The 450,714-nt window shown below is 57.9% G+C and carries 446 protein-coding genes, 6 tRNA genes, 1 other RNA gene, 6 pseudogenes and 2 riboswitches (2 of these 461 only partly in view); of the genes and pseudogenes, 264 read left to right on the top strand and 195 right to left on the bottom strand.

Going from position 1 to position 450,714, the window contains the following annotated elements; translation table 11 throughout:
* Positions 1-37, bottom strand: the 5' portion of a protein-coding gene (locus LGM20_RS03055) for a helix-turn-helix domain-containing protein (protein WP_043520967.1). Its footprint begins 566 nt before the window's first position; the window shows 37 of its 603 coding nt (coding positions 1-37); the start codon lies at positions 35-37; its stop codon lies off the left edge, out of view.
* Positions 38-80: 43 nt separating this feature from the next.
* Here LGM20_RS03055 and LGM20_RS03060 point away from each other — a divergent pair, with 43 nt between their 5' ends.
* Positions 81-788, top strand: a complete 708-nt coding sequence (locus tag LGM20_RS03060) for a B3/B4 domain-containing protein (RefSeq protein WP_044524821.1) — start codon at positions 81-83, stop codon at positions 786-788.
* Positions 789-873: 85 nt separating this feature from the next.
* Positions 874-2,004 (top strand): 23S rRNA (guanine(1835)-N(2))-methyltransferase RlmG, encoded by a 1,131-nt coding sequence (gene rlmG / locus LGM20_RS03065; protein WP_044524820.1) that lies wholly within the window; start codon positions 874-876, stop codon positions 2,002-2,004.
* Between the two features lie 274 nt (positions 2,005-2,278).
* On the opposite strand, the gene LGM20_RS03070 is transcribed toward rlmG, so the two are convergent.
* The 3 genes from LGM20_RS03070 to lsrR form a co-directional block, all read right to left on the bottom strand.
* Positions 2,279-4,300 carry an NADPH-dependent 2,4-dienoyl-CoA reductase gene (locus tag LGM20_RS03070; RefSeq protein ID WP_044524818.1) on the bottom strand — a complete coding sequence of 674 codons (2,022 nt, stop codon included), beginning with the start codon at positions 4,298-4,300 and terminating at the stop codon, positions 2,279-2,281.
* Positions 4,301-4,520: 220 nt separating this feature from the next.
* Positions 4,521-6,119, bottom strand: a complete 1,599-nt coding sequence (gene lsrK / locus LGM20_RS03075; protein ID WP_044524817.1) for an autoinducer-2 kinase — start codon at positions 6,117-6,119, stop codon at positions 4,521-4,523.
* Positions 6,120-6,156: 37 nt separating this feature from the next.
* Positions 6,157-7,128: a transcriptional regulator LsrR gene (gene lsrR / locus LGM20_RS03080; RefSeq protein ID WP_004206105.1), complete on the bottom strand. Its 972-nt coding sequence runs from the start codon at positions 7,126-7,128 to the stop codon at positions 6,157-6,159.
* 218 nt (positions 7,129-7,346) lie between these two features.
* Between lsrR and lsrA the strand changes: the two genes are divergently transcribed.
* From lsrA to lsrG, 6 genes are read left to right on the top strand one after another with little or no spacing between them, the layout of a single operon-like run.
* Positions 7,347-8,834 (top strand): autoinducer 2 ABC transporter ATP-binding protein LsrA, encoded by a 1,488-nt coding sequence (gene lsrA, locus LGM20_RS03085; RefSeq protein WP_044524816.1) that lies wholly within the window; start codon positions 7,347-7,349, stop codon positions 8,832-8,834.
* Entirely contained in the window at positions 8,831-9,865 is a 1,035-nt protein-coding gene (gene lsrC / locus LGM20_RS03090) for an autoinducer 2 ABC transporter permease LsrC (RefSeq protein ID WP_023291075.1), read from the top strand. Before lsrA ends, lsrC begins: the two co-directional genes overlap by 4 nt.
* On the top strand, positions 9,866-10,870 hold the full coding sequence (gene lsrD, locus LGM20_RS03095) for an autoinducer 2 ABC transporter permease LsrD (protein ID WP_044524815.1): 1,005 nt from the start codon (positions 9,866-9,868) through the stop codon (positions 10,868-10,870).
* On the top strand, positions 10,867-11,880 hold the full coding sequence (gene lsrB / locus LGM20_RS03100; protein ID WP_004206101.1) for an autoinducer 2 ABC transporter substrate-binding protein LsrB: 1,014 nt from the start codon (positions 10,867-10,869) through the stop codon (positions 11,878-11,880). Before lsrD ends, lsrB begins: the two co-directional genes overlap by 4 nt.
* Positions 11,881-11,891: 11 nt before the next feature.
* Positions 11,892-12,779, top strand: coding sequence for a 3-hydroxy-5-phosphonooxypentane-2,4-dione thiolase (lsrF, locus tag LGM20_RS03105; RefSeq protein ID WP_023291072.1), 888 nt, complete (start codon positions 11,892-11,894; stop codon positions 12,777-12,779).
* Entirely contained in the window at positions 12,776-13,072 is a 297-nt protein-coding gene (gene lsrG / locus LGM20_RS03110) for a (4S)-4-hydroxy-5-phosphonooxypentane-2,3-dione isomerase (RefSeq protein WP_004181386.1), read from the top strand. Before lsrF ends, lsrG begins: the two co-directional genes overlap by 4 nt.
* A gap of 70 nt (positions 13,073-13,142) precedes the next feature.
* Here lsrG and ygjG read toward each other — a convergent pair whose 3' ends face one another.
* The gene (gene ygjG, locus LGM20_RS03115) at positions 13,143-14,522 is read right to left on the bottom strand and encodes a putrescine aminotransferase (RefSeq protein ID WP_023291071.1); all 1,380 of its coding nucleotides are present in this window, start codon (positions 14,520-14,522) and stop codon (positions 13,143-13,145) included.
* Positions 14,523-14,779: 257 nt separating this feature from the next.
* A complete protein-coding gene (locus LGM20_RS03120) occupies positions 14,780-15,334 on the bottom strand; it encodes a PadR family transcriptional regulator (protein WP_023291070.1) in 555 nt (184 codons plus the stop codon).
* Between the two features lie 238 nt (positions 15,335-15,572).
* Here LGM20_RS03120 and LGM20_RS03125 point away from each other — a divergent pair, with 238 nt between their 5' ends.
* The gene (locus tag LGM20_RS03125; RefSeq protein ID WP_162823504.1) at positions 15,573-16,349 is read left to right on the top strand and encodes a siderophore-interacting protein; all 777 of its coding nucleotides are present in this window, start codon (positions 15,573-15,575) and stop codon (positions 16,347-16,349) included.
* A 104-nt stretch (positions 16,350-16,453) separates the two neighbouring features.
* On the opposite strand, the gene LGM20_RS03130 is transcribed toward LGM20_RS03125, so the two are convergent.
* The 5 genes from LGM20_RS03130 to LGM20_RS26520 all read right to left on the bottom strand — a co-directional run bounded on the left by LGM20_RS03130 (position 16,454) and on the right by LGM20_RS26520 (position 21,682).
* A complete protein-coding gene (locus LGM20_RS03130; protein ID WP_044524810.1) occupies positions 16,454-18,103 on the bottom strand; it encodes a glycerone kinase in 1,650 nt (549 codons plus the stop codon).
* A gap of 74 nt (positions 18,104-18,177) precedes the next feature.
* Positions 18,178-19,599 (bottom strand): dihydroxyacetone kinase phosphoryl donor subunit DhaM, encoded by a 1,422-nt coding sequence (dhaM, locus tag LGM20_RS03135; RefSeq protein WP_044524809.1) that lies wholly within the window; start codon positions 19,597-19,599, stop codon positions 18,178-18,180.
* Positions 19,600-19,609: 10 nt separating this feature from the next.
* Positions 19,610-20,242: a dihydroxyacetone kinase subunit DhaL gene (gene dhaL / locus LGM20_RS03140; protein WP_017899726.1), complete on the bottom strand. Its 633-nt coding sequence runs from the start codon at positions 20,240-20,242 to the stop codon at positions 19,610-19,612.
* Positions 20,243-20,252: 10 nt separating this feature from the next.
* Positions 20,253-21,323: a dihydroxyacetone kinase subunit DhaK gene (gene dhaK, locus LGM20_RS03145; protein WP_032454135.1), complete on the bottom strand. Its 1,071-nt coding sequence runs from the start codon at positions 21,321-21,323 to the stop codon at positions 20,253-20,255.
* A gap of 155 nt (positions 21,324-21,478) precedes the next feature.
* On the bottom strand, positions 21,479-21,682 hold the full coding sequence (locus LGM20_RS26520) for a hypothetical protein (protein WP_032429218.1): 204 nt from the start codon (positions 21,680-21,682) through the stop codon (positions 21,479-21,481).
* A gap of 251 nt (positions 21,683-21,933) precedes the next feature.
* Between LGM20_RS26520 and LGM20_RS03150 the strand changes: the two genes are divergently transcribed.
* Together LGM20_RS03150 and dhaR are read left to right on the top strand one after the other, a co-directional pair.
* Positions 21,934-23,031, top strand: a complete 1,098-nt coding sequence (locus LGM20_RS03150) for a glycerol dehydrogenase (protein ID WP_044524807.1) — start codon at positions 21,934-21,936, stop codon at positions 23,029-23,031.
* Between the two features lie 101 nt (positions 23,032-23,132).
* Positions 23,133-25,058: a dihydroxyacetone kinase operon transcriptional regulator DhaR gene (gene dhaR / locus LGM20_RS03155; protein ID WP_044524806.1), complete on the top strand. Its 1,926-nt coding sequence runs from the start codon at positions 23,133-23,135 to the stop codon at positions 25,056-25,058.
* Here the strand turns inward: dhaR and LGM20_RS03160 are convergent.
* Genes LGM20_RS03160 through LGM20_RS03175 form a run of 4 tightly spaced genes read right to left on the bottom strand, consistent with a single transcriptional unit; the run spans position 25,036 to position 27,554 of the window.
* Complete coding sequence (locus LGM20_RS03160; RefSeq protein ID WP_044524805.1) at positions 25,036-25,566, bottom strand: cob(I)yrinic acid a,c-diamide adenosyltransferase; 531 nt, start codon at positions 25,564-25,566, stop codon at positions 25,036-25,038. The two genes, dhaR and LGM20_RS03160, sit on opposite strands and share 23 nt — an antisense overlap.
* Positions 25,567-25,920 (bottom strand): glycerol dehydratase reactivase beta/small subunit family protein, encoded by a 354-nt coding sequence (locus LGM20_RS03165; RefSeq protein WP_023291062.1) that lies wholly within the window; start codon positions 25,918-25,920, stop codon positions 25,567-25,569.
* A 20-nt stretch (positions 25,921-25,940) separates the two neighbouring features.
* Positions 25,941-27,104 (bottom strand): 1,3-propanediol dehydrogenase, encoded by a 1,164-nt coding sequence (dhaT, locus tag LGM20_RS03170; protein WP_044524803.1) that lies wholly within the window; start codon positions 27,102-27,104, stop codon positions 25,941-25,943.
* Positions 27,105-27,125: 21 nt separating this feature from the next.
* Positions 27,126-27,554, bottom strand: coding sequence for a GlcG/HbpS family heme-binding protein (locus LGM20_RS03175; RefSeq protein ID WP_032454130.1), 429 nt, complete (start codon positions 27,552-27,554; stop codon positions 27,126-27,128).
* Between the two features lie 415 nt (positions 27,555-27,969).
* Between LGM20_RS03175 and LGM20_RS03180 the strand changes: the two genes are divergently transcribed.
* Genes LGM20_RS03180 through LGM20_RS03200 form a run of 5 tightly spaced genes read left to right on the top strand, consistent with a single transcriptional unit; the run spans position 27,970 to position 33,355 of the window.
* Positions 27,970-29,637, top strand: a complete 1,668-nt coding sequence (locus LGM20_RS03180; RefSeq protein WP_023291059.1) for a propanediol/glycerol family dehydratase large subunit — start codon at positions 27,970-27,972, stop codon at positions 29,635-29,637.
* Between the two features lie 12 nt (positions 29,638-29,649).
* Positions 29,650-30,234, top strand: coding sequence for a propanediol/glycerol family dehydratase medium subunit (locus tag LGM20_RS03185; RefSeq protein WP_023291058.1), 585 nt, complete (start codon positions 29,650-29,652; stop codon positions 30,232-30,234).
* A gap of 2 nt (positions 30,235-30,236) precedes the next feature.
* A complete protein-coding gene (locus LGM20_RS03190; RefSeq protein WP_044524802.1) occupies positions 30,237-30,662 on the top strand; it encodes a glycerol dehydratase small subunit DhaB3 in 426 nt (141 codons plus the stop codon).
* A 12-nt stretch (positions 30,663-30,674) separates the two neighbouring features.
* Positions 30,675-32,498: a diol dehydratase reactivase subunit alpha gene (locus LGM20_RS03195; RefSeq protein WP_044524801.1), complete on the top strand. Its 1,824-nt coding sequence runs from the start codon at positions 30,675-30,677 to the stop codon at positions 32,496-32,498.
* 53 nt (positions 32,499-32,551) lie between these two features.
* Complete coding sequence (locus LGM20_RS03200) at positions 32,552-33,355, top strand: MIP/aquaporin family protein (protein ID WP_044524799.1); 804 nt, start codon at positions 32,552-32,554, stop codon at positions 33,353-33,355.
* A gap of 68 nt (positions 33,356-33,423) precedes the next feature.
* On the opposite strand, the gene hdeB is transcribed toward LGM20_RS03200, so the two are convergent.
* Both hdeB and LGM20_RS03210 read right to left on the bottom strand, forming a co-directional pair.
* Positions 33,424-33,729, bottom strand: a complete 306-nt coding sequence (hdeB, locus tag LGM20_RS03205; RefSeq protein ID WP_044524798.1) for an acid-activated periplasmic chaperone HdeB — start codon at positions 33,727-33,729, stop codon at positions 33,424-33,426.
* Positions 33,730-33,755: 26 nt separating this feature from the next.
* A complete protein-coding gene (locus tag LGM20_RS03210; RefSeq protein ID WP_044524797.1) occupies positions 33,756-34,331 on the bottom strand; it encodes an HdeD family acid-resistance protein in 576 nt (191 codons plus the stop codon).
* Positions 34,332-34,571: 240 nt separating this feature from the next.
* Here LGM20_RS03210 and LGM20_RS03215 point away from each other — a divergent pair, with 240 nt between their 5' ends.
* A complete protein-coding gene (locus LGM20_RS03215; RefSeq protein WP_072096602.1) occupies positions 34,572-35,234 on the top strand; it encodes a YfdX family protein in 663 nt (220 codons plus the stop codon).
* 90 nt (positions 35,235-35,324) lie between these two features.
* On the opposite strand, the pseudogene LGM20_RS03220 reads toward LGM20_RS03215, so the two are convergent.
* Positions 35,325-38,567 (bottom strand): annotated as a pseudogene (locus LGM20_RS03220) (ATP-binding protein).
* Between the two features lie 4 nt (positions 38,568-38,571).
* Positions 38,572-39,186 (bottom strand): acid-sensing system DNA-binding response regulator EvgA, encoded by a 615-nt coding sequence (evgA, locus tag LGM20_RS03225; protein ID WP_023291050.1) that lies wholly within the window; start codon positions 39,184-39,186, stop codon positions 38,572-38,574.
* Between the two features lie 302 nt (positions 39,187-39,488).
* Between evgA and LGM20_RS03230 the strand changes: the two genes are divergently transcribed.
* Positions 39,489-39,854 carry an HdeA/HdeB family chaperone gene (locus tag LGM20_RS03230; protein ID WP_072096603.1) on the top strand — a complete coding sequence of 122 codons (366 nt, stop codon included), beginning with the start codon at positions 39,489-39,491 and terminating at the stop codon, positions 39,852-39,854.
* Between the two features lie 179 nt (positions 39,855-40,033).
* Here the strand turns inward: LGM20_RS03230 and LGM20_RS03240 are convergent, their stop codons facing one another.
* Complete coding sequence (locus tag LGM20_RS03240) at positions 40,034-40,879, bottom strand: MBL fold metallo-hydrolase (RefSeq protein ID WP_044524796.1); 846 nt, start codon at positions 40,877-40,879, stop codon at positions 40,034-40,036.
* Between the two features lie 749 nt (positions 40,880-41,628).
* Here LGM20_RS03240 and LGM20_RS03245 point away from each other — a divergent pair.
* The 4 genes from LGM20_RS03245 (at position 41,629) to LGM20_RS03260 (ending at position 45,824) form a co-directional block, all read left to right on the top strand.
* On the top strand, positions 41,629-42,549 hold the full coding sequence (locus LGM20_RS03245; protein WP_050533727.1) for a Fe(II)-2OG oxygenase family protein: 921 nt from the start codon (positions 41,629-41,631) through the stop codon (positions 42,547-42,549).
* 11 nt (positions 42,550-42,560) lie between these two features.
* Positions 42,561-43,373 carry a sulfite exporter TauE/SafE family protein gene (locus LGM20_RS03250; protein ID WP_224222703.1) on the top strand — a complete coding sequence of 271 codons (813 nt, stop codon included), beginning with the start codon at positions 42,561-42,563 and terminating at the stop codon, positions 43,371-43,373.
* Position 43,374: 1 nt separating this feature from the next.
* Entirely contained in the window at positions 43,375-43,947 is a 573-nt protein-coding gene (locus LGM20_RS03255; protein ID WP_044524795.1) for a GNAT family N-acetyltransferase, read from the top strand.
* A gap of 413 nt (positions 43,948-44,360) precedes the next feature.
* Positions 44,361-45,824 carry a PDDEXK family nuclease gene (locus LGM20_RS03260; RefSeq protein WP_148673950.1) on the top strand — a complete coding sequence of 488 codons (1,464 nt, stop codon included), beginning with the start codon at positions 44,361-44,363 and terminating at the stop codon, positions 45,822-45,824.
* Between the two features lie 2 nt (positions 45,825-45,826).
* On the opposite strand, the gene LGM20_RS03265 is transcribed toward LGM20_RS03260, so the two are convergent.
* Both LGM20_RS03265 and LGM20_RS03270 read right to left on the bottom strand, forming a co-directional pair.
* Entirely contained in the window at positions 45,827-46,828 is a 1,002-nt protein-coding gene (locus tag LGM20_RS03265; protein WP_044524794.1) for a phage integrase, read from the bottom strand.
* Positions 46,828-47,403: a phage repressor protein CI gene (locus LGM20_RS03270; protein WP_044524792.1), complete on the bottom strand. Its 576-nt coding sequence runs from the start codon at positions 47,401-47,403 to the stop codon at positions 46,828-46,830. The genes LGM20_RS03265 and LGM20_RS03270 overlap by 1 nt, the downstream gene beginning before the upstream one ends.
* Positions 47,404-47,532: 129 nt before the next feature.
* Between LGM20_RS03270 and LGM20_RS03275 the strand changes: the two genes are divergently transcribed.
* From LGM20_RS03275 to LGM20_RS03325, 11 genes are all read left to right on the top strand, one after another.
* Entirely contained in the window at positions 47,533-47,796 is a 264-nt protein-coding gene (locus LGM20_RS03275; RefSeq protein ID WP_010835444.1) for a hypothetical protein, read from the top strand.
* A gap of 30 nt (positions 47,797-47,826) precedes the next feature.
* Positions 47,827-48,336, top strand: coding sequence for a phage regulatory CII family protein (locus LGM20_RS03280; protein WP_039818858.1), 510 nt, complete (start codon positions 47,827-47,829; stop codon positions 48,334-48,336).
* Positions 48,337-48,343: 7 nt separating this feature from the next.
* Positions 48,344-48,544 (top strand): phage filamentation protein Fil family protein, encoded by a 201-nt coding sequence (locus LGM20_RS03285; protein WP_023343330.1) that lies wholly within the window; start codon positions 48,344-48,346, stop codon positions 48,542-48,544.
* Complete coding sequence (locus LGM20_RS03290; RefSeq protein WP_000963463.1) at positions 48,508-48,846, top strand: DUF5347 domain-containing protein; 339 nt, start codon at positions 48,508-48,510, stop codon at positions 48,844-48,846. Before LGM20_RS03285 ends, LGM20_RS03290 begins: the two co-directional genes overlap by 37 nt.
* Before the next feature lie 67 nt (positions 48,847-48,913).
* On the top strand, positions 48,914-49,141 hold the full coding sequence (locus tag LGM20_RS03295; protein WP_044524787.1) for a DUF2732 domain-containing protein: 228 nt from the start codon (positions 48,914-48,916) through the stop codon (positions 49,139-49,141).
* Positions 49,141-49,362, top strand: a complete 222-nt coding sequence (locus LGM20_RS03300; RefSeq protein ID WP_044524785.1) for a TraR/DksA family transcriptional regulator — start codon at positions 49,141-49,143, stop codon at positions 49,360-49,362. The genes LGM20_RS03295 and LGM20_RS03300 overlap by 1 nt, the downstream gene beginning before the upstream one ends.
* 148 nt (positions 49,363-49,510) lie before the next feature.
* Positions 49,511-51,583, top strand: a complete 2,073-nt coding sequence (locus tag LGM20_RS03305) for a replication endonuclease (RefSeq protein WP_165818802.1) — start codon at positions 49,511-49,513, stop codon at positions 51,581-51,583.
* A 114-nt stretch (positions 51,584-51,697) separates the two neighbouring features.
* On the top strand, positions 51,698-52,138 hold the full coding sequence (locus LGM20_RS03310; protein WP_052542046.1) for a DinI-like family protein: 441 nt from the start codon (positions 51,698-51,700) through the stop codon (positions 52,136-52,138).
* An 82-nt stretch (positions 52,139-52,220) separates the two neighbouring features.
* On the top strand, positions 52,221-52,952 hold the full coding sequence (locus LGM20_RS03315; RefSeq protein WP_044524783.1) for a hypothetical protein: 732 nt from the start codon (positions 52,221-52,223) through the stop codon (positions 52,950-52,952).
* A gap of 170 nt (positions 52,953-53,122) precedes the next feature.
* Complete coding sequence (locus LGM20_RS03320; RefSeq protein ID WP_044524781.1) at positions 53,123-53,650, top strand: hypothetical protein; 528 nt, start codon at positions 53,123-53,125, stop codon at positions 53,648-53,650.
* Entirely contained in the window at positions 53,647-54,000 is a 354-nt protein-coding gene (locus LGM20_RS03325) for a hypothetical protein (protein ID WP_044524779.1), read from the top strand. Before LGM20_RS03320 ends, LGM20_RS03325 begins: the two co-directional genes overlap by 4 nt.
* 371 nt (positions 54,001-54,371) lie before the next feature.
* Here the strand turns inward: LGM20_RS03325 and LGM20_RS03330 are convergent, their stop codons facing one another.
* A complete protein-coding gene (locus tag LGM20_RS03330; RefSeq protein ID WP_044524778.1) occupies positions 54,372-55,415 on the bottom strand; it encodes a phage portal protein in 1,044 nt (347 codons plus the stop codon).
* Positions 55,415-57,184, bottom strand: a complete 1,770-nt coding sequence (locus tag LGM20_RS03335) for a terminase ATPase subunit family protein (protein WP_015959022.1) — start codon at positions 57,182-57,184, stop codon at positions 55,415-55,417. The genes LGM20_RS03330 and LGM20_RS03335 overlap by 1 nt, the downstream gene beginning before the upstream one ends.
* Positions 57,185-57,349: 165 nt before the next feature.
* Here LGM20_RS03335 and LGM20_RS03340 point away from each other — a divergent pair, with 165 nt between their 5' ends.
* The 27 genes from LGM20_RS03340 to LGM20_RS03470 all read left to right on the top strand — a co-directional run bounded on the left by LGM20_RS03340 (position 57,350) and on the right by LGM20_RS03470 (position 77,416).
* Positions 57,350-58,204 (top strand): GPO family capsid scaffolding protein, encoded by an 855-nt coding sequence (locus LGM20_RS03340; protein WP_032440341.1) that lies wholly within the window; start codon positions 57,350-57,352, stop codon positions 58,202-58,204.
* Positions 58,205-58,277: 73 nt separating this feature from the next.
* Positions 58,278-59,336 carry a phage major capsid protein, P2 family gene (locus LGM20_RS03345; RefSeq protein WP_044524775.1) on the top strand — a complete coding sequence of 353 codons (1,059 nt, stop codon included), beginning with the start codon at positions 58,278-58,280 and terminating at the stop codon, positions 59,334-59,336.
* Positions 59,337-59,339: 3 nt separating this feature from the next.
* Positions 59,340-60,083, top strand: a complete 744-nt coding sequence (locus tag LGM20_RS03350; protein ID WP_044524773.1) for a phage terminase small subunit — start codon at positions 59,340-59,342, stop codon at positions 60,081-60,083.
* 96 nt (positions 60,084-60,179) lie between these two features.
* Positions 60,180-60,686, top strand: a complete 507-nt coding sequence (locus tag LGM20_RS03355; protein ID WP_044524772.1) for a head completion/stabilization protein — start codon at positions 60,180-60,182, stop codon at positions 60,684-60,686.
* On the top strand, positions 60,686-60,889 hold the full coding sequence (locus tag LGM20_RS03360) for a tail protein X (RefSeq protein ID WP_019725382.1): 204 nt from the start codon (positions 60,686-60,688) through the stop codon (positions 60,887-60,889). The genes LGM20_RS03355 and LGM20_RS03360 overlap by 1 nt, the downstream gene beginning before the upstream one ends.
* 4 nt (positions 60,890-60,893) lie before the next feature.
* Positions 60,894-61,184, top strand: a complete 291-nt coding sequence (locus LGM20_RS03365; RefSeq protein WP_019725381.1) for a phage holin family protein — start codon at positions 60,894-60,896, stop codon at positions 61,182-61,184.
* Positions 61,171-61,668 (top strand): glycoside hydrolase family 24 protein, encoded by a 498-nt coding sequence (locus LGM20_RS03370; RefSeq protein ID WP_004195882.1) that lies wholly within the window; start codon positions 61,171-61,173, stop codon positions 61,666-61,668. Before LGM20_RS03365 ends, LGM20_RS03370 begins: the two co-directional genes overlap by 14 nt.
* Positions 61,665-62,096 carry an Rz-like lysis system protein LysB gene (gene lysB, locus LGM20_RS03375; protein ID WP_032435914.1) on the top strand — a complete coding sequence of 144 codons (432 nt, stop codon included), beginning with the start codon at positions 61,665-61,667 and terminating at the stop codon, positions 62,094-62,096. The genes LGM20_RS03370 and lysB overlap by 4 nt, the downstream gene beginning before the upstream one ends.
* On the top strand, positions 61,978-62,229 hold the full coding sequence (gene lysC / locus LGM20_RS03380) for an Rz1-like lysis system protein LysC (RefSeq protein WP_224222702.1): 252 nt from the start codon (positions 61,978-61,980) through the stop codon (positions 62,227-62,229). Before lysB ends, lysC begins: the two co-directional genes overlap by 119 nt.
* Entirely contained in the window at positions 62,192-62,659 is a 468-nt protein-coding gene (locus LGM20_RS03385) for a phage tail protein (RefSeq protein WP_023323002.1), read from the top strand. Before lysC ends, LGM20_RS03385 begins: the two co-directional genes overlap by 38 nt.
* On the top strand, positions 62,652-63,107 hold the full coding sequence (locus tag LGM20_RS03390) for a phage virion morphogenesis protein (protein ID WP_044524766.1): 456 nt from the start codon (positions 62,652-62,654) through the stop codon (positions 63,105-63,107). The genes LGM20_RS03385 and LGM20_RS03390 overlap by 8 nt, the downstream gene beginning before the upstream one ends.
* A 15-nt stretch (positions 63,108-63,122) precedes the next feature.
* Complete coding sequence (locus LGM20_RS03395) at positions 63,123-63,866, top strand: hypothetical protein (RefSeq protein ID WP_044524765.1); 744 nt, start codon at positions 63,123-63,125, stop codon at positions 63,864-63,866.
* A gap of 123 nt (positions 63,867-63,989) precedes the next feature.
* A complete protein-coding gene (locus LGM20_RS03400; protein ID WP_243414574.1) occupies positions 63,990-64,583 on the top strand; it encodes a phage baseplate assembly protein V in 594 nt (197 codons plus the stop codon).
* Complete coding sequence (locus tag LGM20_RS03405) at positions 64,580-64,927, top strand: GPW/gp25 family protein (protein ID WP_044524762.1); 348 nt, start codon at positions 64,580-64,582, stop codon at positions 64,925-64,927. The genes LGM20_RS03400 and LGM20_RS03405 overlap by 4 nt, the downstream gene beginning before the upstream one ends.
* Before the next feature lie 4 nt (positions 64,928-64,931).
* Positions 64,932-65,840 carry a baseplate assembly protein gene (locus LGM20_RS03410; protein WP_044524761.1) on the top strand — a complete coding sequence of 303 codons (909 nt, stop codon included), beginning with the start codon at positions 64,932-64,934 and terminating at the stop codon, positions 65,838-65,840.
* 7 nt (positions 65,841-65,847) lie between these two features.
* Positions 65,848-66,435: a phage tail protein I gene (locus LGM20_RS03415; protein ID WP_165818801.1), complete on the top strand. Its 588-nt coding sequence runs from the start codon at positions 65,848-65,850 to the stop codon at positions 66,433-66,435.
* Positions 66,436-66,437: 2 nt separating this feature from the next.
* Positions 66,438-68,774 (top strand): TolB-like translocation protein, encoded by a 2,337-nt coding sequence (locus tag LGM20_RS03420; RefSeq protein WP_044524758.1) that lies wholly within the window; start codon positions 66,438-66,440, stop codon positions 68,772-68,774.
* Positions 68,774-69,589 carry a hypothetical protein gene (locus LGM20_RS03425; protein WP_044524756.1) on the top strand — a complete coding sequence of 272 codons (816 nt, stop codon included), beginning with the start codon at positions 68,774-68,776 and terminating at the stop codon, positions 69,587-69,589. Before LGM20_RS03420 ends, LGM20_RS03425 begins: the two co-directional genes overlap by 1 nt.
* Positions 69,590-69,658: 69 nt before the next feature.
* Positions 69,659-70,732 (top strand): phage tail protein, encoded by a 1,074-nt coding sequence (locus tag LGM20_RS03430; protein ID WP_044524753.1) that lies wholly within the window; start codon positions 69,659-69,661, stop codon positions 70,730-70,732.
* A 109-nt stretch (positions 70,733-70,841) separates the two neighbouring features.
* Positions 70,842-72,023, top strand: a complete 1,182-nt coding sequence (locus LGM20_RS03435) for a phage tail sheath protein (protein WP_044524750.1) — start codon at positions 70,842-70,844, stop codon at positions 72,021-72,023.
* A 13-nt stretch (positions 72,024-72,036) separates the two neighbouring features.
* Positions 72,037-72,552, top strand: coding sequence for a phage major tail tube protein (locus LGM20_RS03440; RefSeq protein WP_044524748.1), 516 nt, complete (start codon positions 72,037-72,039; stop codon positions 72,550-72,552).
* A 60-nt stretch (positions 72,553-72,612) separates the two neighbouring features.
* Positions 72,613-72,888 carry a phage tail assembly protein gene (locus LGM20_RS03445; protein ID WP_004195711.1) on the top strand — a complete coding sequence of 92 codons (276 nt, stop codon included), beginning with the start codon at positions 72,613-72,615 and terminating at the stop codon, positions 72,886-72,888.
* Positions 72,889-72,920: 32 nt separating this feature from the next.
* Positions 72,921-73,040: a GpE family phage tail protein gene (locus tag LGM20_RS03450; protein WP_014343413.1), complete on the top strand. Its 120-nt coding sequence runs from the start codon at positions 72,921-72,923 to the stop codon at positions 73,038-73,040.
* Positions 73,033-75,474 (top strand): phage tail tape measure protein, encoded by a 2,442-nt coding sequence (locus LGM20_RS03455; RefSeq protein ID WP_044524746.1) that lies wholly within the window; start codon positions 73,033-73,035, stop codon positions 75,472-75,474. Before LGM20_RS03450 ends, LGM20_RS03455 begins: the two co-directional genes overlap by 8 nt.
* A 13-nt stretch (positions 75,475-75,487) precedes the next feature.
* A complete protein-coding gene (locus tag LGM20_RS03460; RefSeq protein ID WP_032420037.1) occupies positions 75,488-75,967 on the top strand; it encodes a phage tail protein in 480 nt (159 codons plus the stop codon).
* Positions 75,967-77,130, top strand: coding sequence for a phage late control D family protein (locus LGM20_RS03465; RefSeq protein WP_044524743.1), 1,164 nt, complete (start codon positions 75,967-75,969; stop codon positions 77,128-77,130). Before LGM20_RS03460 ends, LGM20_RS03465 begins: the two co-directional genes overlap by 1 nt.
* A 67-nt stretch (positions 77,131-77,197) precedes the next feature.
* A complete protein-coding gene (locus LGM20_RS03470) occupies positions 77,198-77,416 on the top strand; it encodes a DNA-binding transcriptional regulator (RefSeq protein WP_023343301.1) in 219 nt (72 codons plus the stop codon).
* A 157-nt stretch (positions 77,417-77,573) separates the two neighbouring features.
* Here LGM20_RS03470 and LGM20_RS03475 read toward each other — a convergent pair.
* A tRNA-Ile gene (locus LGM20_RS03475) sits at positions 77,574-77,649 on the bottom strand.
* Positions 77,650-77,773: 124 nt separating this feature from the next.
* Between LGM20_RS03475 and mug the strand changes: the two genes are divergently transcribed.
* Positions 77,774-78,280 carry a G/U mismatch-specific DNA glycosylase gene (mug, locus tag LGM20_RS03480; protein WP_002917636.1) on the top strand — a complete coding sequence of 169 codons (507 nt, stop codon included), beginning with the start codon at positions 77,774-77,776 and terminating at the stop codon, positions 78,278-78,280.
* Positions 78,281-78,366: 86 nt separating this feature from the next.
* Here the strand turns inward: mug and rpoD are convergent, their stop codons facing one another.
* The 3 genes from rpoD to rpsU all read right to left on the bottom strand — a co-directional run bounded on the left by rpoD (position 78,367) and on the right by rpsU (position 82,500).
* Entirely contained in the window at positions 78,367-80,208 is a 1,842-nt protein-coding gene (gene rpoD / locus LGM20_RS03485) for an RNA polymerase sigma factor RpoD (RefSeq protein WP_004174339.1), read from the bottom strand.
* A gap of 219 nt (positions 80,209-80,427) precedes the next feature.
* On the bottom strand, positions 80,428-82,173 hold the full coding sequence (gene dnaG / locus LGM20_RS03490; RefSeq protein WP_017899733.1) for a DNA primase: 1,746 nt from the start codon (positions 82,171-82,173) through the stop codon (positions 80,428-80,430).
* Positions 82,174-82,284: 111 nt separating this feature from the next.
* Positions 82,285-82,500: a 30S ribosomal protein S21 gene (gene rpsU, locus LGM20_RS03495; protein ID WP_001144069.1), complete on the bottom strand. Its 216-nt coding sequence runs from the start codon at positions 82,498-82,500 to the stop codon at positions 82,285-82,287.
* A gap of 237 nt (positions 82,501-82,737) precedes the next feature.
* Between rpsU and tsaD the strand changes: the two genes are divergently transcribed.
* On the top strand, positions 82,738-83,751 hold the full coding sequence (tsaD, locus tag LGM20_RS03500) for a tRNA (adenosine(37)-N6)-threonylcarbamoyltransferase complex transferase subunit TsaD (RefSeq protein ID WP_002916879.1): 1,014 nt from the start codon (positions 82,738-82,740) through the stop codon (positions 83,749-83,751).
* 44 nt (positions 83,752-83,795) lie between these two features.
* Here tsaD and LGM20_RS03505 read toward each other — a convergent pair whose 3' ends face one another.
* The 8 genes from LGM20_RS03505 to LGM20_RS03540 form a co-directional block, all read right to left on the bottom strand.
* The gene (locus LGM20_RS03505) at positions 83,796-85,403 is read right to left on the bottom strand and encodes a purine-cytosine permease family protein (protein WP_044524742.1); all 1,608 of its coding nucleotides are present in this window, start codon (positions 85,401-85,403) and stop codon (positions 83,796-83,798) included.
* Positions 85,404-85,555: 152 nt separating this feature from the next.
* Positions 85,556-86,173, bottom strand: coding sequence for an urease accessory protein UreG (ureG, locus tag LGM20_RS03510; protein ID WP_023291043.1), 618 nt, complete (start codon positions 86,171-86,173; stop codon positions 85,556-85,558).
* A gap of 8 nt (positions 86,174-86,181) precedes the next feature.
* Positions 86,182-86,856, bottom strand: a complete 675-nt coding sequence (locus LGM20_RS03515; protein ID WP_032428994.1) for an urease accessory protein UreF — start codon at positions 86,854-86,856, stop codon at positions 86,182-86,184.
* A 1-nt stretch (position 86,857) separates the two neighbouring features.
* Positions 86,858-87,334, bottom strand: a complete 477-nt coding sequence (gene ureE / locus LGM20_RS03520) for an urease accessory protein UreE (protein WP_044524740.1) — start codon at positions 87,332-87,334, stop codon at positions 86,858-86,860.
* Positions 87,335-87,343: 9 nt separating this feature from the next.
* Positions 87,344-89,047 (bottom strand): urease subunit alpha, encoded by a 1,704-nt coding sequence (gene ureC, locus LGM20_RS03525; RefSeq protein ID WP_023291041.1) that lies wholly within the window; start codon positions 89,045-89,047, stop codon positions 87,344-87,346.
* Positions 89,040-89,360, bottom strand: a complete 321-nt coding sequence (locus LGM20_RS03530; protein WP_023291040.1) for an urease subunit beta — start codon at positions 89,358-89,360, stop codon at positions 89,040-89,042. Before LGM20_RS03530 ends, ureC begins: the two co-directional genes overlap by 8 nt.
* Before the next feature lie 9 nt (positions 89,361-89,369).
* A complete protein-coding gene (locus LGM20_RS03535) occupies positions 89,370-89,672 on the bottom strand; it encodes an urease subunit gamma (protein WP_002916871.1) in 303 nt (100 codons plus the stop codon).
* 9 nt (positions 89,673-89,681) lie between these two features.
* Entirely contained in the window at positions 89,682-90,506 is an 825-nt protein-coding gene (locus LGM20_RS03540) for an urease accessory protein UreD (protein ID WP_032454085.1), read from the bottom strand.
* Between LGM20_RS03540 and LGM20_RS03545 the strand changes: the two genes are divergently transcribed.
* Positions 90,496-90,642: a hypothetical protein gene (locus tag LGM20_RS03545; protein WP_032428993.1), complete on the top strand. Its 147-nt coding sequence runs from the start codon at positions 90,496-90,498 to the stop codon at positions 90,640-90,642. The two genes, LGM20_RS03540 and LGM20_RS03545, sit on opposite strands and share 11 nt — an antisense overlap.
* A gap of 10 nt (positions 90,643-90,652) precedes the next feature.
* Here LGM20_RS03545 and LGM20_RS26525 read toward each other — a convergent pair.
* Together LGM20_RS26525 and plsY are read right to left on the bottom strand one after the other, a co-directional pair.
* A pseudogene (locus tag LGM20_RS26525) lies at positions 90,653-90,781 on the bottom strand (hypothetical protein).
* 122 nt (positions 90,782-90,903) lie between these two features.
* Positions 90,904-91,521 carry a glycerol-3-phosphate 1-O-acyltransferase PlsY gene (gene plsY / locus LGM20_RS03555; protein ID WP_004205257.1) on the bottom strand — a complete coding sequence of 206 codons (618 nt, stop codon included), beginning with the start codon at positions 91,519-91,521 and terminating at the stop codon, positions 90,904-90,906.
* 107 nt (positions 91,522-91,628) lie between these two features.
* Between plsY and folB the strand changes: the two genes are divergently transcribed.
* Both folB and bacA read left to right on the top strand, forming a co-directional pair.
* Complete coding sequence (gene folB / locus LGM20_RS03560) at positions 91,629-92,012, top strand: bifunctional dihydroneopterin aldolase/7,8-dihydroneopterin epimerase (RefSeq protein WP_004150923.1); 384 nt, start codon at positions 91,629-91,631, stop codon at positions 92,010-92,012.
* Between the two features lie 198 nt (positions 92,013-92,210).
* A complete protein-coding gene (bacA, locus tag LGM20_RS03565; RefSeq protein ID WP_023291038.1) occupies positions 92,211-93,032 on the top strand; it encodes an undecaprenyl-diphosphate phosphatase in 822 nt (273 codons plus the stop codon).
* 11 nt (positions 93,033-93,043) lie between these two features.
* Here bacA and LGM20_RS03570 read toward each other — a convergent pair whose 3' ends face one another.
* Both LGM20_RS03570 and LGM20_RS03575 read right to left on the bottom strand, forming a co-directional pair.
* A complete protein-coding gene (locus LGM20_RS03570; RefSeq protein WP_023291037.1) occupies positions 93,044-94,285 on the bottom strand; it encodes a multifunctional CCA addition/repair protein in 1,242 nt (413 codons plus the stop codon).
* Between the two features lie 61 nt (positions 94,286-94,346).
* Positions 94,347-94,967: a TIGR04211 family SH3 domain-containing protein gene (locus LGM20_RS03575; protein WP_044524738.1), complete on the bottom strand. Its 621-nt coding sequence runs from the start codon at positions 94,965-94,967 to the stop codon at positions 94,347-94,349.
* 214 nt (positions 94,968-95,181) lie between these two features.
* Here LGM20_RS03575 and LGM20_RS03580 point away from each other — a divergent pair, with 214 nt between their 5' ends.
* Genes LGM20_RS03580 through hldE form a run of 3 tightly spaced genes read left to right on the top strand, consistent with a single transcriptional unit; the run spans position 95,182 to position 100,830 of the window.
* A complete protein-coding gene (locus LGM20_RS03580) occupies positions 95,182-96,480 on the top strand; it encodes a CYTH domain-containing protein (protein ID WP_044524736.1) in 1,299 nt (432 codons plus the stop codon).
* 20 nt (positions 96,481-96,500) lie between these two features.
* Positions 96,501-99,338, top strand: coding sequence for a bifunctional [glutamate--ammonia ligase]-adenylyl-L-tyrosine phosphorylase/[glutamate--ammonia-ligase] adenylyltransferase (glnE, locus tag LGM20_RS03585; RefSeq protein ID WP_077255386.1), 2,838 nt, complete (start codon positions 96,501-96,503; stop codon positions 99,336-99,338).
* Between the two features lie 58 nt (positions 99,339-99,396).
* Positions 99,397-100,830 (top strand): bifunctional D-glycero-beta-D-manno-heptose-7-phosphate kinase/D-glycero-beta-D-manno-heptose 1-phosphate adenylyltransferase HldE, encoded by a 1,434-nt coding sequence (gene hldE / locus LGM20_RS03590; RefSeq protein WP_023291033.1) that lies wholly within the window; start codon positions 99,397-99,399, stop codon positions 100,828-100,830.
* Positions 100,831-100,910: 80 nt separating this feature from the next.
* On the opposite strand, the pseudogene LGM20_RS03595 reads toward hldE, so the two are convergent.
* Positions 100,911-101,057, bottom strand: a pseudogene (locus LGM20_RS03595) (hypothetical protein); the annotation flags it as partial.
* On the opposite strand from LGM20_RS03595, the gene glgS reads away from it, so the two are divergent.
* Positions 101,049-101,246: a cell surface composition regulator GlgS gene (gene glgS / locus LGM20_RS03600; protein WP_004205248.1), complete on the top strand. Its 198-nt coding sequence runs from the start codon at positions 101,049-101,051 to the stop codon at positions 101,244-101,246. The pseudogene LGM20_RS03595 and the gene glgS sit on opposite strands and share 9 nt — an antisense overlap.
* Positions 101,247-101,280: 34 nt before the next feature.
* On the opposite strand, the gene ubiK is transcribed toward glgS, so the two are convergent.
* Positions 101,281-101,553: a ubiquinone biosynthesis accessory factor UbiK gene (gene ubiK, locus LGM20_RS03605; protein ID WP_004174355.1), complete on the bottom strand. Its 273-nt coding sequence runs from the start codon at positions 101,551-101,553 to the stop codon at positions 101,281-101,283.
* A 120-nt stretch (positions 101,554-101,673) separates the two neighbouring features.
* A riboswitch (FMN riboswitch) is annotated at positions 101,674-101,825 on the top strand.
* Positions 101,826-101,930: 105 nt separating this feature from the next.
* On the opposite strand from ubiK, the gene ribB reads away from it, so the two are divergent.
* Entirely contained in the window at positions 101,931-102,584 is a 654-nt protein-coding gene (gene ribB / locus LGM20_RS03610) for a 3,4-dihydroxy-2-butanone-4-phosphate synthase (RefSeq protein WP_023159075.1), read from the top strand.
* Between the two features lie 63 nt (positions 102,585-102,647).
* On the opposite strand, the gene zupT is transcribed toward ribB, so the two are convergent.
* Positions 102,648-103,418, bottom strand: a complete 771-nt coding sequence (zupT, locus tag LGM20_RS03615) for a zinc transporter ZupT (RefSeq protein ID WP_044524730.1) — start codon at positions 103,416-103,418, stop codon at positions 102,648-102,650.
* A gap of 186 nt (positions 103,419-103,604) precedes the next feature.
* On the opposite strand from zupT, the gene ygiD reads away from it, so the two are divergent.
* Positions 103,605-104,396: a 4,5-DOPA-extradiol-dioxygenase gene (ygiD, locus tag LGM20_RS03620; RefSeq protein WP_044524729.1), complete on the top strand. Its 792-nt coding sequence runs from the start codon at positions 103,605-103,607 to the stop codon at positions 104,394-104,396.
* A 42-nt stretch (positions 104,397-104,438) separates the two neighbouring features.
* Here the strand turns inward: ygiD and LGM20_RS03625 are convergent, their stop codons facing one another.
* The 3 genes from LGM20_RS03625 to tolC all read right to left on the bottom strand — a co-directional run bounded on the left by LGM20_RS03625 (position 104,439) and on the right by tolC (position 107,904).
* Entirely contained in the window at positions 104,439-105,599 is a 1,161-nt protein-coding gene (locus tag LGM20_RS03625) for a glutathionylspermidine synthase family protein (protein WP_023291031.1), read from the bottom strand.
* Between the two features lie 5 nt (positions 105,600-105,604).
* Complete coding sequence (locus LGM20_RS03630) at positions 105,605-106,276, bottom strand: DUF1190 family protein (protein ID WP_002916849.1); 672 nt, start codon at positions 106,274-106,276, stop codon at positions 105,605-105,607.
* Between the two features lie 167 nt (positions 106,277-106,443).
* The gene (tolC, locus tag LGM20_RS03635; protein ID WP_023291030.1) at positions 106,444-107,904 is read right to left on the bottom strand and encodes an outer membrane channel protein TolC; all 1,461 of its coding nucleotides are present in this window, start codon (positions 107,902-107,904) and stop codon (positions 106,444-106,446) included.
* A gap of 196 nt (positions 107,905-108,100) precedes the next feature.
* Here tolC and nudF point away from each other — a divergent pair, with 196 nt between their 5' ends.
* From nudF to parE, 5 genes are read left to right on the top strand one after another with little or no spacing between them, the layout of a single operon-like run.
* Entirely contained in the window at positions 108,101-108,733 is a 633-nt protein-coding gene (gene nudF / locus LGM20_RS03640) for an ADP-ribose diphosphatase (protein ID WP_004205241.1), read from the top strand.
* Positions 108,730-109,152, top strand: coding sequence for a DUF1249 family protein (locus tag LGM20_RS03645; protein WP_004205239.1), 423 nt, complete (start codon positions 108,730-108,732; stop codon positions 109,150-109,152). The genes nudF and LGM20_RS03645 overlap by 4 nt, the downstream gene beginning before the upstream one ends.
* Before the next feature lie 24 nt (positions 109,153-109,176).
* On the top strand, positions 109,177-110,004 hold the full coding sequence (gene cpdA / locus LGM20_RS03650) for a 3',5'-cyclic-AMP phosphodiesterase (RefSeq protein WP_004205237.1): 828 nt from the start codon (positions 109,177-109,179) through the stop codon (positions 110,002-110,004).
* Positions 110,004-110,579 (top strand): esterase YqiA, encoded by a 576-nt coding sequence (yqiA, locus tag LGM20_RS03655; protein WP_004205236.1) that lies wholly within the window; start codon positions 110,004-110,006, stop codon positions 110,577-110,579. The genes cpdA and yqiA overlap by 1 nt, the downstream gene beginning before the upstream one ends.
* A gap of 30 nt (positions 110,580-110,609) precedes the next feature.
* Positions 110,610-112,505 carry a DNA topoisomerase IV subunit B gene (gene parE / locus LGM20_RS03660; protein ID WP_004205235.1) on the top strand — a complete coding sequence of 632 codons (1,896 nt, stop codon included), beginning with the start codon at positions 110,610-110,612 and terminating at the stop codon, positions 112,503-112,505.
* Positions 112,506-112,578: 73 nt separating this feature from the next.
* Here the strand turns inward: parE and LGM20_RS03665 are convergent, their stop codons facing one another.
* The 4 genes from LGM20_RS03665 to qseB all read right to left on the bottom strand — a co-directional run bounded on the left by LGM20_RS03665 (position 112,579) and on the right by qseB (position 115,668).
* Positions 112,579-112,893, bottom strand: a complete 315-nt coding sequence (locus LGM20_RS03665; RefSeq protein ID WP_023291029.1) for a putative quinol monooxygenase — start codon at positions 112,891-112,893, stop codon at positions 112,579-112,581.
* A gap of 81 nt (positions 112,894-112,974) precedes the next feature.
* Positions 112,975-113,556, bottom strand: coding sequence for an NAD(P)H-dependent oxidoreductase (locus LGM20_RS03670; protein WP_023291028.1), 582 nt, complete (start codon positions 113,554-113,556; stop codon positions 112,975-112,977).
* 106 nt (positions 113,557-113,662) lie between these two features.
* On the bottom strand, positions 113,663-115,012 hold the full coding sequence (gene qseC / locus LGM20_RS03675; RefSeq protein WP_044524728.1) for a quorum sensing histidine kinase QseC: 1,350 nt from the start codon (positions 115,010-115,012) through the stop codon (positions 113,663-113,665).
* Positions 115,009-115,668, bottom strand: coding sequence for a quorum sensing response regulator transcription factor QseB (gene qseB / locus LGM20_RS03680; RefSeq protein WP_044524726.1), 660 nt, complete (start codon positions 115,666-115,668; stop codon positions 115,009-115,011). The genes qseC and qseB overlap by 4 nt, the downstream gene beginning before the upstream one ends.
* 149 nt (positions 115,669-115,817) lie before the next feature.
* Between qseB and LGM20_RS03685 the strand changes: the two genes are divergently transcribed.
* The 6 genes and pseudogenes from LGM20_RS03685 to LGM20_RS03710 all read left to right on the top strand — a co-directional run.
* Complete coding sequence (locus tag LGM20_RS03685; RefSeq protein ID WP_023291025.1) at positions 115,818-116,225, top strand: YgiW/YdeI family stress tolerance OB fold protein; 408 nt, start codon at positions 115,818-115,820, stop codon at positions 116,223-116,225.
* A 77-nt stretch (positions 116,226-116,302) separates the two neighbouring features.
* Entirely contained in the window at positions 116,303-117,172 is an 870-nt protein-coding gene (locus LGM20_RS03690; RefSeq protein ID WP_044524725.1) for an AraC family transcriptional regulator, read from the top strand.
* 120 nt (positions 117,173-117,292) lie between these two features.
* Complete coding sequence (gene parC, locus LGM20_RS03695) at positions 117,293-119,551, top strand: DNA topoisomerase IV subunit A (RefSeq protein WP_004205224.1); 2,259 nt, start codon at positions 117,293-117,295, stop codon at positions 119,549-119,551.
* A gap of 191 nt (positions 119,552-119,742) precedes the next feature.
* Complete coding sequence (gene plsC / locus LGM20_RS03700) at positions 119,743-120,480, top strand: 1-acylglycerol-3-phosphate O-acyltransferase (RefSeq protein WP_004205223.1); 738 nt, start codon at positions 119,743-119,745, stop codon at positions 120,478-120,480.
* Positions 120,481-120,563: 83 nt separating this feature from the next.
* Positions 120,564-121,976 (top strand): cell division protein FtsP, encoded by a 1,413-nt coding sequence (ftsP, locus tag LGM20_RS03705; protein WP_044524723.1) that lies wholly within the window; start codon positions 120,564-120,566, stop codon positions 121,974-121,976.
* A 33-nt stretch (positions 121,977-122,009) separates the two neighbouring features.
* Positions 122,010-124,249, top strand: a pseudogene (locus LGM20_RS03710) (YgiQ family radical SAM protein); the annotation flags it as partial.
* 119 nt (positions 124,250-124,368) lie between these two features.
* Here the strand turns inward: LGM20_RS03710 and dkgA are convergent.
* A complete protein-coding gene (dkgA, locus tag LGM20_RS03715) occupies positions 124,369-125,196 on the bottom strand; it encodes a 2,5-didehydrogluconate reductase DkgA (protein ID WP_044524722.1) in 828 nt (275 codons plus the stop codon).
* A gap of 144 nt (positions 125,197-125,340) precedes the next feature.
* Positions 125,341-126,504 carry an alcohol dehydrogenase gene (gene yqhD / locus LGM20_RS03720; RefSeq protein WP_044524721.1) on the bottom strand — a complete coding sequence of 388 codons (1,164 nt, stop codon included), beginning with the start codon at positions 126,502-126,504 and terminating at the stop codon, positions 125,341-125,343.
* Positions 126,505-126,700: 196 nt separating this feature from the next.
* Here yqhD and LGM20_RS03725 point away from each other — a divergent pair, with 196 nt between their 5' ends.
* Positions 126,701-127,600: an AraC family transcriptional regulator gene (locus tag LGM20_RS03725; protein ID WP_032454066.1), complete on the top strand. Its 900-nt coding sequence runs from the start codon at positions 126,701-126,703 to the stop codon at positions 127,598-127,600.
* 49 nt (positions 127,601-127,649) lie between these two features.
* Here the strand turns inward: LGM20_RS03725 and yghB are convergent, their stop codons facing one another.
* Positions 127,650-128,309 (bottom strand): DedA family general envelope maintenance protein YghB, encoded by a 660-nt coding sequence (gene yghB / locus LGM20_RS03730; protein ID WP_004205217.1) that lies wholly within the window; start codon positions 128,307-128,309, stop codon positions 127,650-127,652.
* Between the two features lie 131 nt (positions 128,310-128,440).
* Entirely contained in the window at positions 128,441-129,628 is a 1,188-nt protein-coding gene (gene metC, locus LGM20_RS03735) for a cystathionine beta-lyase (protein WP_032454065.1), read from the bottom strand.
* Positions 129,629-129,878: 250 nt separating this feature from the next.
* Here metC and exbB point away from each other — a divergent pair, with 250 nt between their 5' ends.
* The 5 genes from exbB to LGM20_RS03760 all read left to right on the top strand — a co-directional run bounded on the left by exbB (position 129,879) and on the right by LGM20_RS03760 (position 133,051).
* Positions 129,879-130,610 carry a tol-pal system-associated acyl-CoA thioesterase gene (gene exbB / locus LGM20_RS03740; protein ID WP_004174395.1) on the top strand — a complete coding sequence of 244 codons (732 nt, stop codon included), beginning with the start codon at positions 129,879-129,881 and terminating at the stop codon, positions 130,608-130,610.
* Positions 130,611-130,616: 6 nt separating this feature from the next.
* On the top strand, positions 130,617-131,042 hold the full coding sequence (gene exbD, locus LGM20_RS03745) for a TonB system transport protein ExbD (RefSeq protein WP_002916785.1): 426 nt from the start codon (positions 130,617-130,619) through the stop codon (positions 131,040-131,042).
* A 140-nt stretch (positions 131,043-131,182) separates the two neighbouring features.
* Complete coding sequence (locus tag LGM20_RS03750) at positions 131,183-131,677, top strand: TIGR00645 family protein (RefSeq protein WP_004105804.1); 495 nt, start codon at positions 131,183-131,185, stop codon at positions 131,675-131,677.
* Positions 131,678-131,797: 120 nt separating this feature from the next.
* The gene (yghX, locus tag LGM20_RS03755; protein ID WP_044524719.1) at positions 131,798-132,685 is read left to right on the top strand and encodes a YghX family hydrolase; all 888 of its coding nucleotides are present in this window, start codon (positions 131,798-131,800) and stop codon (positions 132,683-132,685) included.
* 78 nt (positions 132,686-132,763) lie between these two features.
* Positions 132,764-133,051 carry a DUF2623 family protein gene (locus LGM20_RS03760; protein WP_004205207.1) on the top strand — a complete coding sequence of 96 codons (288 nt, stop codon included), beginning with the start codon at positions 132,764-132,766 and terminating at the stop codon, positions 133,049-133,051.
* 35 nt (positions 133,052-133,086) lie between these two features.
* Here LGM20_RS03760 and yghU read toward each other — a convergent pair whose 3' ends face one another.
* Positions 133,087-133,953 (bottom strand): glutathione-dependent disulfide-bond oxidoreductase, encoded by an 867-nt coding sequence (gene yghU / locus LGM20_RS03765; protein ID WP_044524717.1) that lies wholly within the window; start codon positions 133,951-133,953, stop codon positions 133,087-133,089.
* A 47-nt stretch (positions 133,954-134,000) separates the two neighbouring features.
* Positions 134,001-134,561, bottom strand: coding sequence for a DsbA family protein (locus LGM20_RS03770; protein ID WP_004150918.1), 561 nt, complete (start codon positions 134,559-134,561; stop codon positions 134,001-134,003).
* Positions 134,562-134,581: 20 nt separating this feature from the next.
* On the opposite strand from LGM20_RS03770, the gene LGM20_RS03775 reads away from it, so the two are divergent.
* The 3 genes from LGM20_RS03775 to LGM20_RS03785 all read left to right on the top strand — a co-directional run bounded on the left by LGM20_RS03775 (position 134,582) and on the right by LGM20_RS03785 (position 137,978).
* On the top strand, positions 134,582-134,704 hold the full coding sequence (locus LGM20_RS03775) for a hypothetical protein (protein ID WP_032454061.1): 123 nt from the start codon (positions 134,582-134,584) through the stop codon (positions 134,702-134,704).
* Between the two features lie 76 nt (positions 134,705-134,780).
* On the top strand, positions 134,781-136,646 hold the full coding sequence (gene gss, locus LGM20_RS03780) for a bifunctional glutathionylspermidine amidase/synthase (RefSeq protein WP_044524715.1): 1,866 nt from the start codon (positions 134,781-134,783) through the stop codon (positions 136,644-136,646).
* Positions 136,647-136,796: 150 nt separating this feature from the next.
* A complete protein-coding gene (locus LGM20_RS03785; protein ID WP_023291014.1) occupies positions 136,797-137,978 on the top strand; it encodes an aminotransferase-like domain-containing protein in 1,182 nt (393 codons plus the stop codon).
* A gap of 195 nt (positions 137,979-138,173) precedes the next feature.
* Here the strand turns inward: LGM20_RS03785 and LGM20_RS03790 are convergent, their stop codons facing one another.
* From LGM20_RS03790 to LGM20_RS03800, 3 genes are all read right to left on the bottom strand, one after another.
* A complete protein-coding gene (locus tag LGM20_RS03790; protein WP_004205204.1) occupies positions 138,174-138,362 on the bottom strand; it encodes a hypothetical protein in 189 nt (62 codons plus the stop codon).
* Between the two features lie 205 nt (positions 138,363-138,567).
* The gene (locus tag LGM20_RS03795) at positions 138,568-138,906 is read right to left on the bottom strand and encodes a hypothetical protein (protein WP_023291012.1); all 339 of its coding nucleotides are present in this window, start codon (positions 138,904-138,906) and stop codon (positions 138,568-138,570) included.
* Positions 138,907-138,992: 86 nt separating this feature from the next.
* Positions 138,993-139,595, bottom strand: a complete 603-nt coding sequence (locus LGM20_RS03800) for a short chain dehydrogenase (RefSeq protein WP_044524713.1) — start codon at positions 139,593-139,595, stop codon at positions 138,993-138,995.
* 97 nt (positions 139,596-139,692) lie between these two features.
* Between LGM20_RS03800 and LGM20_RS03805 the strand changes: the two genes are divergently transcribed.
* The gene (locus tag LGM20_RS03805) at positions 139,693-140,604 is read left to right on the top strand and encodes a LysR family transcriptional regulator (protein ID WP_044524712.1); all 912 of its coding nucleotides are present in this window, start codon (positions 139,693-139,695) and stop codon (positions 140,602-140,604) included.
* On the opposite strand, the gene LGM20_RS03810 is transcribed toward LGM20_RS03805, so the two are convergent.
* The 5 genes from LGM20_RS03810 to LGM20_RS03830 form a co-directional block, all read right to left on the bottom strand.
* Positions 140,605-141,753, bottom strand: coding sequence for a trans-sulfuration enzyme family protein (locus LGM20_RS03810; RefSeq protein ID WP_044524710.1), 1,149 nt, complete (start codon positions 141,751-141,753; stop codon positions 140,605-140,607). It lies immediately after the preceding gene.
* Positions 141,754-141,763: 10 nt separating this feature from the next.
* On the bottom strand, positions 141,764-143,140 hold the full coding sequence (locus tag LGM20_RS03815; protein ID WP_075206860.1) for a pyridoxal-phosphate dependent enzyme: 1,377 nt from the start codon (positions 143,138-143,140) through the stop codon (positions 141,764-141,766).
* A 390-nt stretch (positions 143,141-143,530) separates the two neighbouring features.
* Positions 143,531-144,232 carry an oligogalacturonate-specific porin KdgM family protein gene (locus LGM20_RS03820; RefSeq protein WP_077255385.1) on the bottom strand — a complete coding sequence of 234 codons (702 nt, stop codon included), beginning with the start codon at positions 144,230-144,232 and terminating at the stop codon, positions 143,531-143,533.
* Between the two features lie 144 nt (positions 144,233-144,376).
* Positions 144,377-146,434 carry a glycoside hydrolase family 36 protein gene (locus tag LGM20_RS03825; RefSeq protein ID WP_077255384.1) on the bottom strand — a complete coding sequence of 686 codons (2,058 nt, stop codon included), beginning with the start codon at positions 146,432-146,434 and terminating at the stop codon, positions 144,377-144,379.
* Between the two features lie 18 nt (positions 146,435-146,452).
* The gene (locus LGM20_RS03830) at positions 146,453-147,838 is read right to left on the bottom strand and encodes a sugar porter family MFS transporter (protein ID WP_032454077.1); all 1,386 of its coding nucleotides are present in this window, start codon (positions 147,836-147,838) and stop codon (positions 146,453-146,455) included.
* A 259-nt stretch (positions 147,839-148,097) separates the two neighbouring features.
* On the opposite strand from LGM20_RS03830, the gene LGM20_RS03835 reads away from it, so the two are divergent.
* Positions 148,098-149,099: a LacI family DNA-binding transcriptional regulator gene (locus LGM20_RS03835; RefSeq protein WP_044524709.1), complete on the top strand. Its 1,002-nt coding sequence runs from the start codon at positions 148,098-148,100 to the stop codon at positions 149,097-149,099.
* A 500-nt stretch (positions 149,100-149,599) separates the two neighbouring features.
* Here LGM20_RS03835 and LGM20_RS03840 read toward each other — a convergent pair.
* Positions 149,600-149,675, bottom strand: a tRNA-Phe gene (locus LGM20_RS03840).
* A gap of 105 nt (positions 149,676-149,780) precedes the next feature.
* Positions 149,781-150,494, bottom strand: a complete 714-nt coding sequence (locus LGM20_RS03845; RefSeq protein WP_023291007.1) for a DUF554 domain-containing protein — start codon at positions 150,492-150,494, stop codon at positions 149,781-149,783.
* A gap of 419 nt (positions 150,495-150,913) precedes the next feature.
* On the opposite strand from LGM20_RS03845, the gene LGM20_RS03850 reads away from it, so the two are divergent.
* Positions 150,914-153,052: an ornithine decarboxylase gene (locus tag LGM20_RS03850; RefSeq protein WP_023291006.1), complete on the top strand. Its 2,139-nt coding sequence runs from the start codon at positions 150,914-150,916 to the stop codon at positions 153,050-153,052.
* A gap of 43 nt (positions 153,053-153,095) precedes the next feature.
* Here the strand turns inward: LGM20_RS03850 and LGM20_RS03855 are convergent, their stop codons facing one another.
* The 4 genes from LGM20_RS03855 to mutY all read right to left on the bottom strand — a co-directional run bounded on the left by LGM20_RS03855 (position 153,096) and on the right by mutY (position 157,032).
* Positions 153,096-154,349 (bottom strand): nucleoside permease, encoded by a 1,254-nt coding sequence (locus LGM20_RS03855; protein ID WP_023291005.1) that lies wholly within the window; start codon positions 154,347-154,349, stop codon positions 153,096-153,098.
* Positions 154,350-154,539: 190 nt separating this feature from the next.
* Positions 154,540-155,622 (bottom strand): membrane-bound lytic murein transglycosylase MltC, encoded by a 1,083-nt coding sequence (gene mltC, locus LGM20_RS03860; RefSeq protein WP_002916629.1) that lies wholly within the window; start codon positions 155,620-155,622, stop codon positions 154,540-154,542.
* Positions 155,623-155,670: 48 nt separating this feature from the next.
* Entirely contained in the window at positions 155,671-155,946 is a 276-nt protein-coding gene (locus LGM20_RS03865; RefSeq protein WP_004105744.1) for an oxidative damage protection protein, read from the bottom strand.
* A gap of 27 nt (positions 155,947-155,973) precedes the next feature.
* Entirely contained in the window at positions 155,974-157,032 is a 1,059-nt protein-coding gene (gene mutY, locus LGM20_RS03870; RefSeq protein WP_044524708.1) for an A/G-specific adenine glycosylase, read from the bottom strand.
* Between the two features lie 136 nt (positions 157,033-157,168).
* Between mutY and trmB the strand changes: the two genes are divergently transcribed.
* The 4 genes from trmB (at position 157,169) to LGM20_RS03890 (ending at position 160,102) form a co-directional block, all read left to right on the top strand.
* On the top strand, positions 157,169-157,888 hold the full coding sequence (gene trmB / locus LGM20_RS03875; RefSeq protein WP_004205192.1) for a tRNA (guanosine(46)-N7)-methyltransferase TrmB: 720 nt from the start codon (positions 157,169-157,171) through the stop codon (positions 157,886-157,888).
* The gene (locus LGM20_RS03880; RefSeq protein WP_002916620.1) at positions 157,888-158,214 is read left to right on the top strand and encodes a YggL family protein; all 327 of its coding nucleotides are present in this window, start codon (positions 157,888-157,890) and stop codon (positions 158,212-158,214) included. The genes trmB and LGM20_RS03880 overlap by 1 nt, the downstream gene beginning before the upstream one ends.
* A gap of 50 nt (positions 158,215-158,264) precedes the next feature.
* Positions 158,265-158,984, top strand: coding sequence for a YggN family protein (locus LGM20_RS03885; RefSeq protein WP_044524707.1), 720 nt, complete (start codon positions 158,265-158,267; stop codon positions 158,982-158,984).
* Positions 158,985-159,094: 110 nt separating this feature from the next.
* Positions 159,095-160,102, top strand: a complete 1,008-nt coding sequence (locus LGM20_RS03890; RefSeq protein WP_044524706.1) for a DUF1202 family protein — start codon at positions 159,095-159,097, stop codon at positions 160,100-160,102.
* Between the two features lie 188 nt (positions 160,103-160,290).
* Here LGM20_RS03890 and LGM20_RS03895 read toward each other — a convergent pair whose 3' ends face one another.
* The 8 genes from LGM20_RS03895 to LGM20_RS03930 form a co-directional block, all read right to left on the bottom strand.
* Positions 160,291-161,592: a TRAP transporter large permease gene (locus LGM20_RS03895; RefSeq protein ID WP_044524704.1), complete on the bottom strand. Its 1,302-nt coding sequence runs from the start codon at positions 161,590-161,592 to the stop codon at positions 160,291-160,293.
* A 10-nt stretch (positions 161,593-161,602) separates the two neighbouring features.
* On the bottom strand, positions 161,603-162,094 hold the full coding sequence (locus tag LGM20_RS03900) for a TRAP transporter small permease (protein ID WP_044524703.1): 492 nt from the start codon (positions 162,092-162,094) through the stop codon (positions 161,603-161,605).
* A gap of 46 nt (positions 162,095-162,140) precedes the next feature.
* Positions 162,141-163,127, bottom strand: a complete 987-nt coding sequence (locus LGM20_RS03905; RefSeq protein ID WP_023290997.1) for a TRAP transporter substrate-binding protein — start codon at positions 163,125-163,127, stop codon at positions 162,141-162,143.
* A 304-nt stretch (positions 163,128-163,431) separates the two neighbouring features.
* Complete coding sequence (gene hemW / locus LGM20_RS03910; RefSeq protein ID WP_023319135.1) at positions 163,432-164,568, bottom strand: radical SAM family heme chaperone HemW; 1,137 nt, start codon at positions 164,566-164,568, stop codon at positions 163,432-163,434.
* Entirely contained in the window at positions 164,561-165,154 is a 594-nt protein-coding gene (locus tag LGM20_RS03915) for an XTP/dITP diphosphatase (RefSeq protein ID WP_023290995.1), read from the bottom strand. Before LGM20_RS03915 ends, hemW begins: the two co-directional genes overlap by 8 nt.
* A 12-nt stretch (positions 165,155-165,166) precedes the next feature.
* Entirely contained in the window at positions 165,167-165,457 is a 291-nt protein-coding gene (yggU, locus tag LGM20_RS03920; protein ID WP_004205183.1) for a DUF167 family protein YggU, read from the bottom strand.
* Positions 165,454-166,020, bottom strand: coding sequence for a YggT family protein (locus tag LGM20_RS03925; RefSeq protein ID WP_002916613.1), 567 nt, complete (start codon positions 166,018-166,020; stop codon positions 165,454-165,456). The genes yggU and LGM20_RS03925 overlap by 4 nt, the downstream gene beginning before the upstream one ends.
* Before the next feature lie 20 nt (positions 166,021-166,040).
* Positions 166,041-166,742 carry a YggS family pyridoxal phosphate-dependent enzyme gene (locus LGM20_RS03930; RefSeq protein WP_004205181.1) on the bottom strand — a complete coding sequence of 234 codons (702 nt, stop codon included), beginning with the start codon at positions 166,740-166,742 and terminating at the stop codon, positions 166,041-166,043.
* Between the two features lie 16 nt (positions 166,743-166,758).
* Between LGM20_RS03930 and LGM20_RS03935 the strand changes: the two genes are divergently transcribed.
* Positions 166,759-167,739: a type IV pilus twitching motility protein PilT gene (locus LGM20_RS03935; protein ID WP_044524702.1), complete on the top strand. Its 981-nt coding sequence runs from the start codon at positions 166,759-166,761 to the stop codon at positions 167,737-167,739.
* A 348-nt stretch (positions 167,740-168,087) separates the two neighbouring features.
* Positions 168,088-168,741: a LuxR C-terminal-related transcriptional regulator gene (locus tag LGM20_RS03940; protein WP_044524701.1), complete on the top strand. Its 654-nt coding sequence runs from the start codon at positions 168,088-168,090 to the stop codon at positions 168,739-168,741.
* A 51-nt stretch (positions 168,742-168,792) separates the two neighbouring features.
* On the opposite strand, the gene ruvX is transcribed toward LGM20_RS03940, so the two are convergent.
* The 9 genes from ruvX to LGM20_RS03985 all read right to left on the bottom strand — a co-directional run bounded on the left by ruvX (position 168,793) and on the right by LGM20_RS03985 (position 176,369).
* Positions 168,793-169,209 (bottom strand): Holliday junction resolvase RuvX, encoded by a 417-nt coding sequence (gene ruvX, locus LGM20_RS03945; protein ID WP_004205178.1) that lies wholly within the window; start codon positions 169,207-169,209, stop codon positions 168,793-168,795.
* Positions 169,209-169,772 (bottom strand): YqgE/AlgH family protein, encoded by a 564-nt coding sequence (locus LGM20_RS03950; protein ID WP_002916603.1) that lies wholly within the window; start codon positions 169,770-169,772, stop codon positions 169,209-169,211. Before LGM20_RS03950 ends, ruvX begins: the two co-directional genes overlap by 1 nt.
* 174 nt (positions 169,773-169,946) lie before the next feature.
* Positions 169,947-170,897 (bottom strand): glutathione synthase, encoded by a 951-nt coding sequence (gene gshB, locus LGM20_RS03955; protein ID WP_044524700.1) that lies wholly within the window; start codon positions 170,895-170,897, stop codon positions 169,947-169,949.
* Positions 170,898-170,917: 20 nt separating this feature from the next.
* Positions 170,918-171,649, bottom strand: a complete 732-nt coding sequence (gene rsmE / locus LGM20_RS03960; RefSeq protein WP_023290991.1) for a 16S rRNA (uracil(1498)-N(3))-methyltransferase — start codon at positions 171,647-171,649, stop codon at positions 170,918-170,920.
* Positions 171,650-171,740: 91 nt separating this feature from the next.
* Positions 171,741-172,448 carry a deoxyribonuclease I gene (endA, locus tag LGM20_RS03965; protein ID WP_032454045.1) on the bottom strand — a complete coding sequence of 236 codons (708 nt, stop codon included), beginning with the start codon at positions 172,446-172,448 and terminating at the stop codon, positions 171,741-171,743.
* Between the two features lie 94 nt (positions 172,449-172,542).
* Positions 172,543-173,043, bottom strand: coding sequence for a SprT family zinc-dependent metalloprotease (locus tag LGM20_RS03970; RefSeq protein ID WP_044524699.1), 501 nt, complete (start codon positions 173,041-173,043; stop codon positions 172,543-172,545).
* Positions 173,044-173,120: 77 nt separating this feature from the next.
* A complete protein-coding gene (locus LGM20_RS03975) occupies positions 173,121-174,515 on the bottom strand; it encodes a sugar porter family MFS transporter (protein WP_004205171.1) in 1,395 nt (464 codons plus the stop codon).
* A 381-nt stretch (positions 174,516-174,896) separates the two neighbouring features.
* Positions 174,897-176,051: a methionine adenosyltransferase gene (metK, locus tag LGM20_RS03980; protein ID WP_004205170.1), complete on the bottom strand. Its 1,155-nt coding sequence runs from the start codon at positions 176,049-176,051 to the stop codon at positions 174,897-174,899.
* Between the two features lie 159 nt (positions 176,052-176,210).
* Positions 176,211-176,369 (bottom strand): hypothetical protein, encoded by a 159-nt coding sequence (locus LGM20_RS03985; RefSeq protein WP_032428987.1) that lies wholly within the window; start codon positions 176,367-176,369, stop codon positions 176,211-176,213.
* Positions 176,370-176,517: 148 nt separating this feature from the next.
* Here LGM20_RS03985 and LGM20_RS26685 point away from each other — a divergent pair, with 148 nt between their 5' ends.
* The 4 genes from LGM20_RS26685 (at position 176,518) to speB (ending at position 180,022) form a co-directional block, all read left to right on the top strand.
* Positions 176,518-176,667 (top strand): hypothetical protein, encoded by a 150-nt coding sequence (locus LGM20_RS26685; RefSeq protein ID WP_418272254.1) that lies wholly within the window; start codon positions 176,518-176,520, stop codon positions 176,665-176,667.
* Positions 176,668-176,751: 84 nt separating this feature from the next.
* Positions 176,752-176,883, top strand: coding sequence for an acid stress response protein YqgB (gene yqgB, locus LGM20_RS03995; RefSeq protein WP_002916578.1), 132 nt, complete (start codon positions 176,752-176,754; stop codon positions 176,881-176,883).
* Positions 176,884-176,891: 8 nt separating this feature from the next.
* Positions 176,892-178,868, top strand: a complete 1,977-nt coding sequence (gene speA, locus LGM20_RS04000; RefSeq protein WP_004205167.1) for a biosynthetic arginine decarboxylase — start codon at positions 176,892-176,894, stop codon at positions 178,866-178,868.
* A gap of 233 nt (positions 178,869-179,101) precedes the next feature.
* Positions 179,102-180,022, top strand: coding sequence for an agmatinase (speB, locus tag LGM20_RS04005; protein WP_004205166.1), 921 nt, complete (start codon positions 179,102-179,104; stop codon positions 180,020-180,022).
* Positions 180,023-180,154: 132 nt separating this feature from the next.
* Here speB and LGM20_RS04010 read toward each other — a convergent pair whose 3' ends face one another.
* The gene (locus LGM20_RS04010; RefSeq protein WP_023290988.1) at positions 180,155-181,423 is read right to left on the bottom strand and encodes an OprD family outer membrane porin; all 1,269 of its coding nucleotides are present in this window, start codon (positions 181,421-181,423) and stop codon (positions 180,155-180,157) included.
* 377 nt (positions 181,424-181,800) lie between these two features.
* The gene (gene loiP, locus LGM20_RS04015) at positions 181,801-182,559 is read right to left on the bottom strand and encodes a metalloprotease LoiP (protein WP_017899781.1); all 759 of its coding nucleotides are present in this window, start codon (positions 182,557-182,559) and stop codon (positions 181,801-181,803) included.
* A gap of 279 nt (positions 182,560-182,838) precedes the next feature.
* Here loiP and tkt point away from each other — a divergent pair, with 279 nt between their 5' ends.
* From tkt to LGM20_RS04050, 7 genes are all read left to right on the top strand, one after another.
* Positions 182,839-184,830: a transketolase gene (gene tkt, locus LGM20_RS04020; RefSeq protein ID WP_044524697.1), complete on the top strand. Its 1,992-nt coding sequence runs from the start codon at positions 182,839-182,841 to the stop codon at positions 184,828-184,830.
* Positions 184,831-185,215: 385 nt separating this feature from the next.
* The gene (gene epd / locus LGM20_RS04025) at positions 185,216-186,244 is read left to right on the top strand and encodes an erythrose-4-phosphate dehydrogenase (RefSeq protein WP_004205289.1); all 1,029 of its coding nucleotides are present in this window, start codon (positions 185,216-185,218) and stop codon (positions 186,242-186,244) included.
* A gap of 39 nt (positions 186,245-186,283) precedes the next feature.
* Positions 186,284-187,447, top strand: coding sequence for a phosphoglycerate kinase (gene pgk, locus LGM20_RS04030; protein WP_023290986.1), 1,164 nt, complete (start codon positions 186,284-186,286; stop codon positions 187,445-187,447).
* 97 nt (positions 187,448-187,544) lie between these two features.
* Positions 187,545-188,624, top strand: coding sequence for a class II fructose-bisphosphate aldolase (gene fbaA / locus LGM20_RS04035; RefSeq protein WP_008806452.1), 1,080 nt, complete (start codon positions 187,545-187,547; stop codon positions 188,622-188,624).
* Positions 188,625-188,814: 190 nt separating this feature from the next.
* The gene (locus LGM20_RS04040; RefSeq protein WP_044524696.1) at positions 188,815-189,672 is read left to right on the top strand and encodes a small-conductance mechanosensitive channel MscS; all 858 of its coding nucleotides are present in this window, start codon (positions 188,815-188,817) and stop codon (positions 189,670-189,672) included.
* Between the two features lie 151 nt (positions 189,673-189,823).
* Positions 189,824-190,459, top strand: a complete 636-nt coding sequence (gene argO / locus LGM20_RS04045; RefSeq protein WP_044524694.1) for an arginine exporter ArgO — start codon at positions 189,824-189,826, stop codon at positions 190,457-190,459.
* A gap of 89 nt (positions 190,460-190,548) precedes the next feature.
* Positions 190,549-191,307 (top strand): oxidative stress defense protein, encoded by a 759-nt coding sequence (locus LGM20_RS04050; protein ID WP_023290983.1) that lies wholly within the window; start codon positions 190,549-190,551, stop codon positions 191,305-191,307.
* Between the two features lie 54 nt (positions 191,308-191,361).
* Here the strand turns inward: LGM20_RS04050 and argP are convergent, their stop codons facing one another.
* A complete protein-coding gene (gene argP / locus LGM20_RS04055; RefSeq protein ID WP_002916497.1) occupies positions 191,362-192,255 on the bottom strand; it encodes a DNA-binding transcriptional regulator ArgP in 894 nt (297 codons plus the stop codon).
* Between the two features lie 167 nt (positions 192,256-192,422).
* On the opposite strand from argP, the gene rpiA reads away from it, so the two are divergent.
* Both rpiA and serA read left to right on the top strand, forming a co-directional pair.
* Positions 192,423-193,082: a ribose-5-phosphate isomerase RpiA gene (gene rpiA / locus LGM20_RS04060; protein WP_002916495.1), complete on the top strand. Its 660-nt coding sequence runs from the start codon at positions 192,423-192,425 to the stop codon at positions 193,080-193,082.
* Positions 193,083-193,351: 269 nt separating this feature from the next.
* Positions 193,352-194,584, top strand: a complete 1,233-nt coding sequence (serA, locus tag LGM20_RS04065; RefSeq protein WP_044524693.1) for a phosphoglycerate dehydrogenase — start codon at positions 193,352-193,354, stop codon at positions 194,582-194,584.
* A gap of 83 nt (positions 194,585-194,667) precedes the next feature.
* Here serA and LGM20_RS04070 read toward each other — a convergent pair whose 3' ends face one another.
* The 3 genes from LGM20_RS04070 to zapA form a co-directional block, all read right to left on the bottom strand.
* On the bottom strand, positions 194,668-195,264 hold the full coding sequence (locus tag LGM20_RS04070) for a 5-formyltetrahydrofolate cyclo-ligase (protein WP_044524691.1): 597 nt from the start codon (positions 195,262-195,264) through the stop codon (positions 194,668-194,670).
* Between the two features lie 99 nt (positions 195,265-195,363).
* Positions 195,364-195,547, bottom strand: a non-coding RNA gene (ssrS, locus tag LGM20_RS04075) — 6S RNA.
* Positions 195,548-195,588: 41 nt separating this feature from the next.
* The gene (zapA, locus tag LGM20_RS04080; protein ID WP_004205298.1) at positions 195,589-195,918 is read right to left on the bottom strand and encodes a cell division protein ZapA; all 330 of its coding nucleotides are present in this window, start codon (positions 195,916-195,918) and stop codon (positions 195,589-195,591) included.
* A gap of 166 nt (positions 195,919-196,084) precedes the next feature.
* Between zapA and LGM20_RS04085 the strand changes: the two genes are divergently transcribed.
* The 8 genes from LGM20_RS04085 (at position 196,085) to LGM20_RS04120 (ending at position 206,146) form a co-directional block, all read left to right on the top strand.
* Positions 196,085-196,663, top strand: a complete 579-nt coding sequence (locus LGM20_RS04085; protein WP_002916486.1) for a YecA/YgfB family protein — start codon at positions 196,085-196,087, stop codon at positions 196,661-196,663.
* A 23-nt stretch (positions 196,664-196,686) separates the two neighbouring features.
* The gene (gene pepP / locus LGM20_RS04090; protein WP_004205299.1) at positions 196,687-198,003 is read left to right on the top strand and encodes a Xaa-Pro aminopeptidase; all 1,317 of its coding nucleotides are present in this window, start codon (positions 196,687-196,689) and stop codon (positions 198,001-198,003) included.
* Positions 198,000-199,178 (top strand): 2-octaprenyl-6-methoxyphenyl hydroxylase, encoded by a 1,179-nt coding sequence (gene ubiH / locus LGM20_RS04095; protein ID WP_023290982.1) that lies wholly within the window; start codon positions 198,000-198,002, stop codon positions 199,176-199,178. The genes pepP and ubiH overlap by 4 nt, the downstream gene beginning before the upstream one ends.
* A gap of 10 nt (positions 199,179-199,188) precedes the next feature.
* Positions 199,189-200,391 (top strand): FAD-dependent 2-octaprenylphenol hydroxylase, encoded by a 1,203-nt coding sequence (gene ubiI, locus LGM20_RS04100; protein WP_032454040.1) that lies wholly within the window; start codon positions 199,189-199,191, stop codon positions 200,389-200,391.
* A gap of 422 nt (positions 200,392-200,813) precedes the next feature.
* On the top strand, positions 200,814-201,908 hold the full coding sequence (gcvT, locus tag LGM20_RS04105) for a glycine cleavage system aminomethyltransferase GcvT (protein WP_044524690.1): 1,095 nt from the start codon (positions 200,814-200,816) through the stop codon (positions 201,906-201,908).
* 24 nt (positions 201,909-201,932) lie between these two features.
* Positions 201,933-202,322 carry a glycine cleavage system protein GcvH gene (gene gcvH / locus LGM20_RS04110; protein WP_023290979.1) on the top strand — a complete coding sequence of 130 codons (390 nt, stop codon included), beginning with the start codon at positions 201,933-201,935 and terminating at the stop codon, positions 202,320-202,322.
* A gap of 145 nt (positions 202,323-202,467) precedes the next feature.
* Positions 202,468-205,341 carry an aminomethyl-transferring glycine dehydrogenase gene (gene gcvP / locus LGM20_RS04115; protein WP_044524689.1) on the top strand — a complete coding sequence of 958 codons (2,874 nt, stop codon included), beginning with the start codon at positions 202,468-202,470 and terminating at the stop codon, positions 205,339-205,341.
* 61 nt (positions 205,342-205,402) lie between these two features.
* Complete coding sequence (locus LGM20_RS04120) at positions 205,403-206,146, top strand: SDR family oxidoreductase (protein WP_023290977.1); 744 nt, start codon at positions 205,403-205,405, stop codon at positions 206,144-206,146.
* A gap of 116 nt (positions 206,147-206,262) precedes the next feature.
* Here the strand turns inward: LGM20_RS04120 and LGM20_RS04125 are convergent, their stop codons facing one another.
* The 6 genes from LGM20_RS04125 to LGM20_RS04150 form a co-directional block, all read right to left on the bottom strand.
* Positions 206,263-206,766 (bottom strand): protein disulfide oxidoreductase, encoded by a 504-nt coding sequence (locus LGM20_RS04125; protein ID WP_044524688.1) that lies wholly within the window; start codon positions 206,764-206,766, stop codon positions 206,263-206,265.
* Entirely contained in the window at positions 206,756-207,367 is a 612-nt protein-coding gene (locus LGM20_RS04130) for a DsbA family protein (RefSeq protein ID WP_023290975.1), read from the bottom strand. The genes LGM20_RS04125 and LGM20_RS04130 overlap by 11 nt, the downstream gene beginning before the upstream one ends.
* Position 207,368: 1 nt before the next feature.
* Complete coding sequence (locus LGM20_RS04135) at positions 207,369-209,378, bottom strand: protein-disulfide reductase DsbD family protein (RefSeq protein WP_044524686.1); 2,010 nt, start codon at positions 209,376-209,378, stop codon at positions 207,369-207,371.
* A 49-nt stretch (positions 209,379-209,427) separates the two neighbouring features.
* Positions 209,428-209,787, bottom strand: coding sequence for a hypothetical protein (locus LGM20_RS04140; protein ID WP_044524685.1), 360 nt, complete (start codon positions 209,785-209,787; stop codon positions 209,428-209,430).
* A gap of 124 nt (positions 209,788-209,911) precedes the next feature.
* Positions 209,912-211,345 (bottom strand): 6-phospho-beta-glucosidase, encoded by a 1,434-nt coding sequence (locus tag LGM20_RS04145; protein WP_044524684.1) that lies wholly within the window; start codon positions 211,343-211,345, stop codon positions 209,912-209,914.
* A 118-nt stretch (positions 211,346-211,463) separates the two neighbouring features.
* Positions 211,464-212,192, bottom strand: coding sequence for a MurR/RpiR family transcriptional regulator (locus LGM20_RS04150; RefSeq protein WP_032454033.1), 729 nt, complete (start codon positions 212,190-212,192; stop codon positions 211,464-211,466).
* Between the two features lie 50 nt (positions 212,193-212,242).
* On the opposite strand from LGM20_RS04150, the gene yqfB reads away from it, so the two are divergent.
* Together yqfB and trhA are read left to right on the top strand one after the other, a co-directional pair.
* A complete protein-coding gene (gene yqfB, locus LGM20_RS04155) occupies positions 212,243-212,554 on the top strand; it encodes a N(4)-acetylcytidine aminohydrolase (RefSeq protein WP_023290970.1) in 312 nt (103 codons plus the stop codon).
* Between the two features lie 163 nt (positions 212,555-212,717).
* Positions 212,718-213,377, top strand: coding sequence for a PAQR family membrane homeostasis protein TrhA (gene trhA, locus LGM20_RS04160; protein WP_008806429.1), 660 nt, complete (start codon positions 212,718-212,720; stop codon positions 213,375-213,377).
* Between the two features lie 146 nt (positions 213,378-213,523).
* Here the strand turns inward: trhA and ygfZ are convergent, their stop codons facing one another.
* Positions 213,524-214,507 carry a tRNA-modifying protein YgfZ gene (gene ygfZ, locus LGM20_RS04165; RefSeq protein WP_044524683.1) on the bottom strand — a complete coding sequence of 328 codons (984 nt, stop codon included), beginning with the start codon at positions 214,505-214,507 and terminating at the stop codon, positions 213,524-213,526.
* A gap of 245 nt (positions 214,508-214,752) precedes the next feature.
* On the opposite strand from ygfZ, the gene sdhE reads away from it, so the two are divergent.
* Complete coding sequence (gene sdhE, locus LGM20_RS04170) at positions 214,753-215,019, top strand: FAD assembly factor SdhE (protein WP_002916312.1); 267 nt, start codon at positions 214,753-214,755, stop codon at positions 215,017-215,019.
* Entirely contained in the window at positions 215,000-215,410 is a 411-nt protein-coding gene (locus LGM20_RS04175; RefSeq protein WP_023290968.1) for a protein YgfX, read from the top strand. The genes sdhE and LGM20_RS04175 overlap by 20 nt, the downstream gene beginning before the upstream one ends.
* Positions 215,411-215,416: 6 nt before the next feature.
* Here LGM20_RS04175 and fldB read toward each other — a convergent pair whose 3' ends face one another.
* Positions 215,417-215,938 carry a flavodoxin FldB gene (gene fldB / locus LGM20_RS04180; protein ID WP_004205324.1) on the bottom strand — a complete coding sequence of 174 codons (522 nt, stop codon included), beginning with the start codon at positions 215,936-215,938 and terminating at the stop codon, positions 215,417-215,419.
* Between the two features lie 100 nt (positions 215,939-216,038).
* On the opposite strand from fldB, the gene xerD reads away from it, so the two are divergent.
* The 5 genes from xerD to lysS all read left to right on the top strand — a co-directional run bounded on the left by xerD (position 216,039) and on the right by lysS (position 222,121).
* Entirely contained in the window at positions 216,039-216,935 is an 897-nt protein-coding gene (xerD, locus tag LGM20_RS04185) for a site-specific tyrosine recombinase XerD (RefSeq protein ID WP_044524682.1), read from the top strand.
* Between the two features lie 22 nt (positions 216,936-216,957).
* A complete protein-coding gene (gene dsbC, locus LGM20_RS04190) occupies positions 216,958-217,671 on the top strand; it encodes a bifunctional protein-disulfide isomerase/oxidoreductase DsbC (RefSeq protein WP_002916301.1) in 714 nt (237 codons plus the stop codon).
* Between the two features lie 5 nt (positions 217,672-217,676).
* A complete protein-coding gene (recJ, locus tag LGM20_RS04195; RefSeq protein WP_044524681.1) occupies positions 217,677-219,410 on the top strand; it encodes a single-stranded-DNA-specific exonuclease RecJ in 1,734 nt (577 codons plus the stop codon).
* An 85-nt stretch (positions 219,411-219,495) separates the two neighbouring features.
* A protein-coding gene (gene prfB, locus LGM20_RS04200) for a peptide chain release factor 2 (protein WP_101862173.1) occupies positions 219,496-220,594 on the top strand; the annotation gives its coding sequence in 2 pieces (ribosomal slippage) (positions 219,496-219,570 and positions 219,572-220,594; 1,098 coding nt in all).
* Positions 220,595-220,603: 9 nt separating this feature from the next.
* Positions 220,604-222,121, top strand: a complete 1,518-nt coding sequence (gene lysS / locus LGM20_RS04205) for a lysine--tRNA ligase (protein WP_008806422.1) — start codon at positions 220,604-220,606, stop codon at positions 222,119-222,121.
* Positions 222,122-222,338: 217 nt separating this feature from the next.
* Here the strand turns inward: lysS and idi are convergent, their stop codons facing one another.
* The gene (gene idi / locus LGM20_RS04210) at positions 222,339-222,893 is read right to left on the bottom strand and encodes an isopentenyl-diphosphate Delta-isomerase (protein WP_032454025.1); all 555 of its coding nucleotides are present in this window, start codon (positions 222,891-222,893) and stop codon (positions 222,339-222,341) included.
* Between the two features lie 315 nt (positions 222,894-223,208).
* Between idi and actS the strand changes: the two genes are divergently transcribed.
* Both actS and LGM20_RS04220 read left to right on the top strand, forming a co-directional pair.
* A complete protein-coding gene (gene actS, locus LGM20_RS04215; protein WP_044524679.1) occupies positions 223,209-223,922 on the top strand; it encodes an amidase activator ActS in 714 nt (237 codons plus the stop codon).
* An 80-nt stretch (positions 223,923-224,002) separates the two neighbouring features.
* A tRNA-Gly gene (locus LGM20_RS04220) sits at positions 224,003-224,076 on the top strand.
* A 760-nt stretch (positions 224,077-224,836) separates the two neighbouring features.
* On the opposite strand, the gene LGM20_RS04225 is transcribed toward LGM20_RS04220, so the two are convergent.
* Both LGM20_RS04225 and LGM20_RS04230 read right to left on the bottom strand, forming a co-directional pair.
* The gene (locus LGM20_RS04225) at positions 224,837-225,982 is read right to left on the bottom strand and encodes a TIR domain-containing protein (RefSeq protein ID WP_044524678.1); all 1,146 of its coding nucleotides are present in this window, start codon (positions 225,980-225,982) and stop codon (positions 224,837-224,839) included.
* A gap of 215 nt (positions 225,983-226,197) precedes the next feature.
* On the bottom strand, positions 226,198-226,407 hold the full coding sequence (locus LGM20_RS04230; protein WP_044524677.1) for a hypothetical protein: 210 nt from the start codon (positions 226,405-226,407) through the stop codon (positions 226,198-226,200).
* A gap of 246 nt (positions 226,408-226,653) precedes the next feature.
* Here LGM20_RS04230 and LGM20_RS04235 point away from each other — a divergent pair, with 246 nt between their 5' ends.
* The 12 genes from LGM20_RS04235 (at position 226,654) to LGM20_RS04290 (ending at position 235,018) form a co-directional block, all read left to right on the top strand.
* Positions 226,654-227,223 carry a recombinase family protein gene (locus tag LGM20_RS04235; RefSeq protein WP_022615653.1) on the top strand — a complete coding sequence of 190 codons (570 nt, stop codon included), beginning with the start codon at positions 226,654-226,656 and terminating at the stop codon, positions 227,221-227,223.
* 477 nt (positions 227,224-227,700) lie between these two features.
* A complete protein-coding gene (locus tag LGM20_RS04240; RefSeq protein WP_135723342.1) occupies positions 227,701-228,039 on the top strand; it encodes a hypothetical protein in 339 nt (112 codons plus the stop codon).
* A gap of 1,108 nt (positions 228,040-229,147) precedes the next feature.
* Entirely contained in the window at positions 229,148-229,345 is a 198-nt protein-coding gene (locus LGM20_RS04245; protein ID WP_135723343.1) for a hypothetical protein, read from the top strand.
* Positions 229,342-229,494 carry a hypothetical protein gene (locus LGM20_RS04250; RefSeq protein WP_199912733.1) on the top strand — a complete coding sequence of 51 codons (153 nt, stop codon included), beginning with the start codon at positions 229,342-229,344 and terminating at the stop codon, positions 229,492-229,494. The genes LGM20_RS04245 and LGM20_RS04250 overlap by 4 nt, the downstream gene beginning before the upstream one ends.
* Positions 229,466-229,897, top strand: coding sequence for a helix-turn-helix domain-containing protein (locus tag LGM20_RS04255; RefSeq protein WP_022615651.1), 432 nt, complete (start codon positions 229,466-229,468; stop codon positions 229,895-229,897). Before LGM20_RS04250 ends, LGM20_RS04255 begins: the two co-directional genes overlap by 29 nt.
* A gap of 15 nt (positions 229,898-229,912) precedes the next feature.
* On the top strand, positions 229,913-230,272 hold the full coding sequence (locus LGM20_RS04260) for a hypothetical protein (protein WP_032427813.1): 360 nt from the start codon (positions 229,913-229,915) through the stop codon (positions 230,270-230,272).
* 23 nt (positions 230,273-230,295) lie between these two features.
* Positions 230,296-230,571, top strand: a complete 276-nt coding sequence (locus LGM20_RS04265; protein WP_044524675.1) for a hypothetical protein — start codon at positions 230,296-230,298, stop codon at positions 230,569-230,571.
* Between the two features lie 549 nt (positions 230,572-231,120).
* The gene (locus tag LGM20_RS04270) at positions 231,121-231,408 is read left to right on the top strand and encodes a hypothetical protein (protein WP_044524674.1); all 288 of its coding nucleotides are present in this window, start codon (positions 231,121-231,123) and stop codon (positions 231,406-231,408) included.
* On the top strand, positions 231,405-231,770 hold the full coding sequence (locus tag LGM20_RS04275) for a hypothetical protein (RefSeq protein WP_022615648.1): 366 nt from the start codon (positions 231,405-231,407) through the stop codon (positions 231,768-231,770). Before LGM20_RS04270 ends, LGM20_RS04275 begins: the two co-directional genes overlap by 4 nt.
* Positions 231,771-231,790: 20 nt before the next feature.
* The gene (locus LGM20_RS04280; protein ID WP_044524673.1) at positions 231,791-232,831 is read left to right on the top strand and encodes a major capsid protein; all 1,041 of its coding nucleotides are present in this window, start codon (positions 231,791-231,793) and stop codon (positions 232,829-232,831) included.
* Between the two features lie 102 nt (positions 232,832-232,933).
* Positions 232,934-233,137, top strand: a complete 204-nt coding sequence (locus LGM20_RS04285) for a hypothetical protein (RefSeq protein ID WP_138983665.1) — start codon at positions 232,934-232,936, stop codon at positions 233,135-233,137.
* A 66-nt stretch (positions 233,138-233,203) separates the two neighbouring features.
* Entirely contained in the window at positions 233,204-235,018 is a 1,815-nt protein-coding gene (locus LGM20_RS04290; protein ID WP_044524672.1) for a hypothetical protein, read from the top strand.
* Between the two features lie 59 nt (positions 235,019-235,077).
* On the opposite strand, the gene LGM20_RS04295 is transcribed toward LGM20_RS04290, so the two are convergent.
* Positions 235,078-236,274: a tyrosine-type recombinase/integrase gene (locus LGM20_RS04295; protein WP_032427811.1), complete on the bottom strand. Its 1,197-nt coding sequence runs from the start codon at positions 236,272-236,274 to the stop codon at positions 235,078-235,080.
* Positions 236,275-236,536: 262 nt separating this feature from the next.
* A complete protein-coding gene (locus LGM20_RS04300; RefSeq protein ID WP_044524670.1) occupies positions 236,537-237,925 on the bottom strand; it encodes an MFS transporter in 1,389 nt (462 codons plus the stop codon).
* Between the two features lie 129 nt (positions 237,926-238,054).
* Here LGM20_RS04300 and LGM20_RS04305 point away from each other — a divergent pair, with 129 nt between their 5' ends.
* Positions 238,055-238,972 carry a LysR family transcriptional regulator gene (locus tag LGM20_RS04305; protein WP_044524669.1) on the top strand — a complete coding sequence of 306 codons (918 nt, stop codon included), beginning with the start codon at positions 238,055-238,057 and terminating at the stop codon, positions 238,970-238,972.
* Between the two features lie 247 nt (positions 238,973-239,219).
* On the opposite strand, the gene LGM20_RS04310 is transcribed toward LGM20_RS04305, so the two are convergent.
* Genes LGM20_RS04310 through LGM20_RS04325 form a run of 4 tightly spaced genes read right to left on the bottom strand, consistent with a single transcriptional unit; the run spans position 239,220 to position 241,970 of the window.
* Positions 239,220-240,023 (bottom strand): carboxymuconolactone decarboxylase family protein, encoded by an 804-nt coding sequence (locus LGM20_RS04310; RefSeq protein WP_044524853.1) that lies wholly within the window; start codon positions 240,021-240,023, stop codon positions 239,220-239,222.
* Positions 240,024-240,055: 32 nt separating this feature from the next.
* Entirely contained in the window at positions 240,056-241,075 is a 1,020-nt protein-coding gene (locus tag LGM20_RS04315) for an aldo/keto reductase (protein ID WP_044524667.1), read from the bottom strand.
* A 20-nt stretch (positions 241,076-241,095) separates the two neighbouring features.
* Complete coding sequence (locus LGM20_RS04320; RefSeq protein WP_044524665.1) at positions 241,096-241,659, bottom strand: NAD(P)H-dependent oxidoreductase; 564 nt, start codon at positions 241,657-241,659, stop codon at positions 241,096-241,098.
* 2 nt (positions 241,660-241,661) lie between these two features.
* Entirely contained in the window at positions 241,662-241,970 is a 309-nt protein-coding gene (locus LGM20_RS04325) for a hypothetical protein (protein WP_004205336.1), read from the bottom strand.
* A gap of 138 nt (positions 241,971-242,108) precedes the next feature.
* Here LGM20_RS04325 and LGM20_RS04330 point away from each other — a divergent pair, with 138 nt between their 5' ends.
* A complete protein-coding gene (locus tag LGM20_RS04330) occupies positions 242,109-243,008 on the top strand; it encodes a LysR family transcriptional regulator (protein WP_044524664.1) in 900 nt (299 codons plus the stop codon).
* A gap of 160 nt (positions 243,009-243,168) precedes the next feature.
* Entirely contained in the window at positions 243,169-243,432 is a 264-nt protein-coding gene (locus LGM20_RS04335) for a hypothetical protein (RefSeq protein WP_044524663.1), read from the top strand.
* 3 nt (positions 243,433-243,435) lie between these two features.
* On the opposite strand, the gene LGM20_RS04340 is transcribed toward LGM20_RS04335, so the two are convergent.
* Both LGM20_RS04340 and LGM20_RS04345 read right to left on the bottom strand, forming a co-directional pair.
* The gene (locus LGM20_RS04340; RefSeq protein ID WP_044524661.1) at positions 243,436-244,008 is read right to left on the bottom strand and encodes a DUF1349 domain-containing protein; all 573 of its coding nucleotides are present in this window, start codon (positions 244,006-244,008) and stop codon (positions 243,436-243,438) included.
* Between the two features lie 18 nt (positions 244,009-244,026).
* Positions 244,027-244,320, bottom strand: a complete 294-nt coding sequence (locus LGM20_RS04345; protein ID WP_044524660.1) for a YciI family protein — start codon at positions 244,318-244,320, stop codon at positions 244,027-244,029.
* A 216-nt stretch (positions 244,321-244,536) separates the two neighbouring features.
* Here LGM20_RS04345 and LGM20_RS04350 point away from each other — a divergent pair, with 216 nt between their 5' ends.
* The 6 genes and pseudogenes from LGM20_RS04350 (at position 244,537) to LGM20_RS04375 (ending at position 248,372) form a co-directional block, all read left to right on the top strand.
* Positions 244,537-244,866: a metalloregulator ArsR/SmtB family transcription factor gene (locus LGM20_RS04350; protein ID WP_044524659.1), complete on the top strand. Its 330-nt coding sequence runs from the start codon at positions 244,537-244,539 to the stop codon at positions 244,864-244,866.
* A gap of 51 nt (positions 244,867-244,917) precedes the next feature.
* Positions 244,918-245,061, top strand: coding sequence for an ArsB/NhaD family transporter (locus LGM20_RS26600; RefSeq protein ID WP_115660593.1), 144 nt, complete (start codon positions 244,918-244,920; stop codon positions 245,059-245,061).
* A pseudogene (locus tag LGM20_RS04360) lies at positions 244,995-245,429 on the top strand (ArsB/NhaD family transporter); the annotation flags it as partial. The gene LGM20_RS26600 and the pseudogene LGM20_RS04360, both read left to right, overlap by 67 nt.
* A gap of 9 nt (positions 245,430-245,438) precedes the next feature.
* A complete protein-coding gene (arsC, locus tag LGM20_RS04365) occupies positions 245,439-245,861 on the top strand; it encodes a glutaredoxin-dependent arsenate reductase (protein ID WP_044524656.1) in 423 nt (140 codons plus the stop codon).
* A 473-nt stretch (positions 245,862-246,334) separates the two neighbouring features.
* Positions 246,335-247,888, top strand: a complete 1,554-nt coding sequence (locus LGM20_RS04370) for a peptide MFS transporter (RefSeq protein ID WP_044524655.1) — start codon at positions 246,335-246,337, stop codon at positions 247,886-247,888.
* Between the two features lie 184 nt (positions 247,889-248,072).
* The gene (locus tag LGM20_RS04375) at positions 248,073-248,372 is read left to right on the top strand and encodes a DUF1889 family protein (protein WP_004205347.1); all 300 of its coding nucleotides are present in this window, start codon (positions 248,073-248,075) and stop codon (positions 248,370-248,372) included.
* A 626-nt stretch (positions 248,373-248,998) separates the two neighbouring features.
* On the opposite strand, the gene LGM20_RS04380 is transcribed toward LGM20_RS04375, so the two are convergent.
* From LGM20_RS04380 to LGM20_RS04395, 4 genes are read right to left on the bottom strand one after another with little or no spacing between them, the layout of a single operon-like run.
* A complete protein-coding gene (locus LGM20_RS04380; RefSeq protein WP_044524654.1) occupies positions 248,999-250,447 on the bottom strand; it encodes an MdtP family multidrug efflux transporter outer membrane subunit in 1,449 nt (482 codons plus the stop codon).
* A complete protein-coding gene (gene mdtO / locus LGM20_RS04385) occupies positions 250,444-252,381 on the bottom strand; it encodes a multidrug efflux transporter permease subunit MdtO (RefSeq protein ID WP_044524652.1) in 1,938 nt (645 codons plus the stop codon). The genes LGM20_RS04380 and mdtO overlap by 4 nt, the downstream gene beginning before the upstream one ends.
* Before the next feature lie 12 nt (positions 252,382-252,393).
* Positions 252,394-253,419 carry a multidrug transporter subunit MdtN gene (gene mdtN, locus LGM20_RS04390; RefSeq protein ID WP_044524651.1) on the bottom strand — a complete coding sequence of 342 codons (1,026 nt, stop codon included), beginning with the start codon at positions 253,417-253,419 and terminating at the stop codon, positions 252,394-252,396.
* Positions 253,420-253,425: 6 nt separating this feature from the next.
* On the bottom strand, positions 253,426-253,698 hold the full coding sequence (locus LGM20_RS04395) for a YtcA family lipoprotein (RefSeq protein ID WP_032454006.1): 273 nt from the start codon (positions 253,696-253,698) through the stop codon (positions 253,426-253,428).
* A gap of 224 nt (positions 253,699-253,922) precedes the next feature.
* Here LGM20_RS04395 and yjdI point away from each other — a divergent pair, with 224 nt between their 5' ends.
* Together yjdI and LGM20_RS04405 are read left to right on the top strand one after the other, a co-directional pair.
* Positions 253,923-254,153, top strand: coding sequence for a 4Fe-4S mono-cluster protein YjdI (gene yjdI / locus LGM20_RS04400; RefSeq protein ID WP_004205354.1), 231 nt, complete (start codon positions 253,923-253,925; stop codon positions 254,151-254,153).
* An 11-nt stretch (positions 254,154-254,164) separates the two neighbouring features.
* Positions 254,165-254,437, top strand: coding sequence for a GNAT family N-acetyltransferase (locus LGM20_RS04405; RefSeq protein ID WP_002916201.1), 273 nt, complete (start codon positions 254,165-254,167; stop codon positions 254,435-254,437).
* A gap of 267 nt (positions 254,438-254,704) precedes the next feature.
* Here the strand turns inward: LGM20_RS04405 and LGM20_RS04410 are convergent, their stop codons facing one another.
* From LGM20_RS04410 to fimB, 9 genes are all read right to left on the bottom strand, one after another.
* Positions 254,705-255,610 (bottom strand): fimbrial protein, encoded by a 906-nt coding sequence (locus tag LGM20_RS04410; RefSeq protein WP_032429212.1) that lies wholly within the window; start codon positions 255,608-255,610, stop codon positions 254,705-254,707.
* A 17-nt stretch (positions 255,611-255,627) separates the two neighbouring features.
* On the bottom strand, positions 255,628-256,113 hold the full coding sequence (gene fimG / locus LGM20_RS04415; RefSeq protein ID WP_072199039.1) for a type 1 fimbrial minor subunit FimG: 486 nt from the start codon (positions 256,111-256,113) through the stop codon (positions 255,628-255,630).
* 27 nt (positions 256,114-256,140) lie between these two features.
* Positions 256,141-256,668 carry a type 1 fimbrial adaptor subunit FimF gene (gene fimF, locus LGM20_RS04420; protein ID WP_023290941.1) on the bottom strand — a complete coding sequence of 176 codons (528 nt, stop codon included), beginning with the start codon at positions 256,666-256,668 and terminating at the stop codon, positions 256,141-256,143.
* Between the two features lie 10 nt (positions 256,669-256,678).
* Positions 256,679-259,291 (bottom strand): fimbrial biogenesis usher protein, encoded by a 2,613-nt coding sequence (locus LGM20_RS04425; protein ID WP_044524649.1) that lies wholly within the window; start codon positions 259,289-259,291, stop codon positions 256,679-256,681.
* A gap of 81 nt (positions 259,292-259,372) precedes the next feature.
* Entirely contained in the window at positions 259,373-260,056 is a 684-nt protein-coding gene (locus LGM20_RS04430; protein ID WP_369821209.1) for a fimbria/pilus periplasmic chaperone, read from the bottom strand.
* A 70-nt stretch (positions 260,057-260,126) separates the two neighbouring features.
* A complete protein-coding gene (gene fimI / locus LGM20_RS04435) occupies positions 260,127-260,663 on the bottom strand; it encodes a type 1 fimbrial minor subunit FimI (protein ID WP_012967260.1) in 537 nt (178 codons plus the stop codon).
* Positions 260,664-260,734: 71 nt separating this feature from the next.
* The gene (fimA, locus tag LGM20_RS04440; RefSeq protein WP_004205364.1) at positions 260,735-261,283 is read right to left on the bottom strand and encodes a type 1 fimbrial major subunit FimA; all 549 of its coding nucleotides are present in this window, start codon (positions 261,281-261,283) and stop codon (positions 260,735-260,737) included.
* Between the two features lie 479 nt (positions 261,284-261,762).
* Positions 261,763-262,371: a type 1 fimbria switch DNA invertase FimE gene (gene fimE / locus LGM20_RS04445; protein WP_044524645.1), complete on the bottom strand. Its 609-nt coding sequence runs from the start codon at positions 262,369-262,371 to the stop codon at positions 261,763-261,765.
* Positions 262,372-262,823: 452 nt separating this feature from the next.
* Positions 262,824-263,429 (bottom strand): type 1 fimbria switch DNA invertase FimB, encoded by a 606-nt coding sequence (gene fimB / locus LGM20_RS04450; protein WP_023290937.1) that lies wholly within the window; start codon positions 263,427-263,429, stop codon positions 262,824-262,826.
* Between the two features lie 168 nt (positions 263,430-263,597).
* Between fimB and LGM20_RS04455 the strand changes: the two genes are divergently transcribed.
* Entirely contained in the window at positions 263,598-263,858 is a 261-nt protein-coding gene (locus LGM20_RS04455) for a hypothetical protein (RefSeq protein WP_032428979.1), read from the top strand.
* A 348-nt stretch (positions 263,859-264,206) separates the two neighbouring features.
* Here LGM20_RS04455 and LGM20_RS04460 read toward each other — a convergent pair whose 3' ends face one another.
* Complete coding sequence (locus tag LGM20_RS04460) at positions 264,207-264,452, bottom strand: hypothetical protein (protein WP_023290936.1); 246 nt, start codon at positions 264,450-264,452, stop codon at positions 264,207-264,209.
* 399 nt (positions 264,453-264,851) lie between these two features.
* On the opposite strand from LGM20_RS04460, the gene LGM20_RS04465 reads away from it, so the two are divergent.
* The gene (locus LGM20_RS04465) at positions 264,852-265,808 is read left to right on the top strand and encodes a nickel/cobalt transporter (protein WP_044524643.1); all 957 of its coding nucleotides are present in this window, start codon (positions 264,852-264,854) and stop codon (positions 265,806-265,808) included.
* Here LGM20_RS04465 and LGM20_RS04470 read toward each other — a convergent pair.
* Positions 265,805-266,311 carry a MarR family winged helix-turn-helix transcriptional regulator gene (locus LGM20_RS04470; RefSeq protein ID WP_023290934.1) on the bottom strand — a complete coding sequence of 169 codons (507 nt, stop codon included), beginning with the start codon at positions 266,309-266,311 and terminating at the stop codon, positions 265,805-265,807. The genes LGM20_RS04465 and LGM20_RS04470 overlap by 4 nt on opposite strands.
* 81 nt (positions 266,312-266,392) lie before the next feature.
* On the opposite strand from LGM20_RS04470, the gene LGM20_RS04475 reads away from it, so the two are divergent.
* Positions 266,393-267,289: an EamA family transporter gene (locus LGM20_RS04475; RefSeq protein ID WP_023290933.1), complete on the top strand. Its 897-nt coding sequence runs from the start codon at positions 266,393-266,395 to the stop codon at positions 267,287-267,289.
* Positions 267,290-267,384: 95 nt separating this feature from the next.
* On the opposite strand, the gene LGM20_RS04480 is transcribed toward LGM20_RS04475, so the two are convergent.
* Positions 267,385-267,594: a YdgH/BhsA/McbA family protein gene (locus tag LGM20_RS04480; protein ID WP_002916131.1), complete on the bottom strand. Its 210-nt coding sequence runs from the start codon at positions 267,592-267,594 to the stop codon at positions 267,385-267,387.
* A 705-nt stretch (positions 267,595-268,299) separates the two neighbouring features.
* On the opposite strand from LGM20_RS04480, the gene mrkA reads away from it, so the two are divergent.
* From mrkA to mrkF, 5 genes are all read left to right on the top strand, one after another.
* Positions 268,300-268,908: a type 3 fimbria major subunit MrkA gene (mrkA, locus tag LGM20_RS04485; RefSeq protein WP_000756959.1), complete on the top strand. Its 609-nt coding sequence runs from the start codon at positions 268,300-268,302 to the stop codon at positions 268,906-268,908.
* A gap of 95 nt (positions 268,909-269,003) precedes the next feature.
* A complete protein-coding gene (mrkB, locus tag LGM20_RS04490; RefSeq protein WP_044524641.1) occupies positions 269,004-269,705 on the top strand; it encodes a type 3 fimbria chaperone MrkB in 702 nt (233 codons plus the stop codon).
* Between the two features lie 11 nt (positions 269,706-269,716).
* Positions 269,717-272,203, top strand: coding sequence for a type 3 fimbria usher protein MrkC (gene mrkC, locus LGM20_RS04495; RefSeq protein ID WP_044524639.1), 2,487 nt, complete (start codon positions 269,717-269,719; stop codon positions 272,201-272,203).
* Entirely contained in the window at positions 272,194-273,189 is a 996-nt protein-coding gene (gene mrkD, locus LGM20_RS04500) for a type 3 fimbria adhesin subunit MrkD (RefSeq protein WP_023290930.1), read from the top strand. Before mrkC ends, mrkD begins: the two co-directional genes overlap by 10 nt.
* 13 nt (positions 273,190-273,202) lie before the next feature.
* On the top strand, positions 273,203-273,838 hold the full coding sequence (gene mrkF, locus LGM20_RS04505) for a type 3 fimbria minor subunit MrkF (RefSeq protein WP_044524636.1): 636 nt from the start codon (positions 273,203-273,205) through the stop codon (positions 273,836-273,838).
* A 33-nt stretch (positions 273,839-273,871) separates the two neighbouring features.
* Here the strand turns inward: mrkF and mrkJ are convergent, their stop codons facing one another.
* The 6 genes from mrkJ to LGM20_RS04535 all read right to left on the bottom strand — a co-directional run bounded on the left by mrkJ (position 273,872) and on the right by LGM20_RS04535 (position 279,221).
* Positions 273,872-274,588: a cyclic-di-GMP phosphodiesterase MrkJ gene (mrkJ, locus tag LGM20_RS04510; RefSeq protein ID WP_044524635.1), complete on the bottom strand. Its 717-nt coding sequence runs from the start codon at positions 274,586-274,588 to the stop codon at positions 273,872-273,874.
* 143 nt (positions 274,589-274,731) lie between these two features.
* Positions 274,732-275,316 carry a transcriptional regulator MrkI gene (gene mrkI / locus LGM20_RS04515; RefSeq protein ID WP_032428976.1) on the bottom strand — a complete coding sequence of 195 codons (585 nt, stop codon included), beginning with the start codon at positions 275,314-275,316 and terminating at the stop codon, positions 274,732-274,734.
* A 5-nt stretch (positions 275,317-275,321) separates the two neighbouring features.
* A complete protein-coding gene (gene mrkH / locus LGM20_RS04520) occupies positions 275,322-276,026 on the bottom strand; it encodes a transcriptional activator MrkH (protein WP_044524634.1) in 705 nt (234 codons plus the stop codon).
* Between the two features lie 381 nt (positions 276,027-276,407).
* Positions 276,408-277,286 (bottom strand): aldo/keto reductase family oxidoreductase, encoded by an 879-nt coding sequence (locus tag LGM20_RS04525; protein ID WP_044524633.1) that lies wholly within the window; start codon positions 277,284-277,286, stop codon positions 276,408-276,410.
* A 120-nt stretch (positions 277,287-277,406) separates the two neighbouring features.
* Complete coding sequence (locus LGM20_RS04530; protein ID WP_023290924.1) at positions 277,407-278,636, bottom strand: amino acid permease; 1,230 nt, start codon at positions 278,634-278,636, stop codon at positions 277,407-277,409.
* A 123-nt stretch (positions 278,637-278,759) separates the two neighbouring features.
* On the bottom strand, positions 278,760-279,221 hold the full coding sequence (locus tag LGM20_RS04535) for a multidrug/biocide efflux PACE transporter (RefSeq protein ID WP_017899256.1): 462 nt from the start codon (positions 279,219-279,221) through the stop codon (positions 278,760-278,762).
* A gap of 102 nt (positions 279,222-279,323) precedes the next feature.
* Here LGM20_RS04535 and LGM20_RS04540 point away from each other — a divergent pair, with 102 nt between their 5' ends.
* The 3 genes from LGM20_RS04540 to ompK26 all read left to right on the top strand — a co-directional run bounded on the left by LGM20_RS04540 (position 279,324) and on the right by ompK26 (position 282,435).
* Positions 279,324-280,193: a LysR family transcriptional regulator gene (locus LGM20_RS04540; RefSeq protein ID WP_032453992.1), complete on the top strand. Its 870-nt coding sequence runs from the start codon at positions 279,324-279,326 to the stop codon at positions 280,191-280,193.
* 118 nt (positions 280,194-280,311) lie between these two features.
* Positions 280,312-281,490 (top strand): acetyl-CoA C-acetyltransferase, encoded by a 1,179-nt coding sequence (locus LGM20_RS04545; protein WP_044524632.1) that lies wholly within the window; start codon positions 280,312-280,314, stop codon positions 281,488-281,490.
* 249 nt (positions 281,491-281,739) lie between these two features.
* Positions 281,740-282,435, top strand: a complete 696-nt coding sequence (gene ompK26 / locus LGM20_RS04550) for a KdgM family porin OmpK26 (RefSeq protein ID WP_004205398.1) — start codon at positions 281,740-281,742, stop codon at positions 282,433-282,435.
* A gap of 132 nt (positions 282,436-282,567) precedes the next feature.
* Here the strand turns inward: ompK26 and LGM20_RS04555 are convergent, their stop codons facing one another.
* On the bottom strand, positions 282,568-283,743 hold the full coding sequence (locus LGM20_RS04555; RefSeq protein ID WP_032453989.1) for an oligogalacturonate lyase family protein: 1,176 nt from the start codon (positions 283,741-283,743) through the stop codon (positions 282,568-282,570).
* A gap of 483 nt (positions 283,744-284,226) precedes the next feature.
* Here LGM20_RS04555 and kduD point away from each other — a divergent pair, with 483 nt between their 5' ends.
* Positions 284,227-284,988, top strand: a complete 762-nt coding sequence (kduD, locus tag LGM20_RS04560; protein ID WP_023290920.1) for a 2-dehydro-3-deoxy-D-gluconate 5-dehydrogenase KduD — start codon at positions 284,227-284,229, stop codon at positions 284,986-284,988.
* 296 nt (positions 284,989-285,284) lie between these two features.
* Complete coding sequence (gene araE / locus LGM20_RS04565; RefSeq protein WP_004205402.1) at positions 285,285-286,706, top strand: arabinose-proton symporter AraE; 1,422 nt, start codon at positions 285,285-285,287, stop codon at positions 286,704-286,706.
* Here the strand turns inward: araE and LGM20_RS04570 are convergent.
* The gene (locus LGM20_RS04570; protein WP_023290919.1) at positions 286,703-287,698 is read right to left on the bottom strand and encodes a LacI family DNA-binding transcriptional regulator; all 996 of its coding nucleotides are present in this window, start codon (positions 287,696-287,698) and stop codon (positions 286,703-286,705) included. The two genes, araE and LGM20_RS04570, sit on opposite strands and share 4 nt — an antisense overlap.
* A 94-nt stretch (positions 287,699-287,792) precedes the next feature.
* On the opposite strand from LGM20_RS04570, the gene LGM20_RS04575 reads away from it, so the two are divergent.
* The 4 genes from LGM20_RS04575 (at position 287,793) to LGM20_RS04590 (ending at position 292,099) form a co-directional block, all read left to right on the top strand.
* The gene (locus LGM20_RS04575) at positions 287,793-287,927 is read left to right on the top strand and encodes a hypothetical protein (RefSeq protein ID WP_032429210.1); all 135 of its coding nucleotides are present in this window, start codon (positions 287,793-287,795) and stop codon (positions 287,925-287,927) included.
* A 12-nt stretch (positions 287,928-287,939) separates the two neighbouring features.
* On the top strand, positions 287,940-289,181 hold the full coding sequence (locus tag LGM20_RS04580; protein WP_023290917.1) for an MFS transporter: 1,242 nt from the start codon (positions 287,940-287,942) through the stop codon (positions 289,179-289,181).
* A 19-nt stretch (positions 289,182-289,200) separates the two neighbouring features.
* Positions 289,201-290,634, top strand: a complete 1,434-nt coding sequence (locus LGM20_RS04585; RefSeq protein WP_032429209.1) for a glycoside hydrolase family 32 protein — start codon at positions 289,201-289,203, stop codon at positions 290,632-290,634.
* A 121-nt stretch (positions 290,635-290,755) separates the two neighbouring features.
* On the top strand, positions 290,756-292,099 hold the full coding sequence (locus tag LGM20_RS04590; RefSeq protein WP_023290915.1) for a carbohydrate porin: 1,344 nt from the start codon (positions 290,756-290,758) through the stop codon (positions 292,097-292,099).
* 59 nt (positions 292,100-292,158) lie between these two features.
* Here LGM20_RS04590 and LGM20_RS04595 read toward each other — a convergent pair whose 3' ends face one another.
* The 5 genes from LGM20_RS04595 to LGM20_RS04615 form a co-directional block, all read right to left on the bottom strand.
* Positions 292,159-293,445: an ABC transporter substrate-binding protein gene (locus tag LGM20_RS04595; RefSeq protein WP_032453986.1), complete on the bottom strand. Its 1,287-nt coding sequence runs from the start codon at positions 293,443-293,445 to the stop codon at positions 292,159-292,161.
* A gap of 16 nt (positions 293,446-293,461) precedes the next feature.
* Positions 293,462-294,589, bottom strand: a complete 1,128-nt coding sequence (locus tag LGM20_RS04600) for an ABC transporter ATP-binding protein (protein WP_017899248.1) — start codon at positions 294,587-294,589, stop codon at positions 293,462-293,464.
* A 12-nt stretch (positions 294,590-294,601) separates the two neighbouring features.
* Positions 294,602-295,504, bottom strand: a complete 903-nt coding sequence (locus LGM20_RS04605) for a carbohydrate ABC transporter permease (RefSeq protein WP_023290913.1) — start codon at positions 295,502-295,504, stop codon at positions 294,602-294,604.
* Positions 295,497-296,387, bottom strand: coding sequence for a carbohydrate ABC transporter permease (locus tag LGM20_RS04610; protein ID WP_002915995.1), 891 nt, complete (start codon positions 296,385-296,387; stop codon positions 295,497-295,499). The genes LGM20_RS04605 and LGM20_RS04610 overlap by 8 nt, the downstream gene beginning before the upstream one ends.
* 452 nt (positions 296,388-296,839) lie before the next feature.
* Entirely contained in the window at positions 296,840-297,166 is a 327-nt protein-coding gene (locus LGM20_RS04615) for a cupin domain-containing protein (protein ID WP_023290912.1), read from the bottom strand.
* Positions 297,167-297,305: 139 nt separating this feature from the next.
* Here LGM20_RS04615 and LGM20_RS04620 point away from each other — a divergent pair, with 139 nt between their 5' ends.
* The gene (locus tag LGM20_RS04620; protein ID WP_023290911.1) at positions 297,306-298,019 is read left to right on the top strand and encodes an aspartate/glutamate racemase; all 714 of its coding nucleotides are present in this window, start codon (positions 297,306-297,308) and stop codon (positions 298,017-298,019) included.
* Here LGM20_RS04620 and LGM20_RS04625 read toward each other — a convergent pair.
* Positions 297,985-298,911, bottom strand: coding sequence for a LysR family transcriptional regulator (locus LGM20_RS04625; protein WP_023319085.1), 927 nt, complete (start codon positions 298,909-298,911; stop codon positions 297,985-297,987). The genes LGM20_RS04620 and LGM20_RS04625 overlap by 35 nt on opposite strands.
* Positions 298,912-299,047: 136 nt before the next feature.
* Here LGM20_RS04625 and lysA point away from each other — a divergent pair, with 136 nt between their 5' ends.
* Positions 299,048-300,310, top strand: a complete 1,263-nt coding sequence (gene lysA / locus LGM20_RS04630) for a diaminopimelate decarboxylase (RefSeq protein ID WP_023290909.1) — start codon at positions 299,048-299,050, stop codon at positions 300,308-300,310.
* Here the strand turns inward: lysA and LGM20_RS04635 are convergent.
* Positions 300,303-301,304 carry a LacI family DNA-binding transcriptional regulator gene (locus tag LGM20_RS04635; protein WP_004229436.1) on the bottom strand — a complete coding sequence of 334 codons (1,002 nt, stop codon included), beginning with the start codon at positions 301,302-301,304 and terminating at the stop codon, positions 300,303-300,305. The two genes, lysA and LGM20_RS04635, sit on opposite strands and share 8 nt — an antisense overlap.
* Positions 301,305-301,603: 299 nt before the next feature.
* Here LGM20_RS04635 and LGM20_RS04640 point away from each other — a divergent pair, with 299 nt between their 5' ends.
* From LGM20_RS04640 to LGM20_RS04655, 4 genes are all read left to right on the top strand, one after another.
* Entirely contained in the window at positions 301,604-302,941 is a 1,338-nt protein-coding gene (locus tag LGM20_RS04640) for a PTS sugar transporter subunit IIC (RefSeq protein ID WP_044524628.1), read from the top strand.
* 7 nt (positions 302,942-302,948) lie between these two features.
* Positions 302,949-304,376 (top strand): glycoside hydrolase family 1 protein, encoded by a 1,428-nt coding sequence (locus LGM20_RS04645; protein WP_044524627.1) that lies wholly within the window; start codon positions 302,949-302,951, stop codon positions 304,374-304,376.
* A 67-nt stretch (positions 304,377-304,443) separates the two neighbouring features.
* The gene (locus tag LGM20_RS04650) at positions 304,444-305,217 is read left to right on the top strand and encodes a GntR family transcriptional regulator (RefSeq protein ID WP_004205433.1); all 774 of its coding nucleotides are present in this window, start codon (positions 304,444-304,446) and stop codon (positions 305,215-305,217) included.
* The gene (locus LGM20_RS04655; protein ID WP_023290906.1) at positions 305,214-305,693 is read left to right on the top strand and encodes a GNAT family N-acetyltransferase; all 480 of its coding nucleotides are present in this window, start codon (positions 305,214-305,216) and stop codon (positions 305,691-305,693) included. The genes LGM20_RS04650 and LGM20_RS04655 overlap by 4 nt, the downstream gene beginning before the upstream one ends.
* On the opposite strand, the gene galR is transcribed toward LGM20_RS04655, so the two are convergent.
* A complete protein-coding gene (gene galR, locus LGM20_RS04660) occupies positions 305,654-306,670 on the bottom strand; it encodes an HTH-type transcriptional regulator GalR (RefSeq protein ID WP_002915981.1) in 1,017 nt (338 codons plus the stop codon). The two genes, LGM20_RS04655 and galR, sit on opposite strands and share 40 nt — an antisense overlap.
* Before the next feature lie 415 nt (positions 306,671-307,085).
* Here galR and aas point away from each other — a divergent pair, with 415 nt between their 5' ends.
* On the top strand, positions 307,086-309,245 hold the full coding sequence (gene aas / locus LGM20_RS04670; RefSeq protein ID WP_032453978.1) for a bifunctional acyl-ACP--phospholipid O-acyltransferase/long-chain-fatty-acid--ACP ligase: 2,160 nt from the start codon (positions 307,086-307,088) through the stop codon (positions 309,243-309,245).
* Positions 309,238-310,431, top strand: a complete 1,194-nt coding sequence (lplT, locus tag LGM20_RS04675; protein ID WP_023290904.1) for a lysophospholipid transporter LplT — start codon at positions 309,238-309,240, stop codon at positions 310,429-310,431. The genes aas and lplT overlap by 8 nt, the downstream gene beginning before the upstream one ends.
* A 198-nt stretch (positions 310,432-310,629) precedes the next feature.
* Here the strand turns inward: lplT and LGM20_RS04680 are convergent, their stop codons facing one another.
* From LGM20_RS04680 to LGM20_RS04700, 5 genes and pseudogenes are all read right to left on the bottom strand, one after another.
* A complete protein-coding gene (locus LGM20_RS04680) occupies positions 310,630-311,670 on the bottom strand; it encodes an NADP(H)-dependent aldo-keto reductase (protein WP_008806332.1) in 1,041 nt (346 codons plus the stop codon).
* A 221-nt stretch (positions 311,671-311,891) separates the two neighbouring features.
* Positions 311,892-312,110 carry a YgdI/YgdR family lipoprotein gene (locus LGM20_RS04685; RefSeq protein ID WP_002915974.1) on the bottom strand — a complete coding sequence of 73 codons (219 nt, stop codon included), beginning with the start codon at positions 312,108-312,110 and terminating at the stop codon, positions 311,892-311,894.
* Positions 312,111-312,233: 123 nt separating this feature from the next.
* Entirely contained in the window at positions 312,234-312,947 is a 714-nt protein-coding gene (locus LGM20_RS04690; protein WP_023290903.1) for a TerC family protein, read from the bottom strand.
* Between the two features lie 63 nt (positions 312,948-313,010).
* Positions 313,011-313,706, bottom strand: a complete 696-nt coding sequence (mutH, locus tag LGM20_RS04695) for a DNA mismatch repair endonuclease MutH (protein WP_032453976.1) — start codon at positions 313,704-313,706, stop codon at positions 313,011-313,013.
* A gap of 88 nt (positions 313,707-313,794) precedes the next feature.
* Positions 313,795-313,935, bottom strand: a pseudogene (locus LGM20_RS04700) (hypothetical protein); the annotation flags it as partial.
* Positions 313,936-314,388: 453 nt separating this feature from the next.
* On the opposite strand from LGM20_RS04700, the gene rppH reads away from it, so the two are divergent.
* The 12 genes from rppH to recD all read left to right on the top strand — a co-directional run bounded on the left by rppH (position 314,389) and on the right by recD (position 332,877).
* The gene (gene rppH / locus LGM20_RS04705) at positions 314,389-314,919 is read left to right on the top strand and encodes an RNA pyrophosphohydrolase (protein ID WP_004205443.1); all 531 of its coding nucleotides are present in this window, start codon (positions 314,389-314,391) and stop codon (positions 314,917-314,919) included.
* A gap of 12 nt (positions 314,920-314,931) precedes the next feature.
* A complete protein-coding gene (ptsP, locus tag LGM20_RS04710) occupies positions 314,932-317,178 on the top strand; it encodes a phosphoenolpyruvate--protein phosphotransferase (protein ID WP_023290901.1) in 2,247 nt (748 codons plus the stop codon).
* A 245-nt stretch (positions 317,179-317,423) separates the two neighbouring features.
* Positions 317,424-318,299: a prolipoprotein diacylglyceryl transferase gene (lgt, locus tag LGM20_RS04715; RefSeq protein WP_004205445.1), complete on the top strand. Its 876-nt coding sequence runs from the start codon at positions 317,424-317,426 to the stop codon at positions 318,297-318,299.
* A 6-nt stretch (positions 318,300-318,305) separates the two neighbouring features.
* A complete protein-coding gene (gene thyA, locus LGM20_RS04720; RefSeq protein WP_044524624.1) occupies positions 318,306-319,100 on the top strand; it encodes a thymidylate synthase in 795 nt (264 codons plus the stop codon).
* 189 nt (positions 319,101-319,289) lie between these two features.
* On the top strand, positions 319,290-319,841 hold the full coding sequence (locus LGM20_RS04725; RefSeq protein ID WP_044524852.1) for a prepilin peptidase-dependent protein: 552 nt from the start codon (positions 319,290-319,292) through the stop codon (positions 319,839-319,841).
* Positions 319,838-320,395 (top strand): prepilin peptidase-dependent protein, encoded by a 558-nt coding sequence (locus LGM20_RS04730; RefSeq protein WP_032453975.1) that lies wholly within the window; start codon positions 319,838-319,840, stop codon positions 320,393-320,395. The genes LGM20_RS04725 and LGM20_RS04730 overlap by 4 nt, the downstream gene beginning before the upstream one ends.
* Entirely contained in the window at positions 320,392-320,799 is a 408-nt protein-coding gene (locus LGM20_RS04735; RefSeq protein ID WP_044524622.1) for a DUF2509 family protein, read from the top strand. Before LGM20_RS04730 ends, LGM20_RS04735 begins: the two co-directional genes overlap by 4 nt.
* Entirely contained in the window at positions 320,784-321,107 is a 324-nt protein-coding gene (locus LGM20_RS04740) for a prepilin-type N-terminal cleavage/methylation domain-containing protein (protein ID WP_023290895.1), read from the top strand. The genes LGM20_RS04735 and LGM20_RS04740 overlap by 16 nt, the downstream gene beginning before the upstream one ends.
* 12 nt (positions 321,108-321,119) lie before the next feature.
* Entirely contained in the window at positions 321,120-324,497 is a 3,378-nt protein-coding gene (recC, locus tag LGM20_RS04745) for an exodeoxyribonuclease V subunit gamma (RefSeq protein WP_044524619.1), read from the top strand.
* 120 nt (positions 324,498-324,617) lie between these two features.
* Entirely contained in the window at positions 324,618-327,503 is a 2,886-nt protein-coding gene (gene ptrA, locus LGM20_RS04750; RefSeq protein ID WP_032453972.1) for a pitrilysin, read from the top strand.
* Positions 327,500-331,036 carry an exodeoxyribonuclease V subunit beta gene (recB, locus tag LGM20_RS04755; protein ID WP_032453971.1) on the top strand — a complete coding sequence of 1,179 codons (3,537 nt, stop codon included), beginning with the start codon at positions 327,500-327,502 and terminating at the stop codon, positions 331,034-331,036. The genes ptrA and recB overlap by 4 nt, the downstream gene beginning before the upstream one ends.
* Positions 331,033-332,877, top strand: a complete 1,845-nt coding sequence (recD, locus tag LGM20_RS04760) for an exodeoxyribonuclease V subunit alpha (protein WP_044524618.1) — start codon at positions 331,033-331,035, stop codon at positions 332,875-332,877. Before recB ends, recD begins: the two co-directional genes overlap by 4 nt.
* 208 nt (positions 332,878-333,085) lie before the next feature.
* On the opposite strand, the gene argA is transcribed toward recD, so the two are convergent.
* Entirely contained in the window at positions 333,086-334,417 is a 1,332-nt protein-coding gene (gene argA, locus LGM20_RS04765; protein ID WP_044524617.1) for an amino-acid N-acetyltransferase, read from the bottom strand.
* 226 nt (positions 334,418-334,643) lie between these two features.
* Between argA and amiC the strand changes: the two genes are divergently transcribed.
* Positions 334,644-335,897: an N-acetylmuramoyl-L-alanine amidase AmiC gene (gene amiC, locus LGM20_RS04770; RefSeq protein ID WP_023290890.1), complete on the top strand. Its 1,254-nt coding sequence runs from the start codon at positions 334,644-334,646 to the stop codon at positions 335,895-335,897.
* Positions 335,898-335,914: 17 nt separating this feature from the next.
* A complete protein-coding gene (gene cobD, locus LGM20_RS04775; protein WP_044524615.1) occupies positions 335,915-336,991 on the top strand; it encodes a threonine-phosphate decarboxylase CobD in 1,077 nt (358 codons plus the stop codon).
* Positions 336,992-336,994: 3 nt separating this feature from the next.
* On the opposite strand, the gene LGM20_RS04780 is transcribed toward cobD, so the two are convergent.
* From LGM20_RS04780 to pduA, 21 genes are all read right to left on the bottom strand, one after another.
* The gene (locus LGM20_RS04780) at positions 336,995-337,861 is read right to left on the bottom strand and encodes a GHMP family kinase ATP-binding protein (RefSeq protein ID WP_032426138.1); all 867 of its coding nucleotides are present in this window, start codon (positions 337,859-337,861) and stop codon (positions 336,995-336,997) included.
* A 92-nt stretch (positions 337,862-337,953) separates the two neighbouring features.
* Positions 337,954-339,168 (bottom strand): acetate/propionate family kinase, encoded by a 1,215-nt coding sequence (locus LGM20_RS04785; protein ID WP_044524614.1) that lies wholly within the window; start codon positions 339,166-339,168, stop codon positions 337,954-337,956.
* Positions 339,153-339,605, bottom strand: a complete 453-nt coding sequence (pduV, locus tag LGM20_RS04790) for a propanediol utilization protein PduV (protein WP_004105216.1) — start codon at positions 339,603-339,605, stop codon at positions 339,153-339,155. Before pduV ends, LGM20_RS04785 begins: the two co-directional genes overlap by 16 nt.
* A gap of 4 nt (positions 339,606-339,609) precedes the next feature.
* On the bottom strand, positions 339,610-339,960 hold the full coding sequence (gene pduU, locus LGM20_RS04795) for a propanediol utilization microcompartment protein PduU (protein WP_032453966.1): 351 nt from the start codon (positions 339,958-339,960) through the stop codon (positions 339,610-339,612).
* Positions 339,960-340,514 carry a propanediol utilization microcompartment protein PduT gene (gene pduT, locus LGM20_RS04800; protein ID WP_000075777.1) on the bottom strand — a complete coding sequence of 185 codons (555 nt, stop codon included), beginning with the start codon at positions 340,512-340,514 and terminating at the stop codon, positions 339,960-339,962. Before pduT ends, pduU begins: the two co-directional genes overlap by 1 nt.
* A 2-nt stretch (positions 340,515-340,516) precedes the next feature.
* Complete coding sequence (gene pduS / locus LGM20_RS04805) at positions 340,517-341,872, bottom strand: cobalamin reductase PduS (RefSeq protein WP_004105191.1); 1,356 nt, start codon at positions 341,870-341,872, stop codon at positions 340,517-340,519.
* Entirely contained in the window at positions 341,869-342,981 is a 1,113-nt protein-coding gene (gene pduQ / locus LGM20_RS04810) for a 1-propanol dehydrogenase PduQ (RefSeq protein ID WP_044524611.1), read from the bottom strand. The genes pduS and pduQ overlap by 4 nt, the downstream gene beginning before the upstream one ends.
* Before the next feature lie 11 nt (positions 342,982-342,992).
* Entirely contained in the window at positions 342,993-344,384 is a 1,392-nt protein-coding gene (pduP, locus tag LGM20_RS04815; RefSeq protein WP_044524610.1) for a CoA-acylating propionaldehyde dehydrogenase PduP, read from the bottom strand.
* Positions 344,381-345,391, bottom strand: coding sequence for a two-domain cob(I)yrinic acid a,c-diamide adenosyltransferase PduO (gene pduO, locus LGM20_RS04820; protein ID WP_004115028.1), 1,011 nt, complete (start codon positions 345,389-345,391; stop codon positions 344,381-344,383). The genes pduP and pduO overlap by 4 nt, the downstream gene beginning before the upstream one ends.
* 9 nt (positions 345,392-345,400) lie before the next feature.
* Positions 345,401-345,676 (bottom strand): propanediol utilization microcompartment protein PduN, encoded by a 276-nt coding sequence (gene pduN / locus LGM20_RS04825; protein ID WP_000549823.1) that lies wholly within the window; start codon positions 345,674-345,676, stop codon positions 345,401-345,403.
* Between the two features lie 3 nt (positions 345,677-345,679).
* On the bottom strand, positions 345,680-346,171 hold the full coding sequence (pduM, locus tag LGM20_RS04830) for a microcompartment protein PduM (protein WP_044524607.1): 492 nt from the start codon (positions 346,169-346,171) through the stop codon (positions 345,680-345,682).
* Complete coding sequence (locus tag LGM20_RS04835) at positions 346,168-346,800, bottom strand: phosphate propanoyltransferase (RefSeq protein WP_044524606.1); 633 nt, start codon at positions 346,798-346,800, stop codon at positions 346,168-346,170. The genes pduM and LGM20_RS04835 overlap by 4 nt, the downstream gene beginning before the upstream one ends.
* Positions 346,800-347,282, bottom strand: coding sequence for a BMC domain-containing protein (locus LGM20_RS04840; protein ID WP_087849666.1), 483 nt, complete (start codon positions 347,280-347,282; stop codon positions 346,800-346,802). The genes LGM20_RS04835 and LGM20_RS04840 overlap by 1 nt, the downstream gene beginning before the upstream one ends.
* A gap of 3 nt (positions 347,283-347,285) precedes the next feature.
* On the bottom strand, positions 347,286-347,561 hold the full coding sequence (pduJ, locus tag LGM20_RS04845) for a propanediol utilization microcompartment protein PduJ (RefSeq protein WP_001057755.1): 276 nt from the start codon (positions 347,559-347,561) through the stop codon (positions 347,286-347,288).
* On the bottom strand, positions 347,554-347,931 hold the full coding sequence (gene pduH, locus LGM20_RS04850; protein ID WP_032453958.1) for a propanediol dehydratase reactivase beta subunit PduH: 378 nt from the start codon (positions 347,929-347,931) through the stop codon (positions 347,554-347,556). Before pduH ends, pduJ begins: the two co-directional genes overlap by 8 nt.
* Positions 347,921-349,753, bottom strand: coding sequence for a propanediol dehydratase reactivase alpha subunit PduG (gene pduG, locus LGM20_RS04855; protein ID WP_044524602.1), 1,833 nt, complete (start codon positions 349,751-349,753; stop codon positions 347,921-347,923). Before pduG ends, pduH begins: the two co-directional genes overlap by 11 nt.
* 9 nt (positions 349,754-349,762) lie before the next feature.
* Positions 349,763-350,284 (bottom strand): propanediol dehydratase small subunit PduE, encoded by a 522-nt coding sequence (gene pduE, locus LGM20_RS04860; protein ID WP_044524600.1) that lies wholly within the window; start codon positions 350,282-350,284, stop codon positions 349,763-349,765.
* A 14-nt stretch (positions 350,285-350,298) separates the two neighbouring features.
* Positions 350,299-350,973: a propanediol dehydratase medium subunit PduD gene (gene pduD, locus LGM20_RS04865; protein WP_023290878.1), complete on the bottom strand. Its 675-nt coding sequence runs from the start codon at positions 350,971-350,973 to the stop codon at positions 350,299-350,301.
* Between the two features lie 10 nt (positions 350,974-350,983).
* Positions 350,984-352,648 (bottom strand): propanediol dehydratase large subunit PduC, encoded by a 1,665-nt coding sequence (pduC, locus tag LGM20_RS04870; protein ID WP_004105132.1) that lies wholly within the window; start codon positions 352,646-352,648, stop codon positions 350,984-350,986.
* Between the two features lie 18 nt (positions 352,649-352,666).
* Positions 352,667-353,479, bottom strand: a complete 813-nt coding sequence (gene pduB, locus LGM20_RS04875; RefSeq protein ID WP_004105122.1) for a propanediol utilization microcompartment protein PduB — start codon at positions 353,477-353,479, stop codon at positions 352,667-352,669.
* A complete protein-coding gene (pduA, locus tag LGM20_RS04880) occupies positions 353,476-353,760 on the bottom strand; it encodes a propanediol utilization microcompartment protein PduA (RefSeq protein ID WP_001183618.1) in 285 nt (94 codons plus the stop codon). Before pduA ends, pduB begins: the two co-directional genes overlap by 4 nt.
* A gap of 525 nt (positions 353,761-354,285) precedes the next feature.
* Here pduA and pduF point away from each other — a divergent pair.
* The 21 genes from pduF (at position 354,286) to cobT (ending at position 372,534) form a co-directional block, all read left to right on the top strand.
* The gene (pduF, locus tag LGM20_RS04885; protein WP_004105118.1) at positions 354,286-355,086 is read left to right on the top strand and encodes a propanediol diffusion facilitator PduF; all 801 of its coding nucleotides are present in this window, start codon (positions 354,286-354,288) and stop codon (positions 355,084-355,086) included.
* 188 nt (positions 355,087-355,274) lie between these two features.
* Positions 355,275-356,186, top strand: coding sequence for a transcriptional regulator PocR (gene pocR / locus LGM20_RS04890; RefSeq protein WP_023290877.1), 912 nt, complete (start codon positions 355,275-355,277; stop codon positions 356,184-356,186).
* Between the two features lie 301 nt (positions 356,187-356,487).
* Positions 356,488-356,655, top strand: a riboswitch (cobalamin riboswitch).
* Positions 356,656-356,743: 88 nt separating this feature from the next.
* Complete coding sequence (locus LGM20_RS04895; protein ID WP_044524595.1) at positions 356,744-358,123, top strand: cobyrinate a,c-diamide synthase; 1,380 nt, start codon at positions 356,744-356,746, stop codon at positions 358,121-358,123.
* Positions 358,120-359,079, top strand: a complete 960-nt coding sequence (cbiB, locus tag LGM20_RS04900) for an adenosylcobinamide-phosphate synthase CbiB (RefSeq protein ID WP_044524594.1) — start codon at positions 358,120-358,122, stop codon at positions 359,077-359,079. Before LGM20_RS04895 ends, cbiB begins: the two co-directional genes overlap by 4 nt.
* A gap of 10 nt (positions 359,080-359,089) precedes the next feature.
* Entirely contained in the window at positions 359,090-359,722 is a 633-nt protein-coding gene (locus LGM20_RS04905) for a cobalt-precorrin-8 methylmutase (protein ID WP_004133657.1), read from the top strand.
* The gene (cbiD, locus tag LGM20_RS04910) at positions 359,719-360,858 is read left to right on the top strand and encodes a cobalt-precorrin-5B (C(1))-methyltransferase CbiD (RefSeq protein ID WP_044524592.1); all 1,140 of its coding nucleotides are present in this window, start codon (positions 359,719-359,721) and stop codon (positions 360,856-360,858) included. The genes LGM20_RS04905 and cbiD overlap by 4 nt, the downstream gene beginning before the upstream one ends.
* The gene (locus tag LGM20_RS04915; protein WP_044524590.1) at positions 360,852-361,457 is read left to right on the top strand and encodes a cobalt-precorrin-7 (C(5))-methyltransferase; all 606 of its coding nucleotides are present in this window, start codon (positions 360,852-360,854) and stop codon (positions 361,455-361,457) included. The genes cbiD and LGM20_RS04915 overlap by 7 nt, the downstream gene beginning before the upstream one ends.
* Positions 361,447-362,016 (top strand): decarboxylating cobalt-precorrin-6B (C(15))-methyltransferase, encoded by a 570-nt coding sequence (locus LGM20_RS04920; RefSeq protein WP_032453946.1) that lies wholly within the window; start codon positions 361,447-361,449, stop codon positions 362,014-362,016. The genes LGM20_RS04915 and LGM20_RS04920 overlap by 11 nt, the downstream gene beginning before the upstream one ends.
* On the top strand, positions 362,009-362,782 hold the full coding sequence (locus LGM20_RS04925; protein ID WP_044524589.1) for a cobalt-precorrin-4 methyltransferase: 774 nt from the start codon (positions 362,009-362,011) through the stop codon (positions 362,780-362,782). Before LGM20_RS04920 ends, LGM20_RS04925 begins: the two co-directional genes overlap by 8 nt.
* Positions 362,763-363,818 carry a cobalt-precorrin 5A hydrolase gene (gene cbiG / locus LGM20_RS04930; protein WP_044524588.1) on the top strand — a complete coding sequence of 352 codons (1,056 nt, stop codon included), beginning with the start codon at positions 362,763-362,765 and terminating at the stop codon, positions 363,816-363,818. Before LGM20_RS04925 ends, cbiG begins: the two co-directional genes overlap by 20 nt.
* Entirely contained in the window at positions 363,818-364,543 is a 726-nt protein-coding gene (locus LGM20_RS04935; RefSeq protein ID WP_004105101.1) for a precorrin-3B C(17)-methyltransferase, read from the top strand. Before cbiG ends, LGM20_RS04935 begins: the two co-directional genes overlap by 1 nt.
* Positions 364,540-365,325: a cobalt-precorrin-6A reductase gene (locus tag LGM20_RS04940; RefSeq protein WP_044524586.1), complete on the top strand. Its 786-nt coding sequence runs from the start codon at positions 364,540-364,542 to the stop codon at positions 365,323-365,325. The genes LGM20_RS04935 and LGM20_RS04940 overlap by 4 nt, the downstream gene beginning before the upstream one ends.
* 10 nt (positions 365,326-365,335) lie before the next feature.
* Positions 365,336-366,130, top strand: coding sequence for a sirohydrochlorin cobaltochelatase (cbiK, locus tag LGM20_RS04945; protein WP_044524585.1), 795 nt, complete (start codon positions 365,336-365,338; stop codon positions 366,128-366,130).
* Positions 366,127-366,840: a cobalt-factor II C(20)-methyltransferase gene (locus LGM20_RS04950; RefSeq protein WP_044524583.1), complete on the top strand. Its 714-nt coding sequence runs from the start codon at positions 366,127-366,129 to the stop codon at positions 366,838-366,840. The genes cbiK and LGM20_RS04950 overlap by 4 nt, the downstream gene beginning before the upstream one ends.
* The gene (gene cbiM / locus LGM20_RS04955) at positions 366,837-367,574 is read left to right on the top strand and encodes a cobalt ECF transporter S component CbiM (protein WP_023290867.1); all 738 of its coding nucleotides are present in this window, start codon (positions 366,837-366,839) and stop codon (positions 367,572-367,574) included. Before LGM20_RS04950 ends, cbiM begins: the two co-directional genes overlap by 4 nt.
* A 1-nt stretch (position 367,575) precedes the next feature.
* Positions 367,576-367,857, top strand: a complete 282-nt coding sequence (locus LGM20_RS04960; RefSeq protein ID WP_004105092.1) for an energy-coupling factor ABC transporter substrate-binding protein — start codon at positions 367,576-367,578, stop codon at positions 367,855-367,857.
* Positions 367,844-368,521 carry an energy-coupling factor ABC transporter transmembrane protein gene (locus tag LGM20_RS04965; RefSeq protein WP_044524581.1) on the top strand — a complete coding sequence of 226 codons (678 nt, stop codon included), beginning with the start codon at positions 367,844-367,846 and terminating at the stop codon, positions 368,519-368,521. The genes LGM20_RS04960 and LGM20_RS04965 overlap by 14 nt, the downstream gene beginning before the upstream one ends.
* An 8-nt stretch (positions 368,522-368,529) precedes the next feature.
* The gene (locus tag LGM20_RS04970) at positions 368,530-369,345 is read left to right on the top strand and encodes an energy-coupling factor ABC transporter ATP-binding protein (RefSeq protein WP_044524580.1); all 816 of its coding nucleotides are present in this window, start codon (positions 368,530-368,532) and stop codon (positions 369,343-369,345) included.
* A complete protein-coding gene (locus tag LGM20_RS04975; protein ID WP_044524578.1) occupies positions 369,342-370,865 on the top strand; it encodes a cobyric acid synthase in 1,524 nt (507 codons plus the stop codon). The genes LGM20_RS04970 and LGM20_RS04975 overlap by 4 nt, the downstream gene beginning before the upstream one ends.
* A complete protein-coding gene (gene cobU / locus LGM20_RS04980; protein ID WP_044524577.1) occupies positions 370,859-371,404 on the top strand; it encodes a bifunctional adenosylcobinamide kinase/adenosylcobinamide-phosphate guanylyltransferase in 546 nt (181 codons plus the stop codon). The genes LGM20_RS04975 and cobU overlap by 7 nt, the downstream gene beginning before the upstream one ends.
* A 74-nt stretch (positions 371,405-371,478) precedes the next feature.
* On the top strand, positions 371,479-372,534 hold the full coding sequence (gene cobT, locus LGM20_RS04985) for a nicotinate-nucleotide--dimethylbenzimidazole phosphoribosyltransferase (protein ID WP_044524576.1): 1,056 nt from the start codon (positions 371,479-371,481) through the stop codon (positions 372,532-372,534).
* Positions 372,535-372,630: 96 nt separating this feature from the next.
* On the opposite strand, the gene LGM20_RS04990 is transcribed toward cobT, so the two are convergent.
* The 3 genes from LGM20_RS04990 to LGM20_RS05000 form a co-directional block, all read right to left on the bottom strand.
* Positions 372,631-372,707, bottom strand: a tRNA-Met gene (locus LGM20_RS04990).
* A 32-nt stretch (positions 372,708-372,739) separates the two neighbouring features.
* Positions 372,740-372,816, bottom strand: a tRNA-Met gene (locus LGM20_RS04995).
* Between the two features lie 33 nt (positions 372,817-372,849).
* Positions 372,850-372,926: transfer RNA gene (locus LGM20_RS05000), tRNA-Met, on the bottom strand.
* A 210-nt stretch (positions 372,927-373,136) separates the two neighbouring features.
* Here LGM20_RS05000 and mltA point away from each other — a divergent pair.
* A complete protein-coding gene (gene mltA / locus LGM20_RS05005; RefSeq protein WP_008806279.1) occupies positions 373,137-374,234 on the top strand; it encodes a murein transglycosylase A in 1,098 nt (365 codons plus the stop codon).
* Positions 374,235-374,339: 105 nt separating this feature from the next.
* Positions 374,340-375,149, top strand: a complete 810-nt coding sequence (gene tcdA / locus LGM20_RS05010) for a tRNA cyclic N6-threonylcarbamoyladenosine(37) synthase TcdA (protein WP_044524565.1) — start codon at positions 374,340-374,342, stop codon at positions 375,147-375,149.
* Between the two features lie 130 nt (positions 375,150-375,279).
* Here the strand turns inward: tcdA and csdE are convergent, their stop codons facing one another.
* Together csdE and csdA are read right to left on the bottom strand one after the other, a co-directional pair.
* Entirely contained in the window at positions 375,280-375,717 is a 438-nt protein-coding gene (gene csdE / locus LGM20_RS05015) for a cysteine desulfurase sulfur acceptor subunit CsdE (RefSeq protein ID WP_023290863.1), read from the bottom strand.
* Entirely contained in the window at positions 375,717-376,922 is a 1,206-nt protein-coding gene (gene csdA / locus LGM20_RS05020) for a cysteine desulfurase CsdA (protein ID WP_023290862.1), read from the bottom strand. Before csdA ends, csdE begins: the two co-directional genes overlap by 1 nt.
* A 197-nt stretch (positions 376,923-377,119) precedes the next feature.
* Here csdA and LGM20_RS05025 point away from each other — a divergent pair, with 197 nt between their 5' ends.
* The 4 genes from LGM20_RS05025 to rlmM all read left to right on the top strand — a co-directional run bounded on the left by LGM20_RS05025 (position 377,120) and on the right by rlmM (position 380,121).
* The gene (locus LGM20_RS05025; RefSeq protein ID WP_002915549.1) at positions 377,120-377,344 is read left to right on the top strand and encodes a YgdI/YgdR family lipoprotein; all 225 of its coding nucleotides are present in this window, start codon (positions 377,120-377,122) and stop codon (positions 377,342-377,344) included.
* Between the two features lie 351 nt (positions 377,345-377,695).
* Positions 377,696-378,613, top strand: coding sequence for a glycine cleavage system transcriptional regulator GcvA (gene gcvA, locus LGM20_RS05030; protein ID WP_002915545.1), 918 nt, complete (start codon positions 377,696-377,698; stop codon positions 378,611-378,613).
* Between the two features lie 19 nt (positions 378,614-378,632).
* Complete coding sequence (locus tag LGM20_RS05035; RefSeq protein WP_002915543.1) at positions 378,633-379,028, top strand: DUF423 domain-containing protein; 396 nt, start codon at positions 378,633-378,635, stop codon at positions 379,026-379,028.
* Positions 379,021-380,121 carry a 23S rRNA (cytidine(2498)-2'-O)-methyltransferase RlmM gene (gene rlmM, locus LGM20_RS05040; protein WP_023290861.1) on the top strand — a complete coding sequence of 367 codons (1,101 nt, stop codon included), beginning with the start codon at positions 379,021-379,023 and terminating at the stop codon, positions 380,119-380,121. Before LGM20_RS05035 ends, rlmM begins: the two co-directional genes overlap by 8 nt.
* Before the next feature lie 54 nt (positions 380,122-380,175).
* Here the strand turns inward: rlmM and fucR are convergent, their stop codons facing one another.
* The 5 genes from fucR to fucP all read right to left on the bottom strand — a co-directional run bounded on the left by fucR (position 380,176) and on the right by fucP (position 386,012).
* Positions 380,176-380,886, bottom strand: coding sequence for an L-fucose operon activator (fucR, locus tag LGM20_RS05045; protein ID WP_044524562.1), 711 nt, complete (start codon positions 380,884-380,886; stop codon positions 380,176-380,178).
* A 58-nt stretch (positions 380,887-380,944) separates the two neighbouring features.
* Positions 380,945-381,367, bottom strand: coding sequence for an L-fucose mutarotase (fucU, locus tag LGM20_RS05050; RefSeq protein ID WP_017899197.1), 423 nt, complete (start codon positions 381,365-381,367; stop codon positions 380,945-380,947).
* Between the two features lies 1 nt (position 381,368).
* The gene (gene fucK / locus LGM20_RS05055; protein WP_044524560.1) at positions 381,369-382,787 is read right to left on the bottom strand and encodes an L-fuculokinase; all 1,419 of its coding nucleotides are present in this window, start codon (positions 382,785-382,787) and stop codon (positions 381,369-381,371) included.
* A gap of 106 nt (positions 382,788-382,893) precedes the next feature.
* A complete protein-coding gene (gene fucI / locus LGM20_RS05060; protein WP_023290857.1) occupies positions 382,894-384,669 on the bottom strand; it encodes an L-fucose isomerase in 1,776 nt (591 codons plus the stop codon).
* 32 nt (positions 384,670-384,701) lie between these two features.
* Positions 384,702-386,012, bottom strand: coding sequence for an L-fucose:H+ symporter permease (gene fucP / locus LGM20_RS05065; protein WP_044524559.1), 1,311 nt, complete (start codon positions 386,010-386,012; stop codon positions 384,702-384,704).
* A 566-nt stretch (positions 386,013-386,578) separates the two neighbouring features.
* Here fucP and fucA point away from each other — a divergent pair.
* Positions 386,579-387,226 carry an L-fuculose-phosphate aldolase gene (gene fucA, locus LGM20_RS05070; protein ID WP_044524558.1) on the top strand — a complete coding sequence of 216 codons (648 nt, stop codon included), beginning with the start codon at positions 386,579-386,581 and terminating at the stop codon, positions 387,224-387,226.
* A gap of 27 nt (positions 387,227-387,253) precedes the next feature.
* Positions 387,254-388,402, top strand: coding sequence for a lactaldehyde reductase (gene fucO, locus LGM20_RS05075; protein WP_044524556.1), 1,149 nt, complete (start codon positions 387,254-387,256; stop codon positions 388,400-388,402).
* 58 nt (positions 388,403-388,460) lie between these two features.
* Here the strand turns inward: fucO and xni are convergent, their stop codons facing one another.
* Positions 388,461-389,216: a flap endonuclease Xni gene (gene xni / locus LGM20_RS05080; RefSeq protein ID WP_044524555.1), complete on the bottom strand. Its 756-nt coding sequence runs from the start codon at positions 389,214-389,216 to the stop codon at positions 388,461-388,463.
* 96 nt (positions 389,217-389,312) lie between these two features.
* Entirely contained in the window at positions 389,313-391,256 is a 1,944-nt protein-coding gene (locus LGM20_RS05085; protein WP_044524554.1) for a sigma-54-dependent Fis family transcriptional regulator, read from the bottom strand.
* Between the two features lie 78 nt (positions 391,257-391,334).
* On the opposite strand from LGM20_RS05085, the gene LGM20_RS05090 reads away from it, so the two are divergent.
* The 9 genes from LGM20_RS05090 (at position 391,335) to LGM20_RS05130 (ending at position 401,063) form a co-directional block, all read left to right on the top strand.
* Positions 391,335-391,451: a hypothetical protein gene (locus LGM20_RS05090; RefSeq protein WP_032428970.1), complete on the top strand. Its 117-nt coding sequence runs from the start codon at positions 391,335-391,337 to the stop codon at positions 391,449-391,451.
* Between the two features lie 77 nt (positions 391,452-391,528).
* Positions 391,529-392,701: an FMNH2-dependent alkanesulfonate monooxygenase gene (ssuD, locus tag LGM20_RS05095; RefSeq protein ID WP_023290851.1), complete on the top strand. Its 1,173-nt coding sequence runs from the start codon at positions 391,529-391,531 to the stop codon at positions 392,699-392,701.
* A 46-nt stretch (positions 392,702-392,747) separates the two neighbouring features.
* Complete coding sequence (locus tag LGM20_RS05100) at positions 392,748-394,145, top strand: FAD/NAD(P)-binding protein (RefSeq protein WP_044524553.1); 1,398 nt, start codon at positions 392,748-392,750, stop codon at positions 394,143-394,145.
* Positions 394,146-394,218: 73 nt separating this feature from the next.
* On the top strand, positions 394,219-395,625 hold the full coding sequence (locus LGM20_RS05105) for an LLM class flavin-dependent oxidoreductase (protein WP_023290849.1): 1,407 nt from the start codon (positions 394,219-394,221) through the stop codon (positions 395,623-395,625).
* Entirely contained in the window at positions 395,622-396,644 is a 1,023-nt protein-coding gene (locus LGM20_RS05110) for a methionine ABC transporter ATP-binding protein (protein WP_044524550.1), read from the top strand. Before LGM20_RS05105 ends, LGM20_RS05110 begins: the two co-directional genes overlap by 4 nt.
* A complete protein-coding gene (locus tag LGM20_RS05115; protein ID WP_008806263.1) occupies positions 396,641-397,339 on the top strand; it encodes a methionine ABC transporter permease in 699 nt (232 codons plus the stop codon). The genes LGM20_RS05110 and LGM20_RS05115 overlap by 4 nt, the downstream gene beginning before the upstream one ends.
* Complete coding sequence (locus LGM20_RS05120; protein WP_023290846.1) at positions 397,336-398,214, top strand: MetQ/NlpA family ABC transporter substrate-binding protein; 879 nt, start codon at positions 397,336-397,338, stop codon at positions 398,212-398,214. The genes LGM20_RS05115 and LGM20_RS05120 overlap by 4 nt, the downstream gene beginning before the upstream one ends.
* Before the next feature lie 193 nt (positions 398,215-398,407).
* A complete protein-coding gene (locus LGM20_RS05125) occupies positions 398,408-399,829 on the top strand; it encodes an MFS transporter (RefSeq protein ID WP_044524547.1) in 1,422 nt (473 codons plus the stop codon).
* 10 nt (positions 399,830-399,839) lie between these two features.
* The gene (locus LGM20_RS05130; protein ID WP_044524546.1) at positions 399,840-401,063 is read left to right on the top strand and encodes an acyl-CoA dehydrogenase family protein; all 1,224 of its coding nucleotides are present in this window, start codon (positions 399,840-399,842) and stop codon (positions 401,061-401,063) included.
* Between the two features lie 43 nt (positions 401,064-401,106).
* Here the strand turns inward: LGM20_RS05130 and LGM20_RS05135 are convergent, their stop codons facing one another.
* From LGM20_RS05135 to queF, 5 genes are all read right to left on the bottom strand, one after another.
* On the bottom strand, positions 401,107-402,048 hold the full coding sequence (locus LGM20_RS05135) for an aliphatic sulfonate ABC transporter substrate-binding protein (protein ID WP_044524545.1): 942 nt from the start codon (positions 402,046-402,048) through the stop codon (positions 401,107-401,109).
* Between the two features lie 130 nt (positions 402,049-402,178).
* Positions 402,179-403,546 (bottom strand): L-serine ammonia-lyase, encoded by a 1,368-nt coding sequence (locus LGM20_RS05140; protein WP_044524543.1) that lies wholly within the window; start codon positions 403,544-403,546, stop codon positions 402,179-402,181.
* A 65-nt stretch (positions 403,547-403,611) separates the two neighbouring features.
* Positions 403,612-404,901: an HAAAP family serine/threonine permease gene (locus LGM20_RS05145; protein ID WP_023290841.1), complete on the bottom strand. Its 1,290-nt coding sequence runs from the start codon at positions 404,899-404,901 to the stop codon at positions 403,612-403,614.
* Between the two features lie 500 nt (positions 404,902-405,401).
* On the bottom strand, positions 405,402-406,769 hold the full coding sequence (gene ppnN / locus LGM20_RS05150) for a nucleotide 5'-monophosphate nucleosidase PpnN (protein WP_023290840.1): 1,368 nt from the start codon (positions 406,767-406,769) through the stop codon (positions 405,402-405,404).
* A gap of 111 nt (positions 406,770-406,880) precedes the next feature.
* Positions 406,881-407,726, bottom strand: a complete 846-nt coding sequence (queF, locus tag LGM20_RS05155; protein ID WP_044524542.1) for an NADPH-dependent 7-cyano-7-deazaguanine reductase QueF — start codon at positions 407,724-407,726, stop codon at positions 406,881-406,883.
* A gap of 68 nt (positions 407,727-407,794) precedes the next feature.
* Here queF and syd point away from each other — a divergent pair, with 68 nt between their 5' ends.
* From syd to LGM20_RS05195, 8 genes are all read left to right on the top strand, one after another.
* Entirely contained in the window at positions 407,795-408,340 is a 546-nt protein-coding gene (syd, locus tag LGM20_RS05160) for a SecY-interacting protein (protein WP_044524541.1), read from the top strand.
* A gap of 632 nt (positions 408,341-408,972) precedes the next feature.
* Positions 408,973-409,302, top strand: a complete 330-nt coding sequence (locus LGM20_RS05165; protein WP_044524539.1) for a YqcC family protein — start codon at positions 408,973-408,975, stop codon at positions 409,300-409,302.
* On the top strand, positions 409,302-410,096 hold the full coding sequence (gene truC / locus LGM20_RS05170; protein WP_044524537.1) for a tRNA pseudouridine(65) synthase TruC: 795 nt from the start codon (positions 409,302-409,304) through the stop codon (positions 410,094-410,096). Before LGM20_RS05165 ends, truC begins: the two co-directional genes overlap by 1 nt.
* Before the next feature lie 4 nt (positions 410,097-410,100).
* Positions 410,101-410,544 carry a flavodoxin gene (locus tag LGM20_RS05175; RefSeq protein WP_004205560.1) on the top strand — a complete coding sequence of 148 codons (444 nt, stop codon included), beginning with the start codon at positions 410,101-410,103 and terminating at the stop codon, positions 410,542-410,544.
* 470 nt (positions 410,545-411,014) lie between these two features.
* Positions 411,015-412,367, top strand: coding sequence for an MFS transporter (locus tag LGM20_RS05180; RefSeq protein ID WP_044524535.1), 1,353 nt, complete (start codon positions 411,015-411,017; stop codon positions 412,365-412,367).
* A gap of 2 nt (positions 412,368-412,369) precedes the next feature.
* Positions 412,370-413,710 (top strand): enolase C-terminal domain-like protein, encoded by a 1,341-nt coding sequence (locus tag LGM20_RS05185; RefSeq protein ID WP_023290834.1) that lies wholly within the window; start codon positions 412,370-412,372, stop codon positions 413,708-413,710.
* An 18-nt stretch (positions 413,711-413,728) separates the two neighbouring features.
* Positions 413,729-415,069, top strand: a complete 1,341-nt coding sequence (gudD, locus tag LGM20_RS05190) for a glucarate dehydratase (protein WP_044524533.1) — start codon at positions 413,729-413,731, stop codon at positions 415,067-415,069.
* Between the two features lie 72 nt (positions 415,070-415,141).
* Complete coding sequence (locus LGM20_RS05195; RefSeq protein WP_044524531.1) at positions 415,142-416,281, top strand: glycerate kinase; 1,140 nt, start codon at positions 415,142-415,144, stop codon at positions 416,279-416,281.
* 229 nt (positions 416,282-416,510) lie between these two features.
* On the opposite strand, the gene barA is transcribed toward LGM20_RS05195, so the two are convergent.
* Positions 416,511-419,261 (bottom strand): two-component sensor histidine kinase BarA, encoded by a 2,751-nt coding sequence (barA, locus tag LGM20_RS05200; RefSeq protein WP_023290831.1) that lies wholly within the window; start codon positions 419,259-419,261, stop codon positions 416,511-416,513.
* Between the two features lie 112 nt (positions 419,262-419,373).
* Here barA and rlmD point away from each other — a divergent pair, with 112 nt between their 5' ends.
* The 5 genes from rlmD to eno all read left to right on the top strand — a co-directional run bounded on the left by rlmD (position 419,374) and on the right by eno (position 427,238).
* Complete coding sequence (gene rlmD, locus LGM20_RS05205; protein ID WP_044524528.1) at positions 419,374-420,678, top strand: 23S rRNA (uracil(1939)-C(5))-methyltransferase RlmD; 1,305 nt, start codon at positions 419,374-419,376, stop codon at positions 420,676-420,678.
* 121 nt (positions 420,679-420,799) lie between these two features.
* Positions 420,800-423,037, top strand: a complete 2,238-nt coding sequence (gene relA / locus LGM20_RS05210; RefSeq protein WP_023290829.1) for a GTP diphosphokinase — start codon at positions 420,800-420,802, stop codon at positions 423,035-423,037.
* A gap of 111 nt (positions 423,038-423,148) precedes the next feature.
* Entirely contained in the window at positions 423,149-423,940 is a 792-nt protein-coding gene (gene mazG / locus LGM20_RS05215) for a nucleoside triphosphate pyrophosphohydrolase (protein ID WP_044524526.1), read from the top strand.
* Between the two features lie 280 nt (positions 423,941-424,220).
* Positions 424,221-425,858 carry a glutamine hydrolyzing CTP synthase gene (gene pyrG / locus LGM20_RS05220; protein ID WP_023290827.1) on the top strand — a complete coding sequence of 546 codons (1,638 nt, stop codon included), beginning with the start codon at positions 424,221-424,223 and terminating at the stop codon, positions 425,856-425,858.
* Between the two features lie 81 nt (positions 425,859-425,939).
* A complete protein-coding gene (gene eno, locus LGM20_RS05225; RefSeq protein ID WP_002915213.1) occupies positions 425,940-427,238 on the top strand; it encodes a phosphopyruvate hydratase in 1,299 nt (432 codons plus the stop codon).
* Between the two features lie 63 nt (positions 427,239-427,301).
* Here eno and LGM20_RS05230 read toward each other — a convergent pair whose 3' ends face one another.
* Positions 427,302-428,411: an SDR family oxidoreductase gene (locus LGM20_RS05230; protein WP_023290826.1), complete on the bottom strand. Its 1,110-nt coding sequence runs from the start codon at positions 428,409-428,411 to the stop codon at positions 427,302-427,304.
* Between the two features lie 478 nt (positions 428,412-428,889).
* Here LGM20_RS05230 and queE point away from each other — a divergent pair, with 478 nt between their 5' ends.
* Positions 428,890-429,561 (top strand): 7-carboxy-7-deazaguanine synthase QueE, encoded by a 672-nt coding sequence (queE, locus tag LGM20_RS05235; RefSeq protein ID WP_023290825.1) that lies wholly within the window; start codon positions 428,890-428,892, stop codon positions 429,559-429,561.
* Between the two features lie 40 nt (positions 429,562-429,601).
* Here queE and queD read toward each other — a convergent pair whose 3' ends face one another.
* On the bottom strand, positions 429,602-429,967 hold the full coding sequence (gene queD, locus LGM20_RS05240) for a 6-carboxytetrahydropterin synthase QueD (protein WP_004174641.1): 366 nt from the start codon (positions 429,965-429,967) through the stop codon (positions 429,602-429,604).
* Positions 429,968-430,283: 316 nt separating this feature from the next.
* Between queD and cysJ the strand changes: the two genes are divergently transcribed.
* The 3 genes from cysJ to cysH all read left to right on the top strand — a co-directional run bounded on the left by cysJ (position 430,284) and on the right by cysH (position 434,628).
* A complete protein-coding gene (gene cysJ, locus LGM20_RS05245) occupies positions 430,284-432,083 on the top strand; it encodes an NADPH-dependent assimilatory sulfite reductase flavoprotein subunit (protein WP_023290824.1) in 1,800 nt (599 codons plus the stop codon).
* Complete coding sequence (gene cysI / locus LGM20_RS05250) at positions 432,083-433,795, top strand: assimilatory sulfite reductase (NADPH) hemoprotein subunit (protein WP_004205585.1); 1,713 nt, start codon at positions 432,083-432,085, stop codon at positions 433,793-433,795. Before cysJ ends, cysI begins: the two co-directional genes overlap by 1 nt.
* 98 nt (positions 433,796-433,893) lie before the next feature.
* A complete protein-coding gene (gene cysH / locus LGM20_RS05255; RefSeq protein ID WP_004205586.1) occupies positions 433,894-434,628 on the top strand; it encodes a phosphoadenosine phosphosulfate reductase in 735 nt (244 codons plus the stop codon).
* Between the two features lie 68 nt (positions 434,629-434,696).
* On the opposite strand, the gene LGM20_RS05260 is transcribed toward cysH, so the two are convergent.
* Complete coding sequence (locus tag LGM20_RS05260) at positions 434,697-435,743, bottom strand: aminopeptidase (RefSeq protein ID WP_032453906.1); 1,047 nt, start codon at positions 435,741-435,743, stop codon at positions 434,697-434,699.
* Between the two features lie 246 nt (positions 435,744-435,989).
* On the opposite strand from LGM20_RS05260, the gene cysG reads away from it, so the two are divergent.
* From cysG to rpoS, 13 genes are all read left to right on the top strand, one after another.
* The gene (cysG, locus tag LGM20_RS05265) at positions 435,990-437,396 is read left to right on the top strand and encodes a siroheme synthase CysG (protein ID WP_162823505.1); all 1,407 of its coding nucleotides are present in this window, start codon (positions 435,990-435,992) and stop codon (positions 437,394-437,396) included.
* 9 nt (positions 437,397-437,405) lie between these two features.
* Entirely contained in the window at positions 437,406-438,314 is a 909-nt protein-coding gene (gene cysD, locus LGM20_RS05270) for a sulfate adenylyltransferase subunit CysD (RefSeq protein WP_002915160.1), read from the top strand.
* Between the two features lie 9 nt (positions 438,315-438,323).
* The gene (cysN, locus tag LGM20_RS05275; RefSeq protein ID WP_023290822.1) at positions 438,324-439,751 is read left to right on the top strand and encodes a sulfate adenylyltransferase subunit CysN; all 1,428 of its coding nucleotides are present in this window, start codon (positions 438,324-438,326) and stop codon (positions 439,749-439,751) included.
* Entirely contained in the window at positions 439,751-440,356 is a 606-nt protein-coding gene (cysC, locus tag LGM20_RS05280; protein WP_002915158.1) for an adenylyl-sulfate kinase, read from the top strand. The genes cysN and cysC overlap by 1 nt, the downstream gene beginning before the upstream one ends.
* 50 nt (positions 440,357-440,406) lie before the next feature.
* Positions 440,407-440,733, top strand: a complete 327-nt coding sequence (locus LGM20_RS05285) for a DUF3561 family protein (protein WP_004205590.1) — start codon at positions 440,407-440,409, stop codon at positions 440,731-440,733.
* Between the two features lie 140 nt (positions 440,734-440,873).
* On the top strand, positions 440,874-441,191 hold the full coding sequence (ftsB, locus tag LGM20_RS05290; protein WP_002915156.1) for a cell division protein FtsB: 318 nt from the start codon (positions 440,874-440,876) through the stop codon (positions 441,189-441,191).
* Positions 441,192-441,210: 19 nt separating this feature from the next.
* Complete coding sequence (gene ispD, locus LGM20_RS05295; RefSeq protein ID WP_017899180.1) at positions 441,211-441,921, top strand: 2-C-methyl-D-erythritol 4-phosphate cytidylyltransferase; 711 nt, start codon at positions 441,211-441,213, stop codon at positions 441,919-441,921.
* Positions 441,921-442,400: a 2-C-methyl-D-erythritol 2,4-cyclodiphosphate synthase gene (gene ispF, locus LGM20_RS05300; protein ID WP_044524521.1), complete on the top strand. Its 480-nt coding sequence runs from the start codon at positions 441,921-441,923 to the stop codon at positions 442,398-442,400. The genes ispD and ispF overlap by 1 nt, the downstream gene beginning before the upstream one ends.
* Positions 442,397-443,446: a tRNA pseudouridine(13) synthase TruD gene (gene truD / locus LGM20_RS05305; RefSeq protein WP_032453903.1), complete on the top strand. Its 1,050-nt coding sequence runs from the start codon at positions 442,397-442,399 to the stop codon at positions 443,444-443,446. The genes ispF and truD overlap by 4 nt, the downstream gene beginning before the upstream one ends.
* Positions 443,427-444,188, top strand: a complete 762-nt coding sequence (surE, locus tag LGM20_RS05310) for a 5'/3'-nucleotidase SurE (RefSeq protein WP_004205600.1) — start codon at positions 443,427-443,429, stop codon at positions 444,186-444,188. The genes truD and surE overlap by 20 nt, the downstream gene beginning before the upstream one ends.
* Positions 444,182-444,808: a protein-L-isoaspartate(D-aspartate) O-methyltransferase gene (locus tag LGM20_RS05315; protein WP_023290820.1), complete on the top strand. Its 627-nt coding sequence runs from the start codon at positions 444,182-444,184 to the stop codon at positions 444,806-444,808. Before surE ends, LGM20_RS05315 begins: the two co-directional genes overlap by 7 nt.
* A gap of 125 nt (positions 444,809-444,933) precedes the next feature.
* Positions 444,934-446,064, top strand: coding sequence for a murein hydrolase activator NlpD (nlpD, locus tag LGM20_RS05320; protein ID WP_023290819.1), 1,131 nt, complete (start codon positions 444,934-444,936; stop codon positions 446,062-446,064).
* Between the two features lie 158 nt (positions 446,065-446,222).
* Positions 446,223-447,215 carry an RNA polymerase sigma factor RpoS gene (gene rpoS, locus LGM20_RS05325; protein ID WP_002915106.1) on the top strand — a complete coding sequence of 331 codons (993 nt, stop codon included), beginning with the start codon at positions 446,223-446,225 and terminating at the stop codon, positions 447,213-447,215.
* 52 nt (positions 447,216-447,267) lie between these two features.
* Here rpoS and LGM20_RS05330 read toward each other — a convergent pair whose 3' ends face one another.
* Both LGM20_RS05330 and LGM20_RS05335 read right to left on the bottom strand, forming a co-directional pair.
* Positions 447,268-447,645, bottom strand: coding sequence for a hypothetical protein (locus LGM20_RS05330; RefSeq protein ID WP_044524519.1), 378 nt, complete (start codon positions 447,643-447,645; stop codon positions 447,268-447,270).
* A complete protein-coding gene (locus LGM20_RS05335; RefSeq protein ID WP_023290817.1) occupies positions 447,642-448,844 on the bottom strand; it encodes an MFS transporter in 1,203 nt (400 codons plus the stop codon). Before LGM20_RS05335 ends, LGM20_RS05330 begins: the two co-directional genes overlap by 4 nt.
* A gap of 108 nt (positions 448,845-448,952) precedes the next feature.
* On the opposite strand from LGM20_RS05335, the gene LGM20_RS05340 reads away from it, so the two are divergent.
* The gene (locus LGM20_RS05340; RefSeq protein ID WP_032453901.1) at positions 448,953-449,840 is read left to right on the top strand and encodes a LysR family transcriptional regulator; all 888 of its coding nucleotides are present in this window, start codon (positions 448,953-448,955) and stop codon (positions 449,838-449,840) included.
* Between the two features lie 8 nt (positions 449,841-449,848).
* On the opposite strand, the gene LGM20_RS05345 is transcribed toward LGM20_RS05340, so the two are convergent.
* Positions 449,849-450,256, bottom strand: coding sequence for a MarR family winged helix-turn-helix transcriptional regulator (locus LGM20_RS05345; RefSeq protein ID WP_023290815.1), 408 nt, complete (start codon positions 450,254-450,256; stop codon positions 449,849-449,851).
* Between the two features lie 172 nt (positions 450,257-450,428).
* Between LGM20_RS05345 and LGM20_RS05350 the strand changes: the two genes are divergently transcribed.
* A protein-coding gene (locus tag LGM20_RS05350) for a non-oxidative hydroxyarylic acid decarboxylases subunit B (RefSeq protein ID WP_023290814.1) crosses the window boundary here: on the top strand, positions 450,429-450,714 show its 5' end (the start). The gene runs 308 nt beyond the window's last position; only the first 286 of its 594 coding nucleotides appear in the window; its start codon is at positions 450,429-450,431; its stop codon lies off the right edge, out of view.

The following is a 450,714-nucleotide window of genomic DNA, read 5'->3' on the forward strand; positions in this document are numbered from 1 at the left end:
ATCCTGAATCGGTCGTTATATTGACTTTTACGTTCATTGGTCACTATGATGAAACAAATTGGTCATTACAGGATTATCGAATGCGTAGCGTAACGCCGTCAATCGAATCTGCGGTCAGCCGCCTGGCGCCGGGCTTTCGGGCATTAAGTATTGTGGTGGAGAGCGCGCCGGTGGCCAATCCCGCCGTCGCGGAACAGGCGCTGGCCGAGGCCTGCCTGGCGGTGCAGCAGGATGATGTGCCCTGGGCGCAAGCGCACCTGGCGGCATGGGATGAAGCGTTCAGCGCCTTCGGCGCGAAGGCGAAACGTACCCCCTGTTCGGCGCAGGCGCTGCGCAAGCGGGTGCTGAAAGAGGGGAGCCTGCCGGCCATCGATCCGGTGGTGGATATCTACAACGCGATCAGCATTCGCTATGCCATCCCGGTCGGTGGGGAAAATCTGGCCGCCTACCGTGGCGAACCGCGGCTGGCCATTGCCCGCGGCGATGAGCCATTCGATACGCTGAAATCGGCAGAGCCGGTGGTGGAATATCCGGAGCCGGGCGAAGTCATCTGGCGGGATGATATAGGCGTAACCTGCCGACGCTGGAACTGGCGGCAGGGCGTACGCACCCGGCTGGACAGCGGCGCGCAGACGATGTGGTTTATTCTCGAAAGCCTGCCGGCGATGCCGTTGTCGGCCCTGCATGAGGCGGGAGAGCAGCTGGTAGGCTATCTGCAGCAGCTGATGCCCGGCGCCCGCGCCTCGATAACGCTGCTGCGAGCCGATGACGAGGGCGATCTACGCTGAGCGGCGATGATCAGCGATCTCTCTTCAACTGGACAGGATTTGCGTATAAACTCGCGGGTTTTACTATTCCGGAGGCGGAGAGGCGATGAGCCAGGCAGAGTTAAACGGTGAGTTATTCACATTAGAGCGGTTCCCACCTAACGCTGAAGAAGAAGCGCTTCAGGCGTGGGAAGCGGCGGATGAATATCTGCTGCAACAGGTGAATGACGTCGACGGCCTGACGCTCATCTTCAACGACGGCTTCGGCGCGCTCGCCTGCGCGCTGGCGGAACGCAACCCGGTGAGCATCAACGACTCCTTTATCTCCGAGCTGGCGACCCGCCACAACCTGCGGATGAACGGCATTGATGAAGAGAGTGTGCGTTTTCAGGATAGCCTGAGCCCGCTGCCGGCCGCGCCGGCGCTGGTGCTGATTAAGGTGCCAAAGCAGCTGGCGCTGCTGGAACAGCAGCTGCGCGCCCTGCGCGAAGTGGTGACGCCGGAAACCCGCATTATCGCCGCGGCGAAAGCGCGCGATGTGCATAACTCGACGCTGGCGCTGTTTGAAAAAATCCTCGGCACCACCACCACCTCGCTGGCGTGGAAAAAAGCGCGTCTGATCCACTGCGTTTTCACCGCCCCTGAGCTTGCCGATGCGCCGCAAACCTACAGCTGGAAGCTGGACGGCACGCCGTGGACCATCCACAACCATGCCAACGTCTTTGCCCGCAGCGGTCTGGATATCGGCGCGCGCTTCTTCCTGCAGCATTTACCGTCTGATTTAGAAGGCGAGATCGCCGATCTCGGCTGCGGCAACGGGGTAATAGGCCTGCAGGCGCTGGCGCAGAACCCCCATGCCCGCGTGATGTTCACCGATGAGTCGCACATGGCGGTGGCTTCCAGCCGGTTGAACGTTGAGCACAACCTGCCGGACGATATTGACCGTTGTGAATTTATGGTCAACAACTCGCTCTCCGGCATTGAGCCGGACCGCTTTACGGCGATCCTGTGCAATCCGCCGTTCCACCAGCAGCACGCCATTACCGACCATATCGCCTGGCAGATGTTTAACGACGCCCGCCGCAGCCTGAAATACGGCGGTGAGCTGTACGTCGTCGGCAACCGTCATCTCGACTACTTCCGTAAGCTGAAGCGCGCTTTTGGTAACTGCACGACGATTGCGACGAACAATAAGTTTGTCATTTTGAAAGCAACGAAGGTGCGTAAACAGCGCTGATCCGTGTGGCTATTTCCCCGGCTTGCGGCTGTCGCCTTAGCCGGGCTACCGACTGTCGCCTTAGCCGGGCTACCGACTGTCGCCTTAGCCGGGCTACCGACTGTCGCCTTAGCCGGGCTACCGACTGTCGCCTTAGCCGGGCTACCGACTGTCGCCTTAGCCGGGCTACCGACTGTCGCCTTAGCCGGGCTACCGACTGTCGCTTTAGCCGGGCTACCGTTCGGGATTATCGTGGTAGCCCGGGGAAGGCGCATCGCGCCGCCCCCGGGACACGCTAAATCGCCAGGGCCAGCTTCGTGCCCTGGGCAATCGCCCGGCGCGCATCCAGCTCCGCCGCCACGTCGCAGCCGCCGATCAAATGCACCGTTTTCCCCGCCGCGCGCAGCGGATCCGCCAGCTCGCGGCGCGGCTCCTGACCGGCGCAGATCACGACATGATCCACCGCCAGCAGCTGGCGCTCGCCGCCGATCGTCACGTGTAATCCCTCATCATCGATCTTCTCATAGCTGACCGCCGGGATCATTTTCACGCCGCGCGCCAGCAGCGTGGCGCGGTGGATCCAGCCGGTGGTTTTGCCGAGCCCGTCGCCCGGTTTGCTCGCCTTGCGCTGCAGCATCACAATCTGTCGCGGGCTTTGACTCAGCTGCGGGCCTTCAGGACGCAGCCCGCCCGCCGTCCGCAGGCTGGTATCGATACCCCATTCGCGACAGAACTCGCCGATATCCTGGCTGGTGGCCCCCCCCGACTGGCTTAAATACATCGCGGTGTCGAAGCCGATGCCGCCGCAGCCGATAATCGCCACCTTCGCGCCAACCGGCGCTTTATCGCGTAAGACATCCAGGTAGCTGAGCACCTTGGGATGATCGATCCCGACGATCGCCGGCAGGCGCGGGGCAATGCCGGTGGCGAGGATCGTCTCATCGAACGCCAGCAGATCGTCTGCCGTGACGCGGGTGTTCAGACGTAGATCGACGCCGTTAAGATCGAGCATTCTACGGTAGTAGCGCAGGGTTTCATGAAACTCCTCTTTGCCGGGGATCTGTTTGGCGATATTAAACTGGCCGCCGATCTCCGGGAGGGCATCGAACAACGTGACGTGATGACCGCGGGCGGCGGCGTTAACCGCGAAGGCCAGACCGGCAGGCCCGGCGCCGACCACCGCCAGCCGCTTAGGGGCGTTGGCAGGCAGGACCGGCATCAAGGTTTCATGGCAGGCGCGCGGGTTGACCAGACAGGAGGTGACTTTGCCGACGAAGATCCGATCGAGACACGCCTGGTTGCAGCCGATGCAGGTGTTGATCTCATCGGCGCGATCGCTCTGCGCTTTCGACATAAATTCGGCATCGGCAAGGAACGGGCGGGCCATTGAGACCATGTCGGCATCGCCGCGGGCGAGGATCGCCTCCGCGACCTGCGGATCGTTGATGCGGTTGGTGGTGATCAGCGGGATCGACACCGCGCCCTTCAGTTTGCGGGTGACCCAGCTAAAGGCGCCGCGCGGTACCGGAGTGGCGATGGTCGGAATGCGCGCTTCGTGCCAGCCGATGCCGGTGTTGATGATCGTCGCCCCCGCCGCCTCGATGGCTTTGGCCAGCGCGGTGACTTCCGCCAGCGTGCTGCCGTCGTTAACCAGATCGAGCATCGACAGACGGTAGATGATAATGAAATCGTGTCCGGCGCGCTGGCGCACGGCCTTGACTACTTCAACGGCGAAACGCATCCGGCGCGCGTAATCGCCGCCCCATTGATCGTTGCGCTGGTTAGTGCGCGCGGCGAGGAATTCGTTAATCAGATAGCCCTCAGAGCCCATCACCTCCACGCCGTCATAGCCTGCTTCCCGCGCCAGCTGGGCGCAGTGGGCAAAATCATCGATCAGCGTGAGGATCTCATCGTGGCTCAGCTCATGAGGGGTGAACCGGTTAATCGGCGCCTGCAGAGAAGAGGGGGCGACCAGCGCGGGCTGGTAGCTGTAGCGCCCGGTGTGCAGGATCTGCAGGGCGATTTTACCGCCTTCCTGATGTACCGCGTCGGTGATCTGGCGATGATGCGCCAGATGGCTGGCATCGTTGAGTACTGCGCCGCCGGCCATGGTCACCCCGGACGGGGCGGGCGCGATGCCGCCGGTGACGATCAGCGCCACGCCGTGCCGCGCGCGCTCGGCGTAAAAGGCCGCTAACCGTTGCGCGCCGTCGGGCAGTTCTTCCAGACCAGTATGCATGGAGCCCATCAACACGCGGTTTTTGAGGGTGGTGAAGCCCAGCTCAAGCGGGGCGAAAAGCGACGGATAGCGGCTCATAATGGCTTCCAATGTAAAATTATTGTTATGTGGTCGGATGAGTTACTAATTTAGCCGTCGTGGAGAAAAAGGGAAAAGGGGAGTGCGGTGATTGTGATGGGATTCAAAGAACGGCGAAGCGTTGCCCCTCACCCCGGTCCTCTCCCAAAGGGAGAGGGGGAAAGCGGGCACTGAAAGTCAGGCTTCGCGCTGAACGGTTCCCTCTCCCGCCGGGAGAGGATTAGGGTGAGGGGGAAGACACAGCGCGCGGGCGGCGTTCGAGGCCCGGCGCCTGCCACATCGACGTTGTCAGCCCGCTATCGACAAGACCAAGCTGATCGGCATATACCGACTGCCATTTACTCATCATCTCCTGATACAGCTCGCGATGCTGCGGATTAGGGGTGAACTCGCGGTGCCAGCTCACTAACTTTTCTCCGGCGCTGGCCATGTCGCCGTACAGCCCGGCGCCAGCGCCGGCGGCGATGGCGCAGCCGAGGGCGGTGGCTTCGCGGACCACCGGCACCCGCACCGGCAGGCCGGTGACGTCGCTGAGGATCTGGCTCCACAGCGCTCCCTTCGAGCCGCCGCCGGCAAACACCAGGCTATCGAAAGTCACCCCGGAAAACTGCGATATCTGCGCCAGGTTGCAGGCGGAGACAATCGCCGCGTTCTCCTCCAGGGCGCGGAACAGAGTGGCTTTATTGCACTTCTCCGGATCGATGGAGAGGTTAATAAACGACGGCGCGGCGTGGTACCACTGCTTAAAGTGCATGGCGTCGGAAAAAATAGGCATCACGCCGTGGGAACCGGCGGGTACGCGGCTGGCCATCTCCTCCAGCAGCGAATAGGCATCGACGCCGAGGCGCTCGGCAATCAGCTTTTCTTCAGCGCAGAAGGCGTCGCGGAACCAGCGCATGGTCAGGCCGGTAAAAAAGCTGATGGACTCCGCCTGCGCCATGCCGGGAATGACGTGAGGATTAACGCGAATATTCATCTGCGGGTCGGTGCGCACCTGCGGCAGATTCACCACCTGCTGCCAGAAGGTGCCGCCGAGCACTGCGCTTTGTCCGGCGCGCACCACCCCGAGCCCCAGGCAGCCGAGCTGCACGTCGCCGCCGCCCATCACCACCGGCGTCCCGGCGCGCAGGCCGCTCTGCTGGGCTGCCGCTTCGGTGACGGCGCCCAGCAGCGTGCCGGTCTCTTTCACCGGCGACAGCATATCGGCGCGCAGCCCGGCCATATCCAGCAGCGCCGGACGCCAGTCGCGGCTGAACAGATCGAGCATGCCGGTGGTGCCCGCGTTTGACGGGTCGACCGCCAGCTCGCCGGAAAGCTTCGCCGCCAGCCAGTCGCTGATCATGGTGATGGTCGCCGCCTTGCGGTAGATATCGGGCCGATGGTGCGCCAGCCACAGCAGGCGCGGCATCGCGCTGAGCGCCAGCGTTTGCCCGGAGACCTCGTACACCTCGGATTCAAAACGATAGTCGTGGATCTCTTTAAGCTCCGCGACTTCGCGGCTGGCGCGGGCATCAACGTTGGCGCAGGCCCAGATGGCCTCGCCGTTGCGGTCATAGAGGACGATCCCTTCGCGCATCGAACAGCAGGCGACGGACTGAATATCGGCGGGAGAGAGCCGGGCGGCGTCGAGCGCCTGGCGAAAGCACTGGCAGGCCAGCTGCCAGTTGGTGGTAAGGTCGAACTCCATCGAGCCGGGGACGTTATCGACGCTCAGGTGTTTCCATTCGGCCTGGCCCACCGCCAGCTGGCGGCCATTGAGATCGAAAATGACCGCCCGAATGCTGCCGGTCCCGGCATCTAACGCTAACAGGTAACTCATGACATGCGCCTCGCTGTTGTCGCGCGGCGCCGGGCCTTCAGGAGGCCAGTGCGAGCACCGCGCGTGCTGTTGTCTCTTCCGTTACCAGGCCATTAATCCGCTTGCCAATCAGAGCGGCATGAATCGCCTGCGCTTTTTGTTCTCCTCCGGCGACGCCGACGATGGTCGGCAGCTGCGCCAGCTCATCCAGGGTCACGCCGAGCAGTTCCCGATGGATCTCCAGCCCCTCTACCGGCCGGCCGTCGGCCTGCAGGAAATAACCTAAAATGTCGCCGACCGCCCCTTTGCGGGCGTACATCAGCTGTTCGCCCTCGCTGATATAGCCGGAGCGCAGAATGGTCGCGTCGCGCCGCTGATCGATAGCGCCAATGCCAACCACCGCCGCGTCCGCCGCCGTCGCCGCCAGCATCACATCGCGCACGCTGGATTCGCGGCGCAGGATTTCGGCGACCTCCGCCGACGAGACCCGCAGCGGCGCCGGAATAATGCTCACGCTGCAGGCGGCATCCAGCTGACCGATGCCGGTCATATAGGGGCCGACGCCGCCGGAGAGGGTCACCAGCCGCACCTGCTGCGAGCCGATAAAGCCGCTGAGATGCTGCAGGCAGCTCATGGTGGCTTCGCCGAAGCCGACCGCCAGCAGCTGTCCCGGTTGCAGAATCCCCATCAGCGACTGCGCCGCGCCTATCCCCAGCCGGGTATTCATCGGCGGGGTGTTGAGCGCCGGCAGCACGCGAGCAATCTTGAGGCCAAAGCGCTGCTGGAGTTCGCTTTCCAGCGCCAGACACCCTTCATAGCGCGAGTTGATCTGCACGCGGATCACCCCGGACTGGCGACCTTTCTCCAGCAGGCGGGAAATCTTCAGCCGCGGCAGCCCCAAACGCTCGCCGATGTCGTTTTGCGTCAGGCCGTCGTGGTAGTAACACCACGCCACCCGCGCCACCAGCTCTTCCTCGGCTAACGCCAGCCCGGCGTAGCGATGGTCTTCCGTAATGCGTTTTTCGCTCATAAATTGAACTCTTATAAAAATTTAGATCATATGTTCGCTATTGCGCGGCCGGAAAGTGTGAGCCGACTGGCAAAACGGATCTTTCCTCTCTGGCCCCTTTTTTCCGGACGATCTAAAGCGCCAAACTGTGATCTTCGCACGGTTGTAAATATAGTTCACCGTCTACGCTTTTGAACATTATTAAATTTAAAAATCATTTGTTCAAACGAGGCGCGACGATGAAGCCACTGCTTGAAGCTCGCCAGATCCGCAAACAGTTCTCCGGCGTTGCCGTGCTGAAGGGCATCGACTTTACGCTATGCGCGGGCCAGGTGCATGCGCTGATGGGGGGCAACGGCGCGGGTAAATCGACGCTGATGAAGATCATCGCCGGCGTCGAAACCCCGGATAGCGGTGAACTGACGATCGGCGAACGCGCGTTTGCGCGCCTTAACCCGGCGCTGGCCCACCAGCTGGGCATCTATCTGGTGCCGCAGGAGCCGATGCTGTTTCCCAACCTCAGCGTGCGCGAGAACATTCTCTTTCGTCTGCCGAAGCGGGCGGATACCGCCGCGCGGCTGCAGGAAAAACTGCAGCAGCTGAACTGCCAGATCAACCTGGACGCCAGCGCCAGCACGCTTGAGGTAGCCGATCAACAGATGGTCGAGATCCTGCGCGGCCTGATGCGCGAGGCGCGGATCCTGATCCTTGATGAACCCACCGCCTCTTTAACGCCGGGCGAAACGGAAAGGTTGTTTCAGCAGATCCGGGCATTGCAGGGGCTCGGCGTGGGGATCGTCTTTATCTCGCACAAACTGCCGGAAATCCGCCAGCTTGCCAGCCATGTGTCGGTGATGCGCGATGGGGCGGTAGTGCTCAGCGGCGAAACGGCGGGCTACGGCGACCAACAGCTTATCAGCGCCATGACGCCGGCCAGCCGCGACCATGCGCTGAGCGACACGCAAAAGCTGTGGCTGGCGCTGCCGGGCAACCGCCGCACCCAGGCGCAGGATTTTCCCGTTTTGCGGGTGGAGGATCTCACCGGCGAAGGTTTTATCGATCTCAGTCTGGAGATCCGCGCCGGGGAGATCGTCGGCCTCGCCGGGCTGGTGGGATCCGGGCGCACCGAATTTGCCGAAACCTTATACGGCCTGCGTCCGCCGCGCGCCGGGCGGATCTGGCTGGAGAACCGCGAGATTAGTCAGGAGAGCACCCACGCCAGGCTGGCCAGCGGGCTGGTCTATCTACCCGAAGACCGCCAGGTCTCCGGGCTGTTTCTCGATGCGCCGGTGCGCTGGAACACGGTGATGTTCAATCAGCCGTCGTGGTGGCAGCAGGGGAAACGGGAGGCGGCGGTGGTCGAACGCTATCACCGGGCGCTGGGGATCAAGCTGGCCGATGGCGATCAGCCGGTGCGTACCCTCTCCGGCGGCAACCAGCAGAAGGTGCTGCTGGCGCGCTGTCTGGAGGCTAACCCGCTGCTGTTGATCGTCGATGAACCGACGCGCGGCGTGGATGTCTCCGCCCGCGCCGATATCTATCAGTTGCTGAAAAGCGTTGCCGCGCAAAATGTGGCGGTGCTGATGATCTCCAGCGATCTGGATGAGTTCGTTGGCCTGGCCGACCGGGTGTTGGTGATGCATCAGGGCCGCTACAGCGGCGAACTGGCGCGGCAGGCGTTGACCGTCGATCGCATGATGACCCTGGCCTTTGGAGGGCAGGCATGAAAACGTTACTCAAGAATCGCGAACTGAGCGCCTTCTTCGCCATCGTGGCGCTGTTTGCCGTGCTGGTGGCGCTCAATCCGGCCTATTTCAGCCTGCAGACGCTGGCGATGATTTTCGCCAGCTCGCAAATCCTGTGCCTGCTGGCGCTGGGGGCAACGCTGGTGATGCTGACTCGCAATATCGACGTGTCGGTGGGCTCCACCGTTGGCCTGAGCGCCATCGCCGTTGGGGTGGCGCTGAACAACGGCTACGGGCTGGCGACGGCGATCGCCTTCGCGCTGGCGATTGGCGCGCTGGCCGGGGCTTTTAACGGCCTGCTGGTGGTGGGGCTGCGCATTCCGGCGATCGTCGCCACCCTCGGCACGCTGGGGTTGTATCGCGGGGTGATGTTGCTGTGGACCGGCGGGAAATGGATCGAAGGCTTGCCCGATAGCCTGAAATCGCTCTCGGAGCCGCTGTTTATCGGCGTCTCGCCGCTGGGCTGGCTGGTGCTGGCGCTGCTGCTGGCGGGCGCATGGCTGCTGTCGCGCACCGCCTCTGGGCGTGATTTCTATGCCGTTGGCGATAACCTCGCCGCTGCCCGCCAGCTGGGCGTGGCGGTCAACCGCACGCGGATGCTGGCCTTTACCCTCAACGGTATGCTGGCGGCCTGCGCCGGGATCGTCTTCGCCGCGCAGATTGGCTTTGTGCCCAATCAGACCGGCAGCGGCCTGGAGATGAAAGCCATCGCCGCCTGCGTGCTGGGCGGGATTTCGCTGCTCGGCGGCACCGGCACCCTGCTCGGCGCGTTTCTCGGCGCCTTCTTCCTCACCCAAATCGACACCGTGCTGGTGCTGTTCCGCCTTCCCGCCTGGTGGAATGATTTTATCGCCGGCCTGGTCCTGCTCGGGGTGCTGGTCCTTGATGGCCGCCTGCGCCAGGCGCTGACCCGCCATCAGCGGGCGCTGAAGTACAGCCGTTTCCAGCCCGGCAACAAAGGGGGCAAACAGGTTGCCCGCTTTCCCGAACGCAAAAGCAAAGAGGTGGCGTAAATGAAGCTGAAGCTTAACTGGGAAAGCGCGCTGCTGGCGTTGTTAGTCGTGGAAATCCTGCTGTTCGGCGCGCTGAATCCGCGCATGCTGGATCTCAATATGCTGCTCTTTAGCACCAGCGACTTTATCTGCATCGGCATCGTCGCGCTGCCGCTGACGCTGGTGATCATCAGCGGCGGGATCGATATTTCGCTGGGCTCGACCATCGGCCTGTGCGCCATCGCCCTCGGGGTGATGACCCAGGCGGGCTGGCCGCTGTGGCTGGCGGTGTCGCTGACGTTGCTGCTGGGGCTGCTGTGCGGGTTAATCAACGCCGCGCTGATCCACTACACCGGCATCAGCCCGCTGGTGATCACCCTCGGGACGCTGTATCTGTACGGCGGCGGCGCGCTGCTGCTTTCCGGCATGGCCGGCGCCACCGGCTATGAAGGGATCGGCGGCTTTCCCGACAGCTTCACCGCCTTCGCCAATTTAACCCTGGGCGGGCTGCCGCTGCCGCTGGTGCTGTTCGCGTTCATCACCTTTCTCTTCTGGCTGCTGGCCCATCGCGGGCGCTTTGGCCGCCATCTTTTTTTACTCGGGCAAAACCCGCGCGCCGCCCGCTATGCGGCGCTGTCGGTCAACGGCATCCCGTATGTGCTGTATGGCCTGGTCGGTATTGCCTCGGCGGTCGCGGCGCTGGTGATGGTCTCCTATTTCGGCTCTGCGCGTTCGGATTTAGGCCGTGACCTGCTGATGCCGGCGCTGACCGCGGCGGTGCTCGGTGGGGCCAATATTTACGGCGGCTCGGGATCGATACTGGGTACCGCGCTGGCGGCATTGCTGGTGGGGTATCTGCAACAGGGTTTACAGATGGTCGGCATCCCCAACCAGGTGTCGAGCGCGCTGTCAGGGGCGCTGTTGGTTGTGGTGGTGATGGGGCGTTCGCTGAGCCTGCACCGTGAATGGGTGCGCGCGACCTGGCGGCGTCTTTTCTCGCGTAAAACAATCGGAGCACAACAATGAAAACAAAACGTATCCTGCAGGTCAGCGCGCTGGCGCTGGCGATGAGCGTGGCAACCGCGCAAGCGGCGGACCGCATCGCCTTTATACCTAAGCTGGTCGGCGTGGGCTTCTTTACCAGCGGCGGCAACGGCGCGAAAGAGGCGGGGAAAGCGCTGGGCGTGGATGTCACCTATGACGGCCCCACCGAGCCCAGCGTCTCCGGCCAGGTGCAGCTTATCAACAACTTCGTCAACCAGGGCTACAACGCGATTATCGTCTCAGCCGTCTCACCGGACGGCCTGTGTCCGGCGCTGAAGCGGGCGATGCAGCGCGGGGTGAAAGTCCTGACCTGGGATTCCGATACCAAGCCGGAGTGCCGCAGCATCTATATCAATCAGGGCACGCCGCAGCAGCTCGGCGGCCTGCTGGTGGAGATGGCGGAAAAGCAGGTGACGAAGCCCGCTGCCAAAGTGGCGTTTTTCTACTCCAGCCCGACGGTGACCGACCAGAACCAGTGGGTGAAGGAAGCCAAAGCCAAAATCGAAAAAGAACATCCGCAGTGGCAAATCGTCACCACCCAGTTTGGCTATAACGATGCCACCAAATCGTTGCAAACCGCCGAGGGGATCTTAAAAGCGTATCCCGATCTTGACGCCATTATCGCGCCGGATGCCAATGCCCTGCCGGCGGCGGCGCAGGCGGCGGAAAACCTCAAGCGCCAGGGCGTGGCGATCGTCGGCTTTAGTACCCCCAACGTGATGCGCCCGTACGTGGAGCGCGGCACGGTGAAAGCCTTTGGCCTGTGGGATGTGGTTCAGCAGGGCAAAATTGCGGTTAACGTCGCCGATCGTCTGCTGAAAAAGGGCGATCTTAACGTCGGCGACAGCGTTGAGGTGAAAGATATCGGCTCGCTGAAGGTCGAACCGAACAGCGTGCAGGGCTACCAGTATGAGGCGAAGGGCAACGGTATCGTGCTGCTGCCGGAGCGCGTGGTGTTCAGCAAAGAGAACATCAATAACTACGACTTCTGACGGAGGATGAGATGGCTGATTTAGACGATATCAAAGAGGGCAAGGACTTCGGCCTCGACCGCCCGCAGCAGAACACGCTGTATACCCTGAAAGGCTGCGGCTCGCTGGACTGGGGCATGCAGTCGCGGCTGGCGCGCATTTTTAATCCGCACAGCAACCGCACGGTCATGCTGGCCTTCGATCATGGTTACTTCCAGGGACCCACCACCGGGCTGGAGCGCATCGATCTCTCTATCGCGCCGCTGTTCGAGGAAACCGACGTGCTGATGTGCACCCGCGGCGTACTGCGCAGTCAGGTGCCGGCCGCGACCAACAAACCGGTGGTGCTGCGCGCCTCCGGCGGCAACTCGATCCTCAGCGAACTTTCCAACGAGTGCGTGGCGGTGGCGATGGAAGATGCGCTGCGCCTGAACGTCTGCGCAGTGGCGGCGCAGGTCTATATCGGCAGCCAATACGAACATCAGTCGATCAACAACATCATCAAACTGGTGGACGCCGGCAACCGCTACGGTATGCCGGTACTGGCGGTGACCGGCGTCGGCAAAGAGATGACCCGCGATGCGCGCTACTTCTCGCTGGCCAGCCGGATTGCCGCCGAAATGGGGGCGCAGTTTGTGAAGACCTATTTCGTTGAGGAAGGCTTTGAAAAAGTGACCGCCAGCTGCCCGGTGCCGATCGTCATCGCCGGGGGCAAAAAGCTGCCGGAGCATGAGGCGCTGGAGATGTGCTGGCGGGCGATCGACCAGGGGGCGTCCGGGGTGGATATGGGGCGCAATATCTTCCAGTCCAGCGCCCCGCGCGCAATGCTGAAGGCGGTGAAAAAGGTGGTGCATGAGAATCTGAACGCGCGCGAAGCGTACCAGTTCTGGCAGGAAGAGAAACAGGGAGAGCGGAAATGAATGTGACGCTGGTGGAGATCAATATCAAACCCGAGCGGGTGGATGAGTTTCTCGAGGTGTTCCGCGCCAACCACGAAGGGGCGCTGCGGGAGCCGGGCAACCTGCGCTTTGATGTTCTGCAGGATCCGGAGGTGAAGACCCGCTTTTTTATCTACGAAGCCTATAAAGACGATGAAGCGGTGCTGGCGCACAAGAAGACCCCGCACTATTTAGCCTGCGTCGAAAAGCTGGAAGAGATGATGTCGCAGCCGCGGCAGAAGCGCAGCTTTATCGGCCTGCTACCGCAGGTGTGAGGGAAATCCAGAGCAGAAGATAATCCCGGTCCTCTTCCATTGGGAGAGGACCGGGGGGAGGGGCAGTTTATTACGCCTCTTCAACCGAGACGCGCAGGGCCGCCAGCGCCTTACGCGCCGCCTTCAGCACCTGCTCGCACTGCTCAAGGGTGAGGGTCAGCGGCGGTTCAACGCGGATCGTCTTGGCGTTGTTTAACGTCCCGGCGACCAGCACCCGCTGTCTGAACATCTCGCTGGCAAAGTCGTAGCCAATCTCGTTATCGACAAACTCGATGGCCATCAGCATGCCTTTCCCGCGCACTTCATTCACCAGGTCCGGATACTCCTGCGCCAGCAGGCGGAAACCGTCCAGCAGCATATCGCCTTTCTGCGCCGCCTGCGCCGGCAGGTTTTGCGTCAACAGCACGTTGATGGTCGCCAGCGCCGCCGCACAGGCCAGCGGGTTGCCGCCGAAGGTCGTGGTGTGCAGGAACGGGTTGTCGAACAGCACCGAGAAGACCTCTTCCGTCGCCACCGTCGCGCCGATCGGCATCACGCCGCCGCCGAGCGCTTTCGCCAGACACAGAATGTCGGGCTGAACGTTCTCATGCTCGCAGGCGAACATCTTGCCAGTGCGGCCCATGCCGGTCTGCACTTCGTCGAGGATCAGCAGGGCGCCAAACTCGTCGCACAGCTTACGCACCGCCGGCAAATACCCCGTCGGCGGCAGGATCACGCCCCCTTCGCCCTGAATCGGCTCAAGGATCACCGCCGCGACGTCGTCGCCGGTTTTCTTGCACTCGCTCAGCATGGTGCGCATGGCGTTGATATCGCCGAACGGCACATGGCGGAAGCCCGGCAGCAGCGGCATAAACGGTTTGCGGAAAGTCGACTTGGCGGTGGCCGACAGCGCGCCCAGCGATTTGCCGTGGAAGGCGCCGCTGGTGGCGATGAAGGTGAATTTACCGCGCGGCGACTGATAGGCTTTCGCCAGCTTGATGGCCGCCTCTACCGATTCGGTACCGCTGTTGCAGAAGAAGCTGTACTTCAGTTTGCCGGGCGTTAAGGCCGCCAGGGTTTTCGCCAGCATCGCGCGTAGCGGATCCAGCAGTTCCTGACTGTGAAGCGGTTGTTTCGCGAGTTGATTCTCGACGGCGGATACCACAACTGGATTACGGTGCCCTACATTGAAGATGCCAAACCCGCCAAGGCAGTCGATAAACTCCTGTCCCTGGGTGTCGACAAGCGTATTTAACCCTCCCGCTTGCCACTCTACGGCTCCGTAATCCCCGCCGGCTGTGACCGATTTTCGATACTCTAAAAACCCCGGATTCACATGCTCTTTAAAGTATTCTCTGACCTCCTGGTTAAGTGCTTTCATTTCCTCATGGTCAAGCGTGCGCTTTTCAATGAGATTCAGTGCGTGTGCGCTGCAGGCCAGAGCCGATGCGCTGGAAGGTAACCTGTTCAAAATGTGCTCCTGGGGCGGACGTATCACACGATACTGGATTAAGTATTGCAGGGATTACGCCAGTTCGGCAGAAGCGGTGAAAATCGGGATAAATGCAAAGTAAAAGACGAAATGTGTAAAATTTAATCTCATGGCGCCATTATTGGCACGTTTTATTCCTGAGCTGACGAGATTTTCTGCCTTGCGGCGTTGAGCGGCACGATCCGTCGTGGTGCGGGCTGCCCCAGCGCGGGGCAGCCGATGGTGAGAAAGGAGGCTTAGTCGAGCTGGGAGATCTCCATCGCCGCCCGGTCGATAATGCCGATGATCTGCTTGAGCTGGGCGGCGCTGCTGGCCTGCTGGTTCACTTTCAGGTCGAGGACCGCTTTGAAATTCTCCAGCGCGCGCTTCATCTGCGGATCGCGGCGCAGCTCGCAGCCGACCATCCGCGCCTGCAGACGCTCCTGGATATGGGCCAGATGCTCCTGGTTCTCCGCGTGCAGCTGTTTCCCCTCTTCGCTGATGACGATTTTTTTGCGTCCGTTGTCGTCTTCCACGCTGATGAGACCCTGGTCCTGGAGCAGATCCAGCGTCGGGTAGATCACCCCCGGGCTGGGACTGTAGTTCCCCTGGGTGAGGGTTTCGATCTCTTTGATCAGCTCATAGCCGTGGCTGGCGCTGCGGCTGAGGATGTCCAGAATAATCAGCCGCAGTTCGCCGTGGCCAAAGAAACGCTGGCGACGTCCGCCGCCGCGACGGCCATGGTCGCCGTGTTCGCTGGGGTCACCGTGGCGCCCGCGCGGCCCACGCCCGTCTTCATGATGATGTCGCATGGTTACCTCCTGCTATGTTTTGATATATCTAATTTATATCTAAAAAATGAATTCTCGCAATGCTGGTTGTGATTTATTTTTTAATTTGTTGATATTTATCTGTTTATTTCTGATGCTGGTATTTTAATGCGGTTTGTTTTGACTATATCAAAAAAAGACTTGCATTCTTTTTAGATGGCAATCATTATCATTTGCATCGAGTTTAGATATATCTATTTACTGTTCACGAAGGCGATCGATGATGACAAAAACCAAAGCAGACAAGTACCCGCAGCGTGTCCGCAATGAGCTGCGTTTCCGTGAGCTGACGGTGCTGCGCGTGGAGCGCGCAGGCGCGGCTTTCCAGCGCATCGTGCTGGGAGGCGAGGCGCTGGAAGGTTTCGTTTCCCGCGGCTTTGACGACCACACCAAGCTTTTCTTCCCGGAGCCGGGCGCGGCGTTTGCCCCGCCGCAGGTGACCGAGGAGGGGATTGACTGGGGCGAGGGCGTGCGGCCTGCTACCCGCGACTATACGCCGCTGTACGATGCCGAACGCCATGAGCTGGCGTACGACTTCTTTATCCACGACGGCGGAATCGCCAGCCGCTGGGCGCTGGAGGCAAAAGCGGGCGATAAGCTGGTGATCGGTGGTCCGCGCGGCTCGCTGGTGGTGCCGGAGGATTACGCCTGGCAACTGTATGTCTGCGATGAGTCCGGTATGCCGGCGCTGCGTCGTCGTCTGCTGGGTTTGCGTCAGCTGGCGGTGACGCCGCAGGTGACGGCCATCGTCACTATCGCCGATGCGTCATATAAAGATTATCTGGCGGATCTCGACGGCTTTAACATCGAGTGGGTGGTGGGCCACCATCCGGCGTTCGTCGCCGAGCGTCTGGCGCAGGTGAGGGTGCCGGCGGAGGATTATTTCATCTGGCTGACCGGCGAAGGCGCGGTGGTGAAATCGCTGCTGGCGCGCTTTGAGGATGAGAGCATCGATCAGCAGCTGGTGCGCTCGCAGGCGTACTGGCACAGCAAGTAAAAAGCCATCGTGGTCAAACCCGGATAGCGGCGCGTAGCGCCTTATCCGGGCTACGGTTGGCGCCGATTTGTAGCCCCGGTAAGCACAGCGCCACCGGGGAAGGCTTATCGTTCCGCCAGCGCTTTAAACACCATCGCTACCGCGTGGGCGCCGGGGTCCATGTTGCCGAGCAGGCTGTCGCTGTTGAGATAGGACGCTCGTCCGGCGCCGGCTTTGCCCGACTGGCAAGTGCGATCCGCGCCGGCCTGCGCCGCGGCAAAAGCGGCCTGCAGGTTCTCCGGTTCGGCGAGCAGCGCCGCCAGCGCTGGCTGCAGCGCGTCGATCATTGTCCGGTCGCCTTCCTCGGCGCCGCCGTAAAATTTCATCTGCTCCAGACCGGCGTTCAGCGCCTCGGCCACGCTGGCGCCGTGCCCCAGCTTCTGCCCGGCAGCGGTGAAGAAAATCGACATCAATACCCCGCTGGAGCCGCCCATCACCACCGTCAGGCGTTCGCCCGTGAGCGCGAACAGCGTGGGCAGATCGTTCAGCGGCAGCTGCTGGCGCTGCAGCAGGTCGGCAATCTCACGCGCCCCGGCGGCGAAGGTGGAGCCGGTATCGCCATCGCCCACTTTGGCATCCAGCGCGTTGAGATGGTCTTCAAGCCCGACGAGGGTGCCGGTCACCTGGGCCACGTAATCACCCACCTGCGGGTTGGCCGAAGGCGTAAAGTCGACGCGCGGGCTGGCGAGAGTGGACGGCATGATGTTAACCGTCCGCGGCTGCACCGGCCGCGGCCAGCCGGCGGTTTCCACATCCGCCAGCAGCGCTTTCTCAATACTCTCTTCCAACACGATGGCGCTCAGCGAGAAACCCTTCATATCCAGGGCCGTCACCAGCGAGGCCGGGCCAATCAACCAGTCAACGCGCGCCTGCAGCGGCGTGTTGGCCAGTTCGCGGGTCAGGATCGCCATTTCGGCCACCGACACGCCGCCGAGATTATTGAGCATCACCGCCAGACGGCCGGTTTCCGGCAGGGCAGCGGTCAGTTTTTCCACCATCAGGTTGACGATTTCCGCACTGTTTTGCGTGGCGATGGTGGAGGCGCCAGGTTCGCCGTGGATGCCCATTCCCAGCTCGGCGTGGCCGGCCTGATGGCGCGGCGCGCTGTCCGCCTCCTGCGGCAGATGGCAGCTGGCCAGCGCCACCCCGATGCTGGCGGTGTGGTTGGCGGCGTACTGCGCTTCGCGCAGTACGGTGGCGAGATTGTAGCCGCGCTCGGCAAAATAGCCCGCCACCTTATGGACGAACAGCGTACCGGCGATGCCGCGCGGCTGTTTGTTTTCCGGCAGCGAAATGTCGTCGCCGACGATCAGCATTTCCACGTTGTAGCCGAGACGGCGCGCTTTCTCCGCCGCGAGGCCGAAGTTCAGCCGGTCGCCGGTATAGTTTTTTACGATCAGCAGGCAGCCCGCCTCGCCGGTCACCGCCTGAATGGCGGTAAGCACCGCGTCGACGCTCGGCGAGGCGAACAGATCGCCACAAACCGCGGCGGTCAGCATGCCTTTACCAATAAAGCCGACGTGCGCCGGTTCGTGGCCGGCGCCGCCGCCGGCGATCACCGCCACGTTGTTTTTATTCAGGTCGCGACGGACCACCACCCGGATCGCCGGGTCGCTCTCCAGCCGGGCGAGGTTGTTCCACGGACTGGCGATGATGGTTCCCTCAATCACATCGTTGACGAGGCTGGCGCGCTGGTTAAAAAAGAATTGAGACATAGTGGTTCCTGAAGAGTAAGCGAAAACTCACCCTCCGGAGGCAGGCCTCCGGAGCGGTAACGGACAAAGTGGATTTAGTAACGGATAAGGCGCTGGCGGCGCATATCGAGCGCGATGGGCTCGCCGGGCTGCACGCTGTTCAGCGCCTCGCCCTGCTGACATAGCCAGGCGATCCCCGCCGCGCGGGCGATAATCGCGCCGTGGGCCTGTTCGCTGCCGTCGCGCAGGCACAGGCCTTTCACGCGGCTGGCATCCAGTTGCAGGACGGCCGACGGGAACATGTTGTCAGCGATAATAATGGTCGGCTCGCCGGGCGTCGGCAGCGTTTCCTGCACGTCCTGCAGATGGCGCAGGGTGCGCTGCAGAATATCTTCGATATCGATATAGCGCGCCTGGAGATAGGGGTCATCCAGCTGGCGATACTGCTGGCTGAGCTCCATCAGCACCTGATGCCACGCCCATTCCGCCGAGCACGGCTCGGTGAGCAGACGATCGTTGGCGGCATCAAACAGATCCTCATCGTCGAGCAGGGTGTGGTGCCCGGCGAAAATCGCCGCGATATCGGCGTTAAATTTATTCTCCGCCAGCTCGGTCAGGGCAGTGAGATCCGCCAGCGTCTGGTCGATAGCCCGGCGCAGCCGCTGCTGCTCGCGGGCGACATCGGCGGCGGCCGGGCGGACCGGCTGGATCAGGGCCAGCGGATAGCGCAGCGCGATGCCTTCGACGCGCTCGGGGGCGGCCTGGGCCGCTGCCGGTTGCGCCGCAGGCGATTCGCCGAAGTTATCGGCGGCCAGCGCCTGAAACGCCGCCAGCGCCGCATCGGCCTCTGGCCCGCGGGCCAGCAGGCGCAGCTTATCGTTGCGCCGCACCTGCAGCAGGGCGATTTGGTTGAGGCTGTCCGGTTTGACGCACTTCCCGTTTTTCTCCAGCAGCAGATCGGCGTTAAAGCCCGCCAGCGCGGCGACCAGCTTCGACGCCGGACGCACGTGCAGGCCGTTGTGGTTCTGTATGACGACCGCAAGCGACTTGCTGTCGCCATCGTCGGCAAGCGTCGGCGCCGGGGCGGCGTCAGGGGTTGGCGAAGGTAAACCCAGCTGGATCCGTTTGGCCTCCAGGGCGTTCATGGCGTCGGCGATCACTTTGTCGATCCCGGCGCCGGAGGCGGCGCTGACGGTGGCCGCCAGCGTCCCCTCCACCAGCGGCGCGGCGCACAGCCGCACCTTCGCGGCAATCGCCGGATCGAGCAGGTCGAGGGCGGTCTCGGCGCTGAGCAACGCGCTGCCGATATCCATCATCACCAGCACGTGGTCGGTATCGGCGACGGATTCGATCGCTTCCATGACCTTGATCGGATCGGTGCCGATCGGGCTGTCTGGATCGTCGATCCCGGCGGCGATCGCCAGCTTGCAGCCGTCGTTGATTAACATCTGCCGGGCCAGTTCTCCGACACCTTCGCCCAGCCGGGCGCTATGAGAAACAATAACCAGGTTTACCATCGCGATTTCCTTACTCTTTGGCCGCGGCGGCCAGCATCTGCATCATAAACATCACTGACGTGGCGCCCGGATCCTGATGGCCGATGCTGCGTTCGCCAAGGTAGCTGGCGCGGCCTTTGCGCGCCTGCATGGTGATGGTGCTGTGGGCGCCGGCCTCCGCTGCTTTGCAGGCGGCATCCAGCGCGGCGGCGATCGACAGATGCTGCTCGCTGGACTGGCGCAGGGAGTCCACCACCGGCAGCCAGACGTCGCACATGGTTTTATCCCCTGGCTCCGCTTTACCGCGGTTGACGACGCCGTCCGCGCCTTCGCGGATCATCAGGTACAGTTCGTCGAGGGTCAGGCTCTGGTGGGCCTGAGTGACCTGCGCGGCGCGAATGAAGAAGGTGCCGAACAGCGGGCCGCTGGCGCCGCCGACGTTGGAGAGCAGCGTCATGCCGGTGTTTTTGAGGATAAAGCCAATATCTTTATCGGCAATCGACGGCAGCTTTTCCACCACCTTGCTGAACCCGCGGTGCATATTCAGGCCGTGGTCGGCATCGCCGATCTCTTTATCGAGGCCGGTGAGAAAATCGCTCTCTTTGGTGAAGATATCGCCGCAGCGGTACAGCCAGTCGACGATTTGCGTTCTGTTCAGTGACATGTCGTGCTCCTTAGTTTCCCCAGTTCAGCGCCGGGGTATGAACCGGGGCGTCCCATAGCGCCAGCGTCTCATCATCCGCTTTCAGCAGGGTGATGGAGAAGCCCGCCATATCCAGCGAGGTGCAGTAGCTGCCGACGAGGTTGCGTTCGATGATGATGCCGGACGCTTCACAGCGCTGGGCGAGCCGGTGATAGACGCCGTACAGTTCGGACAGCGGCGTGGCGCCGAGGTTATTGACCATGGCGATGACCCGGTCGCCGTTTTGTAGCGCGGTTTTGCTCTGCTTCACTTCCTGCCACGCGCCCTTAACGGTATCCCACTGGCGCAGCGTGCGGCTGTAGGCGCCATTCTCCAGCAGGGTATCGAACATCTCATCGACGGTTTGGTCCAGCGAGCTGAAGCGACGGCGGTCGATGCCCGGCTCGCCGTGAATGCCGACGCCGAACTCCATTTCATCGTCCTGCAGGGTAAAGGAGGGTTGTCCGGCGGCCGGTACGGTGCAGGCGCCGAGGGCGATGCCAATGGAGTGGCCGAGATTATTCAGGCGGCGCCCCAGTTCAGCGCAGGCCTCCAGCGAATCGCCGCGCTCGGCGGCGGCGCCGACCAGTTTTTCGATCAGAACGGTATTGGCGACGCCGCGGCGGCCTGCGGTATAGAGACTGTCTTTCACCGCCACGTCGTCGTCGACCACCACGGTGGTGACTTTTATGCCGCTCTCATGCAGCAGCTCGGTGGCGGTTTCGAAGTTCAGGATGTCGCCGGTGTAGTTTTTGATAATCAGCAGGACGCCTTCGCCGCCGTCAATCTGCATCGCGCATTCGAACATTTTATCCGGCGTCGGCGAGGTGAAGATTTCCCCCGGGCAGGCGCCAGAGAGCATCCCCTGGCCGATATAGCCGCAGTGCATTGGCTCATGGCCGCTGCCGCCGCCGGAGAGGAGGGCGACCTTGCCGGCCACCGGCGCGTCGGCGCGGGTGACGTACAGCGGGTCCTGGTGCAGGGTCAGCTGCGGGTGGGCTTTAGCCAGCCCCTGTAATTGTTCATTCAGTACATCTTCAACACGGTTAATCAGCTTTTTCATTATTCAGTGCTCCGTTGGAGAAGGTTCGATGCGGCCTCTCTGCTGGCGGAGGCGGTCATCGCGTAGGGGTATCGTCTGACGGTGCAGCGTGCCTGGCGATATGATGATTCTGGCTGAGCGGACGAAAAAAAGAATGCCCCGGCGATCGGGTTTCATTACGAAACATCACCTGCTGATTTTGTTTCTTTATGGAACGTTTTTGCTGAGGAAACGGTGAAAATGCGAGCTGGCGCGCTTTTTTTCCTCTGCCTTAAGCGCCGGTCATCGCGGCTGGCGCAGCGGGCTGAAAAAAATTTTTTGCTAAATTTCCCCCGGCTGTGGGGAAAAAGCCTGCCGCTAAAGGGGGATAGTAAGGGAATTATGCGGCAGAGGAGCGGATCGGGATCGCAATCCTGACGAAGAGTAGGGTTTTTTGTTCCAATATGGAACGTAAAAATTTAACCTGTGTTTCATATCAGAACAAAAAGGCGAAAGATTTTTTTGTTCCGTGCCGGCCCTACAGTGATCGCACTGCTCCGGTACATTCCGTTGAGGCCGCGCTTTACCGGCCGGCGCGGATAACGCCAGGGCTCATCATGTCTACATGCGCACTTATTTGAGGGTGAAAGGAATGCTAAAAGTTATTCAATCTCCAGCCAAATATCTTCAGGGTCCTGATGCTGCTGTCCTGTTCGGTCAATATGCCAAAAACCTGGCGGAGAGCTTCTTCGTCATCGCTGACGACTTCGTGATGAAGCTGGCGGGGGAGAAAGTGGTGAATGGCCTGCAGAGTCACGATATTCGCTGCCATGCGGAACGGTTTAATGGCGAATGCAGCCATGCGGAAATTAACCGCCTGATGGCGATTTTGCAAAAACAGGGCTGCCGCGGCGTGGTTGGCATCGGCGGCGGTAAAACCCTCGATACCGCGAAGGCGATCGGTTACTACCAGAAGCTGCCGGTGGTGGTGATCCCGACCATCGCTTCGACCGATGCGCCGACCAGCGCGCTGTCGGTGATCTACACCGAAGCGGGCGAGTTTGAAGAGTATCTGATCTATCCGAAAAACCCGGATATGGTGGTGATGGACACGGCGATTATCGCCAAAGCGCCGGTACGCCTGCTGGTCTCCGGCATGGGCGATGCGCTCTCCACCTGGTTTGAGGCCAAAGCCTGCTACGATGCGCGCGCCACCAGCATGGCCGGGGGGCAGTCCACCGAGGCGGCGCTGAGCCTGGCCCGCCTGTGCTATGATACGCTGCTGGCGGAGGGCGAAAAGGCCCGTCTGGCGGCGCAGGCCGGGGTGGTGACCGAAGCGCTGGAGCGCATCATCGAAGCGAACACCTACCTCAGCGGCATTGGCTTTGAAAGCAGCGGCCTGGCCGCCGCCCACGCGATCCACAACGGTTTCACCATTCTGGAAGAGTGCCATCACCTGTATCACGGCGAGAAAGTGGCCTTCGGCACCCTGGCGCAGCTGGTGCTGCAGAACAGCCCGATGGACGAGATTGAAACCGTGCTGAGCTTCTGCCAGCGCGTCGGCCTGCCGGTGACCCTCGCGCAGATGGGCGTCAAAGAGGGGATCGACGCGAAAATCGCCGCGGTGGCGAAAGCCACCTGCGCGGAAGGGGAAACCATCCACAATATGCCGTTTGCGGTGACCCCGGAGAGCGTGCACGCCGCTATCCTCACCGCCGATCTGTTAGGCCAGCAGTGGCTGGCGCGTTAATTCGCGGTGGCTAAACCGCTGGCGCCGGTCGGCGGTCTTTCTTTCTCCCCTCTGGCAGCGGCTGCCGGAGGGGTTCTCTATGGTAAAACGCGGAAAACAGTATGACTGTTCAGACTCAGGATACCGGGAAGGCGGTCTCTTCCGTCATCGCCCAGTCATGGCATCGCTGCAGCAAGTTTATGCAGCGCGAAACCTGGCAAAAACCGCACCAGGCCCAGGGCCTGACCTTTGACTCGATCTGTCGGCGTAAAACCGCGCTGCTGACCATCGGTCAGGCGGCGCTGGAGGACGCCTGGGAGTTTATGGACGGTCGCCCCTGCGCGCTGTTTATCCTTGATGAGACCGCCTGTATTCTGAGCCGCTGCGGCGAACCGCAAACGCTGGCGCAGCTGGCTGACCTGGGGTTTCGCGACGGCAGCTACTGCGCGGAGAGCATTATCGGCACCTGCGCGCTGTCGCTGGCCGCGATGCAGGGGCAGCCGATCAACACCGCCGGCGATCGGCATTTTAAGCAGGCCCTGCAGCCATGGAGCTTTTGTTCGACGCCGGTGTTCGATAACCACGGGCGGCTGTTCGGCTCTATCTCGCTTTGCTGTCTGGTGGAGCACCAGTCCAGCGCCGACCTCTCCCTGACGCTGGCCATCGCCCGCGAGGTGGGCAATTCCCTGCTCACCGACAGCCTGCTGGCGGAATCCAACCGCCACCTCAATCAGATGTACGGCCTGCTGGAGAGCATGGACGACGGGGTGATGGCGTGGAACGAACAGGGGGTACTGCAATTTCTCAATGTTCAGGCGGCGAGACTGCTGCATCTTGATGCCCAGGCCAGCCAGGGAAAAAATATCGCCGATCTGGTGACCCTGCCGGCGCTGCTGCGCCGCGCCATCAAACACGCCCGCGGCCTGAATCACGTTGAAGTCACCTTTGAAAGCCAGCACCAGTTTATCGACGCGGTGATCACCTTAAAACCGATTGTCGAGTCGCAAGGCAACAGCTTTATTCTGCTGCTGCACCCGGTGGAGCAGATGCGGCAGCTGATGACCAGCCAGCTGGGCAAAGTCAGCCACACCTTTGAGCAGATGTCAGCCGACGATCCGGAAACCCGGCGGCTGATCCACTTTGGCCGCCAGGCGGCGCGCGGCGGCTTTCCGGTACTGCTGTGCGGTGAAGAGGGGGTGGGGAAAGAGCTGCTGAGCCAGGCCATCCACAATGAAAGCGAGCGGGCGGGCGGCCCCTACATCGCCGTCAACTGCCAGCTGTATGCCGACAGCGTGCTGGGCCAGGACTTTATGGGGAGCGCCCCCACCGATGATGAAAATGGCCGCCTGAGCCGCCTTGAGCTGGCCAACGGCGGCACCCTGTTTCTGGAAAAAATTGAGTATCTGGCGCCGGAGCTACAGTCCGCCCTGCTGCAGGTGATTAAGCAGGGAGTGCTTACCCGGCTCGACGCCCGCCGCCTGATCCCGGTGGATGTGAAGGTGATCGCCACCACCACCGTCGATCTGGCCAACCTGGTGGAACAGAACCGCTTTAGCCGCCAGCTGTACTATGCGCTGCACTCATTCGAGATCGTCATTCCGCCGCTGCGCGCCCGGCGCAACAGTATCCCGTCGCTGGTGCATAACCGGCTGAAAAGCCTGGAGAAGCGTTTCTCTTCCCGGCTGAAAGTGGACGATGACGCGCTGGCCCAGCTGGTGGCCTACTCGTGGCCGGGAAATGATTTTGAGCTTAACAGCGTGATAGAGAACATCGCTATCAGCAGCGATAACGGCCACATTCGCCTGAGCAACCTGCCGGAATATCTCTTTTCCGATCGACCGGGGGCCGATAGCGGCTCATCGCTGCTGCCGGCCAGCCTGACCTTTAGCGCCATCGAAAAAGAGGCCATTATCCACGCCGCCCGGGTGACCAGCGGGCGGGTGCAGGAGATGTCGCAACTGCTGAATATCGGCCGCACCACCCTGTGGCGCAAAATGAAGCAGTACGATATCGACGCCAGCCAGTTCAAGCGCAAGCATCAGGCCTAGTCTCCTCGATACGCGCCATGGAGAACAGGGCGTCCGACAGACGATTGCTGTAGCGTTTGAGCGCGTCGCGCAGAGGGTGCGAGCGGTCCATGGCCGTCAGCAGACGTTCCAGCCGACGGGCCAGGGTGCGCGCCACGTGCAGCTGGGCGGAGGCGAGATTCTTCCCCGGGATCACAAACTGTTTCAGGGGGCCGCTTTCGGCCATATTGCGGTCGATAAGTCGCTCCAGGGCGGTGATCTCCTCCTCGCCGATCGTCTGGCTCAGGCGGACCAGGCCCCGCGCATCGCTGGCCAGTTCCGCCCCCAGCGCGAACAGCGTCTCCTGAATCTGATGCAGACTTGCCCGCAGCCCGGCGTCGCGGGTGGTGGCGTAGCAGACGCCCAGCTGGGATATCAGTTCATCGACGGTGCCGTAGGCCTCGACGCGAATATGGTCTTTCTCGATGCGGCTGCCGCCGTACAGGGCGGTGGTGCCTTTATCTCCGGTGCGGGTATAGATACGGTACATTCAGCTTCTCTCACTTAACGGCAGGACTTTCACCAGCTGCCCGGCGTTGGCGCCGAGCGTACGCAGATGATCGCGGCTATCGGTGACGTGCCCGGTCGCCAGCGGCGCGTCCGCCGGCAGCTGGGCATGGGTTAGCGCGATCTCGCCGGCTGCGCTGAGCCCAATGCCCACCCGCAGCGTCGAGCTTCTGGCCGCCAGGGCGCTCAGCGTATCGGCGTCACCGCCTTCGTCGCAGGATACGGTCTGGCAGGGGACCCCCTGCTCCTCCAGCCCCCAGCACAGCTCATTGATGGCGCAGGCATGGTGCCCGCGCGGATCGTAAAACAGGCGTACGCCCGGCGGTGAAAGCGACATGACGGTCCCCTCGTTAACACTCAGAATGCCTGGCGGAAAATCGCGGCAATCTCCTGCTCGTTGCCCTTACGCGGGTTCGAGAACGCGTTGCCGTCTTTCAGGGCCATCTCCGCCATGTAAGGGAAGTCGGCCTCTTTCACCCCCAGATCGCGCAGATGCTGCGGAATCCCGATATCCATCGACAGACGCGCGATGGCGGCGATAGCTTTTTCCGCCGCGTCGAGGGTCGACAGTCCGGCGATATTTTCGCCCATCAGTTCGGCGATATCGGCGAATTTTTCCGGGTTGGCGATCAGGTTATAGCGAGCCACGTGCGGCAGCAGGACGGCGTTGGCCACGCCGTGCGGCATGTCGTACAGCCCGCCCAGCTGATGCGCCATGGCGTGCACATAACCGAGGTTGGCGTTATTGAAGGCCATCCCGGCCAGCAGAGAGGCGTAGGCCATGTTTTCCCGCGCCTGAAGATTGCTGCCGAGGGCGACGGCCTGGCGCAGGTTGCGGGCGATGAGGCGGATCGCCTGCATGGCGGCGGCGTCAGTCACCGGGTTGGCGTCTTTAGAGATATAGGCCTCTACGGCGTGGGTCAGGGCATCCATCCCGGTCGCCGCGGTCAGGGCGGCCGGTTTGCCGATCATCAGCAGCGGATCGTTGATGGAGACCGACGGCAGGTTGCGCCAGCTGACGATCACAAACTTCACTTTGGTTTGGGTGTTGGTCAGGACGCAGTGGCGGGTGACCTCGCTGGCGGTGCCGGCGGTGGTGTTGACCGCGACGATGGGCGGCAGCGGGTTGGTCAGGGTCTCAATCCCGGCATACTGATAAAGATCGCCCTCATGGGTGGCGGCGATGCCGATGCCTTTGCCGCAGTCGTGCGGGCTGCCGCCGCCCACGGTGACGATAAGGTCGCACTGCTCGCGGCGAAACACGGCGAGACCGTCGCGCACGTTGGTGTCTTTCGGGTTCGGCTCGACGCCGTCAAAGATCGCCACCTCGATACCGGCCTCTCGCAGATAATGCAGAGTTTTATCCACCGCGCCATCTTTTATCGCCCGCAGGCCTTTGTCGGTAACCAGCAGGGCTTTTTTACCCCCCAGCAGCTTGCAGCGGTCACCGACCACGGAAATAGCGTTGGGACCAAAAAAGTTAACGTTTGGCACCAGATAATCAAACATACGATAGCTCATAATATACCTTCTCGCTTCAGGTTATAATGCGGAAAAACAATCCAGGGCGCACTGGGCTAATAATTGATCCTGTTCGACCGTACCGCCGCTAACGCCGACGGCACCAATTATCTGCTGGTTTAAAATAACCGGCAGGCCGCCGCCAAAAATAATGATTCGCTGTTGATTGGTCAGCTGCAGACCATACAGAGATTGTCCGGGCTGAACCGCTGGCGTAATTTCATGGGTGCCTTGTTTCAGGCTGCAGGCGCTCCAGGCTTTATTCAGCGAAATATCGCAGCTGGAGACAAAGGCTTCGTCCATCCGCTGGACAAGCAGCGTATTGCCGCCGCGGTCAACCACGGAAAATACCACCGCTACGTTGATCTCATTAGCTTTTTTCTCCACTGCCGCCGCCATTTTCTGGGCGGCGGCCAGGGTGATAGTCTGAATGTGTTGGCTCTTGTTCATGATTATCTCCCGCGCCAGGGTAATGCTGACGCGAATAGTCAGTAGGGGGCGAAAGTAAAAAAACTATCGCCACGCGGTTGGCTTAATTTATTTTTCTCAGCGTTATTTTGTCGCCCGCCATGATTTAGTCAACAGGTCTAAAAAGGCTTCGGAAAAACGCGGTGGCGGGCTTTTTTTATTAATTGATTTATATCAATGCTGGCGATCACATTTTTTATTTTAGCCGTTGCGGCGGGGTTTCATAGTGAAACTGTTTGCCGATTTAACGTGCCAGATTGAAACAAAATTAATTTTATTTTTTTCACCAGTGGCTCCTTTAAAGTTCCGCTATTGCCGGTAATGGCCGGGCGGGCAGCGACGCTGGCCCGGCGTGTTCGCTACCGTCTGCGGATTTCACCTTTTGAGCCCATGAACAATGAAAAGATCAAAACGATTTGCAGTACTGGCCCAGCGCCCCGTCAATCAGGACGGGCTGATTGGCGAGTGGCCTGAAGAGGGACTGATCGCCATGGAAAGCCCCTTTGACCCGGTCTCGTCGGTCAAAGTGGAAAACGGTCGGATCGTCGAGCTGGACGGCAAGCGCCGGGACCAGTTTGATATGATCGACCGGTTTATCGCCGACTACGCGATCAACATTGAGCGCACGGAGCAGGCGATGCGTCTGGAGGCGCTGGAGATAGCCCGCATGCTGGTGGATATCCACGTCAGCCGGGAGGAGATCATCGCCATCACCACCGCCATCACGCCGGCCAAAGCGGTTGAAGTCATGGCGCAGATGAACGTGGTGGAGATGATGATGGCGCTGCAAAAGATGCGCGCCCGCCGAACGCCCTCCAACCAGTGCCATGTCACCAACCTGAAGGATAATCCGGTGCAGATTGCCGCCGACGCCGCCGAGGCCGGGATCCGCGGCTTCTCCGAGCAGGAGACCACGGTCGGTATTGCGCGCTATGCCCCGTTTAACGCCCTGGCGCTGCTGGTCGGCTCGCAGTGCGGCCGCCCCGGCGTGTTGACGCAATGCTCGGTGGAAGAGGCCACCGAGCTGGAGCTGGGCATGCGTGGCTTAACCAGTTACGCCGAGACGGTGTCAGTCTACGGCACCGAGGCGGTATTTACCGACGGCGATGACACCCCATGGTCAAAGGCGTTCCTCGCCTCGGCCTACGCCTCCCGGGGGCTGAAAATGCGCTACACCTCCGGCACCGGCTCCGAAGCGCTGATGGGCTATTCGGAGAGCAAGTCGATGCTCTACCTCGAATCGCGTTGCATCTTCATTACCAAAGGCGCCGGGGTGCAGGGTCTACAGAACGGGGCGGTGAGCTGCATCGGCATGACCGGCGCCGTGCCCTCGGGCATTCGGGCGGTGCTGGCGGAAAATCTGATCGCCTCCATGCTCGACCTCGAAGTGGCCTCGGCCAACGACCAGACCTTCTCCCACTCGGATATCCGCCGCACCGCGCGCACCCTGATGCAGATGCTGCCGGGCACCGACTTTATTTTCTCCGGCTACAGCGCGGTGCCGAACTACGACAACATGTTCGCCGGCTCGAACTTCGATGCGGAAGATTTTGATGATTACAACATCCTGCAGCGCGACCTGATGGTTGACGGTGGACTGCGTCCAGTGACCGAGGCGGAAACCATCGCCATTCGCCAGAAAGCGGCGCGGGCGATCCAGGCGGTCTTTCGCGAGCTGGGGCTGCCGCCGATCGCCGACGAGGAGGTGGAGGCCGCCACCTACGCGCACGGCAGCAACGAGATGCCGCCGCGTAACGTGGTGGAGGACCTGAGCGCGGTGGAAGAGATGATGAAGCGCAATATTACCGGCCTCGATATTGTCGGCGCGCTGAGCCGCAGCGGCTTTGAGGATATCGCCAGCAATATTCTCAATATGCTGCGCCAGCGGGTCACCGGCGATTACCTGCAGACCTCGGCCATTCTCGATCGACAGTTCGAGGTGGTGAGCGCGGTCAACGACATCAATGACTATCAGGGGCCGGGCACCGGCTATCGCATCTCCGCCGAACGCTGGGCGGAGATCAAAAATATTCCGGGCGTGGTCCAGCCCGACACCATTGAATAAGGCGGTATTCCTGTGCAACAGACAACCCAAATTCAGCCCTCTTTTACCCTGAAAACCCGCGAGGGCGGGGCGGCTTCTGCCGATGAACGCGCCGATGAAGTGGTGATCGGCGTCGGCCCCGCCTTCGATAAACACCAGCATCACACCCTGATCGATATGCCCCATGGCGCGATCCTTAAAGAGCTGATTGCCGGGGTGGAGGAAGAGGGACTTCACGCCCGAGTGGTGCGCATTTTGCGCACGTCCGACGTCTCCTTTATGGCCTGGGATGCGGCGAACCTGAGCGGCTCGGGGATCGGCATCGGTATCCAGTCGAAGGGGACCACGGTCATCCATCAGCGCGATCTGCTGCCGCTCAGCAACCTGGAGCTGTTCTCCCAGGCGCCGCTGCTGACGCTGGAGACCTACCGGCAGATTGGCAAAAACGCCGCGCGCTATGCGCGCAACGAGTCACCTTCGCCGGTGCCGGTGGTGAACGACCAGATGGTGCGGCCGAAATTTATGGCCAAAGCCGCCCTGTTTCATATCAAAGAGACCAAACATGTGGTGCAGGACGCCGAGCCCGTCACCCTGCACGTCGACTTAGTAAGGGAGTGACCATGAGCGAGAAAACCATGCGCGTGCAGGATTATCCGTTAGCCACCCGCTGCCCGGAGCATATCCTGACGCCCACCGGCAAACCATTGACCGACATCACCCTCGAGAAAGTGCTCTCTGGCGAGGTGGGCCCGCAGGATGTGCGGATCTCCCGGCAAACCCTTGAGTACCAGGCGCAGATTGCCGAGCAGATGCAGCGCCATGCGGTGGCGCGCAATTTTCGCCGCGCGGCGGAGCTTATCGCCATCCCTGACGAGCGCATTCTGGCTATCTATAACGCGCTGCGCCCGTTCCGCTCCTCGCAGGCGGAGCTGCTGGCGATCGCCGACGAGCTTGAGCACACCTGGCGTGCGACGGTGAATGCCGCCTTTGTCCGGGAGGCGGCGGAAGTGTATCAGCAGCGGCATAAGCTGCGTAAAGGAAGCTAAGCGGAGGTCAGCATGCCGTTAATAGCCGGGATTGATATCGGCAACGCCACCACCGAGGTGGCGCTGGCGTCCGACGACCCGCAGGCGAGGACGTTTGTTGCCAGCGGGATCGTCGCGACGACGGGCATGAAAGGGACGCGGGACAATATCGCCGGGACCCTCGCCGCGCTGGAGCAGGCTCTGGCGAAAACGCCATGGTCAATGCGCGATGTGTCTCGCATCAATCTTAACGAAGCCGCGCCGGTCATTGGCGATGTGGCGATGGAGACCATCACCGAGACCATTATCACCGAGTCAACCATGATCGGTCATAACCCGCAGACCCCGGGCGGGGTGGGCGTCGGCGTGGGGACGACCATCGCCCTCGGCCGGCTGGCGACGCTGCCGGCGGCGCAGTATGCCGAGGGGTGGATCGCGCTGATTGACGACGCTGTCGATTTCCTTGACGCCGTGTGGTGGCTCAATGAGGCGATCGACCGCGGGATCAACGTGGTGGCGGCGATCCTCAAAAAGGACGACGGCGTGCTGGTGAACAACCGCCTGCGCAAAACCCTGCCGGTGGTGGATGAAGTGACGCTCCTGGAGCACGTGCCCGAGGGGGTGATGGCGGCGGTGGAGGTAGCCGCGCCGGGGCAGGTGGTGCGGATCCTGTCGAATCCCTACGGCATCGCCACCTTCTTTGGGCTGAGCCCGGAGGAGACCCAGGCCATCGTCCCCATCGCCCGCGCGCTGATTGGCAACCGCTCAGCGGTGGTGCTCAAGACCCCCCAGGGCGACGTGCAGTCGCGGGTGATCCCGGCGGGCAAGATCTACATCAGCGGCGAAAAGCGCCGTGGAGAAGCCGATGTCGCCGAGGGCGCGGAGGCGATCATGCAGGCGATAAGCGCCTGCGCTCCGGTACGCGACATCCGCGGCGAACCGGGCACCCACGCCGGCGGCATGCTCGAGCGGGTGCGCAAGGTGATGGCGTCCCTGACCGGCCATGAGATGAGCGCGATCTACATCCAGGATCTGCTGGCGGTGGATACATTTGTTCCGCGCAAGGTGCAGGGCGGGATGGCTGGGGAGTGCGCCATGGAGAATGCCGTCGGGATAGCGGCGATGGTGAAATCGGATCGTCTGCAGATGCAGGTTATCGCCCGTGAGCTGAGCGCCCGACTCCAGACTGAGGTGGTCGTGGGCGGCGTGGAAGCCAACATGGCCATCGCCGGGGCGTTAACCACGCCGGGCTGTGCGGCGCCGCTGGCGATCCTCGACCTCGGCGCCGGTTCGACGGATGCGGCGATCGTCAGCGCGGAGGGGCAGATCGCCGCGGTGCATCTCGCCGGGGCGGGAAATATGGTCAGCCTGCTGATTAAAACCGAGCTGGGTCTCGAGGATCTTTCGCAGGCGGAAGCGATAAAAAAATACCCGCTGGCCAAAGTGGAAAGCCTGTTCAGTATCCGCCACGAGAATGGCGCAGTGGAGTTCTTCCGGGAAGCCCTCAGCCCGGCGGTGTTCGCCAAAGTGGTGTACATCAAGGAGGGCGAACTAGTGCCGATCGATAACGCCAGCCCGCTGGAAAAAATTCGTCTTGTGCGCCGCCAGGCGAAGGAGAAAGTGTTTGTTACCAACTGTCTGCGCGCGCTGCGCCAGGTCTCCCCCGGCGGTTCCATTCGCGATATCGCCTTTGTGGTGCTGGTGGGCGGCTCATCGCTGGATTTTGAAATCCCGCAGCTGATCACCGACGCCCTGTCGCACTACGGCGTGGTCGCCGGGCAGGGCAACATTCGGGGAACAGAAGGGCCGCGCAATGCGGTCGCCACCGGGCTGGTGCTGGCCGGACATGCCGATTAAGCCGGCGCTCGCGCCAGCCTCTCTCTATAACGTGCTATTTCAGGATGCCAATGATGAACCAGACTTCTAGCTTAACCGGGCAGTGCGTGGCCGAGTTTCTTGGCACCGGACTGCTCATTTTCTTCGGCGCGGGCTGTGTCGCTGCGCTGCGGGTCGCCGGAGCCAGCTTTGGCCAGTGGGAAATCAGTATTATCTGGGGCCTCGGCGTCGCCATGGCCATCTATCTGACGGCCGGCGTCTCCGGCGCGCACCTTAATCCGGCCGTCACCATTGCCCTGTGGTTGTTCGCCTGTTTTGAACGCCGTAAAGTACTGCCGTTTATTGTCGCCCAGACGGCCGGGGCATTCTGCGCCGCCGCCCTGGTGTACGGGCTCTATCGTCAGCTGTTTCTCGATCTTGAACAGAGCCAGCATATCGTTCGCGGTACCGTCGCCAGCCTTAACCTGGCCGGGGTTTTTTCCACCTACCCGCATCCGCATATCACCTTTTGGCAGGCGTTTGCCGTAGAGACCACCATCACGGCGATCCTGATGGCGATGATCATGGCTCTGACCGACGACGGCAATGGCATCCCGCGCGGGCCGCTGGCACCGTTGCTGATTGGCTTGCTGATCGCCGTGATCGGCGCGTCGATGGGGCCGCTAACCGGCTTTGCGCTGAATCCGGCGCGTGATTTTGGCCCTAAACTGTTTACCAGTCTGGCCGGCTGGGGCGCGATGGCCTTTACCGGCGGGCAGTCGATACCCTACTTTTGGGTGCCGCTGCTGGCGCCGGTGGTGGGGGCGATTATGGGAGCGTTTTTATACCGCAAGCTTATCGGCCACCATCTGCCGTGCGAATGCGCTAGCGATGAGTGAGACGGGGCCCGCCGCATCACGGCGGGCAACGAGGTTAACTTCCCCCGGCGAGTCGCCGGGGATCAGGGTTATTTCTTGATGACCGCATTGAGCTCGCCGAGTTTGGCGGCGGGGTTCTTGTGGCACTGCTGCAACATTTTCGGCACCGAAACGGTCTCGAATTCATGCCAGTCGACGTAGTCCCCGCCGCTGAAGTCGGTGTTGCGGTTCACCACCCAGAAGGCCACCGGGGTCATGCTTTTTGGGTTCATATCCATAAACTCCTGACAGGTCATATTCTGCGGTGTGGTTTCCAGAACCGCGAACGCCGGGCTGGTCATCAGACAGAATGTGGTGGCCGCTACGGTCAGTACGAGTGCTTTAGGCAAATTCATTTTCTTCTCCAGTGACAAAATAGGGCTTAAGCCTGGGCGTGCTTCATTTTATTGCGCAGGACCAGCAAGCCGATGGCGCTAAATATCATTTCAACGCCGATAAAGGCGGTAATAAATATCCAGCTTTGCTGCGGATTCATGACCAGCCACAGGCAGGCGATAAGTAAATCCAACAGGCCGATAAAAATATTCCAGCCGGCGCCGCTTTGTTTTCGGGTTTGACATCCGTTGACGATGCGGGAAATACCGCCGAGAACAAATAAAAAGCCGAATAAGAGGGCCAGGCTGCTCATGCCGTTAAGAGGATTAACGACAAAGCTCAGACCGAGCACGATCCAGGCGATGGCGAAGATCAGCGCCACCAGGCGTGATTTCCAGTGCTGCTGGCGGAAGACGATCAGGCTGTACAGTGAGTAGAAGCCGCAGATCATCAACAACATGCCGGTCACCGTGGCGAGATACCAGCCGGCGACCAGCGGCCAGGCCAGGCAACAGGCCCCGCAGATAAACAGCAGCGCGGCCATCAAGCCGGCATGCCGTTTATATCGAATCAAGACGCGTGGGTTAAACGCATTTAAGGTGTAATGGCTAAACATAAACATAATTGCTCCGCAGATCCCGGTTGCCGGCCTGACGCTGAATATAATGCGTCATGCTTTATTCAGCGGGCCAAAAGAAAGGTCTGAGGAAAATAGTAGGCCGCTCTATCGGTAGGCGTAAATAAGAGCGCTGAGGTGACTTTATACGCCTTGTCTGACAGCTGTCAGACAAGGCCCGCAATATTCCTTCCGGGCTCTGATTCTCAATGCCCAAGATATTTTTTAAGCTGGCTGCGTTTGGTGATGCTTACCGATTTTAATCAGGAGTTAACGATGAAAAAAGTCATTCTGGCGAGCCTGCTGGCAACCATGATGGGTACCTCTCCGGTGTGGGCAGCAGATAGCGCGACGGCAGCGCCAGCCGCGGCAGCCACAGCGCAGGTGCAGAAAGAAGCCGCCGATGTGCTGCAGGTGGCGGTGCAGGGTGCGAACGCGATGCGCGACGTCCAGTTCGCCCGTCTGGCGCTGTTCCATGGCCAGCCGGATAGCGCGAAAAAACTGACTGACGACGCCGCCGCGCTGCTGGCCGCCGATGACGCCAGCTGGGCGAAGTTTGTGAAAACCGATGCTAAAGCCAAAATGATCGCCGATCGCTATGTGGTCATTAACGCCTCTATCGCTCTGTCTGAAGACTATGTAGCCACGCCGGAAAAAGAGAGTGCCATTAAATCCGCTAACGAAAAACTGGCGAAAGGCGATCAGAAAGGGGCTATCGATACCCTCCGTCTGGCCGGTATTGGCGTAATTGAGAACCAGTATCTGATGCCGCTCAACCAGACCCGTAAGGCGGTGGCGCAGGCGCAAGACCTGCTGAAAGCTGGAAAATATTACGAAGCGAATCTGGTGCTGAAAGGCGCTGAAGAGGGCATCGTGGTGGACAGCGAGATGCTGGTGGCAGGCAACTGATACCTGTTCCACCCTGAGAGAGCGCAGAGGGAGAAACTGACAAGGATGTCCCCTTAACGGTCGGGCAGGCGGACTGCCCGACCGGAACGGCTAGCGGCCGATCAGGGCGTCGATTTCGCCATCGATCTCGCGCATGACGCCGGTGATGCGCTGTACCACCTCCAGACAGCTTGCCGGCGTTAGCGAGTCAGGCCGCTTCGCCTCAAAAGGGGCGCACAGCGCTTGCAGCGCAGTAATCCCCAGAATTTGCGCTGAACCGTGCAGACGGTGCAGCGCTCGCAGAAAGATCTGCGGCTCATGCCGGGCGATTGCCTGTCCGGCAGCCTGTAAATCCGCGGCCGACGCATCGCGGAACGTCTCCAGCATCTCAGTCATCAGCGCCTGGTCTCCCCCGGTATTTTCGGTCAGCACGCTGAGCCGCAGGTGTCGGGCGACGTTTGGCGATGCGTGGCCCACCGCTAAACGGCTCAGCTCGTGGCTCAGCGTCTGAACCGACACCGGCTTAAACAGACACATATTCATGCCGCTGGCCAGACAGGCCTCCCGCGACTGCGGCAGCGCGCTGGCGGTCACCCCCCAAATCATCAGGTCCGGGTAGCGCCGACGTAGCGACGCCGCCAGCGCCAGGCCATCTTTCTTCGGCATATTGAGGTCCGTGATCAGCAGATCGTAATGTTTGCCAGCGAGCTTATTCTCCGCCTCTTCACCGTCGCAGGCTTCATCGACGCTATAGCCGATAGTGCTGAGCTGGCGCTTGAGCAGCAGCCGGTTGGTGGGATGGTCGTCGGCTATCAATATCGACAGCCCGGGCAAGACCTGCTGCCTGGCCGGCAACGCCTTCGGCGCGCGAACGGCGCAGCGACTCACCTTGACTGGCAGGATGATGGTGAAGGTGGTCCCCACGCCAGGATGGCTAACCATCTCCAGTCGGCCCTGCATGAGTGCGACCAGCTCCTGGCAAATGACCAGACCCAGGCCGGAACCGGTCTGTTTGCGCCCCTGGCGCGCCTGGGCATAACGGTGAAAGAGAGTGGTCTGCTCTTCTTCGCCGATCCCGCAGCCGCTGTCGCTAATGATGAGGGTCAGCTCCCCCTGCGTCTCATCCGCTTGCGTCAGCTGGCAGTCGACCTGAATCGCGCCCTCGGTGGTAAACTTCAGCGCATTGCCGATGAGATTATTGAGGATTTGCCGCAGCGCCTGCGGGTCGATCCACAGCATGGTCCCCTCCTGTAGCGCGTTATGGTCGTGGAGCGCGATCCCCTTTTGCTGCGCCAGCGCGCCGAAGGTGTGACACTGCTGCGACACGACCTGTGCGACCTCGCTCTACTGCGGGGTGATCTGGTATTTTCCCGACTCAATCTTGTCGATATCGAGAATATTACCGATCAGCCCCAGCAGGGTTTGCGCCGTCGACCCCGCCAGCTCGATCGCCTCTTTACGCTGACCGACGTTCAGCTCCGGTTTCGCCAGCAGTTCCAGAAAGCCGACGATGGCGCTCACCGGCGTGCGCAGCTCGTGGCTCATGCTGGCCAGAAAGCGACTCTTGGCTTTTGTCGCCTGAATTGCTTTGTCTTTTTCCCGCTCCAGGGCGCAGGAGAGGGCCTCCTTCTGCGCCAGCTCCTCCTCCAGCCGCTGCTGAGAGTCTTTACGTTTGCGCACTTCCCGGCACAGGGAGAGTCCCCACCCGAGGCTGATGGCGATCAGCACCAGCGCGAAGGCGATCAGCTGGTAAAACTGGCGGCTGTACTGGCTCCAGTTCTCTATTTGCTGGCTGGAAATTTTCGACCACTTCTCGGTCATCTGCAGAATATCCCGCGGCGGAATGGCCTGCAGCGCTTTGCTGAGGATGGCGGCCAGCACCGGCTCATCGCGCGGGATCGCCAGCCGAATGGCGGCGACCGGGAGTCCGTCGATGCGGGCGTAGTGCAGACCCTGTGGATAATAGTGGTCGATCATATAGCGGGCGGAAAGCTCCGACGCTACCGCGGCATCCACCTCGCCTTCCTCCACCATCTTCATCGCGACGCCAACATTATCCGTCTCCACCCAGTCAACCTGCGGAAAGCGCGCTTTCAGGTCGTGGGCGGCGATTGGCCCCACTGGCAGGGCGATCCGCGCCGGGCGGGCCAGCAGATGTGGGTCGGGGGCGCTGCCGCGGGCGACCAGCACAAAAGCCACGTTAATCAGCGGGTCGCTGAGGGTGACGTAGGCCTGCGGCTGTGGGGTCAGAGTCGCGGCGGGCATGATCGCCCAGTCCTCTTTTTCCATCCGCTTTGCCAGATCCTGACGGTTGCGCACCAGGATGGGGTCAAACTGCAGCCCGGTCTGTAGCGAGAAAATATTCAGCATATCGGCCATAATGCCGCGCAGCTCGTCCTCGTCATCCACCAGAGTAAAAGGCGGAAAGTAGGGGTTGACCAGCAGGCGGACGCGACGATGCTTCTGTAGCCAGCGCTGCTCTTCGGCGCTAAAGGATAGCGGCGTATTGAGAAATGACAGATCGCCGCGGTTGAGCCAGTTTTGCATGATCCGCATCGCGGTATCGCTGTCGATAGCGTGGATAAAACGGTCAAGGAGCAGGTGCAGCGCCGGTCGATCCTCGCGGGTGACAAAGCGGTTGTGCTGCTCCTGCTGACGAAAATAGTGCGCGATGACCAGCGATTGCGAGAAATATTTCGAGATGCAGTGGCCGGTGGTGATGTTGTTGCCGATGAAATACTGATTCTCGCCGCTGACCACCGAGGCGAGAGCCTGATAGTCGCTATCGTAAAGGGTGATTTTGGCGTTGGGAAACGCCTGCTGAATGATATCGAAAAAGGCGCAATCGCGGGTGCAGGCCAGCGTGACGCGGCGGTCGGTGGTCAGCGGCGGCAGGGGGGATTTTAGCGAGGTGACCAGCGTCGGCCAGGTTTTGATCAGCGGTGCGGTGTGCGTCAGTCCCGGCGCGAGCGCATCCCGATGCGCCACCTGAGTGAGCAGGGTATCCACCTGGCGGTCGGCCAGGGCGGCCAGCGCCTGCTGCTCGGTGTCATATTGGCGGATAACCACCTTCAACCCGAGGCTGTGCGCCATTAGCGCCAGATAGTCGGCGTTAATCCCCTGATAGCTCTCCTCGTCGCTGTCGTAGACGATAGGCGTCATCTCAGGCAGCCAGGTGCCGACGGTCAGCGACGGCCGGGCGGCCAGCCAGACCTTTTCCGTATCGTTAAGCGGAATGTCGATTGCCGCAATGTGGGCATGGCTTTTCAGCTCCAGTTGCTTCATGGCAAACGCGGCGGGGGAGTGGCTTAGCGCCAGTCCGACAATCAGGGATAAAATAAGACGAACGACCATGGCATCACCCTATTTTATTGCGTTGCGCAAAGTCATAAAGCTCAAGCAGGGAGCTGCAGCCTAATTTATCCATCAGACGGACCTTATAGGTGCTGACCGTCTTATTGCTGATATTCATTTTGCTGCCGATGGTGGTGTAGTCGACGCCGCTGAGGATATAGCGGAAGACTTTCATCTCCTGCGTTGACAGCGTATCCAGCCGGTCCTGATCGGTGATGCCGTGGGTGCAGAAGCGCTCCAGTGAAAAGGGGAAATAGCTGTAGCCATTATTGGCCGCCTCGATCGCGGCGAGGATATTATTCATTCCCTCTTTTTTACTCACAAAACCATTGGCCCCGCAGTCGGCGCTGCGTTTGCCGTAGAACCGTTCATTTTTGGCGGAAATGACGATAATTTTTCCCTGGTAGCGGCGTTTGCGCAGCTGCTCAAGAACGTCGATGCCGCTGAGCTCCGGAATATCGACGTCAACGATCAGCAGGTCAGGCTGCATCGTTTCGGCGGCCTGCACCGCATGAGCGCCGCTGTCGAGCTCTGCCGCGACGGTAATACCGTTGGTATCGAGTAGGTTGCGAATGGCGATACGTGCCAATGGATGATCGTCAATGATTATCGCATTCATGGGGGCGTAAATCCTGATATGAAAAAGAAGGGCGATGTCTGGTGCAGGTGCGGCGGGGGTTATTTTTATCGATGCCGTAATAAGGCGCAATTGTAACACAAATCGTTTTCGCCCGGGGAAGATATTCTGGGCGAACCCTTCGCTGAATATATTTGCATATCTGGATGACAGCTGTAGGAACAGGCGTTCGCTTACTTCAGCGCTGTCTGGTATTAAAAAAAATGCAAACGATTAATCTGCTCTTTTTAAGGTGAGTTGCCGGGAATATCGTCCGGTGACAACTGGCAGGTAAAATAATAACAATGGCAAAAGTGAAGCTCGCCCTTTGGCAAAAATGGGTTTGGAAACGTCTAATGGCAGGAATAATACTCGTGGCAATGAGTAGCGCCGCGGTGGGAAAGGACGCCTCGCCCGCTGAGGCGCGGACGCGCGATATGATGCGCTGTCAGGATTATCTGCAGCTGGATCCGCGCACCTGGACGCCGATGGTGATCTGGCTGATGAACGATCCTTTTTCCCTGCAGCCGCCGGAGTGGACCGACTTCCATGAAGCCGAGCTGGTGCTGACGCCGATCCTCACCGAAATCTGCCGTCAGGAGCCAGATGCCTGGCTGACTTCGCTGCGTGAACGGCTCAATTCCTACCAGCAGGTGCGGTCGCTAAATTAAGCGACCGCGATAAAGCGGCAGAAAAAGTGATTAAATGTGCAGTTAGAAGCCCATTCCTGCGCCGGGGATCGGCAGCGGTCCGCTTTTTGCGACAGGGCGTCGCAGGCCTTGCTCGCTGGCGTCGGGTTGGCGCCGGCGCAAATGGCATCCAGAGGCGCTGTCATCTGCGCGCTTCACATTTATTTCCCGGCGGCAGAAAAATTCAGCGTTAATCCAACGCCGACCTCGTTAATTTTGATAAAACGCGCCAGGCTAACCTTCGCCGCAAGATCGGTACAATGGCATGGATAGACGGAGCCCGGGGACAATGCTTTAAGGTAATCCCCTGTCTGCGTGAGGCGATCTTCATCAGCATTTTGCAAATGGAACCCGCCAATGACCGAAACAATGTGATGTTCTCCGGTAACCTGTTTCGCATATTCAATAATGTTAGCTATTCCCGCGTGAGAACAGCCTGTGACTACCACCAGTCCATCTTCTGTCTTTATTGCCAGCGCAGAATCATCCATAACGTAATCATCAGTCATTTCGCCTTTCTCATCCACCGTTTGGCCTACAGGTGTCAGCATCTCGAATTTATTGTCCCTTGGTATTTGACCAAGGAAGATGATGTTTTCAGTGAGTGGATAAGGTTTTTGGCTGCAAATTTTGTTGAAGAAGAGATCATTTTTATCGAATCTGTAGTTTATCCCTATAGATTTTTCATCAAAATACTTTGGGCTTAATGCATCTGGATGGCAGATTAAGTTTATCTTTTTCTCGGGAGTGAAGTTGAGTCGATCATAATATTGGATTAAATGATTGAGTCCCCAGGTATGATCGTTATGGCCATGGGATAACACGATACTATCGATACTGGTCAAATCTATTTTCAACGTTTGCGCATTTTGCAGGAAAACATCTGAATATCCCGTATCGAAAAGGATTTTTTGATCATCATACTCAATCAGATAAGACACACCAGGTTCACCGATAAGGTACCTGTCAATGAATGTATTATTATCAACCAGAACCGTTAATTGCATCAATAAATCCTCGATGTGGCGCCTACAATATAAAAAACGACATCTTTCTATTCTGGGCTGGTGTATGCCACACTCATTGCGGATAAGCAATTCACCAACATTTGTCATGCATGCCAGGGCTGACCAGATGCCGCCGGGAAAAAGGATGAGCTTAACTAAAAAATTTGCATAGTGCCGTTTCTCGCTTGCGTTAGCCATTTATGCAATCGCGGCCATGCTCATCGCAAGGGAGACGGTAGTTATGCAATCGCTGTTTTTTATCCCTGACAACACAACCGGTCTATGGGGATACCGATATCGCGCCACGCCCTGATGGTCGACCAATCGAACGCTACCGTAAAGTCGGGCCGTTCGACATGAACGATCCTGAGGGCTGCAGGGATAGGAATGCGCAGTTGCCCACATCGCTGACCTGACTTGAGAAACGTCGTATCCAGTAGCGTTGCTAATATTGATATATCTTATTTCTATTTGTTATTAATGAATCATTGACAGTGTTTAGCTGAACTGATTCAGCTAATGGTTCACAGGATAATGTTTTGTAAAAATTATGTGATTAAAATTTAAAGGTTTGTAGTCAGCGCTAAAGATAGAAAGATCGTCTGGATTTTATCCGCTACCTTGAAGGGATTAATAAATCTGCGTTATAAATTAACCGCACTATTTAGAATGAAATGGAAATATCTGAATGAACAACTCAGAGAAATAGTGAAATAAATCTTATTATACTGGTAGCTTCAGGACAGGGTATGTTTATGAAGAATGGAATTATTCTATCAATCGCCGACCGTATCAAAGACGCGCTTCCCATACCAACAGACGAATTCAGGAAAAGGCTTGAAGAGGACTGTTATGTAATATGGAAATTGCCACACTTTGATGCACAAGAAATCACTCAAACCCCCGTTGTTCCCTCTTATGCTGATTATGTCGAGTCAAAAAATGCAGCGTTACATGGCGCTTATCTTTCTGCACATTTTCAGGCCGGCCTATGGCCCGTCGTCTATCAGGGCGAAAATAACGGACATCTTATAAGGCATGTCTGCCCGATGCTTCAGGCAGAAGAGAAAATAAGTTCTCAGGGGGCTAAGTATGACTTTTACCCGCATGTCGATAATCCCGATCTGTACATTACCGGCGAGACGCCGTCTAACCGACTTGGCGGCTGTCCTGACACTCTGAGTTTGTTGTGTCTCAGGAAAGAGGAAGGCGTTCACACCAGTCTGTTAAAACTGGATCAGATTCTGAAGAGACTTTCTGATAAGGATATCGCTATTCTTGCCAGCCCCGCCTTCAGGATTAAACGGCCAGCCAGCTTTACAGAGGGATCCAGTATTGAGAAGGTGCCGATTATTGTGAGCGACAACGGTGTCTGGTATTCACGATTTGACTGGCACAATACTCAAGGTATGACTCTCGAAGCCGAAGCCGCGCTGGAAAAAATGCGATTTATCACCCTGGAACATGACCTGTGGTTCAATGTTCCGCTGGAGCCAGGCTATGCAGTGACTTTTTTAAACCAAAGAACAATGCATACCAGAAATGCTTTTGAACCTCGTTTTGATGGCACGGACAGGTGGTTATTGCGGGTTTTTGCTATGAAACACAGACCAACTGATACGCAGCTTGTCGATTCTTCACTTTGTCTCCACCACCTGCGCACACTATAACGGAACAAAAAATGTCAGATTTAGTTAATCACTCAATGTTCATTGAGGGAAGCGTTATTGCTCATTACCTTATTCTCGGGGTGATCCTGCTGGTTATTGCCTCATTTATCGCGGGCTATATTGATGCGATTGCGGGCGGTGCTGGACTCGTGTTAATTCCAGCCTTTATCCTGACAGGGCTACCACCTCAGCTTGCGCTGGGACAGGAAAAACTGGTCAGTACTATAGGCACCATCGCTGCCATTAAGAACTTTGTTAAAAATAAGTCTGTTATCTGGCGCGTTATCCCTGCGGGATTAATTTCTGCCCTGGCGGGAGCCTATGTGGGCGCGAAGGTGATATTACTTTTGCCTGTGGAGACCTTATCGATCGTCATTGTGGTGCTATTACCCGTTGGTTTACTCGCAGCAACGATTAAGGGAAAAATTAAAGAGTCCGCAGACGACTCTGCCAGGACTAACTTTCTGGCAATCTTTGTAGTGTGTTTTATCGTGGGTTTTTATGATGGTTTTTTTGGCCCTGGGACCGGTAGCCTTTTCATCATTGCATTAACGGTTATTAATAAGTTTGGACTGCTGCAGGCATCCGCGACCAGCAAAATCTTTAATTTTGCATCCAATATAGGGGCGTTTGTTGCCTTTGCGATTGCCGGTAAGATGGCCTATTTAATCGGCATTCCGATGATTATTGCCAGCCTGGCTGGTAATCACATTGGCAGTCTGCATGCCATTAAAACCAATGGTGAAATTATCCGCAAAGTTCTCTTTGTCACCGTGGGTGCGATGATGGTGACGCTTTCAGTAAAATATTTTACAGGAGTGTGAAATGGCAATGGGCAATGAAAATATCGTCGTGCGGCTGGCGCAAGACTCTGACATTCCAGAGGTGAAACAACTGCTGGAGCGCTATCACGCAAAAAATCTTGCGGGAGAGCAACGGGCGAATGGATTTGTCACCACCGATATGACGGAGCAGCAGTTAAATGAACTGCGTTCAGTCGAAAGTGGTGTGGTGATTGCGGTTGATAGTACATGCGACAAGGTCATTGGCCTGTTGCTTGGTGGATCGTGGGAATTTCTCAGCCCCTGGCCCATGTTTAAATACATGGCAAGTATTCTCAATGAATATCACTACCAGGGAAAAAATCTGGATGCGGTTAGCTCATACCAGTATGGCCCCATCTGTGTCGCAGAAGAGTATCGTGGCCAGGGCGTAGGCGAGATGCTGCTTGAGTATCAACGCAAGGTGTTTGCACCGCGTTATCCCGTCATCGTTACCTTTGTCAATGTGCTGAACCCGCGCTCGTATGCATTTCATACCCGCAACCAGTTTGAGGACGTCGGTTTCTTTCACTTCAATGGCAATAAGTACCACATGATGGCGTTACCGACCTCCTGAGAGGTGGGCTGATACATTGCGGCAGACCCGGCGGGCGTCTTCGGCGCCTGCCGGCATAAGCGTAGGTCCAGGTTTGGCCGGTGGCTGACCGGATTCTGCTCTTTTCAGGGGCGTCTGGAAAAGGAAAAGGGCCTACGTTTTCACGTAAGCCCTTGATATCTGGTGGCCCCTGTTGGGTTTGAACCAACGACCAAGCGATTATGAGTTCCTACCTGAACAACCGAAAATCAATGGTTTGCGTTATTTATCATTGACATAGATTGCCATCATTTGCCAATGATTACCCATTATCAGCCATTTCTACCGCCACTTTATCGCCACTAAAATGCGCTATGTTTGTGAATGCAGTTACATACATATGGGTTAAAAAATAGTAAATTGGACATATCTTTTTTTCCACCCGAGGACATAAAGTGAACGAAAATAGCCATGATAAAAATGTTACTGAAGATGAGTACGCTGAATTTTGGAAGCATTTTAATGCGAGATATGACGATCCACTCGTGAAAGATGTAAAGAAAACATATCGATGGTTTGTTGAGGTTATGGGGGAAGAAAAATGGTTTGAGCGAAGAGATAATGTTCTGCGGTATTTTCGTACCCTCACTGAAAGGTTATATAGCAGTCAAACAGATGTTTCTTTACATGAAAAAGATTCGCGTATGGCCTTTTATGATGATTGGATCGCTTGGTATTTGTACCTTGCAGAATCACTTGCCGATCGCCCAACAGTTGATGAACCTGCACAATCCTCTAGAATTTTGCCGTTCTTTGCCACCATCGGAGAATTTAGCGAAGAGTTAAAGCGTACAAAAGGCATTGAAAATAAACTTAAAGATTTACTTATTAAACCTGAGAATCAACCAGACTCTGTCTTATTTGAATTAGTAGTTGCTGCCTGTTATATAAAAAATGGTTGGGAAGTAGAGTTTATACCTGAGTCAGGTGCAGGTAAAACACCAGACCTTCTGGTGAAGAAAGGAAATGATAAACTATATGTAGAATGTAAAAGGCTTGCAAAGGTAACTCAATATTCAGAAAATGAACGTATGGAATGGGTTAAAAGATGGCAGAAAGCTCTACCTTACATAATTTCTTACCCATATCCTGTTTTTTTTAATGTAAAGTTCAAATGTGAGGTCAATAGCACCAACCCTGATATTTTTTTGAATGTTGTTAGGCATTTATACGCCTCAAGAGATTTGATGCAATGCGGTGTTGTATGTTGTGAAAATGATGAAATATCAGTAGTTGCAAATTTAATTGATATGGACCGAGTAAATGAACACTTTGCCAAATGGATAGTAAAGTATCCTTCGCCACAACTTAACTATCTTTTAGATGATAACTATGAACCCCATGGTAGTTATACGATGGCATTACAGGCTAAACTTTGCACTTATAGCGAAGATGAATATAGTACAATTAATGTTTTTGCCGATGAGATAAGGAGACCTTTCTGTGCTAAATGGGAATGTATAGCAGATGAGTCGATTTCCAAAAAAGCTAAAGATGTTAAGGGGTTACTTGTGAAAGCTGTAAAGCAAGCCCCAAGTGATGGTAAAACAGTTATCCATATTGGATATGAAACATTACATGGCCCTCATGTCGAGGTGCTTCGTGATAAAAAAATTACTAATATGTTAGCTAATTTTGATTGCGAGGGTAAGGATATTGAGATTATATATTGCCACTCTTTCCAACCAAGGCTATTTTCAGATAACAATTGGGATTTTGCCGAAACTGTTAGGTATTATACAAGAGGTGTTAGCAAAAAGTATCTTTTGAAGAGAATGATGCTTTTGGAAAGAGAGGGTATTGTTGAGTCCAACGATACCCATTGGGAGCAAGATCTACGAGAAATGAATAATAAATAAGCCTAACTAAATGTATTTAATGGATTAAGCTTAACAGCGTCTTCTAGGTGGTCTGGAGCAAAATGTGCATACCGCATTGTCATTTTGATATCGGTATGCCCCAAAACGCGTTGTAAAACTAAAATATTACCACCATTCATCATAAAGTGACTGGCGAAGGTGTGGCGCAAAACGTGGGTAAGCTGCCCTGCCGGTAGTTCGATGCCTGTTCTTTCCAGAGCTGAGCGGAATGCGCCATAACAATCACTAAACAACCGGCCTTTTTTATCATCAGGCAGAGACTCATAGAGTTCTTTGCTGATTGGGACGGTGCGGTTTTTTCTGCCTTTCGTGTTGGTGTATGTGATTTTGTATTTCGCGAGTTGGCTTTTTCTCAGACTCTCGGCCTCTGACCACCGTGCGCCAGTGGCGAGACAAATTCTTACCACTGTTTCTAAATCAGGGTGGTCGTGCCGTTTACACTCTCCAAGTAGTTGCGAAATTTGGTCGTGAGTTAGCCAGGCCATTTCCATTTCTTCAATGCGGAATGGGCGCATATTTTTCAGTGGGTTTTCACCTTTCCATTCTCCGAGGCGGTTTAGCTCATTGAACACTGCCCGGAAGTAGGCCAGCTCAAGATTAAGCGTGCGAGGCGATACCTCTTTCACTCTGTTTGAACGGGCATGCTCACCTTTCAACCGTTTTTCTCGGTAGCGGGAAAACATCTGTGCATCGAAATCGCGTGCGAGTGGCTCGCCCATACACTCAAAAGCATGGTGCATGGCTAACTGACGTTTCAAGCCATCTTTCAGTGTAATGCCATGAGCGCTATACCATGAGTCAACCAGCTCTTTTAACGTGCGCCTGTCTTCCTTTTCTTCCTGCCACGGGTTTTGAACGGTGTACTGTTCAAACGCCAGAGCCTCGCCCTTGGTAGCGAATTTCTTTCTGATGCGTTTGCCTTTTGCACCGTTTGGGTAGAGCTCACAAATCCAACCGCCAGCTGGATTTTTACGCACAGTCATTAGTTAACCTCGCTGTATACACCCATCACGCGACCTAATGCTTTAATGTCATCAAATCCACATTCGAAGGGAACCTTGCCCCCTGCTACATGTAGTCTTCTGCCTGGCAATTTTGTTAATTCTCGAATGCTAATAGCACCTTCAATATCGACGAGCCATTCTCCGTCTGATAGGGATGCGTCTCGCTCGATGAAATGGAGTTTTCCGTCAGCGTAGACGGCAATTGGATTCGTAAGCGGCTTGCTAAAGAACTTGCCAGCAATACTCAAATCGCCATCACTAACCAGAGTCTCTTCACTTAATGTGAATTTCTCCACATTTTGGGTATCGGTATTCATGTTTCCGGTTGTAGGTGACCCTTTGCCGGTGAGCAGCCAAGCGAGATTTACGCCAGTTTCTAGGGCGCAATGCACAATAAAGTCATAAGAAATGGAATCGCGACTGTACCTGTTAGCAAGAGAGCTTGATGCAATTTCAAAGTGTCTAGCTAATTGAATTTTCTGAGAAAATCCGTAAGCCTCGCAAATCCTATCCAGCACTTCTTCATTGTTAAAACCAAGACCTTCAATTCTCATGTAGCTTTAACCTATTTACAAACTCCATTTTGGGAGCTATGTTAAGCCTAAACCTAGGCAATTAATGGCGAACGTTGGCAAACAGATGGCTATTAATTGCAATCTTTAGTAAAAGGGGAATCATGCAACATGGCTTCTGAAATCGCAATCATCAAAGTTCCTGCACCAATCGTTACTCTGCAACAATTCGCAGAGCTTGAGGGTGTTTCTGAACGCACCGCCTACCGCTGGACAACCGGCGACAACCCTTGTGTACCAATCGAACCACGCACCATCCGTAAAGGCTGCAAGAAAGCAGGTGGTCCGATTCGTATTTATTACGCACGCTGGAAAGAAGATCAGTTGCGTAAGGCGTTGGGCCATTCCCGTTTTCAACTCGTCATCGGCGCTTAATTCACTTTATGTGAATTGTAAGGATGAGACATGTTTGATTTTCAGGTTTCCAAACATCCCCATTATGACGAAGCGTGCAGGGCTTTTGCGCAGCGTCACAACATGGCGAAGCTGGCCGAGCGCGCTGGTATGAACGTTCAGACGTTACGTAACAAGCTCAACCCGGAACAGCCTCACCAGTTCACGCCGCCTGAATTGTGGCTGCTGACTGACCTGACCGAAGACTCAACCCTCGTTGATGGTTTTCTGGCGCAGATTCATTGTCTACCGTGCGTGCCGGTAAATGAGCTGGCTAAAGACAAATTGCAGTCTTATGTCATGCGAGCAATGAGTGAACTCGGCGAGCTGGCAAGCGGTGCGGTCTCTGATGAGCGCCTGACCTCTGCACGTAAGCACAACATGATTGAAAGCGTAAATGCTGGAATTCGCATGTTGTCATTGTCGGCTCTGGCGCTGCATGCGCGGCTTCAGGCTAACCCGGCAATGACAAGCGTTGTAGACACCATGAGCGGTCTCGGTGCCTCATTCGGTCTGATGTGAGGTGCTTATGTTGAATACTGAACCGTCATTCGCGTCTTTGCTTAAAAAGCAAAGTCCCGGCATGCACTATGGCCACGGCTGGATCGCAGGTAAGGATGGCAAGCGCTGGCACCCGAGCAGCTCACAGGCTGATTTACTGGCTGGTCTCTCCACTCAAAAGCAGGGGGAATCATGGCTATCGAAGCTGTTTCTGCGACTGTTCCGCTAAAAGCGGGTGAACGTCTGGCCGGTCTCAATCATGTGGCTGAATTGCGCGCGAGATATTGGGGCGATAGCTGGAAAGAGGTTGAACGTTTTGTCGATGATATGCGCGATAAACGTGACCCACAATTTGAAGAAAATAATCGGGCGCTGGCCGCTATTTTCTTTCTGGCAAAAATCCCGGCGGCTCGTCATGAGCTCGAATTAAGTGAGCTGACTACTGACGAGAAAAAGGCGCTTATTACAGCGATGAATCATTTTCGTGCAGTTGTGAGTTTATTTCCCAAACGGCTAACCATGCCGAATTAATCCAAACAGAAATTTAATGGCGTAAACCCGCCGGGCTTCTTATTGCCCGAAATCAGGAGAATAAATTATGCGTAATACCATAACCCGTAGTTTTAATACAGATAGCGATGCGCTGGCCGTATTGCTGACCGATGCCAAAAAAGAAGAACGTAAAGACCGCGCGCTCGCTGTTTCAATCCGTCTTGAGGCACTGGCGATACATATCACCAAAGAGGGGATGAGCGGTACCGAAGCCGCCGAACTGCTGCGCCGTGAAGCCACTCGCTTTGAGAATGAATCACAGGAGCTGCACTAATGGCCGACGCAATGGATTTAGCACAACTGCGCGAGCAGGAAGACCGCGAACGCCACATCAGCAACGCGCGTAGCCGTATCGCTGCACCTTCCCGTTTTCTCTGCGAAGAATGTGACGCACCAATCCCGGAAGCTCGCCGCATTGCGATTCCGGGGGGGGCCTTTTGCGTGACCTGTCAGGAGGTCACCGAATTGAAATCTAAACATTATCGGGGGGTATGACTTGGCGGTTCAATTCGCTTACCCGTGGAATGCTCCACGGTCGGCAATAGCCAGCCCATATCTTACCTATGACCAACAGCATCGCCGCGACCGTATGTTCGCGGCTTTGCTGCATGCGAGAAAAGTGCTTTCTCTCCAGCCTGAGTGTGTGCGTTTTGATGTTTATCGAACCGCTACGGTGCTGGAGCAAAATCAGGGCAGTCAACGAGCCAATGCCTTTTTAATCAGCTTCTGCAAAAAGGCATTGCCGCGTCTTGAACTGGTCGCAAAAAAATATGAGTGTGTAGGTATCAACAGCAACGTATCAGCCGCTGTTTTTGGCGGTCTTTTTGATACCCAGCTTATGCAATATCTTGCGTCACGCATGGTTAATATGGTTGCCAGATATAACCGCCTCCCGGATATGTCGCGCGCCGATATTGACCTGCTGGCCTCTGATATCGCTAATTTCATTCGCGCTGAACTGGCTGACATTGATGACACCGGATTTAGCGAGCTTAAAACGCTGTACACCTGGTACATGCGAGCCGGTTTCATTTCCCTGCAATTCAACGTTACCCCGCCGCATTGGGAGAGGGTGACAAAGAAATATGTTGGTGAGGATGAAATAGCCCCTGCTATCACTCGCATGTTTAATGAGGTTTGGTGGCGTGGCCGATTACGACGCATTGCGGCTGCATGGCGCGAACACCTGCACATTGCCGTTGGCAACGTCAGCAAGAAAAAGCATGCTTACGCGAGTAAAAACTGCGTGACCGACTGGCGCGAGCAGAAGCGCCGCACGCGTGAATTTCTCAAGGGGCTGGATCTCGAAGACGAAGACGGCAACCGCATCAGCCTGATTGAAAAATACGATGGATCGGTCGCTAACCCTGCGATACGTCGCTGCGAGCTGATGACCCGCATCCGTGGGTTTGAAAATATCTGCAATGAGCTCGGTTATGTCGGTGAGTTTTATACCCTGACCGCGCCGTCAAAATATCACGCCACAACTAAGGCGGGTTACCGTAACACCAAATGGAAAGGAGCCAGCCCGTCGGACACGCAAAGTTATCTCACCGGCCTTTGGGCGCGTATTCGTGCCAAACTACATCGGGAAGAAATCCGCATTTTCGGCATCCGTGTTGCCGAACCTCATCACGACGGAACGCCACACTGGCACATGCTTATGTTCATGTTGCCGGAAGACGTCGAGCGCGTGCGCCTCATCATCCGTGATTATGTGTGGGAGGAAGACCGCCACGAACTGAGAAGCGATAAAGCCAAAAAAGCGCGCTTTCATGCCGAGGCCATTGACCCGGAAAAAGGCAGCGCTACCGGCTATGTTGCTAAATACATTTCGAAAAATATCGACGGCTATGCTCTTGATGGTGAAACCGATGGCGAAAGCGGTGAGCTGCTGAAAGAGACAGCCCCCGCTGTATCAGCATGGGCGGCGCGCTGGCACATCCGTCAATTCCAGTTTATCGGCGGTGCGCCGGTGACGGTCTACCGTGAATTGCGTCGTCTCGCCGATACCGAGACCGCGCACGCTCTGAGCGTTGAATTTGCCGCCGTCCATGATGCCGCTGACGCCGGTGACTGGGCTGGTTACGTTAATGCGCAGGGTGGCCCGTTTGTCCGTCGCGATGATTTGCAGGTGCGCACGCTTTATGAACCGCGCGCCGAGTTTAACCAGTATGGTGAGGAAACCGTCTGCATCCGTGGCGTGTACGATTCTGCTGTCGGTGCTGGTACCCCGATTTTAACCCGGCTAACGCAGTGGAAAATTGTACCGAAGCGTGCCGTTGATTTGGCCGTTGACGTTAAGGGCGCTCCTGCGCCCTCTCGGAGTTCTGTCAATAACTGTACGGGAAGCGAAAGCGATCTGCCGGAGCTGGATTTATCCAAACCGTTGAGTCGAAGTGAAAGGCGGAAGCTAACAACCAGACTCAGGGACAAAAAACGGGTCACCAGGCGTGATTTTATCCACGGAACGGATAAACAAAGTGCAGCCATTGACAGAACAATAGACGAGATTCAGCTCACGACCGGCGAAACTATCAGCCGGGGTGAGGCTCTGCACCTGATGGCTGGTGGCAAAAGTTGCATAAACGGCAAATGGTGCCGTGGTTCATCAACCGGTGAGATTTTCCCGGCAGCACCGTCACACCGGGCGCAGGCCAGACAAATCCTAAATCGAGTCGCGGGGTTAGCGTCAGTTACTAAGTTGAGGCTGTGACTAATTCATAGCCATATCATGCACATACGTCCTTTTGTAGCGTAACTTTTTCTTTCATCTTTTTATCGATACGTGATACTGTGTATTTATACAGTATCCCGTATTGGAGGTTGTGTGGATAGAGAGTTAAACGAGCAAGTCATGATTGAACGGGTCGAAATGATTGCGCGTCTGACGACAGAGGGTGTTTGTCAGGAAAGAGATCGTGAAATTGCTTTGAATTTAATTGCGGAAATTGCGAGAGGGAACTTGATGAAAAATAACTCTTTTTCAGTTGTTTTCGCTCCCGCTCCTGTTGAACAAAGATTAAAAAAAGGGGGCGAAGTGAGGGTTAACATCACGTTGGATAAAGACCAAAAAATCGGGCAGCAAGTTGTCGATGCTTTTCAGTGCGAGTTGACCCGACGCGTACAATCAATTTTCCCATCAACGAGAGTAACGGTAAAAAAAGGGTCAATGACAGGAGTCGAACTGGTTGGGTTCGACCAGGCGTCAGACCGAGAAGCGTTGGACGGTATTCTTCAGGAAGTATGGGAAGATGAGAGCTGGCGTTAGTTCCTGAAAAATGTATAACCATCGACCCCGTGTTTGATAGCATGGGGTTGTTTTGTATGGGGATTACACATAAAGGAAAATCATGGATACCGTAATAGCATTTTTATCTTTGGCACTCTTTATTGCTTTTATCGTGGGTTTACTCAAGCCGTCTCTGGTTCGGATGCCGAACCGTAAGCGCTCCAGTGCGGTTTACCTTGGTGGCTGTCTCGCGTTGGGCGTTATTGGCTCAATTTTATGGCCGCCTGAAAAGAGTCAGCCTGTTGCAAAAACTGATGCACTGGAGGTTAAAGCGGAACCGGCTACGCCAACGTTTGAGTATGCAGATAAAACCCTCAAAGAATATCGCAATGAGCCAAAAGAAACCCGACACGATATCGTTAAAAACTATGTTGATTTCAAAAGTGTACCGGCCAGCTCTACTGATGTTTTTTATGCTTGTATGAGTGAGTACACTTTTACTAAAGATGATGTATTAAAGCTTGGTGATGTGTTGGGGTGGTGTTTCAATGACTTTGAGAAAGAGCCGCAATCTCTGAATAATAAAATCAACCTTGACGCATTTCAAAGTAATTTCAGCGGTTGGGATGGCTCTTATCGCCCGTTAGAAAAACTAATAAAATCGAACATGAATAATGATTCATCTTATAAACATGTTTCAACGGTCTATCATTTGATTTTAAATAAAGACCCGCATGCAGTTGTAAAAACGACGTTTCGTGGTACAAACTCATACGGTGCAATTGTAAAAGAGACTATCGCCGCTCGTGTAGATGTCAGAACAGGTGAAATTGAATCAGTAATCGATAATTAATCATAACGCCGCCAGCCCTGAAAGTGCCTTTCTGGTCTGGCGGCGTTGAACAACGAGCTAAGCGAGGCGTTAGAATTTTCTCTAATGAAGAGTGTTATGATAACCGCAAACTTGCTAAGCTCATCCTATGGTACGCATGTGAGTTTATATCAAGATTTGGAGAGGATTAGATGAAGGTTTCAAAAGAGCAGTTCTTATCAGTTATGTCATCAGTTGAGGATTTTGAAATCATCAAAAGCAAAAGTAAAAAAAATGATGATGATGGACTCACTATGGTTAAGTGGAAAGGACAAGTGTTATTTGTTTTATTCAATGATGGAAAATTGCCGTCTGAAATAAAAGATGATGATGATGTTAATTCAACGGTGTCTTATGATTATGCGATTTCATTGTTGGTTATGGCTAAGAAAATCCTTATTGATGTTGAGCCTTTGGTGAAGTACAAGATAGCAAACTATGTAAATATGAAATCTGATTTTAGTTCCATTGTAATTTATCGAGAAGACTTGGATTTATTTACAATCGATGTTAGACATAACGCATTCATGTCATCTAATAGTTCGCATGATATTAAGCTATCATTCATTTCAATGGTTTTAACCGGGGCTGTCACCTCACGAGAGTTACACAATCAGATTGAGGCCTATAAAAATTCGCCTGAAAAATTTTTAGAAGAATGCATAGGGTTACACGAATGAAAAATGCGACGCTGACAGTTTTTTTGCTTACACTGCTTGTGAATATGGTGATTTCTTTTTTTATTGGCTATAAGTACAAAGATTTTCTTAGTAGTTTTCTATCGCCGGCGATCTATTATCAAGCCGTTGTTTTCATTTCACTTACTGTTCCTCTGGTAATCTCATTCCTATACGGTGTTGTTTGTCGTAAAATTGTTATGTGGAGGCTTGATAAGTTTAAGAAAAAACAGATAGATGTATCCAGACTCGATAGTGTCACTAAGGAAATGTATCAAGAGATAGTGGAGCAGGATTTACCAACTAAAGCACAAATAAAAGAAATGCATGAAGCATTGAAGAAACAATTTTAGAGGGGTAAATAAGTTTTTCAATCAAGTTGCTAAACGTCGTACTTCATTTACATTGTTGGCGCATGCAGTTGTTGCATTTTTTTGCATGCGCCGTAATACACACAATCATCTGTCCTAATACAGAACTGGCGCGGATCCGATGACCTGTTGCATCTGCATTAATTCCGACCCACGAAGCGGGCAGGCGAGGCGGGGAAAGCACTGCGCGCCAGCGTACTTTTGCGCATTTATTTTCGCAACCTGAGCGCGTCGCTGCGCCGCGCGGATTCGCGAGGGTGTCGGTGGGCGATGCGGAGGCGTTTGAGGGCGTGGCGGGCTTTTGAGGCGGTCAGGCGTGGGGGTAAGAAAAAGCCGCCCGGAGGCGGCGGAAATCAGTCACTTTCGGTGTCGAGGGTGTAACTTTTGAACCGGATCACCTCCTGACCGACCCACTCGTTGACCTCTCGCATTCTGTCCTGTAACGGGATGAGCTCGTTACGAACAAACACTTTTGCCACCTTTTCGATGTCACCGAGCGAGCCGACGTTTTCCGGCTTGCCGCCCATCAGCTGGAACGGGATGCGGTGAGCGTCGAGCAGGTCAGCGGCGCTGACTTTTTTGATATTGAAGAAATCGTCTTTCGTTGCCACCTCACTGAGCGGCACAATTTTAATGCCGTCTGGTTTTCCGTGCGGTGCGTAGAAAAACAGATTTTTGAAGTTGCCGAGCCCCTTCGAACTGCGCATCGCATCGCGCAACGCCTCAACATCGGTACCGCTTTGCGCGGCGTCCGTCACATACATGATGTAACCCGCATGCGCTCCGTTCTGGTAATACTTGCGACGGAACAGCGTCGCCGCTTCATTCAGCCAGGCGGAGTTTAGCGCGCTGAGATATTCCGGCATGCCGTACAACTCCTGGTTGATGTCTGGCTCCAGCAGGTGGAATACGGATCCCGGCGCGAACGGGTGCGGCTGGTCAAATGACGGCACCCACCAGTAGACATCATCTTCAATACCACGCCGCGTGTATTTAGCCGGTGACGCTTCCAGCTTCAGCGGGCGACCGGTGACACTCTTTCGGAGCTCTAAAAACGCGTTGCCAAACACCAGAAAATCAAGCGCGAAGCGGCTGAAGTCCTGTTGTGACAGTAGCGGGTGCGGAATAAACGTTGAGGCCAGAATGTTGCGCTTAACGTAAATCGGCGAGCTGTGATGAACGGCGGCGCGCAGGCTTTTCGCCAGCCCGTTAAAGCTGACCGGCGGTTCGAACCAGCGGCCATTATTGACGCATTCCACGTAATCCAGAATATCGCGGCGGTCGAGCACGGCGCTCGGTTCACCAAAGGTAAACGCCTCCATTTTTTGGGGCGCGCTGTCTTTCATGTTGCGCGGGCGCTTTTGTGGCTGTGGCTTGCGGCCTTTGTATTTACTCATCAGTTGAACTCCAGAATGGATGATGTTACCTGGCCGCTGCCAGCGGTAAGCGGTTCGTTTAACAGCGCGTGCATGGTCGCCCAGGCGACGTCCGCGTGACTGGCTTCCTCGGTGCGGCTGGCCTCATAGGTGGCGCTGCGCCCGCTGCTGGTCATGGTCTTACGGATTGCCATAAACGAGGTGGTGATGTCGGTGGCGCTGACGTCATATTCGAGACAGCCACGGCGGATAACGTCTTTTGCTTTCAGCACCATTGCGGTTTTCATTTCCGGCGTGTAGCGGATATCGCGGGCGGCGGGATAAAACGAGCGAACCAGCTGGAAGACGCCAATACCGAGGCCGGTCGCATCGATACCGATGTACTCGACGTTGTATTTTTCGGTGAGCTGGCGGATGGATTCGGCCTGAGTCGCGAAGTCCATGCCTTTCCACTGATGGCGCTCCAGGATGCGAAACTTGCCCCCGGCGACAACCGGCGGTGCGAGCACCACACACCCGGCGCTGTCGCCGCTGTGCGACGGGTCGTATCCCACCCAGACCGGGCGGGAGCCGAACGGGTTGTCGGCGAACGGGGCAAAGTCTTCCCACTCTTCCAGACTGTCGACCATGCAGCGCTGCAAATCCTCGAACGGGAACACCGACGCCTTGTCGTCAACGAACTCGCACATAAACAGATTGCGGAAGTCGTCGACGCTGTTTTCGCGCTTGAGTTGCTCCAGATTGAACAGCGTACAGCCCCCGGCGAGCGCATCCTCAATGGTGACAATCTGCCGCCACTGACCGTCAGGACACGCCACGCCAGCGGCGAGCGCGTCATGACTGATATCGATGTCAACCCGCTCGCTGGCGCTGGCGCGGCCCCGGTTGAATAATTCCCCCGACCAGAACGGGTAAGCGCCGTGTGCCAGGGTGGAAGGTGTCGAAAAGTAGGTGCTGCGCAGGTGGCTTTGTGAGGCCATGCCCGACGACACTTTACGCAGTTTCTGGAAGTTGGGGATCCAGAAAATTTCGTCGACATAAAGGTCGCCGTTGTGGCTCTGCGCGGTGTTTGAGTTGGTGCCGAGAAAAATCAGCTTTGCGCCGTTATTGCCGATGACAATCGGGTCGCCGGTCAGGTCGACATCGACCCGGCGGGCAAACTGAATGATGTACTCGCGGAATACATACGCCTGCGTCTTACTCGCTGACAGGAAAATCTGGTTATGGCCGGTTTTCAGCGCATGCAGCAGCGCCTCGCGGGAAAAGTAGAACGTCGCCCCAATCTGGCGCGATTTCAGAATGTCGCGAATACGGTGCTCAAGCCCGGCGCGGTGCCAGCGGAGCTGATACTCGAAAGACTCCGCGAAAAAAATCTCCTCCAGTTTCTCGATAGCCTCGTCGCTGAAAAAGTTCTTTGTCGGCTTTTTGCGGTCGCCTTTGTTGCGGTTGGCCACATTGGGATTAAGGTCAACCTCATTTCCGGTCTGGCCATAGCGATTAATGCGCGCAAAGCGCTCCATCTGTCGGGCCAGAAAATCAGCCACCTTGAAATCGTGGGGCGTCAGGTTGGGCTTTGCGTAGAGCTGAATCAGCCGGGCCTCTAAGGTGCTTTCGACCCGGTTCAGCGGTGCGGTTTCCTCCCACTGGTCGCGCTGTTTCCAGCTCTGCACCGTCGGGCGTTTGGTCTGCAACATTTCGGCAATCTGCGGCACGGAAAACCCCTGCCAGTACAGTAAAGCCGCCTGGCGTCGCGGGTCGTTTAATAAAGTGGTGTCGGTGGTGATGGTCATGGATGCCTCGCCGTGATTGATACAGGGCAAGGCTAAAGAAACGGGTGATGCGAATCGCTAAGGTGCTGTTGTGTGAGGGATAAGCCATCCGGGACAGATGGCGGGTGGGCGGCGACGTCGGGAAACTAACTCCGACCCGTTAACCCGATATCAGGACTCCTGACAATGGCAAAAAAAGTTTCAAAATGGTTTCGCATCGGCGTCGAAGGCGATACCTGTGACGGCCGCGTTATCAGCGCGACGGATATTCAGGAAATGGCAGAGACCTTTGACCCCCGCGTCTATGGTTGCCGCATTAACCTCGAACACCTGAAAGGCATCCTGCCGGATGGCCCGTTCAGTCGTTACGGCGATGTGGTTGAGCTGAAGTCTGAAAAGATTGACGATGATTCGGTACTGAAAGGCAAGCTGGCGCTGTTCGCCAAAATCACCCCGACCGATGACCTGATCGCAATGAATAAAAAATTGCAGAAGGTCTACACCTCAATGGAAATTCAGCCGAATTTCGCCAATAGCGGTAAATGCTACCTGGTCGGCCTCGCCGTGACCGATGACCCGGCCAGCCTAGGCACCGAATACCTCGAATTTTGCCGGGGTGCCAAATTTAACCCCCTCAACCGCTTCAAAGCCGAGCCGGGCAACCTGATTTCCGTCGCCACTCTCGCCGAGCTGGAGTTTGAAGACCAGGCGGAAAATGTCTTTACAGCCCTGAGCGACAAAGTGAAAGCGATCTTCAGCCGCAAACAGGCCAGCGATGACGCCCGTTTTCAGGATGTGCATGAAGCCGTGACGACCGTCAGTGAACATGTGCAGGAAAACCTCACTGCCACTGAACAGCGTCTTGCCACGCTGGAAAATGCCTTTGCGACCCTGAAAAAGGACGTCACCACGAAGGCTGACCAGACCAGCCAGGCATTCAGCCAGTTAAAAACGTCGCTGGATAACACCGAAAGCACCACGCAGCCACGCCGCAAGCTCTCCACCGGTGGCGGTGGCGATGAGCTGCTGACCGACTGCTAAACGGTCGTGATTTTATCGCCGGGCGACAGGCTTGCCCGGTCAGACAACCCGATTTAACCCAACAGGAAAGACTATGCGTCAGGAAACCCGTTTTAAATTTAATGCCTACCTGTCCCGCGTTGCCGAGCTGAACGGCATCGACCCGGACGACGTGAGTAAAAAATTCTCCGTCGAGCCGTCCGTCACGCAAACCATGATGAACACCGTGCAGATGTCCTCGGCCTTTTTGCAGAAAATTAATATCGTGCCGGTGGATGAGCTGAAGGGTGAAAAAATTGGCGTCGGCGTCAATGGCACCATCGCCAGCACCACGGACACCAACAGCGGCAAGGAGCGTAAAACCGCCGACTTTACCGCGCTGGAGTCCAAAAAATACGAGTGCGATCAGGTCAACTTTGACTTCCACTTCAAATATAAAAAGCTGGATTTGTGGGCGCGCTTCCAGGACTTCCAGCGCCGTATTCGCGATGCCATCATCCAGCGGCAGGCGCTCGATTTCATCATGGCCGGGTTCAACGGCGTTGAGCGCGCCGAAACCTCTGACCGTGCCACTCATCCGATGTTGCAGGATGTCGCCGTCGGCTGGCCGCAGAAATACCGCAATGAAGCGCCGACCCGCGTGATGAGCAAAATCGTCGACGAGGAAGGAAACGTCGTTTCCGCTGTTATCCGCGTGGGTAAAAACGGCGATTACGTTAACCTCGATGCGCTGGTCATGGATGCCACCGACAACCTGATTGACGAGATTTATCAGGAAGATTCGGAGCTCGTCGCAATTGTGGGCCGTAAGCTGCTGGCCGACAAATATTTCCCGATCGTTAACAAAGACCAGCCCAACAGCGAAGCGCTCGCGGCTGACATCATTATCAGCCAGAAACGCATCGGCAACCTGCCCGCCGTCCGTGTGCCGTACTTCCCGGCGAACGCGATTATGGTGACGCGTCTCGATAACCTGTCCATCTATTTCATGGATGAAAGTCATCGCCGCTCCATTATCGAAAACCCGAAACTCGACCAGGTGGAAAACTACGAATCGATGAACATCGATTACGTGGTCGAAACCTACGCCGCCGGGTGCTTCATTGAAAATATCAAGCTGGGCGATTTCTCTGCCGCACAACCGGAGGGCTAACCGATGACGAGCCCCGCACGGCGTCACATGATGCGGGTCTCGGCCATTGAAACCGCGCAGCGGGAAAACAACCCGCTGCGGCATGCCACTGCCTACGAGCAGATGCTGGTTAAGCTGGCCGCAGACCAACGCACGTTAAAAGCCATCTTTGGTAAAGAGCTGAAAGCCACGAAAAAGCGCGAGCTGCTGCCGTTCTATCTGCCGTGGGTCAGTGGCGTGCTGGAACAGGGCAAAGGCGCACAGGATGACATCGTGATGACCGTCATGCTGTGGCGTCTCGATGTCGGCGATATCGGCGGCGCGATGGATATTGCCCGCTACGCGTTTAAGTACGGTCTGACCATGCCAGGCAAACATCGCCGCCCGCCGCAATACATGTTTACCGAAGAGGTGGCGCTCGCCGCCATGCGCGCCCATGCCGCCGGTGAACCGGTCGTCGTCAGCCAACTGCTCGACACGCTGGCGCTGACCGCCGCCGCCGATATGCCTGATGAAGTGCGCGCAAAGCTGCACAAAATCACCGGTCAGGTGTTACGGGATAACAAACAGCCCGCCGACGCGCTGGCCCACCTCAAGCGAGCGATGCAGCTCGATTGTCAGGCAGGCGTAAAAAAAGACATTGAACGGCTTGAGCGTGAGCTGAAGCCCAAACCGGCAACAGTCGTTAAAGCCCCGGTAAGAGCGCCGCGCGCCGTGAAAACCACGGCACCGGCTAAACGTGGCCGACCGAAAAAGACCGCCGGTTAACAGAATGCGCCCCGCGCCAGGGCGGCACGCCGGTCGATGAGGGTGTTTTACCTGACCTGAGACCGGCGTCCACCGCCCACCTATTCAGAGGTAGTCATGACGACGCTGATTATTAAAAAGAACGATGAGCCGCAGCCGGGTGGCGTGGTGGTCATCCCGCCACCTGCCAGCGATGAGCCGGTGATAAAAAATACGTTTTTCTTTCCTGACATCGACCCGAAACGCGTGCGTGAAGGGATGCGACTTGAGCAGACCGTCGCCCCGGCCCGGCTTCGTGAGGCCATCAAAACCGGCATCGCCGAAACCAATGCCGAGCTGTTTTTGTGGCGGGAGCAGCAGATTGCCGGGGGTTTTAGCAAGCTTGCCGACGTGCCGGCTGACGATCTCGACGGAGAGAGTGTGCGCGTTTTCTATTACCTGCGCGCCGTCACCTCAATGGCGACCGCCACGCTCTATGAGCGTTATCGCGGTGTGGATGCCAGCGCCAGAGGTGACAAGAAAGCTGACAGCATCGATACCACTGTCGACGAGCTGTGGCGGGACATGCGCTGGGCCGTATCACGCGTCCAGGACAAACCCCGCTGCATCGTGAGCCAAATCTGATGCAGGCCATCGCGCAACAGGGCGACACGCTCGACATGATTTGCGCCCGGTATTACGGGCGCACTGAGGGGGTCTTCGAGTCGGTGCTCGCCGCAAATCCGGGGTTAGCCGAGCTCGGCGCAGTATTGCCGCATGGCACTGTGATCGAGCTGCCTGATGTGAAGTCATCCCCCGTAACAGAAACCATAAACCTCTGGGAGTAACCACATGACGGAAGGGGAAAAAAGCGTCATTTCGCTTTTTATCATCGGCGCGCTGATTGTCGTCGGTAAAGTGCTGGCCGGTGGTGAACCGATCACCGCACGTCTTTTTATTGGTCGCACGTTGCTGGGTGGCTTTGTTTCGATGGTGGCCGGTGTTGCCCTGGTACAGTTTCCAGACCTGCCAACCGCGGCCGTGTGCGGATTTGGCTCCATGCTGGGTATCGCCGGTTATCAGGCGGTAGAGCTTGCTATCCAGCGCAAGATTAAAAAAGGGGAAAACGATGGCAGTCATTAAGACACATCCCAACGTTGCGGCATTCCTCGACACGCTGGCGTTTTCGGAAGGGACAGCAACGCATCCGCTGACCCGAAACAACGGTTACGACGTTATCGTCACGGGTATCGATGGCAAGCCGGAGATTTTTACCGATTATCGCGATCACCCGTTCGCGGGTGGACGCCCGGCGAAGGTCTTCAATCGTCGCGGGGAAAAATCCACGGCATCCGGGCGTTACCAGCAGCTTTATCTGTTCTGGCCGCATTATCAGAAACAGCTCGCTTTGCCAGATTTCAGCCCGGTATCACAGGACAGGCTCGCCATTCAGCTTATCCGCGAGCGTGGTGCGCTGGAAGATTTGCAGCAGGGGCGCATTGAGCGCGCGATTTCCCGCTGTCGCAATATCTGGGCTTCATTGCCGGGTGCCGGATACGGTCAGCGTGAGCATAGCCTCGACAAGCTGGTCGCAGTGTGGCGCAAGGCCGGAGGGGGAACTGCATGAAGATAGTGATTCTCCTGCTGGCGCTGGCCTGTGCGGGTCTGCTGTGGATGAGACACGATAACAGCAATTTGCGCGCCTCATTTGAACGTGCGAACCGGGTCGCCGGTACGCAGAAAACCACGATCACCATGCTGAAAAATCAGCTCAACGTTGCCGCAGAGCAGTCGCAGCGCAAAGAGCTGGCACAGGTTGCCATGAGGGATAAGCTCACGGCGGCTAACCTGCTGGCCTTTCGGCGTGAACAAACTATCACGAGGTTACTCAATGAAAATGACGCGTTTCGCCGCTGGTATCGCGCTGATTTACCTGATGCTGTGCGCCGGTTGCACCAGCGCGCCGCCTGTACCAACGCCGCCGCCGGTGATTGTTTACAACGCCTGCCCGAAGGTCAGTCCCTGCCCGATGCCGGGCAGCGACCCGCTGACTAATGGCGACCTGAGTGCGGATATACGCCAGCTCGAAAACGCCCTGAAAAGCTGCGCAATCCAGGTCGATACGGTTAAACAATGCCAGGATGAAATCGATGTTAAAGCCCAACAGTCTGCGAAAAGCCTTAACTGATGCGGTGCCGGTACTGCGTACCAACCCCGATATGCTTCACCTTCGCCTGGACGATGGCAACAATACGGCGACGCTGGCGCGCTCCCTGTCGTTTGAAAAGCGGTACACGCTTAACATCGTGGTCACGGATTTTACCGACGATATTGACCTGCTGTTTGTGCCGATTATGGCCTGGTTGCGCGTCAATCAGCCGGACATCATGACAACCGACGAGGGGCGAAAAAAAGGATTTGCCTGGTTCGCTGACATTAATAACGACAGCAGCCTCGATGTCAGCATCAGCCTGTTGCTGACCGAGCGCACGCTGGTCAATGAGGTCGACGGCGCAATGTACGTTGAGAACATCCCGGAGCCGCCACCGCCGGAGCCGGTGACGAGCCCTGTCGAAATGTGGAGTAATGGCGAACTGGTGAGTAAATGGGATGAATGACTTCAAACCCTTTGAGGACAAGCTCGCCGGATTGATAGCGGCCCTTTCCCCCGCCGGGCGCCGTCGGATGACAGCCGATATTGCGAAGAAACTGCGCCAGCGGCAACAACAGCGCATTAAATCGCAAAAAGCGCCGGACGGTTCGCCATTTGCCCCGCGTAAGCGCCCGCCTGTCAGGGCAAAGCAAGGCCGGATTAAGCGCGAGATGTTTGCGAAGCTGCGCACCAATCGCTATATGAAAGCGAGCGGTAACGACAGCGCGGCGGTGGTGGAATTTACCGGGAAAGTGCAGCGCATCGCCCGCGTGCATCAACTCGGGCTTAAAGATAAACCATCCCCCAAAAGCGCCACCGTAGAGTACCCGCAGCGCCAGCTACTGGGTTTTGATGATGACTCTATACAATTGATTGAAAAGGAGTTATTAATATTTTTGTCTAAAAACAAATAATGTGGTGAGTTCGCAATGGATAAGAAATTTAGTTTGCTGAGGCATAAAATAAAAGAATCACAAAGTGCGGTAATGAATAAGGTTATTAGCAACCATAAAACTGAAATATGTATTCTTTGTGGTAGCGATAATGAAATTACAAAGGAACACGTGTTGCCTCAATGGTCATTTGAGGGAAGGCCAGAGAAATTCCTGATAAATACTAAAAACAATCAGTCGTCTAATTACATAAAGATGACTGTTCCGGCATGCAAGACATGCAACTCTGATTTGCTTGGTGCTTTTGAAGATTATCTTAAGCGATTTTTATTGGAAAAGGACGGTTCGGAATTAAATAATTATGAAGTGGATTGTATAATATGGTGGTTGCAATATATTGCGTTTAAATTACAGATAATGGATTTGCGTTCTCAATTCTTGCGATACAAAGGAGGTGAGTATATCCCTTTTTTATCTAATATCCCTGTGGCAATGTTCTGGGGAGAGATTGATACGACCCCAAATGATGTGTTCAATACCATAAGAAGAAGTCGCAGGGTGCTAACTAAGAAAAGAAAGGCAAATAAGTACAATTCATTATTGGTTTTTAACACCACAAATAAAAGCTTTCACTTTTTTCACAAGGTAGATGATTTTATTTTTATTGAAATGCCTCAAGTGGGGAAAGCATTCTTTTTATTTTTGAATAAAGAATTTGCTGAACATAAAGATGCACATGCAGAATGCATGGAGATAATAAAAAAGGTATATAACGACTGATAATGTCTGTTGTGCTGTAGCTAGACAAACTGCCTTACATTGCCGTCGGAACACCCAGACGGCATCCTTTCCCCTATGAATACTCTCGCATCTATCCAGGAACTCGCCCGCGCGATACGCAACATGATACGCACCGGCGTCGTTGTCGAAACTGACCTCGATGCCGGGCGCTGTCGTGTGCAGACGGGGGGAATATTTACCGACTGGCTTCAGTGGCTGACGCACCGGGCCGGGCGCTCGCGCACCTGGTGGGCTCCCTCCGTTGGTGAGCAGGTGATGATTCTGGCCGTGGGCGGTGAGCTCGATACCGCTTTTGTGCTGCCGGGTATTTATTCCGACGACAACCCCGCGCCGTCGGCCTCGGCGGACGCCTGGCTCGTTGAGTTTCCCGACGGTGCCGTTATGAGTTATGAGCCGGAAACCGGCGCGCTGACCGTCTCCGGCATTAAAACTGCCGATGTGACCGCATCCGATACGATTGCCGTCAGCGTGCCGGTGGTGCTGGTAAAAGCCTCGACCCGCGTCACCCTCGATACGCCGGAGGTGGTCTGTACCAACAAGCTCACGACCGGCACGCTGGAGGTGAAAAAAGGCGGGAAGATGTCCGGCAACATCGATCACAGCGGCGGCGCTTTCACATCCAACGGTGTCCAGGTGGATAAACACGGGCACGGTGGCATCAAACGCGGCGATGAATGGACGGAGGGCACCCAATGACAGCCCGTTATCTCGGCATGAACCGCACGACCGGTGGAAGCATTTCAGACGTTGACCATATCAGCCAGAGCATTGGGGATATTCTGCGCACGCCCGCCGGCTCCCGCGTCATGCGTCGTGAATACGGCTCGCTGTTGTCGCAGATGATTGACCAGCCTCAGACCCCGGCGCTTGAGCTGCAAATTATGGCCGCGTGCTACATGGCGATCCTGAAGTGGGAGCCGCGCGTCAGACTGACCAGCATCACCACAGCGCGGCAGTTTAACGGGCAGATGGTCGTCGACGTGACCGGCCAAATCACCGACACCGGCGAGAGCCTTTCCTTAACCATCCCTGTGAGTTGAACCTATGGCAGTTATCGACCTGAGCCAGCTCCCCGCGCCTGATGTGGTGGAAACGCTGGATTTTGAAACCATCCTCGCCGAGCGCAAAGCGACGCTGATTTCACTGTACCCGGAAGATGAGCAGGAAGCGATCGCAAGGACATTGACGCTGGAGTCAGAGCCACTGGTGAAATATCTCGAAGAGAATGCCTATCGCGAGGTGATTTTACGCCAGCGCATTAACGAGGCGGCGAAAGCCGGGATGGTGGCCTATGCCATCAAAAACGACCTCGACCAGCTCGCGGCAAATAATAACGTTGAACGCCTGGTCATCACCCCCGGAGACGAGACCCAAATCCCGCCGGTGGCGGCGGTCATGGAATCTGACAGCGATTTACGTCAGCGCGTACCTGCTGCTTTTGAGGGGATGAGTGTTGCCGGGCCAACCGGTGCCTATGAATTTCACGCCCTGAGTGCCGACGGACGTGTCGCGGATGCTTCGGCGAACAGCCCGGCTCCAGCAGAGGTCACTATCGCGGTACTGTCGCGGGAAGGTGACGGCACGGCGTCGGACGATTTATTGCTGGCCGTCAGTACCGCGCTGAATGATGAGAGTGTACGACCGGTCGCTGACCGCCTGACAGTCGTCTCGGCTGAAATCGTCAATTATGCGATCGACGCGGTGCTGTATGTGTACCCCGGCCCGGCGACCGAGCCGATTCTTGCTGCCGCAAAAGCGCAGTTAACTGCCTATATCACGGAGCAGCGCCGCCTTGGTCGTGACATCCGAATGTCGGCGATTTACGCCGCGCTGCATGTGCAGGGGGTCCAGCGCGTCGAACTTCGCGAACCGCTGGCCGATGTGGTGCTGGATAAAACCCAGGCCGCTTATTGCACCGATGCCCGCGTCATTATCGGGGGATCGGATGAATAATTCGCTGATGGCGAACGGGTCATCTCTGCTGGAACAGCGAGCCGCAGCAGCATGCGCCTCTATCAGCGATTTATCTGTGCCGCTGCGAGATTTGTGGAATCCGTGGAAATGTCCGGTGAAATTCCTGCCCTATCTGGCGTGGGCGTTTTCTGTCGACCGCTGGGAGGAAACCTGGTCAGAAACGGAAAAGCGCCAGGCTGTCAGTGATGCGTTTTGGATCCACCAACGCAAGGGAACCGTCGCCGCCGTTCGTCGGGTGATTGAAACGCTGGGCTACAGCATGACGCTCCAGGAGTGGTGGAAGGTTGCCGACCCTGCCGGGACTTTCCGCCTTGAGATTGACCTCAATGATATCGGCATCACTGAGCCAATGATCAAAGAACTGGAGCGGATTATCGGGGATGCAAAGCCGGTCAGTCGCCACATATCACAGCTGACGTTATCAACCCGCGTAAATGGTATCGCGTTTATTGGTGCAGCAATAACGGATGGAGAGGTTATTACTGTATATCCACAAGGTTATCAGCCTGATGACAGTATTTTTTACGATGAATTCGCGAATTATGACGGCAATTATCACTATTCCGGGAATTAACTATGCCAACGATTAATGAAACTTCACTATGGGAAACTGACATTCCTTTAATTGCCCGGCTGGATAAGGTTGAAGGGGGAAAAGCGGGGCTGGTTAATATCCAGACCAGTAAACTGGCGAACCGGACAGCGTACCTGAAGGGGGAGCTGGAGGCTTACAACGCCCTGATTAAATCAGGCGAACTCCCCTTTACTTCTGAGGCAGAAGCGCAGGCCGCGATTGTCCAGGGGCGCATCCCTGAGGGGGCGCTTTTTTCCGTCAGGTCGGAAGATGCCCGGGTGTGGGCGGAGGAGTTCACAAATGCAGGCGGTCAGGCCGTCGCAACGGGTAAAAAAATACTCGACGGTCAGTCTTTTACGGTGACGATTTTTCCGACGGAAAACGACCCTGACGGAACGGTAACAGGCATTAGCGCGACCTTTACCGGTCAGACTTTCCGCGTGGTATTTCATGATGACGGCGGGCGCGAGGTGCTTTATCGAAATGATAACGGTACACCTACCCCTTTATCCGAGACAGTAGGCAAAGCGGCCGTGGATGCCGTTGCACAGTCAGTTAAAAATATCACCCCGCTGAATAATACTTCACGTTTCTATGAAACCGGGGTTGAAGGGACCGAATATGAAAGGGTCAAAGATGAAGATATTAAAGTAGACAAGGAGAAAAACATGACCGAGTGCCTGCGGGAAGGTGTGAGGATGTTTTTTGTCCCGGTCTGGTCAGAAAAGTTAACCGGCGAAGAGCTGGAAATCAGCGGCGTGAAGATAGATCCGAATGGTATTCCTCCTGCCATCCTCGCCGAAAACTTAACCGGTCTGGCAAAGGCGAGTCGGTTTTTAGACCCTGATGTTTTCCGGGAAGGTGGTGAATTTGCATCAGTCAAAGATGAAGATATTAAATTAGATAAAGATAATAATATCCTTGAGTGCATTCGTGATGGTCGTCGGGTTTTCTTTATCCCGGTTGCAGCTGACGATATGGTCACAAAAACATTTACTCTTGACGGAGCCAGCCGGTTAATCAACCCTGATCTTTTCAGTCCCGGCGGAGAAATGGAAGCGTGGGCCGCTTACGATGATATCAGATATGATAAAGACGGAAATATTCTCTCTTATATTCTGGCCGGGAAGCAGCATCATCTTATTCCACATCATTTTGATGAAATTAACGCTGATGCCATCACTGTGGACGGCGTAAACCTGAATCTGCTGCTGGCAAACAAGGGAGATTCACGTATCCCTTACGCTCAGGTAAAAGACGGGAAAAGCCAGATTTTTATACTGGATACGGTCTCCGGTGAACAGGTGCAGGTTACGGACGGGACAGCCAGCGAATACGCGCCGGTGGTGGATGGAAGCGGACTGATAAGCTGGCAGTCTGACCGTGATATGACTGTGCCGGGAGGCCGTTTTTTTCTGGATGAAAATGACACTATCCGGCCGCTTATCTCCCGTGATGTTCTGTGCGGGTGGGGTGATTCGTTCATGGAAAATCCGGTCTTCATGAGCACGATTCATCAACTAACGGGATTAACGGCGTACAATTTCGGGAAGTCAGGTATCCGCAGTACCGCTGTCTCTGCGCGACAAGGCGGATCGCCATTTTTATGTGCCCCGGTAAACGGCATTATTCCGTCAGGCGGTTCAGTAAATCTGATCCCCAATTTACCCGGTCCGGCGGCATCAGCATCAAACGGTACCATGTCAGGGATAAAATGCCGTCTGGCTGGGGTAGACGGGGTTTTTAACTGGACAGGAACGCAGGCTATTTTTGTTCGTGATGGCGAGGGTGCACCCGTTGAAGTCAGTGATCTGTCACCACTTTATGTTTATCCCGTGACGACATCCACTGTCAAAAACTCTGTTGCGGCGGGAACGTTATACGAACAGCATAATGAGGCTATCCAGATATTAACATTTGGCAGGAATAACACGGCGTCATGGCAGGAAGTATTACGGGATGCACAAAAAATAGTAGCCAGCCTGAAACCAAAGGGAAAACGCTTTGTTATTTGCCCACAGTTTACGCGTGGGGATGAAATTAAAGGAACAGAGGGCTGGCAGCGTATTCATGCCATTAATGCCGCTTTCAAAAACTACTGGCCGGGTAACTATTGTGAAATTGACGGAGTGGATTTACTCCAGAACTTTAAAAATCATTTCAACCCGGAAAATGAAACGGATGTAAAAAATATCGCCGATGACACCACGCCGTCATCACTGAAATATGACACATTGCACCCGTCACAGGTGTTAATGAATGGCGCACTCTATATCGGGGCAGAAGTGAATGCCCGGTTTGTATATCAGTTTATGAAAATGAAAGGATGGGTGAAATAATGGCCGGTAAAGCTGAACAGTTTATGGGACTCTCCATTAAGACCCGGGCAAAGATGTACCGTGATCCCGCCATTAACGCCGGGACTCTGGGGCTGGTTGATGTTAAGCATGGATGGGCGGGCGGTGGGAAAAACCTTGCGTCAGGGGAAGAATTACAGAACCTGTGCTGGGTTGAAGACCCCGCGACTGTGGGATCGGTATCCCTGAATTATGATGCCGCGCACGGCGGTGTGATTTTTACCAGGGCCTCGCGTCAGTATTTCAGGATGCCAGCGGCATTTATCCCGACGGCCGCTATGCGGGATTACATGCATACGTTCTGGCTGAAAATTGATCCTGCCAATGCCGGTAATGAAGGGTTTGGCAACGCGATAATTGGCATCGCGGCAACCAGTTATGCCACGACGGTAAACAGGCTCCTACAGGTCTACCCGACCATTACCGAGGGAGTGGTAAAAGCACTGACAGTGAGTGTGCGTGGCATCAATTACAGCGTTATTGATCGCCTGGGGGCATTGACTGACGGTTCTCTGCATTGCCTGAGCGTACGTTATGTGGAGTCCGGGGACGGCACACAGCAAAAGGGGATGATATATCTCGATGGAGAACTGGTTTATGAGGGGGTCTTTGTAGCGAAGGTGCCTTACCCGTCATCCGCGATTACCTACAACGGTGTGGGATCTGATCGGGCGGATACCGGCGCTTTTGCCGGTCTGTTTTACCGGGCGCGAATGGATGACCTGACGATTTCCGGGAAAACTGTACAGGAAGTTATCGCTGACGAAATGGCCGCTGTGAATGGTCTGTTCAGCTGATATAAAAAGCAGCATCGCCGGGCTGATCCGGCGTGCAGCATCGAAACAGAATTAATGACCGGGGGATGAATGGCCGGACAATTTTACTCTGTGCTGACGGAGGCCGGGCGAAATCGCCTTGCGGCCGCGGCAGTCACCGGAGAGCCGGTGAACTTTTCTCAAATGGGCGTCGGTGATGGCGGCGGGGAGAATCACACGCCTGATCCGGAATCGGGACTGGTTAATGAGCTATACCGAGCGCCAGTTAATCGCGTGGTCGTTGCGGATCAGGCTGCAAATGTAATCAGGGCAGAAATGATTATGTTGCCGCAGGTCGGTGGTTTCTGGTTAAGGGAGGCGGCGCTGTTTGATAACGAGGGAGTTTGTCTTGCCGTCGCCAGTCTGCCGCCATCCTATAAACCCTTACTCAAGGAAGGATCGGGCCGTTTGCAGGCGCTTAACATGTGGATATCGGTCAGCAGTACAGCCGATGTCCAGCTGATGACAGACCCGACGGTTGTTCTTGCTTCGGTTGATGAGGTAAACCGGGCGAAAAATGAGGCAAAGGATTATGCCGACAAGATTGCGGGCCAGCTGGATACGGATATACAGCAGGTGATTGCCGATGCGATAACGGCGGCTAAGCGAGATTTCTGGGAAGATGATAACCCGGTTGGAACCACCCGCTTTTTTAACCAGAACCTCAATCCCAATGAGCGCTGGCCGTGGTCGCAATGGGTGTACACCGGCGAAAACAAGACGATCCGCGTCGGAAAGGCTGATGGTTCGAATGTCGGGCAGATCGGTGGCAGCGATACCGTTACACTTCAGCAGGCCAACCTGCCCGCCGTTCAGATTGACGTGACCGGCGAAACCAGCGAACAGGAGCAGCAGGAGCTGACGACATCGGGCAACGGAAGGCACCGGCACAGGGCAGGGGATGGGGCGCCGGGGGATACCTGGCAGGATGCCACACACGGGACGGATAACCAGAAATATACGGGGTGGAACTATACCGACTATGCAGAAGACCATCAGCATGGCGTCACGATCCCGCCGCACAAACACTCGACCAGCGGCAAAACAGCCAGCCTCGGTGAGGGCAAACCGTTCAGTGTGGTGGAATCCCACACGCTGCTGATGTGCTGGAGTCGTGTTGCCTGACCTGTGACGGTCATTCCTGTTGTTCTGTCCCTGTTACAGCGGGGATGACTCGTCACCCTTTCCACCACGATTGAAAATAATGCTCACCCTTAACCACGGAGTTAAACGGATGAGCGATTTTCATCACGGCGTCCAGGTTGTCGAGATTAACGACGGCACCCGCGTCATTTCCACCGTATCAACGGCTATTATCGGCATGGTCTGCACGGCCAGCGATGCTGATGCTGCCACCTTCCCACTCAATAAGCCCGTACTGATTACCAGCGTGCAAAGCGCCATCGCCAAAGCGGGTACAAAAGGCACACTGGCCGCATCCCTCCAGGCGATTGCCGACCAGTCGAAGCCGGTAATTGTCGTTGTGCGCGTAGCCGAAGGTAGCGGCGATGATGCCGAAGCGCAGACTATCTCTAATATCATCGGCGGCACCGACGAAAACGGCAATTACACCGGGCTGAAAGCACTGCTCACGGCGGAGGCCGTCACCGGCGTTAAACCGCGCATCCTCGGTATTCCGGGGCTCGACTCCCTTGAGGTTGCAACTGCTCTCGCGCCGATTTGCCAGAAGCTGCGCGCCTTTGGCTATATCAGCGCATGGGATTGTAAGAACATTTCCGAGGCGATGCTCTATCGCGAGAATTTCAGCCAGCGTGAGCTGATGGTTATCTGGCCGGATTTTCTGGCATGGGATACCACGGCGAACGCGACCGAGACCGCCTGGGCGACCGCCCGCGCGCTGGGCCTGCGCGCCAAAATCGACCAGGACACCGGCTGGCACAAAACTCTGTCAAACGTTGGCGTGAATGGCGTCACTGGCATCAGCGCGTCGGTCTTCTGGGATTTGCAGGAATCCGGCACCGATGCCGACCTGCTTAACGAGGCTGGCGTCACCACGCTCATTCGTAAAGACGGTTTCCGCTTCTGGGGCAACCGCTGCTGCTCAGATGACCCGCTGTTCTTGTTCGAGAACTACACCCGCACCGCGCAGGTTATCGCTGACACAATGGCCGCTGGTCACATGTGGGCGGTCGACAAGCCGATCACTGCCACGCTGATTAAGGACATCGTTGCGGGTATCAATGCGAAATTCCGCGAGATGAAAACGGCGGGCTATATCGTCGATGCGACCTGCTGGTTTGATGAATCGGCCAACGACGCGGCGACCCTCAAAGCCGGGAAACTGTATATCGATTACGACTATACGCCGGTTCCCCCTCTCGAAAACCTGACGCTACGCCAGCGAATTACCGATAAATACCTGGCGAATCTGGTGTCATCGGTTAACAGCAATTAAGGAGCCCTGACCAATGGCAATGCCGCGCAAGCTCAAATACCTGAATACGTTTCTGGATGGCGTCAGCTATCTCGGCGTTATCGAGTCCGTCACCCTGCCAAAGCTGACCCGTAAGCTGGAAAATTACCGGGGCGGCGGGATGTCAGGCTCGGCCCCTGTCGATTTCGGCCTCGACGATGACGCGCTGGCGATGGAAATTTCCCTCGGCGGCTTCCCTGATGATGCGATCTGGTCACTTTATGGTGCCGTCGGTACCGGGACGCTACTGCGCTATGCAGGCTCTTACCAGCGGGACGATACCGGCGAAACCGTGGCGGTGGAAGTTGAGACCCGTTTCAAGGTGAAGGAAGTCGATAACGGCGAGAGCAAACAGGGCGAGGATACCAGCAGCAAATTATCGCTGGTTTGCACGTACTACAAGCTGAGCATGAACGGTAAAGAGCTGGTAGAAATCGACGTCCTCAACATGATTGAGAAGGTGAACGGCGTCGACCGACTCGACCAGCACCGCCGCAATATCGGCCTGTAATTTTTCCCCGGCCAGCATGTCTGGCCGGTTAACCCGGAATCCGTAAATAGTGAGAAACTCATGAGCAAAGAAAACATAGTCACCCTGGAAAACCCGATCAAACGCGGCGAGCAGGTCATCGAAAAAATCACCCTGATGAAACCCAACGCCGGAACCCTGCGCGGCGTTAGCCTGGCGGACGTCGCTCGCTCTGAAGTGGATGCCCTGATTAAAGTGCTGCCGCGTATGACCAGTCCGTCTCTTACCGAATCGGATGTCGTCATGATGGATTTACCCGACCTGATGGCGCTGGCAACAAAGGTGATCGGTTTTTTGTCGCCGAATTTGGCGGATTAAATTTCCCGAAAGACATGTCGGTCGATGACCTGATGGCGGATATCGCGGTGATTTTTCACTGGCCGCCATCAGAATTATATCCCATGAGCCTGACCGAGCTCACCACCTGGCGCGAAAAGGCGCTACAGCGAAGCGGAAACACGAATGAGTAACGACGTTAAATTGCAGGTTTTACTCAAGGCTGTTGACCAGGCGACCCGCCCGTTTAAAACCATCCAGACAGCGAGTAAAACGCTGTCTGGTGATATCCGGGACACTCAAAAATTACTGCGTGAGCTTAACGGTCAGGCATCCCGTATTGACGGATTTCGCAAGGCCAGCGCGCAACTCGCCGTTACCGGTCAGGAGCTGAAGAAAGCTAAACAGGAAGCCGCCGCGCTGGCGATCCAGTTCAAAAATACGGAGCAGCCTACCCGCGCACAGGCGCAGGCGATGGACGCTGCACGAAAAAGCGCCGCCGCGCTACAGCTTAAACACAACAGCTTACGGCAGGCTGTACAGCGCCAGCGGCAGGAACTCAGCCAGGCGGGAATTAATACCCGTACCTTGGCCGCGGATGAACGCCGGTTAAAAACCAACATTAGCGAAACGACAGCACAGCTCAATCGTCAGCGTGAAGCGCTGGCGCGGGTCAGCGCGCAACAGGCAAAGCTCAATGCGGTTAAGCAGAGATATCAGGCCGGTAAAGAGTTGGCCGGAAATGCGGCCGCAATGGGTGCCGCCGGTGTAGGTATGGCGACGACAGGCACGCTGGCCGGTGTTGCACTAATGAAACCGGGTTATGATTTTGCGCAGAAAAACTCCGAGTTACAGGCTGTACTCGGCGTGGCGAAAGACTCCGCAGAAATGACTGCGTTGCGAAAGCAGGCCCGACTGCTGGGCGACAATACTGCCGCCTCTGCCGATGATGCGGCCGGTGCTCAGATTATCATTGCGAAAGCAGGCGGAGACGCGGCAGCGATTCAGGCGGCGACGCCCGTCACACTTAATATGGCGCTTGCTAACCGTCGGACGATGGAAGAGAACGCGCAGCTTTTGCTCGGTACCAAAAACGCTTTCCAGCTTTCAAATGACCGGGTAGCCCATATCGGCGATGTGCTTTCAGCAACGATGAATAAATCAGCGGCCGATTTTCAGGGATTAAGCGACGCCTTAACCTATCTGGCACCAGTTGCCAAAGCTGCGGGAGTAAGCCTCGAAGAAGCCGCCGCCATGACGGGTGTGCTTCATGATAACAATATCACGGGATCGATGGCCGGTACCGGGAGCAGCGCTGTCGTTAGCCGGTTACAGGCCCCAACAGGTAAGGCATGGGCGGCATTAAAAGAGCTGGGGGTTAAGACGGCAGACAGCAAGGGCAACATGCGGCCCGTATTTACCATTCTGAAAGAAATCCAAGCCAGTTTTAAAAAGAATAAGCTCGGAACAAGTCAGACAGGCGAATACCTGAAAACGATATTCGGCGAGGAAGCGCTGAAATCGTCTAATGCCCTGTTAGACGCTGCGGCCAGCGGGAAACTCGATAAGCTGACAGTGGCATTTAAAGCCTCGGACGGCAAGACCGAGGAGCTGGTTAAAGTCATGCAGGATAACCTCGGTGGTGACTTCAAAGAGTTTCAGTCTGCGTATGAGGCTGTTGGCACCGACCTGTTTGACCAACAGGAATCCTCATTACGCAAACTGGTGCAGACTGCGACCGGCTACGTGCTCAAACTTGATAAGTGGATCCAGCGAAATAAAGAGCTCGCGCAGACGCTTGGGATGATTACCGCCGTGGCGCTTGGTGTGGTGGGTATGATTGGGATCATTGGGCTGATTGCCTGGCCGGTTATAACAGGAGTTAATGCCATCATCGCCGCTGCGACGGTGCTCGGTACCGTATTTACAACGGTGGCCGGAGGCATCATTACCGCTATTGGTGCGATTTCCTGGCCGGTTGTCGCTGTTGTGGCTGCGATTGTCGCCGGGGCATTGCTCATCCGTAAATATTGGGAGCCCATCAGCGCATTTTTCGGCGGAGTGATTGACGGGATGCGGGCCGCATTTGCGCCAGTAGCTGAGCTGTTTGCGCCGCTTAAACCGATGTTTGACTGGCTGGGCGGAAAACTGAAAGCCGCATGGGACTGGTTTAACAACCTGATTGCGCCGGTAAAATCATCGCAGGAAACCTTAAACAGTTTTCGTGATGCCGGTGTGTTGTTTGGTCAGCGCCTGGCTGACGCTCTTACGTTACCGCTTACAGCATTCAATAAGCTGCGCAGCGGTATTGATTGGGTGCTAGAGAAACTCGGCATTATCAACAAAGAGTCCATCACGCTTGACCAGACTGCCGCAAAAGCGAACGCAGCCACACAGGGTAACTCTTATATTCCGGCAACCGGCACTTACGGTGGCTATCAGGCATATCAACCCGTCACCGCACCGGCGGGGCGTTCTTATATAGACCAAAGTAAAAACGAATATCACATCGACGTTCAGGGGGGCGGCAGCGGTACGCAGCTCGATCGCCAGTTACAGGATGCGCTCGAAAAGTTTGAGCGTGAAAAACGCGCCCGCCAGCGTGCCAGCATGAACCACGACGGATAGGAGGTGACAAAAAATGATGCTCGCACTCGGTATGTTTGTTTTTATGCGTCAGACATTGCCACACCAGACGATGCAACGCGACGCCGAATATCGGTGGCCGTCAAACTCCCGCGTTGGTAAGCGGGACTCTTTCCAGTATCTGGGGCCGGGGGATGAAAAAATTACCCTGGCCGGTGTGCTTTACCCGGAGCTCACCGGCGGAAAGTTGACGATGACGGCCATTCGTTTAATGGCTGACGAGGGGCGCGCCTGGCCGTTACTGGATGGCACTGGCACGATTTACGGTATGTACGTCATCAATAATATCAGCGAGACGGGAAGCCTGTTTTTTGCTGACGGAACGGCGAGAAAAATTGATTTTACGCTGACGCTTACCCGCGTGGATGAATCTCTCGCTGCGCTGTATGGTGATATTGGTGAACAGGCCAAATCACTTATTGGAAAGGCGGGTAATATGGCCTCGTCAGTGGCTGGCATGGTGGGGATTAGCTGATGCTGGATATGCTGAATTTGAATGCGGGTGGCGTACTGACGCCCGATTTTATGCTGATGCTCGACAGCAAAGATATTACCGGCAACATCAGTAATCGGTTGATGAGTCTGACCATGACAGACAATCGCGGATTCGAGGCCGACCAGCTCGACATTGAGCTTGATGATGCTGACGGGCTGGTCGAGCTTCCGTTACGTGGTGCGGTACTGACGCTTTACCTCGGGTGGAAAGGCTTTGCGTTGATTGGTAAGGGAAGTTTTACCGTCGATGAGGTTGAACATCACGGCGCGCCAGATACGGTGACAATCCGCGCCCGTAGCGCCGATTTTCGGGGGACGCTTAACTCACGTCGGGAAGAGTCCTGGCATGACAAGACGCTCGGCGAGATCGTGGCAGCGATAGCGACACGTAACAAACTGACGGCGAGCGTTATACCGGAGCTGGCCGGAATAAAAATTCCGCATATCGACCAGTCACAGGAATCAGATGCCAAATTTTTAACACGGCTCGCCGAGCGAAACGGCGGTGAGGTTTCGGTAAAAGCGGGAAAGTTGCTTTTTCTGAAAGCCGGGCGTGGGTTAACAGCCAGTGGAAAGGCTATTCCACAAGTCACTATCACCCGCAGCGATGGCGACAGGCATCAGTTTTCGATTGCCGACCGTGGGGCATATACCGGTGTCACGGCAAAATGGTTACACACCAAAGACCCGAAACCACAAAAGCAAAAGGTGACGTTAAAGCGGAAACCGAAAGAGCAACATTTACGTGCACTACAGCACCCAAAAGCCAAACCGGTAACGAAGAAAAAAGCGGTGAAGACGCCGGAAGCCAGGGAAGGTGAATACATGGTCGGCGAGGATGACAACGTGTTCGCCCTGACGACAATTTTTTCAACCAAAGCGCAGGCGATGCGAGCTGCCCAGGCAAAATGGGACAAACTGCAACGTGGTGTTGCTGAGTTTTCTATCAGGCTGGCGACAGGGCGCGCCGATCTCTACCCGGAGACACCCGTGCAGGTTTCGGGCTTTAAGCGCGTCATAGACGATCAATCATGGACAATCACGAAGGTTATGCACTCTCTGAATAATAGCGGCTTTACGACGAGTCTAGAGCTTGAGGTTAGATTGTTGGATGTAGAGTACGGGACTGAAGGGGAAGAATAAAGCTATTCTCAAATAGTGAAAAAATGAGTATCATAAATTCACTTTATGTGAATTTTTGGGGTGTGAAATGTTCCATTGTCCAAAATGCCAGCACGCGGCACATGCGCGCACCAGTCGCTATCTAAGTGAGAATACCAAAGAGCGTTACCACCAATGTACTAACATAAATTGCAGTTGTACGTTCGTAACGATGGAATCGGTGGAACGTTTTATTGTTACGCCAGGAACGATAATCCCGGCCCCGCCTCATCCGACAGTTGGTGGTCAGCGCCCGCTATGGCTCTGAAAAAATTTCATAAAATGCCCGCCGCGAGCGGGTTTTTTTATGTGATCTGAAAAGTGGCGGTAAAAAATGCACCGCCATTTTATCGCCACTCAATAGCGATATAAGAAAAAAGCCACTCACGTGAGTGGCTTAATTATATGATTTTAAAGCTAAAATTTGGTGGCCCCTGTTGGGTTTGAACCAACGACCAAGCGATTATGAGTCGCCTGCTCTAACCACTGAGCTAAGGGGCCGTGGCGAGGGATTATAAAGTAACTGACGGTTGCAATCCAGCGTAAAGCGCGCAGCTGCTGTTTTTATAAACAATGCATTTTCAATCCTTTATAATCATGTTTTAGCCATACAGCCGGAGAAAACATGATTAGCGATATCCTTGCGCCGGGCCTGCGCGTTGTCTTTTGCGGTATCAACCCGGGGAAGTCCTCCGCCCATACCGGCTTTCATTTTGCCCATCCTGGCAATCGCTTCTGGAAGGTCATCCATCAGGCCGGGTTTACCGACCGACAGCTCAGGCCGGAAGAGGAGCTGCAGCTGCTGGATACGCGCTGCGGCATCACCATGCTGGTTGAGCGTCCGACGGTGCAGGCCAGCGAGGTCGCCCTGCAGGAGCTGCGCAGCGGCGGCCGTGAGCTGGTGAGGAAGATTGAGGAGTATCAGCCGCAGGCGCTGGCGGTGCTCGGCAAGCAGGCCTTCGAGCTGGCCTTTAACCAGCGCGGCGCGAAGTGGGGGAAACAGGCCATGACCATCGGCACGACCCAGGTGTGGGTGCTGCCCAATCCCAGCGGCTTAAATCGGGCGACGCTCGACAAGCTGGTGGCGGCCTATCGTGAACTGGATGATGCCCTGGCGACCCGCGGCCAGTAGCGGAGAGGGGCGACTTTCCCCGGATGGCCACCTGAACGCCATAAAAAAAGCTCCCCGCAGGGAGCTTTTTAACAGGCTGGCGACGATTAATCGTCGAGGAAGCTACGCAGCACTTCAGAACGGCTCGGGTGGCGCAGTTTACGCAGCGCCTTCGCTTCGATCTGACGGATACGTTCGCGAGTAACGTCGAACTGTTTACCCACTTCTTCCAGCGTGTGGTCGGTATTCATGTCGATACCGAAACGCATACGCAGGACTTTCGCTTCACGAGCGGTAAGGCCGGCCAGCACGTCGTGCGTTGCCGCGCGCAGGCTCTCGGTGGTCGCGGAATCCAGCGGCAGCTCGAGGGTGGTATCCTCGATGAAATCCCCCAGATGCGAATCTTCATCGTCGCCGATCGGCGTTTCCATGGAGATAGGCTCTTTGGCGATCTTCAGCACTTTACGGATCTTGTCTTCCGGCATCAGCATGCGCTCAGCCAGCTCTTCCGGGGTCGGTTCACGGCCCATCTCCTGCAGCATCTGGCGGGAGATACGGTTGAGCTTGTTGATGGTCTCAATCATATGCACCGGAATACGGATGGTGCGCGCCTGATCCGCGATGGAGCGGGTAATGGCCTGACGGATCCACCAGGTGGCGTAGGTCGAGAACTTATAGCCGCGACGGTATTCGAACTTATCAACCGCTTTCATCAGACCGATGTTGCCTTCCTGAATCAGGTCGAGGAACTGCAGACCGCGGTTGGTGTATTTCTTGGCGATCGAGATAACCAGACGCAGGTTCGCTTCCACCATCTCTTTCTTCGCCCGGCGGGCTTTCGCTTCACCGATGGACATGCGACGGTTGATATCCTTCACCTGCTCGATGGTCAGGCCGGTCTCTTCTTCGATCTGCTGCAGCTTCTGCAGGCCGCGCTGCACGTCTTCTTTCACTTCCAGCAGCTTCTCGGACCACGGCTTGTTCATCGCCACCGCGGCGTTGAACCAGGTTTCGCTGGTTTCGTTGCCGGTGAACAGGGTGATGAAGTTTTTCTTCGGCATTTTGCACTGCTCAACGCACAGCTTCATGATGATACGTTCCTGAGTACGAACGCGATCCATCATGCTGCGCATGCTGTTGACCAGGTAATCGAACTGCTTCGGCACCAGGCGGAACTGCTTGAAGACTTCAGACAGCTTCAGGATCTCTTCCTGGGCGGCGGCATGGCTACGACCTTTGGCTTTGATGGTGTCGCGCGTCAGCTCGTACTGGGTACGCAGCTCGGCGAACTTCTCACGGGCCAGCTCAGGGTCGATGCTGTTGTCGTCATCGCTGTTGTCGTCGGCGTCTTCATCTTCGTCTTCGTCTTCGTCGTCATCCATCTCTTCCTGAGACAGCTCGGAGCCAACGTGGGTGGCGGTCGGCGCCATATCTTCTTCGGCGTTCGGATCGACGAAACCGGTGATCAGATCGGACAGACGGGCTTCTTCCGCTTCAACGCGGTCGTACTGCTCAAGCAGGTAGGTGATCGCTTCCGGGTATTCGGCAACGGAGCACTGCACCTGGTTGATGCCGTCTTCGATGCGTTTGGCGATGTCGATTTCGCCTTCACGGGTCAGCAGCTCTACGGTACCCATTTCACGCATGTACATGCGCACCGGGTCGGTCGTGCGCCCGATTTCGGATTCCACGCTGGAGAGCACCTGCGCGGCGGCTTCGGCAGCATCTTCATCCGCGGTGTTTTCGGCAAGCATCAGATCATCGGCATCCGGTGCTTCTTCCATCACCTGAATGCCCATGTCGTTGATCATTTGGATGATGTCTTCGATCTGATCGGAATCGACGATATCTTCCGGCAGATGGTCATTGACCTCGGCATAGGTCAGATAGCCTTGCTCCTTACCACGTTGGACAAGAAGCTTCAGCTGTGACTGCGGGTTTTGCTCCATAAGACGGTATCCACACTTAATTCGTTTGATTGGTGTCGGCAGGCGGGCTGTCGACATTTAAAGCGAGGGCGTACTTATATTATTGCCGCTGCGCCTCTGCGCGGCTGTCGGGGGCTTCCCGATCGATACTCGGCACTTAAGCCGTTAAATACGGTGTCCTTCACGTTGCTCTGCGTTCTGCTGCTGCATCAATGCAACGTGAATGACTGAGTCTGTCATTTATTTCTTCGCCAGCTCCTGGCTGATGGTCCAGAGCTCCCGGCGTTCCTCACTGCTTAAACCGTGTGTGCGATCGCGAGCTATCAACTCTTCCTGTCGCAGTTCCAGCAGTGAATCAAACATATGGTTGAGCGAGTCGGTGAAGGTTTGTTCAGCGATATCTTTATCTGCTATATCGTCCCACATCGACAGTTTTTCAAGGGTTGCGGCCTCTTTTGTGCCGCGATATTGCTCTAAAAGTTGCCCGGTTGTCAGACCAGGCTGCGCCAGACAGCTTTTCACCAGCTCGCCGAACAGGCTCAGCCCCGGCATTTTGCGCGAGTCCAGCCCCTCCAGCGGTGGGACTAACGGCGCCAGATCCGGGTTTTGCACCAGCAGTCCTATCAGTATACGCATGGTCGTGCGTTTTAGCTGTGGTGCGGGGCGCGGCGCGCCATTTTCCGCCTGTTTTGGCATTAAACGTTCAAGCTGGGCGTCATCTAAAATGCCCAGCTTGTTGCCCAGCTCCTGACGCAAATAGATGCGCAGGGTTTCGCCCGGCACCTGGGTTATCAGCGGCAGCGCCAGCGTGCTCAGCTGCGCGCGCCCGTCCGGCGTGCTGAGGTCGACCTGCGGCAGCAGGCTGTTAAACAAGAACGTGGAGAGCGGCTGAGCCTGCTCCATCCGCGCCTCGAACGCCGCTTTGCCCTCTTTACGCACCAGCGTATCCGGGTCTTCGCCGTCAGGCAGAAACATAAAGCGCAGCTGGCGACCATCGGTCATGTACGGCAGCGCCGTCTCCAGCGCGCGCCAGGCGGCATCGCGGCCGGCCCGGTCGCCGTCGTAGCAGCAGATGACGTTATTGGTCACCCGGAACAGCAGCTGGATATGGTCGGCCGTGGTCGAGGTACCCAGCGAGGCGACAGCATAGTTGATGTCGTACTGCGCCAGCGCCACGACGTCCATATAGCCTTCGACAACCAGCAACCGCGGTGGTTCGGGGTTGTCCTGCTGCGCTTCATACAGGCCATACAGCTGACGGCCTTTATGGAATATGTCGGTTTCCGGGGAGTTGAGATACTTCGGCAGGGCATCGCCCAGCACCCGTCCGCCAAACCCAATCACCCGGCCTCGCTTATCGCGGATGGGAAACATTACCCGTTCGCGGAAGCGATCGTAACTGCGTCCCTGATCGTTGGTGACCAGCATGCCGGCATCAATAAGCGACTGGCGGTTTTCCTGATTGCCGCCAAAACGTTTTAAAACGTTATCCCAACCTGGGGGAGCATAGCCGATGGCAAAGCGCGTAATCACCTCGCTGCTTAACCCCCGTTTTGCCAGGTACTGGCGCGCAGGGTCGGCGGCGGGCTGCATCAGAGACTGTTGATAAAACGTATTCAGACCATCCAGTAACTGGTAGAGGTTCTGCCGTTGATGGCGCTCTATCTGGCTGGGTCCGTTGCCTGCTTCATAAGGCACTTCGAGGTTGTGCATGGCGGCCAGCTCTTCGACCGTTTCCACGAACTCGAGCTTGTCGTAGTTCATCAGGAAATCGATAGCATTGCCGTGCGCCCCGCAGCCGAAGCAGTGGTAAAACTGTTTTTCACCGTTGACGGTGAAAGAGGGGGTTTTTTCGTTATGGAACGGACAGCACGCGTGAAAATTTTTGCCCTGCTTTTTCAGCTTTACCCGCGCATCGATCAGATCGACGATGTCGGTTCTGGCAAGCAGATCGCTAATAAATACACGTGGAATTCGTCCAGCCATAAGCCCCGTTATTTCTGATGACTATAAACGAAAATAAGCCGCGCATTCCTTTCGGAAGCACGGCCTTACAACTACAACTCGGTCTGAATTGAGAGCGTCGCTCTCAACAGATTAGTACAGACGAGTACGGCGTGCGTTTTCGCGAGCCAGTTTCTTCGCGTGACGTTTCACTGCAGAAGCTTTAGCGCGCTTACGTTCGGTAGTCGGTTTTTCATAGAACTCACGACGACGAACTTCCGCCAGAACACCTGCTTTTTCGCAGGAACGCTTGAAGCGACGCAGAGCTACGTCGAACGGCTCGTTTTCACGTACTTTAATTACCGGCATGTGCCTCTCACCTTTGATTAATTCGGTTTGCCGCTGGCCGCAATGCCAGCTTATTTCAAAATGGTGCGGAATTTTACTGCAACTACTGCTGCTTTGTAAAGCACCGGCGCCTTTTTTGAAAGGGACTTTTATAAGGGTGAGGAGTATACACGAAGAGAGCACCAGGGGTGAGCAAAGTTTTACATCGCCGGTCATTGGACCTAAACTGCGCGGTATTGAAGCGAGGTAAAACAACTCATGCGTGTACTGGGCATTGAAACATCCTGCGATGAAACCGGCATCGCGATTTATGACGACCAGCAAGGTCTGTTAGCCAACCAACTGTATAGTCAGGTGAAACTGCATGCGGACTACGGCGGCGTGGTGCCGGAGCTGGCATCGCGCGACCACGTGCGCAAAACGGTGCCGCTTATCCAGGCGGCGCTGAAAGAGGCCGGTCTGACGGCGAAAGATATCGATGCCGTCGCCTATACGGCGGGTCCTGGCCTGGTGGGGGCGCTGCTGGTCGGCGCCACCGTGGGCCGGTCGCTGGCCTTCGCCTGGAACGTGCCGGCGATTCCGGTACACCATATGGAAGGGCACCTGCTGGCGCCGATGCTGGAAGATAACCCGCCAGCGTTCCCGTTCGTCGCGCTGCTGGTCTCCGGCGGTCATACTCAGCTGATCAGCGTCACCGGCATCGGCCAGTACGAGCTTCTGGGCGAGTCGATTGACGATGCGGCGGGCGAAGCCTTTGATAAAACCGCGAAACTGCTGGGGCTGGATTATCCCGGCGGGCCGATGCTGTCGAAAATGGCGTCCCAGGGTACTGAAGGCCGCTTCGTCTTCCCGCGTCCGATGACCGACCGTCCGGGGCTGGACTTCAGCTTCTCCGGTCTGAAAACCTTCGCCGCCAATACCATTCGCAGCAACGGCGACGATGAGCAAACCCGCGCCGACATCGCCCGCGCGTTTGAGGATGCGGTCGTCGATACGCTAATGATTAAATGTCGCCGCGCGCTGGAGCAAACCGGCTTTAAGCGTCTGGTGATGGCGGGAGGCGTGAGCGCCAACCGCACCCTGCGGGCGAAGCTGGCGGAGATGATGCAAAAACGCGGCGGCGAGGTGTTCTACGCCCGCCCTGAGTTCTGTACCGATAACGGCGCGATGATCGCCTACGCCGGCATGGTGCGTCTGCAAACCGGCGCCAAAGCCGAGCTCGGCGTGACGGTCCGCCCGCGCTGGCCGCTGGCCGAGCTGCCTGCCGCCTAAAGCGTCCTGACACAGGCCGACGTCACGTCGGCCTGCCTTCCTGACTACTCCATACTTTTACACAGCGAGCAGATGGCGCCCTTATGCTTATGCGAGTGCATCACGTCCGGGCGCTCGTACTCTTCCTCACAGCTAACGCATTGATATACGGTGGTCGAGGCGTTCCCCGCCGCGTCATAGCGCGGTTCGGCGATCCCGTCATCTCTCTGCTTAATGTAGTAGCGCCCGCGGGTGAGGATCCCCATCAGCGGGGTCATGACAAAGGCGACGACCAGCGCAATCAGCGGCGAGAAGGGCGCCAGCGTCGCCCCCAGCAGGCCGAAGAAGGCGCAGATCGACAGCCCGGCGGCCAGGCCAAAGGAGACTACGCCCACCGGGTTCACGTTGTAGATCATGCCGCGACGATACTCCGGCTGCGCCGGCGCCAGCTTGAGCAAGCCTTTATTAAAGGTGATGTCGGTCGCCACCACCACGACCCAGGCGATGGCGAAGTTGGAGTAAAAGCCGAGGATCCACGACAGGGCGCTGAACATATCGCCTTCCATCAGCGCCAGGGCAATCGCCAGGTTGACCACCACAAAAATAATCCGCCCCGGATAGCGTTTGGTGGTGCGGGTCCAGGCGCTGGTCCACGCCAGCGAGCCGGAATAGGCATTGGTGACGTTAATTTTGATCTGCGAGATCACCACCAGCACCACCGCCAGCGTCAGAGCCAGCCAGCCGGGCACCAGGTTATCGAAGACGCTGACGAACTGCTGCACCGGTTCGGTATTGTGTACCGTCGGGAAACGGGTCAACAGATAGAAGCCGAGGAAAGCGCCGATAATCTGTTTGATCGCGCCTAGCACCACCCAGCCCGGGCCGGCGGAAAAGACCGCCAGCCACCAGGCTTTACGGTTCTCAGCGGTTTTAGGCGGCATAAAGCGCAGGTAATCAATTTGCTCGCCAATCTGCATGATCAGCGACAGGCATACCCCGGCGCCGAGCATGATGGCGGTGATATCCACCGTCGACGCGCTGTTTTTACCGGCGAAATGCAGGAAGCCGTCCACCAGCTGCGGATCTTTGACAATCAGCCACACCACCGGCACCACCATCAGCACCAGCCACAGCGGAGTGGTCCACACCTGCAGGCGGGTCAGGGCTTTCATGCCATAGACCACCAGCGGGAGCACCATCAGGGTGGCGATCAGATACCCCATCCACAGTGGGATCCCGAGGCCCACCAGCAGCCCCTGGGCCATGATCGAGCCTTCGAGGGCGAAGAAGATAAAGGTGAAGCCAGCAAAAATAATGCTGGTGATCACCGAGCCGAAATAGCCGAAGCCGGCGCTGCGGGTGATCAGGTCAAGGTCAATGTTGTAGCGCGCGGCGGTGATCGCCAACGGAATGCCGGTGAGGAAGATCACCAGCGCCGCCACCAGGATCGAATAGATGGCGTTGCTGGTGCCCCAGGCCATACCGATGCTGGCGCCGATGGAAAAGTCCGCCAGATAGGCGATGCCGCCCAGCGCCGTGACCGCGACGACGCCCGGTCCCCAGCGGCGGAAGCTCAGCGGGGCGTAACGTAAGGTGTAATCTTCTAAGGTTTCCCGGGAGCCGGAAGTCCGCGCGGTCGCGGGTAATTCAGGGTTGAGATCCAGTGATGACATAGTCATTCCTTAATGGTTAGGCATGACTTGAATTAGCAAACCTTATGCCATATTGCAGGGCAGGCGTGGCGGGGAGGGTGGTGCAGGGTGATAGAAGAGAGGGCAGGGGCTGCACCATCCGGACGCGCTTGCGCCCGGCTGGTGCAAAAGGCCTATTTGCCGAGCATGCCTTTGTCTTCGAGGAAGGCAATAATGGTGCTCAGGCCGTCGCCACGCTTCAGGTTGGTGAAGGTCCATGGGCGATCGCCGCGCATACGCTGGGTATCGCTCGCCATCACCTCCAGTGAAGCGCCCACATAGGGGGCAAGGTCGGTTTTATTGATCACCAGAAAATCGGATTTGGTGATCCCCGGCCCGCCTTTGCGCGGGATCTTCTCCCCTTCGGCCACGTCGATAACATAGATGGTCAGATCCGCCAGCTCCGGGCTGAAGGTGGCGCTCAGGTTATCGCCGCCGCTTTCCACGAAGATAAGGTCGAGGTTACCGAACTTTTCACTCAGCGCTTCCACCGCGGCGAGGTTCATCGAGGCATCTTCACGGATCGCCGTGTGCGGGCAGCCGCCGGTTTCCACCCCGACAATGCGTTCAGGCGCCAGCGCGCCCGCTTCAGTGAGGATGCGCTGATCTTCTTTGGTGTAGATGTCGTTGGTGACCACCGCCAGCTGCCAGGTATCGCGCATCGCTTTGCACAGCGCTTCCAGCAGGGCGGTTTTACCGGAGCCGACCGGGCCGCCAACGCCGACGCGCAGCGGGTGTTTATAAGAATTCATGGCTTCTCCTAGGAACGGAATAATCGGGAGTATTGGGTTTCATGCCGGGCAGAGGCGATGGCGGCGAGCGGCGTGGCCGATCCGATATCGCCGTCCGGCGCGGCCAGCGCGCGGGGCATCGCCGCCGCGTAGTGGTCGCAAAGACGTAAAATCAGCTGTTGAGCGGCCTGCTGGCCGAAGGGCACCAGCTTAACGCCGGCCATCACGGCGCTCTCAATCCAGCTGTAGCCCAGGCTTAGGGCCATCTCGGGCAGCGCGATGCGCCAGCGCACGCCGAGCCAGGCCATCCCGGCGAGCTGGCTTTGCTGGCACAGCGTGCGCCACGGCGGTGGACAGTCCGGCTGCCAGTCGCCAAGCAGGCGGGCAAACGCCGCGCCGCGGTTGCGCTCTTCCTCCCGCAGTTCACGGGTCTCCCGGCAGGCCAGCAGATAAGCCGTCCAGCGCCGGGCCGCGGCGATATCGCCTTGTTCGCAGGCGCGGTACAGGCGGGCGAACAGCGGCAGGTCGACGGTAAAAAAGCCTTCCGTCATCTGCCGTCGCTGCCAGCGCTCGAAGGCCGCGACGTCCGGCACCCATCCGGCTTCCACAGCCCACTCCAGCCCCTGGGACCAGCTGTAACCCCCTACCGGCAGGTTGCTGCTGGCCAGCTGCATCAGCCGCAGGCGTTGTTCCGCTGTCGACATGCTAGTGGCTGTGAGCGTGGTGGTCATGATGAGCATGATGATGACCGTGGCTTTCGCTGGCGTAAGCGCCGGCTTCCGGCTCGAACGGCAGCTGGCCAAAGGTCACCGTCAGGCCGAACTGGCGCAGCATATCGTCCAGCACGTGATCGTGATGGTAGCGCAGCTCGCCCGGCATAATCTGCAGCGGTACGTGACGATTGCCGAGGTGGTAGCAGGCCTTCGCCAGCATAAACGGATCGTCGCAGCGCACCACCGACACTCCTTCATCAGCGGCAATCACCTGCACAAATTCGGTGCCGTTTTCGTTGCTGAGCACATCGCCGCCGCGCAGCAGCAGCCCGCGGGGCAGCAGCAGGCCGGCTTCCCGGCCATCGTTGAGGGTGACTTTTACCCGGCTTTTGACGCGAACATCAATCGGCAGCGTAACGCTGGCGGTCGCGGCGGCGGGGGTCTCCAGACGTTGAGTTAAATAAAGCATCCGCTCTCCTTAAAACAGAAAATAACGTTGCGCCATCGGCAGAACCTCTGCCGGCTCGCTGGTGATGAGTTCGCCATCCACCCGCACCTCATAAGTCTGCGCGTCGACGGTGATGTTAGGCTGCAGGCTGTTGTGCACCATGTCGGCTTTCTGCACCGTACGGCAGCCTTTCACCACGGCGATCGCGCTGCGCAGGTTCAGCCGCTCGGCAACGCCGTTGTCCGCCGCCGCCTGCGACAGGAAGGTGAGGCGGCAGTGATGGCGGGCGCTGCCCAGCGCGCCAAACATCGGACGGTAGTGCACCGGCTGCGGGGTTGGAATAGAGGCATTGATATCGCCCATCGGCGCGATGGCGATCATGCCGCCTTTGATCACGGTGGCCGGTTTCACGCCGAAGAAGGCAGGCGACCAGACCACAAGGTCCGCCAGCTTACCCACCTCAATGGAGCCGACTTCGTGTGCGATGCCGTGGGTCAGCGCCGGGTTGATGGTGTATTTGGCGATGTAGCGCTTCACGCGGAAGTTGTCGTTATCCCCGGTCTCCTCCGCCAGCGCTCCGCGCTGCACCTTCATGCGGTGCGCCACCTGCCAGGTGCGGAGAACCACTTCCCCGACGCGGCCCATGGCCTGCGAATCCGAGGAGGTGAGCGAGAAGGCGCCAAGGTCGTGCAGCACGTCTTCCGCAGCGATGGTTTCCCGGCGAATGCGCGACTCGGCAAAGGCCACGTCCTCGGCGATGTCCGGGTCCAGATGGTGGCAGACCATCAGCATATCGAGATGTTCATCGATGGTGTTAAGGGTGTAGGGCAGCGTTGGGTTGGTGGAGGACGGCAAAATGTTCGGGTGGGCGCAGGCGGTGATGATATCCGGCGCATGGCCTCCGCCGGCCCCTTCGGTATGGAAGGTGTGAATGGTGCGCCCGCCGATGGCGGCGAGGGTATCTTCCACAAAACCGGACTCATTGAGCGTGTCGCTGTGCAGCGCGACCTGAATATCCATCTCATCGGCGACGGTTAACGCGCAGTCGATCGCCGCCGGGGTGGCGCCCCAGTCCTCATGGATCTTCAGGCCAATAACGCCCGCCGCCACCTGCTCGCGCAGAGCGTCCGGCTGAGAAACGTTGCCCTTGCCCAGCAGGCCGATATTGACCGGCAGGCTGTCGGCCGCCTGCAGCATGCGTGAGATATACCATGGCCCCGGGGTGCAGGTGGTGGCATGGGTACCCGCCGCCGGGCCGGTGCCGCCGCCGACCATGGTGGTCACGCCGGAGACCAGCGCCTCTTCCGCCTGCTGCGGACAGATCCAGTGAATATGGGTATCGATCCCGCCGGCGGTGACGATTTTTCCTTCGGCGGCAATGACTTCCGTCGCGGCGCCGATGGGGATGGTGACGTTGGGCTGAATGTCGGGGTTGCCGGCTTTGCCGATGGCGAAGATCCGACCGTCCTTCACACCGATATCGGCCTTAACGATCCCCCAGTGATCGACGATCAGCGCATTGGTGAGCACCAGGTCGACACAGTCGGCGGCCAGCATCTGTCCCTGACCCATCCCGTCGCGGATCACTTTGCCGCCGCCGAATTTGACCTCTTCCCCGTAGGTGGTCAAATCGTCCTCCACCTCTATCCACAGCTCGGTATCGGCCAGGCGCACCTTGTCGCCGATGGTGGGGCCGAACATGTCGGCATAGGCCTGGCGTGAAATATTACTCATCGTTTGCCTCCAGAGGGCCCATGACCTCGCCGCGGAAGCCGAAAACGGCGCGGTGACCGGCGAAGGCCACCAGCTCAACCTCGCGTTTCTGGCCAGGTTCAAAGCGTACCGCCGTGCCGGCCGGGATATTCAGGCGATAGCCGGTGGCCTGCTGACGGTTGAACTTCAGCGCCGGGTTGACCTCGGCGAAATGGTAGTGCGAACCGACCTGAATCGGCCGATCGCCGTGGTTTTCAACGACCACGCGACAGGTCGCCCGGCCGGTGTTGAGGGCTATCTGGCCGGGCTTAACGTGATATTCACCGGGGATCATGGCGCTACCTCAGATAATCGGGTTGTGAACGGTGACCAGCTTCGAGCCGTCCGGGAAGGTGGCTTCGACCTGGATATCCGGGATCATTTCCGGGACGCCCTCCATCACCTGCTCGCGGGTCAGGACGTGACGGCCTTCCTCCATCAGCGAGGCCACGCTTTTGCCGTCGCGGGCGCCTTCCATAATAAAGGCGCTGATCAGGGCCACGGACTCCGGATAGTTGAGCTTCAGGCCGCGGGCCAGGCGGCGTTCCGCCACCAGCGCGGCGGTAAACAGCAACAGCTTGTCTTTTTCTCGGGGGGTCAGTTCCATAACGTTCTCTTAAGTCAGCCAGATTCGGGGAAGTACGGGGGATTTGCCGGTGAGATGAGGGCGCAGAAACTGCCAGACGTCGCGCATCACCTGCTGGCAAACCAGATTATCGTCACTGAGGAAGCGCACCGTCAGCAGGCGGTCGGTCAGGCTGGCGCCGGCGTAGAGGCCGAGCGGCGCCAGCGCGTCGCGCACCCCGTCGAGCAGGGCATCGGTTGCCGGATAGCACAGCAGCGTGCCGACCCAGGGGCGTCCGGCGACGCTGGACAGCTCTCCCTCCTGCAGGTGCAGGCGCTCGACCAGCAGCGGCTCATCGTCCACCCATACCTCCAGCCGGTTGCTGAGGGTGCCGTGGCTGAAGGTTTCGCCAATCACCGGGCGGCCAAGGCAGAGCAGATCCCAGGCCAGCAGCGTGCTGGAGGCACAAAGGTGAAAGGTGGTGGACAGCCGGGCGTTCGCCCCGGGAAAGAAGATGGCATCCTGCGGGAGCCACTCCAGGGTCGCCTGCGGGGCGAGGGTCAACTGCTGGCGCAAAAGCGCTTGCGCGCCGCTGCTGCGGTAAAACTTGCTGGCGCCAGGCATGGTTATCAGGGTATGGCAGCCGGGATCAAGGTGGGCGCTAATCGTCAGCTCATCACCGCCGACGATGCCGCCGGGGGGATGAAGCAGATAGAGATGACAGGTCTCTTCTTCCGGGTAAAACGGGCGCTGGACGGTCAGCGGGCCGACGTGTTGGGCGCTGGCGAGAACGGTCTTGCCGCCGGCCTGCTGAAAGCGCAGATCCAGCGTGGCCTGCCAGCCTTTTTTGAGTGGTGGTAACACGGTGCCGTGCAATGTTGCGCCCCTGCAAAATCAAGATAAAACAGCAGCAATGAGTATTGATCGGCGGGAGATTATCCCGGTCATACGAAACGCTTATGTCATCTGTTACCCGGAGCGTCGCATCGGGCGCGAGGGGAAAGCGGCATAACCGCTCCGGATTATTCACCCGGATAATCATTGCCGTCAATATCCTGAACCGTTGCCTGGCCGCGGCGGAAAAGGCGTCAGCGCGGTTCACGCCGCGCCGCCGGTCGCTGGCGGGAATTTTGCTGTGGGTCGCCGCTAATGCATTGTTACAAAAGGGGGATGTGGCGATGATCGCCAATCATGATGACGTAAGGCGAAAGAGCGGGTGAGACCGCTAAATAGAACCGGGGATCCCTCCGGCTGGGGTGGCCGGGAGGGGAGATTACTTCTCTTCTGGCGTTTTTTTCTTCTTCACCCGCGTCCAGATTTTGCTCTCCTGGCGGCGCCACAGACGCTGAATGTTGTCGTGATGGCGCAGCAGGATCAGGCAGGAGAGCATCGACACCGGGAAGGTGTACTGCGGTTTGAACCACCAGACGTAGAACGGAGCGATCAGCGCGCTGACGATAGCGCCAAGGGAAGAGTAACCGCTGAGCAGGATGGTCAGCAGCCAGGTCCCGGCCATCACGCCGGTCAGGTCGAGGCCGATGGGGGCGATAGCGCCGAAGGCCGTGGCGACGCCTTTACCGCCGCGGAAATGAAAGAAGACTGGCCAGATGTGGCCCACGCAGGCGGCAATCGCCACTAAACCCAGCCAGAACGGCGTCAGGCCCAGCGCCCAAGCGCCCCATACCGGCAGCATGCCCTTCAGCACATCAAAAATAAGTACCGCTACGGCCGCCCCTTTTCCGCCGATTCGTAGTACGTTAGTGGCCCCGGGGTTGCCTGAGCCGCTGTCGCGTGGGTCGGGCAGGCCAGCAAGGCGACATACCAGAATGGCGCTGGAAATGGAGCCGCAGAGGTAGGCGAGGAGTACCAGTCCAGGCGCGATTGCACTCATAACGCTGTTCCGTTTTGAAAATGTCGTTGTATTCTCTGCATCTGTGGATAATACGCATAATTCGCCGGAAGTGGTATCCGGTTTAGCTAAAAAGCAGGCAGGGCGTGATGGATATTGTATTTATAGAGCAACTTTCGGTAATCACCACCATTGGTGTTTATGACTGGGAACAAACCATTGAACAGAAGCTGGTGTTCGATATCGAAATTGCATGGGATAACCGCAAGGCGGCCGCCAGCGATGATGTCAGCGATTGCCTTAGCTATGCTGATATCAGCGAGCGCGTCATCGCGCATGTTGAGGGGGGAAAATTCGCGTTAGTGGAGCGGGTGGCGGAAGAGGTGGCCGACCTGCTGCTGGAGACATTCCAGTCGCCATGGGTGCGCATTAAAGTCAGCAAACCTGGCGCCGTGGCTCGCGCGGCAAACGTCGGGGTGATTATTGAACGTGGCCTTAATCTGAAACAAAACTTTTCAGGTCATACTTGTTAAACAAATTGCGTTTATACCGGTCATAGCATCCGGTCATCAGGCAATTTTACTGGCGATCTCCTACCAGAACGGCAGGTGAATCCTTGTGTACGCCGTGTATGCTGCGGATTGCGCGCCCTCTGGCAGCCGGGTTATGCCTGTTGAACGATACCGTGTTCCTGGTTTTTTTCATTTTACTTTTTTAAAGGGTTTAATTGGATGAGCGATATACACTCGCTGCTGGTGGCGGCAATATTGGGTGTGGTTGAGGGGTTAACAGAATTTTTACCTGTTTCCAGTACCGGTCATATGATTATTGTTGGTCACCTGCTGGGGTTTGAAGGTGATACGGCAAATACCTTTGAAGTGGTTATTCAGCTAGGCTCGATACTCGCCGTGGTGGTGATGTTCTGGCGTCGCCTGTTCGGCCTGATCGGCATCCATTTCGGCAAGCCGCCGGCGCATGAAGGCAAGGGCAGCGGTCGCTTATCGCTTATCCATATCCTTCTCGGCATGATCCCCGCGGTGGTGATGGGGCTTATTTTCCACGACACCATTAAGTCCTTGTTTAACCCGGTAAACGTGATGTACGCCCTGATTGTCGGCGGTGTGCTGTTAATTGCGGCGGAAGTGCTGAAGCCGAAACAGCCGCGCGCGGTCGGGATTGACGATATGACCTATCGTCAGGCATTCGTTATCGGCTGCTTCCAGTGCCTGGCGCTGTGGCCGGGCTTCTCCCGCTCAGGGGCGACCATCTCCGGCGGCATGCTGATGGGCGTCAGCCGCTACGCGGCGTCGGAGTTCTCATTCCTGCTGGCGGTACCGATGATGATGGGCGCCACGGTGCTGGACGTCTACAAGAGCATCGGCTTCCTCAACATGGGCGATGTTCCGATGTTTGCCGTCGGCTTCGTGATGGCGTTTATCGTGGCGCTGATTGCGATTAAAACCTTCCTGCAGCTGATCAAACGGATCTCGTTCATTCCGTTCGCTATCTACCGCTTTATCGTCGCGGCAGCGGTTTACGTGGTCTTTTTCTAAGGCCTGCGCCCTCAGCCTTGCGGCTGGGGGCAACGCTGTTCCTTCCACTGCGCCACCGCCGCAATTCTCCGCCGCGTCAGCTCCTCGCGAATTTCCGCCCCTTTAAAGCCCGCCGCTACCACCTCTTTGGTGGAGACCGACTGCGCCACTTCCCAGGCCTCCAGCAGCAGGCGCCCCTGCGGATAATCGCTGGCCTCAAAGCCGGTGCGCCCGCGGACGTCGGCTTCGCTGGTGAGGGCGATCTGTTGCACGCGCTGCGGTTTACGCCAGGCGTCAATGCTGTCGAAAAGTTTGACGAGGGTTTTTGGCTGCAGGATCGGCAGGGTGTGGATCAGATCATGGTACTCCGCCACCAGTTTCGCGAGATCGCGGATATCGTTCGGCACCCGCAGACGTGCGCAGAGCTGCTCCACCAGCTTGACTCCCGCCGGGCCATGGCCGTGGTGACGCGGCCAGAGCGCTTTCGGCGTCAGCCCTTTGCCGAGGTCATGGCACAGGGTGGCGAAGCGCACCTCGACGTCCGGCGATAGCATCGCGGCCATCGTGACGGTCATCAGGGTGTGCAGGCCGGTATCGATTTCCGGGTGCCATTTGGCCGGGGCCGGCACGCCGTACAGGGCGTCAATCTCCGGGAACAGCACCTTGAGGGCCTGGCAGTCGCGCAGCGTCTGGAAAAAGACCTGCGGGTTGCGGGTGGTCAACGCGCTTTCCGTCTCTTTCCACACCCGCTCCGGCGTTAAATGGGCCAGTTCGCCGGCCTCAACCATGGCGGCCATCAGGGTCTGGGTCTCTTCGGCGATGCGAAAACCGAGATGGGCATAGCGGGCGGCAAAACGCGCCACGCGCAGCACGCGCAGCGGGTCTTCGCTAAAGGCGGGAGAGACATGGCGCAGCAGGCGCTGGCGGAGATCGTTTTGTCCGCCGTAGGGGTCGATAATCGTGCCGTCGGCATCCTGGGCGAGGGCGTTGACCGTCAGGTCGCGGCGCAGCAGATCCGCCTCAAGAGTGACGTCCGGGGCGGCATAGCAGGTAAAACCGGTATAGCCTGCGCCGGATTTGCGCTCGGTGCGAGCCAGGGCATACTCTTCCCGGCTTTGCGGATGAAGGAACACGGGAAAGTCGCGGCCTACCTGCTGATAGCCCGCGTCAAGCATCTGTTGCGGGGTGGCGCCCACCACCACCCAGTCTCGGTCTTTGACCGGCAGTCCTAACAGCGCGTCGCGCACCGCACCACCGACCAGATAACTCTTCACGCCTGATTCTCCCGTATCTGTTTTTCGCAAGATGATACGTAAGTCTGGCAGAGAAGACGAATTAGTTCATCCACCGGTCTTTACGTTTGCGGCTTGGCACCAGATGCGGCAGCACCAGACCCAGCAGCAAACCGACGCCCAGCACGCCGCCGCCGTACATAAACCACTGCATGATAATGGTGCGCTGTTTATCATCAAGCTGCAGATTCGCCGCATTCACCTTCTTCTGCGCGACAACCAGCTCGTTTTTCAACTTTTGGTTCTCGTCTTTCAACGCGTTGATCACGCTGTCGCTGCCGGCGACTTTCTTCTGCATATCCGCCGTGCGCTGGTTCCAGGTGGCGTCGATATTATTCAGCTTATCGGTCAGCGTTTTGACCTGGTTTTCCAGATCCGGGACGCGGGTGCGCAGGCTGGGCTCGTTGCTCAGCTCTTTCAGCGGGATCCAGGCGGTACGCCCATTCGCGTCGCGGATCTGCGCGTAACTGGTGCTGTCGTTGGTTTGCAGCACCGACACTTCTTCCCCGGCGTTGATGGTGCCGACCAGACGATAATTATCGCCCGGGCCGCTGCGAACCCAGGTGTTCAGCTTATCGGAAACGTAGCGCTTTTCTTCTGCGTGAACCGCCGTGGCGGCGCTAAGCGCGAGCAAAGTAAAAGTAATCAGGCGTAATTTTGGCATCAGGTCATCGTTTGGTCATAAAAAGTGGAACGATAGTAGAGGCATCGCCAGAGCGACGCAAAGTTTTCCACCACAATCGGAATCATCCAGGAGGTGGCCCGGCAAAAAGCGCGTTGCATGGCGATTCGCCGCAAAATACTATCTACTGACAAAAAATATCGTCGTAAGTTCGCCGCAATTTGTCGGCGCAGCACAGAAGCGGAAGAATTCAGTCATGGCTCAAGAAATCGAACTTAAGTTTATCGTCGCTCAGGATGGGGTAGAGACGCTGCGCGAGCAGCTCAATGCGCTCGAGGCGAAACATACGCCCGCGGGCCAGTTGCTGAACATTTACTATGAAACCGCCGATAACTGGCTGCGTCGTCACGACATGGGGCTGCGCATCCGCGGCGACCAGGGGCGTTATGAGATGACGCTGAAAATCGCCGGTCGGGTGGTGGGCGGCCTGCACCAGCGCCCGGAATACAATATTCCACTGGATAAACCGGAGCTGGCGCTTGAGCGCCTGCCGGCGGAGGTCTGGCCGCAAGGGGAACTTCCAGCCGCGCTGGCGGAGCATGTGCAACCGCTGTTCAGCACCGACTTTGCCCGTGAACGCTGGGTGATCCAGGAAGGAAAGAGTGAAATTGAGATTGCCCTCGATCGCGGCGAAGTGAAGGCGGGCGAGCATCAGGAGCCGATCTGCGAGCTGGAGCTGGAGCTGCTCGCCGGGGAGACCGCCGATCTGCTGCGCCTCGCGCAGCGTTTGCTGGAGAGCGGCGTCCTGCGTCAGGGGAGCCTGAGCAAAGCCGCGCGCGGGTATCATCTGGCGCAAGGCAACGACGAGCGCCCGGTAACCCGGCTGGCGGTGCTGCCGGTGGCGGCGAAGGCCAGCGTGGAGCAGGGGCTGGAGGCGGCGCTGGAGAGCGCCCTGGCGCACTGGCTGTATCACGATGAGGTCTGGCTGCGCGGCAACGCGAAAGCCAAAGCGGAAATCCTGCTGGCGATAGCCCGCGTGCGCCATGCGCTGGTGCTGTTCGGCGGCATCGTGCCGCGGAAGGCGACCACCCACCTCCGCGCGTTGCTGAACGACGCCGAAGCGGCGCTGCTGGCCGCGGACACCGCCGATGAGACGTTATTCCGCACCGAGGTCGTCGCCGCCAAACTGGCGCTGACCGAATGGCTGGTCCAGCGCGGCTGGCGTCCGTTCCTCAACGAGGCGGGAGAGAAAAAAATAGCCGGATCGTTCAAACGGTTTGCCGATATTCACCTTTCCCGGGCGGCGGCTGAGCTGCGCGGCGCCGTGCAGCACCTGGCGGTGGAGGATGCCGCCGACCAGCTGCCGAAGCTGGCGCGCGACATCGACAGCGTCCAGTTGCTGGCGGGCGCCTATGGCGACGCCGTCGCGCCGTGGCTGGAGAACTGGCAGGAACTACAGCGTGCGATAGAGCATGACGACCGCAGCGTCTTTGAATATTTCCGTCGCCAGGCGCTGGCTGCCGAGCCGTTCTGGCTGCATAGTGGAAAACGATAATTACAGGCTAGGGAGCCCCTATGATGCCGCTTTCTTCGCAGTTACAGCAGCACTGGCAGACGGTCGCTGACCGCCTGCCAGCGGATTTCCCCGTCGCCGAACTGAGCCCGCAGGCCAGGTCGGTGATGGCGTTCAGTGATTTTGTCGAACAGAGTGTGATCGCCCAGCCAGGCTGGCTGAACGAGCTTGCCCAGTCTTCACCGGAGGCGGAAGAGTGGCGGCATTATGAGATCTGGCTGCAGGAACGCCTGCAGGCGGTGGCTGACGAAGCGGGGTTGATGCGAGAGCTGCGTCTTTTCCGCCGTCATATGATGGTCCGCATCGCCTGGGCGCAGGCGCTGTCGCTGGTAAGCGAAGAAGAGACGCTGCAGCAGTTGAGCGTCCTGGCGGAGACCCTGATTGTCGCCGCCCGCGACTGGCTGTACGCCGCCTGCTGTAAAGAGTGGGGAACGCCCTGCAATGCCGAGGGCCAGCCGCAGCCGCTGCTGATCCTCGGGATGGGAAAGCTGGGCGGCGGCGAGCTGAACTTCTCTTCCGATATCGATCTGATTTTTGCCTGGCCCGAGCATGGCGCCACCCGCGGCGGCCGCCGCGAGCTGGATAACGCCCAGTTCTTTACCCGCCTGGGGCAGCGGCTTATCAAGGCGCTCGACCAGCCGACGCAGGACGGCTTTGTTTATCGGGTGGACATGCGCCTGCGGCCGTTTGGCGACAGCGGGCCGCTGGTGCTCAGCTTTGCGGCGCTGGAGGATTATTACCAGGAGCAGGGCCGGGACTGGGAACGCTACGCGATGGTGAAAGCGCGGATCATGGGCGATAACGACGACGCCTACGCCAGCGAGCTGCGCGCGATGCTTCGCCCCTTCGTCTTCCGCCGCTATATCGACTTCAGCGTGATCCAGTCGCTGCGTAACATGAAAGGCATGATCGCTCGCGAAGTACGGCGTCGCGGGCTGAAAGACAACATCAAGCTCGGCGCCGGCGGGATCCGTGAAATTGAGTTTATCGTGCAGGTCTTTCAGCTGATCCGCGGCGGTCGCGAACCTGCGCTGCAGCAGCGGGCGCTGCTGCCGACGCTGGCGGCGATTGATGAGCTGCATCTGCTGCCGGAAGGCGACGCGACGCTGCTGCGCGCGGCCTATCTGTTCCTGCGCCGGCTGGAAAATCTGCTGCAGAGCATCAACGATGAGCAGACTCAGACTCTGCCGCAGGATGAACTGAACCGCGCCAGGCTGGCGTGGGGGATGCATACCGACGACTGGGAGACGCTGAGCGCGCAGCTGGCGAGCCATATGGCCAGCGTGCGGCGGGTGTTTAATGAGCTGATCGGCGATGATGAGGCCCAGTCGCCGGATGAGCAGTTGGCGGAGTACTGGCGCGAACTGTGGCAGGATGCGCTGGAAGAAGATGACGCCAGCCCGGCGCTGGCGCATTTAAACGACGCCGACCGCCGCAGCGTTTTGGCGCTAATTGCTGATTTCCGTAAAGAGCTGGATCGGCGCACCATCGGCCCGCGAGGCCGCCAGGTGCTGGATCAACTGATGCCGCATCTGCTGAGCGAAATCTGCTCGCGCGCCGATGCGCCTCTGCCTCTGGCGCGGATCACGCCGCTGTTGACCGGGATCGTCACTCGCACCACCTATCTTGAGCTACTGAGCGAATTCCCCGGCGCGCTGAAGCACCTGATTACGCTCTGCGCGGCGTCGCCGATGGTCGCCAGCCAGCTGGCGCGCCACCCGCTGCTGCTTGATGAACTGCTGGATCCCAACACCCTCTATCAGCCGACGGCGACCGATGCCTATCGCGACGAGCTGCGCCAGTATCTGCTGCGCGTGCCGGAAGAGGATGAAGAGCAGCAGCTGGAGGCACTGCGCCAGTTCAAGCAGGCGCAGCAGCTGCATATCGCCGCGGCGGATATCGCCGGCACGCTGCCGGTGATGAAGGTCAGCGATCACTTAACCTGGCTTGCCGAAGCGATCCTCGACGCGGTGGTGCAGCAGGCATGGGGACAGATGGTGGCCCGCTACGGCCAGCCGACCCACCTGCACGATCGCCAGGGGCGCGGCTTCGCCGTCGTCGGCTACGGCAAGCTCGGCGGCTGGGAGCTGGGCTACAGTTCCGATCTCGACCTGGTGTTCCTCCATGACTGCCCGGCGGAGGTGATGACCGACGGCGAGCGGGAGATCGACGGCCGTCAGTTCTACCTGCGGCTGGCTCAGCGGATCATGCACCTGTTCAGCACCCGCACCTCGTCCGGTATTCTCTACGAAGTTGACGCCCGGCTGCGCCCTTCCGGCGCGGCGGGGATGCTGGTCACCACCGCCGACGCGTTTGCCGACTATCAGCAGAACGAAGCCTGGACATGGGAGCATCAGGCGCTGGTGCGCGCTCGCGTGGTCTATGGCGACCCGGCGCTGCAGGCGCGATTTGACGCCATTCGTCGCGATATCCTGACCACCGCGCGGGATGGCGCGACCCTGCAGACCGAAGTTCGCGAGATGCGTGAGAAGATGCGCGCCCACCTCGGCAATAAACATGCCGATCGTTTTGATATCAAAGCCGATGCCGGTGGGATCACGGATATTGAATTTATTACCCAGTATCTGGTCCTACGCTATGCCAGCGACAAGCCGAAGTTGACCCGCTGGTCTGATAACGTGCGTATTCTCGAGCTGCTGGCGCAGAACGACATCATGGACGAGGAGGAAGCGCGAGCCTTAACGCACGCGTACACCACCTTGCGTGATGCGCTCCATCACCTGGCCCTGCAGGAGCTGCCGGGACACGTGGCGCCAGAGGCATTCAGCCGGGAGCGTGAGCAGGTCAGCGCCAGCTGGCAGAAGTGGCTGATGGCTTAACTATAAAATCGGGTGTGCTATTATCGCGCGCAAAGTTTGCGTCTCGCAGGAGAGAGTCATGAAAGTAACGCTGCCGGAGTTTGAACGTGCAGGAGTGTTGGTGGTGGGTGATGTGATGCTGGACCGCTACTGGTACGGCCCCACCAGTCGTATTTCCCCGGAAGCCCCGGTGCCGGTGGTGAAGGTGGAAAATATCGAAGAACGTCCCGGCGGCGCGGCAAACGTAGCGATGAACATCGCCTCCCTGGGGGCGACGTCGCGCCTGGTGGGATTGACCGGGATTGATGACGCCGCCCGCGCGCTGAGCCAGGCGCTGGCCAACGTCAATGTGAAGTGCGACTTTGTCTCCGTCCCGACTCACCCGACCATCACCAAGCTGCGGGTGCTGTCGCGCAACCAGCAGCTGATCCGCCTCGACTTTGAAGAGGGCTTTTCCGGCGTTGATCCGCAGCCGATGCACGAGCGCATTCAGCAGGCGCTGGGCTCGATTGGCGCGCTGGTTCTCTCGGACTACGCTAAAGGGGCGCTGACCAGCGTCCAGACGATGATCAAGCTCGCCCGTGAAGCAGGCGTGCCGGTGCTGATCGATCCGAAAGGTACCGATTTCGAACGCTATCGCGGCGCAACGCTGCTCACGCCGAACCTCTCTGAGTTTGAAGCGGTGGTGGGCAAGTGCCAGAATGAAGCGGAGATCGTTGAGCGCGGCATGAAGCTCATCGCCGAATTCGAACTGTCAGCGCTGCTGGTGACGCGCTCTGAGCAGGGGATGACGCTGCTGCAGCCGGGGCGTCCGCCGCTGCATATGCCGACCCAGGCCCAGGAAGTGTACGATGTCACCGGCGCCGGCGACACGGTGATTGGCGTGTTGGCGGCGACCCTGGCCTCCGGCAATACCCTGGAAGAGGCCTGCTATTTCGCCAACGCCGCGGCGGGCGTGGTGGTTGGCAAGCTGGGGACCTCCACCGTTTCTCCTGTCGAGCTGGAAAATGCGGTTCGCGGCCGGGCTGAGACTGGCTTCGGCGTGATGAGCGAAGAGGAACTCAAACAGGCGGTTGCGGCAGCGCGCAAGCGCGGCGAGAAAGTGGTTATGACCAACGGCGTCTTCGACATTCTGCACGCCGGCCATGTCTCCTATCTGGCGAATGCGCGCAAACTGGGCGACCGTCTGATCGTGGCGGTCAACAGCGATGCCTCCACCAAACGTCTGAAAGGCGAAACCCGCCCGGTTAACCCGCTGGAGCAGCGGATGATCGTGCTGGGGGCGCTGGAGGCGGTCGACTGGGTGGTCTCCTTCGAAGAAGATACACCGCAGCGCCTGATTGCCGGGATCCTGCCGGATCTGCTGGTCAAAGGCGGCGACTACAAACCGGAACAGATCGCCGGCAGTGAAGAGGTCTGGGCGAACGGTGGCGAAGTGCTGGTGCTCAACTTTGAAGATGGGTGCTCAACCACCAACATTATTAAGAAAATACAGAAAGATAGCGAAAAATAACCGTTTCGCTATTCACCCACCAGAACGGTGCGGCATCACGGCCTGCGATAGCGATATCGCGGGCCGTTTTTATTTAATGATGTGGAAAATGATATGGCGCAATAAATAATCACATTAAGCGCATTTTTCGTACAAATAGCGTTAAGGTAAGCGTAAATACTGAAGTGAGTAAAAGGCATATGACTGATCAGAACATCCACCGCTGAAGGAGTATGCGCATGAACCATAACGATATGTATTCAATGAAGAATTTTGATTTTTTGGCGCGGAGTTTCGCCAGAATGCACGCCCAGGGCCAGCCAGTTGATCTTCAGGCCATCGTCGGCAATATGGATGAAGAACATCGTGAATGGTTTTGCCAGCGCTATGAACTGTACTGTCGTCAGGTGAACAGCCCGGCGGAAGCCGCACACTAAGCCAACGCAAACGGGCCCCTGAGGGCCCGTTTTTTTACTGCTGCTCTTCGCTGCCAGGCGTCGTCGCCGGGCGGTTTTCAAGGTCATTCAGGCGCTGTTCCAGCAGCGCCAGTTTTTCGCGGGTCCGCAGCAGAACCTGAGTCTGCACGTCAAACTCTTCGCGGCTAACCAGATCCAGACGGGTCAGCTGCGACTGCAGCGCCTGGCGGATTTTCTTCTCAACATCCTCACCCAGATCGCGAAGTCCTTTTGGCATCGACTCATGGACCTGGCGGGCGATTTGTTCAATTTTTTTCGGGTCAATCATGGTGGTTTCCTGCTCGGGTCGGATGATTGATCATTGTAGTGCGAACCAGGCCGCCTATAAACCAGAAATGTTTGAAGCTTATGCATTGCCGAGGATAGTCAATAGCGTTATAGTTATCTCGCTTATTCTCAGGGCGGGGCGAAATTCCCCACCGGCGGTAAATCAACCATGGCGTTGAAAGCCCGCGAGCGCTTCCCGTGACTACGGGAAGGTCAGCAGATCCGGTGTAATTCCGGGGCCGACGGTTAAAGTCCGGATGGGAGAGAGTAACGGCACAGTCGGGCCCAGGCCCGCTCGCGTTGACTTTTGCCGCTAAACCGGCGCTCCTAAGACTGCCCTGATTCTGGTAACCATAATTTTAATGAGGTTTTTTTACCATGAATCAGACGCTCCTTTCTTCTTTTGGTACCGCTTTTGAACGTGTGGAACACGCTTTAAACGCCCTGCGCGAAGGCCGCGGCGTGATGGTGCTTGACGATGAAGACCGTGAAAACGAAGGCGATATGATTTTCGCCGCCGAAACCATGACCGTAGAGCAGATGGCGCTGACCATTCGTCACGGCAGCGGCATAGTGTGCCTGTGCCTGACCGAAGATCGCCGTAAACAGCTGGATCTGCCGATGATGGTGGAGAACAACACCAGCGCCTACGGCACCGGCTTTACCGTCACCATCGAAGCGGCCGAAGGCGTGACCACCGGCGTTTCCGCTGCCGACCGCGTGACCACCGTCCGCGCGGCGATTGCCGACGGCGCGAAACCTTCCGATCTCAACCGTCCTGGCCACGTTTTCCCGCTGCGGGCGCAGCCGGGCGGCGTACTGACCCGCGGCGGCCACACCGAAGCCACTATCGATCTCGTGACCCTCGCCGGCTTCAAACCGGCAGGCGTGCTGTGCGAGCTGACCAATGACGATGGCACTATGGCCCGCGCGCCGGAGTGCATCAAGTTCGCTCAGCAGCATAATATGGCAGTGGTCACGATTGAAGATCTGGTGGCCTATCGTCGCGAACATGAGCGTAAAGCCAGCTAATCAGCGGCTGACAACGCCAGTGAAAACAGCCCACTTTTTAGTGGGCTGTATTGTTTCTGCGCCTTAACCGATACCCATCGTCTGGAGCACCACCAGGCTCAGCCCCATCACCGACATCCCGCACAGGACGCCATAGCTCGGGTTGCTTTGCGGATCGATCTCTTTTGCCAGCGGCATCAGTTCATCGACCGACAGCGCCACCATAATCCCGGCGACGGCGGCCATGATCGCGCCCATGACCAGCGGCGAGACCAGACTGCCCAGAATCAGCCACGCCAGCACGCCGCCTAAAATCTCCGCCATGCCGGAAAGACCGGCCCAGAGCACCGCCTTGCTGCGCGATCCGGTAGCGGCATATACCGGCCCGGCAACCGCCAAACCTTCAGGAATATTGTGCAGGGCAACGGCAAGCGCCACTCCCATGCCAAGCTCGAGGTTGTTGCTGGCCGTGACATAGGTGGCGATGCCTTCCGGAAAATTATGCAGGCTGATACCCAGCGTCAGCAAAATGGCGGTGCGGCGTAAATTGCGCGGCCGCGGCGCGGCGGGGGTCATCAGATCCTGCGGGTGGGCGTGCGGCAGCAGGCGATCGAGACCAAAGTAGCCCAGCAGGCCGACAACAAACATTCCGTAGCCGAGCAGCGGCGACATGCCCTCGGCGGCCAGCGCGGCAGGCAGCATTTCCATCAACGAAATCAACAGCATGATCCAGGCGGCAAAGCCGAGGGAGAAGCCAAGCAGGCGGTTAGAGGGTTTCTGGCCAATCACGCCGAATATGGCGCCAATAAAGGTTGCGCTACCGGCTAACAGCGTCAATATTAAGGGTGATGACATCGCTTCTCTCCCTGCGAAAATAAGTGCATACGAGTATATTGCCTGAGGATGCGCGTACGGGACAGCTCCCTTTACCGCGAATTACATTCAAATTTTCTGACGATCATCATCATGGTTATCTGAGTTTATCCTGGCGCAAAAGCGCGTAATGTGAGCACATCACATTGACACCCTAAGGATATCATCATGTCCCGTACCCGAATGCCCGCGTTGTTCCTCGGCCATGGCAGCCCAATGAACGTGCTGGAAGACAATCGCTATACCCGCGCCTGGGCTCACCTGGGCGAAACCCTGCCGCGTCCGAAAGCGATCGTGGTGGTCTCTGCGCACTGGTTCACGCGCGGTACGGGCGTGACGGCGATGGAGGCCCCGAAGACCATTCACGACTTCGGCGGCTTCCCGCAGGCGCTGTATGACACCCATTACCCGGCTCCGGGTTCCCCGGCGCTGGCGCAACGACTGGTGGAGTTGCTCTCGCCGGTGCCGGTCACCCTCGATAAAGAAGCCTGGGGATTTGACCATGGTTCATGGGGCGTGCTGATTAAGATGTATCCGCAGGCGGATATCCCGATGGTTCAGCTGAGCATCGACAGCACCAAACCGCCGGCCTGGCATCTTGAAATGGGGCGGAAGCTGGCCTCGCTGCGTGATGAAGGCATTATGCTGGTGGCCAGCGGCAACGTGGTGCATAACCTGCGTACCGCCCGCTGGCATGGCGAGAACACGCCGTATCCGTGGGCGGAGTCCTTCAACAACTACGTGAAGGCGAATCTGCAGTGGCAGGGCCCGGACGATCAGCACCCGCTGGTTAACTACCTGGCACATGAAGGGGGTTCGCTCTCCAACCCAACGGCGGAGCATTTCCTGCCGCTGTTATACGTCCTGGGGGCGTGGGATGGCGTTGAGGCGACTTCGACCCCGGTCGATGGCATCGAGATGGGCTCGTTGAGTATGCTGTCGGTGGTGGTTGGCGCCTGATAGGTTGTGCTCCGGCGGCGGTATCGTCGCCGGAGCGCGACATTATTCGACGAAAATGTGCGGATAGAAGCGCGACAGATCTTGGGTAATCAGCGCCCGGTCTTCACGAATGCCGATCCCGGCGGGCTGATCGTTGATGAGCCAGCTGCCAATCAGCGTGTAGCTGTCACCAAACTTCGGCAGCGGGTAAAATTCCTGCACGATTGTGCCTTCTTCTCCGTACGGGCCTTCCACGGCTTCCAAAACTTTGCCATTCTCAACGATCGACACGTTGGCGCCTTCGCGGGAGAAGATTGGCTTAATGACGTACTTCTCCATCTCCGGATGGGCATCTTCGCTGAAGTAAGCCGCCAGCAGATTCGGATGATTAGGGAACATTTCCCACAGCATCGGCAGCAGCGCTTTGTTGGAGATGATGCTCTTCCACGCCGGCTCCAGCCAGCGGACGCCGGCGTCTTCCAGCTTGGTGGAAAACATCTCCCGCAGCATAAACTCCCACGGATAGAGCTTGAACAGGTTGCCAATCACCTGATCCTGGAGATCGGTAAACTGGCCTTTTTCACCCAGACCAATATCTTCGATGTAGAGGAATTCCGTCGCCAGCCCCGCCTCGGCGGCGCAGTCCTGCAGATATTGCACGGTGCCGCGATCTTCAACGGTATCGCGGCAGCAGGCCATATGCAGCAGCTGGAAGCCAAACTGCTCGCGCAGCTCACCGAAGCGATCGATTAGCTTTTCCTGCAGGCTGTTGAACTGATCGCTGCCCGCCGGCAGCTTGCCGGCATTGAGCTGGTCTTCCAGCCAGATCCACTGGAAGAAGGCCGCTTCATACAGCGAGGTCGGCGTGTCGGCATTGTTCTCCAGCAGCTTCGGCTCGCCGACGCCATCCCAGGCCAGGTCGAGACGTGAGTAGAGTGACGGCTGGTTGGTTTTCCACGACTGGCGCACAAAGCCCCAGGTGTGTTTAGGGATGCGGAATTTGGCCATCAGCTCATCGCTGGCGATCACTTTTTCCACCACCTGAAGACACATCTGATGCAGCTCGGCGGTGACCTCCTCCAGCTTTTCCACCTGGGCGAGGGTCAGCTTGTAATAAGCCTCTTCGCTCCAGTAGGGCTCGCCGTACATGGTGTGGAAGTTGAAGCCGTATTCGGTCGCTTTCTCGCGCCAGTCCGGGCGCTCGGTAATGCTGACTCTTTCCATGTTGCTTAGCCGCCCATTGAGCGAGAAGAGGAGGTGGAGCCTGCGGCGCTACGCTGCATGGTCGACTGCTTCGCCACCGACTCGCCGAAGCCCCCGCGGGTGACGGTGGTGGTGGTCGCTGGCTTCGGCGCCATCGCGGTTTTCGGCACGTTCATGGTGCGGCCCGGCTGGGCGGCGCCATAGCTCTTGCCGCTGGCGTCAGTGTACTGACCGTAGGCCGGGCTGGCCGGGTTTTTGGAGCTGAACAGCGGCTGCTGTTGCGCCATGCCGCCGCCCATCAGGCGGCCCATCATGTAGCCGGCCATCAGCGGCATCCAGAAGCTGCCGCTGCTTTGCGCCTGCGCCTGGTTTTCCGGGGCGACGCCCGCCTGGGCAGGCGTTTGCTGGCACTGGCCTTCGCCAAACTCGGCGACGCAGTCTTCGCGGGTGGCATATTTCGGCGCGGTGCGCTCTGCTTCTTTCACCGCGTTGGTGTAGGCCGTGGTGCATTCGGCTGCTTTGCCCGGGTTGGCGGCGGAGCAGTCATCGGCGTTCTGGTACAGCGAGACCGTTTCGTCGCTTTTTTCACAACCGGCAAGCATAAAGACCGCGGTGACGGCCAGGGCGACTGGCGTCAGGTGGCGTGCGCTCCAGCTTTTGCGGAACGACGAATGATTAATATTTTTTGTCCGTTTCATATTTGTCTTCCAGGACCCAGTGGTATGGCGTGTGTTAACGCTCAGGATAGAGGATGAGTGGTGGAAAATGAAGCGAAGAGGGGCGCTAAGCGGGGGATCTTTACGTTGCCTTACGTTTAACGCATCGCCTGTCCGACGGACAGGCGATGCGCGTCACAGTATGAGAATTACTGACGGAACGGATTGCTGCCGCTGCTTTGGGTCGTCGTCCGTGCAGACGCCGGCTTCACGGCCGCGGTCGTGTTGCCGTAACCATCGGCAGTGGCATCCTGCTGCGGATTTTCCGGCGCGACGCTGTCTGCGGAGGTGGAGATCGGTTTGCCCAGGGTGTTGTTCAGGGCGACCAGATCCTGCTCGTTCAGCGTACCTAACGCCGACTTGATGTTCAGCTCGTTGATCAGGTAGTTGTAGCGCGCATTCGAGAGCTGCTGTTTGGCGTTGTACAGCGTGGTGGTGGCGTCGAGGACGTCAACGATAGTACGGGTACCCACCGAGTAGCCAGCTTCCATCGCATCCAGGGAGCTTTGCGCAGAGACCACCGCCTGTTTGTAGGCGTTGATGCTGCTGATAGAGGCATTCACGTTGTTAAACGAAGAACGCACGGTCTGGACCACGCTGCGGTGAGCGCTTTCCAGCTGCTCGCTGGCGCCGACGAAGTTGTACTGCGCCTGTTTAACCTGCGAGTTAACCATCCCGCCCTGATACAGCGGCATGGAGAAGCTCAGGCCGATTTTGTTCTGACCGATATCAGCATCTTGCGTGATGCTGTTTGAGCCGCTGTAGCGGTTGTTGGAAACGCCCGACGAGGCGTTCAAATCCAGGGTCGGCAAATGGCCGTCCTGCGCCTGGCGAATCTGCTCGCGGGCCAGATCCTGGCTCAGACGCGCCTGCAGCAGCGACAGGTTGCGGTTCTCCGCTTCCTTCAGCAGGGCGTTCACCGCCTGCGGTTTGCTGGTTTTGAAGCCGTCTACGTTCAGGGAGGCCAGCTCCGGGTAGTAGTTGCCGGTAACCTGGCGCAGCTCTTCCACGGCGTTGTCGAGATCGTTACGCGCGGTCACTTCGTTCGCCAGCACGGCGTCGTATTGTGAACGGGCGTTCTGCACGTCGGTGATCGCCACCAGACCGACGTTAAAGCGCTGGGTGGTTTGATCCAACTGGCGGTAAATTGCCTGTTTCTGCGCTTCGGTATAAGAGAGCGTGTCGATGGCGGCCAGCACTTTGAAGTAGGCCGTCGCGGTATTCAGAATCAGCGTTTGCTGATCGGTCTGATACGTGACATCCTGAATGCCTGCCGTTTTTTCCTGCAGCGTCAGGGCGCGCCATTTCGACATATCAAACAGAACCTGCGTTAACTGCAGCGAGCCGCTGGTGACGTTAGAATTCTGGTCTTTATAATCACGGAAGCCGCTGGTATAGGTATAATCCGCTCCCAGCCCGAGCTGAGGCAGTAAAGGACTGCGCGCTTCGTTGATCTTTTCGAACGCGGCGTCACGATCGGCTGCCGATTTACGCAGATCGGGGTTGCTGATGCGCGCCTGCTGGTAAACCTGAAGCAGGTTTTCCGCCTGGCTCATGGCGCTGAACCCGGTCAGGCTCAGGCCGATAAGAATGGGGAGCAATTTCTTCATTTGCATTCCTTGTTGTGAAGCATTTAGCGCTGGTCTAATTCTAAGAAAAATTCCGCTGATTGTATCGATTCTGCCGCCGTAAAAAGTTGGCGTTACGTGCCATCCGGCGGTAATTTGCACCAATCTAACATACGGACCGTAAAACGGTAGCCAAACGGTCTGGAAATCCCTCATTTCGGATTAGCAGGACATGACAATGAGCAAACCCATTCACCAGGGAATTACCTTCTCCAAAAATGATGTAGAAATTATTGCACGCGAAACGCTGTATCGTGGTTTTTTTTCGCTCGATTTATACCGTTTTCGCCACCGTCTGTTTAACGGCGGCATGAGCGGCGAAGTCACCCGTGAAATTTTTGAGCGCGGGCATGCCGCCGTCTTGCTACCCTTTGACCCGGTGCGGGACGAAGTGGTGCTGGTCGAACAAATCCGTATCGCCGCCTATGATACCAGCGAGAGCCCTTGGCTGCTGGAAATGGTCGCCGGCATGATCGAGGCGGGTGAGACGGTAGAAGATGTCGCCCGTCGGGAAGCGCTGGAGGAGGCCGGCCTTGAAGTTGGGCGGACGAAACCAATATTAAGCTATCTGGCCAGTCCTGGCGGCACCAGCGAACGGTTATCGATCCTGGTGGGCGAAGTTGATGCATCGACGGCAAAAGGCATTCACGGCCTGGCCGAGGAAAATGAGGATATTCGGGTGCATGTGGTGAGCCGGGAGCAGGCTTACCAGTGGGTAGAAGAGGGGAAAATCGACAACGCAGCCTCTGTCATCGCCTTGCAATGGCTGCAATTGCATTATCACAATTTACGAAACGAGTGGACAAAATGAAGCGTTATACACCTGACTTCCCTGAGATGATGCGCCTGTGCGAGACCAATTTCGCCCAGTTGCGCCGCCTGTTGCCGCGAACGGATGCAGCGGGTGAGAAGGTGAGCTATCAGGTGGGAAGCGCGCAATATCGGTTAACGATAACGGAATCAACCCGCTACACTACTCTGGTGGCGATAGAGCAGACTCTGCCAGCGGTGAGCTACTGGAGTCTGCCGTCGATGACCGTTCGCCTCTACCATGACGCCATGGTGGCCGAAGTGTGTTCGAGTCAGCAGATCTTTCGCTTCAAAGCGCGATATGATTATCCTAATAAAAAGTTGCATCAACGCGACGAAAAGCATCAAATTAACCAGTTTCTGGCCGACTGGCTGCGTTACTGTTTAGCACATGGAGCGATGGCGATTCCGGTTTGTTAGCGTCGTTAAACCTAAGGACACCATTTGGAAAGCCTGTTAAACCTACCTCTGGCTGGTGAGGCCAGAGTCAGGATCTTACAAATTACTGATACTCACCTGTTTGCTGAAAAACATGAAACGTTGTTAGGCATCAATACCTGGGAAAGCTATCAGGCCGTACTGTCGGCCATTCATGCCTCACAGCGTCCATGCGATTTGATTGTCGCAACAGGCGATTTGGCGCAGGATCACTCCTCCGCGGCCTACCAGCATTTTGCTGAGGGCATCGCGAGTTTCGCTGCACCCTGCGTCTGGCTACCGGGCAACCATGATTTCCAGCCGGCGATGTACAGCACCCTGCAGGAGTCGGGCATTTCCCCCGCCAAGCGCGTGTTTCTCGGCGACCACTGGCAGATCCTGCTGCTGGACAGCCAGGTGTTTGGCGTTCCCCATGGCGAGCTGAGCGACTTCCAGCTGGAATGGCTCGAACATAAGCTGGCGGAGGCGCCGGAGCGTTATACCTTACTCCTGCTGCATCATCATCCGCTGCCGGCCGGCTGCAGCTGGCTGGATCAACACAGTCTGCGCAACGCCGGCGCGCTGGACAGCGCGCTGAGCGCCTGGCCGCGGGTGAAGCATCTGCTGTGCGGCCATATTCATCAGGAGCTGGATCTCGACTGGAATGGCCGACGTATGATGGCGACGCCGTCGACCTGCGTTCAGTTCAAACCGCACTGCGCCAATTTCACCCTCGATACGGTGTCGCCGGGCTGGCGCTGGCTGGAGCTTCACCCTGACGGAACGCTGACCACCGAAGTGTGCCGCCTGGAAGGCGCGGCCTTTCATCCGGATATTGCTTCAGAAGGCTACTGATGGCGACGCTCCTTTATCTGCACGGCTTTAACAGTTCTCCGCGCTCGGCGAAGGCGACGGCGTTAAAGACCTGGCTGGCGCAGCACTATCCTGAGATCGCCATGGTGGTGCCGGAGCTGCCGCCTTACCCGGCGGAAACGGCGGAGCTGCTGGAGTCCATCGTGCTGGAGCACGGCGGCGAGCCGCTGGGGGTCGTAGGGTCATCGCTGGGCGGCTACTACGCGACCTGGCTGTCGCAGTGCTTTATGCTGCCAGCGGTAGTGGTTAACCCGGCGGTGCGGCCGTTTGAGCTGCTGAACAATTTTCTCGGCCACAATGAGAATCCGTACACCGGGCAGCAATATGTGCTAGAGTCTCGCCATATTTACGATCTCAAAGTCATGCAAATCGACCCGCTCGAAGCGCCGGATTTACTCTGGCTGCTGCAGCAGACCGGGGATGAAGTGCTTGATTACCGCCAGGCCGTTCATTACTACGCCTCCTGCCGGCAGACGGTGGAGGAGGGCGGTAATCACGCATTTGTCGGCTTTGACGATCATTTCACTCAGATTATCGAATTTCTCGGCCTGCGCTAAACGGCCCTGAACGACCTACGAATACACACCATGACGCAATCTTCATATAACGCTGATGCCATTGAGGTACTCACCGGGCTAGAGCCGGTGCGCCGCCGTCCGGGCATGTATACCGACACCACCCGTCCTAACCATCTTGGTCAGGAAGTGATTGATAACAGTGTGGACGAAGCGCTGGCAGGCCATGCCAAACGCGTGGAAGTGATCCTGCACGCCGACCAGTCCCTCGAGGTGATTGACGACGGGCGCGGGATGCCGGTCGACATTCACCCGGAAGAGGGGGTGCCGGCGGTTGAACTGATCCTCTGCCGGCTGCACGCGGGCGGTAAGTTTTCCAACAAAAATTACCAGTTTTCCGGCGGTCTGCACGGGGTGGGAATTTCGGTGGTCAACGCCCTGTCAAAACGCGTGGAGGTCAACGTGCGTCGCGACGGTCAGGTCTACAGCATCGCCTTTGAGAATGGTGAGAAAGTAGAGGACCTGCACGTCACCGGCACCTGCGGTAAACGCAACACCGGGACCAGCGTCCATTTCTGGCCGGACGAAAGCTTCTTCGATAGCCCGCGCTTCTCCGTTTCGCGTTTGACCCACTTGTTAAAAGCGAAAGCGGTGCTGTGCCCGGGCGTGGAAATTGTTTTCCGCGACCAGGTCAACAACAGCGAGCAGAGCTGGTGCTATGCCGATGGCCTTAACGACTACCTGAGCGAAGCGGTGAACGGCCTGCCGCTGCTGCCGGAAAAACCTTTCGTCGGCACCTTCTCCGGCGAGACGGAAGCGGTGGACTGGGCGCTGCTGTGGCTGCCGGAAGGCGGCGAGCTGCTGACCGAGAGCTACGTCAACCTGATCCCGACCATGCAGGGCGGGACGCACGTCAACGGCCTGCGTCAGGGGCTGCTGGACGCGATGCGTGAGTTCTGCGAGTACCGTAATATCCTGCCGCGCGGGGTGAAACTGTCGGCGGAAGATATCTGGGATCGCTGCGCCTACGTGCTGTCGGTGAAGATGCAGGATCCGCAGTTCGCCGGGCAAACTAAAGAGCGCCTGTCGTCGCGCCAGTGCGCGGCGTTCGTCTCCGGCGTGGTGAAAGACGCCTTCAGCCTGTGGCTGAACCAGAACGTGCAGGCCGCGGAGCTGCTGGCGGAGATGGCTATTTCCAGCGCCCAGCGCCGTCTGCGCGCCGCCAAGAAAGTGGTGCGCAAAAAGCTGACCAGCGGTCCGGCGCTGCCGGGTAAGCTGGCCGACTGCACCGCCCAGGATCTGAACCGTACCGAGCTGTTCCTCGTCGAAGGGGATTCGGCGGGCGGTTCAGCCAAGCAGGCGCGCGATCGTGAATATCAGGCGATCATGCCGCTGAAAGGCAAGATCCTGAATACCTGGGAAGTCTCTTCCGATGAAGTGTTAGCTTCGCAAGAAGTACACGACATTTCGGTGGCGATTGGGATTGACCCGGATAGCGATGATTTAAGCCAGCTGCGCTACGGCAAAATTTGTATTCTGGCGGATGCGGACTCCGATGGTCTGCACATCGCCACGCTGCTGTGCGCGCTGTTTGTGAGACATTTCCGTACCCTGGTGAAAGAGGGGCACGTCTACGTGGCGCTGCCGCCGCTGTACCGTATCGACCTCGGCAAAGAGGTCTACTACGCGCTGACGGAAGAAGAAAAAACCGGCGTGCTGGAGCAGCTGAAGCGTAAGAAGGGCAAGCCAAACGTCCAGCGCTTTAAAGGTCTCGGCGAGATGAACCCGATGCAGCTGCGGGAAACCACCCTCGACCCGAATACCCGCCGCCTGGTGCAGCTGGTGATCAGCGATGAGGATGAGCAGCAGACCACGGCGATGATGGATATGCTGCTGGCCAAGAAGCGTTCCGAAGATCGTCGCAACTGGCTGCAGGAGAAGGGCGATATGGCGGACCTGGAAGTGTAAGACCGCGCGCTGCGCCAGACGTAAAAGGGAGCCTCAGGCTCCCTTTTCTTATTTCGTTTCTGCGTCAGCGGGCTTAGACGCCGGCCTGCAGGATACGGATGTTGGTCTCCAGCACATCGCCTTTGACCGCTTCCGACCAGGCTTTCATGTGCGGGGTCTGCAGGTGCGCCTCAAGATGCGCGACGCTTTCCCACTGTTCCACCATGACGATAGAGTCAGGAGCGGTGGTCTGGAAGCTGACGCCAGCGGCATGATCCACCATGGGCGCATAGCCGTGGCAGCCGGCTTCCTGCAAAACGGTCGGAATAATTTTCGCGAACTGATCGAGAACCGCCTGGCGGTGGTGCTGGCCCGGGCGGGTACGGATTTCTGCAATCACTGTTAACATGGTTAACTCAACTCCTTCTGTGTGGATCTTGTCATACTCCAGGTTCGAATAACTCGAAATATGTAGAGCATAGACCCCTAGTTAACCAAAAATTTCCGCCAGATGCTTGCGATATTCTGCGATATACCGTGGGACATCAGGCATTTTAATCACGTCGTTGGCGATAAAGGTTGGCAGCGCCTCCATACCCAGGAACTGGTTGGCTTTATGGAACGGCAGGTAAACGCCGTCAACGCCGACGCCGTGGAAGAACTGTTCTTCGTCGGTGAAGGCTTCCATCGGCGCGTTCCAGGTCAGGGAGAGCATATATTTTTTCCCTTGCACCAGGCCGCCGGAGCCATATTTTTTGCTGGCATCGGAGCGGGTACGGCCATCGCTGGCGTACAGCGAGCCGTGGCCTTCGGTAAAGACGTCATCCATATATTTTTTCACCGTCCACGGGGCGCCCATCCACCAGCCCGGCATCTGCCAGATCACCACATCGGCCCAGAGGAAATTCTGCACTTCGGCTTTTACGTCGTACTCGCTGTCGGCGCGAACGCTTTTAACATCGTGTCCGGCGTCGCGCAGATAACTCTCCGCGACCTCGGTCAGGGTGTCGTTCAGCTGGCCATTCGAGTGCGCGAATTTTTTTGCGCCATTGATAATCAGGATGTTGCTCATCATTTGTCCTCAATCTTGAAAATTTGCCGACGATCTTACCCCGCGAAGCGGGGCAGTAAAATGAGCAAAATGTGCAAAGTCTTTTGCTAAATGAGCAATAATATCGCTACCAGTCAACGCGGGCTTCGAAGCCGCCGTCGCGGGCATTGGCAAACTCGACGCGCATGCCGTGCAGCGAGGCGATGCGCCGGACGATCGACAAGCCCAGGCCGCTGCCCGTAGCATCCTGACCCGGCGGGCGGTAGAAACGCTCGCCGATGCGCGCCAGCGCCTGCGGGCTGATGCCGGGGCCGTTATCGCGTACCCGAAACTCGCGGGCGTTGAGGGTGATATCGACCTGGCTGCCGCGCGGGCTGTAGCGCACCGCGTTATCCAGCAGATTGCGCACCAGCAGGCTGAGGAGCAGCGGCTGGCCGGTGCGGGAGATGCCAGAGACATTAAGATGCAGGCGCAGCTCAATCCCGGCCTGCTGCGCCGGGTGGTACATCTCCATTACCGCCGACTGCAGCAGATCGTCGATGGCGACCGGCTGCACATCGTCCAGCTGGGCGAGCGAGTCCAGCCGCGACAGCGTCAGCAGCTGATCCACCAGACGGGTGGCGCGATCGATCCCCTGATGGAGCTGAGCCAGGGCTTTCTCACGCCCTTGTGGATCGTCCAGAGAGAGCTGGGCGACTTCAGTCTGCACCTTCAGCGCCGCCAGCGGGCTGCGCAGCTCGTGGGCGGCATCAGAGGTAAACCGACGCTCGCGCAGCATGACGTCGTGGGTGCGCTGGAACAGCTGATTCAGCGACTCGACCAGCGGGCGGACTTCAGTGGGGATCTTCTCCACGCTGAGCGATTCCGCCGAGTCCGGCGCGCGCAGGCGCAGCGTGCGCGCCAGATGTTTCAACGGCGCCAGTTCGCGGCTTAACAGCACGATGAGCAGCACGAACATCAGCGGCAGGGCGATCATCCACGGCGTTAGCTGCGAGGTAACAATGTCCATCGCCATTTCGCGGCGATAATCCCACTCCTGGCCGACGGCGATACGGTGGCGGCCATCGGCGGTGGTTAACCACAGGAAGCGCCACTCGTCATCATCGCCGCGCAGGTAGCCATTGCTGAAGCCCTCGCGCTGCGAGTGCCATTGAATATCCTCCCCGTTTTCGCCGTCGTTAAGCACCATTTTGCCGTCGCGGGTGAAGATGGCGAACGCCAGCGCATCGTCGTCGATATGCCCGTGGCGCACCTTTTTCTTTTCCCCGAGCGATGTCGGCGGGGCGCGGAGCTCTTCGAAATTCATGACGCTCAGGCGGCGGGCGAACAGCAGCTGCTGGGTATCAAACAGCTTATCCAGCTTTTTACTGGTCTGCTGCCAGGCGATCACGCTGGCCACCCCCCAGGCGGCGGCGGTCAGCACGGCAAACAGCAGCGTCAGACGCAGGCGCAGGCTCAGGCGGGCAAGTCGTTTCATGCGTCACCCAGGGTATAGCCGATGCCGTGGACGGTGCGGATAAATTCACTGCCGAGTTTGCGGCGCAGATGATGGACGTGAACTTCCACGGCGTTGCTGGAGACCTCGTCGTCCCAGGTGTAGAGCTTTTCTTCAATAAGCTTACGCGGCAGTACGCGCCCGGCGTTACGCAGCAGCAGTTCCAGCAGGGCGAACTCCTTCGGCTTCAGCGTCAGGCTTTCGCCGTCGAGGCTGGCGGTTAAGCGGTTCGGGTCAAGGCTCACCTTGCCGTGGCGCAGCTCGCTGCTGCTCTGGCCGTGGGCGCGGCGGATCAATGCTTCGAGGCGGGCCGCTACCTCAATCAGGGCGAAAGGTTTGCACAGATAATCATCGGCGCCCAGGCGCAGCCCCTCCACCCGCTGGCTGAGCGCATCGCGGGCGGTGAGGATCAGCACCGGCTCATGGCGGCCTTTGTCGCGCCACTCGCGCAGAATATCGAGGCCATCGATGCCGGGAAGGGTGAGATCAAGAATTGCCGCGTCGTAGGGGGCGCTGTATAAGGCGTTTTTGCCCTCCAGCCCGGCGGTAAACCAGTCGATGCTGAAGCCCATTTTGCTCAGCCCGGCCTTGATGCCATCGCCGATTAACTTGTCATCTTCCACCAATAATATGCGCATTTTCCCTCCTGCCAACCCGGCTGCTCTGCGCAGTAAACCGCGTTGCGACCGGGGTTGTACAGCATTAAAATTTCTTTTTTCCCCTTAAGAAGTCGTTAAGTTTTGTCGGGCGTAATAGGAGCCATATCAACACGAAGGGAGAACACATCATGAAGAAAATTGCTGCGATGACCGCGATCGTTGCCCTGGTTTCCATGCCGGTGCTGGCTGCCGGACAGGGCGGGTATACCGGTCCTTCTGCGACCACACCGGCAAGTTCGACCACCCAGGGCGGCGGATTTACCGGCCCGAGCGGCGCGGTCACCACCGTCACCAATGTCAAATCGCTGCGGGACGATACCTGGGTGACCCTGCGGGGCAAAATTACCGAGCGCGTGTCCGACGATCTGTATAAGTTCCAGGATGCTACCGGGGTGATCAATGTCGATATCGACCACAAACGCTGGAACGGCGTCACCGTCGGCCCGCAGGACACGGTAGAAATTCAGGGGGAAGTCGATAAGGACTGGAACTCGGTGGAGATCGACGTTAAACAGATCCGTAAAATCACGCCATAAGTCTCCGGCGGATAAGCGCAAGATCGGTCAGGAATCGCTATCCTCGCTCTGTCAGAGTATGTCGCGAGGAGGAGACGATGAACGATATTAAGGCCAGCCCGGCGTATGTCGGGCGCTTCCAGCGCGTCTGTAGATACATTGCGCGTCATCTTGATGAGCCGCTGTCGCTGGAGGCGCTGAGCGCGATAGCGCACAGTTCGCCTTACCATTTTCACCGGCAATTTAGCGCGTATACCGGCATTCCCTTGTACCGGTATATTCAGTGGTTGCGTCTGCGACGCGCCTGTTGGCGCCTGGCGTTCAACCCCCGCGATAAAATCATCGACATTGCCCTTGATGCCGGATTTCAGAATGCGGAGTCGTTCAGTCGTGCCTTCCGTACCGCGTTTGACCAAAGCCCGACCCAGTTCCGTCAGCAACCGGACTGGGCCGAGTGGCATCGACGCGTACCGAAACATACGCTACAGGAGCAAACGTCGATGGACGTCAATATCATTTCGTTCCCCACCACCCGGGTAGCCGTCCTGCAACATCGTGGCAGCCCGGACCTTGTCAACGCCACCGCCGCGCGTTTTATCGCCTGGCGTAAGACGAGCGGATTATCGCCCGTTGCCACCAGCGAAACCTGGGGGATCGCCTGGGACGATCCGCAGACTACCCCGCAGGAGGCATTTCGTTTTGATCTCTGCGGTACGGTCGAACGGCCGGTTGGTGAAAACGCCTTTGGCGTGATTAACGGCGAAATCCCCGGCGGACGCTGCGCCCTCGTGCGCCATCACGGCTCGCTGGACACCCTGGCGAACAGCGTTTGGTATCTCTATCGCGACTGGTTACCCGCTTCAGGCGAGACGTTACGGGATTTTCCGGTCTACTTCCGTTACCACAATTTTGTCCACCAAGTGGCTGAGCATGAGCTGCAAACCGATATTTATCTGCCGCTGGCCTGATTAAGGTGACGGAATCCTCAACCGATCTCACGGCCTGTGACTCAGGGCGTGAGATCGGGTATTATCGCGGGTAGTTTTGCCGTCCGAACGGTCGGTACCCAGATTGAGGATCCACGATTAATGAGCGATATGGCAGAGCGCCTTGCGCTGCATGAATTTACGGAAAATGCTTACCTGAACTACTCCATGTACGTGATCATGGACAGGGCATTACCGTTTATTGGCGATGGCTTAAAACCGGTCCAGCGTCGCATCGTCTATGCGATGTCCGAACTGGGGTTGAACGCCAGCGCCAAATTCAAAAAGTCCGCCCGCACCGTCGGCGACGTGCTGGGTAAATATCACCCACACGGCGACAGCGCCTGCTATGAAGCGATGGTGCTGATGGCGCAACCCTTCTCCTATCGCTATCCGCTGGTGGATGGCCAGGGGAACTGGGGGGCGCCGGACGATCCGAAATCCTTCGCCGCCATGCGTTACACCGAATCCCGCCTGTCGAAGTATGCCGAGCTGCTGCTCAGCGAGCTGGGGCAGGGGACGGTCGACTGGGTGCCAAACTTTGACGGTACGCTGCAGGAGCCGAAAATGCTGCCGGCGCGCCTGCCAAACATCCTGCTCAACGGCACCACCGGCATCGCGGTGGGCATGGCGACCGATATTCCACCTCACAACCTGCGTGAAGTGGCGAAAGCGGCGATTACGCTGATTGAGCAGCCGAAAACGACCCTCGACGAACTGCTGGATATCGTGCAGGGACCGGATTTCCCGACCGAGGCGGAGATCATCACTTCGCGGGCGGAAATTCGCAAAATCTACCAGAACGGACGCGGCTCAGTGCGCATGCGCGCGGTATGGAGCAAAGAGGACGGCGCGGTAGTGATCAGCGCGCTGCCGCACCAGGTCTCCGGCGCCAAAGTACTGGAGCAGATTGCCGCGCAGATGCGCAATAAAAAGCTGCCGATGGTGGACGACCTGCGCGACGAATCGGACCACGAAAATCCGACCCGCCTGGTGATCGTCCCGCGCTCCAACCGGGTGGATATGGAGCAGGTGATGAACCACCTGTTCGCCACCACCGATCTGGAGAAGAGCTACCGCATCAACCTCAATATGATCGGTCTCGACGGCCGCCCGGCGGTAAAAAACCTGCTGGAGATCCTCAGCGAATGGCTGGTGTTCCGTCGCGATACCGTACGTCGCCGTCTGAACCACCGGTTAGAGAAGGTCCTTAAGCGCCTGCATATCCTTGAAGGTTTGCTGGTGGCGTTCCTCAATATTGATGAAGTCATCGAGATCATCCGCACGGAAGATGAGCCGAAGCCAGCCCTGATGTCGCGCTTTGCCATCAGCGAAACCCAGGCGGAAGCGATTCTGGAACTGAAACTGCGCCATCTCGCCAAACTGGAAGAGATGAAGATCCGCGGCGAGCAGAACGAGCTGGAAAAAGAGCGCGATCAGCTGCAGGCGATTCTGGCCTCTGAACGTAAGATGAACAACCTGCTGAAGAAAGAGCTGCAGGCCGATGCCGATGCTTTCGGCGACGATCGCCGCTCGCCGCTTCACGAGCGTGAAGAAGCGAAAGCGATGAGCGAGCATGATATGCTGCCGTCTGAGCCGGTCACCATCGTTCTGTCGCAGATGGGCTGGGTGCGCAGCGCCAAAGGGCACGACATCGACGCCCAGGGGCTGAGCTATAAAGCGGGCGACAGCTGGAAAGCCTCGGCGAAGGGCAAGAGCAACCAGCCGGTGGTGTTTATCGATACCACCGGGCGCAGCTATGCCATCGATCCGATTACCCTGCCCTCGGCGCGTGGCCAGGGTGAGCCGCTGACTGGCAAGTTGACGCTGCCGCCGGGCGCGACCGTGGAACATATGCTGATGGAAGGCGACGATCAGAAACTGCTGATGGCCTCCGACGCCGGCTACGGTTTTGTCTGCACCTTCAACGATCTGGTGGCGCGCAACCGCGCCGGCAAAGCGTTGATCACCCTGCCTGACAACGCGCATGTGATGCCGCCGCTGGTCATTGAGGACGAGTCCGATATGCTGCTGGCCATCACCGCCGCCGGGCGAATGCTGATGTTCCCGGTCAGCGATCTGCCGCAGCTGTCGAAAGGCAAGGGCAACAAAATCATCAACATTCCTGCGGCGGAAGCCGCCGCCGGCCAGGACGGCCTCGCACATCTGTTTGTCCTGCCGCCGCAGAGTACGCTGACCATTCATGTCGGCAAACGGAAGATCAAACTGCGTCCGGAAGAGCTGCAAAAAGTCACCGGCGAGCGCGGCCGCCGCGGTTCGCTGATGCGCGGTCTGCAGAAGATTGACCGTGTTGAAATTGACTCGCCGCGCCGCGCCGCGGCAGGCGATAGCGAAGAGTAAGCGCTTCTCCTCCCGTCTTTGACGGGAGGAGGCGAAAAAAAGCCGCAAAATCGTTGTTTATTCAGGCGTTGCGATTAACAATGTCCATCATCAGGGGCCCAGGAAGAACGGTCCCGGCCTGCGCAGAACTTGTGAGCCTGCCTTCTGCCAGCAGCGAATAATTCTAAGCGGTTTGGGTTTTAGAGGTAGCTATGCTATTCATTTTTCGAGTAATTTTCGTGGTCATTTATTGCATCGTAGTGTGCATACTTGGCTGTCTGTACTGCTTGTTCAGCCCGCGTAATCCAAAACATGTTGCCACTTTCGGCCATCTGTTTGGCCGCTTATCCCCGGTGTTTGGTCTGAAGGTGGAGCTGCGCAAACCTGCCGATGCGGAAAGCTATGGCAACGCGATCTACATCGCTAACCACCAAAACAACTATGATATGGTGACGGCATCTAACATCGTGCAGGCCCCGACGGTCACCGTGGGGAAAAAGAGCCTGTTGTGGATCCCGTTCTTTGGCCAGCTGTACTGGCTGACCGGTAATCTGCTGATTGACCGCAATAACCGAACCAAAGCGCACGGCACCATTGCCGAGGTCGTCAACGCCTTTAAAAAGCGTAAAATTTCGTTCTGGATGTTCCCGGAAGGGACCCGCAGCCGCGGTCGCGGTCTGCTGCCGTTTAAAACCGGCGCCTTCCACGCGGCTATTGCCGCCGGCGTGCCGATTATTCCGGTGTGTGTCTCGAATACATCGAATAAAATAAAGCTCAATCGCTGGAACAACGGTCTGGTGATTGTGGAAATGCTGCCGCCGGTGGATACCAGCCAGTTCGGTAAAGACAACGTGCGCGCGCTGGCGACGCATTGCCGCGAGCTGATGGCCGCCAAAATCGCTGAGCTGGACAACGAAGTGGCCGAGCGCGAAGCGGCCGGTAAGCAATAAGACAGGAAACGCCGCCAACGCGCGCGTATTGCTGGCGGGAAACGAATTCCCTTTTTCATTTGTCAGTATGTCATGGAGTTAATATGTCACTCAGTCGGCGTCAGTTTATTAAGGCTTCCGGCGTAGCGCTGTGCGCTGGCGCCGCGCCGCTGAAGGCCCATGCCGCCGGCCAGCAGCCTGCGCTGCCGGTTCCGCCGCTGCTGGAGTCCCGTCGCGGTCAGCCGCTGTTTCTGACGCTGCAGCGTTCGCACTGGTCGTTTACGCCAGGCACCCGCGCCCCCGTCTGGGGGATCAATGGCCGCTATATGGGGCCGACGATCCGCGTCTGGAGCGGGGACGACGTCAAGCTTATCTACAGCAACCGTCTGACGGAGAACGTCGCGATGACCATCCGCGGCCTGCAGGTGCCTGGCCCGCTAATCGGCGGCGCGGCGCGCATGATGTCGCCGAACGCCGACTGGGCGCCGGTGCTGCCGATCCGTCAGAGTGCGGCGACGCTGTGGTACCAGGCCAATACGCCGAACCGGATGGCGAAGCAGGTCTATAACGGTCTGGCCGGCATGTGGCTGGTGGAGGATGAGGTGAGCAAGAACCTGCCGATCCCTAACCACTATGGCGTCGATGACTTCCCGGTGATAATTCAGGACAAACGGCTGGATAACTTCGGCACGCCGGAATATAGCGAACCGGGCAGCGGCGGCTTCGTCGGCGATACGCTGCTGGTCAATGGCGCGCAGAGCCCCTATGTCGAAGTGTCCCGCGGCTGGGTGCGTCTGCGCCTACTGAACGCTTCCAACTCCCGGCGCTATCAGCTACAGATGAGCGATGGCCGACTGCTGCATGTCATTTCCGGCGACCAGGGGTTCCTGCCGGCGCCGGTTTCGCTCAAGCAGCTGTCGCTGGCGCCGGGGGAACGGCGTGAAATTCTGGTCGATATGACCAACGGCGATGAAGTGTCCATTACCTGCGGCGAAGCGGCGAGCATCGTCGACCGTATCCGCGGCTTTTTTGAACCGTCCAGCATTCTGGTCTCCACGCTGGTGCTGACCCTGCGCCCGACCGGGCTGCTGCCGCTAGTCACCGACAGCCTGCCGGCGCGTCTGCTGCCGACTGAGCTGCTCTCCGGCACGCCGATCCGCAGCCGGGATATCACGCTCGGCGACGATCCGGGGATTAATGGCCAGCTGTGGGATCCGCAGCGTATCGATATCACGGCGCAGCAGGGGACCTGGGAGCGCTGGACGGTGCGCGCCGACCGCCCGCAGTCGTTCCATATTGAAGGGGTAATGTTCCAGATCCGTAACGTCAACGGCTCGACCCCTTTCCCGGAAGACCGCGGCTGGAAGGACACCGTGTGGGTCGACGGGCAGGTCGAACTGCTGGTCTACTACGCCCAGCCGTCGTGGCCGCACTTCCCGTTCCAGTATCTGAGCCAGACGCTGGAGCTGGCCGACCGCGGTTCGATTGGCCAGATGCTGGTGAATCCCGCACCGTAAACTCTTCGACCCTGGCCGGCATACGGTCAGGGTTTGAGAAAATCCTCCTTCATTTCCACTATCATTCCGGCTTATAATCCACGCCCTTTTGGTTATTTTTTTATCATTTCCCCGGAAGCAATATGAGCGCAATATCCCTGATCCAACCGGATCGTGACCTTTTTTCCTGGCCGCAATACTGGGCTGCCTGTTTTGGCCCTGCGCCATTTTTACCGATGTCGCGTGAAGAGATGGATCAACTTGGCTGGGATAGCTGCGACATTATTCTGGTAACCGGCGACGCCTACGTCGACCACCCGAGCTTCGGGATGGCTATCTGCGGCCGCATGCTGGAAGCGCAGGGGTTCCGCGTGGGGATCATCTCCCAACCGGACTGGAACACCAAAGACGACTTCATGCGTCTGGGCAAACCGAACCTGTTCTTCGGGGTGACCGCCGGCAACATGGACTCGATGATCAACCGCTACACCGCCGACCGTAAGCTGCGCCATGACGACGCTTACACCGCCGGCAACGTGGCGGGCAAGCGCCCGGACCGCGCCACCCTGGTGTATACCCAGCGCTGTAAAGAGGCGTGGAAAGATGTGCCCGTGATCCTCGGCGGCATCGAAGCCAGCCTGCGCCGTACCGCGCATTATGATTATTGGTCCGATACCGTGCGCCGCTCGGTGCTGGTGGACTCCAAGGCCGATATGCTGATGTTCGGCAACGGCGAGCGTCCGCTAGTGGAAGTGGCCCATCGCCTGGCGATGGGCGAAACCATCGACCAGATCCGCGATGTGCGCAATACCGCCATCATGGTGAAAGAGGCTCTCCCGGGCTGGAGCGGCGTAGACTCCACCCGTCTGGATACCCCGGGCAAAATCGACCCCATCCCGCACCCGTATGGTGAAGATCTGCCGTGCGCCGATAACAAACCGGTCGCGCCGAAGAAACAGGAAGCGAAAAGCATCACTGTGCAGCCGCCGCGGCCAAAACCGTGGGAAAAAACCTATGTGCTGCTGCCTTCTTTCGAGAAGGTGAAAGGCGATAAGGTCCTGTACGCTCACGCCTCGCGCATTCTGCACCATGAAACCAACCCCGGCTGCGCCCGGGCGCTGATGCAAAAGCACGGCGAGCGCTACATCTGGATCAACCCGCCGGCAATCCCGCTCTCCACCGAAGAGATGGACAGCGTTTTCGCGCTGCCCTACAAGCGCGTGCCGCATCCTTCCTATGGCGATGCGCGCATCCCGGCGTATGAGATGATCCGCTTCTCGATCAACATCATGCGCGGCTGCTTCGGCGGCTGTTCGTTCTGCTCGATCACCGAGCACGAAGGACGCATTATCCAGAGCCGTTCTGAGGATTCGATCATCAATGAGATCGAAGCCATTCGCGACACGGTGCCGGGCTTTACCGGCGTGATCTCCGATCTCGGCGGACCCACCGCCAACATGTATATGCTGCGCTGCAAATCGCCACGCGCCGAGCAGACCTGTCGCCGTCTCTCCTGCGTCTACCCGGATATCTGCCCGCACATGGATACCAACCATGAGCCGACGATCAACCTTTACCGTCGCGCCCGCGAGCTGAAGGGCATCAAGAAGATCCTTATCGCCTCCGGGGTACGCTATGACATCGCGGTCGAAGATCCGCGCTATATCAAAGAGCTGGCGACCCACCACGTCGGCGGCTATCTGAAGATCGCGCCGGAGCATACCGAAGAGGGCCCGCTGTCGAAGATGATGAAGCCGGGAATGGGCAGCTACGACCGCTTTAAAGAGCTGTTCGACACCTATTCGAAGCAGGCGGGTAAAGAGCAGTATCTGATCCCGTACTTTATCTCCGCCCACCCGGGGACCCGTGATGAAGACATGGTGAACCTGGCGCTGTGGCTGAAGAAGCACCGCTTCCGTCTCGACCAGGTGCAGAACTTCTATCCGTCGCCGCTGGCGAACTCGACCACCATGTATTACACCGGCAAAAACCCGCTGGGCAAGATCGGCTATAAGAGTGAAGAGGTGGTGGTGCCGAAGGGCGATAAACAGCGCCGTCTGCACAAAGCGCTGCTGCGCTATCACGATCCGGCCAACTGGCCGCTGATCCGTCAGGCGCTGGAGGCGATGGGCAAGAAACACCTGATTGGCTCACGTCGCGACTGCCTGGTGCCGGCGCCGACTCTCGATGAGATGCGCGAAGCGCGTCGCCAGAACCGTCATACCCGCCCGGCGCTGACCAAGCACACGCCGATTGTGCATCAGCGTTCTAACGGTGGCGCAACGGCGAAAAAGCCCGTTAAACGGGGTAAAGTCGCCGGGCGTTAAGCCTGACTTTGCGCCCGGCAGCGTTTCGCTGGCCGTGCGGTTTCTCAAGCCGGACACGCGTCAGCGCTGCCCGGCTTTTTTACCTGTTATCCGCCGAACTGATCCGGGTCGGGCCCCAGACGCTTGCCCTGATCCAGCCTGGCAATCTCCCCCAATTCTTCTTTATCCAGGCGGAAATCCCAGACGTTAAAGTTTTCGGCGATGCGCGACGGCGTGACGGATTTGGGGATCACCACCAGACCGCTGTCGAGATGCCAGCGGATGACAATTTGCGCCGGCGTTTTGCCATATTTATCAGCCAGCTGATGGATAACTTTCTGATCGAAGACGCCCTTACCGCCCTGGGCCAGCGGGCTCCAGGATTCGGTCTGGATCTTGTGGGTGGCGTTCCAGGCGTGCAGCTGCCGCTGCTGAAGCAGCGGATGCAGCTCTATCTGGTTGATCACCGGCGCGACGCCGGTTTCATCAATCAGCTTCTGCAGATGCGGCACCTGGAAATTACACACGCCGATGCTCTTCGCCAGCCCCTGCTGCTGCAGCTCAATCAGCGCCTGCCAGGCCTCGACGTAATGACCGATAGCCGGCACCGGCCAGTGGATTAAATAGAGATCCACATAGTCCAGTTTCAGCTTGCTGAGACTCTCTTTCAGCGCCTCGTGCGGCCGTTTTTGATCGTCGTTCCATAGCTTGGTGGTGATGAACAGCTCATTGCGATTGACGCCAGCGCTTTGCAGCGCGTTGCCGACGCCAGCCTCATTTTGGTACGCGGCGGCGGTGTCAAAAGAGCGATAACCGACTTCCAGCGCCTTATGAATGGCGGAGACGACTTCCTCGTTGCCAGCTTTCCACACGCCGAGACCCAGCTGCGGCATCAGGTTGCCGTCGTGTAGTTTTATAACGGTTGGATGTGTCATGCCTTCCTCCTGTTAATGAACTCGGCGAAGCAGGATCCGCCGAGGGGTAGCATTAAGTCTGGACGAAATAGCTAAAAACGGTAGTAAAAACACCCCTCCCCGACGTTTGTTTAACGTAAGGAGAGGTGAATCAGGCGGGGTAACTTAGCGGGCAGCCTCGTAGATACGGCGGCTGACGTCAAGGGTGATATCCTGATGCTCGCCCAGTTTGGTCATGCCGTGCTCTTCCAGTTTCGCCAGCAGCGCCGGGATGGAGCTCCCGTCGAGACCGTAATCGGAAAGGCGGGTCGGCACCCCCATCTGCTCGAAGAACTGGCGCGTCGCAGCGATGGCGGCATCGATGCGCTGGTCGTCGGAGCCCTCGGTGATATGCCACACGCGCTCAGCATATTGCAGCAGCTTCTCGCGCTTGGTATCGCGCTTCTCATTCCACAGCGCCGGCAGAACGATAGCCAGCGTCTGGGCGTGATCGAGACCATGCATCGCCGTCAGTTCGTGACCAAGCATATGCGTTGCCCAGTCCTGCGGCACGCCAGCGCCGATCAGGCCGTTCAGCGCCTGGGTCGCGGCCCACATAATGTTGGCGCGCACGTTATAGTTTTCCGGCTCCTGCAGCGCTTTCGGGCCATCCTCGATCAGGGTCAGGAGAATGCCTTCGGCGAAGCGGTCCTGAATTTTGCCGTCAACCGGGTAGGTGACGTACTGTTCGACGGTATGGACGAAGGCGTCAACCACGCCGTTGGCGACCTGGCGCGGCGGCAGGGTATAGGTGTAGACCGGATCGAGGATCGCGAACTGCGGCTGAACATGGGAAGACATAAACGCGCGTTTGTCGCCGGTGGTTTTCCGCGAAATCACCGCCCCTTTGTTTGATTCAGAACCGGTCGCCGGCAGAGTGAGAACCGAGCCCATTGGAATGGCGCTGGCGATCTTACTGCCATAGGTTTCCAGAATTTCCCACGGATCGATATTGGCGTCATAGTGGGCTGCTGCCGCGATAAATTTGGTGCCATCCAGCACCGAACCGCCGCCGACCGCCAGCAGGAAGGTGACCTTCTCTTCGCGGGCGAGCTTCACCGCATTCATCAGGGTTTCGTAAGACGGGTTCGGCTCGATGCCGCCAAATTCAAGGACGTCCAGGCCATTCAGGGCGGTCAGTACCTGATCCAGGACGCCCGTTTTTTTCACGCTGCCGCCGCCGTAGGTGATCAGTACGCGAGCTTCCGCCGGGATCTGTTCACGCAGTTTTTCAATCGCGCCTTTGCCAAACAGAATGCGGGTTGGGGTATGCAGGTCAAAATTATTCATTGCTTGAATCCTCAAAAGAGTAAAACCGCCGACAGGGACGATACCGCTGCCCGATGACGGTTATTGTGGTCCTGGCGCCGTTGCCCCTCAATGCACATTTCTGCCTATGTCTTGCCTATTTCTCCATATGGCTGGAGAATTCGCGGCGGCCTGCGCACAATGTACGGGTGAAGAAACATCGGGAGAGACGGTGGTAATGCAACACGCAGAGATATGTCAGACACTGACAGAGAAGGTTAACCAGCTGAAAGATAAGCACGAAATGTTAAGTTCGCTGCTACCCGACGTCCGCCTGCTGTACGGGACGCAGCCGGGACCGCGGATGCCGGTGATGTACCAGCCGGGGATCGTTTTTCTCTTTTCTGGCCATAAAATTGGTTATATCAATGAGCGGACGTTTCGCTACGATACAAACGAATATCTGCTGCTGACCGTACCGCTGCCTTTCGAATGCGAAACCTTTGCCACCCCGGAGGTGCCCCTGGCCGGCATGCGCCTGAACGTCGATATCCTGCAGCTGCAGGAGCTGCTGATGGATATTGGCGAGGATCCGCTGTTTCAGCCCGCCGTCGCCTCCAGCGGGATAAACTCCGCAGTGCTCTCGGAGGATATCTTGTGCGCTGCTGAACGGCTGCTCGACGTGATGGAGCGGCCGCTGGACGCGCGGATCCTTGGCAAGCAGATCGTCCGCGAAATTCTCTACTATGTGCTGACGGGACCCTGCGGCGGCGCGCTGCTGGCGCTGGTCAGCCGGCAGACCCACTTCAGCCTGATTAGCCGCGTACTCAAGCATATCGAGAGTCAATACACCGAAAACCTCAGCGTCGATCGGCTGGCGGCGGAAGCGAATATGAGCGTATCGGCGTTTCACCATAATTTTAAATCGGTGACCAGCACTTCGCCGCTGCAGTATCTGAAAACCTACCGTCTGCACAAGGCGCGCATGCTGATGATCCATGACGGGATGAAGGCCAGCGCGGCAGCGATACAGGTGGGCTATGAAAGCCCTTCCCAGTTCAGTCGCGAGTTTAAGCGCTACTTCGGGATGACGCCCGGGGAAGACGCCGCGCGTATTCGTACGATGCAGGGAATGTAATACCGGGGAGGGAGCAGGCCGGGCGGGCGCAGCCCCCCGGCAGTCGACGTCAGGCGCTGCAGTATTTCTTTTTGATCACCACGAACAGCGTGCCGAGCAGGCCAGCCAGCAGCAGGGCAATTGGCAGGATCATCAGGCAGGTCATCACCTGATCTTCATGACGCTTCACGAACGGGATCATGCTCAGCGCATAGCCGAGGCCCGTGACCACGCCGACCCACAGCAGGGCGCTCAGCCAGTTGAAGAACTGGAAGCGGCGGTTCGGCAGACCGGAAATCCCCGCCATGGTTGGCAACAGGGTACGGACAAATGCCAGAAAGCGGCCCGCGAGCAGCGCCAGCAGACCGTGGCGGTCAAACATGCAGGTGGCGCGCTGATGGTACTTATGCGGCAGGTGCGCCAGCCAGCCTTTCACCGTTTGCGTATTGCCCAGCCAGCGCCCCTGTACATAGCTCAACCAGCAGCCGAGGCTGGCGGCGGCGGTCAGAATGGCGATAGTGGGCACAAAGTCCATGACGCCTTTAGCAATCAGCGCGCCGGCGAGCAGCAGCAGGCTGTCTCCAGGTAAAAAGGAGGCAGGCAGCAGCCCGTTTTCCAGAAACAGGGTCGCGAACATAACCAGATATACAACGCCCACAACATGAGGGTTCGCCAGTGCGGCAAAATCATGTTGCCACAGCGCGGCGACAATCTCTTGAATGACAACCATGGACTTTCCTAAGTGGTACCGTATTGTTGACTAGTGTACTCCTGAAGAGACCCGAGCACCTTGATCCCGGGCGCAACAAAAGCGGCCGCTCCGATAAAAAGCGTCCGCTATTGTTGCCACTGACTGTCACTTTACACGATACGCGCGAAGCCCGCTGCTAAATCCGCCTGCAGATCGTCAACATTTTCGAGACCAATGTGCAAACGGATCAGCGTGCCGCTGAAGTCGACTTCCGCATCCGGTCGGATGTGAGCGATTTGCTCCGGCTGATTGGCCAGAATCAGCGATTCAAAGCCGCCCCACGAGTAGGCCATGCTGAAGAGGCTGAAGTTGTCGAGATACGCTGCCAGTTCAGCGTCGTTGAGACGCTTGTTGAGCACAAACGAGAACAGCCCGCTGCTGCCGGTAAAATCGCGCTTCCAGAACTCATGGCCTTTACTGCCGGGCAGAGCGGGGTGGTTGACCCGCGCCACCTGCGGATGCTGCGCCAGCCACTCGGCGATGCGCAGGCTGCTTTCATGATGCTGACGCAGGCGGACGCCCAGCGTGCGCAGGCCGCGGCTGGTCATATAGGCGGTATCGGCGTCCAACATTTGCCCCATCAGATAGGCATTCTCACGCAGCTGCGGCCAGCAGCGCGCGTTCGCCACCGCGGTGCCGACCATGGCGTCGGAGTGGCCGATCAGGTATTTGGTGCCTGCCTGAATAGAAATATCAATGCCAAAATCCAGCGCTTTGAACAGGATCCCCGCCGCCCAGGTGTTATCGATCATGATAATCGCTTCCGGGGCGACCTGACGCACGGCGGCGACAATCGCCGGCACATCGTGCACTTCCATAGTGATGGAGCCGGGCGATTCCAGGAACACCACGCGGGTCTCAGGGCGAACCAGACGGGCAATATCGGCGCCGATTAAGGGATCGAACCAGCTGGTGGTCACGCCGAGTTTGGCGAGAATTTTGGTACAAAAATCCTGGCTTGGCTCATAGGCGGTATTGGTCATCAGCACATGGTCGCCCTGCTCGACAAACGCCAGGATAGTGTTGGCCACCGCGGCCGCGCCGCAGGGGAAGAGGGCGCAGCCGGCGCCGCCCTCCAGCTCGCACATCGCTTCCTGCAGCGAGAAGTGGGTCAGGGTGCCGCGACGCCCGTAGAACAGCTCGCCGTTGGCCCGATTGCGGGTGGCGTGCTTTTTGGCCTCTACGGTGTCGAAAACCAGCGATGACGCGCGCTGGATCACGCTGTTCACTGAGCCCTGGGTATATTTTTTGCTCCGCCCGGCGTTGACCAGCGCGGTATCAAGATGTTTATCAGCCATGTTGATGAACCTGTTTTTATACGTCTGGACGTCTAAACTAGCATGAATCTTCTTTTCTGTACCAGCGCGCTGCCGATACAGGCGAAAATTTTACCAGGCCCGCGGTTAGCCACTTTTTTACTGCGTAAGCGCAAGGAAAATAAACGTGATTTGCTGCACAGTGTAAATACTAATGAGAACCACTATCAATTCGATGTCGTTTTGATATTATTGTGGGCAGATTTTGTGATTATCGTCGTGGAGATAGAGCGTGGGTAATAATTTGATGCAGGCGGATCTCTCCGTTTGGGGTATGTATCATCATGCCGATATTGTCGTTAAGGTGGTGATGATTGGCCTGATTCTGGCGTCGGTCGTCACCTGGGCCATCTTCTTCGGTAAAGGGGCGGAAATCCTCGCCAGCAAGCGTCGCCTCAAACGTGAACAGCAGCAGCTGGCGGAAGCCCGCTCTCTCGATCAGGCCAGCGATATCGCCAGCGCCTTTGAGGCGAAAAGCCTCACCACCCAGCTTATCAATGAAGCGCAGAACGAACTCGAACTCTCCGCCGGTGCCGAAGACAATGAAGGCATCAAGGAACGAACCGGTTTCCGCCTTGAGCGCCGCGTCGCGGCCGTCGGTCGCCATATGGGGCGCGGCAACGGCTATCTGGCCACCATCGGCGCCATTTCGCCGTTCGTGGGCCTGTTCGGCACCGTCTGGGGCATCATGAACAGCTTTATCGGCATCGCCCAGACCCAGACCACCAACCTTGCGGTGGTGGCGCCGGGCATCGCGGAAGCGCTGCTGGCGACAGCTATCGGTCTGTTCGCCGCCATCCCGGCGGTGGTCATCTATAACATCTTCGCCCGCATGATCGGCAGCTATAAGGCCTCGCTCGGCGACGTCGCCGCTCAGGTCCTCCTGCTGCAAAGCCGCGACCTGGACCTCAGCGCCAGCGGCGTGAAGCCGGTGCGCAGCGCGCAGAAATTACGGGTAGGTTGATCGGCTATGGCGATGCGTCTTAATGAAAATCTGGACGATAACGGCGAAATGCATGAGATCAACGTGACGCCGTTTATCGACGTCATGCTGGTTCTGCTGATTATCTTCATGGTAGCCGCGCCGCTGGCGACGGTCGACGTGAAGGTCAATCTGCCGGCCTCCTCCAGCCAGCCGCAACCGCGACCGGAAAAACCTATCTACCTGTCGGTGAAGGCGGATAAGAGCATGTTCCTCGGCAACGACCCGGTGACCGAAGCGAATATGATTAACGCCCTGGATAGCCTGACCGCCGGCAAAAAAGATACCACCGTCTTCTTCCGCGCGGATAAAACCGTCGATTACGAGACGATGATGAAAGTGATGGATACCCTGCATCAGGCGGGCTATCTCAAGATCGGGCTGGTGGGCGAAGAGACCGTCAAAGCCAAATAACCCGATGCTTTTCCTGAAAAGGCTGGCCGCGCGCCGGCCTTTTTTATTGTCCTCTGCCAGCGAAGTGTTGGCCTGGCGTTGCCATCACGTTATCTGTCTGAGATATAATGTCGCTTCTTTTTGTTAACTGACAGGATCTTATGGAACGCTTTCTGGAAAATGCTATGTACGCCTCGCGCTGGCTGCTGGCGCCGGTTTATTTTGGCCTCTCGCTCGGTCTGATTGCGCTGACCATCAAATTTTTTCAGGAGATCTTCCACATACTGCCGCATATTTTTAGCGTCAGTGAGTCGGATATGATTCTGACCCTGCTGTCGCTGGTGGATATGACCCTGGTGGGCGGTTTGCTGGTGATGGTGATGTTCTCCGGGTATGAAAATTTTGTCTCGCAGCTGGATATTAACGAGGGTAAAGAAAAACTCAGCTGGCTGGGCAAAATGGACGCGACGTCGCTGAAAAATAAGGTTGCCGCCTCCATCGTGGCGATCTCCTCTATTCACCTGCTGCGGGTGTTTATGGATGCGAAAAACGTCCCGGACAATAAGCTGATGTGGTATGTCATCATCCATCTGACCTTTGTGCTGTCGGCCTTTGTGATGGGCTACCTCGATCGTCTGACCAAAGTGAAACACTGATCCTTTCTCTCCCGGCGGCGTTAGCCGCTGGGCTGTTTCTCCCCGTTTCTGCTGTTCTGCGCTGGCGTATGTCCGGGCTTCTGCTTTGCTTAAAGGGCGCTTAACAACGGAGGCAGGGTGATGACGCGATTAACGGCCAAAGATTTCCCGCAGCAGCTGCTCGAGTATTATGACTACTATGCCCACGGCAAAATCAGCAAACGCGAGTTTCTCCAGCTGGCGGGGAAATATACCGTCGGCGGGATGACCGCGCTGGCGCTGTTTAATCTGCTGAAGCCCGACTATGCCCTGGCAGAGCAGGTACCGTTCACCGACCCGGATATCCGCCCGGAGTATATTCATTATCCCTCTCCTGACGGCCACGGCGAAGTGCGGGCTTACCTGGTGACGCCGACGAAAATAGCCGACAAAGCGCCCGCCGTGGTGGTGGTGCATGAGAACCGCGGCCTGAATCCCTATATTGAAGACGTCGCCCGGCGGGTGGCGAAAGCGGGGTATATCGCGCTGGCGCCGGATGGCCTGAGCTCCGTTGGCGGCTATCCGGGGAATGATGATGAAGGCCGTGCGCTGCAGCAGAAAGTCGATCCCGTGAAGCTGATGAATGACTTTTTTGCCGCGGTCGCGTTTATGGCGAAGCATCCGCAGGCGACGGGGAAGGTCGGTATCACCGGGTTTTGTTACGGCGGCGGCGTCAGCAACGCGGCGGCGGTGGCGATCCCGGAGCTAGCCTGCGCGGTGCCGTTTTACGGCCGCCAGCCGCCGCTGAAGGAGGTCGATAAAATTAAAGCGCCGCTGCTGCTGCATTACGCCGGACTCGATAGCGGCATTAATGAAGGTTGGCCCGCCTATCAACAGGCGTTGAAGGAACACCATAAAGTCTATGAGGCCTATCTCTACCAGGGCGTGAATCACGGCTTTCATAATGATTCTACGCCGCGCTACGATCGGGCTGCGGCGGACCTGGCCTGGCAACGCACGCTGGCATGGTTTGATAAGTATTTACGCTAGCGCAAACGTCATAAATAGCGCTACCGCTCGCTCAAAAAAACGCTATATAATTTATTATATAACGATTGGGAGAGCTTGATGGAAAATCATTTTGGCAAAGGCTTAATGGCGGGGCTACAGGCATCCTATGCTGATACCGCCGCGCATGCGGCGAATTTTTGCGCCGACTATAAACGCGGGTTTGTGCTTGGTTACTCGCACCGCATGTTTGAAAAAACCGGCGACCGCCAGCTCAGCGCGTGGGAGGCGGGGATCCTGACCCGTCGCTATGGCCTTGACAGAGATATGGTGATGGACTTCTTCAAAGAGAGTGGTTCCTCGACCGCGATGCGCTACTTTATGGCGGGCTATCGGCTGGAAAGCTAACAACCGGAGGCGGGCGCCTCCGGTGGGTCAGCGCGCTACGCCTGGCGCTTATCTTCCGTTTGGGTGTCAAAGTCGCGGGCGTCGTGGCGCTCATGCAGCTGCTCATTGAGCGGGCCGTTGGTGCGGTTAACGATGCGTCCGCGCTTGACGGCGGGGCGGTTGCCGACATCCTGCGCCCAGCGCAGCACGTTGGTGTAGCTCCCGGCGTCGAGGAACTCCGCCGCGTTATAGACATTGCCCAGCACCACGTTGCCATACCATGGCCAGACCGCCATATCGGCGATGGTATACTCCTCGCCGGCCACATAGCGACCGCGGGCGAGCTGTTTGTCCAGCACGTCGAGCTGGCGTTTGGCTTCCATGGTAAAGCGATCGATCGCGTACTCGATCTTCACCGGCGCATAGTTATAGAAGTGGCCGAAGCCGCCGCCGAGGAAGGGCGCGGCGCCCTGCAGCCAGAACAGCCAGTTAAGGGTTTCAGTGCGGCCGGCGGGATCCTTCGGCAGGAAGAAGCCAAATTTTTCCGCCAGATAGAGAAGAATGTTGCCGGATTCGAATACTCGGGTGGGCGGCGTGGTGGAGTGATCGCTCAGCGCCGGGATCTTCGAGTTCGGGTTGATGCCGACAAAGCCGCTGGAAAACTGATCGCCTTCGCCAATGCGTATCAGCCAGGCGTCGTACTCCGCGCCGCTGACGCCCAGCGCCAGCAGCTCCTCCAGCATGATCGTCACCTTCTGGCCGTTGGGCGTGCCAAGTGAGTATAGCTGGAGCGGATGGGTTCCCACCGGCAGGACGCGTTCATGAGTCGCGCCGGAAACGGGACGGTTGATGTTGGCGAACGCGCCGCCGCTGTTTTGCTTCCATTCCCACACCTTTGGTGGCTGGTAGTTTTGCTCTGACATGCTGGTTTGCCTTTTTCGTGGATGTACAAAAAGTGTAGCAGGTGACCTCAGGCCATAATCCGCGCGGCCCACACGCTGACATCATCGCCGCTGCCCAGATCCGGCTGCACCAGACCATTGACCATAAAGGTCGGCGAGACATGGATGCCGTTCTGGCGGGCATATTTGCTGTGCCACTTGATCACGTCCTGCAGCTCCGGGCGGGCAAAGGCGGCTCCCAGCAGGACGTGACTGTAGCGCTCAATGCGTTCAATGATTTGCTGCGGCGTGGCGTTCATGTTCGGCCCGCTGCAGTGATCGGTAAATTCAAACTCTTCCCGATGGTCTGCCACGGCCTGCATCACCTTATGCGCCTGCTCTCTGCCATGCGGCAGGGTGGACGCGGCGAGGATGCAGCGGACAATCACCCCGGAGAACAGATGCCACGGCTGCGACTGCAGCCGTATCTTGATGGTTACGTTATCGGCGCCGACCTCATCGAGCAGATCGTCGAGTTTATTAAACGCGCGGACAGAGTAGGGGCAGGTGGGCTCAAGGAACACCTCAAACGTCCGCGGGCCGTGTCCCCAGACCAGCGGTTGGGCATTCAGATGCGAGGGTGTGCTCATTGTCGACTCCTGATGTTGCGTTGTTTTTTTGTTATATCACCGATAACGATATCACTTCTGCTTTCGGCTGCAGGGTTATTTTCCTTAACGGCACGATTAGCGAAACGAATGAGTGGTATCATCGTTACACCTCTGTCTGGTAAGTGCCTGCGGCAGGATAAGAAGAGGGAGTTTTGTTTCGCCAACTGCCCGGGCTGCATTTATTTGAGGTCAGGCTAAATGAGCAAAGGATCGACAAGCAGTGACGCCCCGTTTGGGACATTGTTAGGCTACGCGCCCGGCGGCGTGGCAATTTATTCATCGAATTACAGTAGCTTAAATCCGCAGGACTATCCGGATGACGCGACGTTTCGCAGCTACATCGGCAATGAGTATATGGGGCATAAATGGCAGTGCGTTGAATTTGCGCGCCGCTTTCTGTTCCTGACCTACGGGTTTGTCTTTACCGATGTGGGGATGGCCTATGAAATCTTCTCCCTGCGCTTTCTGCGCGAAGTGGTCAATGACAATATTCTCCCGCTGCAGGCCTTCGCCAACGGCGCCCGTCGTCCGCCGATCGCCGGTTCGCTGCTGATCTGGCAGAAGGGCGGCGAGTTTAAGCACACCGGCCACGTCGCGGTGATCACCCAGCTTGTCGGCAATAAGGTGCGTATCGCCGAGCAGAACGTCATTCACTCGCCGCTGCCGCAGGGCCAGCAGTGGACCCGCGAGCTGACCCTCGAGGTCAACGCCGGCCGGTACACCATCAAAGATACCTTTGCCGATACCGAAATTTTAGGCTGGATGATCCAGACCGACGATACCGAACACAGCCTGCCGCAGCCGGTGCTGCCGGGCGAGGCGATGGCGATCAAGGGCGCGCGGCTGCCGAACAACGGCCAGTTCCGCGGCAAATGGCTGAACGAGAAAGATCCGCTGCAGAAAGCCTACGTGGCGGCCAACGGCCATTTTATCAATCAGGATCCCTATCAGTATTTCACCATCAGCGAAAGCGCCGAACAGGAGCTGATTAAAGCCACCAACGAGCTGCACCTGATGTATCTGCACGCCACCGATAAGGTAATGAAGGATGATAACCTGCTGGCGCTGTTTGATATCCCGAAAATCCTCTGGCCGCGTCTGCGTCTCTCGTGGCAGCGCCGGCGTCATCATATGATCACCGGGCGCATGGATTTTTGCATGGACGAGCGCGGGCTGAAGGTGTACGAGTACAATGCCGACTCCGCCTCCTGCCATACCGAAGGCGGGCTGATCCTCGAGCAGTGGCTGAAGCAGGGCTACTACGGCACGGGTCACAATCCGGCTGAAGGTCTGCTCGATGAGCTGGCGGGGGCGTGGAAACACAGCCGGGCGCGGCCTTTCGTGCACATCATGCAGGACAAGGATCTGGAAGAGAATTACCACGCGAAGTTTATCCAGCGTTCGCTGACCCAGGCCGGTTTCGAGAGCAAAATTCTCTTTGGCCTCGATGAACTGCGCTGGGATGCCGCCGGCCAGCTGATCGACGCCGACGGGCGGCTGGTGAACTGCGTCTGGAAAACCTGGGCATGGGAAACCGCCATTGAGCAGGTGCGCGAAGTCAGCGCCGATGAGTACGCGGCGGTGCCGATTCGTACCGGACATCCGCAGAATGAGGTGCGACTGATTGACGTCCTGCTGCGTCCTGAAGTATTGGTATTCGAACCCCTGTGGACGGTGATCCCGGGCAACAAAGCGATCCTGCCGGTGCTGTGGTCGCTGTTCCCGCATCATCGCTATCTGCTGGATACCGATTTTGTGGTTAACGACGAGCTGGCGAAAACCGGTTATGCCGTGAAGCCCATTTCCGGACGCTGCGGGAACAATATCGACCTGATCGGGCCGCAGGATGAGGTTCTGGATCAGACCAGCGGCCAGTTTGTCGATCGTAAGAATATCTACCAGCAGCTGTGGTGCCTGCCGAAAGTGGATGGCAAGTATATCCAGGTGTGCACCTTTACCGTCGGCGGTAACTACGGCGGTACCTGCCTGCGCGGCGATTCGTCGCTGGTGGTGAAAAAAGAGAGCGACATAGAGCCGCTGATCGTATTGAAAGATAAAGCGTGATGTGCTGACCCCGGATAGCGGCTCGCGCCCTGTCCGGGGAGAGCGCAGAGACACGAGCCAGGATAGCCCGGTCTGGTAAGCGCCGCCGGGGAACACCTGCAATAAAGCCAAGATAATTAACACAACAACAAGACAGAAAAGGAAAATAGTATGCACGATCGGCGTCTCGCCGCCCGCGCGGGTGAACTCAAGCCCTCCGCCGTCCGCGAACTTCTCAAGCACAGTAAACTGCCGGGCGTGATCTCGCTTGGTGGCGGCATTCCGGCCCCGGAACTGTTTGATACCGAAGGCCTGGAGCTGGCGGTGCAGAAGGTGATGAGCGAGCGTTTTCATGACGCATTTCAGTACGGTCTGACCGAGGGCTACCCGCCGCTGCGTCAGGCGGTGAGTGAAATCTGCCACGCCCGTGGCGTGACCTGTTCAGCCGCTCAGGTCTATATCACCTCCGGCTCCCAGCAATCGCTGGATATCGTTGCCCGCACGCTGCTCGATCCAGGCGATACTATCGTCGTTGAGCGACCCACCTATCTGGCGGCGCTGCAGGTGTTTCAGCTGGCGCAGGCCAATATCCTCAGCGTCGATACCGATGATGACGGGATGCTGGTGGAGCAACTGGCCGACCTGCTGGAGACCACCCGCGTCAAAGCCGTCTACCTGGTGCCGACGTTCGGCAACCCCGGCGGTAAAACGCTGAGCGAGGCGCGTCGTCGCCGGCTGGTCGAGCTGGCGAAAAAATATGACTTCGTCATTCTGGAAGACGATCCCTACGGTGAAATTAGCTTTACTGACGCCGTGCGACGTCCGCTCTATCAGCACGCCGTTGAGCTGGGCTGTGAAGATCAGGTGGTTTACACCTCGACGTTTTCAAAGATCCTCGCGCCGGGGATGCGTATCGGCTGGATCGTCATGCCGGACTGGCTGGCGCAGCAGACGGTGATCGTTAAGCAGGCGGCGGATCTGCATACCAATATGCTGTCGCAGGTGATCACCGCGGAATACCTCAGCCTGAACCGGCTGCAAAATCAGATTGCGTTGATTCGCGAAGACTATCGCAAGAAGTGCGTGGCGCTGGCCGACGCGCTGGAGAGTCGCCTTGGCGAGCATCTGGAATTCAGCCGCCCACAGGGTGGGATGTTCCTGTGGGCGCGTTTCCGCTATCCGTTCGATACCATGGCATGGATGAAGAAAACGCTGGAAAACGGCGTTGTGTACGTCCCGGGGGAAGCGTTCTATCACGATAATCCGGATACCCGTACCCTGCGCCTTTCCTACTCCACGGTGTCGGAAGCGGGGCTGCTGACCGCCGTTGAGCGGCTGGCGGCCTCCCTGTAACGACCCTGCAGTGTGCCGCTTAGCGGCGGCGCACCCTCTTCGCCTCAGTAGCGAGAGGGGGTGACGCTAGCGTTCAGCGCTGGGGTCACTCCGTATCGGCGATGCGATCATCCAGCCAGACCAACATCAGCGCTGCGAGAAAAGCCACCGCAAAGGTACCAATAAACAACCACATAGATGTCCCTCACGGGTTAATTATTTTGCTGATTTTACCGGAGAGCGATCGTTTCGGTCGGAGATGGAGATTTTTGTCCCAGCCGAATGGCTGGCGAGAGAGAAAAAGTCATCGGCATCAATATCGAAGTTAAGAATAATTTCCCTGTATTCCCCACCGTTAATTAACGCTTTGGCTTCTTTAACACTACTGGCAATAATGACAGGCATCAGTTTTATCTCATTTTGAAAACTGAGAAGCAAAATAAGAGTTAGTTCGTACCAGATCAACTACTTTTTATCGTATGCGACCGCAGAAAAAAACGACATCCCGTGGCTCGGCGATAGAGGAGGATTTTGTGACAGCGATCGGCTCATCAACAGCGGGATCTTATCGGACGCTGGGACGGGCTGCTGTTTCGCCAGCCCGCCGGGATTATTCACCCTGCTGTTTTGCCCGTAATATCTCGCCGCAGCGCTGCCGGTCCTGACGCAGCGTCTGCTGTTCCTGCGGGCTGAGCTGATGCCAGGTGTCCAGCATCCGCTGCCCCAGCGCCGGCAGGTAATGCGCTTTATGCAGCGCGTAGTCAGAATTCCCCCCCTCGACGATGTTTTGCATATCGTCGAGGAACTGGCGGCTGTCGTCATGATCGATCACGCAAAATACCGCCCGGTAGTAAGCTTCGTCTTCCTCGGTGTAATGGGGGGTGAACCACCAGACCAGCAGCGCGGTAAGCGCCAGCAGCGGGATAATAAAGGGTAATTTTTTCAACATCAGTTTTTCGGCCGGAGACAATCAGCCGTCAGTGTACCTGCAACGACGTCAGGATGTAAGCGCCGGCCCCGGCGGGCCGGCACGGGCTAGTAGCCGACCGGGTAGATGCGGCCGGTCTGCACCCCTTCAATGCTGCGGCGATAGGCCTGCGCCACGGCGGCGGCGGGGACGCTGGCAAAGCCCGGGAAAAAGTCGCCGTAGGCCGCCAGCGACTCGCTGAGCACGGTGGGACTGATGAGATTAATGCGGATCCCGCGCGGTAGTTCGCAGGCGGCGGCGCGCACAAAGCCTTCCAGACCGGCGTTAACCGTCGTGGCATTGACGCCCTGAGCAATCGGCTCCTGCACGACAATGCCGCTGACCAGAGTAATCGACCCGCCGTCGCGCAGGAAATGCTGGCCTATCAGCGCCAGGCGAATTTGCCCCAGCAGCTTGTCCTGCAGACCGAGGTTGAACTGGCTATCGGTCATGGTGCTTAACGGCCCAAAGTGCAGATTGCCGGTGGTGGAGACGATGGCGTCTACTTCGCCGGTCTGCGCAAACAGCGCCTCGACGCTCCCCTGGGAGGTAATATCCACCTGATAATCCCCCCGGGTGCGGCCGACGCGGATAACGTCATGTCTCTGGCCCAGTTCTTCGCTGACCGCGCGACCAATGGTGCCGCTGGCACCGATAACGATAATTTTCATGGCTGACTCCTGGTGAGGTGAAAGCCTATTCTTTAATAAAATGGATATCGGATAAACTGGCTAAAAGTTAGAACATTACTAACCAGAGGTTAGCAATATGGATAAGCTGCGAGGGATGGAGACGTTTATTGCCGTGGTGGAGTGCGGCAGCTTTACCGGGGCGGCGTCGCGCCTGGGGCTGTCGGCGGTAATGGTCGGGAAATACATCGCCCATCTGGAAGCCCAGCTGGCGACGCGTCTGCTGGAGCGTAACACCCGACGCCAGAGCCTCACCGACGCCGGGCGGGTCTATTTTGACGAAGCGAAACGGGTGATGGAGCAGGTCTCCATCGCCGAAAGCGCCGTTGAGCGGCTGCGGCTGGCGCCCGCCGGCACCCTGCGGGTGAGCGCGCCCACCTCGTTCGGCGCCAGCGTGATCGCCCCCCTGACCGCCACCTTTCTGCAGGCCTGGCCAGCGGTCCGGGTGGAACTGGATCTGACCAACCGGATGGTCGATCTGGTGGATGAAGGTTTCGATCTGGCGATCCGCATTGGCGAGATCCATCAGGAGGATCTGGTGGCCCGCTATCTGGCGCCCTATCGGATGGTGATCTGCGCCGCGCCGGCTTATCTGGCGCGTTACGGAACGCCAGGGACGCCGGAAGATCTCGCCGATCATCTCTGCCTGTCCCATACGGTCTGGACCGCCCGCAACGAGTGGCGGCTGCCGGGCATGGAGGGGGAAGTGCGCTGGAAGCGCGATGCGGTTTTGCGCTGCAACGATGGCTATGCGCTGCGCCAGGCGGCGATCGCCGGGGCCGGGCTGCTGATGCAGCCGGAGGTGCTGCTGGCCGATGCGCTGGCCAGCGGCAGCCTGATGCGGGTGCTGGAGGCGTGGACCCCACAGCCGAGGCCCGTGCATCTGCTCTGGCGCCAGGATCGCCGGCCCCTGCCGAAGCTGACGCAGTTTATCGCCCACCTTCAGGAGGGAATGGCCGACGCGCTGGCGACGACCCGCGCGTCGGAATAATTACTCCTCCCGTAGCGCCTGCTGCCAGTCGGCAATCAGATCGTGAGGATCTTCGATCCCGACCGACAGGCGGATCAGCTGCGGCGTGATGCCGTTCGCCAGGCGCTTCTCCAGCGGGATCGAGGCATGGGTCATGCTGAAGGGCTGGCTCACCAGGCTCTCCACGCCGCCCAGACTCTCCGCAAGGGTGAACCAGCGCAACTTGCTGATAATGCGTTCGGCGTAACCGTCATCGCCCTTCACCACGACGGAAATCATGCCGCCGGGCAGGGCCATTTGCTGGCGCGCCAGCTGATGGTGCGGGTGCGAGGCCAGCCAGGGGAACCAGACTCGCTCCACCTCCGGCTGCTGTTCCAGCCATTCGGCGAGCTGCAGCGCGTTCGCACTGTGGCGCTCCATCCGCAGCGCCAGGGTGCGGATGCCGCGTAGCGTCAGGAAGCTGCTGAACGGGTCGAGTACACCGCCTACCGCATTCTGCAGGTAGCCAAGCTTCTCCGCGAGCTCAGCGTTATCGCCAACCACCGCCAGGCCGGCGACGACATCGGAATGGCCGTTGAGGTACTTGGTCGCGGAGTGGACCACAATATCAAACCCATGCTCCAGCGGGCGATGGATCGCCGGCGAGGCGAAAGTGTTATCGGCGACGCTGATCAGGTTATGGCGGCGCGCGATAGCGGCGATGGCGCTGAGATCCGCCAGCTTCAGCAGCGGGTTGGTGGGCGTCTCCACCCAGATCATGCGCGTATCGGGGCGGATCGCCGCTTCAATCCCCGCCAGGTCGTCGGGTTTCACCCAGCTCACCTGCAGACCAGCGCTACGGCGGCGAACGTTTTCCAGCAGGCGATAAGTACCGCCATACACATCATCGACCGCCACCAGGTGGCTGTCCTTATCCAGCAGCTCCAGCACGGTGGAGATAGCGGCCAGCCCGGAGGCGAACGCGTAGCCGCGCGTGCCGTTTTCCAGGTCGGCGATCGCCGTCTCCAGCGCGTGGCGGGTAGGGTTCCCGCTACGGGAATATTCATAGCCGGTATGCTGCCCCGGCGCCGGCTGAGCAAAAGTGGAGGTGGCGTAAATCGGCGGCATCACTGCGCCGTGGCTGTCGGTGAAGGTTCCGCTATGTACGCTCAGGGTGTGGATGGATGACATAAAAAATTCCTTATTGTGCGACTCGGTTACGCCAGGCGGTCAGTACATCGCTGCGGGTGACCAGGCCAAGAAAACGCGCGTTGTCAGCGATCACCGCCACCAGACCGCGATCGAGAATGGCCTGCAGTTCGCTCTCTGGCGCACGCTTATCGAGAGTTTCAACATGGCGGCTCATCGCTTCGCTGACCGGCAGAGAGAAGCGTTGGCGATCGCCCCTTACGTGGCGGATCAAATCCCACTCATCGACGATGCCGACCACGCGGCCATCCTCCAGCACCGGCAGCTGGGAGATGTCATACAGCCGCATGCGGGTAAATACTGCGGCCAGGGTGTCGTCCGGCGCGGCCGTGACGGTGGCGCCTTCGTCATGGCGCAGGGCGATAAAATCACTGAGATCGCCCTGTTCGGGGCGGGCGATCAGCCCCTGCTGGCGCATCCAGTCGTCGTTGAACATTTTTGACAGGTATTTATTGCCGCTGTCGCAGGCGAAGGTCACTACCCGCTTCGGACGGCTTTGCGCCCGGCAGTAGCGCAGCGCGGCGCTGAGCAGGGTACCGGTGGAGGAGCCGGCCAGCACCCCCTCGACCTGCAGCAGCTGGCGCGCGGTGAGGAACGCTTCGCGGTCGCTGACGCGATAGGCGGTATGCACCCCTTCCAGCCTGGCCAGCGGCGGGATGAAATCTTCTCCAATCCCTTCGACCAGCCAGGATCCCGTTTCGCCGTAGCGTCCGGTATCAACCTGATCGGCAAGGATCGAGCCCGCCGGATCGGCGAGGATAAATTCCGTTTTCGGCGAATGTTCTGCAAACCAGGCCTGAAGCCCGCCCAGCGTGCCGCCGGAGCCAACGCCGACGACGATGGCGTCTATGTCGCCCTCCAGCTGCTGGAAAAGTTCTGGCGCGGTGGAGGTAGCGTGCGCCAGCGGATTAGCGTCGTTGTTAAACTGGTCGATGTAAAAAGCCCCCGGCGTTTCATCGGCAAGGCGGCGGGCATAATCCTGGTAATAGGCCGGGTGGCCTTTATTGACGTCGGAGCGGGTGAGCAGCACCGTCGCGCCCAGCGCCCGCAGGTGAAAGATTTTCTCGCGGCTCATTTTGTCCGGCACCACCAGGATCAGGCGGTAATTTTTCTGCGCCGCAATTAGCGCCAGGCCGAGGCCGGTATTGCCGGCGGTGGCTTCGATAATTGTCCCGCCGGGCGCCAGTTTGCCCTGGCGCTCGGCTTCGTTAATCATCGACAGCGCAACCCGATCTTTAATTGAGCCGCCCGGATTCTGATTTTCCAGTTTTAAAAACAGACTGCAGGGGCCGGTATCCAGTTTGTGCAACTGGAGCAGGGGAGTATGACCGATCAGGTCGCTCACGGAATGAAACAGTGACATAACCATTTACCCACTCGTTTAAGATATTTTTGCATGGTAGGTCTGTGAAATCGGTTATTTAAAGAATATTTCTCTGTCATTTAGCGCAAAATGGAATATAAGATGCTATTCAGCCATCCGGAGGGAAAGCAGGGTAGCCGCCTGGGCGGATCGATTGCCAGAAAAGGGCGTTTTTAGCCGCTTTTGGCGACAAAAAGACGATTTTAATCAGCGTGTTATATTATATCTGGCAATGTATTTGCGAAAAGATTCTATGGGAGACGGAGCTTAAAGATACAGAGGATACGGGGTGGTAGACCATGTGTGAAGTACGATTCACCACACAACCGATCATATTGAACAGTGGTAGTCACGGTATCCTGAATTCCTCGTAGAGGAAATTCAGGATGTTTTCGTTCAGAAATTATAGCGTAAACCAATTCGAATTCGATAGTTATCGTCATGCTTCGCCGTTACGCGATCCATATAGGCTGCCGAAAAATATGGCTGTGCATGCTTGAACCCCGTGTATGTAAAAACATTATCAACTTCCCAGTGATAGTTTTTATCATTGCTGGCATGAAAGTCATTAAAATGACTATAATAAGCAGGCTCCAGGTAATAATTCCATTCATTGTTAATTACATAATTCATTCCTATATGAGTTTCCATGTTATTATCGGAATCTTTTTTCCCAAGGTAATTTACAGAATCATAATTACGATAATTATAACGAGTTCGTAGCGTAAAGCTTAGAGAAGGGGCAACTGTATATCTGAAGTCAAAATATCCTGCCCCACCTGAACCCTCTGTATTTTCATTGACAATAGCACCAACATAAATTGTCAATTCAGAAAGAGATAAAAATGGATACCAACCTTCAAGTTCATTCCAGCTATGTTTGAGTTGTTCATATGCCTCTAAATTATAGGCATTGGTTAACATGACACCTGCACCATTATTGAAATCATATCCTCCCCGAAAGGCTAGTTCATGACGATTATAGGCTGTTTCGTATCCATCACGCGCTTCGATCCAGGGGCCGGCACTCAATGCCGGAATGGAGAATGCCATACAAAACAATGCTGCAATGTAGAACGTTTTTTTTAGGAAATTCATTTTAACCTCTTAAAGATAAGATGTAAGATTAAGATAAAAGTAATTGACAGCTTTTAATTAAGGGTTGTGGCAGTGGTAACATTCTTTTGTGACATGTAAGTCACAAAAGAATATATTTCTTATGTTAATTTTTTCTGTGGTTTTTTAATGGTGGCAGTGTAATAGCCTCGCCATGAACTTTTTATGAAGTGTTATTTCCATTCTGTTATTTTCCCGAATGGAAGCGTATTCACTTTTATCAAAATGAGGGTAAGCGTAATTCACTTTTAAGTATTCTGCTTCAGGAATGGGGAGAGGGAGTGAAATAGTATCTTCAGTGCTGTCCATTCGCCAAACCGCAAGCCATATATCATTATCATCGTAAAGCCCGAAGGCAAGCCATGGCGATGACATTGATGGCATTCCCAACGGCCAGAAAGGTGTCATGTGGGGGATCTTTTCGCGGAAGGTTTTATATAGTGCGATACCTTCTTTAACCAGTAAAAAGCGTTCCTCGCTAAGCTCCGCAAGATGGCCACTTTGGTGTATGCGTAATAACATCGAATTAATCATATTCATCACTACTTCTTCCCGGTCACCCTCACGCAGCGGATAAGACCAGATAGCAGCCTGTTCCGGCGTAACAGCAGAAGCAGCAGACGATGCGATAACAGCCATTAAACGATAGTCTGTTTGATCGGTAACAGACTGGATGCTGTGATGTTGCAGCAAAGCATAATCCATCCTGAGTCCACCGCTTCCGCAGTTTTCTATCACCAGGTGTGGATAACGATTCATTGTTTTAATCAGCCAGGAAAGGTAGGCGCGGTTATGCTGCAACAGTCCGTCACCTGTGCTGTCGGCCTGATAGTCGGTACCACTACCGGCATTAATGTTGTAATCCATTTTAATATAACTAATACCGTATTCATCAACCAACCGGGCAATAACCCGATCGGCGTGTTCCTGAACCAGGGGATGGCGGAAATCAAGCTGATAACGCTGATGGTCAATAACTCGTTTACCATGGCGCTGGAAAAAGCATTCATCAGGAAGTTTCTGTGCCAGAGTGCACGTAATACCTATGACCTCAAGCTCCAGCCACAGGCCTGGTTTCATGCCTTTTGCAGCAATATAATCGATGGGCTCTCTTATCCCGCGTGGAAAGCGCGTAACTGAAGGTTGCCATTCTCCGACACCATCCCACCATTCACCGTCTGAATACCAGCCGCAGTCGATACAGAAGTATTCGCAACCTGCAACTGCTGCAATATCGATGAGCGGCAACAGTTTTTCTGTCGTAGGATCACCAAAGAGACAGTTCATATAATCATTAAAAATGACCGGTAAAACAATATTATCCTGAGAAGGCCGGAGGATCCGGCGGCGGTAACGGGTGATTTCCTGTAGCGCTTCTTGCAGTCCACCCTGAACCAGCGATACGGCTACCGGGACAGAGGTGAACGTTTCACCAGGCATGAGCTGTTTCCACCAGTGATTTTCGTTTTCAGTAGGACCGCTGATTTGTAAGTAAAGATGCTCACGGAAGTCGCCAATCTCCCACTGCCATGAGCCATTATGCTCAATCTGCCATAACAAAGTGGTACCTGCGGCTAAATCTTCAAAAGCAGCGCAAGGCAGGTAGCCGATGCTTGACCAGGTCCCGGTATTTTCTATGGAAAATCTATCCAAAGAGAAGCGGTTTACCTTATCAAGCCCAAGCTCAGGAAGTGTCGCCCTCTTCCATTGCGCTTCGCCATACCAGTTATTATGTGGAAGATGAAGAACGCTGTTCTTTTCCCACGGAAGGCTACTAATGGCAAACAGTGTCAGGGAACTGACATATTCAAGCCCAATAGACTCCTGGCTGTGATTATGAATTTCACACCATATTCTGGCTGTTTTCAGGTGTTGAAAATGCTGGAGATGCCAATATGCAGATATGACGTCCCCGGTTAGCGCGACTTCAAGTTTCTTTCCAAGGTCATTATCGTAACACCGGTGCGTCTTATAGCGTAAAGATGACCCTGGTTCGCAGCCAGTATGTTTACGTGCATGATGATCATTTTGATTATATCCGCTGGCATGAACCTGAATCAATGGAAACTCACCGTGTGACTCACCATGCTCCGTAGTGGAAAATTGGTCAATATAGATAACTCCTTCTTCATTCAGCGAAAAGGAAATATAAAAACCTTCTTCTTTAAACTCTAAAAAACCCATGTGCGATACCTCTGTCTATCATCGTCCAATATTGCGTAATTTATTACCAGCCATCAGATTCTGTTCAATCTGTTCCAGAGATATGTTTTTCGTTTCAGGAACGAAGCGATTAATAATAACAATGGCTACGACGTTCAGTAACGCATATAAATAAAATGTGTGAGCGCTTCCTAATGAGTTCAGAAGTGACAGGAACGTCGCACTGACAATCATTCCGGCTATATGGCAGGTAAAAGTCGAGCAGGTGATACCAAACTCACGCCCTTTAAGTGGTTGAATTTCAGAACACAACAGCCAGATGAGCGGACCGGCGGACATTGAAAAACCAACGATAAATATCAGCAGCATGGCAACAGTGACAATTTTTCCTGGCACGGATAATACTTCGCCACCGAGTAGTGCCCCGACCACCCCCATTGCGAGACTCATGGTAAGAAAACCTATATACAGCATGGGCTTGCGACCCCATCTGTCCACGAAACCAACGGCAATAAATGTCGCAATGGTCATAACAACACCTACGATGACAGTGCCCCACATTTGGTCTGATGTGGAAGTAAAACCTATTTCATGGAAAATACGTGGGGCGTAATACATCATAACGTTGACGCCAGAGAATTGTTGCATGATTTGCAAAACAATGCCTAAACCAACAGTGCGGCGAAAATTTTTGTTTTCCAGGAATAAATGCCATCCCTGTTGCTTTATCCTGAGTTGTTCTTTTATTTCCCGTAATTCACTTTCTACCTCTGCATGACTACTGCGTAATCGCATGAGCACTTCATAAGCTGCTTCTTCCCGACCATGCATCATGAGCCAGCGTGGGCTGCGAGGCAAAAACAATGCGCCAAACAGAAAAATCAGGGAAGGTATTGCCACGACGAGCAGCATTCCTCGCCAGTTGCCGCTATAGCTGAAAGCAGTATTGGTGAGGAATACGATTAAAATTCCCAGGGCAATCATCAACTGATAGGCAGAAATCATTGCTCCCCGAATACTCTTGGGCGTAATTTCAGAGAGATAAAGCGGTGTGGCGTAGGAAGCGACGCCGAGTCCGACACCGAGAATAAGCCGACCAATAATCAACATCTCGACGTTAGTAGCAAACGTGCAAAATATTGCTCCCAGGCTAAAGGAGGCTGCGGCAATCAGTAACGCATATTTGCGGCCCAGACGATATGCCAGAACGCCGCTGCACAATGTGGCTGCAGCAGCACCTACCATCATTGAACTGACAATCCATTCCTGCTGACTATCGATAAGATTGTATTCTTTGGCGATAAGGGGTAATGCGCCTGAGATGACACCGATATCTAACCCAAATAGTAAACCTGCAAGTGCTGCCAGAAGACATATCCAGATTATTTGTGGCCTTTTTTTACCTCTTGATACAGAGGCAGGCATGACTCTATCTAATTGCATGAGAAAGTACCCTTATCCAGATTGTTATGTGAAATATTTTTTAAAAAATAATACTTAATCGATTTCGTATTTTTCATTCTTGATCTTTAAAATAAGTTACGCAATAGGCTTTTTATTCTGTATGTGATCGATGTCGCACAATGAAATGATGGGGTAAGGGTTTTTATATTGTCACAAGGAAAATAAAGGTTTAAAGTAGCAATAATATCCTTACAGGAAGCCATTTAATCCATAACGAAAAATGAATATTAAAGAATTGGCAGAGTATCTAAACCTATCAACAGCCACGGTCTCGAAAGCGTTAAACAATAAAAGCGATATAAGTAGTCATACTCGTGAGAAGGTGCTTAAGGCAGCAGAAACGCTAGGTTACAGGCCCAATGCTTCTGCCCGGCATTTAAGGAGTGGTAAAGTGGGCGTTGTCGCCTTGCTTCTACCTGTAGCGAAGGATGGTAACGTGCATACTGCTTCGTTCTTTATGCGTATTGCCAGAGGTCTTCAGGCCAGCCTTAAAGACAGTGGTATTGATCCTGTTATTCATGTCACTACCGATCGGCAAGGTGAACATCAGTTGTTACGTAAGATTGTTGAACAAAACCGCGCAGATGCCGTAATTCTCACTGATACGCGAATCGTCGATGAACGTATTCTGCTACTAAATGACCTCCAGTTCCCGTTTGTTACAATGGGGCAGAGTCGAGCAATGAACGGGCTGTTCAACTGGGTCGATTTTTATCATGAAGATATGGGGCGTCAGTGCGTTCGTTTTGCTCTATGTCAGGGCGCGAAGCGTATCGCTATTGCCACGCTGGGTCCTGATAGTATGCACGGCCAACAGTTTCTGGATGGCTGTTTACATGAAATGCGCGAATGTGGACTAACACCGGGTAAAGGATTAGTTTTCTTTGGAACAGTCGATGAATTGTCCGGGGAGAAAGCTGTGCAGCAATTCATGCTGCAAGAAATAAAGCCGGACTTTATCATTTTCATCAATGACTTTTTATTGATGGGGGCTAGCCATTATCTGCGATCGCTTAATGTGGGTAGCCTTGATGACCAGTCCATGATGTGTGCCACTGCGAGCAGTGATTTTTCTTCGCGGATAATGTCTTCAACCTGTCTTTTTACTGTAGATCATGAAGAGGTTGGAAGATGCCTTGGAGAAGCCGTGCTTAGGGTAGTAGCTGGCGACAGGGAGCACCGTTCGGTCCTCATAAATCTCCCTGCTAATTTGGTGAATTAATTTACTCTATCCATGGCGTGCCAGTTCGGTGATTAAAATGCATATGGCGGTTAAAACATTCCTGCTGTAATGCTTATGCATACTGATGATGACAGTTGTACAGTTTATGTGCTTGATAATGGTCGTGATCATTTCGCCGTTTCCCTTGACACGCTACTCTCATGTTTGAAGGTGGCTGAGGAACACGGCCATGTACCTGAAATCGGCGCGGACCGGTGGTGTCTTATTGCTAACCATACTGCGTTGGGATACTCGTCATGAGGCATACCAATGGATGTATTCAAAATTTCTGTTGATACACAGCAGGTTCACAAGATTGGGCAGGTTCTTTAAATAGTGGTGCCCGGACTCGGACTAACGCCGCAGGCGTTGAACAGCGCGCGTGTCGCGCTGGCCCCGAAGGGGTGAGCCGCTGGGCGGCGAATAATCGAACGCAGTTCGATGAAGAGTCCGGATGCAGAAAAGCAAAAACCCAGCCATAGGCTGGGTTCTTTAAATAGTGGTGCCCGGACTCGGAATCGAACCAAGGACACGGGGATTTTCAATCCCCTGCTCTACCGACTGAGCTATCCGGGCAACGGGGCGCATTAAACCGTAATCGCCGCGCCTCGTCAACGAAATTTATCTGTTTTGCAGCAGACTGAACAATCTATCACCACATTGCGCTAAAAGCACGCGTCTTCAGGCAAAAAACAGCGTCCAGGCCGCTGAAATCGGCATCGCCAGCACCAGCGCAGGCAGCATATTCACCACGGCAAACATTTTTATTCCGCAGATGCGCAGCCCGGTGGCCACCAGCAGCATACCGCCGACGGCGCTGAAATCCGCCAGCATCATCGGCGTGGTGAGCGGCATAATGATCGCCGCGCAGGCCGCGAGGGTCAGCTGGATAAGCAGCATCGGCACGCTGATGGCGGCGACGGCAATGCCCAGGGTGCAGGCGAAAATGGTGGCGGTGAAAAAATCAAGAAACGCTTTGGCAATCAGAATGCTGGCGTCGCCGGTCATTCCTTCGCGCATGGCGCCGAAGACGCCGGTGCCGCTGGCGCAGAACAGGACGATAATCGCCACATAGCTCTGAATATAGGAGTCATGAGCTGAGGCCTTTTTCTTACCCTTCGATGACAGCAACTGCTGAAGCTGACTGACCAGCGTATTTATGCCTTTTTCCATATTGCATATTTCGCCGAGCAGCGTTCCCACCAGGGTCGACAGCACCATCACCGGCAGATTGGCGCATTTAATCACCAGTAAAATACCGATGCCTAATGACGCCAGGCCAAAAATTGAGGTCATGGATGTGCGGATCCGTTCCGGCAACCGCTGGCTGAGTAGGGCGCCTAACACGCCGCCGACCAGCACCGCGCTGGCATTAATAAAAGGTCCTGTAACCACGCTGACTCCTGTTAAATATCCCTGATAACCGACTGATTATGACGTTAACCCGCCGTGAAAGCTTGTGTATCCGTGATATAAGTGCATACGGTTTTCATCTTGCGCCTGCCAGGGAAAGGTGCCATGATTGCGCGAATTTTCTCCTCCCTGATATGAGGCCGCCGATGACGACACTGCCATTACCTCGCCAGCGACGCCGCGCACAGATGCGTGGGCTGCCTCATCTTGCTACGCTTACCCCTTCGTTCACCATGCGGTGAAGGACACGTATGCTCACTGTAGGGCAACAGTAAGATCGGACGCGTCTGCTTTTACTGATGTCCGGCGGTCGGAGCTGAATCCGTCAGACCCGGACACATCGTTGGGCAAGGTTTCCCTTGTCTGAGATTTTTACACTCCCGATACGGGCATTTGCGCTTATGAAATCCATGCACATTGCCGCCAGCTGCGAGCTGGTCACCCGCTTGTCCACCCACCGTCGCGTTGTGGCGCTGGACAGTACCGATTTTACTGATGTGGCGGCAGTCGTCATCACCGCGGCGGACAGTCGCAGCGGTATCCTTGCCCTCCTCAGGCGTAGCGGATTTAACCTGCCGGTCTACCTGCTGAGCGAGACGGCGGTCGATAAGCCGGAGGGGGTACAGGCGGTGATCGCCGGTAAAGATCAGGAGTGGCTCGAGCTGGAAGCGGCGGCCTGCGATTATGAAGCGCGTCTGCTGCCGCCGTTTTTCAATACGCTGACCCAGTACGTCGAAATGGATAACAGCACTTTTGCCTGTCCGGGACACCAGCACGGGGCCTTTTTCAAAAAGCATCCCGCAGGCCGTCAGTTCTATGACTTTTTTGGCGAAAACGTCTTTCGCGCCGATATGTGTAACGCCGATGTAAAATTAGGCGATCTGCTGATCCACGAAGGGTCGGCCAAGCATGCGCAGAAGTTCGCCGCGAAGGTCTTTAATGCGGATAAAACCTACTTCGTCCTTAACGGCACCTCGGCGGCCAACAAAGTTGTGACCAACGCGCTGTTGACCCGCGGCGATCTGGTGCTGTTCGATCGCAATAACCACAAGTCAAACCATCACGGGGCGCTGATTCAGGCGGGGGCGACGCCTGTCTATCTTGAAGCCGCGCGCAATCCGTTCGGCTTTATCGGCGGCATTGACGAGCGTTGCTTTGATGAGCGCTACCTGCGGGATCTCATCCGCGAAGCGGCGCCAGAGAAAGCCACGGCCGCTCGCCCGTTTCGCCTGGCGGTGATCCAGCTCGGGACCTATGACGGCACGGTCTATAACGCCCGCCAGGTGGTCGATAAAATCGGCCACCTCTGCGATTACATCCTGTTCGACTCGGCGTGGGTGGGCTATGAGCAGTTTATCCCGATGATGGCCGACTGTTCGCCGCTACTGCTGGAGCTGACGCCGGACGATCCGGGCATTTTTGTCACCCAGTCCGTACACAAGCAGCAGGCCGGTTTCTCGCAGACGTCGCAGATCCATAAAAAGGATAACCATCTGCGCGGCCAGGCGCGCTTCTGTCCGCACAAGCGGCTGAATAACGCCTTTATGCTGCATGCCTCCACCAGCCCGTTTTATCCGCTGTTCGCCGCGCTGGACGTCAACGCCAAAATTCACGAAGGCGAGAGCGGCCGCCGCCTGTGGGCCGAATGCGTGGCGCTGGGCATCGAGGCGCGCAAAGCGATCATCGCCAACTGTAAGATGATTCAGCCCTTTATTCCGCCGATGGTGGCGGGGCGCCCGTGGCAGGATCACCCGACCGAAGCGATCGCCCGGGAGCGTCGTTTCTTCAGCTTCGAACCGGGCGCGCGCTGGCATGGTTTCGAGGGCTATGCCGACGACCAGTATTTTGTCGACCCGTGCAAGCTGTTGTTGACCACCCCTGGCATCGATGCGGAGAGCGGGGAGTACAGTGAGTTCGGCATCCCGGCGACCATTCTGGCGCATTACCTGCGGGAAAACGGCATCGTGCCGGAGAAGTGCGACCTTAACTCGATTCTGTTCCTGCTGACGCCGGCGGAAAGCGCCGAAAAAATGGCGCAGCTGGTGGCGATGCTGGGGCAGTTTGAACAGCATATTGAAGCGGATACGCCGCTGGCCGATGTGTTGCCGACCATCTACAACAAATATCCGGTGCGCTATCGCGACTATACCCTGCGCGAGTTGTGCCAGGAGATGCACGATCTGTACGTCAGCTTTGACGTGAAGAGCCTGCAAAAAGAGATGTTCCGTAAACGGAGCTTCCCGCGGGTGGTGATGAATCCCCAGGATGCCAACCGCGAATTTATCCGCGGCGACGTGGAGCTGGTGCGTCTGAGCGAGGCGGAGGGCCGCGTCGCGGCGGAAGGGGCGCTGCCGTATCCGCCGGGGGTATTATGCGTGGTGCCCGGTGAGGTCTGGGGGGGCGCTGTGCTGCGCTATTTCCTCGCGCTGGAGGAGGGGGTCAATATGCTGCCGGGCTTCTCGCCGGAGCTGCAGGGAGTCTATAGCGAGACGGATCCGGACGGCATTAAGCGGCTGTATGGCTACGTGTTGAAGGGATAAAAAAACGCCCCGCCGAACAGGCGGGGCGTTTTACTTTTGCCGATCACGCGCTCTGCTGCGCGGCGGTCGGCTGTCTGACGTGTTTGTATTTGAACAGCGCCACGAAGGCAAAAGCCAGCGCCAGCGAATAGCCGGCGAAAATCAGCCACACGCTCTGCCAGTTAGTGATCCCTTCGACGGTAAAGTGCTCCACCACTTTGCCGCTCACCATGCCACCGAGAATACAGCCGAAGCCGTTGGTCATCATCAGGAACATCCCCTGGGCGCTGGCGCGGATTTCCGGGCGCACCTCTTTCTCAACGAACACTGAACCGGAGATGTTGAAGAAGTCGAAGGCGCAACCGTAGACGATCATCGACAGTACCAGCAGCACGGTGCCGAACGGCGTCGGGTCGCCAAAGGCGAACAGGCCGAAGCGCAGCATCCACGCCACGATACTCATCAGCATGACGTTCTTTATGCCGTAGCGGCTGAGGAAGAACGGGATGGTCAGGATAAACAGGGTCTCGGAGATCTGCGAGATCGACATCAGCACCGAGGCGTGTTCGACGATAAAGCTGCCGGCAAACAGCGGATCTTTATCGAAGCTGTGCAGGAAGGTATTACCGAACATGTTGGTGATTTGCAGCTCGGCGCCGAGCATCATCGAAAAGATAAAGAAGATGGCCATGCGCTTGTTTTTAAACAGCGCGAAAGCGTTAAGCCCCAGCATCTCCGTCCAGCTTTGATTACGCTGGGCGTTAGCCACCGGGATCGTCGGCAGCGTCAGGGTGAACAGCGCCAGCAATACCGACAACGTCGCACCGATGTACAACTGCATATGGCTCAGCTCAAAGCCGGAGAAGCTGACGCCCCACATGGCGAAGATAAAGCCGATAGTGCCCCAGATACGGATCGGCGGAAAATCGGTAACGATATCCAGCCCCGCCGACTGCAGGCGATAGTAAGAGATGGTGTTAATCAGCCCCAGCGTCGGCATATAGGCCAGCGAGTTGAGGAGGATCACGAGGAACATTTCGCCCGGCGTGGTGACCTGCGCCGCCAGATACAGCGTCAGCGCACCCACCAGGTGACAAACGGCATACACCCATTTGGCGCTAATCCACTTATCGGCGACGATGCCGAGCAGCGTCGGCATCAGCACCGCGGCGATACCGAGCGAGCTATAAACCGCGCCGATTGCTGCGCCGTCAAACTTCAGGGTGACAAACATGTATGAGCCAAGCGTGGTAAGCCAGCTCCCCCAAAGACAGAACTGCAGGAACGACAGTATTTTGAGCTGCAGCTTAAGATTCATGTAGTTATCCTCACGAATGTGGGCTTGTTATGTTTTTAAAATAACATTAAACCCGTTATTTTGATGCGATTCTATCATTCGCCAACCGAAGGCTTCTGTTAACTGCCGCAGAAAACCGAAAGATATTGCACCGTATGGCGCAGAAAAAACGCGGCCTCAGCGCGGGGCTGAGGCCGGTGTCAGGAGGGGGTTATTTACGGCGGTAGCTTTTCTGCGCCGTGTTAACTTTATACAGATAGCGGCGCGATTCCGCCGAAGGATGACGGGTAGTCAGGGTCTGGTAGACGTCCCCTGGCGCCATGCTGTTGATGATATTCGCCGCCTGGACTTTATCGCTGGAGAAGACCCGCAGCACGCTGCCGGCGCCGCCGTTATAGGCGGTGATCACCGCGTAGCGACGCGAGGTGGGGTTATCGATGCCGGCGAGGTAGACATTGTTCAGCATCGCCAGGTAGGCGGTACCGGTGTCAATGTTATTCGCCGGGTCGAACAGATAGCTGCGGCTTGGCAGGCCCGATTTACCCTGGGAACGGAAGACGTCTCTGCCGGCGCTGTGCTGGACCACCTGCATCAGCCCCATGGCGTCGGCATGGCTGACCGCATAAGGGTTAAAGGAGGATTCGGTCTGCATAATCGCGAGGATCAGCGACTCATCAACCCCATACTTACGCGAGGCCTGACGCACCATGCCGAGGTATTTATGCGCACGTTTGTCGAGGTGGTTCGGCACCAGGTTAATGGTGATGCTGTAGACCACGCGCAGGCCGTTGTTGCGGCTCTTCAGGCGGGTTTGCAGCAGATAGTCGGCAAAGCGCGCGGCGCGCCACTCCCAGCGAATCGATGCCCCGGTGTTATCCACCACCTGGCCATAGAGGAACGGCTCTTTGGAGATCTGAATGTCATCGACATCGGAATAGAGGTCGATGGAGTTGGGGTCATCGCCCATCAGCAGGGTTTTGACGATCGCCTGGCGCAGTCGTCCGCGCGGATCGGTGCCGGCGATGGTCTCGACGGTGATCGTCCCTTCATCGAAGTTGATGTGGCTGCGGGTTTGATACTGGTCGGTGTATTTGACGTAGTCCTTCGGCCCGGCGAGCAGGACTTCGTTGTACCCCCAAATGTTCTCGATGTTGTGGGCAAACTGGCCCATCAGGATATCAAAACCGTTGGTATCCTTGACCCAGGCCTCGTTGTATTCGGCGCCTTTTTTATTGGAGCTGGAACACGAAACGAGCAACGGCGCAATCAGCGCGAGCGCTAAGTATTTTTTCATCATTCCGGGCGTGCGTGTTGTGTTTGTTTTTAAAAGGCCGCAGGGCCCTTACTGTTTTTCCGGCGGCGTATAGCCTTCGATGTGCACGTCTTTCCCTTCAAACAGGAACTGCACCATCTCCTGCTCCAGCAGCTTGCGGTGCTCCGGGTTCATCATGCTGAGCTTTTTCTCGTTGATCAGCATGGTCTGCTTGTGCTGCCATTGCGCCCAGGCTTCTTTGGAGATTTCGTTGTAAATGCGCTTCCCGAGTTCGCCCGGATACAGCTGAAAATCCTGGCCGTCCGCTTCACGCTGCAGGAAGGTACAAAAAATGGTTCTGCTCATAATCAATCCTCTTTGATAGCCGAAAATTTATACCGGCGTTCCGGCTTTTAACTGTTGCAACAAGCGCTCCACGGGGGCCGCCAGACCGACGGACGGCGGCTGCGCTAAGTTATACCAGAGTGCGTTGCCTTCATCCATGCATGCGCCAGATGAGTGCACTGTAAGCCACATCGGCACAATATCCAGGTGGAAATGGCTGAAAGTGTGGCGAAAAGCGGTGAGCTGCGTCAGATTATCGGCCTTAATCTGGCGCTGTGCCAGCCACTCGCGCAGGCCCGCTTCGTCGGCAAACTGCGGAAAACAGAACAATCCGCCCCACAGACCCACCGGCGGACGTTGGGCGAGAAACACCTCGTCACCGTGCTGCATCAGCAGAAAATAGCCGGTGCGTTCCGGAATGGTCTGCTTCGGTTTTTTGCCCGGATATTCTGCCCATGAATGATTGGCGTAGGCCACGCAGCCGTTGCTCAGCGGGCACAGTTCGCACTTCGGCTTCGAGCGGGTGCAAACCATCGCCCCGAGATCCATCATCGCCTGGTTAAAACGCTCCACGCCCTTCGCCGGCGTGACCGCTTCGCTGATCTCCCACAGCCGTTTTTCCACCTCTTTTTTCCCCGGCCAGCCGCTGACAGCATAGCAGCGGGCGAGCACGCGCTTCACGTTGCCGTCGAGAATCGGATAATGCTGACCGAGCGAAAGGGATAAAATGGCCCCCGCCGTTGAGCGCCCGACGCCGGGAAGCGCCGCCACTTCGTCAAAGGTCTGCGGGAATTCGCCGCCGTGCTGCGCCGCCACCTGCTGCGCCGCTTTGTGTAAGTTGCGCGCCCGCGCGTAGTAACCCAGTCCGGTCCACAGATGCAGCACCTCATCCAGCGGCGCGTTGGCGAGATCGACCACCGTGGGGAAACGCGCCATAAAGCGTTCAAAATACGGGATAACCGTGGTCACCTTGGTTTGTTGCAACATCACTTCGGAGAGCCATACTTTGTAGGGCGTCTTGGCGATTTGCCAGGGCAGGGTTTTACGCCCGTATTTGTCGTACCAGTCCAGGACCTGGGCTGAAAATTGCGTGGCGAGAAAAGTCAAAGCTACGGCTCCGGGATCGCGATTACAGGGTGGCAGATTGCAGCACAAGGCCGAGTGGCTGTAAACCCTTGCATCCGCCGGGTAACTTTGGATAATGCCCGTTTTCCGAACACTTTCACTAGCAGACCTAACTTTTATGAAAAACGACGTCATCTCTCCGGAATTTGATGAAAACGGCCGTCCGCTGCGCCGTATTCGTAGCTTCGTCCGTCGCCAGGGCCGCCTGACGAAAGGGCAGCAGCATGCGCTGGATAACATTTGGCCGGTGATGGGCGTTGAATTCAACGATGCGCCGCTCGATTTCGCCGCCCTGTTTGGCCGCGAAGCGCCGGTCACCCTCGAAATTGGCTTCGGGATGGGCGCCTCGCTGGTGGCGATGGCAAAAGCCAAACCGGAACAGAATTTCCTCGGCATCGAAGTGCACTCCCCGGGCGTCGGCGCCTGTCTGGCCTCGGCCGAAGAAGAAGGTGTGCAAAACCTGCGCGTGATGTGTCACGATGCGGTGGAAGTGCTGCACACTATGATTCCGGATAACTCGCTGAATATGGTGCAGCTGTTTTTCCCTGACCCGTGGCACAAAGCGCGCCATAATAAACGTCGTATCGTGCAGCCGCCTTTCGCCGAGCTGGTGAAAAGTAAACTGAAGCTCGGCGGCGTCTTCCATATGGCGACCGACTGGGAAGCCTATGCCGTCCATATGCTGGAAGTGATGTCCTCGCTGGAAGGATACCGTAACCAGTCGGCAAGCAACGATTACGTACCGCGCCCGGAATCGCGCCCGGTAACCAAATTTGAACAGCGTGGCCATCGTCTCGGCCACGGCGTATGGGACTTAATGTTCGAGAGGGTGAAATAATGGCCAAGAATCGTAGCCGTCGTCTGCGGAAAAAAATGCATATCGACGAGTTTCAGGAGTTAGGCTTCTCCGTCGCCTGGCGTTTCCCGGAAGGGACCAGCGAAGAACAGATCGACCAGACGGTCAACGATCTGATCGAAGAGGTGATTGAGCCGAACAAGCTGGCCTTTGACGGCAGCGGCTATCTCTCCTGGGAGGGGCTGATCTGCATGCAGGAGATCGGTAAATGTACCGAAGAGCATCAGGCTATCGTGCGCAAATGGCTGGAAGCGCGTAAGTTAGAGGATGTGCGCACCAGCGAACTTTTTGACGTCTGGTGGGACTAAGTTTGACAAGGGTCGGCAACTGCCGGCCCGTTTTGTCTTAAGGGAGTTTTATGATGCGTAAAACGCTGCTGGCGGTGGCGCTCTCCGTCACCGCTTTGTCTGCCCATGCAGACTACCAGTGTAGCGTCACGCCGCGTGACGATGTGATCCTCACCCCGCAGCAGGTCCAGGTGAAAGGGGAAAATGGCAATCTGGTGATCAAACCGGACGGTAACCTGACCTTTAACGGCAAGGCCTATGCCCTCAGCGCCGCCCAGCGCGAGCAGGCCCAGGATTATCAGGCCGGTCTGCGCAGCAGCCTGCCGTGGATTGACGAAGGCGCGCGTTCGCGAGTCGAAAAAGGCCGCAAGGCGCTGGATAAAATCATTACCGAACAGGTCGGCGCCGACAGCAGTATGCACGGTCGTCTGACTAAGCTGGACGCGCAGCTGAAAGAACAGATGAACCGCATCATTGAGCGCCGCAGCGATGGCCTGATCTTCCACTATAAAGCCATCGACCAGGTGCGCGCCGACGGCCAGCAGCTGGTGAATCAGGCGATGGGCGGCATTCTGCAGGACAGCATTAACGAGATGGGGGCGAAAGCGGTGCTCAAAGGCGGCGGCAACCCGCTGCAGGGCATTCTCGGCAGCCTCGGCGGTCTGCAAACCGCGATTCAGGACGAGTGGAAAAACCAGGAGGCCGATTTCCAGCAGTTTGGTAAAGACGTCTGCAGCCGAGTGGTCTCCCTTGAGGACAGCCGCAAAGCGCTGGTGGGCTCGTTAAAGTAAGTTACATCCCGCTACCTGCGTCCGCAGGTAGCAAAATCAGATTTCATTTATCCTGCCTGCGGTGGCGAACGCCTTATGATGCCTGCTGTATTCATAAAAGGAATTTGCTGATGAAAGAGGCATGGAAAACGCTCACCGTCCTGATGATCGCTTCCCCTTGTTACGTGCTGGCGGATGCCAACACGCCAACAGACGACGTGGTGAAAAAGCAGTTTGCTGAACAGACTGGCGGGATTATGCGCTTGCAAAGTGTGACGCTAAAGCAGCTCGACGCCCGGGGAAATCAGGCGACCTATATGCTGGAAGGCGATATGGCCGCCGCGGAAGATCTCTATATTTGCGTCGGCGTCGCGGGAGATTACTTTTTTTATGAGCGAGTCTGGACCAGGGGGCGGCCGGTAAAGTTCTCCGCCATGATGACCGCGGTAGGGACCAAAGACTCCGGCTGGCAGACCGAATTCTTTTCGCTGCAAATGGCGGCGAAGAGGGGCGGGAGAACCTTGAAGGAAATCGGAGGGGATGAAAGTAAAAACCTGATCGTTAATGACCACAAATTTATGGCGCAATTTGCCAAAATTAACGCCAGCTTTGCCGCCAGCAAAGCCACGATGAAGACGTTGCAAGGGCAACAGGATGCGCTGAAAACCGAGATCGCCGCGTTAGAGGAGCAGATTAACCGTTCATGGGGTACGGATGCGAACGGCAAGACGCTCGATCGCAGCGACGTGCAGCAGGCGATGCTGGAAAAAATGTATGAAGTAGATCGGCAAAACGATCCGCTGAAATTCGAGAATCATTACTACAAAACTATCTATGAACCCGCCCTGGCCGCCTGTCAGAAAAAAGCGGTTTGCGATGCCGGGCCGCTGCGCGCCGAGCGCGATGCTGTGCTGAATGAGCAGAAGCGTAACTATTATCGCCAGCATAAAGAGATGAGTGAAAATATCAAAGCGGAGATGGCCGCGCGCGATAAAAAGATAGCGCCGCTGCAGAAGCAAAAAGGCGAACTGAGCGCTCAGCTGATGGCGCTGGAGATACGCTATCGGGATTTGGCTCGCGACGAAAAATACTGGCAGGAGGGGCTGGAGAAGATGCGCCGCGACGGGGTCCTTAAGTAGCCGAATCAGGTTCGGAATGGCCCGGCTGCGCCTGGCGGGTATAGGCTTGTCGGATGACACAATGTTCTGATATTGAAGATTTTTGCCTGACGGGCAGGGCGCTAAGCGCCGCCCGGGCAGAAGCGTTAGCACGGGGGCTAACGCTCGTTTTTCCTCAGGGAGGAGAGCCCCTTCTCCTGGGCAAAACCCTACATCAGCCCCAGCAGCTGTGGAATAAACAGCGAGATCGGCGGGATATAAACAATCATCATCAGCGCGATCAGCAGGGCGGCGTAGAACGGCAGCAACGGTTTGATGAGCCGCTGAATTTTCACTCCTGAAATGGAGCAGCCGACAAACAGCGCGCTGCCTACCGGTGGGGTCAGCAGGCCGATGCACAGGTTAGCGACCATCATGATGCCGAAATGAACCGGGTTCATGCCCAAATCCTCAGCAATGGGCAGAAATATCGGCGTGAAAATCAGCACCGCAGGGGTCATATCCATAAAAATGCCGACGATTAGCAGCACGATATTTATCAACAGCAGGATCACCACCGGGTTTTCCGACACCCCCATTAGCGCATCGCTTATCATGTAGGGAATGTCGGCGTTGGTCATCGCCCACGACATGCCCACCGAAAAGCCAATCAGCAGCAGCACAATAGAGGTCATGACTACCGATTCCAGAATCAGCTTCGGCAGATCGCGCCACTTCACTTCCCGATAGATCAGTACCGACAGGATAAAGGTGTAGACCACGGCGATGGCAGAGGCTTCCGTCGCGGTAAAAATGCCGCCAAGGATCCCGCCCATCACAATGATGACCAGCAGCAGGCTGGGCAGAGCATCGAAAAAGGCCTTTGCCGCCTGGGCGCAGGTCGGCCGTTCGGAAACCGGATAGCCGCGGCGTTTAGCGATGCAGCCGCAGACCAGCATAATAGCCAGGCCCATCAGGATGCCCGGCAAATAGCCGGCCATAAACAGCGAGGCTACCGAGACGCCGCCTGCGGTCAGGGAAAAGACGATCAGGACGTTTGACGGCGGAATAAGCAGACCCGTGATGCAGGATGAGACGTTTACCGCTGTGGAAAAGGTCGGATCGTAGCCTTTCTGCGTCTGAATGGGATTCAGCGTCCCGCCTACCGCCGCGGCGGCGGCGACGGCTGAACCGGAAATCGAGCCGAACATCATATTGGCCAGCACGTTGACGTGGCCCAGAGAGCCCGGCACGCGTCCGACCATCACCTGCGCAAGATTGATTAAACGTATGGCAATCCCGCCGCTGTTCATCAGGGTTCCGGCAAAGATAAAAAAGGGGATGGCCAGCAGCGCGAAGTTATCAAGCCCGTTCGCCAGGCGTTGAGACACGGTAATCACCGCGATATCCCAGGGAAACATCAGCAGCATCGAACCAACGGTAGCGATACCGATGGCGAAGGAGATGGGAACGCCAATACAAACCAGAATAAAGAAAGCGCCAAACAGCGTCAGTGCAATATAGCTATCCATGAGTTGCTCCTTATTCTGCATGTTTGATGTTTTTCAGGCCGTTACTGATAAAACACAATGCGTAAAACATCATCATGATGCCGGTGAGCGGCAGGATCAGATACACGTAGCCCATGGGGATCTGCATCGCGGCTGAGACCTGGGCGGTCGACAGCGTTTTTGCAATCAGTTTTACGCCGCCGGTCACAATCACTGCGCCGGCAAACAGCAGGATCAGCAGGTTAATGATGACGCTGAAAAGCGCCTGCCTGCGGGGAGAGAGCGTCATGGTGAGTAAATCAATCGCCAGGTGACGCTGGGCGCCGACGGTATAGGCCGCGCCCAGTAGCCCGACCCAGATCATTAAGAAGCGCGCCAGCTCGTCGGTCAGGGTGCTTGGCTGGTTGAGCACGTAGCGGCTAAATACCTGCCAGACGACGCAGACAACCAGCGCAATCATTACAGCGACAGAGAAGGCGGCGATGGTGCGGTCCACCGCCAGCTTAATGCGGTTAAGTATCATCGTTGATGTCCTGGTGCAAACGGGCCAGCGGCCGGCCCGTTAAAGGTTATTCCGCGGCAGCTTCAAATTTGGCCAGCAGGGCGGCCTGGCTGGGATCTTTTTTAAAGTCATCGTATAGCGGCTGCACGGCGGCGCGGAACGGCGCTTTATCTACTTTGACTATTTCTCCGCCCAGGGCTTTGGCCTGCGCGCGGGTATCGGCATCGATCTTCCGCCACAGCTGTTGCTGATAAATCTCTGAGGCTTTCGCCGCTTTGATCAGAATGTGCTGCTGATCCGGCGTCAGCTTGTCCCAGGTTTTGCTGGAGATAACGAGGAAGTCAGGGATGGAGGCGTGCTCATCTTCAGAGAATACTTTCGCGATTTCGATATGGCGCGTCTGCACCCAGGAGGGAACGTTATTTTCCGCGCCGTCCACCACCCCCTGCTGCATGGCGGTATAAACTTCACCGAAGGAGATGGGGGTCGGGGAACCGCCCATTAATTCGACCATTTTTAACGTTGTCGGACTGGCCTGGACGCGGATCTTCAGTCCTTTTAAATCTTCCGGTTTAGTAATGGGCTTTTTGGCATAAAAGCTTCGCGTCCCGGCGACATAAGCGGAAAGGGCAAAGAATCCTTTCTCTTTCGTCGAGTTCATTATTTCCTTGCCCACCTCGCCGAAGACGACTTTATTGAAGTGATTCTGGTCGTTAAACAGGAAGGGTAAATTATAAATGGCGTAAATATTATCGAAGGACTCCAGATCGCTGGCGGAACCTTTGGTCATATCCAGCGCGCCGTTTTGTAATAACTCCATGGTCTCGCGCGCGCTGCCCATCTGACTACTGGGGTAAATACGAATCTTCATCTTACCGTCAGAAAGCTGGTTTACCTCTCTGGACATCTCCTCCAGCGCCTGATGCACCACATGGCTGCGCTCAAGGTTATGAGCCAGTTTTAACGTGACTTTTTCAGCCGCGACGGCCCCTGCGGAGAGTAGGGCCAGCAAAGCTATACCTACCAGAGAACGAGAAAAAGGGTATTTTTTCATGAGTTGGCTCCATGCACTTGGGATAATTGGTCAATATCTTTAGCATCATGCTTTATTTCTGTATGACATATTATCTTTGTTGTCGTACATCTTTAAGCTACCTGACTCACACTTTCTGGCAATGAGGTAAGGAAATAACCGATCTTATTGCTGGATTGATATTTGGCTTGTATTAATTAATGCAAATTAATTTAAGGGTGGAATATTTAATAAGAATGAATCGGATATAATAAGGTATATATGGCGGAGGAATCGAGTTATTCCCATTCCCGCACTCTGCCTGGCGGGAATGGGATAACGATATTTATTCGCTAAGGAATAGTTCGAGAAGAGAATTTAAAAACAGCTTTCCATGCTCGGTGATCTGCCAGTTCTGCTCGTCTTCCTGCAGATAGCCCTGAGCTATCGCCGCGTCCAGCTGCGGACGGATCGCCGCTTCATCAAGACCGGTATAACGGCGGAATTCCGCGCGCGGCGCGGCCTCCAGCAGGCGAAAACGGTTCATAAAGAACTCAAACGGTTTATCCGCCTCTTCCACATCATGCTGACGTTCGAGGTAGCGGCCTTCCATATAGCCGCGCGGGTGGCGGGTTTTGGCGGTACGCAGAATGCGCCCGTCCGGGAAGGTTATCTTGCCGTGCGCGCCGCAGCCGATGCCAAGGTAGTCGCCAAAGCGCCAGTAGTTGAGATTATGCTGACACTGATAGCCCGGTTTGGCGTAAGCGGAAGTCTCGTACTGCTGGTAGCCGGCGGCGCTCAGCAGCTGATGCCCCTGCTCGAAAATATCCCATAGCGCGTCGTCATCCGGCAGCACCGGCGGCCGGGAGCCGAACAAGGTGTTCGGCTCAATGGTCAGCTGGTACCACGAGAGATGCGGCGGGTTGAGAGCAATGGCCTGACGCAGATCGTCCAGCGCCTCCTCCAGAGACTGGTCCGGCAAACCGTGCATCAGGTCGAGATTGAAACTGCGCAGGCCCAGGCCGCTGGCGAGGCGTGCCGCGCGTTTGGCCTCTTCCGGGCCGTGGATCCGCCCCAGCCGCTGCAGCTTCGGTTCGCTAAAGCTTTGTACGCCGATGGAGATGCGATTCACCCCGGCGCGCTGGTAATCCACGAAGCGATCGGCCTCCACGGTGCCCGGGTTGGCTTCCATGGTGATTTCCGCCCCGGCGGCCAGCGGCAGGCAGGCGCGGACGCCATCGAGCAGGGTTTGCATGGCCGGGCCGGACAGCAGGCTCGGCGTACCGCCGCCGATAAAAATGGTGCCTATTTCCCGTCCCTGGGCATACTGCGCATCGGCCCGCAGATCGTTCAGCAGATGCTGGACGTAGTCATCGTGCGGCACTTCGCCTTTCAGCGCATGCGAATTAAAGTCGCAGTACGGGCATTTCTGCACGCACCAGGGAATATGGATATAGAGACTCAGCGGCGGCAAATTAGCCATTACGTAATGCTTCCAGTAACAGTTTCAGCGCCTGCCCGCGATGGGAAATAGCGCTCTTTTCTTCACGGCTCAGTTCGGCCGCAGTTTTTCCTTCTGACGGGACGAAGAAGATCGGGTCGTAGCCGAAACCGCCCTGACCCGCGGCTTTCCGGGCGATCACCCCAGGCCAGCTGCCGTGGCACACCAGCGGCGTGGGATCCTCGGCATGGCGCAGATAGACCAGTACGCAGTGGAATTGCGCCTGGCGCTGGTCGTCCGGCACGTCCTGCAGGGCGTCGAGCAGTTTCTCAAGGTTCTGCTGGTCGCTGGCGTCGACGCCGGCATAGCGGGCGGAGTAGATGCCCGGCGCGCCGCCCAGGGCATCGACGGCCAGACCGGAATCGTCGGCGATAGCCGGCAGGCCGGTGATCTGCGCCGCATGACGCGCCTTCAGAATCGCATTTTCAATAAAGGTCAGGCCGGTCTCTTCCGCAGACTCGACGCCCAGCTCGGTCTGAGCGACGATATCGAGACCAAAATCTTCCAGCAGCGAGGCCAGTTCGCGCACTTTACCGGCGTTGCCGGTAGCGAGGACGACTTTTTGCATGATGAATCCTGTTTATTCAGTTAGCGCCGCGACCGCAGTCGGGATCTGTTGTGGGGCGATGATTTTAACTTGCTTATGGCGGCCCAGCTCGCCTTTTTCAATCAGTACCTGGCTTTTGGCGACGCGGAACTGTTTGGCGAGAAATTTAACCAGATGGGCATTGGCCTGGCCATCAACGGGCGGGGCGGTAATGGCGACTTTGAGCTCGTCGCCATGCACGCCCACGATGCTGTCGCGGCTGGCCTTCGGCTGAATATACAGCCTCAGCACCAGCCCGTCAGCGCAGCTTTCAACGGCACTCATAGCGCCATCCACAGCCCCGGCAGCAGTACGTTACCGGTGGCCTGCAGCACCTCGGCGATACCCATATTGATCACGTACAGCAGCAGCACCAGCACCATCGGCGAGAAATCGATACCGCCCATCGACGGCAGCAGGTTGCGGATAGGGCGCAGCAGCGGGTCCGCCAGCTGCATCAGCACATACTCCACCGGGCTGCGTCCCTGGCTGACCCAGCTCATGATCGCCATCAGCAGGAGCACCCAGAAGATCAGCGAGCCGATGGTTTTCAGCAGAATAAGCAGGGCGGAGATCCAGATGATCGGCTGGAAGGTGATCACCATAAACAGTACGATCGCTTTGATGACGCAGAGGATGAATGCCACCAGCAGCGAGGCGCTGTCAATCGGCCCCATTGCCGGGATAATCCGGCGCAGCGGCCCGACAATCGGCTGCGTGGCCTTTACCACAAACTGCGAAAACGGGTTGTAAAAGTCGCAGCGCGCCCACTGCATCCAGACGCGTAACAACACGACCATCGTGTAAAGCTCAATGACCGTTGAAAGCAGGAAAGTCAACGTCTTCATGGCGTTCCTCAGATTCCTTATTATTTGCTGTAGTCGCGCGCACCAAAAATGGCCGTGCCGATGCGCACCATTGTGCTTCCCGCCGCGATAGCGGCTTCCATATCGTCCGACATTCCCAGAGACAACGTATCGACCGTGGGGTACCGCGTTTTTAACCGCGCAAATGCTACCGCCATTTGCTGGGCGACGGCAAACTGCCTTACATATTCTGACTCAGGCGCGGGGATCGCCATCAGGCCGCGCAGCTCCAGATGAGGTAACTCAGCGATCTCCGCCGCCAAGGCATCGAGCGCTTCCAGCGGGATGCCGGATTTACTCTGCTCATCGCTAATGTTGATTTGAATCAGTACCTTCAGCGGCGGTAAATGCGCCGGGCGCTGCTCGTTCAGGCGGGTGGCGATTTTCAACCGATCGACGGTGTGGCACCAGTCAAAATGTTCGGCCACCAGCCGGCTTTTGTTGGACTGCAGGGGGCCAATAAAGTGCCACTGCAGACCGCTGACGCCTGCCTGCTGGAAATGGTTAATCTTCTCCACGCCCTCCTGGACGTAGTTTTCACCAAATGCCCGCTGGCCTGCCGCGATGGCTTCTTCGATCGCGCTCGCAGGTTTCGTTTTACTCACTGCAAGCAATGTCACTTCTTCTGGCGCACGCCCGCAACGGGCGGCGGCACCGGAGATTTTGTCCCGGACCTGTGCCAGGTTATGCGCAATATCGTTCATATTCCGAGGATGAGTTATGAAGCTGGAAGAAATCGTAGCCCTTAGTGTAAAGCATAATGTCTCCGATCTACACCTGTGCAATTCCGCCGCACCGCGCTGGCGGCGGCAGGGCAAGCTGGAGTCCGCTCCCTTTCCCGCGCCGGATATCGCGGATTTACTCAACGACTGGCTCGATGCCGCACAGTTCCAGCACTGGCAGGAGCACGGCCAGATTGACTTTGCGCTGACTCTGGCCTGCGGTTCGCGGCTACGCGCCAGCGCTTTCGCCCATACGCGCGGAATATCGCTGGTGCTGCGTCTGCTGCCCGTCCAGTGCCCGCGTCTGGAGACGCTGGGCGCGCCGCCTGCGCTAAGCGAGCTGCTGGCGGAAGAGAGTGGCCTGCTGCTGGTCACCGGGGCGACGGGCAGCGGCAAGTCGACTACCCTGGCGGCGATGGTCGGGCATCTCAACCAGCATCTTGATGGCCATATTCTGACGTTGGAGGATCCGGTGGAGTTTATTCATCACAGCGAGCGCTGCCTGATCCAGCAGCGGGAGATTGGCCGTCACTGTCCTTCGTTCTCCGCGGCGCTTCGGGTGGCGCTGCGCCAGGATCCGGATGTGATCCTGCTTGGGGAGTTACGCGACAGCGAAACCATCCGTCTGGCGTTGACGGCTGCGGAAACCGGGCATCTGGTGATGGCGACATTACACACCCGCGGCGCGGCGCCGGCGGTGGAGAGATTGATCGATGTCTTTCCGGCAGAGGAGAAAGATCAGGTTCGGAGTCAGCTGGCCGGAAGCCTGTGCGCGGTGCTGGCGCAAAAATTATTACCCGCACGTCAGGGCGGCAGAGTTGCGCTATACGAGCTTCTGGTCAATACGCCGGCGGTGGCGAATTTGATCCGCGAAGGAAAAGTGCACCAGCTGCCCGGTGTTATGCAGACCGGGATGCAGGCCGGAATGCTGACATTTACCCAGAGTTTTCAGCAACGTGTGGCCGCAGGCCAGCTGTAAGGGGGGCGTGAAGCGGGTTGGGTGGTTAAAATGATGTGTTAACTGAATGTTTAAATGCTGTTTCTGGATATTATTTGATAATACAAATAATCTTTCTGAATAAATTCAAATAAGACATTCAGCTAAGATATTTCGACAGTGAATACGCATTTCCAGGAAAAAAGTTTGATTACCTTTTGACAGCTTTGCGGTATTCGATTTATGCTGTTTACGGGAATAGGATGATTCTCATGGAATAACGTTTCAATTTGTAAATTGCTAAGGCTATTTATAAATTCATGACTGATTGTATATTTTTTTACTCATTTAACCACCATGATGGTGGATAGCAGCTAAGGAGAGTTTTAAGTGATTAATTTAAATGGAAATTCATCATCTTCTCGTCAGGTTACATTTATTACCCACCCTTCAATCCAGAGTAAAGCCTTTGCCAGCTATCTCAGCGAAACCCTGATGGCACCGGTAGTTTTACAAAATATTAATAAACCGCTGGCGCAGCGTCTGGCGAAAGACTCTGTAATATTATTTGATATCGCCGTTTCAAATAAGAAATTAAACGGGGTGTGGCGAGATATTATTCGGCTGCAGTTAGATAATCCCCGCTTGCTGATTATCAACAGCGCGCAAAAGTATGAGTTATACGAAATGGCGCAGTGGCCGGCTTTATATGGCGTGTTCCGCCATGACGATGATGAATCGCGCTTAATTGAGGGCGTCAAGGCCGTGCTGAACGGCGAACAGACGGCTGAATTGAGCGTGATGCACCCGGCGATGTACGCTGCGGACCATACATCGGCGCCGGTTGAAAACTCGCCGCTGACCGAACGAGAATGCGAGATCCTCAACGAACTGCGCTGCGGCGCGACCAACCTGGATATTGCCCGCGCGCTGTTTATCAGCGAGAACACGGTGCGGACGCACCTGTATAACGTGTTCCGTAAGCTGAGCGTTAAGAATCGCACCCAGGCGGTGAGCTGGGCTAACGAACATCTGCGCCACTAGGCGGGAGGATGTGCGCCGTTAGCGGTTCGCCGGCGGCGCAGAAGACAGAGCTTAAAAGCTCTGCTCGAAGTAGCTTTCCAGAATGACCACCGCAGAGGCCGAATCGACGCTGCCTTTATTCAGCGCCCGATAGCCGCCGTGTTCGAACAGGCCCGCCCGGGCCTCAACCGTACTCAGACGTTCATCGTGGAGAAGGATCGCGACGCCAAAGCGGCCATGAATTTTATTGGCGAAATTACGTGCGCGCGCCGTCAACGGTTGCTCGGTGCCGTCCATATTCAGCGGCAGGCCGACGATCACCGCCTCAGGCTGCCACTCCTTAAGCAGTTTTTCGATGATATTCCAGTCCGGTTTACCGTCCTGCGCCTTCAGCGCCGGCAGTGGCCGGGCGGTGGCGGTGATGCGTTGCCCCACCGCCACACCGATGCTTTTCGTCCCGAAATCAAAGCCGAGAAAGGTTCCGCTCATCATGCATGCCCCGCGACGCCTGGCATCGTCACGATGTCGATGCCAATCAGTTTAGCCGCCTCGCGCCAGCGATCGGCGATGGGCGTACGGAAAAGAATATTCTGGTCCGCCGGGGCGGTGAGCCAGGCATTATCTAAAATCTCCTGCTCCAGCTGCCCTTTCTCCCACGAGGAGTAGCCCAGCGCAACCAGCACGTTGCCCGGCTGCCGGTCGGTGCCTAAGGTTTCGAGGACATCCCGCGAGGTGGTGATCACCGTGTTATCCGAGATACGGATGCTTGAGGAAAAGTCAGAGGGCGGGGTATGTAAAATAAAGCCGCGGTCTTCCGCCAGCGGGCCGCCCAGCATCACCGGTTTATCCAGGCGGATCTCCGGATTACGCGGCTCCGGGACAATTTTGAGCTTCTCAAGGATCCCTTCCACCTGCAGATTTTCCAGCGGCTTATTGATAATAATGCCCATGGCACCCTCGTCGTTATACTCGCAGATATAGACCACGGAGCGGCGGAAAATGGGGTCCTGAAGCGCAGGCATGGCAATCAGAAAGTGATGCTGTAAATTCATTGTCAGAGGTTCTGTTCCTGGTTCAAAAAGCAACACCCAGTATGCGGGCAAAGTAGAATGGTGTCGATGCACTTTATCTGGCAGGCGCCTGAGCGGCGCCTGGCTGGAAGGGTTTCACCAGCGCGGCGATCCGCGCTCGCTGTGCCCTGAGCGGACGTTCGTCCGCCGTAGTGCTTATCGGGCGAGACGTCTTTCAATAGCGTCCATCAGCATGCCGGTGATCGAAATATCCGGGAAGGCGGCTTCGATCTCACGTACGCAGGTGGGGCTGGTGACGTTAATTTCCGTCAGACGGTCGCCGATGATATCCAGGCCGACGAAGATAAGACCTTTGGCCTGCAGCGTCGGGCCGACGCGGCGGGCGATGTCCCAGTCGCTTTCGGTTAGCGGGCGAGCTTCGCCGCGGCCGCCGGCGGCCAGATTGCCGCGGGTCTCGCCGCCCTGCGGAATGCGCGCCAGGCAGTAAGGCACCGGCTCGCCATCCACCACCAGCACGCGCTTGTCGCCATCTTTAATGGCTGGCAGATAGTTCTGCGCCATGCAGTAGCGGCTGCCCAGCTCGGTCAGCGTCTCGGCGATAACCCCAAGGTTCGGATCGCCGGCTTTGACGCGGAAAATAGAGGCGCCGCCCATGCCGTCGAGCGGCTTCATGATGATATCGCCGTGCTTTTCCCAGAAGGCTTTCAGCTGGGCTTTATTGCGGGTGACCAGCGTTTCCGGGGTCAGCTCGGAGAACCAGGCGGTGAACAGCTTCTCGTTACAGTCGCGCAGGCTCTGCGGCTTGTTGACGATAAGCGTGCCTTTCTCTTCCGCTCGCTCCAGAATATAGGTCGCATAAATAAATTCGGTATCAAACGGCGGATCCTTACGCATCAGAATGACGTCAAGATCCGCCAGCGGCAGGTCCTGTTCGCCGGTGAAGTCATACCATTTGTCGTAGTTCTGTTCGACGCTCAGCGTGCGCGTCCGGGCGCGGGCTTCGCCGTTGATCAAATAGAGGTCGTTCATCTCCATGTAATGGAGTTCATAGCCGCGACGCTGCGCCTCCAGCAACATAGCGAAGCTGGTGTCTTTCTTGATGTTGATGGTTGCGATGGGATCCATCACGATGCCGAGCTTGATCATGGTTCTTCTCCGTTAACGCCTCAACCTAAGTCGCCAAAACGCACCTGCAGGGCGGTGATGGCGGTGAGCGCAGTAGTCTCTGTACGCAGAACGCGCGGTCCCAACAGGATATCAGTAAACTGGTATTTCGCGGTCATCGCTATCTCTTCAGCCGACAGCCCGCCTTCCGGGCCAATCAGCAGACGGACGCGTTCAACCGGCAGCGGCAGCGTGTTAATGCTGGCGCTGGCGCGCGGGTGCAGGTTGAGCTTCAGCCCGCTGTCCTGCTCGGCGCACCACTCCTCCAGCTGCATCGCCGGACGAATTTCCGGTACCACGTTACGACCGCTCTGTTCGCAGGCGGCAATAGCGATTTTCTGCCACTGCTGGATCTTTTTCTGCAAACGTTCGGCGTCCAGTTTAACGCCGCAGCGCTCGGAAAACAGTGGCGTTATGAGGCTTACCCCGAGTTCGATCGATTTCTGGATGGTGAATTCCATTTTTTCGCCGCGGGACATCACCTGGCCTAAATGGATATGCAGCGGCGATTCCCGATCGTCGGGTTCGCCACTGAGGACTTCAACTGCGACGTTTTTCTTACCGGCCTCGGTGATGACGGCGTCAAACACCTGGTTACTGCCGTCGAAGAGCTGAAGGTGCTGACCAGCGGTCATGCGCAGGACGCGGCCGACGTGGTTGGCCGCGTCATCGCTCAACGCGATCAGGCTGCCGACAATGAGGCGTTCTGGATGATGGATGCGAGGAATGCGCATGCTTGATATTCCGTTCTTTGCGCAGATGCCAGCTTCCCGCCATTGGGCGGGAAGCACAGGGCTGCAAATTAACAATTGCCGCTAGTGTAGGTTAGCTCTTTTGCGCCTGGCAAGCCTGCAGGACATACGGATTATGGTTGCCCTGTACTTTCGCGATGCGTTCATCGCGTTCACACTCCCAGGCGGTGACCGGGTACTGTTTATTCCAGGCGGTAAACAGCTGAGTTTGCTGGCGGGAAAGATTCAGCTGGTAGCGGTCGCGCATATAGAAGTAGGTGCGGGCGATGGCGCCGCGTGCGCGGGCAGGGGGCTCGGCGATTTTATCTTTAAAATCGACCTTCATGGTGCACTGGCCGTACTGGCCTTCACCGCCGTTCCACTGGCTGTACATAAAGTTGCCGCGATCGCCATTCACTTCTCCCACCGCCGGCTGCAGATTGTGCATGTCGCTTTCCATCTTGCGGTACTCCGGATCTTTGGCGCAGTTTTTACGTCCGCCCTCCTGCCAGCACTGGCGCTGATGGCCGAACTGCCACGCCGGCACCACGTGTTCCCACTCAACCCGGCTGGCGCGGTTCTCATTTTTACGCACTTTATAGCCGCAAGATTCCAGATCGATAACGCCTTTTTTACCCTGCCAGTCAATTTTACAGCCGCAGTAAAAGTCGCCGGGAACGTCGGCGTTTACTTTGACGCCAGCGGCCTTGGCCTGGGAAAAGCTGGTAATTTCGGCGGCCGCAAGCGGGCCACTCACTGCCGTGCACAATACTGCAACGGCTAAAACATGCATACGGGACATCGTTCACTCCGTGTCAAAACGAGCCCGCAACGTAGCGAATGAGGGTGCCGGATGCAATCAGTCAGATCAGAAAGTTTCTAATTAATTCCAATGGTTATTTTTCAGCCACCAGCAGATCGCCGCAGCGCACGCAGCGGTAAGTGGCTTCGCCGCGCACCACCCGGTTATGGCGACGAACGGTGAGCTGATGCTGCTGGCAGCGGCAGCGGTAGGGGAAGGTATTCTGGCGGACCGAATCAAGTTCAAAACGGTGGGTGCGACGCGCGGGAACGCCCAGGACGCTCTCCATCATCCATTTCCACTCTTTGCCGTGCGGGGCTACCCGGCCAAAGTGTTGCCACACCAGCAGGTGCGCCAGCTCATGGGGCACCACTTCATCGATAAACTCCTGCTGATTCTCCAGCAGCAGCACCGGGTTTAAACGAATTTCGTTTTTCTCCAGCCAGGCGGTGCCGGCGGAGGTACCGCGCTGCTGGTAGACCAGCGTCGGCTCCGCGTAGCGGCGTTCCAGCTTGAGGTTCGCTTTGGCGAGATGCTCCCGCAGGGTGCGCATCACGGCCTGCTGAATAGCGATGGGAATACGGGGTGTTTTCATAGCGCCAGAGGATAGTGCGGCGGAGGGGGGAGAGCAAGAGGAAGCTTCCTCCCGTGAGGGGAGGAAGCTCAGGCGGGTTAATCGCGGGCGCCGATCTCGCGCAGCGGACGACCCTGCATCAGGTTGCGTTCGATATGTTCCAGCGAGACGTTTTTGGTTTCCGGGATCAGCCACAGCGTCAGCAGGATAAACAGCACGTTCAGACCGCCGTACACCCAGAAGGTGTTGGCGCTGCCCAGCGAATTGAGCATGGTCAGGAAGGTAGCCCCGACAATCATGTTGGCAATCCAGTTGGTCGCTGTGGAGCAGGTGATACCGAAGTCGCGGCCTTTCAGCGGCTGGATTTCGGAACACAGTACCCAAATCAGCGGGCCGGCGCTCATGGCGAAACCGACGATAAACATCAGCAGCATCAGGACGGCGATGTACTGGGCGGTTGAGGAGTGAATGCCGATGTGCATCATGCTGCCCAGCACGCCCATCCCCGCGGCCATGACGATAAAGCCAAGGATCAGCGTCGGTTTACGGCCCCAGCGGTCGACCAGACCGATGGCGATAAAGGTAGCCAGCACGTTAGTCAGGCCGACGATCACCGTCCCCCACATCTGCTCGGTGGTGTTGGCATAGCCCGCCAGCTCAAAGATCTTCGGCGCGTAGTACATGATGACGTTCATCCCGGTGAACTGCTGCATCACCTGCAGCAGAATGCCGAGGAACACCGCGCGGCGGAAGTTGCTGTTGTCTTTAAACAGCGACCAGCCGGACTGTTTTACCTTCAGGCTTTCGCGGATCTCGTCGAGTTCGCGTTTCGCTTCGGCGCTGGTATCGCGCAGGCGCAGCAGCACGCGCTCGGCATCGACAAAGCGACGTTTAGCGGCGAACCAGCGCGGGCTGTCCGGCAGGAAGATAACGCCGATCAGCAGCAATACCGCCGGAATAATGATTACGCCGAGCATCCAGCGCCATGCGCCGCTGTAGCTGAAAGCGGTGTCGGAGAGGTAGGCGCCAAGAATACCGATGGTGATCATCAGCTGGTACATGGAAATCATACTGCCGCGAATTTTCTCCGGAGCGATTTCCGACAGATACAGCGGCGCGGTGTAGGAGGCGACGCCCACCGCCAGGCCCAGCAGCACGCGGGAAACCAGCAGGATCTCGACGTTTGGCGCGGCGGCGGAGAACAGAGAGCCGGCGACGAAGAGGATGGCGCCGATCATCAGGCTCTTTTTACGGCCCAGTTTGAAGGAGAGCCAGCCGCTGCCGACCGCACCGACGGCGGCGCCGAACATCATGGAGCTGACCACCCACTCCTGAGTGTGAGCGGAAATCTGGAACTCATTGGCAATAAAGGGTAACGCACCCGCAATAACACCGATATCAAGGCCGAACAGCAGGCCAGCCAGCGCGGCGAGGAAACAGACGAAGAACGTCATGGTCTTGTTTGAACGCCCTTGTTTTTTGTTGTCAGGCATAACGCCCTCCAGTTGAGTTATTGATTCTGTCGATGGTTAGCGTAGGACACTCGTCGGTAAAAAAACGTGATTATAGTCACGGCTGTGTAATCGTTTCCACAAAGGTAAAGAAACGTAATTCATTAAATGCTTTTTAAATCAGCAATATAAATAAGGATAGACGACAATTTTAAAAACGGTAATCAGAGTTAACCGAAACAATATGTAACATTGTGAAAAATGCACGCATGTGAAGGCGCTTGCAGGCAGCAATCGACCATTGTCATGATGTAATCGCTTTCATTGCATCGCCGCGGTTCGCTGAAGCAGGGCATGGGAGGGTGGGTAACGGACATAAAAAGGCCAGCGCGAGGCTGGCCTTGAAGAGTGGAAGCGGGGAGATTATTTCAGACCAGCCGCTTCGCGCAGCAGGGCCGCTTTGTCGGTTTTTTCCCATGGGAAATGTTCGCGACCAAAGTGACCGTAGGCAGCGGTTTCTTTGTAGATCGGGTGCAGCAGATCCAGCATCTGAATCAGGCCGTACGGACGCAGGTCGAAGAACTCGCGCACCAGCAGGGTCAGCTGTTCAGAAGGCACTTTTTCTGTACCAAAGGTTTCCACCATGATGGAAGTCGGCTCTGCAACGCCGATGGCGTAGGAAACCTGAATTTCGCAACGGTCAGCCAGGCCTGCGGCAACGATGTTTTTCGCCACATAGCGCGCCGCATAGGCTGCGGAACGGTCAACTTTAGACGGATCCTTACCGGAGAAGGCGCCGCCGCCGTGACGAGCCATGCCGCCGTAGGTATCGACGATGATCTTACGACCGGTCAGACCGCAGTCGCCCATCGGGCCGCCGATAACGAAACGGCCGGTTGGGTTGATGAAGAATTTAGTGGACGCGCTCAGCCATTCGGTTGGCAGAATCGGTTTGATGATCTCTTCCATCACCGCTTCCTGCAGCGATTTCTGGTCGATATCTTCCGCGTGCTGCGTGGACAGCACCACCGCGTCGATGCCGACGATTTTGCCGTCGTCATACTGGAAGGTCACCTGGCTTTTCGCATCCGGACGCAGCCACGGCAGGGTGCCGTTTTTACGTACTTCAGCCTGGCGCTGCACCAGACGGTGAGCGTAGGTCACCGGCGCCGGCATCAGCACGTCGGTTTCGTTGGTGGCGTAGCCAAACATCAGCCCCTGGTCGCCTGCGCCCTGTTCCAGCGGATCGGCACGGTCAACGCCCTGGTTGATGTCCGGAGACTGTTTACCAATGGCGCTCAGTACGGCACAGGAGTTGGCGTCAAAGCCCATATCGGAATGCACGTAGCCAATTTCGCGGACGGTGTTGCGGGTGATCTCTTCGATGTCAACCCATGCGCTGGTGGTGATTTCGCCGCCTACCAGCACCATGCCAGTTTTGACATAGGTTTCACATGCGACACGCGCTTTCGGATCCTGCTCGAGGATCGCATCCAGCACGGCATCAGAGATTTGGTCAGCAATTTTGTCAGGATGCCCTTCTGATACGGACTCAGACGTAAAAAGGTGTTTTGCCATATTTTATTTCACCTGTGGACGATTCGGATAGCTCATACTGTTGTGTAATGTGGCTTTGGTGGATAATCAGCGCAAAGCCGCGCAGGTAGCGACACGAGCAGTCTGAGTGTTAATCAGTATAGACGGATTAACTTCTGGACGGCTATTTTAGGTCAAATCTTAAGCCCATTTCCAGCCTTTTTTGATGGCGGTCGCATTTATCGGAAAACTCGCCTGGCAAATTTTCCTGACAACCGCGCAAACCTGCACATTTTTATTTTGCTTTTTACCCCGCTTCTCGGTATAAAACGCCGCGCGCGGCTCATTAAAAAAGCGCACGGGGATCTCCCCGTGGTGCCACTTCCAGCCGGGTTAAGCAGTCTGTATTTACAGAATCTCGCAACGGCATAGCGCCTGTTGCCCGGTATGTATAGCTTTGGCTTGTCGCCGACCCTGACCCAGGGCGGTGTGGAGGTGATACCAGATAATGAACCAACGTTTTTCGCTTGATTCGTCGCGTCGTTCTGTCGCGCGTCAGCACTCCGCAACCTGCATCTCTCTCATGCAAACCAGCCGATGTTCACCCCATCTCGGCGCTTCTCAGGATTCCAGGGCCGGTCGGTCGTCAGAAAACTGAACAAGGGCGCTCTTGCCTGGCAAGAGTTTTCTCGTGGTTTCTCCGGACTGTCATACTCTGTTCGGCTACGTGTTTTACGATGATATGAATAAGAAACCGGTCGCGCAGTCGCAAAACCAGCAGATAGTGCTGGGCTTTAGGACTGTTCATGGGTTGTTATCGCATCTTTGGACTGCGATAGTAGTTAACTGTCTTACACTTATTATTAAAAATTGAGGTTCGCTATGTCTGACGACATGTCTATGGTTTCGCCTTCGTCAGCAGGCGAACACGGTGTACTACGTTCCATGCAGGAGGTAGCGATGAGCTCCCAGGAAGCCAGCAAGATGCTGCGTACTTATAATATTGCCTGGTGGGGCAATAACTATTATGACGTCAACGAACTGGGCCACATCAGCGTTTGCCCGGATCCGGACGTCCCGGAAGCGCGCGTTGACCTCGCTGAATTAGTCAAAGCGCGCGAAGCGCAAGGGCAACGCTTGCCGGCGCTGTTCTGCTTCCCGCAGATCCTGCAGCACCGCCTGCGCTCAATCAACGCCGCATTCAAGCGCGCGCGCGAATCCTACGGCTATAACGGCGATTACTTCCTGGTCTACCCGATCAAGGTGAACCAGCATCGCCGCGTCATCGAATCGCTGATCCATTCCGGCGAGCCGCTGGGTCTGGAAGCCGGTTCGAAAGCGGAACTGATGGCCGTGCTGGCGCACGCCGGGATGACCCGCAGCGTCATCGTCTGTAACGGCTATAAAGACCGCGAATACATCCGCCTGGCGCTGGTGGGCGAGAAAATGGGCCACAAGGTCTATCTGGTCATCGAGAAGATGTCGGAGATCGCCATCGTGCTGGAAGAGGCCGAGCGCCTGAACGTGGTGCCGCGCCTTGGCGTGCGCGCGCGTCTGGCCTCGCAGGGGTCCGGTAAATGGCAGTCTTCCGGCGGCGAGAAGTCCAAGTTCGGCCTCGCGGCGACCCAGGTTCTGCAGCTGGTGGAGATCCTGCGTGCCGCAGGACACCTCGACAGCCTGCAGCTGCTGCACTTCCACCTCGGCTCGCAAATGGCTAACATTCGCGATATCGCCACCGGCGTGCGTGAATCGGCGCGTTTCTACGTCGAGTTGCATAAGCTGGGCGTCAATATCCAGTGCTTCGACGTCGGCGGCGGCCTGGGCGTGGATTACGAAGGCACCCGCTCGCAGTCTGACTGCTCGGTGAACTACGGCCTGAACGAATACGCTAACAATATCATCTGGGCCATCGGCGACGCCTGTGAAGAGAACGGCCTGCCGCACCCGACGGTGATCACCGAGTCCGGCCGCGCGGTGACCGCGCACCACACCGTGCTGGTTTCCAACATCATCGGCGTGGAGCGCAACGAATACACCGAGGCGACCCCGCCGGCGGAAGACGCCGCGCGCCCGCTACAGAGCATGTGGGAAACCTGGCTGGAGATGCACGAAACCGGCAATCGCCGCTCGCTGCGCGAATGGCTGCACGACAGCCAGATGGACCTGCACGATATCCATATCGGCTACTCCTCCGGCACTTTCAACCTGCAGGAGCGCGCCTGGGCAGAACAGCTGTATCTGAACATGTGTCATGAAGTGCAGAAGCAACTCGACCCGAGCAACCGCGCCCATCGCCCGATTATTGATGAGCTGCAGGAGCGCATGGCGGATAAAATCTACGTCAACTTCTCGCTGTTCCAGTCGATGCCGGATGCGTGGGGGATCGATCAGCTGTTCCCGGTGATGCCGCTGGAAGGGCTGAACAAGTCGCCGGAGCGCCGCGCGGTGCTGCTGGACATCACCTGCGACTCGGATGGCGCCATCGATCACTACGTGGACGGCGACGGGATCGCCACCACCATGCCGATGCCGGAATATGACCCGGAGAACCCGCCGATGCTGGGCTTCTTTATGGTCGGCGCCTATCAGGAAATCCTTGGCAACATGCACAACCTGTTCGGCGATACCGAGGCGGTAGACGTGTTCGTCTTCCCTGACGGTAGCGTTGAGGTTGAGCTGTCCGACGAGGGCGATACCGTGGCGGATATGCTGCAGTACGTGCAGCTGGATCCCAACACGCTGCTGACCCAGTTCCGCGATCAGGTGAAAAACACCGGCCTCGACGACGCGCTGCAGCAGCAGTTCCTCGAAGAGTTCGAGGCGGGTCTGTACGGGTACACTTATCTGGAAGACGAGTAACCGCTGATGCCCGGTGGCGCTGCGCTTACCGGGCCTGCGTATGTCGGCCGCCTAAGGCGAAGCCGTCATCCGGCAGAAGGCGATACTCACTTGAACCCGTATGCATTACCGGCGATAATTCACGCCAATAAGCGATTTATCTATCAAACCCTTCCTCGTCGGGCCTAACGACGCGGAGGGGTTTTTTTATACTTATTTTTTACGTTCCACGACTGTGAAAAGAGGTCATATCCATGAGCACTTTAGGTCATCAATACGATAACTCCCTGGTATCCAATGCCTTTGGCTTCCTGCGTCTGCCGATGAATTTCATGCCCTACGACAGCGATGCTGACTGGGTGATCACCGGCGTCCCGTTCGATATGGCGACCTCCGGGCGCGCGGGCGGCCGTCATGGCCCGGCGGCGATCCGTCAGGTTTCCACCAATCTCGCCTGGGAGCACAACCGTTTTCCGTGGAACTTCGACATGCGCGAACGCCTGAACGTGGTTGACTGCGGGGATCTGGTGTACGCCTTCGGCGACGCGCGCGAAATGAGCGAGAAGCTGCAGGCCCACGCCGAGAAGCTGCTGGCGGCCGGCAAGCGCATGCTCTCCTTTGGCGGCGACCACTTCGTTACGCTGCCGCTGCTGCGCGCCCACGCCAAGCACTTCGGTAAAATGGCGCTGGTGCACTTCGATGCCCACACCGACACTTACGCCAACGGCTGCGAGTTCGACCACGGCACCATGTTCTACACCGCGCCGAACGAAGGGCTCATCGATCCGAACCACTCCGTACAGATCGGTATTCGCACCGAATTCGATAAAGATAACGGTTTCACCGTGCTTGATGCGGGCCAGGTTAACGACCGCAGCGTCGATGACGTGATTGCCCAGGTGAAGCAGATCGTTGGCGATATGCCGGTGTACCTGACCTTTGATATCGACTGCCTGGATCCGGCGTTTGCGCCAGGAACCGGTACCCCGGTTATCGGTGGGCTCACCTCTGACCGCGCGATCAAGCTGGTGCGCGGTCTGAAGGATCTGAACATCGTCGGGATGGACGTGGTGGAGGTCGCCCCGGCCTACGATCAGTCCGAAATCACCGCCCTGGCGGCGGCGACCCTCGCGCTGGAGATGCTGTACATCCAGGCGGCGAAGAAGGGCGAATAACCCGAGGTCACCCCAACCCTCTCCCTTCCGGGGAGAGGGTACCGCACGGCACAGGGGGTTAATCAAGGCGCCGGACGGTTGCTCCTGCGGGCCGGGAGAGGGCCGACCCGCAGGAGAGGGTTCATCAGGTGCTTAAAACACGTTAAATGGATATTCGACGTAGAACCGCACTTCATTACCGCTGACGTTATAGTCGCTGGCGTTGCTGGAAACCCGCAGTACCGAATAGCGAAGCCTGAATTTCAAATCTTTCGCCGCCCCGTTTTGCACCTGGTATTGAACCTGGTTAAACCATTCATGTTCTTTGCCGTTGCTGGTCTCTGACGTTTTAATGTTATCCCCGCGCACGTAGGCGGTGGTCCAGGTCAGCCCCGGTAGCCCCAGCCCGGCAAAATCCAGTCCATACGATGCCTGCCAGGAGCGTTCATCTTCCCCGTTAAAATCAGACCAGTAGGAGTTGGCCAGCCAGATGGTGTTCCCGCCATCGCCGACGCCGCCCTGGTTCTGGTAGCCGCCGTAGTGGTAGCCGGTGCTGCCGCTGCTTTGCTGGTAAGCGACCTTAAAGGTATGGATATCCCAGATGTAGCTGGCGGCCAGGCTCCAGATACTGTTGCTGCGTCCGGTGTCATTGGCATCGGCATATTGCTGATCCAGGCGTGAGTGATAGCCGTTGAAGTCGAGAACCAGCTGTTGGTTGGCGGCGAACGGCTGCTGATAGTTCAGGCCGAGATACTGTTTGTTCAGCACATCTTCGACATGCGACGCGTACAGCGCGCCGCTGAGCTGGTCGTTGAACCGGTAGCTGGCGCCGCCGAAGGACAGGCTTTTCAGACCGCTGTTATGGCTGTCGTCGCTTTTACGCTGCTGATCGGTCAGGTAGCCGGCGTTAATTTCCAGACCGTCGATTTCGCGTGAGGTCAGCATGGTGCCGGTATAGCTCTCGTAGAGCAGGCGCGAGTCGTCGGCGTAGACAATAGGCAACATCGGGCGCTGACTGCCGTAGCTGAGCACGGTATTCGAAAAGCGCATTTTGCCGGTGGCGCCGAATTTCGCGAGGTCGGATTTTGCCCGGCCGTCGTCATCCTGGGCGAAAAAGTCGATCCCGCCCGCGCCGCTGCGGCCGCGGCCGCCGTCGAGGCGCACGGCGTACTGGGCGATGCCGTCCACGCCGAAGCCGACCGGTCCCTCGGTAAAGCCGGATTCGAAGGTGGCGATAATTCCCTGGCCCCATTCGGCTTTATCCGGCAGCCCATCGCGATAATCGCGTTTGATATACGCGTTACGTAAAAAGAGATCCAGATGGCTGTCTTCAATAAAGCCCTGGCTGGTAGATTGTTGGCTGGCGAAAGCCGGCGCGGCGGCAATAATGCCAAGTGCGATGAATGATAATTCTTTTTTCACTGAGGGCACTTCTCTGTCTGTCGATATATTCAAGGGAATCACTGCAATCGCGATATTCTCCTGAAATAATGTCAAAAGCAATCATTGTGTGAGCAATGGTATCGGCAGGAAACAAGCGGTGTGGCGCATGCTGGCCAGGTTTGGCGAAGAGGGGTGGACTATTTAATATTTGGTCTAACCCGGCTCTGAAAGGCGGATTGTGTACGCCGTTTTTCATTTGCCAAATAATATTTTGCTGAGTGACAGCATATAAAATAATTGGCTGCGACGAGGTGAAATAATAATTAACGGTTTGTGCGCTTAAGTTATCAATTGATGCGGCTAAATATTTTTACTGGCAGATATAAAAGGGAGGCAGTCATGCCTCCCGCTGGCGATTATTTAATCCCGTCGGCCTTCATGCGATCGCGAATATGCTGGGCGCGCGCTTCTGAGGCCGGGTGATCGTCAAACATCGAGCTCTGACGGCCGGCTTCCAGCTTGGCCAGTTTTTCGAAGCTGGTGGCCAGTCCCGACGGATTGATGCCGCGCTTACGCAGCAGGTCGTAAGAGTAGTCGTCCGCTTCCGATTCCTGGCGCTGGGAGAACTGCGAGTTCACCAGTTTTTCACCCAGATCGCCGAGCTGCGACTGGGACAAGCTGCCGACGATGCCGCCGGCGGAGGCCGCCGCCGCGCGCACGGCGTTGGTGCCCAGGGCGACCTGCATGCCTTTCTTCACATGGCCCAGTGCGACGTGGCCCATTTCGTGGCCGATCACCGCCTCGACTTCATTATCGTTCATCAGATCCATCAGCCCGCTGTAGACGCGGATGCAGCCGTTAGCCATGGCGAAGGCGTTGACATCCTTGGTCTCATAGACCTTGTAGTTCACGGGCTGACCATTGATGTTATCGCCCAGCGCGGCCGCGATTTTGTTCAGCCGCTGGCTGTATTCACTGCTGGCCGGGGCGATTTTCGCTTTGGCGTCCATCTCTTTACAGGCCTGGTCGCTTAAGGTTTTCACCTGTGCGTCGCTGAGGGAGTATGCCTGGAAGGCTTCGGCCCCTGAGCTGAGCAGACCGTTGGAGTCCATGTTCTGACATCCGGTGAGCGTTGCTGCGATCCCAAGAGCAAGTACGGTTGAGCGAATTTTCATTTTTTATCTTCCACAATCTTATGGTTGTTTATCCGACAATACGGCGACGGCAGGGAACCGTATTCTGCGTAAATTATAAAGAGTATCGCAGGATGCGGGCGAGCGGATTCCGGCGTAGCACAACCTGTTCCAGAGATTTCTTAAAGGGCAAAAGGATGCTCCATGTACATGACTTGTCGCTTGGGTTACATTGTTCACACTTTTTTCCGGCGTAGCCCAAAACGCGCTCTCGTCAAGTCGTTAAGGGCATGGCCTTCAACAGTCCGAACTGGAGTCAAAATGTCCTCACGTAAAGAGCTTGCTAACGCTATTCGTGCGCTGAGCATGGACGCTGTACAGAAAGCCAAATCCGGCCACCCGGGTGCCCCGATGGGTATGGCTGACATTGCCGAAGTGCTGTGGCGTGATTTCCTGAACCATAACCCGAACAATCCGGCCTGGGCTGACCGTGACCGTTTTGTACTGTCCAATGGCCATGGTTCGATGCTGATTTACAGCCTGCTGCACCTCACTGGCTACGATCTGCCGATTGAAGAGCTGAAAAACTTCCGCCAGCTGCACTCCAAAACGCCGGGCCACCCGGAAGTCGGCTACACCGCGGGCGTGGAAACCACCACCGGTCCGCTGGGCCAGGGTATCGCTAACGCGGTCGGGATGGCTATCGCCGAGAAAACCCTGGCGGCGCAGTTCAACCGTCCGGGCCACGACATCGTCGACCACTACACCTACGCCTTCATGGGCGACGGCTGCATGATGGAAGGCATTTCTCACGAAGTGTGCTCCCTGGCCGGTACCCTGAAGCTGGGCAAACTGGTGGCCTTCTATGATGACAACGGCATCTCTATCGACGGCCACGTTGAAGGCTGGTTCACCGACGATACCGCCAAACGCTTTGAAGCCTACGGCTGGCACGTGGTGCGCGGCGTTGACGGTCACGACGCTGACGCCATCAAACGCGCAGTAGAAGAAGCGCGCGCGGTCACCGACAAACCGTCCCTGCTGATGTGCAAAACCATCATCGGCTTCGGTTCGCCGAACAAAGCCGGTACCCACGACTCCCACGGCGCGCCGCTGGGCGACGCCGAAATCGCCCTGACCCGCGAAGCGCTGGGCTGGAAACACGCGCCGTTTGACATCCCGTCTGACATCTATGCGCAGTGGGATGCCAAAGAAGCCGGTCAGGCGAAAGAAGCGGCATGGAATGAGAAGTTCGCTGCTTACGCCAAAGCCTTCCCGCAGGAAGCAGCCGAATTCACCCGTCGTATGAAAGGCGAGATGCCGTCTGACTTCGACGCGAAAGCCAACGAGTTCATTGCGAAGCTGCAGGCCAACCCGGCGAAAATCGCCAGCCGTAAAGCCTCTCAGAACGCCATCGAAGCTTTCGGTCCGCTGCTGCCGGAATTCCTCGGCGGTTCCGCTGACCTGGCGCCGTCCAACCTGACCCTGTGGTCTGGTTCTAAGCCGATCAACGAAGACACCGCGGGTAACTACATTCACTACGGCGTGCGTGAGTTCGGTATGACCGCTATCGCCAACGGCATCGCGCTGCACGGCGGCTTCCTGCCGTACACCTCCACCTTCCTGATGTTCGTGGAATACGCGCGTAATGCGGTACGTATGGCCGCGCTGATGAAACAGCGTCAGGTGATGGTCTACACCCACGACTCCATCGGTCTGGGCGAAGATGGCCCGACTCACCAGCCGGTAGAGCAGGTGGCTTCTCTGCGCGTAACGCCGAACATGTCCACCTGGCGTCCGTGTGACCAGGTTGAATCCGCGATTGCATGGAAATATGGCGTCGAGCGTCAGGACGGCCCGACCGCGCTGATCCTCTCCCGCCAGAACCTGGCGCAGCAGGAGCGTACCGAAGAGCAGCTGGCGAACGTGGCCCGCGGCGGTTACGTGCTGAAAGATTGCGCCGGCCAGCCGGAGCTGATCTTCATCGCCACCGGTTCCGAAGTGGAGCTGGCGGTGGCCGCGTGGGACAAACTGACCGCCGAAGGCGTGAAGGCGCGCGTGGTCTCCATGCCGTCCACCGACGCGTTCGACAAGCAGGATGCGGCCTACCGTGAATCCGTACTGCCGAAAGCCGTGACCGCGCGCGTTGCCGTGGAAGCGGGTATTGCTGATTACTGGTTCAAATACGTTGGCCTGAACGGGGCGATCGTTGGCATGACCACCTTCGGTGAGTCTGCGCCGGCTGAGCAGCTGTTCGAAGAGTTCGGCTTCACCGTCGACAACGTGGTCGCTAAAGCGAAAGCGCTGCTGTAATTGCGGTTACGGTGCGGGCTGATGCCCTCACCCCAACCCTCTCCCACAGGAGAGGGTGCAAACGCCAAAAACGGTAACCCCTGGGTTACCGTTTTGCTTTTACCTCGCCACCCGGCTTTTTTGTATCTGCTATTCCTGAACCATGTAATACGGTTGTAAATTATTCCAGCGAAAATGTGATGTGAGTCATATAGCTGGTTTATTGCGCTGGACAAACATTCCTTTTATTCCTCGTTTGGCTTATTCTAGCTGAAGCGTTTCAGTCGTTTAAATGTTCGACAATTAATCAATCAGTCGCAGTTTGCAGCTGGTAAGGTTTCCCTCAGAGCGTAGCTGGATTACTCTGTCAGCCACCTCATAACAGGGACAGCCTTGCAGGAGATCTATGACCATTCGCATCGCGATTAATGGCTTCGGTCGTATTGGACGCAACGTGGTTCGTGCGCTATATGAATCCGGGCGCCGTGCGGAAATCACCGTGGTGGCTATCAATGAGCTGGCGGATGCTGCGGGCATCGCGCATTTGTTGAAATATGACACCAGCCATGGCCGTTTCGCCTGGGATGTTCGTCAGGAGCGCGAGCAGCTGTTTGTTGGCGATGATGCCATCCGTCTGCTGCACGAGCCGACCATTGCGGCGCTGCCCTGGCGCGAGCTGGCGGTAGACGTGGTGCTCGACTGTACCGGCGTTTACGGGAGCCGTGAACACGGTGAGGCGCACCTGCAGGCTGGGGCGAAGAAAGTGCTCTTCTCCCATCCCGGCGGCAACGACCTCGACGCGACGGTGGTGTACGGCGTCAATCAGGATGAACTCCGCGCCGAGCATCGCATTGTCTCCAACGCCTCCTGCACCACCAACTGCATTATTCCGATCATTAAACTGTTAGATGATGCCTATGGCATCGAGTCCGGCACCGTCACCACCATTCACTCGGCGATGCATGACCAGCAGGTGATTGACGCCTACCATCCGGATCTCCGGCGTACCCGCGCGGCCAGCCAGTCGATCATTCCGGTGGATACCAAACTGGCGGCAGGGATCACCCGTATTTTCCCGCAGTTTAATGACCGTTTTGAAGCGATTGCCGTGCGGGTGCCGACGATAAACGTGACGGCAATTGACCTGAGCGTGACGGTCAAAAAACCGGTAAAAGCATGTGAAGTCAACCAGTTGCTGCAAAAAGCAGCACAAGGTGCATTTCATGGTATAGTTGACTATACGGAATTACCGTTGGTCTCAACAGATTTTAACCACGATCCGCACAGCGCCATCGTCGATGGCACGCAAACCCGGGTCAGTGGCGCGCATCTGATCAAAACGCTGGTCTGGTGCGATAACGAATGGGGCTTTGCTAACCGAATGCTCGACACGACGTTAGCGATGGCGGCTATTGGTTTCAGGTTCGACGCGTAAACGTCGACAAAACTTTATGAATCAACGAGAGGATTCACCATGTCTGTAATTAAGATGACCGATCTGGATCTGGCTGGTAAACGCGTTTTTATCCGTGCGGATCTGAACGTACCAGTTAAAGACGGGAAAGTAACCAGCGACGCACGTATCCGTGCCTCTCTGCCGACCATTGAACTGGCGCTGAAGCAGGGCGCGAAAGTCATGGTTACTTCTCACCTGGGTCGTCCGACCGAAGGCGAGTACAACGAAGAATTCTCTCTGCTGCCGGTTGTTAATTACCTGAAAGACAAACTGTCCAGCCCGGTACGTCTGGTTAAAGACTACCTGGACGGCGTGGAAGTCGCTGCCGGCGAGTTGGTGGTGCTGGAAAACGTTCGCTTCAACAAAGGCGAGAAAAAAGACGACGAAGCGCTGTCCAAAAAATACGCCGCGCTGTGCGACGTGTTCGTAATGGATGCTTTCGGTACCGCGCACCGCGCGCAGGCTTCCACCCACGGTATCGGCAAATTTGCTGACGTGGCGTGCGCAGGCCCGCTGCTGGCCGCTGAACTGGACGCGCTGGGTAAAGCGCTGAAAGAGCCGGCTCGTCCGATGGTCGCTATCGTCGGTGGTTCTAAAGTATCCACCAAACTGACCGTGCTGGATTCCCTGTCTAAAATCGCTGACCAGCTGATCGTCGGCGGCGGTATCGCCAACACCTTCGTTGCCGCTCAGGGCCACAACGTCGGTAAATCCCTGTACGAAGCAGATCTGGTTGATGAAGCCAAGCGCCTGCTGAGCACCTGCGATATCCCGGTTCCGACTGACGTTCGCGTCGCGACCGAGTTCTCCGAAACCGCAACGGCGACTCTGAAATCTGTTAACGACATTAAAGATGACGAGCAGATTCTGGACCTCGGCGACGTTTCCGCACAGAAACTGGCTGACATCCTGAAAAACGCCAAAACCATCCTGTGGAACGGCCCGGTTGGCGTATTCGAATTCCCGAACTTCCGTAAAGGGACTGAAATCGTGGCTAACGCTATCGCGGACAGCGAAGGTTTCTCCATCGCCGGCGGCGGCGACACCCTGGCAGCGATCGACCTGTTCGGCATCGCTGACAAAATTTCCTACATCTCCACTGGCGGCGGCGCGTTCCTTGAATTCGTCGAAGGCAAAGTCCTGCCGGCAGTAGCGATGCTCGAAGAGCGCGCTAAGCAGTAATTCAGTTCAGGCGGGGAAACCCGCCTGTTTTTCAGCGCGCTTAAGGGCTCGCGAACCTTCTTCAACGGTCGAAGATACAGATACAGGACTAAGTAACATGTCTAAAATTTTTGATTTCGTAAAACCGGGCGTCATCACTGGCGACGACGTTCAGAAAGTGTTCCAGGTAGCGAAAGAAAACAACTTTGCACTGCCGGCGGTAAACTGCGTAGGTACTGACTCCATCAACGCCGTTCTGGAAGCTGCTGCGAAAGTTCGCTCTCCGGTTATCGTTCAGTTCTCTAACGGCGGCGCGGCGTTCATCGCAGGTAAAGGCGTGAAAACTGACGTTCCTCAGGGTGCTGCTATCCTCGGCGCTATCTCTGGCGCGCACCACGTGCACCAGATGGCTGAGCACTACGGCGTGCCGGTTATCCTGCACACTGACCACTGCGCGAAGAAACTGCTGCCGTGGATCGACGGCCTGCTGGACGCGGGTGAAAAACACTTCGCCGCTACCGGCAAACCGCTGTTCTCTTCTCACATGATCGACCTGTCTGAAGAGTCTCTGCACGAAAACATCGAAATCTGCTCTAAATACCTGGCGCGCATGGCCAAAATGGACATGACCCTGGAAATCGAACTGGGTTGCACCGGTGGCGAAGAAGACGGCGTGGACAACAGCCACATGGACGCTTCCGCCCTGTACACCCAGCCTGAAGACGTGGATTACGCGTACACCGAGCTGAGCAAAATCAGCCCGCGCTTCACCATCGCCGCTTCCTTCGGTAACGTACACGGCGTGTACAAACCGGGTAACGTCGTTCTGACCCCGACTATCCTGCGCGACTCTCAGGAATATGTTTCCAAGAAACACAACCTGCCGCACAACAGCCTGAACTTCGTCTTCCACGGCGGTTCCGGTTCTTCCGCTCAGGAAATCAAAGACTCCGTTAGCTACGGCGTAGTGAAAATGAACATCGATACCGACACCCAATGGGCAACCTGGGACGGTATCTTGCAGTACTACAAAACTAACGAAGCTTACCTGCAGGGCCAGCTGGGCAACCCGAAAGGCGAAGACCAGCCGAACAAGAAATACTACGATCCGCGCGTATGGCTGCGTGCTGCACAGACTTCCATGGTGACTCGTCTGGAGCAGGCATTTAAAGAGCTGAACGCGATCGACGTTCTGTAAGAAAAATCTGTTTCTTACCCTGGAGCCCGCAGCAATGCGGGCTTTTTTATTAGCTTAACAACAGGATAGCGCGGCAGAAAACTGTGATCCATTTGGCAAAACGTGCACTTATTGTTTACCCTATAACCTGACTGCCCTGTCGCAGGCTGAGTTATTTACTTCCCCCTGGGGGATTCATAAGGAATGTTAAATGGAAGATTTGAACGTTGTCGATAGCATCAACCACGCCGGGACGTGGCTGGCACGCAACCAGGAGCTGCTGCTGAGCTATGCCGTCAACATCGTCGCGGCTATCGCTATCCTGATCGTCGGGATGATCGTGGCGCGCGTCGTCTCTAACACCGTCAACCGCCTGATGCTGGCGCGTAAAATTGACGCCACCGTTGCCGATTTCCTCTCCGCGCTGGTGCGCTATGCGGTTATCGCCTTTACGCTGATTGCCGCCCTGGGCCGCGTGGGCGTGCAGACCGCCTCGGTCATTGCGGTGCTGGGCGCCGCGGGTTTAGCCGTCGGTCTGGCGCTGCAGGGGTCTCTGTCTAACCTCGCGGCTGGCGTACTGCTGGTGATGTTCCGCCCGTTCCGCGCCGGTGAATATGTCGATCTCGGCGGCATTGCGGGTACCGTACAGAATGTGCAGATTTTCTCCACGACCCTGCGCACCGTCGATGGCAAAATCGTGGTGGTGCCGAACGGCAAAATTATCGCCGGCAACATCATTAACTTCTCCCGCGAACCGGCGCGCCGCAATGAGTTTATTATCGGCGTCTCTTACGATGCCGATATCGACAAGGTGAAGCAGCTCCTGACCTCGATTATCGAATCTGACGATCGTATTCTGCGCGATCGGGAAATGACGGTGCGCCTGAACGAACTCGGCGCCTCGTCGGTGAACTTCGTGGTGCGCGTGTGGAGCAAAAGCAGCGATCTGCAAAACGTCTACTGGGATATCCTCGAGCGCATCAAGCGTGAATTTGACGCCAATGGCATCAGCTTCCCTTATCCGCAGATGGATGTTCATGTGGCGCGCCTGCCGGAAAAAGCCGAGTAAACCACCACTCAGTGACTCAGGCCGGCCATGCCGGCCTTTTTTAATGGCTCACTATTAGCTTCGCTTATTAATGATTAATACTTTCAATTTCCGCTAATAATTTATTCGCGTTATAGTCAGCGCCACTCTCGAAGACAGCGGAAAAATCCTCATGTTTACCTATTACTTTCAGGGCCTTGCCCTGGGAGCGGCAATGATTTTGCCGCTTGGCCCACAAAATGCTTTCGTGATGAACCAGGGCATCCGTCGTCAGTATCACCTGATGATTGCCTTGCTGTGCGCCGTCAGCGACTTGCTGCTGATCTGCGCCGGCATTTTTGGCGGCAGCGCGCTGCTGATGCAGTCCCCCTGGCTACTGGCGCTCGTGACCTGGGGCGGCGTGGCCTTTTTACTGTGGTACGGCTTTGGCGCGCTGAAGACGGCGTTCAGTCCGAATCTTGAGCTCGCCAGCGCCGAGGCGATGCAGCAGGGGCGCTGGAAAATCATTATCACTATGCTGGCGGTCACCTGGCTGAATCCGCACGTTTATCTGGATACGTTTGTGGTGCTGGGCAGCCTGGGAGGCCAGCTGGCGGTGGAGCCGAAGCGCTGGTTTGCGCTGGGAACCATTAGCGCCTCTTTCCTGTGGTTCTTTGGTCTGGCGCTGTTGGCCGCCTGGCTGGCGCCGCGGCTGCGTACCGCCAGAGCCCAGCGGATCATCAACATTGTGGTCGGCGCCGTCATGTGGTTTATTGCGTTTCAGCTGGCAAAAGAGGGCGTCGCCCATATCCAGGCGTTGCTCAACTAAGCGTTGTCCGATGGACTTTCCTGCTGTACGCGCTAAGCTTGCTGGCATGCGTCCCGTAAGGGCGATTTAAGTAACATGGAGAAACGACAGTGAAGTTAAAAGTCTTAGCCCTGGCGGCAACACTCGGATTTAGCACGATGGCGGCACAGGCAAGCGAATTGCCGGACGGTCCGCACATTGTGACTTCAGGCACAGCAAGCGTTGCTGCGGTTCCGGATATCGCTACCCTGGCGATCGAAGTGAACGTGGCGGCAAAAGATGCCGCATCGGCAAAAAAACAGGCTGACGATCGCGTTGCGCAATACCTCTCTTTCCTCGAAAAGAGCGGCATTGCGAAAAAAGACATCAACTCGGCGAATCTGCGTACCCAACCTGATTACGACTATCAGAACGGGAAAAGCATTCTGAAAGGCTATCGCGCGGTGCGCACCGTCGAAGTGACCTTGCGCCAGCTGGATAAACTCAACGGTCTGCTGGATGGCGCCCTGAAAGCCGGTCTGAACGAAATTCGCTCCGTCTCGCTGGGCGTTGCGCAACCGGACGCTTACAAAGATAAAGCGCGTAAAGCGGCGATCGACGACGCCGTGCACCAGGCGCAGGAGCTGGCCGCAGGTTTCCACAGCAAGCTGGGGCCAGTGTACAGCGTGCGCTACCATGTCTCTAATTATCAGCCGAGCCCGATGGTTCGCATGATGAAGGCCGCTGACGCTGCGCCGGTTTCCGCCCAGGAAACCTACGAGCAGGCGACTATCCAGTTTGACGACCAGGTCGACGTCGTGTTTGAACTGCAGCCGGCGCAGGCCGCGGCTCCGGCGAAACCGGCTGAAGCGCCGAAACCGGCCCAGTAAACGAGAGAAACAAAAAAGCCACTTCAGCGAAGTGGCTTTTTTTATGCCCGCGGTTTAATCCTGACGCAGCACCTTGTGACCGTAGTCGATGAGCGCATCGGTCACCCGCCGCATCATACGGCTTTCCGGGGCAAAGCGGTGCCAGTAGAGCATACGGCGCTGAAACAGGCCGGGAGTGAGATCGATAAGCTCGCCGCTGTTGAGCTCTTTTTCGATCTGCAGATGCGGGATCATACAGCAGGTAGTGCCCTGGCGCGCCAGCTGGACGAAGGCTTCCGACGAGTTGACGATATGGCAGGGGACGCTGCCCGGCGGCAGGTCGAAGTTTTGCTGCAGAAAGGCCTGATGCATATCGTCCAGATGGTCGAAGGCGACGACCGGGGCTTTCAGCAGCGCCGAACGCGTTACGCCGTTCGGGAAGTAGCGTTGCGCAAACTCTTTTGAGGCGACAAACAGGTAATCGAGCGCGCCGAGCTGATCCACCAGGCAGCTTGGCAGCGCCTGCGGCTGGATACTTACCGCGCCGACCACTTCGCCACGGCGCAGGCGCTCCTGGGTGCGGGTTTCATCTTCCACCTGCAGGTTGAGACGAATAGGGGAGTCCGACAGCACATTAGCCAGCGCCGGCAGCAGCCAGGTCGCCAGACTGTCGGCGTTCACCGCCAGCGACAGCAACAGCGGCGTGGAGCCAGTCTGCTCGTCGCCCAGCCACTCCTCTTCCAGCAGTTCAACCTGGCGCAACAGAGCCAGCAATTTTTGTCCTTGCTCGGTTGGGCGCGGCGGCACGGTACGTACCAGCAGCGGCTGGCCGAACATATTTTCCAGCTGCTTAATTCGCTGTGAGACGGCGGACTGGGTAATACATAGCTTCTGCGCGGCGCGCTCAAATCCTCGTTCTCTAATCACCGCGTCCAGCGCTTGTAGTGTCCTGTAGTCCGGTCGTTTCATTATTCTGGCGTGCCCCCATAACTAATCGTTATCTCGCACTATGACATAAATTTTTATTTGATACAGACGAAATTGGTCTGCTCTGTTGTGTGATCTGCATCGCAGGGACATTTCCACTGTCGATGTTCTATAATGCGCCACAGGCATTCACATCTCGGACCATGATTATGACGCAGGATGAACTGAAAAAAGCGGTAGGTTGGGCAGCGCTGCAATACGTACAGCCAGGGACCATTGTGGGCGTTGGCACCGGCTCGACGGCGGCCCATTTTATTGACGCGCTGGGCACCATGAAAGGGCAGATCGAAGGGGCGGTCTCCAGCTCCGATGCCTCCACCGAGAAGCTGAAAAGCCTCGGGATCACCGTCTTCGATCTCAACAGCGTCGATCGCCTGGGGATCTACGTTGACGGCGCGGATGAGATCAACGGTCACATGCAGATGATCAAAGGCGGCGGCGCGGCGCTGACCCGTGAGAAGATCATCGCTTCGGTGGCCGATAAATTTATCTGCATCGCCGATGCCTCCAAGCAGGTCGATATTCTGGGCAAATTCCCGCTGCCGGTTGAAGTCATTCCGATGGCGCGCAGCGCCGTTGCACGCCAGCTGGTCAAGCTGGGCGGTCGTCCGGAATACCGTCAGGGCGTGGTGACCGATAACGGCAACGTGATCCTTGACGTGCACGGCCTGGAAATTCTCGATGCTATCGCGCTGGAAAACGCGATTAACGGCATTCCTGGCGTCGTGACCGTAGGGCTGTTCGCCAATCGCGGCGCCGACGTGGCGCTGATCGGCACCGCTGACGGTGTGAAAACCATCGTAAAATAGTCTGTCCGCAGGGAGCCAACCGGCTCCCTCGCAAATATTTTTTCACCTGGTGCAATTTAGTGACTTCTGTCACATTGGTGCAACCATTCTGATTAACGCGCTACCGTTCATTATCTTTCTGGTGTTTTGTCCTGCCATTTCCTTCTGAATGACATTTCTTCAGGACGGCGACGCAAACGTTCATATTGCCGCGATAGTTTTTTTTGATATGTTGCTGAGACGAACTTTCGTTCAGCACGACATCAGTTAAGACAAAACAGGACGGGGAAATGGCTAAGGTATCACTGGAAAAAGACAAGATTAAATTTCTGCTGGTTGAAGGTGTGCATCAAAAGGCAATCGATAGCCTTCGCGCGGCAGGTTACACCAACATTGAATTTCATAAAGGCGCGCTGGATTCCGAACAGCTGAAAGCGTCGATCCGTGATGCCCATTTCATCGGCCTGCGTTCCCGTACCCATCTGACTGAAGAGATTTTCGCCGCGGCGGAAAAACTGGTTGCCGTCGGCTGCTTCTGCATCGGTACCAACCAGGTGGATCTGAACGCCGCCGCGAAGCGCGGTATTCCGGTGTTTAACGCGCCATTCTCTAATACCCGTTCGGTGGCCGAGCTGGTGATCGGTGAGCTGCTGCTGCTGCTGCGCGGCGTGCCGGAAGCCAACGCTAAGGCGCATCGCGGCGTATGGAATAAGCTGGCGGTGGGGAGCTTTGAAGCGCGCGGCAAGAAACTGGGGATTATCGGTTACGGCCACATCGGCACCCAGCTCGGCATTCTGGCGGAATCGCTGGGGATGCATGTCTTCTTCTATGATATTGAAAACAAACTGCCGCTCGGCAACGCCACTCAGGTACAGCATCTCTCCGACCTGCTGAACATGAGCGACGTGGTCAGCCTGCACGTGCCGGAAAACGCCTCCACCAAAAATATGATGGGCGCGGAAGAGCTGGCGCTGATGAAGCCGGGCGCGCTGCTGATCAACGCCTCCCGCGGTACCGTGGTGGATATTCCGGCGCTATGCGATGCGCTGGCGAGTAAGCATCTGGCCGGGGGGGCAATCGACGTCTTCCCGACCGAACCCGCGACCAACAGCGACCCCTTCACTTCGCCGCTGTGCGAATTTGATAACGTGATCCTGACTCCGCATATCGGTGGCTCCACTCAGGAAGCGCAGGAGAACATCGGTCTGGAAGTGGCCGGCAAGCTGGCGAAGTACTCTGACAACGGGTCAACCCTGTCAGCGGTTAACTTCCCGGAAGTTTCTCTGCCGCTGCACGGCGGACGCCGTCTGCTGCACATCCATGAGAACCGGCCGGGCGTCCTGACCGCCATCAACCAGATCTTCGCCGCGCAGAGCATCAACATTGCCGCCCAGTATCTGCAAACGTCGCCGCAGATGGGCTACGTTGTTATTGATATCGAAGCGGAAGAAGACGTTGCCCAGCAGGCGCTGCAGGCAATGAAAGCGATCCCGGGGACTATCCGCGCCCGTCTGCTGTTCTAATCATTTTTGCCTCTCGGGCAGGTCGCGTACCTGCCCGTTTTTTTGTTAATACTTTCCAGGCTGAATTTCTCGTCCCCGCGTACCTACCAACACCAGATTTTGCCCGGGGTGATCACCGCCGGCAGCGGGATATCCCACTCTTCGCTCGGCAGGGTGTCCACCTGCTGGCAGTCGTGCGCGTAGCCCACCGGCTGCAGGCGATATTGCTGCCAGTTTTGCAGCGTCCGGTCGTAAAAACCGCCACCCATCCCCAGCCGTTGGCCGCCGGCATCGAAGGCCACCAGCGGGGTGACCAGCACATCAAGTTCAGCGAGCGGCAGCACGTCGCGCACGTCGAGCTTCGGTTCGCGGATCTTCAGGCGATTCACTATCAGTTCGCTCTGGGGATGGTAATGTAAAAACAGCAGGTTACCGGGGCTAAACGGATGCAGCACCGGGAGATAGACTCGCTTACCGGCCCGCCAGAGCTGGTCGATCAGCGGTTGGGTGTCCAGCTCGCCGTCAAAGGAGAGAAACAGCGCCACGGTGTGGGCGAGAACCACCGGCGGCCAGGCCATCATCCGCTCTGCGGCCTGCAGGGCAAACTGCCGCTGTTGCTCAGGGCTGAGCGCGCGTCGACGCTCGCGGATCTGCTGGCGAATGTGCTGGCGGGAGAGCAGGGTATCGGGCTGTAGAGTCATGCAGGTCTCATGGCGAGCAGGCGAAACAATAGAAAACAGTGTAATACAGTGCGGCATCAGCCGAAAACAGGCGTGGGGAAATAATGCGAGGTAAGGAAGGGAATCTCCGAGATGCCGCCGCAGGCTGTAACCCTTGAACCCTTGGTTCAAGGTGAATGTGTCGTCACAGTTTTAAGGCTTCTCGGACGGACCGAGCATGCTCACCAACCGTGGAGCGCCACATTCTTGTGGTATGAAATATCGGCTCAGGGGACTGGCCCGCTTGCAAACATCTCAGAGAAATTTTGTTCCTGGAGTTACTCTAACACAGTTAACTGCAAAGTGTTATTCAAACTTCGACCCTGGTCTTTCGCTTATGCGACCTTGCTCAAGCAATGCTTGCTCGATGGTCTGCTGAAGCATGCGAATGCGCTGCTCCATACTGGAAGCGTAGTCGCGGGTCTTCGCTTTTTCCTGAGTCAACTCATAGCTGATGTTCAACGCGGCGATGAAGACCAGCTGCTCAGTATTTGTGACTCTAGTGCGTTCTTTTAAATCTTGCAACCGCTGATTAAGGTCTTCAGCTGCCTGATTCAGGGCATCCCTTTGTTCAGGCGGGCAATTCACTCGCAGTGAACGGCCGAAAATTTGGAGATCTACGGGTTGTGCAGACATGCCACCTTCCTGCTGATTGACTGCGCTGCCTTCACACCCTGACCCGGGTCTGCGAAGGGGCGACACTATAGCTACCCTGGTGCGAAGATACAAGCCCTATTCTGGTTCACCAGGGTCCAAAGTGGTAGCATACCATGAATATTCCTCCCAACGATGACGAATGCGCATGTCTATACAGAACGAAATGCCTGGTTACAACGATGTAGACCAGTTACTGAACCAACAAGGGGTAGGGCTTACCCCGGCCGAGATGCACGGTTTGATCAGCGGATTACTGTGCGGCGGCAACACGGACAGCAGCTGGCAGCCGCTGGTGCACGACCTGACCAACGAAGGTCTCGCCTTCGGCCATGAGCTTGCCCAGGCGCTGCGTAACATGCATTCCGCCATCAGCGACTCACTGGATGACGATGGCTTCCTCTTTCAACTGTATCTGCCGGAAGGCGATGCGGTGAGCGTCTTTGACCGCGCCGACGCCCTCGCCGGCTGGGTCAACCACTTCCTTCTCGGCCTTGGCGTTAGCCAGCCGAAGCTGGATAAAGTGAAAGACGAAACCGGGGAAGCGATTGACGATCTGCGTAATATTGCCCAACTGGGCTACGATGAAGACGAAGATCAGGAAGAGCTGGAGATGTCTCTGGAGGAGATTATCGAGTATGTCCGCGTTGCCGCACTGCTGTGCCACGACACCTTTGCGCGTCAGCAGCCAACCGCACCGGAAGTCCGCAAACCGACATTACACTAACTAAAATTCGTTCAGGGGGCGTCATGACTCAGCAGGAATTTCTCTCGCGTCGCCAGGCGCTGTTGGCGCAGATGCAGCCAGGCAGCGCGGCGCTGATTTTCGCCGCACCGGAAGCGGTGCGCAGTGCAGATTCGGAATATCCCTACCGGCAGAACAGCGATTTCTGGTACTTCACCGGCTTCAACGAACCGGAAGCGCTGCTGGTGTTGATTAAAAGCGATGAAACCCACAACCATAGCGTGCTGTTCAACCGGGTTCGCGATCTGACCGCTGAGATCTGGTTCGGTCGCCGTCTGGGCCAGGAGGCCGCGCCGGCGAAGCTGGGCGTTGACCGGGCGCTGGCGTTCAGCGAAATCAACCAGCAGCTGTATCAGCTGCTCAACGGTCTGGACGCTATCTATTTTGCCCAGGGCGAATATGCCTATGCCGATGAGATTGTGTTCAACGCCCTCGAAAAACTCCGCAAAGGCTCGCGGCAGAACCTGCAGGCGCCGAACTCGGTGATCGACTGGCGGCCCATTGTGCATGAGATGCGCCTGTTCAAATCCGCGGAAGAGCTGGCCGTGATGCGCCGCGCCGGGGAGATCAGCGCCCTGGCCCATACCCGGGCGATGGAAAAATGCCGCCCTGGCATGTTCGAGTATCAGCTGGAGGGCGAAATTCTCCATGAATTCAATCGCCACGGCGCGCGCTTCCCCTCCTATAACACCATCGTTGGCGGCGGCGAAAACGGCTGCATTCTGCACTACACCGAAAACGAATCTGAACTGCGCGACGGCGACTTAGTGCTGATTGACGCCGGCTGCGAGTATCGCGGCTATGCCGGCGACATTACCCGCACCTTCCCGGTGAACGGCAAATTCAGCCAGCCGCAGCGCGAAATCTACGATATCGTGCTGGAATCGCTGGAGACCGCGCTGGAACTCTATCGCCCGGGCACCTCAATCTGCCAGGTGAACCAGGAAGTGGTGCGCATTATGATCACCGGCCTGGTGCGGCTGGGGATCCTCAAAGGCGAGGTTGACGAGCTGATCGCCAACAATGCCCACCGCCCGTACTTTATGCACGGTCTGAGCCACTGGCTGGGGCTGGATGTACACGATGTCGGTCACTACGACACCGACCGTTCTCGCGTCCTGGAGCCGGGGATGGTGCTGACCGTCGAACCGGGGCTGTATATCGCCGCCGACGCCGACGTGCCGGCGCAGTACCGCGGCATCGGCATCCGTATTGAAGATGACATCGTCATTACCGAAGACGGCAACGAAAATCTCACCGCCGGCGTGGTGAAGAAGGCGGATGAGATCGAAGCGCTGATGGCGGCGGCGCGCCAGTCATGAGCGTGCTGATCGTCGGCGGCGGGATGACCGGGGCGACGCTCGCCCTGGCCATCTCCCGTTTGACCGGCGGCGCGCTGCCGGTCCATCTGATTGAGGCGCAGGATCCCCAGTCGGCTCGCCATCCCGGCTTCGACGACCGGGCGATCGCCCTGGCCGCCGGCACCTGCCAGCAGCTGGCGCGTATCGGTGTCTGGCAACGTCTCGCCGAGCGGGCGACGGCTATCCAGCGGGTACACGTCAGCGACCGCGGCCATGCCGGTTTTGTGAATCTGGCGGCGGCGGATTATCGCCTGCCGGCGCTGGGTCAGGTGGTTGAACTCCACGATGTCGGCCAGCGACTGTTTAGCCTGCTGCGCGAGGCGCCGGGCGTGACGCTGCATTGCCCGGCGAAGGTGGCAGCGGTCAGCCGCAGCCAGGAGAGCGTCAGCCTTACCCTTGAGGGTGGCGAAACGATCAGCGGCAAGCTGCTGGTGGCAGCGGACGGTTCGCGTTCGTCGCTGGGCGCCCGCTGCGGCATCAGCTGGCAACAACAGCCCTATGAGCAACTGGCGATTATCGCCAACGTAAGCACCGCGCTGCCCCACGAAGGCCGCGCTTTCGAACGTTTTACCGAGCATGGCCCGCTGGCGATGCTGCCGATGTCGCAAGGGCGCTGCTCGCTGGTGTGGTGTCATCCGCAGTCGCGCCGCGACGAGGTGCTGAGCTGGTCTGACGAACGCTTTTGTCAGGAGCTGCAGCAGGCGTTCGGCTGGCGTTTGGGGCGCATTACCCACGCCGGGAAGCGCAGCGTCTATCCGTTGGCCCTCACCACCGCCAGCCGCGCGGTGTCGCACCGCCTGGCGCTGGTCGGTAACGCGGCGCAGACGCTGCACCCGATTGCCGGGCAGGGCTTTAATCTCGGCCTGCGCGATGTGATGAGTCTGGCGGAGCTGCTCGCTGACGCCCATCTCAGCGGCGAAGATGTCGGCCATTATCCGCTGCTGTGTCGCTATCAGGCGCGCAGAACAGGGGATAAAGCCGCCACCATCGGCGTGACCGATGGGCTGGTGCATCTGTTTGCCAACCGTTGGGCGCCGCTGGTGGCGGGGCGCAATGTCGGTCTGATGGCCATGGAATTATTTACCCCGGCGCGCGATGCGCTGGCGCAGCGTACCCTCGGTTGGGTTCCCCGTTAAGGAGTAGAACGTGCAAAGTGTTGATGTTGCCATTGTTGGCGGTGGAATGGTGGGGCTGGCGGTAGCCTGCGGTTTACAGGGCAGCGGCCTGCGCGTCGCGGTGCTGGAGAAAGCGGAGCCGCAGCCGCTGGCCGCCGATGCGCCGCCGGCGCTGCGCGTGTCGGCAATAAACGCCGCCAGCGAAAAGCTGCTGACGAAGCTGGACGTCTGGCGCGAGATCGTTGCCCGACGCGCCAGCTGCTATCACGGAATGGAAGTGTGGGACAAAGACAGCTTCGGCCGCATTAGCTTTGATGACCAGAGCATGGGCTTCAGCCATCTGGGCCATATTATTGAAAACGCCGTGGTGCATTATGCGCTGTGGCAGAAGGCGCAGCGCTGCGCCGACGTCACCCTGCTGGCACCTGCGCAACTGCAGCAGGTGGCGTGGGGCGAAAATGAGGCCTTTCTCAGCCTGCAGGACGGCAGCATGCTCACCGCGCGTCTGGTGATCGGCGCCGATGGGGCGAATTCGTGGCTGCGCAATAAAGCCGATATTCCGCTGACCTTCTGGGATTACCATCATCACGCGCTGGTGGCGACTATCCGTACCGCTGAGCCACATCAGGCGGTGGCGCGCCAGGTATTTCATGGCGACGGGATCCTCGCCTTCCTGCCGCTCTGCGATCCGCACCTGTGCTCGATCGTCTGGTCGCTGTCGCCGGCGGAGGCGCAGCGGATGCAGGAGGCTGATGAAGCCACCTTTAACCAGGCGTTAAATATCGCCTTCGATAATGGCCTTGGCCTCTGCCAGTTGGAAAGCGCACGTGAAGTCTTCCCGCTGACCGGCCGCTATGCCCGCCAGTTCGCCGCCCACCGCCTGGCGCTGGTCGGCGATGCCGCGCATACCATCCACCCGCTGGCCGGGCAGGGCGTCAACCTCGGCTTTATGGATGCCGCCGAGCTTATCGACGAACTGAAGCGTCTGCACGCCCAGGGCAAAGATATCGGCCAGCATCTTTATCTGCGCCGCTACGAGCGCAGCCGCAAGCACAGCGCCGCGCTGATGCTGGCGGGTATGCAGGGCTTCCGCGACATGTTTTCCGGTAGCCATCCGGCGAAGAAGTTCCTCCGCGACATGGGGCTGAAACTGGCCGATACGCTGCCGGGCGTGAAACCGCAGCTGATTCGCCAGGCGATGGGCCTTAACGATCTGCCTGCCTGGTTACGTTAACCGCGTCACACTTCTTTCACCCGGCCTGCACGCCGGGTTTTCCCCCTCATTTGAAATATTCTAATTTCACCTCTTTTTTCGCATTAGATTTATTAATGCGTCCTTTTTTTTGTTAAAGAAATTAGGGCTATAAAATCGCACAAAACACCATCATTACCTAATTAGAGTCGCGGTATTGTTAATTTTATGTGGCGTAAATCGCTTTTTTCCAGTCAATAACTCTGTAGGCTTTTCGGCGGATTTTAGTCATAAGCTAATGTGATGCCCTGAATGAGCTTATGGTTTAGCGCCGGGTTCGGTGGTAAGTTCAGGCAAAAGAGAACGTTTGCGTCGGTGTCCGTCAGCGATGCCGACGCCCCATTTCGTGGCGAAAAATCGCCGACAATCTCGTGGCTGGTTCCGTTTTATTCGATGAGGAAAAGATGGCTCAACAGACTCCGTTGTATGAACAACACACGCTGTGCGGCGCGCGCATGGTGGATTTCCATGGCTGGATGATGCCGCTGCATTACGGATCCCAGATTGATGAGCACCATGCGGTGCGCGGCGACGCAGGCATGTTCGATGTGTCGCATATGACCATCGTTGATTTCCACGGCAGCCGGACCAGAGAGTTCTTGCGCTATTTGCTGGCCAACGACGTGGCGAAGCTCACCACCCCGGGCAAAGCGCTCTACACCGGCATGCTGACCGCCTCCGCCGGCGTCATCGACGACCTGATTGTCTATTTCCTCTCTGAAGATTATTTCCGCCTCGTTGTTAACTCCGCCACCCGCGAAAAAGACCTCGCCTGGATTTCCGAACAAGCTGAACCTTACGGCCTTGAAATCATCGTTCGCGACGATCTGTCGCTGATCGCGGTCCAGGGGCCGCAGGCGAAAGCGAAGGCGGCGACGCTGTTCACCGACGCGCAGCGTCAGGCCGTGGAAGGTATGAAGCCGTTCTTCGGCGTGCAGGCCGGCGAGCTGTTTATCGCCACCACCGGCTATACCGGCGAAGCGGGTTATGAAATCGCCATGCCGAACGAGCAGGCGGCGGATTTCTGGCGCGGTCTGCTGGGCGCTGGCGTTAAGCCGTGCGGTCTCGGCGCGCGCGATACCCTGCGCCTGGAGGCCGGGATGAACCTGTATGGCCAGGAGATGGACGAAGGCGTCTCTCCGCTGGCGGCGAATATGGGCTGGACTATTGCCTGGGAACCGGCGGATCGTAACTTTATCGGTCGCGAAGCGCTGGAGATGCAGCGTGAAAAGGGCACCGAACAGCTGGTTGGCCTGGTGATGACCGAGAAAGGCGTCCTGCGCGGCGGCCTGCCGGTACGTTTTACCGATAGCGACGGTACTCAAAAAGAAGGCATTATCACCAGCGGCACCTTCTCGCCGACCCTGGGCTACAGTATCGCGCTGGCTCGCGTGCCGGCCGGGATAGGCGACACCGCGGTGGTGCAAATTCGTAACCGTGAAATGCCGGTAAAAGTGACTAAACCTGGTTTTGTACGCAATGGCAAAGCCATTGTGTGATTTCCCTTTTTTGGAGATGAATTGATGAGCAACGTACCAGCAGAACTGAAATACAGCAAAGAACACGAGTGGCTGCGTAAAGAAGCGGACGGCACCTATACCGTCGGGATCACCGAGCATGCGCAGGAGCTGCTGGGCGATATGGTATTCGTTGATCTGCCGGAAGTGGGCGCCACCGTTGAAGCGGGCGCCGATTGCGCGGTTGCCGAATCCGTGAAGGCGGCTTCCGATATTTATGCCCCGATCAGCGGTGAAATCGTTGCCGTTAACGAAGAGCTGAACGACTCGCCGGAACTGGTCAACAGCGACCCGTACACCGACGGCTGGATCTTCAAAATCAAAGCCAGCGATGAAGCGCAGGTTGCCGCGCTGCTGGATGCGACCGCCTATGAAGCTCTGTTAGAAGACGAATAAATACGTTTCATCCTTCACGCTGCAGGGGCGTTGGCTTCCTGCCGCGCGGACGATTTTGCGTATTCCGGCCCGGTAAGCATCAGCGTTTGCCGGGCAAACCAGTCAGACAATCACGATTCACCGCACGTTTCAGGAACCATCGCTCATGACTCAGACTTTAAGTCAGCTTGAAAACCGCGACGCCTTTATCGAACGTCACATTGGCCCGGACGCTCAGCAGCAGCAAGAGATGCTGAAGACCGTCGGCGCGGATTCGCTTAACGCCCTGATCGGCCAGATTGTGCCGCAGGATATCCAGCTGGCGACCCCACCGCAGGTGGGCGACGCGACAACCGAATTCGCCGCGCTGGCAGAGCTGAAGGCGATCGCCGGTCGCAACAAGCGCTTCAAGTCTTACATCGGCATGGGCTACACCGCCGTGCAGCTGCCGCCGGTTATTCAGCGCAACATGCTGGAAAATCCGGGCTGGTATACCGCCTATACCCCTTACCAGCCGGAAGTCTCCCAGGGCCGTCTGGAATCGCTGCTCAACTTCCAGCAGGTTACGCTGGATCTCACCGGGCTGGATATTGCTTCCGCTTCGCTGCTTGATGAAGCGACCGCCGCCGCCGAAGCGATGGCGATGGCCAAACGCGTCAGCAAACTGAAAAACGCCAACCGTTTCTTCGTCGCCGCCGACGTCCATCCGCAAACCCTGGACGTGGTGCGCACTCGTGCGGAAACCTTCGGTTTCGACGTGATCGTCGATGACGCTGACAAAGTGCTCGATCACCAGGATGTCTTCGGCGTGCTGCTGCAGCAGGTGGGCACCACCGGCGAAATCCACGATTACAGCAAACTGATCGCCGAGCTGAAAGCGCGCAAAGTGATTGTCAGCGTCGCTGCCGACTTTATGGCGCTGGTGCTGCTGACGGCGCCGGGCAAGCAGGGGGCGGATATCGTCTTCGGCTCCGCCCAACGCTTCGGCGTGCCGATGGGCTATGGCGGCCCGCACGCGGCCTTCTTCGCGGCGAAAGATGAATTCAAACGCTCCATGCCGGGCCGGATTATCGGCGTATCGAAAGATGCGGCGGGGAATACCGCGCTGCGCATGGCGATGCAGACTCGCGAACAGCATATCCGCCGCGAGAAAGCGAACTCCAACATTTGTACCTCGCAGGTGCTGCTGGCCAACATCGCCAGCCTGTACGCGGTATTCCACGGCCCGGCGGGTCTGAAACGTATCGCAGGCCGCATTCATCGCCTGACTGACATTCTGGCCGATGGCCTGCAAAAGAAAGGGCTGAAGCTGCGTCATGCCCACTACTTCGACACCCTGTGCGTGGAAGTGGCGGATAAAGCCGCGGTGCTGGCGCGTGCCGAAGCCCTGCAGATTAACCTGCGCAGCGATATTCACGGCGCGGTGGGCATTACGCTCGATGAAGCGACCACCCGCGAAGACGTGCTCAACCTCTTCCGCGCCATCGTCAGCGACGATCATGGTCTGGACATCGATACCCTGGATAAAGACGTGGCGCTGGACAGCCGCTCCATCCCGGCGGCGATGCTGCGCGACGATGCGATCCTCACCCATCCGGTGTTCAACCGCTACCATAGCGAGACCGAGATGATGCGCTACATGCACGCCCTGGAGCGTAAAGATCTGGCGCTGAACCAGGCGATGATCCCGCTGGGCTCCTGCACCATGAAGCTGAACGCCGCGGCGGAGATGATCCCCATCACCTGGCCGGAGTTCGCTGAGCTGCACCCGTTCTGCCCGGTAGAGCAGGCGGAAGGGTATCATCAGATGATCGCTCAGCTCTCCGACTGGCTGGTGAAACTGACCGGCTATGACGCCGTCTGCATGCAGCCGAACTCCGGCGCGCAGGGCGAATATGCTGGCCTGCTGGCGATTCGCCACTACCACGAGAGCCGCAACGAAGGCCATCGCGATATCTGCCTGATCCCAAGCTCCGCGCACGGCACCAACCCGGCTTCCGCGCAGATGGCGGGTATGCAGGTGGTGGTGGTCGCGTGCGACAAAAACGGCAACATCGATCTCGCCGACCTGCGTGAAAAAGCAGAGCAGGCGGGGGCGAATCTCTCCTGCATCATGGTCACCTATCCGTCGACCCACGGCGTATATGAAGAGACCATTCGCGAAGTGTGCGAGATCGTGCACCAGTTCGGCGGCCAGGTTTACCTTGACGGCGCCAACATGAACGCCCAGGTCGGGATCACCTCTCCGGGCTATATCGGCGCTGACGTTTCGCACCTCAACCTGCATAAAACGTTCTGCATTCCGCACGGCGGCGGCGGCCCGGGTATGGGCCCAATCGGCGTGAAAGCGCACCTGGCGCCGTTCGTGCCGGGTCACAGCGTGGTGCAGATTGAAGGGATGCTGACCCGTCAGGGCGCGGTTTCCGCTGCGCCGTTCGGCAGCGCGTCCATCCTGCCGATCAGCTGGATGTATATCCGTATGATGGGCGCGGAAGGGCTGAAGCAGGCGAGCCAGAATGCGATCCTTAACGCCAACTACATCGCTACCCGTCTGAAAGACGCCTACCCGGTGCTCTACACCGGTCGCGATGGTCGCGTGGCGCACGAATGTATTCTCGATATTCGTCCGCTGAAAGAAGAGACCGGCATTAGCGAGCTGGATATCGCCAAGCGCCTGATCGACTTTGGCTTCCATGCGCCGACCATGTCCTTCCCGGTAGCGGGTACGCTGATGGTTGAGCCGACGGAATCGGAAAGCAAGGTAGAGCTGGACCGCTTTATCGACGCGATGCTGGCGATCCGCGCGGAAATCGACCGCGTCAAAGCCGGTGAATGGCCGCTGGAAGACAACCCGCTGGTGAACGCGCCGCATACCCAGGGTGAGATCGTTGGGGAATGGAACCATCCGTACAGCCGCGAGCTGGCGGTATTCCCGGCGGGTCTGCACAACAAATACTGGCCGACGGTGAAACGCCTGGACGACGTGTACGGCGACCGTAATCTGTTCTGCTCCTGCGTGCCGATGAGCGAATATCAGTAACGTGCGGAATTAGCTATACTTTTAAAGGCGCTGCGGCGCCTTTATTTTTTGGGAGAGAAGCATGGGGATAGCACTGATTAGCGGCGCGAGCCGCGGAATAGGTCGGGCGACGGCGCTGCTGCTGGCGCAGGAAGGGTATACTGTCGCGGTCAATTATCATCACAATATTAACGCTGCCACCGAGGTGGTGAATACCATTGTTGCCGCCGGCGGCAAAGCCACGGCGCTGCGGGCGGATATCAGTGATGAAGCGCAGGTGATGGCGATGTTTGAGGCGATTGACCGCATGGGCGAGCCGCTGACGGCGCTGGTCAACAACGCCGGGATCCTCTTTACCCAGTGTACGGTGGAGAGCCTGAGCGCCGAGCGCATTAACCGCGTGCTGGCGACCAACGTGACCGGCTATTTCCTCTGCTGCCGCGAGGCGGTCAAGCGCATGGCGCATCAGCATGGCGGCAAGGGCGGGGCGATAGTTAACGTGTCGTCGGCGGCGTCGCGCCTTGGCTCGCCGGGAGAATATGTTGATTACGCCGCGTCGAAAGGGGCGGTGGATACCCTGACCACCGGGCTGGCGCTGGAGGTGGCGGCGCAGGGGATCCGGGTAAATGGCGTGCGCCCTGGGCTGATTTATACCGAGATGCACGCCTCCGGCGGCGAACCGGGGCGCGTGGATCGGGTGAAGCATTCGCTGCCGATGCGGCGCGGCGGTCAGCCGGAAGAGGTCGCTCAGGCCATTGCCTGGCTGCTGAGCGACAAAGCGTCTTATGTGACGGGCAGTTTCCTCGAACTGGCGGGCGGTAAATAACCCGCTGATGTCAATTGCCCGGCGGCGCTGCGTTTGCCGGGCATGGGGGTAAGGCGAACGGTAGGCCGGGTAAGGCGTAGCCGTCACCCGGCATAAAGTCCGGTAAAGTGGCTGGCCTACCAGGTGGCCAGCCACAGCCGCAGACGCATTCCCCAGCCGCTGGTCCAGCCGGTGGTGACCGACTTCGCCTCGCCTCGATAAATCACCACCAGCGTTGGCGTCACCCGAATGTCCCACTGCCGCGCCAGCTGGCCGCTCGGGTCATTCACCGTCGGCAGCGCCAGTTTCTTTCTGGCAAGCCACGTCTCCAGCGCGGCGTTATCGCCGGATCGCAGGGCCACGGTCAGCACATTGCCGCCATCGTCGGCAAGCGATGCCACCGACGGCGTGGTGTAGCGACAGACCCCGCACCAGGTGGCCCAGACGTACAGCAGCAGCGGCTTTTGCTGGCTCATGGCGTTCAGATCCACCGCCCTGCCGTCGAGGGTGTGCAGCGATGTGGCGCTGACGTTTTGCGGCCGCGCGGGCTGGCGAAAATAATCCACCGCCAGGCCCACCGCCGCGCCAATCAGCAGCCACACCGCCAGCTCACGCAGCCAGCGCCTGAGCTTACTGGCCACGGGCTTTCGCCAGCTGCTCTTTCACCAGCCCCTCCAGTTCGTCAGCAGGGATCGCCCCGGCCACCATCTGATCGCCGATGATGGTCGCCGGCGTGCCCTGAATATTCAGCACCTGCGACAAAATCAGGTTCATCTTCAGTGAATCCATGGTCTTGTCATCGAGACTGACGCTGTCGGTGGCGGTTTTCTTCTGCGCCGCGGCGATGCTGGCGTCATCGTGATAGCCTTTTTTCGCCATCAGCCGCTGATGCAGCGCCCAGAACTTATCGGGCTGCTGGCGCCAGGTAGAGAGCGCCGCTTTGGCGGCATTGACCGAACTTTGCCCCTTGAACGGCAGCAGCTTCACGATCAGCTGGATGTCCGGGTTATCGTGGACGATTTTTTCCAGCATCGGATCAAACTGTTTACAGTAAGGACAGTTGTAATCGGTAAACGAGACGATCGTCAGCTTCGGCGCTTTGGCGCCGGTGCGCGGGCTGTTCGGATCGTTAAACAGCAGCTGCGCCAGCTGGTCATTACCGTTTGCTGGTGGTTCTTCCGCCGGGGCGGCGAAGCTGAAGGCGGATACGCACAGCAGCAATAAGGCGGTGATAGCTCTCATGTTAGTTTCCTTTGGCGGCGGACAGGGTGGCGAGGAGGTGTTCGCGATCTAACAGCGCAGGCAGGATCTCTCCCTGCGGCAATCCCGGTCCGTAAATCTGGTTAAACGGCACCGCGGCGCTGCCGCGGTCGGTTAAAAACTGACTAATCGTGGCGGAGGGGCGGCTCCAGTCGCCGCGCAGGGCGACCACGTCCGGCGCTAACAGCGCCTGCTGGACGTCATCGCGCAGCAGCACGTTGTATTTATTGGCTTTACAGGTCACGCACCAGTCGGCGGTGACATCAATAAACACCCGCTTATGTTCCGCCAGGGCGCTGGCGATAGCCTGCTCGCTGAGCGGCTGCCAGTTAACCCGGTCGCGGCGCGGGCCCTCGCCGTCAGGCCGGGAGACAAAGGCGACGGCGCCGGCCACCACGATGGCCAGAGCCCCTGCGCGCAGCGCTGTCCGCCAGCGGTAGCGCCAGGCGGTGGCCAGCAGCAGGGCTACGGTCAGTACCACCAGCAGGGTAAGCACCGGGGTACGGCCGATGTGGATCGTCAGCAGGCTGACCAGCCATAGCGCCGAGCCCAGCATCATCACCCCCAGCGCCACCCGCAGATGATTCATCCAGCGGCCTGGGCGCGGAAGGCGTTGCGCCAGCCCCGGCCAGGCGACGATCAGCAGCCACGGCAGGCTCATACCGATCCCCATGGCGAAGAAAATCCCCCACAGCAGCGGCAGCGGCGCCACCAGCGCCACCGACACGGCGGTGCCAAGGAATGGCGCGGTGCAGGGCGTCGCCAGCAGGGTGGCGAAGGCGCCCTGCCAGAAATGGCCCATTAAGCCGTTGCCGCCTCGGGTGGCGAGGAAGGTGCTGGCGGTGGAGGAGAGGCGGATTTCGAACAGCCCCAGCAGACTGGCGCTGAACAGGACCATCACCAGCGCCATGGCGCCGATAAACCACGGGTTCTGGAACTGGATCCCCCAGCCGAGCGCCTGATTACCCAGGCGTAGCGCGGTCATCATCAGCGCCAGCGCCAGGAACGAGACGACGATCCCGCACGCCGAGGCGAGGAACTGTCGGCGCACCGCGCCGCGTTCGCGATGTTCGGTTTGCACCAGCGAGCCGAGCTTCATCGCCAGCACCGGCAGGACGCAGGGCATTACATTGAGGATAAGCCCCCCGGCCAGCGCCATCAGCAGCACCCAGCCTAACGCCGCTCCCGGCGCGGCGCTGCCTGCGCGGATAGCGAGCTGGCTTTCCTGCGCCTGGCCGCTATCCGCCAGTACCAGCGACAACGTTTTACCGCGTAGATCCGGCGCCGCTTCGCCCCAGCTATCGGTGACCGGCACGCTGGCGGTTAGCGTATCGCCGCGGGTGGTAAAGCTCGGCTTGCCGAAATCGACATCCTCCATGCTGTCGATAAACAGCGCTGGTTGCTGCCAGCCGGCATCACGGCGGGCGGTCACCGTCAGTTTGCCGCTGACGTAGCTGGCGCTCAGCTGCGAAGTCAGGCCATCGCGCAGCGGCAGCGTGCCCATCGCACGGGTGTAATCGTAGGCAAAACCCTCCCCTGGCGGGGCCGTCATATCCAGCGAAAAGGGATAGTCAGTGAGAATGCAGACATTGCTGCAGGTGGATAATGTCAGTACGCCGCTGAGCGTCGGCGGTATCTTCCCGCGCAGGGTCATCGGGAAGCTGACGTCGCCGTGATACCCCTGAGTGGAAATGCCCGCAACGTCGAAACGCTGCGGCGTCGGCCAGCGCCAGTCAACCGCCAGCGGCGTGCCCCAGGCGATAACCGGCGCGATGCCGCCTTCCCCTGGCGAGCGCCAGTAGGTTTTCCAGCCCTTTTCCAGAGCCACGTCTAAAAGCAGGCGGGTATCGCCATTGCTCTCGGTTTGCGCCCGCAGGCGCACGCTGGCGTGTTGATTATCGGCGGCGCGTAGCCAGCCGCTGTCGGCGGCCTGGCTGACGGGCAGCCATAGCCAAAGCAGGCAGACCAGTAGTCGCCTGAATAACATAGACATAAATTTGCTCCATAAATGATGAATTAACCTGAACTGTCAGGAAAATCAGTCACTCACGGAAGACGCATAATCGCAGATGCACCCGCAATCGGGGCGGGGAGATAACGCGGGGAGGCCACTGGTGTTCGATACGCGGCGGGATCGCCGCCAGCACCGCCAGCAGCAGGGTGATAGCCAACAGCGCCCCTTCGAACAGCATCGGCGGGACGGCCATCAGCGACTTGGCGCTGAGCTCGCACGGCGTGACCGGCGCGTCGGCCTTATCCTGGGTTTGCTGTAGCGACGGGCTGTCGGCAGCGAGGTTCATGACCAGCGCGTGCATCCCGGCCATTCGCTGGGCGGTGCAGACCAGCACCACCATACAGGCCAGGAGGACAAAAAGAATGGCTTTGCGTTGTCGCTTAATCATGAGCGCCTCAAATATTCACGAGGCATATCTTATCGGGCGAACGCGTTTTGGCAATGGTAAAGCTGTAAAGAAGTGTCTGGCGGATAAGCGATTTGCCCTCCCCCGGCCGGGAGAGGGCAGTCAATTACAGATTCTCACCGTTGCTGGCGATGACCTCTTTGTACCAGTTGAAGCTCTTCTTGCGCGAGCGGGACATATCGCCGGTGCCGTCGTCGTGTTTGTTGACGTAGATGAAGCCGTAGCGTTTGCTGTACTGGCCGGTGGTGAAGGAGACGCAGTCGATGCAGCCCCACGGGGTATAGCCCATCAGATCGACGCCGTCGTAGGTGACGGCTTTCATCATCTCTTCGACGTGGGCGCGCAGGTAGTCAATGCGGTAGTCATCGTTGATGCTGCCGTCGGCTTCGACTTTGTCGTAGGCGCCAAAGCCGTTCTCGACGATAAACAGCGGCTTCTGGTAGCGCTCATACAATTCACACAGGGAATAGCGCAGACCGACCGGGTCAATCTGCCAGCCCCAGTCGGAGGCTTTGACGTGCGGATTCGGCACGCTGCCTTCGAAGCCGGAAATGGCGTCGCCGGTGCCGCCTTCGGCTTTCACCGCGTTGGTCATGTAGTAGCTGAAGCCAAGATAAGCGCAGGTGCCTTCGCGCAGGATCTGCGCGTCGCCATCTTCCATCTGGATGTTGAAGCCGCGGCGCTCCCACTCATTCAGCACATAGCTCGGATAGTAACCGCGCAGCTGAACGTCGGTAAAGACGTAGCGCTCGCGCATCGACTCCTGAGCAAACATCACATCTTCCGGTTTGCAGGAGTAAGGGTAGAGGGCGACCATCGCCAGCATGCAGCCGACCTGCATGTCCGGGTTAATACCACGCGCCGCTTTCACCGCCAGCGCGCTGGCGACGAACTGATGGTGCAGCACCTGGTACATGGTCTCTTCCGGGTTGTCATGCTCGGTATAAACCACCCCGGAGCAGCAGTAGCCGAACAGCGGCGCGCGCCAGTTACGCTGGTTATTGATCTCGTTGAAGGTCATCCAGTATTTCACTTTGTGCTTATAGCGCTCGAAGACCACTTCGGCGAAGCGCACAAAGAAATCGACCACTTTACGGTTGGTCCAGCCGCCGTACTGCTGCACCAGGTGCAGGGGCATCTCGAAGTGGGAGAGGGTGATCACCGGCTCGATGTTGTACTTCAGCAGCTCGTCGAACATGTCGTCGTAGAACTTCAGCCCCTCCTCATTCGGCTGGGTCTCGTCGCCCTGCGGGAAGATGCGGGTCCAGGCGATAGAGGTACGGAAGCATTTGAAGCCCATCTCGGCGAACAGTTTGATGTCTTCTTTATAGCGGCCGTAGAAATCCACCGCTTCGTGGTTGGGGTAATATTTGCCGGCTTCAACCTGGTGGGTGATTTCACGCGGCACGCCGTGCGCCCCGCCGGTCAGTACGTCGCAGATGCTCGGGCCTTTGCCGCCCTGATCCCAGCCGCCTTCAACCTGATGCGCGGCAACCGCGCCGCCCCATAAAAAATCTTTCGGAAGGGTTAATTTTTTCATCCTGGCTAATCTCTCTAATAACTATTGCTCTCGAGTCTAGCAAAGTGAAATTGAATGTCACGATATAACAAATCACGCCAAACGTAATAAGTTACATCGAAAAAACAGGCTGTTATTTTTAGCTGATTTTGCGCGCTAATTTACGTCCGAGCGTTTCGAGAATATAGATCACTGGAATTTGCGTCGTAATATCGTAGACACCGCCAATGCGCGTCTGCGGCACGTGCCAGGAGAGATTGAAATCGGCCAGTTTGGCCAGCCGCGAGTGTTCGTGACTGGTAATGGACATCACCTTGCAGCGGTGCAGGCTGAACTGGCTGGCGAAGCGCAGGATCTCTTCTGTCTCGCCGGAGACGGAAAGCACGATCGCCAGCGCGTTACGGGCCATATCGTTAGTCACCGGAAAATAGGGGTCATCAATATGATTACTAAATTTCCCGACGTTGGAGAAGAAGCGGGCGCCATATTTCGCCAGCGCGCCCGAGGTGCCTGCGCCGACGAAAATAATACGTTCGGAGGCGAGAATAATATCGACGGCCTGCTCGAGTAATTCATCGAACTCGTCATTATTAACGCTTTTAAAAAAGCTCATGATTTCGCTGGCGCCGATATTTGCCTGTTGAGGCTCGTTCTGCTCAAGATATAATTTAAAGCGCACGCGAAATTCAGAGTAGCCCTCGCACTGCAGTTTGCGGCAGAAGCGCAACACGGTGGTGGTGGAGACGCCGGCGGCTTCGGCCAGTTCGCGGATGGTCATGTACATCACTTTGTCACGATTCTTAATGACGTAGTGGTAGACCATCATCTCAAGATTATTGAGACTGGCGACAGCGGCGTGGGAGAACATACTCACAGTGGCGAACTCACAATTCATAATGACCAGGACGGAATTATATCATGCAGGCCAATGACATTACCTTTTTTCAGCGCTTTCAGGAGGACATCCTCGCCGGGCGCAAAACGATCACCATTCGCGATGCGGCGGAGTCGCACTTTAAGCCCGGCGATGTGCTGCGCGTCGGGCGCTATGAAGACGACGGCTATTTTTGCACCATCGCCGTAACCGCGACCTCGACGGTGACTCTCGACACGCTGACCGACCAGCATGCTCAACAGGAGAATATGACCCTCGGGCAGCTGCGTCAGGTCATCAGCGACATCTATCCTGGGGAGAACCAGTTTTATGTCATTGAATTCAAAACGCTTTAAGACAATCAGGAACAGCTGTGAGTTGAAATAAAATTGTAACTTTATGATTTTAATGTGTTTACAAATATACATCGTTTTATTTTAGCTAACAGGTGTTCACTGGAATCATTCTCAGTTACCCTAAGTGGGCAATGAAAGCGTTCTTGTTTTCACGGAGTCAAATATGGTGCGCAAACCATTAATCACTCAGGGATATTCTCTGGCAGAGGAAGTTGCCAACAGCATCAGTCACGGGATCGGGCTGGTGTTCGGTATCGTCGGCCTCGTACTCTTGCTGGTGCAGGCGGTGGACACTAACGCCAGCGCGACGGCGATCACCAGCTACAGTCTGTACGGCGGCAGCATGATTATGCTGTTTCTCGCCTCCACGCTCTATCACGCGATCCCGCATCAGCGGGCGAAACAGTGGCTGAAAAAGTTCGACCACTGCGCCATCTACTTGTTAATCGCCGGGACCTATACGCCGTTTTTGCTGGTAGGGCTGAACTCGCCGCTGGCGAAGGGGCTGATGATCGTCATCTGGAGCCTGGCGCTGCTGGGGATCCTGTTTAAGCTGACCATCGCGCACCGCTTTAAAATCCTGTCGCTGGTCACCTATCTGACCATGGGCTGGCTGTCGCTTATCGTGGTCTATCAGCTGGCGGTAAAGCTGGCGGTGGGAGGCGTGACGCTGCTGGCGGTCGGCGGAGTGGTGTACTCGCTCGGGGTCATCTTCTACGTCTGCAAACGCATTCCCTATAACCACGCTATCTGGCATGGCTTCGTGCTCGGCGGCAGCGTGTGTCACTTCCTGGCGATCTATCTGTACGTCGGCCAGTCCTGATAAACATCCCACGGCTTACCGTGGCTACGGTTATCTGCGGCCTGGAAATCCCACGGTGGCGCTGCGCTTACCGTGGCTACGGTTATCTGCAGTCAAGTAGCCCGGCTAAGGCGCGAGCGCCGCAAGCCGGGAGTCATAACGCTTTATTACGCGTCTTCCAGTGAATAGGGCAGCGGTTCGATGCGCAGGCTGCCGGCATCGTCGCGCACGCGGAACACGCTGTCCGGCTCCATATCGTTATTCATCACCACCTGCACCAGCAGCTGGCCATCATCCAGCTGAACCGCCGTAAGCACCGTACCGGTGCGGCGCCAGTTTTCGCCCATCTTCAGCTCCAGATCTTCTCCGGCCTCCGGCACCCGGCTGGCGGTACCTGACAGCGTCCACAGCGCGCGCTTATTGGCGCCGCGGAATTTCGCCCTGGCGACCATTTCCTGGCCGGTATAGCACCCTTTTTTGAAGCTGATACCGCCCAGCGCCTGCAGGTTGGTGGCCTGCGGAATGAACTGCCCGCTGTTGGCGCTGTCGATAACCGGCAGACCGGCTTCAATATTCAGCGCCAGCCACTGCTGGCTGTTGTTGAGCTGCGCTTCGCCGCGCAGCGCGTCGGTGACGCGATTGGCGGTGTCGACATCGGTCACCAGCAGGAAGCGTTCGCCCGGGTGTTCAAACCACAGCAGGCTGGTGGCGCCTTCGCTAATCACCGGCGTCGCGGCGTCGGGCAGGGCGGCGAACAGCGGCGCCAGCGCGGCGCGCGCCTGGAAGCCGGCCACCCCCAGCAGAACCAGATCGTCGTTGGCGGCGATGGTGACTTTGGAGAAGACGGCATATTTTTTCAGCTCGGTCAGCTGCGCGTCGCGCAGGCTGCGGCGCTCAATCCACGCGAAGCCGCCGTCGCGGCGGAATACGCGCAGGTTGCTCCACATCTTGCCTTTGGCGTCACAGTGGGCGGCAAGCAGATGCTGGGCATCGGTGAGACTGCTCACATCGGCGGTAATCTGCCCCTGCAGATATTTTTCGCTGTCCGGTCCGCTAATTGTCGCCAGCGCCCAGTCATCCAGGGTCATCAGCGTTAACGGCAGACGAGCGGAAGAGGAAGGCTGACGCGGAGGAAAAGGTGTAAAAGCCATAGTCATATCCTGAATCGCTTAACGCAGTGTGTGTGACCAATGGTAAAAGAGCTATAGTGCATTGCAAGCGCTTTCAACAGGCCATTTGTGCGCTGACGTTTGGCGACGGCCTGACGCGGGAAAACAATAAGCCCATCATTATTTTATGGTTTTTATGGAAGGATGCTCGCATTCAGCGATATTCCTGTAAAGTTACAGCAGAAAACGGGTTAAACTAACCTATATTTTGCTGCTGGAAGGTCAACATGGACATTAACAATAAAGCACGTATCCACTGGGCATGCCGCCGCGGGATGCGCGAACTCGACATCTCCATCATGCCGTTCTTTGAGTATGAGTACGATACCCTCAGCGACGCTGACAAACAGCTGTTCATTCGCCTGCTGGAAAATGACGATCCGGATCTGTTCAACTGGCTGATGAACCACGGCAAACCGGCCGATGCGGAGCTGCAGCGGATGGTAACCTTAATTCAGACACGGAATCGGGAACGTGGTCCTGTGGCAATCTGATCTCCGTATCTCCTGGCGCGCGCAGTGGTTTTCCCTGCTGCTCCACGGCGTTGTGGCGGCGCTGGTGCTGCTGGTTCCCTGGCCGTTAAGCTACACCCCGATCTGGCTGCTGCTGCTGTCGCTGGTGGTCTTTGACTGTGTGCGCAGCCAGCGACGGATCCATGCCCGTCGCGGGGAGATAAAACTGCTCACCGATTCCCGGCTGCGCTGGCAAAACGCCGAATGGGAGATCCTCGGGACGCCGTGGGTCATCAACAGCGGTATGTTGCTGCGTTTGCGCCATGTCGATACCCGACGCGGTCAGCATCTGTGGCTGGCGGCGGACAGCATGGATCCCGGAGAGTGGCGGGATCTGCGCCGGCTGGTGCTGCAAAAACCGGCGCAGGAGTAAGCGGCGTCAGGAGAAGTGTTCGGCCATTTCGCCGAGGATCTGCTCGCACCAGCTCTGGATGCGCTCGTCGCTCAGGTCGTACTGGTTGGTTTCATCCAGCGCCAGGCCAACGAACAGTTGGCCATCAGCGATCACCGGTTTCGGGCTGGTGAACTCATAGCCTTCGGTTGGCCAGTAGCCGACAAACTTCACGCCTTTGGTCGCCAGCTTGTCATGCAGCATGCCCAGCGCGTCAAGGAACCATTCGCCATAGCCCAGCTGATCGCCCATGCCGTACAGCGCGACGATTTTGCCCTCCAGGTCCAGGGTGTCCAGCTGGTCCCAAACCGCTTCCCAGTCTTCCTGAATTTCGCCGAAATCCCAGGTCGGGATGCCGAGGATCAGTACATCGTACTGGCTCATCAGGGCGGGGGAGTCATCTTTCAGATTGTGCAACGTCACCAGCTCAGGGCCGATGATATCGCGGATTTTCTCCGCGGCCATTTCGGTGTAGCAGGTACTGGAGCCGTAAAACAGACCTATATTCATCGCGTAAACATCTCGATTCTTGCTGTGAATGGCGGGCAGTGTACCAGAAAGGCGTCCTCTTAAGGCATAATGAGAGCGTTTAACGAACAAAGAGGCCGATGTGAAACAGGATCTGGCACTAATCGAACAGTTTCTCGATGCCCTTTGGCTGGAGCGCAATCTGGCGGAGAATACGCTCAGCGCCTACCGTCGCGATTTGACGATGCTGGTGGAGTGGCTACACCATCGCGGCCTGTCGCTGGTAAGCGTCGGCAGCGACGACCTGCAGGCGCTGCTGGCCGAGCGGCAGTCCGGCGGCTATAAAGCCACCAGCACCGCGCGCCTGCTGAGCGCCGTGCGTCGTTTCTTCCAGCATCTGTACCGGGAAAAAATTCGCCCGGACGACCCCAGCGCGCTGCTGGCCTCGCCGAAGCTGCCGCAGCGGCTGCCGAAGGATCTCAGTGAGGCGCAGGTTGAGCGTCTGCTGCAGGCCCCGCTGGTGGAGCAGCCGCTGGAGTTGCGCGACAAAGCGATGCTGGAGGTGCTGTATGCCACCGGCCTGCGCGTCTCGGAGCTGGTGGGGCTGACGATGAGCGACATCAGCCTGCGCCAGGGCGTGCTGCGGGTGGTGGGCAAAGGCAATAAAGAGCGGCTGGTGCCGCTGGGGGAAGAGGCGGTACTGTGGGTGGAAAATTACCTCGAGTATGGTCGCCCCTGGCTGCTGAACGGCGTGGCGTCGGATGTCTTATTTCCCAGCCAGCGCGCCCAGCAGATGACGCGTCAGACCTTCTGGCACCGGATTAAACACTATGCCGTGCTGGCGGGGATCGACAGCGAAAAGCTCTCCCCGCACGTGTTGCGCCATGCGTTCGCCACGCATTTGCTCAATCATGGCGCCGATCTGCGCGTGGTGCAGATGCTGTTAGGACACAGCGATCTCTCCACCACGCAGATCTACACCCACGTGGCGACCGAGCGTCTGCGACAACTTCATCAACAGCACCACCCGCGGGCGTGAGTGCTGAACAAAAGGACTGAGTATGAAAAAAGGTTTATTGATGTTCACCCTGCTGGCGGCTTCCCTTTCCGGGGCGGCGCATGCCGATAGCGCGGCAATTAAACAGTCGCTGGCGAAGCTGGGTGTGCAGAGCACCGATATTCAACCGTCGCCGGTTTCCGGGATGAGCACGGTGCTGACCGACAGCGGCGTACTGTATGTCACCGACGACGGCAAGCACATCATCCAGGGGCCGATGTACGACGTGAGCGGCGCGCAGCCGGTCAATGTCACTAACCAGCTGCTGCTGGGTAAACTGAACGCGCTGAGCAACGAAATGATTGTCTACAAAGCGCCGAAGGAGCAGCACGTCATTACCGTCTTCACCGACATCACCTGCGGTTATTGCCACAAGCTGCATGAGCAGATGAGCGACTACAACGCGCTGGGGATCACCGTGCGCTATCTCGCCTTCCCGCGCCAGGGACTGCAGAGCCAGGCGGAGCAGGATATGAAGGCCATCTGGTGCGCGAAAGATCGCAACAAAGCGCTGGATGACGCTATGAACGGCAAGGGCGTGCAGCCGGCGAGCTGCAGCGTGGATATCGCTAAACACTACACCCTTGGCGTGCAGATGGGCGTCAACGGTACCCCGGCGATGGTCCTCAGTAACGGCATGGTGCTGCCGGGCTATCAGGGGCCGAAAGAGCTGAAGGCGTTCCTCGACGAGCATAAAAAACAGACAAGCGGTAACTGATTCGCGTGAAACAACAGATACAACTATGCCGCCGCGAGGCGGTTGACGGCGTCGATTTACCCGCCGATCTGCCGCCGCTGCTGCAGCGGCTGTATGCCAGCCGCGGGGTGCGCAGCGCCCAGGAGCTGGAGCGCAGCGTCAAAGGCATGCTGCCGTGGACGCAGCTCACCGGCGTTGAAAAAGCGGTCGGGATGCTGCACGACGCTTTCCAGAAAGGGTTGCACATTGTCGTAGTCGGCGATTTTGACGCCGACGGCGCCACCAGCACCGCGCTCAGCGTGCTGGCCCTGCGCGCGCTGGGCTACGGCAACGTCTCCTACCTGGTGCCGAACCGTTTTGAAGACGGCTACGGCTTGAGCCCGGAAGTGGTCGATCAGGCCCACGCCCGCGGCGCGCAGATGATCATGACCGTCGACAACGGGATCTCGTCCCATGCCGGCGTCGATCATGCCCATGCGCTGGGGATCCCGGTGCTGGTAACCGATCACCACCTGCCGGGGGAGACGCTGCCGGCGGCGGAGGCCATCGTTAACCCTAACCTGCGCGATTGCGACTTTCCGTCGAAATCGCTGGCCGGGGTCGGGGTGGCGTTCTATCTGATGCTGGCGCTGCGCACCTTTCTGCGTGATAACGGCTGGTTCGATGCCCGCGGCATCGCCGCGCCGAACCTTGCCGAGCTGCTGGATCTGGTGGCGCTTGGCACCGTTGCCGACGTCGTGCCGCTGGATGCTAACAATCGTATTCTCACCTGGCAGGGGTTAAGCCGCATTCGCGCCGGCAAATGTCGGCCCGGTATTAAGGCGCTGCTGGAGATTGCCAACCGCGATCCGCAAAAGCTGGCGGCCAGCGACCTCGGTTTTGCCCTCGGGCCGCGCCTGAACGCGGCGGGGCGGCTGGACGACATGTCGGTCGGCGTCGCGCTGCTGCTGTGCGATAACATTGGCGAAGCGCGCGTGTTAGCCAATGAGCTTGACGCGCTCAACCAGACGCGCAAAGAGATCGAGCAGGGGATGCAGGCGGAAGCGCTAACGCTCTGTCAGCAGCTGGAACGCAGTAGCGACACCCTGCCCGGCGGGCTGGCGATGTACCATCCGCAGTGGCACCAGGGGGTGGTCGGCATCCTCGCCTCGCGAATTAAGGAACGTTTCCACCGGCCGGTGATCGCCTTTGCGCCCACCGGCGACGGCACGCTGAAAGGCTCCGGCCGCTCCATTCAGGGGCTGCATATGCGCGATGCGCTGGAGCGTCTCGATACGCTCTATCCGGGGCTGATCCTGAAGTTCGGCGGCCACGCGATGGCGGCAGGATTATCGCTGGAAGAGGCGCGCTTTGAGGAGTTTCAGCAGCGCTTTGGCGAGCTGGTGACCGAGTGGCTGGATCCCGCGCTGTTACAGGGCGAGGTCGTTTCCGACGGGCCGCTGGCGGCGGCGGAGATGAGCATGGAAGTGGCGCAGATGCTGCGCGACGCCGGGCCGTGGGGACAGATGTTCCCGGAACCGCTGTTTGACGGCCGTTTCCGCCTGCTGCAGCAGCGGCTGGTGGGCGAGCGTCACCTGAAGGTGATGGTCGAGCCGGTTGACGGCGGCCCGCTGCTGGACGGTATCGCCTTCAACGTGGATACTTCCATCTGGCCCGACAACGGCGTGCGTGAAGTCCAGTTAGCCTACAAGCTCGACATCAATGAGTTCCGCGGCAACCGCAGCCTGCAGCTGATCATCGATCACCTCTGGCCAAATTGACAACAGTGTATGAATAAGGGCGCGAATCCGGTAGAATTCCGCTCTTATCACCGCATTTTGACAAATCCATTAAAAGAAACCGACCATGTTTGAAATAAATCCGGTAAAAAACCGCATTCAGGACCTCACGGAGCGCTCCGACGTTCTTAGGGGGTATCTTTGACTACGATGCCAAGAAAGAGCGTCTCGAAGAAGTAAACGCCGAGCTGGAACAGCCGGACGTCTGGAATGAACCTGAACGCGCTCAGGCGCTGGGTAAAGAGCGTTCTTCCCTGGAAGCCATCGTAGATACCCTGGATCAGATGTCCCAGGGGCTGGAAGACGTTGCCGGCCTGCTGGATCTGGCCGTGGAAGCGGACGACGAAGAGACCTTCAACGAAGCCGTCGCCGAGCTGGATACGCTGGAAGAGAAGCTGGCGCAGCTTGAGTTCCGCCGCATGTTCTCCGGCGAATACGACAACGCCGATTGCTACCTCGATATTCAGGCAGGCTCCGGCGGCACCGAAGCCCAGGACTGGGCCAGCATGCTGATGCGCATGTACCTGCGCTGGGCGGAAGCGCGCGGCTTTAAGACCGAGATCATCGAAGAGTCCGAAGGTGAAGTCGCGGGCATTAAATCCGTGACCATCAAGATCATTGGCGATTACGCTTACGGCTGGCTGCGTACCGAAACCGGCGTTCATCGTCTGGTGCGTAAGAGCCCGTTCGATTCCGGCGGCCGCCGTCATACCTCCTTTAGCTCTGCGTTCGTTTACCCGGAAGTTGAAGACGATATCGATATCGAAATTAACCCGGCCGACCTGCGCATCGACGTTTACCGCGCCTCCGGCGCCGGTGGGCAGCACGTTAACCGTACAGAATCCGCGGTGCGTATTACCCACATCCCGACCGGGTTGGTGACGCAGTGCCAGAACGACCGTTCGCAGCACAAGAACAAAGACCAGGCCATGAAGCAGATGAAAGCAAAGCTTTATGAGCTGGAGATGCAGAAGAAAAATGCCGAGAAGCAGGCGATGGAAGACAACAAGTCCGATATCGGCTGGGGCAGCCAGATCCGCTCTTACGTGCTGGATGACTCGCGTATTAAAGATCTGCGTACCGGGGTGGAAACCCGCAACACTCAGGCGGTGCTCGACGGCAGCCTGGACCAATTTATCGAAGCAAGTTTGAAAGCAGGGTTATGAGGAACCAACATGTCTGAACAACAAGCACAGGGCGCTGACGCGGCAATTGACCTTAATAATGAACTGAAAACCCGTCGCGAGAAGCTGGCTGCGCTGCGTGAGCAGGGCGTCGCTTTCCCGAACGATTTCCGTCGTGACCATACCTCTGACCAACTGCACGCTGACTTCGATGCCAAAGAAAACGAAGAGCTGGAAGCGCTGAACGTTGAAGTGGCCGTGGCTGGCCGCATGATGACCCGCCGTATCATGGGTAAAGCGTCCTTCGTCACTCTGCAGGACGTTGGCGGCCGCATCCAGCTGTACGTAGCGCGCGATGACCTGGCGGAAGGCGTTTACAACGACCAGTTCAAAAAATGGGATCTCGGCGACATCATCGCCGCCCGCGGTAAGCTGTTCAAGACCAAAACCGGTGAGCTGTCTATCCACTGCACCGAGCTGCGTCTGCTGACCAAAGCCCTGCGCCCGTTACCGGACAAGTTCCATGGCCTGCAGGATCAGGAAGCGCGCTATCGTCAGCGTTACCTCGACCTGATCTCCAACGATGAATCGCGCAACACCTTTAAAGTGCGTTCGCAGATCCTGGCGGGTATCCGTCAGTTCATGGTTGGCCGCGGCTTTATGGAAGTGGAAACCCCGATGATGCAGGTGATCCCGGGCGGCGCCTCCGCGCGTCCGTTCATCACCCATCATAACGCGCTGGATCTGGACATGTACCTGCGTATCGCGCCGGAACTGTACCTCAAGCGCCTGGTCGTGGGCGGTTTCGAACGCGTCTTCGAGATCAACCGTAACTTCCGTAACGAAGGGATCTCCGTTCGTCATAACCCAGAGTTCACCATGATGGAACTCTACATGGCCTATGCGGACTATAAAGATCTGATCGAGCTGACCGAATCCCTGTTCCGCACCCTGGCGCAGGACATTCTCGGCAACACCGAAGTGCCTTACGGCGACCAGGTGTTCGACTTCGGCAAGCCGTTTGAAAAACTGACCATGCGCGAAGCGATCAAGAAATACCGTCCGGAAACCGAGATGGCGGATCTGGATAACTTCGATTCCGCGAAAGCGATCGCTGAGTCTATCGGCATCAAAGTGGAGAAGAGCTGGGGTCTGGGCCGTATCGTGACCGAGATCTTCGAAGAAGTGGCGGAAGCGCACCTGATCCAGCCGACCTTCATCACTGAATACCCGGCGGAAGTTTCTCCGCTGGCGCGCCGTAACGACGTCAACCCGGAAATCACCGACCGCTTTGAATTCTTCATCGGCGGCCGTGAGATCGGTAACGGCTTTAGCGAGCTGAACGACGCCGAAGACCAGGCGCAGCGCTTCCAGGACCAGGTTGATGCGAAAGCCGCGGGCGACGACGAAGCGATGTTCTACGATGAAGACTACGTGACCGCGCTGGAGCACGGCCTGCCGCCGACCGCCGGTCTGGGTATCGGTATCGACCGCATGGTGATGCTGTTCACCAACAGCCACACCATCCGCGACGTGATCCTGTTCCCGGCAATGCGTCCGCAGAAATAATCGCGTCTTGTGAAATGCAAAAACCCGGCTTGCCGGGTTTTTTTATGTCTGACGTGAGGCCTGAAGGCTGGCGTAGCGCGGCTGGCGGCGTAAATGCCTTAACCGGGCTACGCAACAGCGCAGAACCGTAGGCCTGTGCAAGCGTAGCGCCGCCAGGCAACGATGACAGGTACGGAGTCGCTTTTTGCGCCGGGTGGCGGCTGCGAGAATAGTCAGCTTACCCGCGCACACGCGCAACAAAGTCGGTCAGCGCCTGGCGAGCGTCCCGATTTTCCGCTTCCAGCACCATCCACGGGCTAAACGCCCACGGCGTGGCGGCCAGCGCGCTTAACATCGTTGCCAGGTCAACCCACTGATAATCCATGACTTCATCGTCGTTAGGCAGCACTTCGCTCACCACGCGCGCGGCATACACCGGGCATACTTCGTTCTCAACGATGCCGTTCGGGGCGACCGCCCGGTAGCGGAAGGCCGGGTGAACCGGCACGATGTCGGCGATCTCCACGCCGAGTTCGAAGCGACAGCGGCGCGTGACGGCCTGCTCGAAGGTCTCGCCCTGCTGGGGGTGTCCGCAGACGGAGTTGGTCCACACCCCGGGCCAGGCTTTTTTGCCCAGCGAACGGCGGGTGACCAGCAATTGACCCTGCTGATTAAACAACCAGCAAGAGAACGCGAGATGTAAAGGGGTATCAAGCGTGTGGGCGGCATACTTCTCCAGCATACCGGCAGGCTGATCCTGCTCATCCAGTAAAATGACGTGTTCCCCGGCCATGACGACTCCTGAAAATAAAAAATGACCCGGCACAAACCCGCCGGGTCATGTACTCAGGCCTCTAGGGTAGCCGATAAATGGGAGAAAGGCATTACCAAAACAAGCCCTGCAGTCCGCTCTGTGAGCGGCAACGCGTCATGGCGGGCAAACCCACCACGACGTGCGGCTCCAGCAGTAATCGCTGTTTGTCGCGGGCCGGATTCGATGGCAGGGGGGTATTGGTTTCGCCATCAGGGATGACGCCCTGCGCCGCGGACTGGTATGATATTCGCCCTGGTTGCGAGGTAAGTGGTTGTGTTAAGTGCAGGATGCCTGATGATGAAACGCGTTTATATGACACTGATGCTGGTGGTAAGCCTGGCGCTGGCCGGCTGCTCCAGCAACTCCGATTCCGGTACGACCTACACCGTCAAACGTGGCGATACCCTGTATGGCATCTCCCGCACCACCGGCACCAGCGTTCGCGATCTGGCCCGCCTGAATAACATCTCCCCGCCTTACACCATTGAGGTGGGGCAGAAGCTGAAGCTTAACGGCAGCAGTTCTACGAAGACAACGAAGAAAAAATCTTCCTCCATGCGCACGGCGGCGGTCACGCCTTCGTCCGCGGTACCTCAGTCCTCCTGGCCGCCGGTGGGACAGCGCTGCTGGCGCTGGCCGACCAGCGGCAAAGTGGCCCTGCCTTATTCCACCGCCGATGGCGGCAATAAAGGCATTGATATCGCCGGGACTCGCGGCCAGCCGGTCTACGCCGCCGGGGCGGGCAAGGTGGTCTACGTCGGCAACCAGCTGCGCGGCTACGGCAACCTGATCATGATTAAGCACAGCGAGGATTACATCACCGCCTATGCTCACAACGATAAGCTGATGGTGAATAACGGCCAGAGCGTGAAGGCCGGCCAGCAAATAGCCACCATGGGCAGTACGGATGCCGACTCAGTGCGTCTGCATTTCCAGATCCGCTATCGGGCGACGGCCATCGATCCGCTGCGCTACCTGCCGCCGCAGGGCAGTAAGCCTAAGTGCTAAAAGGTTATTTTATCGCCAGTCAGCATCCGGCGGGCTTGTCACAGGGTGCGTAAGGGCTATAATGCTTCTCGCACCTCTTCGCGGGCGTAGTTCAATGGTAGAACGAGAGCTTCCCAAGCTCTATACGAGGGTTCGATTCCCTTCGCCCGCTCCAGAATCTCTCTTGTGGTCACACATCTTTGATAAGATGCTGTTTTTGAAACAAGTTTCTGACCTCGTATAGATTGTCAGTCTCTCGTTCTACCACTCAAAAATACACTGTTAGTTGTCACGGTAAGTTAACGGTTGATGAAAGTTTAACTTAACGTCGGCGGCAGTTCTAGAGTCACACCGCGATAGTCCAACGTGAACGAAAAGCCTGACCGGGCATTGTCATTTCATCGACAGACTGATCACACGCATTTAAGCCCGATGTGCGGCCCTGTGGCTGCGTAAACAGGTTTATGGTGATAACGTACCTACAAACGACATGTAGGCTCTATCAGCGTCTCGCTCACGCTCCGAAAGGTACACGAGCATCCTGATAAGGTGTGATCCCTCTGACAATCTGATGACGTCGCTACGCTCCGCTTGTTGCTGTATCACCAACGGGGCTTTATGGCTGCTATTGTTTAAACTTAAGAACATACTAGTCGGAGAAAAAAGATGAGCGTTACGTATAAAATCACTTACGAACACAGAGACGGTAACGAAACCAGATCGGAAGAAGTGTTACTTCAATCTGACAACGAACCAACACAAGATGAAATATACGATGCAGTAAGAAGAGATACTGCAAGACTTAGCTCTCCAAAACCAGGGACAACGGCGGTAGCTGGGTTCTCTGTTATTGCTGTAGTGCCAGTCCCCTAACAAGTAAGGGGGCATAACTCCCCCTCATATCATTCCTATAAACCCCGTAGCCATTAATGGATTTATACGACCTTAATTAACGAGTAAATACCATCTGGCTTAAGATAATCAATGATATCGAAGAAGGATATGAATAACTCCCACGGACCTAAGGCGTAGCAGTGGATTTCATATGGAGCAAAATGAAAAGTTAATCCTGATTCACTAATGGTGAAAATATCTAGTTTACTATCCGTTATCCCCCTAATTAACCATTCCATATCAGATTCCTCAGGTTTTTCTCCCGTTCTTTCCCAGAATACACGGGGCGCATCCGATATAAGCCTTTCTTTAATTTTGTTAATAGCATCGTACCCTTTTTCATCAATGAAGAGATCATATAATGAAAATTTATAGGAATAATCACCGTCGGTTACTACGAAATTGCTAACATCGAAATGGCTATTCGGGTGAGCTGCGCCTGCACCATACCAATTGACACTATGGAGAATACTTAGGATATGGTTATTACAGTATGCAATGTAATATCCTTCAATATAGTCACTGGTATAAGTGCTTTTATACTCTTCACTCCAACCAAAATTACTTGGCCAAGGTGAAGTTCTGTTATTGAAAACTAAGTGCGTGGCCCGACCTTTGAAATAGTTAGATATGATCTTTGCTGACTGAGGATGAGTTTGGTTAGAAACAATCGGATAGGTTATATCAATTTCATGTCCAGGTATGCTGTTATATTCTTCCTTAAATGTTTCACTTGTGAATGTAAAATTACCGTACGTTACCCCTTTCGCAATTTCAATGTTTTGTTGAGTTGCAGCTAAGGCTAACGATTTTTCTAACAACGCCCAGCCATCTTCACGTTTATAATCGATGTATTGAATTTTTGAAGATATGAATGTTGGGACAGGTGAATCATCAATAAGGATGGGTATAACAAAAATGTCATCAGGTTTGTAATATTTTAATTTATCAATGGCTTCATTCATTTCACGCCTGATATAACCATTTTTTTGACAGCTAATTTTGCTAAGAATAATAATTATAACATTTGCACTGCTAAAGTTTTTTTGAATTTCGTTGTCCCAATTTACACCCGCAGGAATATCCCTTATATCCATCCAAGGACTATAACCATTGTTTTTTAATTTCTCATAAATTGACTCTGTAATCTTTTCATCTTCTTTTGCGTGAGCCAAAAATAATTTCATTCCTGATCTCCATTAGAGAATATTCGATATATTTTAACATCAGTGAGTGCAAAGTTTACATTCATTATATTGCAAGCTGGAGGGCGAGGGTAGCCTTTAAGATGTATTTAAATGATCTAAGTGCTATGTTCGCTTCGAGAGTTTCACCTCCTTCGGATTAACGCGCTCCGTAGCGTCACATCAGAAAAAACTGATTATCGGCTGGTATTCCTTCTTCACTCCTCTGAGTCCTCCGTATCGAATGTTTTCGTATAGGGGCAGTGCTGAGCGCTAGTTGTGTAGGTGAACAAGTAGATGTTGTTTTGATACGTGCATAACGTTTTACCGTTCTCCGTCTGTTCTTCTTGCGGGGCCGTCATTGTGATTTTAGTTGCCATAGCCTGACCACTGAGAACCAGTAGACCCAACAAAATCAGCTTTTTCATATCAACTCCCTCCCGCTTGTTCTAGTTCATTTTACCATGGCTCTATGGCCTCTCTGCTTAGTAGAAAAATATCACCATCGCTCAAAATTGCAGCAAAATTGAAATATCTGACTGGTATCAACAAACGAACGTTTGATGATCCTATTCAAGCACATCTAATTTTAGCATCAACAATATAGGGTATTGACTTTATGATACCAAAGATCAATGATGATACCGTTAATTGATACTAGATGAGGGTTAGATATGAGTCGTATTTTTGCATATTGCCGTGTCTCGACGAACGAGCAGACAACAGAAAACCAAATCATGGCGATTCGTCAGGCTGGTTATGACATCCTTGATAGTCGAGTAGTGTCTGAGACCGTCTCTGGTGGTGTACAGGCCATGCAGCGTAGAGCTTTTGCTAACATGGTTGATCACAAACTTGAGGAAGGTGACACGCTTGTTGTTTTAAAACTTGACCGCTTAGGGCGCGATAACATCGACGTACAGCAGACCATCACCATGTTAATCGAGAGAGGAATAAAAGTTGTCTCTCTTGATTTGCCTGTGAGAGACCTTTCAAGCGCAGAGGGGAAACTCATGCTACAGATGTTTTCATCTTTTGCTGAGTTCGAAAAGTCGCGCATTATAGAGCGAACTAAAGAGGGTTTAGAGCGTGCCAAACAGGAAGGTAAGATATTAGGCCGCCCTGTTGCTACAGAGACACGCAGACGTGTACAGGAAGCCAGGGAGCAGGGATTGAGTCAGTCAAAGGCGGCTCAATCTCTGGGGTTGGGAATAGCTACAATTAAACGCTACTGGAACATCTAGTAAAATACAGTACCTCAATCTGACCTCATCAATTGACCTCGCTACGGCGGGGTTTTTTATTGTCCAAAATTTATATGTAAATAGTAATCATTTGCAACAAAATACTGATCATTCATACAGGTTTCAAAAGTCAAAATTTTGACTTTTTCTAAAATTCGCTTTCCACGAAATAGCGAAGAGACGAGTTTGTTTAGCAATTTAATGAATTTTTATTTAGAAATCTGGATGTTTAGATGTCTATTTGTAGTGTTAAAGCCCTAATGCAATCATAACTAATTGATTTATATTGTCATTTTATTATATGTTATTTATGGGATGATTTATCAGTTTAAGCTATCAATCATAATATGGAGCTAATTAGCCTCTATTTACCCCTTATTAATAGTAGATAAATCACATTTCAATAAATTTTCATTTTACTTTTTATTGTTGAAAGTTAACTTTCATTGTGAACTACACACAATCAAAGAGGCTATAATGAGCAACTATCTTTTTTGTAATTGGCATGGCACCTATTTTCATGGTAGTTTCATAAATAACAATTCAGCTTTTACTGCTTTTTGTAATCACCAATCAGCGGCATATTGGGATAATGAGGGTAAGTGCATTAAGCACCTAATACCTCAGAATGTAGGGGTGTATGCGAGATTACCATTAAATAAAGATGACAATATTGAAGACGTGTTTAGCGATAGCAAATTTATACTTTGCTTTGAGGGAGATTTGTTAAATGATTATTTGGACTGCAATGAAGTTTTAGGGTTATATTTATCTGGAAAGATAAATGCAGTTCAAAAAATATACCGCACTAGATAGGGTAGTGGATTTCTTATATTTATGAGGCGTTCTCGGTGGGTAATAAAATATATTACCCATTAATATTTTTCCTGAAGATTATGACTATACGGAAAAGGGTGCCACTTTTTTACTATACCTAGAGGGTGTATTAACATTGATACAGGGTAATAAGATTTTAGTATGGGGGTAATAATTTTTTATTAGGGGGGTAATAAAATTTTAGTACCCAGGGTAATAAAAAAGTTACCACTATTATATTAATTATAAGATTAAATATTATATTAATTATAAGATCATATCTTTTTATCTTTAGTCATAGTTAATAAGTTAGTATCTTCCCGCTATCGTGTGGATAGTATTAGTCCCCGAGGAGGATTTCTGGTTGATGTCGCGGGGACTATGATTTGAGTCTTCACAGTATTCCATTACATTCCATACCGTGATGCAGACTCAGGTGTAAGACGCTTAACCACATTAACGATAAACCTGTTAACATGGTAAACCATCTAACACTCATATACAGAAACTAATCAATTAAAAATGATAAACCTATTTTTAATCTTTACTTTCTGATTCGTGGTAAACCTCCCGCAGGGAGAAAATCAGATCACAAGTTCCAAAACTCAGAATTCTAAAGTGATCTAAATCATATTTAATAAATCATAAAAGTAATAAATTATCTTTTTATTAAATAATATATAACTAGATCATAAGTTAGTTTTGTGTCCCATTTTGGGGACAATTGATGAGATGCAAGGTTTTAGTTCCCGCGATAGCAATTGCATCTCAAATTTACACTACAAGTTAGCACAGCTTACTGATGTCAAATACAGACCCTGTAAAAAAGCCCTACAGGCGATTTAAATTATAAAAACGATAAATGGTATACCTAATATGAGAAAACCTCTCAGAATGCGATACAGAGCGTTTTATAGTGGGTTATGAGATTGCTGGTAAATGTGGTTGACACCAAGACAGGGAATTTGATAATATTCGATTTGTAAAAATATATCTTAAAAATGCATTGACAGAGTTCTATCATTGGTATAGAATAGTAGTAGGAAACAGAAAAACCTAAATTCGATGCACTTTGAGCCATTCTCTGGCTGCAAGGTGTCTTTTTATTATGTCTAAAGGAGGCTTATTGAAATACTTCACAATTGAACAGGTAGTAGAGGCACTGAAAACTGGCGCAGCACGCCGCCATCAAATTTACGACAATTTTGCCCAGGCACGATATCGCGGATTCACAGAACGCGCAGCACTTTTTAAAGCTGCACTTGAGATTTTCGATAAATGGAAAAAGGAGAATAAAAAATCATGAACATTCGTTTTAGCCCTGACACTCACAAACTTTTAATAGCTCGTGCCAATAGTGAGGATAAGCCCGCAGCCGCACTGGTTAACGAATTAATTACAGCAATCCTAAAGCAAGAGGAAAAGAATGAAGAAATCGGTAGACAACCAAAATAATTACTTTAAATCACATTACGACATTTTTAAAATCAACACTATCAACGGCAAAAAGTTTTCAATATCTGCAAAATCTATCTACAGTTACCTAAAAAGTTTTAGCGATGCTGGTCTCAAGGTATTTCCCAGTCATAATGAAATTGCTGATACCTTTGGTATTACCCGAAACGCAGCGATAAAACAGATAGAAAAACTGATCGAATTAGGTTTGATCGAACGTGAGATACGTCCCGGTAATTGCAATGAGTACCACGTCCTCCCCATTCAAACAGAGAATACATATGGACGGACATATTCGGAAAACAAGGGGACCAGGCACGAGGTCAAAGGCGATTTTGAGAATAAGTCTGAATCAATCCCAGATATAGTATTAATTGAAGATGATGATGATTTACCATGGTAAACAACAGGAGGCTTATTGGCACTAGCGAGAAACACAGTTTTTGAAGAAGCAATTGAATTAGGATTTAATAACAGAAATAAAAAAGTTAGAATTTCTAAAAAACTAAAACCACTAAAGATTATTAAACGCTACGAACAAAGCCCGCCACTTACACCAGACGAACGAGAAACAATTAACTCTATGGATGGTGTGACGTGGAAACCTCGTCAACGGTATAACGGATTCAGGTTCAATCGTGAACCACTCAAATTTGAATATCTTTTTGATAATATAAATGAATACGAGGGTTGGCTGGAGTTTAACCGATTAGAAAATGAAAACTTCACAGGAAATGATCTTGGGCTTGATTTTGATGCACCAGGCATCACCGACTAACAATAATAATAAAGGAAGGTAAATTGATTAATTTTGAACAGCACAAGAATATTGTAGAAGACTTCGTTGAACAGTACTACCCGCTGGCGCATAGCTTGATGGTTGATAGCTATATTGACCCGGCAGTCTATTATTCCAATTATCAGATATTGCTTGAGGCAATGAACACTCGCCCGGAGCATCCAGAATTCTTTTTAGAGTGGCTTTTAGAAGATGACCCCGCGATTTATATTAATTTGATGGAGCTTGTTGTCATCACCAGAACTATTGATAACGTTTTTGAACAAGTCTCGCCTTAACTTTATCACTTAAATCATAAAACCTCTCAGAATGCGATACAGCGCGTTTTATGGGTATATTTGGATGCTCCATGAGATCAATTATCCCTACAATAGAAATAAAATTGAAATAATAAAAATATCTCTATTTAGAGACTCTAAATATTGACAGGTTATGTGTTTTTAATATATAATAGAGATATGAGGAACATAATTTAATATGGCTTTCTTCCTCATCTCCTTGTTAATTTAGATCTGAGTTTGTAGTGATTCTTAGATTTTATCCTGATGGTTCTATGGATAATGGCGAGCGCAAATCGCCGAACCAAAATAGGCATTTTTTGGCATTAATGCTTAACTTCTTGGGAATCCCATTATTGCTCTGGGCATAATTCACCCTTCACGATAAGTAATGGGCAATTCTCAATATATATTTTGCATGAGTGTATATTGAGAATTAACCCTCTAAAAAGTCTAATTCGAGTTAATCAACGTTCTCTTCTTATGTTTTAAGGCCTCGCACTGAGGCCTTTCTTTTATTTCAATTTGCAAAATGAAATGGATTTAAAAATGAATATCAAAAAAGCAACATTAGCTGATGGTCGGCAGGGGATTACAATTTTTGCAGAGCCGGATATTATTTCTGAAATGGTAGCTCTTTGCAAACAACGGAATATCCCCGTGGAAGAGTCCCCAGAGGTTTCCCGGGAGACTCTGGATAATCTGACCAAAACCGCTAAACAAATCTCAGCTATTGAAAAAGTAAAGGCTATCGCCGATGAACTAAAAAACAAAAAGGCTGAGGAAACTCAATCTCCAAAACAAATTATTAAAAACATTCTCAAGGGGAAAAAATGAAAATTTCTACATCACACCTGTGGGCATCTGATATCGTCGCCTATGCGGCTGACCCAATCAATTTTGATGAGGTGGTAAAGGTTAACTCACTGGCGTCTGAAATTGTAGCAGGTTCGCTACTCGATAAAACTACATTGACTCTCGCAAATGATTCCACCACAGCAGAAAACCTAATTCTGGTTTTAGATCCTGCCTGGGCTGGTCAAAAGTATTTACGCATTTGCCGCAACGGTCTGGCTACTTTTGTACGCCGTGAAAACCTGGTTGCTGCATCTGGTGCAGATATGGAAACTCTGTTTAACAAATTGGCTGAAAATCTTATCGTCATTGCTGGCGATGAAAAAATGCTTCCTACCACATAATAATTAAAAAGGATTAAATAATGAGCACAGCGTACGAACAACTCCTAGTTGAAAAAGTTATCGATTTTGGGGACAGTTTTTCCGATGTAAAACAACCTAACAACGTCATCACGAGTTTAAATTTATTTGGAGATGAGAATCTCAGCATCAATAAAGTTTTAAATGACCGTCTTGTTGAAGATGCAGATCGCGTCAATAGTGAAAATTCCCCTTACGTAAACAGTGATTTTAACACTACTGAACTACCCACATTTGATAGCCATTTCGTTGAACTCCGAACATTTAAACGAGTGGACAAAATTAGCTCCCGCTCGTTCGAACAGGCTCGTGGTTTTGGCAAAACTGTAGCTGAAACTATGGACGATCAAATCGCAAAATACCTTATTGAACATGATATCGCGTATCAAAATACTCTAGAGACCATCCTCGCTGAATCCGTCCTAGCAGGGAAACAATCTGGAGTTTATACCGCACAAGGCGATTTAGATTTTTTTGCTGAATTCAATCAAACTAAATCCACAGCAACGTTCGATTTTAGTTCTACTTCCAATGTTCTGGCACAACTGGACGCTGTACAGCGCCAAATTCGACAGGCAGCACGCAGTAAACTGAAATCTATGCAGGGCATTGTTTGTTTATGCACTGGTAATATGGCGCAGAATTTGGCCTACCACAAATCGATTCTTGATGCAGTTATCTATGCAACTCCTGTTAATGACCCAGCTAATTTTGTTGGCACTCTACAATTTTACCTTCAGGCGTATCCTGTATGGTCACTGAAAGGGATCACTTTTGTTGATGTCACTGGTGATAGCTATCTGGAATCTCTAATTGGCGAGAACAACGCTGTTTTTGTTCCCCGTTTTGCGCAGGATAGCGGCGTATTTAAACTGTTTAACGGTATTGGAACCATGCATGCAACGATTGGAAAAACTCCGGCTAAATTCCATCAATACGCAATTGTTGATGAAATGCAATTTCCGACACTGATTTCAGAGTCTGCACACCTGGCAATTAATAACCTGCCACAGGCTGTGGTATACGCTAGTATCACCAACTAATGATCTTCACAGCAGCATTAACCGTGCTGCTTGTTGAATTATGGGTTGGTGAGCAAATTCCAATTCATATAATAATTATTCTATTGTGGAGATTGTTAAAAAATGACAGCACAAATAATTCTTAAAGATGAAAACGGAAACTTCGCTACTATTGACAATCTCAGCGATTGGGATCTATTTAGGTTAATCAATATTACACGGTTAGCTTCAAAAACTGGTGGGAATCGTCATACTATTGCAGCACGCGTATGCAGGCAATATCCCGATGGTGAGTATCGAAGTTTGGTAACAGCATTAAATAAATAAAAATAAATTAGACAAAGCCTCGCCCTTTACGGGGTTGAGGCTTTTTTTATTATGGAGTGAAAAATTATGAGCGTGAATGTAAAAGCCGCCACCCTAACCAACCTTGTTAAATATAAAACAGACAGGGCGTCATTACGTAGCGTACGTGATGATATGAAAAAATTACAAAAGGATTTCAGCAAAACAGAGGGAACTATAGCCAAAGCAAAAATGCAGGCTGATAAACAGGCGTACACTGCACAAATGCAGCAGCAGAAACAGGTTCAACAACAACAGAAACAAGCAGCAAAACAGGCGACAGTAGATGCCAAAGCGAAACAGATAGAAGCCCGTAAGCTGGCAGCAGCCCAGAGTAAGGCGGCTAAAATCCAGATGCAGCAACAGCAGAAACAAGCCTCAGTAGCAGAAAATGCCCGATTGAAAGAAAGGAAAGCGCTATTTGATATTGGAAGAATGGAGGGATTAAACGGTGCTCAGAGGTTTACCGCTGCCCGCCACGCTCAAAATCTGGTGAGCCAGTACCAGCAAGGGGCTATATCTCTTCGAGATATGAACCAACAAATGGCGATCCATATGACCCAGCAAAAAGCTCTGGCAAGGAATCAGAGGAAGCAGGCTAAACAATCAGGCAAAAAATCAAAATATGGTCGGTCTGGTAGTTCTGGCTGGTTATCACGAAATGTTAACGCAATTGTCCCACAGCAATTATTATCAGGAGCAGCAGGTGTATATCTAGGACAACAAATGTACGCCATTTCCTCACAGGCAATTTCTGATTCACTCGCCAGAAATCAGGGGCGAAAAATGATTTCAAGTATGGGTTTAAACCCATTAGAAGCTGATGCAGTCATTCAGGAGACGTTAAAACGAACCGGCTTTAATATGAGTTACGAGAAAATATCTGACATCTCAAAAGACGTTCAAGATAAAATAGGTCAATTGAGTCTTGGGGAATGGAAAACAGATAAAAAAACAGGGCAATCCACATATTCAGGCGGTGGAGAGATGGGAGATTGGCTCCAGATGATGGTTAGTCGTGGGGGTTATACCCAACAGGGAGCATTAAACACTCTCCAAAATGTGAAAGGTCCAGTGGAACTAGCAACCCTCTTAAAATCATTGCAGAAGAGTGCAAAATTAACAGATTCAGAATTTACCGCCTTAGCCGAGACCATAAATGATTTTTCCTATCTGGCAAAATCTGTAGATTCAAATGGTCAGAACGTCATCGACACAATGAATATGATGGTTGAAAATGGGTTAGCTCTGAACAGTGCTCAACAGAAAACCATTGATGGATTAAATCAAATGGGGGTTGTATGGGGAGCTATTAAAGATTCAGGGGCTGATCATTTTACACTAGGATTTGCGGAGGCGATGAAAGAGGCCAATTTAAATTCTGATAATCTGGCTAAATCATTCTCGGGTTTAAACCCTCTGATGGAGAATCTAGGTCAATCTGCTGGCGAACTCTCAAGAGTATTTCTTGATTTTGCAAACAAAATAGGTTTAAACGTTGGGAAAGGGCAAACGTTGTCAGATGCGGTTTATAATACCGTGGTTGATAGTAGTGCGAATAGTGCCGCTGACTGGATACAAAATATGATTGGATTTGATCCTCGCAGTGTAGGGCGTTTTTTTGGTTCTGAATCCTCGTATGCAAATCAGGTACAAAGTGGAACGTTAATGAATCAGATGATGCCTACTACGCCATCTATGCAGTATCAACCTGTTATCCCGGATTTAAAGGCTGATTTTAACCTGACAGTGAATCCATCTCCTGAATTTGGCAATCTGATTGATGCACGTGCTGACCAAAGAATTGAGTGGGCATTTGATGATCAGAACTTCCAAATTAATCAAAGTATTCTTGGTCAATAAATAAAAGGGGCTGCCTGTATACAGGTTAGCTTTGCTAATCCACAAAGTGGACAAGGGGCTTAATGCCCCTTTTCTATTTCTGGATATGACACAAGCTCTATTATTTGTTTTAATTCCTTCATTAATGGCCCTGCGCTATACGTCTTAAATGCCTCTGTTTTAGCTTTCTTCTCAATTTGGCCTGTGATAGTGCCGATTCTCGTTTCTTCTACCCCGTTCCTGTCCAGACACGTTATAAAATGTCCTCTAAGGCTATGATAACATTGACGATTTGTAGCCTCTGGGATCATCTTGTCTCTCAGTCTGGTGAATGCCTGGGAGTAATACGGGCCTTTCTTACCGTCTGCACGTTGAATTCTGTTAGCAGTTGGTAGGAGATACTCACCAGATTTTAAGGAGAGCCACTTCTCAACGATGGGCAGCACCATAGAATGTATGGGAACACACCTAATACCCGCTTTCGTCTTTGACTTTGTTACGCTGAACACTCTGATCCCGTCTATCTCTAAAATGTCATCCCGCTTTAAGGATGCTATTTCGTCAAGCCTCATTCCACTGTATAGCCCAATCAGGATCACGCCTTGTAATTCCTCCTCTGCATTCTCTACAAGCGTTACGAGCTGTTTTGTGGTGAATGGCTGGTAACTCTCTATCGTGCGCCGTGCTTCTAGGTTATGACCGTGAAAAGGGTTGTCCGGTGGAATATCGTCGTGCACCCTCCTGGCAAACTCATAAAGGCTTCCCAGACAAGTTAGCCAGTTTTGAACGGTTTGATCGGCTTTCTTCTCGATATGCCGCATAGCAAACAGAGCCACCTGTGATCGCCTGATCTTTGTGATTTTGATATCTGCACACTCAAGATGTTTTAGGAATACCTCAACGCTTCTCGCTGATTTTGCCAGAGTTGAGAATGATCGCCGGTCTTTGTACTGATCAGCATATCGATCACGAATTTCAATCAACGTAGGGATAGCCTGGAGGGGAGATTTCATTACTGTTTGAGCACGTAGCTCAAGGATTGCGTTGTTTATCCGCCTTTCTTCTGTATCGGGGCAATACTGCGCCTTAAGGGCTTTCCACTCGATGAGCATGTGATTACGGAAGTGTTTAGCGGTGGCGAGGTCTTTAGTTCCCGTTGACTTCCGGTAAAGTTTTTTTCCACCAAAAATGTGGCGCATGTATTTGGGAACAAAAATCTGGAACATCCACACCCCCTCTGGGGTGGGGTAAAGATACGATTGAGACTTGATCGACATAGGGATTTTCCTCTAATATCCCCGTTATCAACTACCAATGTTGAGATCTTTAGCGGTTCCTAGGCGTTTCTCTTCGATTCCCTTCGCCCGCTCCAATTTCAAGTCTCCTGAAGTCTACCCAACTCAATTTTCCCTTGAAAAATAAGCGGTTATAGCTTTCTGTTAGTCTATTGAACTCCGACGGAGGACTCCACTTTGGTTGCCGGATCGGCGTTTTGCGCTGCTGGCGCTGGAGTCGTAGCGTTTAGTGATATTTTCGCACTTATCCTGTTTCCGCAGGATGAGTGATTTTACGCAACCGGCTCGCGCTGACGACGACCGATACCGCAGAGGCCGCGGCGGCGCTCCACAGCGCAACATGAATTGCCCTTTCATCTGCTGCCAGCAGAACGCCTACAGCGGCGGCTCCCAGGCACTGCCCGAAAGTGCGCATAATGGATAAAACACCGGACGCATAACTCGCGTGCTCACGAATAACGTTTGAGAGCATTTCCCGGTTATTGGGACTCTGAAAGCAGCCAAACCCTATTCCGCACACCAGACTTCGCAGGCAGATATCCCACATTGAAGGGCTGGCGGGTAACGTCGCCAGCAGGATCAAACCGACGACAAATATCACCAGCCCCAGAGTGGATATCGCCGGGGCTGATATCGTGTCCGCCCAACGGCCTGCATGCGGCGCAATCACCACGATCCCTAATGGCCACGGCGTAAACAGCAGGGCAGACACTACCGGACTGTAGCCGTATTCGCTCTGAAACAGGAAGGGTAGCGCAATAAAGGTGATCCCCTGGCTGACAAAAGCAATCATCGACGTGAAGGCCGCGAGGGTAAAACGTTCATTTTTAAACATGGTCGGCGGCAGTAAGGGATGACCCGTGCGGCGGATTTGCCAGATAAAAGCCATGCCGCTCAGCGCAGCGAGAGCCATCCAGCAAAGGCTGCCGAATTGATAAGTGGCGTTCTGTAGGCTGTTCGCCGCCATGATCGTCGAACCCAACAGCAGCGCCGACAATATGGCGCCCACGGTGTCGAAGGGCGCCTGCATACGGATCGCATCCCGCGGCAGCGCTCTGACCGCCAGCAGTAAGGCGAGGGTGCCGGGAAGAACGTTTATCGCAAACAGCCATTGCCAGCTCAGGGTGTGAAGGATCGTACCACCCAATACCGGGCCGATAGCGGAGCTGGAGGCAATGAGCAGGGCATGGAACCCCAGAATGCGGCCAAGTAATCTTCCGGGAAATACGGACCTGAGTATTGCGGGGGCAATACTCAGCGTTGCCGCGCCGCCGATCCCCTGAAGCACGCGCATACCGATAAGCACTTCGGGCTTATTCGCCAGCGCGCAACCCAGTGATGTCAGGGTAAAGGTCGTCAGGCCCGCCAGAAATACGGGGCGATAACCCAGACGGGCCGCAAGCGCCGCGAATATCGCCAGCGTCATCGCAGCCGCCAGCAGATACCCGTTGGCGAACCAGACGGCAATACCGGCAGGTACCTGCATCTCCTGAGCCATTGAGGGCAGGGCAATGTTGATCATGGTGCCATCAAACACGCCCATTAAGGTGGTGGTCATTATTGCGGCCATCACCCGTGCGCGCGCCGGCCCAGGCAGTCCTTCGTCGCCGGGTTGGCTGGAAAAGAGCGTCATCATTTGTCCTCTGAGAAGAGTGTATGGATGACAAAACTATAAAGATGGCTTTTACTGGGCGGAAGGTGCACTATTTTCACTTTATTGTTGCATCAAACGCCTTATCTTAATGTGCTGGGAGAAAGGGTAATGTCTGATCCCGATTTTAATTTGCTGGTAGCTCTCGACATATTGCTGAGTGAAGCGAGTGTCGCAGGTGCGGCACGTCGTCTGAACCTCAGCACCTCGGCCATGAGCCGAACATTAAGCAGATTACGCGATGTCACAGGAGACCCGATTCTGGTGCGCGCCGGGCGTAACATGGTACTGACCCCGTGGGCCGAAGCGACCCGGGATCGCGCCAGGCGTGCAGTGCACGAGGCCAGGGCAGTATTGCAGCCCTCAACGGAAACGTTCTGCGCGCGAAGTCTGGCGCGTCTTTTTACCATCAGGGCAAACGATGGTTTTGTGGTGGCGTTTGGGCCTGCGCTCATCGCAGCGGTTGCCGACGCCGCGCCTGACGTCTGTATACGCTTCGCGCCTAAGCCGGAAAAAACCTCGCGCTATCTTCGGGAAGGGCTGGTTGATCTGGAGATTGGCGTTCAGAGTAATATGGGGCCAGAAATACGGCTGCAGCGACTGTTTGAGGATCGGTTTGTTGGCGTCGTGCGTAAAGGGCACCCGTTGGCTAAGCAGGCAGAAATAGGCGTGGGTGATTATGTCGCCTGGGGCCATGTGGTAGCGTCACCCGAGGGCGCGTTGCACGGATCCGTTGACGATACGCTGGCCGAACTGGGGACAAAACGTAAAATTGCGAGCGTCGTACCGGGATTTCCGACAGCACTGTCCGTGGCGCTGGAATCGGATCTTATCGCCATGATACCCGCACTCTATTTACTCAATCAGCAGGTAACGGACCAGGTACACGTTTTCGAGCTGCCGTTCAAAAGCCGTCGTATTACGGTATCGCAGATGTGGCACCCAAGGATGGAACGCGACCCCGGTCACCGCTGGCTGAGAAAGCAAATTCTTGCGATATGCGGTGGGGGGAGGTCAGTCATGGCCTGACCAATTAGACATGTCCGCGCTACCGTCTCACCACAGCGATCGCTGCTTTCAAAGGATGAGACTCATGACGGCATACGGAACGGAAATTTTCTCAATGAGCGATCTGAACAAACTCACGATCGAAGTCTCCATACTTCGATAGACCGTTTATGTCCTTTCCGCGAGATTTAATCGAAAGCCCTCGTGCTACCTTTAAGCTAACTATTAACGATAAATAAAGGACAGCTTCCCTGTCCTTTATTCTTTTTTATTCAGTTTTGCTCTCGCGCGCTCGCAATACCTCACCGACCACAGGAGCAGCGGTAAACGCATTTGGCCATCCCGCGTAGAACGCCGCCTGGGCAACCACTTCTCCGGCCTCTTCAGCCGAAAGCCCATTATCCATGGCCCTGTTTAGGTGGTAGCCAATCTGCGCGCTCTGTCCGGCGGCGATTAACGCGCTGACCGTCACCAGGCTTCTGTCGCGGGGCGTTAGCGCGGGCCGTTGCCAGAGGTCGAGAAACAGCGGGTCGGCGGTAAATTTAACCAGGCCAGGCGAAATGGGGCCGACATTTTTTTCGACGGTGTCTGCACGCTGTTTCTCTACCTCTTCATTGAGGGGCAGCAGCGTCGGCGAGGCGGCGGGCAGGGCCTCTGCCGTCACGCCCCTGGCTACAAAGATGGCTTTAGCGACGCTGACGGCTGACATCGCATTGGGCCAACCTGAGTAGAACGCCAGATGGGTAATGATCTCTGATACTTCGGCTGGCGTCACGCCGCAATCGAGCGCGACGGCAATATAGTGCTTCAGCTCGCCTGGCTGGTTGCGGGCAATCAGCATCGCCATGGTCGCGATGCTACGGTCGCGGGCGGACAGGGCGTCACGTTGCCAGAGGTCGTTGCTGATGGCCTCGCGGCCGAAGCGCGCCAGCGCCGGCGACACCGCTTGAATATCAGCGTCCGTAAGGGTAGAAGGGGTAATTTTCATCATAGCTTCATCTCTTTGTTCGTTGGCATAAGCAAAATCAGACAGCACAAGCGACAAGGCTGCCGCGGCAATCACGTTTTTTATATTTGCTCCTTTCCGATCCACAGGGCGGATCGTTAGAGCGTCCACACCTGAGGATGGTCTTTGGCTTGTGGCGTGTTTTGCGCCATCACGCCTGTGAGGAAGTGCGGCTGATAGGCTTCTTCCAGATAGCGGATTTCTTCCGGGCTCAGTTGAAGGGCTACAGTGTTGACCGCGCCGTCAACATGATGCTTTTGCATGGCGCCGACCACCGGGGCGGTGACTTTAGTCAGCAGCCAGGCCAGCGAAATTTCGGTCATGGAGACCTGATGCCGTTCGGCAAGTTCGGCGACGCGGGCAATAATGCTCCGATCCTGCTCTGCCGTGCGGTCGTATTTGCCCCGGGCATAATCATCTTCCATCGCTCGCCGCGTGTGGCCTTCTAAGCGGGCGAGACGGCCGCTGGCCAGCGCGCTATAGGGAGTCATAGCGATATTATCTTCAGCGCACAGCCCGAACAGCTCTCGTTCGTCTTCACGCATAATCAGGTTGTAGTGGCTCTGCACAGAAACAAAGGACGTCAGCCCTTCGCGTTCGGCAAGGGCGTTCGCCTTCGCCAGCTGCCAGGCATAACAATTGGAAATGCCAATCGCGCGCACCTTGCCGGCGGCGACAGCGGCATGCAGCGCCTCCAGCACGTCGATAACCGGGGTGTTGTAATCCCAGATGTGGTAAATGTAGAGGTCGATGTAGTCCATCCCGAGGTTTCGCAGACTCTGGTCAAGCGAGCGGGTGATCGCCTGTTTTCCGCTGATCCCCTCGGCAATCTGGGCAGCGGTTCGTGGCAGAAACTTGGTGGCCAGCACCACATCCTCGCGTTTTGCCATCTCCCGCAGCGCCCGGCCAACGTACCGTTCGCTGGAGCCGTTCTGATAGGCGATGGCGGTATCGTAAAAATTGATGCCCTGTTCCAGAGCGTAGCGAATGATGTCCCTGCTGGCTGTTTCGTCCAGCGTCCAGCGATGCTGGCCCGTTGACGGATCGCCAAACCCCATACATCCCATGCAGATGCGGGAGACCAGTAAGTCACTCTTCCCGAGCCGGGTATACTGCATCTTTATTTTCTCCCTTTGGGTTATTCCACCAGAGTTTTAAGCCGTGCGATCAGTCTGGCCGCGTGTTCCCGGACACGCGTTTTTTGCTGAGCGATTTTGTCGGCATCCCGGTCGGCGTAGCTAATGCCGCAGGTATAAACCGGCGCCAGCAGCTCAAGATTGCACAGCCTGGCCGTGGTCTCGAAGGGAAGGAGATACTCCTCAATGGCATGGCCAAAGAAACCGTCAGCGGTATAGAGCGTCTGTGGCGCTCCCGTGGTGAAGGAGAGGATCAGCTTTTTACCACCCAGTTTCGCCGTTGAGCCATGGGCGAAGCCGTGGACAAAGACCTCGTCCAGCCACTGTTTCATTAACCCGGGCAGCCCATACCAGCTAAAGGGAAACTGCCAGACAATCACATCCGCCTGCAGCAGGCTTTCCTGCTCTGCGGCGATTTTGAATTTGCCGTCCTGATAGAGCCAGTCCAGACGACGGATTTCCGCGTCAGGCAGGGCGGTCGCCAGCTCATCGAGGATGGTGGCGTTGGCGATGGAATGGTTAAGATCCGGATGCCCGGAAACGATAAGGATATGAGGCTTTCTCATCGTTACTCCTGAGGTTTAAATTCGGCAGAGAAGAGGTTTTCCCAGTTAATAAACGAGCCGAGTGGAATACACTCGAAGGTTAATAAACCCGCCTTCGCCAGCGGAAATTCGGCCATGACGTTATTCGCCTCTTCCACGGTGTCGCACTCGAGGAAAATAGCGACGCCGGGTCGGTCCTGACGGAAATAGATGTCGCGGATAAAGCCAGATTTATACAGCCCCCAGGCATGGAGGGCTTCCGCGGTAAGGTGCGGCGCATAGTGCTCCAGCGTTGCGCCGGGCGCGGGGATATCCAGACATAAAATTCGCATCGTTGTCTCCGGAAAGTCGTTATCAGCGGGAAGAGACAAAAGTATACGAGCCACAGGGAGTGAAGATTAGGCGGTCATTGACTTAAGAATATTTAGCCTGTACTTAATAATCAGGCGAGACTGTCGCAAGGAGATGCTATGAATAACGCCCTTTATAATCAAATACGCATCTTTCAGAGCATTGCGCGCGAAGGCAATATCTCGGCTGCGGCGAGGAAATTAGAAATCACGCCGCCGTCTGTCAGCAATGCCCTCAAGCTGCTGGAGGAGCATATAGGTCATCCGCTTTTTGTGCGTACCACCCGGCGAATCGAGCTGACGGAAACCGGCCAACAGCTGCTGGAGCAGACCGCTGCGGCGGTCGAGGTCCTGGAAACATCGCTGGAGAGCCTCCGCGACCAGAATCGGGAACCCTCCGGGGCGGTGAGAATTACGCTCTCGCGCTTTGCCTACCTGCTTATTCTTAAACCGGCGATGGCGGCTTTCTGTCAGCAATACCCGGGGATCCAGCTGGAAATATCGGTCTATGACGGTACCGTCAATATCATTGAAGAACGATTCGACCTTGGGATCCGCTTTGGCGATACTCTCGAAGGCGGGGTGGTCGCCCGCCCGTTAATGAAACCGTTTCGCGAAGGGTTATATGCCTCCTCAACCTATCTGGCCGAATATGGCGTGCCTGAGTCGCCCGCCGATCTCAGCCATCACCGGCTGATTGGCTATCGCTTTATTACCAACCACCGCATCCTGCCGCTGATCCTCAATGACCACGGCGAGCAACTCACCGTGGAGATGCCGGGGCAGTTAATTAGCAATGATATTGACGTCATGGCAGACGGTATCCGCCATGGACTGGGGATTGGACGCTTGTTTGAACCTATCTGGCGGCTACAGCCCGATCGTGAACAGTTTCTACCGGTGATGGAGGACTACTGGAAAACCTATCCGCCGGTTTATCTCTATTACCCGAAAAACGCGGGTAAAACGAAAAGGGTGAAAGCCCTGATTGATTTTCTGATAGCGCATACCGCGGCATAAAGGCTATTTTGCGTGCGAAATGTCTGAAGACACCGGCCCTGTCTTTCCCTCTGTCTTAACCCTATACTCCCTGTGGATAAAGCGGTTTTTTATCGCGGTGTAACGGCTTATCCCATCGTCAACGCGATGGGCGGGGAATTTCAATAAGGGAGAGGCAGCAATGGGCAGACGCTTAATGGTCTGTGTGTTCGCGCTGGTGGCGTTTTCAGCCACTGCAGCGCATGGCCATCACGGCCAGTCGGTAATATCGGGCGCCGACGGCGGCAACGGTTCGGACGGCGGCAGTAGCGATAACTCCTCGGGCAGGGCAGGGTGCCCGGGCGGCACCGATCCCGATAAGCACGGCCATTTTTACCTGCCCGGGACCCGCGAAGCCTGCAATCCTGGCCCTCAGGATGCAGAGAAAGTCGGGTCTTCCCGCTAGCGTTCAGCTCAGATCGTGCAGCGCTTTGTCCAGCGGCGGGGAAAGCTGAATATCCCGAAATGCAACCGCCAGTCCGCCGCGCTCCGGTGAGCAGCACATGACGCCGGCTTTTACCGGGCCTGGCGGAAAGTAGCCGAGACGCAGTAGCGGCCAGCGCTCGCCGTCGGTCGAATACTGCAGCCTTAACGCATCGCCCTTGCGGGTCAGCCGCAGCCAGAAAGTGCGCGGGTCGCCGGGGAAAAGCCCGGTGGCCCAGTCGGAGTGGGTTAACGTCAGCACGCTGCCGATGGCCGGGGCATCGTCATTAAACTCAATCCCCGCCTTCAGCCAGGTCTGCTCGTCCGCCATCATCATCAGCCCGGCCTGGTCGTAAAGCGTGGTGAAATCCGCACAGATTTTTGCCTGCAGGGTAAAATCGCCATCCACCTCAGCGGCATAAAGATGGCCGGAGAAGCGCTCGAAGCCATACCAGGTATGACGCCAGAAATCGGTATGCTTATCGGTGATCACCGTCAGGCCGTCGGTATCGCGGCGCCACTCGGCAGGTTCATTGATCCAGTGAAAGGACGGCTGCATGTTTCCTCCGGGACAGGCTTATAACAGCGTCTGCAGCGCGGGGGACGCCATGCTGGCCTCAAAGGGGATAATCTCCGTATGGGCGAGACCCAGCTGCTGGAAGGGATCCTGGCTCAGACGCGATTCCAGAATTTCCCGGCTGTCACATTTCGCCAGAATCACCCCGCCGGTGCGGGGAAGGCGGCGGCCAGAGGCGAGAAAGAGGCCGTCAGCATAGCATTTTTTGAGCCATTCGACGTGGGCGTGGATCGCGTTGTCAATCTCTTCGAGCGGTTTTATATACGTTAAAACAACCACATAAATCGTACTCATCCTGAAAACCCTGTCAATCCGATGGGATCTTCAGCCTGACACATTTCAATGATGGATAAAAGAAAGCGCGGCATTTTTGCGTGCTATTGAGCAGGAGGCACATGTCGCAACGGTATGGAGATTTATCGCGGCTGTGAACATACATATGTTTTTTCGAATGCATATTGATCTTTGTTCGTGGTCCCGTATGCTGTCCGTCACGCTTGAGGAGAAACCATGTCTTTATTGCCCCTGCAACTGTTCAAAAACCTCGCCGATGAAACCCGGCTGGGGATCGTGCTGTTGCTCAAGGCGCGGGGAGAGCTGTGCGTGTGCGATCTCTGTATGGCGCTCGCCCAGTCCCAGCCCAAGATCTCCCGCCATCTGGCAATGCTGCGGGAGAGCGGGCTGCTGCTGGATCGAAAACAGGGTAAGTGGGTCCATTATCGCCTCTCTCCGCAGATGCCGGCCTGGGCGGCGCAGGTGATTGAGCAGGCCTGGCTAAGTCAGCAGGACGAGGTGCGGCTAATGGTCAGCAGACTGACTGACGGGCCGGGTTGTCGGTAAAAAATTTATCTTAACATATATGATTTTTCGAATGTGATTGGTGAGGGAACGATGTTGCTGGCAGGTGCGATTTTTGTCCGGACCCTGGTACTGGTGATCTGGCAGCCGCGGGGTTTAGGGATCGGCTGGAGCGCGGGCTTTGGGCCGCGACGCTGGGCACCGGTATCCTGTCGGCCTTCCTCTCTTCGATCATGAATAATATGCCCAGCGTGCTGGTCGGCGCCTTGTCGATTGATGGCAGCGCGGCAACAGGGACGATCAAAGAGGCCATGATATATGCCAACGTCATCGGCTGCGATCTGGGGGCCAAAATCACGCCGATTGGTAGCCTGGCCACGCTGCTCTGGCTGCATGTGCTGACGCAGAAGCACATCACCATCGGTTGGGGGTATTATTTCCGCTGCGGCATCATCATGACCCTGCCGGTGCTGCCGGTGCTGCCGGTGCTGCCGGTGCTGCCGGTGCTGCCGGTGCTGCCGGTGCTGCCGGTGCTGCCGGTGCTGCCGGTGCTGCTGGTAACGCTGGCCGCGCTGGCGCTGCGTCTCTCCTTCAATCAGCCATGAGAACGTGCTATGAGCATCACCATTTACCATAACCCTGAATGCGGCACCTCGCGTAATACCCTGGCGCTGATCCGCAACAGCGGCGCTGAGCCCACCATTATCTATTATCTGGAGACGCCGCCGTCGCGTGATGAACTACGCCAGCTGATCGCCGCGATGGCGATCCCGGTGCGGGCGCTGCTGCGGCAAAACGTCGAACCCTACGATGCGCTGGGCCTGGCGGAAGAGCGGTTTACAGATGACCAGTTAATCGACTTTATGCTCCAGCATCCGATCCTGATCAACCGTCCGATCGTGGTGACGCCGCGGGGCACCCGGCTCTGCCGCCCGTCAGAGGTGGTGCTGGAGATCCTGACGGCGCCGCAAAAAGGCGCCTTCGTGAAGGAAGACGGTGAGCGCGTCATTGATCGGGCGGGGCAGCGTGTGAAATAGCGCGCAAAATGGCGCCGGCTGTAGCAGCCGGCAAGCCATGTGCATCCTGCCTCGCGGGAGGCTCTCCGGGTGTGAAACACCTGGATGGCTGAACAATATTCTCCCTTAGCGCTATTTCTGCCTCCTCAGCCCCGTTTCCCTTACTTTTCCTGTCGTTATATGCCCTGCCTGCACCGACGGTTTTTGTCCTTTGTTACTCAATCAACTTACTGTTTTTAATAAATAAAATTATGTATTCTTTACAATGGCATAATGTCAACGCCGTTTTCGCTTTTGCGAACATTAAATCTATAAAACTAGATGTTTGTCGACTTTTCATCTAAAAAGGGAAGGTAAGGGGCTGGACAAAACCACTGCATGGTTATCAAATGGTTAAAAATGCTCGTTCCTGATGTTAAGACAAACAAATTATAAATCGTCAGCCCGCTTTATACGGTTAACTTGCGCTGCGGTGCACCTTATCTGGAGAATTTATGCATTCCTCTGTTAATAAAAACGAAAGCCGAACCTTTTTCGGTCATCCTTATCCGCTGGGCTCCCTGTTCTTCACCGAAATGTGGGAGCGCTTCTCGTTTTACGGCATCCGCCCCTTACTGATCCTGTTTATGGCGGCGACGGTTTACGACGGCGGAATGGGGCTGGCGCGGGAGAACGCCTCGGCGATCGTCGGGATTTTTGCCGGCAGTATGTATCTGGCCGCGCTGCCGGGCGGCTGGCTGGCGGATAACTGGCTTGGCCAGCAGCGCGCCGTCTGGTACGGCTCGATTCTGATCGCCCTCGGGCACCTGTCGATCGCCCTGTCGGCATGGCTGGGCAACGACCTGTTCTTTATCGGCCTGATGTTTATCGTCCTCGGTTCCGGGTTGTTTAAAACCTGTATCTCGGTGATGGTCGGCACTCTGTATAAAAAAGGCGACGCGCGCCGCGACGGCGGTTTCTCGCTGTTCTACATGGGGATCAACATCGGCTCGTTTATCGCGCCATTGATCTCCGGCTGGCTGATTAAATCCCATGGCTGGCACTGGGGCTTCGGCATCGGGGGGATCGGGATGCTGGTGGCGCTGATCATTTTCCGTGTCTTTGCCGTGCCGTCGATGAAGCGCTATGACGCAGAGGTCGGCCTCGATTCCACCTGGAACAGCCCGGTGGCGAAAAAGAATGGCGTTGGGGCGTGGCTGCTGGCGCTGGCGTTGGGAGTGGCTGTGCTGGTCACGCTCATTAGCCTGGGCACGATCGTGATTAACCCGGTGGCGGTGGCCAGCGTGCTGGTCTATGTGATTGCCGCTTCCGTAGCGCTCTATTTCATCTGGCTGTTCGTCTTCGCCGGCCTGAACCGTAAAGAGCGGGCGCGCCTGCTGGTGTGCTTTATTTTGCTGGTCTCGGCGGCCTTTTTCTGGTCGGCATTTGAACAGAAACCGACCTCATTCAACCTGTTTGCTAACGACTATACCAACCGGATGATCGGCGATTTTGAGATCCCCGCGGTCTGGTTCCAGTCGATTAACGCCTTATTTATCATTCTCCTCGCCCCGGTATTCAGCTGGGCGTGGCCAGCGCTGGCGCGTAAAAACGTTCGTCCGGGCAGCATGACCAAATTCGTCATTGGCATCCTGTGCGCGGCGGCGGGCTTTGGCCTGATGATGCTGGCGGCGCAGAACGTCCTGAACAACGGCGGGGCAGGTGTGTCGCCGCTGTGGCTGGTGGGCAGCATCCTGATGCTGACGCTCGGCGAACTGTGCCTGAGCCCGATTGGCCTGGCGACCATGACCCTGCTGGCGCCGGAGAGAATGCGCGGCCAGATGATGGGGCTGTGGTTCTGCGCCAGTGCGCTGGGTAACCTGGCGGCGGGCCTGATTGGCGGTCACGTGAAGGCCGATCAGCTGTCGCTGCTGCCGGACCTCTTCGCCCGCTGCTCCATCGCGCTGCTGATCTGCGCCGCCGTGCTGGCCGTGCTGATTGTCCCGGTCCGCCGGATGCTGGAGAACAGTCAGTCCAGCGGCGAGCAAAAATCCGTCAGCAACGCCTGACGCGACCCCCAGGCCGGTCCCGCGGGACCGGCTTGTTTTTTGTCCAACCCCCGCCCCTGCAGTGCAAAATCCCCTTTTCTGAATGCGCGATGTCCCATAACGTGAGCGTGTTCTTTGAAATCACGTCGCTTTCCGGTCCATAGTGTAGTCAGGTTTACTATGTGGTTAATATAAGGACACACCTATGCCAGCAGTCATTGATAAAGCATTGGATTTCATTGGTGGTATGAATACGTCTGAGCCAGTACCACAGTCTATGGATGAAAGTACCGCGAAGGGAATTCTCAAATATTTGAAAGAGCTGGGCGTGCCAGCCAGCCCGGCCGACGTCGCTGAGCGCGGTCAGCAGCAAGGCTGGAGCGCCGGGTTTACCGACAAAGTGGCGGAGTGGGCTGAACGGGTCGCCGCCGGCGAACGGCTGGTGATTAAGCATCCGGAATTCTTTTCCACCTACATGCGGGAAGAGCTGCGCGCCCTGGTGTAATCGCCGCGCAGCAACCCCGCGTCTTCTGTTTAATGCCTTCCCCACCGGGGAAGGCATTCTGGCTGATGACAAACTTGTTTCATTATTGTGCCCGCATTTCTGCCGGGTGGCGGCTTTCGCCTTACCCGGCCTACGAAAGACCGCAATATCAAACCGTTATGCGGTTGGCCGTAGGCCCGCGCAAGCGCAGCGCCGCCGGGCAATCCCTGAAGACGGTTTAATGGCTTCCCCACCGGGGAAGGCATTCTGGCTGATGACAAACCTGTTTCATTATTGTGCCCGCATTTCTGCCGGGTGGCGGCTTTCGCCTTACCCGGCCTACGAAAGACGACAATATCAACCCGTTATGCGGTTGGCCGTAGGCCCGCGCAAGCGCAGCGCCGCCGGGCAATCCCTGAAGACGGTTTAATGCCTTCCCCACCGGGGAAGGCATTCTGGCTGATGACAAACCTGTTTCATTATTGTGCCCGCATTTCTGCCGGGTGGCGGCTTTCGCCTTACCCGGCCTACGAAAGACGGCAATATCAACCCGTTATGCGGTTGGCCGTAGGCCCGCGCAAGCGCAGCGCCGCCGGGCAATCCCTGAAGACGGTTTAATGGCTTCCCCACTGGGGAAGGCATTTTTGTTACTGGCCGCGGTAGCCGCCGCCCAGGGCTTTGATCAGGGTAATGTCGGTGCTCAACCGCTGGGCCTCAATATCCAGCAGCAACAGCTGCTGGGCAAGGACCGCCCGCCGGGCCTCTTCGGCGGCGTAGCGGCTGAGCAGGCCGCGCTGATAATGGGCGCGAGCGCTGTCGGTGGTGGTCTGCGCCGCGGTGACCTTCAGCTGCTGCAGCGCGCGCTGCTGATTCAGGTCGTTAAGCTGGCTGGAGCTGATGGCGACATCGCGAACCGCGTCCAGCACCGCCTGGTTGTACTGTTTGATCAGAATATTGCTGGCGGTGCGCACCGACTGCAGATTGGCGTTCAGACGACCGCCGTCGAAGATCGGCAGATAGAGCCCAGGCAGCAGGTTGATCTGCTGGAAAGAGGACTTAAACAGATCCCCGACGCTCAGGGCGTTATAACCCCAGAACGCTTTGATATCAAAATGGGGATAAAACGCCGCTTTCGCCGCATCGACCTGGCTCAGGGAGGCGGTCACATACCCGCGCAGCGCCTGCAGGTCCGGGCGGCGGGCCAGCAGCTCGAAAGAGAGCGACGGCGGCAGCGTCTCCTGGAGCGCAGGCAGCGCCACCGGATGGATCGCCGGCATGCTTTGCGCATCGGCGCCGATCAGCGCCCGCAGGGTTTCACGATACTGGGTCAGCGTCCCCTCGGCGCTGATGATCTGCTGGCGGGCGGCGAGCTGCTCGGCCTGGGCGTTGGCCACATCCACGCTGTCTTCCACGCCGCGTTGGGTCCGATGCTCGTGGGCCGCCACTGAGAACTGGGCAATGCCTTCCAGGTCCTGCAGCAGCGCGATTTTCTGGAACGTCGCCTGCATGGCGAAATAGAGCTGCGCCACGCTGCTGGCGATGTCGAGCTCAATGCCGGCGGTCTCCGCCAGCCGGGCGTTTTTCTCGCCAATGGCGGCGGCAACCCGGGCGCGATCGGCTCCCCAGAGATCGATATTCAGCTGCGCCCCGACGCCAACGGTGTTCAGCGTATACCAGGGACCGTTCTTATCCACCGGCAGGGAGTAGGAGTAGGGCCAGCTAAAGGATTTGTCGGTGATCCGCAGGCGGTTTTGCGCCGCGACGGCGGTGGCCTGCAGGCCCATCGCCGACTGGGCGAGTTCCACCGTGGACTGCGACTGAGAGATGCGCAGCCGGGCGGCCTGCATGGTCGGCGAGTTCTGCAGCGCCCGGTTGATCAGCATATTGAGCTGAGGATCCTCATAGGCCTCCCACCAGCGGGCTGCCGGCCAGTCGCTATTCGCCAGGTGGATCACCTGCGCCAGCTGGGCCTGCTGCGGATTGACGATGGCGACCTGGGCTGGCTCGTCCTGGATCAGCGCGCAGCCGCTGAGCAGCGTCAGCGTCAGGGTAAGGAGAGTGCCGCGCAGCCGCGCGGAGAAAGGAAGGATCATCATGACGTTTTAGCCTGTTGCTCAGTCGCTATCGGTGTCGGGCCCCAGTCGGGCAGGGCGGCCAGCGCGGCGGCCAGCGCCGGGCCAAAGGGGTTAGTCAGGTCGGCGGCCAGCTGCTCGGCAGGCGCTGTCGCCTCCTGTTCGATACGTTCGGCGTAGCGCCGCAGCTGTTCGGCGCAGCGGGTCAGGGTCGGGTCTCCCGGCGCGGCGTTGAGCCGGTACCCTTCGCTGAGGCGGGCGATCTCCTCGGCCCGGGCGAGGGTGGCGCGCACCGGCCAGTCTTTCGCCTGGGGCCAGGGGTGGGCATACGTACCCAGCGGTTCGGCGCGAACCCGATGGATCAGCGCTTCGCTGTCGGTGAAGGCGACAAACAGAGGGGCCAGCGGCACCGCATCGTGCGGGGCGGCGAGGCAGTCCGCCAGCCGGCGATAGAGTCCGGCGAGGCGCGATTTCAGCTGCGGCGCTTCGCTGTCCGGCCAGAGATACAAATGGACAATGGAGGAGACCAGCACTCCAAGCAGGATGCCCAGCACCCGGTCCCGCAGCTCGGTGAGGTTTGTCAGCGGACCAAACCAGCTGAGGAAGGCCAGCGCAAAGGTGAAACCAATCTGGATCCCGGCGTAGGCGATACGCTCCGAGCCGGCGGCAATCCAGGCCGCCAGCGCCAGCACCGGCAGGGACATCGCCAGCAGCCCCGACAGCGAGTCGGTCCAGGGCTGGACAAAGACGATTAACAGCAGCGCCAGCAGAGTGGCGAGCAGCGCGCCGCCGATGCGCAGCCACGTCTTCTGCATCGTGGCGCCCAGCCCGGGCTGGGCGACGATCACGCAGCTCAGCATAATGGTGTGCAGCCCCTGCCAGTCGGCAGCGGTATAGAAGACATAGCAGATTAGCGTCGCCAGCAGGGTCTTGAGCGCAAAATGGAGATACGCCGGGTTGCGCCAGGCGTCCGGCGCCAGCAGAGGCGGTTTTTCCACCTCGCCCTGCGGCAGGGCCACCGGCTCACCCTGGGCCAGCTGCTGCAGAAGGGCAGCCATCTCCTGCAGAACGGCGCGATTGGCGCCGCGGCCGCTGAGCGCCAGGGGGGGAATGGCGCCGTCAAACGGCCCCTCGCTAAGGGCGCTCTTCAGCTGCAGTACCGCCTGCGACAGCAGCAGGCGATCGTCGCTATCGGCCTCGTCCGCTTGCAGCAGCGCCGCCAGCTGGTAGCAGCGCAGGGTGGCGGCCAGCCGCGAGCGCCAGGCCTGCGGATCGGCGGCGATCTCCGGCGTCGCCCGGCAGGCCTGGGCGAACAGCGACTGCAGCTGGTTGAACTGCGCGGCGGTCTCGCCGAAGGTCGGTGGCGTTTCTCCGCCCGGGGTCGCCAGCCGGCTGGCGACCGACTGCAGCATCTCCGCCAGACGCGCCTTAAACTGGTTGCCGGGAAAGGCCTGCTGAAAACAGGCGTTGACCAGCAGGGTGACAAGGATCGCGGTGTTAATCGCCACCCACAGCCAGAGCAGCAGCCGCACCAGGATCTCGCTCTGGCTGGTCATCGACGGGAAGGTTTGGGCGTAAATCACCGCCAGCGCCACCACGAAAAAGGCCAGTCCCAGCTTGCCCAGCACCCGCATCAGATAGATGGCGCAGAAAAAGAGCGCCACGGAGGCCGCCAGGCGGATCAGCGGGTAGTCATAGGTCCACTTGATGATCAGCAGCACGCCGCCGAGCGCCACGCTGACGGTGACAAAAAAGACCACGCTGACTAACTTAATCATCAACACGTTAGGCTGGCTGACGTAGAACACGACGATCAGCGCGACGGCCAGGAAGGGGATCTGCAGGGTCATGAACAGGGTGATGAGCACCGCACAGCTCAGCGTCAGGCGCAGCGTGTAGCTGGCGCGTCCCGGCGCGTCGCGCAGTTCCTGGCGTAAAAAATGGGCGAGAGGAAACATCGCGTCGCCCGGCTACGGCTGCAGCACGGCGCTGGCCGAGGCGCCCATGCGGAACAGAGCCGGATCGGGATCGCTGACGGCGATTTTCACCGGGAAGCGCTGCGAGACGTGGACCCAGTTAATGCTTTTCTGGATCAGCGGCAGGCCTTCGATGACGCTCCCGCCTTCGGGCAGGACCCCGGAGCCGACCGAATCGACCACCCCGTTAAAGGTCCGGTTGTGGTTGGTCATCACGGTGATCCGCGCCGCCACGCCAGGGCGCACGTTGTTCAGATCGGTCTCGCGGAAGTTCGCGATCACATACCAGCGGTCGTCATCCAGCAGGGTGAAGACCGGCTTCAGCGCCGAGGCGTACTGGCCGACGGTGGTTTTCAGCGCCACTACCACGCCGTTGAACGGCGCGCGCACTTCGGTAAATTCCAGATGCAGTTCGGCGAGGGCGATTTGCGCCAGGATCCCGGCGCGTTGCGCCACCATGGCATCCACGCCGGTCACGGCCGCCGAGGCCTGTCTGGCCTGCAGCAGCGTGGCTTCCAGCTCCGCCCGCGCCGCTTTCTCGGCGGTGCGCGCCTGATCGAGATCTTCCTGCGAGGCAAACCCCTGCGGCACCAGCGGTTCAAGGCGGATGCGCGTGGAGGTGGTCTGCTTGACCAGCGCTCTGGCGCGCTCGACGGCGGCCGCTACCGACTGGGCGTTATACTCCTGCGCTTTGATGGTGCGCTGGGTCAGCATAATCTGCGCGTCGAGGGTCGTCAGCCGGGCTTTCGCGTCATCGAGCATCGCCTGATAGGGACGGGGGTCGATGCGGAACAGCAGATCGCCTTTTTTCACCCGCTGGTTATCGCGGATGGGCATCTCCACGATGCGTCCGCTGACCTCGGGCACCACAGCGATGGTATCGGCATAGACATAAGCGTCATTGGTCTCCGGCGACGTTTGCAACTGCCAGATAACCAGGATCAGCGCCAGGATGGCGGCGAGGACCAGCGCCAGCAGAGGCCATTTCTTGCGTAACAGGGGAGTGCGGGAAGTAGTCATAAGCGATCAGTGAACAAAAAACAGAAACCACAGCAGCGTGGCGAACAGGAACATCAGCGCGACATAGCTGAAGACCAGGGGAGAAAAGCGCGGCTGCCAGCCGTTACGGGTAATCAGGATATGGCAGGGGATGAGTAAAAACGCGCCGCCCAACAAGCAGAAAAACCAGCCGGGGAACGCGGCGCCCAATACCGGGATCGCTGGTGAGAGTGAGCAGCCGGTGAGCGGCAAGACGAGCAGTAGCCGCGCCGGGCGGGCTATGGTGGCAATATGATTCAATGGAACATCCCTGAGTGCTCTTACCAGTGTGTCATGAGTGTAATCGCCTCGTTGCGGGAATGAAAGTCAACCGTACGTTGACTGCGGGATCCGTGCGCGCCGGAAGAGCGGTAGGATGCGCCAAATCCCTCTCCTGACGCCCATTACCGACTTGCGCATAGTCAGCCGTCACGGGGAGGACTATGCTTAGCCTGAAAGTCATAAAACAAGACCGAGGCAATGTCATGGATAAGGAATTACTGGAAGCCGGCTACCGGGCCTACACCGGGGAGAAAATCGACGTCTACTTTAATACGGCGATCTGTCAGCATTCCGGGAACTGCGTGCGCGGCAGCGCGAAGCTGTTCAATCTCAAGCGTAAGCCGTGGATCATCCCGGATGAAGTGGATGTCGCGACGGTGGTGAAGGTGATCGATACCTGCCCGAGCGGCGCCCTGCAATATCGTCATAAATAAGCGAGGAGAAGATGGAAATACTGGAAGGGCACAACAAATTTTATGTTAACGACGCGCAGGGTAACCAGGTCGCGGAGATTGTTTTTGTTCCCACCGGCGAACACCTCAGCATTATCGAACATACCGATGTCGATCCCAGCCTGAAAGGCCAGGGCGTGGGGAAACAGCTGGTGGCGAAGGTGGTGGAAAAAATGCGCCAGGAGCAGCGGAAGATTATTCCACTCTGCCCGTTTGCCAAACATGAATTCGATAACACCCGCGAATACGACGATATTCGCGCCTGACGTACCGGCACCGGTGTAAACCGGTGCGCTTTTCACTCGCCAGCGCATCCGCGCCATTAGTCACTCATCGCTTACCCCCATGCCTGTTCAAACGCCGACCGTGAGTTTGCTGATGAACGAGGCGGCTGCCTGTGCGGAAAGCGAGGGGCCATATGCGGGTGATATTTCACCCGCTTTTTACCCCCGCCAGCCGCTTCGCCGCGTTCAGCATCCGCTGGTTCAACCCCCGGGCGGCCAGCGAGCAGGAAGAGAGGATGTCATCGGTCATCATTGATAGACAAAGGTAATGCCGATGATCGACTGCACATTACCGGCGGTGACCTGGCCTGTGGTCCGGGCGTAGGTCGCCGTCAGGCCGAGATTGACCGGCGAGGTTCCGACGGTGCCCAGCGAGACCGTGCTGTTCGCCGGCACGGCGCTGCCGTTGCGGGTAAGCTGGACGCCTATCCCCTGCGCCGGCGAGGCGGAGGCGGTGTTCGTGAAGATCGCGTGGGCGCTGTCCGCGGTGGCGCCGGAGAGGTAATACCCCAGCTGCTGGCTCTGCGCGCAGTGCACGGTGAGCGGCACGGCCATGGAGCCCGGGTAGTCGGGGAGGGTGACGGTGACATCGCGGGCAGAGACATCGCAGCCGCCGGTGGGGACCACCACGTCGTTATTGGCGTAGATGTTCCAGATGAACTGGAAGGAGTCGCTATTGTAGTTGTTGGTCTGATGCAGGATCAGCACCGCGATTAACGATCCTGCGGCGATCGCCACCCCGCCGGCGGTGCTGACCGGCGTCAGATACAGGACGGCGGGCCAGGGCTTATCGGTCCGTGAATCGTAAATCACCCGCGCCGTTTCCGTGGTGGTCGGGAAGGGGTAAGAGGTGCCGTTATATTTCACGGTGCCAGAGAAACTCGACAGCACGCCGCCATAGGCGGATCCGCGCTGCAGGGTCACGTAGTCAGTGATCGTTTCCGGATAGTCGTTATGGCAAAAAATCTGCGTGGAGAGGTCGACCACCAGGTTTTGCCCGACGTTGACCGCCGGGGTCAGGTTAACGTAGACGTTGGCTGAACCGCCGCCGATGGGGATCGTCGCGCCGGTGGCCGTTTTGCAGGCGAAGGACCAGGCGTTTATCGACCAGCCCAGCAGCAACAGGGTGGTGAACAGAGGGATAATTTTTTTCATCATGATGCTCTCCTGGCTCAGGCGTAGGTATAGGTGACGTTAATCACCGCCTGAATGGTGCCTTGCGTGGCGCCGCCGTTGACCGACAGGGCCCTGACCTGCAGCGGGAAGCGGGCGGACTGGCTGGCCTCATCCACCTGTACCGACTGGCTGCTGCCGTTGTTCAGCGTGGCGCCGTCCTCGCTCTGCAGTTCGAGCTGAATATTGCCTGCCGTCCCCTGGTTTTTGTAATAGCCGGTGCTGTCCGCGGTCCCGCTGAAGGTGGCCTTCACCCGTGAGGTACCGACGGGGCAGTTGCTGAGATCCAGCGCCACGCTGTGCCAGGCCGATGCCGAGCCCGCGCCGATCAGGCTGAAGGTGTAAAGATCGCCCAGCTCGACGGTGGCATTGACGGTGGAGACCGTGCAGGGTCTGGCCACCACCTTCCCGTTGACGGTGAGGGTGACATCGGCCGCCCGCAGGGAAGGGCTCGCGGTTAACAGGCCGGCCAGCAGCCAGCCCACGTGGGTCCATTTCATTGCAGCCTCCGCTTACTGAAATTCCAGGGTGAATGTCGCTGTCGCATTGACATGCCCGGCGGTGACGGGCACCTGGGTGGCCATCAGACGGGCGTAAAAGTTCAGGATGTTGGTCTGGCCCGGCGTCAGCGTGGTCCAGGCGATGGCTGACGACGGGGCATTGACGGGCAGTCGGGACTGCTGCTGGTCGAGAATCTCCACCCCCATTCCCGCCGCCGCCGAGGCGCCGGCGTCGAGTTTTAACAGGCTGGTATTGACGCTGTCCGCCACGCCGGTGAAGCCGACCTTCACCGCGGTGACGGAAGTGCCGCAGGGCGACAGCACGATACGGAACGGCACCGGCGGGGTCGTCGCCCCGACGGCGTAAAACTGCTTCGCGGCGTTGTCCTGCAAATCGACGGTGAACTCCTTCGACTCTCCGGCCACCGCGCAGGCGTTGTCGCGCACATAGCCGCTGATGGCGATCGTGCTGTCGGCAGCGAAGGCCAGCGGCGCGGCCAGCGTGAGCAGGGCGCCCAGCAGATACTGCGGTGTTCTCATCATCATCTCCTTAGCGACACGCGACGGACAGCTGGCTGAGCGCTTGCTGCCGGCTCTCCGGCGGCAGACGATAATCGGCCACGCACTGGGCGTCGGGGCCATCGCCCCATTTCACCCGCACCTTACCCGCCAGCGGCATCCCGCTGAGGTAGACCTGACCGTTATCCGCGACGATGCTGCCGCTCTGGTTGCTGTCGCTGGTGGCGAGGGCGCCAAACGGCACCGGTTTGCCGCGATGGGTGAGCGTCATCAGGATCTTCATCCCCACCTGGGCGTTAAAGCTGGCGCGGACGATCGCCCCATGGGTAGGCACCACGCTGACCACCGCATCATCAAGGTCGACATTGTCCGCCAGGGTATTGGTGTCCAGCGCGACCCGGTTTTCGCGATACTCGGTGGCATACGGCAGGACGGCATATCCGCGCCAGTCGGTGCGTACCCCGGTCTGGTTTTCGACCTTCACGCCGCCGGCGCCGGGGGCTTTCACCAGCACCACGGTATCGTTCAGCGGCTGGCTCAAGGTGATGCCGTTGGCGTGCGCCAGCACGCCGCCGCTGACCCCGTAGTAAAGCTGTTTAAAGCCATCGCTGCGGCTGTAGCCGACGTTGGCGTTGCCGTAGCCGCCGCGGTAGTTGAGCGCGGTATAGCCGGTGCTCCCGTTGTCGCCGTTGCCGCCGCCGGCATAGCCGGTTTGCACGCTATAGCTGAGGTTGTTGTCATCCAGCAGGGTGCCGTACAGGCCTGCCAGATTGGTCATGCGGCCATTGAGATCGTGCGACAGGCTGTAGCTGGCGCTGGCGTGCCGCCAGACCGAACGGCTATCGGAGCGCAGCCAGTGGCTGAAGGGGATATTGACGTTAACCGCCAGCATCTGATCGCGTCCCTGCTGCCAGGCGTTTTTCGTCAGGCTGTAGCTTAGCGACCAGTTGATATCGTCTACGGCGGCGTTGAGGCCGGCCTGCAGTTGCTCATCGGCATCGTCGGTGCCCCAGTAAGTCTGGTGGCTGCCGCTCAGATAGAGGGTGGCGGTGCGCCCCAGCTGTTGGGTCACGCTCAGCTGCACCTTGCCGCGTTTGCTGTAAGCCAGATTGTAGTAGTCGGTAAATTTGGGTTTCACCTGGATAACCCCGTCCTGAGTTTCCACGCTGTAGCCGCTCATCCGGCGGTAGGTGGTATCGGCAAAGTTATAGTAGCCGCGGGTGGAGTAGCGGTAGCCCACCAGCTGCAGGTTGGTGCCGGTCTCATCCAGTGACTTGTTATAGAGAAAGCGCACCGACTGTCCCTGATGCTCGCTGTCGTCAGGCAGGGTGGCGTTGGCCTGGGTGATATCCAGCGACCAGGCGCCGAAATAGCCCATGTTTTTCCCCACCCCGAGGTTAAAGGCGCGATAGCGGTCCGCCAGCTGGGCGCCGCCGTACAGGGTCCAGCCGGCCGGCAGGCCATGCATGGCCGTGCTCTGGAAAAAATCGGGCGTTTCCTGCTGGCTGTTGCCGCTGCGGTACTCCCCGGCGGAGAGGGCGAAGCGGGTATGGCCTTCGCGCTGCAGCACCGGCACCGTTGACCAGGGCACGCTGAAGACCTGGCGGGTGCCATCCGCTTCTTTAATGGTGACCTGCAGATCGCCGCCGTTGCCCGCGGCGTAGAGATCGTCGATGGTAAACGGCCCCGGCGGCACCGTGCTCTGGTAGATTTCGTAGCCGTTTTGTTTGACTGACACCTGCGCGGTGCCGCGGGCGATCCCGTGGATCACCGGCGCGAAGCCTTTCTGGCTGTCCGGCAGCATATTGTCATCGGAGGCCAGCTGCGCGCCGCGGAAGTTGATCCCGTCGAAGACATCGCCGTTGGTGTAGCTATCCCCGAGGGTAAGCCGCGACCGCAGGGGAATGATGTCCCGCTCAAGCCAGCTGTTGACGTGCTGCCAGCGGTTCTCATTGGATGAGGCGCTGCCGCCGCTGCTGTAACTCCAGGTGCTGTTATCGCGCAGGCGCCAGGCGCCGAGGTTCAGCCCGCTCTGCAGATTCAGATAGGCGTAACGGCTGTTCCCCCCGGTGGCGTTATGAACGTTATTGCCGGTGAAGTTATAGTTAATCAGCCCGGCGGTGATGCCGTTATCCCATAGCTCCGGCGGAATATAGCCGCGGGCGTGGCTGCCCATAAACGCCTGGGGTACGGTGAGATACAGGCGCTGCTGGCCGACATCGAAGCGGGTGGTGGCTTCGCTGATGAGCGTCGTTAGCGGCACGCAGGCCTTACTGTCCAGGGCCGCCATGCCCGTCACCCGTCCGGTATCCACCCCCATGCTCGCCAGCTGGCCGCGGGTCAGGCAGGGCGACAGGCCATGGCCCTGCGCGTCAGCCTGGAAAGTAACGTCCCGGGTAGTCATATAGCCGTTATTGAGGTAAATATCGACGCGATAGGTGCCCGGCGGGACCTCCTGGCCTTTTTCAAATCCCGACAGGTCTGCCACCGCCGCCGGATCGTCAGCTAAAAAGCGGGGGTTAAAATAGAGGTCCGCCTGCGCGGCAAACGGCTGCGAGCAGAGCCACAGCGTCAACGCCGGCGTAATCAGGCGCCGGGCGCTTGGGCGACCCCCATGGTCCAGTCCATATTTTCGATGTGACATAATCCCTCCGGTCCGACGTTGCCCGGCAGTCAGTGCTTCTGGTCATGCGCAGCGTGGCCCGCGCGGCGGGGCACACCAGAGTTAACGCAGTACGCCATTCATTTTCGGCGTCAGCGCGCCGTAATCGTTAATGGTGCGATAGGTGATGGTGCTGCCGGCATCCGCGGGCAGCTTGACGCTGGTTTTGCCCATCGGCGGCACCAGGGCGTTTTCCAGAATGCGTGTTCCGGCGTTGAGTTCGGTCACCGTCAGGTAATAGGGGGTGGGATTAGTCAGCGTTAGCGACGATCCGTTGCGGCTAAAGGTCAGCTTGTCCGGCGCCTGATCCGGGGGCAGGGCCAGTTTTGCCGGTCGGTAGTAGAGCTTGATGCGGCTGATAATCGCCAGCTGGAGGGTGTTGTCGCTGAGCTTCGATTTATCCATTGAAGGAATGGCCTTCACGTTCATCCAGAACAGGCTTTCCCGATCCTGCGGCAGCTGGTTATTGGTCGCGTCGATAATGCGCAGGGTGTTCTCTTTTTTGCCCTGCATGGCAAACAGGGGGGGAGTGATAACAAACCGGCCGTCTCGCTGCCCATCGGCATTTTCCACCCATGACTGAATAAGCCAGGTGCTGTTGTCGTCGTTATTGGTGACCGCCAGCTGGACCTGTTTCTGACCCGCCGGGTAGATGACCCGGGTCGCGCCCAGCGCGACGCCCGCGTGCGCGCTGGCGCTCAACGCGCCGGCGGCGAAAAGCGCACATCCCGTCAGTATGCCGCGTATCGTCGTTGCCGTTTTTCTCACATTATCTCCTTGTCTGCTCACGGTGTTGTCCTGCTGGTCTGCGGGTTGATTACTGATAGGTTAATGAGAACCAGGCCTGGGCGTTGGCCGCCCCGCCGGTGACCTGGCGTCCGGTCGCCCGATATTTGGCGACGAAATTTAGCGTCGTCGGTCCGCGGTAGAGCGGCACCCAGCGATCCGGCGGACGGTTGAGGGGCAATTGCTGGCCCTGACTGTCGAACAGCGCAATGCCGATCCCGCTGGCGATCCCCGGGCCTTCGCCCACCGAAAGCACATCGGGGTTTTTGCCGTCAGCCACGCCGTGAAATGCCACCCCGACATGCTGGCTGACCGCCGTACTGCAATCCTGTAAATGAATCGCGAAAGGGATCGGGTTGCTGTCTTCGCCCACGTCGTGAAATCGGTTACTGCTGATCTGTCCCAGATTGACCGTCATCTGCCGATCGCCGGCTTCAACGCGGCAGGAACTGGCCATGATCAGGCCCTGAAAGCGCATGCTCCCTCCCGGCAGCGTGACGTTCCACTGATTACCGGCCAGCGCCAGCGGAGGCAGCAGCAGTAGCAGACCCGATTTCATTCCCTGCATCGTTTCACCCCGGTTGCAAAATTAAGCGCGGGCCCTCCTGGCCCGGATGGCTTCCTTGCCTGATGGTTGCCTTACTCGTACTGCACTTTGAAGGTGGCGTCCGCGTTCGCGATACCGGCGGTCGCGGCGCCAGTGGCGTAGTAACGCGCCTGGAACGGAATGATGTTGGTGCCGTCATTCAGGGTGGTGGCTGCGCTGAAGGTGGCGCCGTCCAGCGCCAGCGGCGTGCCGGTGTTGTCGAGGATCTGTACGCCGACGTTGGTCGCGCTGCCGGCGGCAGAGTTTTGCAGCGCCAGAACGGTGGTATTGCTGCTGTCGATAGCCGTACCGGCGAAGGCGACGGACGCTTTGGTTGCTACCGTGGTGTCGCAATCATCCAGCTGAATGTTGAAACCGACGGACGAACTGGTGCTCCCCGCCGTGGCCAGCTTCGCGGAACGCACCTGGCCCAACTGAACGGTTTGATCGATAGAGCCGGCATCCACCGCACAGGCCGCGTTAACGACTTCCCCTTTAAAATGGACGGTCCCGCCGTTAACCGTGGTGGTATCGGCCAGGGCCGCCGCGGAGCTCAGAGACAGGGCTGACACAACAATCATTGCCAGTGTTTTGATTTTCATACTGTTTTCCTTTGAACGATGTCGAAATAACGAACCGGATTGGCAGCCGTTGTGCCTTCCAGGCATTTCAGATTTCAGCCGAGTGGTCCGGCTGCCGGCTCTGCACAGTTTTCGCCCAACCGATGAGACAATTGGGGCCATTTTGACTCGTTGAGATAAACGATCTGATTTCCGTTTAATTACGCCTGTTTTATGGTGTTAAGTTCTGAGAAATGTTGTTTATATGGATATTTAATCTGTGGTTGTTGGCGGAGTGCGAAAGGAAGAGCGATGCCGCTGGCGAAGGCGCGTCGATGCCCCGGGAGGTCAGGGTGAGAAAAGTGCGTAATTGATGTTTTAAAAATGATTTAAAATCAGAGGATTATGAATTTTTTTGCAGAAATATGGCGTGGTGAGTTGCAAAATATGTCAAAACATTTTTATGATATAAACAGTTTGGCCCCAATTGACCTGTTCACGGTTTATTTTTTTAATTAAATTCAATCGGTTGTATCAATTCCCGCTTCTGCATTGCTTTCTCCAATAAGATTATTTCTTTCCCATATTCCGGCAAAACGCGCCGCATTGCTGGCGGTGTAGCGTACCGTGTGTCGAATATTACGATGACCGAGATAATCCTGGATCAAACGGGTATCTGTCCCTCTTTCCGCCAGTTCGTAGCCGCAGGCGTGACGCAGCATATGGGGGTGGGTCTGCGTTACGGTACCTGCCTTTTCCCCGGCGGCGCGAATAATACGATATGCCTGCTGGCGTGAGAGCGGGGTACCGCGACGGGAGATAAACAGCGCGTCGGTTTTGGCCGCCGCTTTCCAGCCGGCGCGGACCTGACTCCAGCGCTCAATGGCCTCACGTTCATCAAAGCGCAGCGGGTGAATAGTCGAAAAACCGTTCTTCAACCGCCGCACATTGACCCGGCCTTCCCGTAGATCCAGATCGTGATAGTGCAGATCCAGCAGTTCGCTGATGCGCATCCCGTGGCGAAAGGCGAGCAGGATGAGGCAGTAGTCCCGCTCGCCGGTGGCGCCCTGACGCGCGGCCTGCATCATAGCCTGAACTTCTTTGGCGGTAAGAAAACGACGTCGGTTCACAATAGTTGCTCCTGTAAAAGATGTGAGGGGTCGTCATGGCGAAACCATACGCCATGACGGAAAAGATCCGTAATGCGAGAACGGTACAAGGTGAAGGCGATTAACCACGCATAGATAGCATATTATATTTACAGCCAGTCAAAATATCGCCTGGCGATAATTCTTAATTTTAGAGATTTTAAGCAAGGCCACAATAGATCTTCTCGGGTTTTATAGCATGTGCATAAAATAAAAGGTTTTTTTCAAACGATAGATTTTAAAAATAGCGGGATGGATTTTAGCCAACAATAAATAGTCACGGCAAAACCGGAATTTATGCAGGGTTAATTGAACGAGGTGACCGCAGGATTAAATAAGAACTTGCGGGAACAGTAATCATAATTAACCGAGGGTTAATTTATTGATATTTAATTTCCCCGCAACGCGGTACAACGCCATCCGTGGCGTCAGGCTTACTGAAGCAGCGACAGGCGCTGTTTGTCGCGCGTATTGTCCCAGATACCATAGAAACGTCCCGCGTTGCTGGCGGTATACCAGACGGTATGGCGAATATTGCGGTGTCCGAGATAGTCCTGGATCAGGCGGGTATCGATACCCATATTGGCCAACGCAAAGCCACACGAGTGACGCAGCATGTGCGGGTGGATCTCCAGCGGCAATCCCGCCTGGTCGCCAGAAGAGGCGATAATCTGATAGAACTGCTGGCGGGAAAGGGGATTGCCTTTGCGGGAGAGAAACAGCCACTCGCTGGCGGCCTGCGGCCAGGTGTTGCGAATGGCCAGCCAGCGCTTTAGGGCGTGGATCTCTTTATTCAGCAAAGGGTGGGTGGTCGAGAACCCCTTTTTTAGCCGATGGATATAAACGCAGCGGGAAGCAAGGTCGATATCGGATATTCGCAGGCGACAGATCTCGCTGGCGCGCAGACCATGGATGAAGCACAGCAGCGTCAGGCAATAATTACGTGCGGCGTAGGGACCGCTATCGGCGGCTTTTAGTAGCGACTCGATTTCATTCTGAGTCAGGAAGTTCCTTTTTTTAATATCGGCGTTATTCGTCATGGTGTTCCCTTTTATGGCAGGCAAATATTACGCTTTCCAGGCCTGCGTCAGGTCATTGTTAAATGCGACTGCCTTTTTATTTTTAAACAGCGTGCTGATAACGTTTTTATTTGCTACGGGTGCACGCAGTATCATGGGCTATCGCCATCCCCTGCGATAAGACGCCGCATGCTGAAGGGTAAAGAAAGGGTTAGCTGGTTGAACTGGCGAATCTTTCCTGGAGGTTTCCACGTCCTGTACATCCCTGATCCTCTTGATGATGCCCACGTGATGATGAAGGCACTGGCTTCCGGCCACGGCAAGGCGGCCATCAATGCCGTCATGATTTATTTCCCGGCTGTCGGGGCGGCACGGCGTCAGCCAGCCGGCCGCCCGTATCTCAGCGACGGGAATGGCATGAGTAATTTCTCAGACAGAATACAACCTTGAACCGTCTGGATAGCATTCACTGCAAAACTACAACAGTGATTAAACCATACTGCAAAAAGCCTGGGGATAATAGCCATTGTCTCTGTAAGGGCACTTTACGTCTTATTTAAAGGGTTGAGCTTAATCTTAATAGTGCAGGGGTAGCAGCGGGCGGTAATCGGCGGTAGCGGTGATATCAGGCTGTGGGTATTAGTAGCCATGGACTGCGGACCGGTTGCGGGTAATATTCTGCTGCAAGCTAAGAATAAAGAGCAGGCAGGGCTGGACGCGACCGTCCGGCGTCACAGGCGGAGTGAAAGGCTCCGGTGGCAGAAGACCTCGATCTGACATTCGCCGGAGCAGGCTGACTTACCATTTTTCGTCGCGGGCTTCCTGACGACCTTCGCGGCGGTTTTCCCGCTTATCGTGACGGCAGCTGGCGTTGCTTTGATTGTTGTTGCTGACGCACTCTTGCTTGGTTTCACGGCCCTGCTCGCGGCTATCCTGGCGGATATCGCGGGCGTCCTGGCGCTGGTCGCTGCGCCAGGTCGCCTGCGCCGAAAGCGAGGGCGTCAGCAGCGCGACGCACGCCAGGGCGAGTAAGCATCTTTTCATCGGAGTGGTCCTGTTAATGCATGTATTAAATAAATAGCAGTTAATGAATATTCGTGCCTGATGCGCAGGATGATAAAGTACATAAAGTGCCAGGATAGCGATAACTGATTTATTTTTATCTGTTTTTAGACGTGTAACGACTGCTCTTATATGTTATTCAGGGTGCCAGCATTAAAAACAAACGTCTGTGGTATGCTGAAGAGAGTAAAGTGCTTTGTGCAAAGATAGGGCAGAGGGTAGGTACAGGAGCCCGCTGATGCTGATAATGCGGAGCCTTGTGACCTCGAGCATTGACGAGAAAAACGCCGATAAATCATCCATCCTTGAAAACAGGCACTATTGTTCGCCGGGCATGAGATTGTCGTCCGGTGGTTCATCTCTTTTCACCATGGCATAACGATGATGATTCCGATTGCGCAGCGCGACTGGCGCCTGCTGGTCGCCGGGAGCGGCGGCCTTCTTCTGCTGGCCGCCGGCGTCACCTTGCACAGCCACTGGAGCGACTTTCTCCAGTGGTGCCTCGCCACGCAAATTACCCTGCATCGCTATCTGGTGATGTACCTTTTGCTGTTGAACAACCATCAGTACAGCGGCGGCGTCTGGCTGCTGGTGGGCGCATTTCTTTACGGCGTGCTACACGCTATCGGACCGGGCCACGGTAAGTTTATCGTCACCACTTACCTGAGCACCAACCAGGAGAGCCTGACCGCGGCGCGGGTGGTGCCTTTTCTCGGCAGCCTGCTGCAGGGCGTGAGCGCCATCCTGTTTGTCTATATTCTCGCGGTGGGGCTGAATCTGGCCGCCGGCGATCTCAGCGCCAGCCGCTGGTACGTCGAGAAGATCAGCGCCCTGACCATCGCCGCCTTTGGGGTTTACGTTATCTGTCGCGCGCTGCAAAGCCTGCGGCCGGGTAAAACAAGGATACGCGCCCTGAGGCCGGCGCATCAGCATGATGCCGCGTGCGGCTGCGGGCACCACGGCGTGGGGCAGGACCTGCAGGGCGCCGACTGGAAGACACGTCTGGGCGTGGTGCTGGCTATCGGCGCCCGGCCCTGCAGCGGAGCGATTATGATCCTGCTGTTCGCCAACGCGCTGGGGATCGTCAGCTGGGGCATCGCCGCGGTGATGACCATGGCGCTGGGCACCGCGCTCTCGATCCTCGGTCTGTCGCTGGCGGTGCACTATGCCCGTCACCGTACCGTCAACCGGCTGACGGCGACCAGCCGTCCGCGGCCCTGGCTGGTGCCGCTGGTGAAGATCCTCGGCGGGCTGGCGCTGATCCTCTTTGCCGCCGGGTTGTTTTTCACCGTGGTGCCGATCAGCGCTAACGGCGACTTTATCGCCGCGGGCTGTTAACGGCTTTCCAGCAGGCGCATCAATATCCGCAGCGCCTGATCCAGCTGCTGGCGCTCGCCATCGCTGAGCCCCGCCAGCAGCTGCCGTTCATTATCGACATGGGTCTCCACCGCCTCATCGATGCGCTCACGTCCGGCGGGCGTCAGGGCGACCAGCATACTGCGGGCGTCTTCCGGATTGGGCAGGCGGGTAATAAACCCGCGTTTTTCCAGCGCCTTCAGGCGATGGGTCATGGTGCCGGAGGTGATCATCAGCGTGGAGAAGAGCTGGGTCGGCGAAAGAATGAACGGCGCCCCGGCGCGGCGCAGCGTCGCCAGCATGTCAAACTCCCAGCGCACCAGTTCGTGGCGCGTAAAAGCGACTTCCACCTGCGGCTCCAGCAGCATGGCGCACCGTTTCAGACGGCCAATCGGCCCCATTGGGCTGCAGTCGAGATCCGGCCGCTCCCGTTGCCACTGGGCGAGAATCCGATCAACGGCGTCGATCGGCGGTGATTTGTCCATGAGTGCTCACTTGTCTTGATATCAAGATAATTGCGGGTGCATACTTGAGGCACCAATTTAACTTGAAGTGAAGATAAAATCATGGCTTTTCTCTCGCGTAGTCTGATGCTGGACCTGCTGCTCACGGCGCTGGCGCCCGCTATCTGGGGGACGACCTACATCGTCACCTCCCAGTTTCTTCCCCCTGACCGGCCGTTTATTGCCGCACTGCTGAGGGTGTTGCCGGCAGGTATCGCCCTGCTGATCTGGAGCCGCCGCTTTCCGCAGCGCGGCGAATGGCTAAAGCTTATCGTTACCGGCATCTTAAATATCGGCGCGTTTCAGGCGCTGTTGTTTATCGCCGCCTATCGCTTACCCGGCGGCCTGGCGGCAGTGATTGGCGCGATCCAGCCGCTGCTGGTGATGCTTCTCGCCTGGTGCGTAGACCGGCAGCGCTCGCCCTGGCTGGCGGTATTCTCAGCCCTTGCCGGCATACTCGGTATGGCCATGCTGCTGCTGTCGCCGCGCACCGTCCTCGACCCGCTGGGCATCGGCGCGGCGTTTCTCGGGGCGATCAGTATGGCGCTGGGCACCTGGCTCTCCCGCCGCTGGGCGCTCTCCCTGCCGATCGTCGCGTTAACCGGCTGGCAGCTGGCGATCGGCGGGGTGGTGCTGGCGCCAGTGGCGCTGATCGTTGACCCCCCTTTGCATCAGGTGACTGCGCTGCAGGCGGCCGGCTATCTGTGGCTGTGCGTGGCGGGCGCCATGCTGGCCTATGGCCTGTGGTTCCGGGGGATTGGCCGCCTCTCGCCGGTGGCGGTGTCGGCAATGAGCCTGCTGAGCCCGGTGACCGCCGTGGTGCTGGGGTGGATTTTCCTTGGACAAACGATCCAGGGGATGGCGCTGGTCGGGCTGATCGTGGTGCTGGCGAGCGTATTGTCTATTCAGCGCGCGCTGGCGCGCCAGGCGGCGGGGGCAAAAACGAAAAAAGCCCCATAACGGGGCTCGACATTGCTGTGTGCGGGGTAGGCGGCGGGAGCCAGACCAGCCGCCCGCAGGCGGCCTGTCCGGCAGCTCCCTCTGCAACCATTCGCTTATTTAGAGAGCTCGGCGGTCATATGGACCTGGTTGCCGGTGTACGCTTCGGTGATGTGGTAGGAAGCGCCTTGTTCTTTCGCAATGGTCGCGATTTTCGCTTCTGCGCTGTCCAGGGTATCTGCTGTTACGCTCACCGGATGAGCGAAGCTAGCGAAAGAGACCAGGGAGAGCATACCGGCAGCGGCGAGTAATTTTACGTTTTTCATGGTGTTTGTCCTTTTAACTTTTATGGTGGAAAGCGTGTTTGCTTTCGATGGACTTATAATAAGTCTGCTAACTATAACGCGCGTGGCAAAAAGTGCGATTTAGATCACATTTTTATGGCGGTTTGATAATGGGGAAATGAACCTTTCTCTATTTTTTGATTTAAAAACAACGAATTAGAGATTTATTTCTGCAGGGGATATCACGCGGACTGCCTGTGCTCAGAGTGTGGAATGCGCCTCATTTACGCGGTTACCATTCATTGTGTGAATTGTTTGGGCGGTTTTTAACCGCCGTCATGGCGGATTCGGACGATTCGCAATAGCCCTCTGGCGGCCATTTCGGCATGCTGAGGTGGCCCTTTCTCTCGCGCCCTGGCGTCAGGCTTTCCGTGCTGTAAACAACCACCACCCCGTTTTCACCTATCAATAATTATTTATTAATAGCCATTAGGTATATGTTATATAACTTAATGAAACGTGAACAAATGTATATTTGTCGGCGAATAAATAGCATTCTTTGACGCCGATAGCACCAGCGAACTTATATTTTTTGGTTCGTTACCTGACGCCTTAAATATTGCGGCTCCCGGTCAGTCGAAGATTCTATTAGCAGTGGCATAAATCAGCATCGCCTGATGTTTCTGGTTCTATGCGAATTCACAGTGTGCTCATTGATTCGTAATTCACTCTGACAAGGAAATGGCAATGAAAAAGGTTCTTCTCTCTGCAGCAATGGCAACCGCGTTTTTTGGCATGACTGCTGCCCATGCAGCTGATACCAATGTTGGCGGCGGCCAGGTTAATTTCTTCGGTAAAGTTACCGATGTATCCTGTACTGTTTCTGTTAACGGCCAGGGCAGCGATGCGAACGTTTACCTGTCTCCGGTAACCCTGACTGAAGTTAAAGCGGCAGCAGCGGATACTTACCTGAAACCGAAATCTTTCACCATTGACGTCTCTAACTGCCAGGCGGCTGACGGCACCAAACAGGATGACGTAAGCAAACTGGGCGTAAACTGGACCGGCGGTAACCTGCTGGCTGGCGCAACCAGCAAACAACAGGGCTACCTGGCGAACACCGAAGCTTCCGGTGCTCAGAACATCCAGCTGGTGCTGTCTACTGACAACGCTACCGCGCTGACCAACAAAATCATCCCGGGTGACAGCACTCAGCCGAAAGCGAAAGGCGATGCTTCCGCTGTAGCCGATGGCGCGCGTTTCACCTACTACGTAGGCTACGCCACCAGCGCGCCGACCACTGTGACCACCGGTGTGGTAAACAGCTACGCGACTTACGAAATTACTTACCAGTAATTCCGTCAGAAAATAAAACTGCCCCGCGATGGGGCAGTTAATAACAATAATAAAGCGGCAATGTCCGCCGCTTGTATTTTTATTCTGAGGTCAGCATGAAGCGTATTGCCCTTTTTTTCTGTTTCATTTTTAGTTTTGCGGCCCATGCCAACAATATTATTGTTAACGGTACCCGCTTTATTTATCCAGGAAATGAAAAAGAAATAACGGTACAGCTTTCAAATAACGCCGACCGTCCGGCGCTGGCGCAGGCCTGGCTGGATAACGGCGATGCCGATGCCACACCGGATACCATTACCACCCCGTTTATTATCACCCCGCCGATTTCGCGCGTTGACGCCAAGAGCGGCCAGACGCTGCGTATTAAGCTCGGCAGCAGCGCCGGTCTGGCGAAAGATAAAGAGACGCTGTGGTGGCTGAATCTGCTGGAAATTCCGCCGGTGGTGGCTGATCAGAAAAATGAAGGCCAGAACGTGCTGCAGCTGGCGATCCGTTCCCGCTTTAAATTTATTTACCGCCCTGCCGGGCTGGGCAACCGCGATGCGGCGGCCGAGAAGCTGATCCTGACCGCCAGCGGCAGCAGTCTCGCCATCAACAACCCGACGCCGTTCTACATTACCGTCAGCCGTATTTCCCGCGACGGCGGTAAAGCCCTGAACAGCAAAACCGTGATGCTGGCGCCGCAGTCCAGCCAGACGGTGGCGCTCTCCTCCGCCGTCAACCGCGGCGAAACCCTGACCGTTAACAACATTAATGACTATGGCGCCGATGTCGCAGTGAAAGTGGCCGTTAAATAAGGGAAAAGCTAATGAAGCAGAGGTCATTCTGCCCGGGAAGATTAAGCACCGCGATCGCCATCGCGCTGTGCTGCTTTCCGCCATTTTCCAGCGGACAGGAAAACCCGGGAACGGTATATCAATTTAACGACGGTTTTATTGTCGGCAGTCGCGAAAAGGTCGACCTGTCACGCTTCTCGACCAGCGCGATTACCGAAGGCACTTACTCCCTTGACGTCTACACCAACGACGAATGGAAAGGGCGCTACGATCTGCGCATCGCGCGCGACAAAGACGGTAACCTTGGGGTCTGCTACACCAAAGCGATGCTGACCCAGTACGGCATCGCGGCGGAAAAGCTCAATCCGCAGCTGAGCGAACAGGAAGGCTATTGCGGTAGCCTCAAATCCTGGCGCAACGAAGACAACGTCAAAGACAACCTGGTCCAGTCCTCCCTGCGGTTGAACATTTCAGTGCCGCAGATCTATGAAGATCAACGCCTGAAAAACTATGTCAGCCCGGAGTTCTGGGACAAAGGCATTACCGCGCTTAATCTTGGCTGGATGGCCAACGCCTGGAACAGCCACACCTCTTCGGTCGGCGGGTCGGATAACAGCAGCGCCTACCTTGGCGTCAACGCCGGTCTGTCGTGGGACGGCTGGCTGCTGAAGCATATCGGTAACCTGAACTGGCAGCAGCAGCAGGGTAAAGCGCACTGGAACAGCAACCAGACCTATCTCCAGCGGCCGATCCCGCAGATCAACTCCATCGTCAGCGGTGGGCAGATCTTTACCAATGGCGAATTTTTCGACACCATCGGTCTGCGTGGGGTCAACCTCGCCACTGATGACAATATGTTCCCGGACGGCATGCGCTCCTATGCCCCGGAAATTCGCGGCGTGGCGCAGAGCAACGCCCTCGTCACCGTGCGTCAGGGCAGCAACATTATCTATCAGACCACGGTTCCGCCGGGGCCGTTTACCCTGCAGGATGTCTATCCATCCGGCTATGGCAGCGATCTTGAAGTCTCGGTAAAAGAGGCGGATGGCTCGGTGGAAGTGTTCAGCGTGCCTTACGCCTCCGTTGCTCAACTGCTGCGTCCGGGCATGACCCGCTACGCGCTCTCCGCCGGTAAAGTGGACGACAGCGGGCTACGCAACAAGCCGATGCTCTATCAGGCGACCTGGCAGCACGGGATCAATAACCTGCTGACCGGCTACACCGGGGTCACCGGCTTTGACGACTATCAGGCCTTCCTGGTGGGCACCGGGATGAACACCGGGATCGGCGCGCTCTCTTTTGACGTCACCCATTCGCGGCTGAAGAGCGATACCCATGATGACTCGGGGCAGAGCTATCGCGCCACCTTTAACCGCATGTTCACCGATACCCAGACCAGCATCGTGCTGGCGGCGTATCGCTACTCGACGAAAGGTTATTACAACCTCAACGATGCGCTGTACGCCGTCGATCAGGAAAAAAACAGCCGCAGCAACTATACGCTGTGGCGGCAAAAAAACGGCATGACCTTCACGGTGAACCAGAACCTGCCGGAAGGCTGGGGCGGGTTTTATCTCAGCGGTCGTATTTCCGATTACTGGAACCGCTCCGGGACCGAGAAGCAGTATCAGGTCAGCTACAACAATTCGTTTGGTCGTCTCTCCTGGTCGGCGAGCGCCCAGCGCGTCTATACCCCGGACAGCTCCGGCCATCGCCGCGACGATCGCATTTCACTCAACTTCAGCTACCCGCTGTGGTTTGGCGATAACCGCACCGCCAACCTGACGTCGAACACCTCGTTCAACAACTCGCGCTTTGCCAGCTCGCAGATTGGTATCAATGGCTCGCTGGACAGTGAAAACAACCTTAACTACGGCGTGTCGACCACCACCGCCACCGGCGGTCAGCACGATGTGGCGCTCAACGGCAGCTACCGTACGCCATGGACCACCCTCAACGGCAGCTACAGCCAGGGCGAAGGGTATCGTCAGAGCGGCATTGGCGCCAGCGGGACGATGATCGCCCACAGCGGCGGCGTGGTGCTCTCGCCGGAAAGCGGCTCGACGATGGCGCTGATTGAAGCCAAAGACGCGGCCGGCGCCATGCTCCCGGGATCGCCGGGCACCCGCGTGGACAGCAACGGTTACGCCATCCTGCCGTATCTGCGCCCGTACCGGATCAACGCCGTCGAGATCGACCCGAAAGGCAGCCATGACGACGTGGCCTTCGATCGCACTGTGGCGCAGGTTGTGCCGTGGGAAGGCAGCGTGGTTAAGGTGGCGTTCGGCACCACGGTGCAGAACAACCTCACCCTGCAGGCGCGCCAGGCGAACCATGAGCCGCTGCCGTTCGCGGCGAGTATTTTCTCCCCCGACGGCAAGGAGATCGGCGTCGTCGGTCAGGGCAGCATGATGTTCATCAGCGATGCGAACGCCAAACGCGCGATTGTGAAGTGGAGCGGCGGGCAGTGTTCGGTGGATCTGGGACAGCAAACAACAAAGGATAGCGTATGTCGCTGAGGAAATTACTGACGCTTTTTATCGTCTTAATGGCGCTGGGCACCACCTCGTCCTGGGCCGTCTGTACGCGTCTCTCTTCGCCAACGGTGATGCTGGACATGGTGGTGGGCAGGGTGGTGGTGCCCCCGGATCTGCCGGTGGGCTCGGTGATCCTCACCCGCGACTGGACGATGAGCGCCCCGGGCGGGGCGAGCTATCGCTGTACCTCCGGCACCAACCGCTTCGCGGCGAAGATCGTCTCGCCAGGGGCCACCGATCTTGGGAATAAAATTTATTCCACCAACGTGCCGGGGATTGGTATGCGTTTCAGCCGCGGCGGCGCGACGGTGAATATCGTCTATCCCGACGTCTATTCGTCCCGAGTGTATAACACCACCAACTATTCCCTTGAAGGGTCACGTTTTACGCTGGAGATTATCAAAACCGCGGCAACCACCGGCAGCGGCACCCTCGCGGCGGGAAAATACACCTCCTATGACTGGGAGAGCGGCGGCAACCCGATCCTCGAAACCTATCTGAGCGCCAATGCGATCACCGTGGTCTCGCCCTCCTGTTCGGTACTGAGCGGGAAAAATATGAATGTTGATGTGGGCGCCATCAGACGCACTGACCTGAAAGGGGTGGGCACCACCGCGGGCGGGAAGGATTTTAATATCGATCTGCAGTGCAGCGGCGGCCTGAGTGAAACGGGATACGCCAACATCAGCACCTCTTTTTCCGGCACCCTGGCGACCAGCACCACCGCCACCATGGGCGCCTTGCTGAATGAAAAGGCCGGCAGCGGGATGGCGAAAGGCGTCGGCATCCAGGTGCTGAAGGATGGATCCCCGCTGCAGTTTAATAAGAAATATACCGTTGGCCGCTTGAATAATCAGGAGACCCGCTACATCACCATCCCGCTGCACGCGCGCTTTTATCAGTATGGCCCGACGACCAGCACCGGCGAGGTGGAGTCGCATATGATCTTTAACCTGACGTACGATTAATACGGGAGGGGGAATGAAGGGATTGCCGAAACATACTATCGCGTGGTTGCTGCTCTGCGGCAGCCTCGCCGCCCCCTCGGCGTGGGGTTTCGAGACCAATTATGATCGCGGACGGGTCGATTTTGCCGGGCGGGTGACGGATATTTCCTGCAGCGTCGCGCTCAATGGCGGCCAGCATGCCGGCAGCGGCAACGTCTGGCTGGCGCCGGTCAGCCTGGCGGAAGTGCACGATCGCGGGGCCGGCGCGTTTATGAAGCCGCAGCCTTTTACCCTGGCGCTGTCAAACTGCCAGCTGCGTCATGACGGCGGCGCCGCCTCGCAGGACGAGGTGCGGCGAGTCAGCGTTCGCTGGGTCGACGGTTTTTTACTGACGGCGGTCGGTAATGAGAACGCGGGCTATCTGGCCAATACCTTGCCAGACGGAGCGCAGAATATTTATCTGGCGCTGTCGACCAATGATAATAATACGCTGGATAAGAGTAATAAAATTGTCCCTGCGGACCCGCAGCAAAATCAGGTGCATTTGCAGGAACGCGCGGTCAGCGGCGGCCTGTTCACCTATTATGTGGGCTACGTTTCGCCGACGCCGAAAAGCGCCACCAGCGGGCCAATTACCAGCTGGGCTACGTGGGAATTAGTTTATAATTAAGCGAGACGAAAAAGCCGGGCAAGCCCGGCTTTTTTATATGACAATATCGTCGGCAACCAGTTGTTCAATGCTGACTTCCTGCCAGTAATGCCCCTGAATAGCAAACCACTCCATACCCTGCAGCCATTTTTTATGGGCTTCGCTTTCCACACCTTCAATAATCACGTTGTGATGATTGCGGGATAAAAAGGTGACCAGCGCATCCATCAGCTGACGGCCGGACTCTTTGCGCATCAGATGCCAGAAAAAATCTTTATCAATTTTGACATAGTCAAAATGATAACCGCTGATGGCGTTTATCCCCGCGTAGCCAGAGCCGAAGTCGTCGAGCCACAGCGAGGTATCCTGCGGGCTTTGCCAGGCGGCGAGGGAATTATTCAGAAGTTTCTCGGCGTTTTCGGTCACTTCAAAATGGACGCAGGTCAGGGTGGCAATTTTCTCTTTTATTTCCTTCTGGCGTAGCAGATTCAGGATATGGTCATCGACGTTAATGGTGGCGGAAATATGGTTACGTAAAAACCATGCTTTATGCTGTTCAATCAACGCCAGTTGCTCGAGAAAAATACGTTCACGAACCGCCGCGGTGGCATGGCGGAAAAAATATTCTGGCGAAACGGGAAGATTATCGAAGCGGCTTAAGCATTCAACTGCGACTAAGGTACCTTGTGGGGAAAACATTTTCTGAAAGACGTAGCGTACAGCGATATCATTACGAGATAAAATGTTGTCTTCGAATATTTTAGTGTTCATTATCCCTCTTCACGAGGTTAGTCAGACAATAAGCAGAGGATAGACTAATTATAGGCTACCTGATGGTTAATGGGAATGGCAGGAAATGTAAATCAACAGCGAATAAGTACGCTTTATCCGCTATTGATTTACCGCTGTATAATTTAACATTGATGAAGGGCGGCAATACGCTGGTTCATCGTGCGGGAATTATCAATGCCCAGCTTTTGCATGATATGGATACGATGGCTGTGGACCGTTTTATGGGCAATGCCGAGCAGGGCGGCAATACGCTTATTATTATTGTTGGCAATCAGCAGTTCGAGGATCTGGCACTCCCGCGGCGACAGCTGTTTGCGCAATCGTCGCGGCGGCGGTTCGCTGGCGCCCTTCGCGCGCTGGATAATGGAAGTAAACATAGATAGCGGTGAGTTTTCGCTAATAATCATGGCATTATCGACAGTTATCAACTCTCGGCATAGCCCGGCAATGTCGCTTTTTACCATCAGCACCGGCTGCTGGCAGCGCTGCAGGGAAAGGCGGAGCGCATTCAGCAGATCAAGGATTCTGATGGCAGAAATATCCTTATTAATTAAATTGAAAATAACCGTTTGGGCCACAGGCAGATGTTTTCTCTGGATAACATCGTCATAGCCAAAACGGGTGGCATTTTCATGACTATCAATAAGGTAGTGATAGATTGAGTGACCAATGAGATTATCATTGGTGTACAGCAATATACTTTCCAAGGGTATCAGATTCTCTTTTTGCGCTTGGCTTCTAAGATCAGGTCCAGCAGAATCTTCTCTATTCTGCGCTGGTCGTCGAGATGACGGAACTTAAACTGGCAGGATATCTGATAGTAATTTTCGCTCTCTTCATTGGGATTGTCGAGGGTGATAATAATGACATTTTTTACCACCAGGTCGATGGTGATCTCGCCATATTCCGCCAGCATCAGTACGGCATTTTTCAGCAATGCGTTATGACTGAGAAATTTCAGGTTCGGCGTTTTGGTCATCAGCGCGCAACCGCCGTCCGAAATGTCTTTGATGTCGAAAAGATAGTTTTCGCCATTTTTATGGCGCCCGCGGCAATAAAAGTCATGCTCATGGCGTAAACGAAAGCGGGGATCGCGGCGACGCTGCACGACCTGCAGGCATTCAGGCAAGGAAAAGGCGTAGCGGATACCTTTATCGACACCGCTATTGTCATGTTTTGTCAGGGCTGCATTAAACTCTATTTTCCCTGAATCGCTATGCAGTAGAAAACGAATTTTATGACCTGGTGGGATTTTGCGATGGGTCTGAATATGGAACTCGGCAAAGTCCACGCGCGTCAGTTGGGTTATGATACTGGTGTTGTTAAAAAATATTTCAATTTCAGTACGTTTGCGCAACTCCTCTCTGAAAATAGCAATAATTTCATACTTACTGGTCTTTATCGTTCCCTCTGTCATAGGCTTCCCTTGTAAATAGTTGTCGTGAGGCGTTTGATTTTTCTTATAGCAATAGCAACATTCTGATTGGGTTAATCAGATGTTTTTATGAGCGTTTGATGTTATTGACTATCTTTGCAGCCAGATTGATATGTATAAACTTGGAATTCGATATTGTGTTTCCTGTAATCAAGAGTTTCAAATTTTGGTCATGACAAAAACGACAACGGCCTCCAAGCTGGAGACCGGTCGAAGGAAAAAACTTAAGTTTAATTAACGGGGATAATGAGAAAACGATCGTCGATCATGCCCCATTTGTAGGATCTATAGTGCCAGCAGTGTTGAGGTTTTTCCAGGCAAATATTGAGGAGGGAAGTCGTTCCCTCCATTTAGCCTGAGGGGTCAGGAATGCGCGCGATTGGCGATATTATCCAGGATGCGTAGCGCATCCGCTGGCAGAACCAGCCCGGCGGCGGCAATATTTTCCGCCAGGTGCGTGCGGGATGAGGTGCCGGGGATCAGCAGAATATTGGGCGCGCGCTGGAGTAGCCAGGCGAGGGCGACCTGCATCGGCGTCGCCTCAAGCGAGGCCGCGACCTCGTTCAGCTCCTGCGCCTGCAGCGGGGTAAAACCGCCCAGCGGGAAGAAGGGGACCCAGGCGATGTGCTGGGCGGCCAGCGCATCCACCAGCGCGTCGTCGGCGCGATGGGCAATGTTATAGAGGTTTTGCACGCAGACGATAGGCGTCATTTTCTGCGCATCCGCCACCTGCTTTGCCGTCACGTTGCTAAGGCCAATATGGCGGATCAACCCTCGCGCCTTCAGCTCCTGCAGGGTGGCGAGCGGCGCCTCCAGCGACCCCTCCACCGGGCCGTGGGGGCTCAGCATACTGCGCAGGTTCACCACCTCCAGCACGTCGAGCCCCAGGTGACGCAAATTGTCCTCGACGGCCTGGGTCAGTTCAGCAGGCGACATGGCCGGCAGCCAGTTGCCTTTTTCGTCACGGCGGGCGCTGACCTTGGTGACAATGCACAAATCGTCGGGGTAGGGGTGAAGCGCTTTGCGGATCAGCTGATTGGTCACATGGGGGCCATAGAAATCCGAAGTATCGATATGGTTTACCCCAGCTTCGACGGCGGCCTGCAGCACGCGCACCGCTTCTTCAGGATCTTTCGGCGGGCCGAAGACGCCGGGGCCGGCCAGCTGCATGGCCCCGTAACCCAACCGATAGACCTGGCGATCGCCGAGCGTGCCGCGACCGGATAAGGTGACACTGGACATAGGAACTCTCCTCACGGTGGCTAAGCCGTAAGTGTAATGCGCTCACAAGGAAGGGAAGGGCGAGAATGTTGTCAGAATGTGCGACAGCGGCTCAGGCAAGCCGCTGTCGCCGGAGGCAGTTTAGCCGAAGAACATCACGGAGACGCAGAGCAGGCCGACCACCAGAGTGATGGCGTTCCCCACCGAGCGATACGGCTTCAGCGCCGGGATAAGCCAGGTTGACAGCGTGGGCATGATAAACAGGATCATGGCGATAAGCGGTCCGCTGATGGCGTAGATCATCGAGATCGCATTCGGGTTGATAAAGCACACCGCAAAGGTGAAGGCGGAGACCAGCATGATCGACATCGCGCGGTTGAAGGCGCGGCTCTTGCGCACGCCCATCAGGCCCAGCGAGCTTTTGACGATTTCGCTGGCGCCTTCAATGACCCCGAAGTAGGTGCCGAGAAAGGATTTCGACATGGCGACCACGGCGACGATAATGCCGGTCACCGCCAGCCAGCCCGGCGCGCCCGGCACCATCGACAGGGCGGAGAGGATAGTCACCCCCTGATCGCGGGCGGTCTCAATATAGGTCGCCGGGATAGCCAGCAGGCAGCTGAAGACGAAAAACAGCACGCTGGCGCAGATGATGGTGTAGGCCACCTTCATGATTTTTTTGCATTTACCCATGGCCAGGTCGCCGTGTTTCTCCTGCTGGTCGATAGCAAAAGTTGAGATGATCGGCGTATGGCTAAAAGCGAAAACCATCACGGGTATGGAGATCCAGACCTGGTGGAGCGTCTGCGAGCTGAACTGCATCTGGCTGGTGAGATGTTCCGGATGCCAGTCGCGAATTAAATAGAGGGAGAGAAACAGAAAGCAGGCGATGAGCGGGAAGACCAGAAAGCCCATCACCTTGATGGTGATCTGCCGGCCCATGAGAAAGATCAGATTAAGGACCAGCACCACGCCAAGACTCAGCAGCGCGCGTAGCGCAGGCGTCATCGGCGTGTGATGCGCCACCTGCTCGGCCAGCGAGTTGGTGATGGCCACGGCGTAGATCAGCACGACCACAAAGAAGGCGAGGAAATAGAGGCCGGTGATCAGGTTGCCAATTTTCTTACCATAGTAGTGATTGACTGCGCCGGTGATCCCGGTTCCCGGCGCGATATTGGCCGAGAGAATAAACTGGCTCAGCGCTTTGTGAGGCCAGTAGGTGAGCGGCCAGGCGACCAGCGCGGTGATGAAAAGGACGATGGCGCCAGCCGAACCCAGCTGGATCGGTAGAAATAGCGTCCCAGCGCCTACTGCAGTGCCATATAAGGCAAAACTCCATAGAGTTTCTTCTTTAGACCAAATTTTAGACATTATGCGACTTTATCAACCGTCAAACCAAAAAAAAGGAGTGCAATTTACCATATTTATGGTTCATCTGTTGCGATAGTTTTTGGTGATAAAGTCGCGGCGGATCGCGAAGGATCCGCCGCGGGGCTAGCCGCGTGCCGCCTGGCGCGGGCGGCGGTGTCGGATCACGCGCTCGCGCAGGGTGTCCCAGACCCAGTTAAACGCCATGGTGTAGGGCAGGAAGAAGAGCATGAAGCCGATCTCCAGCATAAACGCCTGCAGTAGCGATACCCCCAGCACGATAGCCACCATGGTGACGCCGATGATAACAAAGCCGGTCTCGAAGCCGATCGCGTGCAGCGCCCGCACTTTCAGCCGACGGGGGACGCGGGAGACCGGCCACAGGCGATCGAAAGCCGCGTTATAAATGATGTTCCATACCATCGCCAGGGTGGCGAGCAGAATGCTCAGCCCGCCCATCTCCACCACCGAACGCTGCATCAGCCAGGCGGCGGTGGGGGCGAGGATCAGCGTCGCCAGTCCTTCGAAGGTGATGGCGTGGATAACGCGTTCGGTGAGCGTCTTGCGCTGATGCGGGGTCTGTTGCATGGCGAGCTACCTCCAGTTTTAGCCTGAACAGGAAATTACCCGGCAGTTTATGGAAAAATATGATAAACAAAAGATAGAAACCATCGATAAAGTAGATACATCATGCGTTATTCACCGGAAGCGTTAACCGCCTTTGTCGAGGCCGTTGACAGCGGGTCGTTCTCCGCGGCCGCCCGTCGCCTGCGGAAAAGCCAGTCGACGATCAGTACCGCTATCGCCAACCTGGAGGCAGACCTCGGGGTGACCCTCTTCGATCGGGCAACGCGGCAGCCGACGCTGACGCCGCAGGGGGAGCAGGTGCTGAGCTATGTCAAAGCGATCCTCGCCGCCAGCGAGCGGCTGGATGAGCTGGCGGTGTCGCTGTCCGGCGAGACGGAGCCGCGACTGACCTTTGTGCTCTCGGACACCCTGCACCCGGACGTGCTGGAAGATCTGCTGGTGCAGTTTGACCGCCGCTTCCCTCATACCGAGTTTGAGTGTTTGATTGGCGAAGATGAGGACGTGATCGATCTCCTGCAAAAATCCCGCGCCCAGGTGGGATTGATTGAGGCGAGAGAGCGCTACCCGACCGATATCGGCAGCACCCGCCTGCCGCTGCAGACGGCGATGGGCATTTACGTGGCGCCTGACCATCCGCTGGCGGCGCAGGGCAAGGTTGTCTGGGATGAGCTGCGCAGCTGGCGCGAGCTGCGTTTGAGCACCTTTCTGGCCAGCGCCACGGAGCCTGCCGCCGGGCAGGTCTGGTCGGCGCCAAACTACCTGCTGCTGCTCAGCATGGCGGTGCAGGGCTTCGGCTGGTGCATTCTGCCCTGCGCCCTGGTGGCGGAGTTTGCGCCGCAGGGCGGGCTGGTGGCGCTCGATATCCCCGGCTGGCCGCGGGCGATTTCGGTGGATCTGCTGTGGAATAAGAAAGCGCCGCCCGGGGCGGCGGGCAGCTGGCTGCGTCAGCATCTGCAGCGGCGTGAACGTTAACAAATGGCTAATTCTTTGTGATTGGCCTCACTTTTTTTAAACAATTACAAAGTTTTTTGATAACAATTATCTAGTATATCGCTGTTTCTTTGCGCAAAAGCACGGGCAGGGGTAGAGGATGAAGGATGTCGTGATCGTCGGGGCGCTGCGAACGCCGATTGGCTGCTTTCAGGGCGCGCTATCGCGCCATTCAGCCGTTGAGCTGGGTAGCGTGGTGGTGAAGGCGCTGGTGGAGAAGACGGGAATCGATCCGCAGAGCGTGGATGAGGTGATCCTCGGCCAGGTGCTGACCGCGGGAACCGGGCAAAACCCGGCCCGTCAGTCCGCTATTCGCGGCGGGTTGCCCAACACTGTATCGGCTATCACCATTAACGACGTCTGCGGTTCAGGTCTGAAAGCCCTGCACCTCGCCACCCAGGCCATCCAGTGCGGGGAGGCGGACGTGGTGATCGCCGGCGGCCAGGAGAACATGAGCCGCGCTCCGCATGTCCTCACCGACAGCCGCACCGGCGCCCAGCTGGGCAACAGCCAGCTGATTGACAGTCTGGTCCATGACGGCCTGTGGGACGCCTTCAACGATTACCATATGGGCGTCACGGCGGAAAACCTCGCCCGGGAATACGGCATCAGCCGCGAACTGCAGGACGCCTGGGCGCTCAGCTCGCAGCATAAGGCGCGCAAGGCGATTGATTCCGGACGCTTTCGCGATGAGATTGTCCCGGTCGTTACCGAGCATAACGGCGCGGCGCGCACCGTAGATACCGATGAACAACCGCGGGTGGATGCCAGCGCGGAAGGGCTGGCCAGCCTGCAGCCTGCCTTCGATCGTCTCGGATCGGTGACCGCCGGCAACGCATCCAGCATCAATGACGGCGCGGCGGCGGTGATGATGATGAGTGAGGCGAAAGCCGAGGAGCTGGGGCTGCCGATCCTCGCGCGGATCCGCGCCTTCGCCAGCGTCGGCGTCGATCCGGCGCTGATGGGCATCGCCCCGGTGCACGCCACCCGCCGTTGTCTGGAACGGGCCGGCTGGCGGCTGGACGACGTCGATCTGATCGAAGCCAATGAGGCCTTTGCCGCTCAGGCTATCTCCGTTGGCCGGGTACTGGAGTGGGATGAGCGACGGGTCAACGTCAACGGCGGCGCGATCGCCCTCGGCCACCCGATCGGCGCCTCCGGCTGCCGGATTCTGGTGTCGCTGGTGCATGAAATGATCAAGCGCGATGCGCGTAAAGGGCTGGCGACGCTGTGCATCGGCGGCGGTCAGGGCGTGGCGCTGGCGGTAGAGCGCGCGTAGCGCTGAATGTCGATTTCCATGGCCTCCTGCGGGAGGCCTTTTTTATGCGCCGCGCTTTGCCGACCCCCTCTTTTTTGCCGTATTTCCCTTCTCCCCATCGTCAATTTATTGAGCTCCGTCACGTCTTGTTGTGCCACCTTTTTTGAAACAAATAACTACGATCCTGGTCACTAAAACTGAGGTACTTAAAAAATAAAATAACGTTTCATAAAAACGAAATGACATTTTATTTATTATAAGGGGTACCCTATGTTAAAACGATCTCTGGTTCTGGCCGCCCTCTGCGGTATGTCTTTTGCGGCAACCGCGGTCACGATAGATTTACGTCATGAATTTATTGATGGCGGCAAGAGCGATAAAAGCAATGCCGACCGCGTCTCGGTATCCCACCGCTTCGCCAACGGGCTAGGCTTTACCGTGGAGGCCAAATGGCGTTCAGGCGGCGACAACGGTTCGCAACCCTATTCGGACGTGGTGGGCAACGGCCATGAAGACACCATCAGCTGGCGCTGGAAAGCGACGTCGAACCTTTTCCTCACCCCCGGGTTTACCATAGAGAGCAACGACAGCCGCTCCATTTACAAGCCGCATCTGCACGTACAGTACAGTTTCGACAATGGCTTCTATGTCGCCGCTCGCTATCGCTATGAGTACACCCGCTATCCGAACGATGCCGGTAAAGATGATGACAAGGTGAATCGCGGCGACGCGTGGGCCGGGTTTGCCCTCGGCGACTGGCGCACCGAGCTGAACTATGTCTATGCCCGCAGTTCGGAAGGGGTGAACCGCAACGACAACAAACCCTACTCACAGGAATATAACGTGAAGGTAGCCTATAAGCTGGATAACAACTGGTCGCCGTATGGTGAAATTGGCAACGTCGGCGTGAATGACCGCAGCGATCGCCAGACCCGTTTCCGCGTCGGGGTGGCCTACTCGTTCTGATTTCCGCCAGACCCTCATCGTCTCTCTTCCCCGGCGCCGTCAGCCGGGGTTTTTTATGCGCCAAAGCGAGGGAACAAAAAAAGCCCTCCGCGAAGGAGGGCAAGGCCAGTTACAGAAAAACGTTCGCCGGGCTCAGGCGCTCAGCATCGGCGGATGGTCAGGTAATTTCGCGATATAGATGGCCGGCTTGCCGTCTTTATCGGAGCTGAACAGAATGGCGCTGTCATCCGGCGTAAACGAGGGGTGCGGGTGAGTCACCTGCCGGCTGTTGGCCACTGTCGCCCACGAGGTATCATGGCGCGCGACGCGGAAGTAGCGCTTCTCCGCCACGTTAAAGACGTAGAGATAAGGATCGTTATCAATGGAGTAGCCGCCGGTATCTTTGACATCGACCGGCGTGCCCGATCCATCGCCCACCAGCAGCGTGCCGTCGAAATTGCTCATCAGATGCGAGCAGGCGGGCATCGTCATCAGGGCCTCGTTGACGCCGCTTTCCGGATCAAAGCGATAGATCGTTCGCCCCTGCTGGCCTTTCAGATAGGAGACGTAGATCAGCGCTGAACCGTCCGGTACCCAGAATTCATGGGTGCAGCTTTCGCCCGGGGCATGCGCTTTGACTTTACGCACGTTGCTGCCATCTTCATTGACCAGCCACATGCGGGCGTCAACCAGATCGTGCGGCCCTTCATGGCAGAAGGCGACGGTATGGTCGTCGAAGGGACGATAGATCGGATGTCCCAGCCAGATTTTTTCCTCATGGATCACCTGGCTCTCACCGCTGCGCAGGTCGACGCGCAGCAGGCGGCAGTGCGGTCCTTTGTGGAAGAAGTCATGAAAAATCTGCCAGTCGTTGAGCGGCGTCCAGTCGCTTTTCGCAATCTCAATGCCTACCAGTTTGCTGCAATCGCTGTTCGCCACCCAGGTGCCATAGCCGACCCACTCCTCGCTGACGCGGTAAACTTCACGCTCGGCGAGGGTGGTGAGGTTCACCTCCAGCAGGGTACGGTCATTTTTCACGTAATAGAGCGACTTATCGTCCGGGGAGAGGAAGCCGCCGAAGGTGTTATCCCCGGCGCCTTCCGTCAGCTGGACGGCTTCGGCGCTGGCGATATTCAGCAGATAGTAGTTCCAGTGGCCGTCAAACTCGCCGGCGAACAGTAAATGGCTGCCATCGTTAAAAAAGCACTTCTGATAGAAGTAGTTGCGATGACAGGTGACCTCCGGGGGGGTTAAGCGGGTGACTTCCGCCCCGGTATCCGGATCGCGGCTGACGTGATAGTTCAGTTTGACCCGCATGCCTTTAGCCATGTAGTGCTCCTTTCTTTCCTGCGATGCCGCTGGACCAGAGGCGTGTCGCTGAGTGATGTGTTTTAAAAGATGGGTGTTAATTTATCAAAACAACATTTCATTATTTGTGATGTCTCACGCAGTTCAGCGCAATTCCCGCATCTTCCGCGGCCTGCTGGCCTAACTTCGACCGTCTCCTCAGACAACCGGTTGAATCATCATCCTTTTAAAACCGCTTCCTGTCCGGCGCGGGTTGCCGCATCCGTTCGCTTTTTCTTTTTTTGTAATCGACGTCATAAAAAATGAAACGACGCTTTAAATATCATTGAAAATGATAGGGCGCGGGGCTAAGATGGCACCCATTAGTAAAACGGAACTCTGTTTTATTTTTATGATGGGCTATGCCCGTGAGTTCGCCCTACGCTCAGTCGCGCCGCCGGCGCGAGCCGGGCCGAGAGAACCTTGCCTGCATACTGCAGGCTCTGAACGACTAAGGAACACATTATGATTCTTGATGCATTCTCCCTGCAGGGAAAAGTGGCCGTCGTGAGCGGATGCGATACCGGTTTAGGTCAGGGGATGGCCCTCGGTCTGGCGGAAGCGGGCTGCGATATTGTCGGTATCAATATTGTCGAGCCGGTGGAAACCATCGAGCGGGTGACGGCGCTGGGACGCCGCTTTCTTAGCCTGACCGCCGACCTGCGCCAGATCGACGGTATCCCCCAGCTGCTGGAGCGGGCGGTGGCGGAGTTTGGCCATATTGATATTCTGGTCAACAATGCCGGCCTCATCCGCCGCGAGGACGCGCTGGCGTTCAGCGAAAAGGACTGGGACGACGTCATGAACCTCAACATCAAGAGCGTATTTTTCATGTCCCAGGCGGCGGCGAAGCACTTTATCGCCCAGGGCAGCGGCGGGAAGATCATTAACATCGCCTCGATGCTGTCGTTCCAGGGCGGGATCCGTGTGCCGTCGTATACCGCGTCCAAAAGCGCGGTGATGGGCGTCACCCGCCTGCTGGCCAACGAGTGGGCTAAACACCATATCAATGTCAATGCCATCGCCCCGGGGTATATGGCGACCAATAACACCCAGCAGCTGCGCGCTGACGAGCAGCGCAGTAGCGAAATCCTCGACCGCATTCCCGCCGGGCGCTGGGGCCTGCCGTCCGACCTGATGGGGCCGGTGGTCTTCCTCGCTTCCCCAGCCTCCGATTACATCAATGGCTACACGGTAGCGGTGGACGGCGGCTGGCTGGCGCGCTAACCGTCGACGACGGCCGGCGCGACACTCATCGCCCCGGCCGTCTGAGCAATTATTGTCCATACCGTAAAATGAGGATCGTCCATATTCCAGAGTGCAGAATGAATGTTACCGCCCTGTATGAACAGGGTTATTAACTATGCGAAACGAATTTTTTGTTACTTTGAAAGTTTAATGTCCATCACAAAACCCATCTTGCCAGCAAAATAGTCCATATCTTTGGCGTATCCAGCCTGACAAACTCCTCCGCCAGTCACGTACTTTCGTCCTATGTCTTTCTCTGTGTGGCAGGAATAAAAATGACTTCAATCAGTAACGACTCTGCATTAACGCCGCGGGCGCAACGTGACACTCGGCGGATGAACTGGTTTGTTTCTATCGCCGCGGCGGTGGCGGGGTTGCTCTTTGGCCTGGATATCGGCGTGATATCCGGGGCGCTGCCCTTTATAACCGACCACTTCACCTTATCCAGCCAGCTTCAGGAGTGGGTGGTCAGCAGCATGATGCTGGGGGCGGCGATAGGCGCGCTGTTTAACGGCTGGCTGTCGTTCCGCCTTGGCCGCAAATACAGCCTGATGGCGGGGGCCGTGCTTTTTGTCGCCGGCTCTATCGGCTCCGCTTTTGCCGCCAGCGTGGAAGTGCTGCTGGTGGCCCGCGTGGTGTTAGGGGTGGCCGTTGGGATCGCCTCTTATACCGCGCCGCTGTACCTCTCCGAAATGGCCAGCGAGAACGTGCGCGGAAAAATGATCAGTATGTATCAGCTGATGGTGACCCTCGGCATTGTGCTGGCGTTTCTTTCCGATACCGCCTTTAGCTACAGCGGTAACTGGCGCGCCATGCTGGGCGTGCTGGCGCTGCCGGCGGTGATCCTGATCGTTCTGGTCGTCTTTCTGCCGAACAGCCCTCGCTGGCTGGCGGAGAAAGGGCGCCATATCGAAGCGGAAGAGGTGCTGCGGATGCTGCGCGATACCTCGGAGAAGGCGCGCGATGAGCTTAACGAGATCCGCGAAAGCCTGAAGCTGAAGCAGGGCGGTTGGGCGTTGTTCAAGGTCAATCGTAACGTGCGCCGGGCGGTGTTCCTTGGCATGCTGCTGCAGGCGATGCAGCAGTTCACCGGCATGAACATCATCATGTACTACGCCCCGCGTATTTTCAAAATGGCGGGCTTTACCACTACCGAACAGCAGATGATCGCCACCCTGGTGGTGGGCCTGACCTTTATGTTTGCCACCTTTATCGCGGTGTTCACGGTGGATAAAGCGGGCCGCAAGCCGGCGCTGAAAATCGGTTTCAGCGTGATGGCGCTGGGCACCCTGGTGCTCGGCTACTGCCTGATGCAGTTCGACAATGGCACCGCCTCCAGCGGCCTCTCCTGGCTTTCCGTCGGCATGACCATGATGTGTATTGCCGGGTATGCGATGAGCGCGGCGCCGGTGGTGTGGATCCTCTGCTCTGAGATCCAGCCGCTGAAATGCCGCGACTTCGGCATCACCTGCTCCACCACCACCAACTGGGTGTCGAACATGATCATCGGCGCCACCTTCCTGACGCTGCTTGACGCGATCGGCGCCGCCGGGACCTTCTGGCTCTACACGGTGCTCAACGTGGCCTTTATCGGCGTCACCTTCTGGCTGATCCCGGAGACCAAAAATGTCACCCTCGAGCACATTGAGCGCAACCTGATGGCGGGCGAGAAGCTGCGCAACATCGGTAACCGTTAATGTGAGGCGCGCGGCAGCCACGGGCTGGCGACCTTGCGCGTCTCCCGATGGTTGTCGCCGTGAATGATATGCAGGGCGCTCAGGCGCCCGATGTCGTAGTGCGGCAGCTGCACCGTGGAGAGCGGCGGCAGAAACAGATCGCCAATGCCCACCATATTGTCGTATCCCACCACCGCCACGTCCTGTGGAATGCGTAGCCCCTGGCCCAGCAGCGTCTGATAGACCATAAAGGCGATGCGGTCGTTGCCGCAAATCACCGAGTCAAAGCCGGGTTTACCCTCGCGGATATGCGCCATCACCACCCCCGGAATATCGTGGTAATGCTCATCGCCCTGGGCCATATACGAGTGGGTCAGGCTGTCCGGTTCGATGCCCGCCTCCCGGCAGGCGCGCTCCAGCCCCTGACGGCGGCGGATTGTCGCCAGCTGGCTGGCGGGTAAGTGCAGGCACAGCGGATGACGATAGCCCGCGGCAAGCAGGGCTTTTACCGCGTCGTACTGACCCTGTTCATCGTCCGGGATATAGCTGGCCACCGGCTGGCTGAGGCTTTCGCAGTTGGCCAGCACGCAGGGCAGGGTCAGCAGTTTGTCCGGCAGCGGCACCTGGCGCAGGCCCATGGTGGTAAAGATAATGCCGTCCGGACGGTGGGAGAGGAGCAGGTCGACCACCGCTTCCGGCCGATCGTCGGAAAACATGTTGACCACAAAGCTGTTCCAGCCGTGGGCGCGGGCGGTCTCTTCGATCGAGAGGGTGATCTCCACCGAAAAGGGGGTGGTGACGGTATCCAGCGCCAGCACGCCGATGGTGCTGGGGGTGGCCCGCGCCCCGCGGATCTTTTTCGCCGACAGGTCGGGGACATAGTTGGTTTCGGCGATGGCGGCCTGCACGCGGGCCAGCGTCTCCGGCTTGAGCCGCTCCGGGGTGTTCAGCGCCCGAGAGACGGTCATCAGAGATACATTCGCCAGTTTTGCTACATCTTTCAGGGACGCCATTTTTTCCTCCGCCATAGCTGCAGAGTACAGGCTATACAACTAAGTCGCTGATGTAAAAGCGTGAAACGATTTTATGCTAGCCTCGTCCTCCACGCTGCCGCGGTTAATATTTGATCGCGATCGCATCTTCATTATGTTAACGTTAACTTTTGTGATTAACATCATGTATCGCAGCGAATCCCCCTGCGCTTTGTTTTTTGTTAACGTTACCATAATTGCATTCCTCTAACACGAGAATGTCATGATGAAAGCGCATCACTCACACAGCTACCCGTTGCTCAGTGCCTTACTGTTTTTCTTTTTCGTGACCTGGTCGTCATCCGGCTCCTTGCTCTCCATCTGGCTGCACCAGGAGGTCGGGCTGAAGGCCGGCGATACCGGTATCATCTACGCCGTTCTGTCGGTTTCCGCGCTGTTTGCGCAAGTTTGCTATGGCTTTATCCAGGATAAGCTGGGGCTGCGCAAACATCTGCTCTGGTATATCACCGCGCTGCTGATCCTCTCCGGTCCGGCGTATCTGCTGTTCGGCCATCTGCTGAAAATTAACGTCCTGCTGGGCAGCATCTTCGGCGGGATCTACATCGGCTTGACCTTTAACGGCGGCATTGGCGTGCTGGAATCCTATACCGAGCGCGTGGCGCGCCAGAGCCAGTTTGAATTCGGCAGGGCGCGGATGTGGGGCTCGCTGGGCTGGGCGGTGGCCACCTTCTTCGCCGGTCTGCTGTTTAACATCAATCCGCAGCTTAACTTCCTCGTCGCCAGCTGTTCCGGACTGGTGTTTTTTATCCTGCTGGCGCGGCTGCGCGTCTCCTCGGCGCCGCATGCGATGCAGGAGGCGGTTTCGGGCGGCAAGGTGACCCTGGAAGATGCGTTGCGCCTGCTGACGCTGCCGCGCTTCTGGGCGCTGGTCTTCTTCGTCATCGGCACCTGCATCTACGGCGTCTATGACCAGCAGTTCCCGGTCTATTTCTCATCGCAGTTCGCGACCCTGCAGGAAGGCAATGAGATGTATGGCTACCTCAACTCCTTCCAGGTGTTCCTCGAGGCGGCCGGCATGTTCTGCGCGCCGTGGCTGGTGAACCGCATCGGCGCCAAAAACGGCCTGATTTTCGCCGGCATGGTGATGGCGATGCGCATGGTGGCCTCCGGTCTGGTGGAGGGGCCGCTGCTGATCTCCATCACTAAACTGCTGCACGCGGTGGAGCTGCCGATACTGCTGGTGGCTATCTTTAAGTACAACAGCATCAACTTCGATAAACGCCTCTCCTCCACCCTCTATCTGGTGGGCTTCGCCTGCACCAGCTCGATTATCGCCAGCGTTTTGTCGCCGCTGGCGGGCTACAGCTATGAAAAATATGGCTTCGCCCAGTCCTATCTGATCATGGGCCTGCTGGTGTTCTGCACCACCTTTATTTCCATCTTCTTGTTGCGCTCCGGCAAATCCTCCGCCGATCCGCTGGTGTCGCAACCTACCGCTGTCTGAATCAAAAAGAGTGAAAATGATGACTTACACAATCTCCAGGGCTGAACAGGTACTCCAGACACAACGCCAGGCGCTCAATCTGCGCTGGTATCCGCACTATCACCTGGCGGCACGCGCCGGGTGGATCAACGACCCAAACGGTCTGGTGTGGTTCGACGGCTGGTACCATGCCTTTTATCAACATCACCCGTACTCCACTCAGTGGGGGCCGATGCACTGGGGGCACGCGCGGAGTAAGGATCTGGTGCACTGGGAGCATCTGCCGGTGGCCCTGGCGCCGGAGGGGCCGGAGGATAAAGACGGCTGCTTCTCCGGCTCGGCGGTGGTCGATGGCGATACCCTGGCGCTGATTTACACCGGGCATAAATTCCACGGCGATCCGGGCGACGAAGCCAATCTGTATCAGGTTCAGTGTCTGGCCACCAGCCGGGACGGGATCCACTTCGAGCGCCAGGGGATGGTGGTCGACACCCCGCCGGGCATGCACCACTTCCGCGACCCGAAGGTCTGGCGGGAAGGAGACAGCTGGTACATGATCGTCGGCGCGCGCGAAGGCGATACCGGCCAGGTGCGGCTGTACCGCTCAGCCGATCTGCGCCAGTGGCAGGATGTGGGGGTGCTGGATGAAGCGGAAAGCGCCATGGGCTATATGTGGGAGTGCCCGGACTTCTTCACCCTCAACGGCAAACGCGTTCTGATGTTTTCCCCGCAGGGGATGCAGGCCGAGGGGTTCCGCAACCGCAACCTGTTCCAGAGCGGCTATCTGATCGGCGAGTGGCAGCCGGGGCAGCGATTCGTCCGCCACGGCGAGTTCAGAGAGATGGATCACGGCCACGATTTCTATGCGCCGCAAAGCTTCGCCACCCCCGATGGCCGGCGGATCGTGATTGGCTGGCTGGATATGTGGGAATCACCGCTGCCGGAGCAGCAGGACGGCTGGGCGGGCATGCTCTCCCTGCCGCGCGAGCTGAGCCTGAGCGCGGATAACCGCCTGCAGATGCGCCCGGCGAAAGAAGTGGAGAGTCTGCGCGGCGCCTGGTTCCCGTGGCCGGTAAGCACCCTGAACAATCAGCAGACCACGATGGTCGACAACTGCGAGGCGATGGAGGTGAACCTGCGCTGGAACTGCGCCCGCAGCAGCGCCGAGCAGTATGGTCTGCGCTTTGGCGATGGCCTGCGCCTCTACGTGGATGCCCAGCAGCAGCGTCTGGTGCTGGAGCGGCATTATCCGCAGCATGGCCTGTGCGGGACGCGCAGCGTGCCGTTGACCGCGGGGGCGGATCTCAATCTGCGGATATTTTTCGATAGCTCTTCGGTGGAGGTGTTTGTCAATGACGGCGAAGCCTGCCTGAGCAGCCGTATCTACCCGCAGGCTCCCCGCCGTGAATTAGCGTTATTTGCCTGGAGCGGCTCAGCGGCATTAACTGAAGCCGGAGCCTGGCAGCTCGAATAATAATAAGGCTGTTGTCGTTAATAACCCGTCTTTGACGATGGGCGGGTTATTATTGCCTGCATCGTCGTGCATTACCCATTAATAACAAATTTAGTTCATTTCATAATAAAAGGGTTTACCGATGAATAAAATCTGGGTCGGGTGTTTTCTCACGTCTCTCTCTCTGCCACAGGCGATGGCGCAGGCGCCGTTATCGCTGGAGGATCGGCTGGCGCAAATGGAGCAGCGGCTGAAGGCGACGGAGGCGCGCGCCGCCAGCGCAGAGGCGGAGATTAAGACGCTGAAAGGCCAGCAGCAGGCCACGACGGTCGCCCGCGCGGCGCCGGCTACGCCGCGCCTGCAGCTAAACGACAATGGCGAATTAAAATTTTATGGCGACGTCGAATTTAATCTTGATGGCGCCAGCCGCACCGGCAGCCTGACGTCGGTCAAAACCAGCGCGAATAAAAGCTGGGCGCCCGGTGATAAAGAGCGTTGGGATATTAATGGCCGTATTCTGCTGGGTTTCGATGGCCGACGTAATGGCGCCGACGGGAAATATGCCGGATTCAGCGTGCAGCCCCTGGCGGATATGGATGGCAAAATGAATCTCGATGATGCGGTATTTTTCTTTGGTCAGCAGGATGACTGGAAAATAAAAATAGGCCGCTTTGAAGCCTGGGATATGTTCCCCCTGAATCAGGATACCTTTATTGAATATTCAGGAAATACCGCCAACGACCTCTATTCCGACGGCTATGGCTATATTTACATGATGAAAGAGGGGCGCGGGCGCAGCAGCAGCGGCGGCAACCTCCTGTTCAGCAAAACGGTGGATAACTGGTATTTCGAGGTTAACACCCTGGTGGAGGATGGCAGTTCGCTGTTTGTCGATCAGAACTATCACGGTAATGCGCTGGAAAACCGCAAAAACGTGGTGTACGTGCGGCCGGTGGCGGTGTGGCAGTCCGGCGCGTGGTCGGCGGCGGCGGCGATAGAGAGCAACCTCGTCAACAACGCCTACGGCTATCAGAACCAGGGCGGGCGCTGGGTCGACCAGTCAAACCGTACCGGCTACGGGATGACCATGAGCTGGAACACCCTGAAAAGCGATCCGCAGGACGGGGCGGTGGTCAATCTGAGTACCGCCCTGCTGGACGCGGCGGACGAAACCGACTTCAGCGCCGGGATCAACGCCCTGTGGCATCGCGTGGAGCTGGGCTATATCTACGCGCATAACAAAATCGACCAGTTCAACATGGCCGGGGTGAGCAGCGAGTGCGATGACGACTGCGCAATCCTCGCGCCGGGGCGCTATGACATCCACACCGTGCATACTTCCTGGCAGTTGCCGAATATTATGGCGATGCCGAACTTCAATATTTACCTTGGCGCCTACGCCTCGTGGCTCGATTCCACGGCAGCGAAGAGTGGGAATCCCGATGAACGCTACGGCGCCCGGGTGCGCTTTAAATATTTCTTCTGACAGGATACTCAGGCAGGCTCTCCCGCGGCGGACGCCGCGGGAGGTTTCCGACGGGCAGGTTAGCGCATCGCGCGGCGCAGAATGCGGTCGGTCTGGCGCTGGAAGTCCTCGGCCGCTTCTTCCACCGACTTTTTACCGTAGTCGATGTACTGCAGGGTAGTGCCGAACTGGGCGACGATCTGCGGGTCGTCGAAGTACGGCGAGACCGGCAGAGTGGTGGGCAGGGATTGCGCCAGCTTCAGACCGGACACCGCCGGATCGTCGGCTTTGATGATCCCGTCTTCGGTCAGGTAGGTGACCGCCGCTTTACTCAGCGGCACGCCGCGCTCCAGTCCGAGAATATCCACCCCTTCTTTACTGTTCAGCAGGAAGTTAATCACTTTCGCCGCCGCCTGCGGGTTTTTCGTCGATTTGCCAATCGACAGCATTTGCGCAGGCTTGAAGAACAGTCCGGCATCGGTGGCTCCGGGGAGCATCGGGTATTCCCCCAGCACCAGCTTCGCCGGCGGCTTCAGGTTGTCGGAATATTTGTTGATGGTGGAGTTCCACATGTAGGTCCCGCCCCATTCACCCTGGATCCACGGCTTCATCTCGTACATGTTGCTCTTGCCGAAGGAGGCATAGTAGCGGGTGTCCGGCATGACATGGCTGTCGATAAGCTTCTTATACATGCCGAAGAAGTCCGCCCACTGCGCTTTGCTGTAGGAGAATTTGCGTCCTTTCTCATCGATGGCCGGCTGGTTGTATTTTTGCACCATGTAAGAGTTGAGCAGGGCCAGCACGTCCTGGTGCTCAAGCACCACCGGGTAGTACTGTTTCCCGAGTTTGCTTTCGAAAGTTTTCCCCGCCGCCAGCAGTTCGTCCCAGGTTTTCGGGAAGGGGATGCCCGCCTTTTTCCACGCTTCGTCGTTAAAGTAGAAGACCCGGGCGGTGACCGACACCGGGATGCCGTTGAGCTTGCCATTGACCGTGGTGGACTGCAGCTCTTTGGCGTCGAACTGGCTGAGATCGATCTCGTCTTTCAGAGTGTTGAGATCGTAAAAACCCTCGCCATTTTTCGAAAAAATCGGCAGCCAGTTCCAGTTGGTCTGCATCACGTCAGGCTCGGTGCCGCCGGCTATCTGGGTGGTCAGGCGCGAAAGATGGCCGTCCCAGCCGGTATATTCCGCTTTGACATTGATATCGGGATATTGCTGGTGAAAAGCCTCCAGCGCCTTGAGAGTCACCTGATGGCGGCCATTGCCCCCCCACCAGGACATACGCAGGTCGACATCCTGCGCCAGCGAGGAGAAGGCGCTAAGGCCGAGGGTGGCGGAGAGGGTGGCGCTTATCAGCACGTTTTTCATTGTTATGCTCCAGGGTTCACAGAGAGAGGTTCTGTTCGGTTTTGGCGTCAAAGATGTGACACTTGTTAAGATCAAAGGTGAAATAGACTTTTCGATTCAGTCCCTTAGCTATCATCGGCTTCGCATCGTCCGACGGCACGCGAGCGGTCAGCTCGTAGCCCGCGACCTGCAGATAGACAAAGAACTCATGGCCCATGTTTTCCACCCGCACCATCTCGCCCATGCAGCCGCCTTCGGCGAACGGCGCGTCGGAGAGCGACACGAATTCCGGGCGGACCCCGTAGAACACCTCCTGATGCTGATACGCGCCGACTTTCTCCGCCAGACGGTCGTTCAACGGCAGGCGCTGGTCGCCAAGGGTCAGGCACAGGCGGCCGTCGTGTTCAACCAGCTGGCTGGGGCGAATATTCATCTCCGGCGCGCCGATGAAGCCGGCGACAAACATATTTTTCGGCTGGTGGTAGAGGTTGTCCGGGGTATCGACCTGCATAATGTGGCCGAGCTTCATCACGCAGATGCGGTCGCCCATGGTCATCGCTTCCGTCTGATCGTGGGTAACGTAGACGGTGGTCGCCGGTTTACCGGATTTTTTCAACTGCTTATGCAGATCGGAAATGCGGATGCGCATCGAGGCGCGCAGTTTGGCGTCCAGGTTGGAGAGCGGTTCGTCGAACAGGAAGACGTCGGGTTTTTTGACGATCGCCCGGCCCACCGCCACGCGCTGCGCCTGGCCGCCGGAGAGCTGGCGCGGCAGACGTTCCAGCAGCTCCTCCAGTTCAAGAATTTTCGCCGCTTCCTCCACCTGCCGATCAATCTGCGCCTTGGGCAGCTTGCTCAGCTTCAGGCCGAAGGCGAGGTTTTCCCTTACCGTCATATGCGGATAGAGGGCGTAGTTCTGGAACACCATCGCGATACCACGGGATTTAGGCGCCAGGTTGTTGACGATCTTATCGCCGATCCGCACCTCGCCGCCGCTGATGGTCTCCAGACCCGCCAGCATGCGAAGGGTGGTCGATTTGGCGCAACCGGAAGGGCCGACGATCACCATAAATTCGCCATCGGCAATCTTCAGGTCGATACCATGCACCGCTTTAAACCCGTTTGAGTAAACTTTTTCCAGTTTGTTGAAAATCACTTCAGCCATGATATTTCCCTCTTAACCTTTGATTCCGCTGCTGGTCACGCCCTGCACGAAGTAGCGTTGAGCCAGGAAGAAGACGATGATGGACGGCAGAATGGAGATGCTCGCCATTGCCAGAATTTCGTTCCACGGCGCGCCTTCCGTGACGTCGATAGACATTTTTAGCGCCAGCGCGATGGGATACTTATCGACGCTGTAGACGTAGATCAGCGGACCGATAAAGTCGTTCATCGACCACATGAACTGGAACAGCGCCACCGAGATAATGGCCGGCTTGAGGATCGGCACTACCACATACCACAGCACCTGGATGGAGTTGCAGCCGTCGATCTGCGCCGCCTCTTCCATATCTCGCGGGACGCCGCGCAGAAACTGGATCAGCATGAAGACAAAGAATCCCTGGGTGGCGAAGGCCAGCGGCAGATACAGCGGCAGATAGCTGTTCAGCATCCCCATTTCACGGAACATCAGGTACTGCGGGATCAGCAGGACGGTGCTCGGCAGCAGCATGGTGGTGATGAGCGTCGCGAACCAGAACTTCTTCCACGGGATCTCAAAGCGTGCGAAGCCGTACGCCACAATGGTGGAGGAGATGATCGTTAACACGACCTTCGGGATCACATACTTAAAGGTGTTCAGCATATAGTGGCCGAAATGGTATTCGGTGCCGGTCTTCCAGCCGTTGATGAACCCGTCCCAGGTGGCGTGAGTCGGCCACAGCCCGAGGGTGGTGAAGATCTCATGGTTCGGCTTGAACGAGGCGGAGAACATCCACGCCAGCGGGTAGAGCATCAGCAGGCCGACGAACACCAGCACGACGTAGCGCACCACCCGGCTCACCTTTTCCCGGCGCAGCGTACGGGCGACCTCACGATCGGCGTCGCTTATCACCGGCGCCATCTGTTGAATATCAGCCATTTTTGCCTCCCTTATCGGCGGAATAGAAGACCCAGTATTTCGATGACTTAAAGGCTATCGACGCAAAGACCGCCACGACGAGGAACAGCACCCACGCCAGCGCGGCGCCATAACCCATGTCGAAGTACTTAAAGGCGGTATCGTAGATGTAGAGCGAGAACAGGTAGGTGTAATAGGTCGGGCCGCCGCCGGTTATCACGTACGGGCCGGTAAACTCCTGGAACGCCTGGGTGGTCTGCATAATAAAGTTGAAGAAAATCACCGGGGTGATCAGCGGCACGGTGACCTTCATAAACATCTGCCACTTCGAGGCGCCGTCGATCATCGCCGCCTCATACTGCGACTGCGGGACGTTCTGCAGCGCGGCGAGGAAGATGACCATCGCGGAACCAAACTGCCAGACGCGCAGCAGGGTGACCGACATCAGCGCCAGCGAGGGTTCCCCCAGCCAGTTGATGGCATCGATGCCAAAGACGGCGAGAAAACTGTTCAGCAGGCCGTCAATGGCGAACAGGGCGCGCCACAGCACGGCAATCGCCACCGAGCTGCCAAGGATCGACGGGATATAGTAGGCGGTGCGGAAAAAGCCGATACCGCGCAGTTTGAAATTGAGCACAAAGGCAATGCCGAGGGCGAAAGCCAGTTTTAAGGGGATGGTTAAAAAGACGTAGGCAAAGGTCACCCCCATCGATTTCCAGAACAGGCTATCCTCGGTCAACATATAGCGATAGTTTTCAATGCCGTTAAATACCGGCGGACTCATCAAGTCGTACTCAGTAAAACTGAGAAAGAAAGATGAAACAAAAGGAAAAGCGGTAAAGACAATCAGCCCGATGATATAGGGCGATATCCATGCCAATCCCAGCAGCTTGTTTTCATTCATACATACCTACCTGGCTTACGAGTTGTAATACGGATCCGGTGACGCGGCGCTGTCGGCCTTTTGCCGTGAACCACGCAAAAAAGTCTGAACGCTTCCTCTGGTTAACATATCCTTGTTAATGAATGGATTAGGTTTTAACTGGCCCAGCGTGGAGGGGCCGTCAGGCTCTTTTTTTATGCTGATCTGTTTTTTATAAAACACCGTTTTAATTTCATTTTATTGCGATTTATTTCCGCGTCATGCAGATCTGGATGGAAATGTGATCAAAGTCGAAACGATGTTTCAAAAAGGTGAGGTGGTAAGCATTTTAGGCGTTTGTGAGGGGCTGAAAAGTATGAAATATCAGCGTAAGCGAGGCGGGGAATATTATTATCAGGATAATGATTTTGCCGGTATATTTTATTCGAAGGTACAGGTAGATAACCGGGGGCGGCAAGCGCCCCCGACATGGATTAACCCTGGAGGAAATCTTCGCGGATGGGGGTAAAGGTATCGAGCAGCGTGCCGGGCTGCAGACAGACGCAGCCGTGCATGATCCCCGGCTGCTTGTACAGCGTATCGCCAGCGCTGACGACGCGCGTCTCCTCGCCGATGGTGAATTCGAACTCGCCGGAGAGCACGTAGGTGAGCTGTTCGTGAGGGTGGTTATGCATCGGGCCGACGGCGCCGGCGGCAAAATTTACCTCCACGGCCATCATTTTGCCGTCATGGGCCAGAATGCGGCGGGTTACGCCATTGCCAAGGTCTTCAAGGGTGGTGTCTTTATGGAAAATAAACATCTGCCGATCCTGTTGTTAAAATGAAACATTGTTTCACTTAAGTTATCTCACTCTTCATGAAAAAGAAATACGCGGCCAGAGAAGTGGAAAGTTGATCACAAGTTTGTTTCACTGGCAGAAACAACATAAGGAGCAAAAGATGAAAACCATTGGCCTGTTAGGCGGCATGAGCTGGGAGTCAACGATCCCTTACTATCGCCTGATTAATGAAGGCGTGAAGGCGCGACTGGGCGGGCTGCACTCCGCCAGACTGGTGTTGCATAGCGTCGATTTTCACGAGATTGAAGCCTGTCAGTCCACCGGCGACTGGGATCGCGCCGGCGCGATCCTTGCCGACGCCGCGGTTGGGCTGCAGCAGGCGGGCGCCGAGGGCATTGTCCTGTGCACTAACACCATGCACAAGGTGGCGGATGCCATCGCCGCCCGCTGCCAGGTTCCCTTTCTGCATATCGCCGACGCCACCGGAAGGGCGATTGCCGCCAAGGGCCAGCGGCGGGTCGCGCTGCTGGGCACCCGCTATACCATGGAGCAGACCTTTTACCGGGGTCGTCTGCAGGCGCAGTTTGCCATCGAGACGCTGATCCCCGAGGCCGACGATCGGGCGCGGATCAATCAGATCATTTTCGACGAACTCTGTCTCGGCACCTTCAGCGAGGCGTCGCGGGATTATTATCTGCAGGTGATTGCCGCCCTGGCGGAGCAGGGGGCGGAAGGGGTTATTTTCGGCTGCACGGAAATTGGCCTGCTGGTGCCTGCCGAGCTCAGCCCGCTGCCGGTCTTTGACACCGCGGCGATCCACGCTGAGGACGCGGTCAACTTTATGCTCTCTGCAGAACCGACGCCAGCGGCGTGAGGATCTGCGGCAGACTCTGCTGCAGGTGCGTCACGAAGGCGTCGACCAGCGCCGATCGCGGGCGATGGAGCGGGCGGATCAGGCTGACGGTAAACGGCACTTCGACGCTGAAGCGGCGCACCACCACGCCGCTATCGGCATAGTCCAGGGCGGTCAGCGGGTTAACCACCGAGATCCCGGCGCCGGCGCGCACCATGGCGCAGATCGAGGCCGCGCTGTGGGTTTCGACCACCATCCGCCGCTTGACCTGATGCTCAAGGAACAGGGCGTCGAGCAGCTGGCGATAGCTGTCGGTGCGCGACAGGCTGATGTAGTTCTCGCCCTGAAAATCGGCGGGGGTCAGCGTCGTCTGCGCCGCCAGCGGATGGCCGGCGGGCAGGACGCAGACTTCATTCAACGTCAGCAGCGGGGTGCGTTCAGTGCCCGCGGGGGTATGCAGGGTCTCCGTCAGGCCAAGGTCATGGCGCTGGGCGGAGAGCCACTCCTCCAGCAGCGGCGACTCCTGGGGGACGATCTGCAGGCTGACCTCCGGGTAGCGGGCGAGGAACGGCGGCAACAGCAGCGGCAGAAAGGACTGGGAAAAGACCGGCAGACAGGCTATCGACAGCTCGCCCTGGCGGAACTCGCGCAGGCTCTCGGCGGCGCTGACGATGCGGTCCAGGCCGTACCAGGAACGCTGAACCTCCTCAAACAGGCGCAGGCCCTGCACGGTTGGCTGCAGGCGACCGCGGGTCCGTTCAAACAGCCGCAGGCCGAGCACCTTCTCAAAGCGCGCCAGCTCGCGGCTGACGGTGGGCTGGGAGGTATGCAGCATCCGCGCGGCTTCGGTCAGGTTGCCGGTGGTCATCACCGCATGAAAGATTTCGATATGGCGCAAATTGACGGCTGGCATGCGGTCTCCCTGAGGCTCGGCTGGAACTATATCATTTTTGCATAGAGTCGCGATAAAACGATATTTTTTATTCGTCCGGCGCTGTGGCGTAATCAGAAAAAACAGCGACCAACACACGCACTACACCGGAGTTCTTATGCCACACTCGCTTTACGCCACCGATACCGATCTGACCGCGGACAATCTGCTGCGCCTGCCGGCGGAATTTGGCTGCCCGGTCTGGGTCTATGATGCGCAGATTATTCGCCGCCAGATTGCCCAGCTCAGCCAGTTTGATGTGGTGCGTTTTGCGCAAAAAGCCTGCTCTAACATCCATATTCTGCGTCTGATGCGCGAGCAGGGGGTGAAGGTGGACTCGGTGTCGCTGGGGGAGATCGAGCGTGCGCTGGCGGCGGGCTACGATCCGCAGCAGAATCCAGAGGATATTGTCTTCACCGCCGATCTGATCGACGAGGCGACCCTCGATCGCGTCAAGGCGTTACAGATCCCGGTGAACGCCGGCTCGATCGACATGCTGAGCCAACTGGGTGAAGTGTCGCCGGGCCATCGCGTCTGGCTGCGCGTCAACCCGGGCTTTGGCCACGGCCACAGCCAGAAAACCAATACCGGCGGTGAGAACAGCAAGCATGGCATCTGGTACAGCCACCTGCCGGCGGCGCTGGAAGTGATGCGTCGCTATCAGCTGCAGCTGGTGGGGATCCATATGCATATCGGCTCTGGCGTCGACTATGGTCACCTGGAGCAGGTGTGCGGCGCGATGGTGCGCCAGGTTGTCGACTTTGGTCAGGATCTGCAGGCCATCTCCGCCGGCGGCGGCCTGTCTATTCCTTACCGCGAGGGCGAAGAGGCCATCGACACCGCTCACTATTATGGCCTGTGGAACCGCGCCCGGGAGCAGATCGCCACCCATCTGGGTCACCCGGTGAAACTGGAGATTGAACCCGGACGCTTCCTGGTGGCCGAGTCCGGCGTGCTGGTGTCGCAGGTGCGCAGCGTGAAAGAGATGGGCAGCCGCCACTTCGTGCTGATTGACGCTGGCTTTAACGACCTGATGCGCCCGGCAATGTACGGCAGCTATCATCATATCACCGCTCTGGCGGCGGATGGCCGCGATCTCAGCGCCGCGCCGCAGGTGGAGACCGTGGTGGCCGGGCCGCTGTGCGAGTCCGGGGACGTCTTTACCCAGCAGGAAGGGGGGAAAGTCGAGACCCGTCTGCTGCCGGCGGTGGCCCCAGGGGATTATCTGGTGCTCCATGACACTGGCGCCTACGGGGCTTCGATGTCATCCAACTATAACAGCCGTCCGCTGCTGCCGGAGGTGCTGTTTGATGGCGGCAAGGCGCGGCTGATCCGCCGTCGCCAGACCATCCAGGAGCTGCTGGCCTTGGAGCTTATTTAAAAAAAGGTCCCGTCGTCACCGACTCACGCAACACCAGCGTGCCGGTGAACGGCGGGATCGTTTCGATCGGCTGCTGGTTAGCAAGCTTGATCGCCTGATCGATAGCCGTGGTGATCATGTTGTCGATCGGCAGATAGACCGTCGACAGGCCCGGCTCCAGCCATTTCGCGCTTGGCGCATCGTCGAAGCCAAACAGCGACACATCTTGCGGAATACGCAGCCCCGCCTGATGCAGCGCCTTAGACGCCCCCAGCGCCATATCATCGTTACAGGAAAACAGCGCGCTGAAGCGGGCTTTCTCGTCCAGCAGTTCCCGGCACAGCTCGTAGCCGCGGGTCATCGTCGAGTCCCCGTATTTCACCCGGCTCGGATCCCACTCAATACCATGTTTTATCAGCGCGTTGCGATAACCCTGCAGGCGCGCCTGGCCGGTGGGGGTGTGCATCGGGACGGTGATGCAGGCGATATCGCGGTGGCCCTGGGTAATCAGATACTCCACGGCCTGGAAGGCGGCTTCCTGCTGTTCGAAGAACACGCAGCGTTCGCGGGCCTGCGCCACATCACGGTTAATCACCACCAGGGGCATGGCGATCGAGTTAATCAGCGACATGATCGCCTTCTCGCTCATATGCCGGGTATAGAGGATGATCGCATCGCACTGCCGGTCGGCGAGCATCTGCACCGCTTCCTCTTCGCGCTCCGGCGTATCATGGCCGTCGGTGACGATAAGCTGTTTTCCCCAGGCTTCGGTCTGGCGTGACGCCTGCTGCAGCAGACGGCCAAAGTAGAAGCCGTCAAAGGTGGAGACGACCAGCCCGATACTGTTGCTGGTCTGATTGGCCAGCGAGCGGGCAAGGAAATTCGGCCGATAGCCCAGCTCTTCCATCGCTTTAAAGACCTGTTGGCGGGTGCTCTCTTTCACCTGACCTGTGCCGTTCAACACGCGGGAAACCGTCGCTTTCGAGACGCCTGCGCGAATTGAGACATCCAGCATTGTAGCCATTCATCGATTCCTGATTTCACGTGGTAAGGCGCAGTTTATCACAGACCGAAAAGGGACATATCGACGGGGCGGGGCGGAAAAACCATCGCGATCACGCTTTTAGCAGGAACTGACCAACCGGCGCTATCTGGTATGCCAATAGTTTTTATTATCGATATTTGGGATACCACGCAGCGGGTTGCGAGCGCTGTCACAGAACAATTTTTACCTGGCAACTATTTTTTGGTATGCCAAAAGTCTCTGGCTGTCCACCTGGCCGCAATAAGCCCTTTACTCTGAGGTACTCTTTTATGGCATTACAGGACAAACTGATCGACGCGCTGGGGCGTTTCGCGACGACATTCAACAGCTATCGCTACATTATGGCGATCAAATCGGCGTTTATTACCCTGATGCCGGTGATCATCGTCGGGGCCTTTTCGGTACTGATCTCCAATATGGTGCTGGATCCAAAGAATGGGCTCGCCAGCTTTTCCTCGCTCTCCTTTCTCGCCGCGCTGAAGCCGATCACCAGCGCGCTGAACTACGCCACGCTCAACTTCCTCAATATAGGCGCCGTGTTTCTGATCGGCATTGAGCTGGGGCGGATCAACGGCATCAAAAGCCTGTTTCCCGGCCTGTTGGCGGTGATCTGTTTTATCTGCGTCACGCCGACCACGGTGGAGATGATGGTCGATGGCCAGATGCACGTGGTGAAAGATGTCCTGCTGCGTCAGTTCTCCGACACCCGCAGCCTGTTCCTCGGGATGTTCATCGCCATTCTGGCGGTCGAGATTTACTGCTGGCTGGAGGGGCGCAAGGGACTGAAGATCAAGATGCCGGATACCGTGCCGCCGAACGTTTCAGCCTCTTTTTCCGCGCTGATCCCGGCGATCATCACCACCACCGCGATCGCCACCTTTGGTTTTCTCTTCCACCAGCTGACGGGAATGTATCTCTACGATGCGGTCTACCAGGTGGTGCAGCAGCCGCTGGAGCGGGTGGTGCAGAGCCTGCCGGGGATCCTGCTGCTGATGTTCGTCGCCCAGCTATTCTGGGTGATCGGTATTCACGGCAACCAGATGATCAAGCCGATCCGCGAGCCGCTGCTGCTGGGGGCGATCACCGTCAATATGAGCGCCTTTGAGCAGGGGAAAGAGGTACCGAACATCATCACCATGCCCTTCTGGGATGTTTACATGAGCATCGGCGGCTCGGGGCTGACCATCGGCCTGCTGATTGCGGTGATGATCGCCACCAGGCGCAAAGAGATGAAAGAGATCGCCAAGCTGTCGATAGGCCCGGGGCTGTTCAATATTAACGAGCCGGTGATCTTCGGGATGCCGATCATGCTCAACCCGATCCTCGCCATCCCGTTTATCATCACCCCGCTGGTGACCGGCAGCATCGGCTATTTCGCCACCCTGACCGGCTTCGCCGGCAAGGCGGTGGTGATGGTGCCCTGGACCACGCCGCCGCTGATCAACGCCTGGCTCTCCACCGCCGGCTCGATGGGGGCGGTGGTCACCCAGCTGATCTGCATCGTGGCCGCGGTGCTTATCTATCTGCCTTTCGTCAAAATCGCCTCCCGCCGTGCCGATGCCGCGCAGCGTCAGGCAGACAATCAACAGACCGCCAACCCTGTCTGAGGAGCCTATGACTACCGTACGGACGACTATTCCCGATGATTTTATCCTTGGCGCGGCGGCTTCCGCCTGGCAGACCGAGGGCTGGAGCGGGAAAAAACCGGGGCAGGACTCCTGGCCCGATCTCTGGTACAAAAACGACCGTCACGTCTGGCATAACGGCTATGGCCCTGCGGTGGCTACCGATTTTATCAACCGCTTTCAGGAAGACGTGCAGCTGATGAAGCTGGCCGGGCTGACCCACTACCGCACTTCGATCAACTGGTCGCGCTTTCTGACCGACTATGAAAACGTCACGGTGGATGAGGAGTATGCGGCCTATTACGACCAGCTGTTCGATGCGCTGCTGGCCAACGGCATCACGCCGATGATCTGCCTTGAGCATTACGAACTACCGGGCTCTCTGCTGGAAAAGTATGGCGGCTGGGGGTCGAAAACGGTGGTCGAGCTGTTTGTGCGCTACGCGGAGCAGGTTTTTGCCCGCTACCACTCGAAGGTGACCCGCTGGTTTACCTTTAATGAGCCGATCGTGGTGCAGACCCGGGTCTATCTTGATGCCCTGCGCTGGCCCTATGAGCAGAACACCAGCACCTGGATGCAGTGGAACTACCATAAGGTGCTGGCGACCGCTTGCGTCGTGAAGCGATTTCGCGAGCTAGGCTATCCCGGGACCGTCGGCTGCATCCTCAATCCGGAGGTGACCTACCCGCGCTCCCGCGCCCCGCATGACCTGCGCGCGGCGGAGATCTACGATCTGTTCTACAACCGTATGTTTCTCGACCCGCTGGTGCACGGGGTCTGGCCGCCGGCGCTTATCGCGCTGCTTGAGCAGCATCAGGTGACGTGGGAGGCCAGCGCGGAGGATCTGGCGATTATCCGCGAGCACACCGTCGATGAGCTGGGGATTAACCTTTACTATCCGCACCGGGTCAAAGCCCCGTCGCGGGCCTGGCATCCGCATACCCCGTTCCATCCGGCCTGGTATTATGAGCCGTTTGAGCTGCCCGGCCGGCGGATGAACGCCTCCCGCGGCTGGGAAATCTACCCGCAAATCATCTTTGATATGGCGATGCGGATAAAAAATGACTATCGCAACATTCCCTGGTTCGTGGCGGAGAGCGGGATGGGGGTGGAAAACGAAGGCCAGTTCCGTAACCGCGAAGGCGCCATTGACGACAGCTATCGCATTCGTTTTATCAGCGAACATCTGTGGCACACCCTGCGCGCCCGCGAGGCAGGGGCCAACTGCCAGGGCTATATGCTGTGGGCGTTTACCGACAACGTGTCGCCGATGAACGCCTTTAAAAACCGCTACGGGCTTATCGAAATCGATCTGCAAAACCATCGCGCCCGGCGACCCAAAGCCTCGGCGCACTGGTTTCGTCAGCTCGGCGAACGGCGTGAACTGGTGCTGGATATCGATGATGAATACCGCTAGCCGGGGGCAATATTTGCTAAGATAGCGCCGTGTTTGACTCGCAGGCATGTAACGCACAGGTGATTTTGTGGAAAAAGCGATAATTCCGCCGGAAAAGAAGCCCTATCAGGAGATTGGTGATGACCTGCGCGCCCAGATCGCGCAGGGGCGCTACCCGGTCGGGTCGCGTTTGCCGCCGGAACGCCATATTGCCGAAACCTATGGCGTCAGCCGGACCATCGTGCGCGAAGCGCTGCTGATGCTGGAGCTGCAGGGGACGGTGGATATCCGTCAGGGATCCGGGGTGTACGTCATGCGTATCCCGCACGAAAACGACAGCGAAGAAGAGCAACTGCTCAGCAGCGACGTTGGTCCGTTTGAAATTCTCCAGGCGCGCCAGCTTCTGGAGAGCAATATCGCCGCCTTTGCCGCGAAAATGGCCACCCGCGCCGATATCGATAATCTGAAGCGGATTATCGAGCAGGAGCAGCGGGCAATCGCCCTCAACGACACCGCCCAGGATAACGCTCGTCTGTTCCATCTGGTGCTGGCCGGGGCGACGCAGAACCAGATGCTGTTAGCGACGGTGGAGCGGATCTGGCTGCAGATGGACAGCAGCCCGCTGTGGCAGCAGTTCAATGTGCATATTGCCAGCCGCGCCTGGCGGCTGAAGTGGCTCGGCGACCGGCAGACCCTGCTTGCCGCGCTGCGGCGTCGCGATGTGATGGGCGCCTGGCAGGCGATGTGGCAGCATCTGGAAAACGTTAAAAACAGTCTGCTGGAGCTGTCCGATGAAGACGCCCCGGACTTTGACGGCTATCTGTTCGACTCGGTGCCGATTTTTCAGGGGAAGCTGGTATGACGATCCTGCCGCTGTACGCCGCGCCGCAGTTCGCCCGGGAGGTGACCGACTGGCTGTGGCAGGCCTTTGGCGGCGAGGCGCTGCCGCGGGAGTTTTTCGCCAGCATTGTGCAGCATAGCCAGACGGCGGAGGCGCTGCCGCTGACCTTTATTGCCGTGGAAGGGGAGCAATTGCTGGGAACGATTGGCCTCTGGCGCTGCGATTTGATCAGCCGCCAGGATCTGTTTCCCTGGCTGGCGGCGCTGTACGTCGCGCCCGCCGCTCGCGGTCAGGGGCTGGCCGGACAGCTGCAGCGGCATGTGATCGATTATGCCCGCCGCGCGGGCTATCGGGAGCTTTATCTCTACTCCGCCTGCCGCGATTTTTATGAACGCTTCGGCTGGCGCTACATCGGCGAGGGGCTGGATTACCCGGCCACCGCCGTGCATCTCTATCGCTACGACTTATCGCCTTCCTGCGGGGCCACCACCGAATGACGGCGCACCAGCGTCGGGCTGAACAGGTGGGTGATCTCCGGCGCCGGGCGCTGCTCCGCCAGGGCTAAGGCCAGCTCGGCCGCCTGGGTCGCCATCGTGACGATCGGGTAGCGGACGGTGGTCAGCCGCGGGCGAACATAGCGCGAAATCAGGACATCGTCGAAGCCGATCAGTGAAATTTCCCGCGGGACGTCGATGCCGTTGTCGTTCAGCACCCCCATCGCGCCGGCGGCCATCGAGTCGTTATAGCAGGCGACGGCGCTAAAGTGGCGGCCGCGGCCAAGCAGTTCGGTCATCGCCTGTTCGCCGCCGCTTTCATCCGGCTCGGCGAACGTGACCAGCCGGTCGTTGCACGGCAGGCCGCTCTCCTCCAGCGCCGCGTAGTACCCCTGCAGGCGATCTTCCGCATCAGAGATATCGTGGTTTGAGCACAGGTAGCCGATACGCGTGTGCCCCTGCTGGATCAGATGGCGGGTCGCCAGCCAGGCGCCGTAGCGATCGTCCAGCGCTACGCAGCGCGTTTCATATCCGGGCAGGATGCGGTTGATCAGCACCATGCCGGGGATCTGCTTCATCAGCCCGGCGAGTTCCTCATCGGGGATCATTTTGGCATGCACCACCAGCGCCGCGCAGCGGTGACGGATCAGCTGCTCTATCGCCTGGCGCTCCTTCTGCACGTTGTGGTAGCCATTGCCAATCAGCAAAAAATTGCCGGTGCGATAGGCCACCTGTTCGACGGCTTTGACCATCGCGCCGAAGAAGGGGTCGGAGACATCGCCCACCACCAGGCCGACGGTTTCCGTGGACTGCTGGGCCAGCGCCCGGGCGTTCGCGTTGGGGTGATAGTTGAGGGTTTCCATCGCCGCGCCCACGGACTGACGCGAGGCTTCGCTGGCTTTGGGAGAGTTGTTGATGACGCGGGAGACGGTAGCGACGGAGACTCCTGCGAGTCGGGCTACATCCTTAATTGTCGCCATACCATGCCTTTTATAGGGTAAGCGTTTACATACTGCTATGTTACGGGAAAGAGCGGCAGATTCAAGGCGCGGCGGCGAAGGAATGGCGCAAATGTGATTTAGAGCGGGCTTATCGGTGACCTGTTTACATTGACGCTATCAGTAATTGAAACCGGCTCGGGGAAATACAAACCTTTGCTTACACTTTGCGATGCGCTGTTGCGAATGTTCGCTGGTTTGTCCGCCGAGCAGGTTGATATTCTGGCTATCCCAGAGGTATTGATAGGTGGAGTCAACGTCATGTTGACCACTTTACTTACACCAGCCTGCGCGGATGCGCAGGTTTTTTTTATTCTGAAAATCCCCCCGCTGCACTGCTTTCCCACGCCTTCTCGTGTAACCTGCTTTGACTCATCACCGGTCACATGGAGTTGTTATGCTATTGGGATTTTTCAGACTGCTGTTCAAGGGGTTATACCGGGTCAGACTGACCGGCGACACGCAGGCTTTGCACCAGCAAAAAGTCTTAATTACCCCGAACCACGTCTCGTTCCTCGACGGCATTCTGCTGGCGCTGTTTTTGCCGGTCCGACCGGTTTTTGCCGTCTATACCTCAATCAGCCAGCGCTGGTTTATGCGCGCGCTGACGCCGATTATCGATTTTGTGCCGCTGGACCCGACCAAACCGATGTCGATCAAACATCTGGTGCGCCTGATTGAACAGGGGCGGCCGGTGGTCATCTTCCCGGAAGGGCGAATTTCGGTCAGCGGCTCGCTGATGAAAATTTATGACGGCGCCGCCTTTGTCGCCGCCAAATCGCAGGCGACCATCGTGCCGCTGCGCATTGAAGGCGCTGAGCTGACGCCCTTCAGCCGGCTGAAGGGGCTGGTGAAACGTCGCCTGTTCCCGCGTATTCAGCTGCATCTGCTGCCGCCCACCCATCTGCCGATGCCTGAGGCGCCGCGCGCCCGCGACCGGCGCAAAATCGCCGGAGAAATGCTGCATCAGATCATGATGGAAGCCCGGATGGCGGTGCGTCCGCGGGAAACCCTGTATGAGTCGCTGCTGGCGGCGCAGGACCGCTTCGGCGCGCGCAAACCCTGTGTGGAGGATATCAACTTCCAGCCGGATACCTATCGCAAGCTGCTGACCAAAACCCTGTTTGTCGCCCGCATTCTGGAAAAATACAGCCAGCGGGGCGAGAAGATCGGCCTGATGCTGCCCAACGCCGGCATCAGCGCGGCGGTGATTTTCGGCGCGATCGCCCGCGGGCGCATTCCGGCGATGATGAACTATACCGCCGGGGTGAAAGGGCTCAGCAGCGCCATCGCCGCCGCGGAACTCAACACCATTTTTACCTCGCGCACCTTCCTTGATAAAGGCAAGCTCTGGCACCTGCCGGAGCAGCTGACTCAGGTGCGCTGGGTGTTCCTGGAAGATCTCAAAGGCGATATCACCCCTGCGGACAAACTGTGGATTTTCGGCCATCTGCTGGCGCCGCGTCTGGCGCAGGTTAAGCAGCAGCCGGAAGACGCGGCGATGATCCTCTTCACCTCCGGCTCGGAGGGCAATCCGAAAGGGGTGGTGCACAGCCATAAAAGTCTGCTGGCCAACGTCGAGCAGATCAAAACCATTGCCGACTTTACCGCTAATGATCGCTTTATGTCGGCGCTGCCGCTGTTCCACTCCTTTGGCCTCACCGTCGGTCTGCTGACGCCGCTGCTTACCGGCGCGGAGGTGTTTCTCTATCCCAGCCCGCTGCACTATCGCGTGGTGCCGGAGCTGGTCTACGATCGCAACTGCACAGTGCTCTTCGGCACCTCGACCTTTCTCGCCAACTATGCCCGCTTCGCTAACCCCTATGATTTCTATCGTCTGCGCTATGTGGTCGCCGGGGCGGAGAAGCTGCAGGAGAGCACCAAACAGCTGTGGCAGGATAAATTCGGCCTGCGCATTCTCGAAGGCTATGGCGTGACCGAGTGCGCCCCGGTGGTCTCGATCAACGTGCCGATGGCGGCGAAGGTCGGCACCGTGGGGCGTATCCTGCCGGGGATGGACGCCCGCCTGCTGGCGATGCCTGGCATTGAGCAAGGGGGGCGGCTGCAGCTGAAAGGGCCGAACATTATGAAAGGCTACCTGCGGGTGGAAAATCCCGGGGTGCTGGAAGCGCCGACGGCGGAAAATCAGCACGGCGAAAAGGAAGCGGGTTGGTATGACACCGGCGATATCGTCACCTTCGACGAGCAGGGCTATGTCCGCATCCAGGGCCGCGCGAAGCGCTTCGCCAAAATCGCTGGCGAAATGATCTCTCTTGAGATGGTGGAGCAGGTGGCCCTCGGCGCATCGCCGGACAAAATGCACGCCACGGCGATTAAACAGGACGCCAGCAAAGGCGAGGCGCTGGTGCTGTTTACCACCGATAATGAACTGACTCGCGAAGCCCTGCTGCGCTACGCTCGCCAGCACGGCGTACCGGAGCTGGCGGTGCCGCGCGATATACGCTGGCTGAAACAGCTGCCGGTGCTCGGCAGCGGCAAGCCAGACTATGTCACCCTGAAAAACATGGTCGACGAGGCAGAAACAACCCATGAGTGAGTCAGTGCATACTAACCCTTCGCTGTATTCGAAAGGGATGATGGCGGTGATCTGCGCCCAGTTCCTGTCGGCCTTCGGCGACAATGCGCTTCTCTTCGCCACCCTGGCGCTGATGAAGCAGCTTTATTATCCGGAGTGGAGCCAGCCGGTCCTGCAGATGTTGTTTGTGGGCGCTTACATCCTGTTTGCCCCCTTTGTCGGCCAGTTCGCCGACAGCTTTGCCAAAGGCCGGGTGATGATGGTGGCCAACGGCCTGAAGCTGCTCGGCGCCGGCTGCATCTGCTTCGGTGTCAATCCATTTATCGGCTATACGCTGGTGGGGATTGGCGCCGCCGCCTATTCGCCGGCCAAGTATGGCATTCTCGGCGAACTGACCACCGGCGATAAGTTAGTGAAGGCTAACGGACTGATGGAGTCCTCGACCATCGCGGCGATCCTGCTGGGCTCCATGGCCGGCGGGATCCTCGCCGACTGGCACGTGCTGGCGGCGCTGATCGTCTGCGCGCTGGTCTACGGCGGGGCGGTGGTGGCTAACCTGTGGATACCCAGGCTGCCGGCGGCGCGTCCGGGGCAGTCATGGCGTTTTAAGCCGATGACGCACAGCTTCTTCAGCGCCTGCCGCACGCTGTGGCGCAACGGCGAAACCCGCTTTTCGCTGATGGGCACCAGCCTGTTCTGGGGCGCTGGTGTGACCCTGCGCTTCCTGCTGGTGATCTGGGTGCCGGTAGCGCTGGGCATTACCAGCAACGCCATGCCCACCTATCTTAATGCGATGGTGGCGGTGGGGATTGTGCTGGGGGCCGGGGCGGCGGCGAAGCTGGTGACTCTGGAGACGGTGTCGCGCTGTATGCCGGCCGGGATATTGATCGGTATTGCGGTAATGGCGTTTGCGGTGCAGCAGTCGCTGCTGCCGGCGTTCGGACTGCTACTGCTGCTCGGGGTGTTCGGCGGCTTCTTTATCGTGCCGCTGAATGCGCTGCTGCAGGAGCGCGGGAAACACTCGGTCGGGGCGGGTAACGCGATTGCGGTACAGAACCTGGGCGAAAACGTGGCGATGCTGCTGATGCTGGGGCTCTATTCCCTGGCGGTGAGCGTGGGCGTTCCGCCGGTCGCCGTGGGGATAGGTTTTGGCGCGGTGTTTGCCGTGGCCATCGCCGCGCTGTGGGTCTGGGGGCGGCGTAAATAACTTCTCGTCGCGGTTGACTCGAAATCGTAACCCCTGCCAGGTGCGCGGGCAGAGGGAAATCCCGGGTTGCGGCTTGCGCCTGACCCGGGCTACCGCGGCTGCTGAGGCGGCTACCCGACCGGGGTAGCGTAGGCCCGGTAAGGTGTAGCCGCCACCGGGCAACAACGCGACGCCAGAAGCCGGCGTCGACAGGTCGTGCTACGGTGCCGGGTAGGTATAAACCTGATGCACCGCTTCAATCTCCGCTAATACCTCTTCGCTCAGCTCAAGCTGTAAACTTTCCACGTTGGCCTGCAGCTGCGCCATGGTCGTCGCCCCCAGCAGGGTGCTGGCGACAAACGGCTGCCGACGCACAAAGGCCAGCGCCATTTGCGCCGGATCGAGGCCGTGGCGTTTGGCGATATCCACGTACGCCGCCACCGCTTTCTGCGACTGCTCGCTGCTGTAGCGCGTAAAGCGGCTGAACAGCGTATTGCGCGCCCCCGCCGGCTTCGCGCCGTTGAGGTACTTCCCAGTCAGGGTGCCGAAAGCCAGGCAGGAGTAGGCCAGCAGCTCCACGCCTTCGAACTGGCTCACTTCCGCCAGGCCGACTTCAAAGCTGCGGTTCAGCAGGCTGTAGGGGTTCTGAATGGTCACGATCCGCGGCAGGTCGTGCTTATCCGCCAGGTGCAGATAACGCATCACGCCGAAGGCGGTTTCGTTCGACACGCCGATGTAGCGGATCTTGCCGGCGCGCTGGAACTCGGTCAGCGCCTCGAGGGTATCCAGCAGGGTCACCGCGGGGGCGGCGTCGGCCCAGGTGTAGCCCAGCTTGCCAAAGCAGTTGGTGGGGCGCTGCGGCCAGTGTACCTGATACAGGTCGAGATAATCGGTCTGCAGACGCTTCAGACTGGCGTGCAGCGCCTCGCGGATATTTTTCCGGTCCAGGACGTGGTTTGGTCGAATACTGCTGTCGTTATTACGCGCGGGCCCGCTGACCTTCGAGGCGAGCACCAGCTTTTCGCGATTGCCGCGTTTCGCCAGCCAGTTGCCGACGTAGGTTTCGGTCAGCCCCTGAGTTTCCGGGCGCGGCGGGACAGGGTACATTTCAGCGACATCGATCAGATTGATGCCGTTGGCGACCGCATAGTCGAGCTGCTGATGGGCATCGGCCTCGCTGTTCTGCTCGCCAAAGGTCATGGTTCCCAGCCCGAGGGTGCTGATTTCAAGTGAACTGTGTGGGATACGGTGATACTGCATAGCCAGCTTCCTTTTTATTTATAAGGTCAGGCATTCCCCGACAAAGGAGTATCAACATGGCAGAGGGTGAGAAAAAGAGGAAGTAAAAAAATCAAAAAAGCCGGGTGACGAGGAGGAGCGGTGGGTGAAACCCGCAGTGTCCTGGTGTGTCCCGACTCTTCTCAGAAGACTGGTTGTCGGTAAGCGCAGCGTCAACAGAGGCTGGGGCCGACGGGGAAAAATTAACGCTTAATGATTTGTGAAACGTCGTCACGATTGATCTGCATTTTATTACCCTGCTGATCTTCGTAGCTGATAAGACCGGTATCGTCATCCACGGTGGGTTTACCGTCGGTCAGGATCATTCGCCCATCTTTGGTCGCCATGACGTAATCGCTGCTGCAACCGGAAACCGAGAACGCCAGTCCTACGGCGGAAATCAATACTGCCCATTTTTTCATCGTCATCACCTCTTGAGTAGCTGCACCCCATACCTGTCTATTAATAGCCTGATTTGTGAGACATAAAAAGCAGTAAAGTCTGAAAAAGGGTTGCAGCCTGTGACCAGGCTGCAATTTTGTGGTTTACAGCGGGTTTTTCTTATTGCGCAGCAGGTTAAGACTCTCCACCGCAATAGAGAAGAACATCGCGAAGTAGATGTATCCCTTCGGCACATGGACGTCGAAACTTTCCAGCATCAGGGTAAAGCCGACGAGGATCAGAAACGACAGCGCCAGCATTTTCACCGACGGATGACGGTCAACAAAATCGCCGATAGGTCGCGCGGCGAACATCATGACCCCCACCGCAATCACAACCGCCGCCATCATAATAAACAGATGATCCGACAGGCCGACGGCGGTGATCACCGAGTCGAGGCTAAAGATGATGTCCAGCAGCATGATCTGCACGATGGCGCCGAGGAAGGAGTGAACGTTAGTTTTCAGCCCCTCCTCTTCGCCTTCGATAGATTCATGAATCTCTTTACTGGCTTTCCAGATAAGGAACAGTCCGCCAAACAGCAAGATCAGATCGCGAAACGAAATCTCCTGACCGAGGACGGTAAAGAGCGGGTTGGTCAGCTTAACGACCCAGGCGATAGAGGCCAGCAGCGCCAGGCGCATGACCATCGCCCCCATTAAACCGATCCGTCGCGCGTGGGCGCGCTGGGCGGTGGGGAGCTTGGCCACAACCAGAGAGAGAAAAATAATATTATCGATCCCGAGCACGATCTCCAGCAGCGTCAAGGTGCCCAGCGCCAGCCAGGCGTTAGGATCGGTTATCCATGCAAATAACATTGTTCAAAGTCCTGCAAAATAGAAAGCAGCAATTATATGCAAGCCCCAACGCAGAACAAAAAATTAATCGTGTTGTAACAAAAAATGGCGGGCGAGCAGGGCGGCGGTAAAATTCTTTTTCAGGTAGAAGCCGCGCGGCAGCGTGAGGATCGTCTCCCCGCGGGCGCCGATGGCTTCGGTCAACGCCTTGCTGTTGGCCGCTTTCGGTCTTAGCTGTAGCACCTCGCCGTGGCGGGCGGTAATGCGCTCCACCTCACCGAGGACAATAAGATCCATCAGCTCTTCCCAGTCCATGCGCAGCTGGCGCTCCTCTTCTTCGTCCGGACTCCACAGCAGCGGTGCGCCGACGCGCCGCGCCGCCAGAGGAATGGTGCGCTCTCCCTCCACAGGGATCCACAGGACTCGCTGCAGCTTATGCCGCACATGGCTGCTCTCCCAGGTGACGCCGCTATTGCCAGTTAACGGGGCGACGCAGACAAAAGTGGTCTCCAGCGGACGGCCCCGGCTGTCGATAGGGATCGTTTTGAGCTCCACCCCCAGCGCGGCGAAATCCTGCTCGGGTTTACTGCCCGCGCTGGCCCCCAGCCACAGCTCCAGCAGGATGCCCGTCCAGCCTTTATCACGTTTCAGATCGCGGGGAATGGGGATCCCGGCCAGCGCCGCCAGCTCACCCAGCGTATAGCCGGCCAGCTGGCGGGCCTGGGCCAACAGCTGTTCCTGACTTTGCGGCGGAGAGGAGAGCGGAGCGATAGCGGGCATAGGGCGACACCTTTGGTTAAAAAATGAGCGCTAATTTTGCGCGTTGTGGATAGAGTTTATCGTTTTCTGAGTAACTATACCAATCCCATGATTTATATGATTTTTTAAGGTCATTACGCGACAGGTGAAAACCATGAAAACAGGTTTTCCAGAACTGGTCACTGACAATAAACAGGATCTTACACCATGTTATCCACAGAAAAGTGGGATAACTGGGGAAAAGCCCCACTACTGGTTCGATTTACAGCCTTGACGTGCGACGAAAATCGAATTTTTAGAGAAAATATGCCCGCGACCTGCGCGTAATCTGTGGATAAAATCGACATTGCTCGATCTTTCATCAGTCGGCGGATCGCATGTGTGATGATCGTCACGTTATGCTGTAATAAGTGAAAGGAATATATTCTAACTTAATGAATATGCTATCATTATTATAAGGTGCTAGCAGTGCGACGTTCAGATTACTCCGGGTTTTCCCGGGTTAATTCCGTACTTCTTCACAACTCTATCCACAGAAAAAGTGAATAAAATCGGACGTCGGGCGCTTTCGCTGTTTATAACTCTGGCAATTACTGTGAGTTATTCAAATGTTATCCGTTCTCAGTGTGCGAACAGAGTGGTTTACCGTTTCCGACGAGTGTGAAACAATCATTCACATTGAAGCTTATCTTGAGGTAGTCCGGTGATTGATGACGATGGCTACCGCCCAAATGTCGGTATTGTAATCTGTAATCGTCAGGGCCAGGTCATGTGGGCCCGACGCTATGGTCAGCACTCGTGGCAGTTCCCGCAAGGGGGCATAAATCCAGGAGAATCCGCAGAGCAGGCGATGTATCGGGAATTGTTTGAAGAGGTCGGGTTAAGCCGTAAAGATGTGCGGATCCTTGCCTCAACCCGTAACTGGCTGCGTTACAAGTTGCCTAAACGTTTGGTGCGTTGGGACACAAAGCCGGTTTGTATCGGCCAGAAACAAAAGTGGTTTCTTTTGCAGTTGATCGGTAACGACGCGGACATCAATATGCAAACCAGCAGCACACCTGAATTTGATGGCTGGCGCTGGGTGAGTTACTGGTACCCGGTGCGTCAGGTGGTGTCGTTCAAACGCGACGTCTACCGCCGGGTGATGAAAGAGTTCGCCAGCGTCACTATGTCGCTGGCGGAGAGCGCACCTAAGCCGCAAAGCGCGCCTGCTTATCGACGTAAAAGAGGTTAAGCCACGCACATTATGCTCACTCGGTTGCGAGAAATAGTCGAGAAGGTCGCGAGTGCGCCGCGTTTAAACGAGGCGCTGGATATTCTGGTGACGGATGTCTGCCAGGCGATGGAGACGGAAGTCTGCTCGGTTTACCTGGCTGACAATGATCGACGCTGCTATTACCTGATGGCTACCCGCGGGTTAAAAAAACCTCGCGGGCGCACCGTTGCGCTGGCGTTCGATGAAGGCCTGGTGGGGCTGGTTGGCCGCCTGGCGGAGCCCATCAACCTCGCCGATGCGCAAAAACACCCCAGCTTCAAGTATATTCCCGCCGTCAAAGAGGACCGCTTCCGCGCCTTCCTTGGCGTGCCGATCATCCAGCGCCGCCAGCTGTTGGGCGTGCTGGTGGTCCAGCAGCGTGAGCTGCGCCAGTTTGATGAAAGCGAAGAGTCTTTCCTCGTCACTCTCGCCACCCAGATGGCGGCGATCCTCTCCCAGTCCCAGCTGAACGCCCTGTTCGGTCAGTATCGTCAGACGCGCATTCGCGCTCTGCCGGCCTCTTCCGGGGTGGCGATCGCCGAGGGCTGGATGGACGTCAGCCTGCCGCTGATGGAGCAGGTGTATGAAGCCTCGACGCTGGACACCGCCTCGGAACGTGAACGCCTGACCGGCGCGCTGGAAGAAGCGGCCAACGAGTTTCGTCGCTACAGCAAACGCTACGCCGCCGGCGCGCAAAAAGAGACGGCGGCGATCTTCGATCTCTACTCGCACCTGCTCTCCGACGCCCGCCTGCGTCGCGAGCTCTTTGCCGAAGTCGACAAAGGCGCCGTCGCCGAGTGGGCGGTCAAAAAGATCATCGAGAAGTTCGCCGAACAGTTTGCCGCGCTGAGCGACGGCTATCTAAAGGAGCGGGCCGGCGACCTGCGCACGCTGGGTCAGCGTCTGCTGTTCCATCTCGACGACAGTATTCAGGGACCTAACACCTGGCCGGCGCGCATTATCCTCGTGGCGGACGAGCTGTCGGCCACCACCCTCGCCGAGGTGCCGCAGGATCGTCTGGCCGGCGTGGTGGTGCGCGATGGCGCTGCCAACTCCCATGCCGCCATTATGGTGCGGGCCCTTGGCATCCCAACGGTGATGGGCGCCGATATTCAGCCCTCGCTGCTGCATGGCCATACGCTGATTGTCGATGGCTATCGCGGTGAGCTGCTGGTGGATCCTGAACCTGTTCTGTTGCAGGAGTATCAGCGGCTTATCAGCGAAGAGAACGAGCTCAGCCGCCTGGCGGAGGACGATCTCCAGCGCGCATCGGAGCTGAAAAGCGGCGAACGGGTGAAAGTCATGCTCAACGCCGGCTTAAGCCCGGAGCACGAAGAGAAGCTCGGCAGCTTTGTTGACGGTATTGGTCTGTACCGTACCGAAATTCCTTTTATGCTGCAGAGCGGCTTCCCCTCAGAAGAGGAGCAGGTCGCCCAGTATCAGGGCATGCTGCAGATGTTTAACAGCAAACCGGTGACCCTGCGTACTCTGGACATCGGCGCGGATAAACAGCTGCCGTACATGCCGATCAGTGAAGAAAACCCGTGCCTTGGCTGGCGCGGGATCCGCATCACCCTCGATCAGCCGGAGATCTTTTTGATCCAGGTGCGGGCGATGCTGCGCGCCAACGCCGCCACCGGCAACCTCAGCATTTTGCTGCCGATGGTGACCAGTCTGGAAGAGGTCGATGAGGCCCGTCGGCTGATCGACCGCGCCAGCCGGGAAGTGGAAGAGATGATCGGCTACGCCATCCCGCGTCCGCGTCTGGGGGTGATGCTGGAGGTGCCGTCGATGGTCTTTATGCTGCCGCAGCTGGCCAGCCGGATCGATTTTATCTCGGTAGGCACGAACGACCTGACCCAGTACCTGCTTGCCGTCGACCGTAACAATACCCGGGTCGCCAGCATGTATGACAGCCTGCATCCTGCGGTATTGCGGGCGCTGGCGATGATCGCCCATGACGCGGAGCGCTTTGGCATCGATCTGCGACTGTGCGGCGAGATGGCAGGCGACCCGATGTGCGTGACGATCCTCATCGGTCTCGGTTATCGCCATCTGTCGATGAACGGCCGCTCGGTGGCGAGGGTGAAATATCTGCTGCGCCGCATCGATATCGAAGAGGCGCAGGAGCTGTCGCGTCGCAGCCTCGAAGCCCAGATGACCGCCGAGGTGCGCCATCAGGTGGCGGCCTTTATGGAGCGGCGCGGTCTCGGCGGCCTGATCCGCGGCGGGCGGTAGCGGTAGCCCGGGTGAGGCGTAAGCCGTAACCCGGGAATCCTCTGTTCGCACCCTCCGGCAAAATAGGATACCACCGGGAAAACGGCATTCTGTTAGCATCCGTATACATATCTTTTACACGTTCAGCGCGGATCGCACTACATGCTTATGCTATCATTCGCCTCCTTCGGCGTGCCCGTTTTAATCGGGCATGGATCATCACCGCTGTCCACTTTCGGCGGAATAACAAGTCTTTATGGTGACAGATGAATAGTGGCTACCTGCATTTTCCGGAGTTCGATCCGGTCATTTTTTCTCTAGGCCCGGTCTCCCTCCACTGGTACGGTTTGATGTACCTGGTGGGCTTTGTCTTTGCGATGTGGCTGGCCACCCGTCGGGCGAATCGTCCGGGCAGCGGCTGGACGAAAAATGAAGTGGAAAACCTGCTTTACGCGGGCTTCCTCGGCGTCTTCCTGGGCGGCCGTATCGGCTACGTGCTGTTCTACAACCTGCCGGTCTTTCTTGCCGATCCGTTGTATCTGTTCCGCGTCTGGGACGGCGGCATGTCGTTCCACGGCGGCCTGATCGGCGTGATCCTGGTGATGATTATCTTCGCCAGACGCACCAAACGGACCTTCTTCCAGGTCTCCGATTTTATCGCGCCGCTGATCCCGTTTGGCCTTGGCGCCGGGCGTCTGGGCAACTTTATCAACGGCGAGCTGTGGGGCCGCGTGGACCCGAGCTTCCACTACACGATGATTTTCCCGGGCTCCCGTGCTGAAGACCTGGCGCTGCTGCCGACCCACCCGGAATGGCAATCGCTGTTTGATACCTATGGCGCGCTGCCGCGCCACGCGTCGCAGCTGTACGAGCTGGCGCTGGAAGGCGTGGTGCTGTTCCTGATCCTGAACCTGTTTATCCGTAAACCGCGCCCGACCGGTTCCGTTTCCGGCCTGTTCCTGATTGGCTACGGCCTGTTCCGCATTATCGTGGAATTCTTCCGCCAGCCCGACGCCCAGTTCACCGGCGGCTGGGTGCAGTACATCAGCATGGGGCAGATTCTTTCGATCCCGATGGTGCTTGCGGGTATCATCATGATGGTTTGGGCTTACCGCCACCGTCCGCAGCAACTGAATTCTTGAGGAACCATGAAACAGTATCTTGATTTGATGCAGAAAGTGCTCGCCGAGGGCACGCCAAAAAATGACCGCACCGGCACTGGCACGATCTCTATTTTCGGCCATCAGATGCGTTTTAACCTGCAGGAAGGCTTCCCGCTGGTGACCACCAAGCGCTGTCATTTACGCTCCATCATCCATGAACTGCTGTGGTTCCTGCAGGGTGACACCAACATCGCCTATCTGCACGACAACAACGTCACCATCTGGGACGAGTGGGCAGATGAAAATGGCGACCTGGGGCCGGTTTACGGCAAACAGTGGCGTTCCTGGCCTGCGCCGGACGGTCGTCATATCGACCAGATCAGCGCGGTGATGGACCAGCTGAAAAACGACCCGGACTCCCGCCGGATCATCGTTTCGGCGTGGAACGTCGGCGAGCTGGATAAGATGGCCCTGGCGCCGTGCCACGCCTTCTTCCAGTTCTATGTCGCCGACGGCAAGCTCTCCTGCCAGCTGTATCAGCGCTCCTGCGACGTCTTCCTCGGTCTGCCGTTCAACATCGCCAGCTACGCGCTGCTGGTGCATATGGTGGCGCAGCAGTGCGATCTGCAGGTCGGCGATTTCGTCTGGACCGGTGGCGATACCCATCTGTACAGCAACCATCTCGAGCAGACCAATCTGCAGCTGAGCCGCGAACCGCGTCCGCTGCCGAAGCTGGTTATCAAACGCAAGCCCGCGTCGATCTTTGACTACCGCTTTGAAGACTTCGAGATTGAAGGTTACGATCCGCACCCGGGAATCAAAGCGCCAGTGGCGATTTAACCCCCTCTGCAGATATGACCAACCGGCGTCCGATGGCGCCGGTTTTTTTATGCCGTTTTCACCACCTGAATGGGGTGGCAGCCCTCGTCGCCATTAGGATAGGAACGCTTCATCCCGCCCTCTGGCCACAGGCGGTTGTGGGCGGGAATGTTGGAAAGAGGCTCGCAAAAAAATGTTCTGCTGTTGATCATACAAACCTTTTTTGCGTGTCTGGCCGGGAAAGCTATTTTCCGTCGTCGCGCCAGGGCTAACCGCCGCGGCATACTCTGCGCCATGAACAGAGAACATGGCTATACCCTGATGGAAACCCTGGTGACGCTGACGTTAATGATGATCCTCAGCGTCGGCGGCCTGTACGGCTGGCAGCGCTGGCAGCAGCAGCAACGACTGTGGCAAACCGCCGTCCAGGTGCGGGATTTCCTGGTCTTCCTGCGCGATGACGCCAACGCCTACAACCGGGACCGCGTGCTTCGCGTCGGCCAGGATGAAGAGGGCTGGTGCCTGAGTGCGCAGGGGGAGGCGCCGGCGTGCGCCTCCGGGTCGACCTTAACGCTGCGCCCGCGCTGGCCGGGGATCTCGCTGGCAGGCGTCACGCCTGGCCTGGGATTCTACGGCCTGCGCAGCACCGCCTGGGCGGGGAATCTGCGGCTGCAGAGCGAGGCCGGCAGCTGGAGCATTGTGATTTCACACTGGGGGCGGATTCGTTTATGCCGCAGCGACAGCGAGGGAGGGTGCCAGTGAGCCGCCGCGGATTTTCCCTTGCGGAGGCGCTTATCGCCATGGCGATAGGCTCGCTGCTGCTGATTGGCGCCTGCCGCTTTCTACCCGCCCTGCAGCGCCATATTCTGCGCCAGGGCGAACAGCTGGCCCTGGAGAACGAACTGTGGCAGCGGGTGCATGCCGTGGGTAAACATCTGCAGCGCGCCGGATACTGCCGGGGAGCGTGCGGCGGAGCCGGACTGGAGCTTGCCGCCGACGGCGAGTGCCTGATTGTGCGCTGGGACGCGAACAGCAATGGGACATGGGAAACCTCCCCTGCGGCAGCGGCGGAGAGCACCGGCTTTCGCCTGCGCGACGGCGCGCTGGAGACTTTGCGCGGAGCCAGCGACTGCCGCGGCAGCGGATGGGAGAAAATCACCAATCCGGCCGCTATCGTGGTGACGCGCTTTGCGGCGCAGCGTCTGCTGACCGAGGGCTTCGCGCCGGAGCTGATCGTGACGCTGGCGGCGCGCTCTGCCCGGCAGGCGGGTCTGGCGGCCGAGGTGGAGCAGCGGGTGACGGGGTATAACCTGTGATCCGCCAGCGTGGAATGTCGTCGCTGCTGATGGTGCTCCTGTTGCTGACTCTCGGTAGCCTGCTGCTTGAGGGGCTTAACCTGCAGCAGTGGGCGCTGCTGGCGCAAACCGCCAGCGAAACGCAGGCGATCCGCGATACGGCTGTGGCCCATTCGGCGCTACAGTGGGGAAAACAGCAGGCCTGGTCGACACAGGCGCCGCTGGCCTGCCGCGAGCAGGCGCAGCAGGGCTGGCGCGCCTGTCTGCGCATCTTCGACGACGGTTCGCTGCTGCTCAGCAGCGCCAGCGGCGAGGTGCAGGTCTGGCAGTCCGGCGAGGTGCGCGGCGGGCAGGTGCGTTTCTCCGCCCATGGCTGGAGCGATTTTTGCCCGCTCAGGGAGGTGAGCTTATGTCAAATGCCATGAAGCGCCAGCGGGGTTTTAGCCTGCCGGAGACCGTGCTGGCGATGGCGCTGATGGTGCTGACGGTCGCCGCGCTGGGCGGCTATCAGCGCGGAATGGCGCAAGGGGTCCACCAGCTGAACCAGACGCGTCAGCTATGGCGCGACGCCTGGCGCTATAGCCAGCTCTCCGCGCCGCCTCCGCCGGCAGGCGAGCAGGTAAGCCGTATGCAGACATCGACGCAAAGATGTGTCAGCATCACGGTAACGATCAGTATGCCCGTTGCAAAGCGGGCGCAGATGACCCGGCTGCATTGCCCGGTCAGCCAGTAGTCAGGAGCAATTATGTTAAGGGTATACCACTCAAACCGGCTGGATGTTCTCGAGGCGTTGATGGAGTTTATCGTCGAGCGCCAGCGGCTGGATGACCCTTTTCAGGCTGAAATGGTGCTGGTGCAGAGTACCGGTATGGCGCAGTGGCTGCAGATGACCCTGGCCTCGCGCTTCGGAATTGCCGCCAACATCGAGTTTCCGCTGCCGGCGAGCTTTATCTGGGATATGTTCGTGCGCGTCCTGAAAGATATCCCTGGCGAAAGCGCCTTCAGCAAGCAGAGCATGAGCTGGAAGCTGATGACTCTCCTGCCGCAGCACCTGGAAGAAGACGATTTTATCCTGCTGCGCCAGTATCTGAGCGATGACGGCGACAAACGCAAGCTGTTTCAGCTGGCCGCCCGGGTAGCGGACCTCTATGACCAGTATCTGGTCTATCGCCCGGAATGGCTGATGCGCTGGGAGGCCGACCAGCGGGTTGACGGCCTCGGCGACGCCCAGCAGTGGCAGGCGCCGCTGTGGAAAGCGCTGGTGCGCTATACCGCCGAGCTCGGTCAGCCGCAGTGGCACCGCGCCAATCTCTATCAGCGCTTTATCAGCGCCCTGGAAAAGGCAGATGAACCTCCCGCCGGGCTGCCGTCGCGCGTCTTTATTTGTGGAATTTCCGCGCTGCCGCCGGTCTACCTGCAGGCGCTGCAGGCGCTGGGTAAGCATGTCGATGTCTATGTGCTGTTCACCAACCCCTGCCGCTACTACTGGGGAGATATTAAAGATCCGGCGTTTCTGGCGAAGCTACTGTCGCGTCAGCGACGCCATCACCGCGAGGCGCGCGCGCTGCCCCTGTTCCGCGACGCCGGGCAGGCGCCAGGGCTGTTTAATGACGCCGGGGAGCAGGATGTCGGCAACCCGCTGCTCGCCTCCTGGGGCAAGCTGGGACGCGACTATATCTACCTGCTGGCGGGATTGGAGCGCTATGAGGAGCTGGACGCCTTTGTCGATATCGTTCCTGATAACCTGTTGCATAACCTGCAGTCGGATATCCTCGAACTGCGCAACGCGGCGGTGGCCGGGCAGAGCGCAGAGGCGTTCGCTCACAGTCGCGACAAACGTCCGCTGGCGCAGGACGACCGCAGCCTGAGCATTCACGTCTGCCACAGTCCGCAGCGTGAGGTGGAGGTTCTGCACGATCGGCTGCTGGCGATGCTGGAGGCGGATCCGACGCTCACGCCGCGGGATATCATCGTCATGGTGGCGGATATCGATAGCTACAGCCCCTTTATACAGGCGGTGTTTGGCGCCGCCAGCGGCGACCGCTGGCTGCCGTGGGCGATCTCCGACCGCCGCGCCCGGGAGTCGCACCCGGTGCTGCAGGCGTTTATCACGCTGCTCTCGCTGCCCGACAGCCGCTTCGCCAGCGAAGATGTGCTGGCGCTGCTGGACGTGCCGGTGCTGGCGGCGCGCTTTAACATCAACGAAGAGGGGCTGCGCTACCTGCGCCAGTGGGTCAACGAGTCCGGGGTCCGCTGGGGAATGGATGACGACAACGTCCGTGAGCTTGACCTGCCGGCGACCGGCCAGCACACCTGGCGGTTCGGCCTTACCCGCATGCTGCTGGGCTACGCGATGGACAGCCGGGAGGGCGAATGGCAGTCGGTGCTGCCCTATGACGAATCCAGTGGTTTGATCGCCGAACTGGTGGGTAACCTCGCATCGCTGCTGATGCAGCTTAACCTGTGGCGACGCGGTCTCGCCCAGCAGCGGCCGCTGGCGGAGTGGCTGCCGGTCTGTCGCGATCTGCTGAATGACTTTTTCCTGCCGGACAGCGAGACCGAAGCGGCGCTGGCGCTGATTGAGCAGCAGTGGCTGGCGGTGATTGATAGCGGTCTGGAAGCGCAGTATGGCGACCAGGTGCCGTTGACGCTGCTGCGCGATGAGCTGGCCCAGCGCCTCGATCAACAACGGATCAGCCAGCGCTTTCTCGCCGGCCCGGTCAACATCTGCACCCTGATGCCGATGCGCTCTATTCCTTTCAAAGTGGTTTGCCTGCTGGGGATGAACGATGGGGTTTATCCGCGAACGCTGCCGCCGCTGGGCTTTGATTTAATGAGCCAGAAGCCGCAGCGCGGCGACCGCAGCCGGCGCGATGATGACCGCTACCTGTTCCTTGAGGCGCTGATGTCCGCCGAACAGACGCTGTATATCAGCTACATCGGCCGTTCTATCCAGGACAACAGCGAGCGCTTTCCCTCGGTGCTGGTGCAGGAGCTGGTGGATTACATCGGCCAGAGCCACTGTCTCGCCGGCGACGAGGAGCTTGATTGCGACACCAGCGAGGCGCGGGTTAAAGCCCACATCACTCACCTGCATACCCGCATGCCGTTCGACATCGCCAATTTCCAGGAGGACGAGAACAAGAGCTACGCCCGGGAATGGCTGGCTGCCGCCGGCCAGCAGGGTGAGGCGCATAGCGACTTCATTCAACCGCTTACCCCGCCGCCGATAGACAGCCTGCCGTTCGAGCAGCTCCTGCGCTTCTGGCAGCACCCGGTTCGCGCGTTCTTTCAGCAGCGTCTGCGGGTCAATTTCCGTGCGGAAGAGGATGATATTCCCGATGACGAGCCCTTCACCCTGGAAGGGCTGAGCCGTTATCAACTGAACCAGCAACTGCTCAATACCCTTATCGAGGAACAGGACGCCTCGGCCATGTTCCGCCGCTTCCGCGCCGCCGGCGAGCTGCCGTATGGCGCCTTTGGCGAGCTGGTGTGGGAGACGCAGCGTCTGGAGATGCAGGCCCTGGCCGAGCGGGTGAAAGCCGAGCGCCAGCAGGCGCAGAGCATGGAGATCGATCTCCAGTGCGGCGGCGTAAATCTGACCGGCTGGCTGCAGCAGGTGCAGCCGGACGGGCTGCTGCGCTGGCGGCCTTCGCTGCTGAGCGTCTCCCAGGGGATGCAACTTTGGCTGGAACACCTTGTCTACTGTGCCAGCGGCGGCACCGGCGAGAGCCGGCTGTTTGTGCGTAAAGAGGGAGAGTGGCGTTTTCCGCCGCTGGCGCCCGCCGAGGCGCAGGCGTACCTTAATGAGCTGGTGGATGGCTATTTGCTGGGGATGTCGCAGCCGCTGCTGCTGCTGCCGGAAAGCGGTGGCGCCTGGCTGAAAGCCTGTTATGACGCCGAAAAGGATGTCATCGTAATGGACGAAGAGACGCAGCAGAAAGCGCGGAGCAAATTCCTGCAGACCTACGAAGGTAACATGGTGGTCAGCGGGGAGGGCGCCGATATCTGGTATCAACGCCTGTGGCGTTCGCTGGAGCCGGCGCATTACGAAGAAATCATTGCCCAGACGCAGCGTTATCTGTTACCGCTATATCGTTACCATCAGTCCACACAAATTTAAATAGTATAAAAATTGCGCAGTGAATGGCGGTTCATTTATTATGCGCAACGTATCACGGACTGATGGACATAAAAGGCTGCACGCCGTGCAGCGCAAGTTTGTTAATGATGAGGTTCGTGAATGCCCCGCAGTTTATGGTTCAAGGTTTTTGTAGTGCTGGCCGCCCTCTGGGCGCCGTTGAGTCAAGCCGACACCGGATGGCAGCCTGTTCAGGAGACGATCCGCAAAAGCGAAAAAGATACGCGTCAGTATCAGGCGATCCGTCTTGATAACGACATGGTCGTGCTGCTGGTTTCCGATCCGCAGGCGGTGAAATCGCTGTCGGCGCTGGTGGTGCCGGTGGGATCCCTGCAGGATCCGGCCGATCATCAGGGGCTGGCGCATTTTCTGGAACATATGACGCTGATGGGGTCGCAAAAATATCCCCAGCCTGACAGCCTTGCAGAGTTTCTTAAGCTGCATGGCGGCAGCCATAACGCCAGCACCGCGCCCTACCGCACCGCGTTCTATCTCGAAGTGGAGAATGATGCGCTGGACGGGGCCGTAGACCGGCTGGCCGACGCCATCGCTGCGCCGCTGCTGGATAAAAAATATGCCGACCGCGAACGTAACGCGGTCAACGCCGAGCTGACGATGGCCCGGACGCGAGACGGGATGCGCATGGCCCAGGTCAGCGCAGAAACCATTAACCCGGCTCACCCGGCGGCCCACTTCTCTGGCGGCAACCTCGAGACGCTCAGCGATAAGCCTGGCAACCCGGTTCTTGATGCGCTGCACACCTTCCGCGATAGCTGGTACTCCGCCAACCTGATGAAAGCGGTGATCTACAGCAACAAGCCGTTGCCGGAGCTGGCGCGCATGGCCGCTGACACCTTTGGCCGCGTGCCGAATCGTCACATCAGCAGGCCGGAAATAAGCGTCCCGGTGGTAACCGATGCGCAAAAAGGCATTATTATTCACTATGTGCCGGCGATGCCGCGTAAAGTGCTGCGCGTCGAGTTTCGCATCGACAACAACAGCGATCGTTTCCGCAGCAAAACGGATGAACTGGTCACTTACCTGATCGGCAACCGCAGCCCGGGGACGCTCTCCGACTGGCTGCAAAAGCAGGGACTGGCGGAAGGTATCCGCGCGGATTCTGATCCGGTGGTGAACGGCAACAGCGGCGTGCTGGCGATCTCTGCCACCCTCACCGATAAAGGCCTGGCGCACCGCGACGAAGTGACGGCGGCCATATTCAGCTACCTCAACCTCCTGCGTACTCAGGGTGTCGACAAACGTTACTTTGACGAGTTGGCGCATGTGCTGGCGCTGGATTTCCGCTATCCGTCGATCAACCGCGACATGGATTACGTGGAATGGCTGGCAGATACCATGATCCGGGTGCCGGTCGAGCATGCGCTGGACGTGGTCAACATTGCCGATCGCTACGACCCGCAGGCGATCAAAGACCGGCTGGCGATGATGACTCCGCAGAACGCGCGCATCTGGTATATCAGCCCGCAGGAACCGCATAACAAGACCGCTTATTTTGTCGATGCGCCGTATCAGGTGGATAAGATCGGCGAGCAGACGTTCGCTGACTGGCAGCAAAAAGCGCAGGCGATCAAGCTGCAGCTGCCGGCGCTCAACCCCTATATTCCGGATGATTTCACCCTCATCAAAAGCGATAAAGCCTGGCCGCACCCTCAGCTGATCCTCGATGAGCCGACCCTGCGGGTGGTTTATGCCCCGAGCCAGTATTTCGCCAGCGAGCCGAAGGCGGATATCTCTCTTGTGCTGCGTAATCCCCAGGCGATGGACAGCGCTCGCCGGCAGGTGATGTTTGCCCTCAACGATTATCTCGCCGGCATCGCCCTCGATCAGCTCAGTAACCAGGCGGCGGTCGGCGGCATTTCGTTCTCCACCGGCGCCAATAACGGGTTAATGGTCAATGCCAACGGCTACACCCAGCACCTGCCGGCGCTGTTCAGCGACCTGCTGCAGGGATACTTCAGCTATACGCCGACCGAGGAGCAGCTGGAGCAGGCCAAATCCTGGTATGCGCAAATGATGGACTCCGCTGAGAAGGGCAAAGCCTACGATCAGGCGATAATGCCGATCCAGATGGTCTCCCAGGTACCGTATTTCCAGCGCGAAGTACGCCGGGCGCTGTTGCCTTCCATCACCTTGCAGGAAGTGCTCGACTACCGCGCCAACCTGAAAACCAAGGGGCGCCCTGAACTGATGGTGATCGGCAATATGTCCGCCGATGCCGCCACGACGCTGGCTCGCCAGATCCAGCAGCAGCTGGGCGCTGACGGCAACGAATGGTGCCGCAATAAAGACGTGGTGGTGAACCGGCAGCAGCTGGCGATCTTCAACAAAGCGGGCAACAGCACCGACTCCGCGCTGGCCGCGGTGTTTGCGCCGCCCAACGTGGATGAGTTCAGCAGCACCGCCGCCAGCACCCTGCTGGGACAGATTATTCAGCCGTGGTTCTACAACCAGCTGCGCACCGAAGAGCAGCTCGGCTACGCGGTCTTTGCCTTCCCGATGAACGTGGGGCGCCAGTGGGGCATGGGCTTCCTGCTGCAGAGTAGCGATAAGCAGCCGGCTTTCCTCTGGCAGCGGTTCCAGGCCTTCTTCCCCACCGCGGAGGCGAAGCTGCGGGCGATGAAGCCGGAAGAGTTTGCCCAACTTCAGCAGGCGGTGATAAGCCAGATGCTGCAGGCGCCGCAGACGCTGGGCGAAGAGGCATCGAAACTGAGCAAAGATTTCGATCGCGGTAATATGCGTTTTGATTCACGTGATAAAGTAGTGGCTCAGATTAAACTGCTGACGCCGCAAAAACTTGCCGATTTCTTCCATCAGACGGTGGTGGATCCGCAGGGCATGACGATATTGTCCCAGATTTCCGGTAGCCAGAATGGCAAAGCGGACTACGCCCAGCCGGCAGGCGGCAAAGTGTGGGAAAACGTCAGCGCATTGCAGCAATCCTTACCCCTGATGCGAGAGAATGAATGACCGACACCGCTGAGTCTTTGGATCCCCTGCGCTTGCCCTTGAGGGGCGAGCGCCTGATAGAAGCCTCTGCGGGCACCGGAAAAACCTTTACCATCGCCGCGCTGTATCTGCGGCTGCTGCTGGGGCTGGGCGGCGAGGCCGCCTATCCCCGCGCCATCAGCGTTGAAGAGCTGCTGGTGGTGACCTTTACCGAGGCGGCGACCGAAGAGCTGCGCGGACGTATCCGCAGCAACATCCATGAACTGCGCATCGCCTGTATGCGCGGTGAATCCGACAACCCGCTCTACAGCGCGCTGCTGGCGGAGATCGCCGATAAAGACGATGCCGCGAAGACCCTGCTGTTGGCCGAACGGCAGATGGACGAGGCGGCGGTGTTCACCATCCACGGTTTTTGCCAGCGGATGCTGAGCCTTAACGCCTTCGAGTCGGGCATGCTGTTCGAGCAGCAGCTGATCGAGGATGAATCCCGCCTGCGCTATCAGGCCTGCGCCGACTTCTGGCGCCGTCACTGTTATCCACTGACCCGCGATATCGCGGCGGTGATCCATGACGTCTGGAAAGGGCCGCGCGACCTGCTGAAGTCCCTTGACCGCTGGCTGCAGGGCGAAGCGCCGCAGCTCAAGTCGCCGCCAGCCGCCGACGAGACGCTGGCCGAACGCCATCAGCAAATCATCGGCCGCATTGACTCGCTCAAGCAGCAGTGGCGCGAGCAGGTGGGGGAGATCGAAGGCGTGCTTGAAGATTCCGGCCTTGACCGGCGGAAGTTCAATCGCGGCAACCAGGGCAAATGGCTTGAGAAAGTGACCGCCTGGGCGCAGGAAGAGACGTTGAGCTATCAGTTGCCCGACGCGCTGGAGAAATTTGCCCAGTCGTTTCTGCTTGAGCGTACCAAAGCCGGTGGCGAACCGCCCGTGCATCCTCTGTTTAGCGCCGTCGAATCGCTGCTGGCCTCGTCGCTGACGCTCACCGATCTGGTGCTGGCGAGAGCGATGGTCGAGATCCGTGATGCGGTCGCGCGCGAAAAGCGCCGCCGCGGCGAGCTGGGGTTTGACGACATGCTCAGCCGGCTTGACGAGGCGCTGCGCGGCGACAGCGGCGAGGCGCTGGCCAGCGCCATTCGCCAGCGTTTTCCGGTGGCGATGATCGATGAGTTTCAGGATACCGACCCCCAGCAGTACCGGATTTTCCGCCGTATCTGGCGCCAGCGTCCGGAGACGGCGCTGTTGCTGATCGGCGATCCGAAGCAGGCCATCTACGCTTTTCGCGGCGCCGATATCTTTACCTATATGAAAGCGCGCGGCGACGTTGCCGCGCACTACACGCTTGACACCAACTGGCGCTCCTCCCCTGGCATGGTGGGCAGCGTTAACCGGCTGTTCAGCCTCAGCGATAACCCCTTCATGTTTCGCGAGATACCGTTCCTGCCGGTGAAGTCGGCGGCGAAGAACCAGGGGCTGCGCTTTACCGTTGACGCAGCGGATGTCCCGGCGATGAACGTCTGGCTGATGCCCGGCGACACCGTTGGCGCCGGCGATTATCAGACGTTTATGGCCCAGCTCTGCGCCACGCAGATCCGCGACTGGCTGAGCGCCGGTCAGCAGGGGCGCGCACGGCTGTGGCGTGGGGAAACCTCGCGCCCGGTGCAGGCTTCGGATATTACCGTGCTGGTGCGCAACCGGCTGGAGGCGGCGCAGGTGCGTGAAGCGCTCCAGACGCTGGGCATCCCCTCGGTCTACCTCTCCAACCGCGACAGCGTTTTTGAGACGCTGGAGGCCCAGGAGCTGCTCTGGCTGTTGCAGGCGGTGTTGTCCCCGGAGCGGGAAAATACCCTGCGCAGCGCGTTGGCGACCTCAATGTTTGGCCTGACCGCGCTGGATATTGAAAACCTCAACCAGGATGAGCAGGCGTGGGACGCGCTGGTGGAGGAGTTCAGCGAATACCGCCAGATCTGGCGTCAGCGCGGGGTGATGCCGATGCTGCGGGCGCTGATGACGGCCCGGCACATCGCCGAGAACCTGCTGGCGACCCGGGGCGGCGAGCGGCGCTTAACCGACATACTGCACATCAGCGAATTGCTGCAGGAGGCGGCCAGCCAGCTGGAAAGCGAGCATGCCCTGGTGCGCTGGCTGACACAGCATATCGCCGAGCCGGACAGCAACGCCGCCAGCCAGCAGATGCGTCTCGAAAGCGATAAGCACCTCGTGCAAATCGTCACTATTCACAAGTCAAAAGGACTGGAATATCCCCTGGTCTGGCTGCCGTTTATCGCCCGGTTTCGCAAACAGGACCAGGCGTTCTATCACGATCGCGAGACGTTCGCGGCGGTACTGGATCTGGGCCAGGATGAGGCCAGCCTCGAGCTGGCGGAGGCGGAACGGCTGGCGGAAGATCTGCGCCTGCTGTACGTCGCTCTCACCCGCGCGGTCTGGCACTGCAGCCTTGGCGTGGCGCCCCTCAGCAGTCGAAAGTCCGGCAACAGCGATTTTCATCTGAGCGCCCTCGGGCGGCTGCTGCAGGCGGGCGAAGCCATGGATGCCGCCGGGCTGGCCGCGCGTTTAGCGGACTTCTGCCATGGCGATATTGCATTACAGAGACCTGGCGAGCTGGATCTGACCCCGTGGCAGGCGCCGGCGGCGAGCATTCCCCCGCTGTCGGCGCGCGAGCTGCAGCGCCGCATCGCCGACGACTGGCGGGTGACCAGCTATTCCGGGCTGCAGCAGCATGGTTTCAGCGGCGGACAGGATCTGCTGCCGCGTCTGGATGTCGATGCCGCCGGCGTCGGCGAAGTCGTGGAAGATCCGCAGCTGACCCCGCACCAGTTTCCGCGCGGCGCCGCGCCGGGAACCTTCCTGCACAGTCTGTTTGAGGAGCTGGACTTTACCCAGCCGGTGCCGGACGGGTGGATGGCGGAGAAACTGCAGCTGAGCGGGTTTGACGCGCAGTGGGCGCCGGTGCTGACCGACTGGCTGGGGGGCGTGCTGAAGACCCGTCTGCCGGGGCCGGATATCGCGCTCAATCAGCTTGCGGCGCGGGATAAACAGGTGGAGATGGCATTTTACCTGCCCATCGCCCAGCTGCTGACGGCGGAGCGCCTTGACGCGCTTATCCGCCAGTACGATCCCCTTTCCGCCGACACGCCGCCGCTGGATTTCCGTCAGGTGCGCGGTATGCTGAAGGGCTTTATCGATCTGGTCTTCCGCCACGAAGGCCGCTATTACCTGCTGGATTACAAATCGAACTGGCTGGGGGAAGATCGCGAGGCCTATACCCGGCCCGCGATGGAGCAGGCGATGCGGGCTCACCGCTACGATCTGCAGTATCAGCTGTACAGCCTGGCGCTCCACCGCTATCTGCGCCACCGGCTGGCCGATTACGACTATGACCGCCACTTCGGCGGCGTGATTTATCTCTTCCTGCGCGGCATGGACGGGCAGGAGGGGGGGCAAGGGATCTTCACCACCCGGCCGGTGCGACCGCTGATTGACGGTCTGGATCAGCTTTTTGCCGGAGAAACTCAGGAGGAGGCCTCATGACTTTCGAACAACTACTGCTGGTGGCGGTGGAGCAGCGTCTGCTGCGGCCGCTGGACGTCCAGTTTGCCCTGATGGTGGCGCAAAACGACCCGCCGGCGGTCAAGCTGGCGGCGGCCTTGCTGAGCCGGGACGCCGGCGAGGGGCACGTATGCCTGCCGCTCTCGCGGCTGAGCGGCGACGAGGCGCTCGGCGGGAAAGCGGGGGAAATCCGCGATCGGCTGCTGGCCGAAGCCGGCGCGCCGGAAGACTGGCCCGCGATGCTGCTCGCTTCGTCGGCGGTGAGCGGCGGCGATGCCCCGGCGCCGATGATCTTATGCGGCGACCGGCTCTATCTGAACCGGATGTGGCGCAACGAGCTGACCGTCGCCCGCTTCTTCAACGAAGCCAACCGGGTGCTGGAGATGGATGAGGCCCGGCTGGCGTCAACCCTGAACGCTCTGTTCCCTGCCACCGGCGAAACCGACTGGCAAAAAGTGGCCGCAGCGGTGGCGCTGACCCGCCGCATCTCGGTGATCTCCGGCGGTCCCGGGACCGGGAAGACCACCACCGTGGCCAAACTTCTGGCGGCGCTAATCCAGATTGAAGACAGTCCGCGCTGTCGTATTCGCCTGGCGGCGCCGACGGGGAAAGCGGCGGCGCGCCTGACCGAATCGCTGGGCGCGGCGTTGAGAAAACTGCCGCTGACCGACGCGCAGAAAGCGTTGATTCCCACCGAGGCCAGCACGCTGCACCGTCTGCTGGGCGCCCAGCCCGGCAGCCAGCGCATGCGCTATCACGCCGGCAACCCGCTGCATCTGGACGTGCTGGTGGTGGATGAAGCCTCGATGATCGACCTGCCGATGATGTCGCGGCTCATCGACGCGCTGCCGGCTCACGGGCGGGTGATCTTCCTCGGCGATCGCGACCAGCTGGCCTCCGTGGAAGCGGGGGCGGTGCTGGGGGATATCTGCGCCTGGGCGAGTTCGGGCTATACCGCCGCGCGGGCGCAGGAGCTGACCCGGTTGACCGGTTCGCCGGTACCGGCAGGCGAGGGGGCTATCGCTGGCGCGCTGAGAGATAGCTTGTGCCTGCTGCAAAAGAGCTATCGCTTCGGCAGTCACTCCGGCATTGGGAGCCTGGCGCGGGCGGTGAACGCTGGCGCGCGCGCGGAGGTGAAGGCCACGCTGCGCCAGCCGTTTGACGATATCGCGCTTCATCCCCTCAGCACGACCGAAGAGTACGAAGCCATGCTCGGCGCGGCACAGCAGGGCTATGAGCGCTACCTGCAGCTGCGCCGCGAGCGGGCGGAACCGCAGGCGATGCTGGCCGCCTTCAGCGAATTTCAGCTGCTGTGCGCGCTGCGGGAAGGGCCGTACGGCGTGAGCGGCGTCAATGAGCGGCTGGAGCAGCGGCTTAACCGTCAGCGGGCGATCGCCCTGCCGCGCCACTCCCGCTGGTATGACGGCCGGCCGATTATGATCGCGCGCAACGACAGCGCGCTGGGACTGTTTAATGGCGATATCGGGATAGCGCTGGAGCGCAACGGCGAGCTGAGGGTGTGGTTCCTGATGCCCGACGGCGCCATCAAGTCGGTGCAGCCGAGCCGCCTGCCGGAGCATGATACCGCCTGGGCGATGACCGTGCATAAATCGCAGGGATCGGAGTTCGACCATGCGGCGCTGATCCTGCCGGCGCGCAGCGTCCCGCTGGTGACGCGCGAACTGGTCTACACCGCGATCACCCGCGCGAAACAGCGGTTGTCGCTCTATGCCGACGAGCAGGTGCTCTCCCAGGCCATTGTGACGCGAACCGAGCGGCGAAGCGGCCTGACGGAGATCTTCGCCGGGCACAAAGCCCCCTGAGATGCCGCGTTTGGGCGACGGGTAGCGTGACGACGCTCCTCGACGGCTGGGCGCATATCGGTGAGCCAGCGAGGTAAAGGGTCTACGCGAAAAGCAGAATTCTACCCGCGAGCCGCAGACAGCGTGCCGGCCAGGCGTAGCAGGGGACAGGCCCGGGGAGCGATAAACGCCGTGTTATCCCGGGCCGTTAGCAACAGCGAAGAAGGGCTTAAGCGAGGTCGACCATCAGCACCTTCGACCGGCGCTGATAGTTATACATCTGCTTTTTACTCTCCGGCAGCAGATCGATATCCACCGGCGTGAAGCCGCGCTCCTGGAACCAGTGGATGCTGCGGGTGGTTAACACAAACAGCTTGCTCAGCCCCATCTGTCTGGCCTGGGCGGCAATACGCTCCAGCAGCACCTCTCCCCGCGACGAGCTCCGGTAATCCGGATGCACCGCCACGCAGGCCATTTCGCCGATCTTCTCTTCCGGGAAAGGATAAAGGGCGGCGCAGGCGATAGTGGTGTTATCGCGCTGAATAATAGTGAATTTGTCGATCTCCATCTCCAGCTGCTCGCGGGAGCGGCGCACCAGGATGCCCTGCTGTTCCAGCGGGCTTATCAGCTCGAGAATACCGCCGATATCGTTGATGGTCGCCCGACGGATTTGCTCTGCGCTCTCCATGACGATCTGGGTGCCGATGCCGTCGCGTGAGAATAGCTCCTGCAGCAGCGCGCCATTTTCCTGATAGCTGATCAGATGGCAGCGCCGCACGCCGCTGCGGCAGGCCTTCACGGCCCCGCGCAGGAAGCGCACGGTACCGGAGTTATAATCTTCGTCCGCTTCCAGCTCTTCGACGCGGGCCTGCGCTTCATTGGGGAACAGTTCGGAGACAATTTCCCCGGCCTGGTTGTAAACCCCTTGCGAAGAACAGAAGCCGATCATTTTCTCTGCTTTCAGCTTGATGGCCAACTGGGTGGCGATCTCTTCCGAAGTCAGGTTAAAGCTTTCGCCGGTAACCGACACCGCGACCGGCCCCATCAGCACAATGGCGCCGCTGTCGAGCTGGCGATGAATCGCCTCTTCGTCAATGCGGCGAATGCGGCCGCTGTGGCAATAATCAACGCCGTCATCAACGCCCAGCGGCTGGGCAATGATAAAGTTGCCGCTGACGACGTTGATATGGGCTCCCTGCAGCGGGGTGTTGTTGAGGCTCATCGACAGGCGGGCGGTGATCTCCAGCTGCAGCATACCCGCCGCCTGCTTAACCAGCTCCAGCGTTTTGGCGTCAGTCACTCGCGTCTGCTTATGATAGACCGGCTCGTGATGGTGCTCGGCGAGGTTAGCGTCAATCTGCGGGCGGGCGCCATAGACCACCACCAGGCGAATGCCCAGGCTATGCAATAACCCTATGTCATTGACAATATTTGAGAAATTTTCATGCTCAATGGCTTCGCCGCCCAGCATGATGACAAACGTTTTTCCCCGATGGGCATTAATATAGGGAACAGAATGGCGGAATCCTTCTACCAGTTCAGTGCGACGTTCCTTCACCATGACAAACCCTCAATGCATGATTATTCGTAATTATTGTATTTTTATTCTGTTTTGCCGTTAAACGCAAGCCCCAATTTGAGGCTAAGCCCTGAAAAACATGTGACCCGGCGCAGGGTGTCAATGAATGTTTACCCTTTTATAGATGACAGGTTATATGCCTTTCGTTAAAGTTTCTGGTCAATCTGTTTGTTTTGGGTATAAATGCGTTTTATTGCTTGGGAGTGGCATGTCGGGAAACAACTCTGGATTAAGCCGTCGCCGTCTGCTGCAGGGCGCGGGCGCCATGTGGTTAATGAGCGTGAGCCCCGTTGGGCTGGCCGCCGCCGCGCGGGTGGTTGCCGTTCGCGTCTGGCCTGCATCGACCTACACGCGCGTCACGGTGGAATCGAATCATGTGCTGAAATACCGGCAGTTTGCCCTCAGTAATCCGGAACGGGTGGTGGTGGATCTGGAAGGGGTTAATCTGAACTCGGTGCTGAAAGGCATGGGGGGGCAGATCCGCGATGACGATCCCTTTATTAAGTCCGCCCGCGTGGGCCAGTTTGATCCGCAAACCGTGCGCATGGTCTTCGAGCTCAAGCAGAACGTTAAGCCGCAGCTGTTTGCCCTTGCGCCGGTGGCCGGCTTTAAAGAGCGTCTGGTGATGGATCTTTACCCCGCCAACGCCACCGATGTGCAGGATCCGCTGCTGGCGCTGCTCGAGGATTACAACAAAGGCGATCTGCAGCGTCAGGTACCGCCGGCGCAAAGCGGGCCGCAGCCGGGCAAAGCCGGGCGCGATCGGCCGATTGTCATTATGCTCGATCCCGGCCACGGCGGCGAAGATTCGGGCGCCGTGGGCAAGTATCGCACCCGCGAGAAAGACGTGGTGCTGCAGATTGCCCGTCGCCTGCGGGCGCTGATCGACAAAGAAGGCAATATGAAGGCCTATATGACCCGCAACGAAGACGTGTTTATCCCGTTGAAGGTGCGTGTCGCCAAGGCGCAGAAGCAGCGCGCCGACCTGTTCGTATCGATTCACGCCGACGCCTTTACCAGCCGCCAGCCCAGCGGCTCCTCGGTGTTTGCGCTCTCCACCAAGGGAGCCACCAGTACCGCGGCAAAATATCTCGCCCAGACGCAGAACGCCTCGGATCTGATCGGTGGGGTCAGCAAGAGCGGCGATCGCTATGTCGACCACACCATGTTCGATATGGTGCAGTCCCTCACCATCGCCGACAGCCTCAAATTTGGTAAGGCGGTGCTGGAGAAAATGGGTAACATCAATAATCTGCACAAAAATCGGGTAGAACAGGCGGGCTTTGCGGTGCTCAAGGCGCCCGATATCCCCTCCATTCTGGTGGAGACGGCGTTTATCAGTAACGTGGAAGAGGAGCGGAAGCTGAAAACGGCCAAATTCCAGCAGGAGGTGGCCGAGTCGATCCTTGCCGGGATTAAAGCGTACTTCGCCGACGGCGCGACGCTGGCCCGGCGTGGATAACCACACAGGAAAAGGATATGGCCTTACTGAAAAGCGCCCATGGCGGCAATATCCGCGAGGCCGCCGCCCTGCTGGGCATTGCCCCCAACGAGCTGCTGGATTTTAGCGCCAACATCAATCCGCTGGGAATGCCTGCCTCGCTCAGGCAGGCGATCGTCGATAACCTCGGCTGCGCCGAGCGCTATCCTGACGTCGAATATCAACAGCTGCACCAGGCGCTGGCGGCCCACCATCAGCTGCCGGCGGGGCATATCCTCGCCGGCAATGGCGAAACCGAATCGATCTTCACCCTCGCCCACGGCCTTAAGCCGAGGCGGGCAATGATCGTCATTCCTGGCTTCGCGGAGTACCGGCGGGCGCTGCAAACCGTGGATTGCGCGGTCGTGGAGTATGCCCTTCGGGAGTGCGATGGCTGGCAGCTGACCGACGCGATCCTCGATGCCCTCACCCCGGCGCTGGACTGCCTGTTTCTCTGCACGCCGAACAACCCCACCGGCCTGCTGCCAGAGCGGGGCCTGCTGGAAGCCATTGCCCGGCGTTGTCAGGCGCTGAACATCAGCCTGATCCTCGATGAGGCCTTCCTTGACTTTATCCCCGACCAGCCGGGGTTTATTCCCCTGCTGGCGCAGTATCCGCACGTCTGGGTTTTGCGCTCGCTCACTAAGTTTTATGCCATTCCGGGACTGCGTCTTGGCTACCTGCTCAATGCTGACGCGCAGGCGGTAGCCCGACTGCGCGAGCGACAAATGCCGTGGTCCATCAATGCGTATGCCGCGCTGGCCGGCGAGATCATCCTCCAGGACCGGGCGTATCAGCGGGCCACCTGGCAGTGGCTGCAGGAGGAGGGGGCGCGTTTCTACGCGCAGCTGCAGGAGATGGCTGGGCTGACCGTGTGGCCCGGGCGCGCCAACTACCTGTTCTTGCGCTGTGACAGACCCGATCTTGACCTGCAATACGCCCTGCTGCGCCAGCACGTGTTGATCCGCAGCTGCGCCAACTACCCGGGGCTGGATAGCCGCTATTTCCGGGTGGCGATCCGCAGCGCCGGCGAAAACGACCAGCTGCTGGCGGCGCTGCGCCGGGCGCTGGCCTGAGCCCTACTGCAGGGTGACGCCCCCCGGGACCATCGCCAGCAGATGCTGTTGCGGCCAGTGGGCGGCGATGCCGCGCTCTGCCAGCCGCCATTGCAAAAAATCCACGTCATGACGACGGCGGTCCAGCAGCAGGCCGACGACGCTGCCGCTGTGCGCCACGTTGAGGCCATACAATCCTGCGCTTTCCACCAGCTCCAGCAGCGCGTCAAACCCCGGCTTGGGCAACAGCTGCTGGCTGGCGATGGCGCTAATAGTGGCCGCTTCGCCCAGCAGCTGCGGGCTGCCATGCTGGCAGGCCTGCTGCACTTTCTCCCACGCCAGCTGCAGCCGGGAGGCGTTAGCCAGCAGACCCGCCTCGCGCGGCAGCTGATGGTAGTCGGTGGTACGCAGCGTCAGCGGGCTCTCCAGCACTAACAGGTCGAGCGCCGGTGGCGCAGGGCAGGCGATTTGGGTAGCGGCGGTATTATGATCGAACAGCGTCAGTTGGTGGAACAGGGTGCTGTCGGTGGGCTCCAGCGCGACGCACAGACGCGCCAGCGTCGGCTCATCCAGCGCGTGGCCCAGATGATGGGCGGTGGCCACCGCGGTGGCGGCGATATCGGCGGTGCTGCTGGCCATCCCTTTGGCTACCGGGATCGTCGAGTGCAGGGTGATGCGGATCTGCTGACTCAGCGCCGCCGGGTAGCCCCAGTGGGCCAGCAGCTGGTTGACCATCGCCCGCGACAGCGGCCGCTCATCGTTGCGCGGTTTGCCGGTCTCGACCTCGACGGTGCTGTACCAGTCCACCGGGCAGGAGATCAGCTTCTCGCTGCCGAGGATCCAGCCCTGGATAAGTTCTCCGCACGAGGCGGGACATTGTGCAACGGCCACGTTTTCACCTTTCCGCTTACCTTCGCCAGGGCGCATAGTGGCACGGCGACCCGCCGGTTACCATGATTCTCCGCAAAGGGGAGAGGCGTCGTTTAGGCTGGTACCGCCAGCTCGCGCGCCTGCGGCAGCGCCAGGCGCATCACATCGCGGGCGATCATCAGCTCTTCATTGGTATTGATCACCGCCACTTTGACCATCGCATTTTCGGCCTGAATAAAGGTGGCGTTGTGCTGGTTTTTCTCTTCATCGACCGAGAGCCCGAGGAAATTCAGGTTATGGCAGATGGCGCTCCTGGCTCGGGCGGAGTTTTCGCCGATGCCGCCGGTAAAGATCAGCGCGTCCAGGCCGCCCATCTGCATAATATAGCTGCCGATAGTGGCGCGAATGCGCTCGGCAAACAGCGAGAGCGCCAGGGCTGCCTGACGATTACCGCTGTCCGCCGCCTGCTCGACATCGCGATAATCGTGCGAGACGCCGGAAACGCCCAACAGGCCGGACTCGTTATTCAGCAGCTGATTCAGCTGCTCCGGCGTTTTACCCTCATGCAGCGCCAGCCACGGTAGAATCGACGGATCGATATCGCCGCTGCGGGTGCCCATCATCACCCCAGACTGCGGCGTAAAGCCCATTGAAGTGTTAACCGAACGCCCGCCTTTGATTGCGCAAACGCTGCTGCCGTTGCCGAGATGACAGCACACTACGCGCAGAGCGCTCAATGGTACGCCCAGCTTTTCCGCCAGCGTCGCGCTGACGTACTTATGGCTGGTGCCGTGGAAGCCGTAACGGCGAATGCCCAGCTCGCTGTAGTAGCGCCACGGCAGCGGATAGATAAACGCGCGCTCATCCAGCGTCTGGTGAAAAGCGGTATCAAACACCGCCACCGACGGCGCGTCGGGCAGCAGCTGGCGGAACACTTTGATGCCTAAGGCATTTACCGGGTTATGCAGCGGGGCCAGCTCTGCCAGGCGCTCGATTTCCGCTAAGGTGTCATCGGTCACCGGCGTCGAATCTTTAAAGCGCTCCCCGCCGTGCGCCACGCGGTGGCCGACGCCATCGATATCCTGCAAACTCTGGATAATCCGATGGTCGAGAAGCTTTTCCAGCAGCAGGGTGACGGCTTCACGGTGATCGGCTACGGGCGCCGTTTCCTGCCATTTTTGCGCCGGCGTTTTGAGGGTCACCTGGGCGTTTGCCATGCCGATACGCTCGATCAATCCCTGGCAGAGCATATCGCCCTGAGGCATCTCCAGCAGCTGGAATTTTAACGATGAACTGCCGGCATTAATGGCCATTATTTTGTAAGACATAAAGGTTCCTTCGAATTCAGAAAATCCAGCACGGCATCAAGACCCAGATTATTCAGCGCGCTGGTGATAAAAATCTGCTGGGCGCCAGCCTGCCTGAGCCACTCGCCGATTAGCGATATCCGCTGCGCATCGGCAAGGTCGGCTTTAGTGACCAGACCAATCGTCGGGCGGTTCATCGGAGCGGTAAAACCCGGAGAAAACGGCGACCACTGGGCGTCGGCGTTCAGCACCAGAGCGATAACGTCGGCCTCGCAGGCGCTGGTCAACAGAGCGCTATAAAGGCAGCGGTTCTCCAGATATTCGCCCGGCGTGTCGATGGCCATCGGCGACCATTCAATCGCCTGGGTTTTCTTATAATGGAGCGCTTCGCCGCGCAGGCCCTGGGTCAGCGAGGTTTTGCCGCACTGGCTGGGGCCGATCAACATCAGACGTTTCATCGCGCTACGTCCGGGTTATTGAGCAGGTAGTAAACTGCATCATCTCGCCCAGGGTGCGCGTCACCTGCCTGAGGGCGTACTCGACGGCGGAAACGTCGCCGGTCAGCACCACGGCGCCGGTAAAGCGGTCAAGAAAACCGATCTCCACCGCGCCGGATTTGGTGGCGATATCGCAGGCGATAATCGACGCTTCGCTGGGCGTAATGGTGAGGATGCCGATGGCGGACACCGCATCCTGTAGGCCGAGTTTCTTAAAGAGATCTTTCCCGGGATTGGCAATCAGGTGCGCGAGGGTTACCTGTTTCCCGGGAACGTATTCCTGAATCATGCGATCCGTTGTTGGCTGTCTTTCCATTATCCCTCCACCATCTGTCGCCACATGGCTTCATGCGGTCGCGGGATCACCGAACGATAAACCAGCAGCCCTTTTTCACCCGCGCTTTCGCTGGCTACCGTAACCGCGTTGTTGACGTCGGAAACGTCGCCCGCCACCACCATGTAGCATTTACCGCCGATGCCGAAGGCCATATGCACCCGTACCAGGGTGACGTTGGAGCCTTTCACCGCCCGGTCCGCGGCGCTGATGCAGGCCGCAACGCTCCAGGTTTCAACGATGCCGACTGCCTGGCGTTTGTCTACGCTGTTCAGGCCGCTGATGGCCGGGAGTACGCTGGGATGGATATTCGCCAGCACCAGGCTGTCGACGAGCATTTCGCCGGCCTGCGAAGTGCCGGTTTCAATGGCCTGCTGGATAGCGCCGATATCCCCGCCGAGCATCAACAGAAACTTACCCGGGCAGATAGTCTTGCTGACCAGCAGATTGACGTTGGCGCTTTTCAGCATCGCATCGCCGAGTTCCATTCCTTTGGCAATGCTGGTGAGTTCTAAAATTCCTATAGCCTGAGACATGGTTAACCTCTTACAACCGTGATGGCCTGTTCGCTGATGGCCGCAACCACGCCGTCGATGCTGGCGTGAACCGGCGCGCCTAATGCGCCTGCCGGGATATCGGCAACGCATTGCCCGCGGGTAACGCGTTCACCCACTGCAACGTTCGCTACCGCGCTGGCGCCGATATGCTGGCGCAACTGTAAAGTCACTGTTTCTACTGCCGGTTCGTCTTCCACCAGCGGCGCCTCCTGATACCAGGGGCTCAGCCCCAGTTTGGCGATCAGTCGCTTCACCGGCACGAGGCGATATTTCGCCATTTCGTCGGCCGGATAGAGCGGTCCTTCATAGCGCTGGTTTTGCGCGCGCAGCTCGCGTTTCAGCATGCGGTTGATGCGCATCGGCGAGATCCCCACCGGACAGGCCACGCTTTCGCAGACGTTGCATTCCGAACAGGTGAGCGCGCTCAGCAGCAGCTGGGGCGTGGCGGCCTGATGAAAGTTCACCGCCCGCACCAGCAGGTGCGGGGAGAGTTCGTGGCCGATCAGATGCCGTGGGCAGAGATCGGTACACAGGCGACACTGTTCGCAGACGGTACGGGCCACGGAAAGCACCGTGCGCTCGTCCTGCATCCGCCGCTGGATAAGCGGATGGCTTTTGGGCAGCACCAGCAGGCCGCCGGTAGTTTTGGTTACCGGGCTATCGAGAGCAGTCATCAGGCCGCCCATCATCGGGCCACCGTTAATAAAACCGGGGTCGTCGACCGTCGCGCCGCCCGCCAGCGCCAGCACTTCGCGCAGCGACATGCCGATGGGGACGGTGACGGTCAGCGGTCGGGCGACCGCGCCGTTAACGGTTAGCGTGCGGCGGGTCACCGGGAACTGCTGCTCAACCGCACGGGCAATATTGAGCACCGTTTGTACGTTATTCACCACGACCCCAACGCTGGCTGGCAGCGCGGCGGGCGCGACCCGGCGACCGGTAGCCAACCAGATAGTCAGCACCTCATCGCCTGCGGGATAGACATCCGGCAGAATATGCAGGCGAATACCGGCAGGCAGCAGCGGGGTAAGGGCATCGATAGCCCGGCGGTACTTCTCTTTCAGGGCAATCACCCCTTCGCGCGCGCCGGTTGCCGTCATCGCGTACTGCACGCCGCGGACCAGACGTGCAGCCTGCTGCCACATTAGCTGCTGGTCGACCTTGAGCATCGGTTCGCACTCGGCGGCGTTAACCAGAAAGATCTCCACCTGCGCCTGCAGCTTCACGTGGGCGGGAAAACCTGCTCCACCCGCGCCGACTACGCCCGCAGCGCGCACGCGCTCGCGGATCTCCTCGGCGCTTCTGGCCATTTCAACAGCGTTGACGGCGGTACTCATCGCAGTTCCTCCAGCAGTTCCTGAATTTCCCCGGCGCTGGCCGGGCGAGGATTCGTGCGCAAGGTCACGTCAGCCAGTGCGGCCTGCACCATGGCCGGAATGCGCGCTGAGTACGCGGCACGTCCCTCTTTCAGCGCGACCGCCAGTGACGGCAGCGCACAGCGCTGCTTGAGCCGTTCGATTTGCTGGATCAGCGCATTGATCGCCGTACTATCGCTGGCGTCTGCCGGACAAAAGCCGCAGGCTTTGGCCAGCCGCGCGTAGCGTTTTCCGGCGCGCGGATGACCGGCGTTAAAGCGGATAACCGCGGTTAACAGCAGCGCGTTGGCCAGTCCATGCGGGAGATGAAACTGCCCGCCAAGCTGGTGGGCGATAGCATGGTTAAGCCCCAGCCCCGCCTGGCTGAACGCCATCCCGGCAAGCGTTGAGGCATTGTGCATTTTCCCGCGCGTCGCCACGCAGTCGCCTTTTTCCACCGCCGTGGGCAGATACTGGAACACCAGTTTGGCGGCTTTTTCCGCCAGCGCGTCGGTAAAGTCGCTGGCGTGCGGAGAGACCCACGCCTCCAGCGCGTGGGTCAGCACGTCCATGCCGGTGTTGGCCGTAATCTGCGGCGGCACGCTGACCACCAGCTCCGGGTCAAGGATCGCCATATCGGGATAGAGCGCATTGTTGAACAGCGGGTACTTGATGCCTTTATCCGGATCGCTAATTACGCAGGCGCTGGTCACTTCTGAACCGGTACCGCTGGTGGTCGGTATGGCCACGCAGGTTTCGATGCTGATGCCGCTCTGCTGACTGAACCAGACGATAGCTTTCGCCGCATCCATTGCCGATCCGCCGCCGAAGCCGATGACCACTTGCGGCTGCAGGGCCTGCATTTGCGCAATGCCCTGTACCACGGTGTGGATAGTGGGATCCGGGGTTATCTCGCTAAAGACGCTAATGCGGTTATCTGCGGGCAACGCCTGACGCAGGGTTTCCAGCAGCGGCGAGCGCGCCAGAAAGCCATCGCAGATAATCCAGATGTGCTTGTTGGTAAAGCGCTTGAGCACCGCCAGGCTACCCTGACCGCTGTACAATCGCGTTTGTAGTGAGAAAGTCTTCATCGCGACCTCGGTTAGCGAATGGAAAAGCCGTTGGTCAGCACGCAGCGACGGGAGCGGGCAAACGTGCGCGCCGAGGTTGTCCCTTCACCGGTCGGCGTGGCGATAGTAAAGGTGGTAAAGCCTTCGCCGCCGACGCCGATCCCGGCATAAGAGGGGCCGTTCTTGACGAATATCGAGGTTTGCAGGGTGCGGGCCGCGAGGTTCAGGCGCGACACGTTCTGCGAGTGCATAATGGCGGTATGATGCAGTCCCTCTTCAACCTTCAGCGCCAGGGCCAGCGCGCTATCGAAATCGCTAACTTTCACTATCGGCAGCATCGGCATCAGCTGCTCGCTGGTAACCCACGGATCGTCGGCGTTAACCAGCGCTATCAGTAGACGCGGCGCTTTCGCCGGAACGGCGATCCCGGCCGCTTCGAGCATGGCTGATGGGCTTTTGCCGACCAGTTTTTTATTCGCCTGGCCTTCAGGCAGGCAGGCGGCCCGGAGTCTGTCGGTGTCGGCCGGGCTCAGCAGCAGCGCGCCGAAGGTTTGCATTTGCTGCACCAGACGTTCGGCGACGCTCTCCACCACAATCAGGCTCTTCTCGGCAATGCAGGGCAGGTTGTAATCGAACGAGGCGCCGTTGATGATATCTTCCGCCGCTTTAACCAGATCCGCCGTTTCATCAACGATGCAGGGCGGGTTACCCGCGCCAGCGCCAATGACTTTCTTACCGCTCTTCATGCCCATCGCCACAATTCCCGGGCCGCCGGTAATGGCCAGAACCGCAATGCGCGGATGGGCCATCATCTGCTGGGTGGCTTCAAACGTCGGTTCCGCCACGGTGACCACCAGATTGCGGATGCCGCAGCAGCGGAAAACAATCTCTTCAATCATGCTAATCAGCTTCAGAGAGACCTTTTTTGCTCCCGGGTGCGGGCTGAAATAGACGCTGTTGCCCGCCGCCAGCATGCTGATGCTGTTGTTGATGATGGTCTCCGTCGGGTTGGTGCTCGGCGCGACCGACCCGATAACGCCAAACGGCGAATACTCAAACAGCACCATGCCGCCGTCGCCGGTCAGCGCCGTGGTGGTGAGATCTTCCACGCCCGGCGTGTTGTCCAGCGCAGCTTTGTTTTTCAAAAATTTATCTTCTTTGTTGCCCATCCCCGTTTCATTGGCGCTCTCTTCCGCCAGGGCGGCCAGATGCGGCGTCAGCTCCTGACGCATTGCGCTAATGATGGCGCTGCGGGTTTTTAGCGGGCACTGCTGATAACGTAAGAACGCCTGATGCGCGGCATCAATGGCCTCGCTCACGGACTGAAAAATCCCTTTGCCCTGCGCCGGGTTTGGCGTTTGGGCTGGGGTTAACTGTTCGCTAAGAATGGTGCGAATAAGCGTTTCGAGTTCAGAAGTATTCATTGATGAGTTCCCACGTTAATGGCCGCGATGGCGGTCTGTGCGATATCCATGTCCTGTTCAACGCTGCCGCCGCTGATGCCAAGACCCCCAATTAATGAGCCGTCGCGCCACAGGGCGTAACCGCCGCCAAAGGTCACCACTTTTCCCTGCAAATGCGTTTCGAGGCCATAAAGCGCGGCGCCCGGCTGAACGGCCTCGCTCAGCTCATGGGTCGCCGTTTTCATCGCCACCGCGGTCCAGGCTTTTTTCGGCGCCAGTTCGCTGCTGACCAGCAGGGCGTCCGGCATCCGCCAGGTCACGGTTTCGGTGCCGTGTGCGTCAACGATGCTGATCACCACCGGCACCTGAAGCTGCTGCGCGCGCTCAACGGCGGCGCGGGTGAGCTGGTGCAGATCGTGGAATGAAAGGTCCAGGGGCGTCTTCTCCTTGCTGCGGCTCGGTAGAGTGGCGGCCAGATAGCGCCGGCTCACTTCACGAATGATGTTGTTCTGGTGCGCATCGCTATCTTCCGCGCGCGCCAGGGCGTACAGGCAGTCTGACAAGCGATTGATGTAGCGCATCAGCACCTGGCGCACGTTGACTTCCGCCGCCAGCTCAACCAGTCGCCGTTCGGCCCGGCGGGCCAGCGTGCGGGCAAAATGCAGGCGGCTCGCGGCTTCGCAGCGGCCGGGTAAAATAAAGCTGTGCAGCGGCTCGACGCGGGCCATGGCCCGATCGATGGCGGCTTCCAGAGCGGAAATCTCTTCGCTGCTGATGTAGCGCTGTTTCGGCGACGGCCGTTCGCTGTCGCTGGCCAGTTCTGCGCTAAACCAAAAAAGCTGCTGCTGGATGGCCTCAAGTAAGGCGCGGTGATTTTCATCCGCGGCGGCGCAGGCGCACAGGCTCAGCGCGGCGTTCAGCTCATCCAGCGTGCCGTAGGCTTCAACCCGCGGGTGGGTTTTACTCACCCGCTGGCCGGTAAAGAGTGAGGTGGTGCCAGCGTCGCCCGTTCGGGTATAAATCGCCATATTCGCTCCTTAACGTGAAAGCGTATCGACAATGCCGACAACGGCGAGGTCGATGGCCTCGTTTGGCCCGGAAAAAACGTGCCTGGCGCTGGAGCCGCCGCTGAGCAGAACCAGCTCGCCGATCCCCGCGCCGACGGAATCCACGGCGACTTCATCACCGGAGGTCGGCGAGGCGGGAAGCTCGCCATCGGCGCTGACCCGCCGCACCAGCAGCAGCTTTTTGCCGATCAGGGAAGGCGATTTTTGCGTGGAGACAACCGCGCCCGTGACTCGTGCCAGATGCATGATTTACTCCTGCTTAATTAATTGAATATGCCGCGCCTGTACCGCTTCGCGCGCCAGCGCGGTCACGATGCATTTGCGGTGGATAACCAGGCGACCCTGACCCAGCTGCGCGACGTCGCGATAGCTCAGCACCGATCCTGCGTGCAGGATCAGCGGCAGCCCGCGCTCGTCGGTGAAGATCGCCGGCAGGCGCGCCAGTTTTTTGACCGGGATAACCGGCAGCAGCTGGCTGTGCAGGGTGAGCTGCACGCGGATGCCGAAAGCCAGCGCGTCGTGAATTTTCCGGGCCGCAGGATCGTCGGTTTCCGCCTCCGTCAGCTGGCCCAGCAGCGGCAGGTCGACAAGCAGGATGTGCAGCGAGGCGTGCTGGCTGAACAGCCCGGGGCAGTCGGCATTGCGCAGCTGCGCAACGCTCAGCGTCGCCGTGCTATGGGCGCGACGCTGCAGCCTGGAGACGATTTCCTCCACGATGCGCTGCAGAACTTCGCCGTTCATCGCGGGCCTACCAGCCGGGCAAAGGCCTGCGGATTATCGGCGCCGGCGGCGTTGGCTTCATCGGTATCAATGTGCATTTCGAGACGCATATCCGGTGAAACGCGAATCGCCACGTTGTTGAAAATCAGCCCGCGCTCGTTGCCTTCAATGGCCACGGAGACCCTATCGCCGTGGGAAACCCGCAGGATCAGCGCATCGAGCGGCGACATATGAATATGCCGCTGCGCGACGATAACTCCTGACGACAGCGTCAGTTCGCCATAGGGGCTGACCAGACGGATGCCCGGCGTCCCTTTCAGATCGCCGGACATTCTTAGCGGCGCCGCAACCCCCAGGGTTCGGGCATCGGTACGCGATATTTCCACCTGGCTTACCGAACGCAGTGGGCCGAGCAGGCGCACATTTTTAAGCTGCCCCTTCGGCCCTACCAGGGTGACGGTTTGCTCCGCAGCGTACTGTCCCGGCTGCAGCAGCGCTTTTTTCTCGCTGATGGGATGGCCAGGAAACAGGCGTTCATAATCCGACGCCGACAGGTGGATATGACGATTTGAAACCCCCAGCGGAATGGGCCGCAGACGCATCTCGTCGAGGACTTTACTGACCGTTGATTCGAGAAGCTGTTTATCCATTACGCTTCACCTCGCTTGCCGGGATGAATGCAAAGGGTGCGCGGCTCGCCCTTCTGGCGCGGACATTTTGGATCCAGGCACAGGTTGCAGCTGACCACGCCTTGTTGCTGGAGGGGCTCTTCTGCTGGCGCTTCAGAAACGACATTAGCCGTCTCTGACTCTTCAGGCTCAGGTTCCATGACGGAGGGTGGGGCAGCCTCTACGGGCAGGATCCCTTCTCCGGGTCTGGCGATGACTTTATGAGCCACCAGACCGTTTCGCTGTTCGGCAAACAGTGCACCGGTGGTGATGGCCGCCTGTACTGAGGCCACATCACCGGTAATTTTAATGACCGTCCAGCCTGAACCATTGGTCTTTTCGAGGGCGACCAGCGTGATAGAAGCGGATTTCGCCATGATATCGGCGCAGCTAATAGCCAGTGCCAGACCACAAACTTCAAGTAATCCCAGTGATTGCTTCACGCGGTGCTCCTTATTCGCCATCAATCAGGCTGATTTCGGTAAAATGGCCTCAACGTCGCTGTGCGGACGCGGGATCACGTGGCAGGATTTCACTTCGCCTACGACGCTTGCCGCCGCGCTGCCCGCATCTACCGCCGCTTTGACCGCGCCGACATCGCCGCGAACCATGACGGTCACCAGACCCGAGCCAATTTTTTCGTAGCCGACCAGCTGCACGTTGGCCGATTTCACCATCGCATCGGCGGCCTCAATGGCGCCTACTAACCCTTTTGTTTCAACCAGTCCCAGTGCGTTATTCATACTGCTGTTCTCCTGTTGCTTCGCTATTCAGATCCCGGAACGGGATCCCTTTGACCAGCCGTGCCGCGTTATTACCGGTGTTACGTTGGGCCTGACTGTCCTGATGATGCATCAGCGTAAAAAGCGGCGCCGATGCGGGTAAATTCTTGTAGTGCACGACCAGCGTATGGCGGTCGCAGGCGATGCCCACCAGTAGCGGCGAGCTGCGCGCCGCCTGCCAGGCGCTGTCCACGACATCCCCGGCCGGGTGATGCTGGAGCAGGAAAGGAATGCCTTCCTCTTCGATACCCAGCAGCACGTCGCGCCACAGGCCGTCGCAGCCGTCGATGGCGGCGATCACAATAGCCGGGGCGCTGTGATTACTGTCCATGCGCGAACTCCTTATGCCAGGAGAGAATCAGGCCGGTGGCCACCGCGTTTCTGGGGCCCTCGCTGCCGCGAATATTTCCCCGCCCGGCAACCAGGCGGTAGTGCGCCAGCGCATCGGTGACCAGCTGCGGGACCTCGAAATCCAGCGACGAACCGCCGACCAGCACCACGAACGGAATATCGCGAATGTTGCCGGTGGGGCTGACCTGACGCAGTGCGCGCAGGGCGTTGGTGACAAAGACCCGCTCTTTGGCGCTGCGGCGAATGGCGCGTACTTTTTCCAGCGCTAAGTCGCCGGGTAGCGGCACCAGTTCGTCCGGTTTCACCACGCAGACGCGGGCGAATACGGCGGGGGGCAGCGGCGTGGAGAAGAACTGCACGCTGCCGTCCTCGTGGCGTAAATGGAACAGGCTTTCCACCTTGGCCAGCGGGTACTTCTTGATCTCTTCCGCCAGATAGCGGTCTTCCAGCCCCAGCTCGCGGGCAATAATCATCGTCACCATATCGCCTGCTCCGGCGAGGTGAGTGGCGATGATTTCGCCTTTGGGGTTGATGATGGAGGCATCGGTGGAGCCTGCGCCGAGGTCGAGGATCGCCAGCGGTCGGGTGGTACCCGGCGTGGTCAGCGCGCCCAGAATGGCGGCTTCGGCCTCGGCGCCGCCGATCTGCACGTCGATATTGAGCTTCTGCTCGATTTCGCGGGCAATCATCGCCATCTGCAAACGATCCGATTTCACCATTGAGGCGATGCCCACGGCCTGCTCAAGCGAGAACTCCCCGGCAAGACCGCCGGTGACGCTCACCGGCACCGAAGTATCGACGGCCAGCAGGTCCTGAATGAATATTTCGCTGCTGGGCTTGTTGGCCAGCTCGGCCATGGTCTGGCGCACGTGTTCCAGCATGCCGCCGATATTGGTCCCCGACTCGCCGGTGACGTTATCGAGCTTGCCGCAGCCGTCGACCGCTTTCATGATGGCTTCGGCGCCAGCGGCAACGTCTACGCGTACGCTCCGGCCCTGGGCCAGCAGCTCAAGGTTACCGGCGGGTATCGCGCGCGCTTTGACGTCACCGGATGGCGTTTTGACCACCACGGCGGAACGGTTGCCAATCAGCGCACGAGCCATCGGGACGATGTTTTTCGTCTCCTCGGCGTTGAGGTGGAATACGGTGGCGATGCCGTAGGGGTTAGAGAGCGTTTCGATGACCTTCCCCGGGACGGCGACCTCAATTGCCGCCAGCATTCCCAGCGGAATGCGTTCGATGTACAGCACTTCGTCAACAATCGGCAGCGGTTTTTCCAGCCGGTTGCTGACCAGTACGCCATCGTCACGTTGCAAAATGACGCCGGTAATCTGATATCCGGCGCGCAGGGAAGCGTTAATCACGCTGGCGATATCGGCAAAATCGAACGCCGACGACACCACCAGGATATAGGGCGCGTCCGCCGGGCGGGTTAACAGCTCCTGCGGCGTAATGGTGATGCCCACGCCAAGCCCCGCGCCGCCGGGCGTTTTCGGGTTATGGCCGATCATGGTCGATTCGGTGATGATGGTCTCGGTAATGGTTTCCATCGCCACATCGCCAATCACCGGCGTAGCTTCATTAATGCGGATGAGCGAAATATCGCTGACAGCGATCCCGGCGCCTCTGGCGACGAGGGCGAGCGCCTCCTGAATACCGAACACGTTACGCAACGTGCCTTTGATCCCGGTGGTTTCCGCCAGCGCGCTGTGGGTGATTGTCAGCGTGCCAGCCTCATTCAGAGTCGCCAGGGCGACTTCCGTCGATGAGTTGCCGATATCAATGCCAGCTATATATCGCATACGAAATCCTTAATCGTCGCCTTTGAGTTTTTTACGCTCGACGTACAGCGTGGCCGCCTCGCGAACGAAAGCGGCGCAAATCTTCGCCTGATAGCGGCTTTCGAGATCGTCGGCAATCGCCATCAGCTCTTCTTTGGTGGAACGATACGGACGAAGGGCGTTGTAGATTTCAAGAATGCGATCGTCCGGTACCGCGGTCAGTTCGGCGGCGCGCTCGAAGTTCATCGCCAGCCGGTCGCGGCCCGCGTCCCTGGCGATAGAAGCCTGTAAGCGCAGCGTTTCCGGGGTAATACGCATATCCTGGGCGGTAACGTTGTTGCTCAGCACGTTTTCCAGCGTAAAGTCGTCCAGCGTTTTATTGGTGGCGGTTTTCACCCATTCCGGGTGTTTGTTCGCCAGCGGGTAGTCGCTGACCTTTGCGCTACGGGACGCGCCGTCTACCGCCGGAGCCGCCGTCGGCGCCTCGCCCTGCAGGCTGTTCATGCGGCTTAATACGTCGCGCACCATCGATTCAATTGCGTCGGTATTCATGGAGTTATCCTTTATCAAAGCGCCACGCGCAGTTCCTGCGGGTTTTTGCCCGTTACCACGTACTTGGTCTCTTTAATGTGCAAAATGGCCGATTTCGCCTGGTATTTTGGCCGCGCCATCTGGTCGTTCAGCGTCGGGACCGGCTGCGGCGATTCGCGTTTCGCATAGCGGGCGGCGTTTTTACCAATCTGGCGATAGGTTTCCAGGGTCAGCAGTGGCGCCTGGGGGAACAGTTCCAGGTTAGAGAGCGGCGGCAGCCCCTGCTGGTGGATCACCGTGGTGCCTTTTGACTGGATGCCGATAGAGATGCCGGAACCGCTCAGGCGATTGCCTTCAACGGCGACGAAGGCCACGTCGGAGGATTTAAAGCAGCGAATCACGCGCGCCTTAATGCCTTCTTCTTCAATACCGGCAATGACTTCGCGCAAAATGCTCTTATGCGGTATGCCGACGATATTGACGGTCTGCGCCAGGCCGAAAGCCGGGCCGACGGCGATAATCACTTCGTCCTGCTGGGTTCCCTGACGCGCTTCGCCCACTTCCGTCAGGAAGCCGTCGCCGGCGGGCGGCGTGGCCTGGGGCGCTGCGGAGGCCGCTGGCGCAGTAAACGAGACGGGTTTATCGCTGCCCTTCATCTCGCTGAGCACGTCTTCAATTATCTGGCGCAGCAATTTTTCATTAATTTCCATTTCTCACCCCTTAATCAATCTCGTTGGGATCAAGAGCGCCAGGGATGTTTTTAATCTCTTCCCAGCGTTCGCCCTGCAGGCGATAGCCCGTTGCCGGACCGGCATAGTCGTTAACGTCGTTGACGGCTGACAGCACCTGCCCATCGCCGACGATAATTGCGGAGGTATGCAGATAGTCTCCGGTCAGCTTGGCTTTCTGGATGTTGAGCATGTCCTGGGCCACGTCGGTGAACCCGCCCTGCGCCAGCGCTTTCACTACTTCCAGGCCGTTGCGGTTTTTATTGATGATTTCCTGGGCGAACTTGATGTCTTCGACGATGTTGCGCTCCGGCATATCTTTCGAACCGTGGGCGTAGGTCGCGGCTTCCACTTCTTCATCGGTAATCGGCGGCAGCCCCATTCCGGCAAAAACGGCCTGCAGCGCGCGGGCAGCCTTATTACGGATGGCAATAACATCTTCTTCGCGAACCGGACGCAGACCGCCGTCCACCTTCAGGTCGCGCTGGATGACGTTGTAGTCGTCAAAGTCTTCGGCATCTTCGTTGGAACCGGCGAACATGTTGTCGTAGTTCGGCACCGCGGAATAACCGGAAGAGATAAAGTCGGTCCCCGGCAGAAACTGCATCAGCAGGCGCGCGGTACGACGCATATCGGAGTGGGTGAAGGTCTGGTCGTTACTGGAGGCGCACTCCAGATCCAGCGACGAACAGATCAGGTTTTCCGCCAGCACCGCGCGAATGCCGGAAGGCACCGCAGACGGCACGCCGATGCAGCTAACGGAACCGTTTTGCAGGCCCTGTACGCCCGCGGCTTTGGTGATGTAGATGCAGCGCGCTTCCAGGTAAAGCATGGATTTGCCTTCGGCATAGCCCATCTGCACTTCGGAGCCGGAGCCGGAGGTGAAGCGCATTTTCAGACCGCGAGAGGCGTAGGAGGAGGCTAAGAAACCCTTCGACCACGGCGTGTCGTCGCCGTCGGTAAAGACCGGTTCGGTACCGTAGACAGAGATGGTTTCGGCGTAGCAGGTGTGGCCCAGCATGCCGAGCTTCAGCTCGGTGGCTTCTTCCAGCGAGCACTGAGTCAGTACGCCCGGACGGCCTACCTGCGAGCCGACCAGCAGCGCGATGGCGTTGAACGGCGCGTAGCGCGCTACCGCAACGGTGGTTTCCTGTTCGTCAAATCCGCGCCATGCGCCTTCGGCGGCGTCGGCGGCAATCTGTACCGGGTTATCTTTGACGTTGGTGACGTGCGCCTGCTGGGATGGGGTGCGGCGGGCGCGCATTTTCTGCATCGCCATCATCATCTCAACGACGTTCATATGCGAAACCACTTCGACAATTTTTGCCGGCGTCATCGCGGTGGTCAGCGGGACGATTTCGCTGCGTTTAACGTTCGGATCGCACAGCATGTTGGCCAGCTTGACCGAATCCATCGCCATCACTTCTTCGGCGCGATTCAGGTTGATACCGTAGCGGGCGATAAAGTGGTCAATCAGGTCAAAATCGCTCACCGGTTTCCCGTCCAGCTCGGTCACCGCGCCGTTAACGATTTTTATCGACGGTTTCGGATCGTTCGGGCTTTCCATCGCGATAAAGCCTTCTTCGATCCACTCCTTAACGAAGCCGTCCTGATTCACAGGGCGTTTCGCCAGTGCTTCAAATCTTTTCGATCTCATGAATCAGCCTCGTGGGTATCAGATGTAGGACGGGCGATCGTTTTTCGGTTCAGAACCGAGGGTCGCAAGGACGGTTTTACCGATTTCGCGCGCGGAGGTGACTGCCTGGCGGACCGCGCCGGAGTCGCCGGAAATCACCAGGATGGCTTCGTTACTGAAGCTGGTGCCGTGCGCCGGAGAGCTATACGCCACGACTTCCACGTTGGCTGACTTCAGGGCGGTATCGGCCATCAGCACGCCAACGGAGGCCGGTGCGCCGACGATAATGCCGCAGGCGCGGCCAATCGGCGCGCCGAAGGCTTTTTCCAGGGCGTAGCTGGCGCGGGCGGTGTACTGCAGCTCGATATGTCCGGCTTCATTGCCGTAAACATCGCCGAAGGTGCGGTCGAGCTCTTTCAGCGCCACTTCAATCCCGCGCTTAACGTCGGACACGTCGTTGCCGCCTAAAATAATCAACGAACCGTGGCCCGCGCCGCCTTTGGTATCGCGCGGCAGCTCAATGCTGACCACTTCGGTGTTGGTGGCTTTCACCGCTTCGTCCGCCGCCATAATGTGCGGGCCAGCGCCGGTGCGGGCGCCGAGAATGCCGATGGAGCGATAGCGCTTTTCAAGCTTCATCGCGTCCAGCAGGGCGGTATCGACGTTGGCGATAACCAGACCCAGGGTGTCGCCAATGGCGGTCCCGACAAATTCCGTTAAACTGCAGCTTTTTTCTGCCATAGCCGTCTCTCGTATTGGATGGTTTTCAGTAGGGATGGCCTGCTGTTCCGGCGTTGCCACGCGGGCAATCACCTGAGCCATGATCTGTTCAACCAGCTCATTGCTGCTCATTGGCTAATTCCCTTCGGTAAGATTTTTTCTACATCGGTGTGAGGGCGTGGGATGACGTGTACGGCTTTCACTTCACCCACGTTACGTGCGGCGGCGGCGCCCGCATCGGTGGCCGCTTTTACTGCGCCAACGTCGCCGCGCACGATGACGGTTACCAGCCCGGAGCCAATCTTTTCATAGCCCACTAACATCACATTGGCTGACTTAACCATTGCATCAGCGGCCTCTATGGCTGCGGTTAAGCCTTTGGTTTCTACCATTCCTAGTGCTTCTTGTTGCATAAAGACCTCGCATGGAGTGTTCCGATAGTGGGGACTATAAGAAGATGCGAGGAAAAAGAATGGCTGACTTCAATGTGATGGTGAAAAAATAGTGGGTATTGGATAAGATAAAATTGTCGTTTATTTATTTAAGTGTTTGATGTTATTTGTTATTTTTATTTTCGCTGATGTGATTATCTTGTTTTGTATATTCCATATTTACAAATTTGTTCATGACGATTTTAATTTTATCTGCTATGTGCGAGAAACTGATTTGTGATGTTTGTTGGAAAACGATGAGTTGGTTTTAGCAATATTTTTGCATGCCATGGCGGTGGCATAATGGCGAAAGCCGCGGGTCAGTAATGCAATTCTGCGTTATTTAATGACAATAATTTGTTATTGATACCCGAATTTTCCGGAGGCTGCCGTCAGCAGGTTGCCAACAATTTGCGGACGGGAGTTCATATAGTGGTGCGCGTTGTACTCTACTGCCAGCAGGATGTTGGCTGGTCAGGACACGAACTCTGCTAAGAAGGTGTCACCATGAATGATTCGTTAAAAGCGCAATGTACCGCCGAGTTTCTGGGCACCGGGCTGTTTTTGTTTTTCGGCATCGGCTGCCTGAGCGCGTTAAAGGTGGCGGGCGCCAGCCTCGGACTGTGGGAGATATGCATTATCTGGGGTCTGGGGATCTCGCTTGCCGTGTATCTGACGTCGGGAATATCCGGCGGGCATCTCAACCCGGCGGTGACCGTCGCGTTATGGCTGTTTGCCTGCTTTCCCGGCCGAAAAGTTTTTCCCTATATCGTTTCACAGGTTGCCGGCGCCTTTGGCGGCGCGGTGCTGGCCTATGTGCTGTACAGCACGATGTTCACCGAGTTTGAATCCGCCCACCATATCGCGCGCGGCAGCGTAGAGAGCCTGCAGCTGGCGAGTATTTTCAGCACCTACCCGGCGGCATCGCTGAGCATCTGGCATGCGGCGCTGGTTGAAGTGGTGATCACCTCCATGCTGATGGGGATGATTATGGCGCTGACCGACGACGGCAACGGCGTACCGAAAGGGCCGCTGGCTCCGCTGCTGATCGGCCTGCTGGTGGCGGTCATTGGCGCTTCAACCGGGCCGCTAACCGGCTTTGCGATGAATCCGGCGCGTGATTTTGGGCCGAAGCTGTTTACGTGGATGGCGGGTTGGGGCGATATCGCGATGACCGGCGGAAGGGATATTCCGTACTTTATTGTGCCGATTATTGCGCCATTGATCGGCGCCTGTCTCGGCGCGGCCATCTATCGTTATCTGATTGGTAATAATCTACCGTGTAATACCTGTAAATTAGAGGATTAAGGTCACGGCTGAAATAGCCAAAAATTTTCATGAACCGGTATCACGAACTCGCCAAAAACGTCTCCCACGGATGGGAGACTTTTGCTATCGTATTATTCTTTTATCGTTGGCGGCAATGGATGATGAAAGGAAGTAAATATTAAAGAAATGTTTTATTTATAACAAAAAATTAACTGAGAGGTTTTATCATGATTTCTGCGAGCACACTGAACTCAGAACTCATTAATAAAATCGCACAGGATTTTGCGCAGGCCACCAGTCTGGCGGTGGTGGTCGTCAATATTCATGGTGATGAAATATCTGAACTGTTTAACTTCACCCCTTTTTGCCAGCTGATGCGCCAGCATCCCCAGCACAGCACCCGCTGTCGAATGAGCGACCGCTGCGGCGGGCTTGAGGCGTCTAAAACCGATCAGCTCTGTATCTACCGCTGCCACGCCGGGTTAACCGATTTCTCCATTCCTCTGGTCATTGCCGGGCACCTTGTGGGCTTTGTGCTTTGTGGCCAGGTGCGCTTAAGCAACGATGTTGAACTGGTCGATATCCTCAACGTGGATGACCGCTGGCAGGCCGACCCCGAGCTGCTTAAAGCGTTTCGCGACGTGCCGGAAATGGACTACGCCAGAGTGATTGCTTCTGCTGATTTACTGAAGCTCATCGTCGAAAACTGCCTTAAAAAACAGCTCAACTTTGTGGTGATTAAAGATAATCCCCAGCAGCCGGAACCTGCGCGCGCCAGCCGCGTTGCCAGCCCTCATGACAGCAAAATGAAGAAGGCGCTGCGCTACATTGACGCCCATTTATCCGACGAGCTTCGCCTGGAAGACGTCGCCGCTCACGTTTATCTCAGCCCCTATTACTTCAGTAAGCTGTTCAAAAAATATCAGGGTATCGGCTTTAATGCCTGGGTCAACCATCAGCGGATGGTGAGCGCCAAAGAGCTGCTATGCCACAGCGACTGGAGCATCGCCAGCATTGCGCGGAATTTAGGATTTTCGCAAACCAGCTATTTTTGCAAAGTTTTTCGCCAGGCCTATCAGGTGACTCCGCAGGCCTATCGTCAGCAAATTAACGCCAGATCACAAACTGAGTCAGTTTAAATGACAATAATTTGTTATCGCCGGTTTTTGTTATACCCGCTTATCCTGCTCATTCTAAAATGAAAATATCTCATTCACAGCAATAAATTGTCATAGCGCAACAAAATAATAATGAGAGAACGATAAACTGCACCAGTTTTTATTTATTTGATGGGATAGAGTGATATCCGAAATGGCTTTCAGCGCGCCATCGGCGTAATGAAATAGCTTTGGTATTTAAAAATTAAACACGACGGAAGCCATCCTGCTTCCGTAAGATGTTCCGGGAATCATTCAAGTGGATTTCATCCCGCTCGAATCATGACGGACTAAACCGACAGGCGCCAGGGAAGGGGGTGTGAATCCCCCGCAGCCCCCGCTGCTGTGATGCTGACGAACCCATATTTAGCCACTGATCTGTTTACCGGATTGGGAAGGATGGGGAAGGACGACGCTAAGCCAGAAGACCTGCCTGTCGGTAATAATCAACAACTTCGGTGGGAAGTGGGTTGCTCAGATGCGTACAGTCGAAAGACTGGGAATGCACGCAGCCCTACCACCCGGCACAGGATCGGGGTATGGCAGCCAGGCAGCACGCATTCATTCTCGCAGGTACCGGCAGCGGTTGTGGTAAAACTACGGTCACGCTTGGCCTGCTCAGCCTGTTGAAGCAGCGCGGCATGCGGGTTCAGCCCTGCAAAGTCGGCCCGGACTACCTCGACACCGGCTGGCACACCGCCGTCAGCGGCGTCGCTTCCCGCAACCTCGACAGCTTTATGCTCCCGGAGCCGGTGCTTAACGCGCTATTTTGCGAACAGATGCAGCGGGCGGATATCGCGGTCATTGAGGGCGTGATGGGGCTGTATGACGGCTTCGGTACCGACCCTGGCTACTGCAGCACCGCCGCGATGGCTAAACAGCTCGGCTGTGCGGTCATTTTGCTGGTAGATGGCAAAGCGGTTTCCACCTCCATCGCCGCCACGGTGATGGGATTTCAACACTTCGACCCCAGCCTCAACATTGCCGGCGTTATCGTCAACCGCGTCAACAGCGAATCCCATTATCAGCTTCTCAAAGGCGCCATTGAACGCTACTGCGGGCTGCCGGTGCTCGGCTACGTACCGCGAGTGGAAGGGGTGGCGTTACCCGAACGCCATCTGGGGCTGGTTACCGCCCGCGAGTCGCTGGTCAATCAGCAGCCGTGGCGCGATTTTGCCCAAACGCTGGCGCAAACGCTGGATATTGAACAGCTTCTTACCCTCAGCCAGCTCTCCATCCTGCCCGCCGGGGAGTGGCCGGCGCTGCCGTCTCCTGATGCTGGCGCGGGCCTGACGCTGGCGCTGGCCGACGACGAGGCCTTCAACTTTTACTACCCGGATAACCTCTCGCTGCTTGAACGCTGCGGAGTGAATATCGTGCGCTTCAGCCCGCTGCACGATAGCGAGCTGCCACCGTGCCAGATGATTTGGCTCGGCGGCGGCTATCCGGAAATTCATGCTGCCGCGCTGGCGGCCAATACGCCGATGCTGGCGCAGCTGCGGGAGGCGCACCGGCGCGGGGTGGCGATTTACGCCGAATGCGGCGGTTTGATGTATCTCGGCAGCTCCCTGGAAGACGCCAGCGGCGACATCTATCCGATGGCCAACCTGATCCCCGGCCACAGCAAGATGGGCAAACGGCTTACCCGCTTTGGCTACTGCGAGGCGCGGGCGATGCGGCAAACGCTGCTGGCGGCGCCCGGCGAAACCCTGCGCGGGCATGAATTTCACTACTCGGATTTTACTCCCGAGTCCCCGGCGGTTCTGGCCTGCCGCAAGGTCCGCGACGGTATGACCCTTCAGCAGTGGTCCGGCGGCTGGCAGGTGGGCAACACGTTCGCCAGCTATCTGCACCTGCACTTTGCGCAGCGCCCCACCATGCTCAACCACTGGCTGGCTGCGGCAAGGAGCGCGCTATGACGCTGCTGGCATGGGGCGTTGCCTGGCTCCTCGATTTTATCATCGGCGATCCGCAGAGCTGGCCGCATCCGGTGCGCTGGATTGGCAGCCTGATCGCCGCCGTTCAGCGCGGCGTGCGCCGCTATTGCCGCAGCGATGTCGCCCTGCGCGTCGGCGGCGGGGTGATGTGGATAGTTGTGGTCGGACTAACGTGGAGCGTCTGCTGGGGCGTGCTGACGCTGGCGCAGAGGATTCATCCGTGGCTTGGCTGGCTGGTTGAGGTCTGGATGATTTTCACCGTGCTGGCCGGACGCTGCCTGGCGCAGTCGGCGCGGGACGTCGAGCGCCCGCTGCGCGCGGGGGATCTGGCGGAAAGCCGCGTCAAACTCTCATGGATTGTCGGGCGCGACACGACGCAGCTTGCGCCGCAGCAGATTAATCGCGCGGTGGTGGAAACCGTCGCGGAGAACACCGTTGACGGGATTATCGCGCCGCTCTTCTTCCTGCTGCTCGGCGGCGCGCCGCTGGCGATGGCCTATAAAGCGGTCAACACCCTGGATTCGATGGTCGGCTATAAGCACGAAAAATACCGGGCCATCGGCATGGTCAGCGCCCGCCTCGATGATGTCGCCAACTTTATCCCCGCTCGCCTGAGCTGGCTGCTTATCAGCCTCGCCGCTTTCCTCTGCGGTGAAGCGGGCGGCCGCGCGCTGCGCATCGGCTGGCGCGACCGCTACAACCACAGCAGCCCGAACTGCGGATGGTCGGAGGCCACCGTCGCCGGGGCGCTCGGCATCCGGCTTGGCGGCCCTAACGATTACTTTGGACAGCGCGTGGAGAAGCCGTGGATTGGCGAGGCGACGCGCGATATTTCCGTAGACGATATTTCCCGAACGATTCGACTGATGTGGGTGTCTTCGACCCTGGCGCTGGCGCTGTTTATGGCGATCCGGTTCTGGCTGGTCGGCGCAGCCTGAGGACAAATGAATGCACTATATCCAGCAACCGCAGGCGATTGAGGCGAAAAGCTTCGACATTATTGGCGACATTATTGCGCAGACCCGCCCGGACTACCGCTTTGCCAGCCCGCTACACGAAGCCATTATCAAGCGGGTGATCCACACCACCGCCGATTTTGACTGGCTGGATATCCTGTGGTTTTCTCCCGACGTGCTTCCTCGCTTAAGCGCCGCCCTGAGCCAGCCCTGCACGCTTTATACCGATACCACCATGGCCCTTTCCGGGATCAATAAAACCCTGCTGGCGAAATTCGGCGGCGAGTGCCGCTGCTATATCAGCGATCCGCGCGTGGTGGCGGAGGCCAAAGCGCAGGGGATGACCCGCTCGATGGCGGCGGTCGATATTGCGGTTGCCGAAGAGGGCGAGAAGGTGTTTGTTTTCGGCAATGCGCCCACCGCGCTGTTTCGTCTGCTGGAGCATGATGTCGCGGTCAACGGCGTGATTGGCGTGCCGGTCGGCTTCGTCGGCGCGGCGGAGTCGAAAGAGGCCCTGACGCAGAGCGGCCTGCCGGGCATTGCCGCGCTGGGTCGTAAAGGCGGCAGCAACGTCGCCGCCGCTATCGTCAACGCCATTCTGTACCACTTACAGGGGGCGAGATGAGCGAGCAATCCTTCGACGCCCCGGTGTGGCACAACGGCAAGACGCTGCGCAAAGGCTATACCACCGGATCCTGCGCGACGGCGGCGGCAAAGGTCGCGGCGCTGATGGTGATGCGCCAGCACCTCATTCATCAGGTCTCCATTGTGACTCCTTCCGGCGTCACCCTGTGCCTTAACGTCGAATCGCCGCACGTCGAAGGGCAGCAGGCGATCGCCGCGATTCGTAAAGACGGCGGCGATGACGTTGACGCCACCCACGGGATGCTGATTTTCGCCCGCGTGACGCTCGACGACTCCGGCGAGATAACCCTGCGCGGCGGCGAAGGCGTCGGCACGGTCACCCGCAAAGGGATCGGCCTGCCCATCGGCAGCCCGGCGATTAACCGCACCCCGCGCCACACCATTGAGTCGGCGGTGCGCGAAGCGATAGGCCCGTCGCGTGGGGCGACGGTAGAGATTTTCGCCCCGGAAGGCGAGGCGCGGGCGCAGAAAACCTATAACTCGCGGCTGGGGATCCTGGGTGGTATCTCGATTATCGGCACCACCGGTATCGTGACGCCGATGTCGGAAGAGAGCTGGAAGCGTTCGCTTTCGCTGGAGCTGGAAATTAAGCGCGCGGCGGGGCTGGAGCGGGTGGTGCTGGTGCCGGGCAACCACGGTGAACGCTTCGTACGCGAGCAGATGGGCATCGACTCGCAGGTGGTGGTCACCATGAGCAACTTCGTCGGCTACATGATTGAAGAGGCCGTGCGCCTCGGGTTCCGTCAGATTGTGCTGATTGGCCATCCCGGCAAGCTGATTAAAGTCGCCGCCGGGATCTTCCACACCCACAGCCATATCGCCGATGCGCGGATGGAAACCCTGGTCGCGCATCTGGCGCTGCTGGGAGCGCCGTTGGCGCTGCTGCAGCTGGTGAGCGAATGCGATACCACCGAAGCGGCGATGGAGCACATCGACGCGTACGGTTTTCAGCCTATCTATAACCATCTTGCTGAACGCATCTGCCTGCGGGTGATGCAGATGCTGCGCTTTACCAAAACGCCGCCCGTCTGCGACGCCATCATGTTCTCCTTTGATAACAAGGTCCTCGGCAGCAATCGCCCGGTGGCCGAGATTGCGCGGGAGATGTCATGTTAACGGTGGTCGGCATGGGGCCGTCAGGCCTGCATTTGATGACGCCGGCGGCGCGTGAGGCGGTGGCGACGGCAGACGCTTTGGTCGGCGGTAAGCGGCATTTGCAGCAGTTCCCTGAGTTTGACGGCGAACGGTTTGCGCTGGGTGCCAATATCGCCGAACTGCTGGAGTGGATCGGCGAGCGCGACGCGCAGAAGGTGGTGGTGCTGGCCTCCGGCGACCCGCTGTTTTACGGCATCGGTACGCGGCTGATCGCCCACTTTGGCATCGAGCGCGTGCGCATTATCCCCGGCATCAGCGCGGTGCAGTATCTCTGCGCGAAGGCCGGTATTGATATGAACGATATCTGGCTGACCAGCAGCCACGGGCGAGACGTCTGTTTTGATGAGCTGGCGCGTCAGCGCAAGGTGGCGATGGTGACCGACGGGCGCTGTGGGCCGCGGGAAATCGCCGCCCAGCTGGCGGCGCGGGGTAAAGGGTATCGCTGGATGGTGATTGGCGAAAATCTGGCGATGGATAACGAGCGGATCCACTGGCTACCGGTCAGTGAGGTCGACGGCGAATATGAGATGAACGCGGTGGTGATCCTCGATGAAAGATGAGCTTTTTCTGCGCGGCGAGAAGGTGCCGATGACCAAAGAGGCGGTTCGCGCGCTGGCGCTGGCCAAACTTGAACTGCACCGGGCAAGCCACCTGATTGATATCGGCGCCGGTACCGGCAGCGTGTCGATTGAGGCGGCGCTGCAGTATCCCTCTTTGCAGGTAACCGCCATCGAACGCAACCCCGCGGCTCTCCGGCTGCTGGACGAAAACCGCCAGCATTTCACCTGCGGCAATATTGAGATCCTGCCCGGCGAAGCGCCGATGGTGATGACCGAGCGGGCCGACGCCATTTTTATGGGCGGCAGCGGCGGCCGCCTCGACGAACTGATTGACTGGTCGTGGCAGCAGCTCTACCCCGGCGGTCGCCTGGTGATGACCTTTATCCTGCAGGAGAACCTGAACGCCGCTCTCGACTATCTGCGGCTGAAGGGAATCGAACAGGTTGATTGCCTGCAGCTGAACGTTTCATCGCTGACCTCTCTGGGCAGCGGCCACTATTTCAAACCGAATAATCCCGTTTTTGTTATCGCCTGTCAGAAGGAAGAAAACCATGGCTGAGACATTTGACCCCCGTTGTGTGTGGTTCGTTGGCGCAGGGCCGGGCGACCGTGAGCTGATTACCCTCAAGGGCTACCGCTTGCTGCAGCAGGCCCAGGTGGTGATCTACGCCGGGTCGCTGATAAACACCGCGCTGCTGGAGTACTGCCCGCCTGGGGCGGAGTGTCACGACAGCGCCGAACTGCATCTGGAGCAAATTCTCGACCTGATGGAAGCCGGCGTTAAAGCCGGGAAAACGGTGGTGCGTTTACAGACCGGGGACGTGTCGCTGTACGGCTCGGTCCGCGAGCAGGGCGAAGAGCTCACCAAACGCGGTATCGACTGGCAGGTGGTGCCGGGCGTCAGCGCGTTTCTGGGCGCGGCGGCGGAGCTGGGCGTCGAGTACACCGTGCCGGAAGTCTCCCAGAGCCTGATCATCACCCGCCTTGAAGGGCGCACGCCGGTACCGGCGCGCGAGCAGCTTGAATCATTTGCCAGCCACCAGACTTCAATGGCGATTTACCTTTCCGTGCAGCGCATTCACCGGGTAGCGGAGCGCCTGATTGAAGGCGGCTATCCGGCAACCACGCCGGTGGCGGTGATCTATAAAGCGACCTGGCCGGAAAGCCAGACCGTACGCGGTACGCTGGCGGATATCGGCGACAAGGTACGCGAGGCGGGGATCCGCAAAACGGCGCTCATTCTGGTCGGGAATTTCCTGGGCGCTGAGTATCACTACTCAAAACTCTACGCGGCGGACTTTAGCCATGAATACCGTAAAGCCTGAATCAATCGCGCTTTTCTGCCTGACGCCAGGGGGCATTCGGCTGGCGAAACGGCTGGCGGCGATGCTGCCGTTAACCTGCTTTACCAGCGAGAAGCTGCTGGAAGAGGGTTTTCTCCCCTTTGAAAACGGTTTTGCCAGCGCCGCGCGCGAGGCCTTCAGCAGCTATTCGGCGCTGATTTTCATCGGCGCCACCGGGATCGCGGTACGCGTGCTGGCCCCGCTGGTCAATGATAAGTTCAGCGATCCGGCCGTGGTGGTGATCGACGAACGCGGCCAGCACGTCATTAGCCTGCTTTCCGGCCATGCGGGGGGCGCGAATGCCCTCAGCCGCTATCTGGCCGGGATGCTCGGCGCCGACCCGGTGATCACCACCGCCACCGACGTCAACGAGATGGCGGCCCTGGATACCCTGGCATTCCAGCTTAATGCCCGGATGAGCGACTTCCGCGCGGCGGTGAAAACCGTCAACCAGATGCTGGTCAGCCATCACCGCGTCGGCCTGTGGTGGGACGACGAACTGGATGAAGACGTCCGCCACTGCGACCGGCGGGGGTTTATCACCGTGACCGATCTGCACCAGCTTCCCGAGCTGGACGCGCTGGTCTGCGTCACGCTGCGCAACGAACTGCCGCCGATCGCCGTGCCGCACTGGAAACTGGTGCCGCAGCGGGTGGTCGCCGGAATTGGCTGCCGCCGCGATACGCCATTCCCGCTATTAGCGGCGCTGCTGGCGCGCCAGCTTGAGGCGCAGCGCCTGGATCCGCTGGCGCTGAAAGCTATCGGCAGCGTCACGTTGAAGAAGCACGAGCAGGGGCTGATTCAGCTGGCTTCCTGCTGTCGCGTACCGTTCGAAACCTTTCCCGCTGATGCCCTGCGCGAGCATGAGCATCACTTTCCCGCTTCATCGTTCGTCAGAAAAACCGTCGGCGTGGGGAGCGTATCCGGTCCGGCGGCCTGGCTGCTGAGCCATGGGCAACTGTTAGGCGAAACCCTGCGCGAACAGGGCGTCACTATTACTTTGGGAGTTTCACACTGATGTTAAGCGTAATCGGAATCGGCCCTGGCTCGCAGTCCATGATGACCATGGAGGCCATTGAAGCGCTGCAGGCGGCGGAAATCGTCGTTGGCTATAAGACCTACACGCACCTGGTGAAAGCCTTTACCGGCGATAAGCAGGTGATCAAAACCGGAATGTGCAAAGAGATTGAGCGCTGCCAGGCGGCGATTGAGCTGGCGCAGGCCGGGCATAACGTGGCGCTGATCAGCAGCGGCGATGCCGGTATTTACGGCATGGCCGGACTGGTGCTCGAACTGGTCAGCAAGCAGAAGCTGGATGTGGAAGTCCGCCTGATCCCGGGAATGACCGCCAGCATTGCCGCCGCCTCGCTGCTGGGCGCGCCGCTGATGCACGACTTCTGCCATATCAGCCTCAGCGATCTGCTGACCCCGTGGCCGGTGATTGAAAAGCGCATTGTCGCCGCCGGGGAAGCCGACTTCGTGATCTGTTTTTACAACCCGCGCAGCCGCGGCCGCGAGGGCCATCTGGCGCGCGCCTTTGAGCTGCTGTCGGCAAGTAAAAGCGCGCAGACCCCGGTGGGAGTCGTGAAATCCGCCGGACGTAAAAAACAGGAGAAATGGCTGACCACCCTGGGGGAGATGGATTTTGCACCGGTCGATATGACCAGCCTGGTGATCGTCGGCAACAAAGCGACGTATATCCAGGATGGCCTGATGATCACCCCGCGAGGCTACGTGCTGTGAGCCACGGCGAGGTGCTGGTGATGGGCGGAACCAGCGACGCGAGGGCGCTGTGTCAGCAGCTTGACGCGGCGCAGGTCCCCTACACCCTGTCGGTGGCGACCCCCACCGGCCAGCAGCTGGCGGGGGATATTCGCGGCCAGGTGCGCTGCGGGCGCCTCGAGCTGGAGGAGATGATCGCCTGGCTGAAAGCTAACCGGACCCGCTGGGTGATCGATGCTTCGCACCCCTACGCCGAAGCGGTAAGCCGCAATATCGTCCGGGCCTGTGAAACCGCCGGCGTGCTGCTGAGCCGCTATCAGCGCCCAGAGCAGCTGAGCGGCCTGACGCATCCGCTGCTCTATACCGTGGAGAGCATTGAACAAGCCTGCGAGGTGGCGCGGCATTTCGGCCAGCGCGTGCTACTCACCACGGGAAGTAAAGATCTGGCGCGCTGGCGGGCGGGATTAGGCGACAAAACGCTGCTGGCCCGGGTGTTGCCGGTCGCCGATGTCATCGCCCAATGCGCCGCGCTGGGGTTTGGCGTTGGCGAGATTTTCGCCCTGTGCGGGCCGTTCAGCGCCGAATTCAACGCCGCTTTCTACCGCCAGTGCCGGGCCGACGTGGTGATCACCAAAGCCTCCGGCGCCGAAGGCGGCTATCAGGAAAAAGTACAACCCTGTCTGGATGCCGGTATCCCCTGCATCGTGATTACGCGCCCGGCGCCGCTGGTGACGGGTGAAGAGTTACTGGAAAGTCAGGCTGCCTTTGCCCGGCGCTTAGCGCGCTGGCTGGCCGCTGCTTAAGGAGTCCGAAATGAAAAAAGCGCTTCTGGTGGTCAGTTTTGGCACCAGCTATCACGACACCTGTGAAAAGAATATCGTCGCCTGCGAGCGCGAGCTGGCGGCCAGCTGCCCGGACCGCGACACCTTTCGCGCCTTCACCTCCGGGATGATTATCCGCAAGCTCAAGCAGCGCGACGGTATCGAGATTGATACGCCGCTGCAGGCATTACAGAAGCTGGCCGAGCAGGGCTACCAGGATGTGGCGATTCAGTCGCTGCACATTATCAACGGCGATGAGTATGAAAAGATCGTCCGCGAAGTGCAAAGCCTGCGCCCGCTGTTCCTCCGCCTGACGCTGGGGGCGCCGCTGCTGAGCAGCCATAACGATTATGTCCAGCTGATGCAGGCGCTGCGCCAGCAGATGCCGCCGCTTGCTGCCGATGAAACGGTGGTCTTTATGGGCCACGGCGCCAGCCATCACGCTTTCGCCGCCTACGCCTGTCTGGATCATATGATGACGGCGAAGGGATTTCCGGCGCGGGTCGGCGCGGTCGAGAGCTATCCGGAAGTCGATATTCTTATCGATAGCCTGCGCCAGCAGGGGGTGAAGGGCGTGCACCTGATGCCGCTGATGCTGGTGGCCGGCGATCACGCCATTAACGATATGGCCTCGGACGAAGAGGACTCCTGGAAAACGCTGTTCAACGCCGCCGGTATCACGGCAACGCCCTGGCTGAACGGGCTGGGAGAGAATCCGGCGGTGCGCGCAATGTTCGTCGCTCACCTGCAGCAGGCGCTGAGCCTGGCAATGGAGGAGGCGGCATGAGCGGCAAACTGTATGCCTTAAGTACCGGCCCTGGCGCCGCCGACCTGATCACCGTGCGCGCGGCGCGGGTGCTGGGCAAGCTGGACATTCTCTACGCGCCCGCCGGACGTAAAGGCGGCGACAGCCTCGCGCTCTCCATCGTGCGCGAGTATATCGGCGAACGGACCGAAGTGCGCTGCTGCCATTTCCCGATGAGCGCCGACAGCGCGGAAAAAGAGGCGGTGTGGGATGAGGTTGCCGCGGCGCTGGTTCAGGAAGTGGAAGCGGGCAAGCAGGTCGGGTTTATTACCCTCGGCGACGCCATGCTGTTCAGCACCTGGGTGTTCTTACTCCAGCGTATCGGCTGCCCGGAGTGGCTGGAGATTGTTCCTGGCGTCACCTCTTTCGCCGCCATTGCCGCGCGTTCAAAAACGCCGCTGGCCATGGAGCAGCAATCGCTGGCGGTGATCTCCTGCACCGCGCCGGAAACGGAAATCGAGCAGGCGCTGCGCCAGCATGAAAGCCTGGTGCTGATGAAAGTGTACGGGCGGTTTCCCCGCATCAAAGCGCTGCTGGCGAAAAACGGTCTGCTGGATGCCGCGCTGATGATGTCCGAAGCCACGCTGCCGGGCGAGCAGTGCTGGCGCCATCTCAATGACGTCAGCGACGACCAGCCGCTGCCCTATTTCTCGACCATTCTGGTCAATAAACAGTGGGAGTATGCAGAATGAAACTTGAACAACAGCTAAAACAGCTGTCTTTCAGCGGGTTAGCTGCGGCGCTATTGCTGATAGTGGTTCCCGAAAAGGCTTTCGCGATGCACATCATGGAGGGGTTTTTACCGCCGATGTGGGCCCTGGCATGGTGGCTGCTGTTTTTACCCTGCCTGTGGTACGGGCTGGTGCGCCTGCGCCGCATTGTGCAGGAAGATAACAATCAGAAGGTGCTGCTGGCGCTGTGCGGGGCGTTTATTTTTGTCCTCTCGGCGCTGAAAATTCCTTCCGTCACCGGCAGCTGTTCGCACCCGACCGGCGTCGGCCTGGCGGTGATTCTCTTCGGGCCTGGCGTGGTGGCGATCCTTGGCGCCATCGTGCTGCTGTTCCAGGCGCTGCTGCTGGCGCACGGCGGGCTGACGACGCTCGGCGCGAACGGCATGTCGATGGCGGTCATCGGGCCGGTGGTCGGCTATATGGTGTGGAAAATGGCCTGCCGCGCGGGCATTCGCCGCGACGTCGGGGTGTTTCTCTGCGCGATGCTGGCGGATCTGGTGACCTACTTTGTCACCTCCGTACAGCTCGGCGTGGCCTTCCCGGATCCCGCCGCTGGCGCGAGCGGATCGATCGTCAAGTTTATGGGGATCTTCTGCCTGACGCAGATCCCGATCGCCATTGCTGAAGGGCTGTTAACCGTCATGATCTACGACCAGTTGACCAAACGTCAGCTGATTACCGCACAGGGGCATTAACATGAAAAAGACGCTGATATTGTTCGCCATGGTGGTGGCGCTGGTGATCCTGCCCTTCTTTGTCGATCACGGCGGCGAATTCGGCGGTTCAGACGGCGAGGCGGAGAGCCAGATTCAGGTGGTCGCGCCGCATTATGAGCCGTGGTTCCAGCCGCTGTACGAACCGGCGAGCGGAGAAATTGAGAGCCTGCTGTTTACGCTCCAGGGCTCTCTCGGCGCGGCGGTCATTTTCTATATTCTGGGCTACAGCAAAGGCAGACAGCGCCGTGATGACCGGGTTTGAGCGACTCAGCTATCAGAGCCGCTGGTTTCACGTCGCGCCGGAGCGCAAGTTCCTGTTCTGGCTGCTGCTGATGGTGCTGGCTTTTACCCTGCCTCCGCTGGGGCAGGGTATCGAAATGGCGCTGATTGCCGCCTTAACCTGCTGGCTGCTGCGGGTCTCGCCGTGGCGCTGGTGCCGTTGGATGGCGCTGCCGTTTGGCTTCCTGCTGATCGGTGTGCTGACTATTCTGTTCAGCGTTAGCCGCAATCCGCAGGATCTGCTGGTGAGCCTGCCGCTGGGCAGCGTCTGGCTGGGCATCACGTCGGAGGGGTTGACGACCGCCAATCAGACCTTCTGGCGCAGCCTGGCGGCGCTGGCGTCCACCTTCTGGCTGGTGCTGAATCTGCCGTTCCCGCAGCTTATTTTGCTGCTCAAGCGCGGACGGGTACCGCGGCTGCTGACCGAGCAAATCCTGCTGACCTGGCGCTTTATTTTTATTCTGTTAGACGAAGCGCTGGCGATTCACCGTGCGCAAACATTACGTTTTGGCTACCGTAGCGTGCCGAAGGGCTATCGTTCGCTGGCGATGCTGGTAGGACTGCTGTTTACCCGGGTGATGATCCGCTACCAGCAGATGAGCACCACGCTGGATATCAAACTGTATCAGGGTGATTTTCACCTTTAAGGATAAGTATGCTTGCCACGACCGATCTCTGGTTTCGCTATCAGGACGAGCCGGTGCTGAAGGGGCTGACGCTGGATTTTTCCCATCACGCCGTGACCGGACTGGTTGGGGCGAACGGCTGCGGAAAATCCACGCTGTTTATGAACCTGAGCGGTCTGCTGCGCCCGCAGAGCGGGGCGGTGCTATGGCAGGGAAAACCGCTGGACTACAGCAAGCGCGGCCTGCTGGCGCTGCGTCAGCAGGTGGCGACCGTTTTCCAGGACCCGGACCAGCAGATTTTCTATACCGATATCAATAGCGATATCGCCTTTAGCCTGCGGAACCTGGGGGTTGCGGAAGAGGAAATTGCCCGCCGGGTGGACGATGCCCTGACTCTCGTCGATGCCCAGGGGTTTCGTCACCAGCCGATTCAGTGCCTGAGCCACGGGCAGAAAAAGCGCGTGGCGATAGCCGGCGCGCTGGTGCTGCAGGCGCGCTATTTACTGCTCGACGAGCCGACGGCGGGTCTCGATCCTTCGGGACGCGCGCAGATGATCGACATCATTAAGCGTATTGCCGATCGGGGCAACCACGTGGCGATCTCCAGCCACGATATCGATCTGATCTATGAAATCAGCGATGCGGTTTACGTCTTACGCCGCGGCGAAGTGCTGGCGCACGGCGAACCCGGGGAGGTGTTTGCCCGCAGCGAACTGATGGCCCGGGCCGGGCTCACCCAGCCGTGGCTGGTGAAACTGCACGCGCAGCTCGGGCTGCCGCTGTGTAAAACCGAAGAAGAATTTTTTACGCGGATGCGAAGCAACGCGATTAAGGAGGCGTCATGACGCTGGCAATTATGTTACAGGGCACCGCTTCTGACGTCGGCAAAAGCGTGCTGGTCGCGGGGCTGTGCCGCATCTTTTATCAGGACGGGCAGCGCACCGCGCCGTTTAAATCGCAGAATATGGCGCTCAATTCCGGTATCACGCCGGATGGCAAAGAGATGGGCCGCGCGCAGATTTTCCAGGCCGAAGCGGCGGGGATCGCGCCGGACGTGCGCATGAACCCGGTGCTGCTTAAGCCGACCAGCGACCGCAAAGCGCAGGTGGTGCTGATGGGCAAGGTGGCGACCGATATGGACGCGGTGAGCTATCACGAATATAAACCGCGCCTACGGGAACAGATCCTCGCGGTTTATAACAGCCTGGCCGCCGAACATGATGTGCTGGTGCTGGAAGGGGCGGGCAGTCCGGCGGAGATCAATCTGCGCGATCGCGATATCGTCAATATGGGCATGGCCGAGATGGCCCAGTGCCCGGTGATCCTCGTGGCGGATATCGATCGCGGCGGCGTCTTCGCCTCTATCTACGGCACGCTCGCGCTGCTGCACGATCGCGAGCGCGCGCGGGTCAAGGGCGTGATTATCAATAAATTTCGCGGCGACGTGGCGCTGCTGTATTCCGGGATCGAGCAGATAGAAGCGCTCACCGGCGTCCCGGTGCTCGGCGTCATGCCGTGGCTGGACGTCGATCTTGAAGATGAGGACGGCGTCGCGCTGCAAAAAGGGAAATATCTGCGCACCGACAGGCGCGATATTGAGATTGCCGTGATTCAGGTGCCGCACATCTCTAATTTTACCGATTTCAACGCGCTGGCGGCGCAGCCGGACGTCCGCGTCCGCTATGTTCGCCAGCCGCAGGAGCTGGCGGGCGTGGATATGGTGATCCTGCCGGGCAGTAAAAATACGCTCGGCGACCTGGGCTGGCTGCGCGAGAGCGGCATGGCGCATGCGGTACTGCAGGCCCGGCGTCAGGGCGTACCGGTGCTGGGGATCTGCGGCGGCTATCAGATGCTCGGCGAAACCATTATCGATGAGGTGGAGTCGGGGCTTGGCACCCAGCCGGGGCTGGGGTTGCTCAATACCGTCACCCACTTTGCGCACAGCAAAACGACGACCCAGGTCACGGCGACTCTGGCTCCGGCGCTGCCGGCGTGGCTGGCGGCAACGGCGGGGCTGGCGGTAAGCGGCTACGAAATTCATATGGGCGAAACCGAGCTGCGCGACGGCTGTCGTTCGCTGATGCAATTACATAAAGGCGGCCTGAGCGTGGCGGACGGCGCGGTCAGCGATGACGGCCTGGCGTTTGGCACCTATCTGCACGGCCTGTTCGATAGCGATGCCTTTACCCGCGCGCTGGTTAACGGCCTGCGCCAGCGTAAAGGGCTGGCGGCGCTGGATAGCGATTTCGTGTATGCACAGTATAAATCGCGCCAGTTCGATCTGCTGGCGGACGCGATGCGTCAGCATATCGATATCGAAAAAATCTACGCCATCATGCGTCAACATCAGGAGCCCGTATGCTGACTTTAGTGACCGGCGGGGCGCGCAGCGGTAAAAGCCGCCATGCCGAAGCGCTGATCGCCCATGCGCCGCAGGTACTGTATATCGCCACCTCGCAGGTCTTTGATGACGAGATGGCGGCGAGGATCCAGCACCACCGCGACGGCAGGCCCGCGCACTGGCGCACCGCCGAGCGCTGGCAGCAGCTTGATGAGCTGATCACCCCGGATATCGCCCCAGAGGAGGCGATTTTGCTGGAATGCATCACCACCCTGGTGACCAACCTGCTGTTTGCGCTGGGGGGCGACAGCTCGCCGGACGGCTGGGATTATGCGGCGATGGAGCGGGCGATCGACGCCGAAATCGCGGTACTGATTGCCGCCTGCCAGCGCTGCCCGGCCCGCGTGGTGCTGGTGACCAACGAGGTAGGGATGGGGATTGTGCCGGAAAACCGTCTTGCCCGCCATTTCCGCGATATCGCCGGACGCGTCAACCAGCGCCTTGCGGCGGCGGCAGACGAGGTGTGGCTGGTGGTGTCGGGCATTGGCGTAAAAATCAAATAGGCCAGGCGCGCCGTAACGGGCGTTATTCTTCCTGCTGGCTCTGCTATGAGTCAGCCAACAAGACGAGAACCTCTATGCAAAGCTTAACCTCTCTACTGGGCGCGATCCCTGCGCCTGATGAAAACGCGATGGCGCGCGCCCGGCTTCATATTGATGGTCTGCTGAAACCGCCCGGAAGCCTTGGACGCCTTGAAGATCTTGCCGTGCAGCTGGCGGGCATGCCCGGTCTTGACGGCGTGCCGCAGGTGAAAAAAAAGGCGCTGCTGGTGATGTGCGCCGACCACGGCGTGTGGGACGAAGGGGTCGCCATTTCGCCAAAAGCGGTGACCGCGATTCAGGCGGCGAATATGACGCTGGGCAAAACCGGCGTTTGCGTACTGGCGGCGCAGGCGGGCGCGAAGATGCACGTGATTGATGTCGGGATCGATGCCGAGCTGATACCGGGCGTCATCAACATGCGCGTGGCGCGTGGCTGCGGCAATATCGCCGTCGGTCCGGCAATGCGCCGCAGCCAGGCGGAAGAGCTGCTGCTGGAGGTGATGCGCTATACCCGGGGGCTGGCGCAGGATGGCGTCACGCTGTTTGGCGTCGGGGAGCTCGGAATGGCCAATACCACCCCGGCGGCGGCAATCGTCAGCGTCCTGACCGGCAGCGATGCCCAGGAGGTGGTAGGCATTGGCGCTAATCTGCCGTTGGCGAAGGTTGGCAATAAAGTTGAGGTGGTACGACGAGCCATCGCCGTTAACCGCCCCGATCCGCATGATGGTCTGGACGTGCTGGCGAAAGTGGGCGGTTTTGATTTATTGGGGATGACGGGGGTAATGCTGGGCGCGGCCTCCTGCGGTCTGCCGGTGGTGCTCGATGGCTTCCTCTCCTACGCCGCGGCGCTGGCGGCGTGCCGAATGGCGCCGCAGGTGAAACCCTATCTTATCCCGTCGCACTATTCGGCGGAGAAGGGGGCGCGTATCGCGCTGGCGCACCTGGAGCTGGAACCGTATCTCAACATGGGGATGCGCCTGGGCGAAGGCAGCGGCGCGGCGCTGGCGATGCCGATCGTGGAAGCGGCCTGCGCGATGTATCACGAAATGGGGATGCTGGCGGCGAGCAATATTGTGTTGCCGAAGGGCTGAGAAGGTGGGGGAGCGGCGCTGCGCCGTTCCCGGAATTCTGTAGCGGATTCGCGGAGCGCAGAAACAAAAAAACACCCTGGAGGGTGTTTGTAATGTTGGTTGCGGGGGCCGGATTTGAACCGACGACCTTCGGGTTATGAGCCCGACGAGCTACCAGGCTGCTCCACCCCGCGTCACCGTACTGCTTCACATTGTCAAATTTGATTGGTTGCGGGGGCCGGATTTGAACCGACGACCTTCGGGTTATGAGCCCGACGAGCTACCAGGCTGCTCCACCCCGCGTCACCGTACTGCTTTACTTCATCAAATTTTAATTGGTTGCGGGGGCCAGATTTGAACTGACGACCTTCGGGTTATGAGCCCGACGAGCTACCAGGCTGCTCCACCCCGCGTCCGTGGAAGCGCACTATACTCCGCTAGCGAGATGATGCAACCTTTTTTCGACCAAATCGACATTTTTGTAAGAATTGGCTTATAAAACGCCATGTTGTGGTGTTTTTTTACACAAATCTGTGCCATCGATGAGATCGCGCATTTCAATAGCCCCGGCGCTTTGTTATCTTCAACACGCACTAAGGCTTCGCAGCAAAAGATGAGACACCATGAAAGGACGTTGGGCAAAATATGTAGCGACGGGGGCAATGCTGGCCATGCTCGCCGCCTGTTCCTCAAAACCGACCGACCGCGGTCAGCAATATAGCGATGGCAAGTTCACCCAGCCGTTTTCACTGGTAAACCAGCCGGATGCCGTCGGGGCGCCGATCAATGCCGGCGACTTCTCCGAGCAGGTTAATCAAATTCGTAACGCTTCGCCGCGCCTCTATAACAGCCAAAGCAACGTCTATAACGCGCTGCAGGAGTGGCTGCGCGCCGGCGGCGACACCCGTACGCTGCGCCAGTTTGGCATCGACGCCTGGCAGATGCAGGGCACCGACAACTATGGCAACGTCCAGTTTACCGGCTACTACACGCCGGTGGTGCAGGCGCGCCACACCCGCCAGGGCGAATTCCAGTACCCCATTTACCGGATGCCGCCGAAGCGCGGCAAGCTGCCGTCCCGCGCCAGCATTTATGCCGGCGCGCTGAGCGATAACTATGTGCTGGCGTACAGCAACTCGCTGATGGATAACTTCATCATGGACGTGCAGGGCAGCGGTTATATCGACTTTGGCGATGGTTCGCCGCTCAACTTCTTTAGCTATGCCGGGAAAAACGGCTGGCCCTATCGCAGCATCGGCAAAGTGCTGATCGACCGTGGGGAAGTGAAGAAAGAAGATATGTCGATGCAGGCGATCCGCGAGTGGGGTGAAAAGCACAGCGAAGCGGAAGTGCGTGAGCTGCTGGAGCAGAACCCGTCGTTCGTGTTCTTTAAACCGCAGTCTTTCGCGCCGGTGAAAGGGGCCAGCGCCGTGCCGCTGATTGGCCGCGCCTCGGTGGCCTCCGACCGGTCGATTATTCCGCCGGGAACCACCTTGCTGGCCGAGGTGCCTCTGCTGGATAATAACGGCAAGTTTAACGGCCAATACGAACTGCGACTGATGGTCGCCCTCGATGTTGGCGGGGCCATCAAAGGCCAGCATTTCGACATCTATCAGGGCATTGGGCCTGACGCAGGCCACCGTGCCGGCTGGTATAACCACTATGGCCGCGTATGGGTGCTGAAAAACGCCCCGGGCGCGGGCAACGTCTTTAGCGGCTAGTACTCACGTTCTTTTCCCCGGTCGCGCTGCGCTTACCGGGGCTACGGTAGCCCGGGTAAGGCGCTTGCGCCGCGACCCGGGAATGTCCACTAATTCTGAGGTTATATGTCTGTTGTAATCAGCGATGCCTGGCGCCAGCGTTTTGGCGGTACGGCACGTTTATATGGTGAAAAAGCGCTGCAATGTTTTGCCGACGCCCACGTCTGCGTGGTCGGCATCGGCGGGGTCGGCTCGTGGGCGGCGGAAGCGCTGGCGCGAACCGGCATCGGGGCAATCACCCTTATCGATATGGACGATGTCTGCGTCACCAATACCAACCGCCAGATCCACGCCCTCAGCGGCAACGTCGGGCTGGCGAAAGCCGAAGTGATGGCGGAGCGTATTCGCCTGATCAACCCGGAGTGTCGGGTGACGGTAGTGGATGATTTCGTGACCCCGGAAAACGTGGCGGAATACCTGGGCGCCGGCTTCAGCTACGTCATCGACGCCATCGATAGCGTCCGGCCGAAAGCGGCGTTAATCGCTTACTGTCGTCGCCATAAGGTGCCGCTGGTCACCACCGGCGGCGCGGGCGGACAAATCGATCCGACGCAAATCCAGGTCGCCGATCTGGCGAAAACCATCCAGGATCCGCTGGCGGCCAAACTGCGCGAGCGGCTGAAAAGCCAGTTTGGGGTGGTGAAAAACAGCAAAGGCAAGCTCGGCGTGGACTGCGTCTTCTCTACCGAAGCGCTGGTCTACCCGCAGGCGGACGGCAGCGTCTGCGCGATGAAAAGCACCGCTGAGGGGCCGAAGCGGATGGACTGCGCATCCGGGTTTGGCGCGGCGACGATGGTGACCGCGACCTTTGGCTTTGTCGCGGTATCCCATGCGCTGAGGAAAATGCTGGCGAAGGCGGAGCGGCAGACGGCGTAAATTCCCGGGTCGCGGCGCAGGCGCCTTACCCGGGCTACAAGACAATTCTCCGGAGGCACCTGTCCGGGCGACAAAACCGCACGAACCCGTAGCCCGGGCAAGGCGCGTCAAGCGCCGCCCCCGGATGAGCTTAAACCTCAACCTCGCGGGCGGCGGCGAGCACCGCTTCGCTCAGGGCGCTGAGCCCCTGGCTGCGCGAGGCGCTCAGCTGGCCGCGCAGCCCCAGCTCGTCGAACAGCGCCAGCGGATCCTCGGCCAGGATCCCGGCGCGGGTTTTTCCTTCCACGGCGGTTAAGAGTACGGCTAAAAGACCGCGCACAATCCGTCCTTCGCTGTCGCCAAAGAAGTGCAGCCTGCCTTCGGCATCCTCCTCATAGCCCAGCCAGACGCGGTTTTCACACCCGGCAATCTCCCGGGCCTGCGCTTTGCGCTCATCGGTCAGCGTCGGCAGCTTTTTGCCCAATAAAATCAGCTGCCGATATTTATCCTCCCACTGGTTCAGCGGGGCAAAGGTCTGGCGCAGCGTGGCGTCGGTAATGGTCGTGCCGAAGGGATGCAGAGTTGTCATTAATCCACCAGAATTTCCAGAGCGCGATCCACCGCGTGGACCAGCGCCGCAACATCGTCTTGGGTATTGTAGGGGGCGAAAGAGGCCCGCAGCGTGCCGCTGACCCCTAAGGCCGCCAGCAGCGGCTGGGCGCAGTGTTGCCCGGCGCGCAGGGCAATGCCGGACTCCGCCAGCAGCGTCACCAGATCGCTGTGATGAATACCGTCGAACTCAAAGGCGAGCAGGCTTGACTGCTGGCAGCGGAAAGAGCGGAAGCCTGGCCGTTTCGCCAGCGCCTCTTCCGCCAGGCTCGCCAGACTGCGGCTCCAGTTTTCCGCCTGGCCGATATCGCTCTGCGCCAGCCACTCCAGCGCGGCGCTCAGGCCAATCACCCCGGCGACATTGGGCGTACCGGCCTCAAGGCCATAGGGCGCCGGCTGCGGCGTAAAGCCGTCAAAGCTGACCTCGGCGATCATCTTCCCGCCGCCGAGCCAGGGCGACATCGCCGCCAGCAGTTCGCTTTTACCGTACAGGGCGCCGATCCCGGTCGGGCCATACAGCTTATGGCCGGAAAAGGCGTAAAAATCGATATCCAGCGCCTGCACGTCCGCGGGGAAATGCACTGCCCCCTGGGCGCCATCGACCATCACCACCATTCCGGCGGCGTGAGCAAGGCGGATGGCCTGCGCCAGGTCCGGGCAGCCGCCGGTGACGTTGGACATCTGCCCGATGGCCAGCACCCGGCTGCGCGGGGTGATGAGCGCGCCGAGGCTGGCGATATCCGGCAGCCGGTCGGCGCCAAGCGGCAGCTTGACCACTCTGGCGCCGGTCTGCCCGGCCACCATCAGCCAGGGCACGAGGTTGGCATGATGCTCGGCTTCGCTGACGATAATTTCATCGCCAGGCTGCAGGCGCGGCCGGACGTAGCTCTGCGCCACCATATTGATGGCCTCCGTGGTCCCCCGCGTCCAGACGATATCTTTGCCGGAGGGGGCGTTCAGCCACGCCGCCACGCGCTCGCGGGCCGCCTCATAGCGCTCGGTCAGCCGCTGGGCGGCGGCGAATTGACTGCGGTGGACGTTGCCGGCGCTCAGGCGATAAAACTGGTCGCTGGCGTCGATCACCGCCAGCGGTTTGAGCGCCGTCGCCGCGCTGTCGAGATAGACGCCGGCGTCGGCCAGAGCCGGAAACTGCGCGCGAAAGTGCGCAGGGTTGAATGCGTTCATGGAATTCCTCGTATCAATACCGCGATCGTCGCGCAATTTGCCGGGCGTGACAAGGCCTCTGCGTCCTGTGGAATTGTCCGAATGTGACTCCACATGGGGCAAAGAGGGTTATGCTGAAAAGTGTTGGGTTTGTGTTTTAACCTATTACTTAACGAGTCACGAATAGTATAAATAGCCGTAAGGAGAGAAAAATGAAAATGACTAAGGCCGCTGCGATTATCTCTGCCTGTATGCTGACTCTGGGCCTGAGCGCCTGTTCCTCTAACTATGTGATGCATACCAATGATGGGCGGACCATCGTCACCGACGGGAAACCGCAAACCGATAATGATACTGGCATGATCTCGTATAAGGACGCGTGGGGCAACAAACAGCAGATCAATCGCTCTGACGTGAAACAGCTGGGTGAGCTGGACGAGTAAGGCAGTAAAAAGGCAAAAAAAAGCACCGCGCGTTGCGGTGCTACATTAAATCACTATGGACAGACAGGGTAAATGTACAGGAAGTGAAAAGGGGTAGCCTGGCTACCAGGGTCTGCAAAGACAGACCAATTGCAAACACAACAACACAACATCACAACCGTAAGCCAAAAGCTTGATGGAACACGCATTCCAAAAAAAGCTTCTCGTTCCGGCTCAGGAAGTGCCGCCACTATAGGTATTTGCTGGTAGAACCTCAACGGACAATTTATAATGGCTCAGATAAAAAAAACTAATAGGTTAACCGTTGTTTCCTATTTGTTAAATTGAGTTAACATCTAAGCCAGAATAACCATGTCGAAGCGATTACCTCCTCTGAATGCATTACGTGTTTTTGATGCAGCCGCACGCCATCTCAGCTTCACTCGGGCAGCCGATGAGCTTTTTGTGACGCAGGCCGCAGTCAGCCACCAAATCAAGTCTCTCGAGGATTTTCTGGGCCTTAAGCTGTTCCGTCGGCGCAATCGTTCGCTGCTGTTAACGGAAGAAGGGCAAAGCTATTTTCAGGATATTAAAGAGATTTTTTCGCAACTGACGGAAGCGACGCGTAAACTGCAGGCGCGCAGCGCCAAAGGGGCCTTAACGGTCAGTTTATTGCCAAGTTTTGCCATCCAGTGGCTGGTGCCGAGACTCACAAGCTTTAACTCAGCTTATCCGGGAATCGACGTCAGGATCCAGGCGGTGGACCGTCAGGAGGATAAGCTGGCGGACGATGTCGACGTGGCGATTTTTTACGGTCGCGGCAACTGGCCGGGCCTGCGAGTGGAAAAACTGTACGCCGAGTATCTGCTGCCGGTCTGTTCCCCGCTGCTGCTCACCGGCGACAAGGCATTGAAAACGCCTGCCGATCTGGCGCAACATACGCTGCTTCACGATGCGTCCCGCCGCGACTGGCAAACTTATACCCGCCAGCTGGGTCTAAGCCATATTAATGTGCAGCAGGGACCGATTTTCAGCCATAGCGCGATGGTGCTGCAGGCGGCCATTCATGGGCAGGGCGTGGCGCTGGCCAACAACGTCATGGCGCAGTCCGAAATTGAAGCCGGTCGCCTGGTGTGTCCGTTTAATGATGTTCTGGTCAGTAAGAATGCGTTTTACCTTGTTTGCCATGACAGTCAGGCAGAACTGGGTAAAATAGCCGCTTTCCGGCAGTGGATTCTGGCGAAAGCGGCAAGTGAACAAGAAAAATTCCGCTTTCGTTATGAACAATAATTACTTGTAGGGTAACAACATGACCAGCCGTTTTATGCTGATATTCGCCGCGATTAGCGGCTTTATCTTTGTGGCTCTGGGTGCCTTCGGCGCGCATGTCTTAAGTCAATCGCTCGGCGCGGCGGAGATGGCCTGGATCCATACCGGCCTGGAGTATCAGGCCTTCCATACCCTGGCGATTTTTGGTCTGGCGGTGGCGATGCAGCGTCGGATCAGTATCTGGTTCTACTGGAGCAGCGTGTTTCTGGCGTTAGGGACCGTGCTGTTCAGCGGCAGCCTCTACTGCCTGGCGCTCTCTCATTTACGCCTGTGGGCGTTCGTGACCCCGGTGGGCGGCGTGAGCTTCCTCGCCGGCTGGGTTTTAATGTTAATTGGTGCAATTCGTCTGAAACGTAAGGGCGTTGTTCATGAATAAGGTTGTCCTCTATTGTCGCCCTGGGTTTGAGAAAGAGTGCGCAGCAGAAATTACCGATAAGGCAGCCCGCCTTGAGGTGTTTGGTTTTGCCCGGGTCAAAGAAGACTCTGGTTATGTGATTTTTGAAGGCTATCAGCAGGATGATGGCGAGAAGCTGGTGCGCGATCTGCCGTTCAGCTCGTTGATCTTCGCCCGCCAGATGTTTGTGGTCGGCGAACTGCTGCGCGACCTGCCGCCGGAGGATCGCATCACGCCGATCGTCGGCATGCTTCAGGGCGTGGTGGAGAAGGGCGGCGATCTGCGCGTCGAGGTGGCGGACACTAACGAAAGCAAAGAGCTGATGAAGTTCTGCCGCAAGTTTACCGTGCCGCTGCGCGCGGCGCTGCGCGAAGCGGGCGTCCTGACCCGCTATGAAACGCCGAAGCGTCCGGTGGTGCATGTGTTCTTTATCGCCCCGGGCTGCTGCTATACCGGCTACTCGTACAGCAACAACAACTCGCCGTTCTATATGGGCATTCCGCGGCTGAAGTTTCCGTCCGACGCCCCGAGCCGCTCCACCCTCAAGCTGGAAGAGGCGTTCCACGTCTTTATTCCGGCGGACGAGTGGGACGAGCGCCTGGCGAACGGCATGTATGCCGTCGACCTTGGCGCCTGCCCGGGCGGCTGGACCTATCAGCTGGTGAAGCGCAACATGTGGGTCTCTTCGGTCGATAACGGTCCGATGGCCCAGAGCCTGATGGATACCGGCCAGGTGACCTGGCTGCGCGAAGACGGTTTCCGCTATCGTCCGAACCGCAACAACATCTCGTGGATGGTCTGCGATATGGTGGAGAAGCCGGCGAAAGTGGCGGCGCTGATGGCGCAGTGGCTGGTCAACGGCTGGTGCCGGGAGACCATCTTCAACCTCAAGCTGCCGATGAAAAAGCGCTACGAAGAGGTGTCGCAGAACCTGGCCTATATTCAGGCCCAGCTGGACGAGCACGGGATTAACGCCCAGATCCAGGCGCGTCAGCTGTACCACGATCGTGAAGAGGTGACCGTTCACGTGCGTCGCCTGTGGGCCGCCGTCGGCGGACGTCGCGACGAGCGTTAATCTCTCACCCTCAGGCCGGAGACGCGTGCTTGTCCTCCGGCCTTCGCCGCATGCTTAAGGCTGCGGCGCATCCGACACAATATGCGTCACGTCATCCAGATGACCAATTCTCGCCTCGCCGGAACGGTTGAACTTACTTTTATCGATCAGCAGCAGCGACTGCGCCGCCCGCTTAAGCAGGATCGATTTGAAGTCGGCATTGAACGCATTGGAGTCCCACAGCGCGCCCTGCGGGTCGATGCCTTCGCAGGAAAAAATAAACAGATCGATCTCCAGCGATTTCAGCTGGGAAATCAGCGCCGGGTTAACGTAGCAGCCATATTTCCGCTGCAGGGTGCCGCCGGAGCAGGTGAGGACGATCTGATCGCGTTTGGCCAGCTCCTGGCAGATGGGCTGGCTGTTGGTAAAAACGTGCAGCGGGCGGTCCGGCAGCTGGCGGGCGAGGTACCAGCAGGTGGAGCTGGCATCGAGGGCGATGACCATGCCTTCGTCAATCCAGGCCAGCGCTTCGCGGGCGATGTCGGCTTTATGCGCGTAATGGCTTTTCAGGCGCATGTGGAAAGGGTCGCCGCTGTCCTGGCTGCGCTGGTGGATCACTTTGGCCCGGCCGTGGTTGCGCAGCACTTTGCCCTGCGCCTGCAGCTCGCTGAGATCGCGGCGAATGGTTTCCCTGCTGACGTTGAGCTGTTTTGACAACGTTTCGGTGGTCAGGCTGCTGTGGTTGATCAGGAGATCGACGATCGCCTGCTGGCGGGCCGCTTTCATTTATTCTCACCCCATCATTGATTGAGCGTCTGCATCAGGCAGACGCTCCGGCATGAGATTACGGCGTGACTCCTTTTTTTAAAAGGATATTTCCGTACTTAGCGCACTCTCCTGTGATAACGATCGCAAAGGCTTTTTGCGCCCGGTCGTAGAAGGCGAAGCGGTCAATCCGCACGATGTCCGGGCAGGGGGCCTGCGCCGAGAGCGCCTGCCGATAGCGCTGTTCCACCGTCGGGTCGAGGGCATCGCCTTCGACGGCAGCCATCATCACCAGCGGCGGCGCGTAGCTGTCTAACTCGAACAGCGGGATAATCGCCTGCAGCAGGTCGCTGACCCGCAGGCCGTCGGCACGGATCACCTGCGGACCCATGCTGTGCGCCGGGAAGTGGGCATCGGAAAAAATAATTTCATCCCCATGGCCCATTTCGGCCAGCACTTTCAGCAGTTCCGGCGATATCAGCGGGGAAATGGTTTTGAGCATCTCAGGCTTCCTCTGTGAATTCAGGTTCAGTTTGCGGCCAAAAATAGCGGTAGCGGTACGCGACCTGCGCTCTGGCCTGCTCCGGCGAAGAGAACTCGCCCACGCCATACCAGCCAAACATCGCCGCGCCGGCCACCGTGGTTTCGGCATCGTCGAGCACTTTGATCGGTATTCCCAGCCGGTCGGCCTTGATCTGGTTCCACAGCGCGTTGCGGCTGCCGCCGCCGACCAGCAGCAGCTCTTTCGCCCGGAAGCGGCCGATGTTTTCCAGGGTTTGCAGATGCTGCGCCAGCTGGTCGCTTAACCCCTCCAGCGCGGCACGGTAAAAATGGCCGCGGGTGGTGTTGAGCGTGACGCCCTGCCAGCCGGCGTGCTGGCTGGCGAGCAGGTCGCACTGCATCCTGACGCCCTCGGCGCCGGGCGGGATCGCCTGGGCTTCGTCAATCAGAGTTTGCCACGGCGTGTCGGCGCTCCACAGCAGCTTACGCACCCATTCGAGCACGCCGGAGGCCAGCCACTGCATCCCCGGGTTATAGCGTCCCGGCTGGCTGTCCAGTTCGCAGGTGGAGCCGCTGTAGTCGCCGAGCAGCGAGGTGTCGACCTGCGCGCTGCGCACCATCAGGATCTCCCAGGTCCCGGAGGAGAGCACCGGCTCATCCTGCCCGGCGCCGGCGCCAAACAGGGCGAACTGGGTGTCGTGCCCGGCCGAGATAACCGGGATCCCGACGGGAAGGCCCAACAGCGCAGCGGCCTCCGGCAGCAGGGCGCCGATCGGCTGGCCCGCTTCTACCAGCCGTGGGAACAGGCGGCGCGGCAGGCCGGTCGCCTGCAGGATCGGCGCGCTGAAATCGCGCTGCCGGAGATCGAGCATCTGGCTGGTGCCCGCCATGGTGAGGTCGGTGGTGAACTCCCCGGTCAGCCGATGGTTGATCAGCGACGAAATGAACAGCCAGGCATGGGCCTGCGCCAGCAGCTGCGGGTGGTTCTCTTTCAGCCAGATCAGCTTATACAGGGTGTTGAACGCAAAGGCGCCGACGCCGGCGATTTGCTGCAGCTGGCGCGCGGGCATATACCGGCTGATGGTGTCCATCACCGCCGCGGTGCGCGGGCATTTCCAGCTGATGATCGGATACAGCAGCGCACCCTGCTCATCCACCAGCGCGCCATCGACGCCAAAGGTCGTGACGGCGATGCCGCGCACCGTGCAGGAGGCCAGCGGGTCGTGGATCTGCCGACAGCAATCGGCAAAGCGCTGCATAATGGCCTCCAGCGACCACTGGTGCCAGTCGCTGCGCTCGGCGGCGATGTCGCTGGCGTTTGCCGTGGCGGCGCGGGCGACAATGTTCCCCTGTCGGTCAACGGCCATCGCCCGCACGTTCGTGGCGCCGCAGTCGAGGACCAGGATAACGTCTTGCTTCATAGTGACTCCCGAAACAACATTGCCGAATGGCGCGGCGCTTATCCGGCCTACAAACAGCGCGCGTCTGTAGGCCCGGTAAGCCTGCGCCACCGGCTAAACCCACCAGTTAACGCTTATACAGCGGCCCGTAGTTCTGGCAGGCGCGATAGTCCTGGCCTTCGATGTCCATGCCGTGCGCGGCCCAGGCGGAGGGGCGGTAGATTTTCGCCGCTTCCACGTTGTGCATGCAGACCGGAATGCGCAGCATGGCGGCGAGGGTAATGAAATCCGCGCCGACATGGCCGATGGTCAGCACGCCGTGGTTGGCGCCCCAGTTGGCCATGACCGAGTACACATCGCTGAACGGGCCCTTGCCGGTCAGGCGCGGGGCAAACCAGGTGGTGGGCCAGGTGGAGTTGGTGCGGGCGTCGAGCTGGTCGTGCATCGCTTTGGGCAGCGCCACGCTCCAGCCTTCGGCAATTTGCAGCACCGGTCCCAGACCTTTGATGATGTTCACCCGGGTCATGGTGAACGGCACGCCGCCTTCGGTCAGGAAGCGGGAAGAGAAGCCGCCGCCGCGGAAGTATTCATGGATCGCCGGGCACCATTCGGTGGCCGCGAGGCAGGCATCCGCCTCGTTCTGTTCAATCTCCCAGTGAGGTTTCATCGTCGGGTTGCCCTGCGCGTCGCGCTGCTGGCAGGAGCCGTCCAGCGCCGCGGAGCCGGAGTTAATCAGGTGAATAATGCCGTGCTCCGCCCGGCCGGTGAGCGGCTGCCCGGTGACGCGCTCAACGGCGTCCGGCGACCAGTAGGTGCGCACGTCGGCAAACACCTGGGCGGTGCCGGTGAGCTGGTGGCCCATCAGCATGGCCACGCCGTTGAGGCTGTCGTTTTCGGTGGCGACGACGAACGGCTCGCGCACGCCGTTCCAGTCAAAAGAGCTGTTGAGCAGCGCTTCGGCGGTATCGCCATTGGGGTATTGATCGGTCCAGTGGCGCTGGCCCTGGAAGCCGGCGGCGATGGCGTTGTAGCCCAGCGACTCCTCCACCAGCCCTTTTTCCGCGAGCTTCGCGTTGCCCTGCATCATATCGCGGATGCACATCGCCATCAGCAGGCTCTCTTTCAGCACCGCGCGGCTCTGCGTTTCATTGCGCTTATACTGCTCGGCGTTCTGATCTTCGCCGTAGCGGAAATGTTTATCCGCCCACGCCAGCGCCATCTCCAGCTCGGTTTCATCATAGATTTTCTGATCGATTCGCCGGCGCAGCTCCGTCATGTCGACTGCCTGAACCTTCATCCCGAGCCAGGATTCAAAGAAGTTGTGGTCGACGATGGAGCCGGCGATGCCCATTGAGACGCCGCCCAGCGACAGATAGCTTTTCCCCTTCATACTGGCGACGGCCAGGCCGGCGCGAGCAAAGCGCAACAGTTTTTCTTCGACGTCCGCCGGGATGGAGGTGTCATCGGCATCCTGCACGTCATGCCCGTAGATGGAGAACGCCGGGATCCCTTTCTGGCTGTGGGCCGCCAGCGCGGCGGCCAGATAGACCGCCCCCGGACGTTCGGTGCCGTTAAAGCCCCAGATGGCCTTCGGGCGCAGCGGATCCATGTCGATGGTTTCACTGCCGTAGCACCAGCAGGGGGTGACGGTGATGGTGACGCCAACGTTCTGGCTGCTGAATTTCTCTTCACAGGCGGCCGACTCGGCCATGCCGGCGATGCAGGTATCGGCGATCACGCACTCCACCCGGGCGCCGCAGGCATGGCGCAGCTTCTCGCTGATAAGCGCGGCGGTGGCTTTCGCCATGTTCATGGTTTGCGCTTCCAGCGATTCGCGGACCCCCATGCGACGACCATCGATTACCGGGCGGATACCGATCTTCGGTAAGCTGATTTTTTTCATTACAGATCCCTCAGGTTATGCGGATAACAGGTTTAGTTCGTCGCCGCTTGCGAGCGGAAACGGGCAAAAATAAAGATGATGGCGAAGCACAGCGCCGGGACCAGCTCAGCGGTCGGGATATTGCCGGCGGCATCGCTGACAAAGCCCATCACCGGGGTGACGATCCCGCCGCCGATGATGGTCATGACGATAAAGGACGAGCCATATTTGGTGTCCTGGCCCAGCTGCTTAATCCCCAACGAGAAGATGGTCGGGTACTGAATGGACATAAAGGCGCTGCACAGGGTAAGGGCCAGCAGGCCGACGTGGCCGCCGCTGAAGGCGGAGAGCAAACAGAGCAGCATGGCGATAAGCGCATAGAAAGCCAGTACGTTATGCGGCGCGAAGCGGCGGATAAGCCAGGTGCCGGTGAAACGGCCAATGAAGAAACAGACCATGGTGCCGGTCAGGTAGTTGGCGGCGAAACCGGCCGTCATGCCCGGGATCTCTTCGACAGCGTAGCGAATCAGATAGCTCCAGCAGGCGGTCTGCGCGCCGACATAGCAGAACTGGGCCAGAACCGCCCAGCGCCAGTGGCGGATGCGCATCAGGCGCGACAGCGAGGCGAGAAAAGTGCTCTGCGCGCTGTCGCTGTGGTCATCGCTTTGCAGCGACGGGAAGCGGGTGCAGACGATCAGCAGGGCGACCAGCAGCACGATGGCCACGATAATCATATAGGGGGTTTGTACCGACAGAACCAGGCTGTGCTTCCAGGCGCCGAGCTGTTCTGGGGTCATGCTATCCAGCACCTCCTGCGGCTGATGCGGGACGTTGGACAAAATAAGGCTCTGGCCAAATACCACGGCGATAATGGCGCCAAATGAGTTAAAGGTCTGGGCCAGATTAAGACGGAAGTGACCGCCGCTTTCCGGACCGAGAACGGTGACAAACGGGTTGGCCGCGGTTTCCAGACAGCCAAGCCCGGCGGCGATAATAAATAATCCAATCAGAAATAGGGTGTAATTCATCACTTCGGCGGCAGGCCAGAACAGCGCGGCGCCGCAGGCATATAAAAACAGGCCAGTAAGAATGCCTGCTTTATAGCTGAATTTTTTCATCAGCATCCCGGCGGGGATGGGAATAACAAAATAGCCAAAATAAAAAGCTGACTGGATTAATCCGGCCTGAAAGTTAGTCAGCGTAAAGGCCTGTTGAAATTGCGGTAATAAAATATCATTAAGATTATTGGCCACGGCCCACAGAAAAAAGAGGGAGCATAGCAGAGCAAAAGGAATAATATAGCTCTTACTCTGCCCGCTCTCCATGGCGCGGTAACTTTGCGTTGGTATCGTTGTGTTTCCCATAGCGTCCTCATCAGTTCAGAAGCAGTTACAACAGCATTCAGGGCGCAGTCTGGTGCTGCAGCAGACCGCAAAATTAAGTGAGCTCAGGTGACGCGCCGGTGAGTGAAATGAAAGTCACGGCGGAACTCATGGCTTCATTTTCAAATAAAAACCGCCTGTTAATATGATGAGGGTCACACTTAACGCTCTGCGGACCATTTTATGTGATAATTGTCACTTTAATTTTTCAAAATCGCTGACCGTTTGAGAAAATAAATTCACAAAACCACAACGCCAATGACCGATTGAATATATATCGTGGAAAACGGGCAAATGTTACAGGAAAATAAAATGCCCGCTTGATGGAATATTTTTAAGAACGGGCATTTTAAATGGTCGATTAACCAGTCTGATCTCTTTTTTTAGGGCGGAATAATTGACGTGGTTCACAAAATATGGCGATGAAAATTCCCCTGTGATTATTCAGGCTGAAGATGGAGAACATTATTCAACCTATCCCACGGTAGCCGACAATAATTGCGTTGCCCTGCCGTTGACGGATGATGAGTCGCCAAAAGAGGAAAGCAATGGAAAGAAACAGACTGGCCCGGCAGATTATCGATACCTGCCTGGAAATGACCCGCCTGGGGTTAAATCAGGGGACCGCCGGCAATGTCAGCGTGCGCTATCAGGGGGGGATGCTGATCACGCCCACCGGCATCCCGTATGAAAAACTGACGGAAGAGAAGATCGTCTTTATTGATGCCGATGGCCAGCATGAGCAGGGAAAACTGCCCTCCAGCGAATGGCGTTTCCATCAGGCGGCCTACCAGACGCGGCCCGATGCCCAGGCGGTGGTCCACAATCACGCTGTGCATTGTACGGCGGTGTCGATCCTCAACCGGCCCATTCCGGCCATCCACTATATGATCGCCGCGGCGGGCGGGAATTCGATCCCCTGCGCGCCCTATGCCACTTTCGGCACCCGCGAACTGTCTGAGCATGTCGCGGTGGCGCTGAAGCACCGCAAAGCCACGCTGCTGCAGCATCATGGCCTGATCGCCAGCGAGGCCAGCCTGGAGAAAGCGCTCTGGCTGGCGCATGAAGTGGAAGTCCTGGCCCAGCTCTATCTCAGCACGCTGGCGATTACCGACCCGGTACCGGTGCTGGATGACGAGGCGATCGCCATCGTGCTGGAGAAGTTCAAAACCTACGGATTACGCATTGAAGAGTGATGCCGCAACGCTAACAGGAGAGACGCGATGGCAAACCGAATGATCCTCAACGAAACGGCGTGGTTTGGCCGGGGGGCGATAAACGCATTAACCGATGAAGTGCTGCGGCGCGGTTATCGCAAGGCATTGATCGTGACCGACAGCACCCTCGCGCAGTGCGGTGTAGCGGCAAAAGTCACTGACAAACTGGACGCCGCCGGGCTGGCATGGGACATGTTCAGCGACGTGATCCCCAATCCCACCATCGCCGTGGTCCAGCAGGGGCTGCAGGCCTTTCAGCGCAGCGGGGCGGATTACCTGATCGCCATCGGCGGCGGTTCGCCGCAGGATACCTGTAAGGCGATCGGTATTATTCAGCGTAACCCGGCGTTCGCCGATGTCCGCAGCCTGGAGGGGCTGTCGCCCACCCGTCAGCCCAGCGTGCCGATCTTCGCGGTGCCGACCACCGCGGGTACCGCGGCGGAGGTGACGATTAACTATGTCATCACCGATGAAGAACAGCGGCGCAAGTTTGTCTGCGTCGACCCGCACGATATTCCGCAGGTGGCCTTTATCGATGCCGATATGATGGACGCCATGCCGCCGGCGCTGAAGGCGGCGACCGGCGTCGACGCCCTGACGCACGCTATCGAAGGGTACCTCACCCGCGGCGCCTGGGCTTTGACCGATGCGCTGCACCTCAAAGCCATCGAGATCATCGCCGGCGCGCTGCGCGGCTCGGTTGCCGGAGACGCCGGAGCAGGGGAAGCCATGGCGCTCGGCCAGTATGTGGCGGGGATGGGATTTTCCAACGTCGGGCTTGGCCTGGTGCACGGCATGGCGCATCCGCTCGGCGCTTTCTACAACACGCCGCACGGTGTGGCGAATGCCATCCTGCTGCCGCACGTGATGCGCTTTAATGCTGAGGCGACCGGGGAAAAATATCGCGATATCGCCAGGGCGATGGGCGTCAGGGTGGAAGCGTTAAGCCTGAGCGCCGCGCGCCTGGCGGCGGTGGAGGCGGTCTGCCAGCTCAACCGTGATGTCGGTATTCCCGGCCATCTGCGCGAGGTGGGCGTCAGGAAAGAAGATATTCCGGCGCTGGCCCAGGCGGCGCTGGCGGATGTGTGTACCGGCGGCAACCCGCGCGAGGCGAGCCTGGCTGATATCGTCGGGTTATATCAGGCTGCCTGGTGAGGGGCCGCCCCGGCCGAAGCAGGCGGTGCCGCCGCGCCGGCGCCGCGCTCGGGTAGGGTCAGCGCGTCAGCCGCAGCTGCTGCAGATTGCCGTCCAGCTGTAGGTCGGTCTGCAGGCGGGCGACTTCCCGGCAGGTGAAGGCCATGTCCTGATGCGTTGCCAGCTTTTTGCGCCACTTTTCCGGGACCTCGGCCAGGCGGGCATACAGCCCCTCCAGGTCCTGGAACTCGTTCAGCAGCTGGGCGGCGCTTTTAGGGCCAATGCCCGCTACGCCCGGCACCTTCGAGCTGCTGATCCCCGCCAGCCCCCAGTAATCCGCCAGCTGCTCCGGGGTGACGCCGAACTCGCTGGCGATGAAGGGGGCGTCCAGCCAGCGCTTCTGAAAGTAGTCGCGGATGCGGATGGTGGGCGACAGCAGCTGGCAATAGCCTTTGTCAGTGGAGACAATGGTGGCCTGATGGCCCGCCTGGGCCACCTTCACCGCCAGGGTGGCGGCGAGGTCGTCCGCTTCGCTGCCCGGCGAGGCCCAGCAGCGGATCCCCCGCTGCTCGAAGGCGGCCCGCAGCGCCGGCATCTCGGCGACCAGGGTCTCCGGCATCGGCGCGCGGCCGGCTTTGTACTCCGGCAGGCGCTGGTGGCGCCAGCCGTGGGCGCGATCCTCATCATCAAACACCGCCACCGCGTGGGTGGGCTGACTATGGACGATCAGCTGCTCCAGCGCATGCAGGCAGGTATCGACGCAGGGCGAGCCCTGTACCGCGTGGATGCGGCGGATCAGATTTAACGCGTCGACGATTAACAGATGAACAGCCACAGATACCCCCTTATTCTCAGCGCCTTTAGGGTAACATCGCCATCGGATCGAGGCTATCTGCGCCTGAACAATCAGGAAGATAACGCGCAAATTTCGCTAACTGACCGCCATCAGCGGGCTGATGACGCCGGGCGCGGGTTCGCCGTACCACACCGCCTCCCGCACCGGGACCGGTTTGGCGATAAGTCCGAGGGCATAAAAGCGATCGGCGATGGTCTGCTGGGCGCGGATCACCGACAGATCCATCGGCCGCGGGCGATGGCTGCGGCGGGCGAGGGCGATGCGTAGCGACCGGGCGTCAATCCCCAGCTCTGCTGAGAGTAAGCGGGCCGCTTCGCCACGATGCGAGTCGATAAATTGCCCGGTGTGGGTCAGCTCCGTCAGCAGACGGCGCATGATATCGCCATGCTGAGCGAGGTAGTCCCGTCGCGAAAGATAAAACTGATGGTTGTTGACCCGTCCTTCGCCGCTGGCGACCACCCGCAGCTCGCCGGTGTGTTCGGCGTCGCTGAGCAGCGGGTCCCACATCATCCAGGCGTCAACTGCCAGGTAGTCGCTGGCGGTCAGCGGGTATTTCGGCGGGGTATAGACTACCCGCACGTCGTTCAGCCCCAGCCCGGCGTCCTCGAGGATCTGCAGCAGCAGCCAGTGGACATTCGACCCTTTATTGAGCGCGATGCGTTTTCCGCGCAGATCGCTGAGCTGGCGGATGTCGCTCTCCTGCGGGACGACCATCGCCACGCTGCGCGGCGCCGGCGGCTCCCACGCCACGTACATCAGTTCGCTGTTGTTGGCCTGGGCAAACACCGGCGGCGCTTCCCCGGTGGTGCCAAAGTCGATCTCGTTGCAGGCGAGGGCGTGAAGGAGCTGCGGTCCGGCGGGAAACTCACTCCATAGCACGTTGACGCCGAGGCTGGCGAAGGCAGTCTCCAGACTCTGGCGGGCTTTCAGGATCCCGAGGCTGCCGAAGCGCTGGTAGCCAATACGCAGTTCGCGATCTGTCCCGGCCGCGCTGGCGAACGCCCGCGGCGGCGCAGGGGGACGGCGACGGCTTTTGATGAGCCCGAGGTTAGCGAGCTGGGTGCGCAAGGTATGCCGACTGATCCCCAACAGCGCGGCCGCCTGGCTCTGGTTATCGTCGCAATGCGCCATGGCGTGGCGGATCAGGGCGCTGGTCACCCGCTGCCACAGCGGCTCGCCGGGAAGCGCCAGCTGGTGGCGAATAAAATCGTCCAGTTCATGATCGCTCGCCGGCGACGGGGCGTCGTTGAGCGTCGCCAGGCGCAGCTGGGCGGGGCTAATCTCCTCCTCTTTACTGAGCAGCACCGCGTTGTGCAGGGTGTTTTCCAGCTCGCGAATATTGCCCGGCCACGCATAGTCCATCAGCCGGGCCAGCGACTCAGGCGCCAGACGCAGGGTTGGCCGGCCGAGCCGGCGGGCATAGAGCGATAAAAAGTGGTGCGCCAGCAGCGGGATATCCTGCCGACGCTGGCGCAGCGGCGGCAGCGGCACCACCGCGATATTCAGCCGATAGTAGAGATCCTCGCGAAAGCGGCGCTCGCGGATCGCCTGGGCCAGGTCGACGTGGGTGGCGGCAATCACCCGGACATTCACTTTAATCGCTTTGCGTGAGCCGACGCGGGTAATTTCGCGCTCCTGCAGCACCCGCAACAGCTTGACCTGCAGCGGCAGGCTTAATTCGCCGATCTCGTCCAGCAGCAGCGTCCCCCCTTCCGCAGCTTCAAACCAGCCGGGCTGTCCCTGCTGCGCGCCGGTGAAGGCGCCTTTCTCATGGCCGAACAGTTCGGCTTCGGCAAGACTCTCAGTCAGCGCGCCGCAGTTAACGGCCAGAAACGGCTGCTGGCGGCGGGGGCTGTGGTGATGGAGATAGCGCGCCACCACCTCTTTGCCGGTGCCGGTTTCGCCCACGATCAGCACGGTAGCCTCCGTCGGCGCGAGCTTGTCCAGCAGGCTCTGGAAAGCCTTCGACGCCGGGTCGATCAGCGCGGGCGCGGTGGAAGGGGATTCTGGGTTCAGCATGGCGGGCCTCCGGTCGTTGACCTGCTGAACTTATCCTGCGGCGGCGGCGGAAACCAGAGGGGGAAAGGTCGGCAGCTGTTGCAAATGCGCCAGCGGATGCGCGGCGGCTGCGGGATTTGCAACAGCGCGGCGCGGCGAAGTCTTTTTCAGTCCATTGATTTTAAAGAATTAATTTTTTATTCACCATTGGCATGATTATCGCTAACACTCATATAACCAAATTAAAACATCTCTTCGATAAATATCGGATATGGTTATATAGGAAATAGATAATGACGCAGCAAGCTCCCGACAAGATCAATGTCTTCTGGTTCTTACCTACCCATGGCGATGGCCGCTATCTGGGCACTACCGAGGGCGGACGTCCGGTTGATTTACCTTATCTGCAGCAGGTGGCGCTGGCGGCCGACAGCCTGGGCTATTACGGCGTGCTGATCCCCACCGGTAAAAGCTGTGAGGATTCGTGGCTGGTGGCCTCGGCGCTGGCGCCGTTGACCCGCCGTCTGCGCTACCTGGTGGCGGTCAGACCGGGTCTGCAGCCGCCCACTTTGGCGGCGCGGATGGCGGCCACCCTCGACCGTTTATCGGAAGGGCGGCTGCTGATCAACGTCGTCACCGGCGGCGACCCGGTGGAAAACAAAGGCGATGGCATTTTTCTCAGCCACAGCGAACGCTACCAGGTGACTCGCGAATTTCTCGATGTTTACTCCCGCCTGCTGCGCGGCGAGAAAGTGGACTATCACGGGGAGCATATTCATGTCGAGGGGGCGGAGGTGCTGTTTCCGCCGGTTCAGGAGAATGGCCCGCCGCTGTACTTCGGCGGCTCTTCTGAGGCAGCTATCGATGTGGCGGCCGAACAGATCGACAGTTATCTGACGTGGGGCGAACCGCCGGAACTGGTGGCGGAGAAGCTGGCGGTGGTGCGTGAGCGCGCCGCGGCCCGCGGACGCACCCTCGAGTACGGCATTCGTCTGCACGTCATCGTGCGCGAAACGGAAGAAGAGGCATGGGCCGCCGCCGACCGGCTGATCGCCCATCTTGACGACGACACCATCGCCCAGGCGCAAAAGATCTTCGCCCGCATGGACTCGGCCGGCCAGGCGCGGATGAGCGCTCTGCATCAGGGATCGCGCGATAATCTGCGTATTGCCCCTAATCTGTGGGCCGGCGTCGGGCTGGTGCGCGGCGGCGCCGGAACCGCGCTGGTGGGTAATCCGCAGCAGGTGGCGGAACGTATCCGCGAATATCAGGCGCTCGGCATCAGCAACTTTATCTTTTCCGGCTATCCGCATCTGGAAGAGGCGCACCGCTTTGCTGAGCTGGTGATGCCTCTGCTGCCGCTGGAAAACGCGGCCTCGTCGAAGGCGCGCAGCGTGAACACCGGTCCCTTTGGCGAAACCATCGGCGGCGATAAGCGCCCGGTGCGCCAGGTCAGCGCCAGCTGATGGCCCGGAGCGCGACCATGAGACAGCATACCGGAGGAGGGCAGCGATGAGTGCAGAACCGCATATCGTGATTATCGGCGGCGGCTTCAGCGGCGCGGCGGTGGCGATTGAGCTGCTGCGCCTGGCGCCGGACGGGGTGCGCGTGACGCTGCTGGAGCCGCGCCAGACTCCCGGCGCCGGGGTGGCCTACTCCACCGCGGAGCCGACGCACCGGATTAACGTCCCGGCCGCCCGTATGCAGCTGACCGGTGATGAAGAGGGCGCCTTCGATCGCTGGTACCGACGTCAGCCTGCCTTTGCCGTCGATGCGCAGGCGCTGCGTCCGGACGGTTCCGTCTATCCTCAGCGCGGCCAGTTTGGTCGCTATGTGGCACAACGTTTTTCCGACGCCGCGGCAGCCAGCGGCGGACGGCTTCGCCACCTGCGCGATCGGGCGCTCGCTTTTCATCAGGGGACGGTGACCACCGACGGCGGCCTGCAGCTTAAGGCCGACCTGCTGGTGCTGGCGATCAGCCATCCACCGCCTTCGCTGCCGGCGCAGGCCGAAGCCTGGCGTCACCATCCGGCGTTGATTGCCAACCCGTGGCAGCCCGGCGCGCTCGACGCCATCGCCCCGCACGCCCGGGTGGCGGTGATGGGCACCGGATTAACCATGGCCGATACGGTCGCGACGCTGGACCGGTTGGGCCACCGCGGCAGTATCGTCGCCTTTTCGCGCCACGGCCTGCTGTCGCGCGGCAACCTCAGCGGCGCGGGAGCAGCCTGGCCTGGCGACTATCAGCAGGGCAGCCTGCGTCAGCGCCTGCGCCAGATCCGCCTCGACGTGGCGTATGCGGCGCAGCAGGGGCTGAGCTGGCAGGTGGTGCTGGATGCGGTCCGCCAACAGGGGCAGCGGATCTGGCAGGCGCTCAGCGACTCAGATCGCCAGCGTTTTCTGCGCCATCTGCGCCATTACTGGGATGTCCACCGCTACCGCGTGGCGCCGCAGGTCGCCGAGGTGCTGGAGGCGCGCCAGCGCACGGGCTGTCTGCAGGTGCAGGCGGCCAGGCTACTGTCGATGAGCGGCGAAGGCGAGACGCTGCGGCTGACGCTGGAGCGGCGCGGCGGCGGCGTGCAGACGCTGAGGGTCGATCACCTGATCCTGACGACCGGACCCGCGCACCGCGACCTGACCGATAGCCAGCCATTTTTACAGGACCTTGCCCGCCGCGGCCTTATTCGCGCCGATGCCCTCGGCATGGGCCTGGAGGTGGACAGCCGTTCCCGGGCAGTGGCTGAGCCGTACGTTGAGGCGCCGCCGGTGCTGGTGGCCGGTCCCGCCGCCCGCGGGCGTTTTGGCGAACTGATGGGCCTGCCGCAGGTAGCCGACCATGCCGCTGACGTGGCGGCGCAAGCGTTACTCACGCTCGGGATCCCGCAGGACTCCCGATGTCCAGCGTACTGAATACCTCCCTTTACCTTCCCTGATTCATTTTGCCGCGTGCGCCCCGGCGACGGGTCGCGCTATGGAGATTGCTATGTCATCACAACGTGAAATTCGTCTTAACGCTTTCGATATGAACTGCGTCGGCCATCAGTCGCCGGGCCTGTGGGCGCATCCCCGGGATCGCTCCTGGCAGTATAAAGATCTGGAGTACTGGGTGGATCTGGCGCGACTGCTGGAGCGCGGCAAGTTCGACGGACTGTTTATCGCTGACGTGCTTGGCGTCTACGACGTGCTGAACGGCAGCGGCGACGCGGCGATCCGCCAGGCGACGCAGGTCCCGGTCAACGATCCGCTGGCCCTGATCACCCCGATGGCGCTGGTGACGGAGCATCTGGGCTTCGGCCTGACCGCTTCGCTGTCGTTTGAGCATCCTTATCCCTTCGCCCGTCGTCTGTCGACGCTCGACCATCTGACCAAAGGGCGGGTGGGCTGGAACATCGTCACCTCCTATCTGGAGAGCGGGGCGCGCAATATCGGCCAGCAAACCCAGACCGACCACGACACCCGCTATGACTATGCCGATGAGTATTTGCAGGTGATCTACAAACTGCTGGAGGGAAGCTGGGAGGACGGGGCGGTGCTGCGCGACAGAGAGCGCAAGATCTTCAGCGATCCGCGGAAAATCCATCCCATAAACCATCAGGGACAGTTCTTTTCCGTGCCGGGTATCCACCTCTGCGAGCCATCCCCGCAGCGCACGCCGGTGCTCTATCAGGCGGGAGCGTCCAGCCGCGGCAAACAGTTCGCCGCCGGCCATGCTGAATGCGTCTTCGTGGCTGCGCCGTCGAAGGTGCTGCTGAAGAAGACGGTGGCGGATATTCGCCGCCGGGCGGCTGAGGCGGGGCGTGATCCGCACAGCATTCTGATCTTTAACCTGCAGACGGTGATTGTCGGCGACACCGACCGCGAGGCGCAGGCGAAGTGGCAGGAATATAAGCAGTACGTCAGCTATGAAGGCGCGCTGGCGCTGCTCTCCGGCTGGACGGGGATCGATTTCGGCCAGTATCAGCCGGATCAGGTGCTGAAGTACCTGCACACCAACGCTATTCAGTCGGCGGTGGAGGCCTTTTCCACTGCGGACCCGAACCGGCAGTGGACGGTGCAGGCCCTGGCCGATTGGGCCGGTATCGGCGGCTTCGGCCCGCTGGTGGTCGGCAGCGCGCAAACCGTGGCCGACGAACTGCAGTCCTGGGTCGAAGAGACGGACGTCGATGGCTTTAACCTCGCCTATGCCGTCACTCACGAAACCTTCCGCGACGTCGTCGAGCTGCTGGTGCCTGAGCTGCAAAAGCGCGGCGTCTTTAAGCAAGAGTACCGCGAGGGGACCCTGCGCGAAAAACTGTTCGGCGCCGGTCCGCGTCTGGCCGCGCCTCACCCCGGTGTCAGCTACCGTCGCGATGCGCGCACGGCGGCCTCGGTAGAGGAGAAGGTGACATGATCGCTATCGATGACCTGCATAAAAGCTACCGCACGGCGGATGGCCGGCTCAGCGCGGTGCTGAAAGGGCTGTCGCTGCAGGTACCTGAACGCTCCATCACCGCGGTGGTGGGGCCGAGCGGCGCCGGTAAATCAACTCTCGCGCGCTGCATCAGCCTGCTGGAGCGCCCGGACAGCGGCAGCATTCGTATCAACGGCCAGGATCTGTCGGCGCTGTCCGGCGAGGCGCTGCGCCGGGAGCGGCGGGCGATTGGCACCGTTTTCCAGTCCTCCGCACTGCTGAGCCGCCGGACCGCCTGGGAGAATATCGCCCTGCCGCTGGCGTGGCTTGGCGTGGTGGAGCGCGATATCAAGGCGCGGGTTGGCGAGCTGCTGGAGAGCGTCGGCCTGAGCCACAAAGCGGATGCCTGGCCGGCCCAGCTCTCAGGCGGCCAGCGCCAGCGGATCGGCATTGCCCGCGCGCTGGCGCTGCGCCCGTCGGTTCTGCTGGCGGATGAAGCCACCTCCGGGCTCGATCCTCAGGCCACGGCCTCGGTGCTGGCCCTGCTCAAGCGACTGCGCGACGAGTACCAGCTGGCGATCGTCCTGATCACCCATGAAATGGACGCCGTGCGCACGGCGGCGGATGCGGTGGCGGAGATCCGCGACGGGACGATCGTCCAGTACGGGCGGATCGAAGATCTGCTGGCGCGTCCCGATTCTCTGCTTGGCCAGCAGCTGTTGCCGCTGACGCCGGCGGCAGCGGCCCACAGCGATCTGCTGCTGCGTCTGAGCTACCGCTGGGATGTACCGGTGGCTACCGACTGGATCAGCCGCCTGAGCCAGCAGTGGGCGCTGCAGATCGATCTCCTTGGCGGCCACGTCGAGGTGATTAACGGTCGGCTGGCCGGTCGCCTGCAGGCCGGAGTGCGCTTTCAGGGCGAGCGCCTGTCGCCCGCGCGACTGCAGGACCTGTTGGCGCAGCTCGGCGTGACGGCGGAGATCCTCGACAGCGCGCCGTTGCTCAGGGAGGCGGTATGAAACCGACAGTCATCAGCCAGGACACCCCCTGGGGCGAAATTCCTTCGCTTCTGCTCCCCGCCTATGGCGAAACCTGGCTGATGGTGGCCATTGTCATGCTGTTTGTCGTCACTCTGGGAGGACTGGTGGGGGTAGTGTTGTTTAACGCCTCGCCGCGGGGGTTATTTCCGCACGCGTTGCTGTACCGGCTACTGAACTGGGTGGTCAACATGGGACGTTCGCTGCCGTTTCTGGTGCTGATGGCCGCCATTATCCCGTTCACTTACTGGCTGACCGGAACCACGATTGGCATCCCCGCCGCGGTGGTGCCGATGATTGCCGCCGGCGTCCCGTTCTTTGGCCGTCTGGTGGAGAACGCGCTGCGCGAGCTGCCGGCGGAGGTCACCGCGGTGGGCGTCGTTTGCGGTGGGTCGCGCTGGCAAATCATTGCCAGCGCGCAGCTCAGTGAAGCCTTGCCCGCGCTGGTGGCGGCGGTGACGCTAAACCTGGTCTCGATGATTGAGTATTCGGCTATCGCCGGGACCATCGGCGCCGGGGGCATCGGCTACCTGGCCGTGGTGTACGGCTATCAGCGCTTCGACAACCACATCATGATCGCGACAATCGTTGCCCTGATCGCCACGATCCAGTTGATTCAATTTTTGGGTGACCGCCTGGTCAACCGTTTACGCCACACTCAGGGGAACCTTGTATGACAACAGAGCAATTTGAGTTACGTAAAGCACGGCGCTGGCCCTGGCTGGCGGCGCTGGCGGTGATTATCCTGCTCGCCATCGCTTTCTGGTGGTGGCGGGGGCATACCCAAAGCCAGCAGGTGGTCTTCGGCAGCACGTTAAAAATTCACTACGAGCCGGCGATGGCCGGCGAGCAGCGGATCATTGAGTATATTAATCAGCATATTGCGCCTGATTACGGCCTGAAGCTGGAGGCTGTGGGGGTGCAGGATCCGGTACAAGCTGACCGCGCGGTAGCGGAAGGACAGTATGCCGGGACGATCTATCAGCATCAGTGGTGGCTCAAGCAGGTGGTGGACGCCAACGGCTTTGCGTTGTCGACTACGGTGCCGGTGTTCCAGTGGGCGTTCGGCATCTATTCCGACCGCTTCTCGTCGGTACAGGCGTTGCCCAATGGCGCGACCATCGTCGTGCCTGACGACGGCGCCAATCAGGGGCAGGCTCTGTGGCTGCTGCAGCGCATTGGGTTGATCTCGCTCGACCCGGCGGTGGAGCCGCGCACGGCGAAGCTGAAAAATATTGTCGGCAACCCGCATCAGTTTGTCTTTAAAGAGCTGGATCTGCTGACCATGCCGCGGGCGTTAAATTCGGTGGATGCCGCCATCGGCTATGTCTCGCAATTTGACGCCGGGAAAGTACCGCGTGAGAAAGGCATATTATTCCCGCCGGCGCCGCGCACCTTTGCTTCTCAATTAGTGATTGGTACACCGTATTTATCACAGGAAAATATCGTCAAATTAAAACAGGCTTTTTCTGACCCGCGGATCCAGACGTGGTTAAAAACCACCGATGACCCGCTGGTAAAAGATGTATTAGTTCCGGTATCGGCGGAATAATCGTCCTGCACGACGTCTATTTTCGTTGTTATTTATTTCCCTTGAGGATGCGCGAAAGCGCGTCCTTTTTGTGCTGGTGTTTTAAATTAACTTATTGATTATGTTGATTTTAATAGCATGATTTGTTGTTTTGATTGTCGCCGCTCGAGGTTTATAACCGCTGATGACCTGCACAAAATAATAAGGTGAAAAAATGAGTACATTACCAGTGGATAATCCCGGTATCGCTTCGGTACCGGTCAGTAGCGTCGGGGATGTGGCGCGGCTAATTAATTCCGGCAGGGAACAGGCGAAATATGCGCGGATGATTGTGTTCCTCGCGCTGGGCGGCGTTTTTCTCGACGCCTATGACTTAACCACGCTCTCTTACGGTATTGATGACGTCGTGCGTGAATTTCGGCTCTCGCCGCTGCTGACCGGCCTGGTGACCTCCTCCATTATGGTCGGGACCATCGTCGGCAATATCATCGGCGGTTGGCTGACCGATAAATATGGTCGCTATTCGGTGTTTATGGCCGATATGTTCTTTTTTGTTATTTCGGCTATCGCCGCCGGGCTGGCGCCGAACGTCTGGGTGTTGATTGGCGCCCGCTTCCTGATGGGCATCGGCGTCGGCATCGACCTGCCGGTGGCGATGTCCTATCTTGCCGAGTTTTCCCGTTTTGCCGGCAAAGGCAATAAAGCGGCTCGCCTCGCGGCGTGGTGCCCGATGTGGTACGCCGCCTCGACCGTCTGCTTTCTCATTATCTTCGGCCTCTATTTTCTGCTGCCGCAGGAGCATCTGGACTGGCTTTGGCGCGCCTCCCTGCTGTTCGGCGCCGTGCCGGCACTCCTGATTATTGCCGTCCGCAGCCGGTTTATGAACGAATCCCCGCTGTGGGCCGCGAACCAGGGCGATCTGACCTCTGCGGTGCGTATTTTACGCGACTCCTGGGGGATCCATGCCCATGAGGTCCCGGCGGCGAAGCCGGCGCCGGCGCCGAAAGTGAGCTTCCGCGTGCTGTTCGAAAAACCCTACCGCGAGCGGACTATCGTCGCCGGGGTGATGAATATCTGTATCTCCTTCGAGTACACGGCGATTGCCTTTTTCCTGCCGTCAATTCTTGCCCAGTTCCTCGGGGCTGGCGTCTTCGAAACTATTTCGGCATCGCTGGGGCTGAACGCCCTGTTTGCTTTTACCGGTGGGCTGCTCGGTATGCATCTGGCGTGGAAATATCCTTCGCGTCATGTGGCGATAGCCGGCTTCGCCCTGCAGTTTGTGGCGCTGATTGTGCTGGCGCTGGTGGGGCAACCGCACGCGACGGCAGGTATCGTGCTGGCTATCGCGATGCTGGGGCTGTGGCTGTTCGCCGAAGGGTTTGGCCCGGGGGCGCAGCTGATGATCTACCCGGCGCTCTCCTATCCTACTGCCATTCGCGCCACCGGGGTCGGTTTCAGCCGGGCACTCTCCGGGATCGGCAGCGCGCTGGCGTTGTTTATTCTGCCGCTGCTGCAGGCCTCGCTCGGCACGCAGATGTTCTGGGTGGTCTCGCTTGCCGCCATTATTCCCATTTTCTTCCTGCTGGCGGTCCGTCATGAACCGACGCGAGAAGATATCGACGCACTCCATGAATAAGGAACTGACAATGACCCTGCTCTCCACTGGCACCGATTATGACGCGCTGGCGGCCGCCTTCCGCCCGATATTCACCCGTATCGCCCAGGGCGCTGCGGAGCGCGAACAGCAGCGCATTCTGCCCGATGAGCCGATCCGCTGGCTGAAAGAAGCGGGCTTCGGCACGCTGCGTATCCCGCGCGAGAAGGGCGGCTGGGGCGCTTCGCTGCCGCAGCTCAGCGCGCTGCTGATTGAGCTGGCGCAAGCGGACTCTAACCTGCCGCAGGCCCTGCGCGCGCACTTTGCCTTTGTGGAAGATCAGCTTAATCAGCCGGATTCCGCCGGGCGCGACCGCTGGTTTCGTCGCTTCCTCGACGGCGAGCTGGTGGGCAGCGGCTGGACGGAGATCGGCGCGGTTAAGCTGGGGGAGGTGAACACCCGGGTGACGCCGGCAGAGGACGGCTGGCGACTCGACGGCGAGAAGTTCTACAGCACTGGCGCGCTGTACGCCGACTGGATCGATGTGTTTGCCCGGCGCAGTGATACCGGTGGCGATGTGATCGCCCTGGTCAGCACCCAACAGCCCGGCGTGGCGCGGGAAGACGACTGGGATGGCTTTGGCCAGCGGCTGACCGGCAGCGGGACCACCCGCTTCACCGGCGCCCGGGTGGAAGCCGACCACGTCTACGATTTTGCCCAGCGCTTTCGCTATCAAACCGCGTTCTACCAGCATGTGCTGCTGGCGACCCTCGCGGGCATTGGCCTGGCGGTTGAGCGGGATGCCGCACAGGGCGTCAAACACCGCTCCCGGATGTACAGCCACGGCAACGCCGCCGTACCGCGCGATGACGCCCAGGTTCTGCAGGTGGTTGGGCAGATCAGCAGCTGGGCATGGGCGACCCGGGCCGCGGTCCTCCAGGCCGCGGAATCGCTGCAGCAGGCCTATGTGGCGCACGTCAGCGACGACGAAGCGTTGATTGCCCGGCGTAACCAGCTGGCGGAAGTGGAAGCGGCGCAGGCGCAGGTGATCGCCAGCGACTGGATCCCGCGGGCAGCGACGGAGCTGTTCAATGCCCTTGGGGCGTCGGATACGCGAAGCCGACTGGCGCTGGACCGTCACTGGCGTAATGCGCGGACGGTCGCCTCGCATAATCCGGTGATTTACAAGGCGCGCAATATCGGAAACTGGCTGGTGAACGGTGAAGCGCCGACCTTTATCTGGCAGATTGGCAATGGTGAGAAAACGGTGGGGTAAGCCCGTCGGCGACGGGGGGCTATGCCTCCCGCCGCCGGGAAAACTAAGGTTTATCCAGCGACCAGGTGGCGCTGCGCACGTCGACTTTCACCGGCAGCAGGCCGATGCGCGTAAAGGTATCCGCCAGCGCCTGCTGTTCGTTATACACCGCCGGCGTCATGCGTTCGGCGCCGTAGGGCAGGCGGGCCAGGGTCTTCAGCCAGATGGCTTTATCCAGCCCGGTTGAGGTCGACAGGAGGCCAGCGGCCTCGTCCTGATGGCTGTTCGCCCACGCGCTGAGTTTACCCAGCTCATCCACCACTTGTTTTGCCGTCTCCGGGTAGGTATCCGCAAACTTGCGGCTGGCGAGATAGAAGGTGTAGTGCGGCACCAGCCCCTCGGCGTTGCGTATTTGTCGGGCTTTCGCGTTGGTTTCCACTTCCGCGAGGAACGGATCCCAGATCACCCACGCATCAATCGCCCCGCGCTGGAAAGCGGCGCGGGCGTCCGCTGGCGGAAGATAGACCGGGGTGATGTCTTTATAGCTGAGGCCCGCTTTTTCCAGCGCGGCGACCAGCAGGTAGTTGACGTCAGACCCCTTGTTCAGCCCCACGCGCTTACCTTTCAGGTCGGCCACGCTGTGGATTGCCGACTGTTCAGGCACCACAATGGCTTCCGTTTTCGGGTTAGCGGGGGAGTGGGCAAGGTAGACCAGATCGGCTTGCGCCGCCTGGGCAAAGGCCGGAGGCGCATCGCCGGTCGCGGCCAGATCGATACTGCCGACGTTGAGCCCCTCCAGCATTTGCGGCCCGGCGGGGAATTCGACCCAGCGTACGGCAATACCCTGTTTTTTCAGGCTTTCATCCAGGGTGCCGCGATATTTCAGCAGCGCGAAGATGTTCGCCTTTTGATAGCCGATGTTGACGGTCTCCGGCGCTTTGGCCAGCGCGGAGGCGGAAAGGGCGGCGAGGACCAGCAGCCACGCGGGGCGGAATCGGTTGGACATTGTCTGTTCTCCTTAGCGTTTTGCGTAAGGTAACAAACAGCGCTTATAACCATTAAATAACTAAATTTTAATTGATATAACAAAAATGGGGGGGGAGAGCCCGCGCGGAGACGCCCGGCGGGCCAGCAGGTTAATCGCAGGCGACAATTTTCATCGCCAGCCCCCCGCGAGAGGTTTCCCGGTACTTGGCGTTCATGTCTTTGCCGGTTTCGTACATGGTCTCAATGACTTTATCGAGGCAGACGCGCGGCTCGCTGGTCCGGCGCAGCGCCATTCGCGCGGCGTTGACCGCTTTCACGGCGGCGATAGCGTTGCGTTCGATGCACGGCACCTGCACCTGGCCGGCGACAGGGTCGCAGGTCAGACCGAGGTTATGCTCCATGGCGATCTCTGCCGCGATGCACACCTGGCCCGGGCTGCCGCCCAGCAGTTCAGCCAGACCGGCCGCCGCCATCGAGCAGGCGACGCCCACTTCACCCTGGCAGCCCACTTCGGCGCCGGAGATCGAGGCGTTCATCTTATAGAGCGAACCAATCGCGCTGGCCACCAGCATATAGCGCGCCAGGGAGTTGCTGTTCACCTTGCGGATAAACTTGTCGTAATAGGCCAGCACTGCCGGCACGATACCGCAGGCGCCGTTGGTCGGCGCCGTCACCACCCGGCCGCCGGCGGCGTTCTCTTCGTTCACCGCGAGGGCGAACATATTGATCCAGTCGACCACCGCCATCGGGTCGCTGTTGGTGGTGTCCTGGCTCACCAGCATGCGGCGCAGCGCGGCAGCCCGGCGCGGAACGCGCAGTTTGCCCGGCAGGACGCCTTCGGTGGTGATGCCGCGCTCAATACCGGCGCTCATCACTTCCCACACCGCGGCGAAGTGTTGCTCCAGCGCCTCTTTACTGTGCAGCGCCAGTTCGTTCTGCATCATCAGGCCGGAGAGCGACAGCCCGGTTTCGCGGCAGTGACGCTGCAGGTCGGCGGCGTTTTTATAAGGATAAGGGACGGCCACCGGCGCGTCGGTGGTCTGGCCGAAGTGCGCTTCATCGACGATAAAGCCGCCGCCGATGGAGTAGTACGTCTGGCTGTAGAGCGCCTGGTCGCCGGCCAGGGCGGTGATGCGCATGCCGTTCTCATGCAGCGACAGGTTGTCGGCATGGAAATTCATGCACTGATCGACCGGGAAGTCCACTTCGTGCTGGCCGTTGGCCAGCATCAGGCGACCATGGGTGTTAACGTCCTGAATAAAGCCAGGGATAGCGTCGATGTCGACGGTGTCCGGCAGGTTGCCGGCGAGCCCCATGATAATCGCGATATCGGTATGGTGGCCTTTACCGGTCAGGGAGAGGGAGCCGTAGACGTCGACGACCACTTTGGTCACCTCGGCCAGCAGGCCGCGCGCGATCAGGTCGTCAGTGAATTGTTTGCCCGCTTTCATCGGTCCAACGGTATGGGAGCTGGAAGGGCCAATGCCGATTTTAAAGATATCGAATACGCTGATCATATGTATTCCCGTGCTGTCGGAAAGCGCGCCGCCGTTCAGCGGCGCGGGGGGAGGTGTTGACTGAATTAGCTGAACAGCGAGTAGAAGATCGCGGAGATGGCAATCAGACCCATAATCACCACGAAGACGTTGCTGACGTGGCCGCTGTATTTACGCATCGCCGGCACTTTCTGAATCGCGTACATCGGCATCAGGAACAGGATCATCGCGATAATCGGGCCGCCAAGGGTCTCGATCATGCCGAGGATGCTCGGGTTCAGCGTCGCGACAATCCAGGTGGTCACCAGCATGAACAGCGCGGTCAGCTTGTTCAGTTTGTTGATTTCGATAGATTTGCCTTTACCGCGCAGGGACTTAATCACCATGCCGTTAAAGCCTTCGCGGGCGCCCAGGTAGTGGCCGAGGAAGGATTTGGTGATGGCGATCATCGCGATGATCGGCGCCATCCAGGCAATGATTGGCGCGTTAAAGTGGTTCGCCAGGTAAGACAGAATCGAGATGTTCTGCTCTTTCGCCGCCGCCAGGTCTGCCGGAGAGAGGCTCAGGACGCAGCTGAAGACGAAGAACATCACGGTCAGCACCATCATGATATGGGCGCGAGCCAGGATGCTGGAGCATTTTTTCTCGGCGCCTTCGCCGTACTCTTCACGCTTGGCAACCGCGAAGGAGGAGATGATCGGCGAGTGGTTGAAAGAGAAGACCATGACCGGGATCGCCAGCCACAGGGTCATCAGCAGGCCGTTGCCGGTGACGGAGGCGCCGCTCAGGGAGAGGGTCTCCAGCGCCGCGCCGTTCCACTGCGGGATCAGGTACAGCGCCAGAATCATCAGGGCGATTACGAACGGAAACACCAGAATGCTCATCGCTTTCACGATCATCTGCTCGCCGAAACGCACGATGGTCATCATACCGACGATCAGGATCAGCGACAGAATCGCACGCGGCGGCGGCGTCATGTGCAGCTGGTGCGCCATGAAGCTTTCGACGGTATTGGTGATCGCCACGCTGTAGACCAACAGGATTGGGTAGATAGCGAAGAAGTAGAGCAGGGTAATCAGCTTACCTGCGCCTACGCCGAAGTGTTCTTCAACCACTTCAGTGATGTCTTCGCCCGGGTTTTTGCCGGAGAGCACGAAGCGGGTCATACCGCGGTGGGCGAAGAAGGTCATCGGGAAGGCCAGAATCGCCATGATAATCAGGGGGATCATGCCGCCGACGCCGGCGTTGATCGGCAGGAACAAGACGCCCGCGCCGATCGCTGTACCGTACAGGCCCAGCATCCACATGGTGTCGGTTTTACGCCATCCGCTGCGGGTTTCGCCCGAAACGATGGTGCTGGTTTGAGTGGTTTCCATCTGTATCTCCTGGAGGAATCAACAAAATCTAATGAACAAATACAATTGCGTAACACGAAATTCGTTTAATTACGGTTTTTTTAGAAATTTTCTCCGTAATAATTGGGCCGGAAAGATACATTTATATGGTTTATGCATCAGTGATCGCGATCTCAAATGCAATAATCCACTTTCAATGTGCGTATTTTTAGTCCAACAGCCTGTTTCTGGTGATCAGCCAGCGATTTGTGGCGCGCAGGCTACCATTTGCAGCATATGAGATAAAAGCTGGGTGGCGTAATAACGAGGGATTTACTGTAAAAAAGAGAAGTGGTCGACGTTTTTGCGCTTAAAACCATTTTTTGCAGTGATAATTGTCGCAGTTTTTACCAACGCAAACGATTGGCTATGTAAAAATAATTTAGCTGTTTGATGAATAACAGAAAGTTTTTTAGCGCGTTTTGGAAGTCAGAGAAAGCGTGCCCGCCGGGGCAACAGGCGCTGCCCCGGCGGGACGGAAATCAGGCGATGATTTCGTAGCAGGGAATATAGGCGGTGCCGCCCGGGAGCTTCATGCGGTGCTGGGCGACGAAGCCCTGCAGCAGATCGTCCATGCGGCGCATCATCTCCGGGTCGCCGTGCAGCTTATAAGGACCGTACTGCTCGATGGCCTGGATGCCCACCTCTTTGACGTTACCCGCGACAATGCCGGAGAAGGCGCGGCGCAGGTCGGCGGCCAGCACTTCCACCGGCTGGTCCGGGGAGAGTTTGAGGTTGGCCATGTTTTCATGGGTCGGATCAAACGGCATCTGCAGGTCCGGCGAGATACGAATCGACCAGTTGAAGCTGTAGGCGTCGTCGGTCTCGCGACGGCTCTCTTTCACCAGCGGCATCGCTTTTTTCATCTGCCGCGCCACTTCCGCCGGGTCGTCGATGATGATCCGGTAGTGGCGACGGGCGGATTCGCCCAGGGTATGGGTGATAAATTCGTCCAGCACGCGGAAGTAGTCAGCGCTCTCTTTCGGGCCGGTGAGGATCAGCGGCAGCACCTGCGCTTTGTTATCCGGATGCATCAGAATACCCAGCAGGTAAAGCAGCTCTTCGGCGGTGCCGACGCCGCCCGGGAAGATGATGATCCCGTGGGCGATGCGCACGAAGGCCTCCAGACGCTTTTCGATGTCCGGCATGATGATCAGTTCATTGACCAGCGGGTTTGGCGGTTCCGCGGCGATAATGGACGGTTCGGTCATGCCGATAAAGCGGCTGTCTTTGTAGCGCTGCTGCGCGTGGCCGACGGCGGCGCCTTTCATCGGCGCTTCCATCGCGCCAGGCCCGCAGCCGGTGCAGATGTTGAGTTCCCGCAGTCCCAGCTGCGTACCGACGCGGCGGGCGTAGAGGTATTCGTTTTCGTTGATCGAGTGGCCGCCCCAACAGACGATCATGTTCGGCGCTTCGCCGACGTGCAGCGCGCGGGCGTTGCGCAGGATCGAGAACACCAGGTTGGTGATATGGACCGAACTTTCGAGATCGAGGTTCGGGAAGCGAACGGTATTGTGGATCTGGCCGTACACGAACAGGATATCGCGCAGCACGGCGAACAGGTTGGCCTGCAGGGAACGAATAATGCGCCCGTCAACGAAGGCCTCTTCCGGCGGGTTGATCAGTTCCAGCTTCACGCCGCGTTCGCGACGCAGCACGTTAATATCGAAATTTTCAAAACGGGACAGAAGCTCCTTGCTGTTATCGGTCAGGCTCCCCGAGTTGAGCACAGCAAGCGAGCAGTTGCGAAAGAGTTGATACAGATCGCTGCTGGCGGTGCGCTTAAGCATATCCACTTCCAGCTGCGACAGCATATCCATTGAACCAAGCGGGCTAACATGTGTAATCAAGTGAACTCCTTACAGGACGCTTATGGTCTTCCTGTGATTACAATAGCCCTGCGAGCGGCGTTTCCACAACCTTGCGCGCGTCTAAACGCACGCAAATTGTGAAAATGTTTATTATTGTCGGGCGAGGCGGCCGGTGGCAGGGGAAAAGTCACCGTTGCTGCGCCAGGGGTTGATATCCAGACCGCCGCGTCGCGTATAGCGGGCGTAAACGGAAAGCGATTCCGGCTGGCAGAAACGGAGAATATCGTTAAAGATGCGCTCGACGCACTGCTCATGGAATTCGTTATGGTGGCGGAACGAGACCAGATAGCGCAGGAGCTGCTCGCGGTCGATTTTCGCCCCACGATACTGGATCTGCACCGAGCCCCAGTCCGGCTGGTGGGTGATCAGGCAGTTGGACTTCAGCAGGTGGCTGACCAGCGTCTCTTCCACGATTTTGCCGCTGGCGGCGCCCTGCAGGTAGTCGGCGCTGAACTGATAGTTATCGATCTCGATATCCTGATCGTCGATGCAGGCGCCGTGGAGGTGAGCAATCGGCTGGCCTTCCAGTTCATCCAGCCGATACAGCGAGACCTTGACCTCGCCCTGGGCGCAGGCGCTCAGATCGCGGGTCAGCGTCTCTTCAACCTCCTGCCAGTTGGCGAAACGCGTCTGGTTAAAGCTGTTGAGATAAAGCTTAAAGCTTTTTGACTCCACCAGATTGACGCTGGTGTCGGGCAGTTCGACGTGGCCGACGGCCACCTGCGGCAGGCCTTTGCCGTTCAGCCAGGAGAGTTCGTACAGCGTCCAGATATCGGCGCCGTGAAACGGCAGGTTGTCGGCATGCAGGCCAAGCGGGTCGCGGTTAAGGCTGCGCGGAACGCCCTGCAGCAGCGAGGCGTCATAGGTATCGCGGTAATCGGTTGATTTACCGAGCGTCAGGCCGGCCAGCGCCTGATGATTATCGTAAGAAGACATGTTTCACCATAGTAAAGCGGGTACACTATGACCCCAGTGTATCCTGTCTAACGTGAAGAGAGAAACCGGTGGACCATCAGACCGCAGAAGCGCTGCATGCTTTTACCCAACGTTATTGCGCCGCCTGGCAGCAGCAGCGCCACAGCCTGCCGCGCAGTCAAGAGCTTTATGGCGTCCCGTCGCCTTGCGTCGTCGACACCCAGGGCGAGGCCGTGTTCTGGCAGCCGCAGCCGTTTTCGCTGGCGCAAAATATCAGCGCGGTTGAACGCGCCCTGGATATTGTGGTACAACAGCCGCTTCATTCTTATTATACCACTCAGTTTGCCGGCGATATGACCGGCCGGTTTGCCGGCGAAACGCTAACGCTGCTGCAGACCTGGAGTGAAGAGGATTTCCAGCGGGTGCAGGAAAACCTCATCGGGCATCTGGTGGTGCAGAAGCGGCTGAAGCTGGCGCCGACGCTGTTTATCGCCACCCTCGAGAGTGAACTGGATGTCATTTCCGTCTGTAATCTCAGCGGTGAAGTCGTCAAAGAGACCCTCGGCACCGCCAAACGCATCACCCTTTCCCCCTCGCTTGCGGGTTTCCTCAACCAGCTTGAGCCGGTTCTGTAATCCAGTCTGCCTGGTCATTTGTGAGAGATCTCTTACAAAACCTGTAAGAGATCATCATCATTTAAGGCAAATTTAATCCAATCTTTTTTTATTAACTTATTGGTATTAAATTGGATTTTTATTTTTTCGTCCTTTTGAGTGGGGACTAATCTTAAGAGATTGTCTCAAGAAGGGTTGTAAGAAGAGGCAGAATCAGTGATCCTATGTCTGTCGACAGGAAGTCGCGAAATGAAGCGAACATCAGGATGATGGCGCTTCTGCAGGACCCGCCAGGATGGCGTTGCAAGGACAGGCTTCAGGATGAAGCAAGGATAACGCAGGATCGCGTAATGGACACCTCCAGGATGGAGAATGAGAGCCGCTCAGGATGAACGGTGGATCTGGAAGATCGGGACAAACTTAAGGATAAGTCATTTCGCATCGGGGTGGTGTGAAAGCAGGATGCACGAGTTTATGGATGAACATGGTCAGGAGACCTCAGGAAAAGTTTTCAAGGACGAGCAGGGAGCACCAATGTAGCGGGAATGCTGCAAAACGAACCGGGAGCACTGTTTATACAGTGCTCCCTTTTTTTATTTCTCCTGCGGATTTGCTATCCTGCGCCCGGTTTTTAACTCATCGAGGTTTCCCCCATGACTCTTGACGATAGCGTGCGCGATCGCCTGCGCGCCATTGAAGCCCTGCTGCGCGAAACAGAGCACTGGCAGGAGACGGCGCCGGACAGCAGCGCCTTCGCCAGCGATAAGCCGTTTTGCCTGGATACTCTGGAGCCGCTGGAGTGGCTGCAGTGGGTCCTGATCCCGCGTATGCATCAGCTGCTGGAGAGCGGCCAGCCGCTGCCGCAAAATTTCGCCGTTGCGCCGTATTACGAAATGGCGCTGGATCAAGCCCACCCGGTTCGCGAATCCATGCTGGCGGAGCTGCTGCTGCTGGACGCGCTGTTTGCCGGTGAGCAGGCCTGATGCTGGAGATAATCTACCAGGACGACTGGCTGGTGGCGGTCAACAAACCGTCGGGCTGGCTGGTGCATCGCAGCTGGCTCGATCGCGATGAGAAAGTGGTGGTGATGCAGACCGTGCGCGACCAGATCGGCCAGCACGTTTTTACCGCCCATCGCCTCGACCGGCCCACCTCCGGCGTCCTGCTCATGGGGCTGTCAAGCGAGGCGGGTCGCCTGCTGGCGCAGCAGTTCGAGCAGCATCAGATCCAGAAGCGCTACCATGCGATCGTCCGCGGCTGGCTGATGGAAGAGGCGCTGCTCGATTATCCGCTGGTGGAAGAGCTGGATAAAATCGCCGATAAGTTCGCCCGCGAAGACAAAGGGCCGCAGCCGGCGGTGACCCATTACCGTGGTCTGGCGACGGTGGAGATGCCGGTGGCGACCGGGCGTTATCCCACCACGCGCTACGGGCTGGTGGAACTGGAGCCGAAAACCGGCCGCAAGCACCAGCTGCGCCGCCATCTGGCCCACCTGCGTCATCCGATCCTCGGCGACAGCAAGCACGGCGATCTGCGGCAAAACCGCAGCGCCACGGAGCATTTCGGCTGTCACCGCCTGATGCTGCACGCCAGCGAACTGTCTTTAATCCATCCCTTTACCGGTGAGCCGCTGACCCTGCGCGCCGGTTTTGACGACGTCTGGATGCGTGCGCTGTCGCAGTTTGGCTGGCGCGGGCTTCTCCCGCTAAATGAAAGGGTTGAGTTTGCCGACGACTGCGGTCAGGATGAAGAGAATAAGGTCAATCCAGGGAGATAATAGCATGGCGGAAGTCGGAATTTTTGTCGGCACCATGTACGGCAACTCGCTGCTGGTCGCGGAAGAAGCGGAAGCGATCCTCAGCGGACTGGGACACAAGGCTACCGTGTATGAGGATCCGCAGGTCAACGACTGGGAGTCCTACACGGGTAAGTATGTGCTGGTGGTCACCTCCACCACCGGGCAGGGCGATCTGCCGGACAGCATCGTCCCGCTGTATGAGGGCATTAAAGATATGTATCAGCCTCACCTGCGCTACGGCATTATCGCGCTGGGCGACAGCACCTATGCCAACTTTTGCGGCGGAGGCCTGAAGTTCGATCAACTGCTGCAGGAGCAGGGCGCGAAGCGCATCGGCGAAATGCTGAAGATTGACGCCAGCGAAGATCCGGAGCCGGAGAGCGTCTCTAATCCATGGGTTGAGCAGTGGGCTACCCTGCTGGAATAAAAGCGCTGCCCTCTCCCTACGCAGAGGGCGCCCTTTCAAGATGTCGCGGCCAGATACGCGGACAGCAAAAGTGTATCCCTTTCCGGGCGGCACGCCTTCAGGCAAATGCACAATATCCTTAGCAATATCATGGGTTAAGCCAGCCGGTTTCACCGGGTCAAGAGAGGTATTTCACACTCCGGCTCTTATTGCTGCGCTTTTGACCACCCGCGGCGCTGGTTTTTCATTTCCGTGAACTTCCCCCCATTCTTTCAGGCATACGCCATAAACCACCTGCAACAGCGGCGTAAAAGCTGTGTAGATGCACGGTGAGCCGCGGTGTGCCTCTTCATATACTGCTCCAGCCAGTGATAAATGCAGTGCCAGATATAACGACAACTATCAAAACACGACCACGTCATTCTGATTACCCTACAGGTTGTGCTGTTCAGAATGAACGTAGCTAAACGCTATGATTCAGGAGTACAACAATGAGTTCATTAAGTCAGGCGGCGACGGCGGCTGAAAAGCGCACCAACGCCCGTTACTGGATAGTGGTGATGCTGTTTATCGTCACCTCTTTTAACTATGGCGACCGGGCGACGCTGTCGATCGCCGGTTCGGAAATGGCCAAAGATATCGGCCTGGATCCGGTGGGAATGGGATATGTCTTCTCCGCGTTCTCATGGGCTTATGTCATCGGCCAGATCCCGGGCGGCTGGCTGCTCGACCGCTTCGGTTCGAAGCGCGTCTATTTCTGGTCGATCTTCATCTGGTCGATGTTTACCCTGCTGCAGGGCTTCGTCGACATCTTCAGCGGCTTTGGCATTATCGTCGCGCTGTTTACCCTGCGCTTCCTCGTTGGCCTGGCCGAATCGCCGTCATTCCCGGGTAACAGCCGTATCGTGGCCGCCTGGTTCCCGGCGCAGGAGCGCGGCACGGCGGTGGCGATCTTTAACTCCGCCCAGTACTTTGCCACCGTTATCTTCGCGCCGATCATGGGCTGGCTGACGCATGAGGTGGGCTGGTCGCACGTCTTCTTCTTTATGGGCGGCCTGGGGATTGTGATTAGCTTTGTCTGGCTGAAAGTGATCCACGATCCGAACAACCATCCGGGGGTAAACAAGAAGGAACTGGAATATATCGCCGAAGGCGGCGCCCTGATCAACATGGATCAAAAGAGCAGCGCGCAGAAGGTGCCGTTCAGCGTCAAAATGGGCCAGATCAAGCAGCTGATTGGATCGCGGATGATGATCGGCATCTATATCGGTCAGTACTGCATTAACGCCCTGACCTACTTCTTTATCACCTGGTTCCCGGTTTACCTGGTGCAGGCGCGCGGCATGTCGATCCTTAAAGCAGGGTTTGTCGCCTCCATTCCGGCGGTGTGCGGCTTCGTCGGCGGGGTGCTGGGCGGGGTGATCTCTGACTGGTTAATGCGCCGCACCGGCTCGCTGAACATTGCCCGCAAAACGCCGATTGTGCTGGGGATGCTGCTCTCCATGACCATGCTGATGTGTAACTATGTCAACGTGGAGTGGATGGTGATTGGCTTTATGGCGATGGCCTTCTTCGGCAAAGGGATCGGCGCGCTTGGCTGGGCGGTGATGGCGGATACCGCGCCGAAAGAGATTAGCGGTCTTTCCGGCGGTCTGTTCAACATGTTTGGCAATATCTCCGGTATCGTCACCCCGATCGCTATCGGCTATATCGTCGGCACCACCGGTTCGTTCAACGGGGCGCTGGTTTACGTAGGTATCCATGCACTGGTGGCGGTGCTGAGCTATCTGGTGCTGGTGGGCGACATCAAACGCATCGAACTGAAACCTGTGGTGGGGCGTTAATCATGACTACTCAATCCAGCCCGATTATTACAGAGATGAAGGTCATTCCGGTGGCCGGACACGACAGCATGCTGCTGAACATCGGCGGGGCGCATAACGCCTGGTTTACCCGCAATATCGTGGTATTGACCGATAACGCCGGCAACACCGGCGTGGGAGAAGCCCCTGGCGGAGAGGTCATCTACCAGACGCTGCTGGCGGCGATCCCGCAGGTGGTAGGTCAGGAGGTCGCCCGTCTCAATCGCGTGGTGCAGCAGGTGCACAAAGGCAATCAGGCGGCGGATTTCGACACCTTTGGCAAAGGGGCATGGACCTTCGAACTGAAAGTCAACGCGGTAGCGGCGCTGGAGGCCGCGCTGCTCGACCTGCTCGGCAAGGTGCTCAACGTGCCGGTCTGCGAGCTGCTGGGCCCGGGTAAGCAGCGTGATGCCGTCACCGTGCTGGGCTACCTGTTCTATATCGGCGATCGGCAGAAAACCGACCTGGGTTATCTGGACCATACGCCGGGCGATCACGAATGGTATCGCCTGCGCCACCAGCAGGCGCTGAGCAGCGAAGCGGTGGTGCGCCTGGCGGAAGCCGCTCAGGATCGCTACGGTTTCAAAGACTTTAAGCTGAAGGGCGGCGTGCTGCCCGGCGAGCAGGAAATTGACACCGCCCGGGCGCTGAAAAAGCGCTTTCCGGACGCGCGCATCACCGTCGATCCTAACGGCGCCTGGCTGCTGGATGAGGCGATCGCCCTGTGCAAAGGGCTGCAGGATGTTCTGACCTACGCCGAAGATCCGTGCGGCGCCGAGCAGGGCTTTTCCGGCCGGGAGGTGATGGCCGAGTTCCGCCGCGCCACCGGGCTGCCGGTCGCCACCAATATGATCGCCACCAACTGGCGCGAGATGGGTCATGCGGTGATGCTCAACGCCGTTGATATTCCGCTGGCGGACCCGCACTTCTGGACGCTCTCCGGCGCGGTACGAGTGGCGCAGCTGTGCGACGACTGGGGGCTTACCTGGGGCTGCCATTCCAACAACCATTTTGATATTTCCCTGGCGATGTTTACCCACGTCGGCGCCGCCGCGCCGGGTCATCCCACCGCCATCGACACCCACTGGATCTGGCAGGAAGGCGACGCGCGCCTGACCAAAAATCCGCTGCAGATTATTAACGGCAAGATTGCCGTGCCAGACGCGCCGGGACTCGGCGTGGAACTTGACTGGGAGCAGGTGCGCAGAGCCCATGAGGCCTATAAAGCGCTGCCGGGCGGCGCGCGCAACGACGCGGGCCCGATGCAGTACCTGATCCCCGGCTGGACATTCGACCGCAAACGTCCTGTTTTCGGCCGCCACTAATTACAAAAGGATGATGCTATGACGACTTTCTCTTCCACGCCCGTTGTCACCACCATGCAGGTGATCCCGGTTGCCGGCCATGACAGTATGCTGATGAATCTGAGCGGGGCCCACGCCCCGTACTTCACCCGCAATATCGTGATTATTAAAGATAACGCCGGCCATACCGGCGTCGGTGAAATTCCGGGGGGCGAAAAAATTCGCCAGACTCTGGAGGATGCCATTCCGCTGGTGGTGGGCAAAACGCTGGGCGAGTATAAAAACGTGCTCGGCGCGGTGCGCAATCAGTTCGCCGACCGTGACGCCGGCGGCCGCGGCCTGCAGACCTTTGACCTGCGCACCACCATCCACGTGGTGACCGGGATCGAAGCGGCGCTGCTGGACCTGCTGGGCCAGCACCTTGGGGTCAACGTCGCCTCGCTGCTTGGCGATGGGCAACAGCGCAGCGAAGTTGAAATGCTGGGCTATCTGTTCTTTATCGGTGACCGCCACGCCACGCCGCTGGCCTATCAGAGCCAGCCGGATGAACAGTGCGAGTGGTATCGCCTGCGCCATGAAGAGGCAATGACGCCGGATGCGGTGGTCCGCCTTGCGGAAGCGGCCTATGAAAAATATGGTTTCAACGACTTTAAGCTGAAGGGCGGCGTACTGGCCGGTTTTGAAGAAGCCGAAGCGATCAGCGCCCTGGCGAAGCGCTTCCCGGATGCCCGCGTGACCCTCGATCCGAACGGCGCCTGGCTGCTTGAAGAAGCCATTCAGATTGGCAAGCAGCTGAAGGGCGTGCTGGCCTATGCTGAGGATCCGTGCGGCGCTGAGCAGGGCTTCTCCGGCCGCGAAGTGATGGCGGAGTTCCGTCGCGCGACGGGCCTGCCGACCGCCACCAATATGATCGCCACCGACTGGCGGCAGATGGGCCATACGCTCTCCCTGCAGTCGGTGGATATCCCACTGGCGGACCCGCACTTCTGGACCATGCAGGGGTCGGTTCGCGTGGCGCAGATGTGTCATGAGTTCGGCCTGACCTGGGGTTCGCACTCCAATAACCACTTCGACGTGTCGCTGGCGATGTTCACCCACGTCGCGGCTGCGGCGCCGGGCAAGATCACCGCTATCGATACCCACTGGATCTGGCAGGAGGGCAACCAGCGTCTGACCAAACAACCGTTTGAAATTAAAGGCGGAATGGTGCAGGTGCCGAGCACGCCGGGTCTGGGGGTTGAGCTGGATATGGACCGCGTAATGCAGGCAAATGAGCTATATAAGAAACATGGCCTTGGCGCCCGCGACGATGCGATGGCGATGCAGTACCTGATCCCGGGCTGGACCTTTGACAACAAGCGTCCATGCATGGTGCGCTAAAAGGCCGCTGGCCTCTGCGGGGGCCGGCATTGCGCGATAGCGACAGGGGTTAGCTCAAAGTAAGGACTGCAGATGAAAATAGTGATCGCACCGGATTCCTGGAAGGAGAGCCTGACCGCGCTGGAAGTAGCCAGTGCGATAGAGCAAGGCTTTCGCGAGATTTATCCTGACGCGGAATATGTCAGGCTGCCGGTTGCCGACGGTGGGGAAGGGACGGTGGAAGCCATGGTGGCGGCGACCGGCGGGCATCAGGTGCCGCTGACGGTGACCGGGCCGCTGGGGGAGCCGGTAGAGGCATTTTATGGGCTGTCCGGCGATCGCCAGTGCGCCTTTATCGAAATGGCGGCGGCCAGCGGGCTGGAAAGCGTTCCCCCGGCGCAGCGTAACCCGCTGCTGACCACCTCCTGGGGCACCGGGGAGCTGATTCGCCATGCGCTGGACGCTGGCGTGCGGCAGATCATTATTGGCATTGGCGGCAGCGCGACCAATGACGGCGGCGCCGGCATGGCGCAGGCGCTGGGAGCGAAATTGCTGACCGCCGACGGTCAGCAAATCGCGCCAGGGGGCGGTGCGCTGGAAACGCTGGCGCGCATCGATCTTGGCGAGCTTGATCCACGGCTGGCAGATTGTCGGATTGACGTGGCCTGCGATGTCACCAACCCGTTGACCGGCCCGCAGGGCGCCAGCGCGGTATTCGGCCCGCAAAAAGGGGCGACGGCGCAGATGATCGACCGGCTTGACAGCGGCCTGCGGCACTATGCCCGGATCATCGCCCGTGATTTAGATTGCGACGTGCTGAACCTGGAAGGCGGCGGCGCGGCGGGCGGGATGGGCGCGGCGCTGTATGCGTTTTGTGGCGCTCAACTGCGCCCGGGCATTGAGATTGTCACCGATGCGCTGCAGCTGGCGGAGCGGGTGGCGGATGCTGATTTAGTGATCACCGGCGAAGGACGTATCGACAGTCAGACTATCCACGGCAAGGTGCCGGTGGGAGTGGCCCGGGTGGCGAAGCGATTTAACGTACCGGTGATCGGGATTGCCGGCAGCCTTACCGCCGATGTCGGCGTCGTGCATCAGCACGGGCTGGATGCGGTATTCAGCGTGTTGTACACCATCTGCACGCTGGATGAAGCGCTGGCCAATGCCGCCGCCAACCTGCGGATGACGGCGCGAAACGTCGCCGCGGTTTTGCAGATGGGCGGTAAGCTGTAATCGAGGTATCCCGGCTGGCGCGGCCTCCCGGGAATGTCTAAGCGATGTTGAAGTCGCCAGCACCGGCAGTTTCCGCAGCGCAAGCGGGTAAATTAACGGCAGGCTGCACGGACCGTAGGCCGGGCAAGGCGTCGCCGCCGCCCGGCATAAAAGCGGCTCCGTGTCCGCTCTTCTTGCCCGGCGGCGCGATGCCTGGCGAGCCGGGTGCAGGCCGGGAAGCCCTGTGGTTTTAGCCCCCCATCCGGCAGGCTTCGCGCGCCACGTTATCCATCTCATCCAACAGCTCAAGCAGCTCCGGCTCCAGATCCTCGGCGGCGGTGCCTGCGCGCAGCTGGCTCTCCAGAGTGTGGCAGAGCTTTTTCAGCCGCGGCACGCCGCTGTAGCTGCAGCTGCCGTGCAGTTTGTGGATCAGATCCACCAGCCCTTCCGGCTGCTCGCCGACCAGTTGCTCTTCCACTTTGTTACGCACCTCCGGCATAAAAGCGATCAGCATCTGCAGCATCTCCCTCGCCAGATCCGGCTTCATCGCCGCCTGACGCAGCGCCAGCTGCCAGTCGAGCGTCTGGTTATGGTCGATGACCGGCTCTGCGGGCGGTATCGCCGCCGGGGCGATGCTGTGTACTCCAGGCTGATAGCGCAGCAGCAGGGCGTGCAGTTTCTCTTCTTCGATCGGCTTCGCCAGATAGTCGTTCATGCCGGCGCTCAGTAGCTTCTCGCGCTGGCCCTCCAGGGCGTGCGCGGTGACGGCGATAACCGGCGTTTGCTGGTGATGCGGCAAATGATGGATAAGCTCACAGGCGCGGATGCCGTCCATATCCGGCATCTGAATATCCATCAGGATCAGATCCATCTGCAGTTGCTTGGCCTTGTCCACCGCCTGCTGGCCGCTGTCGCAGAGGATCACCTGCTGCACAAGGTCATCCAGCAGGGCGCCAATGAGCTTCAGGTTTGCCGGATTGTCGTCGACGGCCATCACGGTCATCGGCAGCTTATGGCTGTCGGCCTGGGTCAACGGCGCGGAGGCCGTCGCATGATGGGTGGCCACCAGCGCCGGCAGCAGACGGGTGGTGGTGAGCGGTTTCAACAGACAGGCGGCGATGCCATCGCGCTTCAGGGCTTCGGCGCTGACCTGGGCATGACATGGCAGAGCCAGCAGTACGTTATCTGACATCGCACAGGCTTTGGCTAATTTTTCCCGGTGCGGCGACAAATCGCGCATTGAGACCGGAATACCGACCAGCAGAATGTCGTACTGGGCTTCCGCCAGCGCAGAGAAGGTGGGGCTGTAAATCACCTCCAGCGGCGTGGCGGCCAGCATCTCCAGCGTGCACTGCGCCGCCGTCGCGTTGGCTTCCACATAGGCCAGACGCTTGCCCGCCAGCCCGTCGGTATTCAGCGTATCCGGAATGGCGTTCGGGTTGAGATCGAGGCTGATATGGAACCAGAAGGTGGAGCCGCGGTTTGGCTGACTGTGGAACGAGATATCGCCGCCCATCTCCTTAACCAGACGCTGGGTGATCACCAGCCCGAGCCCGGTACCGCCGTGGCGGCGTGAAATACTGGCATCGGCCTGACGGAAGGCCTGGAACAGCCGGGACTGGTCGCGCTCGGGGATGCCGATGCCGGTATCGTGGATCTGAATTTCGATCTGCACCCTCGAATTACTGATGGCCCGCTGCTCCACCAGCACATCGATATTACCGTGCTCGGTAAATTTGATGGCGTTGCCTACGAGGTTGGTCACAATCTGCTGCAGACGCAGCGGGTCGCCGATGACGTTATCCGGCACGTTGTTCTTAATGTTCAGCGTCAGCTCCAGCCCTTTATCGTGCGCGGAATGCGCCAGCAGGGTGACCACCTCATCAAGCGAGGTGCGCAGCAGGAACGGAATGCTCTCCAGGATCAGCTTCCCGGCTTCCAGCTTGGAAAAGTCGAGCACGTCGTTGATGATCGCCAACAGATTATTGGCCGAGCGTTCGATGGTGGTCAGGTGGTCGCGCTGCGTGGCGTTGAGATCGGTTTTCAACGTCAGACGGGTAAAGCCGATCACCCCATTGAGCGGGGTGCGCAGTTCGTGGGACATATTGGCCAGGAATTCAGACTTAATGCGCGCCGCCTCCTGGGCGCGCTTTTTCGCCAGGTCCAGCTCGACGTTCTGAATCTCCATCTGCTCAAGGGTTTCCCGCAGATCGGAGGTCGCCTGGTCGACGTTGTGCTGCATCTCCTCATGGTACGCCGCCAGCGACATGGCCATCGAGTTGATGCCGTTTTTCAGCATATCCAGTTCGCCGAGCATAAAGCCCTCGACGCGGCTGTCCAGCTGTCCGCGGCGGATGCGGTCGACGGTGTTGACCATATTGCGGATAGGGCCGGTGACGTCGCGCATCAGGCGCCAGCCGAAGATCAGCGCGATGCCGATGCAGAACAGCATCATCACGCTGGAGATGAAAATCTCTTTGTACTGCTGGAGGCGCACCGATTTGAGATCCAGCTCCAGCGCGACGTAGCCCAGCATATTGCCCGGCATTTTGGCATCGGATTCGGGGGATTCATCCGGCGAATAACTTTCCGAGACGATCGGCGTGCGCAGGATCATCATGTCGCCGTCGCGGATGACGCTGAGACGACGGGGAAACGCTTCGCCTTTCGGGATCTGCAGGTCGCTGGGGTTGAGCTGGTAATTGGAGGTGACAAACAAGCGGTTATGCGAATCGTACACCGAGATGGCCCGCACGATCTCCGAGTGGCGACGATGCAGAACGCTGATCAACTGGCCGATAGATTCGCGGTTTTGCAGATTCATGCCATATTCGCTGGAGACCGCCAGCGGCTCAATAATGCTGGTGCCGGCGTCCTCCAACTGACGTTGCAGGTCGTTATAACGGTGAGCGACAAAGAAAACACTGAGCAACAGCCCTATCAGGACGGTTGGCGCCAGAATCAGAATCATCATGCGAGCACGCAGGCTGTAGTTGGTCATGCGGTTCCATTATGGGAGAATATAGACATCATCGTTCGGTGCGCGTCGGTGCGCCTCGCGGCGCTGCCGCTCTGAACGAGCTCGTTTTATTTGATTGAGACAACTCTCTACGATGGCGCAATTCTACTCTGCAAAACGGCGTGTGACGACGCGCCAGATCATAACCGTTACAGTCAACGACCTCGATCCCTTTGGCCAGGGCGTGGCCCGCCACCAGGGGAAAGCGCTGTTCGTCGGCGGCGTGCTGCCGCAGGAGCAGGCTGAGGTGGTACTGGTGGAAGACAAAAAGCAGTACGCCCGCGCCCAGGTGAAACGCCGTCTGACCGACAGCCCGCAGCGCCAGGCGCCGCGCTGCCCCCATTTTGGCGTTTGCGGCGGCTGCCAACAGCAGCATGCCAGCATCACGCTTCAGCAGCAAAGTAAACGCGCCGCGCTGGCGCGCCTGATGAAGCGCGAGGTGGATGAGATCATCGCCGGCGAGCCGTGGGGCTATCGCCGGCGCGCGCGCTTAAGCTTGAATTATCAGCCAAAGACCCAACAATTGCAGATGGGTTTTCGTCAGGCCAGCGATAAAGCGATCGTCGATGTGGTGCAGTGCCCTGTTTTGGTGCCCCAACTTGAGGCGCTGCTGCCCGCCGTGCGCGAGTGCTTAAGCGCGCTGAGCGCATTACGCCATCTTGGCCACGTCGAGCTGGTGCTGGCGGACAACGGCCCACTGATGGTGCTGCGCCATACCGCTGCGCTGCCGGCGGCTGACAGGGAAAAACTGGAACGTTTTTCGCAAACTCACGGTCTTTCCCTGTACCTCGCGCCGCAAAGCGAGATACTGGAACATATTCACGGCAAAGCGCCATGGTATACCTCAGACGGACTACGCTTAGTGTTCAGTCCGCGGGATTTTATCCAGGTCAACGACGGCGTGAATCAGCAGATGGTGCGTACCGCGCTGGCGTGGCTGGATCTGCAGCCGGAGGACCGGGTGCTGGATCTGTTCTGCGGGATGGGCAATTTTACCCTGCCGCTGGCGACTCGCGCCGCCCACGTGGTTGGGGTGGAAGGGGTGCCGGCGCTGGTGGAGAAGGGGCGGGAAAACGCCGCCCTCAATGGTTTATCAAATGTCACCTTCTTCCATGAAAATCTGGAAGAGGATGTCACCCGCCAGGCCTGGGCGAAGCATGGCTTTGATAAAGTGCTGCTGGACCCGGCCCGCGCCGGCGCGCCGGGCGTGATGCCGCATATTATAAAACTGGCGCCGCGGCGGGTGGTGTATGTTTCCTGCAACCCGGCGACGCTGGCGCGAGACAGCGAAACCCTGTTGCAGGCTGGATATCAGATTCAACGCCTGGCGATGCTGGATATGTTCCCGCATACCGGTCATCTGGAATCAATGGTGTTGTTTGAGCGCAGGCTTACATAAGGTCATTCACAACGTCGCAGAAGAGCCGCCCCGGCCATCAATGCTGACGCGACCTGCAGGATGACATGTAGAAAGTTGAGGCTTGCCGACTTCGGCAGGCCGGTCCCTTAAGGAGAGGACAATGGTTGCGGTAAGAAGTGCACATCTTAATAAAGCTGGTGAATTTGACCCGAAGAAATGGATCGCGAGTCTGGGGATTTCCAGCCAGCAGTCGTGTGAGCGCTTAGCCGAAACCTGGGATTATTGTCGCGAAAAAACGCAAGGACACCCGCTGGCGGACCTGCTGCTGTGGCGGGGCGTCGAAATGGTGGAGATCCTCTCCACCCTGAGTATGGATATCGATACCCTGCGCGCGGCGCTGTTGTTCCCGCTGGCCGACGGCGAAGTCGTCAGCGAAGAGGTCATGCAGGAGAGCGTGGGTAAATCGGTCGTGACCCTGATTCACGGGGTACGGGACATGGCCGCCATCCGTCAGCTGAAAGCCACTCATACCGACTCGGTATCTTCCGAGCAGGTGGATAACATTCGCCGCATGCTGCTGGCGATGGTTGACGATTTCCGCTGCGTGGTTATCAAGCTTGCCGAACGTATCGCGCATCTGCGCGAGGTCAAGGACGCGCCGGAAGATGAGCGGGTGCTGGCGGCGAAAGAGTGCACCAATATCTATGCTCCCCTGGCTAACCGCTTAGGTATCGGCCAGCTGAAGTGGGAGCTGGAAGATTACTGCTTCCGCTACCTGCATCCGGCAGAGTACAAGCGCATTGCCAAACTGCTCCACGAACGCCGTATCGACCGCGAGCATTATATCGACGAGTTCGTCGGCCACCTGCGGGCAGAAATGAAAGCCGAAGGGGTCAAGGCCGAGGTCTATGGTCGGCCGAAGCATATCTACAGCATCTGGCGCAAAATGCAGAAAAAACACCTCGCCTTTGACGAGCTGTTTGATGTACGCGCGGTGCGCATCGTGGCCGAGCGGTTGCAGGATTGTTATGCCGCGCTGGGGATCGTTCATACCCACTACCGTCACCTGCCGGATGAGTTCGATGACTATGTGGCCAACCCGAAACCCAACGGCTACCAGTCTATCCATACCGTGGTGCTGGGGCCGAGCGGCAAGACCGTGGAGATTCAAATCCGCACCCGGCAGATGCATGAAGACGCCGAGCTGGGCGTGGCCGCGCACTGGAAGTACAAAGAGGGCGCGGGAGCGGGGACCAGCGGCGGCCGCGGCTATGAGGACCGTATCGCCTGGCTGCGCAAGCTGATTGCCTGGCAGGAAGAGATGGCCGACTCCGGCGAAATGCTCGACGAAGTGCGCAGCCAGGTCTTTGACGACCGGGTGTATGTCTTTACGCCGAAAGGCGACGTGGTGGACCTGCCGGCGGGGTCGACGCCGCTCGATTTTGCCTACCATATCCACAGCGACGTCGGTCATCGCTGCATCGGCGCCAAAATTGGCGGCCGCATCGTGCCGTTCACCTATCAGCTGCAGATGGGCGATCAGATCGAAATCATTACCCAGAAGCAGCCGAACCCGAGCCGCGACTGGCTCAACCCTAACCTCGGCTATGTCACCACCAGCCGCGGACGCTCCAAAATTCACGCCTGGTTCCGTAAGCAGGACCGTGACAAGAACATTCTTGCCGGCCGACAGATCCTTGACGACGAGCTGGAGCATCTGGGTATCAGCCTGAAGGATGCGGAAAAGCACCTGCTGCCGCGCTACAACTTCAACGAGCTCGATGAACTGCTGGCGGCCATCGGCGGCGGCGATATCCGTCTCAACCAGATGGTCAACTTCCTGCAGGCGCAGTTCAATAAACCGAGCGCCGCCGAGCAGGATGCGGCAGCGCTGAAGCAGTTGCAGCAGAAAACCTATGCTCCGCAGAACCGCACCAAGGACAATGGCCGGGTGGTGGTGGAAGGGGTTGGCAATCTGATGCACCATATTGCCCGCTGCTGCCAGCCGATCCCGGGCGATGAGATCGTCGGCTTTATCACCCAGGGGCGCGGGATTTCCGTGCATCGCGCCGACTGCGATCAGCTCGCTGAACTGCAGTCGCATGCCCCGGAGCGCATCGTCGATGCGGTATGGGGCGAAAGCTACTCGGCCGGATATTCGCTGGTGGTCAGGGTGGAGGCGAACGATCGCAGCGGGTTACTGCGCGATATCACCACCATCCTCGCCAATGAGAAGGTGAACGTGCTGGGCGTTGCCAGCCGCAGCGATACCCGTCAGCAGCTGGCCACCATCGATATGACCATCGAGATTTACAACCTGCAGGTGCTGGGCCGGGTGCTCGGTAAGCTGAACCAGGTGCCTGATGTCATTGACGCGCGCCGTCTGCACGGCGGTTAATTCGTCTCCAGGCCGGATAAGGCGAAGCCGCCATCCGGCAATTTCGCAACGTCGGATAAGGTCGAAACGCCTTATCCGGCCGACTATTTTTTACATTTCCAGGATTGTCACATGACCCAAATCGACCGCTTGCTCGGCATCATGCGCCGCCTGCGCGACCCGGAAAACGGCTGCCCGTGGGATAAAGAGCAGACCTTTGCCACCATCGCCCCCTATACCCTCGAAGAAACCTATGAAGTGCTGGACGCCATTTCGCGAGAGGATTTTGACGACCTGCGCGGTGAGCTGGGCGATCTGCTGTTCCAGGTGGTGTTCTATGCGCAGATGGCGCAGGAAGAGGGACGTTTTAACTTTGACGATATCTGCGCCGCCATCAGCGACAAGCTGGAGCGCCGCCATCCCCATATCTTCGCTGAAGCCACCGCGGGAAACAGCAGCGAAGTCCTGGCCCGCTGGGAGCAGATCAAAAGCGCGGAGCGGGCGGAAAAAGCCCAGCACTCGGCGCTGGACGACATTCCGCATAGCCTGCCGGCGCTGATGCGTGCGCATAAAATCCAGCGTCGCTGCTCGGCGGTCGGTTTTGACTGGACCTCGCTGGGCCCGGTGCTCGACAAGGTGCATGAAGAAATTGATGAAGTGATGCATGAAGCGCAGCAGGCGGTGGTGGATGAAGCGAAACTGGAAGAGGAAGTGGGCGATCTGCTGTTCGCCACGGTGAATTTATCCCGCCATTTAGGGGTCAAAGCCGAGGTGGCGCTGCAGAAGGCGAACCTCAAATTCGAGCGCCGCTTCCGCGAAGTCGAGCGCATTGTCGCTGCCCGCGGCCTGGAAATGACCGGCGTCGACCTCGATACCATGGAAGAAGTATGGCAACAGGTAAAACGCCAGGAAACTGATCTCTAACGAGTTTTCGTGATCAAGCGCGATTTGTGTGATTTTATAAATAACAAGCGCTTGATTTACGTCAAAAACATTTCGCCAAAAGCGTCTATTTTCTCTTTCCGTTATGTCGTTGAAACACCATGTAGCCTGCCTCTTCGAGTTGTTCGGGTCGCAACACAGGTGCAACTTGAAGAACGAAGGGGAGGGGAAGAATGAAAGTTTGTGGCGTCACGCATGTTCGGGTATACTACTTTCCCGTCCTGGTTATTCCATCGTTTTACCCTAACTTCTCAGGTTCAGCATGACAACGAACTATATTTTTGTGACCGGCGGGGTCGTATCCTCTCTGGGTAAAGGCATTGCCGCAGCCTCCCTGGCAGCCATTCTTGAAGCCCGTGGTCTCAACGTGACCATCATGAAACTGGATCCGTATATCAACGTCGATCCGGGCACCATGAGCCCAATCCAGCATGGGGAAGTGTTCGTTACTGAAGACGGCGCAGAAACCGATCTGGACCTGGGCCACTACGAGCGTTTCATCCGTACCAAGATGACTCGCCGCAACAACTTCACCACCGGCCGTATTTACTCTGACGTGCTGCGCAAAGAGCGCCGTGGCGACTACCTGGGCGCGACCGTTCAGGTTATCCCGCACATCACCAACGCTATCAAAGAGCGTGTGCTGGCGGGCGGCGAAGGCCATGACGTGGTGCTGGTGGAGATCGGCGGTACCGTAGGCGATATCGAATCCCTGCCGTTCCTCGAAGCCATTCGTCAGATGGCGGTAGAGATTGGCCGCGAGCATACCCTGTTTATGCACCTGACTCTGGTGCCGTACATGGCCGCCGCGGGCGAAGTCAAAACCAAACCGACTCAGCACTCCGTGAAAGAGCTGCTCTCCATCGGTATTCAGCCAGACATCCTGATCTGCCGCTCCGATCGCGCTGTTCCGGCCAACGAACGGGCGAAAATTGCTTTGTTCTGTAACGTTCCGGAAAAGGCTGTTATTTCTCTGAAAGACGTCGATTCCATTTATAAAATTCCAGGCCTGTTGAAATCTCAGGGGCTGGACGATTATATTTGTAAACGATTCAGCTTAACTTGTCCGGAAGCAAACCTGGCCGAATGGGAACAGGTAATCTATGAAGAAGCCAATCCGGCAGGCGAAGTCACCATCGGTATGGTCGGTAAGTACATTGAACTGCCGGATGCCTACAAGTCGGTGATTGAAGCGCTGAAACACGGTGGTCTGAAAAACCGCGTCACCGTCAACATCAAGCTGATCGATTCGCAGGATGTGGAAACGCGCGGCGTCGAAATCCTCAAGGATTTAGATGCTATCCTTATCCCGGGCGGCTTCGGCTACCGCGGTGTGGAAGGTAAGATCGCCACCGCGCGCTATGCGCGTGAGAACAATATTCCTTATCTGGGCATTTGCCTGGGTATGCAGGTTGCGCTGATTGAGTTCGCGCGCAACGTAGCGGGTATGGAAAACGCCAACTCGACGGAATTTGTGCCAGACTGTAAATACCCGGTTGTGGCCCTGATTACCGAATGGCGTGACGAAGATGGCAACGTCGAAGTCCGCTCCGAGAAGAGCGATCTGGGCGGCACTATGCGCCTGGGCGCACAGCAGTGCCAGCTGGATGATGATTCTCTGGTACGCCAGCTGTACGGCGAGCCGACCATCACCGAGCGCCATCGTCACCGCTACGAAGTCAACAACATGTTGTTGAAACCGATTGAAGCTGCCGGTCTGCGCGTTGCGGGCCGTTCCGGGGATGATCAGTTGGTCGAGATCATCGAAGTGCCGAACCATCCGTGGTTTGTGGCCTGCCAGTTCCACCCGGAGTTTACTTCGACGCCGCGTGATGGACACCCGCTGTTTGCCGGCTTTGTGAAAGCCGCCAGCGAGTACCAGAAACGCCAGGCGAAGTAAAAAGAGTTAGAACGGCAATGCACCCATCCGGGTGCATTGTTTGTCTGGAGTTTTAGTTTAACTTGTACTGAGGAAAACCTAATGTCCAAAATCGTTAAAGTCATCGGTCGTGAAATCATCGACTCCCGTGGTAACCCGACTGTTGAAGCCGAAGTACACCTGGAAGGTGGTTTCGTCGGTATGGCAGCTGCTCCGTCAGGTGCTTCTACTGGTTCCCGCGAAGCGCTGGAACTGCGCGATGGCGACAAATCCCGTTTCCTGGGTAAAGGCGTAACCAAAGCTGTTGCTGCGGTAAACGGCCCGATCGCTCAGGCAATCCTGGGCAAAGATGCCAAAGATCAGGCTGGCATCGACAAGATCATGATCGACCTGGACGGTACTGAAAACAAATCTAACTTCGGTGCGAACGCAATCCTGGCCGTTTCTCTGGCGAACGCCAAAGCAGCAGCTGCCTCCAAAGGCCTGCCGCTGTACGCGCACATCGCTGAACTTAACGGCACTCCGGGCAAATACTCCATGCCGGTTCCGATGATGAACATCATCAACGGCGGTGAGCACGCTGACAACAACGTCGACATCCAGGAATTCATGATTCAGCCGGTTGGCGCGCCGACCCTGAAAGAAGCAGTACGCATGGGTTCTGAAGTGTTCCATCACCTGGCGAAAGTGCTGAAGTCCAAAGGCATGAACACTGCCGTTGGTGACGAAGGCGGCTACGCGCCGAACCTGGGTTCCAACGCCGAAGCGCTGGCTGTTATCGCTGAAGCGGTTAAAGCTGCAGGCTACGAGCTGGGCAAAGACATCACCCTGGCGATGGACTGCGCAGCGTCTGAATTCTACAAAGACGGTAAATACGTTCTGGCCGGCGAAGGCAACAAAGCGTTCACCTCTGAAGAGTTCACTCACTTCCTGGAAGAGCTGACCAAACAGTACCCGATCGTCTCCATCGAAGATGGCCTGGACGAATCTGACTGGGAAGGTTTCGCTTACCAGACCAAAGTACTGGGCGACAAAATCCAGCTGGTTGGTGACGACCTGTTCGTAACTAACACCAAGATCCTGAAAGAAGGCATCGAAAAAGGCATCGCTAACTCCATCCTGATCAAATTCAACCAGATCGGTTCTCTGACCGAAACTCTGGCGGCTATCAAGATGGCGAAAGACGCTGGCTACACCGCTGTCATCTCTCACCGTTCTGGCGAAACTGAAGACGCGACCATTGCCGACCTGGCTGTGGGTACCGCTGCAGGCCAGATCAAAACTGGTTCTATGAGCCGTTCTGACCGCGTTGCTAAATACAACCAGCTGATTCGTATCGAAGAAGCGCTGGGTGAGCAAGCGCCGTTCAACGGTCGTAAAGAGATCAAAGGCCAGGCTTAATCCTGTCTTTTTGAAATAAGCATGCCAGCCTTCGGGCTGGCATTTTTTTTATGCCTGCGGCCATTATTTAAAGTCGACAGCCATTTGCTGAGGGATCGACAGCCCGCGAGTGGTTTCCACGCAGCGGTCGATGTAATCGGTAAAGCGCGGCGGTTTTGGCATCCCCATGCTCAGCAGCTTGTCGTTGCTAAAGCGCACGTTCAGCGTGGCGAACGCGCCATATAAGCGCATCGCTTTCAGCATCAGTCGCTCATTGCACGGCCCAAAAATTCCTTTCAGTTCGCGACGCATTTTGACCAGCGTTTCGTAGCTCACCTGGGCGTACTTGTCTCCCACCGGCGCCTGCTCCAGCGCCAGGGCCATCGCCCGGTCGATTTCGGCAAACTTCACGCTGTTCTCCTCGCCGGCAGAGATATGCACCACCTCGCCGCGGGCCAGCGGCTGGTTAAGCAGCATCAGCAGGGCATCGGCGCAGTAGTCCACCGGAATAACATCGATCCGATCCTCCATCGCGCACATAAATTTCTGCAGCATCAGCCCCATGCTGAACACCCAGAAAATACTGCTGGAAGGCCGGCAGCCATGATGGGTATGGCCCACCACAATAGAAGGGCGGGCAATGACCAGCGGTAGCGTAGGGCAGTGCTGCTGCATCAGTTGCTCGATGGCCGATTTCGAGTGGGTATATTCCACCAGATGCTCGGCGCGCTGCCGAAACTCCGCGCTCTCGGCGACCAGCGAATCCGGCTCCGGTGAGCAGGACATTGCGGTGCCGACGTGCAGAAAACGCTGCAGACCCGCCACCTGCGCCATCCGTTGCGCCAGACGCAGCGTACCCGCAACGTTAACCTTCCAGATGAGCGGGTTGCTGCCAAATGAGGCGACAGCGGCGCAGTTGAGGACATGGGTAACTTGCTCAAGCCGCGGGTCGTTAAGAAAATGCTCCGGAGAGGCGAGATCGCCCAGCAGGATCTGCTGCGGGCGCAGCATCGCCAGTTTCTCCTCGGCGATGTTGAACTTACGCATGTTCTCCTTGACCCGCTCCAGGCCTGCGTCGGGACTGTCGGCACGCACCAGCAGCAGCAGATCTAACTGGCTATCCTGATGGAGTATTTTCTCTAACGCCGCGCCGCCCAGAAAACCGGTGACGCCGGTAATGAATAATGTGGTCATAAACGCTATCTCATTATGGTTGGTCTGCGGAATTCTAGGAGGGACAAAGTAAACGACGATTAAATAAAAAATGGCGGGCAACAGGACTTTATTAAGAGGGGCTTAAGCTTATTTTCGGCGGTGGATTGGATTCGACTCTCAGACCAGATAAATAATTCACTCTTTCATGTATCAGTTTGTACAATGCTGTATTTAAAAGTGTTTTTGTTTTTATGCTGACGTTTTACATGTTCTGGTTTATAACGCGAAAAACATCTTCTGTTACATCTTTCTTTACGGTGGCATGGCGCGCCGTTTATTTTAATCCTTACCACACTAATGAAATAAACGAAAACAGAGGCATGCTTTTAATTAACAATGAATAACCTCCGGGGAGAGAAAGCGACGCCGTGAGGGAAAAAACGATCGCAGCGCAGGACAAGACCTGGACAGTGAAATCTGCGATAATAAGCGTTTATCACCCTAAACAGAGATGACTATGCAGTACCCGATTAACGAGATGTTCCAGACCCTGCAAGGCGAGGGTTACTTCACCGGCGTGCCTGCCATTTTTATTCGTCTGCAGGGATGCCCGGTAGGATGCGCGTGGTGTGACACCAAGCATACCTGGGACAAACTGGCCGATCGGGAAGTGTCGTTGTTCAGCATCCTGGCGAAAACCAAAGAGAGCGATAAGTGGGGGCCGGCAAGCAGTGAAGATCTGCTGGCGATTATCGGTCGTCAGGGGTGGACTGCCCGCCACGTGGTCATTACCGGCGGTGAGCCCTGCATTCATGATTTAACGCCGTTAACCTCGCTGCTGGAGCAAAACGGCTTTAGCTGCCAGATTGAAACCAGCGGCACTCACGAAGTTCGCTGTACGCCTCATACCTGGGTGACGGTATCGCCGAAGGTGAATATGCGCGGCGGGTATGACGTGCTGTCTCAGGCCCTGCAGCGGGCGGATGAGATCAAACATCCGGTAGGGCGCGTCCGCGACATCGAAGCGCTGGACGAGCTGCTGGAAACACTGAGCGATGACAAACCGCGGATCATCGCCCTGCAGCCAATCAGCCAGAAAGAAGACGCGACGCGCCTGTGTATCGACACCTGCATCGCCCGTAACTGGCGCCTGTCCATGCAGACGCATAAATATCTGAATATCGCCTGATAAAAAAGCCCGGCAGCGTACTGACCGGGCTTTTTTTCGCTTACTCGCCGCGATAGACGCAGCCGGCGGTGCAGGTCTCTTTCACCATCACCGCGCTCAGCAGCGGTACCCGCGGTTTCATCTCATCCCAGATCCATTTGGCCAGCACTTCGCTGGTAGGGTTTTCCAGACCGGGGATATCGTTCAGATAATAGTGGTCCAGGCGATCGTAGGTCGGCTTGAAGGCGGCCTTCAGCTCGGCAAAATCCATGATCCACCCGGTATGGGGATCGACTTCACCGGTTATCTCCAGACGCACCATAAAGGAGTGGCCATGCAGGCGACCGCATTTGTGTCCTTCCGGGACGTGCGGCAGGTGGTGGGCGGCTTCGAAGGTGAAATCTTTAAACAGCGTGGTGGACATCATTGACTCTCAACAGGACGAAAAAAACCGCCGTAGGGTACCGGAAAGTACATTTTTTCGCATTAACTAAAACGGCCCTGAACAGAAAATCGACACATTTATCTGGGTTAAGTGAATTAAGTTGTGATATTTCAAATAGTTATTTAATCGATTTTGTTGTTAATAACTACAACTAAAACAGGTTAGTCCATTTGGTTATTTATTATTTCCATCCCTTCTTTAATTGTTACTATGCCCGCCGTTAACCTTCTATTCTCTTCTGTTTTTGTCGCGCTGACAGGGTGCGAATAACAGCTTTGCTTACTGGAACAAACGACGCATGACGACACAGGCCCCACCTTCCAACTTGCTGCCGCTCAACCCGGAGCAACTGGCGCGCCTTCAGGCGGCCACCACTGACTTCACGCCCACTCAGCTCGCCTGGGTGTCTGGCTATTTCTGGGGCGTGCTGAATCAGCAGTCCGGCGCGGCAGCCGCCGTTCCCGCCCCGGCCGCCGAGGTCCCGACGATCACGCTGATTTCCGCCTCGCAAACCGGCAACGCTCGCCGCGTCGCCGAAGCGCTGCGCGACGATCTGCTGGCGGCGAAGCTGAACGTGAAGCTGGTGAATGCAGGCGATTATAAATTCAAACAAATTGCTGCTGAAAAACTGCTGGTGGTCGTGACCTCCACCCAGGGGGAAGGTGAGCCGCCGGAAGAAGCGGTCGCATTGCATAAGTTCCTGTTCTCGAAGAAAGCGCCGAAGCTGGACGGGACCGCATTCGCCGTCTTTGGCCTCGGCGATACCTCTTATGAATTCTTCTGCCAGTCCGGCAAAGATTTCGACAGCAAGCTGGCCGAACTTGGCGCGGAACGCCTGCTCGATCGCGTCGACGCCGACGTTGAATATCAGGCCGCGGCCGCTGAATGGCGCGCGCGCGTCGTTGAGGTGCTTAAGGCCCGTGCGCCGGTCGCCGCGCCCGCTCAGCTGTCCGCCAGCGGCGCAGTGAACGACATTCACACCAGTCCCTACACCAAAGAGGCTCCGCTGACGGCGACCCTGTCGGTCAACCAGAAAATCACCGGCCGCGATTCAGAAAAAGATGTACGCCATATCGAAATTGACCTCGGTGATTCCGGTCTGCGCTATCAGCCGGGCGACGCCCTGGGCGTCTGGTATCAAAACGATCCTCAGCTGGTGAAAGAGCTGGTGGAGCTGCTGTGGCTGAAAGGCGACGAGCCGGTGACCGTCGAGGGCAAAACCCTGCCGCTGGCGGAAGCCCTGCAGTGGCATTTTGAGCTGACGGTTAACACCGCGACTATCGTCGAAAACTACGCCACCCTGACCCGCAGCGAATCGCTGCTGCCGCTGGTGGGCGATAAAGCTCAACTGCAGCAGTATGCCGCCGCGACGCCGATCGTCGATATGGTCCGTTTCTCCCCAGCGCAGCTGGACGCCGAGGCGTTAATCGGTCTGCTGCGCCCGCTGACGCCGCGTCTGTACTCTATTGCCTCCTCGCAGGCGGAAGTGGAGAGCGAAGTGCATGTCACCGTGGGCGTGGTGCGCTATGACATCGAAGGCCGCGCCCGGGCTGGCGGCGCCTCCAGCTTCCTCGCCGACCGCGTGGAAGAGGATGGCGAAGTCCGCGTCTTTATTGAGCACAACGACAACTTCCGTCTGCCGGCTAACCCGGAGACGCCGGTGATCATGATTGGCCCTGGCACCGGTATTGCGCCGTTCCGCGCCTTCATGCAGCAGCGCGCAGCGGACGGGGCGCCAGGTAAGAACTGGCTGTTCTTCGGCAACCCGCACTTCACCGAAGATTTCCTCTATCAGGTGGAGTGGCAGAGCTATGTGAAAGAGGGTCTGCTGACCCGTATCGATCTGGCCTGGTCCCGCGATCAACAACAAAAAATCTATGTGCAGGACAAACTGCGTGAGCAGGGGGCTGAGCTGTGGCGCTGGATCAATGATGGCGCCCACATTTATGTCTGCGGCGACGCCAATCGTATGGCGAAAGACGTGGAACAGACTTTACTGGAAGTGATTGCCGAATACGGCGCGATGGACGCCGAAGCGGCGGACGAATTTTTAAGTGAGCTGCGCGTTGAGCGCCGTTATCAGCGAGATGTCTACTAATGAGCGAAAAACATCCGGGGCCTTTAGTGGTCGAAGGTAAACTGACCGATGCCGAGCGTATGAAGCTCGAGAGCAACTACCTGCGCGGCACCATTGCGGAAGATTTAAACGACGGTCTGACCGGCGGTTTTAAAGGCGATAACTTCCTGCTGATCCGTTTCCACGGTATGTACCAGCAGGACGATCGCGATATCCGCGCGGAGCGCGCCGCTCAGAAGCTGGAGCCGCGTCATGCGATGCTCCTGCGCTGCCGTCTGCCGGGCGGGGTGATCACCACCACCCAGTGGAAGGCGATCGATAAGTTTGCCGCCGAGAACACCATTTACGGCAGTATTCGCCTGACCAACCGGCAGACTTTCCAGTTTCACGGCATTCTGAAAAAGAACGTCAAGCCGGTGCATCAGATGCTGCACTCGGTGGGGCTGGACGCGCTGGCCACCGCCAACGATATGAACCGTAACGTGCTGTGCACCTCCAACCCGTACGAATCGCAGCTGCACGCTGAGGCCTACGAGTGGGCGAAAAAGATCTCCGAGCATTTGCTGCCGCGCACCCGCGCCTATGCCGAGATCTGGCTGGATCAGAAAAAGGTCGCCACCACTGACGAAGAGCCGATCCTCGGTCAGACCTATCTGCCGCGTAAGTTTAAAACCACGGTGGTGATCCCGCCGCAGAACGATATCGATCTGCACGCCAACGACATGAACTTTGTGGCGATCGCCGAAAACGGCAAGCTGGTGGGCTTTAACCTGCTGGTGGGCGGCGGTCTTTCCATCGAACACGGTAACAAAAAAACCTACGCACGCACGGCGAGCGAATTCGGTTATCTGCCGCTGGAGCATACTCTGGCGGTGGCGGAAGCGGTCGTGACTACCCAGCGCGACTGGGGTAACCGTACCGACCGTAAGAATGCGAAAACCAAGTACACCCTTGAGCGCGTTGGCGTTGAAACCTTTAAGGCGGAAGTGGAGCGCCGGGCAGGCATTAAGTTTGAGCCGATCCGCCCGTACGAATTCACCGGCCGCGGCGATCGCATCGGCTGGGTGAAGGGGATTGATGATAAATGGCACCTGACGCTGTTTATTGAAAACGGCCGCATTCTGGATTATCCGGGGCGCCCGCTGAAAACCGGTCTGCTGGAGATTGCTAAGATCCATCAGGGCGAATTCCGCATCACCGCCAATCAGAACCTGATCGTCGCCAGCGTACCGGAAGATCAGAAGGCGCGGATCGAGAAGCTGGCGCGGGATCATGGTCTGATGAATGCCGTCACCCCGCAGCGCGAAAACTCAATGGCCTGCGTCTCCTTCCCGACCTGCCCGCTGGCGATGGCGGAAGCCGAGCGTTTCCTGCCGTCGTTTATCGACAAGGTGGAAGGGGTGATGAGCAAGCATGGCGTGAGCGATGAGCATATCGTCACCCGCGTCACCGGCTGTCCGAACGGCTGCGGCCGCGCGATGCTGGCGGAAGTGGGGCTGGTGGGGAAAGCGCCAGGCCGCTATAACCTGCACATCGGCGGTAACCGCAGTGGCACCCGCATCCCGCGGATGTACCGTGAGAACATTACCGAGTCGGAAATTCTCGACTCGCTAGACCAACTGGTTGGGCGCTGGGCGAAAGAGCGCGAAGCGGGTGAAGGCTTCGGCGACTTTACGGTGCGTGCGGGCATCATTCGCCCGGTGCTCGATCCAGCCCGCGATTTCTGGGAGTAACATCCTGGTGCCCGGTGGCGCGTAGCGATCCGGGCCTGTAAAACCCGTAGGCCGGGCAATCGCAGTGCCGCCCGGCAAAACAGGCAAACGAGGTTCTTATGTCCGTACTCGATCTAAACGCGCTTAATGCATTGCCGAAAGTGGAACGCATTCTGGCACTCGCGGAAACCAACGCCCAACTGGAAAAGCTCGACGCCGAAGGGCGTGTGGCCTGGGCGCTGGAAAACCTGCCGGGAGACTATGTGCTGTCGTCAAGCTTTGGTATTCAGGCGGCGGTGAGTTTGCACCTGGTGAATCAGATCCGCCCGGACATTCCGGTGATCCTCACCGATACCGGTTACCTGTTCCCGGAAACCTACCAGTTTATTGACGAACTGACGGACAAGCTCAAGCTGAACCTGAAGGTCTACCGCGCGGCCGAAAGCGCGGCCTGGCAGGAGGCGCGCTACGGCAAGCTGTGGGAGCAGGGCGTTGAGGGCATTGAGAAATACAATGAGATCAACAAGGTTGAACCGATGAACCGGGCGCTGAAAGAGCTGAACGCGCAGACGTGGTTTGCCGGTCTGCGCCGCGAGCAGTCGGGCAGTCGGGCGACGCTTCCGGTGCTGGCGGTCCAGCGCGGGGTGTTCAAGGTGTTGCCGATTATCGACTGGGATAACCGGACGGTGTATCAGTATCTGCAAAAGCATGGGCTGAAATACCATCCGCTGTGGGATCAGGGGTATCTGTCGGTAGGCGATACCCACACCACCCGCAAATGGGAGCCGGGCATGGCAGAAGAAGAGACCCGGTTCTTCGGGCTTAAACGCGAGTGCGGATTGCACGAGGGTTGATTAGCGCTTCCTCAGGGAATGGTGTGAAAGAGAACACGCGGGTGATACCGCGTGTTCATTTGCACCCGTCAGCTTTTCTTCTCCACCTTCGCCAGCTCTTTCACCAGCGGCAGCATCACTTTCACGACATCGCGCCCGCGATGCTCGATCCGTCCCGGCAGCGCGTTGTCGATATATTGCTGATTATCCAGCTGAACGTCATGCCAGCTGATTCCCTGCGGGAAGCTGCGCGATTTGCTCCGCTGCTGATAGCCATCTTTCTTGCCTAATGACCAGTTGGTCGCTTCGACCGACAGCACCGGGATCCCCGCGTTGTCGAAGACGCTGGCGTCATTACAACAGCTGGTGCCTTTCGGGTAAGCCGGATTGAGTCCCGGATTGGTGTAGGCGGCGATGCCTTTGCTGCGGGCGATAGCCAGCGCGCGATCGCGGGTCAGCTTGCGCACCGAGGCCGGCGTGCGGCGGCCGCTGTTGAAGTAAAGCTTATCGCCCACCACCAGGTTATCGAGATTGATCACCAGCAGGGTATTTTTCTTTTCCGCCTCGCTCATCCGCTGCAGCAGGTTTTGCGCGCCGAGACGACCTTCCTCTTCGCCGCTGGTGGCGATAAAGCGAATGCCATAGCGGGTGGGGACGTTCTTTAAATGCTCCGCCAGCTCCAGCATCACCCCGAGCCCCATCGCGTTGTCGTCAATTCCCTGCAGCGTCAGGCCGCCGAGGTTGTTTTCGACGTCTTTATCGCTCTGCGGCGCGTAGGTATCGAGGTGCGCCATGATGATGATTTGCTGGCGAGACTGGCCTTCATGGGCGGCGATCACCGTACTGCCGGTGACGTTATGCCAGTTTTTACGCTGGTTGCTGTCGGTATAGATGTAGCGGGTATTGAAGCTCCGCACGTCGCTCTGATAGCCCATCCGGGCGAACTGCTGACGCAGATAGTCAGCTGAGAGCATTTCCGGGGGCGTTCCGGTCATTCGTCCCGGGAAGACGGTGGCGATATGGCGAGCCTGACTACTGGCGGTGTCGCCCAGCGCGCTGAATGCGGGGGCGGCGGCGAAAACAAAACCGGTGCCGAGCGCCAGCGGAAGCAGACGGCGGCACAACGCGGAAAACATAAGGGGTCCTTTCACGAACGAGACAATTTGACGCGTACAGTATGAAACTGTGACCGCGGTTAAACAATTTCAATTGCTCTTAAATAGCGGAAAAATAGCGTGTTAAGCACTTTTTGATATTTAGATTTCCACCGCGTTATTCCTTTGTGTCACAACTCATTCCATTTCGTAATTTCATTTGCTCTAAGGCGCACCCTATAGTCGCAGTATCGCTGATTGTAAGAGAGTTGTTACCCCGTGGATTACTTGCCCCTTTTTGCCGAACTGAAACAAAGGCCCGTGCTGGTGATCGGCGGCGGTGAGATTGCTGAACGCAAGATCAAGTTTCTGCTGCGCGTCCAGGCGCAGGTGCAGGTGGTCGCCGGGACGCTGTCTCCGGCGCTGGCCGATCTGGCGGCGCGCCAGGCGCTTAGCTGGCGGGCGACGGAATTTAGCGACGCTCTGGTGGATGATGTCTTTCTGGTGATTGCCGCCACGGAGGACGAGGCGCTTAACCAGCGGGTGTTTGCGGCGGCTAACGCGCGCTACCGGCTGGTCAACGTAGTGGATAACCAGGCGCTCTGCTCGTTTGTCTTCCCTTCTATCGTCGACCGTTCGCCGCTGCTGGTGGCGATCTCCTCCAGCGGGAAAGCGCCGGTGCTGTCGCGTATTCTGCGCGAAAAAATCGAAGCGCTGCTGCCGACGAACCTCGGGCGTCTGGCGGAATCGGCGAGCTACTGGCGCAATCATCTGAAAACCCGTCTGACGACCACCGAAGCGCGTCGCCGCTTTTGGGAGCGGGTCTTTACCGGCCGCTTCGCCAGCCTGATGGTGGCGGGCAACGCTGCGGAGGCGGAAAAAGCGCTGCAGGATGAGCTGGATAAGCCTGAACGCGAAACAGGTGAAATTATTCTGGTGGGGGCCGGACCGGGCGATGCCGGGCTGCTGACGCTGCGTGGTTTGCAGGCGATCCAGCAGGCGGACGTGGTTTTCCACGACCATCTGGTGACCCAGCCGGTTCTCGAGCTGGTGCGCCGCGATGCCGAGCTGGTTTGCGTCGGTAAGCGCGCCGGCGAGCACTCGGTGCCGCAGCATGAAACCAATCAGCTGCTGGTGGAGGCGGCGAAGGCGGGGAAAACCGTCGTGCGTCTGAAAGGCGGGGATCCGTTTATTTTTGGCCGCGGCGCAGAAGAGCTGCAGGCTGCCGCCGCCGCGGGCATCCCGTTCCAGGTGGTGCCTGGCGTCACTGCCGCCGCCGGCGCGACGGCCTACGCCGGTATTCCACTGACCCATCGCGATTATGCGCAAAGCGCCGTCTTTGTCACCGGGCACTATAAGCCGGACAGCGCTCCCTTCGACTGGGCGCTGCTGGCGAAGAGCCAACAGACGTTGGCCATTTACATGGGCACCATGAAGGCGGCGGAAATCAGCGCCCAGCTGATCGCCCACGGTCGCGACAGCAATACGCCGGTAGCGGTGATTTCCCGCGGTACCCGCGACGATCAGCAGACGATAACCGGCACATTGCAACAACTCGAACACCTGGCGAAAGACGCCCCGATGCCCGCCCTGCTGGTGGTCGGCGAAGTGGTGCAGCTGCATCAGCAGCTCGCCTGGTTTCAACATACATCATCCGCCGAGGGGTTTAACTCTTCGGTGGTCAATCTGGCTTAAGGAACGGTTATGGACCAAAAACGACTCACTCACCTGCGGCAACTGGAGGCGGAAAGCATCCATATTATTCGTGAGGTGGCCGCCGAATTTTCTAACCCGGTGATGATGTACTCCATCGGGAAAGATTCCAGCGTAATGCTGCATCTGGCGCGCAAAGCGTTTTATCCGGGAACCCTGCCGTTCCCGCTGCTGCACGTCGATACCGGCTGGAAATTCCGTGAGATGTATGAGTTTCGCGACCGTACCGCCAAAGCCTATGGCTGCGAGCTGCTGGTGCATAAAAACCCGGAAGGGGTGGCGATGGGCATCAACCCGTTCGTCCACGGCAGCGCCAAGCATACCGATATCATGAAAACCGAAGGGCTGAAGCAGGCGCTGAACAAATACGGCTTTGACGCCGCATTCGGCGGCGCGCGGCGTGATGAGGAAAAATCCCGCGCCAAAGAGCGCATCTACTCCTTCCGCGACCGCTTCCACCGCTGGGACCCGAAAAACCAGCGTCCGGAGCTGTGGCACAACTACAACGGCCAGATTAACAAAGGCGAAAGCATCCGCGTCTTCCCGCTCTCCAACTGGACCGAGCTGGATATCTGGCAGTACATCTATCTGGAAAACATTGAAATCGTGCCGCTGTATCTGGCCGCTGAGCGCCCGGTGCTGGAGCGCGACGGCATGCTGATGATGATCGACGACGACCGTATCGATCTGCAGCCGGGCGAAGTGATTGAAAAAAGGATGGTGCGTTTCCGTACCCTCGGCTGCTGGCCGCTGACCGGCGCAGTGGAGTCTGAAGCGCAGACGCTGCCGGAAATTATTGAAGAGATGCTGGTATCCACCACCAGCGAACGTCAGGGGCGCGTCATCGATCGCGACCAGGCCGGCTCGATGGAGCTGAAGAAACGTCAGGGTTATTTCTAAGGAGCCGCCATGAACACGACCATTGCCCAACAAATTGCCAATGAAGGCGGCGTAGAAGCTTATCTGCACGCGCAACAGCACAAAAGCCTGCTGCGTTTTCTGACCTGCGGCAGCGTCGATGACGGTAAAAGCACCCTGATTGGCCGTCTGCTGCACGATACCCGCCAGATCTATGAAGATCAGCTCTCTTCGCTGCACAACGACAGCAAGCGTCACGGCACCCAGGGTGAAAAACTGGACCTGGCGCTGCTGGTGGATGGCCTGCAGGCCGAGCGCGAGCAGGGCATCACCATCGACGTGGCCTATCGCTACTTCTCGACGGAAAAACGCAAATTTATCATCGCCGACACCCCGGGGCACGAGCAGTACACCCGCAATATGGCCACCGGCGCGTCCACTTGCGATCTGGCGATCCTGCTGATCGACGCGCGTAAAGGCGTGCTCGACCAGACCCGCCGACACAGCTTTATCTCCACCCTGCTGGGCATTAAACACCTGGTGGTGGCGGTCAACAAAATGGATCTCGTCGAGTTTAGCGAAGCGCGCTTCAACGAGATCCGTGAAGCTTACCTGACTTTTGCCGAGCAGCTGCCGGGCAACCTCGATATTCGCTTTGTGCCGCTGTCGGCGCTGGAGGGCGATAATGTCGCCAGCCAGAGCGCGAACATGCCGTGGTACAGCGGCCCGACTCTGCTGGAAGTCCTCGAAACGGTGGAGATCCAACGGGTAGTGGAGAGCCAACCGCTGCGCTTCCCGGTGCAGTATGTTAACCGTCCGAACCTCGATTTCCGCGGCTTCTCCGGTACGGTCGCCTCCGGTACCGTGCAGGTCGGCCAGCGTCTGAAGGTGCTGCCGTCGGGCGTCGAGTCGAGCGTGGCGCGTATCGTCACCTTCGACGGTGATCTGCAGGAAGCCGCCGCCGGGGAAGCCATTACCATTGTGCTGAAAGATGAAATCGACATCAGCCGCGGCGACCTGCTGGTTGACGCGCAAGCCACGCTGCCGGCGGTGCAAAGCGCCAGCATCGACGTGGTGTGGATGGCCGAGCAGGCGTTGACCCCGGGGCAGAGCTACGACATCAAAATCGCCGGTAAGAAGACCCGCGCCCGCGTGGATGCTATCCGTTACCAGGTGGATATTAACAACCTGACCCAGCGTGAAGTCGAGTCTCTGCCGCTGAACGGCATCGGGCTGGTGGAGCTGACCTTTGACGAACCTCTAGTGCTGGATCCCTATCAGCAAAACCCGGTGACCGGCGGGCTTATCTTTATCGATCGTCTGACCAACGTCACCGTCGGCGCCGGGATGGTCAACGAGCCGCACCTGCAGGCGCCGACGTCGGCATCGCAGTACAGCGCTTTCGAGCTGGAACTGAACCAGCTGATCCGCAAACACTTCCCGCACTGGGACGCCCGCGACCTGCTGGGAGGCAAATAATGGCCCAGCATGACGAAAACGTCGTCTGGCATGCCCATCCTGTGACCCAGCAGCAGCGGGAACAGCATCACGGCCATCGCGGCGTGGTGCTGTGGTTTACCGGCCTTTCGGGGTCGGGTAAATCCACCGTCGCCGGGGCGCTGGAGGAAGCCTTGCATGAGCGCGGCGTCAGCACCTATCTGCTGGACGGCGATAACGTACGTCATGGCTTGTGCAGCGACCTGGGATTCAGTGATGAGGATCGCAAAGAGAACATTCGCCGCGTCGGTGAAGTGGCCAGGCTGATGGTCGATGCCGGGCTGGTTGTATTGACGGCATTTATATCTCCGCACCGCGCGGAGCGACAGATGGTGCGCGAGCGCCTGGGGGAGGGACGCTTTATCGAAGTGTTCGTCGATACCCCGCTGGCCATCTGCGAGGCGCGGGATCCGAAAGGATTGTATAAGAAGGCGCGGGCAGGGGAATTACGCAATTTCACCGGTATAGACTCGGTCTATGAGGCACCGGAAAAGGCGGAAATTCATCTGGATGGTGAACAATTGGTAACAAATTTGGTGCACCAACTATTAGACCTGCTGCAACAGAGCGATATTATCAGATCCTGAAACGGCAGCGGCATCGAGGGGTGCCGGTTGCCCGGTCTACAGGATTCGATATGCGCAATACCCAGAACCTCAGTATTATTCGTTCAGAACCGCCTCCGGCGACCGGCGACGAGACCACCTGGTCTTTGTCGGGCGCTGCTGTGGGCTTTATTTCATGGCTGCTGGCGCTGGGTATTCCCTTCCTTCTCTATGGCAGTAATACACTTTTCTTCCTCCTCTACACCTGGCCATTCTTCCTTGCGTTGATGCCGGTGGCGGTGGTGGTCGGTATTGCGCTGCACTCTCTGCTCAATGGCAAACTGCTCTATAGCGCCAGCGCGACCATCCTGACCGTCGGGCTGATGTTTGCGCTCCTCTTCCTCTGGCTGTTGGGATAACCCGTTTCTGGTATGAATCAAGCATGGGTATCAGCAGCAAAAATATGGTACAGTCCCCGCGTTACGCGGCATCGTCCGCGCGCCCCGGTAGCGTACCCGGGCGAGTTTTGGGATGATGATGCCGTTTTTCAGGGGGCAGGATGGGTAAACTAACGCTGCTATTATTAGCTTTGCTGGTCTGGCTACAGTATTCGCTGTGGTTCGGTAAAAACGGCCTGCATGACTACACGCGGGTTAACGACGACGTCACCGCCCAGCAGGCGACTAACGCCAAATTAAAAGCACGCAACGATCAGCTGTTTGCCGAAATTGACGACCTCAACGGCGGTCAGGAAGCGATCGAGGAGCGTGCGCGCAATGAACTCAGCATGACCCGCCCGGGCGAAACCTTCTATCGTCTGGTACCGGATGCGTCTAAACGCAACCAGGCATCGGGGCAACAGCAGAACAATCGATAACCAGGCCCAGGATTACAACATGGCAGCCACTTTTCCGGGCATTTGCGCCGTGGTGCCGGCAGCCGGTTTCGGCCGCCGCATGCAAACGGAATGCCCGAAACAATATCTCTCAATCGGTAACAAAACGATTCTCGAACATGCGGTCGCCGCGCTGCTGGCGGATCCGCGCGTCCAGCGCGTGGTGATTGCCGTCAGCCCCGGCGATCGGCGCTTCAGCCAGCTGCCGCTGGCCCAGCACCCGCAAATTACCGTCGTGGATGGCGGCGCCGAGCGCGCCGATTCGGTGCTCGCCGGCCTGCAGGCGTTGCCGGAGGCGCAGTGGGTGCTGGTGCATGACGCCGCGCGCCCCTGCCTGCATCAGGATGACCTCAGCCGCCTGCTGGCACTCTGTGAAACCAGCCGCGTCGGCGGGATCCTCGCAGCGCCGGTGCGCGACACCATGAAGCGCGCCGAGCCGGGCAAAACCGCCGTCGCCCATACCGTCGATCGTAATGACCTGTGGCACGCGCTCACCCCGCAATTTTTCCCTCGCGAGCTGCTGGTGGATTGCCTCACCCGGGCGCTGAACGAGGGGGCCACCATCACCGATGAAGCCTCGGCGCTGGAGTACTGCGGCTTCCATCCGCAGCTGGTCGCCGGACGCGCTGATAATATTAAAGTGACGCGTCCGGAAGATCTGGCGCTGGCGGAATTTTACCTCACCCGTTCCCGACACCAGGAGAAAGCTTAATGCGAATTGGACATGGTTTTGACGTACACGCTTTTGGCGGTGAAGGCCCAATCATCATTGGCGGGGTACGCATTCCTTATGAAAAAGGGCTGCTGGCCCACTCCGACGGCGACGTCGCGCTGCATGCGCTGACCGATGCGCTGCTGGGCGCCGCGGCGCTCGGCGATATTGGCAAGCTGTTCCCGGATACCGATCCGACGTTTAAAGGCGCCGACAGCCGCGAACTGCTGCGCGAAGCGTGGCGCCGCATCCAGGCCAAAGGCTATACGCTCGGCAACGTCGACGTCACCATTATCGCCCAGGCGCCGAAAATGCTGCCGCATATCCCGCAGATGCGCGTTTTTATCGCTGAAGATCTCGGCTGCCATATGGACGACGTCAACGTGAAAGCGACCACCACCGAGAAGCTGGGCTTCACCGGCCGCGGGGAAGGGATCGCCTGCGAAGCGGTCGCGCTGCTGCGTAAGGCCGACAAATGATCGCCTTTGACCAACTGACCTGGCTGCACGGCAAGCCGCAGAGCAGCGGGCTGCTGAAAGCCAATCCGGAAGATTTCCTGGTGGTGGAAGACCTGGGCTTCGCCCCGGACGGCGAAGGCGAGCACGTGCTGGTGCGGATCCTCAAAAACGGCTGCAATACACGCTTTGTCGCCGATGCGCTGGCGAAATTCCTCAAAATCCATGCCCGTGAAGTGAGCTTCGCCGGGCAAAAAGATAAGCACGCCGTCACCGAGCAGTGGCTGTGCGCCCGGGTGCCCGGCAAAGAGATGCCGGATCTGAGCAAATTTCAGCTCGAGGGCTGCCAGGTACTGGAATATGCCCGCCATAAGCGTAAGCTGCGATTAGGCGCGCTGAAGGGCAACCAGTTTACCCTGATCCTGCGCGAGGTAAGCGATCGCCAGGAGGTGGAGACGCGTCTGCAGGCCATCGCTGAACGGGGCGTGCCGAACTATTTCGGCGCTCAGCGCTTTGGCATCGGCGGCAGCAATCTGCAGGGCGCGCTGCGCTGGGCGGAGAGCGGCGCGCCGGTGCGCGATCGCAATAAGCGCAGTTTTTGGTTGTCGGCGGCCCGCAGCGCGTTGTTTAATCAGCAAGTCAGTATTAGATTAAAAAAAACGGAATTTAATCAGGTTGTTGATGGCGATGCGCTACAATTAGCGGGGCGTGGGAGCTGGTTTGTCGTCACACCGGAAGAACTCGAGGTTTCGCAGGCGCGGGTGCATAACCGCGAACTGATGATCACGGCTGCGCTGCCGGGCAGCGGCGACTGGGGAAGCCAGCGCGACGCTCTGGCCGCCGAGCAGGCCGCCATCGCCGAGGAAACCTTGCTGCAGACACTGCTGGTGCGGGAGAAAGTCGAGGCGGCGCGCCGGGCGATGCTCCTCTATCCGCAGCAGCTGAGCTGGAACTGGTGGGATGATGTAACCGTTGAACTGCGTTTCTGGCTGCCGGCGGGCAGCTTCGCCACCAGCGTGGTCAGGGAGCTTATCAATACAACGGGTGACTATGCGAATATTGCTGAGTAACGATGACGGGATCCATGCGCCGGGGATACAGACCCTGGCGAAGGCCTTAAGGGAGTTTGCCGAGGTCCAGGTGGTTGCACCCGATCGTAACCGCAGCGGGGCTTCGAATTCGCTGACGCTGGAATCGTCACTGCGCACCTTTACCTATGAAAATGGCGATATCGCCGTCCAGATGGGGACGCCGACGGACTGCGTCTACCTTGGCGTGAACGCGCTGATGCGCCCGCGTCCGGACATCGTCGTTTCCGGAATCAACGCCGGGCCCAACCTGGGCGATGACGTCATTTACTCCGGCACCGTGGCGGCGGCGATGGAAGGCCGCCATCTGGGGTTCCCCGCGCTGGCCGTGTCGCTCAATGGCTATCAACACTACGACACCGCCGCAGCGGTGACCTGCACTCTCCTGCGCGGACTCAGCCGTGAACCGCTGCGCACCGGGCGGATCCTCAACGTCAATGTCCCGGACCTGCCCCTTGACCAGATCAAAGGTATCCGCGTGACCCGCTGCGGCAACCGCCATCCTGCCGACCAGGTGATCCCGCAAAAGGATCCGCGCGGCAATACCCTTTACTGGATTGGCCCGCCGGGCGATAAGCGCGACGCCGGGCCGGGCACCGATTTTGCGGCAGTGGATGAAGGCTATGTTTCCGTTACGCCATTGCACGTCGATTTAACCGCCCATCAGGCGCATGAGGTGGTCACCGATTGGCTGGAACGTGTCGGGGTTGACAGGCAATGGTAAGTAAACGTGTTGAAAGTTTGTTGAATCAACTGCGCACGCAGGGCATCGTCGATGAACGTGTCCTCGAGGCGATCGCGCGCGTCCCGCGCGAAAAATTTGTTGATGAAGCCTTTGAACATAAAGCGTGGGAAAACACCGCGCTGCCGATTGGCCAGGGGCAAACCATCTCCCAGCCGTACATGGTGGCGCGGATGACCGAGCTGCTGGCGCTGACGCCGGAGTCGCGGGTGCTGGAGATCGGCACCGGTTCCGGTTACCAGACCGCCATCCTGGCGCACCTGGTGCATCACGTTTGCTCGGTAGAGCGAATTAAGAGTTTACAGTGGCAGGCGCGTCGTCGCCTGAAACAACTTGATTTACATAATGTTTCAACCCGTCATGGCGATGGGTGGCAAGGTTGGCAGGCGCGGGCGCCGTTTGATGCCATTATTGTGACGGCGGCGCCGCCGGAAATACCGACCGCGCTGCTGGCGCAGCTGGATGACGACGGCGTGCTGGTACTGCCGGTCGGCGAGGAGCATCAGTTTCTCAAACGGATCCGTCGCCGGGGCAACGAATTTATCATTGATACCGTCGAGGCCGTTCGCTTTGTTCCCCTGGTGAAAGGGGAGCTGGCCTGAGACCCGGATTATTCCAGGTTTTTTTTGCCTGACTTTAGGCGTAGGGTGGACACATTTTTCAGTGTCCTGGCCGGGCGTCGCCCGGTAAGCAAGATATTGGCAGTTAACATATTCCTGGGGGATAAATGAGCGCGGGAAGCACCAAATTTACCGTCAGCCGTATTGCGGCTCTTTCACTGGTTTCACTCTGGCTGGCCGGATGTACCAACACCAATAATCCGCCTGCGCCGGTTAGCTCTGCCGGCGGTGCCGCTTCTTCCAGCACCAATTCCGGCATGTTGATTACGCCGCCATCCTCCGGCGTCCAGTCTGCTCCTCAGGCGCAGCCGATCCAGCCGGTGCAGACCCAGACCATTCAGCCGCAGCCAATGGCGCAGGAGCCGGTGCAGACGGTGAATGGCAAGATCGTATACAACCGCAAATATGGCGATATTCCGAAAGGTAGCTATACCGGCGGCAGTACCTATACGGTCAAACGCGGCGACACCCTGTTCTATATCGCCTGGGTCACCGGCAACGATTTCCGTGACCTGGCGCAACGCAACAATGTCCCGGCCCCGTACGCCCTGAACGTCGGTCAGGTGCTGCAGGTCGGCAACGCTTCAGGCCAGCCGATCACCGGCGAAAACGCCGTTTCTCAGGCCAGCGCAAGGGCGAGCGGCGGTGCGACGGCCACCACAACTTCTGCACAAAAATCGACCGCGGTGGTTGCTTCACAACCGACTATTACGTATTCTGAATCCTCAGGTGAACAAAGTGCTACCAAGATGTTGCCTAATAATAAACCAGCGACCACGACCTCGACGGTTGTCGCGCCGGTGACGGCACCTACAACGGTGAGCACAACCCAGCCGACTGCAAGCAGTACGTCAACCAGTTCGCCGATCTCATCATGGCGCTGGCCGACTGATGGCAAAGTTATCGAGAACTTTAGTGGCGCGGAAGGCGGCAATAAAGGTATCGACATTGCAGGCAGTAAGGGACAGGCTATTGTCGCGACCGCCGATGGGCGCGTCGTCTATGCCGGTAACGCACTGCGCGGCTACGGTAATCTTATTATCATCAAACACAACGATGATTACCTGAGTGCCTACGCTCATAACGATACCATGCTGGTTCGGGAGCAACAGGAAGTCAAAGCGGGGCAGAAAATCGCTACCATGGGTAGCACCGGAACCAGCTCAACAAGATTACATTTTGAAATTCGTTACAAGGGGAAATCCGTCAACCCGCTGCAGTACTTACCGCAGCGATAATTTGGCAAAGTACGGATAAGCGAAGCATTAGCTAACAGGCGCCAGGGCGGTGTCTATGCGCCTCTCGCTGAGAGGAGTAGGGGAAATCGTCCTGGCGTCTTTTGTTGATGCGCCGTGGAAGGTGCTTTGCTCAGGGATCACGGGTAGGAGCCACCTTTATGAGTCAGAATACGCTGAAAGTTCATGATTTAAATGAAGACGCGGAATTTGATGAGAACGGAATTGAGGTTTTCGACGAGAAGGCCTTAGTAGAAGAGGAACCCAGTGATAGCGATCTGGCTGAGGAAGAGCTGCTGTCGCAAGGCGCAACGCAACGCGTGCTTGACGCCACTCAGCTTTATCTTGGAGAGATTGGTTATTCCCCACTGCTGACCGCGGAAGAGGAAGTCTATTTCGCGCGTCGCGCACTGCGTGGTGATGTCGCTTCACGCCGTCGCATGATTGAAAGCAACCTGCGTCTGGTGGTGAAGATTGCCCGTCGTTACAGCAATCGTGGTCTGGCGCTGCTGGATCTGATTGAAGAAGGTAACCTCGGCCTGATCCGCGCCGTTGAGAAGTTTGACCCGGAACGTGGGTTCCGTTTTTCGACCTATGCGACCTGGTGGATCCGTCAGACCATTGAACGGGCGATCATGAACCAAACCCGTACGATCCGTTTGCCGATCCACATTGTCAAAGAGCTGAACGTCTATCTGCGTACCGCGCGCGAGTTGTCCCACAAGCTGGACCACGAGCCGAGCGCGGAAGAGATTGCCGAACAGCTGGACAAACCGGTCGATGACGTCAGCCGTATGCTGCGTCTGAACGAGCGCATCACCTCGGTGGATACCCCGCTGGGTGGCGATTCAGAAAAAGCGCTGCTGGATATTCTGGCCGATGAGAAAGAGAACGGCCCGGAAGACACCACGCAGGACGATGATATGAAACAAAGCATCGTTAAATGGCTGTTCGAACTGAACGCCAAGCAGCGTGAGGTTCTGGCGCGTCGTTTCGGTCTGCTGGGTTATGAAGCCGCCACCCTGGAAGATGTGGGCCGTGAAATTGGCCTCACTCGCGAGCGTGTGCGTCAGATCCAGGTGGAAGGTCTGCGTCGCCTGCGGGAAATTCTGCAGGGGCAAGGACTGAATATCGAAGCGCTCTTCCGCGAATAAGATCTTTTCTCTCAAAAAGGCCCCCTCGAAAGACGGGGCCTTTTTCTTTGCGCTAGCCGAGGCGGGTTTCCTGCAGATGGCGCCAGACAATTTTCCCTTCCGCTTGCTGAAAAATCACCGTCGACCAGCGTACGTTCGCACTGCCATCCGCCAGCGTTTGGCGTTCACGGTACAGCACGGCGGCGCCGTCGTGCCACTCGCTGATGATTTTCGCCTGATCCACCACAATGTGTAATTTCGGACGGCTTGCGCCCGCCTGGTGGAAAAAACGGTTCACCGTCGGGTAGTCCATCTTCTCGCCGCTCAGAGGGATCATGGTGAATTCGGCGGCAAAGCGGCTCATCAGCGCCTCAGCGCTTCCTTCCCCCTGGCTTAACCAGCGTTCGATAAGGACATGGGCGTCGACGACTTCCTGCAGATAAGGGGTCATGACTTCTCCAGAGTAGTGTGCAGGCGATGGATAATCGCCCGATTATTCAGCCGCAGGCAAAACAGCAGCGGCAACAGGGTTATGGCGGCGGCGCAGCTAAACGCGCCCTGCCAGGCGTAGGCCGGCGGGAAGACTCTCAACAGCAGGGCGAGCAGCGCGCTGCCGGCAAAGAAGCTGAGCTGGCGGTTAAGGTTCCACAGCGCGCTGGCGTCAGGCATCTCTTCGCCAGGCGTATGCAGGAAAGCGCTGCTTTGCGCGGTGCTGCTGCATAAGCTGCCTCCTCCGCCCATCAGCGTAAAGGCCAGAATCAACAGCGCCAGCGGGCTGTGCGCATCGACCTGCAGCAGCAGCAGGATCCCCGCCGCCTGTAGCAGGCAGCCGACCATCACCAGCGGCCGCGGCCCGAAGCGGTTGAAATACCTGCCGGTAAAGGTGATGGCGGCAAACGAGGCCAGCGACCACGGCACCATCAGGGCGCCAGTGGCCCCCGGCGCCATCCCGGTGACGCGTTGCAGGTAGAACATTCCCACCACGTTGACGGCAATAAACATCCCCGGTACGCAGAGATAGATCAGCATGGCGAAGCGCAGGAGAGGATCGGCCAGCAATGACAGCGGGAGAAAGCGGGTCGGCCGGACGGGAGCGGGGCTGTTGTTTAGCCATCGCGCCGCCAGCATAAAGGTAAGCAGGGCGACAGGCAGGCTGGCGAAAAAGACCCAGCGCCAGCTGAACGCCTGGACGAGCAGACCCCCGATCGCCGGCGAGCAGGCGGGCGCCAGCAGGCCGACCAGCATCACCGCCGCCGACAGCTTCGCCCGCTCCTGCGGCTGAAACAGCGGCCACGTCAGCGCCTGGCCGAGGGGGATTAACAGCCCGCCGCCCATCCCCTGCAGCGTACGCCAGAAAATCAGCTCACCCAGGCTATGGGCCAGCCCCGATGCCAGCGCGCCGAGGCTGAACAGCCCCAGCGAGAGTAAAAACAGCCGTTTTGGCCCACAGCGCTGGCTGAGCCAGGCGCTGAACGGTACGACGGCCGTCAGGCCAAGAATATAGGCATTGCTGACCCACGCCAGCTGCGAGACGGACACCGCCAGCTCGTGGCTGATAGCCGGGAAGGCAATGCTGGCGATAAACATATTGATTAGGTCGAGAAAAAAGCCGAACAGAAAAACGGTGGCAACGCGGTGGCGATAGGTCATGATTCACTCCCTCAGACAGGCGGCTACTGTAAACCCGGCGCCGCGGGGGATAAACGGGGCGAATCGGGATATACTGTCTGAATATTTTTGACAATCATCCGGACGACGATGCTAAACCTTCAGCGCGTGACCATGTTTATCGCCGTGGTGGACGCCGGCAGCTTTACCCAGGCCGCCGCGGCGCTGGGGCAGACCAAGGCGGTGGTCAGCTTTAACGTACGGCAACTGGAAAATGAGCTGGGGGTGACGCTGCTGCTGCGCTCGACGCGCCGTCTGCGGCTCACTGACGCCGGGGCGCTGTTCTATCAGCGTGGGGTGGCGCTGCTCAAAGCGGCGGAAAATCTGCAGGATGAGGTCCGGGCCAGCCATAGCGGTTTAAGCGGAGAGCTGCGGATCACCACCACGCCGGAGTATGGCGCGCAGGTCATCATCCCGGCGCTGGCGGCGTTTTCCCGTCATCATCCGGCGCTACGGGTGCGGCACGTCTCGTCCTCCCATCATGCGGATCTTATCTCCGAACGATTTGACGTGGCGATACGCCTCGGTACGCTGGCCGATTCCCGCTATCGGGCGACGCGGATAGCCAGTTTCGCGATCCTGCCCGTCGCCTCCCCGGCCTGGCTGGCGAGCCATCCGGTGCTGACGCTGTCCGATCTGGCGCAAGCTGACTGGATTATTCACGAGCGTCTGCCGGCCCCGCTGCGCTGGCAGCTGCGAACGGATGAACAGGCAGAGGTGGATTTTACGATAGTCAACGCGCCACGGTTTTCAGCCGACAGCGCCACGGCGCTGATGAGCTTTGCTCTGGCCGGATGCGGCATCGCTTTGCTGCCAGCCTGGCTGGTGGCCGGTAAACTGGCGCAGCGGGAGCTGGTGGCTGTCCTGCCGGAATACCATTTCCCGCCGCAGGGAGTGTATGCCCTTTATCCCGATGCGCAGCATATGCCGACCCGGGTGCGGACGTTTATCGACTTCCTGCGCGAGCAGCTCGGCTAGGCGCTTGCTCAGGGAACCATCATTTTACGCACCAGCCGGGAGAACTGTTCGCGTTCATCATCGCTCAGGCGGCCAAGAAACTCGTCATCGACCTCATTGCCTTGCGGAATGGAACGGTTAAGCAGCGCCTCGCCTTCGTCGGTCAGATAGACAAAACGGCGGCGCTTATCGGCCGGATCGTGCTCCCGGCGCACCAGGCCGCGCGCTTCCATCCGGCTGAGCATCTCCGCCAGCGTGGCCTTCGTACTGACCGCCGCTTCAATCAGCACCACCTGTTCGATCCCCGGCTGCTCCGCAACCGAGCGCATCACCGCATACTGAGGCTTAGTCAGGTCCGGTAACGCCTGCTGCCAGCGGGCGGTATGTTGTTGAAAAAGCTGGCGCAGCAGGTGGAATGCTTCGTTTCGTAACTCCATGGATACTCCGTAACAAAACTGTCACCTCTATGATAGCCGTTCGTACGCCTTTTTATACCTTTTCCCTGTTTGATTAAAAATGCGAACGTATACGAACGATCTTGTCATTCGGCTCAGGAGAGGGTAATTTAAGTATAAAGTTCGTGTACGAACAAATTGAATGAGGTCTGGAATGAAACTGATTGTTGGGATGACGGGGGCCACCGGGGCTCCGCTTGGGGTGGCATTACTGCAGGCGCTGCGCGATATGCCGGAGGTGGAAACCCATCTGGTGATGTCGAAGTGGGCCAAAACCACCATCGAGCTGGAAACGCCCTGGACGGCACGGGAAGTGGCCGCGCTGGCGGACTTTTCCCACAGCCCGGCCGACCAGGCCGCCACCATCTCATCAGGTTCATTTCGTACCGACGGCATGATCGTGATTCCCTGCAGTATGAAAACGCTGGCAGGCATTCGCG

Origin of the sequence: Klebsiella quasipneumoniae subsp. quasipneumoniae (genome assembly GCF_020525925.1) — a bacterium.
In the GTDB taxonomy this organism is placed as follows: domain Bacteria; phylum Pseudomonadota; class Gammaproteobacteria; order Enterobacterales; family Enterobacteriaceae; genus Klebsiella; species Klebsiella quasipneumoniae.

Excerpts from the sequence above, each read along its gene's own strand:
- fimF (WP_023290941.1), bottom strand. The coding sequence starts at position 256,668 with ATGAGAACACCGCAGTATCTGCTGGGCGCCCTGCTCACGCTGGCCGCG.
- LGM20_RS04935 (WP_004105101.1), top strand. The coding sequence starts at position 363,818 with ATGTTAAGCGTAATCGGAATCGGCCCTGGCTCGCAGTCCATGATGACC.
- LGM20_RS03445 (WP_004195711.1), top strand. The coding sequence starts at position 72,613 with ATGAGCAAAGAAAACATAGTCACCCTGGAAAACCCGATCAAACGCGGC.
- pduJ (WP_001057755.1), bottom strand. The coding sequence starts at position 347,561 with ATGAATAACGCACTGGGACTGGTTGAAACAAAAGGGTTAGTAGGCGCC.
- LGM20_RS05345 (WP_023290815.1), bottom strand. The coding sequence starts at position 450,256 with ATGGAGTTACGAAACGAAGCATTCCACCTGCTGCGCCAGCTTTTTCAA.
- hemW (WP_023319135.1), bottom strand. The coding sequence starts at position 164,568 with ATGGCTAATTTGCCGCCGCTGAGTCTCTATATCCATATTCCCTGGTGC.
- queD (WP_004174641.1), bottom strand. The coding sequence starts at position 429,967 with ATGATGTCCACCACGCTGTTTAAAGATTTCACCTTCGAAGCCGCCCAC.
- LGM20_RS03820 (WP_077255385.1), bottom strand. The coding sequence starts at position 144,232 with ATGAATTTCCTAAAAAAAACGTTCTACATTGCAGCATTGTTTTGTATG.
- LGM20_RS05130 (WP_044524546.1), top strand. The coding sequence starts at position 399,840 with ATGACCCTGCTCTCCACTGGCACCGATTATGACGCGCTGGCGGCCGCC.
- metK (WP_004205170.1), bottom strand. The coding sequence starts at position 176,051 with ATGGCAAAACACCTTTTTACGTCTGAGTCCGTATCAGAAGGGCATCCT.
- rpsU (WP_001144069.1), bottom strand. The coding sequence starts at position 82,500 with ATGCCGGTAATTAAAGTACGTGAAAACGAGCCGTTCGACGTAGCTCTG.
- idi (WP_032454025.1), bottom strand. The coding sequence starts at position 222,893 with ATGGCCGGGGAACACGTCATTTTACTGGATGAGCAGGATCAGCCTGCC.
- LGM20_RS03725 (WP_032454066.1), top strand. The coding sequence starts at position 126,701 with ATGCAACACGCAGAGATATGTCAGACACTGACAGAGAAGGTTAACCAG.
- LGM20_RS03250 (WP_224222703.1), top strand. The coding sequence starts at position 42,561 with ATGTCAGATTTAGTTAATCACTCAATGTTCATTGAGGGAAGCGTTATT.
- endA (WP_032454045.1), bottom strand. The coding sequence starts at position 172,448 with ATGTCCCGTATGCATGTTTTAGCCGTTGCAGTATTGTGCACGGCAGTG.
- pduD (WP_023290878.1), bottom strand. The coding sequence starts at position 350,973 with ATGGAAATTAATGAAAAATTGCTGCGCCAGATAATTGAAGACGTGCTC.
- LGM20_RS03690 (WP_044524725.1), top strand. The coding sequence starts at position 116,303 with ATGAACGATATTAAGGCCAGCCCGGCGTATGTCGGGCGCTTCCAGCGC.
- pduU (WP_032453966.1), bottom strand. The coding sequence starts at position 339,960 with ATGGAAAGACAGCCAACAACGGATCGCATGATTCAGGAATACGTTCCC.
- LGM20_RS03190 (WP_044524802.1), top strand. The coding sequence starts at position 30,237 with ATGAGCGAGAAAACCATGCGCGTGCAGGATTATCCGTTAGCCACCCGC.
- LGM20_RS05025 (WP_002915549.1), top strand. The coding sequence starts at position 377,120 with ATGACTAAGGCCGCTGCGATTATCTCTGCCTGTATGCTGACTCTGGGC.
- dhaM (WP_044524809.1), bottom strand. The coding sequence starts at position 19,599 with ATGGTAAACCTGGTTATTGTTTCTCATAGCGCCCGGCTGGGCGAAGGT.
- LGM20_RS05105 (WP_023290849.1), top strand. The coding sequence starts at position 394,219 with ATGTCATCACAACGTGAAATTCGTCTTAACGCTTTCGATATGAACTGC.
- argO (WP_044524694.1), top strand. The coding sequence starts at position 189,824 with ATGTTTACCTATTACTTTCAGGGCCTTGCCCTGGGAGCGGCAATGATT.
- LGM20_RS03430 (WP_044524753.1), top strand. The coding sequence starts at position 69,659 with ATGGCCGGACAATTTTACTCTGTGCTGACGGAGGCCGGGCGAAATCGC.
- ssuD (WP_023290851.1), top strand. The coding sequence starts at position 391,529 with ATGACGCAGCAAGCTCCCGACAAGATCAATGTCTTCTGGTTCTTACCT.
- cbiG (WP_044524588.1), top strand. The coding sequence starts at position 362,763 with ATGAATACCGTAAAGCCTGAATCAATCGCGCTTTTCTGCCTGACGCCA.
- pduE (WP_044524600.1), bottom strand. The coding sequence starts at position 350,284 with ATGAATACCGACGCAATTGAATCGATGGTGCGCGACGTATTAAGCCGC.
- LGM20_RS03790 (WP_004205204.1), bottom strand. The coding sequence starts at position 138,362 with ATGCCTGTCATTATTGCCAGTAGTGTTAAAGAAGCCAAAGCGTTAATT.
- mrkB (WP_044524641.1), top strand. The coding sequence starts at position 269,004 with ATGAAGCGTATTGCCCTTTTTTTCTGTTTCATTTTTAGTTTTGCGGCC.
- nudF (WP_004205241.1), top strand. The coding sequence starts at position 108,101 with ATGAGCAAACCCATTCACCAGGGAATTACCTTCTCCAAAAATGATGTA.
- LGM20_RS03470 (WP_023343301.1), top strand. The coding sequence starts at position 77,198 with ATGTTCCATTGTCCAAAATGCCAGCACGCGGCACATGCGCGCACCAGT.
- LGM20_RS03125 (WP_162823504.1), top strand. The coding sequence starts at position 15,573 with ATGATGACAAAAACCAAAGCAGACAAGTACCCGCAGCGTGTCCGCAAT.
- pduQ (WP_044524611.1), bottom strand. The coding sequence starts at position 342,981 with ATGAAGACTTTCTCACTACAAACGCGATTGTACAGCGGTCAGGGTAGC.
- LGM20_RS03925 (WP_002916613.1), bottom strand. The coding sequence starts at position 166,020 with ATGAAGACGTTGACTTTCCTGCTTTCAACGGTCATTGAGCTTTACACG.
- LGM20_RS04410 (WP_032429212.1), bottom strand. The coding sequence starts at position 255,610 with ATGAAAAAAATTATCCCTCTGTTCACCACCCTGTTGCTGCTGGGCTGG.
- LGM20_RS03210 (WP_044524797.1), bottom strand. The coding sequence starts at position 34,331 with ATGTTTATGTTTAGCCATTACACCTTAAATGCGTTTAACCCACGCGTC.
- LGM20_RS05165 (WP_044524539.1), top strand. The coding sequence starts at position 408,973 with ATGACTCTTGACGATAGCGTGCGCGATCGCCTGCGCGCCATTGAAGCC.
- cbiM (WP_023290867.1), top strand. The coding sequence starts at position 366,837 with ATGAAACTTGAACAACAGCTAAAACAGCTGTCTTTCAGCGGGTTAGCT.
- LGM20_RS03530 (WP_023291040.1), bottom strand. The coding sequence starts at position 89,360 with ATGATCCCCGGTGAATATCACGTTAAGCCCGGCCAGATAGCCCTCAAC.
- LGM20_RS03390 (WP_044524766.1), top strand. The coding sequence starts at position 62,652 with ATGAATGACTTCAAACCCTTTGAGGACAAGCTCGCCGGATTGATAGCG.
- LGM20_RS03215 (WP_072096602.1), top strand. The coding sequence starts at position 34,572 with ATGCTTACCGATTTTAATCAGGAGTTAACGATGAAAAAAGTCATTCTG.
- LGM20_RS03370 (WP_004195882.1), top strand. The coding sequence starts at position 61,171 with ATGGCAGTCATTAAGACACATCCCAACGTTGCGGCATTCCTCGACACG.
- LGM20_RS03830 (WP_032454077.1), bottom strand. The coding sequence starts at position 147,838 with ATGCCTGCCTCTGTATCAAGAGGTAAAAAAAGGCCACAAATAATCTGG.
- LGM20_RS03665 (WP_023291029.1), bottom strand. The coding sequence starts at position 112,893 with ATGTTAACAGTGATTGCAGAAATCCGTACCCGCCCGGGCCAGCACCAC.
- LGM20_RS04240 (WP_135723342.1), top strand. The coding sequence starts at position 227,701 with ATGAGCAACTATCTTTTTTGTAATTGGCATGGCACCTATTTTCATGGT.
- fimB (WP_023290937.1), bottom strand. The coding sequence starts at position 263,429 with ATGACGAATAACGCCGATATTAAAAAAAGGAACTTCCTGACTCAGAAT.
- cobU (WP_044524577.1), top strand. The coding sequence starts at position 370,859 with ATGCTGACTTTAGTGACCGGCGGGGCGCGCAGCGGTAAAAGCCGCCAT.
- LGM20_RS03760 (WP_004205207.1), top strand. The coding sequence starts at position 132,764 with ATGGAAAATCATTTTGGCAAAGGCTTAATGGCGGGGCTACAGGCATCC.
- LGM20_RS05315 (WP_023290820.1), top strand. The coding sequence starts at position 444,182 with ATGGTAAGTAAACGTGTTGAAAGTTTGTTGAATCAACTGCGCACGCAG.
- LGM20_RS03325 (WP_044524779.1), top strand. The coding sequence starts at position 53,647 with ATGAAAAATGCGACGCTGACAGTTTTTTTGCTTACACTGCTTGTGAAT.
- LGM20_RS03785 (WP_023291014.1), top strand. The coding sequence starts at position 136,797 with ATGCACGATCGGCGTCTCGCCGCCCGCGCGGGTGAACTCAAGCCCTCC.
- cysC (WP_002915158.1), top strand. The coding sequence starts at position 439,751 with ATGGCCCAGCATGACGAAAACGTCGTCTGGCATGCCCATCCTGTGACC.
- ygiD (WP_044524729.1), top strand. The coding sequence starts at position 103,605 with ATGTCCCGTACCCGAATGCCCGCGTTGTTCCTCGGCCATGGCAGCCCA.
- LGM20_RS04740 (WP_023290895.1), top strand. The coding sequence starts at position 320,784 with ATGTCAAATGCCATGAAGCGCCAGCGGGGTTTTAGCCTGCCGGAGACC.
- LGM20_RS04920 (WP_032453946.1), top strand. The coding sequence starts at position 361,447 with ATGAAAGATGAGCTTTTTCTGCGCGGCGAGAAGGTGCCGATGACCAAA.
- mdtN (WP_044524651.1), bottom strand. The coding sequence starts at position 253,419 with ATGACTACTTCCCGCACTCCCCTGTTACGCAAGAAATGGCCTCTGCTG.
- fucR (WP_044524562.1), bottom strand. The coding sequence starts at position 380,886 with ATGAAAGCGGCCCGCCAGCAGGCGATCGTCGATCTCCTGATCAACCAC.
- LGM20_RS04345 (WP_044524660.1), bottom strand. The coding sequence starts at position 244,320 with ATGAGTACGATTTATGTGGTTGTTTTAACGTATATAAAACCGCTCGAA.
- LGM20_RS04615 (WP_023290912.1), bottom strand. The coding sequence starts at position 297,166 with ATGTTTATTTTCCATAAAGACACCACCCTTGAAGACCTTGGCAATGGC.
- LGM20_RS04555 (WP_032453989.1), bottom strand. The coding sequence starts at position 283,743 with ATGGCTAAAGGCATGCGGGTCAAACTGAACTATCACGTCAGCCGCGAT.
- LGM20_RS03805 (WP_044524712.1), top strand. The coding sequence starts at position 139,693 with ATGGATAAGCTGCGAGGGATGGAGACGTTTATTGCCGTGGTGGAGTGC.
- LGM20_RS03360 (WP_019725382.1), top strand. The coding sequence starts at position 60,686 with ATGCAGGCCATCGCGCAACAGGGCGACACGCTCGACATGATTTGCGCC.
- LGM20_RS03895 (WP_044524704.1), bottom strand. The coding sequence starts at position 161,592 with ATGGATAGCTATATTGCACTGACGCTGTTTGGCGCTTTCTTTATTCTG.
- cobT (WP_044524576.1), top strand. The coding sequence starts at position 371,479 with ATGCAAAGCTTAACCTCTCTACTGGGCGCGATCCCTGCGCCTGATGAA.
- thyA (WP_044524624.1), top strand. The coding sequence starts at position 318,306 with ATGAAACAGTATCTTGATTTGATGCAGAAAGTGCTCGCCGAGGGCACG.
- rlmD (WP_044524528.1), top strand. The coding sequence starts at position 419,374 with ATGGCGCAATTCTACTCTGCAAAACGGCGTGTGACGACGCGCCAGATC.
- LGM20_RS03060 (WP_044524821.1), top strand. The coding sequence starts at position 81 with ATGCGTAGCGTAACGCCGTCAATCGAATCTGCGGTCAGCCGCCTGGCG.
- cobD (WP_044524615.1), top strand. The coding sequence starts at position 335,915 with ATGGCCTTACTGAAAAGCGCCCATGGCGGCAATATCCGCGAGGCCGCC.
- LGM20_RS04245 (WP_135723343.1), top strand. The coding sequence starts at position 229,148 with ATGTCTAAAGGAGGCTTATTGAAATACTTCACAATTGAACAGGTAGTA.
- truC (WP_044524537.1), top strand. The coding sequence starts at position 409,302 with ATGCTGGAGATAATCTACCAGGACGACTGGCTGGTGGCGGTCAACAAA.
- epd (WP_004205289.1), top strand. The coding sequence starts at position 185,216 with ATGACCATTCGCATCGCGATTAATGGCTTCGGTCGTATTGGACGCAAC.
- lsrC (WP_023291075.1), top strand. The coding sequence starts at position 8,831 with ATGAAAACGTTACTCAAGAATCGCGAACTGAGCGCCTTCTTCGCCATC.
- LGM20_RS04595 (WP_032453986.1), bottom strand. The coding sequence starts at position 293,445 with ATGAAAAACGTGCTGATAAGCGCCACCCTCTCCGCCACCCTCGGCCTT.
- folB (WP_004150923.1), top strand. The coding sequence starts at position 91,629 with ATGGATATTGTATTTATAGAGCAACTTTCGGTAATCACCACCATTGGT.
- LGM20_RS04925 (WP_044524589.1), top strand. The coding sequence starts at position 362,009 with ATGGCTGAGACATTTGACCCCCGTTGTGTGTGGTTCGTTGGCGCAGGG.
- gudD (WP_044524533.1), top strand. The coding sequence starts at position 413,729 with ATGACGACTTTCTCTTCCACGCCCGTTGTCACCACCATGCAGGTGATC.
- LGM20_RS04460 (WP_023290936.1), bottom strand. The coding sequence starts at position 264,452 with ATGAAAAGATGCTTACTCGCCCTGGCGTGCGTCGCGCTGCTGACGCCC.
- LGM20_RS03285 (WP_023343330.1), top strand. The coding sequence starts at position 48,344 with ATGTTGAATACTGAACCGTCATTCGCGTCTTTGCTTAAAAAGCAAAGT.
- LGM20_RS04340 (WP_044524661.1), bottom strand. The coding sequence starts at position 244,008 with ATGCAGCCGTCCTTTCACTGGATCAATGAACCTGCCGAGTGGCGCCGC.
- LGM20_RS03815 (WP_075206860.1), bottom strand. The coding sequence starts at position 143,140 with ATGGTTATGTCACTGTTTCATTCCGTGAGCGACCTGATCGGTCATACT.
- LGM20_RS03405 (WP_044524762.1), top strand. The coding sequence starts at position 64,580 with ATGACAGCCCGTTATCTCGGCATGAACCGCACGACCGGTGGAAGCATT.
- rlmG (WP_044524820.1), top strand. The coding sequence starts at position 874 with ATGAGCCAGGCAGAGTTAAACGGTGAGTTATTCACATTAGAGCGGTTC.
- LGM20_RS05145 (WP_023290841.1), bottom strand. The coding sequence starts at position 404,901 with ATGGAAACCACTCAAACCAGCACCATCGTTTCGGGCGAAACCCGCAGC.
- mrkC (WP_044524639.1), top strand. The coding sequence starts at position 269,717 with ATGAAGCAGAGGTCATTCTGCCCGGGAAGATTAAGCACCGCGATCGCC.
- barA (WP_023290831.1), bottom strand. The coding sequence starts at position 419,261 with ATGACCAACTACAGCCTGCGTGCTCGCATGATGATTCTGATTCTGGCG.
- LGM20_RS04475 (WP_023290933.1), top strand. The coding sequence starts at position 266,393 with ATGGCTTTTCTCTCGCGTAGTCTGATGCTGGACCTGCTGCTCACGGCG.
- LGM20_RS03320 (WP_044524781.1), top strand. The coding sequence starts at position 53,123 with ATGAAGGTTTCAAAAGAGCAGTTCTTATCAGTTATGTCATCAGTTGAG.
- LGM20_RS04070 (WP_044524691.1), bottom strand. The coding sequence starts at position 195,264 with ATGACTCTACAGCCCGATACCCTGCTCTCCCGCCAGCACATTCGCCAG.
- LGM20_RS03265 (WP_044524794.1), bottom strand. The coding sequence starts at position 46,828 with ATGACTGTGCGTAAAAATCCAGCTGGCGGTTGGATTTGTGAGCTCTAC.
- LGM20_RS03230 (WP_072096603.1), top strand. The coding sequence starts at position 39,489 with ATGGCAAAAGTGAAGCTCGCCCTTTGGCAAAAATGGGTTTGGAAACGT.
- LGM20_RS04950 (WP_044524583.1), top strand. The coding sequence starts at position 366,127 with ATGAGCGGCAAACTGTATGCCTTAAGTACCGGCCCTGGCGCCGCCGAC.
- LGM20_RS04525 (WP_044524633.1), bottom strand. The coding sequence starts at position 277,286 with ATGTCCAGTGTCACCTTATCCGGTCGCGGCACGCTCGGCGATCGCCAG.
- fimA (WP_004205364.1), bottom strand. The coding sequence starts at position 261,283 with ATGAAAATCAAAACACTGGCAATGATTGTTGTGTCAGCCCTGTCTCTG.
- hdeB (WP_044524798.1), bottom strand. The coding sequence starts at position 33,729 with ATGAATTTGCCTAAAGCACTCGTACTGACCGTAGCGGCCACCACATTC.
- LGM20_RS04285 (WP_138983665.1), top strand. The coding sequence starts at position 232,934 with ATGACAGCACAAATAATTCTTAAAGATGAAAACGGAAACTTCGCTACT.
- LGM20_RS03150 (WP_044524807.1), top strand. The coding sequence starts at position 21,934 with ATGCTAAAAGTTATTCAATCTCCAGCCAAATATCTTCAGGGTCCTGAT.
- LGM20_RS03950 (WP_002916603.1), bottom strand. The coding sequence starts at position 169,772 with ATGAATTTACAGCATCACTTTCTGATTGCCATGCCTGCGCTTCAGGAC.
- LGM20_RS03160 (WP_044524805.1), bottom strand. The coding sequence starts at position 25,566 with ATGTACCGTATCTATACCCGCACCGGAGATAAAGGCACCACCGCCCTG.
- pduH (WP_032453958.1), bottom strand. The coding sequence starts at position 347,931 with ATGGACAGTAATCACAGCGCCCCGGCTATTGTGATCGCCGCCATCGAC.
- metC (WP_032454065.1), bottom strand. The coding sequence starts at position 129,628 with ATGGCTGATAAACATCTTGATACCGCGCTGGTCAACGCCGGGCGGAGC.
- fucK (WP_044524560.1), bottom strand. The coding sequence starts at position 382,787 with ATGAAGCAAGACGTTATCCTGGTCCTCGACTGCGGCGCCACGAACGTG.
- LGM20_RS04380 (WP_044524654.1), bottom strand. The coding sequence starts at position 250,447 with ATGATGATCCTTCCTTTCTCCGCGCGGCTGCGCGGCACTCTCCTTACC.
- LGM20_RS26600 (WP_115660593.1), top strand. The coding sequence starts at position 244,918 with ATGTTGCTGGCAGGTGCGATTTTTGTCCGGACCCTGGTACTGGTGATC.
- pepP (WP_004205299.1), top strand. The coding sequence starts at position 196,687 with ATGACTCAGCAGGAATTTCTCTCGCGTCGCCAGGCGCTGTTGGCGCAG.
- parE (WP_004205235.1), top strand. The coding sequence starts at position 110,610 with ATGACGCAATCTTCATATAACGCTGATGCCATTGAGGTACTCACCGGG.
- lsrK (WP_044524817.1), bottom strand. The coding sequence starts at position 6,119 with ATGAGTTACCTGTTAGCGTTAGATGCCGGGACCGGCAGCATTCGGGCG.
- tsaD (WP_002916879.1), top strand. The coding sequence starts at position 82,738 with ATGCGTGTACTGGGCATTGAAACATCCTGCGATGAAACCGGCATCGCG.
- fucO (WP_044524556.1), top strand. The coding sequence starts at position 387,254 with ATGGCAAACCGAATGATCCTCAACGAAACGGCGTGGTTTGGCCGGGGG.
- LGM20_RS04465 (WP_044524643.1), top strand. The coding sequence starts at position 264,852 with ATGATGATTCCGATTGCGCAGCGCGACTGGCGCCTGCTGGTCGCCGGG.
- glgS (WP_004205248.1), top strand. The coding sequence starts at position 101,049 with ATGAACCATAACGATATGTATTCAATGAAGAATTTTGATTTTTTGGCG.
- LGM20_RS03855 (WP_023291005.1), bottom strand. The coding sequence starts at position 154,349 with ATGAATCTTAAGCTGCAGCTCAAAATACTGTCGTTCCTGCAGTTCTGT.
- LGM20_RS04270 (WP_044524674.1), top strand. The coding sequence starts at position 231,121 with ATGAATATCAAAAAAGCAACATTAGCTGATGGTCGGCAGGGGATTACA.
- gcvP (WP_044524689.1), top strand. The coding sequence starts at position 202,468 with ATGACTCAGACTTTAAGTCAGCTTGAAAACCGCGACGCCTTTATCGAA.
- LGM20_RS03395 (WP_044524765.1), top strand. The coding sequence starts at position 63,123 with ATGGATAAGAAATTTAGTTTGCTGAGGCATAAAATAAAAGAATCACAA.
- pduB (WP_004105122.1), bottom strand. The coding sequence starts at position 353,479 with ATGAGCAGCAATGAGCTGGTTGAACAGATCATGGCTCAGGTGATTGCC.
- pduG (WP_044524602.1), bottom strand. The coding sequence starts at position 349,753 with ATGCGATATATAGCTGGCATTGATATCGGCAACTCATCGACGGAAGTC.
- LGM20_RS04895 (WP_044524595.1), top strand. The coding sequence starts at position 356,744 with ATGGCAGCCAGGCAGCACGCATTCATTCTCGCAGGTACCGGCAGCGGT.
- csdA (WP_023290862.1), bottom strand. The coding sequence starts at position 376,922 with ATGAACGCATTCAACCCTGCGCACTTTCGCGCGCAGTTTCCGGCTCTG.
- ureC (WP_023291041.1), bottom strand. The coding sequence starts at position 89,047 with ATGAGTAATATTTCACGCCAGGCCTATGCCGACATGTTCGGCCCCACC.
- fucP (WP_044524559.1), bottom strand. The coding sequence starts at position 386,012 with ATGGGAAACACAACGATACCAACGCAAAGTTACCGCGCCATGGAGAGC.
- pduF (WP_004105118.1), top strand. The coding sequence starts at position 354,286 with ATGAATGATTCGTTAAAAGCGCAATGTACCGCCGAGTTTCTGGGCACC.
- gss (WP_044524715.1), top strand. The coding sequence starts at position 134,781 with ATGAGCAAAGGATCGACAAGCAGTGACGCCCCGTTTGGGACATTGTTA.
- LGM20_RS03865 (WP_004105744.1), bottom strand. The coding sequence starts at position 155,946 with ATGAGCAGAACCATTTTTTGTACCTTCCTGCAGCGTGAAGCGGACGGC.
- LGM20_RS03505 (WP_044524742.1), bottom strand. The coding sequence starts at position 85,403 with ATGTCATCACTGGATCTCAACCCTGAATTACCCGCGACCGCGCGGACT.
- LGM20_RS04610 (WP_002915995.1), bottom strand. The coding sequence starts at position 296,387 with ATGAATGAAAACAAGCTGCTGGGATTGGCATGGATATCGCCCTATATC.
- LGM20_RS03935 (WP_044524702.1), top strand. The coding sequence starts at position 166,759 with ATGAAGCTGGAAGAAATCGTAGCCCTTAGTGTAAAGCATAATGTCTCC.
- LGM20_RS05120 (WP_023290846.1), top strand. The coding sequence starts at position 397,336 with ATGACAACAGAGCAATTTGAGTTACGTAAAGCACGGCGCTGGCCCTGG.
- argA (WP_044524617.1), bottom strand. The coding sequence starts at position 334,417 with ATGGTGAAGGAACGTCGCACTGAACTGGTAGAAGGATTCCGCCATTCT.
- LGM20_RS03070 (WP_044524818.1), bottom strand. The coding sequence starts at position 4,300 with ATGAGCCGCTATCCGTCGCTTTTCGCCCCGCTTGAGCTGGGCTTCACC.
- LGM20_RS03970 (WP_044524699.1), bottom strand. The coding sequence starts at position 173,043 with ATGAAAACACCCCGTATTCCCATCGCTATTCAGCAGGCCGTGATGCGC.
- LGM20_RS04085 (WP_002916486.1), top strand. The coding sequence starts at position 196,085 with ATGTCTATACAGAACGAAATGCCTGGTTACAACGATGTAGACCAGTTA.
- trmB (WP_004205192.1), top strand. The coding sequence starts at position 157,169 with ATGAAAAACGACGTCATCTCTCCGGAATTTGATGAAAACGGCCGTCCG.
- dnaG (WP_017899733.1), bottom strand. The coding sequence starts at position 82,173 with ATGGCTGGACGAATTCCACGTGTATTTATTAGCGATCTGCTTGCCAGA.
- LGM20_RS03825 (WP_077255384.1), bottom strand. The coding sequence starts at position 146,434 with ATGGGTTTTTTAGAGTTTAAAGAAGAAGGTTTTTATATTTCCTTTTCG.
- LGM20_RS03795 (WP_023291012.1), bottom strand. The coding sequence starts at position 138,906 with ATGTTGAAAAAATTACCCTTTATTATCCCGCTGCTGGCGCTTACCGCG.
- LGM20_RS03200 (WP_044524799.1), top strand. The coding sequence starts at position 32,552 with ATGAACCAGACTTCTAGCTTAACCGGGCAGTGCGTGGCCGAGTTTCTT.
- LGM20_RS03850 (WP_023291006.1), top strand. The coding sequence starts at position 150,914 with ATGAAATCCATGCACATTGCCGCCAGCTGCGAGCTGGTCACCCGCTTG.
- LGM20_RS05085 (WP_044524554.1), bottom strand. The coding sequence starts at position 391,256 with ATGCTGAACCCAGAATCCCCTTCCACCGCGCCCGCGCTGATCGACCCG.
- mrkA (WP_000756959.1), top strand. The coding sequence starts at position 268,300 with ATGAAAAAGGTTCTTCTCTCTGCAGCAATGGCAACCGCGTTTTTTGGC.
- LGM20_RS03315 (WP_044524783.1), top strand. The coding sequence starts at position 52,221 with ATGGATACCGTAATAGCATTTTTATCTTTGGCACTCTTTATTGCTTTT.
- LGM20_RS04905 (WP_004133657.1), top strand. The coding sequence starts at position 359,090 with ATGCACTATATCCAGCAACCGCAGGCGATTGAGGCGAAAAGCTTCGAC.
- tkt (WP_044524697.1), top strand. The coding sequence starts at position 182,839 with ATGTCCTCACGTAAAGAGCTTGCTAACGCTATTCGTGCGCTGAGCATG.
- ubiK (WP_004174355.1), bottom strand. The coding sequence starts at position 101,553 with ATGATTGACCCGAAAAAAATTGAACAAATCGCCCGCCAGGTCCATGAG.
- LGM20_RS03400 (WP_243414574.1), top strand. The coding sequence starts at position 63,990 with ATGATACGCACCGGCGTCGTTGTCGAAACTGACCTCGATGCCGGGCGC.
- LGM20_RS03280 (WP_039818858.1), top strand. The coding sequence starts at position 47,827 with ATGTTTGATTTTCAGGTTTCCAAACATCCCCATTATGACGAAGCGTGC.
- LGM20_RS04335 (WP_044524663.1), top strand. The coding sequence starts at position 243,169 with ATGGGCAGACGCTTAATGGTCTGTGTGTTCGCGCTGGTGGCGTTTTCA.
- lysS (WP_008806422.1), top strand. The coding sequence starts at position 220,604 with ATGTCTGAACAACAAGCACAGGGCGCTGACGCGGCAATTGACCTTAAT.
- zupT (WP_044524730.1), bottom strand. The coding sequence starts at position 103,418 with ATGTCATCACCCTTAATATTGACGCTGTTAGCCGGTAGCGCAACCTTT.
- LGM20_RS03890 (WP_044524706.1), top strand. The coding sequence starts at position 159,095 with ATGAAAGAGGCATGGAAAACGCTCACCGTCCTGATGATCGCTTCCCCT.
- LGM20_RS03240 (WP_044524796.1), bottom strand. The coding sequence starts at position 40,879 with ATGCAATTAACGGTTCTGGTTGATAATAATACATTCATTGACAGGTAC.
- LGM20_RS03420 (WP_044524758.1), top strand. The coding sequence starts at position 66,438 with ATGCCAACGATTAATGAAACTTCACTATGGGAAACTGACATTCCTTTA.
- LGM20_RS04620 (WP_023290911.1), top strand. The coding sequence starts at position 297,306 with ATGAAAACCATTGGCCTGTTAGGCGGCATGAGCTGGGAGTCAACGATC.
- lsrG (WP_004181386.1), top strand. The coding sequence starts at position 12,776 with ATGAATGTGACGCTGGTGGAGATCAATATCAAACCCGAGCGGGTGGAT.
- LGM20_RS03180 (WP_023291059.1), top strand. The coding sequence starts at position 27,970 with ATGAAAAGATCAAAACGATTTGCAGTACTGGCCCAGCGCCCCGTCAAT.
- LGM20_RS04455 (WP_032428979.1), top strand. The coding sequence starts at position 263,598 with ATGCTGAAGGGTAAAGAAAGGGTTAGCTGGTTGAACTGGCGAATCTTT.
- LGM20_RS03905 (WP_023290997.1), bottom strand. The coding sequence starts at position 163,127 with ATGAAAAAATACCCTTTTTCTCGTTCTCTGGTAGGTATAGCTTTGCTG.
- mdtO (WP_044524652.1), bottom strand. The coding sequence starts at position 252,381 with ATGTTTCCTCTCGCCCATTTTTTACGCCAGGAACTGCGCGACGCGCCG.
- LGM20_RS03800 (WP_044524713.1), bottom strand. The coding sequence starts at position 139,595 with ATGAAAATTATCGTTATCGGTGCCAGCGGCACCATTGGTCGCGCGGTC.
- LGM20_RS03670 (WP_023291028.1), bottom strand. The coding sequence starts at position 113,556 with ATGAGCAACATCCTGATTATCAATGGCGCAAAAAAATTCGCGCACTCG.
- LGM20_RS03465 (WP_044524743.1), top strand. The coding sequence starts at position 75,967 with ATGCTGGATATGCTGAATTTGAATGCGGGTGGCGTACTGACGCCCGAT.
- LGM20_RS03625 (WP_023291031.1), bottom strand. The coding sequence starts at position 105,599 with ATGGAAAGAGTCAGCATTACCGAGCGCCCGGACTGGCGCGAGAAAGCG.
- relA (WP_023290829.1), top strand. The coding sequence starts at position 420,800 with ATGGTTGCGGTAAGAAGTGCACATCTTAATAAAGCTGGTGAATTTGAC.
- LGM20_RS04230 (WP_044524677.1), bottom strand. The coding sequence starts at position 226,407 with ATGAAAAAGCTGATTTTGTTGGGTCTACTGGTTCTCAGTGGTCAGGCT.
- LGM20_RS04140 (WP_044524685.1), bottom strand. The coding sequence starts at position 209,787 with ATGATTAAGCGACAACGCAAAGCCATTCTTTTTGTCCTCCTGGCCTGT.
- LGM20_RS05110 (WP_044524550.1), top strand. The coding sequence starts at position 395,622 with ATGATCGCTATCGATGACCTGCATAAAAGCTACCGCACGGCGGATGGC.
- LGM20_RS05340 (WP_032453901.1), top strand. The coding sequence starts at position 448,953 with ATGCTAAACCTTCAGCGCGTGACCATGTTTATCGCCGTGGTGGACGCC.
- gcvT (WP_044524690.1), top strand. The coding sequence starts at position 200,814 with ATGGCTCAACAGACTCCGTTGTATGAACAACACACGCTGTGCGGCGCG.
- LGM20_RS04300 (WP_044524670.1), bottom strand. The coding sequence starts at position 237,925 with ATGACGCTCTTTTCCAGCCAACCCGGCGACGAAGGACTGCCTGGGCCG.
- LGM20_RS03435 (WP_044524750.1), top strand. The coding sequence starts at position 70,842 with ATGAGCGATTTTCATCACGGCGTCCAGGTTGTCGAGATTAACGACGGC.
- LGM20_RS04225 (WP_044524678.1), bottom strand. The coding sequence starts at position 225,982 with ATGAAATTATTTTTGGCTCACGCAAAAGAAGATGAAAAGATTACAGAG.
- rlmM (WP_023290861.1), top strand. The coding sequence starts at position 379,021 with ATGAATAAGGTTGTCCTCTATTGTCGCCCTGGGTTTGAGAAAGAGTGC.
- LGM20_RS04535 (WP_017899256.1), bottom strand. The coding sequence starts at position 279,221 with ATGCAACAGACCCCGCATCAGCGCAAGACGCTCACCGAACGCGTTATC.
- LGM20_RS05115 (WP_008806263.1), top strand. The coding sequence starts at position 396,641 with ATGAAACCGACAGTCATCAGCCAGGACACCCCCTGGGGCGAAATTCCT.
- LGM20_RS03460 (WP_032420037.1), top strand. The coding sequence starts at position 75,488 with ATGATGCTCGCACTCGGTATGTTTGTTTTTATGCGTCAGACATTGCCA.
- pduT (WP_000075777.1), bottom strand. The coding sequence starts at position 340,514 with ATGTCTCAGGCTATAGGAATTTTAGAACTCACCAGCATTGCCAAAGGA.
- fucU (WP_017899197.1), bottom strand. The coding sequence starts at position 381,367 with ATGCTCAAAACCATTTCCCCGCTGATATCGCCGGAACTGCTGAAAGTG.
- LGM20_RS03120 (WP_023291070.1), bottom strand. The coding sequence starts at position 15,334 with ATGCGACATCATCATGAAGACGGGCGTGGGCCGCGCGGGCGCCACGGT.
- sdhE (WP_002916312.1), top strand. The coding sequence starts at position 214,753 with ATGGACATTAACAATAAAGCACGTATCCACTGGGCATGCCGCCGCGGG.
- LGM20_RS04425 (WP_044524649.1), bottom strand. The coding sequence starts at position 259,291 with ATGTCACATCGAAAATATGGACTGGACCATGGGGGTCGCCCAAGCGCC.
- ispD (WP_017899180.1), top strand. The coding sequence starts at position 441,211 with ATGGCAGCCACTTTTCCGGGCATTTGCGCCGTGGTGCCGGCAGCCGGT.
- LGM20_RS05180 (WP_044524535.1), top strand. The coding sequence starts at position 411,015 with ATGAGTTCATTAAGTCAGGCGGCGACGGCGGCTGAAAAGCGCACCAAC.
- mrkF (WP_044524636.1), top strand. The coding sequence starts at position 273,203 with ATGAAGGGATTGCCGAAACATACTATCGCGTGGTTGCTGCTCTGCGGC.
- LGM20_RS03195 (WP_044524801.1), top strand. The coding sequence starts at position 30,675 with ATGCCGTTAATAGCCGGGATTGATATCGGCAACGCCACCACCGAGGTG.
- LGM20_RS04305 (WP_044524669.1), top strand. The coding sequence starts at position 238,055 with ATGTCTGATCCCGATTTTAATTTGCTGGTAGCTCTCGACATATTGCTG.
- LGM20_RS03885 (WP_044524707.1), top strand. The coding sequence starts at position 158,265 with ATGATGCGTAAAACGCTGCTGGCGGTGGCGCTCTCCGTCACCGCTTTG.
- mrkH (WP_044524634.1), bottom strand. The coding sequence starts at position 276,026 with ATGACAGAGGGAACGATAAAGACCAGTAAGTATGAAATTATTGCTATT.
- serA (WP_044524693.1), top strand. The coding sequence starts at position 193,352 with ATGGCTAAGGTATCACTGGAAAAAGACAAGATTAAATTTCTGCTGGTT.
- lgt (WP_004205445.1), top strand. The coding sequence starts at position 317,424 with ATGAATAGTGGCTACCTGCATTTTCCGGAGTTCGATCCGGTCATTTTT.
- fbaA (WP_008806452.1), top strand. The coding sequence starts at position 187,545 with ATGTCTAAAATTTTTGATTTCGTAAAACCGGGCGTCATCACTGGCGAC.
- LGM20_RS04545 (WP_044524632.1), top strand. The coding sequence starts at position 280,312 with ATGAAGGATGTCGTGATCGTCGGGGCGCTGCGAACGCCGATTGGCTGC.
- mazG (WP_044524526.1), top strand. The coding sequence starts at position 423,149 with ATGACCCAAATCGACCGCTTGCTCGGCATCATGCGCCGCCTGCGCGAC.
- LGM20_RS03255 (WP_044524795.1), top strand. The coding sequence starts at position 43,375 with ATGGCAATGGGCAATGAAAATATCGTCGTGCGGCTGGCGCAAGACTCT.
- LGM20_RS03630 (WP_002916849.1), bottom strand. The coding sequence starts at position 106,276 with ATGAAACGGACAAAAAATATTAATCATTCGTCGTTCCGCAAAAGCTGG.
- evgA (WP_023291050.1), bottom strand. The coding sequence starts at position 39,186 with ATGAATGCGATAATCATTGACGATCATCCATTGGCACGTATCGCCATT.
- araE (WP_004205402.1), top strand. The coding sequence starts at position 285,285 with ATGACTTCAATCAGTAACGACTCTGCATTAACGCCGCGGGCGCAACGT.
- LGM20_RS04835 (WP_044524606.1), bottom strand. The coding sequence starts at position 346,800 with ATGGATAAACAGCTTCTCGAATCAACGGTCAGTAAAGTCCTCGACGAG.
- LGM20_RS04685 (WP_002915974.1), bottom strand. The coding sequence starts at position 312,110 with ATGAAAAAATGGGCAGTATTGATTTCCGCCGTAGGACTGGCGTTCTCG.
- LGM20_RS03330 (WP_044524778.1), bottom strand. The coding sequence starts at position 55,415 with ATGAGTAAATACAAAGGCCGCAAGCCACAGCCACAAAAGCGCCCGCGC.
- LGM20_RS03335 (WP_015959022.1), bottom strand. The coding sequence starts at position 57,184 with ATGACCATCACCACCGACACCACTTTATTAAACGACCCGCGACGCCAG.
- lsrA (WP_044524816.1), top strand. The coding sequence starts at position 7,347 with ATGAAGCCACTGCTTGAAGCTCGCCAGATCCGCAAACAGTTCTCCGGC.
- surE (WP_004205600.1), top strand. The coding sequence starts at position 443,427 with ATGCGAATATTGCTGAGTAACGATGACGGGATCCATGCGCCGGGGATA.
- LGM20_RS03365 (WP_019725381.1), top strand. The coding sequence starts at position 60,894 with ATGACGGAAGGGGAAAAAAGCGTCATTTCGCTTTTTATCATCGGCGCG.
- LGM20_RS04585 (WP_032429209.1), top strand. The coding sequence starts at position 289,201 with ATGACTTACACAATCTCCAGGGCTGAACAGGTACTCCAGACACAACGC.
- LGM20_RS03975 (WP_004205171.1), bottom strand. The coding sequence starts at position 174,515 with ATGCCTGACAACAAAAAACAAGGGCGTTCAAACAAGACCATGACGTTC.
- yghB (WP_004205217.1), bottom strand. The coding sequence starts at position 128,309 with ATGGTTGTCATTCAAGAGATTGTCGCCGCGCTGTGGCAACATGATTTT.
- LGM20_RS03915 (WP_023290995.1), bottom strand. The coding sequence starts at position 165,154 with ATGCAAAAAGTCGTCCTCGCTACCGGCAACGCCGGTAAAGTGCGCGAA.
- LGM20_RS05125 (WP_044524547.1), top strand. The coding sequence starts at position 398,408 with ATGAGTACATTACCAGTGGATAATCCCGGTATCGCTTCGGTACCGGTC.
- LGM20_RS04330 (WP_044524664.1), top strand. The coding sequence starts at position 242,109 with ATGAATAACGCCCTTTATAATCAAATACGCATCTTTCAGAGCATTGCG.
- LGM20_RS05035 (WP_002915543.1), top strand. The coding sequence starts at position 378,633 with ATGACCAGCCGTTTTATGCTGATATTCGCCGCGATTAGCGGCTTTATC.
- LGM20_RS03575 (WP_044524738.1), bottom strand. The coding sequence starts at position 94,967 with ATGCCAAAATTACGCCTGATTACTTTTACTTTGCTCGCGCTTAGCGCC.
- LGM20_RS04975 (WP_044524578.1), top strand. The coding sequence starts at position 369,342 with ATGACGCTGGCAATTATGTTACAGGGCACCGCTTCTGACGTCGGCAAA.
- LGM20_RS05175 (WP_004205560.1), top strand. The coding sequence starts at position 410,101 with ATGGCGGAAGTCGGAATTTTTGTCGGCACCATGTACGGCAACTCGCTG.
- LGM20_RS03750 (WP_004105804.1), top strand. The coding sequence starts at position 131,183 with ATGGAACGCTTTCTGGAAAATGCTATGTACGCCTCGCGCTGGCTGCTG.
- LGM20_RS03410 (WP_044524761.1), top strand. The coding sequence starts at position 64,932 with ATGGCAGTTATCGACCTGAGCCAGCTCCCCGCGCCTGATGTGGTGGAA.
- LGM20_RS04255 (WP_022615651.1), top strand. The coding sequence starts at position 229,466 with ATGAAGAAATCGGTAGACAACCAAAATAATTACTTTAAATCACATTAC.
- tcdA (WP_044524565.1), top strand. The coding sequence starts at position 374,340 with ATGTCTGTTGTAATCAGCGATGCCTGGCGCCAGCGTTTTGGCGGTACG.
- LGM20_RS03270 (WP_044524792.1), bottom strand. The coding sequence starts at position 47,403 with ATGAGAATTGAAGGTCTTGGTTTTAACAATGAAGAAGTGCTGGATAGG.
- bacA (WP_023291038.1), top strand. The coding sequence starts at position 92,211 with ATGAGCGATATACACTCGCTGCTGGTGGCGGCAATATTGGGTGTGGTT.
- LGM20_RS05135 (WP_044524545.1), bottom strand. The coding sequence starts at position 402,048 with ATGTCCAACCGATTCCGCCCCGCGTGGCTGCTGGTCCTCGCCGCCCTT.
- pduA (WP_001183618.1), bottom strand. The coding sequence starts at position 353,760 with ATGCAACAAGAAGCACTAGGAATGGTAGAAACCAAAGGCTTAACCGCA.
- LGM20_RS04275 (WP_022615648.1), top strand. The coding sequence starts at position 231,405 with ATGAAAATTTCTACATCACACCTGTGGGCATCTGATATCGTCGCCTAT.
- ruvX (WP_004205178.1), bottom strand. The coding sequence starts at position 169,209 with ATGAGCGGAACCTTTCTCGGCTTTGATTTCGGGACGAAAAGCATCGGT.
- LGM20_RS04295 (WP_032427811.1), bottom strand. The coding sequence starts at position 236,274 with ATGTCGATCAAGTCTCAATCGTATCTTTACCCCACCCCAGAGGGGGTG.
- LGM20_RS03415 (WP_165818801.1), top strand. The coding sequence starts at position 65,848 with ATGGCGAACGGGTCATCTCTGCTGGAACAGCGAGCCGCAGCAGCATGC.
- gshB (WP_044524700.1), bottom strand. The coding sequence starts at position 170,897 with ATGATCAAGCTCGGCATCGTGATGGATCCCATCGCAACCATCAACATC.
- LGM20_RS03425 (WP_044524756.1), top strand. The coding sequence starts at position 68,774 with ATGGCCGGTAAAGCTGAACAGTTTATGGGACTCTCCATTAAGACCCGG.
- LGM20_RS05140 (WP_044524543.1), bottom strand. The coding sequence starts at position 403,546 with ATGATCAGCGTATTCGATATCTTTAAAATCGGCATTGGCCCTTCCAGC.
- LGM20_RS04965 (WP_044524581.1), top strand. The coding sequence starts at position 367,844 with ATGACCGGGTTTGAGCGACTCAGCTATCAGAGCCGCTGGTTTCACGTC.
- argP (WP_002916497.1), bottom strand. The coding sequence starts at position 192,255 with ATGAAACGACCGGACTACAGGACACTACAAGCGCTGGACGCGGTGATT.
- recC (WP_044524619.1), top strand. The coding sequence starts at position 321,120 with ATGTTAAGGGTATACCACTCAAACCGGCTGGATGTTCTCGAGGCGTTG.
- cbiD (WP_044524592.1), top strand. The coding sequence starts at position 359,719 with ATGAGCGAGCAATCCTTCGACGCCCCGGTGTGGCACAACGGCAAGACG.
- cysJ (WP_023290824.1), top strand. The coding sequence starts at position 430,284 with ATGACGACACAGGCCCCACCTTCCAACTTGCTGCCGCTCAACCCGGAG.
- queF (WP_044524542.1), bottom strand. The coding sequence starts at position 407,726 with ATGTCTTCTTACGATAATCATCAGGCGCTGGCCGGCCTGACGCTCGGT.
- LGM20_RS03770 (WP_004150918.1), bottom strand. The coding sequence starts at position 134,561 with ATGAGCACACCCTCGCATCTGAATGCCCAACCGCTGGTCTGGGGACAC.
- LGM20_RS04915 (WP_044524590.1), top strand. The coding sequence starts at position 360,852 with ATGTTAACGGTGGTCGGCATGGGGCCGTCAGGCCTGCATTTGATGACG.
- cbiK (WP_044524585.1), top strand. The coding sequence starts at position 365,336 with ATGAAAAAAGCGCTTCTGGTGGTCAGTTTTGGCACCAGCTATCACGAC.
- LGM20_RS03345 (WP_044524775.1), top strand. The coding sequence starts at position 58,278 with ATGCGTCAGGAAACCCGTTTTAAATTTAATGCCTACCTGTCCCGCGTT.
- LGM20_RS04405 (WP_002916201.1), top strand. The coding sequence starts at position 254,165 with ATGGAAATACTGGAAGGGCACAACAAATTTTATGTTAACGACGCGCAG.
- mug (WP_002917636.1), top strand. The coding sequence starts at position 77,774 with ATGATTAGCGATATCCTTGCGCCGGGCCTGCGCGTTGTCTTTTGCGGT.
- LGM20_RS04605 (WP_023290913.1), bottom strand. The coding sequence starts at position 295,504 with ATGGCTGATATTCAACAGATGGCGCCGGTGATAAGCGACGCCGATCGT.
- LGM20_RS04680 (WP_008806332.1), bottom strand. The coding sequence starts at position 311,670 with ATGCAGTATCACCGTATCCCACACAGTTCACTTGAAATCAGCACCCTC.
- pgk (WP_023290986.1), top strand. The coding sequence starts at position 186,284 with ATGTCTGTAATTAAGATGACCGATCTGGATCTGGCTGGTAAACGCGTT.
- dsbC (WP_002916301.1), top strand. The coding sequence starts at position 216,958 with ATGAAAAAAGGTTTATTGATGTTCACCCTGCTGGCGGCTTCCCTTTCC.
- LGM20_RS04350 (WP_044524659.1), top strand. The coding sequence starts at position 244,537 with ATGTCTTTATTGCCCCTGCAACTGTTCAAAAACCTCGCCGATGAAACC.
- arsC (WP_044524656.1), top strand. The coding sequence starts at position 245,439 with ATGAGCATCACCATTTACCATAACCCTGAATGCGGCACCTCGCGTAAT.
- LGM20_RS03245 (WP_050533727.1), top strand. The coding sequence starts at position 41,629 with ATGTTTATGAAGAATGGAATTATTCTATCAATCGCCGACCGTATCAAA.
- LGM20_RS04690 (WP_023290903.1), bottom strand. The coding sequence starts at position 312,947 with ATGTTATTTGCATGGATAACCGATCCTAACGCCTGGCTGGCGCTGGGC.
- LGM20_RS04480 (WP_002916131.1), bottom strand. The coding sequence starts at position 267,594 with ATGAAAAACGTAAAATTACTCGCCGCTGCCGGTATGCTCTCCCTGGTC.
- ygfZ (WP_044524683.1), bottom strand. The coding sequence starts at position 214,507 with ATGGCTTTTACACCTTTTCCTCCGCGTCAGCCTTCCTCTTCCGCTCGT.
- LGM20_RS04645 (WP_044524627.1), top strand. The coding sequence starts at position 302,949 with ATGACTACCGTACGGACGACTATTCCCGATGATTTTATCCTTGGCGCG.
- yqhD (WP_044524721.1), bottom strand. The coding sequence starts at position 126,504 with ATGAATAATTTTGACCTGCATACCCCAACCCGCATTCTGTTTGGCAAA.
- truD (WP_032453903.1), top strand. The coding sequence starts at position 442,397 with ATGATCGCCTTTGACCAACTGACCTGGCTGCACGGCAAGCCGCAGAGC.
- kduD (WP_023290920.1), top strand. The coding sequence starts at position 284,227 with ATGATTCTTGATGCATTCTCCCTGCAGGGAAAAGTGGCCGTCGTGAGC.
- LGM20_RS03450 (WP_014343413.1), top strand. The coding sequence starts at position 72,921 with ATGGCGGATATCGCGGTGATTTTTCACTGGCCGCCATCAGAATTATAT.
- speA (WP_004205167.1), top strand. The coding sequence starts at position 176,892 with ATGTCTGACGACATGTCTATGGTTTCGCCTTCGTCAGCAGGCGAACAC.
- exbD (WP_002916785.1), top strand. The coding sequence starts at position 130,617 with ATGGCGATGCGTCTTAATGAAAATCTGGACGATAACGGCGAAATGCAT.
- LGM20_RS03810 (WP_044524710.1), bottom strand. The coding sequence starts at position 141,753 with ATGTCATCCATCCACACCCTGAGCGTACATAGCGGAACCTTCACCGAC.
- ftsB (WP_002915156.1), top strand. The coding sequence starts at position 440,874 with ATGGGTAAACTAACGCTGCTATTATTAGCTTTGCTGGTCTGGCTACAG.
- queE (WP_023290825.1), top strand. The coding sequence starts at position 428,890 with ATGCAGTACCCGATTAACGAGATGTTCCAGACCCTGCAAGGCGAGGGT.
- recD (WP_044524618.1), top strand. The coding sequence starts at position 331,033 with ATGACTTTCGAACAACTACTGCTGGTGGCGGTGGAGCAGCGTCTGCTG.
- cysH (WP_004205586.1), top strand. The coding sequence starts at position 433,894 with ATGTCCGTACTCGATCTAAACGCGCTTAATGCATTGCCGAAAGTGGAA.
- LGM20_RS04150 (WP_032454033.1), bottom strand. The coding sequence starts at position 212,192 with ATGTTCTCCCACGCCGCTGTCGCCAGTCTCAATAATCTTGAGATGATG.
- LGM20_RS05185 (WP_023290834.1), top strand. The coding sequence starts at position 412,370 with ATGACTACTCAATCCAGCCCGATTATTACAGAGATGAAGGTCATTCCG.
- LGM20_RS04370 (WP_044524655.1), top strand. The coding sequence starts at position 246,335 with ATGCATTCCTCTGTTAATAAAAACGAAAGCCGAACCTTTTTCGGTCAT.
- yqgB (WP_002916578.1), top strand. The coding sequence starts at position 176,752 with ATGAATAAGAAACCGGTCGCGCAGTCGCAAAACCAGCAGATAGTGCTG.
- LGM20_RS05230 (WP_023290826.1), bottom strand. The coding sequence starts at position 428,411 with ATGACCACATTATTCATTACCGGCGTCACCGGTTTTCTGGGCGGCGCG.
- lplT (WP_023290904.1), top strand. The coding sequence starts at position 309,238 with ATGAGTGAGTCAGTGCATACTAACCCTTCGCTGTATTCGAAAGGGATG.
- LGM20_RS04325 (WP_004205336.1), bottom strand. The coding sequence starts at position 241,970 with ATGCGAATTTTATGTCTGGATATCCCCGCGCCCGGCGCAACGCTGGAG.
- yghU (WP_044524717.1), bottom strand. The coding sequence starts at position 133,953 with ATGTCAGAGCAAAACTACCAGCCACCAAAGGTGTGGGAATGGAAGCAA.
- pduC (WP_004105132.1), bottom strand. The coding sequence starts at position 352,648 with ATGAGATCGAAAAGATTTGAAGCACTGGCGAAACGCCCTGTGAATCAG.
- LGM20_RS03130 (WP_044524810.1), bottom strand. The coding sequence starts at position 18,103 with ATGTCTCAATTCTTTTTTAACCAGCGCGCCAGCCTCGTCAACGATGTG.
- rpiA (WP_002916495.1), top strand. The coding sequence starts at position 192,423 with ATGACGCAGGATGAACTGAAAAAAGCGGTAGGTTGGGCAGCGCTGCAA.
- LGM20_RS04290 (WP_044524672.1), top strand. The coding sequence starts at position 233,204 with ATGAGCGTGAATGTAAAAGCCGCCACCCTAACCAACCTTGTTAAATAT.
- LGM20_RS04640 (WP_044524628.1), top strand. The coding sequence starts at position 301,604 with ATGGCATTACAGGACAAACTGATCGACGCGCTGGGGCGTTTCGCGACG.
- LGM20_RS03385 (WP_023323002.1), top strand. The coding sequence starts at position 62,192 with ATGTTAAAGCCCAACAGTCTGCGAAAAGCCTTAACTGATGCGGTGCCG.
- pduO (WP_004115028.1), bottom strand. The coding sequence starts at position 345,391 with ATGGCGATTTATACCCGAACGGGCGACGCTGGCACCACCTCACTCTTT.
- LGM20_RS04570 (WP_023290919.1), bottom strand. The coding sequence starts at position 287,698 with ATGGCGTCCCTGAAAGATGTAGCAAAACTGGCGAATGTATCTCTGATG.
- lysA (WP_023290909.1), top strand. The coding sequence starts at position 299,048 with ATGCCACACTCGCTTTACGCCACCGATACCGATCTGACCGCGGACAAT.
- LGM20_RS04145 (WP_044524684.1), bottom strand. The coding sequence starts at position 211,345 with ATGAAAAAATTAACCCTTCCGAAAGATTTTTTATGGGGCGGCGCGGTT.
- LGM20_RS04580 (WP_023290917.1), top strand. The coding sequence starts at position 287,940 with ATGATGAAAGCGCATCACTCACACAGCTACCCGTTGCTCAGTGCCTTA.
- dkgA (WP_044524722.1), bottom strand. The coding sequence starts at position 125,196 with ATGACACATCCAACCGTTATAAAACTACACGACGGCAACCTGATGCCG.
- hldE (WP_023291033.1), top strand. The coding sequence starts at position 99,397 with ATGAAAGTAACGCTGCCGGAGTTTGAACGTGCAGGAGTGTTGGTGGTG.
- LGM20_RS26685 (WP_418272254.1), top strand. The coding sequence starts at position 176,518 with ATGAACCAACGTTTTTCGCTTGATTCGTCGCGTCGTTCTGTCGCGCGT.
- LGM20_RS03275 (WP_010835444.1), top strand. The coding sequence starts at position 47,533 with ATGGCTTCTGAAATCGCAATCATCAAAGTTCCTGCACCAATCGTTACT.
- LGM20_RS04040 (WP_044524696.1), top strand. The coding sequence starts at position 188,815 with ATGGAAGATTTGAACGTTGTCGATAGCATCAACCACGCCGGGACGTGG.
- LGM20_RS04970 (WP_044524580.1), top strand. The coding sequence starts at position 368,530 with ATGCTTGCCACGACCGATCTCTGGTTTCGCTATCAGGACGAGCCGGTG.
- ubiH (WP_023290982.1), top strand. The coding sequence starts at position 198,000 with ATGAGCGTGCTGATCGTCGGCGGCGGGATGACCGGGGCGACGCTCGCC.
- LGM20_RS03175 (WP_032454130.1), bottom strand. The coding sequence starts at position 27,554 with ATGAACAAGAGCCAACACATTCAGACTATCACCCTGGCCGCCGCCCAG.
- fldB (WP_004205324.1), bottom strand. The coding sequence starts at position 215,938 with ATGAATATAGGTCTGTTTTACGGCTCCAGTACCTGCTACACCGAAATG.
- dhaR (WP_044524806.1), top strand. The coding sequence starts at position 23,133 with ATGACTGTTCAGACTCAGGATACCGGGAAGGCGGTCTCTTCCGTCATC.
- LGM20_RS03355 (WP_044524772.1), top strand. The coding sequence starts at position 60,180 with ATGACGACGCTGATTATTAAAAAGAACGATGAGCCGCAGCCGGGTGGC.
- LGM20_RS04785 (WP_044524614.1), bottom strand. The coding sequence starts at position 339,168 with ATGTCTTACAAAATAATGGCCATTAATGCCGGCAGTTCATCGTTAAAA.
- LGM20_RS03880 (WP_002916620.1), top strand. The coding sequence starts at position 157,888 with ATGGCCAAGAATCGTAGCCGTCGTCTGCGGAAAAAAATGCATATCGAC.
- LGM20_RS04470 (WP_023290934.1), bottom strand. The coding sequence starts at position 266,311 with ATGGACAAATCACCGCCGATCGACGCCGTTGATCGGATTCTCGCCCAG.
- LGM20_RS03165 (WP_023291062.1), bottom strand. The coding sequence starts at position 25,920 with ATGTCGCTTTCACCGCCGGGCGTACGCCTGTTTTACGATCCGCGCGGG.
- LGM20_RS03295 (WP_044524787.1), top strand. The coding sequence starts at position 48,914 with ATGCGTAATACCATAACCCGTAGTTTTAATACAGATAGCGATGCGCTG.
- parC (WP_004205224.1), top strand. The coding sequence starts at position 117,293 with ATGAGCGATATGGCAGAGCGCCTTGCGCTGCATGAATTTACGGAAAAT.
- LGM20_RS04600 (WP_017899248.1), bottom strand. The coding sequence starts at position 294,589 with ATGGCTGAAGTGATTTTCAACAAACTGGAAAAAGTTTACTCAAACGGG.
- LGM20_RS03440 (WP_044524748.1), top strand. The coding sequence starts at position 72,037 with ATGGCAATGCCGCGCAAGCTCAAATACCTGAATACGTTTCTGGATGGC.
- mltA (WP_008806279.1), top strand. The coding sequence starts at position 373,137 with ATGAAAGGACGTTGGGCAAAATATGTAGCGACGGGGGCAATGCTGGCC.
- eno (WP_002915213.1), top strand. The coding sequence starts at position 425,940 with ATGTCCAAAATCGTTAAAGTCATCGGTCGTGAAATCATCGACTCCCGT.
- qseB (WP_044524726.1), bottom strand. The coding sequence starts at position 115,668 with ATGCGCATATTATTGGTGGAAGATGACAAGTTAATCGGCGATGGCATC.
- mrkD (WP_023290930.1), top strand. The coding sequence starts at position 272,194 with ATGTCGCTGAGGAAATTACTGACGCTTTTTATCGTCTTAATGGCGCTG.
- LGM20_RS03685 (WP_023291025.1), top strand. The coding sequence starts at position 115,818 with ATGAAGAAAATTGCTGCGATGACCGCGATCGTTGCCCTGGTTTCCATG.
- aas (WP_032453978.1), top strand. The coding sequence starts at position 307,086 with ATGCTATTGGGATTTTTCAGACTGCTGTTCAAGGGGTTATACCGGGTC.
- LGM20_RS04235 (WP_022615653.1), top strand. The coding sequence starts at position 226,654 with ATGAGTCGTATTTTTGCATATTGCCGTGTCTCGACGAACGAGCAGACA.
- lsrD (WP_044524815.1), top strand. The coding sequence starts at position 9,866 with ATGAAGCTGAAGCTTAACTGGGAAAGCGCGCTGCTGGCGTTGTTAGTC.
- cysI (WP_004205585.1), top strand. The coding sequence starts at position 432,083 with ATGAGCGAAAAACATCCGGGGCCTTTAGTGGTCGAAGGTAAACTGACC.
- csdE (WP_023290863.1), bottom strand. The coding sequence starts at position 375,717 with ATGACAACTCTGCATCCCTTCGGCACGACCATTACCGACGCCACGCTG.
- zapA (WP_004205298.1), bottom strand. The coding sequence starts at position 195,918 with ATGTCTGCACAACCCGTAGATCTCCAAATTTTCGGCCGTTCACTGCGA.
- rpoS (WP_002915106.1), top strand. The coding sequence starts at position 446,223 with ATGAGTCAGAATACGCTGAAAGTTCATGATTTAAATGAAGACGCGGAA.
- cbiB (WP_044524594.1), top strand. The coding sequence starts at position 358,120 with ATGACGCTGCTGGCATGGGGCGTTGCCTGGCTCCTCGATTTTATCATC.
- LGM20_RS05100 (WP_044524553.1), top strand. The coding sequence starts at position 392,748 with ATGAGTGCAGAACCGCATATCGTGATTATCGGCGGCGGCTTCAGCGGC.
- LGM20_RS04375 (WP_004205347.1), top strand. The coding sequence starts at position 248,073 with ATGCCAGCAGTCATTGATAAAGCATTGGATTTCATTGGTGGTATGAAT.
- LGM20_RS03580 (WP_044524736.1), top strand. The coding sequence starts at position 95,182 with ATGGCTCAAGAAATCGAACTTAAGTTTATCGTCGCTCAGGATGGGGTA.
- galR (WP_002915981.1), bottom strand. The coding sequence starts at position 306,670 with ATGGCGACAATTAAGGATGTAGCCCGACTCGCAGGAGTCTCCGTCGCT.
- ispF (WP_044524521.1), top strand. The coding sequence starts at position 441,921 with ATGCGAATTGGACATGGTTTTGACGTACACGCTTTTGGCGGTGAAGGC.
- LGM20_RS03930 (WP_004205181.1), bottom strand. The coding sequence starts at position 166,742 with ATGAACGATATTGCGCATAACCTGGCACAGGTCCGGGACAAAATCTCC.
- ftsP (WP_044524723.1), top strand. The coding sequence starts at position 120,564 with ATGTCACTCAGTCGGCGTCAGTTTATTAAGGCTTCCGGCGTAGCGCTG.
- LGM20_RS05335 (WP_023290817.1), bottom strand. The coding sequence starts at position 448,844 with ATGACCTATCGCCACCGCGTTGCCACCGTTTTTCTGTTCGGCTTTTTT.
- recB (WP_032453971.1), top strand. The coding sequence starts at position 327,500 with ATGACCGACACCGCTGAGTCTTTGGATCCCCTGCGCTTGCCCTTGAGG.
- pduP (WP_044524610.1), bottom strand. The coding sequence starts at position 344,384 with ATGAATACTTCTGAACTCGAAACGCTTATTCGCACCATTCTTAGCGAA.
- LGM20_RS05285 (WP_004205590.1), top strand. The coding sequence starts at position 440,407 with ATGCGCAATACCCAGAACCTCAGTATTATTCGTTCAGAACCGCCTCCG.
- plsC (WP_004205223.1), top strand. The coding sequence starts at position 119,743 with ATGCTATTCATTTTTCGAGTAATTTTCGTGGTCATTTATTGCATCGTA.
- LGM20_RS03350 (WP_044524773.1), top strand. The coding sequence starts at position 59,340 with ATGACGAGCCCCGCACGGCGTCACATGATGCGGGTCTCGGCCATTGAA.
- LGM20_RS03835 (WP_044524709.1), top strand. The coding sequence starts at position 148,098 with ATGAATATTAAAGAATTGGCAGAGTATCTAAACCTATCAACAGCCACG.
- fucI (WP_023290857.1), bottom strand. The coding sequence starts at position 384,669 with ATGAAAAAAATCAGCTTACCGAAGATCGGTATCCGCCCGGTAATCGAT.
- lysB (WP_032435914.1), top strand. The coding sequence starts at position 61,665 with ATGAAGATAGTGATTCTCCTGCTGGCGCTGGCCTGTGCGGGTCTGCTG.
- speB (WP_004205166.1), top strand. The coding sequence starts at position 179,102 with ATGAGCACTTTAGGTCATCAATACGATAACTCCCTGGTATCCAATGCC.
- fucA (WP_044524558.1), top strand. The coding sequence starts at position 386,579 with ATGGAAAGAAACAGACTGGCCCGGCAGATTATCGATACCTGCCTGGAA.
- mutH (WP_032453976.1), bottom strand. The coding sequence starts at position 313,706 with ATGCCCGCTATCGCTCCGCTCTCCTCTCCGCCGCAAAGTCAGGAACAG.
- yghX (WP_044524719.1), top strand. The coding sequence starts at position 131,798 with ATGACGCGATTAACGGCCAAAGATTTCCCGCAGCAGCTGCTCGAGTAT.
- LGM20_RS04590 (WP_023290915.1), top strand. The coding sequence starts at position 290,756 with ATGAATAAAATCTGGGTCGGGTGTTTTCTCACGTCTCTCTCTCTGCCA.
- LGM20_RS04250 (WP_199912733.1), top strand. The coding sequence starts at position 229,342 with ATGAACATTCGTTTTAGCCCTGACACTCACAAACTTTTAATAGCTCGT.
- ureE (WP_044524740.1), bottom strand. The coding sequence starts at position 87,334 with ATGCTTTATTTAACTCAACGTCTGGAGACCCCCGCCGCCGCGACCGCC.
- dhaK (WP_032454135.1), bottom strand. The coding sequence starts at position 21,323 with ATGAAAAAGCTGATTAACCGTGTTGAAGATGTACTGAATGAACAATTA.
- LGM20_RS03300 (WP_044524785.1), top strand. The coding sequence starts at position 49,141 with ATGGCCGACGCAATGGATTTAGCACAACTGCGCGAGCAGGAAGACCGC.
- pocR (WP_023290877.1), top strand. The coding sequence starts at position 355,275 with ATGATTTCTGCGAGCACACTGAACTCAGAACTCATTAATAAAATCGCA.
- mrkJ (WP_044524635.1), bottom strand. The coding sequence starts at position 274,588 with ATGAACACTAAAATATTCGAAGACAACATTTTATCTCGTAATGATATC.
- LGM20_RS04530 (WP_023290924.1), bottom strand. The coding sequence starts at position 278,636 with ATGTCTAAAATTTGGTCTAAAGAAGAAACTCTATGGAGTTTTGCCTTA.
- LGM20_RS05260 (WP_032453906.1), bottom strand. The coding sequence starts at position 435,743 with ATGTTTTCCGCGTTGTGCCGCCGTCTGCTTCCGCTGGCGCTCGGCACC.
- gcvH (WP_023290979.1), top strand. The coding sequence starts at position 201,933 with ATGAGCAACGTACCAGCAGAACTGAAATACAGCAAAGAACACGAGTGG.
- LGM20_RS04120 (WP_023290977.1), top strand. The coding sequence starts at position 205,403 with ATGGGGATAGCACTGATTAGCGGCGCGAGCCGCGGAATAGGTCGGGCG.
- pduN (WP_000549823.1), bottom strand. The coding sequence starts at position 345,676 with ATGCATCTGGCACGAGTCACGGGCGCGGTTGTCTCCACGCAAAAATCG.
- cysD (WP_002915160.1), top strand. The coding sequence starts at position 437,406 with ATGGACCAAAAACGACTCACTCACCTGCGGCAACTGGAGGCGGAAAGC.
- LGM20_RS03290 (WP_000963463.1), top strand. The coding sequence starts at position 48,508 with ATGGCTATCGAAGCTGTTTCTGCGACTGTTCCGCTAAAAGCGGGTGAA.
- amiC (WP_023290890.1), top strand. The coding sequence starts at position 334,644 with ATGTCGGGAAACAACTCTGGATTAAGCCGTCGCCGTCTGCTGCAGGGC.
- LGM20_RS03340 (WP_032440341.1), top strand. The coding sequence starts at position 57,350 with ATGGCAAAAAAAGTTTCAAAATGGTTTCGCATCGGCGTCGAAGGCGAT.
- LGM20_RS04135 (WP_044524686.1), bottom strand. The coding sequence starts at position 209,378 with ATGTCTATGTTATTCAGGCGACTACTGGTCTGCCTGCTTTGGCTATGG.
- LGM20_RS04655 (WP_023290906.1), top strand. The coding sequence starts at position 305,214 with ATGACGATCCTGCCGCTGTACGCCGCGCCGCAGTTCGCCCGGGAGGTG.
- pduV (WP_004105216.1), bottom strand. The coding sequence starts at position 339,605 with ATGAAACGTCTGATGTTGATCGGCCCCAGCCAGTGCGGCAAAACCTCG.
- glnE (WP_077255386.1), top strand. The coding sequence starts at position 96,501 with ATGATGCCGCTTTCTTCGCAGTTACAGCAGCACTGGCAGACGGTCGCT.
- ureG (WP_023291043.1), bottom strand. The coding sequence starts at position 86,173 with ATGAATTCTTATAAACACCCGCTGCGCGTCGGCGTTGGCGGCCCGGTC.
- LGM20_RS04625 (WP_023319085.1), bottom strand. The coding sequence starts at position 298,911 with ATGCCAGCCGTCAATTTGCGCCATATCGAAATCTTTCATGCGGTGATG.
- LGM20_RS05330 (WP_044524519.1), bottom strand. The coding sequence starts at position 447,645 with ATGACCCCTTATCTGCAGGAAGTCGTCGACGCCCATGTCCTTATCGAA.
- lsrR (WP_004206105.1), bottom strand. The coding sequence starts at position 7,128 with ATGAGCGAAAAACGCATTACGGAAGACCATCGCTACGCCGGGCTGGCG.
- trhA (WP_008806429.1), top strand. The coding sequence starts at position 212,718 with ATGGTGCGCAAACCATTAATCACTCAGGGATATTCTCTGGCAGAGGAA.
- actS (WP_044524679.1), top strand. The coding sequence starts at position 223,209 with ATGATGAAACGCGTTTATATGACACTGATGCTGGTGGTAAGCCTGGCG.
- LGM20_RS04840 (WP_087849666.1), bottom strand. The coding sequence starts at position 347,282 with ATGGCGAATAAGGAGCACCGCGTGAAGCAATCACTGGGATTACTTGAA.
- rsmE (WP_023290991.1), bottom strand. The coding sequence starts at position 171,649 with ATGCGCATTCCTCGCATCCATCATCCAGAACGCCTCATTGTCGGCAGC.
- pduS (WP_004105191.1), bottom strand. The coding sequence starts at position 341,872 with ATGAGTACCGCCGTCAACGCTGTTGAAATGGCCAGAAGCGCCGAGGAG.
- cysN (WP_023290822.1), top strand. The coding sequence starts at position 438,324 with ATGAACACGACCATTGCCCAACAAATTGCCAATGAAGGCGGCGTAGAA.
- ribB (WP_023159075.1), top strand. The coding sequence starts at position 101,931 with ATGAATCAGACGCTCCTTTCTTCTTTTGGTACCGCTTTTGAACGTGTG.
- LGM20_RS04960 (WP_004105092.1), top strand. The coding sequence starts at position 367,576 with ATGAAAAAGACGCTGATATTGTTCGCCATGGTGGTGGCGCTGGTGATC.
- rpoD (WP_004174339.1), bottom strand. The coding sequence starts at position 80,208 with ATGGAGCAAAACCCGCAGTCACAGCTGAAGCTTCTTGTCCAACGTGGT.
- LGM20_RS03900 (WP_044524703.1), bottom strand. The coding sequence starts at position 162,094 with ATGATACTTAACCGCATTAAGCTGGCGGTGGACCGCACCATCGCCGCC.
- LGM20_RS03455 (WP_044524746.1), top strand. The coding sequence starts at position 73,033 with ATGAGTAACGACGTTAAATTGCAGGTTTTACTCAAGGCTGTTGACCAG.
- pduM (WP_044524607.1), bottom strand. The coding sequence starts at position 346,171 with ATGAACGGCGAAGTTCTGCAGCGCATCGTGGAGGAAATCGTCTCCAGG.
- LGM20_RS03645 (WP_004205239.1), top strand. The coding sequence starts at position 108,730 with ATGAAGCGTTATACACCTGACTTCCCTGAGATGATGCGCCTGTGCGAG.
- mltC (WP_002916629.1), bottom strand. The coding sequence starts at position 155,622 with ATGAAAAAATACTTAGCGCTCGCGCTGATTGCGCCGTTGCTCGTTTCG.
- LGM20_RS04130 (WP_023290975.1), bottom strand. The coding sequence starts at position 207,367 with ATGAGAGCTATCACCGCCTTATTGCTGCTGTGCGTATCCGCCTTCAGC.
- gcvA (WP_002915545.1), top strand. The coding sequence starts at position 377,696 with ATGTCGAAGCGATTACCTCCTCTGAATGCATTACGTGTTTTTGATGCA.
- yqiA (WP_004205236.1), top strand. The coding sequence starts at position 110,004 with ATGGCGACGCTCCTTTATCTGCACGGCTTTAACAGTTCTCCGCGCTCG.
- ptsP (WP_023290901.1), top strand. The coding sequence starts at position 314,932 with ATGCTCACTCGGTTGCGAGAAATAGTCGAGAAGGTCGCGAGTGCGCCG.
- yjdI (WP_004205354.1), top strand. The coding sequence starts at position 253,923 with ATGGATAAGGAATTACTGGAAGCCGGCTACCGGGCCTACACCGGGGAG.
- plsY (WP_004205257.1), bottom strand. The coding sequence starts at position 91,521 with ATGAGTGCAATCGCGCCTGGACTGGTACTCCTCGCCTACCTCTGCGGC.
- ompK26 (WP_004205398.1), top strand. The coding sequence starts at position 281,740 with ATGTTAAAACGATCTCTGGTTCTGGCCGCCCTCTGCGGTATGTCTTTT.
- fimI (WP_012967260.1), bottom strand. The coding sequence starts at position 260,663 with ATGCAGGGAATGAAATCGGGTCTGCTACTGCTGCTGCCTCCGCTGGCG.
- LGM20_RS05195 (WP_044524531.1), top strand. The coding sequence starts at position 415,142 with ATGAAAATAGTGATCGCACCGGATTCCTGGAAGGAGAGCCTGACCGCG.
- tolC (WP_023291030.1), bottom strand. The coding sequence starts at position 107,904 with ATGAAGAAATTGCTCCCCATTCTTATCGGCCTGAGCCTGACCGGGTTC.
- LGM20_RS03535 (WP_002916871.1), bottom strand. The coding sequence starts at position 89,672 with ATGGAACTGACCCCCCGAGAAAAAGACAAGCTGTTGCTGTTTACCGCC.
- lsrB (WP_004206101.1), top strand. The coding sequence starts at position 10,867 with ATGAAAACAAAACGTATCCTGCAGGTCAGCGCGCTGGCGCTGGCGATG.
- lsrF (WP_023291072.1), top strand. The coding sequence starts at position 11,892 with ATGGCTGATTTAGACGATATCAAAGAGGGCAAGGACTTCGGCCTCGAC.
- pyrG (WP_023290827.1), top strand. The coding sequence starts at position 424,221 with ATGACAACGAACTATATTTTTGTGACCGGCGGGGTCGTATCCTCTCTG.
- dhaL (WP_017899726.1), bottom strand. The coding sequence starts at position 20,242 with ATGTCACTGAACAGAACGCAAATCGTCGACTGGCTGTACCGCTGCGGC.
- lysC (WP_224222702.1), top strand. The coding sequence starts at position 61,978 with ATGCTGTGCGCCGGTTGCACCAGCGCGCCGCCTGTACCAACGCCGCCG.
- nlpD (WP_023290819.1), top strand. The coding sequence starts at position 444,934 with ATGAGCGCGGGAAGCACCAAATTTACCGTCAGCCGTATTGCGGCTCTT.
- LGM20_RS04635 (WP_004229436.1), bottom strand. The coding sequence starts at position 301,304 with ATGCTGGATGTCTCAATTCGCGCAGGCGTCTCGAAAGCGACGGTTTCC.
- LGM20_RS04540 (WP_032453992.1), top strand. The coding sequence starts at position 279,324 with ATGCGTTATTCACCGGAAGCGTTAACCGCCTTTGTCGAGGCCGTTGAC.
- yggU (WP_004205183.1), bottom strand. The coding sequence starts at position 165,457 with ATGAGTGCCGTTGAAAGCTGCGCTGACGGGCTGGTGCTGAGGCTGTAT.
- LGM20_RS03515 (WP_032428994.1), bottom strand. The coding sequence starts at position 86,856 with ATGTCGACAGCGGAACAACGCCTGCGGCTGATGCAGCTGGCCAGCAGC.
- loiP (WP_017899781.1), bottom strand. The coding sequence starts at position 182,559 with ATGAAAATTCGCTCAACCGTACTTGCTCTTGGGATCGCAGCAACGCTC.
- dhaT (WP_044524803.1), bottom strand. The coding sequence starts at position 27,104 with ATGAGCTATCGTATGTTTGATTATCTGGTGCCAAACGTTAACTTTTTT.
- LGM20_RS04320 (WP_044524665.1), bottom strand. The coding sequence starts at position 241,659 with ATGAGAAAGCCTCATATCCTTATCGTTTCCGGGCATCCGGATCTTAAC.
- yqfB (WP_023290970.1), top strand. The coding sequence starts at position 212,243 with ATGCAGGCCAATGACATTACCTTTTTTCAGCGCTTTCAGGAGGACATC.
- ptrA (WP_032453972.1), top strand. The coding sequence starts at position 324,618 with ATGCCCCGCAGTTTATGGTTCAAGGTTTTTGTAGTGCTGGCCGCCCTC.
- qseC (WP_044524728.1), bottom strand. The coding sequence starts at position 115,012 with ATGAAACGACTTGCCCGCCTGAGCCTGCGCCTGCGTCTGACGCTGCTG.
- LGM20_RS04280 (WP_044524673.1), top strand. The coding sequence starts at position 231,791 with ATGAGCACAGCGTACGAACAACTCCTAGTTGAAAAAGTTATCGATTTT.
- LGM20_RS04315 (WP_044524667.1), bottom strand. The coding sequence starts at position 241,075 with ATGCAGTATACCCGGCTCGGGAAGAGTGACTTACTGGTCTCCCGCATC.